This window comes from Methanoculleus marisnigri JR1, from assembly GCF_000015825.1.
Classification (GTDB): domain Archaea; phylum Halobacteriota; class Methanomicrobia; order Methanomicrobiales; family Methanoculleaceae; genus Methanoculleus; species Methanoculleus marisnigri.
Window position 1 is genome coordinate 446,845 of record NC_009051.1, and the last position, 446,013, is coordinate 892,857.

A 446,013-nucleotide genomic window follows, 5' to 3' on the forward strand; every position below is an offset into this window, starting at 1 on the left:
TGAACGACCTCGCTGATGAAGAGCATATCCGTGCCGTCCATCCCCGAGAAGTCGGCATCGTAAGAGAATGCCGTCGGCATCCCCATCGCCGCAAGCGCCCGCGGGAGGCTGTACTCCGTCTCAAGCGTGAACTTCGGGAAGACGACCCTGACGCGCCGGTCAGTCATCGAGTCCCGGAGGTCCGCGAGCGTCTCCGCATCCAGCGCCTCCTCTGCCGCCGTCAGGTTGTCCTCCCGCGGGAGGAGGACGAGCATCGAGAGTTCCGTTCCGTCGGCGTGCGCATACGGCATCCTGAGCACCTGGAGGGTCCCGGTCTCGGTATACCCGTAGATTGCCTCCTCGTCTGTGCGGTGCATCATCTGGACCTGCACCGTCTCTCCCGGAGCGACCCGGAACTCCTCCTCGGTCGTCTCGGCGGGGTCGAACTGCTTGACCCAGGTGCCCTTGAAGTAGATCGCGTTCGTGATCACGAGCCGGGTCATGGAGTCGATCGAACCGGCGGGGAGGAGGTCGCGGATCCGATCCTCGGTCTTCTCCTCCACCCAGCGGTTGATTGTCTGCCGCGACCCCTCGGAGTCGCCGGCGAAGTCGAGGTTTGTCGCGTTCGCCCCGTACCAGCGGGCGGCCGTATCGACGTACTCCGGGAGGAACGGGTAAGTCTCCTCGGCCCAGAGAGCGTTTGCTGTGCGGAGGGTGTAGTTCTCGTCCCCGCTGTTCAGAGCGGCATCGAGCCCGGCAAACCCGGATCTCCGGAGAGTCTCGTTCTGTGGGAGGTGGAGCACTGACCCGATCTCGTCGGCGGTCGTGCCCCGGGCGCCCTCGTAGGTGATCGCGAGGGCCGAGGAGATGCTGTAGGGCGAGAAGAAGATGTTCTGGCCCGCGTAATCCGGGTCGCTCGCGAGTTGCCGGTAGAGGTCGGCCGCGAACCGGTTGTTCCCCGCCGAGACGTTGCCGGCGCCTTCTGCAGCCGGGCCCGGCGTCTCCCCCTCCGTGGGAGGAGCCGACTGTCCGGACGTCGTTTCCGGTATGTCGGTGCACCCGGCACCGATGCAGCCGAGCGCGATGAGGCCTGCAAGCAGCAGCAGGCCGATAACCCTTCTGTTCATGGTGTGCGGTATGGTGTCCCGGATAATTATACCTGGCGTTAACGACGAAGTTTTTCGAAGTCTTGCGCCTGTCGAGCGGCGGTTTTTCCCTCCTGATGGCTGGTGTGCAAAAAGAACTGATGGAGGGCGGGCGACCGGCCATCGGGCAGGGGTTTGAGAAACGCGATGCGTTTCGAATGGGTTTCCTCGCCCCGGTATCGGTGTTTTGAGACGCCTTCCTGATCAGTGTATCCAGGAGCAATCCGAGACGATCGAACGAAACAAAAGGAAGGCCAGGGCCGAGATTCGAACCCGGGTCGAGGGATCCACAGTCCCTTAGGATAACCGACTACCCCACCCTGGCAAGGTACTCATAATAATTGGCAGTCGGATTTGATTAAGGTATCTCTTCGCCGAGTCCGCGTTACACGCCTCCCCGGAACCATGGGCGCACATCCTCCGGTTGCATTCAGCCGGGAATCCGGCCTGCCGTGCCGCCCGATCCGGTCGCCGTTATCTGCAGTGGGAACAGGGATCCTGCAGGAATGCGGTTTGAGCACCGGAGGTGTGAATCGCCGGGGTGAATTATTAATAGACACCATGTTCTATAACGTACCAGTGTTCCGGGCGCCGAGCGACGCCCCGGGGGTAGGGGAATCACCCTGACTCTGGCGTGATTCGGAAAAAAGCGGTCAATATCTCGGGATTTTTCGGGTTTATTCGTCCAGTATATACCGGAAGGTGATTATCATGGCAAAGGAATCAACGATCAGGACCCCCATCGTCTGCGTGATGGGCCACGTAGATCACGGCAAGACATCGCTCCTGGACCGGATCCGGGGCTCGTCCGTGGTATCTACCGAAGAAGGCGAGATTACACAGCACATCGGTGCCACGCTTGTTCCTATCGATGCAGTCACCCGCATGGGCGGAGCCCTGAGCAAGGTCAGCGTCAACGTCCCGGGCCTCCTCTTCATCGACACCCCCGGCCACCACGCCTTCACCACCCTTCGTGCGCGCGGCGGGGCGCTTGCCGACATGGCGATCGTCGTGGTGGACATCAACGAGGGCTTCCGCCCCCAGACGATCGAGGCGCTCCAGATCCTGCGCAACTACAAGACGCCGTTCGTCATCGCGGCAAACAAGGTCGACCGCATCCACGGCTGGCGCGTCCAGGAGAACCAGCCGTTCCTGAAGACGTTTGCGCAGCAGAACGAGCGCGTCCAGGGTATGGTCGAGACGAAAGTATATGAACTCGTCGGCAAACTCTCCGACCTCGGGTTCAACTCCGAACGGTTCGACCGGGTCTCGGACTTCGCGCGGAACATCTGCATCGTCCCGACGAGCGCCCTCACCGGGGAAGGCCTTCCCGACATCCTCATGGTGCTGATCGGGCTTGCCCAGCGTTACATGACCGAGAGCCTCAAGGTCAGCGCCGACGGCCCCGGTGCCGGCACCGTGCTCGAGGTGAAGGAGGAGCGGGGGCTCGGGATGACGCTTGATCTGATCCTCTACGACGGCACCCTCAAGGTCGGGGACGAGATCGTCGTCGCAGGAAACGACCAGATCATCGAGACGAAAGTGCGCTCGCTCTTAAAGCCCCGCCCGATGAGCGAGATCCTGATCGAGGAACGGTTCGAACGGGTCAAATCCGTCACCGCCGCTGCGGGCATCAAGGTCGCCGCCCCGAAACTCGACGGGGTCATCGCGGGCTCCCCCCTCCGGGCCGTCCGGAGCGGCAACCGGGACGAGGTGATCGAGCAGGTCCGGCGTGAAGTCCAGGACATCGAGGTGAATCTCTCCGATGTCGGCGTCATCATCCGGGCGGATACCATCGGCGCCCTCGAAGCGCTCTCGAAGGAACTCGAGGGTCACCAGATCCAGGTGATGCGGGCGACCGTGGGGCCGGTCACCCGCCACGACGTCATCGAGGCGGGAACGATCAAGGACCCCCTCTACAGCGCGATCATCGCCTTCAACACCCCCGTGCTACCGGACGCGGTCGATGCCCTCGCGGATACGGCGATGTCCCACGTCAGCATATTCGAGGGCGGGGTCATCTACCAGCTCATCGACGACTACGTCGAGTGGCGCGACGAGAAGAAACAGGAACTCGAGCGGCAGAAGTTCGAGAAGCTGATCATGCCCGCGAAGATCCGGATCCTCCCGAACTGCGTCTTCCGGCAGAGCAACCCGGCGGTGGTCGGCGTCAGGATCCTCGGCGGGAAACTCCAGAGCGGGGTCGACCTCGCCCTTCCGAACGGCAAGAAGATCGGCCGCATCAAGCAGATCCAGGCAAAGAACGAGACCGTCCAGGAGGCGGAGGCGGGCAAGGAAGTGGCGATCTCGATCGAAGGGCCGACGGTCGGCCGCCAGATCAACGTCGACGACGATCTCTACGTCGACATCCCGGAGCGGCACGTGAAGGTGATCGAGCGGGAGGTGATCGATCACTTAAGCCCGAGCCTGCGCGAGACCCTGGAGGAGTTCACCACCCTCAAGCGCCGGGAAGACCCCTTCTGGGGGAAGTGACCCGTTCGGGGAACGTGTGGGCTTCTCCCGCCCGCCGCTCCCCTCGAACCCTGCAGAGGTAGTCTTTTAATACCACATTCTCAAATTGTATAGGTACTTTCGAAGGAGTCGTCAACATGGCAGATTTCAAAATCATACTATCAGACCCGGAGACCGGACGTTCATATAAGATCGATGCGACCGGCCCCGCCGCCGGAGGGTTCGTCGGCAAGCGCATCGGCGACGAGATCGACGGTGACGTCCTCGGCTTTGCGGGCTACACGATCAAGATCACCGGTGCCACGGACAAGACCGGCATTCCCTCGCGCCGCGACCTTCCCGGCCCGTCCCGGAGGAGGCTTCTCCTCTCCAAGGGCGTCGGGTTCCACCCGGTCATGGACGGGGAACGCCGCAGGAAGTCGGTGCGGGGCAACGAGATCAGCGCCGATATCGTTCAGATCAACGCCGCCGTAACACAGAGCGGTGCAAAACCTCTGGCAGAATACTTCAGCCAGCCCGAGGCGGCGGCTGAATAAATCAGCCCCAATCTTTTCTGAAGTGTTATTGTCCCGGGTCAATCTACCCGTATTTCCGTCGTTCTACCGGCCGCGCCAGGGTTCCCTGAGCGTGGCGGGGCAGCGGTCGCGGAGGGCGCATGCCCCGCAGTCGCGGGGGTGGGTCGGGCACCCGCACGCCGCGGCATACGCGCCGGTGAGCGCCGCCGGGGCCTCTCCTCCGTATGCATCGGTGAGTCCTGCCGCCCGGGCGGCAACATCGTCCGGCACCGTCTCGGGGTAGTAGCCGCTCCAGGCCACGTCCTCGAGCCCGGCCTTACGGCAGACCGCAGAGAGGCGCTCCATCTCCTCCCTCGACGGCCCCGGGTGGTAGTAGAGGACGTTGTTCGGGCGAAAGCCGATGAGGCGGTAGGGCACGCCCGGGTCGAGCGAGGCGATGAATGCCGCGATCCTGCCCACCTCCCTATCGGTCATGCCGGGGATCACCACCGTCCGAAAGACCCGGATCCGGTCTCTCCCCTCGCGGACGAGGTACTCCGCGTTCCTGAGCACCGGGCCCACTGGCGCTCCCGTGAGGGCGCGGTGAACCGGGTCCGACCACGCCTTGATCTCGAGGGCGATCGTCCGGCAGAGGCCGACGATCCGCTCCATCGCCGCCTCCGTCGCAAACCCTCCGGTCGATATCCCGATCCCGAGATCGAGCCCCTGCCGTTCCACCTCGGCCGCCACCTCTTCTATGTAGGGGAGGTGAATGATCGGGTCGCCGCCCGTAAACCCGATCGTGCGGATACGGGGGCCCCTGTAGGCGGCAATCCGCTCCCGGGCGTCGGCAACCAGCACCGCCGCAGGCACGTGGCCGACGTAGTGCCAGCCGGGATCGGGGTACTGCGAGATCCGGTAGGCGTTGCAGTGGAGGCAGCGGTAACAGCACCCGAGCAGGGTGACGATGTAACTCGCGAGGGTGCCCGAACGCATCGTCGCCGCCACCTCCGCCCGGCCGACGCGGCACACCCCCCGCTCTCCCCGGAGCCGGTCGGCACCACACCTCCACTCGCAGAGGCGGCAGGACTCGAGGTCTTGCATACCTGTTCCTGGCGCAGGCATGCACGATAGCCTTTGGGACACCGGTGCGACGGGGGCTGTGTCACCTCCGGTACAACTATTCGCGAGCGGGTGCCAACGTATGACCATGCATACGCCATCGCCCGAATCCGGCGGCATGATCCTGCGGCCCGTGGGGTTCGTCCGGAGCACCGTACAGGAACCCTTCCTTGTCGCCGGCAGGGACGGCATCTCGATGCGGGAAGGGCCGGACGCGAGCAGGGATCATGTCAGGAGCGTGAAAGAGACTGTCTCGGAGATCGTCATCGACGAGAACCGCGTTGCGCTGCTTGACGGCATCGAGGAGTACTCCCACGTCACGGTGCTGTACTGGGGGCACAAGGTGCCGGAGGAGAGCCGCTCCGTCGACCACGTGCACCCGATGGGCAGGACCGATATCCCGAAGACGGGGATCTTCTCGACCTGCAGCCCCGCCCGTCCCAACCCCGTGCTCGCGACCGTTGTCCGGCTGCACGCGCGGCGGGGGAACGTTCTCGAGGTTACCGGGCTCGACGCCGTCGACGGCAGCCCCGTCATTGACATCAAGCCCTACGTCCCGGGCCAGTACCCGAAAGGCGGCGTGCGGATCCCCGCGTGGATGGAAGGGCTCATGAACGAAGTGGGCGAACGGCGGGCGTGAATCCTGGACGTGGGGAGAAAAAGGGATATCCTATCGCGACTTCGCGACAGACTTTTCCAGGGCGGGGAGTTTGTCGTCGAACGCCACCCCGTATTTCTTCGCGAGGATGATCACCGCCGCCTCCACCCGGAGATTGCCGTCGAAGTTGTCGGCGACGATCCGGTGGAGTTCGGCGACGACCTCCTGGGGCGGCTTCTCGGTCGCGGCGGCGATCCGCCCGATCAGCTCCTCGTAGGGGCTCTCCGCCGCTGCGAGGACGTCGGAGGTGGGTTTGAACCCGAGCGGTATCGAGACCTCGGCAACATCGAAGAGCGGCCGGATGGCTCCTCCGTCCACCGCGATGAGCCCCTCCGCCTTCGCCCGCTCCAGGAGCTGGTTTGCCTGCTCCTTGTTCATCCACTTCCGGTCGATGGCGATGTAGAAGACGAACTCGCTCCTCTGCAGCCGGTCTTTGCGCATGTGCTTGAACGGCGCGGCAACCGCAATCCTGACACTCACTCGCAGGCACCCTTGAGCATCTTTCGCAGGTCCATCGCGTCCAGGTCTCCGAGCCGCCCCTCTTTCGCGACGTAGCACTCGGTCACCGCACCCTTGTCGACGATCCGGAGGAAGAAGACGTTCTCCGAGACCGGGAGCCTCTTTTCAGGGGTGAGCAGCGTCCTCTGCAGGTCGATCCGGAAGTCAGCCGCCTCGGCGACCTTCTCGGCGAGCGGCGCGAGGTCGTTCAGGTCGAGGAACTGCGTCCGCCCGTCCGCGATCTGAACGAGCATCCGCTCCTTGACGAGGCCGTCGGCGCCCCGTACGGTCGTGTGGGTGTCGTGCATCCGGGCTATGCAGGCAAGGACCTCCCGGAACGGCCGGGCGAGTTCGAAGTCGAGGTCGATGGATTGGGGGAAACGATGGTATATCCTGCGCATCACTAGAATTGAGGTCTGCGGAACGTAAAAAGAATGTGATCCCGCCGGAGGCGCAAACGTTTTTTGCACATCGCTCCCTTCCCGCATCCATGACCGACCACCTCACGCTCCTCCAGGTGAACGACTCGCACGGCTACCTGGAACCGCACCAGGAACTCTTTTATGCCGCCGGGCCGCCGGTGTACCGGACGGCCGGCGGGTATGCCCGGATTGCCGCTCTCCTCGAAGATGCCCGTGAAGAGCGGCCGGGAACTGTGCTCGCGTTCGACTGCGGCGACACCATCCACGGGACCTACCCTGCCGTCCGGTCGGAAGGCGAAGCGCTCGTCCCGATCCTGAACGCTCTCGCCTTCGATGCCATGACCGCTCACTGGGAGTTCGCCTACGGCCCGGAGCAGTTCCGGAAGGTTGCCGGGAGGCTCGATTACCCTGTCCTCGCCGACAACTGCTACGACGATGCGACCGGCGACCCGGTCTTTCCCCCGTATACGGTCTGCGAGACCGATAGTCTGCAGGTGGGCGTCATCGGCATCGCCGCCACCATCGTCGACAAGGTGATGCCGGACTCCTTCTCGGAAGGGATCCATTTCTCTCTCGGCAACGCCGAACTCCCCGGTCACATCGCCCGGCTCCGCGAAGAGGAGGGGGTGGATCTTGTCGTGGTGATATCGCACCTCGGGTTTCCGCAGGAGGTGAAACTCGCCCGCGAGACGGACGGGATCGACGTCCTCCTCTCAGGGCACACCCACAACCGGCTTTTTGAACCAGCGGTCGTCAACGACACCGTCATCATCCAGTCGGGCTGTCACGCCTCCTTCCTCGGGCGGCTCGACCTTACGGTCGAGAACCGGCGGGTGAAGAAGTTCGACCACGAACTCATCGTCGTCGGTGAGGAGATCCGGCCTCACCCGGAGGTCGAGGAGATGGTCGAGGGGATCATGGAACCCCACCGCGAATACCTCTCCCGGGTCGTCGGGGAGACCCGGACCGGTCTTAACCGGAACACGGTTCTCGAGGCCACGATGGACAACCTTCTCCTGCAGGCGCTCCTCGACGCCACGGGTGCGGAGATGGCGTTCTCGAATGGCTGGCGCTACGGCGCCCCGGTGCCGCCCGGCCCGGTCACACAAAACGATCTCTGGGATATCATCCCGGTCAACCCCCCGGTCTCGACGGTCGAGATCACCGGCCGGGATCTCCGGGCGATGATGGAGGAGAACCTGGAACGGACTTTTTCGCGCGACCCATACGAGCAGATGGGTGGCTACGTGAAGCGGTGCATGGGGGTCAACCTCTACTGCAAGATGGAGAATCCGGCCGGGCTGCGGATCCAGGAGTTCTTTGCGGCCGGCAAAAGGCTCGACCCGGACGCCGTCTACAGCGCGGCGTTCGTCACCGGGCAGGGCGTGCCGCCGAAGTACGGGAAGAACCGCCAGAACCTCGATGTCCGGGCGATCGAGGCGCTCGAACGCTATCTCTCGGGCGGCCCCGTCAGCGCCGAACTCCGCGGGAGCGTGACGGCGGTATGACTCCCTCCCCGCGGGTCGCCGTCCACCTGGACGAGCGCGAGAAGGCGGCTCTGGCGCTCCGAAATACAAAGAACCTTCTTGAAGGTCTTGCAGGTGTCGAGGTCGAGGTGGTCGCCCATGCCGACGGGGTGGAGGAGCTCCGCACCGGAAGCCCGCAGGCGGCGCTGACGGCGCAACTTGCGGATCGGGGTGTCCGGTTCGTCGTCTGCGAGAACACCCTTCGTTCCCGGAACCTGTCGGAGAAAGACTTCCCCGGTTACGTTGGAACCGTCCCGTCCGCGATCGTAGAACTGGTCGTCAGACAGGCGGAGGGCTGGCAGTATCTTCGGCCGTAAAAAAGGAGGGTATCTTATGCGAGCAGAACGGCGTTGACGACGCCGTCCTGGCTCGGTCTGCTGACGATCCGCGCGCGCCCCATCTCGGTCTTGATGATGGCGCCCTTCGTCAGGAGTTTCCGCCGGACGTAGTTCGGGTCGGCGCTGTTTGCCTCGACCGCCTCGATCTTCGTCTTTTTGGTCTCGCCGGTTGCGGGGTTCGAGACCGTTGCGTACTCTAACCGGAGTGCCCGGACCTTCTGGTTGCCGCCGAAGGTGCGGACAATTCTCCTGCGTTCTTCACCGATATGCGTCTCTGCCGGAGCTCTTCCGATCTCCGTTCTCTTTTTGCCCTGGGAGGTGTGGTAGCGTCCGCCCGATGGCTTCCGTACTGATCTTCCTTGCCACTGCATGTGACCACCGATATACTCTGCTGAGGACGCAATACCCTTCGGGGGTAGCAATCTCTCGTTAAAGTGCTATAACTATTCGGGACCGGGATATTTAACTCTGCTGATCACGCGAGGATCGCGTCCAGCAGCTCGTCCAACCCTTTTCCGGTCTTCATGTTCGTCCGGAAGATCTTCATCTCCGGGTTGTAGCGGCGCATATCCGCCTCCATCCGATCGAGGTCGGCGCCGACGAACCCGGCGAGGTCGACCTTGTTGATGACGCCGATGTTGCTGCTTCTAAACATCATCGGGTGCTTGTTCACCACGTCATCCCCTTCTGTCGAGCTGACGACGACGATCCTCTTCTCGGCGCCCAGCCGGAAGTCGGTCGGGCAGACCATGTTGCCGACGTTCTCGATGAAGAGGATATCGATCTCATCGAGCGGGAGGTGTTCGATGGCGTGCTCCACCAGGTGGGCGTCGAGGTGACACTCCTTCCCGGTGTTCGCGTTGTAGGCCGGGACGTCGAGTGCAACGATCCGCTTGAAGTCGTCGTCGCCGTAGACGTCCCCGGCGATGGCGCCGGCGCGGAGGCCCCGCTTCCGGATAAGCGGCACCAGCCGCTCGATCGTGGCGGTCTTCCCCGACCCGATGGCGCCGAGAAGATCGAACGCCCGGATGCCGTGGTCTTTGAGGTGGGCTGCGTTGGCATCTGCAAGGCGGTTGTTGACATCGTAGATGTCCTTCTCCACGTGGACGTCGATGTGATGCATGGTATGTACTGTGATCATGATCTGTTTATAGATTAACCACCAGATCATACACTATGAGCGCTGAACGCATCCTGTACCCCTGTTACTTCGACGCCACGCTCGAGCGGCGGGAGGGGCGCCGCGTTGCTAAAAATATCGGCGTGAAGTCCCCGGACATCCCTGCCGTCGAGGCGGTCCTGCGGAAGATGAAGGTCCCGCACCGGGTGGAGGAGCACCACCATCCCGCCCGGTGGGCCGAGCACGAAGGCCGGATCGTGGCGGAATGGGAGGGGAGCAAGGAAGACCTGATCCGGAAGGTTGCGAGTGGCCTTGCCGCCCGGAAGTGACTGCGATGTATGACCTGCACACCCATACCATCCTCTCCGACGGCGAACTCCTCCCGACGGAACTGGTTCGCCGGGCTGCCGTGCTCGGCTACGAGACCCTCGCCGTCACCGACCACGCGGACGCCTCGAATCTCCGGCACCTGGTGGAAGCGGTGAGCAGCGTCCGGGAATCGGCGCGGTGTTACGGTGTGGGCCTGCTCGTCGGGGTGGAACTCACCCACGTTCCGCCGTCCCTGATCCCGGCGTTTGCACGCGATGCGAAGAAGTTCGGCGCCGATATCGTCGTGGTCCACGGCGAGACGGTGGTGGAGCCGGTCGCCCCGGGAACCAACCGCGCCGCATGCGCGTGCGAGTACGTGGACGTGCTCGGCCATCCTGGGCTCATAGCGATCGAGGATGCGCGCGCGGCCGCGGAGCATGGGGTGGCGCTCGAGATCACCTCGCGGGCGGGGCATAATCGCACCAACGGTCACGTGGCGCGGGTGGCGCGGGAGGCCGGGTGCCTGCTCGTGATCGATTCCGATACGCATGCTCCGTCCGATCTGATGTCAAAGGAGGGGCGGTGGGCGGTCGCGCTCGGCGCCGGGCTGACGGAGGCGGAATCCCGGGAGGCTCTCTCTGTGGATATAAATCGGCTTCTTCAGAAGTGAGATGTGGTATTTATAATTTAGCAAAAACTTTTTATACTCTAATGGTTAATATATATATGTTACTAAATACGCCCGGATATAGTATCCCCTAGAGGTTGCAGTTTGCGGTTAATCGGTCGTTCTGTAAGTGTTTGCGGCAATCGCTTGTTAATCTTGCGATGCGATGCTGCACAGTTGCCCCGTCTCTACGGTGAGGCTGTGGATCGCCGGTTAAAACCCGTAGGGAAGGTAGTTGACATATTTGGGAATATATCATCGCCGTACGCCGTAGTACTTTGCAACAACGGCTGCTCCGTGCAGGTCGGCGAGAAGATCTTTGCGAGATAGGTGTATAATCGATGGCTGAAGTAGAAAAACTAAAACAGCTGCAGTTGCAGCGCGAGGCCCTGAAGAAGAGAGGGGAGCAGAAGGTCAAGGAGACGGAGAAGAAGCGCACCGAGGAGAGCGTTCAGTCCGTCTGCCCTGAGTGCGGCAGCCGCCAGCTCGTCCACGACTACGAGCGCGCGGAACTCGTATGCCAGAACTGTGGTCTCGTCCTCGACGAGGAGTTCATCGACCGCGGCCCCGAGTGGCGTGCATTCGACCACGACCAGCGCATGAAGCGCTCCCGTGTCGGCGCACCGATGACGTTCACGATCCACGACAAGGGTCTCTCGACGATGATCGACTGGAGGAACCGTGACTCCTACGGCCGCGCGATCTCGAGCAAGAACCGCGCCCAGCTCTACCGTCTCCGGAAGTGGCAGCGGCGTATCCGTGTCTCGAATGCGACCGAGCGGAACCTGGCGTTCGCGCTCTCGGAACTGGACCGGATGGCGTCTGCGCTCGGCCTGCCCCGGAACGTGCGCGAGACCGCGGCGGTCGTCTACCGCGACGCGGTGGACAAGAACCTGATCCGCGGCCGGAGTATCGAGGGCGTCGCGGCGGCGGCGCTGTATGCGGCATGCCGGCAGTGCAGCGTCCCGAGGACGCTCGATGAGATCGCCGAGGTATCCCGTGTATCCCGTAAGGAGATCGGCCGCACCTACCGGTTCATCTCCCGCGAGCTCGGGTTAAAGCTCCTGCCGACGTCCCCGATCGATTACGTACCGCGCTTCTGCTCGGGCCTGAACCTGAAGGGTGAGGTCCAGAGCCGTGCGGTCGAGATCCTTCGGCAGGCCGGCGAGCGCGAACTTACGAGCGGCAGAGGCCCGACGGGCGTCGCGGCGGCCGCCATTTACATCTCGTCGATCCTCGGCGGAGAGCGGCGCACCCAGCGCGAAGTCGCCGAGGTTGCGGGCGTGACCGAGGTCACGATCAGGAACAGATATAAGGAACTGGCAGAAAAATTAGATATCGAGATCATACTCTGATCTCATATCTTCGGGCTCGTAGATCAGGGGTAGATCGCTACGTTCGCAACGTAGAGGCCGCGGGTTCAAATCCCGCCGGGTCCATCGGTTCTTTATTATTATTTTCGCGAGATTCATCTGTCCATAGGCGACCACAGGTCGCCGGGGGTTTCGAAATGGGCGCAGCCCCTTCTTTTGGGATAAAATGGCTCACTTCTTTGGCCGTTGCAATAGCGGCACATTCTTTACCTCCGGCAGTCTGATATCACCACGTACAAAGCAGGAGAAGAGAATCAGACCATGGAGCGGGACGAGGGAAGGCGCGCATGAAAGAAAGAATCAAAGAGACCGATCAGGGAATCCAGGGCGAACTCGATGTCCAATATTTTGACCGGATGCAGAGGCATCTGCGGGATAAGGGCCTGATTGCAACCGACGAGATTGTCCGTTCCGGGATCGCCGGCGGCCTGGCGCTCGAGCTCGGCCCGGGGCCCGGGTACCTGGGTCTTGAGTGGCTCCGGAAAACGGACGGAAGCAGACTCAGGGCAGTCGAGATCAGCCGGAACATGATCGTTGTCGCCCAAAAAAACGCCCGGGAGTACGGCCTTGCATCGAGGGTCGAATACACGCTCGGCCGGGTCGAGGAGATCCCGTTCGGGGATGAAGTGTTCGACGCGGTCTTCTCCAACGGCTCCCTGCACGAATGGAGCGAACCACAGAGAGCGTTTCACGAGATCTACCGCGTCCTGAAGCCCGGCGGCAGGTGGTACGTAAGCGACCTGAAGAGGGACATGAACCGTGTCGTGGTCTGGTTCATGAAGATCAGCGTCAGGCCCGTCGAGATGCGGCCGGGACTGCAGACCTCGATCGATGCCGCATATACGCGGCGCGAACTCGAAGGAATTTTGGCCGGAACGCCGCTCAAATCCGGGCAGGTCTCCGAAAACCCGTTCGGGTTGAGCATCCGGGGAACAAAATAACAGCCCGAATACACGGGGCACGGGGTTACCCCCGCCCCCTCGCTTCGCTCTTCATCCTTCTTCGAGACCTCGTGCTCTGCCCGCGGTGTCTGCCGGTGGCGGGGAACCCCCGGCTCCTCTTACCGATCCGGCAGCACCACCTCAAACCGCGTCGTTCCCTGCAGCGAGACGTCCGCAGACGCTTTGTTCGAATACGGGTTGACGTAGGTGGCGAGCGCTGTCCTGTTCCCGGACTCGCTCTCCCAAACGATCCGCAGGTCCCATTGCGAGTAACGGTCGTCCCTCACCGCCGCGTCACTGACGAACCAGTTCTCTATCGGGAAGCAGCACGATTCGACGTCGTTACGGTAGTAGAGGGTCAGTTCGCCGCTGACGTCGGCATCGCCCGCATCGAACTCCCAGCGCCGGTCGATGCCGGGATTCTCCGGCGTCCCGTTCACCGTAGCGGTGATCGTGCCCGGCTCCGTCACTTCCGAGACCTCGAAGGTCGCAATCACCCACCCGCCGGGGTCGGTGAAGGAGACGGTGCTCCCCTCCGGCTCCGCCGGTATCTCGACGGAGGCGGTATAGGGTTCCCCGGAGCCGGGCGTGATCGCTCTCTCGATGAACCGGTACCGGAGCCGCACGAAATCCAGCACCGCTTCGGTGTGGTATGCCAGGTAGCCGAGATCGCCGTGGTGGTTCTGCGGGTGCAGCACGAACGCGTCCTCCCCCGGCGTGATGTTCAGCCTCTCCCCGATCGCCTCTTTGTGCACGTCAATCTGCCCGGCATAGTAGTCTTCGGTGAAGACCCCGTCCATCAGGAACGCCATGCGGAGGTTGAGCCTTTCGCGGAGCCCGGGAGTATCGAGGAACTTCTCCACCAGATCGTTGTCCCAGCCGCTCGCTATCGCCGACTCGTACCCGAAATAATCGTTGACCGTAGCGCTTCTCCGGGTATGCGAACCGAACGTCAGATCCTTGTCCCAGGGTATGACCTTCCACTCCGCATCCGGATCTCCGGTGTCCAGGTAGAGCCAGTAGTCGTCGCCGAAAGAGTCGACATCGCCGATGAGGTAATGGATTGCCAGCCAGTCGATGAAATTCTCCTCATCGAACCGCTCGACGAAGCCTTCTTCGAACTCCGGGCCGGCAGGAGTCCGGTAGACCCAGGCGACAAGGTCGCGGACCGCTCCCCAGTCCGGTTCGCCCCGGCTGTCCATGGTCTCTGCGAGAAATGCTTCCGGATCGTCCTGCTCCTCGATGGGATACCCGAAGACCGAGAGGCGGTCGACCCCCGGCAGGCCGAAGTTTCCCCGGAAATCGTCGGCAACCAGTGTCCCTGCAGGGTTCAGGCCGTTGCTTGCGAGCAGATCCCCGTCGACCCGCTCCACGTGGACGTACAGGCCTTCATAGACTCCGTTGATGTACAGATCGAAGTACTTCGTCCTCGGTGCCGGCTGCCCGAGAACGTGGAAGAGATCCATCGACAGCCTCTCCCGCATCATCGTGGGATCGGTGTACGTAGCCTTCAGGTTCATGTCGTCGCTGCCGAACAGGAACTCCTGAGATTCGTTAAACCGGATGCTGAACGACTTCTTCGGCAACTCCCGCGAAGAAGAGCCCCGGAACCGCACCCCCTCCAGTTCGATATCCTCGCCGTCCGGAGAGAGCCGCACGTAACCGTCCAGCCGCTCGTCGGACGTCTCTTCGCGGGTATACAGCTCGACGAGATCCTTCCAGCCCATGAAGAGGTACAGGTCCTGCACGCCGGTGTCCGGACTGATCGTGTTCTCCTGTCCCCCCGCCGGGGGTATGAAGAAGGTCAGTAGAGACAGCACGATGAGCATGCCGGCCACGGCCCGACCCGCAGAATCCGTTGCCATGGCCCGCATTCATACCGTCAGGTGGCATTAAGGTTCCTCGGCAGGGAGAACGGGCGAAGCAGCGCCGGGTAAGCGGCCATCTGCGCCGAAATTCGTGGCCGATGGAGTTGTAATGCCGTGTCTCGAGACCCCTGGTTGCGAGGGTACGTCTACGTAAAAATCTGCGGAACAGGGGAGTCCCCCGTTCTTGGTCACCGCCGCCGGAGACGACCCGCGGCGCCCGCGGCAGCGACGGCGAGGAGCCCGATGAGCGCGCCCGCCCCTCCGGCCTCGGTCGGTTCCGGCGTGGTGTTCCCGGTCCCTTCCGCCATCGCCGTCATCGGATCGTCGGCCGTCCGGAAGATGTAGGCCCGCTCTCCCGCACCCGCCGCGAGGTAGTCGCCGTTGTCCGAGAGGGTAACTGCGCTAACGGCTGCACCGGCATCGAACGACCAGCGTGCGTCGCCGTTGCCGTTCCAGAGGTACACGGTTCCGCCTGCGTTCCCTGCCGCGACGGCCTCGCCCCGCCGGGAGACGTCCACGGCGATGACGTTGCTTCCCGTCCGGTTCTTCCAGAGCAGGTCGTCGTTCGGCCGGTAACACTCCACGTCGCCGCCCTCTTTGCCGACGACCGCGAACTTCCCGTCACCGGAGAGAGCGAGCGCCAGGATCGGCGCTCCGGTAGGCAGCGCCCAGGGGAGACCCCCTGCCCGGCCGTAAACCTGGAGCGCGCGATCCCGGCCTCCGGCGGCGACGACCGATCCGTCACGTGAGACGTCGACCGCGGTAACTACGTCACGGGCAAGCCCCTCCCAGATCAGGTTTCCCTCCCGGTTCATGAAGAGGATGGCACCGTTGCTGCTCCCGGTGACGATGAATTTGCCGTCCTGCGTGAAAGCGACGGACGTGACGTACGGTTTGGTGTCGCTGGAACGAGCGCCCGGCTGCACGGCGCGGTTCCATTCCTCCTTCCCGAGGTTGGTGAAGAGAACGATGCGATCGCCCGCTACGGCGATCGCCCGCCCGTCACCTGCGAAAGCAAGGTCGCGAACGGATCCCGTGACGCTCTTCGTCCAGTAGCGGCCGCCGTTCCCATCGAAGAGGAGCACGTCGCCCCCCTCGGTTCCGGCGGCAACGTAGTCCCCGGCGGCGGCAACCGCGGTCACCGCACCTGGGGCGCTCGCGTTCCAGGGGACGGTACCGTCCCGCTGCAGGCAGACGATCTCCCCGTCGCCCGTCCCCGCGACCATATACTTTCCGTCGGCGGTGATCGCAACGTCGTTGACGATGCCCCCCGTCGATACGCCGTGATAGGCCCCCTCCGCCCCGGCAGCCGCCGGAACCAGAGCGACGATCAGGGCAATGATCAATGCAGTTCTTTTCATGGTTAACCCCTGCTCGGGAAAGGATTCCCCTAATACGTCTACTTTCTCGGGTGGGTTCTTAAACCATTCCTGCACCGTGCCCTGTCGCGGAAACTTGAAGCCGTCAGGAGCGCAACCGACCTCCAGGTGAATCGGATGGGTAACAGGGCAAAAGAGGCGGTCTCCCGCTTCATGCAGGGTTATAACTGTGCGCAGGCGGTCAGTTCGGTCTTTGCGGGCGACGCCGGGGTGCCCGAAGAGGTCGTCCTCTGTGCGGTCACCGGGTTCGGCGGCGGGATGGGGCATGCCGGGGGCACGTGCGGAGCAGTTTCGGGCGGGGTTCTCGCCATAGGGCTCTTATTCGGGAGCACCGGTGTCGACGAGAAAGAGGCGAAGGATCTGACCTACGCCCTCACGCGAGAGTTCATCATGCGGTTTGTCCGGAAGAACGGCACCGTCTCCTGCACCGAACTCCTTGGGTGCGACATATCGACCGACGAAGGGCTTGCCCGGTCGCGCGAGCAGAACCTCACCCGGACGCTCTGCCCCCGCTACGTCCGGGACGCGGTCGAGATCCTCGAAGAGGTTCTTGCATCCGTCACTTCCGGGCAATCCACCATGCGGTGAGGGACTCCGGCAGGGACGGCAGCCTGAGTTTCCGCCGCAGATCGTCGGTGCCGAGGCTCTTTGCCGCGAGCGCGCGCTTCTCGACGGCGTGCCAGGAGAAGAACGCGAGAACAAACGTCGCCAGGAACGAGACCCCGCAGAGCACCGCGAGGTGGAGCGTGTTTGCCGTGGTCTGGATCAGCACCTGCTGGATCGGGTAGTGGTAGATGTAGATGCCGTAGGAGAAGTCCCCCGGTCTCCCGAAGGTGCTCAAAGATGGAACCGGGATGTGCGCGGCGTAGATGGTGAGGTAGGGGATGGCGATAACCGCGGCGACGGTCAGGTAGGGGGTCATGGCCGAGAGCCCGAGGAGCAGGAGCAGCACCCCGGCGACGACCGGCCGGTAGGCGATCCGCTCCCGGTGAAGATAGAGGTAGGCCCCGGCGAGGAAGTAGAGGGTGAACCTGACCTTCGCCATCCGGGGGTCGTCGAACCAGTATATCCAGACCAGGATGTTTACTGCGGCGAGGGCGGGGATGGCGCCCCACCGGTGCAGGAGCCCGGCTATCCCGAGGGCCGCGACGACCCCGTACATCATGACCTCGACGGGTATCGTCCAGAGCGAGCCGTTGACGTAGGTCCACGGGTTGCCCTGGAAGAGGCCTATCGCCGATCCGTCTTCGAAAAACGGGGCGGTGGCGAGACCTGCCGGGGAGAAGAGGGCGGCGAAGTACTCGCCCGGGGAAAGGGACGTCATCAGCGGGCCGATGACGAAGAGCGTGACGAGGATCACGAGGACAAGAGCCGGAATGACCCGCAGGGACCGTTTCCAGGCGAACCGGAGCGGCGACGCGGTCGATTCCCAGCTCGCCGTTATCAGGTATCCGCTGGTGACGAGGAGGGCGGCAAGCCCTGCCTGTGCCATGAGCATGACCGGGTCGTACAGCCCTATCCCGACGTAGCCGAGCCTGAGGGCGTAGGCGTGCGCGACGACGATCATCGCCGCCGCCGCGAACCGCAGGAAGTCGAAGTTGTTGGAGAACCGGCCTCCCGGAATGCTCCCGGCTTCAGTGACCGCTCCCGGGTGCTCTGTTTTCATGGCTATCGGGATCCTTTCCTCACTGTACAGTGACAACTGTTAAATAATTAGTCAAAACATTCTCCCCAATGGATCCGCTCGTCGTCGCCACGTTCGCCGCCGTCGCCCTGCTCGAGATCGCCGTTCCGCTCGTGCTCGGTTACTGGTTCGTCAAAAAGTTCGGCCTCTCATGGCGTGTCTTCGGGCTCGGTGCCCTCTTCTTCATCATCGTGCAGATCGTCCACGCGCCGCTCGTCATCGTGACGCAGACCCCGCTCTACCTCGCCGTCCTCCCGTTCGGCACGACAACGGCCCTCGCGGCCCTCGCCGTCTACCTCGGCCTCATGGCCGGGCTCTTCGAGGAGATCGGCCGCTACCTCGTCTACCGCTACCTTTTCGGGCGGCAGAAGATCCCCCTCACCCGCGAGAACGGCCTCCTCTTCGGGACCGGGTGGGGCGGCATCGAGAGCATCTTCGTCGCGCTCCTGGTGCTCACGAGCATGGTCTCCTACATCCTTCTCACAGGCGACGGGGGAGCGATCCCCCTGCCCGACGATCCTGCCATCCAGGCAGAGATCGAGGCCGTCCAGGCCCTCACGCCGCTCGACATCCTGCCCGGTCTCGCCGAGCGGATGATGACGATCACCCTGCACATCGCCTGGTCGCTGATGGTGCTTGCCGCCGTTGTCTACGGCAGAAAGGCCCTCCTCGCGCTTGCCGTCCTCTGGCACGCCGCCGTGGACGCCGCCGCCGTTTATCTCGCGCAGACGCAGGGGATCCTGGTGACCGAGGCGGTGATCTTCGTCTTTGCGGTGCTCGCCCTCGCGTATATCCTCTGGGAGTGGCGGAGGATGGGGGTAAGGGCGGCGACCTAGCCCTTCCACTCGTGCAGGTAGCCCCGGCGTTCGAGCGGCTCTCCGTCCGCGAGGACCGTCCGCTCCGGTATGACCTCGCCGATGACACGGGCCTCGACCCCCGGAACCGGAAGGATGTCGGGAGGAGCGGTAAAGAGGAGTTCGAAGTCCCCCCCGCCGTAGAGGGCAAGCTCCCGCCCCTCGTCCTCCGGGACGCCTGCCGGGAGCGGGAGGCGGGCGGTATCGACGGAAAACCCGCAGTCGTTCACGGCGAGGAGGTCGTGGAGGGAGAGGACGAGGCCGTCGGATATGTCCATCATCGCCGAGACCCCGGCACGGCCGAGCGCCTGTCCCTCCCGGACCCGGGGCTGTGGTTCGAGGAGTTCCCTCCTGTGCCGGTCGTAGCCGGCGAGAGCGGCCTCGGCCTCCCCGAGCGGGCCGGTGACCGCGATGACGTCGCCCGGCCGCGCTCCCCGTCTCCGGACGAGGTGTTCCGGGGCGACGAGCCCGAGCCCCGTGCTCACGATCGTCAGTTCCCGGTGGGCGTCGAGGTCGCCGCCCACGAGTTCGGCGCCGAACCTCGTGCAGCAGTCCCGTGCGCCCTCCATGATCCCGGAGAGCCGTTCCGGCCTATCAAGGCCGACCGCGAGGAGCACCTCGCCCGGCGCCGCGCCCATGCTCGCGACGTCGGAGAGCGTGACCGCCGTTGCCATCCAGCCGATCTGCCAGTCGGTCATCCCGGCAGGGAAATCGGTCGTCTCGTGGAGCATATCGGTGCTCGCGACCATGAGACGGTCGCCGCAGGGGATGACGGCGCAGTCGTCATCGAGCCGCTCCGGGTCGATGATCGTCCCGATCAGCCGGTGCAGACCCCGTTCATCCACCGCGACGCACCTCCTTCTCCCGCTCGCTCCGGTACTCCTTGACGAGATACTCGACCCGCTCGGCTTCCTGCTCGCGCCGGAACTCCTTCTGCTCCTCCTTCCATTCCGCGACGGCGTCCTCGACTGCTCCGGTCAGTGCCGCCCCGGTCCTGCCGCGGATCTCCGGACTGACGGTCTCCGCGGGGAGGAGGGAGAGATCGATCTCGCGGGCGACCCGGATCAGGTGCGGGTCGGGCGGCTCCCCGCCGACGACCAGCGCCCGCACCCCCGTTCCCGCGAGATCCTTCACCACGCCGCGGCCCCAGCCGTGAGTCCGGGGGACGTAGAGGACGTCCCCTTCGGCGATGCCGATCTCCTCCTGGAGGGCCCGCACCGCTTCGCGGGTGAGGGATTCGAGCACCTTGAGCGGGGTGTAATCCTCCGAGACCTCGAGTTTCGCGACCTTCTGCATCCTCTCCAGGCGCTTCTTCAGCCGCCGGGACCGCCGCCGCTCGCCCCGGAGCTGTTCGCGCAGGCTCTCGATGGCCGCGTCCTTCGCCGCCAGTTCCGCGTCCCGGCGGATCTTTCGCTCGGCCGCGGAACGGGCCCGGCGCACGTCCTGCCGCAGCCGCTCCACCTCCCGGCCGCGTTCCCGGAGGTCGTCCTGCAGCTCCTGGACGTAACTGCGCAGCCTTTTGACCATCCCGTCGAGCGCCATCACCCGCTCGTCCTCGACCGGCCGCTCCGGCTCGGCCTCCGCCGCCGGTTCCGCCTCCTTTTTCGCCGCCGGAACCCCCTGCAGGTCTGCAAGAACCGTGTCGAGCGGTTGGCCGCGGAGCACCCGCGCCCGCACCTCGTCGAGGTCGAACCCCGGCCCCACCCTCTTTACGATATTCCGAAACTTGTTCTGGAGGCTCCGGTAGGCGTCCAGCGCCGCCGAGAGGGCGTCGCGCTCGTGGTCGTTCGTGTAGGAGAACGGGGCGGTCAGGTCGTACTTCGCCTCCACCGAGAGCGACTGCTTCGGGGTGTAAGGGATGGCGTTGAACGCCCGCCGGATCTTCTCGACCGAGTAGGGCATCTCGCGGACGTCGGAGGCGACGATGAGCGGTTTTCCCGCACGGTAGAGTTCCTCGACGATATCGGACATCGTCATCTGCCGCGAACTCGAGAGGAGAACCAGGTTTCCGTCGAGGTCCACGGCGGCGATGCCGGTGGTGGTCCCGGGGTCGAGCCCGACGATCAGGTAGCGGGGGCGGCCGGAGAGCGGTTCGAACCGTATCCGGTCGAGCTGCCTTCCTGCCACCCGCACCTGGACGTCGGCGCCCCGGGAGGAGTGGACCGGAACCATCTCACGGGGGGCCCTGACCCGGAAGGCGACTCTTGAGTATCCGCCGAAGGCCTTCGTCTCCTTCTTCTCGTAGTCGAGGCCGGCGCCACGGAGCCGTCCCTCGATCTCGCGGGCCTTCTGCATCACGGCGCCGTGGATCTTCCGGGCATAGCGGTTCTGGCTCCACCCGCCCCGGCCGGGCGAACGGTGCCTGCTCACCACGATGTCGGTGGTGTTCTCAAACGCGATCACCTCGACGCCCGCCCCGAGCGCGGCCACCCGGGCGGTGGTTCGTGCCTCGGCGTAGGGGTCGAATTTGTTGAAACTGATGTTGTAGCGGGCGGCGACCTTCCCGAGACTCTCCTTCTTCTCGCCGCCGGTCACCTGGACGAGTTTTGTTGCGGGCGGGAGCGCCTGCAGGAATGCGTGGAGTTCGCGCTGGTCGGCGGCGATCTCCTGGAGGCTGTCCACCGCGAGGATGTCGGGCTCTTCGGCAGCGAGGAGGCGCTGGAGCCGGAACCCGGTGACCTCCTCGACGCTCTGGATATCGCCGTCCTCCACCCGGGCGAGCGCGTAGACCGGTCGGCGGGTACGGGAACGAACCGAACCTTTGATGATATCGATCCCGAAGACCTTCACTCCACCACCCTTGCCAGTGCTTCGTCGAATGCATAATCGATGCCGTATTTCCGTTTGAAGTACTGGAGGATGTTCTCGATGTCGCGGTTGAGGATCTCGGCGGCGTTCGGGTGGGCGATCTCCACCCACTGCGGCCAGTCGATCAGCCAGCATTGCTTTTCGTCGACCATAACGTTGAACTCGCTCAGGTCGCCGTGGACGATCCCGAGGCGGTAGGCTTCGCGGACGTTGTCGAGGATCTCGTCGAGGATCGGCCGGGGCTCCTCGAGGGCCGCCCGCGAGAGGTTGACGCCGGGGACGAACGACATCACGACGACGTGCCGGTTCTGGTCGATGGGGAGCGGCACCGAGACGGCGGGATGGAGGGTTTTCAGGGCGTCGTACTCCATCTTCGCCGAGCTGCTCGAAGCGAAGATCCAGGGGCAGTGCCCGGCCTCCGGCATGTAGCCGCGCTTTACGCGGGCGGACTGAAATGACCGCTGCCCGACCCGGTGGAACTTCAGCACGACGACGCCGAGCCCCATCGCCTCGTATACCTCCGACTCCTTCCCGACGCCAATCTGCGTCCCGAGCGCCTGGATGGTGCCCCGGCGGGTGAGGGAGTGGAGGGCCAGGCTGTCGTAGCCGTTGAAGACGAGAGCGTAACCCTCGTAGGGGGTCTTCTCGTATCTGACCATGTCCATGGCCATCAGCCTGCCCAGGCGGTAGGAGAGCTCGGATTCCGAGAATTTGGTGGCCGACTTGAGCACCTCGAGCGGCACCCACCGGTACCGGCGCATGAGGCGTTCGAGGGCGAGCAGGATCCGGAGTTCGTAGGCGTGCAGGGATCGCACGTATTCTGCAGGAACAGGCATCTTCTACACCATTTATGTGATGCCGTGATAAAAGGATGATCGAGAACGCATGCAGTGCAGCAAGTGCCGCCGCGACGCGGTCATTTTCCAGCGATACTCGGGGCTGCACCTCTGCGAGCATCACTTCAACCGGGATTTCGAGGCGAAGGCGAAGCGGGCGATCCGGGAGCACCGCTGGATCGAGTCGGGGGACACGGTGGCGGTGGCGCTCTCGGGGGGCAAGGACTCGAGCGCCGTCCTCTTCTTCCTCCACCGGCTCCTCGGTGAGCGCCGGGACGTGCGGCTGATGGCGATCACGGTGGACGAGGGGATCTCCGGCTACCGCGACCCGAACCAGGCCAGGAAGATTGCCGAGAGCATGGGCGTCCCCTGGGTGACGGCAACGTTTGCCGACGAATACAGGATCACGCTCGACGAGATCGTGGCGCGGAAAGGGACGGGGCTCTCCTGCTCCTACTGCGGCGTGCTCCGGCGGGCGCTGATGAACCGGATTGCCCGCGAACACGACGTCACGAAGTTCGCGTATGGGTTCAACCTGGACGACGAAGCCCAGTCGGTGCTGATGAACGCCCTCCGGGGGGATGCGGAACGGCTCACCCGTCCTATGCGGGAGGCGGAGGGGATGGTTCCCCGGATCAAGCCGTTCATGTACATCCCGGAGCGCGAGGTGGCGCTTTACGCCTTCCTCCACGTCGAGGGCTTCGACCTTGCGGGCTGCCCCTACGCGGGCGACGCTCTCCGGGGCGACGTCCGCGGCATCCTCGACGACTACACCTACCGTCACCCGGCGACGAAGTACTCGCTCGTGAACCTCGGCGAGGCCCTCCGGGGGACGGAGAGACCCGAGACGAAGATGGGGTTCGGAATTTGCGAGAGGTGTGGTGAGCGACTGCCGGAACGGCAGGAGCTTGAGCACCGGGAGGTGCGGGATGCGACTGCCGGAACGGCGGGAGCACGAGCACCGAAGAACGACGTTCCTTCAGGAACGGAGTTTGAGCACCGGAGGTGCGAAGGTGCGAAGCCGTGCGGGAAGATCTGCCGGACGTGCCAGGTGCTTGATGAGGTTCGGAAGGGGGGTTGACAGAGACTGGACGCACTTATCTATGGCATGGAGCGGAACTGTCCAGACGATGAAACCGCCTGGTACGGTGGACCGTGGGTTATCGCCATTGGGGGAGGGGCTGACGGGGAGTGCGACGTTCCGCAGGAACGGAGCTCGACCACCGTCAGGTGGGGAGGAGGGCTCGCCCCCCTCCCCTGTCTCTACCCCGTAGGGCTCTACCTTTGACCCCCACCGCCCGCGCTTCGCGCTCCTCCCGCCCCCATGGGGGCGGGCAGTGCGTGGCGATAGGCGATGTCCCATGGGGACATCGCTGGAGAAGACGGAAGGTGCGACATACCGAAGAAACGGAGCTTGAGCACCATTGGGTGCGGGGGCAGGAGCAGGAGAAAACCAAATGTCTTGAACCGACGACTGGTTGAAGATGCACAAGCCAGTGGAAATTCGTGTATAGATTGCATAACGTCGCAAAAAGAACTGGATTTTAGTGCCGGCTGAGACTCTGCCCTTACCCTTCACCGCATCACGAGACATCCACCCGTAACGTCGGAGAAGATCTCCATGAACTGCTCGGGGTGGTTCAGGAAAGCAACCGACCGAGGCCGCCCGACCAGATCGTAGAGCCCGACCTCTTTCTCGATCCCGATGTCCGGGACCTCCACCGGGTCGCAGTAGCGCACCGGCGGGGCGTCGGGATAACCTGGGTTCTTCACGAGCGCCCCGCCCTCCATCTCGTAGTAGGCGGCGCCCCGCAGTTCCGCGTAGGGGCCGTAGTTGCTCGAGAACTCCGACGAAACGAGGTTTGCCATCACGAGATCCTCCTTTCCGGGGTTGATCGTCACGTGGCCGTATCCCGGCGGGATCAGGATCTTGTCGCCGGCGGTGCCCTCGATCATCACCACGTCGTCGGCATTGCGGGTCTGGAGGAGGTAGTGCCCCGTCCCCTCAAGCACCTCGTAGATCTCCGGGTAGAGTTCTCCTGCCGGGTTCTCGGTGTGGTAATGCCCCTTCGTCTTGACGTACTCCCCGCAGAGCGTCCGGGCAGGAATGACGGTGATATCGTAGCGGATGCGGTGCTCCCGGAGCCACTCCCGGTCGCTCTCGCTCTTCGCGAGATCCCGGTACATAAAATAGAGAGGCTGGTCGGAGGTGCAGCCGGGATCTGCGAGAACCTCCCGCATCTCCTCGATTGTCCTTACCTGCGGCTCCGGTTTGGGTCCGTCCCAGTACCCGTTCATCTCTGTTTCTTACGGTACACGAATATATAATACCCTGCACCGATGATGACGGCCAGAACGGCGACGAGGAAGACCGGATTGGTGAAGAGCGTGCCCTGCCTCCGCTCAAGCGCGACCTGCACCTTCATGGTGTCGGATATCTTGCTGTTGTCGAGGTCGTCGCGGTAGCGGATCTCGGAGTCGATCCCGTACTCCTTCTCGGTGCCGTCATTGTCGACGTTCACCTCGAACCGTGCCGTCGCGGTCTCGCCCGGGGCGAGGTCGCCGAGGAAGGCGGTGTCGTCGCTGCTCGTGAAGGGGTCGACGGCGCTGATCCGGGCCTGTGCGTTGTAGACCGTTGCCGCCCCGGAGTTCTTGTACACGACTTCAAGGATGCTCTTCTGCCCCAGGTAAAGTGTCGACGGAGGCGAGACGACCTCGAAGGCGATCTTGCCGCCGACGGGAAGGCCGATCGTCGCCGGCCGGGAGGTCACCGTCTTGCCCTCGTAGTCCTCGTAGGTGACCGCTACGTCCAGCGGGTACGACTGCGGCTCGGCGGTATCGGCGACCGAGACCTTGAACTTCACGTCAACCGTCTCTCCCGGCTCGAACGTTCCGACGTAGGCGTTCCCGTCGGTGGGGATGAGCGGGCTCGCGCCGCTTCTCGTGACCATCGCGATTGCCTTGTTCGCCGTGTCATGCCCGGCGTTCTTCAAGGTCATGTAGACGTAGCCTTCCGTGCCGACGTTCAGCGACCCGGTGTGCACGTCAAGAACTTCGACCTGAAGGTCGGGGGTGACCCGCACCTCGAGGGGCAGGGTCTGGGTCTTCTGCTGGTAGTTGTAGCGGAGGACGTCACTCCCGTACTCTTCCGCATCCGCGAGGTAGGTATAGGTCACCTCGAGCGGCAGCGTGTAGGTGCCCGGTTCCGCGGAATCCGTGATCTTCACATCGAACGCGGCGGTTGCGGAGGCGCCGCCCGCAATGTCGCTTAAGAACTGCGGGTCCGTCTTGACGGTGAACGGCGTATCGCTGCTCTTGAGCCCCACGGTGACCAGTTTTGCGGTGTTCGGCTGGTCGTCGGGGGTGAGGAGCGTCGAGCCGACGATCTTGTGGGTATTCAGGCCGCTGTTGGATATGATAACCGCAATCTGGGTCTCGGCACCCGGCGCGAACTGGTTGGTGCCGGAAATCGTTGCCGATAGATCGGGACTTCCATAGAGGTACTTGACGCCTTGCGCCGACCCCGGGACAACCAGGAGTGCCAGCAGGAGCATCAGTACAGGTACATGTTGCCAACGCATCTCTTCACCTTGTTGTTATATTAGCAACAACATTTATTGCTAAACCGTATATATACATGATGGTATGAAGGCTCCCCGGGACGTTCCGAACGCCCTCCTTGAATCTCTTAAATCACTGGGACTTACGAAGTACGAAGCCCTTGTATATATCGGGCTCCTCAGAACCTCGGGCGCGACTGCAACGGAGGTTCACGAGATCTCCGGCGTGCCGCGCGCATCCGTCTACCCGGTTCTCGACCGGCTCGTCCAGAAGGAGCTGGTCAGCGTCTCGCACACGACGCCCAAACGCTTCGACGCCGTTGCCCCCGACCAGGGCGTCGAGAACCTGATGCGCCGGATCGAGAGCGACGCTGAGAGCGCCCGGGCGGCCCTCGACGTCTTTTACCGGGAGAAGGGGCTGGAAGGCCGGGGCGACCGGGAACTGGTCTGGACGATCTACGGCGAAGAGAACATCAGAACCCGCCTCGCCGGCATGTTCGGGAGCGCGGAGCGGAGCGTGGAGGTGCTGGCGACGTGGGACATTCTCCAGGGGGGCGTGCTCCCGCTGCTTGAATCCGCTCCCGACTCCGTGCCGGTCGATATCGTCACCGAGCGCTGGGAAGGCGAGCAGCCTTCCCGGTTCCGGCTCCACCTCCTTCCCCTCGCCGGGCTGCGCGAGACCCGTCTCCCGACGGAGAACCTGCTGCCGTACGAGCGGTCGGGCGTCTTCCTGGTGGACGACTCCCGTGCGCTGCTCTGGATGGGTGCGGTCGACGGGCAGCCGTCCGCCCTCTACTCCGAATCCGAGGGGCTCGTCCTGTTTGTGCGGCGGCATATCACCACCGTCACGGAGTGGGCGAAGGCTGCGGTTCAGTAATCGTCCAGGTAGTCCATCTCCCGGATATCGATCAATCCTTTGAGCGCCCGGGTCACCACCGGTTTTCCCGCCTCCCTGACGGCCGCCATCGCGTTCGTGCCCCCGACCATTGCCACGCCTATGTACTGCGGGCTTACCGGGACACCCAGCAGGGGAACGTTCGGAGCGCCGACATCGAGGATGCCGGAGAACCCTATGGCCGAAAGTTCGTCGAGCACCGTCCCAAGGAGCTGCTCGGCCTCCATGTGGCACTCTCTGATGTTTGCGAGGATGTTGCCCTTTCCGTGGCGCATGACGTCGAGGATCGACGTGGCCTCCTGGGAGATGAGAACCTCGAGAGGGTCGAGCGTGGTGTCGCGGTAGAGGATCATGCTCGTGAACCGCTGCGCAACTCTCCCGTCGACCTCGACGATCCCGCCTCCGATTGGGCTCGCCGGGATACCGCGCTGGAGGAGAAGAGCGTCGAGCGTAATGCTGCACATCGTACAGACGGCGTGCCGGCCGTCCGGGACGGTGTAGCCGGCGACCTGCCCCCCGGGCCCGGCGACCAGGAGCCGGTCGCTGATGGTGATGCCCCGTTTGTGCGCCTCTTTCATAATGGAGAGCGCGAACTCGAGGTCGCGGCTCTCGATGAGCGAGAGGTTGTAGATGATCTTTCCCGTGTCATCCTCCGGGCGGTAGGTCACCTTGAGCGCGTACTCCTCGATGCGATGGTTGGTGAACTTCAGGGGAGCGTGCATTATCAGATCTCTTGCCGTGCAGGTGAAAAAGTGTTGCCTTCAGTCGGTGGATTCTTCCGGCAGGGGCCCGGGGCGGCACCGGCCGTTCATCGCTTCCGTATCCCGCCGGCGGTATGCTTATCCCGTTCGTCCCGTTGAACGCCCCGCCTCACCGCTATCCACGCCCGGCCCCGAAAGGGAAAACTTGTTCTATCTCCCTGTGGTATTGTTAGATGAATGGAGAGTGGGACTCGGGAAAAAGCCCGGAACGTGCTGAAGCGGATCCTTGCCGCGGCCTCCTACGACGTTGAGGAGGTCGGCGACCCGCTGGATCTCTCCGCGATCGGGAGCGAGGATGCCCTGGTGGTGCTCTGCTCGGACGATCCGGAGACGATTGAGAACTTCGATTCGATGACCTATCGCCTGCGCACCGGTGAAGAGGACTGGGTCTGCAGGAAACTGCTCTTCACCCTCGATTCGGCGATGCAGACGGAGGACTGCATCCTGTGGGGACCTGACGAGTTCGTCCGCTACGCGGGCAGGGCCGCGCTTGCGGAAGTGCTCGGGCAGAGCCTGATCCTGGATCTTCCCCCGGCGGCCGGGGCAGTCCGGCGGAGGCAGATCGAGGCCGCTCCAGCGGCGGTGGAGGAAGAGCCGGAAGACGGGCCGGAGTTGCCTCATCTCCCGGTTCAGGTGCCCGAGAAGCGTGCCTGCGGCATCGCCGGGTTACACGGAGCGGCGAAGTGTCGGTTCATCCCGTACTGGAACTACCGCTACGTGAGCACCGGCGAGCGCGAGGTGAAAGACCGGCTGGTCTCCTTCGATGCCGAGGGTGCCGGGGCGGTCAACGCTATCAACGGCCTGAAGATGGAGATCAATCCCGACGAGATCGAGCGGGGCCCGGTTCCGTTCGGTTCCGAGATCGTCTCCGCCCGGCTCGTGCGGGAGGACGTGGAGGAGCAGCTCGTGCGGGAGGTCGTGGACCGGCTCACCCAGCGGATCCGATTCCGCTACGAGAAGGGCGACGCCATCTTCTATGAGGAGAAGACCCTCAAACCCGACCGGAACAACATCACCGTTGATCTCGAGACCGTCTACGTGCCGGTCTGGCAGGTGCGGGGCGGGAGCAAGATCGTCGAAGTCAACGGGTTCACCGGCGAAGTTCTCTCGATGCCGATGGACGAAGGCGTCGAACTGCTGTAAGATCATGATCGTCGTCATCGGCGGCGGGCCCGCGGGAAGGCTCGGGGCGATACACCTCGCACAGGCCGGGGAGGAGGTCAGACTCGTCGAGCAGCGCAGCATCGGCGGGCAGTGCCTTCACGAGCGATGCATGACGATCTGCGCCTTAAACGACGTCGCCCGGCTCGTCGAGTGCGCCAGAACCCAGAAGGACCTCGGCATCCTCGATTCGGTTCCGGCCGTCTCGTACCCGGCCATCCGGAAGCGTATCTGCGAGGTCCAGGAGAAACTCTCCTCGGTTCTCGATGCGGAGACCCGCCGGGCGGGGGTCGAGGTGATCTACGGAGCCGTTGGCCGGCTGGAGGGGAGCCGGGTCTTCATCGGCGACGAGGAGGTCCGGGCCGACGCGGTCATCGCGGCCACCGGGTCGCGGCCGGCAATCCCCGAGATCCCCGGCACCGATCTTACCGGCGTCTACACCTACCGTACGCTCCCCGCCATGCCCGATCTCCCCCGCCGCATGGCCGTTATCGGTGGCGGGGTGGTGGCGGCGGAGTTCGCCCACATATTCCACGCCTTCGGGGTCGAGGTCGAGATAATCGCCCGGCACGGGCTGCTCCGCGATCTCGACGAGAAGATGCGGTCCGCTGCGCTCCGCGACCTTGCCGGAATCGGCGTCCGTGAAGAGACCCCGGTTGCAAGCATAGAAGGCGGCGGGCGGGTCCGCTCGGTTCTTCTCGCCGACGGCGAGGAGATCGAGGCCGATGCCGTCCTGCTCGCAACCGGGCTCGTCCCCCGCTCGGAGACGCTCCAGGGTCTCGAGAAGGGCCCGGACGGGGCGGTCATCGTCGATCGGCGGATGCGCACGAGTGTTCCGGGCGTCTACGCCGCCGGCGACGTCATAGGGCCGCCCTACCTCACCCCCGCGGCCCGGAGGGAGGGCGTGGTGGCGGCCGAGAACATCCTCGGCCGCGACACCGTCATGGACTACGAGGGCATTCCGCAGGCGATGAGCCTCCGCTACGACTACGCTTTCGCCACGACCGGCGACGGAGGCGTCACCCTCTCGTCCCCCGCTCCCGCGGGCCCCGGATCGTTCTGGGACGTCGCGGGGGGCTGGGCGGGGCTTGCCCAGGTCCGGGTCGATCCCGCGACCGGCCGGCTCATCGGGGCCGCCGCCGCCGTCCCCGGGGCATCGATCCTCCTCTCCTACATCGGCTACCTGATGAAACAGGGCATCACCGTCGACGACTTCGACGATATCGTCGAGGTCCATCCCTCGACCGACGGCGTTTACGGGCTCGCGCGCTACGCTGCGGGGATGTTCAAGAAGAGGGAAGAGTGATTCGTCCCGGCGGCTAGAGCTGCCGGAACATCTGCCCGAACTTCGGGATGAAATCTTTTTTGCGGGACATGACGCCCTCGAGCCGGACGGGCTGGTCCCGGAGATCCAGTTTGGTGATGCAGGCCTCGTCCCCGGCGGCAAAGAGGTCGCTTGCGTTACTAAAGACGTTCGTGAAGAGGGCGAAGAAGCAGTCGATCCCCATCGTCGTCCGCAGGCGATCCAGTTCGGCACGGATCTCGTCGGCGTGAGTCTCTGCGAACGCAAACGACGACGTCATCACCTGCGAGACCATGATGCTCTTCCCGAAGAGGTTGTAGCGCTTCATGTCCCGGGTGAGGAGTTCTTCCTTCGGGAGTGCGTCGAGATCCATGCCCTTCCGGATCAGTTCCGGCCCGTATTCGGCCGGATCGACCCCGGCGATACCCGCGAGGTAGTCGGCCGCCCGGATATCCGCGGGGGTGGTCGTCGAGAGTTTCATCACCATCGTATCCGAGAGGATCCCCGAGAGAAGGAGCCCGGCGGTCGACGGCGTGGGCTCGATGCAGGCCTCGATGAACTTGCTCGCCACGATCGTCGAGGTCGACCCCACGGGATCGTTGAGGAACCGCACCGGTTTTAAGGTCGAGATCGCGCCGAGACGGTGGTGGTCGATGATCTCGAGGATATCCGCCTGCTCGATCCCGTCCACGGCCTGGGAGTACTCGTTGTGGTCGAGGAGGATCACCGACTTCTGAACCTCCTGCATCAGCGTCGTCCGGGATACGAGCCCGATATGCCGTCCCCCTTCCCCGACGACGCAGGCCGTCCTGAACTTGGAGTTCGAGACGACGCTCTTTGCATACTCGAGCGAGTCCTCCATCCGCACCGTGGGGACGTCGGTCTCCATGATCATGCTCGCGGGAAGGGAGAGGCTGATCATCTTGCCGACGCTGAACGCGTCGAGCGTCGTCGAGAGCACCGAGGCGCCCCTCGTCCGCGCGGCGTCGATCACCCGCTCGCCCACCGGCGCCCCTTCGGCGATGATGAGCGCGGCGACCCCCGCCGATATCAGCGCGAGCTGGGCGGGTTCGTTGTCCCCGACGATCGCGATATCGTCGGGCGTCATCCGCGAGAGGGTGACGTGCAGGGCGTCGATGACGGTGTAGACCCGGCCTTCCCCGAGCGTCTCGCGCGCCGGGACGACGATCCGGGCGTCCAGGATGCGGGCGAGGGTCTCGAGCGGCATCGGGATGAGGGAGAGTTGCTCCCGGGGATTCTTCCGGACGTATGCCCGGGCGAGGCCGTACTCGCTGACGAGGCCGACCAGGGTCTCGTGTCCGTCCGTGATCGGCATGTTCCGCATGTCGTAGGTGTCCATCAGGGCGGCGACGTCGACCGTCGGGACGTCCTGGCGGACGCTCCGGGTGTCGAGCGGTATGTCCGATACGGTGGGTTCGACGCTCGCTACGTAGGCCGGTGCCTCAACGCCGAACGTCTCGAGCGCAAACTTCGCCTCCGGGCTTACCTCCCCGCACCGGGCGGGAATATATTTTCCCGGTTCGGCGCGGTTGCGGAGCTCGGCGTAGCCGATGACGCTGCAGATGCTGTCGGTGTCGGGTTGTTTGTGGCCGATGATGATGATTTTGTTCAGTCCCATGCTCTCCTCGGAACCCCGGCGGGGCGACGGTTGTCTCCAGAGGTATCGCCCTCTGCCGTCAAAGGCTTTATCCCGGCCTCCGGGTGATGCGGGGTAACGTTGAAGTAGAGGCTCTCTCCATTCTCCCGTGTGGGAACCGATCGCCCCGGGCCTGTTCCGGTCCTGCTCATCCTGGCATGCCTTCTCGTCTCCCCGGCCGCGGGAGCGCAGGGCAACGTGACGGTGACGTCCGTTGCGGTCGAGCCGGAAGTCCTGATGCCGGGCGACTCGGGTTTCGTCACGGTCACCGTGCAGAACACCGGCCCGTCCACCCTCCTGCTCGGCAGGGCCCGCCTCTACGAGGACGGCGTCGTCCCGGCGGGTGAGCCCTATCCCTCGGTCGGGGATCTCGGGGCGGGCCTCAACCGGACGTTCACCTTCGCCGTCCGTGCGGACGCTCCCGACGGAACCTACTACCCCCGTTTCTCCCTCGATCTCCGGGAGAACGGAACTCTCAGCCACCCGGTTCCTGTCCGGGTGGACGGTACTCCACTTGAGGCGTCGGTGGCCGATAGGCCGGACGCCTTCGCTGCCGGGAGGGAGGCCGCCATCGCCGTTCAGGTCGGCAACCCACGGCCGAACGCCGCCTCCGGCGTCCGGGTGATCCCCGAGGGTGCGAACTTCTCCGTCACGCCGGGCAGCGCATTCATCGGGACCCTGGAACCCGACGCGTCCGGAACCGTCGCCTTCAACCTGACCCCGGCGGCGGAGACAAACGTCACGTTCCGGGTGGTCTGGCGCAACGGGATCAACACTCACGCCGCCGATCTCGTGCTGCCGGTCACGTTCGGCGAGGACAAACGGCAGGCGGACCCCGTCATCACCAACGTCGAAGTCGCCGTGGAGGGAGGGATCTACCGGGCGACGGGCGACGTCATGAACGCGGGGCTCGAGCCGGCCCGATCGGTCATCATCTCCCCGGGTGCGCCCGCGACGCCCGTCGACCCGTTCCGGGTCTACGTCGTCGGAACGCTTGATTCCGACGACATCTCGACGTTCGAGGTTACGTTCCGCGCCGGTGCCGGCGTGGAGGAGATCCCGCTCGTCATCGACTACCGGGACGGCGACGGTAACCCCTACTCCGTCGAGCGGCCGATCTCGCTCGAGAACCGCACTGCAGAGGAGGGCGCCGATGCCGGGCTGCCCGCTCCGGCCGTTGCCGCCGTGGCGCTGGTCGCCGTCGCCGCCGGCCTCGCGGCCCTCTGGTACGTCCGGAGGCGGCGGCGGTGAGCGGCGAGCCTATCCTCCGGTTCGAGGAGGTCAGCAAGATCTACCCCCTCCCGGCAGGCGACGTCGTGGCGCTCGATCGCGTCTCCCTCACCGTCGATCCGGGCGAGTTCATCGCCGTTATGGGGCCCTCGGGCTCCGGGAAGTCGACGCTCCTGAACCTGATGGGCTGTCTCGACGTCCCGACCCGCGGGAAGATCTACCTATCCGGGCATGAGATCTCCAGGATGAGCGACGACGACCTCACCCGGCTCCGGCGCGACCGCATCGGGTTCGTCTTCCAGCAGTTCAATCTCATCCCGCTGCTCTCGGCGGTCGAGAACGTCGAGTTTCCCATCATCCTCACCACCGACCGGGAGGAGAGCCGGCGCCGGGCGATCGAGGTCATGCGGGCGATGCACCTCAACGACGCCCTCTTGACCCACAGGCCGGCCGAGCTCTCGGGCGGCGAGCAGCAACGGGTCGCCATCGCCCGCGCGCTCGTGAACGACCCCGACCTCCTTCTCTGCGACGAGCCGACCGGGAACCTGGACACGAAGACCGGGACGGCGATCATGGAGATTCTTGCGGAGGAGAACCGGGAGGGCAAGACGGTCATCATGGTCACTCACGACCCCAACGTCGCCGCATACGCCCGCCGCACGATCCGGATCGTGGACGGGAGGCTGGCATAGTGTTCTTCTCGTTCGCGGCGAGGAACCTGCGGAGGCACTGGATACGCTCGGCGCTCTCGATCATCGGGATCGTCATCGGCGTCGTCGCCATCGCCTCCCTCGGCGTCATGGGCAACAGCATCAATCTCCTCGTCGCGAACGTCATCACCGACGTCGGCGATACCATCGTGATCACGCCGCACACCGCGATCGGCGGGACCTTTGCCGGAGACCCACGGACGGCAGTGGACGCCGCCATCCCCGTCCGCGAGGTCGAGGAGATCCGGCGGGCGGCAAACCCGCACCGGACGGTCCCGGTGCTCCAGGGAGCCGACGAGGTGGAGTTCGGCCGCGGCGAGAGCGGGTATACCCAGATCATCGGGCTTGCATCGGACGATATTCCCATCCTGCTTGAGATCGCGGACGGGCAGTACCCCCGGCAGAACCAGCCGGGCGCGCTCGTCGGGACATACCTCGCCGCGGAGTACGACGTAGCCCCGGGCTTCAGGCTCACGATCGGGAACGAGAGCATCCGGGTTGCCGGCGTGCTTGCGGAGCGCGGGTTTGCCGCCGACATCAACCCGGACTACGCGATCGTCGTCCCCGACGGCTGGTACGAGAGCCACTTCGGGGCCAGGGATACCTACCCGATGGTCATCGTCCGGGTCGGGAACGCGGAAGAGATCGACGCCGTGAAAGAGGCGATCGATAGCCGGATCAACCGGCGCGAGGAGATCGTGGACGTATTCGACTCGCGCGACATGCTCCGGCAGTACGAGGAGATCTACCAGCAGATCACGGTGTTTCTTCTCGGGATCGGGGGGATATCACTCATTGTCGCCGCCGTCAACATCTTAAACGTCATGTACATCTCGGTGACCGAGCGCATCCGCGAGATCGGCGTCATGAGGAGCATCGGGGCGTTGCGGCGGGAGGTTCTGCGGATGTTCCTCTACGAAGCGGTGCTCCTCGGGCTCATCGGAAGCATCATCGGCGGTGTTCTGAGCACCGCCTTCGGCTACCTGATCAGCCTCGCCGCGGTCGAGGTTTTCACGGCCGGGACGACATTCGGCGAAAACATCACGATCTTCGACCTGAGCGCGGTCGGATATATCGTCTTCGGGATGGCGTTCGGTATAGGGACGAGCATCGCCGCCGGGTTTTACCCGGCCTGGAATGCTTCGCAGCTCGCTCCGGTCGATGCGATGCGGCAGAAATGAGAGGTGTGACGGGGCATGATCTTCTTCGATCTCGCGGTCAGGAACCTCAAACGGCACAAGGTCCGCTCGGTCCTCGCAACGGTCGGCATCATCATCGGCGTGATAGCCATCGCCTCCCTCGGCGTCATGGGAAGCAGCCTCTCGGTGCTCTTCAGCGGGATGGTCTCCGACGTGAGCGACACCTTGCTCGTCACCCCGCACCTCGCGGCATCGAGCGGCGACCCGTTCGACCCCAGAAACACCCTTGCCGCACGCATCTCCGATAAAAACCTGGGGCTGATAGAGAAGGCCGCGGGAGAGCACCGCGTCATCCCCATGATTCTCGCATCGGACCGGCTGCATGTGCGGGATGCGAGCGGCTACGTGACGATATATGCCATGCCGGCGGCCGACATCCCGTTCCTGCTGGAAGAAGAAGCCGGGATCTACCCGCAGGGGAGGTCGTCCGGGGTGATGGTGGGCTCGCTCCTTGCCGATGAATTCGACCTCCATCCCGGGAGCCGCATCGAGGTCGGGGGCGAACGCGTCCGTGTCGTGGGAATCGCGGCGGAGCGGGGGATGGGCATCGACATCAACCCCGACTATGCCGTCATCGTCACGGAGGACTGGTATACGGAGCGGCACGGGGAGCAGGACTACAGCCGTGTCGTCGTCAAGGTCGGCGATCTCTCGGAGATCGAAGGGGTGAAGGCCGCCATCGACCAGCAGATCAACCGCAGGAAGGAGGTCGTGGACGTTCTCGACTCGCGCGAGATCCTGGAGATCTTCTACGAGACCACCGACGCCATCAACATCTTCCTCCTCGGCATCGGTGCGGTTTCGCTCCTCGTCGCGAGCGTGAGCATCTTAAACGTCATGATCATCTCGGTCACGGAGCGGACGGGGGAGATCGGGCTGATGCGGAGCATCGGGGCGCGAAAACGGGAGGTTCTGCGGATGTTCCTCTACGAGAGCCTTGTCCTCGGGATCGCAGGGAGCATCGCCGGCGGCATCGTGAGCATAGCGGTCGCCTACTACGTCACCACCACGGTAGCGGAGTACCTCACCGACTTCGCCATGTCGGCAGGAGCGGGCATCCCTGTTACCGTGGTGATCGGCTACGTCGCCTTTGCGATGGCGTTCGGGACGGCAACCAGCATCGTCGCCGGGTTCTACCCGGCATGGAAAGCGGCGCAGTTAAACCCAATCGAGGCGCTCCGCTACGAGTGACGGGGTCACCGGGGGTGGGAGGCCGGCCACCAGTGCAGGATTTTTATACCTGAGATGATATGGGGGACCCGGTGAAGACGATGTTGTTTGTCCTGTGGTATCAGTTCGAACCGGAGCACGCGCACCAGGTTCTGGAACTCTGGAAGCACTTTAAGTTCCCCTCGGACGTGAACGTCCTCCAGCGCTACCTCCTCATCGGGAGGCACATGTCGGTTGCCGTCTTCGAGGCGCCGGACGAGCGCTCCATCTTAAAGATCACCGCGCCGTTCAGTTCGTACGGCGTTGCCCACGTCGTGCCGGCAATGACGCTCGAAGAAGCGATCAAGACGGTCTGATCCCGGGCCCTGCCCGGCACCGGAACCCCTCTCTTTTCCCGCCCTGTTCGAGTTCGCCTCCTTCCTAACCCTGCCGCGAGGCCGGGCGTGGTGAACCCCCTCGCGGCGGTGAGACCATGCGTAATTTCATAGTCCTGGAGACCGGAAACTCTATGAGCACTTATAGGATGATAGACTTCCCTGTCAGGAAGTGCTCCGGCCCCTATCCGGTCCCCAATACGATAACAATACCCGGCTGTGTGAAACGAATGTTGCAAATGATTACGTGGCTCGACAAAAACTTCAGCTCGCTCCAGCCGACGCGGGCGATCATCATGAGAGCGCTGCGCCACCTGCGCCCTGCGGATCGAAAAAAACTCTTCTCGGAGGACATCCCCGAGATGCGGACCGCCGAAGGGCGGTGGTTCGAGGCGATCGTCTACGAGATGATCCTCGATCTCTCTCTGCAGACCGATCTGGTCCTCTCCGTCGTGGCCAGGGGTGCCGACGGGCCCGCCAAAGTCCGGCGCGCGCAACTCGGTCAGAACGGGCTCTTCTACTCGAACATCGGAGACGTCAAGGTCCGGGGGAACGGCCAGGACCTCGCCGAAGTCGATCTCGTGCTCGTCGACCATACCGGGGCGCTGACGTTTGGGGAGATCATCACGTCTCCTGCCGACTTAAAAGAGTTCGAGGCGGAGATCCGCTACAAGAAGCAACTCTTCGGCTATCTCTACGGGCAGCCGACCGTGCCGTTTCTCCTCATCTCCTCGGTCGATATCTCCCGGACGGCCGTCGTCCGCCGCCTCCTCAAGGAACCGGACAACATCCTCCTCACCACGCCCACCTGCGAGGATTTGAAGGCCCTTATCCGGCAGCGGGACCTGAAGCGGAGCCCTACCCGCCGGGTCAAGCACGAAAAACTGGTATCCATCAAGGACATCCCGCCCCGCCGTCCGTTCGACTACAAGAAACTGCACGACGAGCGGCTGCAGAGCATCATCTCCACCGTCACCTCGAAGAAAGGCGTCGGGGAACTCGGCACCCCGGACGAAATCCCGCCGATCGTGAAGAAAGTCCTCTTCGGGGGGCTCTACCCCTCCGCCGTCCGGATGCTCGATGCCCGATACCCCATTCGCATCAAAGGGAAGACCTACGACCCGGATACGATCCAGAAACAGTTCTCGAAGGTCATTCTCGCCGTGAACATCCCGGATTACCGGCCGATCATCTATCTCCGGACCCGGAACAAGAAGGAGTACCTCAAGATGGTGCCGAACAAGACGGGCGGGTTCAAGTTCGAGAGCCGGCGGACGCCCCATATGGCAGGCTTCTTCCTCTGGCTCGAATCCGTTCAGCCGTCGCTCGGGGCCGAACTGACGCGGGAACTCCTCGACGCGTTCCCCGCGGTCCACGTCCTGGAATCGGTCGCGGAAAGGAAACCGTAAGGTACGTATGCGCGCCGGTCGTATGTGGGCGCATGGACTCGGACGGCGGTGATCCTGAATGGACCTGATAACGGAGATCGCCGGGTTTGTGGGGTTGACCCTGGTCGCGGTCGCGTCGATTACCGCGGTGATGAATCCGGCCTCCACGACCGCGGTCTTTACGGCGCTCACCGAGGGGATGACCCCGGACGAGCGCCGTCAGGTCATCCTTACGACGGTTAGAATATCTTTCATCGTGCTCGCCTTCTTTGCGCTGACCGGGCAACTGGTCTTCTCGATCTTCAACATAACCGTCCCGGCGTTCCAGATAGCGGGAGGCATCCTGCTCGTCACCGTGGCTACCGGGATGCTCGGTTCACGCGGCGAGTCCTATCAGGCCGGTGACCTGGAGAATATCGCCATCGTTCCGCTGGCCTTTCCGCTCTCCTGCGGGCCGGGGACGATCACGGCGGTGATTCTGCTCACGTCCGCCGGTGCATCGAGCCTGATCGCCGTCTTCCTCGGGATCGCCGTGGCTCTCGTCATCTCGTACGTCGGAATGCTTTACGGTCCCCGCATATTCGCCTTTATCGGGGAAGGAGGCCTCAGGGTCGTCCCGAAACTGATGGCGGTCATCGTTCTTGCGATAGCCATCCAGTTCATCATCAGCGGGATCGCGGAGGCGATGCCCCAGCTGCTCTCGAACGTCGACTTCGGCGGGGATGCGGGTACGGAATGACGGATGTTCAGATCGCTCTCATCCAGGCACTCCAGACCCACGCGACGTGGCTCGAAGCGCCGATGCTCTTCTTCTCGGCCCTCGGGGAACCGGAGTTCTACCTGCTCGTCATCCTGATCCTCTACTGGTGCTGGGACACGCGTCTCGGCCTCCGTCTGGCCCTCCTGATGGGAATTACCGGCGGGCTCAACGAGGCCCTCAAAGTCGCGTTCCACCTCCCCCGCCCCTACTGGGTCAGTCCGGAGGTCAGGGCGTTTGGAAGTCACCCGTCGTTCGGGCTGCCGTCGGCGCACGCTCAGGGGTCGGCGTCGTTCTGGGGGCTGCTCGCCGCCGACGCCCGGCGCAGGTGGGTCTGGGCGTTCGCGGCAGGAACGGTCTTTCTCATCGGCGGATCGAGGGTGTTTCTCGGTGTTCATTTCCCGATCGATGTCCTCGTGGGCTGGACGATCGGCGCAGCCGTCCTCCTCGCGTTCCTCGCTCTCGAGGGACCGGTGGGCCGCCGGGTCGCCGCCCTCCCGCTCTCAGGGAAGGTGCTTGCCGCATTCGCCGGCTCCCTCGCCCTGGCCATAGCCTCGTTTGCCGCTCTCGCGGCCCTCGGGGACTGGGAGGTTCCCGCCTCCTGGGCGGCGGGGGCGCTCGAGCGGTCCGGGGAGCCGATCAACCCGCTCCTTCTCCTGGACGCGGTCACGGCGTCGGGGCTCTTCTTCGGGTTTGCGGCAGGTGCGGCGGCAGACCGCCATCCGGGGAGCATGTGCGCGAGAGGGAAGGGATCGGTCCGCCTGTTCCGCTACGCCTTCGGGATCCTGATAATCGGGGCGATCTGGTACGGGCTCGGGCTCTTCGTCCCGCAGGACGCCGTTCCCGCTGCCTACCTCTTCCAGTACCTCCGGGCCGCCGTTGCCGGGGCCTGGGTCTCGTTCGGTGCCCCGGCGTTCTTCGCCCGGTACGGCCCGGGCACGTAACGCCGGGTATATATCCCCTCCGGACGAGAATTCCGTATGGATTCGACGGAAGGCGGTCTTCACGGTGCTCGAAGGGATGATCCTCTGCGTCGTGGCGATCCTGTTTGCCGTGCTTGCGGCCCACGCCCTGAACGCTCCCCCCGGCCATCCGGCGGGCTTCGTCTACTCCGCGCTCGAGGAGACCGGGGGATGCCTGATGGTCTCCGGCGAGGTCTACGGTTACGCGCTCACCGGCGGAACCGTCGACGGCGTCGCCCTCGTCTGCGACCGGCCCGATCCGTCACGGATGGGGGCGGTCACCTGCAGCGTCCGCCTCTTCGTCGGCGATATGGGGAGCGTCGATATCGGCCGCGCCGCGCTCGAGGTCGCCACCGCTGAAGGCACCGAGCGTCTCGCAAGGACTGCCGGAGCACCCGTATCGCCCGGGAACTGGACGATCGCCCGGACGGGACACACGATCCCGTTTCTGCAGGCGGACGACGACACGCTCCTCGAGCCCGGAGAACAGTTCGACCTGGTCATCTATCCATCCCGGCCGCTTGCGCCCGGCGAGAGGTTCCTGATCCGGATCGCCCCGCCCCAGATCACGCCGGTGACGGATCTCGGGTAAAAACCATCCTTCAGCAGGCTTTTATAGCCGAAAGCCGACTCACTCCTATGCTTGCAGAGGGGATCACTCTCGGCTGGATGCTGATCGTGCTCGGAGCGGTGCTGCTCCTGGTGGAGGTCTACCAGCCCGGGTTCTTCATCGCCGTCCCCGCGACGGTCATGATCATCCTCGGGGTTCTCCTCCTCCTCGGTGTCGACATCCTCTCGTCCCCCTGGGGTCTCGTCGTCGGGGTCCTCGCGGCAATCGTGGCGGCCTCGGTCACCGTGTGGCTCTACGGCCGCCTCACGCCCGGTCAGGAACCGCCGACGACCCTCTCCCGCGACTCGCTCGTCGGTCTCGAGGGAACGGTGGTCGTCCCGGTCGATCCGGAGACGCTCGTGGGGAAGGTACGGCTCGGGAGCATGGAGTGGAGCGCCCGTTCCGAGTCGGGAGAGATCCCGGTCGGGAGAAAAGTTATCGTCGTTCGCTCCGAAGGGGTGCACGTCGTTGTGAAGGAGGTAGTTTAAGATGCTTTTTACTGGAGAGGGCCCGTTGACCGGGCTCATCACGGTCTTTCTTATCATCGTCATCATCATCATCTTCGCCCGTGGCGTGGTGATCGTACAGCCCTACGAACAGGGACTTCAGATCCGCCTGGGACGCTACATCGGGAGGATGAACCCCGGCTTTCGGTGGGTCGTCCCGCTGATTACGGTAGTCAAGAAACTCGACCTCCGGACAGAGGTGATGGACGTCCCGCGGCAGGAGGTGATCACGAAGGACAACTCCCCGACGAACGTCGACGCGATCGTCTATGTCCGAATAATCGATCCCGAGAAGGCCTACTTCGAGGTGATGAACTACCGGTCGGCGACGGTGGCGCTGGCGCAGACGAGCCTGCGCGGGATCATCGGCGACATGGAACTCGACGAGGTCCTCTACAACCGGGACGTCATCAACGCCCGCCTCAGGGATATTCTGGACCGTGAGACCGATGCCTGGGGCGTCAAAGTCGAGCGAGTGGAGATCAAGGAGGTCGACCCGGTGGGTGCGGTCAAGCAGGCGATGACCGAGCAGACCGCGGCCGAGCGTGAGCGGCGTGCGGCGATCCTCCGTGCGGACGGCGAGAAGCGGGCGGCGATCCTCAAGGCGGAGGGGAGCCGGCAGAGCATCATCCTGGAGGCCGAGGGCGAGCGGCAGAGCAAGATCCTGCGGGCCGAGGGTGAACGGCTATCGAAGATCCTGCAGGCGCAGGGCGAGGCGCAGGGGCTGCGCATCCTCTCGGTCGGCGCCCGGCCGCTTGATAAGCGGGCGATCACGGTCCTCTCCCTCGACGCCTTGAAGAAGATGGCCGAGGGCCAGGCGACGAAGATCATATTCCCCTTCGAGCTCTCGAGCATTGTGAAGCAGGCCGCGGAGTACCTCGGCGCCACGACCGAGGCACCCGAAGTTCCGGAAGGAGGAGAACTGCCCCCGGAGGATATCCTCGGGGAGATCCCGGGACGGGATGTGGTCAGAACCGCTGAGGAGGCGGTAAAGAGCATCGATACCGACATCGGCGTGGAGATGCAGAAGAAGTCACGGGACCTGATCGGGAAGGGAGAGGACGAGGGGCTATAAGGCCCGGTCCCCCCCCTCTTTTATTCATCGAACCCGAATTCCACTTGACCCTGCCGAACCTGAAGCGGGAGTAATTTCTGTAATTCCAGCGTTTAAAGGGTGCAATGGCAGGCTTCCCCCGGCTGAGACTCCGGCACCACCGCTATTGTCTCACGCGAAGAACGACTGCCGATACAGCCGGGTTTTGAGAAAAACGAAGTTCTTCGAGACCGCGAAGGAGGTTATAGGTTTGCCGAAAAATACCGCCTTCGCGAAGGGGCGGCCCTTTGGGTCGGAGTTCAGGCCCCGGGGGTAAACCTCTACGCGTGGGAGAATTGAGATCGCTGCACCGCCTGGTGCAGTGAGTCTTACCCCATCGTCAGCACGAACCGCAGCGCCGCAACGATCATCGGCATCGTGATGAGGAGGATCAGCATCACCGTCACAAAGCCGCTGATCGAGGCGACGACCCGCTGCGCGTACTGCGACCAGCCCCGGCGCTCGAAGAACCGTTCCACGCCTTCCTTCATCATGTAACCGCCGTCGAGCGGGACGATCGGTATCGCGTTGAACATCCCGACCAGCAGGTTGAACCACCCGGTCCAGAAGAGGAGGTGAACCGTGCCCCAGAAGAGGGGGAACGGCTCCTCCCAGGCTATCTGCTCGGGGGTATCGGTGAGCAGGATCCCGAGCTGCTGGGTGTTGCCCTGGATGAATGCGTCGATCGGGGCTATCGTCAGGTAGAGGGGCGCAAGAAGCCCGAGATCTGCGATATTCCCGATATGTTCCTTCACCGCGGGAGCACTGTAGTAGTAGACCCCCATGAACCCGGAATCCCGGTCGCCGTTGAGCGCCTCCGGCCACTCGGAGAGGGTGAGCGTGTAGGTGCTCTCGACTCCGTCTTTTGCGGCAGTCAGCGTGACCGTCTCACCCGGCCGCGTCCCGTCCATGATCGCTGCAATCTCTTCCTGGCTTGCCACGGGAACACCGTTCACGCCCGTGATGATCGAGTAGCCGGGAATCCCCGCGTCGGCCGCGGGGTAGTCCTGGTAGACTCCCTGGACGAGCGGGACGGCAAGGGGCGCCGCCATCCCGAAGAGAAGGAACATCGCCGCAAAGCATGCGAGGCCGAAGACTATGTTGTTCGTGATCCCGGCGCCGAACATCCGGATCTTCGGCATCCCCCTGGCCGCTTCCACGTCTTCCTCGTCGGGCTCGACGAACGCCCCTATCGGGATGACGGCGATGAGGAGGCCCATGCTCTTGACCCGCATATTCTCGACCCGGGCGAGGATGGCGTGACCGAACTCGTGGATGACGATCGTGAGGAGGAGGCCGAGGAAGACGGCCGCGGTGATCGGGATCGCCTGGTTGACACCGGGTATCGCGAGGAGGTTTCTCGGGTCGTAGATCCCGGTCGGCTCCGGGGTATGCACCAGATACTGGGGAACCGCGACGAGCAGGGCGAGGGTCATGAAGGCCGAAACCACGACCACCAGCAGGACCCCGAGCGTCGCGTAAGCCCGAAGCACCGTTCCGAACTTCCGGAACCAGTCGAAGAAACCGACCCGTTCGGTCTTGATGGCGAGGATCGGGCCGAAGAACATGACGTGTTCCTTGAACAGTCCTCGTTCACGGATGTAATAAGCAATAAGGAGGTATGCCGCGACGAGGAGAAGGAGTATCTGGAGCCAGTTCATCACTCACGATTAGAGCGCGCGAGGCATAAAACCTTCCCGGTCACGTGAAATCCTGCATCGTCGTCTGACAGAGATTCGTGACCGTCTTCCAGCTCCGGCGGGCGCAGGCCGGCGGGCTTCCGTGAGAGCGGATGTAGCCCCGGAGGAACTCGATGGTCGCCGGGTCGGAGGGGTAGCCGCTCCCGATCGCTCCGTACTGCTGTTCGAGTTCCCGGATCGCCCGGTCACGGGTGACTTTCGCGACGACGCTCGCCGCGCCGACGACCTTGTGCCGGGCGTCGGCGTGGTGTTCTGCGACGATCTCGCAGGGATAGTCGAGGAGCTCCGCAACCGTCCGCCCGTAGCGTTCTGCGTTCACGTCGCAGGCGTCCACGTAGGCGTACTCCGGCTGGAGGCTCATGAGCGCCTCGGCGTGGAGTTCGGCCACGCAGGTGTTCATGCTCATCCTGCTCCGGGCATCATCGATCCCGGCGGCATCGATGGTGACGATCGCTATCGAAAAATCGCGGAAGAGAATCTCGTAGAGCGCCTCGCGCTGTTTCGGCCGGAGCACCTTCGAGTCCCTGATGGGAAGGGTCGCAAGATCTTCGATCTCGCGGCACCCGACGGCGGCGACTACCATCGGGCCGAGAACCGAACCCTTCCCCGCTTCGTCCACCCCGCAGATCACACAACCTGATTTATTCGCAAAGGTATTTCAATGCTGACGGTTGAATCCAGATGGATGTACACGATCATCATCGGCCTTGGGGGAATCGGCCGGAACCTGACTGCGATCGCCGTGAACGCCGGCGACTCCGTGGTGGTGATCGACCAGGACGAGGAACGCGCGAGCGATATCCTGGAGCACTACGACGTTCTCGCCATCACCGGGAACGCAACCGACAAATCGGTGCTCGAGGACGCGGGGATCGACCGGGCCGATGCTCTGGTCGCCACGACGAGCGACGACGCCGTGAACCTGATGACCTGCTGGCTCGCGAAACGCTACGAAGTCGGAAACGTCGTCTCGATCGTCAACCAGAAGGAGCACTCCGATCTCTTCAACGAGGTTGGGGTGAGGATCAGCGAGAACCCCGACGAGCTGGTGGCGACCCGGCTCTACTACTGGGCGAAGAGCCCGAACCTCCAGCAGGTCGCCTCGATCCCCGGCGGCACCATCTTCGAGATCGTCGCCGACGAGGGCGCGCCCATCGTCGACCACGAGATCCGCGAGCTCGAAGTCCGGGACTTCGTCTTCATCGCCATCCGGCGTGCCGGGGGCGACCTCATCATCCCGAGCGGCACCGTCCGTATCCGGCCGGGCGACGTCATCACGGTGTTCACGAAAAAAGAGGCGGAGACGGAGACCTTAAAGACCCTCAACAAGCAGTTGATACGCTCAGGATAGCGTATCTTTGAGTGCTTTGAGTTCGAGGAGCAGTTTCGGGTTCCGCTTGATCAGTTCCTTGATGAGACCCAGGACCGAGAACTCTTTGAGGCTGCTCTGGGCGATAGATTCCGCGAGGGTGTTGAGTTTCGCGTCGTCGAGGGTGACGAAGTACTCCTTGACCTTGTAGTTCCGCTCGAGGACCGTCCCCATCTTCGATGCCCGCCATTCTGCATCGTAGGGCATCAGGGCCTCTTTCGAGCAGTCGCCCGCCGCTATGCACTTCGATGCCACCTGTGCGGCGAGCCTTCCGGTATACATGGCGTTGCCGATCCCGCCGCCGGTGATGGGGTCGACGACCCTTGCCGCGTCCCCGGCGACCATGAGCCCATCGGCGACCGTGCAGGCGAGCGGCCGGCAGACCGGGACGCCGCCCGCGATCGCCTCGATTGTCTTGCCGTTCGGGAAGTTCTTTGCGACGAACCGGTCCAGGTAGTCCTTTGCCCGGGACCCGTCCCGGCTCTTGCGGCCGGAGATGCCGATCCCGACGTTTGCCGTCCGGTTGCCCTTCGGGAAGACCCAGAGGTAGCCTTCGGGCGCGATCTCGTTGCCCAGGTAGAAATCCGTCGAGCCTGCGTCGATGTCGATGTCGGTCATCAGGTACTGGGCGCAGCTCATCATCTCCCGGAGGGGGACGACGGTGTCGAGCCCGGCCCGGCGGGCAAACTGCGCTTCCGTGCCGTCGGCGGCGATGACCACCTCGGCCCGGATATCTGCCGGTATGCCGACCGAGAGCACCTTCGCACCCCGGACCGCTCCGTTCTCCATGATCGGTGCGGTCGCCCGGGTCTTGACGATCACGTCCGCCCCGGCCTCGGCCGCCTGCCAGACGAGCTCCCGGTCAAAGATTTTCCGGTCGAGGACGTAGCCGACCTCGTTTCCCGCTCTGTCCTGTTCGAGACTGATGGCGGTGCCGTTCGGTGAGATGATCCGGGCACGCTCGATATCGGCGGCAATCCAGCGTGGGTCGGGCTTGATGAACTCTTTTAAGAGTTCTTTGCCGATTCCCTCCGCACACCGGACGGGCGTGCCGATGGCGGCGCGCTTCTCGATGAGGCAGACCGTGTTTCCGGCTTCTGCTGCTGTCTTCGCCGCAAGAGCGCCGGCGGGCCCGCCCCCGATGATGAGGATATCGTAGTTATTCTTCATGGATGACCTCCAGTGCTCCGAGCGGGCACGCCCGTGCGCAGATACCGCAGGCGATGCACTCCCGCTCAAGGCTGAGGTACACATCGATCAGCTCGAGCGCATCCTCGGGACAGACTGCGACGCAGGTGCCGCAGTATCCACACTTGTCTCGGTTTATCCTGAGCATTGTACTCATAATGTCTTCTGTCCCGCAAAAACCTTTATGCTCCTCGCGCGAGTTGCAGCACCAGAATCTTCGTCCCTGATGCCGGATCTGTGCACCGTCGTCCCGCGCCGCCCGGAGCCGGGCGGCGAGACGGCCCACTGCTCCATTAAATAGGAGTTAGCACAAATTTATCTGGGTAACGTGAATGCCATGGGATTGAAGGGCGGACCAACGCAGGACGAAGTCATGGCCGTCTCGCTCGCAAAACTCGGCATCCTCCCGGGCGACCGGGTGGCCGATATCGGGTGCGGGACGGGAAAGATTGCTGTCGCTGCATCGAAGACGGCGGAGCGGGTCTACGCGATCGACCGCCGATCGGAGGCGATCGCGTATGCCCGGGCCGAGGCGGCTCGCGCCGGTGCAGAGAACATCGAGTTCTTCGAGGGCGATGCGGTGGAGATCCTCCCGGATCTGGGGGCGCTCGACGCCGCCTTTGTCGGGGGCTCCCGCCGCCTGCCGGAGGTCCTCGACCTCCTCGCCGACCGGGTGCGGGGAAAGATCGTCGTGAACGCGGTGATGGTCGGGACGCTTCATGAGGCGATAGCGAGCATGCAGCGTCTCGGGATCTTCGAGGAAGCCGTCCACCTCCAGGTCTCGCGGTCGGCGGGGATCGCCGGCGGGGTGATGTTCAAACCCATCAATCCCGTCTACATCGTCGTCGGGGGTGCCGGATGCTCGTAGGCGTGGGGCTCGGGCCCGGCGACCCGGAACTCCTGACCCTCAGGGCGGTCAGGCTCCTTCGCGAAGCATCGGCGGTCTTTGTCCCCGGAAATCTTGCCTACGACCTGGTGCGGCCGTACCGCCCCGACGCCGTCGTCCTCAACTTCCCGATGACGAACGACGAGGACTACATCAGAACGTGCATGGAAGAGAACGCCGACCGGATTGCGCCGCACGCAGCGGACGGTCTCTCGGTATTCGGGATCCTCGGCGACCCGAACTTTTACTCGACATTCTCGCGGCTCTGCGAGGTGATCGCTGCCCGTTACCCGGAAGTCGCGTTTGCGACCGAGCCCGGGATCAGTTCCATCACGGCGTTTGCGTCGGTCGCGAACGTCCCGGTGGCCGGCGGATTTCTTGTCTCCGACGGGAACGGGCCGGAATCCCGGATCTTCATGAAAGTCAGGAAGCCGGCGGCGCTCGCGGCCTCTCTCTCGGAGGAGGGCTACTCGGAGTTCGTCCTCGTCGAGCGGATGTTCATGCCGGAGCAGCGGGTCTACCGGGGGGGCGATCTCCCCGAGAAGAGCGACTACTTCTCGATCCTCTTTGCGAGGCGGCCGCATGCTTAAATTCTCCATCGTGGGTGCGGGGCCGGGGGCGCCCGACCTCATCACCGTCCGGGGGATGGACCTCCTCCGGCGGGCGGACGTCCTCATCTACGCGGGTTCGCTCGTGAACCCGGCACTCGTGGAGGAATCGGGCGCGGGCGTGAGACTCGACAGCTGGGGGATGACCCTTGACGAGATCGTCGATGCCATCGAAGAGCACGTCCGTGCCGGCAAACTCGTCGTCCGTCTCCACTCCGGCGACCCGGCGCTCTACGGCGCGATCGTGGAGCAGATGGCGGAACTCGAGCGGCGCGGGATCGAGGCCGAGATCGTCCCCGGGGTCTCGTCGCTCTTTGCGGCCGCGGCGGCCTTAAAGACCCAGTTCACCCTCCGCGACGTCTCCGAGAGCCTGATCGTCACCCGCCCGGCGGGAGCGACGCTTGAATCGGACCTGATCCCCGAGTTATCCCGGCTCGGACAGACGATGGTGGTCTTCCTCGGAACGGAGCGAATGGAGGAGATCCTCGCCCGGGTGGAGTGCCCGCCCGATACCCCGGCGGCGGTCGTCTACCACGCTTCCTGGCCCGACCAGAAAGTCGTCCGGGGAACGGTGGCCGACATCGCACAAAAGGCCCGGGCGGCCGGGATCGAGCGGACGGCGCTGATCGTGATCGGGCGAGTGGTGGATCCGGCAACGTCCGGGTTCGGGAGGTCGGTCCTCTACTCATGACCGGGACAGTCGTGATCGCGCTCGAGCGGTTCCTCCCCGACGCCCGCCGGATCGCGGACGCTCTCGGTGCCGACGTCCTCTCCTACGGCCCGGACGTGTTCCGGGCGGCGTTTGCCGGCTACGGCCGGATCGTCGCCCTGATGTCGGCCGGGATCGCCGTCCGGGGGATAGCGCCCCTCCTCACCGACAAGTGGCGCGACCCGGCGGTGGTGGTGGTCGGGCCGGACCTCCGCTACGCCGTCCCGGTCGTCGGCGGGCACCACGGCGGAAACGACCTTGCCCGGGAACTCGCCGCTCTCGGGATCGAGCCGGTGATCACGACCGCGACCGAGACCCGGGGGCGGGAATCGGTCGAGGGGCTTGCCGCCCGCACGGGGTGCGAGATCGTGAACCGCGACTCCACCCGGGCGGTGAACGCCGCGATGCTGGACGGTGACGTTCCCCTCTACGCCGTCGCCGGCCCAGGGTTCGTCGTCGCGGGCCCGGGTGTCTCCCTCCTCGTCAGGAAGGGCGAGCACGTCGTCGGCGTCGGGTGCCGCAAGGGCGTCGACGCGGCCGAGGTGGAAGAAGCCGTCCGGCGGGCACTTCGTGAGGCCGGGATCGCCCCGGACGAGGTTCTCGTCTACGCGACGACCGCAAAAAAGCGCGGCGAGGCGGGGCTTCTCGATGCCGTCGCGAACCTGGGCGGCAACCTCGTCTTCTTAGACGACGGGACATTGAACGCACAGGAGGCTCCGTCGCCCTCGCGGGCCCCGCTGATCGGGCTTGCCGGGGTCGCGGAACCCGCGGCTCTCGCGATCGCGAAGCGCAAAGTTCTGGTTCTCGTCAAACAGACATATGGTGGTGTCACTGTTGCAATCGCACGATAGCGGCGGAGGAAGGCTGTACATCGTCGGCACCGGCCCCGGCAACCTGCTGCAGATGACGCCCCGCGCCTTGAAAGCCCTCGGCGAGGCCGACTGCGTCATCGGCAACGGGTTCTACCTCGATCTCGTCGAGCCGATGCTCGCCGGGAAAGAGGTCGTCCGGAGCAGTATGGGCAAGGAGGTCGACCGGGCGGCAAAAGCGCTCGACCTCGCGCGCGACCGTGTCGTCGCGATGGTGAGCGGCGGCGACGCCGGGGTCTACGGGATGGCGAGCATCGTCCTCGAGGTGGCCGAACGGTCGGGCTCGACGGTCGCGGTCGCGGTCGTCCCCGGGATCACGGCAGCGGTCTCGGCGGCGGCACGGCTCGGTTCGCCGCTCTCGGGCGACTACGTCACGATGAGCCTCTCGGATCTCCTGACCCCCCGGGAGGAGATCGAGCGGAGGCTCGACCTCGCGTTCCGGATGCGGGTGCCGGTCGTCCTCTACAACCCCCGTTCGAGAGGAAGGCCGCACAACCTTGATGCAGCGGTCGGGATCGCCCGCCGTCACCTCCTGGAGACGACGCCGGTCGGGGTGATCAAGAACGCCTACCGGGAGGGAGAGGAGCGGTTGATCACGACGCTTGGAGAGTTCGAAGACCACTTCGCCTTCGTGGACATGCATTCGATCGTTTTTATCGGCGGAGAAGAGACGAGGATCTGGAGGGATGAGAATGGTGCGAGAGGAATCATCACGCCCCGGGGATACCACCGGAAATACGTATACTGACCTTGCGGCGGTCACGCCGGAGGCCTACGCGATAGCGAGCGCGAGCCGGAACCTGGCCCGGGAACGGGTGGGGAACACCACCCTCGAAGACCGGATCCGGCAGCGGTGCTCGGTGGCGGTCGGCGACTTCGCGATGGCCGATCTCATGCGCTTTTCCGGCGACCCGGTCGACGCCGGGGTTGCCGCGCTTGCCCGCCGGGCACCGATTATTGTCGATATCCGGATGGTGCAGGCGGGCATCCTGAAACGCGGGCATGCAAGCGAGATCCTCTGCGCCCTCGACTACGGCGAGGATCTCGCCCGCGAGCGCGGGATCACCCGGACGTCCGCGGGGTTTCTCGCCCTGCGCGACCGGCTGGAGGGCGCTATCGTGGTCATCGGGAACGCTCCTTCGGCGCTTCTCGTCGTCTGCGACCTGATCCGGGAAGGGGTCCGGCCGGCGCTGGTCGTCGGAACCCCGGTGGGGTTCGTGAACGCCGCAGAGTCGAAGGAGGAACTGCGCATCGTCGACGTGCCGTCGGTCTCGAACGCCGGCACCCGGGGCGGGACGCCGGTCGCGGTGGCGGCGATGAACGAGATCATCACGATTCATGCCGAGCGTGAAGGTCATGCGGGACCCGGTTACTGACTTTGAGTATCCCGCGGCATGGGTGGCGGCCTGCCGCTCCCCGGACCTCCTCGACGACGTCCGGAGGGGCCTTGCGGTTCTGACCGCATCGGGAACGGTCCTTCGCCGGGGGTTCTCGACCGGGACGACGGCGGCCGCGGCCTGCAAGGCTGCAATCCTCTCGCTCGCCTGCGACACCGTTCGGGAGGTGGACGTCACCCTCCCCTGCGGCATCGCGGTCCGGCTCGCGGTCGACGGCTACCGTGGGCAGGCGTCCTGCCGCAAAGATGCCGGGGACTACACCGCGGATGTGACGGGGGGGCTTGAGTTCGTCGCGATGGCGGCCCCCTCCCTCTCCGGGGGAGTCCAGTTCGTTCCCGGCGAGGGCATCGGGAGTTTCGCCCGCGACACCCCCCGCCACCGGCGGGGGACGCCCGCGATCAGCGCTCCGGCGCTCGACTGCATCCGGCGCTCCATCGACGAGGCGGTGGAGGAGGCGGATCTATCAGGGACGACGGTCATCCTGACGATTCCCCGGGGGGCGGAGGTGGCGCAGAAGACGCTGAATCCCCGGGTCGGGGTGCACGGGGGGATATCAGTCCTCGGAACGACCGGGTTCGTGGAGCCCTGGGACGACCATATGACGGAGGGCGTGATCGACCGTATCGCCCGCGCTCCCGGAGCGGTCGTGCTGACGACCGGCAGGCTCGGCCTGCGTTACTCCCGTCTCCTCTTCCCGGAGCACGAGGCGATCCTGGTCGGGAACAAACTCGAGGAAGCACTCCGGGCGGTCGAGGGCGACGCGGTCATCTGCGGGCTGCCCGGCCTGATCCTGAAGTTCATGAACCCCGACGTCCTTTCCGGAACCGGGTGCGTGACGGTGGAAGAACTCTCGGCGACCCCGCTCTGGGAGGAGACGGTCCGCCGGGAGCTTGCAGCGTTCCGGGCGCGCTACCCCCGCGTCCGGGTGGTGATTGTCGACCGCGACGGCCGGATCATCGGGGAGCCGCCATGAAGATCGTCGGCGTGGGCTGCGGCCCCGGCATGCTGACCGCGGAGGCGGCGAGCACCATCGCGGGAGCGTCGCTCGTCTACGGCTCCGCACGGGCGATCGCGCTTGCCCGCGACGCCATCCCGGCGGGCTCTGAGGTGCACGAGATCGAGGATTACCGGGGCCTCCGCTCCCTCCCTGCCCATGCGGTCGTCCTCTCGACGGGCGACCCGATGCTCGCGGGGCTCGGCTACCTCCCGGGCGACGTCGTCCCCGGGATCTCCTCGCTCCAGGTCGCGTTCGCCCGCCTGAAGGTTCCGCTGGCGCGGGCCGCGGTCGTCTCCGCCCACGGGAAGGATCACGACCGGGCGATAGCCGAAGCGCGGGAGGAGGTCGTCCGGGGGAAGGTCGTCTTCCTCATCGCCGACCCGGCCTTCGACGTCGGGGCGCTCGCGGCCGCCCTCCCGCCCCGAATCCGGCTTGCCGTCTGCGAGGATCTCGGCTACCCGGCTGAACGGATCGCCGCCGGGACGGCGGGGGAGCCCCCGGCGCCCCGGGGCGAACTCTATGTGGTGGTGGCGGGGGCGTTTTAGAGGGTGTCCGATCTGGATACGTCACCAGGGGATAGGAGATGCATCCCCTTCTGGTTTTGAAGTCTCAGTACTTCACGAATTTCGGCACCCGACACTAAGCGGGGCGGCCTCGTAAAATTCGGTACCGAGGAGTTGGTAACACCCGGACACCGGAGTTCGCGTTCTTCGCGCCTTCGCGTGAGGTGACGGTAGGCGTAGTGCCGAGATCTCACGCGAAGAGCGCGAAGCCGCGAAGTGCGACGGATGGGGCATCCGGAGTTTGAGAAGACCGAAGGTCTTCGAAGTGCGATGGTTCGTTAGAACCGGAGCATGAGCACCGCAGGTGCGAGCCGCGACGGTCCATCCGGCCCGGAGCATGAGCACCGCAGGTGCGAGCCGCGACGTTCCATCCGGCCCGGAGCATGAGCACCGCAGGTGCGAGCCGCGAAGAACGCGAAGAGATCTGTGGAATACTGAACGTCACGCTATTCCGCAGGCGGTTGGAACCACATATTCTACGCTGTGGAAGCCGCAAGATCCGCCGCGGCGCTTTCCTTCTTCCGGAACTCGTAGCCCGACCGGAGGAGATCGAGGAAGATTGCCTCGTACGCCCCCCGCCTGCAGAGTTCGAGGTGGTAGCGGTGCACCGTCGATTTCGTCCCGTACTTTGCCGGCACGTCGCTCCAGGCGCACCCGGTGGTGAGGACGTAGAGAACACCGTTGAAGAGGTTCCGGGGGTCGCGCCGTGGCCTTCCTATGTGGGGTTTCTGGGGCGGGAGATGTCTACGGACGATCCCCCAGAGGTCGTCGTCGATCTCCCTAAACGTCATGTGCGTCGCATACGCCGGCGAAACCTTATAGTTTTGGGACGGTTCCGTCTCCCGGGATCACGCCGGACGGTAGTTCATGACGATGATCTCGCGAACCTCTCCCCGTTTCGTCCCGTCGCAGTTGATTGCCCTCCTTGCCGGAACGCGGTCGATACGGTAGCCGGCGTAGAGGTCGTCGAAGAACCCGTCTTCCGGGTCGGCGTTCTTCGGATCGGAGTTGCTCAGCATGAGCCTCGCGCCCTTTGCGTCGCAGCATGCGTAAAACTCCGCCAGACGCCTCTGCTCCTCGTCGGAGAACCTGTTCTTCGAGTACTGCGTGAACGACGACGTCCGGTTCAGCGGCCGGTAGGGCGGGTCGAAGTAGACGAAGGTGCTTTCGGAGATATACGGCTCCGCCTGCGTGAAGTCGCCTAGATGGATGGTCGTGTTCCGGAACGCGAGCGAGTCGGCGCGGAGCACCTCTTCGTGCAGGATCTTCGGCTTTTTGTACCTGCCGAACGGGACGTTGAACCCGCCCCGGGAGTTCACCCGGAAGAGGCCGTTGAAGCACGTCCTGTTGAGGAAGATGAACCGTCCCGCCCGTTCGACCCACGCTTCGCCGTACCTGGTAAAATCGACCTCCTTTCTCTCGCGGTTGAACGTGTCCCGGACGGCGTAGTAATACTCCCTCCGCCCCGAATCGTCTTTTGAGAGAAATTTTTCCTCGACGTCGCGTAGATATTCAATAAGGCCGGAGACGTCGTTTTTTACGACGCTGTAGGCGAGGACAAGTTCCTCGTTGATGTCGAAGAGGTGGCACTCCCTGAACGCAAAGGTGCTGTTGAAGTGAAAATAGACCGCCCCGCCGCCCATGAACGGTTCGACGAAGACCGGAAGGGTCCCCTCGGCGAGTTCCCGCGGAACCCTCGCGGTGAACGCATCGAGCAGTTGCGCTTTCCCGCCTGCCCACTTGAGGAACGGTCGTGCGGTGCGTGTTGCCATCGATCTCTTCCATCGGGGTGAATGCTGCAGGAAAGGTTGGTCTTGAAGGGCATTAGCGTTGCCTGTATCCCGCATTGGTTTCAGGCACCGTTGCCGCCCGTCCGAGCGCCCTGCTTTTGGGCTTTGTTAAACCACTCCCTCGGAGGGCGAATCCCCTCCGGATTATCTATATGTCGGCGATTCACGCGAAGACGCGAAGAACGCGAAGGAGTCCATCAGTACCCATCCAGACTTCGCGCCTTCGCGTCTTCGCGTGAGGCCACGTCACTGACTTCTATTGGTAATCGGGAGTTATCCAGAGATTGTGGCAAGCAGTTCAATCTGACCGTTTTTTCAGCATCTTCTCGATTGCCCACCGGCCCCGGCCGAGTTCACTTCCCAGGATCTCGACCGCCCTCTTCTTCGTCTCGCCGGACTCGATGAGTGCGGCGAACCGGGAGACCAGGATCTCGCGGTCGGTCTCCGTCCAGGGTCTGCCCCGGTTCGCCGGCTCCCCGGTCTCCGGTGTCCGGAGCGTGGAAAGCAGCCAGCCCGGTCGGGTATCCCGCAGTTCTGCGATCTTCAGGTCGAAGACCCGCTCCGAGATCTCGAACCCGGTTGCCCGGCGGTTGAGGCCGACGGCCACCTTTGCGGTCGTAAATCCGCCGAGGAACATATCACAGACGAGATCGCCTTCGTTGCTGCTGTACTGGATCATCTTTACGAGCAGTTCCGTCGGCAGTTCGTTCTTGTTCTTCGCCTGTCCCGGTTTGTACTCGCGGTTGATGCACCAGACGTCCTCACGGTCGCGGTAGTTCAGCGACCCGTTCTTCGGCCCCCGCTCCCCTGTTCCGTAGCGCGACTCCAGGTTGAACGTCCGATCGCCGCCCGGTTTTTCGTAGAAGAGGACGTGGTAGTGGGAGGAGACGTACTTTCTGCTCGTGTAGACGCCGAAACTGTAGCGCCAGATAATATGGTTGACCTCGCGAAGGTGCGTTCCGCGCAGCGCGTGGAGGATGTGGTAGAGGTTCGTGTAGCCCGAGACGATGTAGATCGACCCGCCCGGCCTTAATATCCGTTCGGCTTCCTGGATCCACCTCTGGCTGAACTCCCCGTAATCGGATGCGGGGACCTCGACGTAGCCGTCGACGACGAACGCCTCGTCACGGTTGTAGTGCTGGTGCAACCGGTCGCCGTTGATGCCGTAGGGAGGGTCGGTGACGATCAGGTCGACCGAGTCGTCGGGGATATGCGCTCTTGCCCCCGCGATGCAGTCGCCGTTGTAGAATATGTTGCCGTTGATCTCCTCGGACCTCATGGTTTTCCCTGCAGGCTCCAACGTATTCACGTTGGTCGTAGGAACATAAGATACTCGTTATGGCCCCGCGCCTCTCCCGGTTCGTGCGGCCCGCCGCCGGGAGGTGGCATTAATACAATTGAGGCAAACGCAAACCTGACTACCAGCAGTACAACAGCCCGGGAGTTTGGATAGTGGCACATTCGGAGGACCCAGGGAGTGCGTTACACACCGCAGCGCCGGAGCGGGTGGCTCATGAACGCATGGCAGCCATCCTGGCCGAGAACGAGGCGCTCCGGCACGAAAACGCCGTGCTGCAGTCCGTAAAGGACGCCTTCCAGGAGAGCGAGAAACGTTACCGGCGGCTCTTCGAGGACGATCTTACCGGGGACTTCCTCACCGACGCGGATGGCCTGATACTCGCCTGCAACCCGGCGTTCGTCAGGATGTTCGGGTTTGCTTCCATAGAAGGTGCACTGGGTACCAATATCCTGGAGCTCTATGAGGATCCCCGTGACCGCGAGACGCTCCTCGCACGCCTGCAGAGGGACGGAAAAGTCGAGAACGAGGGCCGGATCCGGAAGCGCCGGGACGGGACCCGCCTTCACGTCGTGGAGAACGTGGTCGGATACTTCAGCGCGGATGGCGAGCTGCTCGAGACCCAGGGTTACGTTTACGACGATTCGGAGCGCAAGCGGGCAGAGGAGGCTCTCCGGGAGAGCGAGGGTCGGTTCCGTGCGGTCCTCGAAAACTCGCTCGATGCGGCCTACCGGCGCAACCTCCGGGCGGACCGCTATGACTACATTAGCCCGGCCATCGAGGAGATCCTCGGTTTCACCCCGGAGGAGATGAGCGCGGTGAACCTTGAGGAGGTCATGGAGCGCATCCATCCCGACGACCGCCCGCCGGTCGAGGCGGAACTGAACGCTGCTGCCGCCTCAGGGAAAGGGCTCCTCATATACCGGTTTCTGACGAAAAACGGGGAATACCGCTGGCTTGAGGATCACCTCATGGTGATCTGTGATCCCGGCGGCCGGCCGCTCTACCGGGGCGGCATCGTCCGCGACATCACCGGGCGGAAGGAGGCCGAGGTGGAGCTCGCCCGGGTACACCGGGATCTCGAGTCCGCTCACCGGGAGACGAACCTCTACCTGGATATCCTGACCCACGACATCGGGAACACCGAGAACGTCTCGAACCTTTACGCCGAGCTGCTTGTCGACTCCATAAGAGGCGAGGCGGCTGTATACGTGGTGAACCTGAAGCGAAGCATAGCAAAGAGCATCGAGATCCTCGGCATCGTCTCCAAGATCCGGCGGATTCACGCAGGACCGCCCGAGCTCCGGTCGGTCGACCTCGATGCGGTTATTCGAACCGAGATCGACCACTTTCCGGCCGTCCCCATCACCTACGAGGGTGCATTGTGCGAAGTCGTTGCCGACGATCTCCTCTGCGAGGTCTTCACGAACCTGATCGGCAACGCCGTCAAGCACGGCGGCCCCGGCGTCGCCGTAATCGTCCGGGTCGAAGAGCAGAACGGCGAGGTGCTGGTGACGGTCGCGGATACCGGCCGGGGCGTCCCGGACGACCAGAAAGAGGAGATCTTTCACCGCTACGAGAGGAAGCAGCGGGGCGTGGGCGAGGGGCTCGGGCTGTACCTCGTGCAGATCCTCATCGATCGCTACGGCGGTCGGATCTGGGTGGAAGACCGGGTGCCCGGGCATCCGGAAGAGGGGGCGGCGTTTGTCTTCCTGCTCAGGGAAGCGGACAGCGTGCCGGCGCGGCCGTGAGAGCGGGAAAGTGAGGCCCGCTCCCACGGGTGCACCTGCCCGCCCGTCGTGTTGTTCGCTCCCGCGCAGGATACCCGGTAGATCACGCCGTTGGTATCGTCGCCCACGAGCAGTGAACGTGACTGTAGAGGAGCGAGATCCTGAGTGCCTCTCCCCTCTACTCGACCGCCCGGATCACCGCCACTCTCCACTCAACCCCGTGGAGCCCGGCCGTCGTCCAGGTAATCTCCTTCTGCACCGCCTGCCCGCCGTCGGCGGCAAACCCGTATGCCGCGGTGCCGTAACGCTCGCCGGCGACCCGGCGGGCCACGTCGAGCAGGTCCGGGTAGTCGGCGTAGAGCGGGTCTTCAAACGTCATCTTCCCGATCTGGGTTGGGTCGGTATCGTAGAGCACCCGTCCGTCCGTCTGGATGACCATCACCTGGTACGGGGTGCCGTTCGCCGCCGGGCCGGCGACGCCTGCGATCAGGTCCTCCGGCCGGAAGACGATGGAGGCGAACCCGGTGAACCGGCTCTCGTTCGTAAAGATCGGCGCGATGATGACCGTCGCCGGGATGTCTTCCGCGACCGTGATCATCTCGCTCATCATCGGCCGCTTCGTCGCGAGGATGTGCCGGACGTGGCTCTGGTTCTGGATCTCCGTATCCTCGACGCCGCGGTACGCCGCCGGTTCGACGGTGATGATCGTGGCGTCTGCGTCACTAACCGTACAGTCGACGATCGACGGATCGGTGGCGGAGAGGTTCGCGAGGATTGCGTGGGCGTCGTCGCCGGAGAGATCGGTCTCCCTGAGGTCGTATGCGGCGTACGCCAGGCGGTCGTCAAGATCCTCGAGCGCCGCGGTGATATCTGACTGCAGGCGGATGAGGAGTGCCGCAGCGTCTCCGTCGACCGCGGCGGCATTCGTCGCCGCCGGCTGATCCGCCACGCAACCGGCGACCAGGATCGCCAGGGCGGCGATGATGCATACATATACGTAAGAACTCATCAGGATTCCCTGAAAAAAGGAAAGGATGCCGGAAAGCATAAGTTCTGCTATTCCCGTCACCGGGGCGAGCGTTCCCGGAGGCGTTTCTCGCGCAGTTTCAGGCCGGCGACGGCGGCGAGAACCGCAACGACGATCGCGGCCAGGATGCCGATTCCGAGCGCGTGATTCTGCTGGTAGACGTCCAGGAGCACGTCGGAGCCGAAGGCGATGATGAGGCTGGAGGCAAGCGACCCGGTGCATACGCAGGCAAAGACCCGGGCCTTCTCCAGCCCCAGCAGCCGCCCGACGATTGCCCCGTTCATCGCTCCGGTTCCCTGGAGCGGGAAAAATACGAAGAGGACAAGCCCGATCGTTGAGAATCGCCGGATCCAGGGCCGGGCATCGGTGTAGTTCCGGCCCGCCGTCATCCCGCTCTCGAGCACCCGACCGATAAGCGGGATCTTCAGCGCCAGATCGAAGTTCCAGACAACGAAGAGGGAGACGGCCACGTCGAGGAGGAAGATCGCGAGGGTGACGAGCCACCAGGGGTAGCCCATCACGATCGCGATGGGGATGATCGACTCCTTCCCGGCCGGGGGGACGAAGTAGGCGGCGAGCAGCCCCGAGATGACGAGGAACTGCTGGTAGGGCTCGATCAGGTAGAGCGCCGCAAAAATGGCCAGGGCAATGACGATCGGGAGGACGAATTTTATGGGGCCGGTAAGGTAGGGGTTTGCGAGGAGGGCCTTGTAGCCCTCCGGCCTCGGAATATTGGTCGTATCGTCCGCGCTCATGGGTCGATCTCCGGCCGGGAGATACTCAATTCAGATTGGGGTTTTGGGGTTAATACGTTATCTGCAGAGGTTCCAGCAGGTTCATGTTCATGAAGTGCAAGGATAGGTAGCATGACCCCTGTCCCCGTCACCCGGTCGCCTCGTGCCCTCCCCGTTGTCGATGCCGGCACCCGGGAGAGCGCCTTGTGCACGATCGCGAACGTCGCGACCGCGCTCGAGACCCTGCGCGAGGTGAGAAAGCACGTTCGCGGCGACCACAAGCGGCGCCTCGACGATGTCGCGGTGGTCCTCCGTGTCGCTGCGCTCGATGCCCAGGCGACCTACGCGATCACCGACGAAGAGGCCCGGTCGTTCATCAGGGACTGTCGTTCGAGGTGAGTTCGCCGGGCAGCAGCGGATCGGTGAGGGCGTGAATGAAGCGTTCCCACCGGTCCGGACCGTCCCCGACGTAGTCCCGGACGATCCGGTAGCCCTCGTTCAGGGCCACCGGGTACGCCCGGGACTCCTCGATGAACCGGATACGCGCCTGTGCTGCTTTCGGATCGAGGAGCAGGACGTTCTGGAGGAGCAGGGACGCCTCCTCCCGCGGCAGCGCACCGCCGAGGTACCCGCGGGCCACCCGGGCGTTTCCCGTGAGGTTCAGGGCCGCGGACGCGGTAACGACCGCATCGAAGAGAGCAGCATCCGCCGTCTCGAACCCGGCCTGGGGGAAGAGAACCTCCTCGAAGAACCGCGCCCGCTCGGGAGCGGGGAAGATCATCTCCTCCCCGAGCACGGCGGCCCCTTCGGCGACCGTCGCGAGCGGCGACGCGAGGGTGACGACCGCGTGCTCGATCCAGCCCCGGGCACGGACGAGTGCCGCCTCCCGGATCACCCGCATCGTGTGGCGGCCGGGGTAGCCCTCGTGGCAGGCGTAGGCAAGTGCCCGGTCGACGGTGACCGGCAGATCGGCGTTCACCCGGATAAGGCTCGCCCCGTCCCCGAGGTAGCGGATATACGCTTCCCACGGCTCCCCGGCGGCGTAGCCGATCTCGAGCCGCTCCCCTGCCGGGAGCGGCAAGCGTTCAGCCGTCCTGCGGCGGCTTTCGGCAAATGCTGCCGCAAAAACCGGTTCCAGCCGGCCGGACGGGATGACGAACGAGTCCATGAACGCCCGGTAACGAACGGGAAGGTCGCCGTTTCCGGGAAGACTGGCATCGAGCGCTGCATGGAGGTCGTCGTACCAGGCAGGGTCGTCTTCCTGCGCCGCGACCCCGTAGAGCGCCTCGGTCTCGGCATTGAAGGTGGTGCTCTCCCCCGCGAGGATTCCGGCACGGGCTTCGAGCGCCCGGATCATCTCCCGGAGATGGGTGTGGCGCATGCGTCCTGCGCCTTCCAGACGGTCGGGGTCGATCCTGTCCAGGGTGGCAAGGAGGTCCGCGGCGTACCCGGCGATGCGGTCCGGCGGGACCGTGACCATGAGCGCCTCGTCCCGCACCGCCGCCGGGCCGAAATAGGCATCCACGAACACCTGATCGTGCGCCCCGAGCCAGAGGGCGCATTTGACGTAAAATCGGGCCACGGCGTCCATATCCCTGGCCTCGGCGGCGTTCTTTCCGGTGTAGGCTGAAGGCTCCATCCATCACCTCCCGGTAAATTATGCGCTCCACGGCTACTTAATCGCCGTGATCCGCATTCGCCGACAGAGGGTTTAACCGGTTCCGCGCCAACCTCTGGAATGATGCACGAGTCGCTCCGGCAGGTCGTCCACCTCATCTTCGGTCTCGGGATTGCAGGTTTCGTCCTCCTCTTCGACCGCGATCTCGTCCTCTCCGTCCTCGTGCTCGCTCTCTTCGCGGGGTTCATCCTCTCCGACGCCATCTCCCGGGGCTACACCATTCCGGTCGTCTCGCCGATCATCGCCGGTCTCGAGCGACGCGACGCCGCCCCCGGGAAAGGAGCGCTCTTCTTCGCGCTCGGCGCTCTCTTCTGTATCGCCTTCTTTGCACAAGAGGTCGCCTTCATGGGGCTCGTCGTGCTCTCGCTCCTCGACAGCGTCACCACCCTTGCCGGCGTCCGGTTCGGCAGAATCCGGGCCTATAATCACAAATCGCTCGAAGGCACACTCGCCGGGTTCGCGGCGACGGCGATCGTGCTCTCGCTCCTCGTCCCGCCCGGGGTAGCCCTCCCGACCGCGGCAGCCGCGGCCGTCGCCGAACTGGCGAGCCCCGTGGACGACAATCTCGTCGTCCCGGTCGTGGCCTGCATCGCCCTCACGCTGCTGCTCTGAATGCGTTGAACCGCCCGGTTCAATTATTGTATATACGTCCGTTCCCGATCTCTCTTCCACCAGAGGTGAAGATCGATGAAACGCATCATTGCAGCAGTCATGATCGTCTTCCTCCTCCTCCCCGGGTTCGCGGCCGCCGCTCCCGGGAACGGCAGCCTGGGGGGAGAGCAGGTCGGGAACAGCGAGACGAACACGACACCGGGAGGAGAGCAGTGGGTGGGGGCGGAGGAGAATACAACCCTCCGCGCGGAAGAGAACGTCCCTGACAGGCAACGGGTGAGGACAGGAGAGAACGAGACCGCCGGGGACCGGGTGCGGGCTTCGGAGAATACGAGCCCACGGTGGGGAGAGGATGTCCCCGACCGGAACCGTGTCCGGCTCGCAGTCCACGCCCTGCTCGGCGCTGAGAACCGGACCGGCGGCATAGGGGAGAACGTCTCCGCCATCGCCCGGGAGATCAACAACTCGGTCCAGAAGACTTTTGAGGCCGAGGAGCAGATCCGGGCCCGGCACGGGTTCATGCGGTTCCTCTTCGGCGGCGATGCAGAAGCCGCCCGGTTGATCGAGGAGGAGGCGCAACGGAACCGGGAGCGGGCCGCGGAACTCGGATACCTGATTGGAAACTGCACCTGCGACGACGCAACCCGGGCGATGCTCCAGGAGCAGGTCCGGACGATCGAGCAGGAGCAGGACCGGCTGAGAGTTCTTGCGAGCGAAGAGATGCAGGTTCGCGGCCTCTTCTCCTGGCGGTAAGGTCCCCCGGTCTTTTACTCCCGCTCTTTTTCCCGCCCGCAATGCTCGAGCCGGTTGCACTCCGGGCAGGTGGTGAAGATCCCGCAATCGGAACAGTCCTCGCCGGTGCAGGGCTGAACCCGGATCGTGACGTTCGTCCGGGGGAACTCCTGCTTGACGTCGGCCTCCACGCGCTTCACGACTCCGTACGCCTCTTCGAGGGTTGCGGTCCGCGGGACGACCAGGTGAAAATCCACGAACCGGTTCGGTCCCGATCGGCGGGTCCGGAGCCGGTGAAAACCGATGGCGTCCGTGCAGTGCCCGCTGATGATCTCCCGGATCCGGTTCTCCTCGTCGGCGGGGAGGCTCCTGTCGACGAGATCTTCGAACGAGCGCCGGATGAGGTCGAAGGCCGCCCGGAGGATGATGGCGGCGACCGCGAGCGCGATGAGCGAGTCGAGCACCACAAGACCGGTCACCCGGATCAGGACGAGCCCTACGACGACCCCGGCGGAGGTGTAGACGTCCGTCCGGAGGTGCCAGGCGTCGCTCTCGAGCGCGATCGATTCGGTCTTCTTCGCCACCGTCATCAACCGGGAGGAGACGTAGAAATTTACCCCGGCCGAGAGCAGCATGACGGCGATACCGAGCCCGAGCCCCTCGACGTTCAGCGTCTCCTCGCCACCGAGGAGGTTTCTCGCCGCTTCGTTGATGATCAGGAGAGCCGCCGCGAGGATCAGGACCGCTTCAAGAAGCCCCGATATGCTCTCGTACTTCCCGTGCCCGAAGGTGTGGCACTCGTCGGGCGGCCGGGCCGACTGGCGAACCGAGAAATAGGCGATGGTTGCGGCTATCAAGTCGATGGCGGAGTGAATCGCCTCGGAGATGATCCCCACCGATCCGATGGATACGCCGACGGCGAGTTTCGCCGCGACGAGAAGCGTGTTCGACGCGACCGAGAGACGTGCGGTCTTTTCTTTGAGCGCACTCTCCTGTTCTCCCGGAATGACCGCCTCCATACCTGATGAGTGGTTAACCCTTCTCCGGGATAGGGTTTGCGTGCCGGAGGCTTCCCGGGAGGTGCAACCGGCAGCCCCCTCAATCGACCGTGAGGATGATGAGCGAATCGGTCCCCTCGCGTCCGGGAGATACCCCCTCGGTCAGCACCACGCGCTCACCGGGCGAGATCAACCCCGAGTCCCGGATCGAGTCGAGGATCGCCCCGTGCCAGTACTCCTTCTCGCTCCGGATCAGGAACGGGCTTACCCCGTAGGAGAACGCCAGGAACTTGAAGGTGCTCGGGTTCCGGGTGAACGCGAGGATCCACGCCCCGGGCTTGAACCGGGAGATGTTCCTCGGGGTGCTCCCGGAGCGGGTGGGGGTCAGCACGTAGTGGATGCCGAGCGCGTCCAGCGCCTCGATGACGTTTAGCGAGACGACGTCGTTGACGGTGATCTCCTCGCGCCCCTTTCCGCGCCGGAAGTAGTCGAGCGGGCTGCACCCGGCCCCGACAAGGGAGCGCTTCTCCTCGGTCGACCGGGCGATTTTCGCCATCATTGCGACCGTCTCGACCGGGTACTTCCCGATCGACGTCTCCTCGGAGAGCATGACAGCGTCGGTGCCGTCGAGGATGGCGTTCGCGACGTCGGTCACCTCCGCCCGGGTGGGCCGGATGTTGTCGGTCATCGACATCAGCATCTGGGTGGCGGTGATCGCCGGCCGGCCGAGAATGTTGGCTTTCTGGATGATCCGCTTCTGCACCGCGGGGACCTCCTCGATGGGTGTCTGGACACCGAGATCGCCCCTGGCGATCATGACCCCGTCGGTCTCCCGGAGGATCTCGTCGAGGTTTGCGAGCGCTTCCTGCCGCTCGATCTTGGCGATCACTTTGATGGACTTCCCGGATCGGGCGGCATACTCCCGTGCTTTCAGGATGTCCTCCGCCCGCTCGATGAAGGAGATACTGAAGGTGTCAAGCCCTTCGGCAAGCCCGAACTCGATGCACTCGAGGTCCCGGTCGGTCACGGCGCTGAGGGCGACGATCCCCCCGCCGCCGACGAGACTCATCCCCTTGCGCGAGAGGAGGGGGCCGCCGATGACCACCGTCGCCCGGACCTCGTTCTCGGCAACCTCATCGACCTGGAGCTGGAGGAACCCGTCGTTGAGGAAGATGGTGCTCCCCTCCGAGACCAGCTGCGGGAACTGGTCGAAGTCGACGGGGATCCGGGATGGATCGCTCGACGCCGGGGTGGTCGTGAGGGTGACGGTCTCACCTTTGTGGAGTTCCAGGGGCTCGTATGCGAGATCGCCGATCCGGATCTTCGGCCCCGGCAGGTCGAGCAGGATCGTGACCGGGAGCCCCGTATCCTCCGCGGCGGTACGGATGTTTCGGATGTTCTCGCGGTGCTCGTCGAACGATCCGTGGGAGAGATTGAGCCGGGCGACGTTCATGCCGGCGAGGAGCATCCGGGAGAGCGTCTCCCGGGAGCGCGATGCGGGCCCGATGGTACAGACAATCTTTGTTTTATGGTCGGGCAGGCTCATCCGCTTCCGTTTCGCCTGCTCGGATATCCGTTGCAGCACCTCTTCGAGCATCATACGTACCCTTCGGGCATCGGCACCGGATTAACCTTCTCCCGGGGGGGCAGGTGGATGCCGGAAAAACACGTTTGGAGCGCCGGCACGCCCGTCAGGAGGGGATGCGCTCGTCGTTCGGAGGAGGGATCTCCTCCGGCTCCCTGACCGGTGTCACCGCGAGTGTCCGCCCGCTCTCGGCACTGTACTCCCCGATACGGCGATGGACGTGCTCGACCATGCCTCCGGTGGTGATGATGAGCGAGTTCTCCCCGATGAGGGCTTTTAGAATACATTTGTCGATGACACCGTAGGTGTAGTCGAGGAGGATCCGTTCCCGGTTGGCGAACTCCTTCGCGCGGGTGCCCATCGCCCCGACGTGGTCGACCGTCCCGTGCTCCACGAGCGCCCGCACCTCGTCGCCCCCGGTTCTGTCGGCGTTGCAGAGGTAGATTCTCCCGCCCCCGTCTCCTGCCGGGGTGTGGCCGTGCATCGCCCGCTCGATCCGGTCGGTGAACTCGAGCACGCTTTTTGGGGGGACACCCCGGTCGATGACGCGGCGCAGGTTGAGTTCGTTGTAGAGGTCGAGGAGGGCGGGGGGTTTCAGCCTGGCGGTTGCGAGGAGGGCGTGGTCGGAGAAGACCTCCTCCGGCGGCCCCCGGGCGAGGACGCTCCCCCGTTCCATGAGAACGACCGAGTCGGCCCAGCGGTAGGCGAGCTCCACATCGTGGGTGGACACGAGTACCGTCCGGCCGCCGGAGGCGAGTTCGTCGAGGAGTTCCATCACCTCCTCCGAACTTGCGGGGTCGAGCGCGGAGGTCGGTTCGTCGAAGACGAGGACCGCCGGTTCCATCGCGAGGATGCCCGCGATGGCGACCCGTTTCTTCTCGCCGCCGGAGAGGTGGTGGGGCGGCCGCTTCTCGTAGCCCCGGAGCCCGACGTAGCCGAGCGCGTCCCGCACCGCCTGCCGGACGGCATCGGGGGGGAGGCCGAGGTTCACCGGCCCGAAGGCCACGTCCGCTTCAACGGTCGGGGCGACTATCTGGACGTCGGGGTTCTGGAAGACGAACCCGACCCGCCGCCGGAGGTCGCGAAGGCTCCGGTTGTCGTAGGCGAGCGGCCGGCCGTCGAACCGGATCACGCCCGAGGCCGGCCGGAGCATGCCGTTGAGCATCAGAAGAAGCGTCGACTTCCCGGCTCCGTTCGGCCCGACGAGGGCGGTCTTCGAGCCCGCCTCGATCCGGACGCTCACCCCGGCGAGCGCGGTTGGGCCGTTCTGGTAGGTGTAGGCGATGTTGTCGGCTTCGAGCAGCGGTGTCGTCATACGATTACCAGGCCCCCGGTGGATAGCGAGACGGCGAAGACCGCCGAGAGGTAGAGGAGACCCCCCGCGAGCGCGGGAGCCGATATCTGCCGGGTTTCGCCCGCGATGCCGAGCCTGCCGTCGTAGCAGCGTGCATCCATCGCAAGGACCAGGGCTTCGCCGCTCTCCCAGGTTCTGATGAAGAGCGCTCCGCCGAGCATCCCGAAGGATCGCACCGACTCCCGGAACCTCCCGTAACCGAGCCGCATCACCTGCGAGCGGTAGATCTGGCCTGCTTCCTCGATGAGGATGAAGATGAACCGGTAGGTGAGCATGGCAAGGTCGATGAGGACGGCGGGAACCCTGAGTTTCCGGAGGATATCGAAGATCTCGGTCATCGGCGTCGTGAGCGCGATGAAGTAGAGCGAGCACATCCCGCCGAAGACCCGCGCGAGGAGGAGAAGCGCGAGGTTCGCACCGCCGGCCGTGATTGCGAGGGGCAGATCGGGAACCTCGAGGAGCACCGCTCCGCCGCCGGTGATGAAAAGAACCACGACGATGCTCATCGCTGCAAACGAGACCGGCACCAGGAGGAGCTTCGCGTAGAACCGTGCCGGAATCTTCGCGAGGGCGAGGACGGCGGTGCTCATCGAGGCCGCGACGAGCAGGGGCGCGAAGGGGGCGTGCGAAGAGACGCAGAGGAGGATGCTTGCAGTCCCGATGAAGAGTTTGAGGGCCGGACTCGTCTCCCGGAGGTTGTTCGTCTGGGCAAAGTCTTCGAGCACCTCGTACATTCCTTCACCTGTTTACGGGATTGCCGGAAAGATCAGGCGGCCTTCCTGTTGCCCTGCCAGTAGCCGAAGATGTAACCGATGATCACGGCGCCGATGGCGGCCTGCAGGGCAAAGAGGAGCGACTCGATCTCACCGCTCGGGGGCTCCCAGAAGGGCTCGATCCAGGGCTCGTAGCCGGAGTCTTCGATGAGTCCGGCGGCCTCGCCGTCGGCCCCGCCCCAGGCTTCCTCCCCGTCGCCGAGGGTTGCCTGTATCGCGGCGTCCTGAAAGAGGAAGACGGCGGCGAAGATGACGATGAGCGCGGCGACCGCAAGCTCCATGCCGTACTTCATGCCGCGGCCTCCCGGAGTTTCTGGACGGTGCTCTCGGAGAGGAGGTTTAAGCGCGTGAGGATCTCGGGCTTGAGCTGGACGATGTACTTGAAGACGAGCATGATGATCGCGCCCTCGATGATGGCGAGCGGCACCTGGGTGACGGCGAAGATCGCGGCGAAGGCCGTGAATGCGCCGAGGAATCCGACGGTTCCCGGGAAGGCGAGCGCGAGCTGGACCGAGGTGACGACGTAGGTGACGAGGTCCGCGAGGGCTGCGGCGATGAAGACCGTCGCGTAGGTGTTTGCGCCCGCCCGGGTTCCGGCCTTATAGACGAGGTAGGCGACGGCGGGCCCCGCGATCCCCATCGAGAAGACGTTTGCCCCGAGGGTGGTGATCCCGCCGTGCGCGAGGAAGACCGCCTGGAAGACCAGGACAATCAGCCCGAGGACGGCGGCGATGCAGGGGCCGAAGAGGATACCCCCGAGCCCCGTCCCCGTGGGATGGGAGCAACTCCCGTTGAACGAGGGGATCTTGAGCGAGGAGAGGACGAAGACGAAGGCGCCTGCGACCGCGAGGAGCGGCAGGGTTTCCCGCCTCTCCCGCACAAGTCTGTTCAGCTGGTACACTCCAATGGCCACGAAGGGCAGGGAGATGAGAATCCAGATCTCCCACCAGGGGCTTGGTAAGAATCCTTCCATGATGTGCATGATATCACCGGTGGCTGCCGCCGTAGAGACGAGCAGAACAAATATGGTTTACCTAAGGCAAACTAATCTGATGTACCCTGGTTATCTCCGGTCATATTTATCTTCTGCGGTATTCAACACTACAGGAACGTTATGCGCCATATTCCAGTGATTGTCGTCGCGGGAACCCACAGCGGCTGCGGCAAGACCACGCTTGCAAGCGGCCTGATGGCGGCGCTCGCCGCCCGGGGACTTGCCGTCCAGCCCTTCAAGGTGGGTCCGGACTTCATCGATCCCACGCACCATTCAGCCATCTGCGGCCGGACGTCGCGCAACCTCGACCCGTTCATGATGGGGGAGGCAGGGGTGCGGGAGACGTTCGTCCGGGCCACTGCCGGGGCCGACATCGCCGTCGTCGAGGGTGCGATGGGGCTCTTCGACGGGCTCGAAGGAACCGATACCGCGAGCACGGCGCATGTCGCGAAGATCCTCGACGCCCCGGTCCTCCTCGTGGTGGACGCGGGGGGCGCGTCGCGGAGCGTCCATGCCATGATCCGGGGCTACGCGGGGTTCGACCCGGCCGTCCGGGTCGCCGGAACCATCCTCAACCGGATCGGGAGCCCCCGCCACCTTGCCATGATCGAGGAGACGAAAAGCCTCCCGGTCTACGGAGGGATCCCGCGGCGAACGGACCTTGCGGTCGAGAGCCGGCACCTCGGGCTCGCGATGGCGGCTGAGACGGGGATGATGGCGCGGTTCGGCGCGGTGGTGGAGGAGACGTGCGATCTCTCCGGCATCATCGACCTCGCCCGGTCGGCCCCGCCCCTCCCGGCGCCGGCGGGGATCCCCGGCCTGCCGGAGGCGGAAGTCCGGATCGGCGTCGCCCGTGATGCGGCGTTCTGTTTTTACTACGCGGACAACCTCGATCGGCTCGTGCGGGCCGGGGCGGAACCGGTCTTCTTCTCGCCGATGACCGACCGGCTCCCGGATGCGGATGCCCTCTACCTCGGGGGCGGCTACCCGGAGCTCCACGCGGAGGCGCTCTCCTCGTCCCGGTGCCGGGAAGACGTCCGCAGCGCGGTCGACGACGGCATGCCCGTCTATGCCGAGTGCGGCGGGCTCGTCTACCTTACCGAGCGGCTCACGACCGGTGAGGGCGATCACCCGATGGCCGGCGTCCTCCCGGCGGCGACGGAGATGACGGGCCGCATCCAGGCCCTCGGGTACGTCGAGGCCCGGGTTGCCGGGGCCGCCCCGGTCCTTGCCCCTGGCTCGGCCTTCCGGGGCCACGAGTTCCACTATTCACGTCTCGATTGCGCCCGTGACGCCCGGTTCGCCCTGGAACTCCTCCGGGGCCGGGGGATCGACGGCGGCCGGGACGGGCTTATCGCGCAGAACGCGGTCGGGCAGTACACCCATGCTTACTTCCCGGAGGGTTTCGCCGAAAGACTGGTCGAGGCGGCCGGAGCGTACCGGCGGACGTAAGGGGACATCGCGGCTCCCCTACGACCGCCGGCGCAAAAAAAAGGTGTCAGGCGGTGACGATGATCGTCCCGGTAATCCCGGTCGTCTGCGACTGGTAGGTGTAGTTGTCTGCGCCGTTGAAGGTGTAACTATAGGAGTCGCCCGGAGCAAGCAGCCCGGAGTTGAAGAATCCGGTTGCCCCGGTCGCCGATACGGTCTGGTTTGTGGAAGCGTCGTTGGTCCATCCCACCGTGGTGCCGACAGGTACGGTGAGCGTGTCCGGCACGTACCCGCTTTCGGTGATGGAGACGGTCTCGTCAGCGACGAGGGCCGCCGGCGTTCCCGGCGGGGTTTCGGTCACTCCCGCGGCAACGGTCGTTGTGGTTGCCGCCGGTGTTTCTGTTTCCATCGGGGTCTCCGTCTCCATTGTCATCGTGGTTGCGGTTGCCGCCGGCGTTTCTGTCTCCATCGGTGTCTCGGTCTCCATCGGGGTCTCCGTCTCCATTGGGGTCTCTGTCATTGCCGGCGTCTCCTCTTCTGTCTCCATCGGGGTCTCGGTGAGTCCCGGTGTCGTACCGGGTGTCACCGTCTCGTTGCCCGCTGGCTGCACACACCCTGCAATCATGATGCTCGCAATCACCATGAGAGCAAGGATACCAAACATCCTCTTCATGCGGTGGACGATGCTTCTTGGCGTAGATAAACTTTACCCTCCGCTGAAAAACCAAAATCCACGGTTTAAATCCGTCGCAGCAGCACCATGCCCGGCCGCCCCGGCATCTGAATTGTCCCATCGAACCCCTTGGGCGCCGGGTCCTTAACATATCCCCTGAGACGAAACAAACGGCATTGTACCGTGATTTCAGTACGCCGCCGGGACGTCCGATCCCGTCCGGCCGGCACCGGAGCGGGATGGAGTTCACGTCTCTGGCCGCCTCAGGGGTTCGGGGAGAGAGGGGTCCGCACCGGCGGGACGTCGCACCGCATGCTCATCGGGGTTCGATCCTCCCGCCCGGCTATAAGATATTTATAGCCGGGCACGGATAGGGGGCTCTATGGAGGCACCGGGCAGGCGCAGGTTCGGGAAGACCGGGCGGGAGGTCACCGCCGTGGGGCTCGGGGGAGAAGGAGTCCTCAGGACCTACGGACGGCACGCGGAAGCGAAGGCCGTCATCATGGAGGCACTCGATCAGGGGATCGCCTACTTCGACTCGGCGAAGGCCTACGCGGGGAGCGAGGGCTATTACGGCGAGGTCTGGAGGAACCGCCCCGATCTCCGGGCATCGGTGTTCCAGGCGAGCAAGTCGGCCCGCCGGGCAAACGCGGATGCCGAGATGGACCTTCAAGAGACTCTCCAGAGGATGGGTGTCGAGACCCTCGACCTCTGGCAGATCCACGACGTCCGGTCTTTCCCCGATATCCGGGAGATTGAAGGGCCGTCCGGTGCGCTCGAGGCGTTCGTCGAGGCGCGGGAGTCCGGCGTCGTCCGGCATATCGGGGTGACGGGGCACCACGACCCGGACGTCCTCGCACACGCGGTCGAGAACTGGCCGGTCGACGCCGTGATGATGCCCGTAAACCCCGTTGAGGAGGCGATCGGGGGGTTCCTGGACAGGGTGCTTACGGCCGCGAGGGAGCAGGGGGTCGCGGTCATCGGGATGAAGGTGCTCGGTGGGTCGAACTACCTCGTCCCCGATGCCGGGGTGACGCCTGAAGTCCTCGTCCGGTACGCCCTTGCCCGGGAGGTCTCCGTCGCGATCGTCGGCTGCTCGACGCCCGCGGAGGTGCGGGCGCTTGCAGCCGCCGGCCGGAGCGGTCCTTTGCCCGACGACGAAGCGGCGGCGCTCGTCGAAGCGTTCCGACCCCATGCCCGCGAGCTCGCCTACTACCGCGGATTCCGGTGAAGCGGTCCCGGCAAAATCTTCTTCTGCAACCGATATAACCCGGCGCCGCCAACCTACGAAGGAGAGCAGTTCTCTACACGGAGATGAATCAGCATGACGACCGAAAAACCGCATCGGCTCCGCACCCTCCGGAACCGTATCGCCGCATCGCCGGACGCGATTCTCGTGCTGGTCGTGCTCGTCATCTTCATGGACATGATGATCTACGGTCTCCTCATCCCGGTCTTCCCCCAGTATGCCCCCCGGCTCGGTGTGGGGGAATCGGTCATCGGGATCATCTTCGGGATCTACGCCGGAATGCTCCTCCTCTTCTCCATCCCGATGGGCCTCCTCTCCGACCGGGTGGGCCGCCGCCCTCTCATTGTCGCCGGAATGCTCCTCCTCGCGCTCGCGACGGCGCTCTTCGGCTTCTCGACCACGATCACCCACCTGGTTGCCGCCCGGACGGTTCAGGGGGTGTCGGCCGCGGCCACCTGGTCGGCGGGGCTTGCGCTCCTCGCCGATACCTGCGACCCCGCCCGGCTCGGGGAGAAGATGGGGGTCGCGCTCTCGGCGGTCGGGGTAGGGACGATCCTCGGGCCGGTGGCCGGGGGGCTGCTCTTTGAGTATGCGGGCTACACCGCCACCTTCCTCATCCCGGCGGCGCTGGCGGCCTCCGTCGGCCTCGCGGTCCTCGCCGTGCCTGTGCGCACCTGCAGGCGGGAGAGCGGCCCGCACCGCTCCCCTATGCTGCCCCGGGGCTCTCTCCTCTCGCTCGCCGCCTGTGCGGTCGTGATCGTCGCGGTCTCCGGGACGTACGGCGTCTTCGACCCCTACCTTCCGGTCTACCTGCATGCGGTCTTCTCCGCGTCCCCGGCGACGATCGGGGTCGTCTTTGCGGTACTGGCGGTTGCGGCCATCCTCGCCCAGCCGGCTGCAGGAAGGATCTTCGACCGGTACGGCGGCAGCCGCTACCTCATCGGCGGCGGCCTTCTCCTCGCGGGGGGTGCGACTGTCGCCGCCATGCAGGCGGGCTCTCTCCCGCTCACCGCCGCCGCCGTCTTCGTGCTGGGGGTCGCGCTGAGCTGCGCCCTGGTGCCGACGATGCCGCTCCTCGCCGATATCTACCGCGACCACGGATCGCAGGGTGCCGCTTACGGCATGTACAACACCTTCTTTGCCATAGGGCTCTCGGCAGGGCCGTTTGCAGGAGCCGTCCTCGCCGGCCGGTGGCCGCTGCCGGCGATCTTCCTCGGGCTGGCGGCGTTCCTCGGGGTTACGGGAATCCTGAGCGGGCTTGCCTTCGGGAGACTTACGCAACGGTGAGTTACGTTCTTGATGCCGCCGGTCGATGGATATTGCGATGTTACCAGAATTCTTCCGTCGGTACGCAGCCGAACTGCTGATCGCCTTCTTCGCCCTCATCTTTCTGGTTGGGGCCTTTTGCGAGATCGGAGGGGAAGCAGGAGCGTTCCTCACCTCGGCGCTCGACGTGGCGCTCTTCGTCATCCTTGCCATGCTCGTTTATCTCGCAACCCGGCACCCTGCGTTCCGGTGGATCGCCGTCCTCTGGCTCCTGATCATGGTGGCCGGGCTTGCGGCCCTCGCGGTGGGGTTCGGGGCCATAGCGATCCTGCCGGCCGAGATGCTCGAGACCGAGGAGATCGATCCGGAGACGGTCGACCTTGCCATGGCCGTGGAGGTTGTGCTTCTCCTCCTCGGTGCCCTCGTCGCGGGATTTGCAAGCCTCGTCGGGCTTTCACGCCGGTTCAGGGGATGGCTCGCGGGGTATCTCCCGTTCGACCCGGACTCGCTCCTCCATACGGTCGCGCTCGTGGTCATCCTCGCCATGATCCTCATCCCTCCCGTGCCGCTCCTTGTCGCGGGGGTTCCGCCCTTCCTCTCGGAGACGTTCCTCGATCTCCTGCTTGAGTCCGGGGATCTGCTCGCGAACACCGTCACGCTGAATGCCTATACCCTCTTCTGGACGCTCATCGGCTCGTTCTTTATCGCCGGGGCATGCGTCCGCCGGACGCCCCGCGAGACCCTGGAGCGGCTCGGCCTCGTCCGCCCGACGGGGAAAGAGATCGCTTTTGCCGTCGGTGCGGGTCTCGTGCTCGTTGCCGCCTTCCACTTCATCGACATGGCGCTCGCCATGCTCGTGGGCTGGCTCGGTCTTCCCGTCACCGACATGGAGGCCGTCAACCTGCTCTTTGCCGGAACGCTCACGCTCCCCGGGGTCATCATGGCGTCCGTCGCGGCGGGGTTCGGCGAGGAGGTGAGCATCCGCGGCCTGCTCCAGCCCCGGTTCGGCATCCTCCTCCCGGCGCTCCTCTTCGCATCGCTCCATGCGTTCCAGTACAGCTGGGACGGCCTTATCTCGGTTTTTATTGCAGGGATCGCGTTCGCCTATATCCGCAGGTACTCGAACACGACGACGTCGGCGATCACGCACACTGTCTACGACCTGGTGCTCTTCTCGATGATGCTGGTCGGGATGTCGATCTGAGGGGCGAAACCCCTTTTTTTCCGAAAAAAGTCAGTGCTTCCGGTATAGCCGCCCGTGAGTTTTACTGTGTATCCCATACCGCCTGCAACTCGGTGCGCGCTTCTTCCAGGGTATACAGGCGGCCTGCCTTGATATCTTCGAGCGACTCCTCGATGCCCCGGATAGCCTCGGCGCTCAGGGGCTCTTCGTCCTCGGCGGTATTCATGAGCCGCCTGATAACATCGTCAAAGGTCTCGCGAGGGTACCGCTTCATCCCTGCCAGCCGCTCCTTCGTCTCCCGGGATACCCCTGTCGTCCCATATCACGATCTATAGCGCTCTATTGAATATCGTCGTTGCGATCGTCCTTGATATCTCTGCTACAAGACCTGGTGTGAGACGAATCGTACAGGCAGGGTCGTTGGATACGCACTTTGCTATCGACAGAAACTACATGAAAAACAAGAAGCGCTGAGGGGGAGATTTGAACTCCCGAGGGGCTCAACGCCCCACGGGCTTTCCAGGCCCGCGCCCTACCGGTCTAGACTACCTCAGCAATGTGCATCATTAGTTGGCGGTGTATTTTATTAATATTAGCTCCCTGTGCGTGCCTTCCAGCCGCGGGGGTAGGTGCCGGGCCGCATCAGGACGGTGGTGGGCGCGACGACGAACCCCGGTTCCCCGGGTTTCAGCGCCGACGAATTGACGAGGCCCTTCCCAAGCCCCACGAGTTCGCCGCGCTCGGTCACGATCGCGACCGTCTCGCCTTTTGCAAACCCGCCCTCTTTCCCGACGACCCCCACCCCGGCGAGCACCGCACCGTGGCAGACGGCGTCGACGGCGGTGTCGCGGACGACGACCTTCGCAAGATCGGCGACGGCGGCCGCCGGGGGGAGGATCATTCCCTGCAGGGGTTCATGATTGCCCTCCCGGGCGGCTGCAACGGCATCGGCGAGTTCGTGGAGCGTGACGATGGTGGTCTCGTCGAAGGATCCCGATCGTATCCTCCGGAGTTCCTCCATGTGTGCGCAGGTCCCGAGCGCGTAGCCCAGATGAACGCAGAGCGTCCGGATGTATGTCCCGGCATCGCACCTGACCCGGAAGAGGACGAGCCGGCCGTCCATGTCCAGGATCTCGATCTCCTGGATCTTCCTGATCCGGAGGCTCCGCTTTACCGCGCTTTTTCTCGGCGGCCGCTGGTAGATCCGGCCGGTGAACTCCTTCGCCGCCTGCTCCACGGACTCCCGGGAGGCGTCGCCGTGAAGGCGCATCAGGCAGACATACTCCTTGTTGTGCGAGAGGAGGACGGGAGCGAGCCGGACGGCGCCGCCGAACATGACGATGAGCACCCCGGAGACCTGTGGATCGAGCGTCCCGGCGTGGCCCACCCGGCGCCCGAGGATACCCCCAACCCAGGCGGCCACCTGGTGGCTGCTCGGCCCCCGGGGCTTGTCGACGACGACGATCCCGGATTCCGGGACGAAACGTTCCTGGCCGGTCATCCCCTCACCTGCCTTCCGCATGAAGGTTCAGCGCTTCAAGGGTTCCCGCGAGCGACCCGTCCCCGACGACCGCCGGGGGATGCCCCCCGGCCCGCATGGCGTCGGCGGTGATCTCGCCGATGGCGATGAGGAGCAGGTCGTCGCGGGGCCGCCAGCGGGCTTCCCGGTAGGACATGGCGCTCGTGAAGAGGGCGGCGTCGGCGGCGTCAAGCGCGAGCTCGGTGCCCGTGGGGACGAGGGCGTAGACCCGCTCCTCCCGGACCGTTCCCCCGGCCGCGGCGATCGCATCGAGAAGGTCCGGGTTCGGGACGTCGGCCCGCGGGATCCCGACGGTCCGGCCCCGGAGCCAGTCCCCGAGGTAGGGGACGAAGTCGCGGGAGTAGAACGTGGGGAGAACCTCCGCCTCGATCCCGAACCCCCGGAGGACTTCGGCGGTCTTTGGCCCGATCGCGATCACCCGGGGCCACCGCTCGAGTTTCGGCCCGACGACCGCGGCGGGGAGGGCGCTTGAGAAGAAGAGGCAGTCGAACTCGCCGCGGTGGACGGCCTCGACGAACGTATCGATCCGGTCGGGCCGCAGATCCGCCCGGAGCGGCGAGACCGTGTAGCAGTCGTGACCATACGTCGCGCAGAGGGCACGGTCTCCCGCCGCCTTGTTCTCGAGCCGGGTGATGGCGATCTTCATCGCTACAACCTTCGTCCCGGTGGAATATGACTGTATCGTGGGAGACGATTCGGTTGGTTTATCCCCGGCCGCTTCGACCGGTAATTATCGTGCTCTCCGGAATCGTGCTCGGCACCGTCTTCGGCATAGGCTGCGGCGCCGTGAGCGGCCTCGTTCCCGGCATCCATGCAAACACCATGGCGGGGGTCCTCCTCTCGCTCCAGGCGCTCCTGCTCGCCTGGTTCGACCCGGTTTTCGTCGCTTCCGCGATGTTTTCCACCCTCGTTACGCACACGTTTCTCGACTGCGTCCCAAGCACGTTCCTTGGCATCCCCGACGCCGACACATCGCTTGCGGTTCTTCCCGCGCACGCCCTCTGCCTCGAAGGGCGGGGAGAGGAGGCCGTCCGGATATCCGCCCTCGGGAGTGCCGCCGGTGTCGCTCTCTCGCTCCCGCTCGCGCTGGCTTTCGTCCTGGTGCTTCCCTCTCTCCAGCCGGCGATCGACTGGGGGATCGGCCTTGTCATTCTCGCCGTCGCCGGCTACCTCATCGTCGTCTCCGAGTCGCCGGGATGGGCGCTTGCCGTCTTCGCGGTCTCGGGAATCCTCGGGCTCTTCTCTCTCGGCTACGCGTTCCTCTCCTGGCCGGCGGGCGGGGAGTCCGGGGTGCTGATGCCTCTCCTCTCCGGCCTCTTCGGGGTCGCGGTCCTTCTCAAGGCGTCGCACGGGGCGATGCCCGCACAGCACTTCCCGGGCATCGAACTCCCCCGGGACGCGATTCGACGGGGCTCTCTGCTCGGTTCGGCCGCCGGCGCTCTCGTCGGCTGGCTCCCCGGCCTCTCGAGCGCCACGGCAAACGCGCTTCTCACCTCGGTCGTCGGTTACGACTCCAACCCCCGGGAGTACATCCTCGCGACCAGCGCCGCGAACACCGTGAACGCCTTCCTCGGGCTTGCGGCTTTCTACGCCGTATCCCGGACCCGGAACGGGGTGATGGCGGCGATCGGAGCGCTCGAGGAGATGCCGCCGGCAACCGCCATCCTCCTCGCGGGCGCGATGGCCGCGGTCGGCGCCTACCTCCTGACCCTTCTCTTCTCGCGCACTGCCGGTCGGTTCTCCGGCCTGAACGTCACGAGCCTCAACTACGGCGTCATCGCGTTTGTCGTCTGCCTCTCCCTCTTCCTCTGCGGCCCGTTCGGGGGCCTCGTCCTTCTCCTCGCAACGGCGGTCGGCTACGTTCCGTCCCTCGTCAACGTCCGCCGGGTCTACTGCATGGGCGCGATCATGGTTCCCGTGATGGCCTACTCCTTCGGTCTTGCCTGACGGCCAGCGGGGTTTGCTCTTATATCGGCCGGGCACCAATACCGTACCATGCTACAGCGCTACTGGTTCGGGGACGTCGACGAGGAGGGGTGCCGGGCCGCCGGCACCGATCCGGCCGCGCTCGCGGAGCGGGCGGCCACGCTCCGCACCGGTATGGATTCCTTTGTTCCCATCGACTGGGAGGTTGCCCGGGACTGCGGGGTCGTCCGGACGCGGGCGGAGTACGTCGACCTGCTCCGGTCGGTCTGCACCACCCTTGCCCGGAAAAAGATCGCCCAATCGTACCAGGGCCGGGACGTCGAGCTCCTCCAGATGGTGAGGATGCTCGACGAGCTCGACAACGTCATCAACCTTCTCCAGGAGCGTGCCGCGGAGTGGTACCAGGTCACGAACCCCTCGTTCTCCCGGAAGTATCGCTCCCTCCCGGCGAAGAAGATGCTCGGGATCATCCGGAAGGGGGCGAGAGGAGGTCTCTCGGACGTCGCCGACGAGATCGACCGGCTCGCCGGGACGAGGAGCCGCCTGATGCGGGAGGTCTCGGCCCGTGCCGACGAGGTGATGCCGAATACGAGCGCCCTCATCGGCGGGCTGGTCGCGGCCCGGCTCCTCTCCAAAGCAGGGGGGCTTCCTGCGCTCGCGAGGATGCCGGGGAGCACCATCCAGGTTATCGGCTCGGAACGGGCCCTCTTCTCGCACCTCAGGGGCGGGACGCCGCCGCCCAAGCACGGGATCATCTTCCAGCACCGGCGGGTCCACAACGCGCCGAGACCGGTGCGGGGACGGGTGGCCCGGGTGCTCGCGGCGAAACTCGCCATCGCCGCCCGGCTCGACTACTACCGGGGCGAGGCGGTGCCGGAGTTCCTCAAAGACGCCCAGGCGCGGATCGACGAGGCGGGGGTCGAGGCATGATGAAGTGGCTTGGAAACGTGCTGGTCTCCCCCGGCGAGGGCGGGGTCTACGGGGAGCGGACGCTCGACGGTTACCGGGTCTGGGACCCCTACCGGAGCAAGCTGGCGGCGCTCTACACCCTCGGCGGCGGGGTGGAACTCACCCCCGAGATGCGGGTGCTCTATCTCGGCGCGGCGAACGGGACCACGGTCTCGCACGTCGCCGACTACGTCGAGACCGTCTACGCGGTGGAGTTTGCGCCCCGGCCGATGCAGGACCTTCTCGAGGTGGCCCGCCGTAGGCGAAACATCGTCCCGATCATGGCCGACGCGAGCCGCCCGGAGGAGTATGCGCCGTTCATGGAGGCGGTCGACCTGGTCTACCAGGACGTGGCGCAGCCCAACCAGGTCGAGATCGCGGAGCGAAACCTGGTCTTCCTCAAACCGGGAGGCCACCTCGTCCTGATGCTCAAGACCCGGAGCGTGGACGTCCGGCGCGACCCGGCAGAGGTGCTCGCCGGGGCGCGGACCGGGCTCGAGGAGCGCCTCGATATCGCGGACGTCCGGTGGCTCGACCCCTACCACCACGATCATGCCGCGATCGTCTGCTCCCGCCGGGAGTAGTATATATTAGAAGGGAGGGCGACTCCTTCACATGGACCGGGTCGTCTTCAACCCCTTCTCCCCGCTGATGCTTCTTTTCTTCTTCGGACTGCTCGTTCTCTTTCTCCTCGCAGTCATCGTCTTTCCGATTCTTTTTCTGACGGCGATCGGGGCGACGTTCACGCGGCTCGGGTTCTCCTGGTGGCAGGCGCTCTTTATTCTCTTCCTGACGCTGATCGGGAGTTTCATCAACATCCCGGTGAGCACGCTTGAGGGCCGGCCGGGGGTGCCGGCCTACGACCGCTACGCCGTGATGTACGGGCGGCTCTACCGCATCCCGCAGCAGGCGCAGCGGACGGTCCTCGCGATCAACGTCGGCGGCGCCCTCATCCCGGTGGCGATATCGCTCTACCTGCTCTACGAGTCGGTCGTGATCAGCGGGGGCTACCACCTCTTCGCCCTTGCGCTCGCCGGGGTCGCGGTCGTGACCGTCGTAACGAAACTCGTCGCCCGCCCGGTGCCGGGGCTCGGGATCGCGACGCCGTTCTTCATCCCGCCGCTTGCCGCGCTCTTTGCGGCGCTGATCCTCTCGCTCTTTGCAGGCGGCGTCCCGGCCGCGGCGGTGATCATCGCCTACGTGAGCGGGACGCTCGGCACCCTGATCGGTGCGGACCTCTTGAACCTCCACCATCTCGCGGAACTGGGGGCGCCGACGGCGAGCATCGGCGGGGCGGGAACGTTCGACGGGATATTCCTGACCGGGATCATCGCGGCGCTGCTTGCATGAGCGCCCCTTCAGCCGGTCGTGATAGGCTCATGGGCGTCCAGAGCGATGGCTGACCGTGCCGGGAGTCTACGGTATGGCCGGGTCTGGAAGAGAGCCGTATGGTTCCTTTCACTCGTTCACTGACTGCAGAACATGCTCGACTTCCTGTCTGAAGAGAGCAAAATCACTGATATGCTCCTTCAGGATTGAGAAGGCAAGAGCATCATCGATTGCCCCGTAGCGGTGGACGACAACGTTTCGGAACCCTTTCATCGCTTTTACATTCTGCCGTGTCGCGGCGGCGAGCACTCCGTGCTGCACGAGGTTGTCGAGGATGTTCTCATCGGTGCCGGGGACGCCGAGGTGGAGGTCGGCATTTAGAATTGCGCAGATATCGAAGACGTTCTCGATGGCATACTCGGCGCGTTTGTATATGCCGTCTTTTATGATGCCGAGTTGTCTGAACGAATCGGCCGAGTCGGGGAGGTGCTCTTTGACCATATCGACACTCTCGGTCATCTCCTGGAGTTTGATACGGATTGCCGTATCCCGGATCTTGCCCGTCACGCCATCGCCTCCTTGCCGATGTAGTCGTACAACCGGTGCTTGAAGTCGTCGAATTCGCGGATCGTCCGGTATGCGACGTCGTAGAGAAACCGCTCGTCGGGACAGTGGACTACCTTCCCGCGAAGGACTTCCGTCCGGACATAGAGCGGCAGGTGGGAGAAGATCTGGATGTCGTAGCGGTCGTCGGCGAGTTCGGAGAGCGCTGCAAACCTGAACCGGGCTGCTTCCTCGCGGTCTCCGTCGTAGTAGACGCAGAGGTCGATGTCGGAACCCTCTCTCGCCCGCCCTTCGGCAACGGAGCCGTAGAGAATGATGAAGCGGACCTTCTCGAACCCCTCGACGGTCTTGAGCCGCTCCAGTGCGTGCCGGACAAAATGATTCACTCGCTCTCACCCCCCCGGGGCGCGCCCGGAAGTTCTGTAGGTTCTAGATGGGGATCGCTCTCACATTAACGTTTCCTGCAGTGCGGGGCCGGATCGGGCTGGTCGTCTGTCCAATTCCCCCATAAGGTCAATATCGCCATCCGGGGTCCCCGGACGGTCGTTCAGTCTCACAACCCCAAAAAAGGTGACATAGACGCTACCCGGTGAGCCGGCTCCATTCCTCACGGGATATGCCCGCCTGCCGGAGGATGCGCACGAGCAGGTCGACGCCGATCTCTGACCTGTGTGGGTTTGGGATGGTCAGAACGAGATCTCCTTTCACCATGAATGGGTGTCTGCCTCCCCGGCACGGTCCCTCGAATCCCAGGGCCTGAAGGTTCTTTACAAGTTGGTTCCATGAGATGGGTCTGATCCTATGCTCCGGCACCCGTATCAACCCTGACGATCTCTCCCACTGTGCGGCCGGCGATCGGAGGTATCGGGAGGCCGCGCCGGAGTCGTATGATCAACCATTCGTCGATGACGCCGGCAAGGTTTCTCCTGCACTCTTCCAGCGTCCTGCCGGTTGCAAAGACCCCGGAAAGTTCCGGGATCTCTCCGTAATACGGTTCATCGTCCTCGATGATCTCGTAGCGGGCGTGTTCGAGTGCCGCGTTGATATACTCAAGGATCATTATATACTTCAATGGGATTGCCCCCGCATATAGGATTTTGCTTTCCCCGGCCGAGCGGGATCACGACCGTTGCGGTTGGGCCAATTCTTCAGGGCGGCCCCGATGTGCCATGGGTGCGACTCACTCCCCGGCACGGTCTTCCCAGAGCCCGGCAAAGACCTTCACCTGCCGGGCGTAGACGTCCGCCGAGTCCTCCTTGTACTCGAGCGTCGTCGGCACGCCGGCGTGCCGCCGGAGCCGGGCAAAGACCGCCGCGAGATCGAGGCCGCCGTCGGGACGGTCGAGTTCGAGGTGCTCGTCGGTGATCGAGCCGCATCGTATGTTCGAGAGGTGGTGGAGGGCCACGTTGAGGCCTTCGAACCGTTCCAGCTCTTCTGCAAACGAGAGATGCCGGTAGTTTGCGGTGCAGGCGAGGTGGGGGAAGTCGAGGCAGAACCGGGTGATTTTGTTGCCTGCAAGCGCCGCGAGGTCTTCGGCGGTGTTGCCGAGGAGAGGGTAGCCGGCGTAGACGGCGGGGAGGTTTTCGAGGGTGAGGCGGGGATCGGCGTTGCGGTCGAGGAAGTCGGCGAACGTATCCTCGGCGGCAGAGCGGCCTCCGGGTTCGTACCGGCCTGCGTGGAGGACGATCGTCTCTGCGCCGAGGGTGTCGGCGGCCTCAAGCGTCCGGCTCATCGCCTCCTCGATATACGCCTTGATCACCGCGAGCGGGCGGTCGTCGTAGGCGGCGGGAGCGCAGGGGTTGACGCCGTGGCCGTGGTGGGGTGCGTGGACGACGACCGGGATGCCGGACGCGGCGATCCGGTCGAGGCGTTCGCGGAAGAACTGCCGGGCCAGGGGGACGGCCTGCACCTGAATATGACGGATTGCGCCCTCTTCGTAGAGCCCCGCGAGCAGGGCAAGCGTCCCTTCGTCGTCGATGCGCACGGTGCAGCCGAGATTGTACTCAACCATATACCACCCTCCGGTGTATGCCGTTTGCAGGCGGAGAAAAAGATTCGAGTAGCCCGGAGCAGATTCGAACTGCTGTCGCGAGATCCAGAGTCTCACATGATTGACCGCTACACTACCGGGCTATTGGGCTCTAAAATGTTGTTTGTGAATCTTAATTAAAGTGACGGCCGGGGTTTATGCCCCGGATGAGCGCGGGCACTTCCCGCAGGCCCGGCAGACCTCGGCAACCGGCCTGATCTCGGTGCCTGATTTGCAAAACGGCTCGATATCGTTGAGATCCCGGCGGTAGTAGATGTGGGGGACGAGCGCGATATGCGTGTAGCGCCCGCAGGGCACGCCGAGCCGGTCCGCGATCATCTTCTGGAGGCGGACGAGCGCGTACATGTTGGAGCCGGCGGCGGAGAGGATGTCGTTGCTCCTGAAGACGACCTTCATCTGGAGTTTCCCGTTCCGCAGCAGGCACTGGACGAGCTGCAGGCAGGGGCAGTCGTCGAGGTTCTCGTCGACGACCGGGTTCCAGGTGACCGCGACCGCCCGCCGCGAGTTCGCGGCTTGCTCGAGTTTCCGGGCGATGTAGTCGATCTGGTCGACGTGGACGTCCTCGCCGTTCACCATAAGTTGTTCCCCCCAGTCGAAGAGCCGGCGGTGGTAGTCGTACTCGAACTTCGCGTCGGAGCCGTGCAGGAGGTTGTCGGCGTAGACGTCCAGGAACCGCTGCTGGAACCGGGAGGCGGGGCTCGCCATGGGAACGCTTTCCGGCGACTCCACCTCGAGCGCGAGTTCCTCGCACTCGATCGTCGCCTCGTCGTTCTCCGTATCCAGCACCCATCCTTTCTCGAGGACGGTCCTGACCGCCAGTTCGTGTGCCCGTGCGAGCGTGGGGGCCCGAATGATCCGCATAGAGAGTAGTTTGCAGGCCGGGGTAGAAAAGGCTCCCCACTGGGGACCGTCTCATATATACATGCTCCGGTGGTGCCGCCGTCGGGGGCGGCCGGGCGGGGTGCGGGCGAGGCGGGCGTCCGTGGCGTTGCCCACCGGTCGATGCCGGGCAGGCGCGGCGCTGTCGGGGCGGCGCGCGGACGGTGGGCGGAGGGAGCGCCGCCGGGGCCGGGAGTCCCCTTCTTTTTCCGGAGTAAGTTTTTTATCCTCGTATATCTATGAACCCCGGTGATCCGGGAATGAAGCGTGATTCTGGCGCATTCGGGGCGTTTTCCAGTATTGTGGTGCCTTTTAGGGACGCCAGATCCCCGGTCGACCACAAAGGATATATTAAGTGTTCCACAAATATTGTGACATATTCCGTGATTCGGAGTATAGAGCGTGGTGAACCCGTATTCGACGTCTGTCGAGTACCTCGCGTTCACATTCCCTCATGTCATCACAAATGGAGGTATAGTATGAAGAGTATGACAAAATTGATGGTAGTCGCCATGGTTCTCGCGGCTGCGCTGGTCGTTGCACCGGCTGCGGCACGTGTGGTTTCCAGTTCTGGCACTACCGTCTATGTAGGCGAAGAACAGCTGAATTTCGCCGGATTTGGCGCATCAGGCCAGGTCGACCAGTTGGTCCATTTCACCAACTTTGGAGACAGGTCCATCGATAAAACCATTCAGGCGGATTCCGTTGGTAACATCACGGAGCTGACTCGTGCCGCCGTTGGCACAACGACCGGCCCGTACTACGTGTTTGCAGTTGGGGAGGACCCCAGTACGGCCACCCCCGCGGGATACGTTAACGTCCAGTACCCCGACGCAACGCTCGGTGTTGTTCTTAGCTCCAACACGCAGGAGTCCGTGGACGGCAAGTCCGTCACCCGCGAGACCCCGGTGGCCTTCAAGCTGACGAACAACCTGAACGGCCTTGCGGGCACTGGCGCCACGATGCGCATCGAAGTCACCCTGCCCGGTGGCGGTGTGACGACTCAGTTCGGCAATCAGCCCCTGGGCTCCATCGCTGTTAACGGCACGACCGCTCTGGTGAACCCCGTCGATCTGGCGAACGCCGAGGCCGGCACCTACACCGCCATTGCGAAGTGGCCCAGCGGCAGCGATTTCTACGGCAAGGACTTTGACTCCAACTCCGTGACCTTCGAGGTCCTCACCAAGTCGCTTGCCATCACGTCCAACAAGGACAGCGTCGTTCGTGGCAACAGTTTCACCGTGACGATCACCGGTGAGTCCGCCAAGATGTACAACCTGTACGTCAAGGACGTGAGCGGCCTTGCCCTGAGCGAGTACCCCGCCATCGTAGCTGGCCAGAATGGGGTTACTGTTAACAATGTCACGTATAGGGCTGGGGTTGGGATCAGCGACGTCAATGCGACCGTCGTGACCAACGCCGGCGGCACCCGGACCGTCCAGTTCAACACCAACACGAGCACCGACGACCGGCAGTTCACCCTCCGCGTTGAGGACCCGGGTGACTTTAGCACCTACGATGAGGTCAAGGTGAGGGTTGAGCAGGGCGACGTAACCATCACGGCGTCCGGCACCGGTGTCTACTACATCGGTGAGGAAGTCACGCTCTCCGGTACCTGCACCGACAACGCGACGACGGTCCACCTCTTCATGACCGGCCCGAACCTCAACAGCAACGGTGTCAAGCTCGACACCATTGAAGAGGTTGAGAACAACGTCACCTCCTCGTTCACCACGGCGGACGTTAAGGCTGACGACACCTGGTCGCTCAAGTGGAACACCGGCGACATCCAGAGATCCCTCGATGCAGGCGGCTACACGATCTACGCTGTCTCGAAGCCTCTGAACAAGGCCAGGCTCTCTGACGCCAAGTACGCCACGACTTCCATCCAGCTCCGGTCCGGCTTCATCACCGCGACCTCGAGCGGTGCAGTCGTCGCGAAGGGCGACGACCTGACGCTCACTGGAACTGCACAGGGCGACCCCGACAGCGTCCGTGTCTGGATCTTCGGGAAGAACCTGCAGTTGACCGATGAGTCCGCCACCGTTGAGGATGACGGCAGCTTCGAGTACGAACTCACGAACACCCAGGATCTCACTGCTGGCCAGTACTTCGTGGTCATCCAGCACCCGATGATGAACAAGGTGTTCGACATCTACTCCGGTGCCACGAACTGGATCAACGGCACGGATGACTCCGGCTTTGCCCCGGTGCGGATCGGCGGGCTCCAGGCCTCCGATGCAGCGACCGCGGTGATCACCGCCCTCGACTCGCCGAACATCGACGACACCTACGTGAAGCTCACCTTCGTCGTCCAAGAGGCGAACATCTGGATCGACGCGATCGGCGACAAGGCTGCAGGCAGCACGTTCACGATCACCGGCACGACCAACCTCGCTGTCGGCGACACGCTGAACATTGAGGTCACCTCCTCTGCGTTCCAGCCGACCACCAAGAGCGAGGCCTCCGGCTTCGGCTCGGTTGCCGGCGTAACCGAGGTCAAGCAGGGTGACGGCGCGAACACCTGGTCGTTCGAAGTTGACGGAACCAGCTTCAAGCCCGACCAGTACATCGTCACCGTCGAGTCCATCGAGACCGACACGACCGCGACCGCGAGCTTCAACGTAGTCGAGGCAGTCCCGACGACTCAGGCTACCCCGACCTCGACCGCGACCGGCGAGGTCACCCCGACCGCTACCGCGACCACTGAGGCTACCCCGACCACGACCCCCGGATTCGGAGCACTCCTTGCTCTGGCCGGCCTTGGTGCGGTTGCCTTCCTGGTCCTCCGGCGGGACTAAACCCTAACTAACCCTATTTTTTTATTCGAGCCTGTTTTAATGAGCTTTTCCGGATACGGGACTGAAAACCGTATTCACATCCAGACCCGGGACGGAAGGCATCGCTTCGTATACGGTGCGCCGGATCCGTCCGGGGAGTAGCGGGCTTGAGGTAGACACTACCTGCAGGCTCCGCCGATCAGCCGCTCTTAAGTAGTACAACACCGCAATTTCAACCAGGATGGGATTACGCGTATGAAACTGACTGTGAAACTGCTCGACATCGAAAACCGGGGGGTTCTCCTCCACTGCACCGATGCACGGAGCATGCGGGTTCGCGACGGCGACCGCGTCCAGATCGTCGACGAAGCGACCGGAAAGACTGCCCAGGCTCACGTCGACACCACCGGTTCGCTCATCGAGCCGGGCGTCATAGGCGTCTACCGGCCGGTGAACGCCACGCTCGCCGTCGACGAGGGAACTCCCGTCGAGGTCCGCGGCGCCGAGCGGCCGGCATCCCTTGAGCACATCAAGAAGAAGATGGACGGCGGCCGGTTCACCAAAGACGATACCGTGGATATCGTCAGGGACATCGTCGACGACGTCCTCTCGCCCGGCGAGATCACCGCTTACGTCACCGCTTCCTACATCAACGGCCTCGACATGGACGAGGTGGAGTACCTGACGAGGGCCACGGTCGAGACCGGAGAACGCCTCCACTTCACCCGGCACCCCATCGTCGACAAACACTCCATCGGAGGTGTCCCGGGAAACAAAATCACGCTCCTGATCGCCCCGATCATCGCCGCGAGCGGTCTTTTGATCCCCAAGACCAGCTCCCGCGCCATCACCGGCGCAGGGGGAACCGCGGATCTCATGGAAGTCCTCGCGCCCGTCTCGTTCCCGGCGCTCGAGGTGCAGCAGATGACCGAGAAGGTCGGCGGCGCCATCGTCTGGGGCGGTGCCACGAACATCGCCCCCGCCGACGACAAGATCATCACTTATGAATACCCACTCCGGATCGACGCCCGTGGCCAGATGATCGCGAGCGTCATGGCAAAGAAGTTCGCCGTCGGCGCCGACCTCGTGGTCATCGATATTCCGGTCGGCCGGAACACCAAGATCGCGACTGCCCAGGAGGGACGGAAACTCGCCCGGGAGTTCATCGATCTCGGGGAACGGCTCGGGATGCGGGTCGAGTGTGCGTTAAGCTACGGGGAGTCGCTCGTCGGCCACACCATCGGCCCGAACCTCGAGGTGCGCGAGGCGCTCGCCGTCCTCGAGGGGGCGACCGAGCCGAACTCCCTGATCCAGAAGAGCCTCTCCCTCGCCGGGATCGCGCTCGAGATGGCCGGGAAGGCCGGGCCGGGGCAGGGTGCCCGGGCGGCCGCCGATATCCTCCGGAGCGGCAAGGCGCTCGAGAAGATGCGGCAGATCATCGAGATCCAGGGTGGTGATCCGAACGTAAAGGCCGAGGATATCGTTCCGGGAGAGTGCAGGTTCGATGTAAATGCGCCGCAGGATGGTTACGTCATCGAACTGAACAACAGCGCTCTCGTCACGCTCGCCCGGCTCGCCGGTTCGCCCTATGACCACGGCGCGGGCCTGCTCGTCCACGCAAAGAAAGGAACCCGGGTCCGGAAAGGCGATCCCATCTTCACCATCTACGCCGACCGCGAATGGCGGCTCGAGCGTGCGATCGAGGTCGGCCGGACGCTGATGCCGGTGCTTGTGGAAGGTATGGTACTTGAACGTATCCCTCATGAACGGTGGGTGTAAACCGATGCACTCAAATTTTCGACCGCAGTAATACTCTTCCATGAAGAAAAGTCGTCTTGCCATAGCCATCCTTATCTCCTGCGTCCTCCTCTGCTGCACGGCGCAGGCGGTCACCCTGCGCATCAGCGTGGCCGACGATAAGACCGATGACGCGCTTGCCGATGCCTCGATATACATCGACGGGGACTACGTGGGAAGCACCAACTCGGCTGGAATCTACTCCTACGTCCATTCCGGGAAGAAAGACCTCTACCTGAAGGTCGTCCGGAAAGGCTACCGGAACTGGGTGGAATACGTCGATTACGACGCGACCCGTGTCGGGGTCGATATGATACGGGAGGACGCGACCCTCACGTTCGAACTCTACGACGCGGGAACCCTGAAACCAATCGTAGGCGGCGTGGTGCGCGTTACGGGTAACGATTACTCCGACTCGGAGGTCAGCGGCAGCAGCGGGATCGTGAACTTCCCGGTAAAGGCGAATGAGTTGTACAACGTCGAGATCCGTGCATCGGGATACCACGACCTCTCAAAGACCGTTCAGATGGAGAGCAGCGGCAGAACGGTCCAGTGCCTGCTCTTTTCCAACGATATCCTGGGTGTTCAGGTGCTGGACGCCGAGACTTCCACTCCTCTCAAGGATGTGGAGGTGTATATCGACAACGCGCGCGCCGGGGTGACCGACGCCGACGGCAGGCTGCAGTTGCACCTGGAACGGGCGAAGAGGTACTCCTTCAGGGTAACGGCGCCCGATTACCAGCCCTACCAGGAAAGCCGCTACCTCGAGGTGGACGATGTCTTCCTCCCGGTACGTCTCTCGAAGTCTGAATATCCCGTCTCGATAACGGTCTTCAACGAGGCGACGAAGCCGGTCGAAGGGGCTGAAATCTATCTCAACGGGACGTTGCAGGGCAAGACCAGCCAGTATGGCAGGTTCATGCTCTCCAATATCCAAGCAGGAACCTATGAGATTGTGGTGCAAGCGTCCGGCTACGAGGACTGGCGTTTGACACGCCAGATCTCCGGGCAGGGCGAGGATATTGTCGCCGAACTCGATTACGACCGGGCGAGCGTGACCATCCGCGCGCAAGACCCCGACCTCAACCCGGTTGCCGGAGCGGTCGTTGTCATCGACGGCCAGGTCGTCGGGGTGACCGATGGTCTGGGACACCTTAACACGGCGCTCGTTACGAACAAGGCGTATGCCGTCACCGCTGCCTGTGACGGCTACCGGAACATCTCGGTTAACGCCGATATCCCGCTCGGCACGGCCGAGTTCACCGTCCCGCTCGTCATGGAGCAGGATTTCAACGTCTGGGTGCTCGTGGCCGGCGTCGGGGTTGTTGCCGCGGTCCTCCTCGGTGCGGTCATGGTCGTGCGGCGCAGGCGTGCCGGGCGGAATCGGAGCAAGTCACGCGGTCGGGACAGTCTGTAGTCCTCCAACCCCCTCTTCTTCTCCGGTTCGGGTTCCGGCAGTGCGTTTTTCTCTTGACCCGGCGACCGGATTCGTCCCTGGAGAAAAGATATTTGTGCGCGAAGGTGAGTCGGTATCTATTCTTTCGCCACGGAGACGTTCTTTAGAAATATATGTTCAATTTAGGCAGATATTATTGTTTGATTAGAGAAAGGGGCTTTTTGCGTCGTCCCTCTAACTGACAACATTTATATGGTATGGTGTGTCAGGAAGACATACGGTGACGTATGAACGGATGGACGTATGTATGCCTGGTAGTAGGGCTGCTCTTTCTCGCGGCCCCTGCCAGTGCGCTGATACCTGACGATATTACCCTTAGCACTGATAAGCCGTGGCTGGTAGCGGGGAATGGGGAGACTGCGACCGTCACGATACTGGTCACAAACGGCACTTCTGCCGATCCGGTCTCCGGTGTCGACATCGATCTTGCGGTGGATGGTGAGTATGGGAGCATCTCGCCCGCGCGCGTGACTACGGGCAGTGACGGAGAGGCCACGGCGACCTTCAGGCACGGGACGCTTAGCGGGACGGCAACGATCACGGCGACGGTGTCGGAGGGGGTGGATGTGCCCCTGACCGGAAGTGTCGATCAGCAGATCGATCACGCGGCGGCGCATAAGATCGCCAACCTCTGGTATGAGCCGAAGGTGACTGCCGGGGAGACGACGGAGATCGTCGTCCGGATGGTGGATGAGTACGGAAACCTGGTGGACAGCAGGAATGTAGCTGAGACTGTGTTCTTCATGGTGGGTTCGCCTGCCTGTTTCGTTAACGGTACGGACGAGATCACGGTGCCGGTGGACGCTGCCGGGAACGTCACTGCAACGCTCCGGGTCGACACGACGGCGGGCGGGAATGTTGTCCTGATCCAACCCCCGTCGCCGCTTGTGCTCAAGAGTTTCACCATCACCGGCGAGGGAGGGCTGCCGGCCGCTATCACGCAGGAGATCACTCCGTCCAGCGGTTCGGTTCCGGCCGACGGGAAGACGAAGGTTTCGTTCACTTACACGCTGCTCGATGAGTACGGGAATCCCTCGGGCGAGCAGGGCCTCTGGGTGAACGCTACACTGAAACGGTTGAGTCAGCCGGATGAGTACGAGAGCCGTCTCCTCAACACCAACTCATATGGACAGGTGATGATCACCTACGGGCCCGAGGACTCCGTCGGCATGGCCATCATCACCGCGACGGCGGCTGTGAACGAGAGCGTGAGCATATCGGAGGATGTCGAGTTCACCAGCACCGATCCGACGAACATGCTCCTCTCCGCAAGCCCGCAGTCGATGCCGAGCCGGGATGTCAAGGACGATTCCGTCTCGAGGATCCGGGCCAAGGTGATGGACGTCAGGGGTAACCCGGTCGAGGGCGAGACGGTGACATTTGATATCGTGTCGATGAACTCCTCGCCCTATGTGCAACCTCAGGATCCTGTACTGGCGGCGGCATCGGGCGTGACCGACATCGATGGGTATGCGACTGTGGAGTTCCACCCTGGTGCGTTCACGACCGATCCGGATGTCGCGGGCTGGAGCGACACCGCGACCGGGAAGGCGACCGTCCGGGCGACGTGGGGCAACGTCAGCCGGGATATCGAACTCACCTGGAAGAACTACCCTTACCTCTCGGTGGAGACGGAGGTCTCCCCCGAGACGGTGGCGGTGAACGATACGGTCGACGTCACAATCCGGTTGAAAGGCGACGGCTGGGCGCTCCAGCCGGACCCGATCGACGTGGTGCTCTGCACGGACCGGTCGGGAAGTATGTTGAAGGATTATCCCGATCGCATGGTCAAGGCGATGGATGCCTCCAGGATCTTCAATGTCCAGATAGATCATGGACGCGACCGACTTGGACTTGTGTCCTTTGGCGGCCAGGGGCAGACAAATATTATTCAGTATAGCCAGAACGTTGGCGGATGGCTTGGTCGGGATAGCGGGACTTGGGATGACTTGAGTTATCGCACTGCAAACTATGGTAACAACAGGTATTACACTGAATATGCAACCCTCGATCTTGGACTGAGCGACGATCAATCAGCAATCAACACCACCATCGCAGGAATGATCCCTGATTCGGGTACGCCTATGCGGTATGGTATTTACAAAGCGATCACCGAGTTGAAGGATAACGGTCGTTCTGATGCCGTGAAAGCGGTTGTTGTTCTTGGCGACGGTGAGTATAACTACTATGGCGACCCGCTTGCACGAGGTACCGGGAGAACTACTAAATTTGATTGGTCGAATACTCAGAACGATTATACGTACTTCTCTGATCTCGGGGCCGCTGAGCAGAGAATGTCTACCTATGCGAACAACCACAATGTCCGGCTGTACATGATATCGTTCTCGGACGACATTGTCAATGGCAGCCACACATGGAATACGATGGAAACCCTTGCAAGTGAGACTGGTGGAACGCACTATCATGCGCCCTCCGACTCCGATCTTGCTCAGGTTTACACCGAGATCGCCGGCGAACTCAAGACCGAGGCCGGCGTCGATACCGAACTGGACGTCGTCTTCGAGAACGTCGAGGTGAACGGGAATTTAACCACCGGAACCAGTGTGTTCGACTATGTCAACGAAGAGAATGTATCGACCACCATCGAGAGCTGGATCGACAACGAAACGGTGCATCATTATGAGATCATACCCCGCCATACCCGCGACGACACGCCGAACTGGACCGCGGCAAACCCGCACCTCCCCTTCAACATCGGCACCGTGCGCCTCGGCCAGACCTGGGAGACGACCTTCAGGCTCGCGGTGAAGACGGAAGGCAACATCAACATATTCGGCCCGGGTTCGACGATCTCGTTCAACAACGGCACCGATTCGCTTGAACTCCCCGACACCTTCATCACGGCCGTTCCCCTGAACAACACCGGGATGGACTTTGCGGCGCTGGTGATCGACAACCTCGTGTTCACAGGCACGATGCCGATCGATGAGTTCCTCCCGGTCGCCTGGGATCTCAACTACACCGGTCTGTACGACGTGACGGAGGATGTCTTCTATTCCAACGACAACGAGTACACCTGGGTGAAATTCGACACGCTCTCCGCCACGAATACGACGACGGGCGGAACGTCCACGCTGGACGTGCGGGGCCTCCTGCCCGGAGAATACACCATCTGGGTTCGTGGCTCTGCACCGGATACCGCGGACTCCTCGCAAAAGATTACCATGGATGTACATGCCGGGGCGACCGGAGGCTCGTACATCCGTATCCAGTGAGGGGCCCCGACACCTATTTTCAACAGGTGGGGTGCGCCCCCGGGCCCCTGAACCCTTCTTCTTCCGGGGCCTGTACCCCCAAAGACATAGGATCCCTGCAGGGTTCACTGCCCGGACGAATACCGGATCTGGCTACGCGCCTTGGCAGACGACGTACCCGGTGCCGGATTGCTCTTTGCGCCCATCCCGGTCGGAGAGCGGCACAGGGCATACATCCGGCTCATGTAACGATATTCGGGTGCGTGGACAACGCCCCTCAAAAAACAACGGACCCAGCGGGAATTGAACCCGCGTCCTTGGGTTCGAAGCCCAAAAGGATGTCCACTACCCCATGGGTCCCCTCTTCGGTTTCTATCGTAAGTTATTAAGCGTTTTTATGTCAGTACCCTATACAATGATCCTCTCATCCAGCGAGATCGATCGCCGGCGCGAGAACGGCGATCTCGTCATCGAGCCGTACCACCCTGAATCCCGGCAGCCCGCATCCTACGACCTCCGCGCGGCCGAAGGGACCGTCCTTTCGCGCGGCGTCTGCACCCTCGTTCCCTCGCTCGAGCGGGTGGAACTCCCGCGAGACCTCGCGGCAACCCTCCGGTGCCGCTCCTCGTTCGCCCGTCGCGGCGTCCTCCTCGGCGGCGGGTTCGTCGACCCCGGGTTCCGCGGCCAGCTGACGCTCTGCCTGACGAACACCGGCGCAGAGGAGATCCGCCTTGCAGCGGGCGACCGGATCGTGCAGATGATCCTGCAGGAAGTGTTGAACGGCGACCGGCTCTATCAGGGCAGGTACCAGGATAGTGTTGGCACGGTGCATACACGATGACCCCATCGATACGTTCGGAACGGAAGTACCTTGAGATCCTCCGGATTCTCGCGGAATCGCACGAACCCCTGGGGGCGAAACGGTTGAGCGAGAAGATGGCCGAACGGGGATTCGTCCTGAGCGACCGCGCCGTCCAGTACTACCTCCAGTACCTCGACGAGATGGGGTTTACGGAGAAGGCCGGGAACCGGGGCCGCCTCCTCACCGAGGCCGGGATCGCCGAGAGCGAGAGCGCGCTCGTCGATCAAAGGCTCGGCTTCATCATATCGAGGCTCGAGCAGCTCGCCTTCCGGAGCACCTTCGACCCGGCGACCGCCACGGGGAGCGTCGCCTACAACCTCTCCTTCGTGCGGGAAGAAGACCTCCCGGGCGTCACGGCAGCCTTCGACGAGGTGGCGGCGGCGGGTTACGGGTTCCTCAACGCCTACCGGATCGTCGATTCCGACCCCCGCATACCCGACGGCCACGCCGGGATCATGACGGCCTGCAGCGTCACCCTGGACGGCGTTCTCCAGAAGATGGGTATCCCGACGAGGCTCGAGTATGCCGGCAGGATTGCCGTCGATGAGAACGGCTCCGCCGGATTCCTCGATCTCATCGGCTACCGCGGGACGTCGGTCGACCCGCTCCACCTCTTCATATCCGCCGGGCTCACCTCGATCAACCGGCTGGTGACGACCCGGGCCGGAGTCGCGCTTGCGAACGTCCGTGCGGTGCCCGCGGCCGCACGATACCGGGTGGAGGTGACCGTCGGCCTGATGGAGAAGTGCGGGTTCACCTTCCCCGCCGGAGGGGGCATCGGTGAGTTCAACCTCCCGAAACACCCCTACCGTCTCTCCGTCGTTGCGCTCAGCGGCATGAACATGGTAGGGAACGCCATTGAGAAAGGCTACGCTATCAAAACCGAGATTGGTGCAGGAACCGTACCGTTCGAAAAAATAGCGGACGCTACTGGATCCAGGTGATCCCGTCGTCCGTGTCGTCGTCCGGTTCCTTCTCTTCGTTTCGGTTCTTCTGCCGGGCGGCCGTGTCGATCACCTCGAGTTTTCCGCGCGAGGGACCGACATCCTTCGGGCGGGGACCTGATCTGGCAAATCCCCGGCTGTTCTGGTCCAGCGACCCGTCCTTCGGTAAGGGCATCCCTTCACGCACGTGCAGGCCGGCTTCCTCGAAGAGGCCGTCCTTCGGCCGCTGCATCCCGTTGCCGAGCGTAACGTGATCGCCGGTGAACGCCCCTTCTTTCGGCCGCTGTATCCCGCGGTCCAGGGTGCCCGCATCTGCAGAAAGCGCCCCTTCTTTCGGTCGCTGCACGGGTTTTAAGGATGTGGAATATGTTACCGCATCGTCTTTTGGGCCTGTCTTTTCGATACTGATTCCTTTGAGGCCGAAGGTAGCGTTCTTCGGGGCGGGCACCGACGAGGTGATCGAGGCCGACCCGGTGAGATCGATCTCCTTCCCGCCCGGCTTTGGGGGAAGGACGACGGGCCCTTCATCCTGCTTCGCCTCGGCTTTCGGGAGCATATCGATGGTATCGTCCTTGCGCTTCCGACCGCTCCCGCCGCTGCCCGGGAGCGTGATCATCTCATCCTTCTCCGGTGTGGTTGGTCCCGCCATGTATTCGATCTCCTCGAGATATGCCGACTCAAGAGGCGAGGCAAAGCCCCGGGCACCCTCGTCATCCGGCACCTGGGGGGCGGCACCGGTTGCCCGTGCCGCCTCCTCTTCGCGCAGCCGCACCTCTTCTTCCGCCCTCAACCGTTCTTCCTCGCATTCAAGCTGGTATTCCGTCCGGATGTCCCGGAGTTCCTCGACCCGGGGGATGTTGGTGATCCCCGAGAGCACGATGATGATCCCCACGAACGACGTGTTCTTCACCGGATAGTCGCCCGACCGCATCTCGAGCCCGGCGATGCTCCGATCGATCCACTTTCGAACGGTCTGGAACCCCTTCATCGAGAGTTCGGCCGAAGGCCCGGCGATCAGCACCAGTGCCTTGTCGGCGCTCGTGAGGTCGCAGGGGACCGATACGTCTTCATAGACCGCTTTTTTGGCGAGGGAGATGATCCGGGCGGCCTTCTCCTGCGAACCCTGAATGAAGTCTTTCAGCGACTGTCGCCGGTGGAGGACGTTCAGCAATCCGGTTGGCAGTCGCTCCGTGGCGTAGCCGACGGCGACGAAACCGTTTCCTTTCAGGGTGTTGAGGACTTCCCCGGCATCCAGAACGACCTCGGCGACGTCGAGCCCGGACTCGTTGAATTCTCCGGCGCGAAGAAGAAGGCCGATCTGGCGCGCAATCCTCTCGTTGAGCATACTGTAGTGTGTTCTCGGGTCCGACCCTATGGGGAACTGGCGCAGCTGGCCGATGACGCCGGTGTTCTCGGCCTCGGCTGCAGCGGTGGCCGCCTTGATCTTCTGCGACCAGGTCTCGTTGTCGAAGAGGATGACGGCATCGACGAGTTCCTGGAGCACGTCGAGGTCGTCGGCGGCCTTGGCCGAGACCCGCTTCCCTTCCTCCAGGCACGGCAGTATGGCAAGAGCGAAGATCGGCTCCACGTAGGACTTCCGGATCTCGTCGATGATGAGCGGTGCAATATCGATGACGCTGCCCCCGAGCCCGCAGCAGAAGAGGATGGCGTCGATCTCCATCGTATCCAGACTCTGGAGGCGGGTCATCACCTCCTCGATATCGATCACATCCGTGACATGAGCGTAATCCGAGATATCTACCCGCGGGAAGAAGATCCGTGCGGGGTCCGGGAGATGGCGGAGTTGCAGCAGGGAGTTTGGGTCGATATCGATCGCTACCGCACTCATGCAGTAGACTCTGCTACGCCGGTCGTGGTCGTAGAGTTGATCCACAACCCTTGAGCCGGCGCCGCCCAACCCTATCGTCAGCACTCGCATATGGTTATACTCCCCGCCTGATACCTTCGCATGCCCTGAGTGACCTTTGTCGCGAAAGAAGTATGAATATCATCCAAAACTATTGATGAATATGTGGGCGGACGGACATATATATTTCTGTACGTTCTCGGAGAGCGAAACCGCGCCCAATCACGGGACACGGATATTTAAATATTCCTGTTTAACTTCCCCCTGCTGAAGCCTCCTGGAAGGTAAGGGAGAAGAATCACCTGATGTCCTGGAGAACCCTTTACACCTCTCCGTTTTGCACTACCTGTGCGGTACGTGTCGTTTGGAGAGCACAAAATGATAATATATATAACTCCCGGCACGTAACTACTCAATGAGGTGTATAGCCTTGACTACATATGGAATTGAATTTGTGCCCGGAGCAATCAACGTCAAGCAGGTGGTGAATTACACCAAGCTTGCAGAGTCGAAGGATATCGACTACGCTTGGATCACCAACCACTACAACAACCGTCATGCCTACCCGACCCTCGCCATGATCGCGGCAAACACTGACTCGATCAAGATGGGACCGGGTATCATGAACACGTTCACCGACACCCCGGCAGCCATTGCATCCTTCATGGCTACCTTGAACGAGATCTCCGACGGACGTGCCGTCCTCGGTATCGGGCCCGGCGACCTCTCGACGCTCCCGAAGCTCGCGATCGACCCCGTCAAGCCCGTCGGTCACCTGAAGGAAGGTGTCGAGCAGATCCGGAAACTCCTCGCCGGCGAAGAGGTCAAGAAGAGCGGCAACCTGGAGTTCTTCGACTACGACGGCGCCAAGCTGACCGGCGTCACCCTGCCCGGCAAGAAGGGCATTCCGGTCTACATCGGTGCCCAGGGTCCCAAGGTGCTCGAGCTCGCTGGAACCATCGGTGACGGCGCCCTGATCAACGCTTCGAACCCCAAGGACTTCGACGTCGCCATCCCGATCATCAAGAAGGCGATGGAAGCAGTCGACAAGAAGAAGTTCGACGTCGGCGCCTACACCGCCATGTCCATCGACAGGGACGAGAAGAAGGCCCGGAATGCCGCAAAGATCGTTGCCGCATTCATCGCCGCCGGCTCTCCGCCCGCGCTTCTCCAGCGCCACAACCTCAACCTGGACAACGTCGCGAAGATCAAGGAAGCGCTCGGACGCTTCGACTTCAAGACCGTCGGCGGACTCGTCGGCGACGCGGAGATCGACGCCTTCACCATCGCCGGAACCCCCGACATGGTCAAGCAGAAGTGCGAAGACCTCACAAAGGCTGGAGTTACTCAGATCATCTTCGGTTCGCCGCTCGGCCCCGACATGACCAACTCCATCCGCCTCCTCGGCAAGTACATTGTCTGAGGCGGGAAACCACGATCGCTTTTTTTTACGACATTGCCGGATAGTTCGGACCGGGTACTCCCGGGTCTCGCCGTGGCCTCCGGCACTATCATCCGCAATCCGGACAGGGTTTTATACGCTCGGCGCGCCAACCGGAGTATGAGGGACCATGTTCACCACCCGTGAGATCCTGACGGAGCGGGGGATTCTCCAGTACCGGCGGGAATCTCTCACGGGCATCCGGTGCCGGATCAGTCCCGTCCGGGTCGAGAGGCAGATCGATACCGTTCCTGCCATGCCTTCATCCCGCGAAGGCTGCCCCTTCTGCCCCGATGCGATAGATTCCTCCACCCCGACGTTCGAGGACGGCAGCCGGCTCCGGTGCGGGGAGAGCGTGACGTTCCCTAACCTCTACCCGTTCGCCGGGCGTCACGTGGTTACGGTGATCACGCCCGATCACGGGCCCGGCCGGTTCGACGCGAGGTGTCTCGCCGATGCCATATCCGGCACGGCAACGGCCCTCGCTCGAACTCCTGGATATGCAAGCATCAACTGGAATAATCTCCCATCGGCCGGTGCGAGCATCGTCCACCCGCACCTGCAGGGCATCGCCGATGCAGAGCCCACCCGCCTTGCGGAGCTCTACATCTCCGGCGGTCGCCGCTATCTCGCCGATCGCGGCCGTCTCTACTGGGACGATCTCGTAGAGCGCGAACGCTGCTCGGAGCGTTTTCTCTTCGAGAACGAGATCTTCTGGTCGGCAAACCCCGTCCCGCTCGGCGAGCGTGAGGTGCGGGGAATCCTCCCGATATCGACGCTTGAGGAACTCGAACCATATATCGAGCCACTGGCCGACGGAATCCTCCGTGTCGTCGACTTTTACCGGAGCCTCGGCACGCACGCCTTCAACGCCTCGATCTTCTTTGATGCCCCCGGAACAGCCGGGCAGGGCCATCGTGCTTTCTGCTCCATCATCGCACGGTTAAACCCGAACACCTTCTCCATGTGCGACTCGGCGTTCATGGAGCGGCTGCACCTGGAACCGGTCATCCTGACACTCCCCGAAGACCTGGGCGCGCTCTTCCGGGCGAAAAGTTGATTGTGTGCCGGCGGTAACTCCTTTTCATGACAGAGCCGCGCGGATTCCTGGTCGGTGGAGAATGGCGAACAAGCACCGATATCCTGGACGTCCGGTTCCCCTACACGGGGGAGGTTGTCGGCCGGGTCTGCCTTGCCGGGAGCGACGACGTTGAGGACGCCCTCCGTTGTGCAGAACGCGGGTTCTCCCTCACCCGCCGCCTTCCGGCTCACCGCCGCTCTGAGATCCTCTACAACCTCGCCGATCTCATCCGGGAACGGTCCGCCGAACTTACCGGGACGATCATGCTCGAAGCGGGGAAGACCCGCGCTCTCGCCGAAAGCGAGGTCGTGCGTGCACGGGAGACGATCGAGGTCTCCGCCGAGGAAGCGCGCCGGATCGACGGCACGATCCTTCCCCTCGACTGGAACGCGGCCGGGGAAGGGAGGGTCGGCTGCCTTCGCCGGTTCCCGCTCGGCCCGGTGCTCGCGATCACGCCGTTCAACTTCCCGCTCAACCTTGCCTGCCACAAACTGGGACCGGCCATCGGCGCTGGGGACTCCGTCGTCCTCAAACCTGCGTCGGCCACCCCGATCTCTTCGCTGATGCTCGGTGAGATGGCTCTTGATGCCGGCATCCCGCCCGAAGCGGTCAGCGTCGTCCCCTGCCACACCGATCTTGCGGAGCGGATGGTGCGGGACGACCGGGTCGCCTGCGTGAGTTTCACCGGGAGCCCGGCTGTCGGGTGGCACCTCCGGGAGATCGCCGGACGGAAACGCGTCGGGCTGGAACTTGGCGGCAACGCGGCCGTGGTCGTTCACGAAGATGCCGACATCCCCTTCGCGGCTGGCCGCATCGTTGCCGGCGCCTTCTCGAACGCCGGCCAGACCTGCATCGCGGTGCAGCGGGTCTACCTTCACCGCCCGATCTACGAGGAGGCGCTCGCGCTGCTCGTCGAGCGGGCCCGCGCCCTTACCACCGGCGACCCGCGCGAGCCCGGCACCGACGTGGGGCCGATGATCTCGGCGCCTGCCGCGGAGACGGCGTTTGCAAAGGTCGAGGACGCCATCGCAGGCGGCGCGAAGGTGCTCGTCGGCGGAACCCGCGACGGCCCACTTTTCAAGCCGACGATCCTTGTCGACACGACACCGGATATGGCGGTGAACCGGACCGAGGTCTTCGCCCCGGTGGTGACGGTCGCCCCCTACGAGACCTTCGAAGAAGCGATAGCGTTCGCGAACGACACCGAATACGGGCTGCAGGCGGGCATCTTCACCCACGATTCCCGGAGGATCGCGCAGGCGTTTGAGGAACTCCGGGTCGGCGGCCTGGTGGTCAACGACATCTCGACGTTCCGGATGGACCACGCCCCCTACGGCGGGGTCAGGGGTTCGGGCATCGGGCGCGAGGGGCCGAAGTACGCAATCGAGGAGATGACCGAAGAGCGGATGATGATCTTTTCGCCGTAGGTGGAATGTGGCAGTTACTGGGCGATGAGTTCGTACCTGGTATTACTCAAGTTCTGGATATTCTATCCGCCGCATCCTCCGGTCGGCCATGGAACGAACTGCCGCACCCTGCAGAAAATGGAGTTTTTGGCGTAAGGCTACCCCTCGGTCTTGTTGAACTCCACTCGTCTGCTCCAACTGGTCACAACCCAGGGGTACTCTGGGGCACGGCTTTCCACCGGATATCGCCATGACTGCCCCCGCCCTTCGGGGCGGGGAACGACTGCTGGAACAGCAGGAGTTTGAGCACCGAAGGTGCGGAGGAGGAGGCCGGAGGCCGGGCGGGGTGGGGGTTAGATATCTCTTATGAGGTGGAGACAGGGGAGGGGGGAGACCCCCCCTCCCCACCTGACGGTGGTCGAGCTCCGTTCCTGCGGAACGTCGCACTCCCCGTCAGCCCCTCCTCGCACCTGACGGTGCTCACGCTCACTGCGTTCGCGCCTCGCACCTTCGGTGCTCGAACTCCTGCCGTCCCGGCAGTCGTTCCCCCCTATGGCGATAGTCCCACGGTCCACTGCACGGGGTTCTTTCTTTATTTCAGTTGTGTTGTTGCCAGCACTCGAAACCCTTCGGGTTTCTCACGCTCCGGTTCTTCGCACCTGACGGCGCTCACGCTCCGGTTCTTCGCACCTGACGGCGCTCACGCTCCGGTTCTTCGCACCTGACGGCGCTCACGCTCCGGTTCTTCGCACCTGACGGCGCTCACGCTCCGGTTCTTCGCACCTGACGGCGCTCACGCTCCGGTTCTTACGAACCATCGCGTTACGAACCATCGCGTTACGAACCATCGCGTTACGAACCATCGCGTTACGAACCATCGCGTTACGAACCATCGCGTTACGAACCATCGCGCTCCGAACCGTCGTGACTCGCACATAGCGGTGCTCATGCTCCAGCCTTTTGACCCGTCGCACTTTATGTGAGGCACCTATATCGAGATAATCCCTGAAGACCACGATCTCGCCCGCTCCCCGGCGAAGACAGACGGCATACCCTCTACCGGGTAAAACACTCTACAAACCCGAAAAAAAGAAGTGGTGCCGAGGTTACTCGGGCTTGCTGATGAGGGCGGTCTTCGAGACGATCTCGCCGGTCTTCTTGTGGGGCTTCCTGATAACCGCGTCGACACCCTTCTCGAGGGTGCGTGCTTCCTCGCAGAGGAGCATGGCCTGGCGCATCATCTCGTGGGCGCTCGCGACGATCGGGATGTACTTCTCCCACTCCTTCGTCATGAAGCAGCCCTTGACGTTGACGCCTGCAACCGACTGTGCGATCTCGTAGGCCGCACGGGCCTTCGCGAGCGCGTAGGGGTTGCTGAACTCGCCGTCGACCGCCTTGTCGGAGGTCATGACGACCTTCGGGAGCGCGAGGTCCGCGCCCTTCTTGCCTGCCTTCACCTGGTCGATGACCTTGTCGAGCTCCATCTGCATCTTGCGGAACGCGCCGGTGAGGGCGAGCACCTTGACGAGGTTCCCGTTGTAGTCCGCCATCTCGATGGGGTCGAGGAACTCACGGCGGGCGCCGATCATGGCGTCGGCCTTCATGATGATGTAGCCGAAGTTGCTCGCCTTGAGCGCTTCGAACTGCTCCTTCTTGGTGGTGACATCGTCGGTGATGACGATGCAGGGGATTCCGGCCGCCGCGAGGTCTTCACGGGCCTGGGTGGGTCCGGGGAGAACGCCGTTCGGGGAAACGACGATACAGAAGTCCGGGCCCCATGCCTTCATATTGCTGACCACACGCTCGATATCCTCGGGCTGCAGCTTCGTCCCGGAGGTCGCCATGAAGGTGATCATGTCCTCACGGTCGGCGCGCTCATCGAGAAGAAGTTCGCCCATTACACCGCTGGCGATATTTCCCAGTTTTGCAATTCCAACTTTTACAACCACATTAACACCTCTCAAAATTTGAGAACACGATAGTATCGCAAAGTTCTCATATAAACGTTTTGAAATGCCCTGAATATCCCGTCCAATAATGGGAGGGTTAAGGAAAAGTGTTTAAATTTGCACCGTCCATATATATTTGATGAAACAAGGTCTGCTCACCGATCGCCAGAAGGAAGTGTTGCGCTACCGGAAGAAAGGGCTGACGCAACAGCAGATTGCGGAGATCATCCACACCTCAAAAGCCAATGTCTGCACCATCGAAAAAGCTGCTCTCGAGAACATCTCGCGTGCACGCGAGACGCTTGAATTCCTCTACACCCTCGACGCCGTGCATCTCTGTACGCTTGAAAGCGGTCTCGACCTGCTCAAGGCGCCGGAGTACATCTATGCCGAAGCCGAGAAGCAGGGATTGAAAGTCAAATACGACACGATCTCGCTCATAAACCGGCTCCGGGATGCAAACCCCGAGCGGTTCAGGGGGAGGCAGGTCCGCGAGGATGTTGAGATCTATATCAACAAAGACGGCGATCTCTACTTCGGGTGATGCGGTTCATCGGGCGCGCACACGGGCTCCGTGCGGGAGCGGGAGCCCTGCGGGAGCATGCCACGCGGCCACGCACCATGAAGCAACCATTGCAGCCCTTCATTCATCCGCCCGGCCGCCCGGTCGGGCGAACCGGTGCCGCGCCTGCAGCAACGAGGCGTTCTGCGCAAATTCCCGGAAGGCCCGATAACAAGGTTTATATCTCATTTTAAGTAATGTTTAAGAAACCGCTCTGCACGATTCCGTCCGGATCCGGGGGGCAGCCGGCACTGTATGTGCCTCTGATTCCTGGAATGGGTTCTCATATCGCATATATGCGGATTGAGGACTCGCGGCGGGGGTGCAGGAGGTACCAGAGACAAGGTCGAACCCTCCTCACGGAGGGCCGATGTCGATATGGAGTTGTGCTCGTCACAACGGGATGACAGGAGCTGGATCTGATCGAGACGTTGGGCCAACGCCAGTGCAGCGCGCCCGGTTCCGGGAAGAATGTTCCCGGGAGCGTCGAAGAGTCAGGATCTATTGGCGACGACTGGAATGCACCCGGTGCACACCGGGACGGCAGCAGAGAGAACGGTCGAGGCGCACGGAGACGAACGTCTCTGTGACTTCGCGTTCCGCTGCCTCCATCAACTGTTTCCCTTACGCTACGGCAAAATGGCGTGGCGTTCGATATCCCGCCCCATCCGGGTTCGCCAGAGGGCTTACCGTGCCGGTGCGTCCGGTACGGGGCCCGGCGCACGCATCGCGCTGCAGCAAGCCTGCAGTCGATGCCTCACGCTACAACGCACGAAGGGTTGATTGAAAAATGCCGAAGATAAACAGACCACGCAGAGGATCCCTCGCATACAGCCCGAGAAAACGGGCAAAAAGCCCGGTTCCGCGCTACGGCTCATGGCCGGAGTACACGGGAGCCCCGGCCGTGCAGGGATTCGCAGGGTACAAGGTGGGAATGACCCACGTCATCATGGTCGATGACCACAAGAGCAGCCCCACCGAAGGCAAGGACGTGATGGTGCCGGTGACCGTGGTTGAGGTTCCGCCCATGCGGGTGGCCGGCGTGCGCGCATACGGTGAAGATACCTACGGAAAGCACGCGCTGACCGAAGCGTGGACGACCGATCTCGACGAGGAATTGTCCCGCCGGATCAACGTCCCGAAGAACCACGACACCGCCGCTGCCCTCGAAGCCGTCAAGGCTGCCGTCGGCGAAGGCAAGGTCTCGGAACTCTACGCTCTGGCCTACACCCGGCCGATGGAGCTCACCGGCGTCCCGAAGAAGGTCCCCGACCTGATGGAGATGCGGATCGCCGGCGGAAGCCTCGAAGACCAGATCGCCTACGCTGCCGAGATCCTCGGAAAGGAGATCACGATCTCCGGGAACCTCGAGGTCGGCGAGTACGTCGACGTGACCGCCGTCACCACCGGTAAGGGCACGGAAGGTCCCGTCAAGCGGTGGGGCGTCCAGGTCCGGAAGCGGAAACATTCCCGCGGCGGCAAGAAACGGCACATCGGCAACCTCGGTCCCTGGCATCCGCACCACGTCAGGTGGCAGGTGCCCCAGATGGGCCAGATGGGTTACCAGCAGCGCACCGAGTTCAACAAGCGGATCTTAAAGATCGGCGCCGACGGCGACGAGATAACGCCGGCAGGCGGGTTCCTGCACTACGGTCTCGTGCGCGGGCCCTACGTGCTGATCAAGGGTTCCGTCCCGGGGCCGAACAAGCGGCTGGTCCGGATACGGTCCGCGATACGGCAGGGTGAACACACCGTTCGCACGCCGGCGATCAATTTCGTCAGCGTGCAGAGCCAGCAGGGGTGAGCAGCGATGAAGGCACAGGTTCGAACACTGACAGGCGAGATCGCCCACGAGATCGATCTCCCGGAGATCTTTAGAGAAGAATACAGGCCCGACCTGATTAAGCGGGCAGTCCTCGCGCTCCAGAGCACCCGGTTTCAGCCGCACGGAACAAACCCCTATGCGGGCATGCGCACCTCCGCAGAGTCCTGGGGCAGCGGCCGGGGTGCCGCGCAGGTCCCCCGCCTGAAGAACGGCAGCAGGGTGGCCAGGGTTCCGCAGGCAACCGGCGGGCGTGCAGCGCATCCGCCGAAGGTCGAGAAGATCCTCGTCAAAGAGATCAACAGAAAAGAGAAGCGCAAAGCGCTCAGGTCCGCCGTCGCCGCCAGCACGTACCCCGACCTTGTCAGGGAACGCGGGCACCTCTTCGAGGGCGACCTCCCGCTGGTCTTCGAGGACCGGTTTGAAGAGGTCACCCGTACGGGCGACGTCATCGCGGCGCTCACCGCGCTCGGTGTCTATGCCGACGTCGAGCGGGCGAAGGGCAGCCGGAAGGTCCGTGCAGGGCGCGGCACCATGCGGGGCCGCCGCTACAAGCAGCGCAAGAGCGTTCTCATCGTCACCGGCGGCGAACCGCTCCGGGCAGCCCGGAACCTTGCGGGCGTCGATGCCGTGGCGGTTGACCAGCTCAACGCCGAACTGCTGGCACCCGGCACGCAGGCAGGACGGCTGACGATCTGGACGGAATCTGCAATCAGGAGACTGGAGGAGTTCTCATGATACTGAAACACCCGTTCGTTACTGAAAAAGCAACGATGATGCTCGAAGGCGAGAGCAAACTCCAGTTTATCGTGCAGAGGGATGCCACCAAACAGGACATCAAGCGCGAACTGGAGTCGGCCTTCGAACAGGAAGTGGCCAACGTCCGCACGATGATGACCATGAAAGGCGAAAAGAAAGCCATTGTAACGTTTGCGGACGCGAAGGCGGCTGAAGAGATTCTCAGCCGACTGGGAATCATGTAAGGTGAGTGACGATGGCACATAGAATCATAGCACAGAACCGTGGAAAAGGCGGCCCAACCTACCGTGCACCGTCGCACCGGTATAAGGCGGCGCTACGGCACGCAGGAAAGAACGACGCCCTGGTTTCCGGGAACGTCATCGACATCGAGCACGACCCGGCCCGCCACGCGCCGATCGCTCTCGCCAGACTCGATAGCGGTGAGAAGATCTACGTCCTCGCCACCGAGGGGCTCGGTGTCGGGGATACCGTCTCCTGGGGCACGGGGGGCACGGTGAAGAACGGCAACACCCTGCCGCTTGGGGAGATCCCGGTCGGTGCATACGTCTGCAACATCGAAGCGCGGCCGAACGACGGCGGCAAGTTCGTCCGTTCGAGCGGTGTCCAGGCTCTCGTCATCGGCAAAGCCGATGACGGCAGGGTCGGCATTCGGATGCCGAGCGGCAAGAACAAGTGGTTCAACGGTGCCTGCATGGCAACCGTCGGTATCGTTGCCGGCGGCGGACGGGGCGAAAAACCGTTCGTCAAGGCAGGAAAGAAGCACTTCCACGTCAGGTCCTCGTCTGAACGGTGGCCTCGCGTCAAGGGTGTCTGCATGAACGTCATCGACCACCCGTTCGGTGGCGGTGGGCACCAGCACTGCGGACGGCCGAAGACCGTCGCCCGCGGCACGTCCCCGGGGAGGAAGGTCGGACATGTTGCCGCCCGGAGAACCGGCAAGTGGAAGAAGTGAGGGGTGAAGCATGGCAAAGAAGACACAGAAGAGAATGCCGCGGCGCCGCGAGGAGTTCACCTATCGTGGTTACTCCGTTGCGGACCTGCAGCAGATGGCTCTCTCCGAGCTGCTGCCGCTCATGCCGGCCAGGGCACGCAGGAAGTTTGACCGGGGCCTCTCCCGGGAGCACGAGAAACTCCTCGCCGATCTCCGGTCCGGGGATGAGAACATCCGCACCCACCTGCGCGACATGATCATCATGCCCGAGATGGTGGGGAGATCCATTGAGATCCACAACGGCAAGGAGTTCCAGAAGGTGGAGATCCAGCCCGAGGCGGTCTTCCACTACCTCGGGGAGTTTGCACTGACCCGCAGGAGGGTCGCTCACGGCAGCGCCGGTATCGGTGCGACCCGGTCGAGTAAATACGTACCGCTGAAGTGATGGCTATGGCAAGAACAGGTTATTCAGCAACAATTGAGGGCGAGAACGTCGCTCGCGCAAAAGCGAACGAACTTCCCGTCTCTCCCAAGCACTCGATTGAGATTGCCAGGTTCATCAAGAACATGACCACCACCGAGGCAAAGGCATACCTCACCGACGTGGTGGCGCTGAAGAAGGCCATCCCCTTCAAGCGGTTCAACCGGAATGTCGCGCACAAGCGGGGGCTCTCGAAGTGGCCCGCCGGCCGGTACCCGGTCAAGGCGGCAGAGGCCTACATCAGGCTGCTCGAATCCGTCGAGAAGAATGCCGAGTATATCGGCCTTGATGTCGAAAACCTCCGGATCGACCACGCCGCCGCCAACACCGGCCGTGGCCTCCGGGCATTCTTCCCGCGTGCGATGGGTCGCGCGACTCCGAAGCGCAGGGAGACCGTGAACATCGAGATCGTCGTGACTGAGGTGGCGTAATGGCAATCGAGAAGAAATTTATCACTGATGGCGTGCGCAACGTCCGCGTCGAGAAGTTCCTCACGAAGGAACTCAAGCGCGCAGGATACGGCGGCATGGATATCGCCAGGACGCCGCTCGGCACCCAGGTGACGATCTTTGCGGAGAAGCCGGGTATCGTGATCGGGAAAGGCGGCAAGCAGGTTCGCCAGCTTACTCAGGACCTTGCCACCGACTACGATATCGAGTCCCCGCAGGTGGAAGTCCAGCAGGTCCAGAACCCCAACTTCAACGCCCAGATCATGGCGGAGAGGCTGGCAAACGCTCTTGAGCGTGGCTGGTACTTCCGGAAGGCCGGATCGAGCACGATCCGCCGGATCATGGAGTCCGGTGCGCTCGGCTGCGAGGTCATTGTCGCCGGGAAACTGACCGGCTCGCGGTCGCGGACCCAGAAGTTCACCGAGGGTTACATCAAGCACTGCGGTGAGCCCAGCGAGACTATCGTCGAGAAGGGTTACGCGCTTGCGATCAAGAAACTCGGAACGATCGGGGTTCAGGTCAAGATCGTCCCGCCGGATGCACGGCTGCCCGATGCTTTCGACGTCCTTGAACCCGAGCCGAAGAAGGCTCCGGCGGAACCCATCGAGCCCGAAGAGGTCGGTGACGACGTGTTCGAGGAAGAGTTTGAAGAGACCTCCGAAGAGGAGTACGTGGAGGAGGTATAGATGGCAATCTTTCGGGCGCGTGAAGTGAAACAGCTCTCCGACACCGAACTCCTCGAGCAGGAGCAGAAACTCTCCCTCGAACTGATCCAGGAGCGCGGCAAGGTCAGCGCCGGCGGTGCCACCGAGAACCCCGGGAGGATCCGCGAGGTCAGAAGGACGATTGCGCGCATCCGCACCGAGCAGAACGCACGGAGGAGCGCATGATCTCTCCCCAGAACGTCCTTCGGCACGAGTTGATCGGGCTGGACGTTCTGGTAGTTCGTGCGAGCAACCCGGGTCATGCCGGGGTATCCGGTCGCGTCACTGATGAGACCCGAAATACCCTGGTTATCCTGACCGGGCGGGGAGAAAAGCAGATACCGAAACGGTTCAGCGTGTTCCGCTTCCGGCTTCCCGACGGCACGACCGTCGACGTCGACGGGTCGAGCCTGGAGACTCAGCCGGAACGGCGGATCGGCATGCGCATCAGATAAACGAGGATGAATAATGGCACGAAACATTGGGTTGGACGTTCCCATTCCGGAAACGGAATGTGAGGACGTAAATTGTCCGTTTCATGGCACTTTGCCGGTACGCGGCCAGGTGATTACCGGCAAAGTCGTGAGCGACCGTATGAACGGTACCGTCGTGGTGGAGCGTGAGTTCCTCCACTACGTCAAGAAATACAAGCGGTACGAGAAACGCAGATCCCGGTACCATGCCCACAGCACGCCCTGCATCAACGCCGGCGTGGGCGACGTGGTCCGGATCGCGGAGTGTCGTCCGCTTTCAAAGACAACGAACTTCGTTGTGGTCGAGGTGATGACGGAATGAAGGCGATGCAGGCAAAGATTCCGCGCGCCCTCGCCACCGGCTCCAGGATGGTCTGCTCCGACAACACCGGCGCACGGCTTGTGGAGGTCGTCTCGGTCGACCGTTACCACGGTGTCCGGCGGCGGCAGCCCTGCCTGGGCCTCGGCGACGTCGCGACCGTGAGCGTCAAGAAGGGCACCCCCGACATGCGGCGGAAACTCGAGAAGGCAGTGGTCATCCGGCAGAAGAAGGAGATCCGCCGCCCGAACGGCATCCGTCTCTCGTTCGAGGACAATGCCATGGTGCTCATCAACGAGCGCGGCGAGCCGAAGGGAACCGAGATCAAGGGGGCTGTCCCCCGCGAGATCGCGGAGCGTTTCCCGAAGATCGCCTCCATGGCGACGACAATCGTGTAAGGTGTGGTAAGAATGGTACGCATAGTTAGCAAACAGCCGAGAAAACAGCGCAAGGCGCGTTACAACGCACCGAACCACACCCGGGGCCGGTTCCTCTCCGCAGCGCTCTCCCCCGAACTCCGTGGGAAGTACAACTCCCGGAGAACCCGTGTGGTCAAGGGCGACACCGTGAAAGTGCTCCGTGGAGACTTTGCCGGCGACGAAGGCGTCGTCGATGCGGTGGACATGAAGGCGTGCCGGCTGGTCGTGCACGGCGTGATGGTGACGAAGGCGGACGGAACCGAGGTTCCCCGGCCGGTCGATCCCTCGAACGTGCAGATCACGAAGCTCAACCTGAAAGATAAACTACGTGAGGAAAGGCTCGGAGGCGGAGCATAATGTCAAAGTATCTCAAGCGGCTGGTAGCCCCGGGCTCCTGGCACATCCCGAAGAAAGTACAGAAATTCGTCATGAAGACCGCCCCCGGCCCCCACAACGCCGGCGCTCTGCCGGTCGGGGTCTGGCTCCGCGAGCACATCGGTCTTGCACAGAACGCGAGCGAGGTCAAAAAGATCCTGCACCAGCGGGACGTGCTCGTCAACGGACGGGCCTGCAAGGACTCGCGGATGGGCCTCGGTGTCTTTGATATCGTCTCGATCCCGAAACTCGGGAAGCACTACCGGATCCAGCTCGATGTGAAGGGCAACCTGGTCGCAATCGAGATCCCGGCGGAGTCCGCAAAGACCCGGCTCTGCAAGATCCGGAACAAGACCACGGTCAAGGGCGGCAAGGTGCAGCTGAACTTCGCGTTCGGTGCAAACGTCCTCGCCGACAACACCTACAAGGCAAAGGACTCCGTCGTCGTGACCCTCGGGACGGACGGCGAAGACCGGTTCAGGATCGTCGACCACTTCCCCTACGCGGAAGGCAACGTGGCCATGATCGTCGGCGGAAAGCACTCCGGCAAGGTCGGCAGGATCGTCGAGATCATCAGGACGGCAAGTTCCGTCCCGAACCATGTCATCCTCACGGACGATTCGGCCGGCGAGCGGTTCGAGACCATCGAGGAGTACGTCTTCATGGTCGGCCGCTCCGCGATAGCACCCGAACTGGAGGCCTCGGCATGACCGCGATGAAGGATATCTACATCGACAAGGTCGTCGTGCACATGGGTGTCGGAGAGAGCGGCGAGCGGCTGGTCAAGGCGGAGGATCTCGTAAAACAGATCACCGGCCAGAAGCCCGTCCGCACGATCGCGAAGCGGACCCAGCCGGCGTTCGGTATCCGGAAGGGCGCACCCATCGGGTGCAAGGTCACCCTGCGCCGGGAGAACGCCGAGAAGTTCATCACGACCGCCCTCGACATCATCGAGCGGCGGCTCGCACCCTCGCAGTTCGACCGGACCGGGAACGTCTCCTTCGGTATCGAAGAGCACACCGACTTTCCGGGCATGTCGTATGATCCGACAATCGGGATCTACGGCATGGACGTCAACGTGGTGCTCGAGTACAAGGGCGCCCGGATCGCACGGAGAAGCGTCGAGCGCAGGAAACTACCGGCCGACCAGAAAGTGAATAAAGAGGAAGCCATCGCGTTCATGTGCGAGAACTACCGGGTGGAGGTGTAAGGAATGGCAGAAGAGTCAGGAGCGCCTGCAACGGGTGCGAACGTACGGAAGTTCGGCCGCGGCGCGAACGAGTGCCGCATCTGCGGCCGGAAGCAGGGTCTTGTACGGAAGTACGGCATCTACTTCTGCCGCCAGTGCTTCCGCGAGTGGGCGAGCAAGATGGGCTTCAAGAAGATGAACTAGGGGTAGAGAATATGGCACGACTGAATCCAATCGCTGACGCGATGAGCACGATCAAGAATGCCGGAGATGCTGGAAAGGGCGAGGTTATTGTAGAACCCGCCAGCAAGCTTCTCGGCGCAATGCTCCGCGTCATGCAGGAAAACGGCTTTATCAGCGGCTTCGAGTTCATCGACGACGGCCGCGGCGGCCAGTTCCGGGTCCAACTATCCGGAACGATCAATAAGTGTGGCGCCATCAGCCCCCGGTTCCCGGTGGCGATGGCTGATATGGAATACTGGGAGTCGCAGTATCTTCCCGCGAAGAACTTCGGCATCCTGATCGTCTCCACCTCGAAGGGAGTCATCTCCCATGCAGAGGCACGGAACGAGGGGATCGGCGGGCAGCTGCTGGGATATGTCTACTAAAGGAGGGAGATGAGTATGGCAATAACACGACAGGTCGAGATCCCTCCCGGCGTTGACGTCACGCTCGACGGCGGCGTGCTCACGGTCTCCGGACCGAAGGGCACGCTGGTCCGCGACATGCGCTTCCCGCAGATCGACCTCATGGTCGAAGGCGGCGAAGTCGTCGTCTCCACGGCATCCGAAAAGAAGCGGATCCTTGCCATGACCGGCACGCTCGAGGCCCATGCGAAGAACATGATCCGGGGTGTCGCCGACGGCTACGAGTACCGGATGAAGGTGGTCTACAGCCACTTCCCGATCCAGCTCAAGCAGCAGGGCAACCGCCTTGAGATCACCAACTTCCTCGGCGAGAAACAGCCCCGGATCGCAAAGATCATCGAGGGCGTCACCGTCAAGATCGGAAACGATGAGGTGACTATCACCGGTATCGACAAGGAGAAGGTTGGCAACACGGCCGCAAACATCGAGCACGCGACCAGGATCACGAAGCGCGATCCCCGGGTGTTCCAGGACGGCATCTACATCACCGAGAGGGTGTGAAAACAATGGATGAAACAAGAAGACTGATCCGCGTCCGCACCCGGCACAACAAGCCTGCCTTCAAGAGGCGGGGCCTTCACCGCAAAGCGAAACTGGCAGATGTCTGGCGGCGTCCGCGCGGTCTGCACAACAAGCAGAGGCGGCAGTTCAGTGCGAAGGGTGCCCTCCCCCGGCCGGGATACGGAAGCCCTGCCGCAGTTCGCGGCATGCACCCGAGCGGCTATGCGGAGGTCCGGGTCTTTACACCGGCGGATCTCGTGGAGCTGAACCCGGAGACCCAGGCCGTCCGGATCGCCGGTTCCGTAGGCAACAGGAAGCGTGGAGCGATTCAGGAACGGGCTCTGGAACTCGGGCTCAAAGTCCTGAACGCAAAAGACCTCACTCCCGTGGCTGAGGCACCTGCCGCAACCGAAGAAGAAGAGGTGAACGAGGATGAGTGATCTCGCCAGCCAGAAGCGAATAGCGGCCGCCATTCTCAAGTGCGGGGTCAACCGTGTCTGGTTCGATCCCGAGCGTCAGGCCGATATCGAGGGAGCGATCTCGAGAAACGACCTGCGCGAACTTATCGGGGAAGGCGCGATCAGCGCGCACCCCGTGAAGGGAAACAGCCGCGGCCGAGCCCGCATCCGGATGGCAAAGCGTTCCTACGGCCACCGGAAAGGTCCGGGGCGGAGGAAGGGTGCTGCCGGAGCACGCGGTTCCAGCAAACGGTCATGGATCAGGAAGATCCGTGCACAGCGCCGCACTCTGCGCGAGATGCGCGAAGAAGGTACAATCGAGAGGAGTCTCTACCGCCTGATGTATCGGCGGGCTTCCGGAGGTCAGTTCCGGAGCGTGGCGCACCTTGAGGCTCAGATTGAGATAACGGCAGGGAGGATGAAATAATGGCAACCGGCCCAAGATACTTCGTGCCCTTCCGGAGAAGGCACGAGGGCAAGACCGACTACTACAAGCGGATGTCGCTCCTGTCGTCGGGAACACCGAGAATGGTCGTCCGGAAGACGAACCGGCAGATCATCGTACAGCTGGTCGTTCCCGAGGTCGAAGGAGATAGCACCCTGGTGGCCGCATACTCGGCGGAACTCGCCGGCTACGGCTACGAGGGATCGACTGCGAGCACCCCGGCCGCCTACCTGACCGGAATGCTCTTCGCGGTAAAGGCGCTGAACGCGGGGTATGGCGAGGCAATCCTCGACATCGGGCTCGCCCGGGCAAAACCCGGAGCGCGTGTCTTTGCCGCTCTCAAAGGAGCGGTGGATGCGGGTCTCGACGTCCCCTACGGCGAATCGATCCTCCCCGATGAAGAGCGGCTCAAAGGTGCCCACATCGCGGAGTATGCTCCCGAGCGGGCGGGCGACCTGGTAACGAATGTAGAGGCTGTGGCTCTGGCCATCAAGAAGGAGCTGGTGTGACATGGCATACGTACAGGAAGAATGGATTCCGCTCACCGGTCTCGGGCGCATGGTCGCCGCAGGCGAGATCACCAGTATCGATGAGGTGCTCGCGAGCGGCAGGCCGATCAAGGAGCCCCAGATCGTCGATCTCCTCCTGCCAGACCTGGAGGACGAGGTGCTGGACATCAACATGGTCCAGCGGATGACGGACTCGGGTCGCCGTGTGAAGTTCCGCACCGTCGTGGTGGTCGGCAACAGGAACGGCTACGTCGGGTTCGGCCAGGGGAAGGACGTCCAGGTCGGCAACGCGATCCAGAAGGCAATCGTAAACGCAAAACTGAATCTGATCAAGGTCTCCCGCGGCTGCGGCAGCTGGGAGTGCGGTTGCGAGACCGCTCACTCGATCCCGATCGAAGTGACCGGCAAGGCAGGGAGCGTCAAGGTGACGTTGAAGCCCGCCCCGCAGGGTATCGGTCTCGTGACCGGGGATATCCCGAAGAAGGTTCTGATGCTTGCAGGCATCAAGGACGTCTGGGCGTTCAACCGGGGACAGACCCGGACGACCATCAACTATGCAAAGGCGACGTTTGAGGCGCTGAAGCAGACGAACATGGTTCGGATCGGAGGGACGGAGTGATGTACGCGGTAGTACAGGTGCGTGGTGTGGTCAAGACCAACCACGAGATCAAGGACACCTTGAAGATGCTCCGCCTGCACCACGTGAACCACTGCGTTCTGGTGCCCGACACGCCGGCGTATCTCGGCATGATTCGCAAGGTGAAGGACTTCGTGGCGTACGGGGAGGTTGACAAGGATACCCTGGCCACCCTCCTGCGCACCCGGGGCAGACTGACCGGGGACGAGAAGCTGACCGATGAATACGTCCGCGCGCATACCCCGTATGCCGACATCGACGAGTTCGCGGCAGCGCTCTGCGACGGCGAGATGAGTTTCCGTGATCTGGTGGAGATCAAACCGGTGCTGAGACTGCACCCACCTCGAAAGGGCTATAAAACCATCAAGCGAACCTTTCAGCAGGGTGGAGCTCTCGGCTACTATGGTCCCCAGATCAACGATCTCCTCTACAAGATGAGGTGAGACAGATGCCCGTAAACAAGAGATCCAAATACAGGGGTTCACGGACCTGCGGCGGCGGTACGCACAAGAACCGGCGTGGCGCCGGCAACAGGGGTGGACGGGGTAGAGCCGGGCAGCGCGATCACCGCTTCTCTCACTTCTACCTGAAGGGCGAGATAGCCAACGGCAAGCACGGTTTTGTCAGCAAGACCTCCGAGCCGGTATCTGCTCTCGATGTCGGTGAGATCGATCAGATGGCTGAAGCGCTGCTTCGTGAAGGGCTTGCCACCCAGGAGGGCGATCTCATCGCCCTCGACGCCGCCGAACTCGGCATCGACAAGGTGCTCGGCGGTGGAAGAGTCACCCACAAAATGAGTATCTCTGCCCGGGAGTTCTCGGAACGTGCCCGGATGAAAATCGAGGAGATGGGCGGTCAGGCAACGACCGTCTGATCTTCTTTTTAGGTGAAACCATGGGAGATCTGCTGGATAGATTTGAACCCATCCTTGCAGCGATGCCTGCAGTCAGGGGGCCGGAAGGGCACGTCCACTTCAAGAATAAACTCATGTGGACGCTTGCCATCCTGCTTCTCTACTTCTCATTGACCAACATCGATATCTTTGGACTCTCTCCGCAGTCACAGGATCTTTTCGGAATGTACCGTGCCCTGCTTGCCGGTGCGAGCGGTTCGCTCCTGCATCTCGGTATCGGGCCGATCGTCACCGCGTCGATCGTGCTGCAGCTGCTCAAGGGTGCCGGACTCCTGCAGATCGATACCAGCGAAGCACGCGGGCAGGTCATGTATATGGGCCTGCAGAAACTGCTCATCTTCGTGATGATCATCGTCGAAGCGTTCCCCATGGTCGCGAGCGGTATGATGCTGCCCGACCCGTCGGTGGCAACGCAATTCTTCGGCGGCAATATGCTCACGGTCTCGCTCCTGATCTTCCTCCAGGTCTGCCTCGGCGGGCTTCTGGTGGTGCTGATGGACGAGGTCGTCACGAAGTGGGGCGTCGGTTCGGGTGTGGGGCTCTTCATCGTTGCGGGGGTCTCGCAGGGTCTCGTGAACGGGTTCCTGAACTGGCAGACGGGCACCGATCCCTTCCCGATCGGGTTCTTCCCGCGGCTCTTCGCCATAGGGACCTCGGGAGCGAGTTTCCTCGAGTACTTCGGGACGGACCTGCTCGCCCTCGTCACGACGATCGCCATCTTCATGGTCATCGTCTACGTGGAGTCGACCCGTATCGAGATCCCGCTCGCGCATACCGCCGTCCGCGGCGCCCGTGCGCGGTTCCCGGTAAAGCTCATCTATGCGAGCGTTCTGCCGATGATTCTCGTCCGGGTGCTGCAGGCGAACATCCAGATGATCGGGATGTTCCTCTCGAACGCCGGGATAAACATCTTCGGCGAGTTCCAGGGACAAATGCCGACGAGCGGCCTGATGTGGTATATCGCGCCGATCAACGCCCCGCAGGACTGGATGTGGTGGCTCTCCGATCTCGGACACGCCCCCTGGGAGATCATGTTGCGGATGGGCATCGATGTCACCGTTATGGTGGTCGGGGGCGCAATCTTCGCGCTCTTCTGGGTCAAGACCGCCGGCCTCGACTCGAAGGACGTGGCCCGGCAGATCCAGAGAAGCGGGATGCAGATCCCCGGCTACCGGCGGAGTGAGCAGGTGCTTGTGAAGTACCTCGACCGCTACATCCCGCGGATCACCGTCATCGGCGGTGTGTTCATCGGCCTTCTCTCGGTCGTCGCGAACCTCTTCGGTGTGATCGGTGCGGTCGGGGGAACGGGTCTGCTGCTTGCGGTGAGTATCACCTACCGCCTCTACGAGGAGGTCGCAAGCCAGCAGATCATGGAGATGTACCCGTTCATGCGGTCGTTCTTTGGAAAGGAGTAAGTCCGAAGGCCACGCCGGAGGCGGGGCCGGAGGAGTTGCTCCGGGAGAAAAAGGTGCATCAGCACCTTTTTCGACTGGGATAATCCCTCTTTTGACGGGGTTAACCCATTTCTCCTTCCCCTCAAAACCGCACAGAACCCATTTTCTACCCGGGATCACCCGGGCTCGAAGCAATTCCGAAAGGCATTACTCTTTCAGGCACGGATTTATCTTACAGAGAATGATACCCTAACGGGAGTGATAATGTTGGGAAAGAAAGTTGTCGTGACGGGGGTTCCCGGTGTCGGAAAGACCACCGTCATTAATGGTGCGATGGAGAGGCTGGCGACCGAAGGCGTCGCGTATAAGGCCGTCAACTTCGGCACGTTCATGTTTGAGGTGGCCAAAAAGGAGAATCTGGCCTCGGATCGCGATGAGATGCGCAAGCTCGAGAAAGATGTCCAGAAACGTCTTCAGCAGGCGGCTGCCACGGGAATCGCCGCCATGAGCGGGGAGGCAAACATCATCATCGACACCCACAGCACTGTCAAGACCCCGACGGGGTTCCTTGCGGGGCTGCCCGAATGGGTGCTCCGCGAGTTGATGCCCGATATCGTCGTGCTGGTGGAGACCGACCCCGACCAGATCCTGATGCGCCGGCTCGGCGACGCGTCAAGGGCCCGCGACATGGAAGGATACCGTGCGATCGCCGAACACCAGGAGTTCAACCGCGCAGTCAGCGCGGCATATGCGATGTATACCGGCTGCACCATCAAGATCGTCCGGAACGAGAACTTCCTGCTCGAACAGGGCATCGACGACCTGGTGAGTGTGCTGAGGTAACCTGATATGGTCGACCTGAAGAAGCACGGCCCGACGATCGCCCTCCTCTTTACCATGCTCGTGATGCTCTCGTACAGCGTCGAGTGGATACGGGTGACGGTCGGTTCGGCGATGGATGTAGTGCTGGGCCCGTTCATCGATACTCTCGGCGTGCCGTTCTTCGTCATGATCCTGATCCTCTCGAGCATCACGGGCCTCTACTCCTCGCTCGTCCAGAAGTACACCATCGACTACGAGAAGATGCAGGAGACGCAGGCGAAGATGAAGGTCTTCCAGAAGGAGTTCAGGGAGGCTCAGCTCTCCGGGGACGAAAAGAGGATCAAGAAACTCCAGGGAAGACAGGAGCGGATGATGCAGGACCAGCTCGACATCTCCCGGCAGCAGTTTACGCCGATGGCGATCATCCTCGTGCTCTCCGTGCCGATCTTCTTCTGGCTTCTCCTGCGGCTTCCCGAGATCGGTGCATCGCCCGCCATTGAGACCGGCATCGTGCTGCCGTTCCTCGGTGCGGTCAGCCTCTCGGGCTTTGCGTTCTGGATCGTCCCCGCGTGGATTCTCTGGTACATGATCTGCTCGCTGACGATCAGCCAGGTGATCAGAAAGGCCCTCAACATCGGAGGGCTCTGATGCGGATCACCATCAGCGGCCCGCCGGGGAGCGGCACCACGTCGCTCGCCCGCTACCTCGCCGGGAAGCACGGGCTCGACCTCATCTCCGCGGGAGAGGTCTTCCGCCAGCTCGCGAAGGAGCACGGCATGGACCTCGCCGATTTCGGGAAGTTCGCGGAGAACGATCCCTCGGTCGACCGGATGATCGACGCCCGGCAGAAAGAGATAGGCGAAGCCGCCGAAAACATCATCATCGAGGGCAGGCTCTCGGGGAGGATGGTCGGGAACGCCGATCTCAGGATCTGGCTTTCGGCATCGCTTTCCTGCCGGGCAAGGCGCATTGCGGGGCGTGACGGGATGGACGAAGAGGGGGCCCGGGCCTATACCGAGAACCGGCAGCGATCGGAGGCCACCCGCTACCGGAACTACTACGGTATCGAGATTGACGACCTCTCGCCGTACGATATCGTCCTCTCGTCCGAGACCTTCGGCGTGGACGCCCTCGGCACTATCGTGGACGCCGCGATCGCGTGCCTTGCACGGCAGCAGGCCGCCGACCTCTAAAGCCCCCCCGTCCTCTTTGCTTTTATCTTTTTGATGCGCCGGAGCCGCGTCCATTCCTGCCGTTCCATCTCGTCGCGCTGATTCTCGATGAACCGGCGCGCCTCCTCAAGTTCCGGGATGATCTTGAACTCCAGCGCGTTCACCCGCCGCCGCGTCTTCTCGATATCGTCGAGCAGGTGCTTGATTCCTCCTTCGAGTTCGGCGGTTGCGATGATCGCTTCGAGGAGTTCCTCGTAGGCGTCGGCCGCGTCGTCGATGACCGACGACGTTCCGAGGATGCCGTAACCCCGCTGATCGAGCGTCTTTCTCACCATCACCGGTTCGAGGTCCGGGAGCCGCACCCCGAATACGTTCCTGTGTCCGGTCGTATAGGAGGGATAGGCCTCCACCGAGAGCGCTGCAAGGAGCACTCCCGTCGCCCCCTCCATCATGGCGGCGACCGCTACCATCTCCCGTGCGCCGGCGTACTTCTCTTCGAGTTCCTGACGCTCTCGGGCTGCCTGCTCGGTGAGCCCGACCAGGTCCAGCATCATGCCGTCGAGTTTCATCGATAAAAGCCGGTGTACCCTCTCTGCGAGCGCCATCCGCCGCCTGACGATCAGGAGGCCGGCCCTGGTGGGTTTGATGTCGTCGACCGGCATGATATCTCTCCTACAGGACGATGTACTGCCATATTCGCTCGGGCGCGAGATCGAATGCTTTCCCCCGCGCGATTGCCCGCAGGTTCGCGACCTCGTATTTCTTCCGCTCCAGGTAGGCAAGCACCGGCAGAACCGAGAACGGGTGCCGCCGGGAGAGCGCCTCCAGATGATGGAGCCTGACGCGGGTGACCGCCATCTCGACCTCGTGAACGGGCCGCCTGCGCCGGTGCCATCGCTGCCAGACCAGTTCTGCGGCATCGGTGCTCGAGAACTCCGGATCCTGCCTGAGTTCGCGCACCGCCTGGGCGAGAACCGGGACGATGTCGGTCGAAAGAAAGGCGTTGACGAACTCGCCTTCCGTCTCGATGCCGTAGAGCCTTCGGAAGAGGGCGATGGGGATACGGCCGCCGGAGATCATCGTCCGGTCGATGGTCGCGAGATCGCACGCCTCTTCTGCGCAGTGGAGCCGGAGGAGGTTTCTCATGTTGGTGATGTCGATCTCGAACCGGAGGTAACCGTTCAACTCCTGGCACCCGCTGCACCCGGTTGCGGCAAGGCCGAGCAGGTCGGCGTAGTATTGCCGGTACAGTTCGTCCTCGATCCGGGCAAAAACCCCCTTCTCACCGCAGACCCGGTAGTACTCCGCGAGAACCGGGTAGAGCCGCCAGCCCTGGAGTTCCTCGATAGCCTCGCCGCAGTTTGTGACGTTAAGAAGGCGGTCGAGGAGCGTGCCGTCGAGTTCCCCCGCCGGGACGAGGAGATCGCGGATCTGACGCCGGGGTATGTCGTGAACCGTGCCCCGCAGGATTGCCATGACGTTTGCGATGTCCCACCGGTTGAGGTATTCCCCGGTCAGGGTATGCAGGTCGCCGGGAGCGGTCGCCATGGCGTGGCGGAACGATTCTGCAAGGTTGTGGTTCACCGCCTCTTCGATGAGCTGGGCGCCGGAAAAGTCGTGCGCGAGATCCAGAATATGGTGTTTATAATCCTCCCGCCGGCTGAGGTAGCCGATCACCCCCGGGATGCTCATCTGCATGAGCCGCAGGTACTCTTCACGGGGAAGGAGCGTCGTCCTCCTGACCCGGAACCGGGTGCAGGCATAGATGCACGAGGGGGAGGTCACGCCCGGCGCGGGCATGCCCTCCCATTACCGTCCCCCTGCTATAAATCGCACCCGGTTGACCGGGGATGGGGGGCGGCCCCCTTGGAACGTACCGGCAACGACTCCGGGCGACAGGATAAGGTGTCGGCCTCCCCCGGGGAACCGGACGGGAGGCATGTTTGAGGCTTACAGCAGCGGCATGACGATCATCGTCAACAGTTCGCTCTCCGGGTACTCGGGCCCGTTGTAATAGTATTCGTAGACGGTGCCGGCAGGCGTAAGCCCGTTCTTCTCTATCCAGTCCGCCATCTCCTCGTAGGTCGACGCCATCTCTCCATACGCGCCGCGGTGCATGCAGAAGACGACGTTGCTTTCCGGGATGGAGCCCGATTGGATCTTTCCCTTCTCCGGGAGTATCTTCGATACGGGAAACCCCATCTCCACATCGAGATCCTGCATGTCCATGTTGTGATATGCCACATACGGGACGTCCGAGAGGAGCTCCCCGAGTTCCTTCAGGTAATCAGCCATTCTGCCGTACCCCTCACCGATCAGCATCGGCAGATCTTCGACCTTTGCCCGGGTGCGGATCGATATGGTGGGTTGCTCTCGCTTTCGCAACAGTTCGATATTCGATACTCTCGGCATCTTACTCCTCCAACTCTCCCGACGCGCCCCTTTACCCTGCAAGCGTTCCGGGCTCTCTCTGTCGATGATTCTATCTCGCTCTTCAAATACTTTCTGCCGGCGGGCCGCTCCCCCACCTCCTGCAGATAAGGTTCATATCTTGCGCCGCCAACCCACCATCGAGCACCATGCCCTACTCGGTCGTGACGGGGGATCTCTTCTCGGCCCACGACGCGCCTGGCCACCCCGAGTCGCAGGCCCGCCTCGACGCCGCCCTCGCGGGGGTGCCGGCCGATGCCCGTCGCATCGCCCCGGAGCGGGCGACGGTCGACGATCTGGCGCTGGTGCACACAGAGCGGCATATCGAAGGAGTCCGCTCGTTCTGCCGGGAGTGTCCGCCCGGCCGCGCCCGCTACCTCGATCCCGATACCTACGTCACGGCCGGTTCGTTCGATGCGGCGCTGTATGCGACCGGAGCCGCATGGCAGGCGGTGGAACGGGCTCTCGACGGCGAGCACTCTTTCGCTCTCGTCCGCCCGCCGGGGCACCATGCCGCACCCGACCGGGCGATGGGGTTCTGTCTCTTCAACAACGTTGCCGTGGCAACCGCGAAAGCACTGTTATCGATCGGCCGGGTGGCGGTCGTGGACTGGGACCTGCACCACGGGAACGGCACAGAGGAGGCGTTCTACACCTCTGATCGGGTGTTCTACTGTTCGGTTCACCAGGCGGGGATCTTCCCCGGTACCGGATGGCCGGAAGAGCGGGGAGCCGGTCCGGGTGCGGGGTATACCGTCAACGTGCCCCTTGTATCAGGTTCGACCGGCGCCGACTACGCGCTCGTCTTTAGCCGGGTCTTCGTCCCGATGCTCCGGTGGTTCGAACCGGACGTCGTGGTGGTCTCGGCAGGCCAGGACGCGCTCTTCGACGACCCGCTCGGTTCCCTCCTTCTTTTGCCCGAAGACTTCGGGGCGCTGGCGGGGATGCTCGTGGACGCGACCCCTGCACCTCTCGCCCTCGTGCTCGAAGGGGGTTACGGCCGGTCGCATGCAGGGGCGATCGGGGCGATCGTTGCCGCCCTTGACGGCGCCCGCTTCAATCCCGCGGGCGGCGGGGCGAAGGCGAGCACCCGGCACCTCGTGGAGGCGTATGCCGGCCGCCGGCATGCCGTCCCGCTCTGACGTCGATCAGGTTCATCTCCTCCCGGGTCGATCGGATGACTATGAACTGCATCGCCGATCATATCCTGATTGTAACGGGTGCTCTCCTCCTCATCGCCCTTGCCGCCGCACCGGCGGTCTCCGCCGTTTTGGTGTACCCGGGAAGTGAGTTAGCGCTCACGGGGACGAGCACGGGGAGCGATACCGTCTACCTCTTCGTGACCGGCCCGAACCTCCCGCCCGCCGGCGGACGGCTTGACAATCCTCACACGGCCGTCCGCTCGGGCGATCCGGGGAGTTTCACAAGGGTGACGGTCGGTAGCGACGACCGCTGGACCTACCGCTGGAGGACGGGCGAGGCCGGGCTCGACCCCGGGACGTACACTGTTTACGCCGTGGAAGCGCCTGTCGACCGCCGGAACCTCGCCGGCCACGGCTACATGACCATCCCCGTCACCCTCGGGTCTCCACCGGGAACCACGGTTACGGGAACCGCCGTGCCCGCCACCCCGCCCGTGGAGACGGCGACCCCGACGGCGACGGTGCCGGTGACGGCGCCCGCTCCTGAGCCGACGACAGCGGCGCCTCCCCTCGCCGCCCTCATGACGGCCGGTGCGGCGGTTGCTGCGGCGATCCTGCGGCGCTGACCCGCACGGGAGAGGGTTTCCACTCCCATAAATATATATTCACAGATGTACTATTATGTACAACGATGTTTAGCGTGGTCGGGTCATCCGGTCTCCGTCCCGCTGCACATACCCTGTCAATCGCTCGTAGAACCCTAGTAGTATGAGATTGATACCATGAAATCAAGAGATATTGCAATCGTCGGCATACTCCTTGCCATAGGAGCCATCATCAGGTACATGTCCCTCCTGATCCCCGGCCCCATCGTATCGAACCTCGTGATCGCCTTCTACTGCCTCGCCATCATCCTCATCGCGCCCACGTTCCGTGAGGCGCTCGGGATCGGCGTCGTGGCCGGCGTCGTCTGTGCGCTTCTCAGCCACTCGATCTTCCCGCCCGCAAACCTCATCAGCGAACCCATCGGTGCGGTCGCCTGTCTCGGGGTTTACCTGGTGCTGAGAGACCGGTTCGTCCTCGCCCCGGCGGTAACGACGCTTCTCGCCACGTTCGCGAGCGGGTTCTCGTTCATCCTCATCTCCATCCTCGCCGTTGCCCCGACGGTTCTTGACAAGTTCGGAACCCTCGAGGCGTTCCTCGCGGTCACCGTGCCGATCGTCCTGATCACGGCGGGGGTCAACGCCGCCGTCGCCCAGGCGCTCGAGATGCCGGCATCGCGGGCACTGATGCGGGGGGCCCGAGAGAAGGCCCCGGGACGGGATTCGAGGCCGGTCGATGAGTCCTGAGACCGGGGGAGAGATCGCCCTCTCCCTCCGGGGGGTCTCCTACACCTACCCCGGCTCGGAGACGCCGGCGCTTGATAGGATCAGCCTCGAAATAGGGAGAGGGGAGATCGTCTTCGTCACCGGCCCTACCGGGGCGGGCAAGACGACGCTCTGCCTTGCGGCGTCCGGCATCCTCCACCACGAGTACGGCGGCACGCTCGATGGCGCGATCGCCATCCTCGGAAAGAGCGTCCGGGACTACCAGAACATGGGCGAGATCGGGCGGCACGTCGGGGTGGTCTTCGACGACGCCGATGCCCAACTCATCTTCACGACCGTCGAGGAGGAGGTCGCGTCCGGCCTCGAGAACCTCGGCCTCTCCCGGGAGGAGATGCAGCGGCGGCTCCGCGAGGTGATGGAGGCGACCGGGATCGCCGATCTTGCGGACCGTGCCCCGCACACCCTCTCCGGGGGGCAGAAGCAGCGGGTCGCCATCGCCGCAACCATCGCTCTCGGCACGAAGATCCTGATCCTCGACGAACCCACCGCCGAACTGGACACGGAAGCGACCGGTGCGGTATCCGCCCTTCTCCGGCGGCTCTCCGGCGAAGGTACCGCCGTGCTCATCGTCGAGCAGAAACTCGGCGACCTAGCCGCCATCGCGGACAGGATGGTCGTCGTCGAAGGCGGAGCGATCGTCAGGGAGGTCCTTCCCGAGCAGATGGCGGAGGACGCCTGCCTGCAGCACCCGGCAGGCGACGGCGCCCGGCCTCCCGCACCGGCGGCAGCCCCCCCGGGGGCGCCACCCGTCATATCCGTCCGGGGGCTCGTCCACCGCTACGACGGGGTTGTGGCCGTCCGGGACCTCGACCTCGAGGTCGCTTCCGGAGAGATCGTCGCCGTGGTCGGGGAGAACGGATCCGGGAAGACGACGCTCGTCAAGCACTTCAACGGGCTGCTCCGTCCGACCGAAGGCAGCGTCACCGTCGACGGACTCGACGCCGCAACCGTCCCGATAGCGGAACTCGCGCGCCACGTGGGCCTCGTCTTCCAGAACCCGGACACCATGCTCTTTGCGGAGACTGTGGCGGAGGAGGTGGCGTTCGGGCTCAGGAACATCGACCCCGGCGCTTCGGAAGAGCCGGTCGACGCGGCCCTTCGCGAGGTCGGTCTCATCCACCGGAAGACGGCCTACCCGCGTTCGCTCTCGCGGGGCGAGCGGCAGCGTCTGGCCATCGCCTGCGTCATCGCCATGAAACCGAACGTGATCGTGCTCGACGAGCCCACGACCGGGCTTGATACCCGCGAATCGGGAAGGGTCATGGAGATCCTCGGCCGCCTGCGGCAGGACGGCCACACGATCATCATGGTGACGCACGATATGCGTCTTGGAGAGGAGTATGCGGACCGCACCGTCCGGATGGAGCAGGGAAGAATCATCCATGACAGCGGAATTTACGAGGAGGAACCATGTCCGAAATCATGCAGTACGTCACCCGGGAGAGCGCCTTTCACCGCCTCCACCCGCTCACCAAACTGATCTTTGCGGTCGTCGTCGTGGCCCTTGCGGTGCTGACGAGCGATACCGTGATGCTCACGGCTCTTGCCGGGGCGGTCGTGGCCATAGCGATCGTGAGCGGGCTCGCCCGCGATCTCCTCCGGCAGGTTCCGCTGCTCATCTCGCTCGCGGCGAGCCTGCTCGCCCTCACCGTTCTCACCATCAGGAGCGGGGAGATCGTCTGTTACCTGGTTCCGCAGTCGATCCCGGTCATCGGCGGGGCGCTCCCCGTCACGGCGGGGGCGATCGACCTTGCACTCGCGATGTCGCTTCGGTTCGCCGCGATGCTCTTTGCGTTCCAGCTCCTGGTCATATCGACCCAGCCGCGCGACCTCGTCCACGTCATGGACCGTCTCAGGATGCCGGTCGACTACACCCTCATGTTCCTGATCGCGCTCCGGTTCATCCCGAGCCTGCAGCTCGAGGGGAAGCGGATCCACGAGGCGCAGCTTGCCCGCGCCTACAACCCGGGGAACGGCCTTGCCGGGAAGATACGGGGGCTCTTCCCCATCATTATCCCCCTGGTCTCGAACTCGCTCGGGAAGGCCACGATCCTCGGGCTGACGATCGATCTGCGTGGATACCGTTCCGGCAGGCGGACGCCGATGCGCGACCTCTCATTGGGCCGCGCCGACGTCGCCGGGATCTGCTGCATGGGCGTTGTGGTCGCAGGGTATTTGGCCGTGCTGCTCGTATAGCCTGGTATGTGCGGCGGTTCACCTCCGGCGGCGTTCGAGTTCTACATCGGCGGGAGCGCCGGGCCGTCCCTCTATGTCAGGCTCGCGGACGGCCGGCTCCTCTACGAGTGGGCGAGTGCCGGCGGCTACTCCGGGGTGGTGACGGAGGCGTCGCCGGCACCGGAGGAATGGGGGCGGTTCCGGGAGGCTGTCGACCGGCTCGGTGTCCGGGAGTGGGAGCAGGAGTACGTCTCCGCACACTCCTGCTGCGACGTCACCTACTGGCACCTGCGGATGGAGATGGACGGGTGGAATACCGTCGTCCGGGGTGCAAACGCCTACCCGGGTTCGGATGGCCCGGAGATCTCGAAGCAGTTTTGGGAGTTCCTCGCGGCGGTGAAGCACCTGATCGGCCGCGAACCGTGATTGTTCAGGGAGAAAGCCCTTTCAGGTGTTCGAGGCTTCGTTCGTAGTCCTGAAACGTGTTCGGCTCGACGACTTTCGTGACGCCCGGCGGGAGGGCCGCCATCACGCGGCAAAGATCGATGTTGCCGTCGCCGCAGGCCAGGTGGTCGTCCCGGCTTCCGCGGTTGTCGTGCAGGTGGACGTGGATTGCTGTTCCCTGTTCAAGAAAAGATGCCAGGTTGCCGTTTGTGTGGGCGTGCCCCACGTCGAGGGCGAAGCCGAGGTTCCGGTTGGCAAGGCGGTCGAGGAACTCCGGCGACCTGAAGAAGCAGATCTCCCATGCCCCCATGTTCTCGACGGCGAACCGGACGTTCACCTCCTGCTGAACGGCGGCGAGGTCGTCAAGCGACCGGTCGAGAGCAGCCTGCGCAACCACCCGCATCTCTTCTCCCCAGACGTGCCCCGGGTGGACGACCAGCCGTTCGGCGCCGATCCGGTCGCAGACCGCTGCGAGATCCAAAAGAACCCTGACGGCCGCTCTTCGAAGGCGCTCATTCTCGGACGCGATGTTGATATCGGCGACCGGGGCGTGGACGGTGTAGCGGAGATCGAACGAACGGCAGACCTCTTCGAACCGGAAAAGATTGTGGGGGCCGTCGGAGAGGATCTCCGCGAGGTTCGTACGGCTGGAGATGAGACCAAGCGCCTCCTCGAGCGTCCGGTCCATCAGGCAGCAGGTGGAGCAGCCGATCTCGTTCACGTTCCGGCCTACCTCTTCTGCAGGAGCAGGACGGCTGCGGATAATGCGCAGATGAGCGTGATCGCGCCGAACCCCGGTGATTGAACCGTCCCGGTCGGCTTCGGCGTGCCCGTCCCGGTGGTTTCCGGATGGAGGTGGCCCGCCACTTCTTCAAGCGCATCCACGATCCGCGGGCTCCCCCGGCTGACGACGTCGGCGTCGATGACGTAGACGCGGTCGTTCCTGACCGCATCGAGCCTCTGCAGGCGGGGCTCGTTGATGATGTAGTTGTAGATGGCGTCGTAGCCGTCCCGGTCCATCCCGCTGCCCGAACTGACCAGGATGTAGTCGGGATTCGTGGTGATGAACGCCTCGAGGCTGACGATGCTCCAGCCGTCGACCGGGCCGAACGCATTGGTTCCGCCGGCAATCGTGATCACCTCGTTCTGGAACGTTCCCTGCCCGCAGACCCAGAGCGGGTCGTGCCAGATGACGTGGGCGACGGACGGTTGTTCGGTCCGGCTCTCGGCCACCTCTCCGGCAACAACTCCCATGCGTGCCCGGAGTTCTTCGATGAGTCTCGAAGCCTCTTCTTCCTGCCCGGTTGCCCTTCCGGCAAGTTCGATGTCGTGCAGGACACCGTCGATCGTCTGCGGGTCGAGGGTGACGACGGTCATCCCGAGCGATCGCAGGCGGTCGATGACTTCGTCGGTGTTGGCGGGCGCGGCGAAGATCAGGTCGGGCTCCATAGCGATCACTTTCTCGATGTTGACGGTGCTAAAACCGCCTACCTTCGGCTTATCGGCTGTTGCCGGCGGATAGTCGCAGCGTTCGGTGACGGCGACGATGCGGTCATCAAGCCCGAGGGCATACAGGATCTCGGTATTGGAAGGCGCGAGCGAGACGATTCTCTGCGGTGCTCCCCGGATGAGGACGGTCTTCCCGGAGTCGTCGGTCACCGCCACGGATCGTTCGCCGCCGTCCGCCGTTGCGAGCGGTTCTTCGAGAGGCACGGGTGTCGCACCGGCCGTCCCGGCGAGCAGGAGCAGCACGACAAGCGATGCAAGAGAGTGTATCAGGCGCGTGGTTTGCATTACTATAGTACACTTGCGTTGAGGTAATAATAACTTACAAATCGTGATCACGCTATGGCACTGAAGCGCCTGCCGATCGTGTGTTTCCCGTTCCCAAAACGATCCGGCGCATACCGGCGGGTTTGATGGCCGCAGGGTGCGGTCTGGGGTTCAATCGCGATCGGAGCCGTCCCGCGAGAGGCGGGCAAGAAGTTCCTCCGCCCCCTCGACCCGGAGCGCCCCGCGCGCCTCCAGGTTCGCCAGCACCGCACCGGCTTCGCCCCCGGTGCAGTCTTCCATCCGGGTGGTATGGTCTCTTGCGTAGAAGACTACGGACTTTGCCGGATAGTCGAGCAGCACCCGGAGGTTGTCGAGGTTCCCCCTGCCGATCGGCATCGCCGTAACGATGACGGCGTCCGCGCTGTCCAGGCACTTCCTGAGGCCCGAGAGCGATTCCGGGGTGATGCCGTGAAACGGGGGCTCTACGACGCAGGGAAGGCCGAGGTGCATGGCCGTCCCGTAGTCGGTGTCGAGGACGTTTAAGACGCCGCAGGTGACCGTGAAACCCGCGGCGTGGAGCAGGTGGAGGATGTCGGAGCCCGTTCCCCCGCCGCAGACGACGTGCACCCGCCGGTTCGCTCCCGCACTCGACTGGTGCATGTATACCGGCAGGACGTACGGTTTTCCCGTAAGCGGGTGCGGTTTGACGAGCATCTCCATCCCGAAGATCTCGCGGATGTTTTCACGGGTCAGGACCGCCCCGGGTGCTCCTGCGGCGTAGACCTTCCGGTCTTTGAGAAGCAGGAGCCGGTCGCAGTAGTATGCGGCCAGGTTCAGGTCGTGAAAGACGCTTACGACCGTGATCTCACCCGCGAGGTCCCTGATGATGTTGAGGATCTCGACCTGGTGGCTGACGTCGAGGTTCGAGGTTGCTTCGTCGAGCAGCAGGATCGTCGGTTCCTGCGCGAGCGCCCGCGCTATGAGCACGCGCTGGCGTTCCCCGCCGCTGATGTCGTGCACCGAGGCCCCGGCGAGAGCTGCGACGTTTGCAAGGTGCATGGCGTGGTCGCAGATCTTCACATCCCGGGCCGTCTCGGAGGCAAACCTTCCGATGTAGGGGTGCCTGCCCATCATGACGACGTCGCGCACCGTGTAGTCGAAGCCGATCGAGATGTCCTGCGGAACGACCGCAACCCGGCGCGCAAGTTCGCGGTGCCCGAGCGAGTCGAGATCCCGGTCGTCAAGCAGGATCTCCCCGTTATCCCGGGCGACGACCCGGCTCATCGCTTTCAAAAGCGTCGTCTTTCCCGATCCGTTCGGCCCGACGATACCGAGGATCTCGCCTGCGTCCGCGTGGAACGTGATGGCTTCGAGGATCTTCTTTGCGCCGTAGGAGACGTCGATATCGATGATTTCAATCGGTTTCATGCTTTCATCCGGCTCCGGAGGAGGTATATGAAGAACGGTGCGCCGAAGCAGGCGGTCAGGATACCGACCGGCATGTCGCTCGTGAAGGTTCGCGTGAGCGCATCCGCCCATACGAGGAGGATGGCGCCTGCAAGTGCGGCCGCGGGAAAGAGGAAACGGTGGTCGGGGCCGACGATCAGCCGCATCACGTGCGGAGTGATCAGGCCGATGAACCCGATTGAGCCGGCTACCGCAACGGCTATTCCCGTCACGAAGGCGCTCAGTGCGAGGAGGATCTGTTTCGCCCGCTCGACGTTCACCCCGAGGTGGGTTGCGTCCTCTTCGTTCAGGGCGAGGATGTTGAGGTCGCGTGCGAAGAGATAGATCCCTGCGGCTCCGATCAGGATGAGAAGGGCGACGATGACGTCGTTCCACGATATGTTCCAGAATCCTCCCATCAGCCAGAACATGATCTGGTGCAGGCTCCGTCCTGCGGTATACATGAGGAAGGAGAGGAGTGCCGACAGGAGCGTCGCGAGGGCGACACCGGAGAGCAGGAGCGTCTCGACCGGGATCTTGCCCCCTCTGCGGGCGATGAAGTATACGGTAAACGTTGCGATCATCGCCCCGGCGAATGCAAGCACGGTGCGTCCCGTACCGGCAAAGAGGACGATTGCGAGGGTAGCCCCGAGCGCCCCGCCCGACGACGTGCCGATGATGTAGGGGTCGGCCATGGGGTTTCGGAACAGCGCCTGCATGGCCGTGCCTGCCACGGCAAGCCCGCACCCTACCAGCGCCGCGGCGATCACCCTCGGCAGCCGGATCTCCCAGAGGATCATCCAGGCGTTGTCCGAGGTAAGCAGCGACCCCAGGGCAAGCCCGCTCGGTCCGAGAGCGACCGCGGAGGCCATGCTGATGAGGAGCGCGCAGATGAGTGTTGCGATGATGATCGGTGCCGTTCTCCGCATAGGTGTGTCATAAAATTAAGTTTACTTTGTTAAAATCTATTTGGATTGTCTGCATGGGTTCTCTTGATACCTGGTGTATGCACGAGTTCGTTTCCTCTAACTGCATGGAGCAAACCTCATTGCCCTGGATAACCAAGAGATCAGGCATATGGGCAATCTGAATGTTGCCGTGCTGGGACCCGTCGGTTACGCAAAAGACCTCGGGAAAAAAGGCACGGAATCCGATATCACCTTTTATAACCTGAAGAAGGGCGAGGACACCGTCACCGTCATCGAGCCTACCCGGTATCCCGAACGGCTGGCGCCGCTCTTCTACGCCGCATCGATGGCGGATGCGGCTCTCGTCGTGGTGAGCGAGATCACGCCGATGCTCGGGGAGTGGGTGTTGATGCTCAATGAGGCGGGGGTGGAGCGGGGCTACATTGTCCTCCGAAACTACCTGACCCCGGAAGACGTCGCGCCGCTCCTGCGCGGGACGGTGCTCGAGCATTACGCGTTCGTGGACACCGACCCGATCGCGCTGCGCGATCTCCTGCTTGGCGAGGCGCATACCCGCTCCTCCGTCCCGTCCGCCGCCGGTGTTGTGGGAACCATCCCCATCGACCACCACTTCAACGTCCGCGGCATCGGGACGGTCATCCTCGGCGGCGTGGTGCGGGGCGGCATCAGGAAGCACGACACCCTGAAGGTCTACCCCGGGGAGCAGGCGATCACGGTGCGCTCTATCCAGAAGCACGACGACGACTTCGACTGGGCCGCCGAGGGCGACCGCGTGGGGCTTGCGCTCAAGAACATCGAGTCCGACGACCTCGACCGCGGGTTCGTCCTCTCCAATGACCCCGCAATCCGGCTGGGTGCGAAGGTTGAGGCACGGGCGACCCTGGTCAGGTACTGGCCGGCGCCGCTCACGGCAGGGACGGTGCTCCACCTCGGCCACTGGATGCAGTTCATCCCGGCGCGGGTGGAGGCGGTGCGGGACGACGGGGACTGGCGGCAACCGACGCTGACGCTCGTGCTCGAGCGGGATCTCGTCTACCTCCCGGGCGACGCGGCGGTGCTCCACTACCTCGAGGGCGGGAAACTCCGGATCGCCGGGCATATCGAGCTCGCGTGAGCGGCCGGCGCGGGGAGCCCTTCGCCTTCCGGCAGGCACAATCTTTTTTTCGGGCGTTTTCGGTAAACACCTCTGATGCCCGCATTTCCGGGGTGCACCTGATCTCCGCCGCCGCTCCTGGGTTCGCGAGTCAGGAGATCTGCGGTTCCCGCTGAAGGGATGCGACGTTCCGGGAGAGACTGGACGTAAGGACGGCGTAAAAAAAGTAGGGTTTAGATGAGCCTGAAGAGCGGGTGGGTGTCCACCTGGGGCTCGATGCCGAAGTCGCGTGCCGCTTCCAGCACGACGATGTCGGTGTAGGCCTGTGCGGTGATCATCGCCTCGACGTTCTCGATCGGGCCGTACATGATCAGGTCGGCACCGAGGGTGCTTGCAATCATGTTGCAGCCGATATCGGGCGCAGACCAGGCCGCCTGGCGCAGACCGTCCGTACCACCGAGGTAGTGGTGCAGGAGCTGCTCAACGAGTCCTTCTTTGCCCTCGAGACCGGCAAGCTGCTGTGAGGGAGTCTTCTTCGTTCCCTTCCAGCGCTTCAGCCAGGTCCAGGAGACGGTCATGTTGTGGTAGGCACCGCCGGTCGGCAGGCCGTGGATCGCCTTGCAGGCGAGAATCTCACGGTACGAACCGCCGGAACCGAGACCGAGCGGGGTTGCCGCGGTGTCGAGGATCGGGCGGGTGATGCCGCACTTCTCCGCGATCTCGAGCATACCCATCTCCTGTCCCGCGACGCCGCCCTCGGTCAGGACCTTCTCGCGGCCGGCAACCGACGGGTCGCCGGGGTTGAAGGCAAGGACGATTGCTGCGTTCACGTCGCTCTTTGCCAGCGCCTCGATGTTCTCGGGCAGGATCGAGCCGTTGATCGAGTTGTAGATCGCACGGTCCGCAATGCCGGCCTGGGTGACGTACTCGCACGCGTGGGCGAGCGCCGCCGGGACGGACGAGTCCATCAGGAACGCGGTCTTGTCATCGATGCTGCAGAACCAGTCGATGTAACTCTCGAAGGCCTCGCCGAACTCCCCGATGATCTGGATGAAGTGCGGAATGCCGGTGATATCCGAGAGTTCCTGGCAGCGGTTCCAGAGCGCCTCTGCCTTTTCCTTGTCAATCTTTCCAGTGTGGTCATCCAGTACAACTTCGTGCTTGTTGTAGAAGATGGATGCACCGAGCACGGTCGGGTATTCTCCAGGCTGCCCGCCGATTTTGGTACCGTTGAAGTCGTGTACCGTCTGCTCTTTTTCGAATTTGAACATATTCGTCAATCCTCCTTACAGATACCCAATCAATTTGGGCAGTAATACCAACAACATCATGAATACAATCAAACCTGCGACCAGTCCGTACAGGATGCCGATATCGCGCCCGATCTTTCTTCCAACACGCTGGGCGATCTCGGCATCGACGAACTCGATCCGCTCCTCAATGGCGTTGAGCCGTTCCTCGATCTCAAGGAACTGCGGGTTTGCACCTGCAACGGCGACTTCCGCCGCACCGCCTGCTTCCTTGACCTCGACGATCATGGGTTCCGCGCCGAAGGCACCTGGGTCTCTGGCCTTGAGCTCGTCGATCTTGGCCTTGATGGCACCCATGTCCTCGCTTTCCATGATGTTGACGATCTCGATCTGTTCCTGGAAGCGGCTGATCGCATCGTCGGAGAGGTTCTCGATGAACGGGATTGCTCCCTGGGCGCCGACAATCTTTCCGCCGGAGACTCCGCCTTCGTGCAGGGCAATGAAGCTCTGCCCGGACAGATGTCCCTTGACCTCCGTACCGCAGCAGAGGATGAACCTGATGTTGGGGTTGGAGATGACGTTCGCGATGATCTTCTCAAGGCCGAGATTCTCGGTCTTGCAGGACCCGGCGATTGCCGCTCCGGCATCGCAGATGCCCTGCTCGTCGAGGTGGGATCCCATGGTGACGACGCCGACGCAACTCTGTGCATCTCCCGTGTGGAAGTCGCCCTGAACAATCGGCCATCCGCTGGCCGGTGATTTCTTTTCAACCATGTTAGATCGCCCCCAGCAGCAGTGCCGGAATCACAATCAGAAGCACGGCTACGATGAGCCCAATCGCGAATCCGAGGATCCCCATGCCCATGATGCCCGACTCAAGTTTGGTCGTGCGGGCAAGGATCTGTGCCTTGTACCGGATGGAGTCCATCATTCTGTTGATCGAGGTCATCCGGATGGGGCCTGCCTGTGTAACTTCTTCTGCCATTTATCTCACCCCAGCAAGATGAACCCCAGAATCACGAACGAGACGATCAGGCCGATCATGAGACCCTCGATCTTGCCCGAGTAGACACCGGCGGCAAACTTGTTGCGATAGCCTATGTCGGTGACCATCCGCTCGATGACTTTCATCCGTGCGTGTACCAGTGCCAGTTCGCCGGAGAGCGGCTGCACTTCACCGGTCGCTTCCTCTGCCGCACCGCCTGCTTCCTTAACCTCGACGATCATGGGTTCCGCGCCGAAGGCACCTGGGTCTCTGGCCTTGAGCTCGTCGATCTTGGCCTTGATGGCACCCATGTCCTCGCTTTCCATGATGTTGACGATCTCGATCTGTTCCTGGAAGCGGCTGATCGCATCGTCGGAGAGGTTCTCGATGAACGGGATTGCTCCCTGGGCGCCGACAATCTTTCCGCCGGAGACTCCGCCTTCGTGCAGGGCAATGAAGCTCTGCCCGGACAGATGTCCCTTGACCTCCGTACCGCAGCAGAGGATGAACCTGATGTTGGGGTTGGAGATGACGTTCGCGATGATCTTCTCAAGGCCGAGATTCTCGGTCTTGCAGGACCCGGCGATTGCCGCTCCGGCATCGCAGATGCCCTGCTCGTCGAGGTGGGATCCCATGGTGACGACGCCGACGCAACTCTGTGCATCTCCCGTGTGGAAGTCGCCCTGAACAATCGGCCATCCGCTGGCCGGTGATTTCTTTTCAACCATGTTCTTCTTCACCTCACAGCAGTCCTAATACGACGACACCGGCAACCAGAAGGCCGATTGCCATGCCGTACCAGAATGCGGTCACGCCTCCGGCGACGTTGAGAACACCTTCCCTGTTCGGGAACGATGCCAGGAAGTTGCCCTCTCCGGAGAGCATGCCGACCAGGTCGTCGGTAATCTTCTCAAGTTCCGTCACCTGCTCGAGCACGGGGGTGTACGAGACACCGGCGGTGGTGACAATGCCGACCATCGGGTCGACGACCAGGCCGAACTCGGGCAGTACCTGAACGTATGCCATTTAGGCACCTCCCTTGGGCTCCATAATGGGCTGAGCGTCGAGCCATGCGTAGGCGTCACGCTTCGAGAGCGCGATGTACTTCGTGTAGGTGTAGAGCCACCCGATGATGGAGATCACCAGTGCGACGAGAGCTGGAAGGAGTCCGATGAACGCGAACGAGATGATCGCGACGGTGATCATGGAGAGGAATCCACACTCTGCTGCGAGCGTGAGTGTCCGGTCCTGCTGCTCTCCCGGCCCGAGACAGGCGTTGAAGGAGTGCTGGATGGCGATAGCGCCGAGCATGAAGATCACGGCGATGATGCTGCCGCCGATGACCGAAGTCTCGTAGGTCAGCATGGTGAACCCGAGGAAGGATACCGTGCCGGTGATCATGTTGAGGAACTCGAACGACCCGCAGGCCATGGCCGCGAGGCCGAGCACCGTCATTGCACCGACGATGGCAAGCTCGATCAGCGAGATGACCATGACGGGGATGTCCATCCGGACAACGTGGTTTGCCATCAGCCCGGCGACCGCGCCGATGATTGCGGCGATGATGACCGTCACGATGGGCGCGAGTATGCCGGTCGTGGCTCCGAAGAGCGCGGCGATGACACCGGACCCGAGGGCGATCATACCCGCCGACGGGACACCGGTACCGAGACCGTAACTGCAAAGGTGCTTGATCGTGTCGGTACCCCAGATGAGTGCGGCGACGGCGGCAAGCCCGCCGAAGAACGCGAAGTACTGGGTCTGGAAGTACGTGTTCAGGTATGTCAGGTAAATCAGGACGAGCGATCCCACAAGTCCGAAGATCAGGACCTGGTTGTGCGGGATGCCGCCTGCTCCGACTTCAATTTTCACTGACATTTAGAATACCCCCACCAGTTCGAGCAGCGCAATCGCGAAGAAACCTGCAATGGCGGATGCCACGGCGGCTGCGATGATCGCTCTCGGGAACCGCTTGAACTTGGGGTCGTGCGGCCCTTCGATAGTACCGGTGATGTTGTATGCCGCAAGCACGGCGTTGATCAGGAACATAGCGACCGCGAAGACGCCGGCAAGCGAGATTGCGACGGGCGCGATCTGCTCGACCGTGGCGTCCAGGATTACGGGCAGCTGTGCCTGGTAAACGTCGAGGAGCTCGAGGTAGATGAGCGTGCCGCCGAGACCTCCGAGTGCGCCGCCGATGACGCCGCCGACCCAGGAGATGAACGGGAGGCCGTGCCCCTCGGTACCCTGGCTCTTGTACTCGGGGAAGGTGTCGCCCGTGATCGGGTCCTTGTCGACCTTACCGGATGCTGCCGGGATGCCCATGCCGAAGATGTAGATGACATTGACCATCGTACAGGTGATCGCCATCAACAGTCCGCCGCCGACCGCACCGCCCGCGAGGGCGACTGCGAGTCCGAACGGAGCGGCCCATGCGCCGCCGAAGAGTCCGGCAAGGCCGGCACCGGCCGCGAGCATCGCGACACCGGTCGCGATACCGGGCGACTGTCCCATTGCAGCGGGGGCACCGCCGACCGGGACGAAGTGGACGCCGAATGCGACCAGGACACCGCCGATGATGATGCCGACGAGGGCAAGCACTCCGGCCATCTGTACGAGGTAGTAGGCGAGTCCGAGCGCGACGATGATAAGAACGATGCTGAGGACGATGCCCATTGCCGTTGGGGGCTGGATGCCTCCTGTCTGTTTAGGTCCGCCGAGTGCGCTCATGACGATGCCTCCTCAGGAGCCTCGGGAGCCGTGTACGGGCCGAAGTTCTTCCTTGCCCAGACCTCGATGTAGCGGTCGATGATGGCAAAGATCAGGATAACGACGATACCGACGATGATCGGTCCCCAGATGTTGAGTTCTTCGAAGACCACGGTACGCCAGAGTTCGAAGAAGACGATCAGGCCAAAGCAAATACCCGACGCGGGGCCGCCGAGTTTGGCGCTGAAGAAACCGTTGTCGAGCGAGTTCCGCTGGCCGGCCTCGGCGTAGCGGACGATGTTTCCGGACGCAGAGATCGGAACGCCTGCTCCGAACTTCTGCTCCTGGTACTGCCGCTCCTTTCCGTAGAACGGGTTACCGGTTGCAGATCCAGCCGCACCGAGTGCGATACCCCAGACGAGACCCAGAAGCGGGAGCGGGAAGGGGTGGCCGAGTGCGCTGATCATCAGGTGACACATCGCGACGGTGGTGAAGATTGCTACGAACGCGTGTGCCATGGTCACGGTCGTCATCGATTTCAGAATATCGATATAGACCGGCTGTCCGAACTTGGCGAGACTTGCAGTACGGCCGAGGTATGCGGTAGTCGCATACACGCCCTGCACGAAGACCGCGAGAGCGCTCCCAAGCACGATTGCAAGTATCGGGTTTATCTGCATCGCCATGAATGCCCAAGCAAGGCCTGCACCCAGAGCAACCCATAGGCCGTACGCGGGGGGTTCACCGGCAACTGCCTTGTTGAAGATGCGGTGAATATATCCCATCTGCGGAGCCAGCTGAACCTGCGAGTTCGGGTCACCCTGTGATCCGATATCAGATTCAGTGTCTTCCGCAGCGCCGGCGACGGTTGCAAGAGCACCTGCCAATGCGGTAATGCCGATGCCAAATACGATCTCTTCCATTCAGCATCCTCCTCCGGTGCTCATGGCACCAGAGTATGAGTTCAAAACCTTTTTGGTTCATTTAACAGTTGTTTATGACTTAATTAAAGGTTTCGAAAAGTTGCGCCGTTATCGCAACGAAACGTGAAAAATCGGCCGGAATGTCTTTTTTAGGCATGTAGGGTTACGCTAGATAAAAAAAAGTTGATTTGGGGTTACCGGGCCGGGATGATGAGCGAACGCTCGCCGGCGGGCATGAACTCGCGGATGGCACCCTTCGCGAACTCGCGGCGGGGCTCGGCGAAGTCGAACTTCAGCGCCGGGTCGGCGAAGCAGATCTTCACCCGCGGGTCGAAAGACCACGCGTCGCCGCGCCCGTAGTGGGCACCGCCGACGATTGCAGCGTACTCGCCCTGGTGGCCGACGTTCATCGCGTAGTTCGGGTAGTTCGGGCCACGGACCTCGCCTATCGCGCCCTCGTCTCCACGGATGGAGAGAGTGTTCGCGGAACCGCACTGGTCCTGGAGGTCGTAGCCGAAGAAGCCGAGACGCGACCATCCGTCCTTGTGCAGGAGCATGCAGAGGTACCAGGCGTTCAGGCCGGCGTTGGAGTTTCCGGTTGCGATCGATGAAGAAAGACCGCAGGCGGCGGCAAGCACACCGGCACGCTGGGAACCGCCGAAGTGGTCCTCCATCATGGTCGGGTACTGCTCGTACTGCTCCATGCCGTTCAAGGCGACCTCGGTTGCGATGTCGTTGACGGTATCGTAGGTCGGCTTGACCTTGTCGTCTGCGCTCGGGTTCTTCCAGTCGACCTTGTACTTGTCCTTGATGTAGTCCATACCGTAGTAGGTGAACTCATCGAGGATGTTGTCGGTGTAGGCCGCGGTTGCGTACTGGGTGAATCCGACACCGCCGGACATGTAGGAGCCGAGCCAGATCTGGTCGAACAGCATGGTTCCGGCGCCGACGACCTCAAGGGAGGCCTTCGCGGGGTCGTTCGGGTACTTCCGGTTCGCCTGGACGATATCCGAGAAGAGACCGAATCCGATACCACCGGGCTCGTTCGGGCCACGGGCACGCCGGGCGGGCAGGTGGGACGCCATCTGGATGACGCCTGCGTGCTTCGCGGCGTAGGAGAGGTCGGCGACGGCCGCTTCTCCGGCGCACATACGGTAGGCACCGATGAAGGACATACCGATCTGCATCGCAGACCACCGGGAGGTCGTTCCACCGTCGCAGGTCCGGGAGACCGTGGTCGGGATGTGGATCGCCTGCCAGAGGGACTTTCCTACGGCTGCGGAGAGCGCTTCGGCCTGCTTCGCCGGGAAGAGCTTCTCGACGTCGAGGACGAACTGGGGCTCGAGGTCGTCGGCGAGTTCCTGGTCGCCGGTGAAGACCTTGACGTAACAGTCGTCGACGAGGCCGGGGTGAGTCTCGACCATGTGCTCCTGGACGACGGCCGCGCCGGGCATCGCGTGGTTCAGCACGTGGAGGTACTCGTTGATCGTCTCGGGGGTGACTTCCTTGCCGAGACGCTTCTGCAGGGTCTGGTGGGCGAGGTCCATGTTGACGATGACGGTCCTCCTGATATCGTCCCACATCTGCTGCATCGCAGCGTTGTTGACGAAGTGCAGGTCGTCACCCTCGACGAAGACGCCGGTGCCGGAGACCTCATAGGTCATCAGCTGGCGCTGGCCGAGCGGGATACCGCCCAGGTGGCAGCGTACGGGGTCGTACATGGAGATGCCGCGGTCCATCTCGACGGCACGGCTTGCCTTCACGAACTCCTCCTTGCGGGGAGACTGGTGGTAGCCGTTGAACTTGTAGAATTCGGTCGTCTCGGACTCGACATCCTGGCCCTGGAACTTCTCCTTGAGGGATTTCAGGAACAGCTTCTGGGTTCTCTCAATCTTTGCCATCGTAATCAGGCCTCCTTGGGTAGGAACCCGTATTTCGTCCGCAGCGTGTGGATGCGCTGGACGTACTCGATGTACTCCTTGTCGTCACGGTAGGCACTGCCGCCGAGCGAGTGGAAGATCGTCGTGTGGGCCTTGAGCCACTTCTCGTCGAGCGGCTTGCCGACGGCAACCGCACGGTCGAGGGGCTCGCCGATCTGGTTCTTGACGTAGCGGACGATGCCGTCCTCGCCAAGGACGCTCCTCTGGAGCATATCGAACATCATGCCGTTCTCGGCAAGACGGAGCGAGTGACCGTGCACGGTCGCGCCGCGGATGCCGGTACGGGCCGGGTCGAGGAGTTCGGTCTCGATGAGTTCCTTCGAGTACTTCTCGAGGTCGCGCTCGCGGCACTCGACGATCTGACGGCCGGAGAGCGTACCGGGGTCGATACCGCGGAAGCGGTAGCACTCGGTGTAAGTCCTCTGGTAGGGCTGCGAGGGGGCGAAGAACATCGAGTCCGCAAACTGGATGTAGCGGACGCGGTCGCCGGCCTTGGCACCCTCCGTCGGGGTTACGATCTTCCTGATGGGACAGTCGGGCTCCTGCTGCTCGGCGAGCGGCGGGTGGGCCGTCGGATAGGCGGCTCCCGGCGCCCTGTGGCCGAGGATAAGTACGATGTCCTCATCAGTCACATCACGCATTTTCTCAAGCTTCTGGTTGGGGTCCATCTGCTTGCGCCGGTTTGCGGCGACCTTGGATGTACCCGGTCCGTATTGGGGCTTGTATGCCATGTTTTCTTTCACCTCATTCATGTTGGGCTTTTTAGCACTTTCATAACGGCACGAATGACCTCTGCCAATTTTTCCCTGCCCGGTGTCTGACCCCTTGTCACGCCGCTGACGATATCCATCACGATGCCTTTCGTCTTCGTCCGGTCGGGCGGCGGCATAACCGCTGCGGTCCTGACCCCCTCTTTTGCGAGATCCTCGAAGTCGATCGGAACCTGGGATACGACGATGGCCCTGATGTCTGTGTGCTCAAGGATAAACCGGACTTTCTGCACCACATGGGAGCGAACGTTCCCATGATGCAGGATGGCTACCTTGTGCTGCTCGATCTGGGCGATCTCTTTCTCCGTCAGCCCGAAATAGGCTCCGAGAACGTGACCCGCGACGGGCGAATCCGCCGGAACCCCGCTTCCTGCGTTGAGGACGAGCGTGGTCACGGAGAACTCCGCCCCCTCCCTCCGGAGACCGGAGGTGATGTCGCAGACCGGTTTCGTCACGTGCCTGCGGCCGGGGGACATTCCAATCACGATCACATCCGGGGACCTGGTCTCGGAGATGGTGCCCCGCTGGGCAAGACCGCCTCCTTTTCCCATCCCCATGCTCTCGCGGCAATCGACAACCTGGGTTACTCTTCCGATTGGCATCTCACTTGTTTCCCTGAATGATGACGGGACCGCCTTTCTTCCTGGGATCGACGAGCCCGAGAACTTCTCTGTCGGCGTCAGGTCCGTATTTCGCGTAGTCGGACACCGTCGGGGTGGTCTTCATGAACCGTCCTTTCTGGACGGCGCAGGAGAAGTCCTTGCTGGCAAAGACTTCGTCGACCGCTTCCTCGATGGCCGGGATGTACGACTCGTCCTCGAGTTCCAGGATAACAGCTCCTACCTGTACCTCGAGCTGGACTTCCTGGTCTCCGACACGGATGACCTTGCGGTCCGGGTGGGGGTTGGGTTTCCCCCGCGCCGGGCCGTAGGGAACGGTGGCGGGAAGATTCTGTCCGGTAAGAGACATCCGGAGAATCCCGCCGATCCGAACAAGCCTGTTCAGAAGTTGTTCCACCGTATCGGGTCTGAGGAATCGCGCAGAAACGATTCGAACCTGAGGGTATATGGCTTCGGTCATTAGCATCCTTGTGTTATTTACACACCCTTTGCGATCTGCTGTATCGGCTTGTTGAAGACGTCAACCTGGCCGAAGGTGTCGCCGTAGACCTTGGATGTGCTCTCCGGCGAGAACATCTGCGTTCCGGCATCGAGTGCCGCCGCAGCGACCACGCACGGGATAGCCACGCCTGCGGCGTGCCTGGTCACGACGTGGTTACCGTTGAAGATACCGGGGCCGCCGCCACCGTAGATCGAGTGGCTGAAGAACGAGAACCCGACGGCGGTACCCATGACACGGCCGTAGTCACAGCCGGGGAGACCGGTCTCGTGCTCGAGCAGGTCGTTGAAGTACAGGAGCGTCGAGGAGACTGCCTGGGCGAACCGTCCGGCACCGCAGTTGACCATGGTGGCTGCCATGGTTCCCGCAGCGGCGTAGGCGTTCCAGAGCATGGGGTCCTTCGTGTTGTAGAACTGGAAGTACCCGCCCTTCTTGCCCGGGGTGATGACCTTGTCCTCGATGGCGCGCTCGACCAGACTCTGCACGACCGTGCCGATGGTTCCCGTTGCGCCGTTCTTCTTTACGAGGTCATAGACCAGGTTGTTCGCGTTCAGGCCCTGATAAGCGTAAGTGAGCAGCTGGGCACGCTCGAACGGTCCGATGGCGTTACCCATCTCAAACATTCCTGCCTGTTCGAAGGTGGACGAGAGTGCGGCGCCCTGCATAGCGTTCTTGCCGGTGATCATCACGGCGTGGTTGACCGGGATGTTCCGGAGCGCGTAGCCGAGACCTTCGTTGTTCTGGGGGATCGACAGAATGGACGTGACGTTGGCACCGGTAAGGTCCATCGTGTGCGGGTAGCCGCCCCAGACTGCCGCCTTGACCATCGCTGCGTCGAACGCTCCGATGTCGAACTGCTCGACGAGCGAGAAGGTGGTAGCGGATGCGACCGAGGTGATCGCGGCGTCGTAGGTGGATGCAGCCTCGAGACGGGTCTTCGGGACCTCGACGAGGATGAGCTTGCCGCCGCCGAACTCGCGGATGTTGGTGTCGTCACCCTCCTCGACCTGGACCATCTCCTTGATCTTACCGATGATGGCATCCTTGTTGCCGATGATGTCGAGGTTCATCTCACGCCCGAGAACATATCCCTTGGCTACCTTTCCGGTCTTCAGGCCTTCCTGAATACCGCCCAGGTTGACTGCAATCGTCCTCTTGGTGAGGTCGATGAGTTTCCTGGTCGCCGGGTTGACCAGCGGGCTGATCTTCTCAAGCGGCACACCACTCTTCAACTGCTTGCCTGCATCATCGTACAGGTCAATAGTTTCCTTGTATTTTGCCATAATTTTCCTCCATTACCCTCTTTAAGTGCATACAATCCGGGACTGTGAAATGAACGCTAAAAGCATCGCTGACTGTGGCTGATGGTGACTACTGCACGTCCTCGTGGGACAAAATGATAGTAACCTTCTCTGATGATATAAGCATTGCTATTTATGTCTCTGATCAGATATATAACACGAGCCAGATATTAAATATCTGCTGGAAATATCCAGATCGCTCCAAATAGTAAACGTATCTTACCCTGTCTATCGTAACATGAAAATAGTAAAGTTTTGTTATTGCGTGCTACGTTTTCTACACCGATCGCATCCGCTCTCCGACGATCGGTACTCCGTATGTGTGCTCGCAAAAAAAAGAGGATCTCAGGCCTCGATCCGCTGGTAGAGTTTAGCGTAGATCGTCTGACCCTTCCGTTTTCGGTGGCGCTCTCCGAGGTCGCCCTCGTAGAGAGCAAACCGTCCTTTGATGCCGTCCATATCGACGTCGACATCCTCGCGGTATGCAAACCCGGGCATCATGACGTCGATGTCGCCGAGGACGTAGATCTCGCCTTCCACCATCTGGCCGCCGAGGCGGCTCTTTGCATTGCCCTTGATGACGATCTTTCCACCCTCGGCATGGGTGGCGACATGGACATCGACGTCGCCGCCGATGACGATCTCGCCGCCGTTCATGAAGGTGCCGATATCGCTTCCGGCATTGCCGGTGACGGTGATCTTTCCGCCCTGCATGCCGCGCCAGTCGCCACGATAGGCGGCGCCGAGGTAGTTCCCGGCGTTGCCGTTGATGACGAGCTCGCCGCCCTTCATGCCGGTTCCGGCAAAGGCGTCGACGTTCCCGTTCGCCGTGATCTTGCCGCCCTGCATCCAGGCCCCGACGTACATGTCGGCGTTGCCGTTGACGACGACCTCGCCGCCGGTCATCTTCATGCCGATGTACTTGACCCGGGAAAGATCGCCGTTGACGACGATCTTCGTCTCCTCGGGCGTTGCTCCGGCGTTGCCGGAGACCTCGAAGAATTCTCCGAGCCGGTGCTGCTCCCTGCCCACGTACACGTGGAGGTCGGCGATCTCTTCGGCCTTCTTACCGGCAAACGCATCGGGGGTGATGTTGTCGGCCTCGAGGTAGAGATCGGGCTGGTTCTTTATGGTAAGTGTAACAGTTTCCATCCTTCTCTCACCTCACTCGGTCGCGTCAACCTCAATCACGTACGAGTTCGGGAGATAGTGCCCGGCGACCTCGTAGTTGTTTAAGTTGACGGTGTAGTAGCGGAGGAACTTCTCCTTGACGTCACGCATCACCTGCGGGTTCTCGTTGACCTTTGCGTTCACCCAGAGCGTCCGCTTGTTGCCGTTCGAGGCGATCTCGTGGTCTTTGACGACCTGTACGCCGGCCTTGAAGACGTGCTCTGCGTTCAGGAACGCCTTCTCGATGTCGTCGGGCACATAGGGCTCGTTCGGGTTGAAGTCGTACACAGCGACATCCGCTTCGAGGCCGGGCGCAAGCCCGCCGTAGAGGTGCGAAAGACCGAGCGATTTTGCCGTTCCTGCGCGGGTCATCTGCGCGATCTCGTAGAGGCCGAGTTCACGGTCGATACCGGCAAGGTTGGTTGCGTCGATGACCTTATCCTTGTGCTTGAAGGCGTCGAACTGCTGCTCACGTGCTTCAGTGCTCATGAGCCACTTCATGATCCGCGGGTAGCGGATAAACAACCCGGCATTCGGGTGGTCGGTGGTTATGAAGACCCGCATGGGGTCTTTCGCGAGCAGCGCGAGCTCAAGGCCGATAGCCCACTGAATGCCGCAGACCTTGATGTTCGGACTGTAGACGTATGGCACGACACCTGCGGCGGTCTCGAGTTCCACGTCGGCGTTCGCCCACTTTAAGTGGTTCAGCTCCGTGAGGTGGTGCTCGAACGGCCCGTCGGCGGTCATGGTCGTGGTCTCATCGAGCGTCACCTGACCTATGTCGATGGTGATGTTGTCGTGAGAGTTCACGTAGTCCATGATCTCCTTCGCCTTCGACTCCATGTTCGCCCAGGAGTCGCCTCCGTAGGAGTGGAACTGGACGTGAGTGTGATGCATCACCTGGTCGCGGCCGAACTTGCTGTTCGGCTTGATGCCCTCCGAGAGCTTGAACGAGTCCAGCGTCGTCGTGTAGTTGCCGGGGTTCCCGAGGTTGTTCGCGTGCATGTGCATCGAGTGCGGGAGACCGAGGTACTCGTTCGCCTCGATGAGGCCCTTGATGATCTGCGCCGGGGTGATGTCGAAGTAGGGAACCGGGTCGTGAACGTTCTCGCAGTTCAGGCCCCATCCCCAGGCCTCGGTGCCGCCGGGGTTGACGACCTTGACTGCGTAGCCCTTCGTGACCCTGAGAAGCCAGGCGATGTAGGCGGCGGCGTTCTCAATCTCGTGGTTCTTGAGGTACTCGAGCACGAACCAGTTGTTCCCGAAGACCGGGTAGGCCCCCTGATCGAGGATCGGCGTATCCCGCATCTCCTCGTGGGTGTGCCGGGCGTAGAGCGGCGGCATGGCCGCTTCCATCACGGTCGTGTAGCCCATGCGGGCGTAGTTGTAGCCGGTCCGGATCGTCGTCGGGACCGAGAACCCGCCCTGCATCCGCTCGATGCCGTTCTTGGGCTTATAGGTGAATAGTTTGTCCTCAGGGCGGAAGTTCCTGCCGGTGTTCACCTTCGGGCCGGCGACATGGGCGTGGACATCGACACCACCGGCCATGACGGTCTTACCCGTGGCGTCGATGACCTTCGGGCTGCTGAGAGCAGTCGTCTCGACGATCTTGCCGTCCTTGATGGCGACGTCGACTGCATCTCCCTTGATGCCCTGGACCGGGTCGAAGACGAATCCGTTCTTGATAAGATACTCTGCCATCGCTTACACCCCCTGGATCTCCTTGACGCGTCCAAGAACGCGTTTCAGGAATTCCTCGTCGGTCATCATGCCCTCCGGGGGCTCGACGACCTTCCTGGTCTCAATCGGCACGTTGTCCATCCGGTATGCGCACCCGCCCACCTCGACGCCGACGAAGGCGACGGGAACGTGGACCTTGCAAACCTCGGTGGTCGGGGTCTCGTGGGGGTCGATAACGACCGACGGACGGTTGTAGATCTTCTTCACTGAGCTGAACGGGAAGTGTGCGCCGGGGTCGCTTCCGAGGACAAAGACGGCGTCCACCTCGTCCCTGCGGAGCAGGTCGTTTGAGGTCGTCTCGCCGGGGTTGTAGCGGGCGAATCCCCGGGAGAGGTCCACTGCATAGGGGAACCCGAAGAGCCAGCCCCAGACCTGGCCGGAGCCGGTGACGTTGTAGTGCCCGCGCATCGGCATGATGGCTGCTTTCGTGTACTCGTTTAAGTCACGGGTGACCGCGATAGCCTCGTCGATGTTGTGGTTCTTCCCGAGCGACTGGGTCACGCCCATGCCGAAGAAGATGATCGCGAAACGGCCGCTCTTGAGCGTCTCGGCGACCTCGTAGATCTTCTCTTTCGGGATTCCCGCGACGACGTCGGGGAGTTTCTCACCCTTAAACGCCACGCGGAGCGCGTTCAGGAGCTCGTAGTCGCGCCCCTGCTCGATCTGCAGGTGGACGTCCGCCATGCTCGCGGTGTCGGTGGGGCGCGGGTCGACGACGATCATCTTACGGCCCGCATGGCCCTTACCGGTGAAGAATCCGCGGGGGAAGATCGAGTAGCGGGACATGTGCCGCGGGTGGGCGTGTGCCGGGTTGCATCCCCAGAAGAGGATCCGGTCGGCACGGTTCTTGACCTCGCCGAGCGTGCAGCTTGGAATACCGATATCCTGAACTGCGATAAGGGATGTTCCATGGCAGACGGTTGCCGTGTTGTCCATGACCGCTCCCACGGCCTCACCGATCTCGGAGCCGACGGCCTGTGCTTCACAGTTCGTGGAGCTCCAGCCGTACATCAGGGGCTTCTTTGCTTCGGTGAGCATCCGTGCGGTATACTCGATTGCCTCGTCGTAGGAGATCTCTTTCCATGACCCGTCCTCCTGCCGCATGCGGGGGCGGGTGATACGGTCTTTTGCCTGGGAGTGGAGGAACTTCTCGGCACCTATGGCGCAGGCGTTGTAGACCTCGAGGAGCTCTTCTCCGTCATCGCTGACGACGACCTCGAGGTCGTCGCAGAGGGTTCCGCAGAACGGGCAGATAACGTCGGTTACAGTCTTGGTCATGCCAGCTCACCCCTGCATCCCTTGCGCACCAGTTCCAGTGAGCCGAGGACGGGTTCGTTTTTGGCGACTTCCACCTCAACAGGCGTACCCTTAAACGTTGGCATGCCGGTCGAGTAGGTGTTCGGATTGACCACCATGTTTGCCCATGGCCCCATCGGTATGTATGCCACACCCGGGTGAGGACCCTGGGTTGCATCGACCGCCTTGACGATGACACTGCCGTAACTGCTGGTGACGCGTACGTTCGTGTTGCGGTAAACTCCCAGCTTCTTAAAGTCCGCCGGGTCGAGTTCGATGATCCCGCAGGCAGTGGTGTAGGCGGGTTTTTCCTTCCCCGCCTCCATGGACACCCCCTGCTGGATCGTGCGACCCGTGATCAAATTCACTCTGATTGCCATTGTTTGTATCCCCTGTCTATTGTGTATTATCTGGCAAACTCTTTGAGCGGGCTCGGGCCGAGCTCGTTGATGGTCGTGACGACGTCCGTCATGACCGTTCCCCACTTCGCACCCTCGGATGCGGAGACGAAGGTCATTCTGAGACGCTTGTCGTCAAGGCCGATGTTCTTGAGGACACTCTTCAAGAGGAACATCCTCTTGGCTGCCTTAAAGTTGCCCTCAAGGTAGTGGCAGTCGCCGAAGTGACAGCCGGAGACGAGCACGCCGTCCGCCCCATCCTGGAATGCCTTCAGGATGAAGAGGGGATCGATCCTGCCCGTGCACATCACGCGGACTGCGCGGATGTCGGGCGGATACTGAATGCGGGCGCCGCCAGCAAGGTCTGCACCGGCGTAGGAACACCAGTTGCAGATGATGGCGATGATCTTGGGTTTCCAGTTCTCGTCTGCCATTTACTGTTCACCTCCGAGGAGGAATGCATCGATCTGTGCAACGATCTGCGGGGTTGCGAAGTGCTGCATCCAGATTGCGCCGCCGGGGCAGAATCCGCCGCAGGTGCCGCAGCCCTTGCACTTGGCTTCGGTGACCTGCATGACCGTGCGGCCGTCCTTCTCGACGAGCGAGAGAGCGCTGTAGGGGCACTGGTTGACACACAGTCCGCATCCGGCGCACTTATCTTCGAGACACACGGCAAAGTAAGGCTCGAGCTCCACCTCTCCCCTGTGGATCGGGATGGATGCCGCGGATGCCGCACCCTCCGCCTGGGCGACCGTGTCCGGGATATCCTTCGGTCCCTGGCAGACACCGGCAAGATAGACGCCGGCAGTGGTGGTGCCGCATGGGTTCAACTTCGGGTGAGCCTCAAGGAGCCAGCCGTCCTGCGAGCAGGAGACGCCGAAGAGTCTCCGCGTCTTCTCGGTCTCGGCGGCGGGCTCGATGGCTGCCGCGAGCACGACCATGTCGACTTCCATGTCGATCGGCCGGCCGAGGAGCGTGTCCTCCGCGTTGACGTGGAGGTTCTTGGTCACCGGGTCTTCGGTGATGTTTGCTACCCTGCCGCGGATGAACTTCGCACCCTCATTCTGGATGCGGTAGTAGAACTCCTCGTACATCTTCCCGAAGGACCGGATGTCCATGTAGAAGATGTAAGGTACCGCGCCGGGGATCTTCTCGATGATCTGGTGGGCGTGCTTGAGCGAGTACATGCAGCAGAACCGCGAGCAGTACGGCTTGCCGACGCCGGTGTTGTCACGGGAGCCTGCACAGAGCACGAACGCGATCCGCTTCGGGGTGTCGCCGTCGCTCGGGCGGATGAGGTGGCCGCCGGTCGGGCCGGACGCACAGATCAGCCGCTCGAACTCGAGCGACGTGATGACGTTGTCGTAGTTCTTGTAACCCCACTCGAACTTCTTCTCGATGGGGAAGATATCATATCCCGTGGCAAGGATGGCGGTACCGACCTTGACGGTGATGAGTTCGTCCTCTGCCTCGAGGTCGATCGCCTTCTTCTCACCGCATGCCTCGACACAGAGACCGCACTTGACGCAGGCGTCGAAGTCGACGGTGTAGATCAGCGGGGAGACCTGCGGGTGGTAGATGTAGACTGCCTTCCTCGGTGCCATGCCGAGCTCGAACGGGTTCGGCTTGATGACCGGGCAGACCGTTGCACAGTCGCCGCAACCGGTACAGCCGCCGCCGACGATACCGCGGGCTTCCGCCTCGGCCGGGGTGAGGACACCGCGTGCCTTCTTCCGGAGGGTCACGTCGAAGTTGCCGATGTAGCCCTCGACCGACTCGACCTCGGTGTAGGTGAGGAGTTCGATGTTCTCGTTCCGGTAGACATCCACCATCTTCGGGGTCAGGATACACTGCGAGCAGTCCAGCGTCGGGAAGGTCTTGTCGAGCTGGGACATCCTGCCGCCGATCGTGGGGTTCTTCTCCACGAGGTAGGTCTTGATGCCTGCGTTCGCAAGGTCGAGTGCTGCCTGCATGCCGCCGACACCACCGCCGACGACCATCGCCGCTTTCTCCACGGGGACGCTCTTCGGGATGAGGTCTTCGAGCAGGGACGCCTTCGCTACGGCGATCCGGATTGCATCTTTCGCCTTGTCGGTGGCCTCTTCGGGCTGGTGCATGTGCACCCACGAGTTCTGGTCACGGATGTTCGCCATCTCGAACCGGAAGGGGTTCAGGCCACCCGCCGCGGTCGCGTTACGGAATGTGGGCTCGTGCAGACGGGGCGTACAGGCCGCGACGACGACTCCGGTCAGGTTGTGCTCCTTGATGGCATCCGCGATCATGTTCTGACCGGGGGTCGAGCACATATACGCGTAATTGTCGGCGACGACAACGTTCGGGATCGTCCTGGCGTATTCCTTTACTGCCTCGACGTCGATGGTGCCCGCGATGTTGGTACCACAGTGGCACACAAAAACGCCAATTCTTGCCTCTTTGTTCTTGACTTCTGCCATGTATTTGCACCTCACAGGATCTTCTTCAGGAACGGCTCAACATCGATGGCATGAAGGTCGAGTGCAAGCTCGTCCGGGTTCATGCCCTGAGCCAGTCCCAGGAGTTCGTTGTAGTGCAGGACCGGGAGTCCCCAGGTGATGCCGAACTTGTCCTGGATCTCGACCTGTCCTCTGTCGTACTGGAGCTGGCAGAACGGACAGACCTCGGTCAGCGCATCCGCGCCCACTTCCTGCAGGTTGATCAGTTTTTCGTTCGTGATGTCGAGCGCATGCGTCAGGTCGTACCCACGGACACCGCCGCCGGCACCGCAGCACTGCATCTTGTTGCGGTACTGGACGGGCTCGGCTCCGAGAGCGGCGACGAGTTCTTCGATCCACATCGGGTTCTCGGTGTCGCCGAAGTGCCGTTCCTTGCCGGGTTTCATCAGGTGGCAGCCGTAGTGGACGGCGATCTTCGCGCCGGTCAGGGGGCGCTTGACGCTTTCTGCAATCTTCTTGACGCCCACGATCTTGGGGTCGTAGTAGAGCTCGGCGAGGTGCCAGACGTCGATGGTCCCCTTGAACTCCATGTCGATCTCTTTGAGCACCTCGTTGACTCCGTCGCGGAGTTCGTCGTTGTGCTTCAGTTTTTCGTTGACTTCATAGATCGACTTGTAGCACCCGTTGCAGATCAGGGTGATGTCCATGCCCATCTGTTCAGCGAGGACGACGTTTCTGGCTGCCATCGCATACCAGATGTTCAGGTCGATCGAACCGAACGCACCCGGTGCCGGGCAGCAGCTTGCGCCCTTCAGGGGCAGGAGGTCGATGCCGACGTTCTTGCTGGTCCGGATGGCCGCCGCCTCGATGCCGGGGTACCGGTTCGGGGCGATGCACCCGAGGAAGAATGCGTACTGGTGGTTGTTTCCGCTCATGGTTTCACTCTCCCTCCGACAGAATCTTGTCTGCGCGATCCTTCAGTCCGTAGTGGTCTATGATCTTCCTGATGCCGGGCAGGTACTCGGGGTACTTGTGCGTCGTCTCAGGCTCCTCCTCGAGTCCCAGCTTCTTCCTGGCCGCGCGGTTCGCGTCGTTGTTCGGGACGCCGTGGCCGCTCTTGTAGATCAACTGGACGGTCTGGAGGAAGTTGCGCGGAACGATGTCGCGCCGTGCCGCGAGGTTCCTCATCGCCATGATCGCGTCGGTCGGCGCGAGGTCGCGGGGGCACCGGTCGGTGCAGCTGTAACAGGTCGTGCAGAGCCAGAGGTCCGGGTCGGTAAGGATCTCTTCCTCGAGACCGAGGATTGCCTTGCGCATGAACAGCCGGATGCGGTACGAACTCCGGGGTGCCGAGGGGCACGAACCGGTGCAGGTGCCGCACTGGTAGCACATGTGGGCGGCCGTCTGCCCGATCTTCTCAACTTCTTTGATGAACTCGGGGTTGCTGTCAGGAATGTAATACTTCCTGTCCCGGAGTTTCTCAGCGAGTTTCTGGTCTTTATAGTCTTTCTTTACTGCCATTGGCTATCCCTCACGCCTCTTCTGCTTCTCCCAGAACTTTGACCTCGACTTCTCCGGGGGCGGTCTCTTTCACTCTCGACGTCCTCGGGGTAAGCAGCTTCTCCTTGATCTTCTTGAAGAGGTCAGAATCTTTCTCCTGCATCCGGATACCCGTCCGCCGCAGGACGAGTGCATCCTCGCTCGGGCAGGCGTTGACACAGGCACCGCAGAGGATACAGAAGTCCTTGTTGATGGCGATGTTGGCCTCGATCTCTCCCTTCATATCCTTTGCAGGGAGGGGGGAGGGCAGGTAGAGCGCGTTGCAGGGGCAGACCTCGACACAGGTCGAGCAGCCGCCGGGGCACTTCTCGGGGTGGATCTCGAGATCTCCCTCGAAGATCTTCTCGACGGTGATTGCCTCCTGTGGGCAGGACTGGACGCACCATGTACAGGTGCAGCAGTTGTCCTGCTCGATGTCGACCTTGCCGGGCAGCTTGCTGCTGATGACCTCGCGCTCGAGGGTGATCGCATCCTGGGGGCAGGCCTCGACACAGATCGTGCATCCGTCGCAGGTGGTCTCTTCCCACTGGACATCCCCTTCGACCTTGCCGGTCTCGGGGTTCGCGGGCTTGCGAACGACGGTGATGCTCGGACAGAGTTCGCCGCAGATGCCGCAGACGTCGCACTTCTCGGTGTCGACGGTAAACGTTGTCCTGGTCTGCAGTGCGGTCTCGCGCGGTTTGCCCGCTTCGTCGCCGCCTTCGAATGCGGGGACGTCGCGGTTGATGGCGTCCCTCGGGCAGACTTCCTCACAGATGGTGCACCGATCGCACTTCTCCTCGTCGATCGTTGTGACCATGTCGTAGGTGGGGAATCCCTCCTGCTCAAGGATCGGGAGGCGCTCCTCCCCGTCGATCTTGAGTGTCATCGCATTGAAGGGGCACATGACGACACAAACGCCACAATACGAACACTTCTCAGGGTTGACGTCGACGGGTTCTGCGTAGTCGATTGCCCCGCGCCGGGTCGCACCGACGGGTCCGAGAACGATTGCCTCTTCCGGGCAGGCGTCGACACAGATGCCGCAGCCCGTACAGGTTTCGGCGTTCAGGATCAGGTTGTTGACCGCCTTCAGGAGTCTCTGCTCCATGACGACGTTCTGGCCATCCCGCGTTTTGGAATACTTTGGAAACAGTGCCATATTCTAGTATCACTCCTAGGCTTCCACTTTTCGGGTCTTTGCCCGGCTTTCCCACGGTCCTACAAGCTTGATGACTCCATAGGGGCATGCCTGGACGCATACGCCGCAGCCGGCGCAGAGCTCTGAGTTGAAATCAAGGATGACGGCCTTGCCGTCTCTGACCTTGTAGATCTTCTCCTTGGTTGCTGGATCTTCAGTGTAGAGCTCGAGAGCGTCGACCGGACATGCCACCACGCAGTTGTTGCAGCCTGTACATCGTTCCATATTGATGTGCAATGCAAATGCCATGGTATCACGCACCAGATCTGATCGATTAAAAATCGATATAAAAAGAATTGTCAAAGAATATACATAAACTTTCTGAAATCCGACAGTCTTATATTCCAGAACTATGATTATCCGTCAAATTTTATAAATTAAAACAGTTGCCATGTTAACCCAATGCTCAAAAACTCATTGCTATACGGTCTTCCGGGCATGAGGGCAAAACAAAAACCTTAAATCTTAAATCGGGGTTTTTGATGAAAATCGGTGGCAAATCCGGCCCGGCAGCGTTGGGGACGTGCAGGATCGCTCACCGGACCGGAGGGGGCGCCCATCCACTCGACCGGGATGACTCGATGCACGTTGCGCGGTGTGAGCGGCAACCGATTCTGTATCCGTCGACTCTTCACTCTTCGAGTGGAGCCCTGCGCCCGCCTCCTAAAAACTGTTCCTCTTCTGTGCGCGCAGTCTCCGCGCTGTATCGGGGATTGCCCTGCCGGGCAGGTGGACGGGGCCGCGGGTGCCGCGAAACGTCTCTTCGCATGAAGCCCGGCGCCGGTCGGGTGCGCACGCCCGGGTAAAAAAGAAACCTTATTCTGTCCGTATCATAACATTGTAGCAAACGAGGTGTATTCTATCCATGGAACTGAATGGCGTTACTATCGATGATACCTATGCAGAGGCGTTCCCGACCTGGGTGGCGCGGCCCATCATTACCGCGGTCACCGAGGAATGGGCGTACAAGGCGGCAGTGGAGGCCGTAGGGTTTGCCACCTCGACCATCGGGTGTCCGGCGGAGGCGGGTATCGACTGCTTCGTCTCCCCCGACGAGACCCCGGACGGCCGCCCCGGCTACGCGATCATGATCTGTGCGAGCAAGAAGAAGCTCAAGGAGCAGGTCGTGGAGCGTCTCGCCGAGTGCGTCCTCACCGCCCCGACGACGGCGGTCTTCGACGGTCTTTCGGACGTCGTCGCCGAGGTCCCGGAGAAACTCCCGGTCAAGCTTCACTTCTTCGGTGACGGCTACGAGGAGAAGCGCGAGGTCGGCGGCAGGACTGTCTGGGCCATCCCGATCATGGAGGGTGAGTATATCGGCGAGGAGGAGTTCGGCGCCGTCAAGGGTGTTGCAGGCGGCAACTTCTTCATCATGGGCGAGAACCAGATGGCCGCCCTGACGGCCGCCCAGGCGGCGGTCGACGCAATCAGCGGCGTCTGCGGTGTCATCACGCCCTTCCCCGGCGGCATCGTCGCGAGCGGCTCGAAGGTCGGCAGCAACAAGTACAAGTTCATGGGCGCAAGCACGAACGAGGCCTACTGCCCGACCCTCCGAGATAAGGTCGAGAACAGCAAGGTTCCCGAGGGCGTCAAGGCCATCTACGAGCTCGTCATCGACGGCGTCGACGAGGACTCGATCAAGACCGCGATGGCCGAGGGCATCCGGGCGGCGACCAGGGTGCCGGGCGTGAAGTTCATCAGCGCCGGGAACTTCGGCGGCAGCCTCGGGCCGTTCAAGTTCGAGCTGAAGGACGTCCTGGCTGAGTATCTCTAAATCTCTTTTTTTGTGGTGCGGTCGCTCGGGTTGCTGGGTGTTTGCTCGTGCTGTTGACGGTGTGGGCTGCTGAAGACTTCCCTCTATCACGCTTCGAACTCCTTCAATCGTGCCTTCGGCCAACTGTCACTACACTCTCGGCACTCAAACTCCTGTCCTGAAGCCGGTCGTACGCATATCATTTCCTGGGACATCGCTACCCAGATGCACGGATTTTGTGGAGATATCGCCACGCACTGCCCACCCCCCCAGGGGGGTGGGAGGAGCGCGAAGCGCGGGCGGTGGGGGGGCGTAGGTAAAGCTTTACGGGGTAGAGACAGGAGAGGGGGTTGCACCCCCTCCCCGTCAGCCCCTCCCCGCGTGGCGATATCCGATGGAAAGCCGTGGAAGGGCAAGTGATGGACAGAATATTCCAGGTTCTAGTACTTGTTGTCATCTAAACCTAAAATCCGACATCACCTTCGCGGCTTCGCGTGAGACTGTACCGCCTCTATACCAAAACCTCACGCGAAGCCGCGAAGGACGCGAAGACTGAGCGATACCTGCCGGCAACTTCACTTCCCGGCTTCGCGCTCTTCGCGTGAGACCATGGTTTCCGTCCTGGTACATGCAAGAAATTTCTATAATAAGATGACACGGTGCACTAGATAGTTGATTAATCGTCTGAAACTCGAATCTGTTTGCTCCCCGGGTTCCCCTCCCGGCACTTCCACCACCCAGTCGATCTCCACTATGAAAGAACCGCCCTCACACTCAACCACCCCCCGCCCGGCTCCCCTCAACTGCGTGGAATAACCGCCCTTTCCCCTCTCGCCACCCCGCCAAATCCCGCTCGGGCTCACCCGCCCCTCCCGATCGATCCCCTTAAATATCGTTATCAACGACATTCTTGTTAACGATTATTTCGGTGACATCATGATTACGCTCACACCCGATGAAGTCAGGGCCCGGTTCGGGCGGTTGTTCTCGATGAAGTTCCTCGCCATGGTCGACCAGAACGCCGGTCTCGCGGAGATCCGCGAGCACTGCCGGGCCCGGGGGACCATCGAGTGGGACGCGGCGAACCGGGTGCGGGCGAAGGGCGCGGTCCAGTCCTGCCACGTCGAGGGCACGACGATGACGATGATCGCCCGACTGGGCGTATCGCCGGCGAACTTCGGGGCTGCCGGCCAGGAGATCGGCGGGCAGGCGCTCGAGGGGGTCGAGGTCGTCGGGGACGAAGTGGTGACGACCTGGGCGGGCATCGCGGGGGCGGGCGTCGGCGTCGCCGCCTGCCTGCCGCAGGCGCCGGGCGTGATCCGGGCGGAGTATCCTACCGAGGACGATCTCAAGATCGGCGGCGCCCGGGTCTGCCGGGTGCGGATCGTATCGCCGCTGTACGAGAAGGTGACGATCGGGATCGACGACACCGACACCCGCGAGGAGGGTGCCACGTGGGTCCTCGCGCTCAAGTGCGCCGAGGGCTGCACGATCCCGGGGGTCGAGTACCTGGACATGCGCCTCGTGCAGCTCAATCCCGCGGTCCCGAAGAAGACCACCAACTGCGTCGGTTCGGCCCTGAACTTCGCTGTCCGTCCGGGAAAGGTGGACGAACTCCTCGAATACGTCCGCGACTTCATTGAAGCGGAAGCGGTCAGCAACGATACCGGCATCGCCGTCTACCGCGGGATTGCGTTTGCAGAAGAGTCCCCGTATCTCAAGCGGGTCAAGACCGAGCTCCTGACGGTCGACGACGCGGAGGCGGAGGCGGCACGGATGGGTGTCCGGTTCATCGACTCGACCGGGCGGAAGGGCCGAATCGGAGCGCTGGGTGCCGTTCTCTGGGGGAACAAGGGCGTTGAGGCGGCTGGACTGTATGGAGAAACTCTCTGATCCGTATACGATACGGTATCCTCAGATCGTGGCGGTGGCCGACGAGAGCGGCGGGCTTGTGGAACTCGTCGAGTTCTTCGACTGCACCGGCGGCGCGATGTGGGTGAAGCGGCACTACGCGCAGAGCCCGCTCGTCCGCTCCGTCCGCACGGTTGGGTCGACCAACCGCTACCTCCTCTCGACCGGGAGCGCCGACCTCGCGCTCGAGGGCTCGGTCTTTCCGGCGGGGATCGCCGCCGTCGCCGTCGAAGAGGGCGAGATTGCCGTCACCTACCGGGGGCTCGGCGGCGGAGGCGTGGGGGCGTCGGTCTGCCGTGCCGGGGCCCGCGGTGTCGTCCGCTGCGTGAGCGACCCGGCCGGCGGCGGGCGACTCGCGGGTTCAACCGTCTGGCTTCCCCGGCTTGAGCGGGTGATCGTCGGGATCGACGACACCGATACCCCCGAAGAGGGCGCCACCTGGACGCTCGCGCACAACATCGCCCGGGCCGTCGAGGACGACCGTTCGCGCTACCTCTCCCACACCATCGTTCAGCTCTATCCCGTTCCCTACCGGACCAAGAACTGCGTCGCCATCGCCTGCGAGTTCGCCACTTCCGATCCCGAGGGGCTGATCAGGAACTACCGCGATCTCCTCGAAGAGTACACCCTCTCGGACGAGACCGGGATGGCGGTCTGGCGGGGGTTCGACCCCTCGCCGCTCGAAGAATTCGGCTGCCGCGTGAAGCGGGGCGAGGTCTCCGCAGACGACCTTGCCGCCCTTGACTCCGAACATCTCTCCGTCGTCATGGACGGCCGGGGCGTGATCGGGGCGGTTGCGGCGATCCCGTTCTATACACGATACGAGGAGGCGCTGGCGCTATGGAATGGAAGCGGCTGAAAGCCCGGGTGCTCGGGACAGGCTCCGTCCGCCTCTCCGGCGAACCTGCGGACGAATACGTCTCACGCTCCGCCGCGGGCCCCACTGCCGGCACGCCCGGTTCGCTCTTCTTCTCGCCTGTCGCCGGCCGGCGTGTCCGGGCCGGCATCGATGATACCAGCCCCATCGAGATCGTTCATCTGGGAGACGGCGCGGCCGACCTCCTCGTCGACGGCGAAGTCGTCGCCGGCCGGCTCGAACCTGCTGCTCTCCACTGTCCCCGCCAGGCCTACATCACGGTCAGCGGGACGTGCATCTTTTGCTGCCGCTACTGCCCGGTGCCGGCGCTCCCCGGCCGGCGAAAGGAGGTCGACGAGATCGTCCGCATGGTCGGGAGCGTCGCCGACCGGATCGACGCCATCTCGATCACGAGCGGTGTCGCCTCCTCGATCGAGGAGGAGGAGGCCTACGTCCTCGAGGTCGTTGCGGCGCTCCGCCCGTTCAATCTCCCCATCGGCGTCTCGATCTACCCCTGCCCCGGGACCCCGGCCCGGCTTCACGCGCTCGGCGTCGCCGAGGTGAAGTTCAACATCGAGGCGGCGACCCCCGAACTCTTCACGGCAATGTGCCCCGGGCTCTCGTGGGAAGGGGTCTGGGAGTCGCTCTCGACTTCCGTCACGCTCTTCGGGAGGGGAAGAGTCTATTCGAACGTCATCGTCGGCCTCGGGGAGACCGATGAAGACCTGGAGCGGGTGATGGAAGACCTCGCCGCCATCGGGGTCATCCCGGTTCTGCGCCCCCTCACCCCGGCGGCGTCTCTTGCGGGGATGCCCCGCCCCTCCGCCGAACGGCTGCTCTCGCTCTTCGAGGTTCACGGGAGGATCCTCCGCCGGGCGGGGCTCGACCCCCGCCGGGCGCTGACGATGTGTTCGGCGTGCACCGGGTGCGATCTTACGCCGGGGAGGGACGCATGAAGGGCGCCGAAGCGCTCGCCCGGGCAATCCGGCAGTCGGCTGATCGGTGCTATGCCGTCCCCGGCTACCCGGTATCGGAGGTTGCCGCTCTGGCAGGGGCCTTAAACACCGTCAACGAGAAGACGGCGCTCGAGTACGCCCTCGGCGACTCCCTCTCCGGGAGGAGGGCCGCCGTATTCGTCAAGCACGTCGGCCTCAACGCCTGTGCCGACCCGCTCGTTCACGCCACCGCCCAGGGCCTCCGGTCGGGCGTCGTGATCGTCGCCGCCGACGACGTCGGCGCGGCGGCTTCAGACGTCGTGCAGGACTCCCGCTACTACGGCGAGGTGGCCCGGGTTCCGGTGCTGGAGCCCGACGGCGAGACGCTCGGCCTTGCCGTTGAAGCGGCGTTCGAGGCGTCGGAGACCTTCTCAAGGGTCGCCATCGTCAGGGTCACGCCCGACCTCCTGGACGCGAACGTGCCCGAACCCCTCTCCGCTCCGCGGCGGCGCCGGGAGGGGTGCCTCGCCGACCCCGGACTCACGATGGCCGGCCGGGCGCAGGCTACGGACCGGCGGACCGCGGCGATGTTTGCCTGGTCGCGTTCCTCTCCCCTCAACCGGTTCTCGGGCGGCAAACACCGTGCCGTCACCGTCTACCCGCCACCGGCCGCCCCGGACGTGCTCGCCGCGCTCCACGAGACCGGCCGCCCCTTCCTCCGGGAGCACCGGTTGCTCGATCCGCCTGAAGCCGCCGGGGAGCCGGAACGGTTCTCGGGCCGCGGCTACTACCGGACGTTCTGCCGGAACTGCCCGTTCCACCCGACCCTTGCCATCCTCCGCGAACGCAACCTGCGGGCGGCCTGCGACGCCGGGTGCGCGATCCTCGCGATGAACCCGCCCTACCGCATCGGCGTCGCCACCTACGGCCTCGGCTCGTCGGTCGCCGTGGCCGCGACCGGCCCGGGCGTCGCGCTCACCGGCGACTACGCGCTCCTGCATTCGGGCCTGAACGCCCTCATCGACGTCTACGAACGCAAACTTCCGCTCCTCTGTATCGTCTTTGCGAACAACCGGATGGGGATGACCGGCGGTCACCCCGTTCCCGACATCCTTCGCTACATCGCCTGGGCGAACCCGGTCGTCTGCGCCGCAGACGATATCGGGGCGCTTCGCCGGGCTCTCGTCGTCCCGGATGACGGCCCCCGGACGGTGGTGATCGAAGGCTCCTGCCCTGAAGGTGAGACCCATGAAACCGTGGAATATCGAGATCTGTGATGTAACGCTGCGAGACGGGGAGCAGACTCCCGGCGTCTCGTTTACCCGCGATGAGAAGATGACGATCGCGGCATTGCTCGACGAGATCGGCGTGGAGGTGATCGAGGCCGGGTTTCCCGTGGTCTCCGCGGCGGAGAAGGAGTGCGTCGCGGCCATTGCCCGGGCTGGTCTATCTGCCCGGGTCTGCTGTCTCGCACGGGCGCTCAAGCCCGATATCGAGGCGGCGCTCGACTGCGACGTGGATATGGTCAGCATATTCTTCGCGACCTCCGATCTTCACATCCGGCACAAGTACCGAAAATCCCGCGAAGAGGTGCTCGAGGACGCTCTTGACATGGTGGAGTTCGCCGCCGATCACGGCGTGCAGGTGCGGTTCGCCGCCGAAGACGCTTCGCGAACCGACCCGGCGTTTCTCATCGAGATGTATACCCGTGGCGTCGAGCGCGGCGCGAACCTCGTCAGTTTCGCCGATACCGTCGGCTGCCTCACGCCGCTCGAGATTCACGCGGTCGTCACCCGTCTCCTCGGCGCGGCCCCCCTTCCGCTCTGTATCCACTGCCACAACGACCTCGGGCTTGCGACGGCAAACACCGTCACGGCCGCGGCCGCCGGGGCGTTCCAGCTCCACACCACCGTCAACGGCATCGGGGAGCGTGCGGGCAACGCGGCACTCGAACAGGTGCTCGCCGTCCTGCGGCTGAAGGGCGGCGTCGACCGCTACGATCTTACCCGCCTGCAGGAGATCTCGCGCCTGGTCGCCCGGGCTTCGGGCGTTGCCCCGGAACGCACCCGGCCGATCGTCGGTGAGAACGCCTTTGCCCACGAGAGCGGGATCCATATCGCCGCGATCCTCTGCGATCCGACGACCTACGAGTACGTCCCGCCGGAACTGGTGGGCGGCGAACGACGGTTCGTCCTCGGAAAGCATACGGGGCGGCGGGCGCTCGAGCACGTCGCGAAAGCCTACGGGTTCGACCTCTCCGAAGAGGAGGCGCGGTGGGTGCTCGAGCAGGTGAAACAGAAGAGCGAGGGCAAGTGCAGCGTCACCCGCGAGGTGCTCTGCAGTCTTCTGCGAGCGGCAAAGGAGGGGATCGTCCAGTGAGCACGCTCTCCGAAGCGATCCTCGGCGCGCCGGCGGGGGAATACGTGGATCGAGAGGTCGATATAGCCTTTGCCCACGACGGAACCGGCGTCCTCGCCCGGGAAGCGCTCCGGGAGATGGGGGTGGAGCGGCTCCCGCATCCCGAGCGGCTACGGCTGGTCTTCGATCATATCGTCCCGGCGAACACCGGGACGACGGCGACGCTCCAGGCCGAGCTCCGCGAGTATGCCGGGGTGTCGGGGATCGCGCTCTCGGATGCCGGCGGGGGGATCTGCCACCAGGTGATGGGCGAAGGGGTCGTCCGGCCCGGCATGGTCGTCGTCGGCGCCGACTCCCATACCTGCACCCTCGGCGCCTTCGGCGCGTTCGCCACCGGGGTAGGGGCGACCGATATGGCGGCGATCTGGGCTTCGGGGGAGACGTGGTTCCGCGTCCCGGAGACGATCGCGGTCAACCTCTCCGGCAGGCTCTCCGGCGCTGCGGAGCCTAAAGACGTCGCTCTCGCCTACGTCGCGGAACTCGGGATGGAAGGGGCGACCTACCGGGCGCTGGAGTTCGTGGGCGACGGGGCGGCAGGAATATCCATGGACGGGCGGCTGACCCTCTCGAACATGGCGGTCGAGACCGGGGCGAAGACGGGCATGTTCTACGCCGACGCGGTCACCGTCCGCTACCTCGCGGACTACGGGGTTACGGCCTCGCCGCAGGCGCCGGAGGACTGCCGCTACGAACGGACGGTCGAGATCGATCTCGACGATATCGTGCCTCTCGTCGCGGTCCCGCACCGGGTGGATACCGTCCGCGAGGCCGAAGAGGTCGCGGGCACGCACCTCGACCAGGTCTTTGTCGGAACCTGCACGAACGGCCGCTACGAGGACCTTGCCCGGTTCGCCCGGATCGTCCGGGGAAAGAAGGTGGCCGTGCGAACCCTGGTGTTTCCCGCATCCCGTTCGGTGCTTGCCCGGGCAATCGCCACCGGCGTCCTCGCCGATATCGTGGATGCGGGCTGCGTCGTCGGGTCGCCCGGGTGCGGGCCGTGTCTCGGGGCGCACGCCGGGGTGATCGGGGAGGGGGAGGTCTGCCTCTCCACCGCCAACCGGAACTTCAAGAACCGGATGGGCGTGGGCGGCGAGATCTACCTCTCGTCGGTCGCCACCGCCGCAGCGAGCGCGATTACCGGTGTCATAACCGTGCCGGAGGTGGTATGATGCAGGGTGCCGGACCGGCAATCTGTCTCGGGAACGACATCGACACCGACCTCATCATCGCCGGCCGCTACCTCCGGACGAAAGACCGCTCGGTCTGGGCGGAGCACGCCTTCGAGGACCTCGACCCGGCGCTCGCCCCCCGCCTTTCGGGATCGGTCATCGTCGCCGGAAAGAACATGGGCTGCGGGTCGTCCCGCGAGCAGGCGGTGGTCGCCCTCCGCGAGGCGGGTGTCGTCGCGGTCGTCGCGGAGTCGTTCGCCCGCATCTTCTTTCGGAACGCCGTCAACGTCGGCCTGCCGGTGATCGAGGCCCCCGTCGCCTGCACCGACGGCGCCCGCGTCGCCTTCGACCTCGATGGCGGGTGGGTCGAGGTTGACGGGAAGCGTTATCCCGCTCGCCCGCTCTCGGAGAAGATGGTCGCCATCCTCCGGTCCGGGGGGCTGGTTCCCTACTGGAGGTCGTGGCGATGATCTTCCCGCCCCACTGCAAGTTCGTCGGGTCCGCGAACGGCACCCCGTGCGGGAAGCGGGCCTACTTCCTCTCGCGCTACCTTGTCCGGGAGACCGCCGAAGGCACGGAGGTCATCGAGGTGGAGACCGACCCGAACGGGACCGGCCTGATGAGAAATGTCCTCTCGGCCCGGGTGGTCGCTTCCGGCGACGATGTCTACCGCTACCCGGAACGCGTGAACGTTCAGGATCGAACATTCTTAGTACAGGAAGCAATGCGGTCCGGGTACCGGTGCACCGTGTTCTGCGGCCACGGCGAACAGACCACGTTCGTGCTCGACCCGGACCTCTCGGCCTTCCTCCGCATCCACGTCTACGACATCACCCCGCCCCGTCCGCACCTCTCGGCAACGCTCGGCGACCTCGAGAGAACCGGGCTCTTCGGCGACCTCGAGGTCGTCTTCGAACACCACGTCCGGGACATCCGCGAGATCAAAGCCGACGTCTACCCCTGCCGGGCGGCCGGATTCCCCCGCACCGTCGACGCGGACCCGCTCCGGCCCGGCGACCGCGTGGCGGGATGCCTGACGGCACGGGAACTGCTGCGGGAGTGCTACGGCGAGGGGGTTCGCGTGGAGAACATCTGCCCGCTTGAATCGGTGGCGGCCGAGCCGTTCATCGCCCGGTGCTGCCGGAGCGAGCGGGCCGGGCTCGGGCTCAGGAACGGCCTCTTTGGCGCGGTGGTACACTGGGGGGCGTCGTCGTGGGAGATCGCGGAGGCGGCAAGAGAGGTCGCAACCGCGTGGAGGAAGCAGAATGGTGAAGGTAGCGGTCGTTGAGGGCGACGGCATCGGGCGCGAGGTCGTCCCGGTCGCCCGCGACATCCTCGCGGCCGTGCGCCCGGATATCGAGTTCTTCGACGTCGAGGTGGGATACGGCCGGTGGGAGCGGACCGGGAGCGCCTGCGACGAGGAGACGATCGCCGCTCTCCGGTCGGCGGACGCAATCCTCTTCGGGGCAATCACGACCCCGCCCGACCCCGGCTACCGGAGCGTTCTCATGCAGATCCGCCGTGCTCTCGACCTCTACGCGAACGTCCGCCCGATCCGGGGCGAGGGGGTCGACGTCGTCATCGTGCGGGAGAACACCGAAGGGCTCTACTCCGGCATCGAGTGGACGGAGCCTGATCGCGCCTGCACCGTCCGGGTCGTCTCCCGCCGGGGGAGCGAACGGATCGCCCGCTACGCCTGCACTCTCGCGAAGTCCCGCCGCCACCTCACCGTCGGCAACAAGGCGAACGTCTTAAAGTCGGACTGCCTCTTCGTCGAGGCCTGCACCGCGGAGGCCGCCCGGGCGGGGGTTCCCTGCACCTTCTGCTACATCGACGCGCTCTGCCTCGATCTCCTGATGCACCCGGACCGCTACGACGTGATCGTGACGACCAACATCTTCGGCGACATCCTCTCCGACGCCGCCGCCTACCTTGTCGGGGGGCTCGGGCTGCTCCCGAGCGCCAATATCGGGGAGGGGCACGCTCTCTTCGAGCCCGTCCACGGCAGCGCTCCCGACATCGCGGACAAAAACGTCGCAAACCCCATTGCGGCCATCCGGAGCGGAGCGATGCTGCTCTCCCACCTCGGCGATCCCGCATCCGCGGCGGCCGTGGAGGAGGCCGTCGACCGGGTGCTTCGTGCAGGCATCCGGACACCCGACCTCGGCGGAGCCGCCGGCACCCGGGAGTTCGGGGCGGCGGTGCTCCGCGAGGTCGGGCGGGGGAAGGCCTAAGCGATTTGGGGTCGAGAGTTACGGTATGGTGCTGGTGGGATGCCACGTCTCCATCGCCGGCTCGATCGACCGTGCGGTCGGGCGGGCCCTTGACGCGGGCTGCGATACGTTTCAGATCTTTTCCCGAAACCCCCGCGGCTGGAAGGTGAAAGACCTCGACCCGGGCCTGGCCGGGGCCTTCAGGGCGGCGGTGAGTGCGTCGGGGATCGGCCCGGTCGTCGACCACATGCCCTACCTCCCGAACCCGGCCTCGCCCGATGCCGAGATCTACGAAAAATCGGTCGCGGCGCTTGCCGGGGAACTCCGGCGGTGCTCTCTCCTCGGGATACCTTACTTGGTGACCCACCTCGGGCACCACCGCGGCGCCGGGATGGAAGCGGGGCAGGAGCGGGTCGTTGCCGCCATCAACCGGGCGTTTGAAGACGCCGGGGAGAGCGACGTGATGCTCCTCCTCGAGAACACCGCCGGGGAGAAGAACAGCGTGGGGACGACCGTCGACAACCTCTCGCGGATCGTGGACGGGATCGATGCGAAAGAGAGGGTCGGGATCTGTTTCGACACCTGCCACGCGTTCGCCGCCGGCTACGACCTCCGGACCGCGGAGGGGGTCGATGCGGTCTTAGGGGAGATCGACGACGCGATTGATCTATCCCGTCTCCGGGTCGTCCACCTCAACGACTGCAAGGGGGATCTCGGGAGCGGGCTCGACCGGCACGAGCACATCGGGCTCGGGAGGATCGGGGAGGATGGGTTCCGGCATATCCTCCGCCATCCGGCCGTCCGCCGCCTCCCCCTCATCTGCGAGACGCCGGTCGACGAGCGGCGGAGCGATACCGGGAATATCGCGAAGGTCCGTGAACTTGCAGGAGCCTGAGCGCCCCGGGGCATTGCCCCTGACGAGGCCGTGCTGCCGGTTATGGTGCGGCGGCTCCTGCTGCGATTAATATCTCTCGTTTTTTATAATAGTCTTGAATACTCCCTCCGCCCGCTCAGATTTATGGGAAGATATTTATATTAATAATTCTATCCTGCAACGCGCGAACCCTTTATCCTGTGGATCTCCGGTGGTTCTCCGGAATTCCACAGGATCTCCGTTTGCACGCCGGCAGGGGAACCTCGTTTCCCCGGCGTGCGTGCAGACACCATCGTATGGGACGAAAGGGGCGTTCTCATCGTGGTGATAGAAGAATGGCCGAAATTAACGTGCTGATTGTTGTCTGTACCGTCATTGCCGTCGGGCTGCTGGCATCGCCTGCCATGGCCGGGGAGAGGGCCCCGGGAGATACAGTTTCGATCTGTATCGATGGAGGATCGCAGGAGCACCCCGACATTGACGGAAATATGGTCGTCTGGGAGGACGGCAGGAACGGAAAGTCGATCTACTATTCGAGCGGCCCCGGCAGCGCGGGGCGGAAGGTTGCGGGCGAGGGGACGGGGCAGAGGTACCCGTCCGTCTCGGGGGATTACATCGTCTGGGAGGAGAACCGGAACATGAGCCCGGATATCTACTTCTTCGAGATATCGGGTGGCGTGACGACGGCGCTCACCGAAGACCCTGCCGACCAGCGGATGCCCGTCGTTCACGGAGAGCATGTGGTCTGGTACGATGCCCGGGGCGGGAGCACGGACATCTGCCTCTATGAGATCGGAACCGGCAGCGAGACCTTCCTCTCCTGCTCGCCGGTGACCGAATGGAAGCCCGCGCTCTCGGAGAGGTACGTCGTCTGGGAGGAGAACACCGGGAATGGAGATATCTGGCTGTACGATATCTGGAACGGGGATAAGCAGCCGATTACGCAGGATAACCGGCGGCAGACCTACCCGTCGATATCGGGGAGCCGGATCGTCTGGGAGGACTACCGGAACGGGGCTCCCGACATCTACCTCTTCGATCTCGACAACCCTGCCGCCGGAGAGCAGAGGATCACCGACGATCCCAGAGAGCAGGTCTCCCCGGCGATCGATGGTGACCTCATCGCCTGGGAGGACAGGCGGGACGGAACCTGGAACGTTTACATCTGCGACCTCGCCGCAGGGAAGGATAAGCAGATGCCGGTCGCTCCTTCCGCGACCGAACAGCTCTACCCCGCCGTCAGCGGTGACCGGGTCGTCTGGCAGAACGGCCGTGACAGCGGATCGGATATCTACGCCTTCACCTACTTCAGCGGAGCGGTCCCGGTGGCGGAGTTCTCGGCAGACCCGACCGAAGGAGGGGCGGCGCTCAACGTCTGGTTCATCGACCAGTCAGCCGGCGATCCGGACGCCTGGGAATGGGACTTCGGCGACGGGAACACCTCGACCTCGCAGTATTCGTGGCACTTCTACGAGATCCCGGGGAACTACACCGTCTCGCTCACGGTGCATAACGCGTTCGGGTCCGACACCGTCACGAAGACCGATCTCATTCACGTAGGTCCCCCGGAACCGCCGGTTATCAGCTTCCGGGGGGAACCGTTGTCGGGGCCTGCGCCTCTTATGGTCTATTTTTACGGTGATTTACCAGATTACGCGACGGCCTGGCTCTGGGACTTCGGTGACGGCGAGACATCGACACACCGGGACACGCGTCACCGTTACGATCGTCCCGGTGTTTACAACGTCTCCCTGACCTGTGACAACGCGGGAGCCAGCGCGACGCACATGGAGTACGGCTACATCACCGTCTATTCCGCAACTCCGACCCCGACCGTGACCCCGACTGCAACGGTTAACGTGACGCCGACCGCGACACAGACTGCAACCCCGACCGCGACGCAGAAGTCCGCGAGCGGCGGCGGAGGGGGAGGAGGCGGTGGGGGTGGCGGCGGCTCCGCCCCGGTCAACCCCGGCTGGAGCACGCAAAAGTCCACCCCCACGCCTACCCCCACCGTGACGGCGAAGCCCACTCCCCGTGAAGCCGACTCCGGCCGCCTGCACCTCGGGGAGACCGGCCTCGTCGATCAGGCCGCCAGGATCGGTTCGGCCGACGGTATTGCGACCCTCACGATCGCGGAGGGTGTCCGTGCTGTCGATGCCGCCGGCAACCCGCTTCGTGCGGTGACCCTTGCGGCGCTTGGTGCGGCCGACGTGCCCGCGGTGCCCGGCGCGTACGCGTTTGCCGGGTACGCCTGGATCACCGGGCCGGAGGGGGCGATCTTCTCCCCGCCGGCGACCCTCTCGTTCAACTTCACAGAGGAGCAGTGGGACGCCGTCTACAACGGCAGCGTGCAGGACGGGCTCGTGGTGCAGCGATACGACCGGTCGGCCAACACCTGGGAGGAGGTTCCCACCACCGTCCTCCCGGAGACCCGGAGCGTCACAGCCGTTGTCTCTCACTTCAGCATCTACGCGCTCTTTGCCGCGGCACCCGGAGACGGCGCGGCACAGGCGGTCGCCGCCGATACCGGCACGAAACCCGTGGCCCGCGAGATCCCGTACGCGCATCTCATCCCCGGCCTGCTTGCCCTCGTCATCGCAGGGGCCGGGGCCTTCCTCTACTTCCGGAAGGAAGAGCCCTGAAAAGGTTCAAAAAAGCGATGGAGAGGGTTACCCTCTCCGTCTCCTTCCCGCCAGGAGGAGGAGCAGCGCCGCCCCGGCAGCCGCCGCACCGAAGCCCGGTGCCGCCGTCGGGGCGGGGTTCACCGGCTCCGTGATCCCGGCCAGCCAGGCGGCGCTGGTGTCGGACGAGAGGAACCGGATGCCCGCGAGGGTGTATCCATCGGGAGCGCTGCTGGCCCCGTAGATCCCGGTAGCGGTGAACGCCGTGTTCCACAGGATCGTCCCGTCCGCATCGGTTCCGAAGACGAACCCTTCTCCGCTCCGTGCGTCCGTGCCCGCAACCACATACCCGCCTTCGGGCCGCAGGGCGACGGCGTATCCGGTCAGCCCCTCCATATTCCGGAGCCAGACCTCCTCTCCTTCTCTGTCGACGAGGCCGTACCAGTAGTTGCCCGAGTAGACGAACCGCCCGTCATCGGTCTCCTCGACGTCGAAGATGACCGGGACCTGGTAGTTCTCATGCCAGAGCGTGTTCCCGTCGGCGTCGAGGCTGATGAGGAAGCCGTCGCCGATGTCGTAGGTGAAGGGCGACGAAGTGCCGCCGAGGACGTAGCCCCCGTCGGCGGTCGCGATTCCTGCGTTCGCGGCAGTGCCGGGGAACGTCCGGTTCCAGGCGGGCGTGCCGTCACCGTCGGTCTTCACGATGACCGCCGCCGTCTCGTTCTCCGATCCGGGCGGGTTCCAGAGCCATCCTATCGCGACGTAGCCGCCGTCCGCGGTCTCCTCGACGGACGAGATCTTCATTCCCGGCAGGGACTGCCGCCACTCCTCCGTCCCGTTGGCGTCGGCCCGGATCAGGAACGAGGTGCCCTCGTAGGCGAGGTCCTGGTCCGACCCTGACGAGGATACGTTGAAGGCGGCAACGATGTAGCCCCCGCCGGCAGTTTCCGCAACGGAAGCGGGCGAAATCTCCGCGAAAGTCGCGTTCCATACCTCGTTCCCCTCGCCGTCCGTCTTCACGAGGAGCAGGCTCTCGCTCCCCCCGTACCTCTCCGCAAGGGTTGAGCCGAGAGCGATGAAGCCGCCGTCCGCGGTCGGTTCGACGGCGTCGAACTTGTTGTTGCTCTCCGGCGCGAACGTCACGTTCCAGGCGACCTCCGGTGAGGTCTCGCTCGCGGAGACGATCCCTGCCGGCAGCACCGCCGCAATCAGCAGTGCCGCGAGGATCGCCCCCGACTTCCAGAAGTCTCGGACATTTTCCGTCATGGAATCGATCACTGGTGCGGTGCGGCACGCAAAAAGCGTAGTGGTTCGCTCCCGACAATCCATTAATGAACGTGAACTTCCAATATCTCTAGCACGTGTTGGCGATATTCGACGGAACCTGGGTACGCCTCGGCGGTGAAGGGCGGGCGCTCTACGAGCAGGGCGGCTACGGCAGGCCCGAGGGACGCGGCCTCCGCCTCTCTCCCGAAGAGGCGCTCTACCTCATGGAACGAAACAAGATCGACGTGAAAGACTTCGGTTTTGACGCCCTGCTCGGCCTCTTTGCCGGCCAGCCGAACTTCATCCGCAGGTACCTCGTCTACCGCGACATCCGCGAGCGAGGATACGTGATCCAGCCCGGCCCGCAGGATTTCCGCGTCTTCCGCCGCGGCCACAAGCCCGGCGCCGGGAAGTCCCGGTACCTGATCCGGGTCCTCTCCGAGCGCGACATCGTCGACTTCGACCGGTTAAGCCAGGACGTGGTCGCTGCGGTCAACATGCGCAAGCAGTACCTCCTCGCGGTCGTCGACGACGAGGACGAACTGACCTACTACGAGGTGCGGGTACAGGACCTTCCCGGAGTCGGGGAGCCTGCGGGGTGCACAACACCGGTGGAGGCCACGCTCTTCGGGACATACGCGCTCGCCCACCTGCCGCCGGGAACCCCGCTCGAGGAGGACTGGTACGGCAAGAGACTCGATACCGAACGGCTGCTCCTCCGCCCGGTCGAGTCGATCTACCTCATGCGCAGAGGCTGTCTCTCGATCACGCAGGATGAGGAACCGATGGCCGCAGAGCAGTTCCTCGATGCGGCGGCAGAAAAGGACGTCGAGATACGGGAGAAGGAGCGGGTCTTCTCAGACCTCCGGGAGAAGGGCTACATCCCGAGAACCGGGTACAAGTTCGGCCACCACTTCCGCGTCTACTCCGGGAAGAAGAGCCATTCCGAGATGCTCGTCCATGCCGTTCCGTCCGGGACGTCCACGCCGATGAGCGCCGTCTCCCGCTCGGTCAGGCTTGCTCACAGCGTCAAAAAGAAGATGTTGTTTGCCTGCATATATAACACCGATATCAGATACGTCGAATTCGCCCGAATAAAACTGTGAGCGTCAGTACATGCATTCAGAAGTGAACCCGTGGTCGAATAACCAGACCGTTGATGTAGATCGACTGTTCGCCGAGTTCGGCATCGAGCCGGTCAGTGAGGTCGCACGAAGGCTTCCCGAGGTACCGTCGTTTATGCGCAGGGGTATCGTCGTCGGGCACCGGGACTACAACCTGGTCGCCGACGCCATCCGGAACCGCACCCCGTTTCACGTGCTGACCGGGTTCATGCCCTCGGGACTCCCGCACCTCGGGCACCTGATGGTCATGAAAGAGGTCGTCTGGCACGTCCGGCAGGGCGGGAACGGCTACGTCGCCGTCGCCGACCGGGAGGCGCACGCGGTCCGCGGCATATCGTGGGAGAAGTGCCGCGAGTACGGGAAGGAGTACCTCAAGGCTCTCTACGCGCTTGGATTCGAGGGTAAGACCTACTACCAGAGCAGGAACGACCGCTTGAAGGATCTCGCGTTCGAGGCGTCCACGAAGGTGAACTTCTCGGAGCTCGCTGCGATCTATGGGTTCGGGCCGGAGACATCGCTCTCCCACGCCGTGAGCGTCATCACCCAGGTCGCCGACATCCTCTTCCCGCAGCTCGATGCCGGCCCCGCGCCGACGATCGTCCCGGTCGGCCTCGACCAGGACCCGCACATCCGGCTCACCCGGGACGTGGCCTACAAACTCAGGCAGTTCACGGTCGAGGATCGCGGCGACCATATCAGCGTCCGGTCGAAGAACGCTCCCGAGGAGGCTCTCGAGGCCGTGCACCGCACCTTCCCCGGCTCGAAGAAGTACGCGGGCCACGTGGACGTCACAGGCCTTCCGCAGGCGCGGGTGGAGGACGCCGTCCGCGAGATCGAGATCGCACACGGCGGGTTCGGGTTCTACCTCCCCTCGTCGACCTACCACATCTTCATGCCCGGGCTCCAGGGCGGGAAGATGTCGAGCAGCGTGCCCGAGAGTTCGTTCGGGTTCTACGAGTCCGACAAGTCGATCAGGAAGAAGGTCATGGCGGCGAAGACCGGCGGACGGATGACGCTCGAGGAGCAGAAGCGTCTCGGGGGCGAGCCGGACGCCTGCTCGGTCTATCTCCTGAATCTCTTCCACATGCTCGAGGACGACGTGGAACTCGCCGACCTGCGCCGCCGGTGCGAGAGCGGCGAACTCACCTGCGGGCAGTGCAAGAAGGAGACGCTGGAGCGCGTGCAGGCGTTCCTTTCGGAGTTGCGGGATAAGATGGATTCGGTCGAACACCTTGCAGAGGAGGTGTGATAGTGGAACTGACGCTGAACGAGAAGAGGCTCCTGGTTGCCCTGGGGCCGATGGGATCGGCCGACGCGGCCGTCCTTGCGGAGAAGATGGATACCCGCCGGGAAGCGGTGGTGCAGTACGCGAACCTCGCCGGTGATCGGGGGCTTGTGGACGTGGAAAAACACGTCGCCCGTCGGTACGTCCCGACAGAAGAGGGACGGGCCTACATGGGCAAAGGCCTCCCCGAGCGGCAGGTGCTCGAGAGTTTCGAGGAGTCAATCCCGATGCGGGATCTCCAGGGCCACCCGCTTGCAAAGATCGCCATCGGCTGGATGCGCAAGAAGGGCTGGATCGCGATCACGGGCGGGGTTGTACAGAAGACCGGCAAGACCGCTCCGGGCCCCGACGAAGCCGCGTTTGTCCGGCTCGCCGAAAAGGGCGAGATCGCCGACGGCGAGGGTGTTGCCGATCTCGCGAAGCGCGGGCTCGCCATTGAGGAGGAAACGGTCGCCTACACCGTCTCGATCACGCCCCGCGGCCGCGAACTCCTCAGCCAGGGCCTCGACCTGCGGGAAGAGGCGGGCACGCTCACCCGCGAGCAGATCCTCTCCGGCGAGTGGAAGTCTCTCCCCCTCCGGCGCTACGACGTCACGAAACTCCCGAAACGCGCCTACCCCGGGAAGGTGCATCCTTACCAGCGCATCATCGACGAGATGCGCCGCATCCTCTTCGACATGGGATTCGAGGAGATGTCGGGCGGGATCGTCCAGAGTTCGTTCTGGAACTTCGACGCCCTCTTCCAGCCGCAGGACCACCCGGCGCGGGAGATGCAGGACACCTTCTTCCTCGGCGAGCGCCGGCCGCTCCCGGCAGGTTACGAGCGCGTCCGCGATATGCACGAGCACGGCGGCGAGACCTCCTCGACCGGGTGGGGAGGCACCTGGAGCGCCGAGAAGGCAGAGCAGTGCGTGCTCCGGACCCACACGACGAGCCTCTCTATCCAGCACCTCGCCGCGCACCCGAAGCCGCCGGTCAAGGCCTTCTGCATCGGCCGGGTCTACCGGCGGGAGGCGATCGATCCCACGCACCTCGCAGAGTTCGAGCAGCTCGAGGGGATCGTCATGGATGAAGACGTCAACTTACGCCACCTCCTCGGTTTCCTAAAAGAGTTCTACGCCAAGATGGGCTTTGAGAAGGTCCGGTTCCGTCCCGGCTACTTCCCCTACACCGAGCCCTCCGTGGAGCCGGAGGTCTACGTCGACGGGCTCGGCTGGGTGGAACTCGGCGGGTCGGGCATCTTCCGCCAGGAGGTGACCGCCCCCTTCGGGATCGAACACCCGGTGCTCGCGTGGGGTCTCGGGATCAGCCGGGTGGCGATGCTCCGGCTCGGGCTGCGCGATCTCCGGCACCTCTACAGAAGCGACATCGAGTGGATCCGGGAGACGCCCGTCTACGGCGGGAGGCGGTAATATGGCAATCATCACGCTACCCTACCGGTACCTGGAACGGCTGGCCGGCACCGACCGGCAGACGATCATCGACCGCGTTCCGATGATCGGGGCCGACATCGAGCGGATCGAGGACGACCACGTGGACGTTGAGTTCTTCCCGAACCGGCCGGACCTCTACTCGCCCGAGGGCGTCGCCCGGGCGATGCGCGGGTTCCTCGGAATCGAGGAGGGCCTGCCGGCCTACACCGTCCGCCCTTCCGGCATCGCCTTCTCGGTCGATCCGGGCCTTGCCGATATCCGGCCGTTCCTCGGCTCGGCCGTGATCCGGAACGTCAACCTCGACGAAGAGGCGATCGAGAGCCTGATGGCCCTCCAGGAGGCCCTCCACTGGGCGGTCGGGCGCGGACGGGGCAAGGTGGCGATCGGCGTCCACGACCTCGATACGGTCACGCCTCCCTTCCGCTACATCGCCTCGCCCCGGAACCGGTCGTTCGTCCCGCTGGACTTCGAGCGGGAGATGACGATGGAGGAGATGCTCGCCGACCACCCGAAGGGCCGGGACTACGCTCACCTGGTGGAGAACTTCGATACGTTCCCGCTGATCGTCGATGCCGAGAACCGGGTGCTCTCCTTCCCGCCGATCATCAACGGCGAGCTGACGAGGGTCACGGCGGCGACGAAGAACATCCTGCTCGACTGCACCGGCACCGACAGGAGAGCGGTGATGACGGCGGTCAACATCATCTGCACGGCGCTCATCGAGGCCGGGGCGACGGTCGAGACGGTGACCGTCGAGGGGGAGGAGATGCCGACGCTCGCCCCCGCAGAAAGGGTCGTCTCGGTAGCGGAATGCTCCCGCCTCCTCGGTCTCTCCCTCACGCCGCAGGAGATGGCGGGGCTCCTTCGCCGGATGCGCTTTGACGCCGAGCCCGACGGCGACTCACGGGTCCGGATCCTCGTCCCCTGCTACCGCTCGGACATCCTCCACGACTGGGATATCTTCGAGGACGTGGCGATCGCCTACGGCATCGAGAACTTCGATGCCGCCCTCCCGGCGACCTCCACGGTTGCACAGGAGCACCCGATCCCCGCCGTCGCGGGAGCGGTCCGGTCGGTGATGACCGGCCTCGGGTATCTCGAAGCGATCCCGTTCACCCTCACAAACGAGCGGGTGCTGTATGCAAACATGCAGCGCGAGCCCGCGCCCGGAACCCTGCGGCTGCTCCACCCGATCAGCGAGGAGCAGACGGTGGTCCGGACCGACCTCCTCCCCCTGCTGATGGAGATGCTTCTTGCGAACAAGCACCGCGAACTCCCGCAGCGGCTCTTTGCGGTGGGGGACGTGGTCGAGGACTGCGTCACCTACCTGAAGGTCGCGGCGGTCAGTATCCACCCGGCGGCCGACTTCTCCGAGGCATACGCGGCGGCGGACGTCCTCTGCCGCGAGCTCTCGCTCTCCTACACGGTCGTCGAGTCGGCCGACCCGGCGTTCCTCGACGGCCGCCGCGGGGATATCGTCGTCGACGGAAAAATAGTCGGGGTGTTTGGGGAGATCCACCCCGCCGTTCTCGGGGCGTTCGACCTCGAGCACCCGGTCGCGGCGCTCGCGCTCGACCTTACAGCCGTACCGGGATACCCCGCCCTGCCAGATACTCCTTGACCTGGCGGACGGTGAACTCGCCGTAGTGGAAGACGCTTGCCGCGAGGCAGGCGTCGGCCTTTCCTTCCGTGAATCCGTCGTAGAAGTGGTCGAGCGTCCCCACGCCGCCGCTCGCGACCACCGGGATGCCGACCGTCTCCGAAACCGCTCTCGTGATCGGGATGTCGAACCCCTCTTTCGTCCCGTCGGCCTCCATGCTGGTGAGCAGGATCTCGCCCGCCCCGCGCTCCTCCGCCTCTGTCGCCCAGGCGACGGCGTCAAGCCCCGTGCCCCGGCTCCCGCCGTGGGTCACGACCTCGTACCAGCACTCCTGGCCGTCGGCGAGTGTTATCGGCGTTTTTCCCGGTGCCGTCTCGTAGTTGCGCCGGACATCGACGGCGACGACGATGCACTGGGTGCCGAACCGCTCGGCGCCCTGCGAGATCAGGTTCGGGTCGGCGACGGCGCTCGAGTTGATGCTCACCTTGTCCGCGCCCGCCCGGAGGATCTGTTTCATATCCTCGATCGTCCGGATGCCGCCGCCGACGGTGAGCGGGAGAAAGAGCTGGTCGGCCGCCCGCTGCACGACGTCGATGATGGTGCCCCGGTCTTCCCTGGTGGCGGTGATGTCGAGGAAGACCACCTCGTCCGCGCCCTGCTCGTTGTAGCGCTGGGCGAGTTCGACGGGATCGCCCGCGTCGCGCAGGCCGACGAAGTGCGTGCCCTTGACCACCCGCCCGTCCTTGAGGTCAAGGCAGGGGATGATCCGCTTGGTCAGAACCATGTGTAGTGATTTTGAGGCGGAGGTGATGAGGTTTTGGTATGTGCGACTGGCCGAAGGTGCGATGTTCCTCTGGAACAGAGCTGGAGCACCGGTAGGAACGACGTTCCATGGGAACGGAGTTCGAGCACCGGAGGTGCGAGGTGCGGGGGCAGGAGCAGGAGAAAACGCGTAGCGTTTTCGACTTGCGACGGGCGGGAGCGGAGCGAGCGGCCGGAGTTCGAACACAGGAGGTGCGGGTTGGAGACAGGGGAGGGGGGATGCTCCCCCCTCCCCGTCAGCCCCTCCCCCAATGGCGATATCCGATGGAAATCCGTGTCCCCCAGCGCGTTTGCTATAAGTAAGCGTGAGTCTCATCTGTTTCAAGAAAGGCTATCGAAAGATAGGGTGTTTGAAAATGGTGAAAGTCCAACTTTGTTGACAATCTTGCAATCTTTGGGAGGAACATTAGGGCAACTCTGTTTCGCCTATGTAACTCCGTCAACTGATACTCCCTGATATCGCCACGCACTGCCCCCGCCCCGAGGTGTGGGGTGAACTCCGGTGACCCACTCCCCTACTTTTAAGTACTCACGAAAGACACCTTTACAGGCAAACCGGGGAATATCCGGGCAGGATAACCGGTCTGGTGGTTTTTATGGAGTCTGGAGATCTCAAAATTGCGTGGGCGCGGCAGTACATGCCGGTGCTCTCGTCCATTCGGAAGCGTTTCGTCGAGGAGAAGCCGTTCTCCGGCATGACTATCGGCATGGCCCTGCACGTCGAGGCGAAGACCGCGGTACTGGTCGAGACGCTCGCGGCAGGCGGCGCCGAGGTGCACATCACGGGGTGCAACCCCCTCTCGACCCAGGACGACGTCGCGACGGCGCTCGATACCCGGGAAGGGATTCACTCCTACGCCCGCCGGGGAGCCAGCGTCGAGGAGTACTACGCGGCCATCGACCGGGTGCTCGACGCCCGCCCCGCGATCACTATCGACGACGGCATGGACCTGATCTTCCGCATCCACACCGAGCGGCGGGATGTGCTGGACTCGGTCATCGGCGGGTGCGAGGAGACCACGACCGGCATCCACCGGCTCCGCGCGATGGCACAGGAGGGGGCGCTCAGGTTCCCGGTCGTCGCCGTCAACGACACCCCGATGAAGCACTTCTTCGACAACGTTCACGGCACCGGGGAGAGTTCGCTTGCGTCGATCATGATCACGACGAACATCCTCATCGCCGGAAAGCGGTTCGTCGTCGCGGGCTACGGCTACTGCGGCCGGGGACTCGCGCAGAAGGCCCGGAGCCTCGGCGCCCGCGTCATCGTGACCGAGGTCGACCCCAGAAGGGCGCTGCAGGCGCACATGGACGGCTTTGAGGTCATGACGATGGACGACGCGACACACCTCGGTGACATCTTCGTCACCACCACCGGCAACACGAGCATCCTCACCGAACGGCACTTCCCGAAGATGAAGGACGGGGCGATCCTCGCGAACGCCGGCCACTTCAACGTTGAGATCGACGTCGACTGGCTCGCGGCGCACGCGGATTCCACCGTCCACCGGGACGGCGTCGACACCTACGTGCTCGACGGCAAAGCCGTCCACGTCCTCGCCGAAGGGCGGCTCGTGAACCTCGCGACGCCGAAGGGCATGGGCCACCCCGTCGAGGTGATGGACCTGAGCTTCGCGGTCCAGGCGCTCTCCGCCGAGTTCATCGCGAAGCACGGCCGCGAACTCGCTCCCGGCGTGCACGACGTCCCGTCCGCCATCGATGAGGGGGTCGCGCGGCTGAAACTCGACGCGCTCGGCCTCTCTATCGACCGGCTGACGCCCGACCAGGAGACCTATATGAGCAGCTGGACGATCGGGACGTAAATCCACTTTTTTTAATACAAATCTCTGTGCAATATCCGGGGTGGGAAAAACGGAAGGGCCGGGACCGATACGCCGTCAGGTCTGACAGGCGTCTCCGTCACAATTCATTCGTAATATGAACCCGTGGCCGCACTCGCAGCAGCGGTACTGCGCATACATGCCGCACCCGGGAGCGTTGACATTCCCCAGGAGTTCCCCCGGGGAGCCGCACCGGGGGCATGCCGGCCCCCGGTCGTCGAACCAGTGGCCGCAGTTGAGGCATTGATGGACGGTATGGACCCGCGGGTTGGCGGTCATGATCTCCTTGACGTGGTTCCGGCACCCGCAGAATGGGCAGGGGACCGGTCCGTCCTCTCCGGCATCACCGACGTCGCACGGCGGGCACGCCGTCTTTTCGGTCACGTCTAACTCGTGCACACACCCGTCCCCCTGGTTACGATGTGGTTATTTCTCCACGGAATGCTGGAGCTCCATGCCTTTTGGGTCCGCCTGCGTTCGTCAGGCAGGTACAGGCCGGTCGGCTTGCTCTGTCTCATGCACCCCTATGGGCGCTCCTACTGCTTAAATGATACCTATCGGTATCAATAGGTATCTTATTAGAAAAATAAAAACGGTATGATATAATTGCTTCGCCGGGGTACCTGAATATGAAGATGGAATCTCCCGATAACGTCTCAAGCAAGCAGGTGGGTGTGCGGCTCCCGGGCCATCTCTACCGGTGGCTGAAGGAAAAGGTCGATAGCGGCGAATACTCGAATATGGCACAGTCGGTCATCGGGGAACTGACGAAAGCGAGGACACTCGAAGAGATGCGGTGCCGCGAAACTTCGTACTACGATGTTTCCGGGGGAGAGCCCCTTGCCCGGATGGTGAACGAGCGGATTGAAAGCGTCCGCCGCGAGCTCCTGGACGAAGTGAAGCGGGGGCGTACCTGACCTGGAATTATCGTCCAACTTCTGCGCGACCGCCACAGGCCGGGGCGACGATCTGTTCCCGCCCGGGCCGGCCGGCAGAACCTTCTCGAACTCTTTTGTCATCCGCTCCTTCAGCCTGCAGTACAACATGTTTTTATACTCCCCGGACGCGTAAACTAAATATCGTTTATTTGGGCTCAGAATAAGCTAAATTAAATATACCACGCCGCAATCCTCTATAAGGTGTCACAATGAAAGCATCAACCCCGGCAACCCTCGTTGCCCTGACCCTCATGATCACCGCCGGTCTCCTGGTCGCGGGATGCACGACCACCGGAGAGACGTCGGAAGAGACTACCCTGACCGTCTTTACGGCCGCGTCGCTCACGGGGGCCTTCACGGATATCGGCAAAGCCTACGAGGCACAGAACGGAAACGTCAGGATTGATCTGGTCTTCGACGGATCGCAGGCCCTCCGCACCCAGATTGAGCAGGGAGCGAACCCCGACGTCTTCGTCTCCGCGAGCACAAAGCACATGAAGGCCCTCCAGGACGGCGGGTTCATGGATGACGGTACCGTGGCGCCGTTCCTCGGGAACAGCATGGCCCTGATCGTCCCGGCCGACAACCCGGCAAATATCACCGGTCTGGCCGACCTGGCAAAACCGGGCACAAAGATTGTCATCGGCACCAAAGATGTTCCCTTCGGCGACTACACCCGGCAGGTGCTCGATAAGATGGCCGCCGATCCCGCATACGGCGAGGCGTACCGGGAAGCCGTGATGGAGAACGTCATCTCCGAGGAGACGGCGGTAAGCTCCGTGGTGCCCAAACTGACCCTCGGGGAGGCGGATGCGGCGTTCGTCTACAAATCGGACGTCTCGAAGGACGATCTGGACAAAGTGACCCGGATCGAGGTTCCGGCGGAGTATAACGTCATGGCCACGTATCCGCTCGGCATCCTTGCGGATTCGCCGCACAAGGCCGAAGCGGAGTCCTTCATAGCGTTCGTCCGGGGCCCGGACGGCAGCGCCATCCTGACCGAGTATGGATTCGACCCCATTCCGGCAGAGTCCTGAGGTGACCCGGCCCGAAGGTGGCCTGGCGCGAGTCTCGAGGGCGGGTCTTGCCCTCCTCGTCGCCGCCCTCGTCGCCCTCTTCCTCCTCTTCGTCACGCTGCCGGTCGCCTCGCTCTTCCTGCGCATATCGCCTGAGGCGTTCCTCCGGTCGCTCGCCGAACCGGTGGTGCTCGACGCGCTCTCCCTCTCGCTAGCCACCGCGACGGTGAGCACGGCGATCGTCGTCGTCTTCGGGACGCCGCTTGCCCTGGTGAATGCCCGGCACGACTACCCGGGGAGGGCGATCGTCGATACGCTCACCGATCTCCCCATCGTCCTGCCGCCGGCGGTGGCGGGCATCGCGCTCCTCATGGCGTTCGGCCGCCGGGGCGTGGTCGGGCAGTACCTCGACCAATTCGGTATCAGCATCGCCTTCACCACGGTCGCGGTGATCCTCGCGCAGGTCTTCGTGGCCTCGCCGTTCTACATTCGGCAGGCGAGGGCGAGTTTCGAGGCGGTCGACCGCATCTACGAGGATGCGGCCCGGACGCTCGGGGCATCCCCCATGAAGGTCGCCCTCCGGGTCACCATCCCGCTTGCGTGGGGCGGGCTCATCTCGGGTGCGATACTCTCGTTCGCCCGGGCGCTCGGGGAGTTCGGCGCCACGATCATGTTTGCCGGAAACTTCCAGGGACGAACCCAGACGATGCCGCTTGCCATCTACACGACGATGCAGGGCGACCTCGATGCCGCGATCAGCCTCGCGATCGTCCTCGTCGTGATATCGTTTGCGGTGATCGCCGCGGTGAAGATCATGACCCGGCGGAGGCTCTGATGCTCTCGTTCTCTGCCGTCCGGCAACTCCGCGACTTCACTCTCGACGTCACGCTCTCGGTCGGGTGCGGGGAGACCCTCGTCCTCGTCGGCGAGAACGGGGCGGGCAAGTCCACGGTGCTGAACCTGATCTCCGGCATCCTCACCCCTGACCGTGGGGAGATCGTCCTCGGGGAGAGGAGGCTCTACTCAGGCGAGGAGGGGATCGACGTCCCCGCCGAGAGCCGGAAGGTCGGCCACCTCTTCCAGTCTTACGCCCTCTTCCCGCATATGACCGTCGCCGAGAACGTGGCGTTCGGCCTCCGCTGCCGGAAGGTCTCGCGGCCGGAGATCGCGTTCTCCGTGACGAACCAGCTTCGCGCGATGAACCTCGCCGATCTTGCGGACGTCAACGTCGGCAGGCTCTCGGGCGGGCAGCGGCAGCGGGTGGCCCTCGCCCGGGCGCTGGTGCTCGACCCGGACCTCCTCCTCCTCGACGAACCGCTCGCCGCCGTCGATATGCGGGCGCAAGCTGCGATGCGAATGGAACTCCGCGACCGGATACGGAGCGCCGGCATCCCCTGCATCGTCGTCACCCACAACCTCCGCGACGCCCTCGAACTCGCCGACCGCCTCTGCCTCCTCGAAGAGGGGCAGGTGGTCGCCGAGGGTGCGCCGGAGGAGGTGCTCGGCATGCAGGATAACGGGTTCATCGCGAGTTTTGCCGGGTCGGAACCCCACAACGGCTTTATGCCCCGGGCGTCTATCACTGGTCATAGCCGGAGGCTGCCGGACTCCCGGCCCCTCGGATGACGACCATGAAGAAGCAGGGATATGTTCTCCTCCTCGCACTGCTCGCGCCGATCTCTCTCGTGCCGGGTTCGGCCGCGGGCGGGGAGATCCCCATCAATTACTCGTTCAACGAGTCGCACGCGGAGATATACCCGCAGATGCTTGAGCGGAACGCCTCCGTAGGGGAATACTATGAGAGGATCTGCCCCGAATTCCTGGAGAGCATGCCCCCGGAGACGAGGGCGCATCTCTACAACACGACGATGCCCCGGCACCGGCCTCCCGGTGCCGACGGAGAATTTGTGCCGCCCCTGATAACGGGCAAAGTCGCCATCGCCACCGCATCCCCCGTGATCTCGGTGTGCGGAGTGCCCGTTGTCCTCGTCGCCATCGGTCTCGCCGGTATCGGCATCCTTGCCCTAATCACGGTGGCCTTGCTCGTCCGGGAGCGTATCCGCAACGGGAAGGAGTGAGCATCACTGCGGGCGGCGTGCCGGGCCGCGTGCACAATAGAGATACTCCTGCGCGTATCCGGCATACTCCCCGAAGTAGTCCCGGCTAAACCGCCGGATCCTCTCGTACTCCGGCGGGGTGCAGTTTTTTCCGGTAAGATCGGAGAGGTAGGTCTCCCTCACGATCCGGCGTATCCAGACATCGACCGGAAACGCCTCGAAGAACCCGAACGCAAAGAGCAGCACACAGTCCGCCGCTTTCGGCCCGACGCCGCGGAATCGCATCAACGTCTCCCGTGCCTCCTCGAACGGGAGGGCGGCGATACGCTCCGCCCAGTCCGGGTACTCAGTCGCATATCCGGCTGCCTCGTGAACGTAATCCGTCCGGTAGCCGAGTTTGCAGTCCCACAGGTCCGCGCGGGAGACTGCGCCGAGCGCTTCCGGCTCCGGGAACGCATACGTTCTGCCGAAAGGTCCGTCTACCGGTCTCCCGTAGCGCTCCGCCATCAGCGCGGCCCGGCGCTTCACCGCCGGGATATTCGTGTTCGTGGCGCAGATGTAGGAGATCAGGCACTCCCACGGCGGTTGCCTGACGAGACGCAGACCCCGGCACTCCCGGACGGCGGCACCAATCGCCGGGTCGCGGTCGATTGACGAAAGAATTGCGTTAAGGTCCTGGTCAAGTTGGAAGTAGTCGCGGACGAACCCCGCATCCCCCCCCTCAAACGTGAGCCGGTTTGCATCCTGCCGTATCCGGACGGCCCGGCCGCCGGCGACGCCCTGCCACCACCCGTCCGTCTTCTCCCAGCGGAACGCCTGCCCGCAGGCGAGCGTCAGGTCGAGGTCGAACGGCTGGTCGGGCCGGAGTTCGATCGTCGTCATGGCCGGCGGCACCGCCGGGTAAAAAAGAGGTTATTCTTTCTTCTCATCCTTCATCTGCTGGTAGACGCAGGACTGAACGTCCTGGCCCAGTTTCCCGATCGCGTCCGCCCGGCAGCGTGCGCAGTGGCGCATCTGCTTGATGTACGGAGCGCATTGGTCCTGCATCTCCCGCTTCTCCTTCGGTGTCGGGGGGGTGATATGGGCGAACTTGTACTGCGGGATGACTGGAATGACGTTGAAGGTGAACGCCCCCATCTCGCCGACCTTCTTTGCAATCTCGGGGATGTGCTCGTCGTTGATCCCGGGGATGTAGACGGTGTTGATCTTGACGAAGATCTTCTTCGCGACCGCCATCTCGATCCCCTTCAACTGCTGGGAGAGGAGGATTTCTGCCGCCTCGCGCCCGTGATACCTCTTCCCTTTGTAGTCGACCCAGGCGTAGATCTTCTCCCCGATCGCGGGGTCGACGGCGTTGAGCGTGATCGTGATGTTTCCGACATCGTACTTCGCGAGTTCTTCTATATACTCGGGGAGCATAAGGCCGTTCGTGCTGATGCACATGATCAGGTGCGGAAACTCCTCGTGGACCAGCCGCAGAGCCTCGAACGTCTCGGGGTTTGCGAGCGGCTCACCCGGCCCCGCGATGCCGATCACCTTCACGTACGGATAATCCCTGACGACGTTCCTGACCAGGTCGAGCCCCTCTTCCGGGGTGAGAACCTTGCTCGTGACACCCGGCCGGCTCTCGTTCACGCAGTCGAAGTCGCGTATGCAGTAGTTGCACTGGATATTGCAATCTGGAGCGACGGGGAGATGGCATCGTCCGAAGGCGTGGCAGGCTTTATCTGAGTAGCAGGGGTGCTCGCTGATCTTACGTAGCTGCTCCGGATCGTAAGGAACCTCCCTGCCCTGGACCGTCGCGGTCCGATACTCGTCGGCCATATGACAGATCTATGTGCCGATGAATATTATATACTGATGGTTGCGGTCTTCCCGGGCGGCACAAAAAAAAGGTGGTACGGGTCAGGCCGTCTCCTGGCTGAGGTCGAACGGGAGATGTTCCTTGCCGGCCTCCCGCGTATCCCGCTCCGGCTCCATCCCGAACCGCTCCTCCGCAGCTTTCAGGATCCGGCCGAGCATCTCGGGGTACGTCAGGCCCGCGTACTTCGCCATCCTGGCGAGGTGGCCGTCCCAGCACCAGCCGGGGTTCGGGTTGACCTCGAGGAGTTTTGGGTTGCCGTGCTCGTCGAGCCGCCAGTCGAACCGGCAGTAGTCGCGGCACTCCAGGCGTTCGAAGAGGGCGAGGCAGCACCGCACGATCGCCTTCTCGGTCTCCTCGGGGAGGTCCGCGGGCTTTGAGGTGATCTTCCAGTAGGGCGAGTCCGGGAGCCACTTCGCCTCGTAGCCGCAGATGCGGGGGAGACCCGGGGGCAGGGCGGAGTAGTCCTCCTCGATGACGGGCAGCACCATGCTGTATCCCGACGGGTTCCCGATGATCCCGACGCTGATGTCTTTTCCCGTGAGGAACTCCTCGACGAGGAGCGAGCGGTCGTAGCCGAGGGTCGTCCGGAGCGAGGTGATGATGTCGGAGAGTTCCTCGATGGAGTGGGCGATGCTCTCTTGCGTGATGCCGTAGGAGGAGTCGCCTGCGTTCGGCTTGACGATCGCCGGGAACTTCATCCCGACATCGTAAGTGCGGTCGCCGGGGGTGATGAAGCAGGCGTCCGGCACCGGGATCCCCATCTCTTTTGCGATCCCCCGCACGAGCGATTTGTCGTAGCAGAACGCGAGCGCCTGCGGGCCGGCTCCCGTGTACGGGATGCTGTAAATCTCGAAAAGCGCCGGGACGTGGAGTTCTTTCCTCGGGTCGTTGTTGAACCCCTCGTCGCAGAGGTTGAAGACGTAGTCCACCTTCCCCTTCAGTCTCTGGAGATCCTGGATCAGCGTCTCGTGCTTGAAGAGGTAGGTGAACCGGTAGCCGGAGAGTTCCCGCAGCGCCGCCTTCATCTGGTCGATGGTGTAGAAGTCGTCGTCGTCGAAGGCGCAGGAGGGTTTCAGGGCGTCGGGCCTCGCCGGGTCGCCGAGGAGCACCGCGACGTGTTTTGCCGTCTCCCGGCCTTTTGTCTTCGTCGCCGACCATTCCTTCCTGACGTGCGCGGTAACGATGTGGCGGCGCTCCATCATCCCGAGGTCCTGGTTGCGCTGCGACTCGGTCGCGATCTCGTGGAAGGCGATGCCGGAGAACCCCGCCTTCTCAAGGAGCCGCCGGAGCGCCTCGGGGGTGTAGAGGTGCTCGGCGTAGAACTGGTCGGCCACGACGCCCTTCTCGACGTCGGTTATCACCTCACGGGATATCAGGCGCTGGTCGTCGAACGAGAGCGACCTCTCGCGGCAGACGAACATGGTATCGTCGATCCACTCCCACGACCTCGGCTGGAAGTGCTCTTTTAAGTACTCGCCGTCGGCGACGTCCAGGAGCACCCGCCCCCAGGGTTTGAGGATGCGCCGGATCTCGGTGAGGATCCGGAGATCCTCCTCGACGGAGTCGAAATAGCCGAAACTGTTCCCGAGGACGAGGACGACGTCGTAGGTGTCGGTGCGGTACGGGAGTCGCCGGGCGTCCCCCTCCCTGAACCTGACGGGGAGCCCCTCTTTCTTCGCGGTCGACCGGGCCCGCTGGATTAGGTAGTGCGACTGGTCGAGGCCTTCGGCGTTGTAGCCCCTGCGCGCGAGTTCGAGGGTGTGCCTGCCCTGGCCGCAACAGAGGTCGAGGACTTTTTCGTGGGGCTGGAGGTGCAGAACCCGGGCGATCCGGTCGATCTCTCTCCCGGTGATCCGGGGGTCGTCGACGACGTCGCCGTCGGTCTTCAGGTAAAGGCGATTGAAGATGCCCCTCCACCAGTCGGGTTTTACGTGGTCTTCAAGGTTCGGGACCGGACCGATCGTCCTCCTGTCCCGGTGTCTTCCCTTGCGTCTGCTATCGGGAGGCTCGTCGGTGTGGACCTCGTCGATCATGCCGGGCCACTCCCCCCGGCTTCGTTTCCGGAATAGAACCGGTGTTCTGCCGGGTTGCAAAAGAGAACGGTTATCCTGTACATAGTTGGATGATCTTTCGATAGGATAGTATCGATAAAAGCATTGCGTCACGTACCTCCCTGGAGAGGGAAACCGGCACATTGGAGAGGGTTTTTCCTTCCCGTGCATCCCGGCCACGCAGAGGCCGGCGCAGGACGGGTCATGCCGCCCCGGATCCCCGAGACGCACCTATTATATGCAGGCAGGTAGTTGTGTATGTGCAGATTATCTGCATGGTTGAAGTATATGGAAGAGAGATACCCCCGCAGGGGCCCCGGATCGTATCAGGACCGTCCCCGCGAGTTCCACAAGGCGGTCTGTTCCGACTGCGGCAAAGAGTGCGAAGTTCCTTTCAAGCCTACGGAGGGTCGGCCGGTCTACTGTCTCGACTGCCTCCCGAAGCACAGGAAACCCCGGTTTTGAGTAGCCAGTAAGAATACTGTTTCCCGAAGTAAGTGAGTGAAATTCCAATGGAAGAGAGATATCCCCGCAGGGGCCCCGGATCGTATCAGGACCGTCCCCGCGAGTTCCACAAGGCAGTCTGCGCTGACTGCGGCAAAGAGTGCGAAGTTCCTTTCAAGCCTACGGAGGGTCGGCCGGTCTACTGCCGCGACTGCCTCCCGAAGCACAGAAAACCCCGATTCTAACCCCTTTTTTGAGCCGAGCGCCGTCACACGACGAGCCGTCTTCTCATCAGCCTGATGGCGAGCACGAAGAAGATCACGGTCGCTACCGCGATCCAGGCGAGGTTGAGGAGGTTTACCGGCGAGAACGCCGCGAGCGTGATTGCCCGGTTGAAGCCGACGACGTGCGTGAGCGGGAGGGCGGCGAGGGCGAAGTACTGGATCGGTTCCGGGAGCAGGTCCAGCGGGAAGAACGTCCCCGAGAAGAGGAACATCGGGGTGATGAAGAGGAACGAGGGGTAGTTCAGCGCGTCGATGCTCGGCGTGATTGCCGTGAAGCACATCGCGATCCCCGCGAAGAGGAGGCCGGCGAGGAACGCGAAGGGTATGAGCAGCAGGGACGACGGCATGGCGACGACGTTGAAGATGAGGAGCACGGGGAGCATCAGCGTTGCGTAGATCATCCCCCGGGTGGCGCCCCAGATCATCTCTCCCGCGATCACCTCGTCGATGCCGACCGGGGTCGCGATGATGGCGTCGAACGTCTTCTGGTAGTACATCCGGACGAACGACGAGTAGGTGCACTCGAAGAAGGCCGAGTACATCACCGATATCGAGACGAGGGCCGGTGCGATGAAGATGGGGTAGGGAATCCCGTCGACCGCCTCGATATAGGTCCCGAGACCGAACCCCAGCGCCAGGAGGTAGAGGACCGGCTCGATGAAGGGCGGGATGAAGTTCACCCGGTAGGTCCTGAGGAAGGCGTCCCAGTTCCTCCGCCAGACGCTCTGTACTCTCGCGGTAACGTCGATCAGCATTCGCTCACTCCCGCAGGCTCCGCCCGGTCAGCCGCAGAAAGACGTCCTCGAGGGTTGCCGGGCGGACCGTCACCGCCGCCTCGTGCCGGCAGACCTCGAGCAGTTCGCGTGCAACGTCGTTCGGACGATCCGTGAATACCTGGAGGACGTCGCCGGCGAGATCGTAGTTCACGCCGAGCTCGTCCAGGCGGGCGACCACCTTCTGTGTCCGCTCAACCTCGACGACGTCGCTCCCGGCATGCTCGCGGATGAGGTCCGCCGGGGTGCCCTCGACGAGGATCTTTCCGTGATCCATGATCACCAGCCGGTCGCAGAGGCGTTCCGCTTCGTCGAGGTAGTGGGTGGTGAGGACGAGGGTGTTTCCTTCGGCCCGGAGGCTCCGGAGCGTCTCCCAGATCAGGTGCCGCGCCTGCGGGTCGAGCCCGATGGTGGGCTCGTCGAGGATGAGCAGTTCCGGTTCGTTGACGAGCGCCCGGGCGATGATCAGCCGCCGTTTCATCCCGCCCGAGAGTTTGTCGATCAGGACGTCCCGTTTCTCGTCGAGCTGCATGAACGTGAGGAGTTCTTTTGCCCGCTTCTCCGCTTCCTGCTTCGGGATGCCGAAGTAGCGGGCGTAGACCAGCAGGTTCCGGTAGGCCGAGAAATCCGGGTCGAGGTTGTTCTCCTGCGGCACCACCCCGAGACGGCTCTTGATCTGGCGCGGGTGGGTGTCGACGTCCATCCCGAAGACCTCCAGTGTTCCGCCGGATTTCGGGGAGATGCACTGGATCATCTTCATGGTCGTCGTCTTCCCCGCTCCGTTCGGGCCGAGAAACCCGAAGACCTCCCCTTCCCTGACCCGGAAGGCGATCCGGTCGACCGCGACGAGGTCCCCGAACCGCTTCAAGAGGTCGTGCGCTGCGATGACGTCCCCGATTCTCTCCTCCTCCTGAAAAGTCAGTGAAGTCGTGCGACTACAACATTCTTTCGCTCACCCCCCCTCCGCGCAGGGGATTCGGGTCCGGGGTGCATGCCGCATTTCCCGGTGGTCCGGGGCCCGGATTCCGGTCTACCGGGACGGAGCCACCGCAGCCTTTTTGCCCGGCAGGGTAAACCGCTCTATCCGCACGTATGGAGTCGCAGCGAAACCATGATCGACAATTCTGTGGAGAAAGAGGGGTTTTTCTCTCCTTCGGATGCCGTATACGTCGGTTCGTCGGGATGCCGCGGGCGGGGCGTCTTCGCCCGCAGGGATCTTATACCCGGCGAGTTGATCGAGACCTGCCCGGTGATCGTGCTCGGGGGAGCGGACGAGCAGGAACTTCTCGATAAGACGCACCTCTTTGACTACTACTTTGCGTGGGGGGAGCTCGCCGCCGTGGCGCTGGGCTACGGGTCGCTCTACAACCACTCCCGCCACGCGAACGCGGATCACGTCTGCGATCTTCTCCGGGGCGAGATCCGCATCTCCGCCCATCGCCCGATCTCGAGAGGCGAGGAGATCACCATCAACTACGGCGGGCTGCCGGACTGCCCCGACCCCGTCTGGTTCGATGCGGTGGAGTGAGTGGTTGCCCGGAATCGTGGTTATTGCTGTTCCGGGCTCTTTTTCTTCTCCGGGGGCAGCGGCGTTTACCGGTATCGCGAACCGGGTGCCGGGAGACCTTCCCACCCTTCCCGGGCCGTTCAGGGCCGTCTGCCGAAATCTCCAGTGGAAATCAAGGGGTTTGCAATATCCTCCCCGAATCATTGAGATTCTCTCGATCGCCGGTAATGCCTGCCGACCCCTGTAACCGGCCTGCCGGTCGTGCGGGCACCTCAGAATCGTCCGAGAATTTGAACGATTTTGAGGGATTCGGGGGTAATTTGGAGATATGATAGGAGGGTGTCCGGGATGCAGGGGTGTGGGAATGGAGATGTGGCCTGGAAATTCTGCGATATGCCTGGAATGGGCGTTCCGGCCGGTGCCCTATCTCCTGATGACGAGCTGCACCCGCTCGGTCCTCACGGTGCCCCCTCCGGTCGCCGTAACCACGGCGTCCACGGTCGCGGTGGAGACGAAGGGCGGGAGGCCGGGGGTCGCGGCCTCGTAGGTGAGAGGCGGGTAGGGTGCGGAGATCGTGCCGAGGTCATGGTTTTCGCGGTATGCGCCGCCGAGCGCCGTAGCGGCAACCCTGATCTTGACGGGCGCGTCGAATCCGCCTTCGGGGTGCACCGTGAGCATGAACCTGACGGTATCGCCGGGCCGGGCGGTGGCGGACGCCGGGGTGACGCTGATCGAGAATGTGCGGGAAGTGAGCTGCACCGGGGCTCCGGTCGCGGCCGGCGTTCCCGGCGTTCCGGCCGGGGGCGGTCCCGGAGGGGGTGCGCCCTCGTTCGCGAGGAGGGCGTAGGCGCCGGCGAGCATGGTCATCAGGACGCAGACGATGATCGCGGTCAGCAGGGGGGAGCGTTCCTGGAGCATGGTGCCGGCACCTCGGTGTCCCCGTGAAGGGTACGGGCAGAACGGTTGCCGGCCTATTTATGCGTTGCCGCCCTGCCTGGGATAAAAAGGGTGAGTGTTCCTCAGTCGACGGCGACCATGACCTCGGTCGACTTGACCACGGCGTAGACCTTCTTGCCGACGGCAAGCCCGAGATTCTCCACGGACTTCTTCGTGATGACCGCGACGAGTTCGCCGCCGCCGTCCAGTTCAACGACGACCTCGGCGGTGACCACGCCCACGTTCAGGGCCTTTACTTTTCCGGGAAGCTGGTTTCTTGCACTTAACTTCATGATGCACCGGGCCGGTAATCCGGCCCGCCGGGCCATATAGGTTTCGATGCCCGAAAGATCGGCGCGGTGCGCATACTCTTCCTGCAGGCGGGAGTGCCGGCGTTTCTTCTGGGCGCAAAAAAGTGGGTTTACCTCCCCCGGGTCAGTGTGCCTGCACATCGTTCAGTATGTGGCCCCGACAGAATCATTATATCTTATAGTTGCCCATAGTTGGCTATGGTAACCACGATCCAGCTCCAGCCGGAGACCAAGTCCCGCCTGGATACCTTGAAAACACATCCCCGGGAGAGTTATGACGAGACGCTCAACCGCATTATGGACGCATTAATCGATCCGGAGCCGCTTTCCGAAGAGACGTTGCAGCGGATCGAAGAAAGCGTCGCGGACATGCGGGCCGGCCGGGGTCGCCCCTTTGAAGAGTATGTTCAGGAACGGGACCTCTGATGATCTGGCGGCTCATCCTGATGCCGGTTGCCGAGCGGGTTCTCAATAACATCCCGGACCCTGATGCCGGACGAATTAAGGAAGAACTCTATGCTCTGGCAGATGAGCCGTATCCCCGATTTCACGTTAAGAAACTGAAAGGACACCAGAACAGTCCGCTATACTCTCTTCGTGTAGGACAGTACCGGATTATTCTTGTGATCGAGGACAATGTGATGGTCATCACCGTGATTGAGATTGGAAATCGGAGCAAAATCTATCGGAAATATTGATCTGCGTCGCGAGATGTTCACGGGTCTTGTTAGTTGAGTCTCGTTTATTCGATTGTCTCGAAAGTCAAAATCAATCGCATACGGCTCTAAAAACAGATAATGGTTCTATAAAGCCATTATTTCTTCATACTCTCTTTCGTATTAACAATAAGGTTGCACAACTCAGTCCGATAAGTGCAATCAGTGCGCCAAATCCGGGTAACGCAAACACCGGCACTTCACTTTTAGCGTAGATCTCTGTTGTAAACACTTCTGATCCGGTCAAATGCCACTCTGCTTTATTCCCATCCACTACATTCGCATTTGTGTCAATAATTTTGCCGGGCATCTCGAGATAGTAGTGAACACCGGCACTACTTAGCATTGCTTCATTAAATTCGTTAGAATCCTCAATAGTTTCGTCAGATAAGAGTCTTTTATCATCGTAAATCATATAGCCGCTTTCTTTTTTGATTTGCCATTTTTCGGGATCCGTTGATTGTAATGGTTGCGTACTGGCTATACTAATCGTAACAGTATCACCATCCCAAATTTCATCGTATTTATACGTCCCTGGCTCAGCATTCGATGTCATTGATTCCCTTAACGACGAATAACCCTGTTCTTTTGCGCTCTCCTTAAGGGCATTATACACAAATTGACTCGTCGTGAGATCGTATGAGTATGAACTCAGCGTAGCATCCGGGTTTACTTTTGTGTGGACTTCAAGAGTAAAGCAGCCACAAGACAGCACCAAAAATACAATTAAAAGACATAGGATTGATATTTTTGCTCTCATAAGAGAGGCATCGACTTAAAGATTATAGATGGCTTTCTTATCGACTATCTAGGATATTCGGCTAAATAAATCTCTATTATCTTTGAAGTGTCGAAGTTTGAACACAAAGACTCAGGTGGATTGAATTGATAGAGGTATCTTGACCCCTTTGCCTGAATAGTATCAAAAAGTTAATCTATCGATAAACAAAACTTCAAGGTCAGACTGATTGGCGTTTTATTGAATTATCGCCCTTCGTGTGCCTTGCCGATGAGTGAAAACGAATATCTGACCCGTAAATCGAGGATCGATCCGAAGTTACGGGCGGCTGGTCCCTACTGAAGCGGAACTCGCCCGGCAGGAGGGGCGCGAGTACGAGCCGGCATCGGTGCTGCTTGAGCGGATACGGTCGGGGGAGAGAGCGAAGAAAGCGCGACAAGAATCTCAGTCTACATTGACATGAAGGCGCCGGGATCTTCGGGAAGGAGATCTTCGACCTCGGAGAGCGGGAGGGAGATCGGTTCCCGCCGGCCACCGGGGTACAGCGCCACCTCGATCAGCCTTTTTGGCATCCTCGCCGGAGCGGTCACGCTGCATCCCGCCCGGCGCTCATCCTCAATTGGTTTTCTTATCTATCGTATCGTTCATTCATCGTTCATTCATCGTTCATTCATCGTTCATTCATCGTTCATTCATCGTTCATTCATCGTTCATTCATCGTTCATTCATCGTTCATTCATCGTTCATTCATCGTTCATTCATCGTTCATTCATCGTTCATTCATCGTTCATTCATCGTTCATTCATCGTTCATTCATCGTTCATGTATCCACGCCAGGTTGGGCATCTACCTTGTTTTCGGCCTGGATCAGCCGCTTATTCGCCGGAGCGCTCTGGAAATGCCTCCAATTCATCGTGGCCTCTCCCGCAGGATATATCGTGTATTCCTCCTCGACGTGCCCACCTGCTCCAGGATACCGCGGTCAACCAGGCCCTTGAGATCCCTGAAAGCCGTCGGTGCCGAGACGCCGGTGAGTGATTGATAGACACCGCTCGTGATACTCCCCTCGGCCTTGATCCGCTCCACCGCAAGGATCTGCCGTTCACTCAGTTCCATCTTCTGAAGATAACTCGCGCTCAGCGTATCCATCCGCATCGTCAGGGTGAACCCGAGCGAGGTGCNTCGCGAAGGCGGGNAACCGGCATACCGGCATNCGCGGAAGGCCGTGANTGATCCGCTCAACCCCTGACCCGTAGCGTTCGACAAGCCCGGCACGGTNAGAAGATATCAGCAACCTTCGGGTTGCGGTGAAAGGAGTAGTGNCTCCTGTATGATCATCTCAACGGTGACACCTTCGGGAAGATGGCCGGGATTGTGAAAGCGGATATGGTCGTCAAAGATCTTGACCTGCGTCTGGATCGTGTTGTTGAAGTAATCGCGGTGGATAAGCGCGTTGAGAAGCGCCTCCCGGATCGCCAAAAGCGGGTAGTCCCAGATCTCTCTCCTCTGGAAGGACTCTCGCATCGCCTCCTCTGAGATGTCGTACCTGACGCCGAGATACTGCTTGATAATCCGCTCGCCCTCCTCGAACTGCTGGAAGAGATTGCCCCCGATCTCGTGGTCGCCGATGATGATATCCGCCCGCTTGAACCGCCCGATCCGGAGGATGCAGTTCAAGAAATACCGCTGCGGGTTCTTGCCGAAGAGGGCGATGGCGCCGTTGCTGATCCCTCCGTCCCTGGCAAGCCCGAGTCGAGAGAGCACTGTCTCTACTGATTCGGCCGGATCGACAGAAGTGAGTCGGCCCGTCGCATTTGCCCGTGCAAGGAAACGCCGCACCGTCTCTTCGTCGATCTCATCGAACGAGTACGGCCCGGTGACGCTGTCCCACTCAATGCTCTGCTGGAAGTACTCCCTGAGCTCGTCGGGGAGCATCTCGCGGGTTGTATCGCCGACACGGGTGTAGTACCGCCCGTCAAAGGCGACCGGAACGCGGCTCCGCTCGACAGTGACGATGACGATGGACTTCCCCTCGATCTCATGGATATCGATGACCGGATGAACGCCGAGCCGGGTGGTTATGCTGTCCGCGAGTTTCTTAACAGCGTTATTCCTCAGGTCGAGCCCGATGACGGCATGGTCATGGTCCCGGATTCCGATGACGGCGGCACCACCGGCGGTGTTGGCGAAGGCGGACAGGAGCCGGTAAAGGCTTGCGCTCACATCTTCCTTGAAGTCGATCTGCCGCCCTTCAAAGCGGGCGAGCAGGGAGTATAGGTCATCCACGCGCATCTCTCCTGATATCTTCCCTTTGTAGCATGGCGGAGCTCCTCTCCGGTTGTACGTTCTTCTGCATGCCTGATCGGGTGAAAGGCAAAGTTGCCGAATTTCCTCCAGGATGAATGGCAGAGCAATGGTAACTCTATTTTTCTGCTGAAAATTTCTTTGTTTGTGGGATGGGATTATGATTTCGGTTTTAAGGCCCTGCTAAACGAGGAGATTCAGGAAATAGAGGGATATACCTCAAAAGTCCCTATGGTGGTGCACGCCACCGTTGACTGTCCATCGTTCACCTCACCCCCTCCCCCACCGTGGCGATACCCGGTGGGAGGCCATGCCGGCGTTTGACCTCAGGCGAACGTGCAGGAGTGCTCAGAATCATGGGGGATATTCTACAAAAGGAATGGGCCTGCCCGGATTCGAACCGGGGATCTTCGCCGTGTAAGGGCGACGTCATGACCGGCTAGACCACAAGCCCTGTGGATGCCTTATAGTGTTTTGCACCGTGACGGATAAACGTGTTGCCTGCCGGGGATTCCGGTGCCATTGCCTGCGTGCTCCCCTGTGCTTCACTGCTCCCACTCGCAAACCTCTCCTCAAAGACCCCCACCGCCCGCGCTTCGCGCTCCTCAATCGCACCTTCGGTGCTCATGCTCCGGCCCCGTGGCCCGTCGCAACTCACACCCGACGGTGCTTAAACTCCTGCCGTTCCGGCAGTCGTTCCGCCCCCCGAGGGGGCGGGCAGTGCGTGGCGATATCCCATGGAAAGCCGCATGTAGATCCCCGGCGTTCTGGTAAGAAACCGCTCGCGGGACGCCCCGATAGAGGTGCCCCTCCGGAGAGAGTTGAGGAAACGTACCAACAGTGCCTAAAAAAAGAGTTCAGATAAACCCGAAGGACTTCAGCGTCACTTCGGGGTTGACGGCTCCCACGTGGTAGACCTTGCCCTCGGAGAGCTCGTTGATGACGACCTCGGCCGGGGAGAAGAGCGAGGTGTCGATCTGGTAGAAGTCGAAGTTGGCTTCCTTGAAGATATCGTAGAACGGCTTCCCGTATCCCTTGGACTTGTTGCTCGGGATCTTATCCAGGTAGTCCTTGATCTCCGGCGCGTTCATCGTCAGCATGATGCTGCCGTGGTAGATCGTCGCGTCGTTGGTGCTGCCCATCGCCTTCGTCCCGTCCTTCTTGACGGGCGCGATCGGGGCGTGGCCGATACCGGCGGTGATCTTCTTGGTATCGAAGCCGAGCTCGTTCAGCTTGTAGACCGCGGTCTCGACACAGCGGCCGGCGACCTGGATCGAGCCGACGAGGGAGGCCGTGGGGGCGACGACCGCGCAGGTGTTCGCCACGTCCACGTTGCAGGCCTCGGCGATGTTCTCCATCACCGCGGCGTTCGGGAGGTGGTCGCTCTCGAGGCAGATGACCGCGTAATCGAACTCGTCCTCATACTCGATGACCTCGTAGGTGTGCTTGGGTTTCAGGGAGAGCGCCCGTGCGGGGCCGCTCCCCATCGCGAAGTACTTGTTGACGTTGACCGTCCAGCCCGCCTTCTGGGCGCCGAGGCACGCAATCGACGGAAAGTCGGTGCTGACCTCGATGAACGGGATGGGGAAGTCCCGGATCTTGCCCATGGAGATGTCGACCTCGCCGAGCCCGCCCATGCAGATCTCGGTGAACCGCCTTCCGGTCAGGTACCCGCCTGAAGTGCTGACGCCGCAGTCTACGATGCGTGCGCCGTTGTCGAGCTCGTGCGGGACGGCATGTAACTCCTCGGCGTATTCGAAGAGTTCCTCAAAAATATCCAGTGCCAGTTCGTTCACGCTGAGCATGTGGAAAACCTCATCAGAGTACAAACGGTGGGGGAACTGATAAGGATTATGAAATCGTCTGCTCCTGCCCCAGGTGCTCCAGCACGCGCCCGGGATCGTAACGGAGACTGATCAGCCTCGTTCGCCCCCTCCCCTGGCGGTAGTGGAGATTCAGGAGCCGCATCGAATCGAACTTCTGGACGATCTCGTAGAACTTGGTGTAACTGACCCCGCCCACCTGTTCTTTCACGAAACGGTAGACGTCGCCGGCGTTCATCTCCTTATCGTCGCGGGCCGACATATCCGCGATCCTGGCCAGCACCTCCCGCTCCTCGGCCTTGAGCGCCCGCAGCGAGAACGCGAGGTGGAGGTAGCGGGAGACCTCGTATGCCCTGCAGACGTCCTCCCGCTCGACCGACCGGCGTGCCTCCCGCTCGGCGTTCAGGGCCGCACGCTTCAGGAGATCGATCCCGACGCGAAGGTCGCCGCTCTTCATCGTCTGCTCCACCACCAGATCCAGCATCTCGGTCTTGATGACGTTCGGGTAGAGACCCTGCAGGACGCGCTCCTCGAGGATGCCGTGGACCTCCTCCTCCGAGTAGGGAGGGAAGTAGATCTCCGTGGGGCGGAAGACCGACGCCACCCGTGCGTCGACCTCGCTCTGCAGGGTGACGGACATATCGCTGACGATGGCGACGACACCTATCCGGACGCCCGGATAGGCCTCGTGCGAGCGCAGCAGGGGATAGAGCACCTGGTTGATCTCGTTCTCGTAGAGGAGGTAATTCGCGTCGTCGAGCGCCACCAGGAGCACCTGCTCCTCGCGCTGCAGCACTTTCGCTATGGCGTCGAAGACCTGCTTGAACGACGTGCCCGACGGCGGCGGCGGGTGCCCGGTGACCCTGCGGTAGATCTGGGAGAAGATGGCGAACTTGGTGTTGTCGATCTGGCAGTTGATGTAGACGGGAACGAGCTTCTTCGTAGCCTCTTCGATCTCGGCAAAGACCTTTTTGACGCTCGTCGTCTTCCCGGTTCCCGGGAGACCCCTGCAGATGGTGTTGAGCGGCCTCGCTCCCCGCAGCCCGGGCTTGACCTGAAACGCGAGTTCCCGGATCTGGGCGTCACGGTGGTTGAACTGCTCGGGGACATAATCGATCTCGAAGACCTCGGGATCCCGAAAAAGCGTCTCGTCCCACATGAGCAGGTTCTTCTTCATTATACAATCCTCGGGTACGGTAGTATTTATACCCTCCAGGTTTTTGTTTCCCCATCGAGCGGATCCTGCAGGAATCAGGGCTGTTCCATGCACTTCTTACAGAGTGTCTTGCTCATGAAGAGCTGGGAGAGTTTCGCCTGCGATTTCGTCACTTCCGCTCCGCAGACCTCGCAGACGTCCTCCGCCGGGGCCTCCGACGGCTTCGCGGGAGCCGGTTCCTCCGTCGGGGCCGCCTCCGGCTGTACGGTGGGCTTCTCCTCCGGTTTTGCGGGCGGTTCGGGTGTCCTGGGGTGCTCCGGGGCCGGCGGGATTGCCGCTGCGATGACCTCGGGCGGAGGGCAGGCCTTTTTCTCCTCGCGGGGAGCAGGCTCCGCCACCGGCTCAGGCGTCTTCTTCTCCGGGGCGGGTGCCTCCGGAACCGCGGGCCTGGCCGCGAGAACGCGCCGGCGGTATGCGTCCACACGCTCGGCGGTCGCCTGATCGCCGCGCCCGACCCGGGCAAGGATCCCGTCGAGGAATGTGATAAGGTCGTCCACATCCTCATGGGTCTCTACATCGCCCTCGACCTCGAGACGGAGATTTTCGTAGTTCTCGAGGTTGATGGTGATCCCGATGGTGACTTCCTTCTTGCTGGACATATATTCCATTAAATATTGTATTCCATTATATACAATTCCACCGGCGACCCGCACCGCCCCGCCGTTCGGCTCGTCCGGCCGTGTTTTTCCGCCTCCGGAACCGGGGGCGATCCGGGCCGGCAGCCGGCGGCACGGTGGAGACGGGGGTTGCCCCGGGTATCCGGGCCGGTTCCGGCCACGGCCGGCAGGGGTGCCCGAAACCCCGCACATTGGAGTTTATGGCTATTTCCTTTCGCATGGATTTTTATATCCTCGCTCCTATACCGGGGTGAAGTTTCCGACACCTCTACCCGGTAGCCCGTACGGTATGCCAGAGGAGCGTGATGATTACCCGCCTGCGTCAAAAAGCGTCAGACTCATCCTGGCCACGCCCACCCGCCGCGGACCTGCCGGTCGTTCTCCTGGTCGGCGTAGTTGCCGGCCTTCTGCTCGTCCAGGGTGCTGTTGCATCCGCGGCGCCGATCGTTGTGGCGGCGAGCGACAGCAGCGCTACAGCGAAGGCGCACTACGCCTGCGACGGCCTTGACGATCGGGTGGAGATCCAGGCGGCGCTCGCCGCGCTCCCCGACGGCGGCACGGTCGTCCTCTCGGATGCCGCCCGCCCGGTTGCGGTCGAGTGGCCTCTCTCGGAGGGTGCAGACCTGACCCGGCTCGAGGTGCTGAAGCCCGGCGGCACGAAATAGGTCTCCCGGGGTTGCGGAACCGGCCGTTCCCCCTCCCGGCCTCCCGTGCGAAACCCTTCGATGGAGGCGGGTCGGCTAAAGCCTTAAATGGTACTTCCGTGTCATAGAGGTGTGAGCCGGGGTGGAGGGCGTCACCGGGCTCTCGCAGTCCCGTACGATCTCCCGGCGACGTCGTAGAATAACAGGCGGATCGTAGTTCAATGTCGGCAAGACCGCATCTGGGGGAGAGAGAGAGGCGCATCCTCATCGCCGTCGCGATCATACTCTCGGTGATCGTCGCCGTCGTGCTGATCCTGCATTTTTACCCCCCGATTCCAGTGCCCCCGCCCCCTCCTCCCCCACCGGTCACCCCGATTCCCACGACTCCGGCGGTGCCCCCGGAAGTTGCCGGACCGACGATCGCCGTTGCGGCAAGCGACAGCAGCCCGGAGGCCAAAGCCCGGGCAGATATCGTCTGCGACGGCACCGACGACCAGGCGGAGATCCAGGCGGCGTTCGATGCGCTATCGTCGGGCGGCACGGTCGCTCTCCTCGACGGGACGTTCAATTGCGCCGGGAATGTCTACCCGCGCGCGAACTCCATGCTCCGCGGGGAGGGGGCGGATGCGACGTTCATCGAGTTCACCAATAACGGGCGGCTCCTTGTCTCGCAGGAGTCCGTCGCGCTCTACAACTTCCACATCAGGGGCACCGGCTATCCGCAGATCGAGCCCGACCTCTGGCTCGGCGTGGTCACCATCTACGCGAGCCACGCGAAGATCCTCGCCGTCGAGGGGACTGCGGATGCGAGCACCCAGGCGGTCTTCCTCCTGCTGCACGACCCGAACGTCTACGCCCCCACCCTCGAGGACGTCGAGTTCGTCAACTGCAAGGTCGCGGACACCGGGACCTACGGGTTTCTCCACAACGCCTGGGGGACGACGAACATGGTGATCAAGAACGTCCGCTACGAGAACTGTGCTGCGATCAACTGCGGCAGGTACGGAGCGTTCAACCCCTGGGTGACCGGGTTCGACTTCGCGGAATTGAACGACATCGAGGGTCTCCGCGTGACGAACTGTCTTGCGGAAGGCAACCTGGAGTCCGGGTTTCACTTCGAGTGGGATCCGGAGAAGCGCGACTGCGTCCTCATGAACTGCATCAGCAGGAACAACGGGCAGAAAGACTACCCGGCGAAGGCTTACGTCCAGAGCGATATGTCGACCCACTACTTCGGGTGCGGCTACTACGCTCCACGGGGGGACATCATCTTCATCAGCTGCTACTCCGAGGGGAACAGCCGCCACGGGTTCTACGCGACGAACGGCGGCAAGCTCTACAGTTGCGTCGACAAAAGCGTCGGCGCCGGGAAGACCGATTACCGGCTCATCCAGCCGGCATCGTTCTACGCTGCCCCGACCCGGTCGATATCCCCGTCCCTGGTACTCGAGAACTGCTCGAGCATCGACTCGTATGGCTACGGGCTTCATATCGACCTCGCAAGCGATGTCCGGATCAAGAACTTCCACCTGGAGAATCCGGCCGGAATCGATGGAAAGGCGACGAACCTCGGAGGCTCGCTGGGCGGGCCGCTGGCCAACTCCGTGGTCAACATCTATGCATCGGGCGACCGGGCTGAGACGCTGATCTGGGCGAGGAATAACGAGAACGTCGAGTACTCGGGCAGGATCGTCTCGGACTCGGCAAAGCCGTTCGTGATCGAGGGCGATCGCACGCAGAACGTCCGGATCAAGGATATGGAGATCGTCTCCGCGAAACTCGCGCCGTTCACCAACGGCGTCACCCTCGCGAATACGGTCCCTGCCGGTGCGGTGACGTTTGAGAACGTGGCGGTCACTTCGGGCGCGTTGTGATCGCCCGTATGTCCCCGGATCGCCGGTGCCGGTTTTCCGGCCGATCCTGCTGCGGCAGGGGTGCGGCAGGGGGGCCGTTGCCGCCGCGGTCGACCGGGCACGGGGTGCCGCGTGATTCTGCGAGTTTTATATTATTCATTGGATAACAAGCGGTATTCAGGCCCTGTTCATCCGTCCGGAATGACCCCGGGGATCCCCGGTCTGGGTGCGTATTCTCCGGGGCGCATGCGCTAAAGTTGGGGTTATTATATAAAACTTGTTGTTGAGATATAAATTTCAGAAATCATATAAATTAACGATTACCTCGAAATTCCGTGGATTTTTTAAGTATCCGCTCTCGCAAATCTGTTTATTTCATTTGAAAAACCTTTTAAATTACGGCTATCAGATAATGCAGTATCTCCCCAGAGGTGAGATAATGCGAGATAGACGGACAATGAAGCTTCTTATTGCAGCGTTCCTGATCGTCGGGCTCATCCCGATTGTCGGGGCGCTCGAAGCGACCCCTACCACGATTGTCGCGGCAAGCGACAGCAGTGCGGCCGATAAAGCGGCGGCTGCCTATGTCTGTGATGGGGTCAACGATCACGTGGAGATCCAGGCAGCACTGAATGCCCTGCCGTCATCCGGCGGTGTTGTCCTCCTCTCCAGTGGTACCTACAACTGTGCAGGGATCATCGCTCCCAAAGCAGGCTCCACCCTCAAGGGGGAAGGTGAATCGGAGACGAACCTTGTCTTCACCCGCGACGGGCGGATCAACGTCGACCGCGAGTACATCACGCTGGACGGGTTCCACGTCAAGGGAACCGGCTACAGTAGCGGTGTCAAGTGGCTCGGCGTGATAACCATCCGGGCAAGCCACGCGAAGATCCACAGCATCACGGGAACCGCCGATGCAAGCATCCAGGCAGTCTACCTCCTGATACACGATCCGACCGTGTATGCCCCGACCCTCGAGGACGTCGAGTTCGTCAACTGCAAGGCCGTGGACACCGGCACCTACGGGTTCCTCCACAACGCCTGGGGGTCGACGAACAAGGTGATCAAGGACGTCCGCTACGACAACTGTGCTGCGATCAACTGCGGCAAGTACGGGCAGTTCAACCCCTGGATCACCGGGTTCGACTTTGCGGAATTGAACGACATGGACGGCCTCCGCGTGACGAACTGTCTTGCGGAAGGCAACCTGGAGTCCGGGTTCCACTTCGAGTTCGATCCGAAGGTGACGAACGCGGTTCTCGAGAACTGCGTGAGCATAAACAACGGGCAGAAGCCCTTCCCGACGAAGGCTTACAACCCGAACGACATGTCGACCCACTACTTCGGGTGCGGCTACTACGCCCCGAACTGCGACGTGACGTTCATCAACTGCACCGCGGAGGGCAACTCCATGAACGGGTTCTACACGACGAACGGCGGGAAGCTCTACAACTGTGTCGAGAAGGACACCGGCATCGGGAGAACCGACTTCTCCTACCGGGTGCCCGCCGGCTACTACAGCATCCCGACCCGCTCGGTCAACCCCTCCACTGTGATGGAGAACTGCACGAGCATCAACTCGAACGGCTACGGCCTGCAGGTCGACCTCGCGAACAACGTGAAGATCCGGAACTTCCATCTGGTCGATCCGATCGGGTACAACGGCAAGGGCTCAAGCCTCGGCGGCACGAACGGCCAGTTCGACAACTCCGAGGTGAGCATCTATGCATCCGGCAACCGCGTGGAGACGCTGGTCTGGGCGAAGGAGAACGTTAACACCGTCTTCTCCGGCCAGATCGTCTCCGACGCCGCGAAGCCGTTCGTGATCGAGGGTTACAGGACCAAAAACGTCCTCGTGAAGGACATGGAGATCGTCTCAAAGACCCTCCCCGCCGGTTCCCCCGGCGTGACCATCGTGAGCACGGTTCCGGCCGGTCAGGCGACCCTTCAGAACGTGAAGGTGACGTCCACCGGTTCGCCGGTTCCGACCCCCACCCCCACCCCAACCGTTCCCACCACGCCGGCTCCCTCCGGGAAGCCGGACCTCGTGGTGACCGACATCTCCTGGACGCCGGCGAACCCGGTGGCAGGGGATGCGGTGACGATGAAGGCAACGATCAAGAACCAGGGAGATGCCCCCACGCCTGCGGGCACGAAGCACGGTATCATCGTCACGTTCGATGACGGTGCTGCCGGGCCGGGTGTCTGGTCAGATACCTACACCAAATCGATCGCTCCGGGTGCATGGGTCACCCTGACCGCGAACGGCGGATCGGCCGGTGCAACCTGGAAGGCCGTCGAAGGCACGCACACCGTGAAGGCGCACGTGGACGACGTCAACCGGATTGCTGAGAGCAACGAGGCCAACAACGTCAGAAGCGAGCAGATCAAGGTGTCAAAGGCGGCGTCGGGGCCCACCCCGACCCCCACTCCGACACCGACACCCGCCGGGAAGCCTGACCTCGTGGTGACCGATATCTCCTGGACGCCGGCGAACCCGGCAGCAGGGGATGCGGCGACGATGAAGGCCACGATCAAGAACCAGGGCGACGCCCCGACGCCTGCGGGCACAAAGCACGGCGTCCTCTTTACGTTCGATGACGGCGTTGCCGGGCCCGGTGTCTGGTCAGATACCTACACCAAATCGATCGCTCCGGGTACATGGGTCACCCTGACCGCGAGCGGTGGATCGGCCGGTGCAACCTGGAAAGCCGTCGAAGGCACGCACACCGTGAAGGCGCACGTGGACGACGTCAACAGGATTGCCGAGAGCGTTGAGAACAACAACGTCATGAGCAAAGAAATCGTCGTCGGAGGCCTCCCGGTTCCCGTCAGGGGCGACCTTAACGGGGACGGCAACGTTGACTGGGCCGACGTGACGATCGCTGCCGGGATGGCGCAGAAAACCGCTCCGTCAGACCCCGCTGCCGACGTTAATGGAGACGGCACTGTGGACTGGAAGGATGTTGCCCTGCTCGCCGACTTCTTCTTCGGCAGGACCTCTTCTCTCTAAAGCGTTTACCTGGAGGAGTGGTTTACCCCTCCTCTCCTCCTGGTTTTGCCACAGGTGCCGCCCCCTAACACCTGTACAGTGTGTGGACATATTGGTTATGGACGGGTCTTTTCACCCGGCCCGGTGGGCGTTTTCTGCTCCCGTATCGTGCAGCACGGCCCTGAACGTTCTTTCCTCGAGAATCTCCGGCTCTCCCGGGGCCGGACGGTGGATACATCTATATAGGTGCCGACCGATACAGGCGACCGAATGGCAGTAGCATTCCCGAAAAACTTCAGCGAGGTCAGGCAGCACTTAGAACAGCCGCTTATCCGGAATTCGTTCTTCATCATGGCCTCATCGTTTGCTGCAGCCGGGTTCGGATTCTTCTTCTGGATGATCGCGGCCCGGTTCTACTCGCAGGCGGAGGTGGGTATTGCAACCGCCCTGATGTCGTCGATGGGCCTCCTCATCCTCATCTCCCGCCTGGGTCTCGACCAGTCGGTGATCCGGTTCTTTCCGACCCGCGACAAGAACCGGGTGCTCGGAACCGCCGTCCTCGTCCCGACGGCGGTTGCGCTCGGTGCGGGCCTCTTCTTCATCGCGGCGGTCGACGTTCTGGCTCCCGAGCTTGCGATCGTCAGGTCGATCGCGCCGCTCTACCTCGTCATCCTCGGGGCTTACTCCATCACCTGGGTCTTTGAGGGTGCGTTCAACGCCCTGCGGAAGTCCGAACACTACTTCGCCCTGAACCTGCTCTACGGGACCAGGATCCTCTTCCTCGTCCCCCTGGTCTTCCTCGGTGCGGTGGGCATCTTCAGCGCCTTCGGCCTCTCGTTCATCCTCGGTCTCGTCCTGGCTCTCGTTCTCCTTGCCCGGTGCTCCGTGAAACCGATGCCGTGCATCGACCGGGTCTTCCTGCGGGAGGCATGGCAGTTCTCCGCCGGCGCGTACGTCGCCGGGATACTGATGTCCGCCCCCAACATGGTCATCCCGATCATGGTGCTCAACGTGCTGGGGGCCGAGAGCACCGCCAACTACTACATCACCTATGCGATCGTCTCGATCCTCTTCATGATCCCCTACGCGTTCACGACCTCGCTCTTCGTCGAGGGAAGCCACGGGGGAGAGATGAAGAGAAGCGTTCTTCGGACGCTCGCGAGCATGTTCCTCCTGCTCGTACCCGCAATCATCGGCCTCTCCCTCTTCGGGGAGCAGATCCTCAACCTGATAGGCAAGGACTACGTCGAAGGGATGGCCCTGCTCCGCGTGCTTGCCGCATCCGCCCTCTTCGTCTCCGTCTGCCAGACGTTCATCTCCATCGCAAAAGTCCGAAACGACATCCGGAGCCTCGTCGTCCTCAGCGGTTTCATCAGCGTCGCGCTGCTCGGGCTCGGCTACGCCCTGATGAACCGGTTCGGTCTCATCGGCATGGGATATGCGTGGCTCGCCACCTACGTGGCAGGAACGCTCCTCGTCGTCCTGATCCTGAAGAAGAAGGGCTGGTTATGACCCGGCGCTCAGAGTTTTTTCTCCCATGACGGACTGCGTCCGGGGGTGCCGGGTGCAACCCGGCCCCTCATCGTGCTCCTTTACGAAGGAAACAGGCAGAAGGCCCCCCGCTGAAGTGGAGGGAACGGTCACCTGTAGTAGATGATAGAGCCGGCGTTATCGTAGATCCGGTTCCGCTCCTTGATGTACCCGCCGGCATCGACGTAGTTCGCCGTGGTGACCGCTCCTTCCGTAAGCTCGATCCGAACGCTGTCCTGCACGATATTATACGTACCAAAGTAGAGATACGTCCTCGATTCTATCCGCGATGCGTTATTCGGGAGGTAGCGCTGGTGTTTCGGGCTGAACCCTTTCATGAGCCACCATCGTGTGGCGTCAACGTAGATGGGGCGTTCCGCTTCTGCAGAGATGAGCCATTTCGCCCCCGTGACCTCTTTATCGTTGAATATGGGTTTATCCCCGGTGGTTTCGAGCGCTACCGAGGTCGGACTGTCGTTGACGACCTGGTAGATGAACCCGCTGTTGAAGAGGAAGAAGACGACGAAGAACGCCGACAGGGCCTGGTATGCCGGTCTCACCGATATGGTTCGCCCTGGTGCGCGTATCAGCCTGACCGCGGTCTCGTAGAGAGCTATGCCGCCGATGATCGCAAACGGGGCAAGGATGATGAGGGTGATATGGTAGAGCCGGCTGGTGTTGAGGGAACTTGCGAAGAACGGGACGAAGATCCCTGCTACGTTGATGAGGAGGAAGACGAGCGCGACGGCGAGATACTCGAGTTCGATGCGCCACCGTCCGGGTCTGAGGACGGTTGCGAACAGTCCCACGGCAATGAGGCCCTGGGTGGCGACATGGACGATCTTTGCCAGACCGTGCAACGGTGTCGTCGACTGACCGGTGAGGATCTGCATGCCCTGTGCGGTCGTGGGGTCGAGGGTCTCTGCAAAGAGTGTTTCTGCGATCTTCTCTCCTATTCCGGCGACGGCGGCAAACGTCGCGCCTTCGGCAACCGTCGAGTACCATATGTAGGCGACGGCGGCGAAGATGAGGATATAGGGGAGGACAAGCGTCCGGATCTGCTTCCGGGGTCTACCGGGTTCATCCTGCATCGGCATGAATCTCTTCTGGATTCCGGCCGGCAGGTGCTCCGAGAAGACCAGCAGCAGCCAGGCCGGGACGAGCGAGAGGAGGTAGATATATGCAAGGCCGTAGTGCGATACGACCATGGCGAACCCGAAGGTGACCATGAGAAAGGCACGCGTGCCCTGTTTCATGGACTTATCGATCATTGCAAGGAGAGTCAGCGCAAGGAAGAGTTCGGCGATCTGCTGGCGGGCAAGGGAGATCATCTCCGTGTAGAACGTAAAGAACGCGACGAAGAAGAAGACCGCGAGAAATCCGATCTTTGCGTTCGTCTGTTTCTCGACCGCACGGTAAAGTCCGAGCGGCACGAGCGCGAAGAGGAGCGGGTAGATTATCTTGAAGACCCAGACGGGGTCCAGACTCGTGATGAGGGAGTAGATGGGGACGAGCGCGACGATGGAGAGCATCCCGTTCGTGTTGTACGGCAGGGTCATGTCCCAGATCCCTGGCGTCAGAACATTGTTTACCAGGTTGAGTTCGTGATGGATATCGTAGCCCCAGATGTACCCCGAGATCAGCGACGTGTGGTAGATGAGCGAGAGGGCGATGGCGTAGACCGCAAGCGGGTAACAGGAGGCCGGGACGAAGCGGTCGAAACCGACGGCAAGGCCGACGAGGGCGATGAGGACGAGGAGCAGGAAGAGGAACGTGACCATGTGGTATTCGTCGCGCACGTACGTCCCGAGGATCGCAAAGAACGGGAGCGTCATCAGGAACGGGGCTGCGGGGGTGACGGGAGCATAGGTAACGACAGGGTCCGGGCCGGCGTATCTCCGATCCGCGACAAGCGCGATGACGAGCAGGACCTGGACGACGACGATGATGGTGAGAAAGAGGATCCAGAACGAGAACGGCCTGACGTACCCGAGTTTCGGGTAGATGAAGTTTGCGGCAAGACCGGTGAGCATGAGCACTCCGAGGCTCAGCCCGACGGAGTAGAGCGTCGTCTCGACGGTACCGAGGTTGTGGAGCCTGAGCATCTTGAGCACCAGGACCCCCGGCAGGAAAGTGAGGTAGAGAAAAGCCAGAACCTCTCTTGCGACCGGTATCTGGTACCCGACGAGGTCGAGGGCGACCGCCCCGATGAAAAGGAACTGGAATGCTTGAACAGCCAGGAAGAATGTCCTGTTGTTCCAATCGTTCATCCGGAGCGGGTTGAGCAGTTGCATAATACCTCGTGTTGTCTGGCTATGTGGAGTGGCACCGTCTCTTCGGTTGTCGGGGGGTCATATTCATGCATCAACTACCCGGTTTACTTATTAAACGTTTGCCCGGGGGAGGTTCGTTCTTCCACATCCTTTGGAACCGGGGTCTGCGGCAGTTTTTGTTCTGTATCGACGGCGTGCACCAGTTCGTTGTAGACCGCAAGAAGGGTCAGTGAAATCGTGGACCAGGCCATATCCGTCTTTAACTTCGTGTAACCCTGCTCTCCCATGCGCCGGCATGCCGTCGGGTCCTTCAGCAGGGCAACGATTGCCCTGGCCAGCGACTCAGGGTCTCGCGGCGGTACAACGTACCCGGTCACCCCGTCGTCGACGGCCTCTGGCAACCCACCTACGTTCGTGACCACGACGGGCCTTTTGAACCCGTATGCAGTCGGTATGACCCCGCTCTGGGACGCTTCGAGATACGGGAGCGCCACGACGCTTGCCTGCTGGAAGAGCCGGGCGCCCTCTTCGTAGGGTATCCGGTAGTTGTGGACCTCGAACGCGTCCCGGCCGGCCACCGCCTCCCGGTACCTGCCGAAATCCTCCCCCGTGCCGGCGACAACGATCCGGACGCCGGGAACCTCTCGGGAGATGAGCGGTTCGGCCCGGATCAGGCAGTCGAGCCCTTTGTAATGATGGATGCGGCCGAAGAAGAGGACCTGCGGGCCGTCCGGTTCCAGGCCTGCCTGTTCAAATTTTACGAACGGCGCCACCTCGTGCTCGCCGATCGGGATGACGTGCACTTTCTGTTCCGGCACGCGATACTTTTCTACGAGGTTCTCCTTGAGCGCCTTCCCGTGAACGAAGATCCGGTCGGGCATGACCCTTGATACGAAGAGGGTGAGCCGGTAGAGCAGCGATCCTGCATCAAGGAGACGGTCTTCGCCGGGGTGGGGTTCGATGTCGTGAAACGTCGCGACAAGCGGGTATTTCCGGAGCATGGGGAGGAGCGGGCAGAGCATGGGGTTGTTCACCTGGAAGTGGACGACGTCGGGCCCGAAGTCGTTGATTGCGGCGACGATCTCTTTGAGCATCGGGTAGCCCGACGGGCCCGGCCTTCCGGCGTACCGGGAGTAGCCGAAGATGTGAACGTTCACCTCCGGGTCGATGCTCTCCACGTACTCCTCCGACCTGTAGTCGGGGAGGAGGAGGAGCACCTCGGCATGCCGGGCAAGTTCGTTCGCCATCTGGATGGTGTAGTCGTAGAACCAGAAGGTCAGGCACGCCACTCGCATAGGGGCTCTCTCTGTGAGGATGCTCTATATAGAGGTTGTGTCGTGAGGCGTTGTTGGGCGGATAGGCCTTGAGCAGGTGGGCGTGGGTTTTACGGCATCCGCCCCGGCGTCCGTTCTCCTCCGGGCGTATCCGTATGGTCTCCCTGCCGCACCCGGTCTCCGTGCTTCCCGATTTACCGATGTCGGATGGAATCCGTGCCGTTTCACGCCGTCGCCCCGTAGCGAGGGTCGGAGGGCCCGTGCCATGCAGACGCATGAAACCGAATTCCCATCAGTTCCGGATGAAAGCGTTTCGGGGAGGGTCACTCCCGGCGAACGGTAGCAGAAAGCGCGAGTATTAGTAATCTTCGATTTTAATTAAATCAATTATATAATATCTTTTTGCAGAAATCGATCTCCGTTATGCTACGGCAGCGTTGCAACTGACGGCATTCCTGCAGCCCATATTGCCGATAAATCCCTCAAAGTAATTTTATTTTCACAATAAAATATTTATATGGTAATTGAAAGACGGTAGTGATACCTCACAGAGAGGCTGAATGGCATGATAGACAGGCAAAATATACTGAGACTGGCTGCAGCACTTCTGGCGTGCTGCCTTATTATTCCGGCACTCTCCCCGGTAAGTGCAGCCGAGTCCGCAAGTCCGGCCACGCTCACCGTGGCTGCAAGCGATAGCACCGAACTGTCGAAGAACCAGGCAGACTACGTCTGTGACGGGGTCGACGATCAGGCCGAGATCCAGGCGGCGCTCGCCGCGCTGCCCGACGGCGGTAAAGTAGTCCTTTCGGACGGTACGTTCAACTGTGCCGGTGTCATCGCGCCGCCGGCAGGCACGACGCTCTCCGGGCAGGGTCCGGATGCGACGAACCTTGTGTTCACCAACGACGGACGTATCAGCGTCGACCAGGAGAACGTGGCCCTGGACGGGTTCCACATCGAGGGCAGCGGCTACAGCAGCGGTGTCAAGTGGCTCGGTGTGATAACCATCCGGGCAAGCCACGCGAAGATCCACAACATTGAGGGAACGGCGGACACGAGCATCCAGGCGGTCTTCCTCCTGCTGCACGATCCGGCGGTCTATGCCCCGACCCTCGAGGATGTCGAGTTCATCAACTGCAAGGCCGTGGACACCGGGACCTACGGGTTCATCCACAACGCATGGGGATCGTCCAACAAGGTGATCAAGGACGTCCGCTACGATAACTGTCAGGCGATCAACTGCGGGAGCAAGGGTGCGTTCAACCCCTGGATCACCGGGTTCGACTTTGCGGAACTCAACGACATGGACGGCCTTCGGGTGACGAACTGTCTTGCGGAAGGCAACCTGGAGTCCGGGTTCCACTTCGAGTTCGACCCCACCGTGACGGACGCCGTCCTCGAGAACTGCGTGAGCCGCAACAACGGCCAGAAGCCCTACCCGACGGTACCTTACAAGCAGAGCGACATGTCGACCCACTACTTCGGGTGCGGCTACTACGCCCCGAACTGTGACGTGACGTTCAAGAACTGCGTCGCGGAGAGCAACTCGCTGTATGGGTTCTACGCGACGAACGGCGGCAAACTCTACGACTGTGTCGACAAGGACACCGGCGCCGGGAAGACTGACTATACCTACCGTAAGCCGGCCGGCTACTACAGCATCCCGTGCCGCTCGGCCGATCCCGCCCTGGTGCTCGAGAACTGCAAGAGCATCGACTCGCACGGCTACGGCCTGCAGGTCGATCTCGCGAGCAACATCCGGATCGAGAACTTCGAGCTCGTGAACCCGGCAGGGATCGACGGCAAGGGTGCAAGCCTCGGCGGTACGAACGGCCAGTTCAGCAATGCCGAAGTGGACATCCACGCCTCCGGTGACCGGGCCGAGACGCTCGTCTGGGCGAAGAACAACCAGAACGTCCAGTACACCGGAGATATAACCTCCGCCTCCGAAAAGGCGTTCCTGGTCGAGGGCGGCCAGAACGTCCAGACGGACGGCATGGCGGTTGCGTCTGCCGGCGCGTAAACCGGTCGATACTATCGGGCCTGACGGGCCCGGGCATAATCTTTTTTTTAGTTTTGCACCCGGCCGGAGGGCGGGTGCATGAGAAACTCGGAGAATTTTGATAGTGCCGGCCCGCTGTTCCGCCGGAGTCGCAACTCGAAGACCTTTGGCCTTCTCATGCTCCGGCCCTTTGGCCCATCGCAACTCGCACCTTCGGTGCTCGCACCGTGGTGCTTCCAGCCAGTCGCGTTTCGGGATGTCATACTAATGAACCATCGCACGTTCCGACAGTTTCACTCCGAACGGTTGTATACTGCGGGCAGTCGTTTCAGTCGGAACATTACATGCCCCGTGTACGGCTTTCGAGGGGCTATCCCCGAGAGGGGGGTGGGGACAGGGGAGGGGGGAATACTCCCCCCTCCCCACCTGATGGTGGTCGAGCTCCGGTTCTACGAACCGTCGCACTCCCCGTCAGCCCCCCCGTATGGCGATAACGATGCGTGCCCGAAGGGCAGGCAGAGTTCGAGCACCGGAGGTGCGCAGGCCACCACGGTCCACTGTTTTGGGCTTTTTCCTCGCTTCGGCCTTCCGAACGCCCATCGCAACTCCCACCTTCGGTGCTCGAACTCCTGTCCTACGGGCAGTCGTTCCTAACAGTGCTCACGCACCCGCCGTTCCGCCGGGTGCACTCAAAAAGTATCCGGAGCCTTCGGGGTTACCCCTTTCGAGACCCCCGCTGGCATACTCCCTTCCGCCTTCCCGGCAACCTTCGCGTAGAACGTCTCGATATCGCTGACGATTGCCTGCCAGTTGTACCTGGTCCGGACGAGTTCTTTCGCCTGCTCCCCGAACCCTGCCCGCAGCGTTTCGTCAGCAAGCAAGCGTCCGATGGCGTCGGCAAGCGCCTCCGCCGTATACCCGGTGTTGAACCCGACGGAGTTGTCGATCCACCCGAGCAGATCCCCCTTGCCCGTCGTCACGATGGGTGTCCCGCAGAGGCACGCTTCGAGGAACGTGACGGGAAAACCGGTGAAACTCGGCGTCACGAAGACGTCGGCGTCGGTGTACGCGGCCATCTTGTCCTCCTTGCTCACGAACCCCGTGAAGACCACCCGGTCGTCAAGACCGAGCGACTCGACCCGCTGCCTGAACTCATCGTTGTGGCCCATGTCCCCCCCCACCAGCATGAGAACGGCGTCGTCGAACTCCCGTGCGACCACGGCAAACGAGCGGATCAACAGATCGATCCCTTTTGTCGGGTCGAGCCTCCCGAGATAGAGCACAACCTTCGTGGCGTCGTCGATCCCCCATGCCGTACGGAACCTGCCGCGGACGGGAAGATCGGGGTACTCGGCGAGGTCGATGCCGTTCGGGATGATCGCGATCCTCTCATCGGCAACACCCAGCTCGCGGTACCGCTCCGCTTCCGTCTCATTGAGCGCGATAACCCCCGCGGCGCCGAGGATCACCTTCTCCGACCAGAACCGATCGAAGAGCCGCTTCATCCGCGCAGAGCCCGTATCCTGCGGGAGCGCCCCGTGCGCCTGGAGAACGTAGGGCACGCCGTACTTCCGCGCGTAGTGCGAGGCGATGATGGTGAGCATGGTGCGGTGGTCGTGGATGTGGACCAGGTCGAACCCGTCAGTCTCCCGCCTCGCGACCGCCGGCATCCGGTAGGGCATCACCGGCGGGGTCACGCCCAGGGCGTATTTTCGTAAATTCTCAAAGTAATAGACGTCCATCCCGTCGACGGAGGTGAGCCGGTTCGTTGGCAGGTCGTTCGGGTAGATGCTCCGGTTCGTCGTGTAGACGGTGATGTCGTGCCCGTTCTCGTGCAGTGTCCGGGAGATATCGTAGGCAACCCGTGCCACCCCGCCCGACTCCCAGAGCGGTTTGAAGAACGGGGTCACCTGCAGGATCTTCATGCCTGCCCCCCGATGCTGCGTTCCCGGAGCCGCTTCCTGATCAGGCCCGCGTAGCAGTTCAGGCAGAATGGTGTAAAAAGCCAGATCCCGCACTCGATCAGGGGCGCAAGCCCGTGCTGCCGGATCCGGTAGCGGTAACTCTCCAGGTTGTACTCCAGGTAATCCGCGCCGATCTGCTCGAACCACCACCGGCGGGTGACGTTTCCGTTACGCACCCTCTCGGAGCACTTCACTATCCAGCGTTCCACCAGTTCCCGGGTTCGCCCCTCCGCCACCTCGGGCTGGAAGTCGCTGTTGATGACGCAGGGTATGGTCGCGTAGTCCCGGATCCCGTCCCGGTCGAAGTCCACCGAGAGGATCATGGTGCTGTGAATTTTCTCCTTGAAGATCTCGGTATCGAACTGGAAGTTCCCGAGTGAATAGGCGATCAGGCCGCCTTTGTACCGTTCCAGCCCCTGGATGGTATGCGAGTGGTGCCCGAGAATCAGGGTTGCCCCGTTATCGATGAAGGCATGAGCGAGTCTGACCTGGTCGGGGGAGGGGTAGTAGGTGTTCTCGATCCCCCAGTGCAGGGAGACGACGACATGGTCGCACCGGTCCTTCAGTGCCCTGATGTCGTCGATGACGGCCTTCTTCTTCAGTTTGGCCACGGTGACGCCCGGCGGCGACCGGAACCTTCCGCTCGTATACGCAAGGAAACCGAACCGGGTCCCGTTGTGCTCGACGACCAGCCCTTCAGGTGGGTTGTCGCCCCGCCCCCCTCCGACGTAGGCGATGCCGCGGGATTCAAGACCCTCAAGGGTATTCTCAAACCCTTCCCGGCCCCTATCGAGCGTGTGGTTGTTTGCCACGCTGAGGATATCGAATCCGGCTTCTTTGAGGAACTCACCTGCCTCCGGCGGGGTTGTATTGACCCAGCGTTTCCTGCTCTCGCTTCCGCTCTCGGAGAGAACCGTCTCCAGGTTCCCGAAAAGCAGATCTTTCTGCCGGAGTTCGTGTTGAACCAGGGCAAAAGGTCTCTTGCCGTTCCTGATCCAGAGCAGCACGTCTCCGACCGCTCGCAGCCGCACCGATGTCATACCTCTTCTCCTGCAGAATCTCTGCTCGGGACGGGAGATCCGGGCCTGCAGCCGGCCTTCGTCGTCGATCTGAAGGTCCCCACCCTCTTGAACCGTAGGGATGGAACCCCATTGACGTCTGCGAGAGAAGCTTTCATGTACGGGTAATCGTGAATACTGCCTTCCCTCCCCGATGCGTTGAGTTCCAGACAGGCGATGCGACAATATATATTTTGCCCTGATTAGGCCCCCGACATGCGTATCCCGATGCCTACGGCTTCCCGAAAACTCCGGAATCCCGGCGGGGCAGGAAGTGGCTCCGGTAACGGTGGAACTCGTGATGCCGAACCATTAACTGCTTATGCATCGAGTATGTACCTGGATCGTCTGGCGGCAGATGATGAGAGTTACCCCCACTGATCCGGTGATGAAGCAGGGGGCTGATGTCGCTGCATATCCACCGTTCTGCCCGGTTCTTCCGGCAAGGCTCCTTCGTCTTCCTGTTCGATCCGATCCGAATCGCCTTTGGGCTCAAGCGACAGTATCAGGCGGACGCTTCGTTTCCGCGGATCGACGTCCGACCGGACCATTGTGCATGTCCGGTTGAGCGCCTGTGCCGTCATCGTTGCCAGGAGACTGCAGACCGGGCAGCCGACCATTGTGCAGCACTTCGGTGACGCGGCACGAACCTGCAGGCATCCCTGCGTGAGACGGTATCCGGAGAGCGTCAGTGCAACGGTATCGCCGTTCTCTTCTACCTCGATCCTATCCGCCAGTTCCAGGACCCCTATGACGGTGCTCCGCATCAGTTCCGGGAGGTTGACTTCTTCCCCGGGCAATCTCAGCCGTCGTTTTTCGTAGAGCCACCGGATGAGCGGGAGAGATGCCGGGGTGATCACGATCCCGGCGTTCTTACCGTCGAGGATGAACGAACTGTCGTATTCGTAGCCCGGCGGCAGGATGCCCTCCGAGACCGGGATGTACTGGATCACCTCCGGCTGAGCGCCGTTCTGCACCGGCATGAACCGGGCGTTTCCCCTGATGCCGAGGTCGGCGCAGAGCGTGGCGGTGTTGATCGTGCCCTGGGTCGCAAGAAGGCTGGTGAGTTCGGGTTCGAGAGGCTCTCCCTTGTACAGGGTGAGGAGGAAGATGGCAGTCACGGCGCATCCCATTCCGGTGAATACCAGCGTGGCGCTTGTCAGATCGCCCCTGTTGGTGAGCAGGGCCAGGGCAAGGGCTCCGGCGGCGACGGCAAGGAGGGCCAGCGCAGCGAGGTACGGGTCGTTGTGCTCGCTCATGCCCTGCCCCCCGGTGTGCGCATCTGGACGTACTCCGATACCTGGATAGTCAGGTAGGAAACGACGCCTGCAACGATCACGGCCAGAAACGGGACAAGCGCGTGTGCGGGTATGAGGAGGAGGGCCGTTCCTGCCGATGCGATGACGGCAAACAGCATGAAATGCTTTGTTTGTCGCCGATCGCCAAGCACTCCCGCCTCTCTCGCGATCAGACCCAGTACAAGGAGCTGGAGGAGGGCAGCATACGCAGGACCTGCGACCCCTGCAGAGAGCACGACCATCTCACCGAGCGCGAGGAGGACGATCTCCCGTTCCCTGACACGGCGGGTACCGATCCAGGCGACGATCAGGATCGCGAGGAGTGCAGCCGCAAAAACCCCGCGGGCCGTCTGACCGAGTGCAATCAGCCCTGCGACGGCAATGCCTCCCGTTCCTACGATGGCGACAACGATAGCCGCCGATCCCCGGTCGAGTTCCATCAGATCTCCTCCAGGCTGTCCGCTTCCAGCCCTGTCAGGGCTTTCTCCGGGCAGCCCTGCGGTACCCGCAGGTAAACCGGGCGTCTCCGGCTGCGTGCCGCAAGAAGGATCCGGGTGATGTGGCTGGTATCCCCTTCAAGGGTGGTAAACAGGTGGACGTCCCCGGATGGCGCGGCCGCCAGCGACTCCGTCAGGTAAACGTCGAGGGTATCCGGGCTCCGAGCACCGGCGAATGCGCGGTAGATGCCGCCGAGCAGGTTCCCGTAGGCGACGCCGTCGGCCTCCATCGTTGTCTGCCTCGCACGTGCCCTGAGCTGGTAGGTGTCCTGGGTTCGAAACTGGTGAACGTTCCGCACCTCCGGCCTGATCTCGTGCAGGAAGTGCCCGGCAGTTATCCTGCTCCCGAGAGGAGGGTGATAACTCTTTACGTCGCCCCCGGAGATCAGCAGGAGAGAACAGTTGTCGTTCGTATTCAGGGTCCTCCTGACGGCGCCGGCTACCCGGATGAGGAAGCGGGCATGCATCTCGCTGACGGCCGGCCCGGTTTGCTCCGGCAGGTCGACGATGATCAGAGGAGAACCTTCCTGGTGCAGTTCGGGAACCCGGACGTAATACTCCTGGTATCGAGCGGTCAGTTTCCAGTCGAGGTCTCTCGTATCGTCGCCCGATTGGTAAGGCCGGAACATCCGTGTGTCCTGTCCGGCGAGCAGGGTGCGCGGTGTACCCCGCCGCTGCCCCTCCCGTCGCAGGGAGGTTAGAAGGTCTTTCTCGGACGGTACCGGCTCAATCTTGAGTTCCGGGGCCATGCAGACGTCGTTTCGGCACACCCCCCTGCGCTCGAAGAACGGGTTGTTCAGCGTGAGCGCCACCCCGCGGAATCGCGCTCCCCCCGGTGCGACGGGAATGAGGGTGTACCGCGAGATCCAGGCTCCGTCCTCTCCCTGAGCATATGCCGTGTCTTCGGCGGGATCGTCGATCAGGGTGAGCGACGGCGGCAAATCCTCCGCCTTGAGGGTCATGCCGCCTTCAAGCACCGTTGTCAGGCGCGATGAGACGCCGATCGGGACGCCTGTACCGGGATAACGTGCCTCTATCGAGCGGTCGACCGTGAGTGCGGCGAGGGCTTTTCCGGAAGCGTGGTTAAAGGAGAACGCCTGGTAGATGAGGAAGAACGCGAGCATGCCGGTCGCGATGAGCCCGATTACGTCGTCAAAAAAGAGCGCAAAGGCTGCAACGGCTGCGAACAGCGCCAGGATACCTGAGGTGCGCCCGGTTGGGATCACGTGTCAGGGCACCTCCGTTGTGGCAAGAATCGCCGTAACGATCTCTTCGGGCATGGTGTGCCCGATCTCTGCCTCCCATGAGAGGGCGATCCGGTGCCTGAAGACCGGGAGTGCCATCGCCTTGACATCGTCAGGGATAACATATTCCCGGCCGTCAAGGGCTGCCTTTGCCTTTGCACCGGCGAGCATGCCGATCGAGGCTCGCGGGCTGGCGCCCAGGCGGATATCTTCGTGCGTCCTGGTCGCAAAAACGAGATCCCTGATATACTGGAGGATTGTTTCGTCGACATAGATCCTCCTGACCGCCTCCTGCATCGCGAGGATCTTTTCCGGGTTTAAGACCGGGTGGATCTGCTTCTGGTAGCGGAACCAGTCGAGATTTCCCTCCTGGCTCTGGTTGAGGAGTTCGAGTTCGGTATCGGCGTCAAGGTATGCCGTGAGGATGCTGAACATGAACCGGTCTTTCTGCACCTGAATGAGGGGGAACGTACCCTCCGCATCGTAGGTGTTCTGGGTTGCCAGTGCGAAATAGGGTTCGGCAAGCGGATACGTGACACCATCGATCGTCGTCTGCCGTTCGCTCATCGCTTCGAGGAATGCGCTCTGAGTCTTCGGGGTGAGACGGTTGATCTCGTCGATCATGATGAAATTGTGAAATATGGGCCCCTTCCGGAGGATGAATGCCTTCTGCTCCGGGTCGTAGATCCGTATCCCGATGATGTCGGCAGGCTGCACGTCGACGGCGCCCTGCACCCGACTGAAGTCGTAACCCATGAGTTTTGCCACGATCTTTCCTATGGTGGTCTTCGCCGTTCCGGGAAGCCCTTCCACCAGTACGTGCCCGCCCGTCAGGATCCCGATGAATATCTGTTCTATGAGAGCCTCGCTCCCGAGGATGTGCTGCCTGGTGGCAGCCAGCATCTCTCTCTGCGCTGCCCGGATCTCATTGACCGGGACTGTAACCTCGTATTCGTTGTACATCAAATCACCTGCTATCGCGCCCGCCGGATGACGGCAAGCGTCGCGACGGCGATCACTGCCGCCGCAAGAAGATCCCGCAAGGGCGTGGTCTTCAGCCACTGCACCATCGCGACCATGCCGTCCGTATCCGCGGTCCTGCTCTGCGTTCTGTCGTAGAGGACTACCGGATACGCCTCCAGGATGTTCAGAAGAAGCCGATCGTTGTCCAATCCGGTGCCGAGACCGGACATCGAATTGATGAATATCTCCGGGTCCGCGAGAACCACCAGTTCTCCGCTGCCTCTTCGTTCGAACGCACAAATCGCAAACGTTTTCATCGACTCATCTGCATCGGGACGCTGGTTGCCGTTGGTGTCCACCCAGCTGAGCCGGGAGGTGTTGACCAGAGGGACGCCGCCTGCCACCGCCGAAGGGTGGTTGAACTGGACCGTGGTGACGTCGGCGAGGAGCGGATGGGGGTGGGAGACGGTGCCGGTCAGGGCTGCCGGGTCCCGGTACTCTCTGTCGAGGCTGGAGAGGTTGCCGGGACTGATCTCGATACCGCTCTCAAGCCCGGTGAGGATCTCGTTCCCGGTGCCGGTATCGTCGGCGATAAGAACCATGTTCCCCGCCTGCAGGTAGCGGTCGATCATGGATACGTCTTCGTCCGTCAGGTTCCCCGATGGTGCGATGATCAGGAACAGCGAACCGGTATACCCGTCGAGCCGGGTATAATCCGTGATCGCCACGGCACCCCCTGCATCAAGCCTGTCGAAGAAGAGCGACGTTCCGTTCCACTGGATGTTGTGGCGGCTGTACTCGAGAGTTGTCGTGGAGACGTGAACCGCCGCCACCAGAGCCACGAAGAGGAGGAGGGCAAGGACCGGGATCGTGTAACCCCTAATCCTCCTCACCTCCTGCCTCCCGATGTATCGCAACGGCGAGTGCCGCCAGATCGTCAAGGTCGTTCCCGGTCGGTACCAGCCCCCCGTACCGGAACGCTTCCGCCCGACGGACGAATGTTTCCAGGTCGGATCCGAACTGTGCCCGGCCGTGCCGGGCTGCGAATTCCCGCGGTGTCATGGCCGCAGCGTTGGCCGGGCCGTGGAGTACGGCGATGCGGTCCCGCAGACCGGAGTAGATGCGGCCGATCGCTTCGTGCGGAGTCTGTTCGTGCAGAAGGTCTGCGGAAGGTTCCGGCAGGACGGAGTGCGGCTCCGGGCTCTCATCGTCATACTGCGGTGCGGTCTGCCCCTCTTCGTCGGGAAACGACCGTATCCCCTGGTAGCCTGTGTTGTGTCGCGAGCGCTGCAGGAACCAGGCGGCGCTGAGTGCGGTGATGGCAATCGAGGACGTGAGCAGGAATGTCGGTGCAAGAACGCTGCCCAGGGAGGGGATGACGAAATCTGCGGGTCTGCTCTCTGCTGCGTTCAGGGGCGTCAGACCATCTCCGGTAAAGTAGGCGGTGACGGTGTGGCGTCCTGCCGTGAATGTACCGTTGTGAACGTACCTGCCGTCGCTCCCCGTTGTGACGCGAATCGTGCGTTCTCTATCGATTGAGAGTATCACCGGGGCTTCCGCCACCGGGGCCCCGGTGATGGTGATCAGCATCCCGGAGCAGATCGCAAACCCCGGGGCATCCGGATTGTACGAGGCGTCGCACGTGAGATGCGCATCGACGGGACGGATCGTGAACTTGACCTCGCCGGAGGAACGTCCTGCGGCGGTTGCGTAGGCGGAATGCACCCCTGGACTACCCTGGTCGATGAGGTATTCGTAGCGGAACCTGTTGCCGTTGGTAGGGACCGAGGCGACGTTGTTTCCGTCGACGGTTATGTTGACGGAGTCCGCCTGCGTTCCGGCGAGGAGTTCCCCGGAGAAGAGAAGCGTGTCCCCGAATACGCCGTCTTCCGGTTCGACGGTGAGGTTGATGGGTGCGGGTCCGGTTTTGTTGCCGGAAGACGCCGGTGCCGCTGCATCCGATGGGGATGCAAATGCTTCCAGGCTCTCTTCAAACTTGGTCGTGTTGACGCCGAACTGCAGTGCGACATCGATTATCCTGTCACTTCTCTTCACGATCGCGTTTTTCTCTATGTTAAGCCTCGTTCGTATGGCCTTTCCCTCGAGGCCGGCGGCGTCTCCTTCGCGGCCCTGCAGGCGATCCAGCTTCTCGGAATCGCTCAGGTAACCCGAGAGCGATCGGTGGTTGTCCTGGCTTGCCTGTGTGAACTCGTAAATTCCGGTCGCGATCAGGTTTTGCCGAGCGATCTGTTTATTGAGGTCTTTGATGTCTGATCCGACCCCCTCAAGCCCCCCTCCGGCGCGTTTGTAGTCCTCCTCCGATGCCGCAGAGAGGACTTCTGCCGTGCTATCGAGGACATTCTCCATGAGCGGAGAAACCTCTTCCGAACACCGGAAGGGGGTCTGCTGCTCGCGCTGGAGGTCGCGGGAGTACAGGTTTGCTCGTGTATCGTGTGTCTGGCCCGTGTATCCGTTGGGCAGTCCTCCTGTGAGGCTTCCGTACCCGGGATGCCCTGCCGAGAGGATGAGCGTGAGAGCGGCCACGGTAATGAGGAGTGCGATGAAGAGTACGTGGCGGCGGATTTTTCTCATGCGACCAGAACCTCCAGTATCTTCACCGCGGCAAGATGGGCGAACAGAATGATGCCGGCGATGATCAGGTACTTCTGGCGGGTCAGGTAGACCGGCTCGGCGTAAGGGAGAGTGGCAACCTGAACGATGATTGCCGTGCCGATGAGCCAGAGCACGAAAAACAGCCCTGGGTCGAAGAACCCGTTCACCAGCATCGCCCCGGTGGCCACGTAGAGCCAGAGTACGACGGAGATCAGGAGAAGGTGTTTTCGAGCCATGTCGTACAGGGGATGGCTATCGAGGTTTCGATATATAAATTCTTCCTGGACCTCCTGTCGGGATCTGCGTGTCATCAGGGGCTGTCCGCTGATGAAATTCCAAATCGGGCTGCAATTGAGTCTAGATCCCGTCTAAATGCTCTTGGGTTATCCCACTAAAAAATATATTGGTGGAAAAATTTATATCCAGCCAACGATATGGCTGGGTGTCGGGTGGCGTGGCTGGAGAGATCACACTCATCATCATAGATCCGCCGTCCCATACATCCTCAGGTTCAGTTTCGGGAGACACCCGGTACCGCAGCATAGACGCCCGACGGAGGATAGTCTGCATGTGTCTGTCGGTTGTTCCCGTTGCGGTTGGCCTGTCTGTGGATAGGGGGGAGACGGTTGCTCCGGGCGACTGCACCGGGAGCGCGGCCGGCTTGGTCGAGCCGGTCATCCGGAACAACGATAACGGCGAGAGAGGAGGCGTTCTTGCCGGGGACCCGGTGGACTGCAGGAGGCGACCGCTATGGAAGCGAGGACGTCCGGCCCTTGCTGCCATTATCCCGGTCTACGATGAGGAGCGGGTTATCGGGAGTGTGGTCCTTCAGGTGAAGGAGCACGCCGACCGGGTGATCATCGTTGATGACGGCTCCGCGGACCGGACCGCCGCGATCGCCCCTCTCGGCTTGAAGATGACCGAGGTCCCGATCTCGGTCACCTACGACGTCCCCCATAAGGACAAGACGTTTGTGCCGATTATCGAGCGGGGGAAGAGGAGAGCGACTGGTTCCCCGGTTGGTGAGGAGGCTGGAAAGGGTGAGCGAAGGAGTTCTCGCTGGCCCGAGAGGATCTGAGATGGCTGTGCTCAGCATCGGGCCGGAGGTCATCAAGGAGGGATCTGTTTGAGGATACTCCGTGTCACCAGCGATCTCTATCCCTATGTCGTAGGAGGTTTGGGGGTGCATGCTCGAGAGATGTCCAAGTCCCAGGTGAAGTTGGGGCATGAGGTGACCATACTCACAACGAGTATGGCTGATAGAATGCCGGATAATCTGGACGGGTTCCGGGTAGCCTGTTTTAAGAATAACGCGAAACTGCTGGGCAACACCATAAGCTTAGGGTTGCTCTTCAAACTATTCCGAATCCGCAAGAGTTACGATATCATTCATGCGCATTCCCACCTTTTCTTCTCGACCAATGTCTGTGCCCTGATCAGAAAGATCGGTTCATCCCCGTTGGTGATCACCAACCATGGAATCATGTCCGCCAGCGCCCCCGACTGGTTCAACCTGCTCTATCTCAAAACAATCGGGAGGTGGACACTGAATACCGCAGACAGGATTATCTGTTATACCGAGGAGGAGAAGGAAAACCTCATCAGCATTCTCCACATCCCCGAATCGAAAATTGCTGTGATTCCAAATGGTATTAATACAAAACAATTTCATCCCCGGGCGGGTGATCATGCTGCAGATACGATCAACCTCCTCTGGGTGGGTAGATTCGTTAAAGGAAAAGGTGTGGAGTATATCGTGCAGGCAATGGATATTCTGGTCAAGGAAATACCGAGCCTGCACCTGACTCTGATTGGGGAAGGGCCGGAGAGGGATTGTATCCGCGAACTTATTGAGAGCCTGGAATTAGACAATAATATCAATATCATCGATTTTGTTCCCTATGATGAGATGCCCTGGTTTTTCCAGGATTCTGATATCTTTGTGCTCCCAAGCCTGCACGAAGGGGTACCTCGAACAGCACTGGAGGCGATGTCCTGTGAGTTACCTGTCGTGATCTCCGACTTGCCCCATTTGAGAGACCTGATCGATGGCGGGGGCGTGATGTTTCCGAAGAAGGATGTCCAGGCTCTTGTTGATCATCTCCGGGTTCTTATCTTCGATGACGATAAACGGACAAAGATGGGACGGAACGCCAGGGAGAAGATCGTGTGGGAGTATTCGTGGGAGCGGATCGTTGCCAGAACACTCAATGTTTATCAGGAAGTCATTTCAAGTGCACATTGAAGTTGGGGGGTTATGAGTCATTTACGGAAAGCATTCTACCTGCAGAATCTCATGAAACAACAATGGTTGAAGCCGGAGGAGCTGGATGCCGTTCAGGTAAAGATGCTCAGGGGGATACTAAAGCATGCCTATGCAAATGTGCCGCTATACCGCGATAAATTCCGATCGACAGGTGTATACCCTGATGATATTAAGTGCGTCGAGGACCTGCAAAAACTTCCATTGACAACTAAAAATGATGTCCAGGAAAGTTTTCCTTCCAGAATACTGCCGCCGGGCACCGATCTCAGCAGGTGCTGGATCTCCCGGACAAGCGGTTCGACAGGTATCCCGTTCAGGATGGTCTATGGCACGAGAGATGAGGATTACCAGAAAGCTGTTGCTCTCCGGCCAAACCTGAGTTGTGGCCAAAATCTTCGAGACCGATGGGCCGTTTTCACCTCCCCGAGCCATGTCGTGAAAAAGAAATGGTTCCAGAAACTGCGAATTTTCACCCCTGAATTTGTTTCATTGTTTGATAAGCCCGATGATCAAATCCAGGCTTTAAAACAGATTAATCCGGATGTTATCGACGGGTATGCATCATCAATTCATCTGGTTGCAAAAAGGTTGCAGGAAACTGGTACCGATGGGATACACCCGAGACTGATCTACAGCACATCCGAACTGCTCACTCAAGATATGCGCCGTTGTATCGAGACTACCTTTGGAGTGGATGTTCTTGACCAGTTCGGGTGCGTCGAACTTGGCCGGACCGCCTGGGAATGTCATGAACATGCCGGATATCATATCGACTGTGATGCGGTAGTTATGGAATTTCTACGGGACGGTTCGGCGGTTGCCCCGGGGGAGCGAGGGGAAATGGTGTACACGGGATTGTACAATTACACAATGCCGTTAATCAGGTACGCCGTTGGGGATGTCGGTGTTCCCAGCGATGAGATCTGTCCCTGCGGCCGGGGACTGCCGCTGATGAAACTTATTGAGGGACGCTCTGATGCCTTTATGAAAGTTCCCAACGGGCAGATCTTCTCTCCCATTATCTGGACGGTGCTCATGAGGGAGATCCCCGGCATTGGACAATTCAAGGTAATCCAGGAGAGAATTGACCGCCTGAATGTGTTGGTCGTTAAGGGTTCGGATTTTTCAGGGGCAACGATCCCGCAGATTCAACGAGAGATCAAGGCTGCCATGGGTGAGGAGATGGTGGTTGACGTGGATATCGTTGAGGAGATCCCGCGGGACCCTTCGGGAAAGGTCAGATGTGCTGTCTCAAAGGTGGAAATTCAATGATCTTGGTATACTCCGCTAAAAACAAAGAAAAACTCTTGGCCTCAGTAAACGGAGTCAAACTCCGGGTACGCGTGTCTATATATAATATGAGGCTGCAGAGGGATTCTCTTGCGGTATCATCTTCTTCGACGGATTGGGGGATCGTTTTTTGGAGGTTTGACGGGAGAGGTTGCCGGAATCTCTAAAAACAGGAGAACGGAGGTCGTATACGTTGGTGTTGAGGGGATCCGAAGAACTGCTCGGGAAAGGTCGGGCATACCGTTTCGATGGTGACGGCCAGAGAGCGATCCCAATACCCGGTGGTGAGATGTAGTGAGGATTGGGTATTTTACAAGCAGCTTTCCGCATAGGGATCCGGGAACTGACAGAGTATTAATTCCTCACGCGTACGGTGGGGTGGAGAATGGTACGTACCAATTGGCAAAGCAGATGGCGAAGAAGGGTCACGATGTTTTTGTATTTACCACATCCGACAATGGCGGAGACTCATACGAAGAATACGGTAACATCCACATCCATCGATACAGTAAGAACTTTTCCATTGGGCGGGCCCCGATCTCTTTCGGTTCGCTATATAAACCAATTATCTCGGGTATTAAACTCGATATCGTCCATGCAAGGATGGGAAACCTCCCGGTTCCGCTAACTGGTTACTGGTACTCCAGACGGCATAGCGTACCATACATCGTCTCTTATCATGGAGACTGGGATGCTACCTTTGGAAGCCCCGGTCGGAGAGTGGGCGTTTTTCTCTTTAATAATCTGTTGTGCGATTATATTTTATCAAACGCGGATAAGATAATCGCTCTTTCAAAGGAGCATGCTCATGAATCTAAAATTTTGGGAAAATATCTCGATAACATTGTAGTTATCCCGAACGGTCTGAATCCTGAGGAGTTTGAGATCCCGTATACGAAGGAGCAGTGCAGGGAGAATTTAGGTTTACCGGGAAAAGCAAAGATTATCTTGTTTTTAGGTTCGCTCACTCCGATAAAGGCACCTGACATTCTTGTAAAATCAATGAAAATTGTTCTGGATTCGATTCCGGACGCATACCTTGTTATCGCCGGCGATGGGCCGATGGAGCAAGAACTCATTGAGTTGACAGAAAGACTTGGAATCGGGGCTTCAGTTCGATTTACAGGTTTCGTCTCTGACGAGAAGAGTCAATACTATAAGGCTGCCGATATATTCGTGCTCCCATCAAGACATGAAGCATTTGGTAACGTCTTATTAGAAGCATCTGCATCCGGCCTGCCGATTGTTGTGAGTGATATCAGGAGCGTTAGAGCCATCGTCGATGAGGAGTGTAATGGCCTCTTCGCACAGATCGACGATGAGGTGGATTTTGCTCAAAAGATTGTTTATCTTTTGCGAAATGAAGTGGTCAGGAGGGAAAAGGGCGCGAATGCACGGGAAAAATGCGAACCGTTTACCTGGGACGCGATTGCGACGAAGACGGAGCGACTTTATCTGGGTGTTTTAAATGAGTGAAGATTTCTCACCAGTAATCTCTTAAGTAAAGGGAATGTGGATTTCATGGGTGTTTTGAGTGCCGGTTACGAATGATACAAAGATAGCGGTGGTGACATTTCCTGTGAGCAAGTCCGGGAGTGGGCCGCTTTTAAATCTTGCAGAAGTTCTGCTAAAACGGTCAAACAATCCGCTGTATGTTATAACCGGGAACGAGGGATCGAAGGTCGGCAACATCGATGCCAGAGTTCGAGTTACAAGTATATCTCATCGACCAAAGCAGCATATCTTCAGTAGAGGCATAGCATACGCCATTACGCAGCTAAGGATCTCGGTTTCCATACTTAAGGTGGCAAAAAGTGTTGATGCGTGGTTATTTTTTGTAGGTGGGGAACTGCTGATATTTCCGATAGTTTCCGCAAAATTAACTCGTAAACCGGTGATACTATTGTTTGCCGGTTCTCCATTGTATCAGTCAACGGTGCAAAAAAATAGGATGAGGCCGGTCATCTTCTTGATATCTACGTTTAATCGGTTATTATGCGAGAACCTTATTGTCTATAGCCCGATGCACATTTCTGAATGGAACCTCGGACGATATCGCCACAAAATCCTCATCGCCCACCGGCACTACCTCGATTTCGAGACCTTCACCGTCACCACCCCCCTACCCGACCGCCCGGCCCTCGTCGGCTACATCGGCCGGCTGAGCGGGGAAAAGGGTGTCCAGCATTTCGTCCAGGCCCTCCCCGCCATCCTCAGCGACCGGCAGGATCTCCGCGTGCTCATCGGTGGGGACGGGCAGCTAAAAGAGACGATCGAGGCCACTCTGCAAGAACAGGGAGTCTCCGCCAGCGTCGAGCTCCCGGGCTGGATCTCCCACGATGACCTCCCCCGATACCTCAACCAGCTCCGCCTCCTTGTCCTCCCCTCCTACACCGAAGGGCTCCCGAACATCATGCTCGAGGCGATGGCATGCGGAACCCCGGTGCTTGCCACACCGGTTGGGGCGGTACCGGATGTCATAGTGGATGGCGTGACAGGATTTATTATGGAGAACAACTCCCTTGAGTGCATTGCGGAGAACGTGAACCGGGCGCTGAACTCCCCGGACCTGGAGCGGATCGCGGAGGACGGGAGGCGGTTTGTGGAGGAGCATTTCACGTTTGAGCGCGTGGTTGCTCGATGGAAGGAGGTGCTTGAAGAAGTATGATCCTGGGTTGTGGGACACCTTAAGTTCATGGCGGGTTCATTTATCAGCGAAATCGCCGGGATTTGTGGAGGAAGAAGGCGTTCTGTCACGAACGGGTTGTTTTTTTTGCGTTCGTCTGTGCGGAATAAACACTATTGCCGGGTTTGGGATCTGAATGAGACTCTCCCTTGCTACCATAACAGATAACCTTGACAGGAATCTTGCAGTTGTGGGAGCAATTGCTTCGTTGTTCTTGATCTCCTACACAGCAATAAGCATCAGTCGGGTCGTATATGTGTTACCCGGGGTTTTAACGCTCCTTGCCTGCGTGACGTGGCTCGTTATGAGAAAGAGGGTCTCGTTACCGTTCCAGATTGGAGAATCCAGATCAAAGGTGCATTTATTTCTTCTTCTCTATGTCATATTTCTGATTGGAAGTATTCTCTCCGTCGGGTTCAGGCCCGAACTCTATGAAAGACCGCTGCTTTTCTTTATATCGACATCATTAATGGCCGGAGCAATTGCCTGCCAGATTCTGTTCTCAAATGAACGGCAGAAGTGGCTCATTATACCCCAGATTATCGCTCTCGGTGCGATTATTGTATGGTCTCAGTTACTGCTATTCCCGAATGTGGTGGGAGCGGACCCCTGGGCCCATCAGATGGTTACTACCTGGATTTTAGAGTCGCAAGCGATTCCCGGTGGGAGGAATTACAGCTATTTGCCGATATTCCATCTTATGGTCGCAATGACCTCGCTGGTTACCGACCTGGGTTATAAGCTTGCTGCGATGCTATCGGTGAGTTTAGTTCAGATCATCTGTAATGTACTATTTTTGTACTTGCTTGCAGGTTTAATCTTTAAAAACCATAAAGTCGGCTTGTTTGCCTCTTTGATGGTTGTGATAGCAAATCACCATATTTTCATGAGTCTCGGTTCGATTCCGACCTCGTTTGCCGCCGTATTCATCCCAATCGTGTTTTATGTGGCTTTGAAAGATCTTTCAGATCTATCGATCTCCAAAAATCTAATTATAATTATTCTATTTCTTACCACTATTTTTACACACACGCTGGTGTCTGCATGTTTGGCAATACTCCTGCTCGCATCATGGCTGTCGACGGTTGCTTTTAATGCAATTCACTCGAGGGAACATGCCACTATACCTGTGCTGCTCCCTGTCCTCTTTACGCTCGCAATGTATTCGTGGTGGGTTTACGCTAGCGGTCACACGAAAATATTGGCGCAATTGATTGAATTGGGATTCAGCAGGGATTTTTTCGTCGCGAAAGGAGTGCCTGGGGCCACATCGACATATTTGTCGGCGATCCCGGTGGGTGAGCAGGTCTTCAATCAGTTTGGGATGTTTTTGTTTTTTGCCCTCTCTTTTATCGGCGTATTTTACTTATTGTCTCGAAAAGACAACAAAAGTTTTATTATAGCAGTTATTGGGATTATCCCTCTCGCGATCGGATTTTTATCATTACTATTTGGATTTGGAGTGATTGAACACCGATGGTGGTATTTTGCGCAAATATTACTGAGTGTTCCACTTGGAGCAGCAATTGTACTGCTCCTTAAGGCATCGATGATAACCAGTGAAAAAATAATTGCACTTGGTTCGCTCATTTCCATCTCTACGTTTGCGTTCCTACTGATTATGAGTCCCAATGCTAACGTGGACAATCATATGTTTTCGCCAAATACTGCGGTTAGATCTTCGCTTACCGAATCTGAATTGCACTCGATAAATTCTATCGCTGAGATGTACACCAGAGAGATCGGGACAGAAAAGTATATCACAAATGTTATATCGTTTCTACCCCTCGATATCGACCTTACCCAGATAGATGAAAGCATATTCACTGGAGATTATTCTGAATTGGAGCAAAGGGACGTATTAATTCGAGAGGATATAAAAGAAAATAGTTTTAAGTTGTTTCAAGGCCCGTATCGACTGGATTATGATCTCGGACAGAGAATAGAAGGACAGGGGTATTCTAAAACATATAATGCTAACTCGGTCACCATGTATTCTAATATATGATTGAAAACTCATACCCTGTTATGTGTCTTGTGGAGGTGAAGGGAGAGCGGAACGATCCCGGCTTTCAGGCTAATATCGGCTCAGGTGAATGATAAGAGACGAATCGAGTCCGACATCCACTTCGATCCGGTAAGAATGAAAACCTGAATTTGGTTCCAGCAAAGCTCTGATTCATAATTATATCAAGGAACAGTAGTGTTAAGCGTTTTTTGAGAGAATTATTCCTTCTTACAAGCAAGATAAGTGCTCGTTCCTGAATTTGACATCTCTGGTAGGCTTCACCGGATTAGAGAGAGTTTCGATAGATCTCTTCTAATTCGGCAGCAACTGCCTCCCACCTGTATTTTTCTGCTTTTTCTCTGTTATTGTTCGATATGTCTTTCCGCAACGGTTCATTCCGCAGGACCTTCAGTAGCGCTTCGGCCATCCGTTCCTGATTCATGGCATCGACAAGGTATCCGTTTGTGCCGTCTTCAATGATATCTGGTATGCCCCCCACACGTGTTGCAACAACAGGCAGGCCACAGGCCATCGCTTCAAGAATTGTAACAGGGAAGCCTTCGGACAGGCTGGGGAGGACAAAGGCCTCTACCTGATTCATGTAATCCTGAACCCTCTCGTGTGGGACTTTGCCGACAAACTCAACGCATTCTCTTATCCCGAGACTGTCTGTCAGGGTTTCGAGATGCTCCCTCTCATCACCGTCGCCAACGAGGATCAGTTTCGCTTCAGGCAGATCCTGGTGAACTATGCTCATTGCCTGAAGGAGGTGCCGGACACCCTTGACGGGGTGCAGACGGCCGACGAACAGAACTCTTTTGCCAGGATCCCCTCGCTCTGCCTCTCTCTCCGCATTCTCGTTTAGATCAATCCCGTTTGGAACTACAACTACATCCCTGCTATAGATTGCTTGCATGGAATCTTTCATATGTTCTGTGAGGGCGATCACTGCACTGGCATTTTTCAGAATCCCCTTAGCGGTTAATTTGTTGAACCAATCTGGAAGGTAGACATCAGACCCTCTCCCATAGATCACATAAGGGTTCTTCATCAGTCTATTTGAGAGGAGAGCCGGCATTCCGCTTCCGAGGCCCTGTGCATGGACAATACCTGGATTAATTTTTCGTAATGTCCTGATGATATTGACCCAGAAAGCAAACACACCGACAAAGCGGATTCGGACCCTGGGCAGACGATGGGTGTGAAACCCCTTCTCACAACTCTCCTCAGGCAGGCCTTCATCCAGGGATGTGATCACATGCACCTCATGCCCGTGTTGTGCCAGGTGCTCTGCCATGTGGTACGTTGCAATCTCTGTCCCGGCAAGCCATTTTGGAGGGAAATTACTCACTATTATCGCAATTTTCATTTTATGGCCTCTTAGCAGAGATTTTGCGGTTTGGGAGTTATCAATTGAGATCTAGGCATTGGACAACCAGATCAGTTACCACCGTGGTTTGTCTCTGTTCTTAGATTGGTATTCGTTCTTCATTTCCAAACACTGGATTCCATATAAGTATTTCCAGCGGGGCGTTTTGGGGATATTTTCGATGAAGTTCCATTTGTCTTACATTCCTGCTCCATAATAAATTGTGTAAATGGGGACTATTGTACCCAGTTTTTAACCATTCCCATGAGTACACGCTCGCTATCGGTTGTTAGTTAATCTGAAATTTAGAGGTCATGTTTTTTTAATTGCAGGTATTGGAGTCTTTGTTAATCAAACTGCTGTTCCATTATATGAGCATGGCCTAAAATTGTCTGAGAAAGATCTGTCCGTGTTAGGATATTCTTATGTATGATACCGATAATGGGGCCTCTCAAACAAACTAAGGGGGGAACATGTCAAAAGTAATCTACGCATGCAGTAGAAGCAGACCTTTCGATTCAAAAGATAGGAGGCGGATACTAGAGATATGTAAGAGACTTGGACCCGATAATCTTTCTGCAACTGTGGATCATGAGGTTTTTGTACACGATAAGATAGCATTCGGGATAATGAATCCCACTAAATCCATTATGTGCAATGGCACCAGCCTGTTATTGGGACATTTATATGAACACAGCAGCAGGTTGTATGAACCATTATCTGAATCCCCTGATGGCTCATATGCACTTTTTCGGGATAGTCCCGGTTACTTAGAGGTGGTAAGCGATCCCGCCGCTTCAAGGACGATCTGGTACTACTGTGATGATAGTTTATTTGTATCTTCAACATCGCAAAGAGCCATCATTATGTTCATTGGTGGCTTTGTTTTTGATAAAAGAGTGATCCCATGGATGCTATCAACCGGATCATTAGGGCCTGAGTTATCATGGGATAAGAGATTACAGAGACTGGGTCCAGATTCCTCAGTTATCCTCGATAAAGAGAACTGGTCTATATCCACCAAACACCTCCCCATCAAGTTTGCTGAGGTACCTCGCTCTGACAGTGAACATCAACGATTGCTAACAGATGCTATTAAGAAAACGATTGAATCCTTCAAAGGCATTAACTATGATGAATGGGTGCTGCCTCTTTCTGGTGGATACGACAGCAGGGGGATACTGTGCTTTATTAATAGCACCGGGGAAAACACCGGGGATTTACAAACAATAACCTGGGGTCTTAAGGATGCAATCAATGAAAATGGCAATGATGCCAAAGTCGCGAAAGACCTGGCCCGGACGTTAGGTGTTAAGCATAGTTATTACCATACAGATATCTCTGAAGAACCAATTGCGAAGGTTATTGATAGATTCATATTATGTGGAGAGGGTCGTATTGACCACCTTTCGGGATATATGGATGGGTTTAAACTTTGGAGTAAGTTACATGAAGACGGCGTACAAGGAATAATAAGAGGAGATGAGGGATTTGGATGGAATCCTGTCTCATCGAGATTAAATGTTTTACAAAGTGTCGGGTGCAATCTTTGCTCGAACATTCCTAATTTAAAAAACGTAATAACTGACTACAAACTTCCCAATCAGGAGTTACCTGCCGACCTCGAAATGAGGGAGAGTGAATCTCTAGAGCAGTGGAGGGATAGGCTCTACCACGTATTCCGGCTTCCAGCAGTACTTGCTGCTCTCTCTGATCTTAAATTCTCTTACGTAGAGATAATCAACCCCTTAACCTCCAGATCGATTCTTCATCAAGTAAGGGAGTTGCCAGATCACCTGAGAACAGATAAGGCGTTATTCAGGTCCATTGTTGATGCAATTGGTCCAAATATTGTGTATGCAGACAAAGGAGCTAATCTACCACCAAGAGATATTCTGAAAAAGGAGGAAGTGATGAATTTATTACGACAAGAAATTCAATCTGAGCGTGCAAGGGAAATATTTGGGCCTGACTTTGTATCCTTTATACTGAAAAGCATTAAAACAGATTCGGTGAGCCAAGCGTCGAAAAGATCGCTCGAACAGAAGATCATTAATATGATACCTTCGTTTATCAAAAACCTGGCTAGTAAAGCGTATTCACCAGTTATAGACGGGAATATATTGGCTTTTCGGGTATACATCATAATAAGGATGCATGAAATTTTAAGCAATGATTGTAAACATAGGATTTAACTATCTAACTATGAGCATTGCATCAAGAGTGAGTTGGTGCAATAAAGCACCTAATTATCCAGTAACTGAAATTTCACATGTTCTCCTTCGAACCATTCGTAACTTCTCATTCTTCTTCGCCCAAAAACTGACATGTCCCTCGAACAAGACAACGTTTATTTCATCGTGAGCCGCTGTGTATGTTTCTGTTTCCTCTCCCTCCTCGCCGTGGGCGCCCATTTAAACAGTTGTCTCCAATCACGGTCTCACTCCAGGAGCACTTCCCTAAGACGATTGTTCTCTTTCAATAATACTTATTATAACATAGATCTCATCTGAACTCTCCCACTGGCAGCATGAAAATCATAGTCTTCAAGTAAAACCAGGAGGACTAATCTAAAGAATAGATGAACACACGTTCACCAGAATTTGTCACGTGACGAATTAGCACCTCAAAAGATTACTAATATAAATTCTCATGTACAGGGTTCAGGGGTTCGATGAAATGATATCTTTGAAAGGTGGAGATAGTTATACGACCAGCAAATTTGGCGATTTTTGTCCCTATTGGACGAAAGACGAAAATGGTCGTGTACATATTTCGGAGTCTTTTGATGAAATAATAACTATAATCCCCTCAGAAAAACGATTTATAGATCCTGTTGCAGTTGCGTCACTATTGCAGTTTAACTATATCCACGGAAATCGAACCTTGGTTAAAGGCGTTAATAGGATCCCATGGCGGGCAACATTGCTGAGTAACGGCACGCTTATGCGGGAACCACCAATCCCTCACGATAACATATATGCGTCTCCATTCGAAATCGCATCCAATCTGAGACGCTTACTCTTAAATGAACTAACCAGTTATATAAAAAATTATTCTAATGTATATCTGCTGCTTTCTGGTGGTTATGATAGCAGGGTGACCGCAGGTTTGCTGAAGGTATTGCAAGATGAATCACCTTCATTCAACGTAACAGCAATTACCTGGGGTGTCGAAAGAAGCAGGGACGTGGATTACGCAAAAAAAATCTCTAGATTATATAAATGGGACTGTATCCACACCCCATTGAATGAAAAAACGCTTTATGATGCAATTTTTGAGAGTGTTCGATATTGCGGTTCTGAAGTGACCGGAATCAATCTACATGGTGAGAAATTTTTCAAAAATTTAAGCAAAGATGACGTGGTATTGGCTTCAAGTTTCGGCGACAGTATTGGACGGGGTGAATTTAGCGGACGAAATTTAAGTAAAATTAAACTTTTAAAATTTAAAAATTATCGGGGATGTATGTTATATGAGTTACATAAAAATTGCATTCCTTATTTGAATCAAGATCGAGAAACTGCTTTTGAATTATCCGAAAATAAGCCATATTCAGCACTATGTGAGTTGGACTTGCAAGAGAACTATATGAGAAGATTGATAGTTTCCGCAATGGGCTATATCAGGCAATGGACCCACTTAGAACAAATGTTCACCTCAGATGATGTCGTTTCATATATCTGGTCACTTAATCCTCGCTGTCGCAATAATTTGATATACGCGGAATTATTTAAGCAAATAGATGTGAGACTGTACTCAATGCCCTGGGCAAGAACAGGGAGATCATTCGATGGGAATGTGGATAATACCGAATTAACAAAAAGTCATCACGAATACAATAGGTGGTTGAAAGAACATTTTTCAAACATGCTATATGATCGTATATTTAATGGTACATTGTCTGAACTCAATTTCTTCAACATGGGTAATGTAAAAAAATTGTGGGATAGCTGGCAAAATGATCGAATGGATGATTATCAATTAATCTTAATGATCGCTCAGTTAGAGATTCTTAGGGATATCTATAACCTCCATTGGGATGGAAATAATGCCAAAAATTTGATATTTTCGCCTTTACTTCGACAGTTAACATCTAAATGCATTTCCGTTGAATATGCCCTGAAAGATTCTAAATTGGTGAGAAATTTACGATACAAGATCAAACGGTGATCATCGCTATTTTGAGGGGCTATCATTATCAGACCCCTTTTGAATTCCTCCCCAGACCTCAGGTTACTGAAAGTTAGACCCTCTCGGCAAGTTAAAGCGATCTATCGCCTTTAGATGAATAATACAGATAAAACGGAATATCTTATCTGTATATGCGATTTGCTGTTTGTACACCACCCTCGGTTGGGCCAATCTTCTTTATACAGTTGAAATTTTCCCGCCAATTTCTTCTGTTATTACGCTCGTTATTTGCTGTCTCTCTAATTTAGTGTGGTGTGCTCATTATAATGGCTTATTGAAACCATTTGGTAGACTGGCTCTGGGAAATTATCTGACATCACCTCCCTCTGACGAAGCTGCACATCGGCTGACACCGGCGGGACCCCTGTGAGTTGTTTTAGGGGAGGCCTACCGGTGACGGAACATCCGGGAATGCCAGGAAATAGCCGAGAGTATTGAGGGATTTCTTCCCGGGGACTCGTGCATAACATCACGTTCCTCAAATAGCATGCGAAATAGATCCGAACGATAAACCCGGGGTTGATCAAACCTTAGATCCATTTCAGAACGACGAAGTGTATTGGAATCATTTATTTAATTTAACATTTAATGTCGCTTGAGGGTATTTCTAATATAATGTCTAAGTTGCCCGGTTTTGAAAAATTGAGGAATATCTTTCTTCAAATTGGGTATCGGCAGTATAGCAGCGCCATGAGCAGTCCTCTGTGGAAAGGTGTAGTTGTAATTGGCGGTGGGACTGCGCTTGCTCAGGGAATAACTATAATCTCAACACCCATTATAACTAGACTCTATATCCCTTCAGACTTCGGGCTTCTAGGGATCTATAGTTCGATTCTCACAATTCTGCTGGTTATAGCATCGTTACGGTATGAATACGCGATACCAGTCCCAAAAGATTCGTCCAGAGCAGCAAATATTCTTATCCTGTGTTTAATGATCATCACCGGAGTCACTGGTATACTCTGCATTTCGTTCTTACTGATAGGAAGCAGGATCGCGGAGATGTTAGACTTGCAAGATCTCCTGCCATATTCATGGCTGGTTCTAGTTGGTCTTCTGGGCGCTGGTATTTATCAAGCTCTCAATTACTGGGCCATCCGGCAACGGGACTATCCCCGTATTACCAGGACAAAGATCAATCAGAGTCTTGGAGGCTCTCTCAGCAAAATTTTATTCGGCTTATTATCATTAGGGCCGCTTGGACTAATACTAGGCCATATAGTCTCAAATGTTGCTGGGATTTACACCTTTATAAAGGCTATCGTGAAAAAGGATCGGGACGCATTTGGGGACATTTCAGTTATTGGGATTAAGTCAGTAGCACAAGATTATCGATCCTTCCCAATGTACACGGCCCCGGCGACCCTTCTCTTTGCAGTTTCCTTGCAGATCCCTGTATTCATGCTTACGGTTATGTATGGTCTCGATGTTGTTGGTTGGTACACGCTTGCTCACCAGATGTTGGCTCTGCCTGTGGCCCTTATTTCAGGGTCAATGGCTCAGGCGTTCTATGGCGAAGCAGCGAAGGGTGTTCGTGAGAGTCCAGAGATTTTAAGGCGTTTATATCTAGATACAACAAAAAAATTAGCGCTGATTGGGATCCCGTTACTGGGTATGATCGCAATTATTGCTCCATGGATCTTCCCAATTGTTTTTGGCAGTGCCTGGGAAGAAGCGGGTTTGTTCTGTCTTCCGTTGGCCTTGGTTGCCGTGTCACAGTTTATTGTGACACCAACATCTAAACTGGCCGTGTATGGTTTTAATCATTGGGATTTATATTTCAACTGTGCCAGGACGGTTATGGTCTTTGGAGGATTTTATTTCGCTAGCATGTTCAACTTTGGGCCACTGGTCACACTGACACTGTACGGCGCCATTATGGCGGTTATGTATTTTGTACTCTACTTGTTGAACCTATGTGCGATAGATCGCTTACATCTGGGAGGGCGATCTTGTTTTCAGTAACCTGAAGCAAATCGGCCTATTTTTTACAAAATCTAAACGTGCTCCTGCCTGACCGGATATGGCCGCCCCTACTTAATCATCCTAAGTTCATGATACGTTCTGATTTCTCGCTAACGTATGGAGTTTCAATGGCGAAGAGTGACACGGATTTCAGATGGTGGGTAAAGAGGTTATATCTGACCATGCGACGGTTAGTCGGTAAGGGGAAATCCCCTAATCACAACGTACAATACACACACCCCTCCCGCATCCCGTTATTCCGCCGGAGCATCCCTGTCACGTCCACGACAATAGGCTTCCCGTTGCAGATCGCAAGCACATTCTCCAACGTCAGCCCCACAAACACCCCGTGCGGAGAATTCACGATAATGCAGTCCACCGGCCCGCTGAGCCCCTGCAGCGACGCGACCGGCTTCGCCCCGAACCGCTCGATCTCCGCGGCCGCGAGGAGCGGGTCGTAGCCATAGACATCCACATCGAACTCCTTGAGTTCGCGGACCATCTCCCCGGCCGGGCTCTCCCTTGTATCGGGGACGTTCTCCTTGTAGGTCAGGCCCAGGATGAGGACGTTCGAGTCGCGGATCACCTTGCCGGCCCGGTTCAGCTCCTTGATCGCGATCTCGGCGACGTGCTTGGGCATGGCGTCGTTGATCGCGCGGCCGGCCAGGATCACCTGCGGGTGGTAGCCGAGCTCCTCGGCCTTGTAGACCAGGTAGTAGGGGTCGACCGGGATGCAGTGGCCGCCGACGAGGCCGGGGCGGTAGTTGTGGAAGTTCCACTTCGTCCCGGCGGCGTCGAGCACCGCCTTCGTCTCGAGACCCATCTTCCTAAAGATGAGGGAGAGTTCGTTCATGAGGGCGATGTTCAAGTCCCGCTGGACGTTCTCGATCACCTTCGCCGCCTCGGCGGTCCGGATGTCCTGTGCGACGTAGACGTTGGTCACGAGGCCGTAGAGCGCGGCAAGGCGTTCTGTCGTCTCCTTATCCATCCCGGCGACGATCTTAGTGATCTTCTCCAGTGTGTGGTCGGTGTCGCCCGGGTTGATCCGTTCGGGCGAGTAGCCGACGAAGAAGTCCTTTCCGCAGGTCTTCCCGGAGGCCCGTTCGAGGGTCGGGACCACGACCTCCTCGGTCAGGCCGGGGTAGACGGTCGACTCGAGGACGACGACGGCGCCGTCCCTGAGGTTTTGACCGACGGTCCCGGCGGCCGAGACGACGTAGGAGATGTCGGGGTCTTTCGCCTTCGTCACCGGGGTGGGGACGGCGACGATCACGACGTCCGCCTCCCTGATCGCGGCCGGATCCGTGGTGGCGAGGACCCTGTTGCCGGGCTCGGCGTTGATCCGCGCGATCTTCGTCGCGTCGAGGTCGTAACCGATCGTCTTGAGATGGCGCGAGAACGCATCGGCGAGGGGATACCCGACGTAGCCCAGGCCGACGACGCAGACGGTTGTATCGTTCACGGATCCCTGAATCATAAGACGCCCCCCCCTTTAGAGTCTCGTCTGTGCAGGATATTCCCGGGTTTCTATTATTTGATTGTTTCGATGATTGGTGTGCGGCAGGACTGAAGCCGAACTGAGATGGCGTCGGATCAATGAGCGCCCTCAAACTCGCTCCCGGAACCACGCCACTGCCTGAAAGAGCCCCTCCTCGACGGAATACTGCGGGTCGTACCCGAACGCCTTCCGGGCGCGGCTGATGTCAGCGAGCGAGTCCCGGATATCCCCGGCACGGGGGGCCTCGTAGATCGGGTCGCACCGCGTGCCTGTGATCTCCATGAGGATGGACGCAAGCTGGTTCAAACTGATCCGGCGGCCGCCTGCGATGTTAAAGACCCCTCTGGCGTCGCTCTCCATCGCTCTGATGTTCGCCTGCACCACGTCGGCGACGAAGGTGAAGTCGCGGGTCTGCTCCCCGTCGCCGTAGATGACCGGCGGTTCGCCGGCAAGCAGCCGGGTAATGAACTTCGGGATCACCGCTGCATACTCGGATTTGGGGTCCTGCCGTGGGCCGAAGACATTGAAGTAGCGGAGGGAGACGGTGCGGATGCCGTAGAGATCCGAGAAGACCTTCCCGTAGCACTCGTCCGCCAGTTTCGTGACCGCATAGGGGGAGAGCGGGTTCGGGACCATGCCCTCGTGCTTCGGGAGGGCCGGGGTGTCGCCGTAGACCGAGGAGGAGGAGGCGGCAACCACGGCCGGCACTCCGCAGTCCTTCGCCGCCACGAGCACGTCGAGCGTGCCGGTCACGTTCGCCTCGTTCGAGGCGAGCGGATCCTTCACCGACCGGGGCACGGACGGGATGGCCGCCTGGTGGAAGACACCGTCCGCGCCGGGGAAGGTTTCCGCGAGAAGGTCGAGATCGGTGATGCTCCCCTCGACGAACGTCACCCGGGGGTGACCGAGGAGGTGCTCGATGTTTTCCTGGTGACCGGTGGCGAGGTTGTCGATGATTACGACCTCGTGGTCGCGTGCCAGTGTCGCCGTGAGGTTGGACCCGATGAACCCCGCTCCACCTGTGACAATGTAACGCATGCAACGTCTACTGGTTGTCTTCCTGATATAGTAGTTCCCTAAAGGCCGCTGCATGACAAAAGGATAGATATTATTGCGGGTGAATCGGGACACGCTACGCCCGGGTCGTTTTCCTGGTCTGTATACCGGTATGCCCCCTCCGGTGGCCGATATCCGGCTCCTGCACAGTGCCTCTCCTCTTTCTTCCGGTCGCTAGATCTTCAGCCGGAAGATGGTTTCCCGGCCTGGATGCAATGGCCCCTCACCCCGCCCGCACGTTCGCCCCGCAGTTCCTCGCCCGCGTCAGGAGCACCGACCCTCCCCGGTCGCCGAGCACCTCCCTTGCTGCCCGGGCTGCATCCTGCATGCCGGAATCCCCGACGGCGTAGATCGTCGGCCCGAACGAGCTCAGGCCCGCTCCGGCGGCCCCGGCCTGCACCGTTGCCTCGAGGAGCGAGGAGACGACCGGGTGCTGCAGGCCCACCTCGACCTTCTTGAATCCAAGAGTTTGCGTCCGGTTGACCGCCGAACCGAAGAGGTCGAGATCGTGCTCGACGATGCCCGGGATCATCCGCATGAGGACCTCGTGGCAGACCTCCCGCACCTCAGCGAGCGGCACCGGGCAGTGGGTGCGGAAGATATCGACCTCCCCTCGCCCGTGCGCTCCTGCGCCTACCTCAGGCGTCACCAGCAGGATGCGCCAGTCCTCCGGGAACCGGTGCCGGGCGAGAACCGGCGGGGGCGCGACGCCCCGTGACGCTGCCGACGGGCGGAAATCCTGCTTGCCTCCCGGAGCACCGAACCGGTGCCCGCCGTCCAGGATGAACCCGCCCTGCTCGAACGCCGCCGTGCCGATGCCGGAGGTCCCGCCGCGCCCGACGGCCTTCGCGAGATCGCATACGGAGACGTCCCGCTCGTAGAGCCGGCAGAGGGCGGCTGCCGTGGCGAGAGCGACCTGCGTCCCGCTCCCGAGCCCTGCGTGCTGCCGTGCGGCGGCGTGCAGGGCAATCTCCGCACCCCCCGGGAGTCCGAGCGTCTCCTTCGCCGCCCGGGCTGCCCCGGCAACCCTGCGGCGGGTCTCCTCGTCGCCGCCGCGAACCTCGATCCCCGCGGCTTTCCGTGCGTCGAGCACGCATCCGGGCTCGTCGAGGGTGACCCCGACCCCGCCGTCCACCCTGCCCGAGGCGCCGTTCATATCGAGCAGGGTGATGTGGATCCTGGACGGAGCATCGACGAGCACCCTGATCTCGTCGGTGAACGCCGTGCAGGGGAAGATCTCCTCGATGGCGATCAGCGGCTCTTCGCGGTGGATGATCCGGTATTTCCGCGAGAGCATCGGTTCGCACCGGTGGACGTTGAACGTCCGGGCGAGTTTCGTGCCGGCGCGGACGACGCGGGCGTCGGTGATCTCCCGGCGCGACTCTATCCGGTGGCGGCGGAGGATCCTCCCGATGGGAATATCGGCCCGCATCAGATCCTGCCTGAACTCCGGTGCAAGCCGCCGGAGCGGGGTGCAGGAGACCGCATAGATGAGCACCTCTCCCGTTACGCCGTCTTTCAGTTCAACGACGCGGTAGTTGACCTCGTCGCCCTGCTCGATATCGAGTGCCGCCGCCGCCTCGGTATCGGCGCTGACGACGTCCTGTACCAGGGTGGTGATGGTGACCGGATGGCCGGTCGCCATCTCGAGCAGGCCGGTCACCGACCCGTCGGTCCCGATGAGAACCTTCTGCATCGGGGAGAGCCTTCCCACGCCCTGCTCGATCTCCTGTATCCTCTCGACGATCCCGTCTGCCGTCAGGGGTTCCATAGCCTTGGGTAGCGTTGTGTACGGAGACTACAAAAAGATGGTGCCGGGATATCCGCCCTAATCAGGGGGGCTCACGGCGAAAAGAGCATGGAGAGGAACTCGGGAGCCTGCAGGAGCCCGAACGAGCCGCCTTTCGCCTCGCGCTCGGAGAACGCGGCAACATCGTCCCTTCCTTTCCCGAGCACCGCGAACGGCACAGGCTCCGCGGTATGGGTCTTACACCGGATCGGCGTCGGGTGGTCGGGGAGAACCGCGACGGTCGTATCCGGGCGGTCGAGGACGATCCCGATCGCCTCGTCGAGCCGCTCGATCGCCCGCACCTTCTCCTCGACGCTCCCCATGTGTCCGGCCTCGTCGGGGGCCTCGACATGCATGTAGACGAAGTCGAGGCGGTCGAGGGCGTCGACCGCGTACCGGGCCTTCGCCTCGTAGTCGGTGTCGATGAACCCGGTGGCGCCGGGAACGTGGATCACCTCCATCCCGGCGAGGCGGGCGATGCCGGCGAGAAGGTCGACTGCGGAGATCACTCCCCCGGCAAGACCGTACTTCTCGCGGAAGGGTGCGATGGACGGCCTCTTCCCGCCGCTCCACGGCCAGATATCGGGTGCAGCGGTCTTTCCCTCATCGAGGCGGCGCCGGTTGACCGGATGATCGGCAAAGATCTCCCGCGCCCGCTCCATGCAGTCGAGGAGGAGTCCGGCGTCGTCTCCGCGCGGGAGGAACTCCTTGACCGGCTGACCGACGATGTCGTGGGGTGGGGTGGTGACGGCGCCGCGCGCGCGGGGCACGACCATCAGGTTCCGGTAGCTGATCCCCGGATGAACCCGGACGTCGCCGAGCGCGGCAGAGAGGCTGCGGAGGAGCTCGGCGCCCTCGGCGCTCGAGATGTGCCCGGCGTTGAAGTCCTCCATCACGCCGTCGCGGATCGCGACCAGGTTGCACCGGTAGGCCATCTCCCCGTCCCGGAGATCGATGCCCATGCTGGCAGCCTCGAGCGGCCCCCTCCCGGTATAGGAGGTGCGGGGGTCGTAGCCCAGGATCGAGAGGTTCGCGACGTCGCTCCCCGGCTCGAATCCCCCCGGTACCGTCCGGAGCATCCCGCACCGCCCCTCGCGGGCGATCCTGTCCATATTCGGTATCTCTGCGTACTCGAGGGGCGTCCTGCCCCCCAGTTCGGCAAGCGGCTCGTCCGCCATGCCGTCCCCGAGAATGATGATGTACTTCATGTGAACCCTGTGCAATCCTGGTAATCCCTGAAATTTCTGTGGGGGTGGCGCGTGCCCCCTACCCGAGCATGGCGCGGACAGCCGTCCGGACGCTCTCTTCCGAGGTTGTCCCGCACTGCCACCCGAGACCCTTGAGTCTCTCGACCGAGAGCTGCATCTTCGGCACGTCGCCGACCCAGCCGCGCGCTCCGCCGGTGAACCGGTAGCGGACGCCGGAGAGACCCATCTCTTCCGCAACGATGTCGGCGATCGTGACGACGTCGATCCAGTCCTCGGAGCCGATATTGAAGGTGTTCACCGGGTCGCGCGAGTGCTCGATCCCGAACTGCACGGCGCGGACGCACTCCCCGACCTCCAGGTAGGATTTCGTCTGCCTGCCGTCGCCGAGGATCTCGAGTTCCTGCGGGTTTTCGCGGAGCTTGCGGATGAAGTCGGAGATGACGCCGTGCCCGCTCCGTTCACCGATGATGTTTGCGAACCGGTAGACCCAGGACGTCATCTCAAACGAGTGGCAGTACGACGATATGAGCGCCTCGCAGGCAAGTTTCGTCGCGCCGTAGACGGATATCGGTTCGAGCGGGGTGTAGGTCTCCGGCGTGGGGATGACGGCGGCATCGCCGTAGACGGTCGAGGTCGAGGTGAAGACGAGTTCCGGCACGCCGTGCGCCCGCATCGCCTCGAGCACCCTGTGCGTCGCGACGATATTGTTCCTGATCTGGGAGTCCGGGGTCACGGCGCTCTGCCGGACGTCGGGGTCCGCGGCGATATGGTAGACCCGGTCTGCACCTGAAAATCGTTCCTGCCACCCGTCGTCGAGCAGGTTCTGCCTGACGAAGGCGACCCGCCCACCCGCTGTGTGGTGGCCGAGGTTCCTCTCGGTGCCCGCACTGCAGTCGTCGATGACCAGCACGTCGTCTCCCCCTGCCGCCAGGGCGTCGACGACGTGCGAACCGATGAAACCGGCACCGCCCGTTACGATACAGAACATCATAGAGTAATCTTCCTCTCACGCTATAGGATTTACTTATGGGTGGAGCGGGGAAAAGCACCCGTCATCCGGCACGTGCGGGGGAGTCCGAAGCGGGGAAAGGTTAATGCCCGTACCCGGTTCACTCAACGATCCGATACTCTCGTTCGGGGCATATTTTTCATGATTGCCTCCGACATATGATGAATCACAAGGAGTTGTCCGATTGAGAGAGCCATGCACCTGTTGCAGGACCGGGCGGTTTTTGACCGCCGTTGGCCGGCAGAGCCGGGTTTCCATGTTCGTCGATACCCGTAACGGAGCCGGACGATGAGCCCGCGTCCGGATATCCGGGAATACGCCGGAATTTATCTCCGCGGTCTCGCGATGGGAGCCTGCGATATCGTCCCCGGCGTCTCGGGAGGGACGATCGCCCTCATCACCGGGATCTACGAGCGGCTGGTCGGGGCCATCGGCAGCATCGATCCTGCCTCGGTAAAGCACCTCGCGAGGGGTGACTTCGGCTCTCTCCAAAAGGATCTCGAAAAGATCGATATCCCGTTCCTCGTCGTCCTCCTTGCCGGTATCGGCACCGCCTTCCTCCTGATGTCCCGCGTGATCCTCTCCCTCCTCGCCGACCACGCGGTAGCGACCTACTCCTTCTTCCTCGGCCTCATCATAGCCTCTGCGGTAGCCATATTCCTCGAGATCCGCTCCCCCAACGCCGGCACCCTCGTCTTCCTCGCCGTCGGGACCGGCGCCGGCTACCTCCTCGGGGGCCTCGGGAATATCGATCTCGGCCACTCCCTGCCGGTTCTCTTCCTCACCGGGATGGCGGCGCTCTGCGCCATGATCCTCCCGGGGGTATCGGGCGCCTACATTACCCTCGTCCTCAACCAGTACGAGTTCATGCTTGCGGCGCTCCGGGCATTCTCGCTCCCTGAGATCCTCGCCTACGTCGCGGGCGGCGTTGCGGGGCTCCTCCTCTTCACGAAAGGTCTCAAGTATCTCCTTGCGACCTACCACGGGGCGATGCTCGCCCTGCTCACCGGCCTGATGCTCGGTTCGGCGAGGATGCTCTGGGATAAGGGAGCTGCGGCCGGGGACATGCTCTCCGGCGGCTGGGCATTCTTCCTTGTGGGCCTCGCCGTCGTCGGCGCGGTCGAGTACTTAAAGAGGCGCTACCGGGCCGGCACGGCCTGATTTACGCCTCTTCGCATGGGGCGATCCGAAAACTTACTCCCTCCCGGGAGTGCAACGAGATATATCATGTTCATCGGCATCGACCACGGCACCACCGCGATGCGCTTCTCGAGCGGGGACGCGGAGTTCAAGATCTCCCGGGAAGAGGCGAGAGGTTTCTCGGCCGGCGATCTTGCCCGCCTCGCTCCGCTCGACGAGATCGAGGGTGTTGCCGTCTGCTACTCGATGGGCGACGGCATCTCGGCGATAACCGGTATCGGGAACGTCCAGAACCGCGGCGTCATCTCCCGGGAGGGCGCCGGCAAGCACATCGGCGGCGGCACCCGGGTCTACGACGAGATTAAAGAGAGCGGACTTCCTGCGGTCGTCATCCCCGGGCTGCACCGCGGATCGCCGACCGACCCGCGGTTCAAGGCCTACTCCCACCAGACGAGCCCCGAGAAGATCGGGATCCTGTACGAGGTCGTGCACGACCTCGGGAACGATGTCGTGGTCTGCGACGCGAGTTCGAACACCGTCACCCTCCTCGTGACCAATGGCCGGATCACCGGCGCGTTCGACGCCTGCATCTTCGCGCCCGGCACCCGGCACGGCGCTCTCGACGTGGATGCCATCCGCCGGATCGACCGGGGCGAGTCGACGGCGAACGACGCTTTTCTCCACGCGGGCGTGAACTACACGGTGCCTCCCGACCTGCGGACGGAGACGATGGCCATGTTTGCCGCGATGGAGTGCGCCTCGATGCTTCTCCTCAACCCCGGTGCGAACGTCGCCCTCGCCGGCACCATGGCTCCCGCCATCGCGCCGCGGGTGGAGGGGCTCCTCTCCCGTAACGTCACCGTCTACGACGAGTGGTGTGCGGCCCGGGGGCTCGCCCGGATCGCCCGCGACGTCTTCTCGGGAGCGACCGATATCCTCGGACTCGCGGTTGAGCGGTAGCCCCCGCCCGGGCAAACCGGCGGGCAGCGCCCCTCCGGTTTCGTATTCTTTTAAGTGGTGGCGGGTAGTATAGTGGTTTAATTGAGGAGAAGCCGGAACCATGCAGCAGGAATGCCCCAGTATCGCCGATCTCATGCTCCTGATGACATCGCGTCTTGAAGAGACGGCGCGCACGATAGAGCAGGAGAATGCCGGCCGGTTTCTCGAAGAGATCCTCAACGCAAAGCGGATATATCTTGCCGGCGCCGGCCGCTCCGGCCTTGTCGCGCGGGCGTTTGCCCAGCGGTTGATGCATCTCGGGTTCGAGAGTTACGTCATCGGCGAGACGATCACGCCCGCGTTCGGCCCGGAAGACGTGCTCGTTGCGTTCTCGGGCTCGGGCGAGACCCGGTCGGTCGTGGACGCGTGCGAGACCGCCCGGGAGATCGGGGGAACGATCTGTCTCGTCACTTCGACGCCCGAATCGCATATCGGCCGCATGGCCGACTGCATCGTCGAGATCGGGAACAACCGGCTCAAAGACGCGGATATCCCGCGCGACTTCGAGATCCGCCAGCTCACCGGACAGTACCGGTCGGTCTCCGGTTCGTTCGCCCCTCTCGGGACGCTCTTCGAGACCGCGGCGCTGGTCTTTTCCGACGCGATCGTCTCGGCCCTTATGGAAGTGCGGCACTGCACCGCCGAGGAACTCAAAAGCCGCCTTGCAAACGTCCAGTGAGCGGCGGCAGTCTCCGCGCCTCCGCTTCCCCTCTCCCGGCACCGGCAATAATTATGTCCTCTGCGGGGCAACAGGTGTTTTGGCACGTTCACGGCTCCGGCGCGCCCTGTTGGTGCCGGGTATTTATATTATTAATCATTAAGATTTAAAGGGGGTTTTTGTTTGAGAGAGTTACGCATTCACGGCAGGGGTGGTCAGGGTTCCGTGACCGCCGCCGAACTCATTGCTTACGCAGCATTCGAGGGCGGTGTTTTTTCCCAGGCATTCCCGGCCTTCGGTGTGGAACGCCGGGGCGCCCCGGTTCAGGCGTTCGTCCGGTTCAGCGACGAGAAGGTACGGCTGCGCAGCCAGATCTATGAGCCCGATTACATCATCGTGCAGGACCCTACCCTGATCGGGGATGTCGACGTCTTTAACGGTATGAAAGCGGGTGGGATCGCCATCATCAACACCGAGAAGTCCGACTTCGATTCCGGTGTTCCGGAGGGCGTGAAGGTCTACACCATCGATGCGACCACCATCGCGCTCGAAGAGCTCGGTGTGCCCATCACCAATACAACCCTGATGGGCGCGTTCGCCGCAGCCACCGGAGAGATCGGGCTTGAGCCGCTTGAGCACGCGCTGCGAAGCCGGTTTTCCGGGAGCATGGCCGACAAAAACGTCAGGGCGGCAGAGCGCGCGTACAACCTGATCGGAGGTGCCGCATAATGGCGCTGCGAGTCGGCTGCGCCGCGGCTCCGGGCAGGGCGCTTGAGAACAAGACGGGCGCCTGGCGGGTCTTCAAACCGGTCTTTGATCCCGAGAACTGCACGAAGTGCGGCATGTGCGCTCTGGTATGTCCTGAAGGGTGCATCCGCGAGAAGGAGGAGGGCACGTTCGAGCCGGACCTCAACTACTGCAAGGGTTGCGGCCTCTGTGCAGAAGTGTGCCCGAAGAAAGGCATCCGGATGGAGAAGGAGGAGAAATAATGCTGGAGTTTATGGAAGGATCGCATGCGGTGGCCGAGATCGTAAAGCGCTGCCGCCCGCAGGTGATCTCAGCCTACCCCATCACGCCACAGACGCACATCGTCGAAGACCTTGCCCAGATGGTGGCGAACTGCGAGATCGATGCCGAGTATATCACGGTCGAGAGCGAGTTCTCGGCCCTTTCCGCCTGCCTCGGTGCGAGTGCGGCGGGTTCCCGGGTCTATTCGGCGACGACGTCCCAGGGGCTTGCCCTGATGTTCGAGGTCTGCTTCAACGTGGCGGGGATGCGCCAGCCGATCGTGATGACGATCGCGAACCGGTCTCTCGGTGCGCCGCTCTCGATCTGGAACGACCAGCAGGACTCGATATCCCTGCGCGATTCCGGGTGGCTGCAGTTCTACGCGGAGGACAACCAGGAGACCGCCGATCTCCACATGATCGCCTACAAAGTCTGTGAGGATCACGACATCCTCCTCCCGGCGTTTGTCTGCTTCGACGGGTTCATCCTCACGCACACCTTCGAGCCGGTCTCCCTCCCCACCCAGGAGGAGGTGGATGCCTACCTGCCGGCCTTCACGCCGTACCAGCGGCTGGACGCCGCAAACCCGTTGAGTTTCGGGATGTACGCGACGCCCGAGTACTACATGGAGTTCCGGTACGAAGTCGACCGGGCGATGCAGCGTGCGAAAGATGCGTTCGTCAAAGCCGGGCGTGAGTTCGGCGAGCAGTTCGGCAGGGACTACTCCGCGCTCGTCGAGGGCTACCGGCTCGAGGACGCCGATACCGCGCTCGTCGCCATGGGCTCCATCTGCGGCACCGTAAAGGACGCCGTCGACGAGATGCGCGAGCACGGGCGAAAGGTCGGGCTCTTAAAGATCCGGACCTACCGGCCGTTTCCGGCTCAGGAGATCGCGGATGCCTTGAAGGGCGTCTCGACGGTCGCGGTGCTCGACAAGAACATCTCGCTCGGCAACGGCGGGGCTGTCGGCACCGAGGTGAAAGCGGCGCTCTATGGTTCCGGCATATCCATTTACGATTACATCATTGCCCTCGGCGGGCGCGACGTGCGGAAGAGGGATATCGCCGCGATCGTCGATCTCGCCGAGAAGGGGAAAGGAGATATGTTCTATGGATTACGGACGGAGGTGCTCTGAATGGCCGAAGTAGAGCAGGAATGTGAACTCTTCTCGGCCGGGCACCGGGCGTGCGGAGGGTGCGGCCCGGCGCTTGCGGCTCGCCTTCTCCTCAAGGCAACCGGGAAGAACGCCATCCTGGTAGCATCGACCGGCTGCATGGAGGTCTTCTCCACGCCCTACCCGGAGACCGCCTGGGGAGTTCCCTGGATCCATTCGCTCTTCGAGAACGCCGCGGCGGTTGCCTCCGGCATCGAGGCTTCGTTGAAGAGGCAGGGGCGCAGCGAGAAGGTCCTCTGCGTCTGCGGCGACGGAGCCACGTTCGATATCGGAGTGCTCTGCATCAGCGGCGCTTTCGAGCGGGGCCACGACATCACCTACATCTGCTACGACAACGAGGCCTACATGAACACGGGCATCCAGCGGTCGGGCGCGACGCCGTACGGCGCGAGCACCACGACGAGCCCGGCAGGCAAGTGCTCGCCTGGGAATGTGCACCCGAAGAAGGACATGCCCGCGATCCTCGCCGCACACGGTGCGCCGTACGTCGCGACCGCCTCGATCGCCTACCCGAACGACTTCATAAAGAAGGTCGAGCGGGCGATCAACACCCCCGGCCCCTGCTATATCCAGGTGCACACTCCCTGCTGCACGGGATGGGGCTTTGAGGCCGGCGAGACGCTTAACATGGGCAAGCTCGCCATCGAGACAGGCCTCTGGGTGAACTACGAGCTGGTCAACGGGCAGGTCGAAAAGGTGAAGAAGGTGCGACGGAAACCGGTCGAGGAGTATCTCACAAAGCAGAAGCGCTTCCGGCACCTCTTCAAGCCTGCCCGGCAGGATGACATGATCGCGAGCATCCAGGCGATCGCCGATGTCAACGCCGAGCGGTTCGGGGTTGACATCAAGCAAAAAGAATCGTCAGAATAAAGTACAGCCCGAAGAGAACCATGGCGAGTCCGCTCGCCTGCACCACTTTTTTGTAATGGGCGCCGAGCACGTTCGCTCCCCGGGAGACCGCAAAGGCGAGAAGCCCGAGCCAGACGATGTCCGCGCCGATGTGCCCGACGTAGAACTCGACGAACGCCGGATGGAGCGCGAGGAACCCGACGCCGAACGTGAGCCACCAGACCCACCAGTAGGGGTTGCCGAGCGTGCAGGCGAGCCCGAAGGCAACCGGCGTCCTGGTCTCCCCGGTCGCGGCGACGGTCTCTCCCGCACGGAGGAACTGCATCGTGCCGAGCGCGACGAGCACGCCCGAGCCGAGAATGGCGATGAGATCGATATGCGGAACGTCGCGCACGCCGAAGGCTATGGCCGCGACCATCGCGGCTTCGGGGATGCCGTGCCCTGCGACCAGCCCCGCGACGAACCGCCCGGGCTGCCGCGACCCGAGGCCGAGAACCGAGGCGGTCATGGGGCCGGGCGAGGCGGCCCCGGAGAACCCGATCAGGAACGATGCGGCGACGATCTCGATCATTCGCCTTCCTTCCTCCGCGAGATGAGAAGGGGGAGGATCAGGACGAGCGCGACCGCGACCCATATGGTGCCGAAAGTGGTGAGCAGAATCTCGCGATCCGGGGTGTAGAAGCGGGCTTCCACGATACTTATCCGGTCCCAGGCAACCTCCGTGGTCCCGTTCGGCCCGGCAGAGATCGTCCCGCCGGGGCTGACCATGCCGATGAGCGGGTTTCTGACGTCGAAGCCCTCGGGAAGGGCGACGGTTACGGCATATGGCGTATCGAAGGCCGCGACAAGGCGGTTGTCTCTCACGGGAGCCCGGTAGGTGATTGTGTAGTTACCCTCCGGGAAGGTGATGACTCCTCGCCCCGTCTCCTGGTACTCGACCGGGCCCGAAGGATCGAGCACCTCGAGACCCTCGACCTGGAGCGGAACCCGCTCCCCGAGCATCCCCGGTGTCCAGAAGGCGTGCTCGCTCCCCGAGACCTCGACCGACGCCTCGTAAGCGGTGCCGTCGGGGAGCACCCGGACGACGGCCTCCTGTGCCGTCGCCGGAGCAGAGATCAGGATCAGCGCAAGGCAGAGAGCAGCGAGGGCAGGTCCGCGTCGATCTCGGTGGGGGGCTCGCATTGTCGTACCACTGTTTCAGGATCTTTTAAGAGATGACCGGTCACCACGCAGACGATCCGCTCATCTTTATCGATCAGGCCGAGTTCGGCAAGTTTCCGTATTCCGGCGACCGAGGCTGCCGAGGCGGGTTCGACCCCGATGCCTTCCTTCCTCGCGAGATCCCGCTGCATGGCAAGGATCTCCTCGTCGGTCACGGCCGCCGCCGTCCCGCCCGTCGCGCGGATCGCGACGAGCGCCTTCTCCGCATTCACCGGGGCGCCGATCCGTATCGCGGTCGCAACCGTCTCGGGCGCGGACTCCGGAACCAGCACCTCGAGGTTCTGCTCAATCGCCTTCACCACCGGCTGTGAGCCGGCAGCCTGGATGCCGGTCATCATCGGCAACCGGTCGATGAATCCGAGGGTTTCGAGTTCCCGGAGCCCTTTGTAGACTGCGGAGATGTTGCCCGCGTTTCCTACGGGGAGAACCATCCGGTCGGGCACCTCGCCGCCGAGCTGGTCGATCGTCTCGAACCCGATCGTCTTCTGTCCCTCAAGCCGGTAGGGATTGACCGAGTTCAAGAGGTAGAGGCCGTGGCTGATGCAGAGCTCGTGTACCATCTCGAGCGCCCGATCGAAGTTGCCGCGGATAGAGATGACCCGGGCACCGTGCATCAGCGCCTGGGCAATCTTCCCGAGGGCGACCTTCCCCGCGGGCAGGAGGACGACACACGGAATTCCTCCCTTCGCCGCGTAGGCAGCGAGGCTTGCGGAGGTGTTCCCGGTGCTCGCGCAGGCGACCGTCGTCATCCCGAGTTCGCAGGCCATGCTGACGCCCACGGTCATCCCCCGGTCCTTGAACGAACCGGTTGGGTTCATCCCCTCGTGTTTTGCGTAGAGTTCGGAGAGGCCCAGTTCCTTACCGATGTTCTTTAAGTGGTAGAGCGGGGTCCCTCCTTCCTGGAGGGAGACCGGTTCGCCCCGAACCGGGAGGAGTTCGCGGTAGCGCCAGACCGAAAGGGGGCGCCGGTTCCATTCGTCGCGTGAGACGTCGATGCCGTCCAGGTCGTATTCGACGGTCAGCAGGTGTCCGCAGCGGTTGCACGTATAGATGATCTGGTCCGGTGAGTAGGTTGCACCACAATGAACGCAGACGAGACGGTACATGGGAAATCGTTGATCGCGCGGATACGTATAGATATGCTATGGGCTCCGGGGTGTTCGGCTTACCGCCGCCGCTGCTCGGGCCGGACGCGGGAGACGAGCATGAAGAGCAGCCAGAGGGCGGGAGCGGCGACGAGCGCGAGGCCTCCGAGTTCCTCGACCGACATGGCGGTCACGAACGGCGCGACGAACATCCCGGCCGCCGCTATGACGAGCACGATGGCGAAGGCTGCAGGGCGCACCTCGAGGAGCCCCTGAGCCCGGACACGGCCGGCCACTCGCCGCTTGGAGAAAGGATAAAGCCAGGCGACCCCGGCCGGGGTGCAGGTGTCTTCCACGAGGTGGAGGACGCACCCTGCAAAGAATGCGCACCCGAAGGCTGGAAGGAGCGCGAGGGAACTCCCGAGCCAGGTGAGGATGAGGGCCAGGTAACCGCAGAGGACGAGGGTCGTCAGCCCGACACCCGGGAACGAGTGGAGCAGTCCGCGGTGCCTGTGCCGGTAACTCTTCCTGAGGATCAGCATGAAGACGAGGGAGAGCGGGTAGTAGATGAGATACCTGATGGTATAGCCGAAGATCGGGAGCACCACGGCAAAGCCGTTTACCACCTGTCCTCTCTTCCCTTTCGCGCCGGCTATTTTGCCGTTGAATATCGCCGCATCGACGGCATCTGCGTCCGGGGCGAGCGATCCGACGAAGACGCCGAAGAGGAGGACGGCTATCGCGGCCGCGTCGATGGCGGTGGCCCAGGGAGCGATAAGAAGTGCTGCCGTAGCAAGACTGAGCGATACGTGCTGGTCACCCCGCATGGGAAATCTCTACAGTTTGGAGAGCAGTCTGTGATAAAGGTCACTTCTGCGGTCTGAAAGTGAAGGAAGTGAGGATTGTGCCTCATGAACCGCTACAGGATCGACCTCGATGGAGATGGCCTCTTCCCCGGCCCCGCACCGGCCGATGACGGTTCCGTCCGGATCGGCGGCGAGCGATCCCCCGCAGCAGGGCGCGCCCGGCCGGCCGGCCGTGTTGACTCCGGTCACGTAGTACCGGTTCTCGAGAGCCCGTGCGGGGAGCAGGGTCTCCCAGTGGGAGAGCCGGGAGCAGGGCCATGCGGCCGGGACCAGCATGCACTCCACGCCGGCTATGGCGTAGATGCGGAAGAGTTCCGGGAACCGCAGATCGTAGCAGACGGCGATCCCGAACTTCACCCCGTCGACGGTAAACGTGGCGATCCGGTCGCCTGCGGTGTAGTAACGGTCCTCCCCCTCGGGGGAAAAGAGATGGATCTTCGCGTAGGCAGCGAGGAGTTCGCCGTCTTCGTCGAGCACTACGGTGGTGTTCTTAGGACGATTCTCCAGCCCCGCTTCGACGATCGATCCTGCTACCGCGATACCGTTCTCCTCTGCTATCCGTGCGAACGCGGCGGTGAGCGGGCCGTCCAGGGGTTCGCCGGAGCCCGGCGGGACCTTCGGCGACCATCCGGTCACGAACTGCTCGGGAAAACAGATGAGCGATGCTCCCGCCGCCGCGGCCTCCCCGGCCATCCGGCCGGCCGCCTCGAGCCTCTCCGCAGGGCTGCCATGGCCGCCGGCGGCCTGCGCAAGCGTTATCTTCGTCATTCTTGAGACGGCATTGCGTCCCGGCTCCTGCAGGAGAAGATGAGCATGGCGGCGCCGAGGACGACGAAAACGGCGATCGCCACCATGACGTACGGGGCGAACGGGATAACGACAGCGAACATCTGCGCCGCGATCAGGATCCCGCCTGCGATGATGCAGGTGCTGATCAGGGCGGCTCCGGGAAGCGTAAGGTCAGGTGTCATGCAATACCTCCGGTGAGTATGGGGAAGGCGGTTCTGATGCCGATGAGGATGAACTGGACTGCGATCGCGATGAGGAGCATCCCCATCAGCCGGTTGGCGGCGCGGTACTCCCGCTGGCCGATGCGCCGGACGATGACGTCGGCGTTCTGCATCATGTAGTAGGTGAGCGATATGGCTACAACGGCAGCGAGCGGCACGACGGCGATTGCGGCGACGCTCATGCTCATTGCCTCGTTCATCAGCACGATTGCCGAGGTGATGGCGCCGGGCCCCGCGATCATCGGGACTGCGAGCGGCATGACGGCGATGTCGTCCGCTTCCTGCCCTTCGTACTTCTCGGTGGCCGTCATCTTTGTCCGGGATGTCTTTGCGTAGACCATGTCCATGCCTATGCCGAAGAGAAGGAGACCGCCTGCGATGCGGAAAGCCTCGATGGAGATGCCGAAGAGCTGCAGGATCCAGCCGCCTGCAAAGGTGAAGAGCAGCAGGATGACCAGGGCAAACCGGCTTGCGTCACGTGCGACCCTGAGTTTTGCCGCCTGATCCATCGTCCCGGTGAGGGAGACGAAGATCAGGGTGGCTGCAAGCGGGTTCACTACGATGAGGATCGAAGAGATACTCAGCAGCGCAAAACTCAGGAGATCCGCCATTTGTAATCAGGTATGCGGTAAGTTCGATATTAGCACTTGTGGTTTTGGGGGAGGATGGCCGATCCGTTTCTCCGGGAATTCACTCTGGTGAGGATTTTTTCCGGCGATGGGTTCCGGCGGTGCCGGGTTATTCCCGCGCGGGCTCTATTCGTGGTCCGGATGGTTTGTGATATAGCGGGAGGGTGAGGTTATATGATGAGGGAAGCCCGGCGCGGTGGACTGTGGGGCCTGCCACCTGACGATTTTCTTTGGTTGCATCTGGCACGGATTTCAAGGGTATATCGCCATTGGGGGTGGGGCTGACGGGGAGTGCGATGCTCCGAAGGAGCAGAGCTCGACCACCGTCAGGTGGGGAGGGGGCGTGCCCCCTCCCCTGTCTCCACATCCTAAGGGATTCCTGTAACCCCACTCGAAGACCTCCGGTCTTCTCAAGCTCCGGACGTCCCGTCCGTCGCACCCCGCCCGGCCTCCGGCCTCCTCACCCGCACCTGCGGTGCTCATGCTCCTGCTGTTCCAGCAGTCGTTCCCCGCCCCTCAGGGGCGGGGGCAGTGCGTGGCGATATCCCCACGGTCCACCGCACGGGGTCTTTCCTCGCATTGACCACTTTGTCGCAACTCACCCCAAAACTCTTCCCTATATAGGGATTATCGGTGCAAATCCCTTTGTGTCATACACAAATCCAGTAGCCCGGCGCTGTGCGAGCAAAGGTCCGGCCTACACCTTTCATCCCGGGCGAAAAATCCCCACGCACCGCTACGCAACACAATCTCCAGGAAAAAGAAACGGCCCCCGCCGGAACCCGGCGGTTCCGCCGTTCACTCGTAGAGAACGGGCTCGTCGATCCGCGAGTAATCGACCAGTTCGCCCGCCGCGAAGTGGATGCCGAGTTCGCGGGCGGCGCTCTCGGGGGAGTCGGACGCGTGGATCACGTTCCGCCCGATATCGAGCGCGAAGTTGCCGCGGATAGACCCCGGTGCAGCCTCCGCGGGGTTGGTGGCGCCGACCATCCTGCGGACGACCGCGACGACACCCTTGCCCTCCCAGGCCATCAGGAAGCAGGGTCCGCTCATGATGTAAGCCTTAAGGCCAGGGAAGAAGGGCTTCTCCAGGTGTTCGCGGTACTGCTCGACGACCCGACCCTCGGGGAGGAGTTCGAGCTTCGCCCCGACGAGTTTGAGGCCCTTCGCCTCGAACCGGGAGACGATCTCTCCGACAAGTCCGCGCTGGACGCCGTCGGGCTTGACCATCACGAAGGTGCGGTCCATGCCGATCACTCTTTGCCGCGGGCTTTCCGTCCGGCCGCGGTCCACTCGACGCGGCGCGGCACCCGGCCGAGCCGGTAGTTGTTCTGGCACTTGGTGCTGCAGAAGTAGAGGATGGTTCCGTCCTTCTTGACGAACATCTTGCCGGTTCCGGGCTCCAGAACCTCTCCACAGAAATTGCAGACGTACTTGTCGACCATGGTTACCGCCTCGAGAGCTTCTTGGCCTCACGTTCGGTCTCGAGCAGCGAAAGGATGTCTCCCTCCCTGATCGGGCCCACCGTGTTGCGGGTGATGATCCGCCCCTTGTTCGGGCCGTCGAGAACCCGGCACTTCACCTGCTGGGCTTCGCCATGCATCCCGGTCATGCCGATGATCTCGATAACTTCTGCGGGCGTTCCGTCGTTTGCCATGATTTATCCCTCACTCTCTCAGTGCAGCAATCTGCTTCGCGATCTCTTCGACGAGGTCCTTTGCCTTGCCGGACTTGACGATCGCGGCGGCTGCCGAGCCGACCTCGAGGCCGCTCGCCAGCCCGATGTCGTTCTGCTTGGAGATGTAGACGAACGGGATCTGCTTCTCCTCGCAGAGCGGCGGCAGATGCATCACGATTTCTTCAGGCTCAACGTCCGAACCGATGAGAACCAGCTGGGCAATGTTCCGCTCGACTGCTTTTGTTGCCTCGTTGGACCCCTTCTTCACCTTACCGGTGTCCCTTGCTATCTCAAGGGCTTCAAGAGCCTTATTCTGGATCTCTTCCGGAATCTCGAATTTTACGTATGCCTTTGCCATAACTCACCTCTTTCAGGGGCAGCCCACTGCTGCTCCGTCATCATTCATCAGTAGCGTAGCTGATCGAATGCGCTCTATTATGTCAATAAGAGGAGTGATAAAGGTTTGTCATTCTCCCACGTTTTTGGAGGTAGGGTTCCGTCGTTTTCGTGCCTGCCCGCATGGACGTGGCCGCAGACGGTTTATGCGGGGATCCGGTAGATCCGGACTCCCTGCGCATCATAGATGAGTTCGAGCGCATTCGTCGGGATGGAGACGGCGTAGCGTTCGCGCTCTGCCGCACCCACGTAGAGCAGGGTGGCGTTGTACGCCCGCGCAAGGTCGACGGTCCGGTCGGGCTGCTCATAGATTGCCCGCACATCGGCGCTCCGCTCGCTGATGCGCCCTTCATCGCCCCGCCACATGTACTCGTGGAAGGGCATCCCGATCACGGCCGGGATTCCGGTGAACGACGAGACCCTTGAATAGTAGGTGTAGTCGCCGCCCTCCGCCTCGACGATGACGTGGTTGCCGGGAAGAGTCCGGAGGAACGCGATCGCCGCCGCGTCAGAGGGATTCGAGCCTTCGAGGTATGCCGCCCCGTCGAGGGTGTGGCTCCCGTAGCCGAAGTCGACGTTGATCGCGAAGGGCGCGATGAGGAGCAGCACCGCGGCCAGGACCGGGAGCGCCTTCTCCGCCCTATCCGGGATCTGCCGGTCGATCCCGGCGCCCCGGAGCCATTCCCCGATGACGGCGAGGCTCGCCGTCCCCATCAGGAACCATGCCGGGAGGTAGAACTTGAAGACCGTGTTCATCCGGAAGTAGGTCTCTCCCATGTTATCCACGAGGTAAATGAGCTCGGTGACGAGGACGATCGCAAGCCCGAGCATCGCAAGCGTTTCGACTGCCGTAAAACGGCGGCGGGCGGCGAGGTAGACCAGCGGAACGGCGGCGATGGCCGCGGCCGGGTAGCCGGCGAGCACGAACGGCACCGCGGCGAGCAGGAGGTAGGGGCGTCTCCGGATATCCGGTGCGCAGTACGCGATCAGCACCGCGAGGAAGAACCCGTGAACCAGCAGGAACTCCACCGGTGCGGAGGGTGTGGGGACGATTGCGACTCCCGCGACGCCGGGGCTGTTGAGCTGCAGGTAGAATGGGAGGTAGGTCAGGATCGCGAGCGGTGGCACCGCTGCAAGCACCATCCAGGAGTTCAGGCTGTCCAACCGAAGATTTCCGTAGCGCCACCATATCAGGAGGCCGAAGGCCAGCGTGACCGGGGCATAGACCAGCACGTCCCAGGAGTTGAACCCGGGCATCGACCCGAGGGAGAGGGCGGCAAGCCCACAGAGGAGTGCCCGCCCCCGCATGGAGAGTGTCCCCCACCGCATGTAGGCGAAGACCAGGAGAAAGAGCAGGAACCCCTGGTTGAAGAAACTCATAACGTGCGGGTGCACGTCGCCCCAGAGCATCGAAAAGATGGGATACTCGTTGATGGTGTTCTCGATCGTCCGGGTGCTCCCCCAGAGGACGTCGAACCAGGCATCCCCTATCAGGATGTGGTAGATGGCGGAGGGGTTCGGGAGGAAGAGTGCAACCACCGGGAGCCACCGGTAACGATCGAGGAGGAGGTGCCCGAGAGCGTAGAGTGAGACGACGGCAAGACCGAGCACCGTCGGGAGTGCAAGGTTGAAGGCGATCGTCGAAGGCACGCCGGATACGAGCCCGAGCACCCCATCCATCCAGTAGCCGAGGTAGTAGTAGACGTCCAGCGTTCCCCCTGCATACCAGGGATCGAGCGGCGGGACGGTGGGCACCCGCATGATCGAAGCGAGGATCGCGTGATCCATGAACTTCTCGGCGTAGGAGATGCTCGGGTTGATCCAGCGCACCTCGAGCATGAAGAGGAAGGGGAGCAGGAAAGCGAGGTCCCAGGTGAGCGCGGACCGTAGCCGCTCCCTCGTGAAGAACCTGCGCGACCCTGCATACGCTACTACGGCCACAAACGGCAGAAGGCCGAGCACGATCGGGAGTCCTGTCAGTCCCAGGTACCACGTAACGAGCGTGAAGAGGAGAATTGATGCCGGGTATGCCGCGGCTGCCGAGAGGCTGCCGAGGGTGCGGTCGAGCGCCGGCCAGACGGCGAGTTGAAGCATCTTGACGACGAGAAGCCAGAGCAGCACGGGAACGATGAACTCAACCGCCAAACGTATCCTCCTTCTCGATCTCCCTGTTGAATGCTCTCTTCAGGAGGCTCATCGACCAGTCGCCGAAGTAGTATATCGATCCGACGCCCCCGACGAGCGTGACCAGGTTCTTGATCAGGTGGTCGATGACCGCTATCAGCGTTGCCGTGACCGCCGGGGTTCCCGCGAGCCCGAACGTCAGGGCGAGCGCGAGTTCGTAGGTTCCTACCCCTCCCGGGGTGATCGGAACAGCCTTGACGAGGTTGCCGATGACGATCGCGAGGACGATGATGCCGAACGGCACCGGCGCCTGGAACATCAGGACGACCGCGTAGCAGACCAGCACGTCGACGAGCCAGATCAGGAGCGACGAGCCGCTGAGCACACCGAGAGCCCGGGGGTTGAGGGAGGCCCGCTTCACCTCATCAAGCATCCTCTGGACGGCAACGACGATCCGGTTCCCCGACTCCATCCTGCCCGACCAGAGCAGCACGGCGAAGAAGACGGCCCCTGCGGCGAGGGGAACAATGATGACCGTGATGAACCAGTCGGGGACGTCGAGAACCGCGAGGACGAACGGGAGCGCGACGGCACCGAGTATCGCGATCATCAGGATGTCGAAGACACGCTCGACGACGAGAGACGAGAACCCCTGCGAGTAGGTGGCGTCGTCCTCGTGCTTTAAGATCAGCATCCGCACGAAATCACCGAGGCGCGCGGGGACGATGAGGTTCGCCGTCTGGGAGATGAATATGCAGGCGGTCGAGAACCAGAGGCTCTTTCTGACGTCGAGCCCGTGCAGGATGAACCGGTACCGGTACCCCCGGAGGATCCAGGCAACAACGCAGATCCCGACGGCGGCAAAGAGGAAGGGTATTACGGCGTGCTCGAGCGTCAGCAGGAGTTCGTCCCATACACGGTAGAGCATGTAGGCGACGATTCCGACCGCGATCAGGGTGGGGATGACGACCGCGCTAACTTTTTTCCACATGGAGCCGCCACCAGAGACGAAGAATCGCCGATCCCATCTCAACTACGTCTTTCCTCCGTACCGTCGTCCCCTCTCCCTGCCGCCATTGCACGGGGAACTCCCGTATCCGGTAACCGTTCTTCTGTGCCCGAACCAGCACCTCGGTGTCCCAGAACCAGTGATCTGCGGTCACCGACGGGAGCAGGGAGAGCAGGCGGTCGCGCCGGAACGCCTTGAACCCGCATTGGTGATCGCAGAGCGAACTCCCGAGGATCGTCCTGACAAGCGTATTATAACCGCGACTCGCGATCTCCCGCCCGCCGCTCCGTACGATGACGCTTTCGGGAAGGAGGCGGGAGCCCGTTGCAATGTCGTTGCCGTCGCGGATGGCCTCGACCAGTTCGGGGAGGTGCTGCATGTCGGTGGCGAGATCGACGTCGTAGTAGCAGACAATAGACCCCGACGCCCCGGCAAACGCGCGGTTGAGCGCCCGTCCCCGCCCGAGCCGCTCGTCGGAATGGAGCAGGCGAACCCGGGGATCTCCGGCCTCGCACTCCCGTACGAACTCCGTGCTCCCGTCGGTGCTCCCGTCCTCGGCGACGATCAACTCGAACCTCCCCGGAGCGATCGCCTCGAGCGTCTCGAGCGACCGCGGTATCGCGGTCTTGAGCGCTAAAAGATCGTTGTAGACCGGAAGGACGGCGCTCACCTCGACCTCACGCATCCGGATACCTCGCGAGAACCCTCTTCGCCGCTTCCTGCCCGGCGACGACCGAACCGTTCATGCTCCGCTCCGGGTAATTCGGAGGGCTGAACATCCCGGCGAGGAAGAGTCCGTGCTCCTCGTAGTCGGGCAGCCGGTTACGGAGCCCCGTCGTGTAGACCGGGCCGGCATACGGGTCGACCGCGAGCCGGTGCCAGTGGACTTCGCGTTCACTGACGGAGAATCGCCGGCAGAAGTCGGCAAGCATCGACTGCTCGAATCCTTCCGGGAGCCGGCCGGTGAAGTAGGATGCAAGGTAGACGATATGCTCCCCATACCACTCGAGCGGGGCAAAGTTGGTGTGCGAGACCACCGCACCGTAAGGGGCGGCATCCTTCATGTTCAGCCAGTATATTCCGTCGGTCACGTCCCGGTCGAGCGCGAGGGTCATGCAGGCGGCGCCCTGGTAGGGAATTTCGGCGAGATCGAGACCGGCAAGGTCCGCGGTTGCCTGCGGGGGGAGCGTCGATACGACGGCGTCATACGATCTCCCGTTGACGACCCAGCCGCCGCCCTCCCGCCGGATCTCTTCGACGGGAGTGTCCGGCAGGATCGAGGCGCCCCGTTGCGCTGCCTCTTCCTCGAGCCGCGCGACGAAGTGCCGGAAACCCCCTTTCAGGTAGCCCAGACGCTCGCCCCCGGCACCCCGGTCGGATCGGATGGCGATGCGGGATATGAGCCAGGCGGCGGAAACCTCATCACGGCGGTCGCCGAACTTGCTTTTTAAGAGCGGTTCGAAGAACGAGGAGTATATCCCGGGACCGAGGTTATCGAGGATGAAATCCTTCGCGGTGATCTCGTCGAGCGCCGAGACGTCGAACCGGCGGGAGCGCAGGGTCAGCAGGCCGAGACGGGCCTTTTCCATGAGCGTGAGATGGGGGTAGCGCAGGATCTCGGTCGGGGTGGTGAGCGGGTGGAGAGTTCCGTCGACGTAGTAGCCGGTGGACCCGTGAAGCCATACCAGCCGATCTGTCACCTGCAGCGCATCGAAGAGGTCGAGCAGGGCGGTATCACCGGCAAAACAATGGTGGTAATACTCCTCGATCCAGTAATCGCCGATCCGGTATGAACCGAGGCAGCCGCCCGGAATCGGCCTTCGCTCGAAGAGATCCACCTGGTGTGTCCCGGCGAGTTCGAGCGCCGAGACCAGACCGGAAAGACCTCCCCCCACAACGCAGATCTTCATTACCTACCCCTACGTATGAAAATTATAAGAACACTTTTGGGTTATAATGTATGTATGGTCTTTATACATAAGCGTGGATATAATTAATTAGTCAATATGAGGGTGTGAAGCTGAATGAGGGTCTTCTTCATAGGATTCGGTCAAGCTGGGGGCAAAATTGTCGATATGTTCATTGAACAGGACAAACGAATGCAGACCCAGAGTTTCAGGGGAATCGCTGTAAATACAGCGCGTACCGACCTGATGGGACTGAAGAACATCGAGCTCAAAGACCGGCTCCTGATCGGCCAGACCGTGGTGAAAGGCCATGGGGTCGGGACCGACAACGTGACCGGTGCACGGGTGACCGCCGACGAGATTGATGCCATCATCAACGCCGTCGATTCGCGTGGTACACACGATATCGATGCCTTTGTCATCGTCGCCGGCCTCGGCGGCGGAACCGGCTCGGGGGGTTCGCCGGTGCTCGCCCGCCACTTAAAGCGTATCTACCGGGAACCGGTCTATGCGATCGGCATCCTGCCTGCCCCCGAGGAAGGCCGGCTCTATTCGTATAATGCAGCGCGTTCCCTGAGCACCCTGGTGAACGAGGCTGACAATACCTTCATCTTCGATAACAGTGCCTGGAAGAATGAGGGAGAAAGCGTCAAGGACGCGTATAACCGGCTGAACGACGAGATCGTCCGCCGGTTCGGCGTACTTTTCCGTGCCGGCGAGGTCGGCAAGGCGGGTGTCGGCGAGATGGTCGTTGACTCGAGCGAGGTCATCAACACTCTCCGGGGTGGCGGCATCAGCACTGTCGGGTATGCCATCAGCGAGAAGATCAGTCCGCGCACGAAACAGAACCAGGGGCTCCTCTCCGGTCTGGTGCGCAAAAAGGAGAAGACCGAGGAGGTGCTGACCGGCGAGGACAAGTCGGCGAAGATCATCGCCCTCGTCAGGCGTGCCATGCTCGGACGTCTCACCCTGCCGTGCGACTACTCGACGGCCGAGCGCGGTCTCGTCCTTCTCGCGGGCCCACCGGATGAGATGGACCGGAAGGGCGTTGAGAAGTCGAAGAGCTGGGTGGAGGAGAACATCGCCGGCGTCGAGGTGCGTGGTGGTGATTACCCGGTGCAGAGCGACTACATCGCTGCGGTTGTGGTTCTTGCGACGATCGGGAACGCTCCCCGGATCACCGAACTTCTTGAGATTGCCAAGTCCACGAAGGAAGATGTCCTTAAGTCGAAGGAAAAGCGCTCAACCATGTTCGACGACGGCATAGAGCCGTTGTTTGAGTGAGGAGACGTTATGAAGGGAAACATCAGCAGATGGCTTATTCTCCTGCTGGCACTGGTCTGTGTCGCGCAGGCAGCAGCGGCGTTCGACGTCAAGACGGAGACCGTCAACCCCGCGAGCGGCGCTCTCGAACCGGGCCAACAGGTGAACGCGCGGTACGTGCTCACCTACGATATGGATGATCATGACCTGAACGACGAGTCGTTCGAGCTCAGCACCGCGTTGCAGAATCCCGTCTGGGATATCAACGTCTACCGTGGCGGGGTTGAGATCCCTATCAAGAAGACCGGGTACTACCCGGTCCTGTCGGAGTTCGAGATCGATTACGGCGATGCAGATGTAGAATTGCGTGTCGAACTGCGCGGCATGGTTCCCTCGACCGGGAGCAACAAGGTTCTGATCACCAAGATCGAGCACCTGCGGGGTGACGATGTGAAGGACACTCACTCCGTGACCCGCGACGTCGTGACCGCGGCCCAGATCGGGGGTTCTCTTACCGCCCAGCAGCAGCGTCTCAAGGACCTGAAGGCCGACATGGATGAGAAAGCTGCAGACGGGGTGGATGTCACCGCCGTCCAGGCCGAGTACAACGCTGCAAGTCAGGCGCTCACCAGCGCCGCGTCGGCAGGTCCGTCACAGGCGGCGAGTTACATCGCTACCGCGAAGAAAGACATAGACGAGGGAATTGCGCTCCTCGATAAGGTATGGGCCGAGAAAGCGGTCGCCGACACCGGCGCGGCAATCGAGTCGCTCGACGGGATGATCACCTACTTCGTCGAGAACCGTTCCATGAACAGCGATCCGCAGGTGGTCGCCATCATGACCAAGCGCGAGAGCGCCGTCCAGTTCTACTCCCAGGCACAGGACAACCTGAACGCCGAGAATTATCCGCTGGCGCGCTCGAAGGCTGGGGATGGCCTGAATAAGGCAAACGAGGCCCTGACCGATGCGAATGCGCTCCGGGAGAGGATCGGTGAGGGGTTCGGCATCGGTGGTGACTTCCTCCTCTACATTGGCGTCGGGGTTGTCATCGTCCTCGTTGTCGCGGGCATCGTTCTCTACCGGAAGAGATCCGGCTGGGACGAGCTCGGATAACCCGTCCCTCCCCCTTCTTCGCACTTCCTGCTTCCCTATTTTTTCACCAGGCTCTTTTGGCCGATGACTGTACATTCGAGTTGACTTCCGGTGCGCGTCCGATTTGTTGCCGGGGGAGCCGTCCCCAAACGCCTCTGCCGGAGGGGGACACCAATCGCACCTCCGGTGCTCACGTTCGTTTTCGCCCACGCTTCGAAGACTTTTGGCCTTCTCAAGATCCCTCTGGTCCCATTCCCCGGTCTCTCGCCCGAAACGTTTCGAGTTTCGGCTCTGTTAAAATCATGTTTTGGTTTTGAAGGTCGTAATTGGGGGGGGTGTAGATGTCCGGGGTTCGAGCACCCTGATGCGAGGCGCGACTGGCCGAAGGGCAGGAGCAGGAGAAGACCGAAGGTCTTGGACTGGCGACTGGCCGAAGGTGCGACGTTCCTCCGGAACGGAGTTTGAGCACCGCAAGGTGCGGGGGCAGGAGCACGAGCACCACAGGTGCGCAGTCCCCTCGGAAGCCGTGTCTGGGACGCAATCGATGACTCGTCCCGGATTCCCGGCGGCCTCGCGGGTCTCAGGCAGTCGTGGGAACCCTCGAGAAGACCTCGAGGTTTCTGCTCCCCGCCTTCCCGTCCCGCAGGAAGTAGTACTCGAGCACCCTCTCTTTGTTCTCCTCGTACGAGAACCAGTAGTTCAACCGGTAGGTCTCCTTTACGTAGCCGTCGAGAGTCGGGTAAGTATCGCCGTCGTGGGTGATCACGACGTCGAAATCTCCCCCGTATATCGTCGGCTCGCTCACCTTCTGGCTGTAATAAGCAAGCTTCGAGGCGCTATCACCACGGTAGTACCAGGGCAGCGGCCAGTAGGAGTCGGTCGCGACCGCCACCTTATCCGCAGCGTCGATCTTCGCGAAGACCTCCCGCAGGTCTTCGGAGTTCTGCACCTGCACGATGGGCTCGTTGATGTCCGCCGGGGTGTACGCCACGTGGAGTGTCATGGCGACCAGAAAGATCCCTGCCACGACTGCGACGACCGCCTTCTTCGTGGTCATCATATAGACCGCGACGAAGATCATGGGCAGGAGCTGATGGAGGATCAGCCACGGCACCTTCTCGCCGATGTAGGCATAGACTCCAAGCGAAAGAATCATCCAGAAGATGGCGAACCTCGCGAACTCCTTCTGCCGGTCGATCGGCCGGAGTTCCCCGCCGCCCGAAAGGACCTCGCGGAGCCGGTCTTTGAAGCCCTGCACCGGCTCGACGGGCGGGGCCCCAATCTCCCGGCTCGCTTCAGTCTCTGCCTCTGTCTCTGCTGCTTCTCCTTCGTCGGGGCTCCCCGTGTGCCCCGCCTTTCGCTCCCTCCAGCGGGAGACGATGCCGGGGATATCGACGAACTGCAGGACCCCGACCACGGCAAGGATCAGGATCGGCGCCTCGTAGAGGAGGAAGAGCAGGATGTAGATGTACGGCGGCCCCCCGAGGCGCTGTGCCTGGTGCATCGAGGTCCAGTGTTCGATAGCCCGGAGCCACCCGTCCATGAGCACCTCGGGGTGGGCGCCGAACGACGAGTAGAGGATCGCCATGATCCCGACCGCGACGAGGGCGCCGAGCGCGAGATCCCGAATCCAGCGTTTCGGGAGCCGGACCTTCCTTGTCCAGATGAGGTAAAGGAGGTATGCCCCGAAGATCAGGACGATGATTGGCATGTTCTCCTTCGCGGTCATCCCGAGCCCGACCGCCGCCCCGGCGATGAGTGCGTACTGCACCTTGTGCCGCTCGAAGTAGTAGAGGAGGGCGACGAGGAGCACCATCGTAAAGAAGGCGATGAAGATGTCGTTTCGGAGAAACCGCGAGAAGTATACCATGTTCGGCGATACGGCGAGGAAGAGCGCCGCGACAATCGTCTGCTTCTTATCGAGATAGCCGAGCCGGTAGATCGGGTAGACCAGCGGGACGAGCAGGGTGCCGAGCAGCGCAGGTATGAGCCGGCCCACCAGATCGGAGTCTCCGAGCAACGAGAATATCCCGGCCGTTACGTAATAGAGGAACGGCCCGTGATACATGGGATCGTAGGTGTACGTTCCTTCGGTCAGGAGCCGATAGGAGAACCACGCGTGGATGGCCTCGTCGTGGTGAAATAACTTTACGTCGAGCGAGTAAAAACGGAGGGCAATTGTGGCCAGAAATATGAGGAGGAAAAGCCCCTCGAATGAGAGTAGTCGTTCACGGTATCCTGCCGCGAACACGGCGGCCTTCACGCCGCTCTCACCTCAACTCTCCAGCACAATCTCAATGCCGATGTCTTTTGGAACCTGAATACGCATCAGCTGGCGTAGCGCACGCTCGTCGGCATCAATGTCGATGAGTCTCTTGTGCACTCGCATCTGCCAGCGATCCCAGGTTGCGGTACCTTCGCCGTCAGGGCTCTTCCTGGTGGGGACCACGAGTTTCTTCGTGGGCAGCGGGATCGGACCTGCCAGATTGACGCCGGTACGCTCTGCTATCTCTTTGATCCGGTCGCAGACCATCTCGATTTTTTCGAAGTCGGTTCCGGAAAGACGTATTCTGGCTTTCTGCATGTTTAACCACCAAAAAATTATAGGTACCTTCTTATCTCATCTGCTTGGGCGTGATGTCCATGCATACGCCTGCCGCAATGGTGGATCCCATATCACGGACAGCGAACCGCCCGAGCTGCGGGATCTCTTTGACCTTCTCGATGACCATGGGCTGGGTGGGCCTGATCTTGACGATCGCGGCGTCGCCGGTCTTGAGGAACGTGGGGTTCTCTTCCTTGACCTGGCCGGTCCGCGGGTCGAGCTTCTTCATGAGTTCGACGAAGGAGCATGCGATCTGGGCGGTGTGGCAGTGGAAGACCGGGGTGTACCCGACGGTCAGGGCGCTCGGGTGGTGGAGCACGACGACCTGTGCGATGAACTCCTCTGCAACGGTCGGCGGGACGTCGGAGGGACCGCAGACGTCGCCACGGCGGATGTCACCCTTGCCGATGCCGCGGACGTTGAATCCGACGTTGTCGCCGGGGAGTGCCTGCGGGATCTCTTCGTGGTGCATCTCAATGGACTTGATCTCACCCTCTTTGTTCGCGGGCATGAAGCTGACCTTCATTCCCTTCTTCATGATGCCGGTCTCGACACGGCCGACGGGCACGGTTCCGATACCGGAGATGGAGTAGACGTCCTGGATGGGGAGACGCATGGGCAGGTTCGTGGGCTTCTCGGGTTCGCTGAGCGCGTTGAGTGCGTCGAGCACCGTCGGGCCCTTGTACCAGGGAGTGTTCTCGCTCTTCTTCGCGATGTTGTCGCCGACGAACGCGCTCATCGGGATGAAACTGATGTCGTCGGGCTTGTAGCCGACCATCTTGAGCAGCTGGGAGAGCTGTTCCTTGACCTCGTTGTAGCGCTTCTCGTCGTACTTGGCGGCATCCATCTTGTTGATGCCGATGATCAGCTGGTTGATGCCGAGCGTACGGGAAAGGAAGACGTGCTCCTTGGTCTGCTCCATCACGCCGTCGGGTGCGGCGACGACCAGCAGTGCAGCGTCTGCCTGGGATGCGCCCGTGATCATGTTCTTGACGAAGTCACGGTGCCCGGGGCAGTCCACGACGGTGAAGTAGTACTTGTCCGTGTCGAACCGCTTGTGGGCGATATCGATGGTGATACCGCGCTCACGCTCTTCCTTGAGGCTGTCCATGACCCAGGCGAACTCGAACGAGCCCTTACCCTTGGATTCGGCCTCCTTCCTGAACGACTCGATGATGTGGGGCGGTACGGTTCCGGTCTCAAAGAGTAACCGACCGACGGTGGTAGACTTCCCGTGGTCGATGTGTCCGATAACTGCTAAATTCATGTGGGGCTTCTCAGCTGCCATAGTTTGTATCCTCCACTCAAATAGGCCTGTCAGCTCGAACAGCCTGCTTATGCGAGTATCTTATACATATGACGTCTACCATATAAAGCATTTCTATGCGCGTCGATACCGCGCATCCCCCAAAAACCCCCGGCAATCGACAGAATCTTATTCTCGGGAAATCTACGTTCCTCGTACCATGAAGATACTTGAGTTTCACCGTGACGATGCAAGTGACCGGGTGACGGTGACATGCGCAGATCGCGAGGTGTCGGTCCACTCCCACTGTGGTTACTGCAGGCACTGTGCGGGTGTCCGGGTGGGCAAACGGACGATCCCGACGCCGCAGCGCCAGGCTCTCTCCGGTGTCCGGCAGGGCGGCAATCCCGACGAGAATCTGTTAAACGCAGCCATGATGTTCAACACCCTTGTCCGGGACGGCACTGCTATCGAGTGTGAGGACGACGCGGGTGAAGGGTTCTCTTCGATGTACGGCCGCTAGATCCCGGCGCCGGACTCTCCTTTGTTACTCCGCTGCCGGGACTTCCGGCCCGAACTCTTTTCGGATCTCCTCTGCGAACTTATCGTATCCAATCTCGTCCATCTGGTCGGCGAGGGGCCGGCCGCTCCATGCGGTGCGGTAGACCCAGTAGACGATACGGTCGACGACCTCGACGACCTCCTCCTCGGTCTCGACGGTGACGAGTTCCCTTCCTGCGGCGGGAGAGGCTCCGCGCCGGCCCCCGACCGTGATCTGGTAGTGGGCGTACTCGGACTTCAGGAGGTTATAGGGACAGGAGTGGATGCAGATGCCGCACTGGACGCATTTGCTCTCGTCGAGAACCGATATGCCGTTCTTGAGTGCTATGGCGCACTGCTTGCAGTACTCCACGCAGGTGCCGCACCCCGTGCAGAGTCCCTCGATACGCAGCGGCCGGATCCTGCCGATGATCCCGATGTCGTTTAAGAGCGGGCTGTTGCACATGTAGGTGCAGCCGGATATGGCGATGCGGAGCCGTATCGGGAGTTCCTTGCCGAATACCCGCTCGTCGATCTTCCGGGCGAGATCGATCGTCTCGCAGTTGGCGTACTTGCACCGTTCCGTGCCCGGACAGGCCATGATGTTGACGACCTCGTTCTGCTCCGCCCCGATGGGCGTCCCGTTCTTCTCGAGGGCCTTTGCGATTATTACGAGGTTGTCGGGGTTCACGTGCGGGATCTCCACCGCCTGGCGCATGGTGAGGTGGAGCGAGCCGTCGCCGTATTTCTCGCTGATTTTTGCGAGTTGCTTGACCTGCGCCGCGGAGAGGACCCCCGCCGGGACCCGCAGCCGTACCGTCGCATAGTCCGCGTTCCGCTCGGTGATAATCCCTCCCCGGGAGTAGAGGGTATGGTCCTGCATCATTCTACAATAGTAGCGGTCGCCGGGGTAAAAAAGGTGATTACGGGAGAACGAGGAGGAGAATGATCCCTGCCCGAACGATCTCGTTTGCGGCGCCGACGACGTCGCCATTGATGCCGCCGAAGAGCCGCCGGGCGAGGGCGAGCATCAGTGCGGCGATGACGGCCGTGGCTGCGAGGGCGAGCGCGATCGTTATCTGCGGCACCGGCAGCAGGAAGAGGGGCAGCGCGAGCAGGATGGCCGGTACCGGGAACCACGGTTTTGCAAACCCATGAAGGTAGGAGTGGATCCCCTCCCGGAACGGCGTGCCGAGCGTGGTGAGCCAGGACATCCCGACCTTCGCGCAGACTTCGGCGATGAGGATGGCCGCCGGGAGGTTTGCGGCGGTCTGAAGTCCGGCGAATGCGAGGAGCGTGACGATTATCCCCGCCGCGACGGCTCCGGCCCCGGTCGTGCGGTCGGTCATGGCCGCGATCCTCTTCTCCCGGCTCCCGTGAGCCATGAGCCCGTCGCCGAAGTCCAGCAGCCCGTCGAAGTGGTTGCACCCGGAGAGGAGGAGCACCACGGCGAGGGCGACGGCCGCACCCACCACCGGGGATGCTATCCAGCAGGTGATGCCTGCCGCTACCCCGCCGATGACGTACCCGGCGAGCGGGTAGAGGTAGGAGCGGCGGGCGAAGTGCTCGAAGTCAACCGGCTTCCCGAGTGGGAGCGAGGTGCAGAACTGCAGGAGGGCGAGAACGGATTTCACATCGATCCCATCGACTCGCTGTAGAGGCGCGACGTGCAGCCGGCGATCAGCCCGGCGACGGCGTCGTCGAGGAACGGCCCGAGTTTGCCCAGGATCCCCGGCTTCTTCTGGTCGTAGCGGGTGAACTCGAACCGTGCGTAGGTCCCCCCGATCACCTCGGCGATGGCCATCCCGATGATCTCGTCGGAGAGGAGGAAGACCGGGTCGTCGGCGATCTCGGAGTCTTTCCGCTTCACGTAGAGTTCGTCCTCGAGCAGGAGGGCACCGAGGAGGAGCGACGAGATGTTCGGGTCTTCAAGCGCCTTCCCGATCTTTGCGTCAAGCCTGCGCGCGGCCTCATCCGCCTCTATCCCGTGGGGGACGTAGAGTTCCATCGCGGCGGCGACGATATCTCTCCTTACGATGCCCTTCTCTTCCAGCCTGCGCTCTATCTCGAACATTGTTGAAGTGTTTGGTTTTGGGAGGTATTTTTGGGTTTGGTATTAACGACGCTCGGAGAAGACCGAAGGTCTTCGACGCGTGAGCGTAGCGAACGTGAGCACCGGAGGTGCGACGGCGACGGACAGGATTGGGGACTGCGCCGTGAGAGGGGGTGCATGTGGATTTTTAGGGCTCGTGCTCGTGGCTATCCTGTCCATAACGTTCTTGGACACGGATTCCCCTGGGATATCGCGCTTGGGGGTGGGGCTGACGGGGAGGGGGGAGTATCCCCCCTCCCCTGTCCCCTCCCCCCTATGGCGATTCCACCACGGTCCACTGTACTGGAATTGCCGGGGAATACCCTGCCACGGCCCCGGAGATGTATGCGCCCCCACCTCCCCCCGCCACGCCCCGACAGCAACCTCTTCTATGCCGCAACCCTACCCTGTACATAATGTCCAACCCGTTCCTCTCAGAAGACCCCGGGATAAGGCCCGAGCGCCCGATGCTGGCGCTTGTCCTCGGCAACACCATGCTCTCCACCGTCCCCGGCATATCCGGCGCAGGGCCGACCCCCGAAAAGACCCTGCTCACCCCGAACCTGGATGCGGAGCTCGTCACGACCGGCGCGATCACGAGTGTCGCGGCCCGGCCGAACACCCCCACCGGCTGCCCGACGCCGGCGACCATCACCCGGTCGATGGTGGAACTGACCGGGCTTGCCCCCGTCATCGTCAACGCGGGGCTCGCCCATACTCCTACCGTCCCCTGCCTCGACGTCTACGGGAGCCCCGGCGGCGATCCGAGAACGGAGGATGCGGTGCCGCAGGCGGCAGCCCTCTTCGAGCGGGGCGAAGCGGTCGGGAGGCTTCTCTCGCAGTATAGCGATTTCTTGATGCTCGGGGAGTGCGTTCCCGGCGGGACGACCACCGCCCTCTGCGTTCTGCGGGCACTCGGCTACGACGCCTCGGTCAGCAGCGCGTTTGCCGAAAATCCCCTCGGCCTGAAAGATGCCGTCTGCAAGGCGGTGCTTGCCCGGATCGACGCGACGGGCGCAAGAGAGCCCCTCGAGATCCTCCGCGCCGCAGGCGACCCCATGATGCCGGTCGCTGCAGGGATTGCGAGCACCTATACCGGCGAGATCCTCTTTGCCGGCGGAACCCAGATGCTTGCCGTTGCGGCCGTCCTGAAAGCGCTCGGGAAACGGGTGCCGGGCCTCGCGACGACGGTCTACGTCAGGGACGATCCATCCGCCGGGTTCGTCCGGTCGGTTGCCGATGTCGGCACCACCGCATACTTCGTCGACCCGAACTTCGCCGAGCTCGGGCACGTCGGGCTCGCCCGCTACTGCATCGGCGAAGTCAAGGAGGGGATGGGGGCCGGAGGGGCCCTGACACTCGCCTACCTCATGAACCACGAGCCCGAAGAGATCTCCCGGAAAGTCTTCGATTTCGTCAGGAAGTATGCCTGAGGGAAGGACTATTACCTTTTTGCATCTATCTATAAGCAATGCTTCCACTCTATGTGGTCAATAATCACGGGCAGTTCAACCACCTGATCCTCCGGACGCTCCGTGACATGGATATCGAGGCCACGATGATCTCGAATGAGACGCCGCCGGCCGAGGTCGCCCGGGGCTGCCGGGGCATCGTCCTCGGCGGCGGCCCGACCCTTGAACGTGCCGGCGTCGCCTCTGCGTACCTTGACCTCGGTCTTCCCGTCCTCGGCATCTGCCTTGGGCTGCACATCATGGCGACGGCCCGCGGGGGTGCGATCCGCCGGGGTGCGAGCGGCGGGTTCGGTGCGGTCGAGGTTGAGATCTTCGAACAGAACCCTCTCCTCCGTGGCTACCCGGACCGGATGCAGGTATGGGCGTCGCACGCGGACGAGGTCTCGGTTGTGCCGGAAGGATTTGTCCGGCTTGCAGGATCATCCATCTGCGGCGTGGAGGCGATGGCATCTCCCGATGAACACCTCTACGGTATCCAGTGGCACCCGGAGGTCAGTCATACCGTCAACGGACGGCTTCTCTTTGAGAATTTTGACGGGATATGCTCGGAGTAGATGACGTTGCGACCCGGCTTGGGTCGGTAGGATTTCGCTGCAGGGAGTGCGGCGCCTGCTGCCGGCGGGTCGCCGAGGACTCGAACCTCGTGCTGGTGAGTCCGGCCGAGGTCCGGGCAATCATGGCAGTTACCGGGATGGCCTGGGACAAGGTTGCCGAACCCTACCCCGACTTCATCAGTGCCGATAACGGTGGGGAGTACACCCTTGCATGGTGTCTCAGGCGAACGGCCGATGCCTGTATCTTTCTCCGGGATGGGCGGTGCTCGATCTACGCTCGCCGTCCCTGGATCTGCCGCACTTACCCGTTCATGCTGGTGGACGACGATCTCGCGGTATCGGAGTGTCCCGGCCTCGGTGCGCCGCTCACTCCTCTCGATGCGCGCGATGCGGCGGCCGATCTCTGCAGGCGGCAGGCCGCCGAGGCGGTAGAGGAGGCCGGTATCCGCGCCGTCTTCCATGAAGCGACGGTGCCGCCGGGGAAGCGCGCCGTAATCGACAGCGAAGGCGTGAAGGTGCTCGATGACTGAGATCCGCCTTGTCGGAACGGCGCACGTCTCGCGGAAGAGCGTTGAAGAAGTCCGATCCGCCATCGAGGAGTTCCAGCCCGATATCGTCGGCGTCGAGCTCGACCGGGGCAGGTTCGTATCGCTCAGAGAGGAGGCGGCCGAACCCTCGGTAGGGGAGATCCTGAAAGGCGGGAACTTCGGCCAGCTCCTCGTTCAGTGGGTGCTCACCTACATCCAGCAGCGGATCGGCGCAGAAACCGGCGTGAAGCCCGGTGCCGAGATGCTCGCCGCCGTCGAGGAGGCCGAAGCGCACCAGAAGCCCGTGGCGCTCATCGACCGGGATATCCGGATCACACTTGCCCGGTTCTGGGGCAGGATGGGCATCTGGGAGAAGATCAAACTCATCGGAGCCCTGATCTATTCGCTCGTGAGTGTCGAGGGGCAGAAGATCGACGTCGACGAGTTCACTGACCAGGACGTCGTGAGCGCTGCCATGGAGGAGTTCAGGAAGTTCTCTCCCCGGGGCGCCCAGGCCCTGATCGACGAGCGGGACGCCTATCTGGCTCACCAGATCCTGATGCTCGGGGGCCGGTACGAGCGGGTGCTCGCCGTCGTCGGTGCCGGGCATATCCGGGGGGTGCAGCGATACCTGGACGCACCGGAGACGCTGCCGCCGCTCCCGGCCCTGACCGCCGGGGTGAAGACTCTCCCGTGGGCGAAGATCATCGGGGTGGGCGTCACCATTCTCTTCCTCCTCCTGATCGCCGCGATAGCCTTCTCGGGCGTTGGGATAGATGTCCTACTGACGGCTCTCCTCTACTGGGTTCTGATCAACGGTGTCCTGAGCGCCGCGTTCACCCTGGTTGCCGGCGGGCATCCTCTCTCGGCCGTCACGGCGTTTGCGGTTTCCTGGCTGACATCGCTCAATCCCCTGCTTGCGGCGGGCTGGTTTGCCGCCATCGTCGAGGCGAAGATCCGGAAGCCCGCCGTCGGTGAGTTCCGGCAGATCATCGAGGCGGAGACTCTGGCGGAGATGCGGCGGATCCCGCTCTTTCGGGTGGTGCTGGTTGCAGCCCTCGCGAGCGTCGGGAGTACGCTCGGGACGGTCCTCTACTTCCTCTTCATATTTCCGATCCTCGGGATCGACCCGACCGTGGTCATCGCCGACGGCTTCTCGAACATGGTGGAGATGATACGGGGACTCTTCTAGGACGGCCTTTCTACCGGAGCCCTTCCTTTCTCCATTTCCCCAAGGTATTTAGGCCAGGAGTGCCCACCATCGTTGCATGAGTCCGATTGGTGGAACGGTTAATCTCGGTGTCACCGTGATACGGAGCAGGCACAGCGTGCGGAAGTACAAGGACAACCCCATCGAGGATAAGATCGTAAAAGACGCCCTCGACTGCGCACGGCTTGCCCCGACCGCGCGAAACGAGCAGCCCTGGCTTTTCGGGACGATCCAGAACCGTGATACGCTGCGGGCGATTGCCGATCTCGCCGAGAACGCCAGGTTCATCGCCGATGCGCCGATCTGTTTTGCCGTCTTCGGGAAGAAGGATGCAAAGTACTATCTCGAAGACTGCTGTGCGGCGACGATGCAGCTCCTCCTCGCGCTCCAGGCATGGGGCCTCGGAACCTGCTGGGTTGCGGGAGAGAAGAAGGATTACGCCGAGGATGTCCGGAAACTTCTCAACGTCCCGGAGGATTACACGCTCGTCTCGCTCGTGCCCGCGGGATACCCCGAGGAAATCCAGATCAAGGAGAAAAAGGTCCTCGACGAGGTCACGTTCTTCGAGCGTTACGGGGAAGAAGAATAAAACCGTATATCAAAAATCCCTCTTTTTTGCTGCGCCTTCTTCATCCGTCGCTCTGCTTTGCCGGGCAGTAGGGGCAGAGGGCGTTCTCGACGTCGTCGGCCTTCTCCCTGACCGGACAGAGGTACTCCCCGTTCCTGACCTCGACCTCGAACCCGCCGGGAAACGGCGTGCCCACGGGGTGAGCGGGGCGGTCGAGGACGAAGATGTTGAAGGCGGCAAGGAGGAAGTAGAGGAGTTCGAGGTGCCGCTCCCCTTCGTCCTCGCGAAGGCACGTTTTCTCGACCATATCGCAGAAGTCCTGGAACTCGCCCGGGAGCAGCCTCTCCCCGTCTCCCGGATCTCCGCGGCGGCCAGCGACGATGAGGGTGTGGTGCGTCTCGAAGATCTGCTCCATCACGCTCGGGTAGAGGCGTCGCCGGTATCCGGCGGGGACGGACCGGAGGTCGCGCTCCACCCTCCCCCGCATCTCCTGGAGGTCGAAGAGCGAGTAGCCTGATACCGCATGGTAGAGGATCTTCGCGAGTTCCCTTTGGGTCTTCGCCGACCGCAGGCGGGCGCAGACCCGCCGGACATCGCCCTTCGTGCTCATCGCATCACGCAGATATGATCTGTACCTCCGGATGCATCAGTCCTTCCGTTACGTGCGCAAATAGAAAAATTTATAATTGTAAGAAGGAAACTTCCTTCCGATGAATGACAAGAACACTTTGTGGTTGAGCCGGGAGGCCGGGGCATGATAGACTCCGGCGCTACGGCGTTTATCCTTGTCTGTACGGCACTGGTCATGCTGATGACCCCGGGAGTGGGGCTCTTCTATGGCGGGCTCGTGCGGCGGAAGAACTTCATCTCCATGCTTGCGCTGGCGTTCATCGCATTTGCCCTCGTCAGCATCCAGTGGGTCGTCTGCGGCTACAGCCTCTCCTTCGGCGCCGATATCAACGGGCTGATCGGGAGCCTGGAGTACGCCTTCCTGCAGGGTGTCGGGATGGACGGCGACGGCATCCCGGATCTGCTCTTCATGGCCTTCCAGATGGTCTTTGCGGGCCTCACGCTTGCAATCGTGACGTCCGGGGTTGCGGAGCGGATAAAGATCAGTTCCTTCGTCGTCTTCGGTCTGCTCTGGACGACGCTGGTCTACGACCCGCTTGCCCACTGGGCGTGGGGCGGCGGATGGGCTGCGCAGCTTGGTGCGCTCGACTTCGCCGGCGGCACGGTCGTTCACATCAGTTCCGGGTTCTCTGCGCTGGCGCTCGCGCTCGTCATCGGGAAGCGCCTCGGGTTCGGCGGCCACGGCATGGAGCCGAACAACATCCCGATGGTTCTCCTCGGCGGGGCGCTCCTCTGGTTCGGGTGGTTCGGGTTCAACGCCGGGAGCGCTCTCGCCGCGGACGGCCTTGCGGCAAACGCGTTCGTCGTGACGAACATCGCCGCCGCTTCCGGGGCTCTCGCCTGGCTCTGTGCCGCCTGGGTTCGCGGCAGACCCGGATCGGTCGGGATCATCAGCGGGGCGATTGCCGGGCTCGTCGCCATCACGCCGGCGGCCGGATTCGTCACGCCCATGGCCGCGATTCCCATCGGCGCCGCTGCCGGTCTCGTCTGTTACGGCGCCCTGCTCTTCCGGGTTCGTCAGGGGCTCGACGAGAGCCTCGACGCGTGGGCGATCCACGGCATGGGCGGGATCTTCGGCGCCCTTGCAACCGGAGTCTTTGCGGTCGCGGCAATCGGCGGCGTGGACGGTCTGCTGTATGGAAATCCGGGCCAGTTCCTCATCCAGATGCTGGATGTGGCCGTCGTCGTGGCCTACTCGTTCGGCGTGACCTACGTCATCGCAAAGGTTGTCGATGTAGCGATGGGCCTGCGGGTCACCGAGGAGGAAGAGTATGTCGGCCTGGACATCGCCCAGCACGGCGAGTCCGTGCGGGTTTGAGGTGGTGCGGATGAAGATGGTTACCGCAGTCGTCAGGCCCGAGATGTTCGATGCCGTGAGGGCGGCGCTCGAGGCCGACGGCATCTATGGGATGACCGTGAGCGAGGTGATGGGGCGGGGGGCGCAGAAGGGTATCGCCCTCCGGTTCAGGGGGAAGACGATGCCGGTCGAACTCATCCCGAAAGTGAAGATCGATATGGTCGTAAGAGACGCCGATGTCGAGCGGATCGTCGGGATCGTCCGGGCAAACGGCCGGACCGGCAGGCCGGGCGACGGCAGGATCTTTGTCCTGCCGGTCGAGAGCATCTGCCGGGTTCGGACGGATCAGGAGGATCCGGAAGAAGTGTAACTTTTTTTTGGGCTGGTTCGGGGGGGCTTTGCTCTGGGGTGGTTAGTGGATAGGATTTTTGGGCTTGGGACATTCAGTTTGCTGCCACTCGCGCTTGCGACACTCTATTCCTACCACTTGTGATCGCACAACTCTTGCACGGCTTTTCGGTGGGTATCGCCCTTTGGGGAGGGGCTGACGGGGAGTGCGATGGGCGGAACGCCCGGAGCTCGACCACCGTCAGGTGGGGAGGGGGGCACGCCCCCCTCCCCTGTCTCTTCGCATCAGACAGTGTTCAAATACGTGCTTCGAAGATCTTCGGCCATCTCAAGCCTCGAACACTATCCGTCGGCCCTTTCATGATAGGAGCGCTCCCCCTATGTGGGCGCCCGCAAATTTCTCATCAACCCCCCACCACCCGCGCTTCGCGCTCCTCCCGCCCCCCCGCAGGGGGGCGGGCAGTGCGTGGCGATGCTCCCATAGTCCACTGTATCGAATTCTTCTTTGGTTGAAGTTGCTAGTTGTCACGACTCCACTGTCTCCGTACTCGCCTCCCCGGCCCTCACCTTCGCTACAGTGCTCCGGTGCATGGAGGGTGACGGCAGGGCATGGAGTGAATATGAACCGGTGTCTCTACTCCCCTCCCCTACTTTCCAAAATGCGGCAGAACCTCCTTCGCGTAAAACTCCATGAACTCCTGTTGCTGCTGCCCGATCTGGTGGATGCAGACGTGGTCGAACCCCTTCCCGATGCTCTCCTCAATCTTCTTGATATGCGCCTCCGGGTCTGGGCCGCAGACGACGTGCTCCGCCACGTCTTCCGGCGTCACCATCTTCGCCGCCTGCTCGTAGTGAACCGGCGTGGGGAGGAGCCGATTGAGTTCTCCCGTGTTTGCGGGGATCGGCCAATGCTCGTATGCGGTTCTGCGCCCGACCTCCTCGGTCCGGGCCCAGCAGACCGAGTTCTCGATGTATGCCGGTTTATTCCCGCCCCCGGAGTCCCGGAAGATGATGAGGTTCTCCTCGGCGTTGCTGCCCGGGTTGATGAACCCGTCGCCGACCCGCGCGGCCATGGACGCGCTGATCGGGCCTTCCGACGCAATGTAGATCGGGGGGAGTTCATCCGGGAGCGAGAAGACCTGCGCGTTCTCGAGCGTGTAGAAAGCGCCGTAATAGTTCTTCATCCCGCCCTTCCAGAGCAGCCGTATCACCTCCACCGCCTCCTCGAGCATCTCGATCCTGACCGGCGCCGGGGGCCAGCGGTCGCCGAAGACGTGCTCGTTGAGGTTCTCTCCCGACCCGAGGCCGAGGGCAAACCGTCCGGGCATCATCATGGCGGTGGTTGCAGCGGCCTGGGCGATGATCCCGGGGTGAATCCGTATTGTCGGGCAGGTAACCCCCGTCACCAGCGGGAGAGTCGCCGTCACCTGCGAGATGCCGCCGATGACGCCCCAGACGAATGGGCTCTGCCCCTGTCGGTTCGTCCAGGGGTGGTAATGATCCGATATCATGGCAAACGCAAACCCGGCATCCTCCGCCTGGCGGGCGTTGCAGACGAGTTCCGGGGGAGCGTGCTCCTCACAAGCCAGTTTATAACCGATCTCGACCATCCGTCATCACATCCGTGCCGCCGCCCACCTCCGGCATCTCATGGGATATAGGTTTCCCCGGCCCGGCACCTGATAAATAGAACTCTCGCCATACTGTACTGCATGGCAACACCCACTCTCCAGGTGGCGCTCGATCTCCTCGAGCTCGATCGTGCGGTTGAGATCGCAGATGAGGCGGTCCGCGGCGGTGCGGACTGGATTGAGGTCGGGACACCCCTGATCAAGAGCGAGGGGATGCAGGCCGTGCGGACGCTCCGGGAACGCTTCCCTGGCCACGAGATCGTCGCGGACATGAAGATCGCCGATACCGGGGCGGTCGAGGTTGAGATGGCGGCGAAATCCGGCGCCGGTGTCGTCTGCATCCTCGCGGACGCCGATGATGCCGTGATCGTCGAGGCGGTGCGCTCCGCCCGCAAGTACGGCGTCCGGCTCATGGCCGACCTCATCAACGTCGCCGATCCCGTCTCCCGGTCACGGGAACTTGCCGCGCTCGGCGTCGACTACATCAACGCCCATGTCGGCATCGACCAGCAGATGATCGGCAGGTCGTCGCTCGACCTCCTCCGCCGTCTTGCCGGAGAGGTTGGCGTCCCGATCGCCGTTGCGGGGGGACTCGATGCGGAGACCGCATCCGAGGCGGTCGCCGCCGGTGCCTCGGTTGTCATCGTGGGAGGGAACATCGTCAAGGCCGCCGACGTGACCGGGGCGGCGCGGCGGGTCCGGGAGGCCATCGACCGGCCCGAGATCCGGCCGCGGGAGGAGGAGAGCCGGGATGCCGCGATCCGCCGCCTCTTCGAAGCGGTCTCCGCACCGAACGTCACCGACGCCATGCACCGGAAGGGCTCAATGGCGGGTGTCGTCTCCATCTGCGGCAGGGTCAAGGCGGTCGGCCCGGCGGTGACCGTCCGGACCCTCGCCGGGGACTGGGCAAAACCCGTCGAGGCGATCGACGTCGCCGCTCCGGGGGATGTCCTCGTCGTCAGAAACGAAGGGAGGACGGATGTCGCCCCCTGGGGGGAACTCGCCACCCACTCCGCGAAGAACCGCGGGGTCGCGGGTATCGTGATCGACGGGGCGGTGCGGGACGTGGACGATATCCGGGAGATGAAGTTCCCGGTCTTTGCCACGGCGACCGTCCCGAACGCCGGAGACCCGAAGGGTCTTGGGGAGATCAACACCGAGATCGTCTGCTGCGGGCAGGAGGTGCGGCCGGGAGACTGGATCGTCGCCGACGAGAGCGGGGTCGTGGTGGTTCCCCGGGAGCGCGCTTACGAGGTCGCACGCAGAGCAATGGAGGTCAGGAAGAACGAGGAGCGGATCCGCGAGGAGATCCGGCGCGGCCGGACGCTCTCGGAGGTCTCCGAACTCCTGAAATGGGAGAAACGACACTGACCGGCGGGGGGCACCGCTTTTATCTCTTTTTGCGATAGAATACCTGATCACCGGCATCGGGGAGGAACGGCAGGATGATGCAGGATATCAAGGAGTCGGTCTTTGAGGTTCTCCGGGCAGTCCTTCCCATCATCCTCGTCATCACCATCTTCAAGATCGCCCTCCTCCGGGTGCCGCCGTCGGATCTCCTCCTCTTCCTGCTCGGTAGCGGCATGGTCGTTCTCGGGATCGCGCTCTTTCTCACCGGTGTCAAGGCGGGCCTCCTCCCCGTCGGCGAGGCGATTGGGTCTGAACTGCCCGCCCGGGGTTCGCTCCTGCTGGTCGTCGCAGGCTCGTTTCTCTTCGGGTTCCTGACGATCATCGCGGAGCCGAACCTCCGTGTCCTCGTAGATATGCTTGATGCCGTTCCGGGAACCGGCATCCCCGCGGTTCCCCTGCTCCTCGCGATCGCGGTCAGTGTGGGTTTCGTCATCACCGCCGGCGTCCTCCGGATCATCTTCGGGTTTCCTCTCGCGTACCTCTTCGTTGCGGGATACGGTGCAATCCTCCTTCTTGCGCCGTTCTCGTCGCCCGAGTTTCTCGCCGTGGCGGTCGATGCGGGAGGGATAACCACCGGACTCCTGACGATCCCGATCATCCTGGCGCTCGGCGCCGGTGTCAGTGCGGTTCTTGCCGGACGTTCGGCTCTCACGGACGGCTTCGGGTTGATCGGGCTCGCCTCGATCGCTCCCATCCTCGGCGTCATGGCGATGGGGTTGGTCTACCCATGATCACAGCGGCGGTTCTCGCCGGCATCGACCGGGTTGCCCTCGAGGTTGTCCAGGCGCTCCTCCCCCTGCTCATCTTCTTCGCGGTCTTCCAGGTGCTCTACCTTAAACTTCCGCGAGTCTACGTCGTGAATCTCGCCAAAGGCGTCCTGCTCGCTTCCATTGGCATGGTTCTTTTTCTTCAGGGCGTCAATGTCGCGTTCCTCCCGGCGGGCAGGGAGATCGGCGAGGCCGTAGCCGCGTTCGACCAGCGGTGGCTGCTCATCCCGTTCGGGTTCTTCCTCGGTTTTCTCGCTACCTATGCGGAGCCTGCAGTCAGAGTTCTCGGCTATCAGGTCGAGGAGTCGTCGAGCGGTTACATCGGGGAGTCCCTGATCCTCTACACCCTCTCCTTCGCGGTCGCCGTCTCCGTAGCGCTCGGGATGGCCCGCCTCGTCTACGGCATCCCGCTGCTGTGGCTCCTTATTCCCGGCTACCTCCTCGTCATCATCCTTCTTCTCTTCACTGAAAAGGAGTTTGTCGGGATTGCATTCGACTCGGGGAGTGTCGCCACCGGCCCGATGGCGGTCACCTTCCTCCTTTCCCTTGCCGTGGGAGTTGCGGCGGGGATCGAGGGCCGAAACCCCGTCGTCGACGGCTTCGGGCTGATTGCGTTAATAGCGCTTGCACCCATCCTCTCGGTGCTGATGCTCGGCATCCTCTACCGGAGAACACGAGGTGAAGATACGTGACCAACGATTACGGTAACGAACTGATCGTCACGATCGTAAAACGGGGCTGGTCCGAGCCGGTGCTCGCGGCGGCCCGCGGTGCCGGGGCCGAGGGAGGAACCATTCTCCTCGGCCGCGGAACCGGTATTCATGAGGTAAAGACGCTTCTCGGGATCGCCATCGAGCCCGAGAAAGAGATCATCCTGACGGTCGTCGCCGCCGACCGGACGGATGCGGTGCTCGATGCGATTGTCGCCGCTGCGGAACTGGATCAGCCGGGGATGGGCCTTGCATTCGTCCTTCCGATCCGGCGCATCACGGGACAGGTTCACATGTTCCGCAAGGACGAGGCCGAGAGCCCGGGAACGCCCCGGGCTCCTGTGTGATCCGGGTTACCTGGAGAGGGATGCCTTGAGGAGTTCACCGCCACGGTCAAGGATCTGCCGGACGGCGTCCTCGACCTGGTCCACGCGCAGGATCAGGATGGCGGCGTCCTTTCCCGAGTAGGCGTAGGCGTACTCGATGTTGATCCCGGCGTCCCCGAGAATCGACGCGATATCCGAGAGACCGCCGGGCTCGTCGCGCATCTTCACGCCGATGACGTCGGTGAACGAGACGCGGAACCCGAGATCGGTCAGCGTCCGGTGTGCGTCCTCCGGCCGATCGACGAGGGCGCGAACGACCCCGAACCCGTCCGCCTCGGCGATACTGAACGCAAGGATGTTGATCTTCGCATCCCGCAGCGCGCCGGCGACAGCCGCGAGGCGTCCCGGGCGATTCTCCGAAAAGATGGAGATCTGTTTTACGATATACGACTTCTCCATTACAATGACCTCCTGTCAACAACTTTCTTCGACTTGCCTTCGAACCGTGGAAGAGTTCCCGGTTCGACCAGTTCGACGTCCACGCTCACGTTCAGCGAGCTCCGCAGCCGGTGCTCCACGGCCTTCTTGATCACCATGAGTTCGGTGATCTTGTCGGAGAACGCCTCTTCGCTCACCTCAACCCGCACGAGCATGGAGTCGAGCGCACCCTTGCGGTCGACGACGATCTGGAAATGCCTGCCGACCTCGGGGATCTCGAGCAGCGCATGCTCCACCTGCGACGGGAAGACATTGATGCCCCGGACGATCAGCATGTCGTCCACCCTCCCGCGGATCCGGCCGATGCGCGGATGGGTCCGGCCGCAGGCGCAGGTTCCTTCCTCGATGGCGGTAAGGTCGCCGATCCGGTACCGGACCATGGGAAGCGCCTCTTTCTGCAGCATGGTGATCGTCAGTTCGCCCTGTTCGCCGGCCTCTAGCACCTCGCCGGTTGCAGGATCGACGATCTCCACGAGCGCGAGGTCGCCCCAGATGTGGATCCCCTGCTGCTCGGTGCACTCGGTGAACATCGGGCCTGAGAGTTCGCTCGTCCCGTATATGTCGTAGGCGCGGATCCCGAGCCAGTCCTCGATCCTGCCCCGCATCTGCTCCGACCAGGGTTCGGCGCCGAGGAAGCCCATCCGAAGGTCGGTGTCGTTCTTGATCGAGACGCCCATCTTCTCCGCAACCTCTCCCATGTGGAGGAGGTAGGAGGGGGTGCAGGCGATGGCGGTGACATGGAGATCCTGCATGAGTTCGATCTGCCGCTCGGTATTCCCGACGCTTGTCGGAAGAACGGTCGCGCCGACCCGTTCGGCCCCGTAGTGAGCGCCGAGGCCGCCGGTGAAGAGGCCGTACCCGTAACTCACCTGCATAACGTCGCCCCGCCCAAGACCGCAGGAGGAGAACGCCCGCGCGAGCGACTCGCTCCAGTTCTCGATGTCGCGTTCCGTGTACCCGACGACCGTCGGTTTCCCCGTCGTCCCGGAGGAGACGTGGTACCTGACCAGTTCGTTCTGCTCGGCGGTGAAGATCCTGTCCGGGTAGCCGTCCCGCAGGTCGCTCTTGTACATGAACGGGAGTTTCGCGACATCCTCAAGCGTCCTGATGTCGTCGGGATGAACCTCGTGCTCCTTCATCCGGCGCCGGTAGAAGTCGTTGAAGCTGTAGAGCCGGTAAACCAGGGATTTTAAGAGTTTGAACTGGAGCCGCCGCAGTTCGTCGAGCGGCATCTCTTCCGTCCGCGGGTTCCACGAAGCCATCAGATCGCCCCCCGGCGGTCGATCACCCGCTTCGCCTTCCCCTCGAACCGGGGCAGCGCTCCCGGCTCCACCAGTTTCACCGCGGTCCGAAGGCCGAGCGTATTGTGGAGTTCGCCGGAGATTTTCTTCTGCATGCGGGCGAGGTCCTGCAGTTCGCCGGAGAACCCCGTCCTGCTCATCTCTACCTCGATGGTCATCTCATCAAGATGTTTGACGCGATCAATATATACGATGAACTGCTCCCCGACCTCAGGGAGGGCCCGTAGCACGTGCTCGATCTGGGACGGGAAGACGTTGATCCCCCGGATAACCAGCATATCGTCGCTCCGGCCCGTGATCCGCTCGATCTTCTGCCCGCGCCCGCAGGCGCACCCGTCATCCATCAGCCGGGTCACGTCGCCGGTGCGGTACCGGACGAGCGGCAGGGCGTCCTTGACGAGCGGCGTGATGACAAGTTCGCCGCGCTCCCCGGGAGCGAGCCGCTCGCCGGTCTTGGGATCGATGATCTCGACAAGGTAGCAGTCGTGCCAGATATGAAGCCCGTCCCTCTCCGGGCACTCGAACGCCACGCCGGGACCGTACATCTCCGAGAGCCCGTAACTGTCGTAGGCCTTCACCCCGAGACGCCGTTCGAGTTCGTTGCGCATGCTCTCCGACCAGGGTTCGGCCCCGAAGATCCCGGTTTTCAGGGTATCCAGCGTCTTTCCCATCGACTCGGCCACCTCGGCGAGGTGGAGGGCATAACTCGGCGTGCAGTGGATGGCGGTCACCCCGAAATCCTCGATCATCTCGATCTGGCGGCGGGTGTTTCCGGTCGCGCTCGGGATCACGGTCATCCCGATCTTCTCGGCGCCGTAGTGGAACCCGAGCCCCCCGGTGAAGAGACCGTAGTTGACGGCGTTCTGGAAGACGTCGTCCTCCCCTAGACCGATCATCGTCATGTTCCGTGCGATCAGTTCCGACCAGTTATCCAGGTCCTGCCGGGTGTAGCCGACGACGGTCGGCTTGCCCGTCGTGCCGGAGGTGGTGTGAATTCGGACGATCTCTTTTAAGGGAACCGCGAAGAGGCCGAACGGGTATCCGGCCTGGAGCTCCTTTTTGTAGGTAAAAGGGAGTTTCTCCACGTCGTCAAGCGTCTGAATATCGTCCGGCGAGACGCCCGCTTCTTTTAACTTTCTCTGGTATAACCCTACTTTCTGTGCCTGGGCTAGCGACCATTTCAGCCGCTTCAGTTGCAGATCCGCGAGTTCGCTAGATCGGATCGTCTCCATCTCTCTATTCCAGAACATAGTATCCCATCGGTTTTTCGCCGGTTGGAGAGATCGTGCTCCATCCGGCTATATTGCCCGGTATCGGGTTGCGATACTCCTGACGGTCCTGTTCCGGCAGGCCGCCGGGCATACTTTACCGTTATATGGGCCCGCGGTGCGGAAAAGGTTTGTCAATGCGTGGCATGGTACGCCGTGACAGTCCCCGGTCCGGTTCCACTCTCCCGGGCAGTCAGGTTTTTTCTTCCCGAAACCTGTCCGGAGCAGGCCCCTCGGGCACCCGCGCCGGACGGCGGCGGCATAGGCGGCCGGCCGGTCGATCCAATCTCCTTACGCTGAGATTGCGTTCTCTCTGTATCCGGGAGATTCGATGCATTAATCACCGAAAACAGCCCAATACTCATTTCCAGAGTGATCAGATGGCAGCGACGGAACCCTGGCTCCCTGTCTTCGGCTACGGGGGGCACATCAAGGCGACGACACGGGAGCTCATCATCGCGCGCGGGAGCGATACCCGGCGTTATCCCATACAGGCGGTGAAGCACCTCCTGATCGTCGGCGGGCATACCCTGCATACCTCGGCGGTGACGAATCTCCTCAAAGCCGGCGCTGCCATCACCATCTTCGACATCGACGGCACGCCCGTCGGATACCTCTACCCTTACGGTTATCGGCCGGACGAGTCGGTGCGCCTCGCCCAGGAGCGGGCCGGTCCCCACCGGTTCGCTCAGCCGCTCGCACGGGCCTCCCTCCAGTCGAGGCTTCTCCTCCTCGAGGAACTCTACGACCACGCCGGGCACGATATCTTCTACGCCGGAGAGTTAGACTTCCTCCACCAGGCCAGGGAAGAACTTTCGGCCTCGGTCACGATGGAGAACCTGCGGCGGCTCTCCCGCCTGACCACCGATATGTACTACGAGATCCTCTCCCGCACGCTCCCGCCGGAACTCGGGTTCCGCCGCAGGACGAGCCGCCCTTACCTCGACCCCGTCAATGCGATGTTTGCGCTCGGATACGCGATGATTTACGGCAACTGCTGCGTCTCGGTGGTCGGGGCTCACCTCGATCCCGATCTCGGCATGCTTCACGAAGGGGCGGGGAGTTTCGTTCACGACCTCATCGAACCGCAGAAAGCCTCGATGGTGGATCGTGCCGTTATCCGGTTTGCCCGCGAAGAGATCTCAAGCGGAGATTACGAATGCGGAGAAAAGCGGTGTTATCTTGGCGGGGATCTCTCGTCCCGGCTGGCCGCGGCGCTCCGCGACTCCATTGATCAGGCCCGTATCGACGCGCAGGTGCGCATCGTGCGGGATGCGCTCCTTGCGAACGCCGAGTTTCATGTGCTGTACTGGTAACTGCCCCGCTGAATGGTGAACTCGGGGTAAGCGGCATGGGGGACCTCCTGCTGGATGATATCCCTGATGATGACCCGGGGACACCCGTACAGCATGGAGACGAACTTATCGAGGACGACCGGGTCGGCGGTTGCGGTGATGAGCACCTGCCCGTCGGGGAGATTCATCGCCTCGCCGCCGACGCCGAGATTGGTGGCGATCCTCTTGATGCACGCGCGGAACCCGACGCCCTGTACTCTTCCCGAGACTTTGATCTCGACCGTCTTCACAGCCAGTGCTCCTGGATGATCCGCATGGACATATCCAGCTCGTCGTATACCTCGTCCCGGATCATCGAGTCGCGGATGTTGAGCGCCTCGCTCACGGCCAGATCGAGGACCTCTCTCGAGCGGTCTTCGTAGCGCTCCGCATAGATCCGGCACGCCATATCGCCGAGCACGAATGCCCGCCGTGAGAGCGGCCTGATGATCCGGGCCTCTTCGAGCGCGCAGAGCAGCATCCTGTCTGCAACCTCATGCTGCCCTGCGCCCCGGGCAATGAGGTAGAGTTCCGTGTAGTAGGCTGCCCGCTTCGCCCTGTCGGGCGCCGCACGTATCGCACGATCGAGCGTGACCATGTCCTTTGTGGTGTACTCGCCGTTCCGGATCTTGTCCCGGCAGTCGAGGATCCTGGCATAGACAGTATTCTTCCACGACTGGGGCATGTTCTGCTCGAGTTGGACCGTCAGGTTGTACCGGATCCGGTCGTCATCGATGGCGGAGACAATTTCGGCGGCACGTTCTCGGGCGGCAGGTTTCCCGCTCGCCCGGTAGAACGAGAAGAGCATCTGGGCCATCCGCTGCCGTGTCATGGCGGTGATGAACGGGATCTGAATGTAGCCGGCAGTCTGCTCCATGCCGTTTAACAGCTCCTCGATCTCCTCCTGGTCACCGTACGTCTCGGCGAACTGCGCCACGTCGAAGAGCATCGAGAGCCGGACGTAGGGGGAGGGGATGTTCACGACGGTGTGGCACATCGAAGAGAGGATATCCTTTCTCTGCGCGGGTTCGCTGACCATGTCGAAGACTGCCGCGAGAGCGTCGACGTATTCGACCGGATCCTCGATCCTGCCGACCTGCCCCATCGCCCATTCGACGTCTTTCTCCTGCCGGTTGACGGCACTGAGGTTTCTTGCGGCGTAGATCAGGTTCTTCCTGACGAATGCCTCCCGCTCGCTCCCTATCGCGTCGAGCATTTGTTGCGCCTCGGCAAGATACTCCCTGGCTGCATCGTGATCGATCCCGGCCATGAGTCCGGCGAGGTCGGAGAGCATGATCGCGCGGACGGACGGATCGGAGAGGTCGCCGATGGTCTCGTGGAGTCTCCGGATGATCGTCTCGGCCTGCTCGACGTTTTCGAGAGCCGAGTAGGCGCTCACGATCCGGTACATCCCGGTGTAGCGTGCATAGACGTCGCCGGTGTGCTCGAAGAGCCGGTACATCAGTTCGAGCACAGGCTGTGCTGCCGCCCCTCCTTCGATCCCTTCGAGCAGGTAAGCCGTCACCTCATAGGGATCGGCCGAGTCGAATTCTTTCGTGTAATCGGTAAAGAACGTGAGGATCCGCTGGATCATGGCGGTTCGCTCGTAGTCGCCGTCGATCTCCAGGGAGAAGAGCGACATGGGTGCCGCAAAGATCGGGCTCGCGTAGATCTGTGTGTACTCGAGCATGATATCGACGTAACTTGCTATCTTGATCGATACCTCCTCGTGCGGGGTGCTGGTCTTGAGGAGGTCGAGCGCTATTTCGAACGGCTCCATCATGCCGTCGAAGATCTGCGCCTTCCTCCGGGTGAGTTGGTCTGCCACCTGCAGGCTCCCGACCCGGACGTAGCCTTCGACGAGGGGATCGGCCAGTTGCCGCTGCAGGGACGGGTCGGCGATCTGGGAGAGGATCTGGCCCGCCTCGTCCAGCGCCTGGAGCGAGAGCTGCTCGATCCCGTACATGATCAGGCCGTGGACGACCTTGCCCATCGCAAAGAGGCAGTAGTCCCGTTCCAGCAGGGACGTGGAGAGAACCCGCATCCCGTGGAGCAGGTCGAGGTCGGCGTCCTCAACGGCGAGCACGGCAGCCTGGTCCACGATGCCCCCCATCGCCTCGGCCCGTGCCCGCTGGTCCACGATCTCGCAGGTGAGTCCGGTTGCGTGCCGGAGAAGATCCCGGTCTTTCCGGGCGACGCCGATCCTTGCCATCTCGACTGCGATGGTCGAGATGGCCTGCTCGCGGAGATCCTGTTCTCCAATCTGGCCAACCAGATCCACGAGAGCCGAAGGCTCTTTCTGGCGAACGAATCCTCGCTCGATCAGGATGGTGTTGCACTCGAAAAGCAGGGTGTCCTGTCCGCGGTGCGAGCTCGCGAGCTCCTTTATGGCTGGAATATGCCTGACGACCTCGTCAAAGTCGTACTCCTTGCAGAAGTCGGTCACCGCCTGGTGAACCAGCGAATCGGCGATCTCGATATCCAGTGTGGCGAGGACGTTCTCGCGGACGAGCCCGATCTCGTCGCGCCGGACCCCCTCCTTGATCAGGCGGACACTGGTGTCGAAAAATTGGGCGTTGATCCTCTGTGCACTGCTGCTGGCCTTTTTCATGACCTCGATTGCGTGATAGAAGTCGCCCATGCGGGAGAGTGCGTCGGTGATCTGCCGGTAGAGCTGGGCCGCTTTCGCAGCATCGCAGGACTCGTCGATCAGCGGCGTGATGTCGAGGAGGATGGTCGGGTTGCCGCTCTTCTCGACGACCGCGATCCCGGAGAGGACGATCTCTTCGATGGGGAGCTGGGTTTCTCCGGCGCCCCGGGCGTTGAACTCGAACGCTTTCTCGAGGAACCAGCGCTCCCCACTCCGCTCGGCTTTCTTCAGGAGTTCGAGGACGAGGGTCTGGCCTGCCCACGCTTTTTCGTCGTCGATCCTGAGCAGTTTGGTGTATACCTGTTTCTTGTCCCGCTGGCGGTCGAGGAGCTGCTCGGTCAGGATCGCGAGAACCTCCGTGAGCCGCTCTTCGGGGACGTCCGGGAGAGAGTCGATGATCCGTTCGATATCGGAAATCTCCTTCCTCTGCGAGGATTTCCAGGCCGCGTCCACGATATCGGCGATCGAGTTGGTGCGCCGGATCTTCTGGTTGATCTCGGTGGCGCTTGAAAGCCCGCGGATCACGAGGTTGATATCGCCGGACTCGATGCCCGCCCCGGCAATCGCCCGGGCCACGTCGGCGTGGAGTTGGGACTGCCGCGATATGTCGCCGATCTCGGGAAGCATCTGGAGCGCATACTGCATGATGTCGACGTTCTGGTGCTTCTGCCCGTACTGGATGAAGAGCGGGATGATCTCGGAGAGGATTGCAGAACGGTATTTGCGGATGCTGATCTTATCGAAGGCCTCTCCGCCTTTCTCGACGTAGTGGATGTCGCCGGAATCAACCCCGGACTGGACAAGGTCACGGGAGATCCTGGCGAGGATATCGGATTGATGGCTTTTGCGATCGAGTTTATCGACCAGGGTGAATATCGCCGAGAACCATGCTTCATCCTTTTTCTCGCTATAGGTGACGGCGGCACGCTTGGCGAGGTCGAATATCTCTTCTTTGGTCGGTTCGACGAGCTGGCTCAAGAGTTCCGGCTGGCCTTCGTTGAACGCCGCTTCGACCAGGGCGGCATTCATCTGCTCGTAGAGCGATCTCTTCTCCTTCCTCGTCTGGGTCTCCGATATGTCCGAAACCACCTTTTCAAGCTCACGCAGATCGCCAGAAGAGATAGCGGAGTTGATCTTCTGTTTTATCTGTAGTTTTCCATCCATTTTGATCAGCGCTCTCCCGTGGGTTCTGCATCATGCATATCCATTATCCGATATATAGATTGCCCCCCTCTCACAAGAATGTTTTTCAATGAATTCGGAGAGTTCCTCAAAAAATATCAGGGATAAGGTGGATGATAGCAGTCCCCCCGGGCACCCCGGGCGGAACTGCTTCATGGGGTCCCGATCCTGCGGGTGAGAGGTCGGCGCGGTGAGGCGATCGTGCCAGACAGACCGCGTGCACCTGGTGCTCGCGCTCTGGCTCTGCGACCCGTCGCGCTTCGAAAACGCTTCGCGTTTTCTCATGCTCCGGACGTCCCGTCCGTCGCGCTTCGAAACCCTTCGGGTTTTCTCACGCTCTGGCCCTTCGGCCCGTCGCGGCCATCATTATCTCCCGGTACATGGCGTCCGCGACGGCCGGGTCCTTTGCCTCGATCATGATCCTGATCATCGGTTCCGTGCCCGATGCCCGCACCAGCGCCCAGGCGTTGTCCCTGACGATCTTGATGCCGTCGATCTTCTCGACGGTCTCTCCCGTGAATGCCTCTTCGACGGCGCGGACCAGCGCCGCCGGGTCGGCGGTACGGTATTTCTCCTTGACCAGGTGATACGCGGGGAGTTCGTCGACGATATCCGAGAGTTTTCTGTCCTGATGGCTCGCGAGCACCGCCACCATCATGGCGGCGGTCATGCCCCCGTCCCGGCAGAACTGGTGGTCGGGGTATATCAGCCCGCCGTTTCCTTCGCCCCCGAACGAGACTTTCCTGCCCTCGCCGATCAGCTCGATCATCCTCCTCGCGACGTAGATGCTCCCGACGGGTGTGTAGTCGACGGTGCAGTTGTGTTTCTCCGCGATATCCCGGATCAGCCGGGAGGTGGCGACCGGGGTGACGACGAGTCCGCCGCCGTTTCTACCGCAGACATAGTCCTCGACCAGACCGAACTCGTAGTTCTCTTCTATATAGCGTCCTTTGGTATCGACGAAGACCGCCCGGTCTGCGTCGCCGTCGTGCGCCACCCCGAAGTCGGCGCCCGTAGCGAGTACCATCTCCGAGAGGGGCTGCAATCCTTCGGGGGTCGGTTCGGGCATCCGGCCCGGGAAGGTGCCGTCGAGCCGGGCGTTGATGGTATGGACCCGGCACCCCATTCTCGAGAGGATGATCGGGGTCGTGAGCGCCGCGGGCCCGGAACCGGGGTCGACGACGACGGTCATCCCCTTGCCGATGCCTTCCGGGAAGTGGTTCACGACGGCCTCGATGTACTCCTCCAGCCGGTCGGGTGCGGCGCTCTCGCTGCCGACGCCGTCCCAGTCGACCACATCGAACTCCTCCGCAAAGAACCGGCCTTCGAGCCGGATGATCTCCTCATCGGACATCTCGGTGCCGTCGGCCTCGACGATCTTCACGCCGTTGTACTCGGGCGGGTTGTGGGATGCGGTGATCATCGCGCCGCCGGCAAACCGGTTGGTCTTTATGATGTACTGCAGGGCCGGGGTGGGAAGGACGCCCACGTCCACCACGTCGCACCCGGTCATCAGGAGCCCGGCCTTGAGGGCATGGGTCAGGGCTTCGCCGGACGTTCGCGTGTCTCTGCCGACCGCAATGGTGCCCCTCCTCATCGATCCGAGCGCGGCGCCGATCTTGAGGACGAGGGTCGGCGTCATCGTCTCTCCGATCACGCCCCGCACGCCGTTCGTTCCAAACATCTGTTTTCCGTTTCGCATCCCATCACTTCTCCACGTCGTGTAGTTCCCGTTTCAGCCTGTCGATGGCGTTGGCAGCGGCGGCGAACGCCTCCTGCCGGTGTTCTGCAAGTATAGCAAGATATGTTATATCCTCTCCGGCATAGAGTCGCCCTTTCCGGTGATAGAACCGGGCACCGATGATTCCCGGGACGGTTTCCATCTCTTTTCGGATCCGCTCCGCAACGGTGTCGACGGTCTCGTCGAAGTCCATATGTTCGGTCCGGTCGTCCCCCGACCATTCCCTGACGATCCCGTTGAACGTGAGGATGGCCCCGGCGTGCGAGACGTCGCACTCGCGCTTCAGTTCCCTGACCAGCCCCTCGACGGTATAGTAGTCCTCGAACCGGTCGAGTGCGGCGATCGCCTCCTCGATAGTGGGGTTGCGGAGCACGACGTTCTCGCTTTCGAGATCGCCGATCACTATCCGTGGAAACGATCTCGACTTGAACCCCTCGAGTATAGCATACTCAACCCCGGCGTTGCAGAGGATCTCCAGTGTGGAGTTAAGATCGTTCTCGCGCCTGACGATGACCGACTTCTCCTCGTCGACACCGCCAGATATAGCAGCATACGATTCATAATACAGGGTCGTGTCCTTTCCGGGCTCGAGCGAAAAGCCGTGATGTCCCAGGTGTTTGACTGCTCCGACGGTCCCTTGTTTGGAAAGCGCCCCGATCAGGCTCTTTATGAACGTGGTCTTCCCGGTGTTCGAGCGGCCGACGATCTGTATGATCTTCATATCTCCTCCTTTTCTTCTTGACTCTGTACTTCCGGCTCCTGTACTTCCTGGCTCTCGCCTTCCTGGCCTGGCCGGGTCTTCAGGATGACCGAAGCCGCCTCGGCCACGCCACGCATCACCTCGGTGATCCGGTCCTCGACGTCGATCTCGTCGTCGAGGTTCAGGCTCGTTCCTTCCACCTCCAGCAGGAACCGGGCGACTTCGCTTGCCTCGAAGAGGATCTCGTCGAGTTCCTCTGCGGTGAAAAAGCCGCACATGGCCCCGTAAAAGAACGTGGCACCTGCTTTCTTCACCTTCTTCTTGAACGAGCTCCTTGCCTGGTTGACCGCCTGCGGGGAGTAGGAGTCGACCATGAACGGGCAGAGTTCGGGGAGGTTCTCCCCGATGAACGTCATCTCCGAGCCGCTGGTGGTCTTGAAGTCTGCGCAGAGGCGTGCGATCGCCCACTCGCGGGCGGTGATGTGGGTGTGTTTGCGCAGGAACTGGTTGACCCGCTGGTAGGTGGCGCCATCCACCTTCTTGAATTTCTGGTACTTGTTCGGGTCTTTGATGCTGTCAGGTTCTTCCATTTTATCTACCTCTTGTTGGTTTTGCTATTTCAATAATAAGGCTGGTTGAACGGTGGTTCAAAAGAAACCGGATGCGCCGCCGGGATCGGTCTTGTCGTGCGGGTGCTGCCGGTGTCACGATCGCCCTCTGTCATGATATAGCATCATAAGGTTTATGTCTGTCTCTTTGCTCTCGGGTTCGGGGCGGTGATCCGGTCATCGGAGTGGGCTGTTCTCCCGTTTGCGGCACAATAATCGGCTCGAGTGCTCGATAACGGTTGACGGGTGAGATCGTATCGGGCTTCGGAGGTGGTCTTGATCGTGGTGGGGGGCCCCGTGGCGTCCGGAGGGCGGTATGTGGAAACTCATTTGGGCTTCGGACTGCTTTGAACCCACAAACCCTGCGTTTTCAGGGCTCAGCGGTGCCCGAACGGTCCCGGGGCATATGGGCTTTGAGGGTGCGGCACCCGGGTAAATGCCCGGCAGTACGGATCTTCATCAAATTGGTTTTGTCCTGCCCGATCTCCCGGAGCGCGCCGTTGCCCCGATTTTTGGGTGGTCATCCGGATCCGGTGCCCTCATATCGCGATTCTGAGCCGGGATCGTAATCCTTCCCATGCAAGAGGTTGTCTGAGGGGCCGATCGGGTGTCTGTGCTCGCATGTGGAGTTCATTTATATATGGGCGCCCGGCGGGGGTCGCGTGGCACCGGTGTTGTTCCCGGATCGTTCACTTTCTCCCCGCGCGGTATGGGGTTCATATACCTGAAAAGGAACGTATTCAGTAGGGTTTGCTTCCCCGCCCCCACCTGGGGCGCAGCCCCTCATACCTCCGAACTCCGAAGCAATCTGCATCACCTTCCGTCCATTTTTTAAGTATCCGGGTCTGCCCGGCCTTTCTGCAACTTTCTGGCGCGTTTTAGGTGTGTTCCGGGAACTGTGGGTCGCCTCCCGCGGCGGCATGGTCCGGGGGGTAATTGCTCTCGTTTCTCGGCTATTCGCCTGCCCCTCCCGGGGTATCGGGAGATCGGCGGGTTCCTGCGGCCGGGACGTGTCTCTTTCCTTAACGGCTCTCCCGGTGCGAGTGCCGTGCGGTCGGCTGGTGGGTCTCCCATGCGCCGGGCCCGCGTTCTCTGGCGGCAGAATGCGTTGCGGGGAATAGGCATTTACCGCAATCTTGATATGCTCGGTTATTTAATTTATTGTACAATGGATAACGCCTGTTTCTCGGAATGGCTGGATCGCTTCAGCAGTTACCTCCGGATGCGGAACTACTCGCCCCGGACCATCGAAAAATACCTGCAGACCATCCGGCGTTTCGCCCGATACGCCTGGTTACGACAGAACTCGGACGGGGTCTCGTTCGATGGGGCTGCGTTCGAGAACGCTCCGCTGGATGCCGACGTCAACGTCTCTTCGGCTCTCGTCACCGATTTCTTCTCTTACTTATCGGAACAGCAGGACTACAAGCCCAAGACCCTCCACCGGATGATCTCGACGCTCTCTTCGTTTTACAAGTATCTCTACGTGCAGGGCGCCGTGGTCGCCGACCCGATGCTCGGGGTGGAGCGGCCCCGGATCAAGAATCAGGAACTGAAATATCTCAAACACAGCCAGGTTCTCCGCCTGATCAACACCATTGAGAGTGAGCGCGACCGGCTGATCGTCCGCCTTATTTACGCCACCGGTGTCCGTGTTTCGGAGCTTTGCGCGATATGCGTCGAGGACATCGATTTCGAGGAACAGACGATACGGGTGAAGGGTAAAGGCGATAAGATACGGACGGTTTTCATCGACGAGGAGACTCTCGAAGAGATTAACCGGTTCATCGGCAACACAATCGAGGGGCCGCTCTTTTCAGGTCAGCAGGGCAACCACCTCTCCCCGCGAACCGTCCAGCATCTCTTCAAGCAATACGCTCCTTCCGGGATTACACCGCATAAAATCCGGCATTCCTATGCGAGTGAACTCTATCGCCGCTCGAAGAATCTCCGCGTCGTGCAGGAGAACCTGGGGCACTCCTCCATCAAGACGACCGAGATCTACCTGCACACCGACATCGACGAGCGCAAACGCGTCTATCAGCAGTATTTCCCGCTCTCGAACGGAAAAAAAGAGGAATGATCGGGCTCGTCGGCGATCCGGATGAACTGCATGATGCTATATGGGTTCGACCCGGCATGGGATCTCGGGGTGCAGCCGTGTTGGGTGGGGTTCCCGGTGTCTGCACCGGTTTATTATTGTGGTTCTTGCGTTAAGGGGCAAGGAATCTACTGAACCCACTTCCGTGCCTTCGCCCTCTTCTCCTTCTCTCCCGGCAACGCTCAAATCACTGGAGCGCCTATCAGTCCATATGCGTTACATCGTCACGGGCGGGGCGGGGTTCATCGGGTCCAACCTCGCAGAGCGGCTGGCACGCGATGGTCACGAAGTCGTGATCTTCGACGACCTCTCCGCCGGGCGGCGGGAGAACATCGAGCATCTCCTGGTTCATCCCCGGGTGACGTTCGTCGAGGGGAGCGTCACCGATCTCGCCCTGCTTGTCGATGCCTGTGCCGGAGCGGACGGCATCTTCCACCAGGCGGCCGTCGCTTCGGTTCCCCGATCCGTAGCAAACCCGCTGGAGACGAACGAGGTGAACGTGACCGGAACCCTGAACGTTCTCTGGGCCGCAAAGGAGTGCGGCGTCCCGGCGGTCGTGGCGGCTTCCACCTCGGCGATCTACGGTGACGATCCGGTCTTCCCGAAATGCGAGACGATGGCGCCGGGACCGCTCTCCCCCTACGCGGTCTCGAAGCTCGCGGGCGAGCACTACGGGAAGGTGTTTGCCGACCTCTATGGTATCCGGACGGTATTCCTGCGCTACTTCAACGTCTTCGGTCCCCGGCAGGACCCGAACTCCGAGTACGCGGCGGTGATCCCGAAGTTCATCACCCGCCTGCTCGGGGATAAGCCGCCGATCATCTACGGCGACGGAGAGCAGACCCGCGACTTCATCTTTGTCGGCGACGTGGTGCGGGCGAACATCCAGGCGATGGAGGGCGGCGCCTCCGGCGTCTTCAACATCGCCGGGGGCAGCAGGATCAGTTTGAACCATCTTGCGTCCATTCTCGCGGAGATCACCGGCATACACCACCGGCCGGTTTATGAGCCGCCGCGGCCGGGGGACGTACGCGACTCGCTCGCCGAGATCACCCGGGCCCGAGATGCCTTCGGGTTCTCTCCCCGCTGTACGCTTGAAGCGGGGCTCCGCGAAACCGTGGCGTGGTTCCGCGACGGCGGCCGGTAGCCGTTCCGGGCACCCGGTTGCCCGATTGGGGGTCGCCAGGCTCCCGGGCACGGCAGGTGCAGGAACCTATATATTGTTACTCCGCAGTAAGAGGGGCTAGGTGCAGACGTATGCCCCAATTGGTTACACCGGAGGCCCGCAAGGGTAATGAAAGAGATACGTCACGGGCGTACAGCGACGTCGCCACGGAGGGTCTGCACGACCCGGCCGCCCTGAACAACAGGGGTGTGGCGCTTGAAAGGCAGGGCCATTACGAGGAAGCGCTCGCTGCATTCAGTGCGGCGATACTCTGCGACAACGACGACGTCTATGCCTGGAACAACCGGGCGGTGATCCTCACCCGGCTCGACCGCCCCCAGGAGGCGGCGCTTGCGTGCAGGCAGGCGCTCGCGATCGACCGGTCGTGCATCTTTGCCCTGGTGACGTACGGCATGGTGCTCGGCAGGCTCGGGAACTACCCTGAGGCCGAACGTGTTCTTGCGGTGGCCGAAGACCTCGACCCGCAGGCCCGGGCGCTCTATCCTGGGAACTCGACGATGACCCGGGCTTGATTGAGGAGAATCACTCATTTTTCCGGGGCCCGAGGGGCCGATACACTGTTAGGTGCGATACGGTTCCGCCGTATGGTGCAACCCCATGCCCCCCCCGCCCGACTCCCCGGTCGGCATCGCGAGACCGCCGGGTTCGTCCGAACTCCCGGAGAACCTTACGTTTTTATTCTCCCTGCCGCATAGAGTATACAATCGAGTGCCTCCGGCACGGAGTCGATCCCATGAAGACGCTCATACTTGCAGGCGGGAGCGGCACCCGCCTCTTCCCGCTCTCGAGGGAACACTACCCAAAACAGTTCATCCCGCTGATCGACGACGAGTCTCTCTTCCAGAAGACCGTGAAGAGGGCGCTCCTCTTCTCCTCGCCGCAGGAGATCGCGATCGTCACGAACACCGATCACCGGTTCCTGGTCCGGGACCAGCTCGCCGCCATCGGGTGCGACTGCCGCGTCCTCGTGGAGCCGGTGGGCAAAAACACCCTGCCGGCGATCTACTACGGTGCCCGCGAGATCACCCGGGAGGACGGGCCGGATACGGTTGCGGTTCTCCCCTCGGATCACCTGATCACCGCTGCCGGGCAGTTCCACGATGCATTCCGCCGGGCGGAGCGGCTTAGCAAGGACTACCTGGTTGTCTTCGGGGTGCGGCCGACCTCGCCGCACACCGGATACGGCTATATCCGCCCCGGCGAGCCTCTCGGCGACGGCTCAACCGTGGACGCCTTCGTCGAGAAGCCCGATCTCGAGACCGCCGACCGGTACGTCGCCGATGGCTACCTCTGGAACTCCGGCATGTTCTGTTTCGACGCGGGTCTCTTCCTTGCCGAGTGCGAGGCGTGCACACCGGAGGTGGCCCGGGCGTTCGAGCAGCCCCTCGCCGAGGCATACGGTGCGGTCCCCGCTCTCTCCATCGACTACGGGATCATGGAGAAGACCCGCAAGGCGGCGGTCGTGCCGCTTGAATGCGACTGGAGCGACGTGGGGAACTTCGACGCACTTTACACCGCCCTTAAAAAGAACGGGAGCGGTAACGCCGTCAGGGGCGAGCATATCGGGATCGACTCCTCCGAGAACCTGATCATCGCCGACCGTCTGGTCGCCACTGTCGGGGTACACGACCTTGCCATCGTCGAGACGAAGGATGCGATCCTGGTCGCCGCCCGGGACGAGGCCCAGCGGGTGGGCGAGATCGCAAAAGCCCTCCGCGAGAAGGGGGATTCGCGTGCCCTCTTCCACACGCAGGTTCACCGGCCCTGGGGCTCCTACACGAACCTCGAGGAGGGGCAGTCCTATAAGATCAAGCGGGTCACCGTCCCCCCGAATCGCCGCCTCTCCCTCCAGATGCATCATCACCGCTCCGAGCACTGGGTGGTCGTCACCGGGTGCGCCGAGGTGACGATCGGGGACGAGGTCTCCCTCCTCCGAAACGGCGAGTCGACATTCGTCCCTGCGGGAACTGTTCACCGGCTCGCGAACCCCGGCCTCCTGCCGCTCGAACTGATCGAGGTCCAGATCGGGGAGTACACCGGCGAGGACGATATCATCCGGTTCGAGGACGACTTCGAGCGGACGTGAGCCGCCGGACGGGACCCCCATCCCCCCGTGAGCAAACCGATATAATCCCGGGGTACATAGAATATAGGAGCCGATGCCGCGGGTCTCGGTGGTTTAGATTTCTTGTACCCCCGTAGTGTAGTGGTCAATCATGCAGGACTTTGGATCCGGCGACGGCGGTTCGAATCCGCCCGGGGGTACTACATTCGCCCGGCCTTCACATTGCCGTATCTTGCTTCCGTGTGAGTATTTCGTGGGACTCTCATCCTGTTCGGCGGCGAAACCGGAAGGGATTTTTTGGCGTACGGCGAGCATACGAGAATGACCCATCTCTCTCCTCTCCTGATCGCCCCCTGCGGCATAAACTGCGGGCTCTGCATCGCCTACCTGCGGGAGAAGAACAGATGCCCGGGCTGCCGGACGGAGGATGCCGGCAGCCTGAACGCGTATTGCGCCCGGTGCAGGCTCCGGCAGTGCGAAGACCGTACGGGGGAGTACTGCTACGAATGCGCCGGATATCCCTGCACGCGGCTGAAACGCCTGGACAAGCGCTATGCAAAATACCGGACGAGCGTGCTCGAAAACCTGCGCGAAATACGGGAGCGGGGAGTCGCGGAGTTCGTCGAACAGGAGAAGGTCCGCTGGACATGCCCGGAGTGCGGGAATATCCTCAGCATGCACAGGGATCGCTGCCTGCACTGCGGCCGGACGTGGTGAGGAAGAAGCATCACCTGCACCGCCGCCTGGATGAGCCTGGTGCCGTCGATACCTTTTTTTGCGCTCGATACCCTCCCGCCCCACGGTGCCATCGAGTATGACCGAGGTTGATACGAGGATACGATCAATCCATGCCCGCGAGATACTGGACTCAAGGGGTAACCCGACCGTCGAAGCGGATGTCACGCTTGCCGGCGGGGCGTCCGGGCGTGCTGCGACCCCGTCCGGCGCATCGACCGGGAAGCACGAAGCCGTCGAGTTCCGGGACGGCGTAAAAGAGCGTTACGGCGGCAAAGGGGTGCAGAGACCCGTCAGCCAGATCAACGGCGAGATCGCCGTTACCCTGCAGGGCATGGACGCCGGCGATCAGGCGGCGGTGGACGAGGCGCTCATCGATCTCGACGGAACACCGAACAAACGGAACCTGGGCGCCAACGCCACGCTTGCGGTCTCCATGGCCGTCGCCCGGGCTGCCGCCGCTGCAGAGGGTCTCTGGCTCTGGGAGTACCTGGGAGACCCGTTAAAGCCGCTCCTTCCCGTCCCCATGATGAACATCCTCAACGGCGGGGTTCATGCCAACTGGCAGGGGCCGGATTTCCAGGAGTACATGATCGCTCCCTACGGCGCTCCGGGCATCGCGGAAGCGGTCAGGTGGGGGAGCGAGACCTACCATGCGCTCAAAGATATCCTCAAAGCCCGGGGTTACACGACCTGCGTCGGCGACGAAGGCGGGTTTGCCCCTGCAGTCTCCACGAACACCGAGCCGCTCGACCTGATCGTTGAAGCAATCGAACGTGCCGGATATGCGCCCGGCGAGGAGATCGGGATCGCCCTCGATCCGGCGTCGAGTGCGTTCTACAACGACGGCGTCTATAACCTCAGGACCGAAAGGCTGACCCTGACCGCTGCCGAGATGGTGGACCGGTATCGTGACCTTGTGGCGGCATACCCGGTCATCGTCATCGAGGACGGGCTTGCCGAGGACGACTGGGACGGCTGGCGGCTGCTGACCAGAACGATCGGCGATCGGGTGGAACTCGTCGGCGACGACCTCTTTGTCACGAACGTCGATCGGATCGATATGGGTATCCGGAAGGGGGCCGCCAACGCCGTCCTGATCAAGCCCAACCAGATCGGGACGGTGATCGAGACGATCGCCGCGGTGCGTCTCGCCCAGCAGCAGAACTGGGGCGCGATGGTCTCCCACCGGAGCGGCGAGACCGTCGACACGTTCATCGCCGACTTCACCGTCGCCATGCAGACCGGCCACCTCAAGACCGGCGCACCGGCGCGGGGCGAACGGGTGGAGAAGTACAACCAGCTCATCCGGATCGAGGAGGCGGCCGGGGATACGGCCCGGTATGCCGGACGGAGCGGGTTCGTCCGGTAGTGGGGGATTGGTCTCTGAGACCCGTATCGGCAGTGGAATCTCCGGCGCGGCGGAGAAGCAGTCCCGGATCGCGCTGCAACTCTCCGGTGTTCCACATACTTCTTAAGGCCTCCCTCCCAGATCATGGGTGACCATGGAAAGCGCTGCCCTAGCAATTGAGATTCAAATGAGCCTCCTCCTCTTCCTCGCGCTCGCCGGCTACCTCGTGGCATCCCGCATCAACCAGTCGGCGACGATCGGGGCGATTCTCGTGGGGGTTCTGGTCGGACCGAGCGTACTCGGCCTGATTACTTACACGGACTTCGTCGCGACCCTGGCGCATCTCGGGGCTATCATCCTCCTCTTCGTCATCGGTTTCGAATTTAACATCAGGGATATCCTCGATCCGCGCTACGGCGTCATCGGGCTTGTCGGCGTGGTCGTCCCGTGGATAGGCGGCTACGCCACCGCCGTCTTCTTCGGGTTCGATTTCGCGAGCGCGGTCTTCGTCGGCACGGCGCTGACAGCGACGAGTATCGCCATAACCGCAAACGTTCTCAAGGAGATCGGCGTGCTCCAGACCCCGGCAGCGAAGGCAATCATCGGCGCTGCGGTCATCGACGACGTCCTCTCCCTCCTTGTGCTTGCCGTCTCCACCGATCTGGTGGTGAGCGGGGATATCTCGGTGGTATCGGTCGGCGTGATGCTCGGCAAAGCCGTTGGATTCATCGTTGTCGCCGGTGCTGTCGGGTACTTCGGCATCCGAAAGGTCATCGAGCGAATGGACGCAACTCCCCTGGCGCGGAAATATCCGGAATTCGTCTTCATCTTCGCCATGATGGTGGCGTTCCTGTATGCGATGCTCGCCGACCTGGTGGGCTTATCGGGCATCATCGGTGCGTTCCTTGCCGGGGTCGCCTTTGCCGGCGTCGAGCTCCGGCAGAGTAAGGGCGTCCACGAGGGCGCCGAATACTTCCAGATCGTCTTCGCTTCGATCTTCTTCGTATCGCTCGGGATCCTCGCAGATGTCCGCGCGCTCACATCCGACATGGTCCTCTTCCTGGTGGTGCTGACCCTGATCGCCATCGTTACCAAGGTCGTCGGGTGTGCTCTCCCTGCCCGGGCGATGGGGATGTGCCGTGAGGACTCCCTCATCATCGGGTTCGGGATGGCGCCGCGGGGCGAGGTGGCGATGATCGTCGCCCTGATCGGGCTGGAATCGGGGCTGATCGGCCAGAGTATCTTCGTGGTGATCGTCCTGATGAGCCTGCTGACCACGCTCATCACTCCGATCGTCTACCGGAACTGGTTCTACAAAGGTGCATACTGCCCTGTCGACTGATGCAGGGGAAGAGCCCGCACCCTTTTCTTCAAATATCCTCTTCCCTCTCCGTGCGAAAAAAGAATAGCGGAACCGCGAGGCCTCGCCTTCACCAGACCTCCGGGAACGCCATGTTGGTGTAGATGTCCTCGAGGCGCGCCTTGTGGCCCCGCTCCATCGAGGCAAGGCTCTCGAAGAGCTCGATCTGCTCCGGATCCACGCTGAGGCTCGCGAGTTGGGTGTACATCTGCATCGCGTCGAGTTCTTTTCTGATTGCGATGACGAGGCCGTCGAGCGGCTTCAAGTCGGCCGAGAGCGGGGGTGTCTCCAGGGTTTGGGCGACTTTGTAGTCCCGCTTCGTGTCAAACCCGAGTTTCGCGGGTTCCTTCGTGAGAAAGCCCTCAAGGGTCTTCCGATGTTGGCTCTCCTCCCCGGCAAGTTCGTTGAAGAGGTTCTTTAAGTTCTCATCCGTGACCTTCTCCCTGACCGTGCGGTAGAAGGTGTATGCCTCGATCTCGCGGTCGATGGCATTCGATATGATGGAACGGTATTCTTCAGTGTCCATGACTTCATGCACCGGTGGGACAGTAGCATCCGGGGCTTTTAAACCTTGTCAGGGGCGGGGTTTGGTAGGGTGCCTTGACTCGTGGGCGAGGGATCGCGGTGGTGGCCATGGTGGGGCGGGTTCGGGGGAATGGGGGAAGGGGGTTGGACAGTAGGTGCTGCCCAGCCGCGTGGTACTTGCACTCCTGCGCTTGAAGACCTTTGGTCGTATCTCGTAACTGACAGCCCTTCGATTAACTGGCATGGATTTCGAGGGGTATCGCGTCTGGGGAGGGGTTTCAGGGGAGGGGGGAGACCCCCCTCCCCTGTCCCCACCCCCCCGTGGCGATACTCCCACGGTCCACTACATTGGGATTTTTCCTCGCTTCGGTCGTTTTGTTTGTTGCAACTTGCACCAGATGGCGATCACGCTCCGGTTCTAACGAACCGTCGTGCTTCGGGAACCAAGCGTCTTCTCAAGTTCCCACCGCTCCGGCAGTCGCTCCCCATGAGGGTATACACTCGCTGGAAAAATGGAGGACCTTCCGGCCCAGCAAAAAAAGATTAAATAAACCGGGGCTTCCGCGAGAGAAGCCTCGGCGTGTAGAGCGGGCGGAAGGGCTTTCCAGCGGTTTCGAGCTTGACCGCCTGGACGAGTTCGCTCTCGGTCATCGACTCCTTGAAAGGCTTCTTCTTCTCCGAGAGCTTCCGGATGGTGACCATGAGCCGGCCGGTCTCGGCCTCCTGGTCGCCGATCACCGCGACGTAGGGCACCCAGTCCATCCCGGCCTCGCGGATCTTCTTGTTCACGCTCTCGTCCCGGTCGTCGACGTCCGCCCGGATGCCGGCCGCGTTCAGCCGGGTGTCGATCTCTTCCGCGAAACAGATGTGCCGCTCCGCCACCGGCACCAGCCTGACTTGGGTCGGGGCGAGCCAGGTCGGGAACGAGGGAACCTCCTGTGCCGCGGTGCCCTCGAGCATCGCGCAGATCACCCGCTCGATCGAGCCCGTCGGCGAACAGTGGAGGATCGGGGGGTGGACCTCCGTTCCGTCCGGGGCGTAATACTTGATATCGAACCGGTCGGCGCTCTCCACGTCGATCTGGACGGTCGGGTTCTCGATGGGTCTCCCCTGTGCATCGATCGCCGCAAGATCGACCTTTGCTATCCAGTAGTGGGTCCGCTCCGAGAGAACCTCGATCAGCATCGGCACGCCAGACTTCGCGACGATCCCCTTCACCCAGAGTTCGTACTGCTCGAAGAAGTCGCGGGTGCACCGGAAGACCCCGACAAGCGGGGTCTCGAGATCCTCGCCGGTCTTCCAGCCTATCGCGAGCTGCTCCTCGAACGCCGTGAGCGCGCCGTCCATGTCCCGGCAGAGGGTGTGCATATCGGGCATCGTGAAGGCGCGCAGACGCTTCAGCCCGATCACCTCGCCCTTCTGCTCGTGGCGGAACGAGTAGGTCGAGAGCTCGTAGAGTTTCATCGGGAGGGTGTTCGGGGAGATGTGCATGTCGTGCATGATCGAGAACATCCCGAAACACGCCGCGAACCGGAGCATCATGTCGCGGTTGCCGCTCTTGAACCGGTACTGCCGCTCCCCGAACTTGGCCGCGTGCTCCGCGATCGCCGCATCACCGAGGTCGTACATCACCGGGGTCTCGACCGGCATCCCGCCGTAGTCGAGCACCTGTGTAAGGACGTAATCGGAGAGAAGGTCCCGGATCAGCTTGCCCCGGGGCATCCAGCGGTGGTTTCCAACATCCGCACGTGGTTCGTACTCCACGAGTTCCTTCGCACGCATCAGGTCGACGTGCACCGGCTCGGCCCCTTCCGGCCCCGGATACCCGAGTTCCTTTCGGATCAGGGCGGCGAAGGGCGTCTCCTCCTTCGCGTAATCGGCCGCGTTTTTGCGGTCCCCCTCGGGGGTGATGACGAAGAACTCGTGCTCGATCTCCTTCTTTGGCGCGGCAGCCCCTTCGCCCGGGAGGATCGTCCGCGAGAGCTCGGAGAGCGGATGGCCCTTGCAGGAGAGCGAGAATGCCTTGTACCAGCCGAACGGCGCGCGTTTCACGACGAAGCCGTCCGTACCGACGAGGGCCCCCTCGATGCCCTTAAGAACACTCACCGCCGCCCCCGGCGATGCAAGGTCGGAGGAGAGGTGGGCGTAGGGGTAAATCATGATATTGGTGGTGCCGAGCTGCCGGGCGGTGGCGACGATCTCGTCGGCCGCCTGCCTGACGGCATCCTCGATGTTCTCCTCGTCGACAGACTCAACCGCGCAGAAGACGGCAAGCGCCTCATCGAGGGCGTCCTTTTGGACGGCGTCCTCTTCGGCGACCTTCGTCTTCTTCCGGGCCTCGTATTCGATATGATCAGAGTGGATTAGAAGAAGTCGCATTGGTATCTCCAGTTGAATCGTTCAATATCTGTTTTCCTGCTATATAGTGCATGACGCTCGGCGGGCGGGGAGCATGTGCCCCGGACCGACGCTCTCGCCGGATTCCCGGCATCACTCCTCTGCGCGGCGCGCGTTCTCGTGGTAGCGGGAGAGGGTCGCCTGCTGCTGGTCCATGTACTTCGCGTCCTGCTTCATGTTGTACGGGCGCGCGGCGCGATCTGTTCTGTAGAAGACCAGTTGCCCGATAGGCATCCCCGCGTAGACCTTGACCGGCCGGGAGTTCACGTTGCACATCTCGAGCGTGATCGTCCCCCGAAAGCCCGCGTCGATCCAGCCTCCCGTCTGGTGGAGTTCGACCCCGAGACGCGCGATGCTGCTCTTTCCCTCGATGCTCGCAACGATGTCGTCGGGGAGTTCGATCGCCTCGAGCGTCTCGGCGAGGAGGAACCGTCCCGGTGCAAGGACGATCGAGTCGGCTACCATCTCTTCGGTGTCTCTGCAGACGGTCTCGCTGTCGTAGGGGTCGATCACGGTCTCTCCCGGAACGTACCAGACAAAGTGCGAACCGAGCCTGATATCCAGGGAATTTGGCTGAATCAGGCCGGGTTCAAAGGGATCAACCCTGATATGCCCGCGCCTGATGCGGTCTTCTATCTGCCAGTCGACAAGAATCATTCCACTCTATTTCTCCCGCAAACTATTCTTTGTTTTCGAGATGCCACTCCGTCCGGCGCATCAGCCCGTGAAGCGTGCTCGCCTCGCGGATGGTCAGTTTCGTCCGGCCGAGCACCCGGCGGATCAGGGTCATCGTGTTCTCCCGCTTGAAGTCCGGGTGGTCGATACGGTTCAGGAACGCGTCGATGTGCCGGTAGAGCGAATCCATCTCGACGGGGCTCGCGAGGGGATAGGTCCCCCGCGGCAGGTTCGCGAGCTCGTAGCAGAGGATGCCCACCGCGTGGGAGAGGTTGAGGATCGGGTAGATCTCCGAGGTCGGGATGGTGCAGATGAGGTTTGCGCGCGCGAGTTCGGTGTTCGCGAGCCCCCAGTTCTCCCGCCCGAAGAGGATCGCGACCGTCCCGTCGATATCGCCGACGATCTCCCTGACCTCCGCCGGTGCGTAGTAGGGCATCCGCATCGGGGTGCAGACCGACTTGCTCACCTCCCCGGTCGTCGCGACCACGAAGTCGAACTCGTTATAGACCTTCTTGATCGTCATCCGCCGGGCGTCCTCGAGAACGTCGCGGGCGTGGGAGGCGCGCATGATCGCGTCGTCGCCGAGCGTGCAGGGGTTGACGAGAACCAGCCGGGTGAACCCGAAGTTCTTCATCACCCGTGCGGTAAACCCGACGTTCCCCTCGTAGAGGGGCTCGATCAGGACGATTGAGATCTCAGGCATGCCTCACTGTACCGCCCGGACCGTCGCCCGGAGCACGTCGATCCCTTCCTCGTAGACCGCGTTCCCCACGACAATAGTATCGGCATAGCGCCCCATCTCCGCCGCCTGCTCGGCCGAACGGATCCCGCCGCCGTAGTAGAGGGTGGCGTTCTCGACAGCTTCGGACGCCGCCTGCACGATTGCGGGATCCCCGTAGGTTCCGCTGTATTCGATGTAGACGATCGGGAACCGGAAGTAGCGGTCCGCGACCTGTGCGAACGCGGCAACGTCTCCGGTCGAGAGGCTGCAGTCCGCCCCCGTTACCCGGCCGACGGCGGAGTTCGGGTTGAGGACGATGTAGGCCTCGGGCACCACCATCTCCCAGTCGATGCCGCTCGCCTGGCGCAGCCAGGCGTAGTGTTTCCCGACGATCCAGCGGACGTCGTTCGTGTTCAACACGCTCGGCACGAAGAGGTGATCGATACCCCCGTCGAAGATGGCGCAGTCGGGGCTCGCCGGTTCCACCACCAGCGGCAGCCCATAGGCGGAGACCAGATCCAGGAGTTCCTGGAGGTTCTCCCGCGTCACGTTCAGGGTGCCCGAGAGCATCAGGGCATCGGTCCCGCTCGTTGCGATCTCCTCGACGGCTCCTCTCGGGAGGCGTTTATCGGGGTCAAGTTTCGTTACGTGTGCCCAGGTCTTCCAGTTCGCGTGCATGGTGTCACTTCAGGTGGCCGATGTAGTCGCGGAGTCTGGCCTTCGGGATGCCGGTGACGGAGGAGACCTCCTCCGGGTCGGCAACACGGAGCGTTGCGGCGTCGTAGATGCCTGCAAGGTAGAGCCTGTCCACGGTCGCTTCGCCGAGTCCGGGGACCTCCAGGAGTTCTTTTCGCCCGCGCTCAAAGACTGTCCTGGAGATCTTCTGGGGGGCAGGGCGCCCGAGGTGCCTGCAGACCAGATCCACATGTTTATGTACGGTTTCCGGGTTAATGCCGGTTTTGCTTGCAAGGTAGGGGATGGGGAGATAACAGAAATCGTCGAGAGTCGCGACGCCGCCTGCCTGGTACTTCTTCAGGCTGACCGCGGGAACTCCGGCCTCCCGGAGGGCGCGCTCGTTGCAGAGCCCGCGGGCGGCTTCCAGGAGTTCGGCTCCGGCAGCCTCCGGGATCCCGGCCTTCTTGAGCGCGGCGGGTTCGGCCACCGAGAGCGCGTGGATATCGCCGATCCCCTGTCCGAGGAGATTTTTGATGATCTTCGCGTGGCTCCGGCCCCTTCTCGGGGGCACAATCTTCCGGACGAACTTCCTGAGTTCCGAACGGCGGCGGAGAACCTCGAGTGCATCCTCTGCCTCTCTCGCGAGTTCTACGGCCTCTTTTGTGCCGACGTCGACGGCCTTTGCGAGGTCTTCAGGCTGCATGCCCGCAATCTCGGAGACCGTGTAGATGTGCTGCGCGTGCAGGCGCTGCATGAGATCGTCGGTCATCGAGGGCATCATCCGGAGCGCCTCGACGTTCGAGGTGATGTGACTGCAGAGCGGGCAGCCGATGTCCCACGGCCGGGCGCCCTTCCGGATCAGGCGGACGTGGGAGAGGTTGTGCTCCGGACAGGTCGCTTCGACCCGGATTGCCTTGCCCCAGGTGCTGCCGGGCAGGCTGATGTTGAACCGGCACTCGGGGTAGCCGGTGCAGCCGATGAACTGGGAGACGCCGATGTGCCGGATCCGGAGATCGTGGCCGCAGTCGGGGCAGGGGCCGACGGTATGCTCCTCGGCGGTCTGTTCCATGATCTCGGTGCCGATCTCCGACTTGTGCGCCTCGAGTTTGTCGAAGACCCTATGCAGCATCTCGCGGGACTCGGTGACGACGTCGTCGCGGGAGCGCTGGCTCTGTTTGATGAGCTGCATGTGCTCCTCGAGCGTCTGGGTCATCTCCGGCTCCGTGATCGTCTCGGCGTGGTTGTCGAGGGCGTCGATGACGGCTCTCCCGACAAGCGTCGGGCGGAGCGGGTTGCCTTCCACGTAGCGGCGGGAGACGAGTTTGCCGATCACCTCGTGCCGGGTGCTCTTCGTGCCGAGGCCGAGTTCCTCCATCACCTGGATGAGCCGGCTCTGGGAGTAGCGCGCCGGCGGCTGCGTCTCCTTCTCCTCGAGGTTCACGTTCTTGATCGGCAGCCGTTCACCCGGGGCGAGCACCGGGAGGATGTTCTCCTTCGCTTCCGAGTAGGGGTAGATCCGGCGCCACCCGGCGTAGAGGAGCCTGCCGCCCGTGGCCTTGTAGGCCTCGCCGGACGCGTCGAAGGTGCACCTGGTGGTCGCCCAGTTCGCGTCGGGAGAGAGGGTCGCGAGGAACCGCCGCACGACGAGCTCGTAGACCTTCCACCGGTCCTGCCCGAGAGCCTCGCGGGTCGCGGAGCCCGTCGGGTGAATCGGCGGGTGGTCGGTGCTCTCCTTCTTGCCCCGGGTCGGGACGGGCCGCCGGTTCTGCTGCACCCAGGCGACGTCCTTGTCGAAGACGCCTCCTTTGAGGGTATTGAGGATCGCGTTCAGGTTCAGCGATTTCGGGTAAACCGTGTTGTCGGTCCTCGGGTAGGAGATGTACCCGTTCATGTAGAGGTCTTCGGCAAGCCGCATCGCGTTCGCCGCCGAGAGGCCCAGGCGGCTCGCCGCGACGATGAAGGTCGTGGTGTCGAACGGCGTCGGCGCCCGGTCGTTCTTCTGCCCTTCTTTCACGTCCGTGACGACGAGCGGCTCCTTTGTCCCCGCTTCCGCGGCGAGGGCCGCTTCGTGGTCGGTGAACCGCCCGGCGGTATGCCGCGCCTCGATCGTTACGCCGTCTTTCTCGGTTGCAAGCGAGAGCATCCAGTAGGTCTGGGGGACGAAACTCTCGATCTCACGCTCCCGCTCGACGATCATGGCGAGCGTCGGGCTCTGCACCCGCCCGACGGAGAGGATGTTCGTGCCGCCCCGGCGTGCCGCGAGGCTGATGAACCGGGTCAGCGATGCCCCCCACATCAGGTCGACCGTCTGGCGGGCCTCGCCGGCAGCCGCGAGGTCGAAGTCGAGGTCGGTCAGGTTCTCAAACGCTGTGCGGATCTCCGCCGGGGTTATCGCGGAGAACCGGGCACGGTTGATCCTGACGTTGGGGTTCACCGCACGGACGAGTTCGTAGGCCTCCTTTCCGATCAGTTCTCCCTCGGTATCATAATCGGTCGCGATGGTGACGAGATCCGCTTTCCTCGAGAGTTTCTGGATGAGGTTGACGATCTTCTTCTCGGTCGGCTTCTTGACGATGCCTGCGTCGATGAGGGTTCGCGGCGTGTGGGTCTCGCTCCGCCAGTTCGTGTAGCCGGGCTCGAAGTCTACCTCCACCACGTGCCCTTTGAGGCCGACCACCGTCTTCGTGTCGAAGGAATACGTGGATACGCTTCCGTCCTTTGTCGCTCTCACTTTTTCGTTGCCGGCGAGGATCTGCGCGATCCGGTTTGCCGAGATGTTCTTTTCTGCTATGATCAGATGCACTGCGGATTACACCCCGCCTGTATCAATATACTCGGATACGATCTTCCCGAGTTCCCGCGGGTCCGCCCGCCCGCGGGTTTCTTTCATCACCTGCCCCACGAGGAAGTTCAGGGCGCCTTTCTTTCCGGCCCGGTAGTCCTCCACCGCCCGGGGGTTCGCGGCGACCGCCTTCTCGACGACCTGCGCGAATTCGTCTCCCGTGGCCCTGGCGAGCCCTTCGCGCTCCACGATGACAGCGGGAGGCTCGCAGGGCTTGCCGGCGGCGCAGGCATCGAGCATCTCCCGCAGAACCTGGACGCCGACCGTATCGGTGATGGTCTCCGTCCGCAGAAGCGCGAGGAGTTCCGCGATGCGTTCGGCCGGGACGGCGGCGATGCCCATGTCGCGGTAGTTGAGTTCCCCGAGCAGGGTGTCGGCAACCCAGGTGGCGGCGAGAACCGGGTCGACATGGGCGACCGCCTCGTAGAAGTCGGCGAGTTTCGGGTCGCCGGTCAGCGTCCGGGCGTGGTTGAGTGATATGCCGTACTGCGTCATGAACCGGTTCTTCCGGGCGACGGGCAGTTCGGGCAGATCGATTGCCGCGACCCGGTCCGCGACGCGGAGCGGCCGGAGGTCGGGCTCGGGGAAGTAGCGGTAGTCGTGCTCTTCCTCCTTGCTGCGGGCGGAGGTGGTGATCCCGCGGCCTTCCATGAAGTGGCGGGTCTCTCTCGTCACCTTCTGGCCGCGCCGGAGCAGGTTCTTCTGCCGGGTCACCTCGAACGTGAGGGCTTTCTCGACGCCCTTGTAGGAGGAGATGTTCTTGACCTCGACCCGTTCGGAGCCTTCGAGGGAGATGTTTGCGTCCACGCGGAGGCCGCCCTCCCGGTCGCCGTCGAAGACACCGAGGTACTCGAGGATCGTCCTGAGCTTGTTGAGGAACCGGCGCGCCTCCTGCGGGGAGCGCATGTCCGGCTCGGTGACGATCTCAAGGAGCGGGATACCGGACCGGTTGTAGTCGACGAGCGAGTACTTCGAGCCGCCCGCGACGTGGACGAGCCTCCCCGGGTCCTCTTCGAGGTGCACACGGGTGATCCGGACGATCTTCTCGTGCCCCTCGTCGTCCTCGATCTCGACCGTCCCTTCGACCGCGAGCGGTTTGTCGTACTGTGTGATCTGGTAGGCTTTCGGGAGGTCGGGGTAGAAGTAGTTCTTCCGGGCGAACTCCGACTCTTCCAGGACTTTCATGTCGAGGGCTTTTGCAACCTTCAGGCCGTAATCGACCGCTTTTTTGTTCAGGCGCGGGAGCGCCCCGGGGAGGGCGAGACAGACCGGACAGCAGTGGGTGTTCGGTTCGTCGTCGCGGTAGTCCGTCGAGCACCCGCAGAAGAGCTTTGTCGCGGTCGAGAGCTGGACGTGGATCTCGAGCCCGACGATCGTCTTCATGCCCTCACCTCCTGCTCGTAGGCATAAGCGGTATCGACGACGCGGTCGTCCTCGAACTGCCTTCCCATCAACTGGAGCCCCACGGGGAGGCCGTCCACCCTGCCGCACGGGACGGATATCGCCGGGATGCCGGCGAGGTTCGCGGGCACCGTGAGGATGTCGGAGAGGTACATCGAGAGCGGGTCGGACTTCTCGCCGAGGCGGAAGGCCGTCGTCGGCATCGTCGGGCCGGCGATGACGTCCGCTTCCCGAAGGGCCCGTTCGAAGTCCTCTTTGATGTTGCGGCGGGCCACCTGCGCCTTCGCGTAGTACCGGCCGGCGTAGCCCGCCGAGAGGGCGAAGGTTCCTAGCATGATCCGGCGCCGGACCTCGGTGCCGAACCTCTCCTGCCGCAGGTCCTGGTAGGCCTCGTGCCAGGACTTCCTGGTGTCGACCGCCGGGCCGTAGCGGACGCCGTCGAACCTCGCGAGGTTCGAGGAGGCTTCGCTCGTGCAGATGACGTAGTAGGCCGCGAGCGCGTGCCGCATGCCGGGGATGCTCACCGGGACGGTCTCTGCCCCGAGCCCTTCGAGAACCCCGATGGCGTCGCGGACGGTCTTTGCAACGCGGGGGTCGACGCCTTCGCCGAAGTACTCCTCCGGTATCCCGACCCGGAGCCCTTTGATCTCGGCCGACGGCCGGTGGTCGTACGGACGGTCGAGCATCGTCGAGTCGCGGGGGTCATAGCGCGCGATCACCGACATCAACTTCGATACGTCTTCGACCGTCCGTGCCATCGGCCCGATCTGTTCGAGGGAGTTCGCGTAGGCGATGAGGCCGTAGCGGGAGACCCGGCCGTAGGTGGGTTTGAGGCCCACGATCCCGCAGAATGCCGCAGGGCACCTGATCGAACCGCCGGTATCGGTGCCGAGCGCCATCGGGACGAGGCCCGCGGCGACGGCGGCGGCGCTCCCGCCGGACGATCCGCCGGGCACCCGCTCCGGGTCGACTGGGTTTTTAGTGGGGGCGAACGCGCTCGTCTCGGTGGTGGTGCCCATCCCGAACTCGTCCATGTTGGTCTTGCCGACGATCGCGGCTCCAGCCTGCCGGAGGAGTTCCACGACGTAAGCGTCATACGGCGGGACGTAGCCTTCGAGGATCTTCGATGCGCAGGTGGTCTGGATGCCCTTCGTGGATATATTGTCCTTGACCGCGACGGCGGTGCCGGCGAGTGCCCCGTCGGTGAACGGCGCTCTACTGCAGGTGGTGATGAAGGCGTTGTACCGGTCGTCCGGCGAGAATTCGAGGGTTCCCGCCACTCACATCACCCTCGGCGCCTTGATGAACCCGTTCTCGGTCGACCCTGCGTTCGCGAGTGCCTCTTCCTGCGAGAGACCGGGCCGCGGCTCGTCGTCCCGGAATACGTTCACAGCCCCGGCGTCCGGGGCGCTTTCTCCCTCGACGGTGTCGAGAACCTCGAAGTAGTCGAGGATCGCGTTGAACTGGGTGGTGAACTCCGGCACCTCGTCTTTTGAAATGCCGATATCCGCAAGTTCTGCTATATGTTCAATATCGCTCTCAGTAATCATGTTCCGCCCTACTGATCTCCGTTAAGTACCCTTGTACCGACTTTTTATAACCGTTGTCACGTGCGAGCCGTTGCATCGCTCTCCAGATCCCGCTCCCGTATTGCATCGCTTTCTTCTCGGCCGTGGCGATTTCGGCGGGAATGTGGCGTTTGGCGACCTCGCGCAGGGGGTGTTTTCTCACCCCTCCGCGCACCCGCTCGGCGGCCGGGATCGCTTGAGCGGCGCGCACCACCCTGACGTCGAGGTAGGGCATCGAGAAGTATGCCCCGTGAAGCGCCGCCACCACCTGATCCCGCGTTCTCTGGCGGGCGAGGTCCGCGAAGTCCCGTTCGAGCTCCGCCGCGAGGTCGGGAGAGGTGAGGTAGCGGGCGTAGCCGCCGAAGAGCTCGTCCGCCCCCTGCCCGGCAAGGATCCGGGTATGGCCGTTCTCTTCCGCCCACGCGGCGACGAAGGAGAGGGTCGTCGCGATCGAGGCCTCGAGGGGGTTCGTCGGGTCGGGGATGACCCGGACGACCCGGGCGAGTGCCTCCGCGACCTCGTCCTCTGTCGGGGTGACGATTGCGAGGTCGAGCCCCATCATCCGGGCGGCCTTCTCCGCCCGCTCGAGATCGTGCGACCCCTGGAGCCCCACCGCCACGCAGGGGAGGCGGGCGAGGTGGGCGACGAGAGCAGAGTCCACGCCGCCGGAGAACGCCACCGCGCCCTCATCGCTCCGGAGACCGACCGCGGTGACGATCGCCTCCTCGAGGGTGCAGGGCGCCGGATCGGGGGCTACCCGGGCTATCTCTCTTCCGCCAGAGCAGACGGTCCCCGGCGGGACGGGGCCGGGCACGATCCCGAGGGCGTCACGGGCGATGCAGTCACCGTAGGTGAGCAGGAACTCGCCGCCGCACGGTGCGAGAGCTTCCGGCCCGTCTTTGAGCATCCGCTCTACATCGGCAGGGGAAAGCCGCACCCCGTCACGTTCGATCCAGCCCTTCAGGTTCATGGTCGGCATATTCCGTAATCCGGCAGGTATCGCCATGAGGCTCACGCGGTACGCGGACGCCTCAAAAAACGGATCTGTGTCAGTGTTTGCACTGTTAAATTATAAATGTGCGTACACCGGTCGGCGCGAGATGCGGGCGGTTCGGAGGGTTTCGGCCGGAATCTGCCCTCCCCGGGCTGAGACGGCTGCCCGAACCCGGCGAAGCGTCACCTCGGGCGCGTGGCCTTGCCGCCTCGCTACGTGTTTGCATGGTATCTATTGGGGGTGGCGATATATGTTGTGTGCTATTTGTTGCGGGTATAATCACATATGATCATATTTTTATTATTGTTAGTATTATTCCCTCATAGTCAGCCGCGGAGAGACTTGCCCGGCTGAAGAGGCAATGGTGAATGTTGCATGAGAGAGGGAACGATGAGAACACTGTCTCGCTGGTTATCGGCGTGATGCTTATGCTGGACGTGACGTCAGGGTCACGTTGTGGTATCGCTACGGGAAGAGACCGGTGCATTCTGCGCCGCCCGCAGACCTTGAACTGATTACAATGGAGGCCGCGCATCCCTCCCGGTTGAAATCCGGGATTCCTGCGCGACGATACTATGAAGAATGTTATTAAGCTGTTATCCGGCATCCTGCTGGTATGCCTGCTCTGCTTCCCGGCAATGGCGGCATTGCCGGACGCGGATCGTATGGACGAACTGGGACAGCGTGCGGCATTGACCGCGATGGACCAGTTGAAATTCAGTAAAGGTGATCCGAATGTCCTTGTTTTGACCAACGCCGGTCGTGCCGTCGTGGACGGCCAGACGACCGAGCGGGCGGTATCGGGGATCACAAAGGTAAGCGGCCTGCAGAACGGGGACAACACGCTCTGGCAGGTGAACCGGGCCGACTGGAAACCGCTCTGGTTCTACTTTTATAACAAGAAGTCCGGAGAGGCCGTCTACCTGGTGCCCGACGAAGCCAGTTACACCAAAAGTCCGGCCGAACTGAAGGCGACGCCCCTCCTTAAGACATTCTCGAAGGTCGTTGTCGTCACCGGCGACCTGAATAAGATGCTCGCCGACACCGAGGTAGGGAATGCGACCATGAAGGACCTGGGTGACGCGTCCTCGCTGGTTCCGATCGCCAACGCATGGGCGCACGGGGCACCGTACGACCTCATGTCGTGCGTCATGCTCCACAATCACTTCTGTCCCGGTGTATCCAGCGGATATCTGCTCGCAACGTACGTCGAGCAGGAGATGCCGATCACCAACGATACTTCCTATGTGGTCATCTCCTGTCCCATGTGGTGCAAGGACGACATATTTCCGATCCTCTGGGACCTTACCCCCGGAAAAGGCGGCCACTACATCTTCCCGCTCTCCGGGGAAGACGAACAGGCACTGACGGAGGCGTACGGCACCCGCCCGGCGGGAATCTTCATCCGCTGGGATGGTCAACAGAAGACCGGCCGTGCGCTTGCCCTTGGGTTCCAGTTCGATTCGACGCCCTGGACCGGGCCTTCGTGGGGAGAGAAGCCCACACGGACCGTCGAGATGGTCCAGAACATCGGGAACCCCGGGGACTACGTCACGGTGATGGAGGAGTTCGAGGTGAACGAACAGATGCTTGCCGACCTGAAGAATCCGGCCAACAATCCCTATGAGGTGGTGGGGATGCTGTGCGCGACCAGTGCGTAATCCGAGAAGTGTTCCTTTGATCCGGGTCTTTGGACTCATGGTTCCCGTAGTGATGCAATGAGTTTGTCCCAAAACATCACTACCGGGAGGGGGATACCCGCTCACACCTTGCGGTGCTCACGGATGAAGGATTATCTCCATTGGGTGGTTGCTGAGCGCTTCTTGGCTTACCATACTGGTCTGGCTGGATGGGTTATATCGCCGCTGCCGTCCGCGTGGTAACCGCACGGTGGGGAGCACGGGAGAAGGAGAGTGATATGTGAAGGCGGCGATGGCGCAACCTGTTAACGTTTTGCGGTCCATAATGCCACCGGTAATCGCCTTCATGCGGCATGTCTCCGCTCTTCACTCATTCCTGCTTTCGCAGTCTGAGCAGACATGCCGTGAGAAGCAGTGCACCCGCTGCAGAAACTACCTCAAATCCCGGCGATGCGGGTGCCGCCGGATCTTCGAGCGGGATCGCATACAGGTCGTTTCCATCGCTCACGACGATCGTTCTGCCGTCGGGAGACCACTGCTGCATCATGTATGCCGGGTTATCGGGGCCGAGGGGTGCGAGGCCGGAACCATCGCTCTTCATCACCCAGAGCGCCCGGTCCCGCGACTCCGACCGGAAGGCGATCCTGGTACCGTCCGGCGACCAGACTGGTGATGTGTCCCGGTTTCCGGTTGTCAATTGCTCCGAACCCGATCCGTCGCTATTGATAATTCGGAGAGAGAACTCCGGCAATGTCCCCGGCGGTGACGCGACGACGTAGGCGATCCTGGTGCCGTCCGGGGACCAGGAATACTCGGATACGCTCCCCTCGCTGAACGTCACCTGTGTCTTGCCCGTTCCGTCGCTCTGCATGGTCCAGATCTCCCGGTTCCCGGATCTGTCTGCGAGGTATGCGATCCTGTCCCCCTGCGGCTGCCACAGGGGCAAACGCGCATCTCCATCGGTCGTCAGCTGCTTCTTGTTGCCGCCGTCCGCGTCCATGATCCAGATGTCCGCTTCCGTGCGGATGGCCGAGAGGTTCACTTCCTGGATGGCTGCATCATCGAAGAGGCAGGAGGTATAGACGATCCGCTTTCCATCGGTGTTCCAGTCCGCCCCGTAGCCGGATAGCCCCGGAATGGGGACGATGCGGCCGCCTTCGGTCAGGCGCACCCTCCCGGTCCCGTCCGGGTTCATTGTCCAGAGGTCGAGCCCTCTTCCACCGTCGGAGAGGAAGAGGAGTTTCTTCCCGTCCGGTGACCAGGGATCGAACTCGGTGAAAAGATTCCACGAACGGTCGTCCGTCACCGGTACCGGGTTTTGGCCGTCGCGCTCTATCACCCGGATGCCGGCATGAACTCCGTCGGATGAGACGAAGGCGATCCTGGCGCCGTCCGGTGACCAGAAGGGGTACGAATCGAATGCCGAATCGTTTGTCAGCTGGACGACGGGTGCGGCCGCTGCCGGGAGAGCGGACGCGATCAGCAGCAGGACGATACATATCGTTTTTCGGTTCATACAGGCCTCTCCTGTGCGTCTCATGGATATATTTCGGCACATTTCCTTCCCATTGCGATACTATGTCACTCGAAATTCCGTAACAGTGCCTGGAGGGACACGGAACCGCAACGGCTATCCCCTGGCAGCCAGCAGCCCTATTGCCCTCCGGGCACGTATTTGGGGGCCGGGATACGACGGCAATCGGGGTTCCCGGCCCCCGCGGGATACCGTACACGGTGTCACCGTTCAAGGCGTCAACGTTCCCCCATATACCTTTTCTGTGACAAACATCGAACTGTCGTGGCTGTACCCGGGCCGTCGCATTCTCCTGATACGCGCTCGTTGTTCCATCTCCCGGCAGTACTGCCGACATCCAGTGGAAATATACCTCGATCCCCGGATCGCGGGTATGAGTGCATACTCCGGTAAGAACCCTGCATACCTTCCCCAAATATCGAAACCCGGTGGAATAATCGGCTTGCCTCCGATGCAGCCCTTCCCGGGGAGCGAAAGTGCGCGCCCGTCTATCATCGGATATCCGTCCGCATGAACCGCGTGTATGCGACGGCAAAGACGACGACGGGAGAGGATCAGCGCCACCACGCTCGACCATATCCCGCCGAGTGTATCTTCAAGGGTCGCCCCGGAGAGGTGTGAATCCTCAGGATCGGGATGCCCCTCAGGGAGCGTCCATCGAGCATCGTCAGGTGCGCGTCCGGTGAACCGTCGTGCCTGGGAGTTGCGATCGCCGGGAGCAGGGCGGGACGGGGTTTAACAAACCCGTTGTTCTCGTATCGATGAAGTCGTCCCAAAACGCTTCTGCTGGGAGGGGGGCACCCGCTCGAAGACCTCTGGTCTTCTCAAGCTCCCTCCGGTCGCACCTCCCCGGACCCTCCCCCGCGTGGCGATAGCTAATGGGAAGCCGTGTCAGAGATCTGGCGCAGGAAGTTGCTTAATTCGTTTAGAACGTACGTAAGAGCGCTCTAAACGACGTGGATCTTCAACCACGAGGTACTTTTGGGACAACTTCGATTGGTTCCCGGGGCACTGCCCGGCATGACAGCGGTGCCGGGTTTGGTCGGACGGCGAAAGACCGGGACGGTGACGGCGTAGGAGTTTATGTTAAAAATGTCAATACTGTATTACTTGATGTTAATAATAGTAAATTATATAATACTGGCCGTTCTATCTCCGACCGGCGGGCGGTGGCGGAACCTCCTGTTCCGCGGCCCGGGCCGCGGGAAGGGCCATGGCCACCTCACCGGGCTCCCGGAGCTCATCGTCGCCGCCTGCCGAACTGCCCTGCACGGCCGGCGGGGCAGAGGTGACTGACCATGAAAAAATGTATTCAATCCGAGAAAGGCGAGATCCTCCTCGACACCGACCGCGATGCCTGGCTCTACCTCGCGCCGCGGGGTGGTGACGCAGGCGGGGCATTCGGGCGCGGAAGGGATCTCTACCTGCACGAAGAGGAGGGGCTGCCTGACATCTACTACATCCATACCTGGTCGATGGTGCCCGGCGAAGACGAGCAGATACAGCCCATCTCCATCGTCTCCGCCGAGGAGTTCCTGGAGTCGCGGGGGCTCGTGCTTGCCGCATACCCGGAACAGAGGGGGAGCCGGGTGCTGCGGTCGTACGGCTACGGCATTGCGGAAGAGTTCTGAGACCACATGGTTCCGGGCGGGGGCAGGGCCGCCCTCGCCGCCATGAGTTCGTGCAGGTGCGATCCCGCAGACACCGTCTCCGCGTCATTGTTCTCCCGGCCGTGACGACCGAAGACCGGGTGGTGGAGACCGTCGGTGCGGAACAAGCGACCCGGGAAGGGAATCATTGATCCGGGCATCCTCGGGGGGTCAACCGCGGCATCCTTTCCTCTGCTTCTGTCTCTAAATAGTCATAAAAGCATACACAGGGTATTCATGCACCGATCCTGAAAGACCGGCGCCGTACCCACTCCGGATACGTATCTTAGTTTCATTCTCTTTATTTGCAGAACGCAAATAGATAGATAGACCGGTGAAAACCCCCATGCACGAATCAGCACTTGCCCGGTTCAGAAGCGAGACCCGGCACTTCTATATCGTTGCCATCGCGAACATCGTCTTTGCCGCACTTGTGATGGCGTTCGGCATCAGCGTGATCGTCGGAGAGGCGGTCTCCATGTACGAGACGTTCTCCACCGCGCAGTATGTGATCTATTCCCCGGTCGTCCTGTTCGTCGCGCTTGTTGCCGCCCTTACGGGCTTTCGCTGGCTTCTCACCAGCGTCCGGGTCTTCGAAGGAATCGAGGTGATCAAGGACGACCTCGATGGGATGGGAGGCGAGGTCCCGGACGAGGCTCTCACCCGCCTCATCGTAAGCATGCTCTCCCACTACCGCGACAACCGCGCAACCGTCCGCACCATGATCCTGGTCTGCACGCTCGGCGGCGTCTGCTCGTTTCTTCTCGGGCTCGCTGTCAGCCTGGAGCACCTCTCCGTCTCAGCGGACGGTATCTCCTTCACCATCAACAACTACCTGGTCATCACGTTCATGCTCCTCACGCTCGGGATCGCCCTCGTCAGCCTTGCCTCCTCGTACTACTTCTCCCGGTTCGCAAACGTCTGGGACGAGCGGCTCGACGAGATCGAGGAGTCCGAGGCTCTCCTGAAAGAAACGCTGGAGACGGATCGGCGATGAGCGGGCGCAGGACGGCGTTCGAGATCTACTGGGAAATCCTGGTCTTCTGCAGAACGCCGCAGTCGTTTACCGCCATCATCAACCGGTGCGACCTGAACTCAAAGACCGGCCAGGAGTATCTCCGGTTTCTCGTGGAAAAAGGGTATATCGTTGAAGTGGCGGAGGGGGACAGGATCCGGTACGTCGCCACCGAGAGGGCCGGGGAGTACACCGCGCTCTTCAGCTCGCTCTATCGAAAACTCTTCGATGCCCCTCCCCGGTTCAAGCTATGAAGGCCGCTTAAGATCCCTTCACCGGCAGAGCGGCGTGAGTTTCTCGATCAGCCGCTCCACCTGCCGGACGGCCGTCCCGATGTAGGCGTCCGGGTCGAGGAGTGCGTTGAGTTCCTCGCGGGTGACGAACTTCGTGACCTCCGGCCGCTCGCCGAGCACCTGGCTGAGGTCGCGGTCCTCGGCGAGGGCCTGCATGCTCGCCGTCCGCATCGCCTCGTGGGCCTCCTGCCGGCTCATGCCCCGCCGGGTGAGGTCGATCATCACCGACTCGGCGAGGTTCACGCCCCGGAGCAGCATCAGGTTTTTCCGGATGTTTGCTTTGTTGAACTCGAGGCCCTCCATCACGTTGATCATCACGTTGAGGATGTGGTCGGCGAGCACCGACGCCTCGGGAAAGAGGGCCCGCTCGGGGGAGGAGTTCGTCAGGTCGCGCTCGTCCCAGAGGACGTTGTTCTGCAGTGCCGGCTCGACCGCGGAGCGCACGATCCGGGCAAGGCCGCAGACCTGCTCGCTCTTTATCGGGTTTCGCTTGTGGGGCATCGTGCTCGAGCCCACCTGCTTCTTCCCGAACGCCTCCGCGAGCTCCCCGATCTCGGAGCGCTGCATCAGCCGGAGTTCAAGCCCGATCTTGTCGAGGGTGGTCGCGATGTTTGCAAGGAGCATGAAGTACTCCGCGTAGCGGTCCCGCGCTATGATCTGGTTCGAGACGTCCACGGCTCCGATCCCGAGGAACTCCATCATCGTCTCCTGAACCTCGATCCCGGCATCCCCGAGCGCCGCCTGGGTGCCTACGGCACCGGTGAGCTGCCCGACGACGACCCGGGGTCGCATCTGGCGGAGGCGCTCGATGTGGCGGGAGACCTCGCTCGCCCAGATCGCGAACCGGAGGCCGTAGGTCGTCGGGACGCCGATCTGCCCGTGGGTGCGGCCGGCGCAGACGAGGGTCTTCGTCTCGGCGCTCCGGGCAAGAAGCACGCAGAGGAGTTTACCGAGTTTCTCCTCGATAAGCATGAGGCTCTCACGGACCTGCAGGGCGGTCGCCGTATCCAGGATGTCGTTCGAGGTCGCGCCGTAGTGAATCCACCTGCCCGCATCGCCGCAGACCTCGGTGACGGCCTTGACGATCGCCATCATGTCGTGGTTGATCTCGGCCTCGATCTCCTTCGCCCGCTCGAGGCGCGCTTCCGGCGCGCGTGTCGCGATCGTCTCCGCATCCTCGCGGGGGATCATCCCGTGCGCCGCCTCCGCTCGTGCCAGCGCCACTTCGGCCGTGACGATAGCTCGGAAGCGGTTCTCCTCACTCCAGACGGCACGCATCTCGGGGGTGCCGTACCGGTAGTCGATGGGATGGGTTGCCATGGTTGGTACTTGTTTGGCTTACCGCGTTAAAAAGGGGTCGTGGCCTACGGGAGGACGCCTGTGAGTTAACCGCCGTGTCTACCCGTTTTCGGCCGTGCTACGAACAGTGCTGTTTTCCCGGCCGCTTTGGGGGCCCGACTACCGTTCGTGTCCTCCGGGGAGCGGTGCAGGGCTCCCTGCGGTTTCGGGGAGGTAAACCTTCCGGTTCCGGAAGATGACCCTTCCGGTTCCGGAAGATGACCCTTCCGGTTCCGAAAGGTAAAATTACCGTTCCTGCCTACGTAACACTGTAGGTCACTCGCCGGGCGCGATCCCGTGCGGACCCGGCGGGCCAGGAAGATGGTATCCATGAGCGAGCAGCAGGAGAAGTTCAGCAGAATCATCGATCTCCTCGAAGAGCATTCGCCGCGGGGTCTCTCAATCTCTGCAATTGCTCGTAAACTCGGGATGAACCGGGCCACTGTCTCCAAGTACCTCGAGATGCTCGAGTCGAGCGGGGATGTGAGCATGCAACGGTTTGGCCGGTCGAAGTTATATACCCCGGCACGGCGGGTCCCGCTCTCGGAACTATTTGATCGTCTCTCGAACGCACTCGTCGTCCTGGATGCAGACCTCCGTGTCCTTACGGTAAACACGAGTTTCATCAAAATGCTTGGCATCCACAATGAGAGAATGATCGTCGGGATCCCCCTCTACGACCTGAACCTCCGCATCTTCACGGATTCAACCGTCATGCGGAATATTGAAAGGATCCGGCAATCGGGCCCTTATCTCTCCGAGATGCAGTACATCGAGGACAGCACAAACCACATATATTATCTTGAGTTCGCGCCGATTGTCTCCCACGTCGGAAAGCCGGGGATCATGATCAGCCTGCAGGATATCACAACCTGGAAGAACACAGAAGAAGCCCTGAAGGACTCTGAGAAAAAGATTCGAACAATATTTGAAAAAGTCCCGAGCGGGATCATTCTCTTTACGGCCAGCGGCACCATTCTCAACGCTAATCGCGCGTCCCTGGAGATCCTCGGCCTGAAACATATCCAGGAACTGGCGAAAGGAAGCATCTTCGATATCTCCTGCAATAAGGGGAAGCTCCTTGAGTTGATCCGGCAGGGAAAGATCGCCGAGACGGAACTTGCCTGTGACTTCGACAGCCTGAAACGAGATCAGCAGATTCCGAGCGCCCGGTCGGGCATCGCTTACTTCAATGTGATCTTCACCCCGATCACGCGCGATAGCGGGGGGGCTCCAAACGAGTTTGCCATGCTCTTCAGGGATATCACTACGGAGCGGCTGGCCCGGAAGGAACTGGCTTTCAAGGAGACGCGTTACCGGTCGTTCTTTGAGAATACCTGTAATGGCGTCCTGATTTACGAGCCGATTGACGGAGGAAACGAGTATATCTTCAAAGACGTCAATCATGCGACGGAGAAGATCCTCCAGATGGAGAAGGCCGACCTGGTAGGAAGAAAACTCTTTGAGGTCTTCCCTGATCTTCCCGACCCTGATGTCCGCGAAGCCCTGATCCGCGTTCTGGGGACCGAAAAACCAGAATTTCTGCCACCCCTCCAGTACCGGAAAGGGGAGGCCTCGCCGTGGATCTGGCACTATATCTTCAAGTTGCCCTCCGGGGAGATCGCGTCTTTCATGATAGATGTGTCGGAAGTTGTCCGCGAAGAGGCTGAAACGCCGTCCCCGGCGCGCTGTGCTCATATCCTGCAGGAGGACAGCGTCCCTGGAAACAATATATAATAGTATCTATTATTGTTGAACCTAATCCCCTCGCTTACTACTCCTGCTTTTTTTACCGTTCGGGGAGTACGCCTGGTTAAGGGCGCTTAAAATCCCAATGTGTCTCAGGAATGTGGAGAGCGCTCGTCAATACGATCTCATCTGGTTGTGGTGAGTATCCGGGTATTTGATATTTCCGGTCTTGCAATGTTGAACAATAATCAATACCTATATGGTTGGCTACATTTACTACTCTCTTTGTGGACAATTAGTCCGCACATAGCAGGATCGGAAGAGGTACCTGTATGGGGTAGGACGGCCGTGATCCGCTACAGGCAAGTGGAATTGACGTGCGGGCCCCGGCTACCATACCAGTGCTCTGGTTAGCGCTGGTAATGTATTAACGTTCTGGTAGGCCTGCCTATAGTCGGGTGACTCTGCCGATCTTCAGGAGACCAGAACCATGAAAACGCAAATAGGTTACTTTGCATCCCTTGAGCAGTATCGCCCAATGGATGCGCTGGAACAGACAGTCAGAGCAGAGAATGTCGGTTTCGACTCGATCTGGGCGGATGACCACTTCCACCCGTGGTACCATGACAATGCGCAGTCGGCGCAGGCCTGGGCCTGGATGGGTGCGGCACTCCAGGCCACCAAAAAGGTGTTTATCTCGACGTGTATCACCTGCCCGATCATGCGGTACAATCCGGCCATCGTTGCACAGACGTTCGCCACACTCCGGCAGATGTACCCCGGACGGGTGGGCGTCGCCGTGGGCGCCGGCGAGGCGATGAACGAGGTGCCGGTCACCGGCGAGTGGCCGAGCGTTCCGGAGCGCCAGAACATGACCATCGAAGCGGTCAAAGTAATGCGCAAACTCTGGGAGAGCGATGAGCCCGTCACCTTCAAGGGCGAGTACTTCACCCTCGACAAGGCGTTCATGTACACCAAACCCGACGACGGGGTGCCCCTCTACTTCAGCGGTCTTGGCCCCAGGGGTGCAAAACTTGCCGGCACGTACGGCGACCATCTCATGACCGTCGCGGCCGCCCCGTCGACCCTCAAAGACGTCACCATCCCCAAGTTTGAGGAAGGCGCCCGCGAGGCCGGGAAGGACCCGGGCAAGATGGAGCGCGCCATGCTCATCTGGTACTCGGTCGACCCCGACTACGACAAAGCGGTCGAGGGCAACCGGTTCTGGGCAGGATGTCTCGTCCCCTCGATGTTCAAGTACAAGGTCTATGACCCGAAGGAGGTCCAGCTCCACGCGAACCTCGTCCACTGCGACACCATCAAGGAGAACTACATGTGTGCCACAGACGCCGAAGGGATGATCAAGGAGATCGAGCGGTTCAAAGAGGCGGGCATCAACCACTTCTGTCTCGGAAACTCCAGCCCGGACGTGAACTTCGGTATCGATATCTTCAAGGAGATCCTCCCGGCTGTCAGGGACTGAACCGGGATCTCCCGGTTCAATCCGATTTATGGAGCACCTATGGAAAACCAGAACATCGCCGAATTCCTGGATAAGGGGAGGGCCTTCTTCTCCGCCGAAGTGGCGGGAAGGCGGATCGTGTGGTACCCGAACCCGGCATGGGCCGGTGTCACCCTTGCGGACCTCGCATCGGGAGCGGATACGAACGGGTCATTCTCCACCCATCTGGTCCGGCTTCAAAAGAACTGTGAGGTCCCCGACCATCTCCATGAGAGCCAGTGGGAATGGAACGCCGTACTCGACGGTCGCGGGAAGATGATCCTCGACGGACAGGAGATACCCTTCAAGTCCGGGGACACATTCACCACGCCCCCCGGGGTCCGCCACACGGTTGTTGCCGATAAGGAGGATGTCGTCCTGCTGGCGGTCTTTGCCCCCGGCCCGAAGTGAAGGCAGGGGACCCCCTGTCTCATTCTCCCCCAATACCGCATCTCCGTGCTCGGGATGCCCGGATGCGTTTTTCATCTCTATGACGCCATACATCTCGCTACTGGAAAACCGGAATCACCACCCGAAAGTCGACGGAATCCATTCTGGATAGCCGTCATATCCACTCTTTCTTTTTAAAGTAGAGAAGCATCGCGAGCGCGACACCCAGCATGAGGAGGAGAACGAGCAGGTAGCCCCAGGGCGAGTCTTCGAGCGGTATGTCCCTGAGATTCATCCCGTAAAACCCGGTGATGAAGCTTAAAGGAATGAAGATGCTCGCGACGATGGTGAGGATCGTCGTGATCTCGGCGAGCTTGTTGTTCTGGTTCGAGGTATGGAGATCCATCACGCCGGAGAGCGTATCCCTGGTATACTCCGCAACCTCTGCCGCCTGGATGCACCGATCGTAAATATCCCGGAAGTACGGGATCGTCTCCTTCCGGACAAGGCTCAACTCCCGGCTTGCGAGCGACCCGAGAACCTCGCGTGCCGGGACGGCCGCTCTCCGGATGGTCAGGAGATCTTCCTTGAGTTCGTAGATCTGTTTTAAGGCAAGCGGGTCCGCGGAGGCCAGAACCCTGCCCTGAAGGTCTTCCACCCGGTCGTCGACCGCGTCGAGGATGGCGAGGTAGACGCCCACCATGGCGTCGAGGAGCGTGTAGACGAGAAAATCCGGCCCCGCGCCCCGGAGGACACTCAGCTCGTTCCTGAGCCGCTCCCTGACCTGTTCGAAGACCTGGAACGGCTGCTCGCGGAACGTTATGACGTAGTTCTCTCCGAAGATCAGGCTGACCTGCTCGCTTGCGACCCTGCCGTCTCTCTCCGAGAGCATCCTCGCGATGACGGCGACGTAGGTCCCGAACTCCTCCACCTTCGGCCGCTGGTCCGGGGCCGTGATATCCCCCATCGTGAGCGGGTGGATCCCCGCCTGTTTCCCGAGGATCACGAGTTCGTCGCGCTCCGGCACCCCGACGACGTCGATCCAGGTGACCGTCTCCCGGCCGATCCACGACCATGCCTCGGTGAGTTCGATGCACTCGTGCTCCTCGATGCGATCCTCCGTGTAGTCGATCACCCGGATCGAGAGTATCCCACAGGTTTTTTCCGGCCCCATCGCCACCTCCGGAGTCCCTGCTCCCCGGGGAAGAGGCGGATACGCCTTGCCGGTCCCGGCAAATCACCCGGCGAGCCGCCCGGCAGGAGTCGTGGACATCATCCCGGGTAAGGGGCATGCATCCCAAGGTATAAAACATCACTGTCGGGCAGATCACGCGTCTTCGACCGGCCCGCCGTCGTAGACGATAATGTTCTCGGTCGCGATGGTGATACCGTCGGCCGCTTCGATCGCCTCGAGGAGTTTGCGGGAGAGGTCGTCCTTCGTGGCCCGTTTCCTCCGGACGTCGGTCACGTACCGGATAGAAAAGTCGATCCAGTTGTCGGTGAGGGTCAGGTAGACGGACGGCTCCACCTCTCTCCTCGGCAGGTAGTAACGCATGCCGATCCTCTCGATCTCCCGCTCGGCCCGTCCGGACGTCGCCGCCGTCTCCCGGCGAACGATATCGAGGAAGAGGGAGACTGCCCGCCGCCAGTCCGACCCGTAGGTGATGGGGATGGAGATCTCGTCCCAGACGAAGGTGTGATCCATCGTGTAGTTGAAGACCCTTGATGACAGGACGGCACCGTTCGGGACGACGGCGATCCTGCCCGTTGCCTGATCTCCCTTCACGTCGCGGGCGTGGATCTCCAGGATCTTCGTCGCGAGGATCCCGATATCGAGAACGTCGCCCATCGTCTCGCTGATCTCGATACGGTCGCCGATCTGGTAGGTGCGCGAGACGATGATCAGGATCCCGCCGACGAAGTTCTTGAAGAGATCCTGGAGCGCGACGGCGATCCCGGCACCGATGATCCCGTAGGCGACGAAGATGTAGTTGGTGTCGATCCAGACCCGGAGGAGGATGACGGCGACGACGACGAACTTTAAGATGGACACCGTTCTCCGAAACGAGTAGCGCTCCCGCTCGTCCTTGATGCGCCGGAGGGTGAGCGACTCGACGACGAGAAAGAAGAAGTAGACGAGGCTGATCGTGAGGGACGTGTAGAAGACGCGTTCGAGGAAGATGTCCGGGTAGAGGAGTGCTGCAAGCAGGAACAGGGCCGTGGCGGTGCCGGAGATCACGATGACGGCGACGGTTCTCAGCGTCGCCCGTCTCTCTTCCTGCCTCTCCGGTTGCCGTCGGTCCGCCTGCATACCCCTCGCCCTGCTTCTCCTCGCAGCAAGATGGCGCGGACTTCGACGCAACGGGATATAATGGTATCCGGGCTTATGGGGTGGGAAGGGGTGGCGGCCGCGGTTCAGATCCACCCTTTCTTCCTGAAGTAGAGGAGCATCGCGACCGCGACGACCGCCATCGAGGCGAGGGCCGCAGGGTAGCCCCAGGGATGGCTGATCTCCGGCATGTAGGCGAAGTTCATGCCGTAGACCCCGGCGATGAAGGTGAGCGGGATGAAGATGGTGGCGATGACGGTGAGGACCTTCATGATCTCGTTCATCCGGCTGCTCTGGCTCGAGAGGTAGACGTCGAGGATTCCGGACATCGTATCCCGGTAGGTCTCCACGGTCTCGGCAACCTCTATGGTGTGGTCGTAGACGTCCCGGAAGTAGACGAGCGTCTGTTCCCCGATCAGGGGCGATTCGCCCCGTTCGAGTTGTGCAACCGCTTCGCGGAGCGGCCAGACCGAGCGCCGGAGCGCTATCAGGGATCGTTTTAAGGCATATATCACCTGCAGTGTCCCGCGGTCGGGGTCAGCCACCACCTCCTCCTCGACCGCCTCGATACGCTCCCCGAAGACCTCGATCACAGAGAAGTAGCCGTCGACAATCGCGTCGAGCAGGGCATAGAAGAGGTAATCCGGCCCAACGCTTCGGAGCCGCCCGGCTCCTGCACGCAGCCGCTCCCGGATGCGCTCGAAGACGTCGCCCGGGTGTTCCTGGAAGGATACGACGTAACCTCTCCCGAGCACCAGGCTGACCTGCTCGCTATGGAACTCGCCGTCTCCGGGAGCGAGCATCCGGACTGCAACGTAGAGGTAATCGCCGTAATCCTCGATCTTCGGCCGCTGGCGGGTGTTCGCGATGTCCTCCAGGGTCAGGGGGTGAATCCCGACGGCATCCCCGACCGCCTGGATCACCCCGGTATCGTGGACGCCGTCGACGTCGATCCAGATGACCCCCTCATGGAGGACGGAGAGCCGGAACTCCCCCGGCAGCGTGTACGTTCGCTCTTCGAGGCGGGACTCATCGTAGTCGATGACCGTGACGGTGACCGGTCGTGAGCGGGGGGCCGCTCCACCCGTCACCTGGTCGTCGTGCAGGCTCATAGGATATCCGGGTGGTTCAGGTGGGTTTATCGAAAATGAAGGGATTTTTGGGCTTCACCTTCTTGTTGCCGCTATCTCATCCTCTCTCTTCGCCTTCGCTGCAGCGCGGCCGATCAGGATGACCGCGATCACCGCGATGATCGTCACGACGATGGCATACACGAACATGGCGACAAGCGAGCTCTGATCTCCAAAAATCTCCGCGAAAAGTTCCTGAATGGCTCCGTTCCATGCGAGAGCGGCGATCAGGCCGAATGCAGCCGCGAGAAGAGCCGATACCTTTTCAATGACCTCAGCCTTGAGTGACATACAGTCTCACCGGCGAGCGGTAAGCGGGCTAATATATAATACTTCCGCAAGGGCGTCCCGGTCTGCGCCCTCCCTCCCTTCCGCCGTTCGGGCAGTACCGCCACCGTTCACTTTCGCCCCGGGCACCCAAACTACATTGATGTCAGCCGTCGAACTGTATGCAATGGATAGCCTCGACGACTGGTTCCCGTACCGGGAGTACCGGCCCCATCAGCGGGAGATGCTTGAAGCGGCCGCCTCCATCGCACGCGACGGCGGCATCGCCATGATCGATGCGCCGACCGGGAGCGGCAAGTCGAGCGTGGTCTCCGCGCTCCTCGCGGAGAGCCGGGGACGAAAAGTGCTCGTCGCCGTCCGGACCATCAGCCAGCTCGCCACGTTCATGCGCGAGCTCGAGCTCATCCGGAAGAAGCGCGGCAACCTCAAGTTCGCCTACCTCATCGGCAAGTCAAGCATGTGCCCGCTCGGCGGCGAGGGCGATATCTACCGGCGGTGCGAGGGCGTCAAGTCTTTCTCGACGGCGCTGATGCGGGAGCGGGCGCAGAAGGGCTCGCTCGTCCCGGCGAACGATCGCCAGATAAAGCAGCAGATCCGCAAGATGGACCCGGAGCACCCGCTCATCTGCCCTTATTTCATCCACGGCAAATCGTTCGTGGAGCCCGAGGACGGAGGACTGAAGATGATCCCGTCGGCGGCCCTGCGTGTCCGGGCCGAGCGGGTGAGCACCGAGCTGATCTGGCCTGACCAGCTCGCCGGGTTCTGTGGCGATATCTGCCCTTATGATACGATGATGCATGCTGCCCGGGACGCCGACGTGGTGCTCGTGAACTTCTACCACCTCTTCGACGACATGATCCGGGAACAGCTCTACCAGTCGCTTGGGATCGAGGGGCACGACGCCCTGCTGCTCATCGACGAAGCGCACAACTGCGGAGACGTCGTCCAGAGCATCGAGAGCGTGACGATCGAGGAGCGCGACATCGTGCAGGCCGGTCACGAACTCTCCGGACGGCGGCGATCGCCGCAGGCGGACGCCATAGTCCAGATCCTGCCGCAGATCACCCGGTTCATGGAGGCGCTCAAGGGCTCTTATGAGACGGAGGACTTCTTCGAGCCGCCGGTCTTTCAGAAGATGATCCTGTCCGGCACGCTCTACCGGAGCGTGGAGGAGATCGTGGACGACCTCCTCAAGATCAGCGAGGGGATTCGCGAGAAGAATATGCAGGCGGGCGAGTTCCGGGAGAGCGCAATCGAGCGGCTGACCGAGTTCTTCTACCGGATCTTCCGCTCCGCCGCCGACCCGGCATACCTCACGGTCTACCGCAAAGAAGAGGACGGGGCTGTGGCGCTCGAGGTCCGAAACATCGACCCGAGCACCAAACTCCAGGACATCGCCCGGGCGCACGCCTGTTGCGTTTTGATCTCGGGGACGCTCTCCCCCATCGAGAGTTACCGCCGCTACTACTTCGGCGACCTTCCCGTCACGGCGATGTCGCTCCCGAACTCCTTCCCCCCACAGAACCGCCGCATCTTCTGTGCAAACGACATCACCACCGCCTACTCGATGCGCCGGGACAGAGAGAACCTCGCACGGACCGAGGACTACATCACCACGTTTGCCCGCCTCCCCGGGAACCTCGCGGTCTATTTTCCCTCCTACGACCTCCTGAACACCTTTGCGGAGCGGTGCGCACCCCGCATCAGAAAGAAGCAGATCTACATCGAGTCCAAGGATGCCACAGCCTCGGCCGCGATGCTCCGGGAGTTCATGGCCCTCCCGGGAACCGGCCGCTCGGGCATCCTCTTTGCGGTCTGCGGCGGCAAGTGGAGCGAGGGCCTGGACTACCGCGGCGAGATGCTCTCGGGGGCGCTCGTCATCGGCCTCCCGCTCGCGCCGTTCAACCGTGTCAGGAGGATGGTGATCGACTACTTCCGGATGAAGTTCGGGGAGGAGGGGGAGTTCATCAGTTACACCCTCCCGGCGGTCAACCGCGCCCTGCAGGCGCTCGGCCGGGTGCTCCGGACGCCCGATGATCGGGGTATGCTCATCCTCGGGGACAGAAGGTTCCTGGAGCGCCGGGTTCATGCGGGGCTGCCGCCGTGGATGCAGGAGGAGATGACGGCATGCACCGTCGAAGCGTTCCGAAAGGAGGCCGAGAGATGGCGATCCTGACCGGGTCGTGCCGGTTCGGCCTGTGGCACGTCCACGTCGCATGGCAGGACGACCTCGTCTACCGGGTGCGGTTCGCGCGTGAGAGCATCGCAGGGTCGGTCCCGGAAGAGATCCTCCGCTACTGCGCCGGGCGGCCGGCGGATCTTGCCTCCCTCCGGAGCGTCGCGACCGAGGGCGACTCGACCTTTGCCGGGATTTACCGTGCGGTCCGGGCAATCCCCTGCGGGGAGACCGTCACCTACGGTGAGGTTGCCCGGATCGTCGGAACCGCGCCCCGGGCGGTCGGGGCGGCGATGGCCCGGAACCCGACCCCGATCGTGGTGCCCTGCCACCGGGTCGTCGCGAAGACCGGCATGGGCGGTTTCTCCCCCGATCTCGCGATCAAAGAGATCCTGCTTGAGATGGAGCGCCGGGGAGATGTCTGCGCGCCGGAAAAGCGAGGAATTAACAGGTAACTCCGCCATAATACTATTGAAATGAAGATCGTGGTCCTGGGTGCCGGGGCGGTCGGGCTGACCGTTGCTGCAAAGTTGTCCCGCGTTGCGGACGTTCACGCCGTAGCGAGGACGCGGCACGCGGATGCGGTACGGAAACGGGGTTTTCTAATGACTGGTATATGGGGAGAGGGCGCATACCGGTTCAGCTGCTCCGAGGATCTCCCCGACGCGTGGCGGGACGCCGACTACTACATCGTCGCCGCAAAGTCCACCGGCACGGAGGCGATCTGCCGCCAGTTCGCCGACGCCGTCGGGGGGCGCGAGGTGGTGAGTCTCCAGAACGGTATCGGAAACGAGGAGATCATCACGCGGTTCACCGACCGGGTCATCGGCGCCATGATCATCACCGGGTTCGAGTGGCGGAGCGACGCGTCGGTCCACGTCTCCGTGGAGGCGGCGCCCATGAAACTCGGGCGGTTCCCGTCCGGTACGGATGACGCGGTCGAGCGTCTCGCCGCCCTCATCCGGGAGGCCGGTATCCGGGCGGAGGCGACCGCCGGCATCAGGACGGACATCTGGGGCAAGACCCTCTACAACTGCGCGTTAAACCCGCTCGGTGCCCTCATGAACGTCCCTTACGGCGCGCTCGTCGATCCGCACGCATGGGCGGTCGTCGCCGCGATTGTGGAGGAGGCTTACCGGGTGGCGGAGGCCGAGGGCGTCCCCCTCCCCTGGGAGACCGCGGAGGCGTACCTGGAGTATCTCCGGACGACCCAGCTCCCCGCGACGGCCGCCCACCACTCGTCGATGCTCCAGGATATCGCCGGCGGGAGGAAGACCGAGATCGACTTCATGAACGGTGCGGTGGCGGCGCTCGCCGAGAAGCACGGCATCGATGCGGCTTACAACACCTGTATCGCCGAACTGATCCGCTTCCGGGAGCAGATCTGACGGCCGGGAGAGAAGAGCATGCGATCTGCGATAGTCCTTGTCGGCGGAGCGGCACGGCGTGCCGGTGGGCGGGAGAAGTACTTCTTTACGTTCCGGGGCAAGACCTTCATCGACCGCCTCATCGACACCCTGAAGGAAGTGGCGGACGAGATCGTGGTCGTCGCGCGGGATCCCGGGCAGTGCGAGCGGTTCGGCCATATCGGGGATATCAGGTGCATATCGGACGTCCGGCAGGGTCTCGGCCCCATCGGCGGCCTGCACGCGGGGGCGCTCGCGGTGCACGGCGAATACGTCTTCGTTGCCGCCTGCGACATGCCCTGCATCCACCCGGGGGTGGTCCGGCTGCTCTTCGATGCCGCCGTCGGCTACGATGCCGCCATTCCCTGCTGGAACGCCGATATGCTCGAGCCGCTCCACGCGGTCTACCGGAGGAGCGCACTGCTCGGCTACCTGGAGGAGCACGAGTCGCTCTCGCTCCGGGCGATGATCTGGAGCCTCGATACCCGGTACGTTGGCGTGGAGAAGATTCGCGAGATCGATCCGGGTCTCCTGACGTTTACGAATATCAACAATCTCGAAGACCTGGAGTCGATCGATCCTGCGGCAGGGCACGATACCGACGACCCGCGTGACCCTTGCTGAACGTTTGGAGCCCCGACCCGTAAGCGGGTGGGGGGCCGCCCTCCGTACCGTCCTTGCGGGCATTCCGGTCGTGAACCGTCCTTTTCTCGTGACCCGGCTCAGGGTTCCCCGGGCCCTTAAAATGTTCTACCGGTATTCCCGAAACCGCGGCGGCCTCCGGCCGTCCCTGATTGAGGCCGGGCAGGAGCCGGAGAACCGTCCCGGAACCCTGATGCGGAACGTTGCCCGAAAGACATATATATTATCTCCGTGGATCAGGGCCTGATGTCATCGGGGGAAGTGACTTCATCCAGTTCTACCGTTAGGGTCCGGGCTTGTTCCGGGCTTGTGGATTCCGGGCGTATCAAGAGGGTGCTCCTTCTGTTATGCTGCCTTACCGCTGCCCTGTGTGGGGTTGCCTCCGCGGACGAGGGGGGGGAGTATGTTCCGGTCTGGGGGCAGGGGGCCAACGGCCCCGTCAGTTCCGTGGCGGTCACGCACGACGGTTCCATGATCGTCGCCTCTGCAGGTTCGGTGGTCTACGTTCTTGACCAGCAGGGAAATGTTCTCTGGGAGAGCCCCGCCGGTTCGCGGGTGAACAGTGTCGGGATATCGCCCGAAGGGTCGCGGATAGGCGTTGCTGCAGACAAGCTCTATCTCTACGACGGGGACGGAGACCTGCTCTGGACCGAGAAGACGGGTTTTGTCTACCGGAGCGTGGATCTCTCATCGAACGGCACGTATGTCGCCGCCGGCTGCGACAACGGCGCGGTCTACATCTTTGATCGGAACAAGAAGCAACTCTGGGATTACGATATGGGGACCGACAGCTACGATCTCGCGATATCGAAGAACGGCCGCAGGATCGCGATCGGCTGCGATAACCAGGGGGTCTATCTCCTCAACAGCAGGGAGGGAGAGTCCTGGAGTTACGGAACCGGCAAACTGGTGAGGGGGATTGACCTCACCCCCGACGGGCGGTTCGTGGCGGCCGGATCGGTCGACCGGTGCCTCTATCTCTCCACGGGGGAGGGGGAGCACCTCTGGAAATATCCCGTGGGGGATGCCGTCATCTCAACGGCCCTGACGAACGAGGCTAAGAGGATCTTCGCTGCATCCGGCAGGACAATCTACGTCTTCGACCGCACGGGAACCGAGGTCCAGAAGATCGCCCTCAAGGGCCGTGCGGAGTCCGTCGCCGTGACCCCCGACGGTTCGTTCCTCGTCGTCGGGGGCGGCGAGGGCGATCGGTCGATCCGTCTCTTCACAAACGATCCGGACCTGGTCGAGACCTGGAATCCGCCGGAGGCTGTGATCAACGAGACCGAACCGTCGGAAAACACGACGACCGGCGTGACGGTCCCCCCGACCCCCGAGGACACTGGCACGGATACAGCGGCGGGAGTGAGCGCCGATGCCCGAGAGGAGGTCCCGATAACCTCAAGGGTGGTTGGGTGGGTGGAGAACATCCTCTCCCTTCTCTTTGAACCCCGGGATGATTTCCTGGCCTGATCCCTTTATTTTAGCCCGATAGGGCGCTAAATCCGGTGCCTGCTCCCGCTTGCGTCGCGCGCGTAGCGCCCGAACTCGCTGTCGATCAGGACGTCGCCGGAGAAGACGGGGCCGTCCCTGCAGACCCGCAGGCCGTGCGGGTCGGTGCAGCACGATCCGCAGAGGCCGACCCCGCACTTCATGTAGCGATGGAGGGAGAAGAGTCCCCGTCCGGCACATCCTTCCCGGTCGAGGACGGCGAGCACCGCCGCCATCATGATCTCGGGCCCGCAGACGCAGATGTGGTCGAAGTCGGCGAGATCCACCCTCGACATGAGTTCCGTCACGAACCCGTGGTGCCCGGCGGTGCCGTCGTCGGTCGCGACCATCAGCGTCGCCGCATCGCGTATCCTCTCCGCGAAGAGGAGTTCGGAGGCCGTTCTGGCGCCGAGGAGGAAGGTGTCCACCTGCCCGGTCGTGACAAGCGGCAGCAGCGGGGAGGCCCCAACGCCGCCGCCGACGACAAGTGTTCTGCCGGAGACGGCAAACCCGTTCCCGTACGGACCCCGTATCCCGATCCGGTCGCCCTCGTGCATCGCAAAGAGAGCGGCGGTCGCGTCGCCGACCTTCTGGACGGTGATCGAGGACGGGGAGGAGAGGGCCATCGGGACCTCGTCCACGCCCGGCACCCAGACCATCACGAACTGGCCCGGCCGGGCGGCGATCTCGCGGTCGAAGACGAACGTCCTGATCGACGGTGTTTCCTCCACGATCTTTGTTATCGTAACCGCTGCGGGCATCTGCTCATGCATGGGCGCACCCCACGATCTCGCCCGCGTCGACGCCGTCGCTGCTGTAGAGGTCGTCTGCAATCGCAGCAAAGATCCCGATCTCGTCGATGACGGCGCTCCCGATCTCGACGGCGCTTGCTCCCGCCATCATCATCTCGACGACGTTGTCGGCGGTGGAGACTCCGCCGCACCCGACGATCGGGATGGAGCAGGCCTCGTAGAGGTCGTAGACGCACCGGACGGCGACGGGGAAGATGGCCTTCCCCGAGAGTCCGCCGAACCGGTTCCCGAGCACCGGCCGCCGGAGCGCCGTCGATATCCGCATCGCTTTCACGGTGTTGACCGCGACGATCGCGTCCGCCCCTCCGCGCTCCGCGGCCGCCCCGATCTCGGCGATATCGGCGACGTTCGGGGTGAGTTTCACCCAGGTCGGAACCCCGAGGGAGGCTACGGCCCGGGTGCACTCCTCGACGAGAGCCGGGTCGCTCCCGATCGCCGCCCCGTAGCCCTCCGCGTGGGGGCAGGAGAGGTTCAGTTCGAGCCCGGATGCCGTGCCGGCGAACCACCCGGCGACCGTCCGGAACTCCTCCGGTGTCCCCCCGAAGATGCTCACGATCACCGGCTCGCCCGCGAGAGAAGCCAGTTCGCCCTTGAACGCGGCCGAGGGGTTCGGCAGGCCCATGGCGTTGATGATGCCGCCGTCGACCACGACGAGGCAGGGGCCGGGGTGCCCCTCTTTCGGGCTCGGGCCGATGGATTTCGTGACCACACCGCCCGCGCCGTTCGCGAGAATACGGGCGAGCGACGCCCCGGTGGTACCGAGGACGCCGGCCGCGAGCAGCAGGTGGTTCCTCAGTCGGACGCCGCCGACCTCGATGGGGCCTGGATAAAGCGTAACCATTGAAAAAAGGTAGGAGTAGAGTATTATTATACTCTCGCGCCAAGTGTACTAACAGGAAAGTATGTGCTCCGCTCTCCGGAGCCCGGGTACCGGCACGGGAAGCGGTAAAGAGGCTCTTTTCCCCGCCGGATCGTTATTCTCCGTGCAGTCGGGAGCCTCTTTGCGCGCATAACATATACCACTACTTAGAATCAGGACCGATACTATGACCTCGCTTGCAATCTTGGGCGTCGGAAAGGTGGGGGGCGAGACGGCGTTCCTCTCCGCCGCGCTCGGTCTCGTAGACGAGATCGTCGTCTACGACGTATACGAGCCCCTCCTCCGGGCACAGGTGCTCGACCTGCAACACACGGGTATCGACGTTGCGATCTCCACCGAAACGGCGGCGATGCGGGATGCGGATATCTTCGTCTTTGCGGCGGGCACCCCGAGGACACCGGATATCAAGACCCGGGCCGACCTCCTCGAGGCCAATATCCCGGTGGCGAAGCGGTGCAGCGAGCTCCTGGAGGGGTTCCCCGGTGTCGTCATCTCCGTCACGAACCCGATGGACGCGAACAACTACGGCCTCTGGAAGATGATGGGCATCGACCGGCGGCGGTGTATCGGTTTCGGCAGCCAGCTCGACAGCGCGCGGTTTGCCGGTTTCCTCCGCGAGGTTGGGATCCCCGGGCCGGCCTGGGTGCTCGGGGAGCACGGCGATCGCCAGGTGCCGGTCTTCTCGAAGACCGGCAGCGATCTTGATACCGGTGAGCGCGAAGCAATCCTCTCCCGGATGCGGGGGGCGAGCATGGAGGTGATCCGCGGCAAAGGGGGGACGGTCTTTGGGCCCGCGTATCACATCGCCATGCTGATCCGGGCGATCCTCCACGACCGGCGCGAGGTGCTGCCCTGCTCGTGCGTGCTCGACGGTGAATTCGGTCTTTCCGGCTGTTCCCTCGGCGTCCCTGCCCGGATAGGCCGCGAGGGCATCCTCGGCATCGAGGAGTGGGAACTCGATACCTGGGAGTCCGCGAAGATGGCGGAGGCGGGAGCGTTCGTGCGGGAACTCTGCAGGAGATTCGATGGTTGACCGGGTGCTTGAGTCCGGCATGAGCGTTCCGGCAACGCTGGAGGACTTCGGGAAGATCCGTGTCGGTATTCATCAAGTGGAGTACGGTAACGTCGGTGCCGATACCCCGGTCGTTTATATCTTCGGTCGGGACGCATCCGGAAAGGCCATTCAAGTCAGGGTGAGCGGTTTTCGGCCCTACTTCTATGCGCCTGCCGATCTGGTGGATGGCAGATCTCTCCCGCAGGAGATCGTCGGCGTTGAAGAGAATACGACCTACCGCTCTATCCAGGGCGTTCCCCTCCGGCGGCTCTACACCCGGCGTCCCGGCGATGTCCGTGCCGTCCGCGATGTATTTTCGCACCACTATGAGGCTGATATCCCGTTTACCACCCGGTTCATGATAGACTGCGGTCTTACCGCCGGTGTCGAATTACCTGCCGGTGCAGTTGAATCGTTCGATGGTGCCTTTGAGATCGAGTGTTGCGAACTCGCGCCGGCCGAGATCAAGGCTCCTGCACGCACCTGCATCATGGATATCGAGTGCGTGGACGAGCAGGGGTTCCCCGAGCCCGAGCGCGACCCGATCATCTGCGTCACCTGCTGGGACTCGTTCGACGACGACTACACGACTCTCCTCTGGCAACCCGGCGAGGCGGCGGGCGATGCGCCCGATCTTTGCGTCCAAGAGCGGCACCGGGTCGTCCGGTACCCGGACGAGATCGCGATGCTCAAGGGGCTCGTCGACTACGTCAAAAAACGCGACCCCGATATCCTCTCGGGCTGGAACTTCGTAGAGTTCGATATCCCCTACATCGTGAAACGGATGGGGGCGCTCGGCCTCAAGGCCGAGGATCTCGCTCGTATCCCGGGACAGACCGAGCGAAACGCCGTCCGGGGCCGCTCGATCTTCGATCTCCTCGGCGCTTACCGGAAGATGCACCAGGCCCAGAAGGAGTCGTACCGGCTCGATGCGATCGCCGGGGAGGAACTCGGGGTGACGAAGGTCCGCTACACCGGGACGATCACCGACCTCTGGCGTACCGACCCGAAGCGGCTCGTGGAGTACAACTACCGCGACGTCGAGCTCTGCGTCGGGATCGATCAAAAGAACAACATCATCGAGTTCTACCGGGAGATCGCCCGGTACGTCGGGTGCCCGCTCGACCGGACGCTGAACTCGTCGAACGTCATCGACATCTTCGTTCTCCGGAAGGCGTCGGGCACGTTCGTTCTCCCCTCAAAAGGGCTCGCTGCAGGTGACGAGTTCGAGGGGGCGACCGTCTTTGAGCCCGCGACCGGTCTAAGGGAGAACGTGGTGGTTCTCGACCTGAAATCGCTCTACCCTATGGCGATGATGACGATCAACGCCTCGCCCGAGACGAAGAACCCGGACGGCGAACTGCGGGCCCCGAACGGCATCCGGTTCTCCCGGGAACCGGACGGGCTGACACGGAGCATCATCGCCGAGCTCCTGGAGGAGCGGGACGAGCGCAAGCGGCTCCGAAACCTTTACCCCTTCGGGTCGCCGGAGTACGTCCTTTACGACCTCCAGCAGAACGTCCTGAAGGTGATCATGAACTCCTACTATGGGGTCTCGGGCTACACCCGGTTCAGGCTCTACGACCGCGAGATCGGGTCGGCCGTCACTTCGGTCGGCCGGGCGATCATCAGGCACACCCGGGATATCATCACCAATCTCGGCTATACTGTGCTCTACGGCGACACTGACTCCTGCATGATCGAGGTTCCGCCGGGCGATCTCGAGGCGACCATTGCGCGGGCGAGGGAGATCGAGGCGAAGCTGAACGCGAGCTACGGCGACTTCGCGAAGACCGAGCTGAACGCCGATACGCATTACTTCTCCATCAAGTTCGAGAAGGTCTACCGCCGTTTCTTCCAGGCAGGCAAGAAGAAGCGCTACGCGGGGCACCTGGTCTGGAAGGAGGGCAAGGACGTCGACGAGGTGGACGTCGTCGGCTTCGAGATCCGGCGCAGCGACTCTCCGCAGATCACGCGGGAGGTGCAGCGTGCCGTCATCGAGATGATCCTTCGCGGGGACGCGTTCAGCGACGTGCAGGCGTATCTCCGCGACGTCATCCGAAAGTACCGCCGGGGGGAGTACTCCCTCGACGAGGCCGGCATTCCGGGCGGTATCGGGAAGAGCCTGGATAGTTACGAGAACGACGACGCCCACATCCGGGGCGCCAAGTACTCGAACATGCATCTCGGGACCGACTTCAAGCGGGGCAGCAAACCCAAACGCGTCTACATCAAGGCCGTCACGGCGAAGTACCCGCGAACGGACGTGGTCTGCTTCGAGTATGCCGACCAGGTGCCGCCGGAGTTCGTCGTCGACTGGGAGACGATGCTTGAAAAGACGCTCAAAGGCCCTCTCTCGCGGATCATCGAGCCGCTCGGGTGGGACTGGCACGACGTCGACCCCTCGCGGACGACGCTCTTTGATTTCGGGATGTGACCTTCCCCGAACCGGCGATAGCACGGCCCGGTCGACCGGGGTTCTGCACCCCTGGTTCGTGCCGGCTCTCTCTACGCACGGAAAACGGCGTGAAAACCCTGGTCCCGTGGCCCGGAGTTACTCTGCTTCTTCCCCCCTTTATACAAGTTCGAACTCCTTGGTGAGGTTGCGCCCGTACCATATCCGGTACTTTCCGGGGGTAAGGGGGTCGTCGTGAATCCGAATCTCATATGGGTGTACAGGACTTCCGCTCGCCTCCGCAGTATCCCACCAGTCTGTAGTGTTCCATCGCACCCGTTCCTCCGTCCAGCTGTATTTGAGATCTCCGGCTGCCCTTTCCTGAGCTGAGGTTCGATAGAGCGTCCAGTTTTGTCCCGGATTGAGGTAGCACCTTGCACATGGAGTACACCCGGCATCGCCGATGATCTCCCATGTGCCTATATTGTTCCCCGGCGTGCCCCCGGATGCGTTCGTGACCCACTTATCGATCCGCCACGGGGACGGGTTGCTGAATTCCACCTGTTCATCGCCGCAGTTGACGATGCCGAACTCCACCACATCCCCGATATGATAGACGTTCCTGTCCGTGAAGACGTAGACATCGTTCACCGGCTCCCCCGGGCAGACCCCGGACGGGCCGCAGAATCCCTCGGGTACGGTGCAGGTCTCGCAGGGTTCCGGTGTCGGTTCTGGCGTGATGTTTACGGCGGTATCGGCCAGTCCCAGGCACCCGGCCGGTTGCGAGGACGGCGATGAGGGCTATCGCCGCGATGCATGGGGGAATACGTGACTTCATTGTGGTTTCTCCGGTTGCGTGCACATCCTTACCCCTCCTGGTGAACGGGACCCACCGGGCTGCGCGCTGGCACGGGGCCGCCTGCTCAACGCCATCATACGAATGCGAACTCCTTGGTGAAGTTGAGGTTGCCCTCTACGTAATGTATCCGGTCCCCCCGGGATATCCCGATCCAGGGGTACCGTATCCGGTATGTCCCGGGGGTGAGGGTGACGTTGTCGTTCATCGGCCGTACCTCTCTCCCCCACTCTGGAGTATTCCAGTCTGTAGTATTCCACCGCGTCGTCTCTGTCTCTCCGGGATGAAGAGGCCATGCCATTGTTTGAACAAATCCTGCAACATGGCCGACCATCTCCCACGTACCGTCGGTATCGTTGTCCGGTGTGCCCCTGGGTGCGTTTGTGATCCATCTTTCAACCTGCCACGGAGATGGGTGAGCAAACATTATGCGTTCATCGCCGCAGTTGACGATGCCGAACTCCACCACCTCCCCGATCCGGTAGACGTTCCTGTCCGTGAAGACATAGACGCCGTTCACCGGCTCCCCCGGGCAGACCGCGGGCGGGCCGCAGAATCCTTCGGGGACGGTGCAGGTCTCGCAGGGCTCCGGTGTCGGTTCCGGGGTGGCATTTACGGCAGTATCGGCCGGTCCCAGGCACCCGGCGCTGGCAAGGACGACGAGGATTATCGTTGCGATGCATGGGGGAATACGTGACTTCATTGTGGTTTCTCCAGTTGTGTGCACATCCTTGTGCCTCCGGGGGCCGGAGTTATCCGCTTCTCCCATCACACGAACTCGAACTCCTTGGACGCGTTGTTATACGCGTTGTTATCGTACCATACCTTGTCGTACCATACCCGGTATATCCCGGGAGCAAGAGGGTCGTCGCTGATCTGATATGAGGACCCATCACTCCTCATCCGATATTGAAACGGTACTACGTGGTCTCCTCTCCTCTTTGCGGTCTCCCACCAGTCCGTAGTGTTCCACTGCATCGTCCAGTTCCCCCCAGGATTGAGGTACATCGTCTCGCCTGTACTAAACCACCCGTCGACGCCGATCGTCTCCCACATGCCACCGGTACAATTCCCCACCACCCAGTAACCTACCAGATAAGTGAACCCGGACGCGTTCGTGACCCATCCCTGAATCACCCACGGAAATGGGCTAAACGCCTTTCGTTCATCGCCGCAGTTGACGATGCCGAACTCCACCACCTCTCCGATCCGGTAGATGTTTTTGTCTGTGAAGACGTAGACACCGTTCACCGGTTCCCCCGGGCAGACCGCGGGCGGGCCGCAGAATCCCTCGGGGACGGTGCAGGTCTCGCAAGGCTCCGGTGTGGCGTTTACGGGCGGGCTGGCTGGTTCGAGGCACCCGGCGGTTGCGAGGACGGCGATGAGAACCACAACCTGGATGCACGATCCGGCGTACATGGTTGGAAATCAATGTTCCACTATATACCTTTTCTGTGACACGCGTCTACACATCGGAGGTATCGGACCGATTCTTTCCCTGAAAACGGCCGTTACGAGGCGGGAATCGGAGCCGCGCGAATGATGAAGATCCCGCCTGACAGATGAGGCCCCGGTCCCGGGACGGATCGTGGGCAAACACACTCATCCATGTGTATGGGCATCATCTACCCCGCCCGGGGTGCCGGGGCTCGCCGGAGCTGGACTGACAGTGAATGGGTGTTCAAATCCCGAAAATGGAACGCTCCTCTCTTAGGTAGAGGACTATCGAAACGTCGTTGTAAAAGTGTTGTGAAGGGCCGCCTTACGCGAGACCCCTTCTCGCACGCTCCTCCTCGAGGAACGCGCTCCGCTCGATGTTCTTCGCCCAGGCGATGCGGCCGCCGACGATCTGCCAGTTGCCCATCTCCAGGACGTCGACTCCCTCGGGAACCTCCGGGACGGCCGCCCCGCCGGGCACGACGAGAACAGCCCTGTCGGCGTTGCTGGCGCTTGCGGCAGCCTCGAGTGCCTCAACGGCACCTGCCGGGACACTGGGAGTCATCTTCACGTTCACGAGCACCCGCTCCGTCCTGCCGGCGACCCGGCGGGAGAGCAGACCCTCCGGCTGCGCACTGCCGGCGGGGGACCATGAGAACTGCCACCCGTCCAGGGGAGAGAACCGCCGGGCGAGGGCCTTCTGGACATCAAGATACGTAGAATCCTTTATGCCACCCATATCAATATCCTCTGCTTTACTGTATGGTCATGGTCGAATATAAGCATTATAGTTTTTCCCTTCTTCCCGTCTCTCCTCGCGTACTCGGCGACGGCGGCCGGCGGTTTCCTCTTCGCCGGAGTCGGTACGGGGCCGGGTGCACACGTTGATCCGGGCGGCGTGCCGGGAATACACGGAGGAACACTTTTATCCTACCGCCGGTATTATGCACCGGGGTTTATTAGTATGGCAGAGGCAACGCAGGAAGAGGCCGGGGTTGTGGAAGCGTACGAGAATCTGGCCCGTCAGGTGCTGGATCGGCCGGAAAGCATTCCGAGCGCCATCCACAATCTTCTCCTGAAACTGGCGGAAACGCACCCGGGAGCGGTCTACTGGATCGTCCGGAAGTTCTACCAGGAGTATCTCCGGCTCTACGTCTCCGATACCGGTTACATCGGCATCGCCGACCGATACGAGCCGGACCTGATGTATCCGGGCGATATCGCCCTCTACGTGGTTCCCGAGAGCCCGCAGCCGGACGACGTCGTCCAGGTCACCTTCACCGACAAAGACGAGGTAAGCGTCTACGTCATCCACGCCCGGGTCATCAGGTGCAACGACGACCGGTCGGTACAGGTGGCGGATACCGGTACCGGAGAAGAGTACCGGGTCGTCGACTGGAACATCCTCGGCAAACTGGTCAGGGTCATCCCGTTCGGCTCCAACGAGTGGCAGGAGCTCTTCGCGGCGTCCGGCGTCCCGAAGGAGTGGGTGGCCACGTCGGTCGAGGAGAACATTCGTTCCGTCCAGGAGTCGGAAGTTTCCGGGAAGGACGAGGCGATCGCCGAACTCAAGCGCCGCCTCGGTGATCTGGTTTAAGAGAGGCGGTTTATCCGGATGGCGGGAGGATCGGCCTTCGTATCGGCCGAGAACATAGCCGCGCCGGTATCGCCTCCCCTTTCGCACGAAGATTTTTGAGGGGGGCGATCTATTCCTGATATATGAAGTATCTGGCAGTGCTGATTCTCGGCCTGCTGCTCATCCCGTCGGCGGTCCAGGCGCTCACCTTCCTCGGCGGAGATCAGCAGGTGATCGACACCCCCATCCCCGACGATGTGGTCGCCTCGGGCGGATCCGTGACCGTCAACGCCCCCGTAGACAGCCTGACGGTCGCCGGGGGCATGGTGACGGTGGATGCGCCGGTCGCCGGCGACGTCATCGCCGCGGGCGGCACCCTGATCGTCAACGGCGATGTCGGCGGGAAGGTGCTTGCCGCCGGGGGCGAGATCGAACTGAACGGGAACGCGACGAACGCCCTCGTCACCGGGGGTATGGTCAGGATCGGCGAGAATGCCGTCATCGAGCGTGACGCATTCATCAGCGCGGGGGAAGTCACCAACGCGGGTTCGGTTCTGCGCAACCTGACGGTGTCGGGCGGGACGTTCAACAATCCCGGCACGGCAGGGAACGTGACGTTCGAGGAGCCGGAGGAGCCCGGACTGCTGCCCGACCTCTTCTCGGTGCTCTTCGCCGTCGGGTTCCTGATCCTCGGCCTTCTCCTCATCAGAGGGTTCCCCGACCTGTTTGCGGCGGTGGTCGGGCAGGTCGAGAAGAGCCCGGTTCTCCTGACGGTTCTCGGGTTCGTCGCAATCATCGTATCGGCGATCATCCTCGTCATCGTCGCGGTCACGGTCATCGGCCTCCCCATCGCGCTCGTCGCAGGAATGCTCTTCATCGTCGCCCTGATGCTCTCGTCGCTCTTTGTCGCGTACGCCCTCGGGGACGTCATCGCTTCCCGGGCGGGGTGGGAGACGGGGCGTTCGTGGATCTTTGTCCTGGGGTTCGTGATCCTGCAGGTCCTCACCTTCATCCCGCTGCTCGGGACGATCGTCCAGATCGTCGCGGTCAGTCTCGGCTACGGGGGGCTGCTCTACGCTCTGAGGGGCGTCTCTCCGTTCCGTGCCGGTGGTGGCGGGGCGTAGTATCTTTTTTTGGCCGAATGCCCTCAGTCCGGCAGATTCACCGCAACCTTGCTAATATCATAGGGTTTTTCCGGGGACGTTATCGGCATGCGGAATCGCCGGTGGTACTTGCTACCTGCTATACCCCATTTACGGATTTCGAGGGGGTATCGCCATGGGGGGGTGGGGACAAAGGGGAGTGCGAGCGCAGCGAGCATGAGAAACTCGAAGAGTTTCGAGGGGGGTCTCCCCCCTCCCCTGAAACCCCTCCCCCAGACGCGATAGCCACCACGGTCCAGTTGATCGGGTTTTTATCGAGATCTTACTGCTCTGAGGTGCTATCGAAGAGCCCGTTCTGCAATCGGTTCCTGTTTTCTCTTCTCGCCTGTGATAAGATGACGGTAACTATACCTGAGTGCCGGCAGGAGGAGTAACTCCTGCTTACATATCCGCCAGCCTGCCCCCTTCTCCTCCCAAACCCCCGACCGGCTCGATCCGCGTCCCCGGCAGGACGACCAGATTGTAGGCATCGTGGTCGCGGTTGAACCGGACGAGAACCCCGTAGAGCCGGACGATGTCGCCGTAGGGGAGACCTGCGAGCGCGTCGCGGTTCGTGCCGCGGAGGGTCGCCGGGACGACGGCATACGTGGGGTCCGCGGGCGTCCCGTCGCAGACCTTGTAGACCTTCGTCCGGTTATCCCCGAGGTTCCTGGACATCAGCGCGGCGACGACGTTGATCTTTTTGTCGCGGTGACGGCGGAGGTGGGAGAGGGGAGCGAACTTCGCCCCCGGCGGGACGCGGTAGGCGTGCTGCGTCTTCGCATCTTTGCGCAGGAGCGCTGACGAGTATTTGATATCGACGTTCATGAACCGGTAGCCGTCTTTCCCCGCCGCGAGCCGCTCCATCAGCCGGGTCGGCCGGATGTCGCCCTTCTGCTCGAACGTCCAGCACCGGGCGGGGTTGCAGGCGGTTCCCCGGATGAACGAGCAGGGGCTGTAGACGGTAAGGCCGCGCTCCGCGATCGCCCGCACGGTCTGCCGCATGGCGGTGGAGTTCGCGAGGTCGGCGGGCTCCACGACGACGATCGTCCCGTCGGGCGCGAGCTGTTCGGCGAGGCCGGCGACGAGATCGGCGCGCCGGTCGGTATCGAGGTGGCGGAGTTCGTTCAAGACGTTCGAGAAGACCATGAGGTCTATCCGGTCGGGCAGGTCCCCGGCCTCGAGCGCCCCGATGTCGGCACGGATGGGTTTATGCACCTGCACGGCGTTGCCTCGCGCCGCGGCGGCGACCGGGACGAGGGCGTTGTAGGCCTCGAGGTGCTCCTCCGATCGTTCGACGGCGTAGACATCCGCGGAACCGTTCCCGAGCCGTCCGAGAAGGTCGATGACGGCGAGCGGCACGACTCCCGGCCCGGTGCCGAGATCGAGGATGCGCATCCGGGGTTTTGCGAGCCCCTGGTTGATGACCTGCCAGAGGATGTGCTCGAACTGCACCAGGTAGACCGGCGCGTGGTAGGCCAGGTAGCCGAGAACCTGGTAAGCCTTCCGGTAACTCACCTGTTTCTCGTTCCAGTACCGGCTCTTCTGGGCGAGGATGGCGTTACGCATCCGGTCGAGCACGACCGGGTCGTCCCAGGACTTGGCGGTCTTCTTCTCGATGTAGGACTCGACGATTCTCTGGATATAGTCCGGAACCTCCGGCTTCTCAAAGAACGCGAGCTGCCGCTCGCGCCCGGCATCGTCGACCGCTAACGGCCCTTCAACGCTACCCCGCTCACTCATGGCATACCAGCTCGGCAGGATGGGTAATACAGGTTGCGGGCGCCAAAAGGTGCTTCATGTCTTCCAGGACTTTTACACATTTCATACCGCTATTTCGCGATCTTCGCGCCTTCGCGTGAGCCAAAGGTTTTGAGACCCGGATTGGGTCTCACGCGAAGCCGCGAAGGGCGCGAAGGGGCATATGAAATACCTGGATGCGGTTGACGGTAGTGATGGGGAGAGCGGGGAAACCCCGGGAGCCTCCCGATCAGGGCGCGCCGGCGCCCTTCTCCCGGCCGAGCCGGAATGCTGCGGTGTTGGCCTCGACGGTTTTTTGCGGCACGCACCGCCGCACCGCCTCTTCGAGGGTCTCGGGCTGCAGCGGGATGTCGCCCGACGCAGCCCCGAGCATCACGATGTTCTGCGAGAGGATGCTCCCCGCCTCCTCTGCGAGGCTCGCGGCGTCGATGCAGGTGACGTCGAGGTCGGCGAGCGCGGCGAGGATGCTCTCCTCGTCGGGGACGTCGAGATCCTGCTGGTAGACCGACGTCGGGACGACCAGGTGCCGGTTCACGACAAGCCTCCCTCCTGCCGGGAGGTAGTGCCGGTAGCGGAGGGCTTCGAGGAGGTCGAAGGCGACGAGGAGATCGGCCGTCCCCGGCACGATCAGGGAGCCGTGCTTCCCGTCGATGCGGATGTGGCTCTCCACCGACCCGCCGCGTTGCGCCATCCCGTGGGTCTCGGCGCTCCGGACGGTCCGGTTCTCGAGGATGCACGCCTCCCCGAGGACGTTCGAGGCGAGAACGGTTCCCTGGCCGCCGATTCCGACGATCAGGATGTCGAACGAAGGTTTCATCGCCGTCCCTCCATGACGATCGCGCCCGACGGACAGATGTCCGCGCAGACGCCGCAGCCGGCGCAGAGTTCGGTTATCGTCGCGTTCTTATCAACGAACGCGATCGCCGGGCAGCCGAACGACCGGCAGGCGCCGCAGCCCGTGCACCGCTCGGGGTCGACCGTGTAGGGTTTGCGCTTGATCCCGCTTCTCCGTGCGGTGATGACGCAGGGCTGCTTCGCGATGATCACCCGGACGCCCCTCCTCTCCTTCGCCTTTCGGAAGGTGTCGAGGAGCACGGGCAGGTCGTAGGGGTCGACCGTCTCGACCCAGGAGACCCCGCACGACCGGCAGATCGCATCGAGCGATATCGGGGTGCTCTCCTCGCCCGTGGCCGTCATTCCGGTGTTGGGGTTCGGCTGGTGGCCGGTCATGGCGGTGATCCGGTTGTCCAGGATGACGACGACCATGTCCGCGCCGTTGTAGACGGCGTTCAGGAGCCCCGGTATGCCCGTGTGCAGGAACGTCGAGTCGCCGATGGTCGAGACCACGGTGCGCTCCTCTCCCGACCGGGCGATCCCGCTCCCGACGGTGATCGAGGCGCCCATGCAGATGGTGGTGTCCACCGCGCCGAGCTGGAGCCCGAGGGTGTAGCACCCGATGTCGCTCGGGAAGATGCCGTCGCGGAAGACCTTCCGGATCGCATAGAATGTCGGCCGGTGCATGCACCCTGCGCAAAGGATCGGCGGACGGGGCGGCACACCCTGGGCCGGGGCGGCCGCCGGGAAGGTCGTCGTGGGACTCATACCCGCCTTCTGGAGCGCGGCGGCGACGATCGCCGGGGTGAACTCCCCTTCATATGGGACCGTGCCGGTCATCTTACCGACGACCTCGGTCTTCGTCGCCACCTGGCGAACGACCTCCTCGACGACCGGGTCGAGTTCCTCGACGACGAGGACCTTCTCGTGCCGGTCGACGAAGGCCGCCAGCCACTCCTCGTCGATCGGGTAGGCGCCGACGATCGCGAGCGAGACGTCTTCGGGGAGCACCTCCTGGACGTAGGCGGCCGAGACGCCGCTCGCGACGACGGCGGTTCTGCCCCGGACGGTGTGGCGGTTGTAGCCGAGCTCGACCAGCCGCCGTTTAAGTGCCGGCTGTTTCTCGTTCAGGACCTTATGCAGCACCCGGGTGTGCGCGGGGATGACCACGTACTGCTTCGGGTCGCGCTGGAACTCGGCGGTCCGGTATTCGGTGCCGACCTCTCCAAGGTCGACGTCGCTCTTCGAGTGGCAGATCCGGGTGGTGGGGCGGAAGATGACCGGCAGACCGAACTCCTCGGAGAGGGCGAAGGCGTCCCGTATCATGTCGTGCGCTTCCTGGACCGAAGCCGGGTCGAGGCAGGGGAGCCGGGCGAAGTGCGCGTAGCGCCGGGTGTCCTGCTCGTTCTGGGAGCTGTGCGCGAAGGGGTCGTCGGCGGAGAGGACGACGAACCCGCCGGTCACCCCGGTGTATGCGCTCGTCATCAGGGGGTCGGCCGCCACGTTCAGCCCGACGTGCTTCATGGTGCAGAGTGCGCGGACCCCGCACCAGGCGGCGGCGAGCGCGTTCTCGAAGGCGACCTTCTCGTTCGTGGACCATTCCACGGTGAAGGGCCGCTCCTTCTGCACCCGGAGGATATCGATCACTTCGGAGGACGGCGTTCCCGGGTAGCCGCTGGCGAAATCGATGTTTGCCTCCAGGCATGCGTGAGCGATGCCCTCGTTTCCGAGTAGGTATCGTATTGCCATTGTTCCACTCAACTATACTTCTATCATCGGTTTTCAACATAGCCCTTTGGATGCCTGTCCGGAACATTCCAGTGCCGAAACGCCGGGTATTGCGTGTAGTCACGACGGCCCGTATCTTTGCGCACCATCGTTCACCGGGGAGAATTGGCGGTTGCGTCCTCGATGCGGGCATGCGCACCGGCTCCTTTTCCGGGTGGGTACCGATCCCTGGAGTTCGCCCCGAGCCGTTGCCCCTGCCTGTTCTTTGCCGCCGCCGTTCTCCGACGATTCAGGAGCAGAGTCCTTGCACAACCTTTAAATTGAAGATTGTACAATATTTGTAGGCACTAATACAGGTGTTTCGGGCCCGTAGCATAGCTGGTGGTGCACCCGGCTGATAACCGGGAGGTCATGCGTTCGAATCGCATCGGGCCCATCGTTTCTCATATTATCTCGTTTTCAGGAGTTGTTTGAACAGGTAGTGCACCCGGCAGATCACCGGGAGGTCGTGCGTTCGAATCTCGGTTTCCTACCGTTCTCTTTACGCTATGCCTTTCTCCAGGTCGCCTGTCCAAAATTCATGCCGCATTTGCGGTTATCCGGTGATATTCTCTCTCACTTCGAGTCGCGGGAAACGGGAGGCGATACAAGAGCGCATCCGTTCAGCTTCGTTCCTGCGGTCGCCGCCGGTAAACGATGTGCTCTAGCCCGAGGACGGTGACGATGCCCACGACAAAGCCGTTCGTGAGCAGGGGGCGGATCATTGCCGGGAGACCTGCGGCGACCTCCGGAGGCAGGAAGGCCACCAGCGTCCCGAGAAGGAGGGGAATGCCGACGATCAGCCCTCCGTCGAACGTCCCGACCGCCCCGCTCTCCTGCCCGAGCATGAGCCCCGCTGCGATCTGGGCGGCCATGACGTAGGCGAGGACGACGCCGATGACCGGCGCGGGGATGCTCTCCAGGTAGCCGATGGCAAGCGGCGATGCGGCCATGAGCGCAATCGCTATCGCGGCCGGGACGAGGGCGAACCGGGACGCGCACCCGGTGGCGGCGATGATGCCCGGGGAGAGCGAGAAGTTCACCGGGCCGATCACTCCTGTAACGCCCGCGAGGGCGTTCCCGAGACCGGTGACGGCCACCCCGCGGTTCACCCGTTCGCCCATTCCGTCGGCCTTGAGCAAACTGCCCACCGACTGGATCGACCCGAGGTCGTTCGTGGCAAGCGCGAGGTAGCAGATCAGGAACGCTGCGAGCACCCCGGCGTCGGGCACGGCAAGCGGCGCGAGAAGGTTTTCAGGCAGCGCGACGAGGGCGGTATCCGCGGGCGGCAGGGAGACCGCACCGAAGAGGGCGATATAAACCGGGGTGCCGAGGAGGATCGCCCAGAGCGCCAGGGTCGATCGCCAGATGCCTCTAAGAAATCCGTGTGCGGCGAAGAGAGCGAGGGTGAGCCCGACGGCAAAGAGGAAGGTCTGCGTCGCCGGAACCGTGCCGCCGCCGTCCGTGATGAGATCGAGGATGGTGGGTGCGAGGGTGAACGCGATGAGCATGAGGACGACCGCGACCACCCGGGGCGTGAAGAGCCTCTGGAGGTGCCCGATGAGGCCGGTCGCCGCGAGACTGGCGAGGAGGAGCCCGCCGATCAGGATTGATGCGTTGATTGCCCCAAATCCTGCATCGAGGCTTGCAAGGATGCCGACCAGGAGCACCGTCGCCGGGCCGAGCACCAGAGGGAGCCTGTGCCCGAGATACACCTGCGCGAGCAGCACCAGCGCGACGAGAAGGAAGAGTCGCTGGAGGTACAGGACGGTCGATCCGTTGGCCTCGAGCCCGGCAACCACCCTGCCGATGATGAGGACGAGGGGAACGCTCACCGCGAGCCACTGCAGGCCGAAGATGAGGAGCGACGCCGGTCGCGGCCGGTCGTCGATGCCGTAAGCGAACTCCATGGTAGTGGCTCCTTTTAGAACCGCCGGACCCTGCAGCGGGTCTTGCGGCGCATGAAGGGAGTGTATCGTCCACGGCAAGATAGGATTTCCCATTCCCGTCTTTCATGGAAAAGTCACTTATTTACGCTCTGCACGGCGAATTATCTCTATGGTTACCAACGGTCATGCGACCGAACTTCTCCGCATGCCCCCCGATATCCGTCCCGTACTCTCCCGGCCCTGTGCCGTGCGGCGCGGGAGGAGGAGGCGGGTATGAGCGCCGTCGAGGTCCGGGGGCTCTCGCGCTCCTTCGACGACCGCGAGATCCTCCGCGACGTCTCGTTCACCGTCGGGCACGGCGAGATCTTCGGCTACCTCGGCCCGAACGGCGCCGGGAAGACCACGACAATCCGGATCCTGCTCGGCCTCCTTGCCCCCGGCGCGGGCGAGGTCCGGGTCCTCGGGAGGGATCTCGCCGTCGACGACGATGCGCGGGCGCGGGTCGGGGTGCTCTTCGAGAACAACGGTCTTGCCGACCGGATGAGCGCCGCCGGCAATCTGGCCTACTACGCCGGGCTCTACGGCGTCGAAGAGCCTGTGGAGAGGATCGACGAACTCCTCGCGCTCGTCGACCTCGCCGACCGGCGGGACGACCCGGTCGGGACGTTCTCGACCGGCATGAAGCGGAAGCTCGGTATCGCCCGGGCGATCCTCCACCGGCCCGAGGTGGTCTTCCTCGACGAACCCTCCTCCGGCCTCGATCCCGGCGCACAGAGGATGGTCCGCGACCTTATCGTCGAACTCTCCCGGCGGGAGGAGATGACCGTGTTCTTAAACTCCCACCACCTCGACGAAGTCCAGCGGATCTGCTCCACGGTCGCGATCCTCGCCGAGGGCAGGCTCCGGGCATTCGACTCGGTAGAGAACCTCACCAGGGCCTCCGGCCGCCCGGCCGTGACGGTCTCCCTCGCCGGTGCCGGCGAGGGCGCGTGCGAGGTCGTGGGGAACCTGCCGTACGTCACCGGGTGCGAACCGGACGGCGACGCCCTCCACTGCACCCTCGCCGACCCGGGTGCGACACCGGATCTCGTCGCGGCCCTCGTCGGGGCGGGGTTCCGGATCGAGGAAGTCCGCCGGTCGTCCCGGTCGCTTGAGGAGATCTATCTCGAACACGTCGGCCAGGCGGAGGGCGGGGCATGAGCACGCTCGCCGTCATCGCCCGGCGCGAGATAAGGCTCGCCCTCCGGAACCGGAGTGCCCTCATCGCGGCGCTCATCTTCGCCGTATGGTTCCCGGTCATGTCGGCCCTCGGGATCGCTGCAAGCGCCGGTGAAGACGCTACGGCCGTTGCCGGCGGCATCGCCGCAATCACCCTCCCGGTCGGGGCATTTATGGGCTATCTCTTCTGCGCCGACGCCTTCCTCCGGGAGAAGCGGGACGGCTCCATCGAGACGCTCCTCTGCACCCCGGTCTCTCTCCGCCGCCTCTGGGAGGGGAAGGCCGTCGGGGTCGCCGTGCCGGCGTACCTGATGACCCTTGCCTCGGCCGCAGTGACCATTGCGGTGGTTTACACCTTGTCGAGCGCTCCTATAGCCGGCGAACCCCTGCTCATCCTTCACCTCGCGGTCGTCGTCCCGGTCTGGATCGCCGCTGCGGCGGGGCTCATCGGCGCGGCCCAGCTCGCGCTCGGGATGCGGGAGAACCAGATCCTCGGGTTCGTCTTCATCTTCGGGTTCATCTTCCTCATCGTCGTGCTCCAGGGCGTCACACCGGGCGGGGGCCTCTCGGTGACGACGGAGGGTATTTTCGCGGCAGCAGGGCTCGCGCTCCTCGCTCTCGCCCGCTTCATCGCCGGGAAGGTGACGAAGGAGCGGATCGTCCGGACGATCCCGTGAGGTGGTAGGAGAGTAAAAGCCCCTCCACTTTTGGCCGGCCGATCTCTCTGCCGGAAGACAGTATGCTACCGAAGAACGACGGCAATGCAGGATGCCTGCGGCTGAGGCGGCTGGATCGTCCGGACCAAAAAGTATTGCCGGCCTCCCGGAGGGCCGGTGTGCTTACAGCGTCTCGCTGCCGTAGAGGTAGGGCCTGAGGGCCTTCGGGATCGTGACCGAGCCGTCCTCGTTCTGGTTGTTCTCGAGGATCGCCCGGATCGCGCGGGAGGTCGCGATCGCGGTGCTGTTCAGGGTATGCACGTAGCGCTTCTCGGTGAACTCGGTCGGGTTGCGCACCTTGATGTTCAGCCGAACCGCCTGGTAGGCCGTGCAGTTCGAGCAGGAGACCGCTTCGCGGTAGCGCTCCTCGCGCGGCATCCAGACCTCGAGGTCGTACTTCTTCGCGGCGACCGTCCCGATATCTCCCGTGCAGATCGAGACAATCCGGTAGGGAAGGCCGAGCCGCTGGAAGACCTCCTCGGCGTTCGCCATCAGTTCCTCGTGAAGGTCCCAGGACTGCTCCGGCGTCGCGTAGATGAACTGCTCCACCTTGTGGAACTGGTGGACCCGGAAGAGCCCTTTCGTATCGAGCCCGTGCGCCCCGATCTCGCGGCGGAAACACGGGCTCAGCCCCGCAAGCCGGAGCGGCAGATCCTTCTCCTCGAAGATCTCGTCGCAGTACATCGCGGCCATCGGGTGCTCGCTCGTCGCGATGAGGTACTCGTCCTCACCGTCGATCCTGTACATGACGTTCTCGAAGTCGGCGAGGTCGGTCACGCCCTCGTATGCGGCCCGGTTCATCATGTAGGGCGGAATGATCGGGGTATACCCGTGTTCGACGAGGATATCCATCGCGAACCGCTGGAGCGCCATATCGAGCAGGGCGAGCCTGCCCTTCAGGAAGTAGAACCCGGATCCGGCAATCTTCGCCGCGCGTTCGAAGTCCGCCCAACCGTGCTCGACGGCGAGCGCGCCGTGGTTCTCCAGGTCGAACGCAGGGATCTCCGGTTCGCCCCATCGCCGGATCTCGACGTTCTCGGAGTCGTCCTTGCCGACGGGCACGCTCTCGTGGAGGATGTTCGGGAGCCGCATCAGGCGGTAGCGTACCGCTTCGGTGAGCGTCTCGCGTTCCGTCTCCACCTCCTTGATCCGTTCCGGGAGGCCTGCGGCTTCGGCGAGGAGTTCGGTGATATCGTTCCCCGCCTTCCTCGCCTGGCTGATCTCGCGGGAAATGACGTTTCTCCGGTTGCGGAGATCCCCGATCGCAACGGTGAGTTCCCGTGCCCTCCTGTCCATCTCCAGCACCTCGTCGACCCAGGCCAGTTTCTCGGTGTCTCCTCTCTTCGTGAGGTCTGCCCGGACGATCTCGGGGTGTGCACGAACGAACTTCAACTCAAGCATACTGTCTCGTACGTACTTCGCCATGACGGTATATGGTCGTGTTGCCCTTCCTCGATGATGAACGCGGATGGCTCCCGGGCAGAGAGCCCGGACCCTGTCCCGCCGCTCCCGCACACGAAACCTACTCTTATAATTCCCGGCGAACCAACCCATTAGCATGGATAAGAACCAGAAGACCGTTCTGGTGGTGGGTGGCCTCATTGCGCTCGCGCTGTTCTTCATCGAGCCTTTTTTCGGCCTCATAGCGCTGGTGCTCATGATCGCTATCCTGATGAGCCTCCATATCATGGGAGACACGGGGAACTACCCGCTCGTCACCGTGGATCTCTCGGAGGATGCGCGGGAGATCATCGTCACCAATACGGGGACCGCGAAGGCGCAGAGGATCCATGTCGCCCTCGTCCCGCTCAACATCGAGTTCGAAGTCGCCTCGCTCGACCCTGACGAGGAATCCGGGTTCAACCTGCCGTCGATGGTCTCGGAGGCAAAAGCGGTCGTCACCTACGAAAACACCGAGGGACAGCAGTTCCAGCGCTCGTATCCGCTCACGGCGCTCGGGGCCGGGCGCGACCTCACCGAACCGCTCATTCCCATCTTCGGACGGCGGTGAAGGGTTAGGGGCGGGGGAAGGCAGCGTATTGATAACGGTGGACTGCCTCTGCCGGTCGCCCCACTATATCCTGCGGGTGCCAAAGCCTGCCGAAGCCTCGGGGTGTCTCGCCGATTGCTCATAGGGACACCACGAACCCGTGCACGGATTTCCATTGGATATCGCCACGGGGGGTGGGGACAATGGGGAGTGCGACCGAAGGGAGCATGAGAAGAACGAAGTTCTTCGAGGGGGGCGCACCCCCCTTCGCACCTCCGGTGCTCAAGCTCGCTTCGCTCGCACTCCCCGTCAGCCCCTCCTCGCACCCACCACGGTCCACTGCACCGGGCTTTTAATGAGTCCTGTCTGTCCGTCTATTGCAGCACGCATGCAGCGATCAAATCCCCCCAGGGAGGCCCGCGAAACCCGGCACCCCTTGATATCCGGGGGCGCTTTCCAAAAAAATGTTTTTCAGGACCCGAGATACTCGAGCGTCCGCGCGAGCGCGGCCGTCAGCTCCTCGTCCTTCTGCGCGTACTCGTAGAGCGCCCGGTAGAGGATGAAGACGAGCTCGTAGCCGTAGACCTCGAACGCCTCCTCCGGCGCGAGCGGCGCGAGGTATGAGTCCGTCCGGATATCGGTGTTGGTGTACATCAGTTCATGGAAGGCCCCGTCTTCGTCGAGAACACAGATCTGCGCATCGACGGGCTTTGTCGGGTCGTCGGGGCGGTAGGGGAGCGGGTCGCCTTTCCCGAGAACGATCATCTTCTTCTCGTAGAACTCCTGGTCGTAGAGATCCCCCGACGCTTCCCTCTTTGCGCGCCGGAGCATCTCGAGCCCGATCTGCTTCACGACCGGCGCCGTATCGGCGGCCATCCGCGCAAGAAGGGCACCCATGCTGCCCCGGAGTTCCGAGGCCGATTCTTCCTTCTTCGCCTGCAGTTCCTCAAGGGTTTCGAGGAGGCGGGCGTATCCCTCTTCGATGATCGGATCCATTGCTCACTCACCTCTTGCGTAAGCGGGCATAAGCGCACCGGTTTGTCCTGCTAGTCGCCCTGCCGGAGGCGCTCGGCCCCGAGGGCGCCCGCATACGCGAGCGTGCTCACGAGGATGATCGTCGCGCCCGAGGGGACGTCGAGGAGGTAGGAGAGCAGGATCCCCGCAACGGTGAAGACGATGCCGAGGATGACGGCGAGGAGCATCATGCTCCGGATGCGGGTGGTGTAGAGGCGGCTGATCGCCGCCGGGAGCGTCAGGAGCGCGATCACCAGGATGATCCCCACCACCCGGATCAGCATCACCACGGTGAGCGCAATCAGCACGAGGAGGAGGAGCGAGAGCCGCTCGACCGGGAGGTTCATGACCGTCGCGTAGTCCGGGTCGAACGTGATCGCCTGGAGCTCCCGGTAGAGGAGAGCCACGACGGCGACGATGATAACGACGAGCACCCCCATCAGCAGGATGTCTCCCCTTGGGACGAGGAGGATGTTCCCGAAGAGGTAGGAGAAGAGGTCGGGGGCGAATCCCGGTGTCAGGTAGACGAAGAGGATCCCGATGGCCATCCCCGCCGCCCAGACCGCGCCGATGATGGTGTCCATCTGCTGCCGGGCACGGAGCTGGAGCGTGCCCATCCCGAGCGCCGTCGCCACGGTGAACCCGGTCGCGCCGAGGAGCGGGTCTATCCCGAGGAAGTAGCCGAGGCCGATCCCCCCGAAGGCCGCATGGGATATGCCGCCGCTGACCGAGACCATCCGCCGCACCACGACGTAGGTGCCGATGATGCCGCAGGCCACGCTCGCGAGCACCCCGGCGATGAGGGCGTTCCTGAAGAACTCGAATCCGAGAATCTCGAACATACTCACTCCTCCTCCGTATGCTCCGAAAAGACCCGGTGCGGAACCCCGTGGGCGATGAGATCGACCGGGCAGTGGTATGCGGCTTCGAGCATATCCGGCGTGATCTCGTTCGTGTCGTGCGTGTAGAGGCGCCGGTTTAAACAGGCGACCCGGGTCACGTGCTCCGGGATCACCCCGATGTCGTGGGTCACGAGGACGATCGCCATCCGTTCGCGGAGTCGGTCGAGGATACTGTAGAACTGCGCCGCTGTCGGGGCGTCCACGTAGACCGTCGGTTCGTCGAGGAGCAGCACTTTCGGGTCGCCGACGAGCGCCCGGGCGATGATCGCCCGCTGCTGCTCCCCGCCGGAGAGATCCCGGATCTGCCGGTCGGCGAGATCGGCGATGCCCATCATCCTGAGCGCTTCCTCCGTCCGGGCATGGTCTTCGGCCCCGTAACGCCGCGGGAACCGGGTGATGTGGCCGAGGCGGCCGGAGATGACCATCTCCCGCACGGTGATGGGATACTCGAAGTCGAACGTCCGGAACTGGGGGACGTAACCGAGTTCCTTCCTCGCCGCCGCCCCCGTGCCGCCGAGGATCCTGACCGTGCCGCAGGAAGGTTGGAGGAGACCGAGGATCACCTTGAGAAGCGTCGTCTTCCCGCCGCCGTTCGGCCCGATGATCGCGTAGAAGTCGTCCTGGTGGACGGCGAGGTTCACGTCTTCGAGAACGGTATGGCCGCGCAGCCTGACTCGGACGTCCTCGACCTCGATCACGGGAATGGTCATGGTCTGCCGCTCTCCGCAAACGCCGAGGCCACGCGTTGCATGTTCGCGAGGTAGTCCTTCGCGAGCGGGCTCACCGTCACCACGGTGCCCCCGATCGCGTCCGCGATCACCTCAGCGCTCCGGGTGGAATGCTCGGGCGACGCGAATATCACCTTTATCTTCTCCTCCTCCGCCTGCTTGATGAGGTGCTCCAGCCTCTGCGGCGAGGGCTCCTTGCCCTCGCTCTCGATCGGCACTTCAGCAAAGCCGTAGTCCCGGGCGAGGTAGGCCCACGACGAGTGGTAGACCATGACCGTTTTCACTCCCGATGCGGCGAGCGCACCGGTGATCTCGGCGTCGAGGGCGTCGAGTTCCCCGAGGTAGGCATCGGCGTTCCGACGGTAGTCTTCGGCGTTCTCCGGATCAACCGCTATGAGCCCTTCGCGGATCTCCTCAACCATGACCCTCGCGTTCTTCGGGGACGTCCAGATGTGTGGATCGGCTCCCGCATGATCGCCCTCACCGGTCGCGATCAGGTCGACGCCGCACGAACAGTCGACGACCAGCATCCCGGGGTTCAGGGCGGCGATCTTATCCCGCCAGGCGAGTTCGAACTCGATCCCCGAACCGACCACGGCGTACATATCCGCCTCCGCGACGTCGGCGAGGACCCCCGGCGGGGGTTCGTAGGTGTGCGGGTCGGCTCCCGGCGGCACCAGCAGGATCACCCGGACGTGATCGCCGCCCACCCGTTCTACGAACTCCTCTTCGGGCGGTATGGTGACTGCGACGACGATTTTCCCGTCATTCTGCCGGTCGGTGCCGGTGCATCCCGCCGTGGCTGCCGCCAGCAAAAAGACCGTGAATACGGCTGCGACGAGAGATAGAGAAGTGGTATTGCTGTTGCCATTCGTCCCCATCGTTCTCCACTCCAAATTTGGTAGTTATCTAAATTTTCCCCGCGCCAGGAGACGTTCCGCCGTCACCCGCGGTACCCGCCGCGAGAACCGCAGCAGCGGTGATCGTGCTCGATCTCCCCGCAGACGCTCATTATCGGGTGCCCGAGCGACGTGCACATCCTGTCGGTGAGTTCCTTCGTGAAGCACTGCTCGATCTTCTTCGCTTCCCTGCAGGCCTCTTCGGGCTCGAGCCCGTGGCGGCTGAGCACCAGGGCGACGATCCGGTGACGGCGGACCAGGAACCGGGCGTATTCGGTGCCGAGCGTCGTGAGCCGCACCCCGTGGTAGGGCGTATGCTCGATGTATCCCGCTTTTGCAATATCCGTGAGCGCTTTCGTCACCGTCGAGGGCGCGACGGAGAAGTGGACGGCGATCTCGGTCGTCTTCACGACATTGCCCTGCATGTGGATGTACTTGAGGTATTCCGCCTTCTTTGAGGAGAGTTCTTGCCCGGTGATCCCCTGCATGGGAAGAGGATACGCCTTGACGGAAGAAAAAGTTTCGGTGGGGCTAAATCCCTTCGTCGCCGGAGGTGATCAGTCCGGCGGTGACGTAGTGCCGGCGGTTCCCGGTTATCGCAGCCTTCCCGGCAAACCCGAACGGGAGATCCTCTTTCACGACGACGTTGAGGTAGCAGGGGTTGCGGCAGACGGTCGATCCCGGCGCGTTCTTCTCGGTCGCGACGATCGATGTCTCCCGCCCGATCCAGCGCTCGTTGTAGGAGTCGTAGACCCGGTTTGCTTCGGCGAGCAGCGTCCGGGAGCGATCTTTGCGTATCCGCTCGGGGAGGTCTTTTAAGGCCGCGGCGGGCGTTCCGGGCCGCCGGGAGTAGCGGGTGATGTTCACCTTCACGAACGCCGCCCTCCGGAGGAGTTCGAGCGTCTGTGAAAACTCTTCGTCCGTCTCTCCGGGAAACCCGGTGATAAAGTCGGAGGAGATCATCATATCTGGATAACGCTCCCGGAACGCATCGACGATCCGGAGAACGTCGGCGGCAGTGTAGCCGCGTTGCATCCGCTCGAGGACGGTATCGGAGCCTGACTGGACGGGGAGGTGGAGGAATCGGAAGATCTTCTTGCTCTCGTAGGCGTCGACGAGGGGCTCAAGGATCCCGAGCACCGTGGCCGGGTGCATCATCCCCGGCCTGACGGCGAACCTCCCGGGGATCTCTGCTATCTCTTGCAGAAGATCGGGGAGCGACTCGCCCCGGTCAAGCCCCCATGCGGCCACGTCCTGCCCGGTCAGCTGGATCTCGCAGGCGCCTGAGGTGACGAGAGCCCGGACGGCGTCGGCGATCGCTTCGCGCGGTGCGCTTATCAGCCGCCCCCGGGCGAGCCGGGTGATGCAGTAACTGCACCGGCCGACGCATCCGCTCGCCACCTGCACCACGCCGGTTGCCCCCGGCCCCCGGGTGCCGACGCTGCCGGCACGTTCGTGGATCTCGTCCGGGCGGATGACGTGCGGCGTGCAGACCGAACGAATCTTATCCAGCTGGACGACCGGCATGCATCCGGTCACGTAGAGGTCGCGGTCGGCGAAGAGAGCGAGGCGCCGGAGCATCTTTCGTTCGGTCGCGCCGATCACCGTGCAGGTGTTGACGATGACGGCGTCCGCCTCTTCCGGGTGTTCGGTCATGGTGCAGCCGAGCCCGTCCAGTATCGCCGCGAGCCTCTGTGTGTCGGCATGGTTGTAGGTGCACCCGTAGGTCTCGATGTAGACCCGTCTATCCTGCAGTCCCTCAAACGTGATGGCGATCGACTCCCCCTGCGCGCGGTCGGTGGCCGGCCCGGGTTCCCGGCGGTCCGGTCACCCCTATCGGTCGGAGGATAGTTTCCTCCTCTTTCGACCGGATTCGTGACGAGCACAATACTTAAACGCTGACATTACAACTTCTTTATTCGATGATTAAAATAGGGTTGCTAGGATGCGGCAACGTCGGGCATATCATCGCCACACACGCCGAGAGCATCCAGGTCACCGCCGTCTTCGATATCATCCCCGGGCGGGCGGAGACACTCGCGGCACTCTGCCATGCCCGGCCCTACACGGACTTCGACGCCTTCATGCAAGAGGACTTCTCGATCGTCGTGGAAGCCGCCTCGGTCGACGCCGTCAGGATATATAGCGAAGCGGTCCTCCGGTCGGGGCGAGACATCGCCGTGCTCTCCGCGGGAGCTCTCGCGGACGACGAGTTCCGCGAGCACCTCATCGAGGTCGCACGGGAGATGGGAAAGAAGATCCGCATCCCGAGCGGCGCCATCGTCGGACTCGACAACCTCAAGGTCGGCCAGATCTCGCCGCCGACGCAACTCCTCCTGCGGACGACGAAACCTCCCGCGTCGCTCGGGATGACCGCCGAAGCTCCGACCGAGATATTTAAGGGGCTGGCACACGAGTGTATAAAACAATACCCTAAAAACATCAACGTCGCGGTAGCGCTGGGACTCGCTGCCGGCAGGGACGCCGACGTGGAACTCTGGGTCGACCCTGCGGCGGAGAGGAACATCCACGAGTTATTCGTCGAGGGAGACTTCGGGGACATCTACGTCCGGGTCAGGAACGTCCCGAGCCCCGATAACCCGGCGACGAGTTATATGGCGGCCCTCTCCATCCTGACGCTCTTAAAGAACCTCGAGAACCCTCTGGTGGTGGGTACGTAACAATGGAAAAGGAGATTCGTGCGCTCAAGGCCGGGAAGAACGCAGTCGTCATGGCGCATAACTACCAGCCCATGGAGATTCAGGGACTCGCCGACGTGGTGGGCGACAGCCTCGAGCTCGCGGTGAAGGCGAAGGAGACCGCGGCGGACCTGCTCGTCGTCTGCGGCGTCCGATTCATGGCCGAGACGGCAAAGATCCTCAACCCCGACCGGAAGGTGGTCATCCCCGTAGAGGACGCAGGATGCCCGCTTGCCGATTTCCTGACCCCGGAGATGATCCGGGAGGCACGCCGGCAGCACCCCGACGCGGCTGTGGTGGTCTACGTCAACAGCACGGCGGAGAGCAAGGCGCTCGCCGACATCACCTGCACCTCGGCAAACGCGGTCCGGGTTGTCCGGTCGCTCCCAAACGACACCATCCTCTTCGGGCCGGACGCAAACCTCGCGGCATACGTCCAGCGGGAGCTCCCCGAAAAGACGATCATTCCCCTGCCTCCCGGCGGCCACTGCTACGTCCATACGGGGTTCACCCTTGCCGACGTCGAGGCGGCCCGGAAGAAAGGCGGTCAGATCGTCTGCCACCCCGAATGCCCGCCGGAAGTCCAGGAGCAGGCCGACCGGATAGCCTCCACGGGGGGCATGGTCCGGGACGCCGCGGCCGGCGGGGACGAGCCCTGGTGGGTCTTCACCGAGCGGGAGATGGCTTCACGCCTGCGGTTGCTTTACCCCGGAAGGGTCTTTTACGAGAAGCCGGAGGCTGTCTGCGCGGATATGAAGAGGATCTCGCTTGCCGACCTCCGCCGGGCACTCGAGTCCGAGGAGCACGAGGTCGTCCTCCCTCCCGAAGTCATGGACCGGGCGCGGCGGGCGATCGAGCGGATGATCGCCGTCGGAGCGTGATGCGGATGATCCCGATCGAGGATCTGCTCCGTTTTGTCCGGGAGGATGCGCCGTGGGGCGACGTCACCTCTGAGACGGTCGTCCCCGACGTCGCCTGCCGGGCGGTGATCCGGGCGAAGGATGCAGGGGTCATCGCCGGCCTCGAGGAGGCACGGGCGCTCTTCGAGCATTACGGGGTCGCCGTGCGTCAGCGCATCCCCGACGGGAGACCGGTTGCTCCCGGAGCGGTTCTCCTCGAACTCGAAGGCCGCGCGAGGGCGATCCTTCTCCTGGAGCGGACGGCGCTCAACATCATCGGGCGGATGAGCGGGATTGCGACCCGGACCCGGGAATCTGTCGACGCCGTCCGGGCGGTCTCCCCCGCCGTGCGGGTTGCCGCGACCCGGAAGACCGCTCCGGGACTCCGGATGCTCGATAAGAAGGCGGTGGTTCTCGGCGGGGGTGACCCGCACCGCTACTGCCTCTCGGACATGGTCCTGATCAAGGATAACCATCTCGCGCTGGTGCCGCTCCCGGAGGCGATCCGGAAGGCAAAGGAGCGGAGCCGCTACCGGGCGGTCGAGGTGGAGGTCGAGACTGCACGGGATGCCGTCACGGCAGCAGTTGCCGGTGCCGACATCATCCTTCTCGACAATATGGCGCCGGACGCCGTCCGGGAGACGGTCGGGACGCTGGCTGCCCGCGGTCTCCGGGAACAGGTCACCCTCGAGGTCTCGGGAGGCGTCGCCGGCGGCGATCTTGCCGGGTATGCCGCGGCCGGGATCGATATCATCAGCATGGGTGCGCTCACCCATACGGTCAGGAACTTCGACGTGAGCCTGGATATCCTGAAAGGCGCGGGTACCGTCAGGCTTTCATAAAAAGAGACGGTTCAGGATGCAGTCTGGGTATCTTCCATCGTGAGTTCGTCCAGAAACGGCATCAGCCCTTTGACGTACGGCACGAGTTTGCCCTCTTCTGTCCTGAGTTCCCCGTAGGCCACGACTTCGATGACCAGCGGGAGCTCGTCCAGGCGCCGGGTGAAGAGGGGATCCTCTTCGCCGGCGTACCGGAGGAACGCGTTCAGGTCGACGAACGGGCGTTCCGTTTCGGGCACACCGCCGTATTCCTGCAGGTCTTCCCGGAGCGTGGAGTCTCTGGCCAGATCACCCTCGAAGTAGAGGAAGACGTGAAAGTTGTGGCGGCGACCCATTGCATCAAGGTCTCTGATATCGATCTTCGCTCCGGCAACGACGCCGAGACGCTCCAGATCCGGGGGAAACGCCGTCCCCTCCGGTGTAACCGTCGAACTCTCCATACTATGGTGAAGGCAGGGAGAGTAGAAAAATGCACCCCTGTGAGCATCTCCCGTGGCAAAACCTTATGCCCGGCCGACCCCAGTTGGGCGTGAGGTGGCCTATGGCAGGGAGGGATCCGCCGGTGCCGGGGAGAGAGACCGAAGGTCTCGATAGGGAGAAGGTACTCCACAGACACCTTTCGATGCTTGCGTCCGGGAATCTCAATGAACGGTGGCGGGCTGCGGAGGCGCTCGGGGAACTCGGCGACAGCCGCGCGGTGCGGCCGCTCATCGAGGCACTGGAGGACGAACATGTCGAGGTACGGTGGAAGGCGGCGAAGGCGCTCGGGATCCTCGATGGACGCGAACCTGTCCTCCCGCTGATAGGGAGCCTGGAAGACGACAGCCTCTGGGTTCGGATGGGGGCGGCCTGGGCGCTCGGGAAGATCGGCGATCCCCGGGCGGTCGAGCCGTTGATCCGGCTGCTCGACGATGCAAAACCCCGGGTCAGGAGGATGGCGGCCTGGGCGCTCGGCCGGATAGGCAACCCGCGGGCCCGGGAACCCCTTTTACGCCTCCTCGGGGACGCCGACCGCGATGTCAGGGTTGCCGGCAGGCAGGCGCTCGACGAGATCGGAACCGAGCGGGAGATCCCGACCGTCTGAAGGGGCGGCTCTGTCTGGAACCTTCGCCCGCCGGTGTTCCGAACTGCCGTTTTCGTCCCGTATGCGTTTATTATTCAGGAACGTCTTCTTATATCTGACAGGGTGTTGCAATCAGTTTATGTGCCGAACTGAGCGCCCGGGAGGAGATTTGTACGGATATATTCATGAAGTGCGCCGTAGAGGAGGCGGAAGCGGGTCTGCGGGAAGGCGGAATACCTATCGGCTCGGTGCTGGTGCGCGACGGCCGGATCATCGGTCGTGGCCGGAACCGCCGCGTCCAGAATGACGACCCCGTGCTCCACGCCGAGATCGACTGCCTGAGGAACGCCGGGAGGATCGGTAGCTACGCGGAGTGTACGCTCTACTCCACGCTGATGCCCTGCTACCTCTGCGCGGGAGCGGCCGTCCAGTTCGGGATCGGGAAGGTCGTCGCCGGGGAATCGGTGAATTTCGCGGGAGCGCGGGAGTTCCTCGAGTCGCACGGGGTCGAGGTGCTCGATCTCGACCTCGACGTCTGCAAGGCGATGATGGGCACGTTCATCGAACAGCATCCCGACCTCTGGTACGAGGATATCGGGGAGTTGTGAGGCGGTTTATGACCGGGGACAGGTTGCTCCGTTACGCCGTCGTTGCCGCCGCCTTCCTTCTTGTCGGGGCCTGTATCGGCCTTGCGGTCGCTCCCTTCCCGGCCGCGCCCGTATCGGAGGGAGGAGCCGATAGGGATACGCTCTTTCAGGTCTCGACCATCGACGCGCTCCTCCAGGGGACCTACGACGGCAGCATGACGTTCGACGAGCTCGCGAGGCACGGGGACTTCGGGATCGGGTGCGGCGACCGGCTCGACGGGGAACTGATCGGCGTCGACGGCGAGTGGTACCTGATCCGGGTCGATGGGCGGGCCTATCCGGTTGACGGGGACGCGACGACGCCGTTCGCGGCCGCGACCTTCTTCGATTCGGACATGACGGTCGCGATCGACGAGCCGATGAACCTGGCCGCTCTCGAGAGCCGGGTGCAGGCGGAGCTCCCCTCGAAGAATCTCTTCTACGCTATCCGGGTGGACGGCACCTTCCCGCATCTGGTGACCCGGAGCGTGCCCGCCCAGGAGAAGCCGTACCCGCGGCTCGCCGATGTGACGGCGAACCAGACGGTCTTTACGCTCGAGAACGTCACCGGAACGGCTGTCGGGTTCTGGACGCCGGACCTCGCAGAGGGGATCAATGTCCCCGGCTACCACCTTCACTTCATCACGGACGACCGTACCGCCGGCGGCCACGTGCTCGATATGATCCTGGCGGAGGGCACCGTGCAGGTCGACACCACGATGAACTTCACCATGGCGCTCCCGTCCGGCGGCGACTTCTTAACGGTCGATCTCTCGGGAGACCTCTCGGAAGATCTCGAGCAGGTGGAATGAGCCCGAGGGACCACTTTTTTTCTCGCACCTGATGGTGCTTGAGTTCTGGTTTTCACGACCTGTTTCCGGATAAGGCTACAGGCCTCACGCGAAGAGCGACGGATGTCTCATCCGGAGCGTAACTCACAATCAACTTGGTCTTCGCGGCTTCGCGTGAGATGGTGGGGCTGAGCAACGATACGGTCTCACGCGAAGGACGCGAAGCCGCGAAGGGAACTCCGCATCACCGCGGCCAGAAAAAAGGATGGTTACCGGACGACGAGCAGCGGCGGTCTGACCGCACCGCCGATCTGTTCGAGCAGGGCGGTGATCCGGGACTTTCCGCTCCTGCCGAAAGCACCCATGACGATCAGCCCGTATTCGCTGGAGTTTGCCTCCTTGAGAATCTCGTCCCTGATTGCGCCTTCGACAATCTTTGAGGAGCATCGAACCCTCTCACCCTGGTAGCGGGAGAGGATGCTGTTCTGGTCATCCTCGATGCTCTTTCGCATATCTTTCCATATCCGGCCTTCGTAGTCCTTCAACTGCTCGCAGATTCCACTCTGGGCGCAGAAGTTGAATGCCATCGTCTTTGCCTCCGCGATATCCAGTACCGAGAAGAGGACTACCTCGGCATTCTTCCGCTTTGCCAATCCAATCGCATGCAGAGCCGCCTTCTGGCTCCACTTCGAACCATCGATAAGCACGAGAATTTTCATGTCGTTCACATCGCAAATTTCAGCCAGAGCATTCCAAGACCTACCGCCACCGTCACGAAGAGCACGAGCATACCCACCTTCAGGAAGTCGATGAACGTGATGCCGATCCCCTCGCGCTCGGCGATACCGATGACGACGACGTTCGCCGACGCTCCGATGGCGGTTCCGTTCCCCCCGAGGCACGCACCGAGAGCGAGCGACCACCAGAGCGGGTAGACGTCCATCGTCGTCCCCAGGTCGTGGATGAGCGGGATCATCGCCGCGGTGAGGGGGATGTTGTCCACGATTGCCGAGGCGATCGCGGCGAACCAGGCCACGATAAACATCGCCTCACCGGTCGAACCGACGTTCTCGATCATGACCGAGGCGATGCTCGAGATGATGCCGGTCTCGACGAGGGCACCGACGATGATGAAGAGCCCGCCGAAGAAGAAGAGGGCCGGCCACTCGATCTTCTCGAAGATCTCCTCCGGCGACTGCCTGCTCCAGAAGAGGAGGGTCGCCGCACCGATGAGGGCCACCTCTGCGGGTTCGAGCCCCATCGCCGGGTCGACGAACGGCAGGACGACGTGCAGGATCTCTCCGATCCGGTCGTGGACAAAGAAGAGGAGGACCACGAAGGCGATTACTGCCACCGACTTGTTGAAGAGCGACCTGTCGGTGACCGCCGCCCGCTCGTCCAGGCCGTTGAGCGTCCGGACCAGCTCCTGCCGCTCTTCGGCGCTCACCCTCATCGACCTGCCGTAAATGACGTACATCATCAGGAGGAGGATCGCCATGTCGACGATCATGATGGGCCCGAGATGGATGATGAACTCGTTGAACGTCAGTCCCGCAGACGACGCGATCATGATGTTCGGCGGGTCGCCGATGAGCGTCGCAGCCCCGCCGACGTTTGAGGAGAAGATCTCCGTGACAAGGAAGGGAATGGGGTTGAGGTTCATCACCCTCGCGACATAGAGGAGCATCGGGGTGAGGAGAAGGACCGTGGTGACGTTGTCGAGGAACGCGCTCACGATCGCGGTCACGATCGCAAAGAGGACGAGAACCCGGATGGGGCTGCCTTTCGCGAGTTTCGCCGTCCTTATCGCGATATATTCGAAGAGGCCGCTGCCCCGCGCGGTGTTGACGATGATCATCATCCCGAGGAGCAGGAAGATCGTCCCGAAGTCGACGTGCTCGAGGAGGGCCTCCCAGGGAACGATTCCGACGAAGACCACGATCGCCGCACCGAGCATGGCGGCGACCGCCCGGTGGATCCGCTCGTCGATGATGAGTGCGTAGGTGAAGAGAAAGACCGCTACCGCGATCAGCGCCACTGCTTCCATCCGTGCACCCTTCAGTAGATGAGCGCGGGAGTCTCCACCCGCTGGCAGATGCGCAGAACGATCGGGCTTACCGAGGCGTCGGTCGACTCCCCGTCGGCGTAGCGGCGGCAGAGCGCGACCATGTCGTGGTTCTTCGCCATCCGGACGACGTCGTCGCCCTTATGTCCGACAAACATCCGTGTCTGGGTCGAAAAGCCGTATTCTTCGAGTTTGGCTGCAGTCCGTTCGAGGAGTTTCCGGCCGTACTCTTCCTTCTTTTTCCGGAACTCCTCCGTCGATTCACGGTCGAGCGCCTGTTCCAGGAGTTCGATCACCTCGGTGTCGGTGATGTAGGCGAGCGAGATCGTGGCGTCGTAGGCGGAGAGCACGTCGATTGCTTCGTCGGTGATGTCGTGAACGAAGAAGTCGAGCGGTACCAGGATCGACCTGATCTCGGGGACGAGCATCTCCTCGTCGGTCAGCAGGAACTCGCCGTAGTCCTTCAGGACCGAGTCGTACCGCCTTCCGACGATATCTTTGAACTTTCGCTGGATCAAGGAAGAAGAGTATCCCATCGTGATCTAGGTTTCCCGGCACGCTCGTTTAATACTTTTGTTTGCCTGGTTCCTGTCGAAAAGCCTGAAGACGCTCGCCCGGCGGGAGTTTTCGGCAGTGGGGATCGAATCTATGAGAGATGCACCGGGTTTTGTCGTCATCGCCCGCCTAATGACGCGAGCGCCTCCCTGCAGGCCGGACAGAGCATCTTTCTCTTTCTGTCCAGTTCGTCCAGGGTTCTCGGCCGGAACATGACGCACTCGGAGTTTTCGCAGTGGTCGAGCCCGAGGAGATGCCCGAGTTCGTGCGCGCCCTCTTTTGCCGTCCGGTCGATGAGGTCGGTGTCGTCCGGCGTCCTGCCGTAGTAGTCGTTCCCGAGGCGGGCGGTCGAGACGACGGCGACGCCGCATGCCGGCCGTGCGAGGCCGAAGACGAAGTCGCATCCGTTGACGTAGAGGTCGCGGGAGGTGACGAGCAGCAGGGGGCCGTCGATATCGTACCTGCGCGTGAGGGTGTCCTGCAGGCGATCCAGGATCTTTTGAGCATCGTGCTGGTTGCGGTTCCGGTCGTAACCGTCGATGAGAAACGGGTATTCGACGAGTTCGGGTTCTTTCCCGAGGATCATCGCGATCATCCGGACGACCGGGAGCTCGACACCTACCGGTGCCTGCGGGTCCCAAAGAATATTGATGCCCATTACCTAATCTCTGGGTAATGTGTCGGTATAAACATATTGAACGGAGTATCGGGGAGTATATCGCCGCTCGCTACCGGCGGGCCGTCGAGGTGGGCGTCGGCAACAATCCCGAGGCAGCAGGGCTTATAGCGGCCGCCGGCGCCCTGATGCTCTGCACCGACATACGGCCGGGCATCCGGCACGACGGGCTTACCGTCGTGACCGACGACGTCTTCGAGCCGGATCTCCGGCTGTATGAGGGCGCGGACCTGATCTACGCCGTGCGGCCCGGCGTGGAGATGGTTCCGCCGCTGATCGCGCTTGCCGACCGGATCGACAGCGACCTCCTGGTCTACCACCTGGGATGCGAGATCTACGGGGACGGCGGCGAGGTCGTGGACTGCGGCCCGGCCCTCCTCCACCGCTACCGCTGTCGCCGTCTTTAAAAGAGCGTCGCCTGGCCCGGGGATGGGTCCCGCCGGGATTCTCCGGTATCTGCGGGCGGGTCGTCGTCCCGGGACTTCTTGCCTTTCGTTGGCGCCTTCTCTTTGGCGGCGGCCTTCTTCGCCTTCTCCTTCTCCTCTTTCGCCACTTCTTTGACGACCTTCGTGGCCCGGGCCTTGTCGTGGATGAAGAGGTTCAGTTCGTCGGCGTCGAGGTCGAACTCGCGGACGTATGTTGCAGGGTCCCGCTCGACGAGGATGGTGATCGCGGTGAAGAAGTCTTCCCGGAGGGCATCCTGTGGTATGTGCGTCATCTCGCTGAGTTTCCGGGAGAGGCCCGCCCGGACTGCCTTCTGCTTCTTCGACGCCCCCATCTTCTGCCAGCGCGACGGCGGCATGATGCGGCCGTGGACGCCGTGCCCGCCGGCGGCGTCGGCGACGCCGAGGAGCATGACCGCGCTCGCGTAGCGCCAGAGGGTGTAATACTGCCGCCGGTAAGTCCGGCCGATGTACTCGTCCGCCCTCGCGAGGCAGGCGTAGCCTTCCGCCCGGGAGGCGAGGTCGGGCATGTGGTCGAGGTTCCCCTCGAGCCACTGTTCGATGGCATCGGGGGTATCCTCGACCTCCACCGCCATGCGGAGCAGGTCGGCGTCTCTCTTCCCTTTGAAGGTCGCTCCGACGAGTTCGAAGATGGTCGAGCGCTCGTCCTTTGCGGAGGTGTGGACGTCGCCCGCCGCGAGGTGCTCCTTCCCGATCGCCGCGGCGTAGAGCATGTTCACCGCGGCCCGCATATCCCCGCCGGCGCGGTTCGCGATATCGTCGAGCGCGGCGGGATCGCATGCCACGCCTTCCGCGGCGCAGATCTGGCGGAGGCGGGGGACGATCGAGCGGGCCTGGAGCGCCCGGAACTGCACCGGCTCCGTGACCGCCTTGAGTTCTCTCGTGAGGGAGTAGTAGTCGTTTGCAATCAGGATGATCGGCTGCTGCGCCGCCGCGATGATCTCCACGATCGCCTTCGCCCCGCCCCGGTCGGCCTGTCCGTGCAGGTTGTCGGCCTCATCCAGCAGGATGAGTTTGCGGCTCGCACCGGAGAGGCTGGCCGTCGTGGAGCCCGCGCCCGCTACCCGTTCGAGGGCCGCTTTCGTCCGCTGGTCGGAGGCGTTCAGTTCCACCACCTCCCAGTTCATGTCGTTCGCGAGGGCATACGCGCTCGAGGTCTTGCCGGTGCCGGGTTTTCCGTACAGGATGAGCGGTTTCTTCTGCCGTGACCAGTCCCGCGCCCACTCGTATATCAGCCTGACGGCGCCGGAGTTCCCCACGACATCCTGAAGATGCTGCGGCCTGTACTTCTCCACCCAGTCCATACCTGACTATTGGGTGCGGTGCATCAAAAATGCCACCCCGGTGCGGATGCAAGACGATCCGGAGGACGCGCCACAAGGGGGCCGTACCCGTCCCGGCCGAATGCCGGCCGGCAGTTCTCTTCCCGATCGGTTCCCGGAACGGAGTGCATAATACCGGTGAATCAAATACATTATCTTTGATGAGGCAAAATACCATAAAGAAACCTGGAATGTTGGTGTTCTTGTGGTGAAGGATTGCTCCACCGATACGGTAGCACGGGCCGTCAGGGAATACGAGGGCGTCACCCGGAAGAAGGAGATCGGGGATATGATCCGGTCTCTCCGGATAGAGAGCCCCGATGTTGTCGCTTCGTTCGGTGAGGATGCCGCGGTCATCCGGCATAACGCAGAGGACGCGTTGCTTCTTGCGGCGGACGGTATCTGGAGCAAGTTGATGGAGGCGGACCCGTTCTGGGCGGGGTACTGCGCCGTGCTCGTGAACGTTCACGATATCGCCGCCATGGGCGGAAGGCCGGTTGCGATGGTCGATATCCTCTCCGTCACGAGCGATCGGCTCCGCGACGAAGTGACCCGGGGCATGGTCGCGGCATCCGCACAGTTCGGCGTCCCGATCGTGGGCGGGCACCTGCATCCGAATACGCCCTACAGCGTCGTGGATGTGGCGATCCTCGGGACGGCCACGATGGACCAGATCATCTTCTCGAACACGGCAGAGGAGGGCGACGTGGTCGTCGCGGCGATAGACCTCGACGGCCGGGTGCACCCGTCGTGCTGCTTCAACTGGGACTCGGTCACGATGAAGTCGGCGGAAGCGGTGCGGGCCCAGATCCGGGTGATGGAGGATCTCGGCAAAGAGCACCTGGTGACGGCCGGGAAGGATATCAGCAACCCGGGCGTCATCGGGACGCTCGGGATGCTCCTCGAGGTGAGCGGGAAGGGCGCGGTGATCGACCTCGAGGCGATACCCCGGCCGGACCTCTCGGCGATCGACCTCTCCTTCGAGCAGTGGGTGCGCATGTACCCCGGCATGGGTTTCATCCTGACCGTCAAACCGGAGAACGTGGAGGAGGTCCGCCGCCGGTTTGCCGACGTCGGGATCACCGCCGCCGCTATCGGGGAGGTGAACGGGAGCCGGAGGCTCTCCGTCAGGTACCTGGGCCGGGAGACGCAGGTCTTCGATCTGGACCGGGAAGGGATCATGCGCTTCTTCCCCGAAGGAGGGGCATGCCGGTAACGGTCGGGCTTGGTGCGGCGTCCCCAGATCCAAAGATCCTCTCGACGGTCCGGGCGGTCGGCCGGGAGGTCGATATCATCCTTTTTTCCCCTCCGGGGACCGCCGGTTCGTTTGGTGATGCGGCTACGGTCGTCGAGGCCGTGGAGCCGGAGGTCGCGCTCATCGAGGCTCTCTACGCCGGCAGGATCGATGCCGCCGTCAGGGGCACTCTCCCCGCATCATCCACCCTGAAATACCTCAAGCAGACTGCGGGTGTCGAATGCCTCGAGCGGATCGCCCTCCTCGAGACCGCCGACGGCCGCCTCTTCCTCCTCGCCCCCGTCGGGGTCGACGAGGGCTGGACGGTCGAGGAAAAGGTGCGGTTCGTCAGAATAGGCAGGGATATCGCCCGGAGTTTCGGGCTCGCCGAGGGAGTGGCGATCCTCTCGGGAGGGCGGCTCGGGGATATCGGGCGGCATCCGTCCGTCGACCGGACGATGGCGGATGCCGAGCTCGTCGCACGCCTGACCGGTGCGGAGCACACCGAGATCCTGATCGAGGAGGCGGTGGGGAGGTACGGGATGGTCGTGGCGCCCGACGGGATATCCGGGAACCTGATCTTTCGCACGCTCGTCTTCCTCGGAGCCGGGGCGGGGCATGGTGCTCCGGTGGTAAATATCGATAGAATTTTCGTGGATACGTCGCGCGCCTCTGCAGATTATACCAATGCAGTAATGCTTGCGAAATCTCTGGCGCAATTAAAAAGTCCGTGATTTGTTATCTAATGGGGGGTTGGTGTCCATTTTTTGGTTTTTTCAATCGGCACCGTTCCCTGCCGGTTATCGGGGTGCCCTGTCCAGACATACCCTCAATGGTGAAGATAAACGCAGATTTCCGAGATTATCCCGAAACGTTTAAATATTAACTAATACACCTCTTTTTAGAGGTGGAATGAGATTATGGCAGATCTACCTATTGCTGCGGTTGTACGTATCGCAAAAAAGAATGGTGCTGAGAGAGTGGGCAGCGACGCTGCTGCCGCACTGGTTACCAAGGCTGAGGCGTACATCGCCGAGCTGACCAAGGAAGCCAACAGGCTTGCCCAGCACGCGGGACGCAAGACGATCAAGGCGGAAGACGTCGACCTCGCGGTTAAATCCGCGTAAATCGACCTCTCTTTCCTTCTCTTTACCGGGGTCCGTTTGGGCCCCATTTCAAATCTCTCCCAGACCCGGACGTTCTTTGTGGTTCCTGTCGTCGACGGTATCGTAGCCCTCGCTCCGGGGTTCGTGTCCGGCGGGTGAGTGCCGCGTGCGGCGACTGCCGGGATACCGTGAAGCGCGAGCGGAAGCGAACGTGAGCGTCGCCTGCCCGGCCTGCAGGTGGGTATCCGGGCAGGTGATGGGTGTCAGACGCTTCTATCTTCGATTTCAGCCCGGTTATGCGTCGGTAAGGTGGAATCGGGCATCCGTCGCAGAACGCAGGTCTTAGGAGCCGATACGTCGTTGTTGGGGTGAGGCTTCTCCCGGAGAAACCGGACGGGACCCCGGTCAAAAAAAAGTTATCCTGCTCCCGGGCTCACAGCGAGCCTTTGGTGCTCGGCACGTCGCCTATCGCAGGATCGATTGCCACGGCGGCCCGGAGCGCCCGGGCGAACGCCTTGAACGCCGCCTCGCAGATGTGGTGGTCGTTCCTGCCCGTGACCGTGATGTGGGCGGTGATCCCGGCATGGCTGCAGAGGCTGTGGAAGAAGTGCTCGATGAGGTCGCCGGGGATGCCGCCCGGGCCCACCGGCGAGAAGTCGCCCTCGAAGACGAGGTAGCCCCGGCCGCCTACGTCGAGCGCCACCCGGGCGAGCGCCTCGTCCATCGGGACGGCGGCGTCCGCGAACCGGGTGATCCCTCTCCCGTCGCCGACCGACTCGGCGAGAGCCGTCCCGAGGACGATCCCGATATCCTCGATGGTGTGGTGGGGATCCACGGCAAGGTCGCCGGTCGCGCGGACGGAAAGATCGATCCGCCCGTGCCGGGCAAACGACGCGAGCATGTGGTCGAAGAACGGTATCCCGGTCTCGATGGTTCCGGCCCCCGTCCCGTCGAGGTCGAGGGAGAGGGTGATATCGGTCTCCCGTGTCGCGCGGTGGACCTCACTCGTTCGCATGCGCCGCCTCCATGGCCTCCGGGAGCCGCACCTTCCCGGCGTAGAGGGCGGACCCGAGGACCGCCCCCGCCGCTCCGGCATCCCGGAGCGCCGCGACGTCCCCGGGGCTCGATATCCCGCCCGAGACGACGACCGGGACCTTCACTCTCGCGAGGAGTTCCGTCACGGGTTCGATGGCGATCCCCTGCTGGAGCCCCTCCACGTCCACATTCGTATAGAGGAGCGATCCCGCGCCGAGGCTCTCGAACCGCTCCGCCCAGGATAGGTAACTGCCTGCCGGGCGCTCCCAGCCCTCGATCATCACCTCGCCGGCCCGGGCGTCGATGCCCGCCATCACCCGCTCGCCGCCGAACTCTTCGGCAAGCGTTCGGATCATCTCCGGCTCCCGGACGGCCTGGGTCGAGACGATCACCCGGTCGACGCCGGCGTCAAGCCACCCCGCGGCATCCTCCACGCTCCTGATACCGCCCCCGAGTTCGGTGAACGTCTCCGTCTCGCGGGTGAAAGCCCGGATCAGGTCGGCGTTTTTGCGCGCGCGGCCGAACGCCCCGTCCAGGTTGACGACGTGAAGGCCGTCGGCTCCCTCGTCAAGCCACCGGTGCGCCCAGGCGGCCGGATCGCCGTAGACCGTCGCCGCCTCAGGCCGCCCCTGCACGAGCTGCACGCATCGCCCGTCCAGGATATCAACTGCAGGATAGATCTCCATGCTCTCAGCGTATGATCCGTTCGATGGGCATGACTAATATGTCTTTTGCGCCGGCCCGCTTTAACTGGTTGATTAACTGGTAGACCCGCTCCTCTTTCACGACGGCGTGAACGGCGACCAGATTCTCGTCGGAAGCCACGTCCATCACCGTCGGCCCGGAGAGGCCGGGCAGCACCTCCCGCACGTCCGCAAGAGCGTTCCGCTGGACGTTCATCATCAGGTAGCACTGCCCCTTCGCCCGGATGACGCTTTCGAGGGCGAGGATGATCTCGTCGATCTTTTCGCGCTTGGCCGTCAGCGAGGCGGGGTTCGCCACCAGGACGGTCGTGGACGCAAGCACCTCGTCGACGACGCGGAGGTGGTTCGTCCGCAGCGTCGTCCCCGAGGAGGAGAGGTCGACGATGGCGTCGGCGATCCCGAGGTGCGGCGTCGCCTCGCATGCTCCGCCCACGGTCACGATCGTGACGGCGACCCCGTGCCCGGCAAAGAACGCGCGGGTGATCGCCGGGAACTCGGTCGCCACCTTTGCACCTGCAAGGTCGGCGACGGTCTCGATGTCGGACTCCTCCGGCACGGCGACGACGAGCGTGGCCTTTCCGGTCTGCAGGTCGAGAACCTGTTCGACCGCGGAACCCCGCTCCATGACCATATCCTTCCCGGTGATCCCGAGATCGGCAACGCCGCTCGCCACGTACTCCGGTATGTCGATCGGGCGGGCGAAGAGGATCTCCACGTTCGGGTCGCGGGTCCGGGTGATGAGTCTGCGCTCGCTGCCGCCTTCGGCCAGGTGGAGGCCGCTCTTCTCGATCAACTCGTTGATGGGCCCGGAGATCCTCCCTTTGTTCGGGATGGCGAGACGAACGAGTCCGGGTCCGGGCACGGGGTGCCGGGGTGACGGTTTACTCATGGGTTAGAACAACTCCGAAAATATTGAGAGAGGGTTAGAAGGTAGAGAGTTCTCCCCTGATAACCTTCTCGGTGATGGTGGGGGTCTTCTCCAGCCATTCGTCGATGATCGCCTCGATATCGGGCTTGACGGAGCTGATGTCGACGCCCGGTTTCGTGAGGATCTGGGCGCTCGCCACGTGCGGCTGGTCGATCGGGTAGCCGATCTGGGAGAGCATACGGACGTACATCTCCTCAATGCCGTCGACCTTCGCGACGCAGTCCTGCGCTACCTGGGTCGCGAGGAGGTTGTAGATCTTGCCGATGTGGTTGATCGGGTTCTTGCCGCTCGTCGCTTCCATGCTCATCGGGCGGTTCGGGGTGATCAGCCCGTTCGCACGGTTGCCTCTGCCGACCGAGCCGTCGTCGCCCATCTCGGCGGAGGTGCCCGAGACCGTCAGGAAGACGCTGCCGCCCTCGAGGTCGTCGGCGGTGTTGACGGCGACGTTGACCGATCGTTTGGTGAACTGTTTTGCGACCGCCGCGATCTGCTCCGTCAGGAAGTTCTTCTGCTCGATGTATTCGGCGATGCCCGAGCAGTAGCGGTCCACGAACGCCATCGCGATGGTCAGGGTGATGGCATCGCCGTCACGCAGGCACATGATCTTGCAGTCCTGGCCGATGACGGGGTACTTCGGGCGGAGCGTACCGTCGATGAACGCGGAAACGCCCCTGACAATGCTCTCCGCCTCGCTGAACGGTGCGTGCCCGACGCCGAACGAGGTGTCGTTCGCCCGCGGGACCATTCCTTCGCAGGACCGGAAGACGTCCTGCAGGTCGGTCGACCCCTTGCCCATCCGGCAGTCGACGATGATGTCGCGGTCCATGTTGATGGCGGGGAGGATCGACTTGATGTAGTCCCGTGCCGCCTCGACGGCGATCGCGTCTGCGGGGATGTTTATGCCGTTGAATGTCTTCGTGGCCCGTCCCGATATGAGGAAGTAGATCGGCTTTGTGATCGTGCCGCCGCCGAACTTCGGGAGCGATTCGCCCGCAACGACCTCCCCCTGGTCGGTGTTGTGGTGCAGGACGCTGCCGCACTCTTCCAGGTACGACCTGCTGAGTGCCCTGCTGATCGACTCCGCGATGCCGTCTGCGAGACTGTCCGGGTGCCCGAGGCACTTGCGCTCCACCAGTTCTATCCGCTGCTTCTCGATCGGGATCTGGTCAAGCCCTTCTACGCTGATGTTCCTGGTCATCAAATCCACCGTAGTTCTAAAGTGTGATAAGAGAAATGATTGCAATTCATATAACCATTTCTAACCGTCACTACGGAGGCGGATGTCGGAACGGATGCTGATCTTGCAGTTTCCGTCCCTGAAGATGCGCACCATGCCTCCGCTCTCGGAGACCGTGATGCCGATGGCCGGGATCTCGTGGGTGATGGATGCGGTTGCGCGGTGCCTCCCTCCGAGGCCCCCGGGAAGAGAGATGCCCCGCCCGGTGACGTCCAGGTAGCGGCCCGCCGCCCGCACCTCGCCGGTTTTATCGATGACGAAGACGCCGTCGAGCTGGGCGAACTCTTTGACGCTCTCCCAGTTGTCCCGGTTCTTGATGTCCCGGAGCGTTCCGGGCTGCCCCTGGTAGGGGTTGAGGATCGCCTGGTGGGAGTGCCGGAAGATCTCCTCCGGGTCGCCGATGATGAACGCGGTGCCGATGGCTCTCCCTTCCCTCCCCTCGACCGCGATCTCGAGGGCCAGCGTGAGGGCAGCGTGGAGCACCTCGCGGGGGACGATGTCGGAGAAGTCTTTTAAGTTGATGAAGTTCTTCCCCTCCTCGATGTCGTAGAGGATGACGGCGTAGGGAAAGACGCCGACGACGAGGCCGCTCTCCAGGTTGCGCCGGAGGTAGAGGTGGACGGCGGCGTCGAGCATGTGCCGCTCGCTCACCTCCAGGATATCGTGCATGGTGAGGTCTTTCAAGACGTCGAGCTGGAGTTCCTGCACCCGGATGATCGGGATATCGGGCACCTCCGCGAGAACCGGCGCCGGTTCGACGAATGAGACGATCGCCCGCGCCCCGATCTTCACCGCCACGTCGCATGCGGTTGCAAGCATCAGGTCGCCGTTCATAGTACCTCGCGGATCAGTCCTGGTATCTCCGAAGGACGGGACGCGACGGGGATCTCGAGGGCGCGAAGCCGCCGGACCTTGGACCGGGCGTCGCCCTCCCCTCCCTCGATGATCGCGCCCGCGTGGCCCATCCTCTTCTCGGGCGGGGCGCTCACGCCGGCGATGTAGGTGACGACCGGGAGATCGGTCGACCGGACGCCTTCCTCCTCCAGGTTGCCGCCCACCTCGCCGATGACGATGACCGCCTTCGTGTGGGGATCCTCGTCGAACCGGGCGAGGACGTCGACGAACGTCTGGCCGATCACCGGGTCGCCGCCGATCCCGACGATCGTGCTCTGGCCGATGCCGGCGCGGGTGAGTTCGTCGAACACCTCGTAGGTGAGGGTCCCGCTCCGGGAGACGACGCCGACGTTGCCGCGGCGGGCGAGGTGGGCCGGCATGATCCCGAGTTTGCACTCTCCCGGCGAGAGGAGTCCCGGGCAGTTCGGGCCGATGACCGTGCAGTCGTGGAGTTTCGCGTAGGCGATGGCCGACATAGCGTCGTGAACCGGGATGTGCTCGGTGATGACGACCGCAAGCTCGATCCCCGCGTGCGCCGCTTCCATGACCGCGTCGCCAGCGGCGCCTGCCGGGACGAAGACGACGCTTGCGGTCGCGTCGTGCTCGGCGAGCGCTTCCTTGACGGTGTTGTAGACGGGTACACCGTGAACCTCCCGGCCGGCCTTCCCGGGCGCGACCCCGGCGACGACGCCCCGTCCCCCGACCTCGCGGGCGTAGGCGTTCATCAGTTCCGTATGAAACGTGCCCTGCCTGCCGGTGATGTTCTGGACGATCACGCCGAGATTCTTATCGCCGTAGATCATAGTGAGACCTCCATCGCCGCTTTCACGGCGGCATCCATGCTCTCGAGCATCCGGTAGCCGCATCCGGCGAGCAGTCGCCGCCCCTCCTCCTCGTTCGTCCCGGCCATCCGGACGATGACCGTCGGCGTGACGCCGGCGGCGATGATCCCCTTCGCCACCTCGTCGCATCGGGTGATGCCCCCGAGGAGGTTGACGACGATCACGTTCACCCCGGGCATGCTCGCGACGAGCCTGACGGCGTGCATCACGCGCTCCTGGTCGGCGCCGCCCCCGACGTCGAGGAAGTTCGCCGCCCGCCCGTTGTAAAACTCGATGAGGTCGAGCGTCGACATCGTGAGCCCGGCGCCGTTGCCGATGACCCCGATGCTCCCGTCCAGTTCCACGTAGGAGAAACCGTGCTTCTCGGCCTCGCGCTCGCGTTCCGAGAGGTCGCGGTTGACCGCTATCCCCTGGCGGGCGAGGGCGTTGTCGTCGACGATCAGCTTCGCGTCCGCCGCGTAGACCCCCCGCGGCGTCGTCACGAGCGGGTTGATCTCCGCGAGCATGGCATCCTTCCCCTGGAATACGTGGTAGAGGCAGTTTATGACGGGGGCGAGTTCCTTCGGCGCGCCGCCGAGGAGTTCCCGCATCAAAAACGGCGGGATGTCCCGGAGGAGAGGGGATACGACGACTCTCCGTACGGCGGACTCGTCCTCTTGTGCCATCTTCTCGATCTCCACCCCGCCGGCGTCCGCGAAGAGTACCACCGGCTGTCTGCTCGACCGGTCGACCGCGATGCTGACGTAGTACTCGTGCTCGATCGCCAGTCGCTCCTCTGCGAGGATCTCCCCGACCGGGACGCCCTTGATCTCCCGGGAGAAGAGTTCCCGGGCGGTCTCGGCCGCTGTCGCGCGGTCGGCCATCAGGACGCCGCCGGCCTTTCCGCGCCCGCCGACGTCCACCTGCGCCTTCAGCACCACACCGCCGCCGAGGTCCGGCAGGTGTGCCGCGACCTCCTCCGGTGCCCGTATAACGACCCCTTTCGGGACCGGTATCCCGTACTCTGCAAAGACCCGTTTTGCCTCGTATTCCAGTAGTTTCATGGGTTCACGCTCGTTCTCCGAGTTCGAATCCTCTCTTTAACGCCTTCAGATTCAGTTCCTCGGTGCCTTTCGGGACGCTGTCGAGCACCGCACGCTCGATCGCCTCCCTGCTCACGACCCCGGTTGCGGTCACGAGGGCGCCGATCATCACGATATTCGCGACAATCTCCCGCCCGAGAGTGTTTTTCGCCTCCGATGTCGCCGGGATCTCGTAGTAGCGGCAGTCCGGGCGCGACCGGACCAGGTCGGAGTCGACGAGCATGACTGCATCTTCCCGCGCTGAAACCCCGTACTTCTCGAACCCCTGCTGGGACATGATGACGTAGATGTCCGGTTCGGTCACCTCGGGGTAGAGGATCGGCTCATCGTCGATCACCACCTGCCCCATCGAGGCGCCGCCCCGCGCCTCCGGGCCGTAGACCTGGGTCTGGACGGCGTATTTGTCGTCGTAGAGCGCCGCCGCCCGCCCGAGAATGACCGCGGAGAGGAGGACCCCCTGTCCGCCGTATCCCGAGAACCTGATCTCGTGTCTCATGGGCGCACCCCCATCGCCGGCCGGCTCCTTCGGACCAGTTCCCCGACGGTGAAGGCCCCTTCGGGGATTGGTTTTCCTTCCGCGACCAGCCGATCACGCTTCGCGACAAGCATCGCGTGGCTCCGGAGGTGCTCGATCATCTCCGAAACCCGCCGGAGCTTGTTGTGGCGGCCGTAGTTGGTCGGGCACTGGGTCCGTACCTCGATGAACGCGAGCCCCGGCGTCTGCATCCCGGCGGCGACGGCCTTCGTGAGTTCCTTGACGTGGTAAGACGTCCAGCGCGCGACGTAGTTCGCGCCTGCGGCGACAGCAAGTTCCGCGAGGTCGAAGGCCGGTTCGCTCATCCCGTAGGGCGTCGTCGTCGAGATCGCCCCCGGCGGGGTCGTCGGGCTTCCCTGCCCGCCGGTCATGCCGTAGATGTGGTTGTTCATGCAGACCACGGTCATGTCCACGTTCCGGCGGCAGGCGTGGATGAAGTGGTTCCCGCCGATGGCGGCGAGGTCGCCGTCTCCCGTGAAGACGACGACGTGCAGGTCCGGCCGCGCCATCTTCACGCCGGTGGCGAACGCGAGCGCCCGCCCGTGGGTGGTGTGGAGCGAGTCGGTGAGGATGTAGCCGGGAGCCCGGGAGGAGCACCCGATCCCGGAGATGAAGACCGTCTCGTTGCGTTTCCAGCCCATCTCCTCGACTGCCGCGAGGGTGCAGTTGATGACCGTCCCGTTCCCGCACCCGGTGCAGTAGATGTGCGGCAGGCGGTCGTCCCGGAACCAGTCGGGCGCGATCATCGGTGCGCCTCCAGCGCCCGCACGAGTTCGGCGGGGGTGTGGAGTTCGCCGCCGATCTTCGGGATGGAGACGACCGGCTGGTCCACGTGGCGCTGGACCTCCCGCACCATCTGGCCCATGTTCAGTTCCGGCATCAGGAAGACCTTCGCGTTCGGGAAGATCTTGAGGGCGAACTCCGGGAACGGCCAGACGACCCGGAGGCGCAGATGGCCGATCGAGTCGTCGGGACGGTCGCGCATCACCTGCTCGACCGTCCGCGACGGTGGGCCGTAGGTGACGAAGACCGTCTCGGCATCGGGGTTTACGACCTCGTAGTCGGCGATATCGCGGCGTGCCGACTCGACCTTGGCGACCAGCCGCCGCACCAGCCGGTCGTGTGCCTCGGGATCGGTCGTGTCCGGGTAGCCCCGCTCGTCGTGGGTGAGGCCGGTCACATGGATGGATCTCCCCGACCCGAAGGGCGCGAACCCGGGAGTCCCGTCGTCCCCTCCCTCGAACGGGAGAGCGCCCTCCGCAAGCGGGCGGGGGCGTTCGATCTCGACCGCGTCGGGGATGGTCACCCGCTCGCGCATGTGGCCGACGATCTCGTCGGACATCACGAACGTGGGGACCCGGTACCGGTCGGCGAGGTCGAAGGCTTTTGCGGTCAGGTCGAACATCTCCTGGACGGAGTTCGGGGTGAGCGCAATGGTGCTGTAGTCGCCGTGCGACCCGAACCGGCACTGGAGCATGTCGCCCTGCGCCGCCCGCGTCGGCTGCCCGGTGCTCGGGCCACCGCGCTGGATGTTGACGACGACGCACGGGGTCTCGGTCATGACCGCGTAGCCGATGTTCTCCATCATCAGCGAGAACCCGGGGCCGCTCGTCGCGGTCATGGCTCGTGCCCCCGTCCAGGCGGCGCCGATCACCGCGGCGATGCTCGCGAGTTCGTCCTCCATGGAGATGAAGACCCCGCCGGCTTTCGGGAGTTTCCGGGCCATGGCCTCGGCTATTTCGGTCGACGGCGTGATGGGGTAGCCGCCGAAGAACCGGCACCCGGCGGCGAGCGCGCCTTCGGCACAGGCGGCGTTCCCCTGCATGAACTCGGTTCGGCTCAAAACTCCACCTCCACCCGGTGAGGCTCGAACGGCTTCTCCTCGACCCAGGAGATGGCCTGGTCAGGGCAGATCATGTGGCAGACCCCGCAGAGCATCCTGCCGTAGAGGGCCTGCAGCCTGCAGTTCGTACACCGTTCGGGGCGGTCGAGGATGGGGGTGACGATCCCCCGGCTGTTGAGTTCCGTTCCCTCCCGAAATATACCGTAGGGGCAGACCAGCACGCAGAGGTTGCATCCTTTGCAGCGGCTTTCATCGATGACGAGTTTCATGAGACGGTATCCTGCTTAGTATTGAATCGCTGGTGAAATTGTGTTTTCGCTTTCTCGCGTACGGCGCGGAAGAGATCGCCGCCGTGGGCGTCGATCCCGACCGTCAGTGGCAGATGATCGGCTTCGATGACCCAGACCGCCTCGGCCATGCCGAGGTCTTCGAAATAGACCCCTTTGAGGGTCATGCGGGCGGCGGCGAGCGCGGCGCACCCTCCGGTGAGCGCGAGGTAGACTCCGTGCCCCCGGAGGTGCTCGACCACCTCCTGTCCCATGCCGCCTTTGCCGACGAGGGCGCGGACGCCCGCGTCGATGAGAAATCCCGTGAGCCTGTTCATCCGGGCGGACGTCGTGGGGCCGGCGACGACGAGCCGGCCGTCCTGCACCACCGGGCCGCAGTGGTAGACCGCGGCGCCCTCCGAATCGAAGGGGATGCCTTCTTCCATCATCCGCAGGTGGGCTTCGTCCCGTGCGGTGTAGATCGTTCCCGAGAGCGTGACCGTATCGCCCGCCCGGAGGTCGAGCACCTCGGCGCCGAGCGGTGTCGTGAGGTTCAACGCTTCACCTCCACGGTCGCCCGCCGGCATGCCCAGCACTGGACGTTCACCGCCACCGGGAGGGACGCGGTGTGGCAGTCCGCCCGCTTCACCTTCACGCTGAGCGCCGTCGTGTCGCCCCCAAGCCCCATCGGCCCGATCCCGAGGGCGTTGACCGCGTCGCAGAGTTCCGCTTCAAAGTCGCCCATGACGTCCACCGGGAGGAGCAGGGCTTCCTTTGCGAGCGCGGCCGCCATATCGAACGTCCCGCCGATCCCGACGCCGAGGATCACCGGAGGGCAGGGTTTCCCTCCCGCAAGAAGCATCGTCTCGGCGACGAATTTCGGGATCTCCTTCGCCTGTGAGGGGAGGAGCATCCCGATCCTCGAGACGTTCTCCGAACCCGCACCTTTCGGGAGCACCGTCACCGTGAGCCTCTCCCCGGGCGTCACGTGTACCGCAGGCATCCCGGCACCGGTGTTGTCGCCGGTGTTCTCCCGGGTGAGGGGGTCGACGACGTTCGGGCGGAGGGGGATCGCGGCCGTTGCTCTCTGCACCCCTTCCCGCACCCCTTCAAAAAGGGCGGGTGAGAGCCCGATATCGGGCGGGAGGGTGAGGTAGACCACCGGCACGCCGGTATCCTGACAGATCGGCACCCGCCGCTCTTCTGCGAACGCGATGTTCTCGAGGATATTGCCGAGTTCCCGGCGTGCGATCTCGTCCCTCTCGGCTGCCGCTGCCCTCCGGAGCGCCGCGAGCACATCGGGAGGCAGCCGGATCTCGGCCTCCAGGAGTGCTCTCTCTGTGGCGTCTGCCAGTGCGCTCGAAAGCGTCGGATCTGCCGGATTGACCATCATGTATACTGGTGGGAAGAGACTATAAATACCTATATTTCTCCCGGTAGCGGATACGCCGCCTCCGGGGAGTTCCCCGGAAAAAAGATGGGAAGTGATGCGGGTTTATGCTGCCGGCGCCCGCTCTTCGACGATTCTTGCGGGAGTCGGAAGTTTGTATATGCCGCGCTTGAGCGAAACCTTGGCCTTGTCGACATACTGCGGGCTCGTCCAGACGGAGAAGACCTTCTGGCCCTTCTCCACCCGTGCCGCGGTGCCGACGGCTTTGCCGAAGGCGAGACGCATGCCTTCCGAGACACGGTCCGCTCCTGCGCCGGTTGCCTGCTTGTTCTCCCGGAGAACGTGGTGCGGGAACGTCCGGATCTTCAGGTGGAAGTTTGCCCTCCCGACCTCCTTCTGGAGCTGCCGGTTGATACCGATACGGGCGGCCTCAAGAGCCGTGTGGCGTATCTGGCAGGTCTCGTCGACGACGATGGAGAGTTCGACCGGGTAATCCTCGGTGAGGTTGCCCATATCGAACTGCACGATCTTGCTGCCCGGCACGCCGCCCATGTATTCCCTGCGTGTATATGCTTTCTTTGCGAGATTCCTGTACATCTTCGCTGGTTTTCGTACCATCGTTAAAAACTCCTGCCGATCTTTGAGTGCTTTATAAAATGGAGATGTCCTCTAATAAACCTTACTGGGTGTTTTCGGTCTCGTCGATCATCCGGAGTACCCTTCGCCGGACTTCTGCGAACTCTGCACTGGTGCGGTCCCGCGGATGCGGCCAGGGGATCTCGATGATCTCCCGGATGGATCCCGGGCGCGGTGAGAGGACAACGATCCTGGTGGCGAGGTAGACCGCTTCGTCGACGCTATGGGTGACGAAGACGATCGTCTTCTTCGTCTGTTCCCAGAGGAAGAGGAGTTCTTTCTGCATCCTGTTCCGGGTCTGGGCGTCCAGCGCCCCGAACGGTTCGTCCATGAGGAGAACGTCGGGGTCGTTTGCGAGCGCTCTTGCGATCGCCACGCGCTGCCGCATCCCGCCGGAGAGTTCGTAGGGGTAGGCGTCCCGGAACTGGGAGAGGCCGACCATCTCGATGTAGCGATCCGCTGTCCGCCGGCGCTCCTCCTTTGCGACGCCTTTCATCTCGAGGCCGAAGGCGACGTTGTCGATCACCCTCCGCCAGGGGAAGAGGGAGTACTCCTGAAAGACCATCCCCCGCTTGGGATCCGGGCCGGTGACCGCGCGGCCGTCGACGGTCACGGCCCCGGTGGTCGCGGTCTCGAGCCCGGCGATGATCCGGAGAAGCGTTGTCTTCCCGCATCCCGACGGTCCGACCAGGCAGATGAACTCCGTATCGCGGATCTCCAGGTTGACGCCCTCGAGTGCCTGCGTGGCGGTGCCGTCCTCTTTCGGGAAGGCCTTGCCGAGATCCCGTATCGTAACCCCGCTCATTCTAGGCCACCTCCCCTGCATGCCACCGCAGGAGCCTCTGGTCGACGTAGTTTCGGAAGATGCGGTCGATGATGAGGCCTGCAAACCCGAGGATCAGCATGTAGACGACGACGTTGGGCATCTGGTGGAGGTAGTAGTTATGCCAGAGCTGGTAGCCGAGCCCCGACCGGGAGACACCGAACATCTCGGCGGCCACGAGACACATCCACCCGACGCCCATGGCGATCCTGATCCCGGATGCTATCGCCGGGATGGCGGCGGGAAGGGCGACGTAGCGGATCAGCTCGAGCGAGGTGTCGCACCCGAGCACCTTGCCCGCCTCGACGAAGACCTTCGGGACGGACCGGAACGCGGCGTAGGTCGCGGTCAGGATCGGGAAGAATGCCCCGGCGAAGATGACGAAGCCGGCCGCCTGGGTGGTGAGCCCGAACCAGATGATGGCGAACGGGATCCAGGCGAGCGGCGGTATGGGGCGGAGGATCTCGATGATCGGGTCGAGCAGGAAGTCCGCCACCCGGAACCATCCCATCAGGATCCCTACGGGGACGCCGAGGAGGAGCGCTGCGATGAGTCCTATTCCGAAATGCTCCAAACTTACTACGATGTCGGCAACGAGGGTGCCGGACTCGAGGAGGGTTACGAACGCGCCGGCGACGTCGGTGACGCTCGGGAGGATGAAGGATCGCCCCACCACGTATTCGGCGACGATCTGCCAGATCGCAGCCGCGACGACGAGCGCTGCGATGCCGAGTAGTCGTTTCTGTGTCTGTCGGTTCATGTCTTTATTCCGTTGCCTGGTTGTTGCCGATGCGGGCCGTTTTGCCCCGGGATAATTCTCCAATATTTCATCGGCACGCCCATAAAAGAAACTGTTGGAGTAAAAATGGGTGAAGTTCCCGGGTTATGCCCGGGCCCTGTCGTAGAACGAGAAGTTGAAGAGGTCGTCTTCCGTGAGGGGGTTGCTGATGTAGCCGAGTTCGTACTGGAGCTCGGTGTACTCGACGACCGACGTCGTGATGACGTGCGGGTCAGCGGTCCAGGTGCCGTCCCAGTCCCGGAAGGATGCCTTCACGGTCTCGACGTTCTGTCCGGTTTTGCTCGCGTAGATGGATGCGGCCTCGTCGGGGTGTTCGAGGTTGTACTCCGTCGCCCTGATGTGCGTCTTCACGCTCTGCTCGACGATGTCAGGGTGGTCCCGGATCAGGGAGCCGCTTGCAACCATGACGCAGCAGGCGTGGTCTTTCATCATCTCGCCCGATTTAACCACGGTTCTTCCCGTGCCCTCCGCCGCGATGATGGCCGGGGACGGGTGGGGCAGGAAGACGCCGTCGACCTGCCCTGCAGAGATGGCGGTGGTGGCGGCGCCGGGGTCCATGGCGATGATCTCGACGCTTGCGGGGTCGACGCCGTTCTCCTGCAGCCAGGACCGCAGGATGGTGTCCTGGATTGTTCCCGGCGGGAAGGTGGCGATCTTCTTGCCCACGAGGTCGGCGGGGGTCGAGTACGGAACCTCGGTCCTGAGCACCAGGTCCGAGCCTTGGGTCTGCACCGCGGCAACGATCTTGGCGTCAAGCCCGCTGCTCACGGCCGCGACGAACGGGGCGGCGCCGACGAAGGCGATGTCAAGGTCGCCGGCAAGCATCGCCTGCATCTCGGTCGCGCCGGTGCCGAACTCGTAGTCGGTCACCTGCGTGATGCCGAGCGGTTCGAGGTCTTCCTGCCACCATCCCTTCTCCATCGCGGTGGTGTGGGAAACCTGGTGGGTGCTCGGCTGGTAGCCGATCCGGAGATGCGTTACGTCGCCGGTTCCGGTGTCGGTGCACCCGCTTACAAACGTGAACGCCGCGACCAGGGCCACGGCCAGAAGAATTGCGGTTAGCGATCTCATTGGTCTCTCCATCCGTATGTGGATGTGTAGTCTTCATGGTATCAGTATATAGTATTGTCGAAAATAGGGGGGATTGTTATACTTTAGTAGTAATTTCCAATCGAGTTTTATCCTTTTATGGGGGATCGGTTGCGGGGCGGAGAGGCCGGCCGGGGGTGCGGACAGTTCAAGGTGATGTTCTTTTTGATTGGGGCTGCTGGAATGGTAGGGATGGCAAAACCCCGGTACGCTGGACCGTGGGAGTATCGCCTTGGGGGGGGTGGGGACAGGGGAGGGGGGCACGCCCCCCTCCCCGTTAGCCCCTCCCCCCAGACGCGATACCCGATGGAAAGCCGTGGACGGGCAAGTGTAATTGAAGGGCGTATGAGCGTCGCATGAATGGGCACCCCTTGGACGGGAACCTGCTCATCCCTCTCCCCCACCCCGGGCGTGGTTTTAATCTCTCCCCCGGTCAAACGGTACAGACAGGACTGTTGATATAATGCGTTCGGATCAGATTCGGCAGGGCCGTCTTGCCGGCGAGCGGTCGGGCGATCTCGAGCACTTTCTTGCATCGATGGACGCCGACCGCTGGATTGCAAGGGCGGACCTCCTCGTGGATATGGCGCACCTCCTCGGGCTCTCGCGGCAGGGGATCATCGACGAGGCCCCGGCACGTGCGCTGATGGCGGCGCTCCTCGATCTCTACGACCACGGAGTTCCGGAGGAGGCGTTCGACGAGCGGTTCGAGGACGTCCACGCGGGCAAGGAGGCCTACCTCATCGACCGGGTGGGCGAGGACTTCGGCGGCCGCCTCCACATGGGCCGGTCCCGCAACGACGAAGTCGCGACCTGCATCAGGATTCGGCTAAAAGAGGAGATCATTGCCCTCCTGCGGTCGCTCGTCGATCTCCGGGCGACCCTGCTCGACGTCGCCGCCGGCCATACGGGGACGGTGATGCCGGGCTTCACCCATCTCCAGCACGCCCAGCCCACGACGCTGGCCCACTACCTCCTCGCCTACGAGCAGGCCTTCTCCCGCGATACGGCCCGGCTGCGGGAGGCGTATGCCCGGGTGGATGTATCGCCGCTCGGTTCGGCGGCGTTCGCCTCGACCGGCTTTCCCCTCGACCGCGCCTACACCGCGAGCCTTCTCGGCTTCTCCCGCCCGGCGGGAAACAGCATGGACGCGGTCGCAGCACGGGACTTCGCGATTGAGGTGCTTGCCGATGCCTCCATCTGCATGACGTCGACGAGCCGGCTCTGCGAGGAGCTCGTCCTCTGGAGCACGGCGTTCGTCGGGTTCGTCCGGCTCGACGATGCCTACTGCTCCTCCTCCTCGATCATGCCCCAGAAGAAGAACCCGGACGTGGCGGAGATCATGCGGGCAAAGGCAGGGTCGGTCGCAGGCTCGCTTGCCGCGGCGATCACGATCACGAAGGGCCTGCCCATGAGTTACAACCGCGACCTCCAGGAACTGACCCCGCACCTCTGGCGCGGCGTGGAGGCCGCGAGGCAGAGCATCCCGCTCCTTTCCGGGATGCTCGGGTCTGCTACGTTCGATGCGGAACGGATGGCCGCCGAGGCGGGGAGAGGGTTCTCCACCGCGACGGAACTCGCCGACGTCCTCGTCCGGGAGTACGGGCTCCCCTTCCGCACCGCCCACCGAATCGTCGGGCGGGCGGTCAGGCACGGGTCGCTCGACCTCGCAACACTCGAGGCCGCCGCTCGCGAAGCGGCCGACTTCTCGGTCGTGGAACTGGGGCTGACCCGGGAGAAGATCGACGCCGTCCTCGATCCCCGCCATGCCGTCGCGGTCAGGAACATCGTCGGCGGCCCGGCGCCCGAGGCGGTCGCGGCGCAGATTTCGGAGCAGAGAAACCTCCTCGCCCGGGATAAGGCCTGGGCGGAAGAGACGGAATCAGCATTATCGGGCGCATTCGAACACCTTATCCTTGAAGCACGGAGGTTTGCAGCATAATGGAGAGACTCGAGACCGGTGACCTGGTGCGGTACGCAAACGGCGGAACCGCGCTCACCGGCACCTACATCGCCGAACGGGACGGTATGGCCGTCGTCAAACTGGAGAGCGGCTACAACATCGGAACGTCGCTTGAGAAGATCGAGTTCATCGAGCGCCCGGCCCGGCACCCGCCGGCAGGCGCGGGTGTCGTCGTCCAGAACCCCGACCTCCCGGAACTCTCCATCATATCCACCGGCGGGACGATCGCAAGCCGGGTGGACTACCGGACCGGTGCGGTGATGAGCCAGTTCTCGGCGAGCGATATCCTGCGGGCGATCCCGGAACTCGGGGATATCGCCCGCTACCGCGACCGCCAGATCGCGAGCATCCTCTCGGAGAACATGCAGCCGGCGCTCTGGCGGGAACTCGCCCGGGCGATTTACGACGAGATCCGGGCCGGCGTTGCCGGGGTGATCGTCACCCACGGCACCGACACGATGGCCTACTCGGCGGCGGCGGTCAGGTTCATGCTCAAGACCCCGGTGCCGGTCGTCTTCGTCGGGTCGCAACGGTCCGCCGACCGCCCGAGTTCCGACAACGCCATGAACGCCCTCTGCAGCGCCGCCGTCGCCGCCGGCGACCTCGGCGAGGTGGTGGTGGCGATGCACGCGACGACGAACGATGACCGGTGCGCCGTCCACCGTGCCACAAGGGTCCGTAAAATGCACACCTCCCGGCGCGACGCCTTCCAGAGCACAGGCATGGAGCCGCTCGGCTACGTCGACTATCCCTCGCTCTCCGTCACCCTCTCGGACGAGGCGGTCCGGCGGGGAACCGAAGAGCCGGAACTCCACGATAACCTCGAGGAGCGCTGCGCCCTTCTCCACTTCTACCCCGGGATGCCCGCCGCGGTCCTCGACGCCTACGAGGGCTATAAGGGCCTGGTCATATCGGGGACAGGGCTCGGGCACGTGGCGACGGCGTGGATCCCGAAACTCCGGGAGATGATCGAGAGCGGGACGACCGTCGTCATGACCTCGCAGTGCCTGCACGGCCGGGTCTGCGACCGGGTCTACAACACGGGAAGGGACCTGCTATCCGCCGGCGTCATCGAGGGCGAGGATATGCTCCCCGAAGCGGCGCTCGTCAAATTGATGTGGGTGCTCGGGAACGAGCCGGACCCCGAACGGGCAGGGGTGCTGATGCAGACCGATCTTGCTGGCGAGATCCGGCGGAGGTCGATATGATGGATTACGAGAAACTCGGCCTCAAGGCCGGTATCGAGATTCACCAGCAGCTCGACACCGCCGAGAAACTCTTCTGCCGGTGCCCGACCACCCTCAGGGATGTCTCCGAGCGAACCGGGGAGTTTCACCGCTACCTCCGGGCGACGGAGAGCGAGCTCGGGGAGATCGACCGGGCGGCGCGCGAGGAGATGAAACTCGTCCGGAAGTTCTGCTACTACACCTACGACACGGTCTGCCTGGTGGAGCACGACGAGGAGCCCCCGGCCCCGATGAACCCCGAGGCGCTCGAGATCTGCCTCACGATAGCAAAGATGCTCGGGATGACCCCGGTCGAGCAGGTGCACACGATGCGGAAGCTCGTCATCGACGGCTCGAACACCAGCGGGTTCCAGCGGACGGCGCTCGTCGCGCTCTCCGGCGCCCTTCCCGGCGGCTGCCGGGTCGAGACGATCTGCCTGGAGGAGGAGGCGGCGCAGCGGGTGGAGGACGAGACCTTCTCCCTCGACCGCCTGGGGATCCCGCTCGTCGAGATCACCACCGCCCCCTGCATGCACACCCCCGAAGCCGTCCAGGAGGTCGCGGGGCATATCGGGATGGTGCTCCGTTCCACCGGGAGGGTGAAGCGCGGGCTCGGGACGATCCGCCAGGACATCAACGTCTCCATCGCCGACGGCGCCCGGGTGGAGATCAAGGGTGTTCAGGATCTCGATCTCATCGCCGAGGTGGTGCGCCGCGAGGCCGGGCGGCAGACGAATCTCCTCGCGATCCGGGATGAACTCCGTGAGAGGGGCGCCCGGGTCGATCACACCGTCATCGACGCCACGTCCCTCTTTGCCCAAACGAAATCTTCGATCCTGAAGAAGGCGAAGACCGTCCTCGCGGTCCGGCTCTGCGGGTTCGCGGGGCTCGTCGGCCGGGAGATCCAGCCCGGCAGGCGTCTCGGGAGCGAGATGTCGGACTACGCGAAGAAGTGCGGCGTTGGCGGGATCTTCCACACCGACGAGCTCCCCGCCTACGGCGTCACGGCTGAAGAGGTGGCGCACCTGCGCGAGTTCGTCGGCGCCGCGGAGGAAGACTGCGTCGTCATCGTTGCGGCAACCCGGCAGCGTGCCGGGTGTGCGGCCGAGCAGGTGATGATCCGCGCCGAGATGGCAATCGCCGGCGTGCCCGAGGAGACCCGGAAGATGCTCGAAGAAGGGAGCACGGCCTACATGCGTCCGCTCCCGGGAGCCGCCCGGATGTACCCCGAGACCGACGTCTTCGAGGTCACGATCGATGACGCCCTCTGGGAGAGCATCAAGGTCCCCGAACTCCTCACCGACCGGACGGAACGGTTCGTCCGGGAGTTCGGGCTCGACGAAGGGCTGGCACGGCAGGTGGCGTTCTCCGAGCGATTGGCGCTCTTCGAGAAGGCGGTCGCCGCCGGCGTCCGCCCCACCCTTGCTGCGCGGACGTTGCTCGGCACCTGCCGGGAGCTCGCCCGTGACGGTGTCGACGTCGGCCGGGTGAGCGAGGAGGAGATCCTCGCCCTCCTCTTGGCCGTCGAGGCCGGCCGGGCGGCAAAGGAGGCGATCCCCGACCTCCTCACCGAACTCGCGCGGACCGCCGGAGACGCCGGGGCACCCGGAGAACGGGTGGAGGCGGCCATCGGGAAGATGGGGCCCGCCGTCTCGCAGGCAGACGTGGAGGAGATCGTGCGCCGTATCGTTGCCGAGCGCGAGGCGTTCGCCCGGGAGAAGGGTATGGGCGCGCTCGGCCCCCTGATGGGCGTCGTCATGCAGGAGCTCCGCGGGAGCGTCGACGGGAAGGTCATCAGCGAGACCCTCCGGCGCGAGCTCCAGCGGTTACTCTCCTGACCCCCGGCCCGGGACCGTCCCGGCCGGGTTACTTTTATCATCGGATCGGTGCATAAATATAAAGGAGTTTTATCATGGGAAAGACAGGCAGTGTTCAGTGGGCCCAGGTCAAGGGCGTCAAGGGGCAGATTCGGCTCGTCCCTGCACGTGAAGGCGAAGTGAAGAAACCCGGCCCGAACCAGCGGTTCAAGCCTGCAGCGGCTATCCAGAAGCGGGCGAGCAGGGAAGGGCAGGATCAGCGGCGTGGCGGACGCGGTGGACGCGGCGGACGTGGCGGACGCAGAGGAGGAGGCGCCCCGACCATGGATGTACGGGTACGCCGGGGCATACGCCGCGCGAAGGTTTCGGCTCTCGGGACCAAGCAGAAATCGAGATAAGCCGTCCCCCTCTTCTCCTTCAATACTTTTTATACTTGAGAGTTCCAGTATGTGGTATGGATCTCAAAACCGCCATCAGGACCTATCAGTTTGCCGAACGGGCGAAATCCGAACTGATTGTGGGGTCGCAGCTGACGACAGCCCTGATCCAGTTTCCGCTCCAGGAGAAGCCCGGCGGAAAACGGATGCTTGTGATGGTGCTCGAGTCGATCCGCTCGGAACTCGAGTTTGCGTACGGCGATACGGAACTTTCCGAGTTTAAGAAAGCCATCGATCACCTCAACGAGGCGATCAGCCTGACAGAGAGTATGGATCTCGGCGCCGCGTCGGAGCGGATGAGCAGGGCCGTCAGCGCCGCCACGACCGCAGCCCAGGCCGCATGGGAGACGCTCAAAGAGCATGAACTCCTCTGATTTCCTCCGTTTCCTGAGAGCACGGTCGTCGGTACGGGAATACTCCGGGGAGCCGCTTGAAGAGGAGGATATCGATTACATCCTCGCCTGTGCGAGTACGGCGCCGAGCGCCGGTAACCGCGAAGCCTGGGACGTCGTCGTCGTCACCGACGACGATGTCAGGCTGGAACTCGCGTCGGCGGCCCTCGAGCAGGTGCACATCCGGGAGGCCCCGACGGTCTTCGTGGTCTGCGCGAACTACGTCCGGTCGATGTCGCACTACGGGGAGCGGGGGATCCTCTACGCGCTCGAGGACGCCACGATCGCCTGCACCTACATGATGCTCGCCGCCCACGCCCGCAATCTGCACTCGTGCTGGACGGGGGCGTTCGAGGAAGACGAGGTTCGCGAGGTTCTCGGCCTCCCGCAGCATCTCCGTCCCGTCGCGCTTCTTGCGGTCGGGAAGGGGACGCCGCTGCTCGAGCCCATGGAGCGGATGCCCATCAAGGAGCACGTGCACCGCGAGACCTGGTAGGATTAACATTTTCGGAGAGAATATGCCGGATTATTTGGTTACGCTTGAATCAGCGTGGATAATTAAAGACGTCAAGTCTATGGACGACGCCGTGAGCATCGCGATCAGCGAGGCCGGCAAAAGGCTCAACCCCTCGGCGAAGTTCGTGGAGATCGAGGCGGGGATGATCGCCTGCCCCTTCTGCGAGGGGGAGTTGAACACCGCTCTCGTGGTCGCCGCCACCGCCCTCGTCGGGCTCGTGCTGCAGATGAAGGTCTTCCGTGCGGAGTCCGAAGAGCACGCGGCCAGGATAGCGAAGTCGGTCGTCGGGAAAGCGCTTCACGACGTGCCGCTGAAAGTCCAGGAAGTGCAGGAGTTATGATCTCAGTCGTCGGGCATACCGCCGTCGACCATCTCTTCCGGGTGCCGAAACTCCCCGGGCGGCACAACTCGACCTACATCACCGGTCACGAGGTCTACTTCGGCGGCGGGGCGGCGAACATCGCGGCCGGGATTGCGATGCTCGGCGAGCGATGCCGGCTGGTCTCTCTGGTCGGCGGCGACTTCCCGGGCAGCGACTATGATCGGTGGCTGCACAGCCTCGAGATCGTGCAGGACTTCACCCAGGTGAAGGATGCCCGGACCGCGACCGCGTACGTCTTCACCGACGACGACGGCGACCAGGAGACCTTCTTCGAGTGGGGCGCGTCGACCGCGTTCTCCCGCGCGGAGGCTCCCGCTCTCGACTTCGTCCACATGGCGACGGCCGACCCCGACTTCAACGTCCGGGTGGCCCAGAAGAGCAAATTCGCCTCTTTCGACCCGGGGCAGGATCTCCTCCGCTACACCCGTGATCAGCTCGAGATCATCCTCGCGAACATCGATATCCTCTTCTCGAACAACCACGAGATGGACCGGATGTGCGAGATGCTGGGGCTGGAGCGCTCCGCACTCGTCGCGTCGATCCCGATGACGGTCACGACCCGGGGGGCGGAGGGGAGCATCCTCTGCGTGGACGGCGAGGAGTTCCACGTCCCGGCCGTCGCGGTCGAGGCCGTCGACCCCACCGGCGCCGGCGACGGCTACCGTGCCGGGTTCCTCACGGCGTTCCGGAAGGGCCACGCCCCGCTCGACTGTTGCCGCGTCGGCGCGGTGGTCTCGTCCTTCGTCGTCGAGCGGCCGGGCACCCAGACGAACCTCCCCGACTGGGAGCGGATGCTTGCCCGGTACCGGAAGGTCTTTGACGAGCCCGGCGAAATTATTGTCTGAATTATGGGAAATACAGCGCTGATGGCCGGGATCGTTATGCCGGCTCCCGTGTCCGGTCCGAGAGCACCCGGGGGCGTCTGATGGAGTCCGGCCCCGACGTCCGCGTCGAGCGGCTCACCCGGTATATCTTCTCCGCACCGTCCTGGCCGCGGTCGCTTGGGATCATCGTGGTGCTCGGGCTCATCATCGACATAGCTACCTACCGGCCCGGCAACGAACTCTTTCTCGTCGGGACCCTCGGGTTCACGATCCCGGCGCTGGTCGCCTTCCTGCTGACCGTGCCGCTGGTGAGGGTCTCCGGCAAGCAGATCACCCATAACCGGTCGGCTCTTCTCGCCCTGGCCTGCACGGTCATTACGGTGATCCTGAGCCTCTCGCCGGTCCTTGTCTTCGGGCGGGAGCTCTTTCCGACGCTCTATGCGGGCGCTCTCGGCCTGATCTTCGGCCTCCGGCTGCTGGTCCTCGTAGCTATCGCCGACTACCGGATCTCCCGGATGGTCCTCCCCGCGTTTGTCCAGAGCGTGGTCGGGATAGCGGTCGGTGCCTGGTTCTTCACGCCCGGGTTCGTCCCCTACGCCCTCCTCCTCCAGGCGGTCTTTGGGCTGGGCTTCGTCTCCCTGATCTGGTTAATCGAGCGGCCACTGAAGCGGGCGTTCCAGATCAGCGGGCTCAACTTCCTCAACACCTTCATCGCCCACCTGACCGACGGCTCGAAGAAAATGGAGGACTTCTTCCGCGAGATCGGCGAGGAGGTCTACGTCCCGGAGGTCTCGCTCTTCTTCTCCCGCGACTCCGGCAAAGACGTCCTCTTCACCGTCCCGAACGTCCACCCCGGCCCGATGGGCGACGTCGGCGGCGGCAACCTCCCCCGGATACTCCATGACACGTTTCCCGAGGAGACGCTGGTCGCCCACGGCTGCGCCACCCACGACTTCAACCTGGTCTCGGAGAGCGAGATCGAGAAGATCGCCCGCGCCGTGGAGGCGTCCCGGGAGGGGCTTACCTTCTCCGCCGTCGCGAGCCGCCCTGTCCGGGTCGAATCGGGCTCGGTCTCGATCCTCTGCCAGCGGTTCGGGGACGCCCTCCTGATGGTGAGCACCCGGTCGCCGGAGCGGACGGAGGATCTCGACTACTCGGTCGGGATGGCGATCATGGCCGAGGGCAGGTGTGCCTTCTCGGAGGTCGCGTTCGTGGACGCTCACAACTGCATGACCAGCGTGGGCTCCCCGGTCCTCCCGGCGACGCGGATCGCAACGGAGTACATCGCCGCCGCACGCGAGGGGTTCCGGGTCGCGCGGGACCTGCCCCTTGAGCCCCTCGCGATCGGGGTCTCCCACGTCCGGGTTCCGTTCACCCGCGAGCAGGGGTTCGGGTCGCTCGGGGTGCAGGCGCTGGCGACGGAGGTCGGGGGGAAGCGGGCGGTCTACGTTCTGATCGACGGGAACAACGTGGCCCGGGGCGTCCGGGAGCAGCTGCGCGCGGTGGTGCTCGACCATGCGGACGAGGGGGAGATCATGACAACCGACACGCACACGGTGAACACGATCAGCGGGAAGAACCCGGTCGGCTACGCGGTGCCGCCGGGGGAGATCATCCCCTACATCGAGCAGGCGGTCAGGGAGGCGTTCGCCGACCTCTCGGGGGGCCGCGTGGGGTCGGCGACGGCCTCGTGCGAGGGGATCACGGTCTTCGGGTCGCAGCGGGTCTCGCAGCTCGCGAGCACCGTGAACGCGATGCTTGCGTTCATCGCCCCGCTGAGTTTCATGATTCTCGTGCTCGCGTTCCTGCTCTCGGTCTTCGCCTACATCATGCTGCAGTAGGATACCCGGCATCTTTTCTTTTGAGGCGCTCAATACTGGTTATATGGAGTACCGGTTTTCTTCCCGGATGGGGCGGGTTCCGGAGTCGTTCCTCAAAGAACTCTTCCGGGTCTCGAGCGTCCCCGGAGTGATATCGTTTGCAGGAGGGCTGCCGGGCTCGGCCTACATCGACGTCGAGGGAATCCGGGAGGCGGCCCGCGAGGTCTTCGCCGAAGAGGGGCGGACGGCGCTGCAGTACACGACGACGGACGGCTACCTGCCGCTCCGGGAGTTCATCGCCGACCGTTACCGGAGAAGGCTCGGCCTCCCGGCGACGCCCGAGGAGATCCAGATCGTGAACGGTTCCCAGCAGTGCCTGGACCTCGTCGCGAAGATCTTCCTCGATCCCGGCGACGCCGTCGGGATGGAGCGGCCGGGCTACCTCGGGGCGATCGAGGCCTTCTCCCTCTACGAGCCGGATTTTTATTCGGTTCCCCTGGAGGAGGACGGGCCGGATCTCGTGGCGTTCGCGTCGCTCATCCGGGATCGTGCGCCGAAGTTCTTCTACGGCATCCCGAACTCGCAGAACCCCTCGGGGAGAACCTACTCGGAAGGGAAGCGGCGGGCCGTCGCGGAGATCCTCGAGGGGACGGATACGATCTTTTACGAGGACGACGCTTTCGGGGAGCTCTTCTTCGACGGGAAGCCACGGCTGCCGGTGAAGCACCACCTCCCGGAGCAGACGGTGATCTCGGGGTCGTTTTCGAAGATCGTCGCACCCGGGATGCGGATCGGCTGGATATACGCGCCGGCGCCGGTCCTCCGTGAGTTCAACGTCGCGAAGCAGGCGGCCGACCTCCACTCGAATTTCCTCTGCCAGGTGATCCTGCACCGCTACCTCGCGACCCACGATCTCGACGCCCACGTCGCCCGGGTCTCTGCGGTCTACGGCGAGCACTGCCGGCTGATGTGCGAACTCCTCGACGACCTGATGCCGCCGGGCACGACCCACACCAACCCCGAGGGCGGGATGTTCATGACCGCGGCCCTGCCGGGCGGCGTCTCGTCGATGGAGGTCTTTTCCGAGGGTGTCAGAGAAGGCGTCGCGGTCCTTCCCGGGGTGCCGTTCTACGTCGGCGGCGGCGGGGAGGATACGATCCGGCTGAACTTCTCGGCGGCGGGCGAGGAGGAGATCGTCGAGGGGATGCACCGGCTGGCGAGGGTGGTGCGGCGGCTGGCGTGAGACCGGCTACCGGCGTTTTATCATGTTCCACGCCACGAGCCAGCACCCGACCATGACGAGCAGCCCGTGGGCGATCCGGACCGCCGGAGGCGTGAAGAATTGCGGGAGGAAGAGCGCGAAGCCGAGCGCGAGAGGGATGCCGCTCCACCGGGGGAAGGTGCCCGAACGCCAGATCGCGGTTGCGAAGAGGATGCTGCCTGCCGCAAGGGCGAGGAGACCCGCACCGAAGAGCCAGACGCCTTCCCCGAACCGGATCGCGTCCGTGAGCGTTACCAGAAGATCGATGCTGTTCTGCTGGAGTGCTTGCCGGCCCACGGCGTTGAGTGCAAACGTCTCGGCCCCGTAGTAGGGGAGAACCAGCCCGACGCCGACCCAGGTCAGGACGAGTGCCGCGAGGGCCCGGGGTTCGGCCTTCGTCTCGCGCAGGATGTCGTAGAGGCCGAGCAGCCCGAGCACGAGCAGGATGAACCCCACTATGGCGAGCGTGTGCGAGAGGAGCCATGCGGGAGAGGCGAATGCCCCGGCGCCGGCGAGGGACGTCTCATCGGTGTACGGCCGGATCGCGGGGTACGCGAAGAAGCAGGCGCCTGCAACCGCGAGCGAGAGCGCCGCAAGGAGTGTTCTGGTCATCGGTTTGCCTCGATCTGATCGATGTCCAACCGCCGTGACGGTCGGTTATCCTGGCAGGCACGGCCTGCCGGGGCTTGATTGCCGCTCCACCTGCACGAGCATCAGCACCGCGGGCTCGTCGCCCACCGTTCCCGAACGGTGCCCCCTCTTTCCCTGCTCGTCGGGCCGGGTGTTCTGGTCGTTCCCGAACGAGAGTTCCCCCGGCCCCATCTCCACGCGGGTGCCGTCCATGGTCTCGACGAACCAGCGGCCCGAGAGCGGCACGATCCACTGCGGCTCCGGGAACTCGCGCCACTCGCCCACCCAGCCTGCGGGGAGGACGAGGATGACGACGCGGCGGGCCGGATCGGTGAGCCTGTCGATCCACGACGGCGCGGCACCGCTCGATATGCTTGCGAACTGAAAGTCGCTCATCCGGCAGCGGTCCTGGCGGCTCACGCCGTTCTCGTCGGTCCGGACGTGCCAGTAGGGCACTTCGGGACTGTCCGGGTTACGGTCTCTCTCCATGGTAGCCTCCAATCTTCGGCCCCGCCTCAAATACCTTTGGGCCCGGGAGTCCCCCTGGAGAACGGTTGCCGGATCGGTTTTCCCCCGGCGGCATGCGGGCGTCGGACTTAATACATGCGATGGAGAATAGGTAATGGCACGTTTTGAGCGAGGGTAGCCAAGCCCGGCCAACGGCGCCGGACTTAAGATCCGGTCCCGAAGGGGTCCGTGGGTTCGAATCCCACCCCTCGCATGTTGTCATGGTTATTCTTGAATAATTAGTGCCCTTTTTGCAATTGAGCGCTTCTTCTGCAAATACGCGGGTTTTATCGCCCGGGGGCACGGTTGCCCTTGAGATCTCTTACGCCCCCGCCTCCCGCAGGCGCGCGGAGCAGATCGGGCGTGTGGTGACGGAACCCTGATGCTCGCACGTTACGATCGTCGGTATGCGTCTAAGACGATTCATGCAACTATGCCCTTTATGCCGGGTTCCTCGCATTACAATCCGGGAAAACTCCCGGTGGTCATAAAATGATTCTGATCGGCAAAGTCGCTACTGTAAAGGCTATTGTTATTATCTCCCGGGGAAAATACCCTCTTATCATTTAAAAGGAACCTCTGATTCAGATGCCGTCTCCCTCAGAAAACATACCCGAATGTTCCTATCCCGCCGGACAGGGCAAAACGGCGCCGGAAATCTCCGGAGAGGTCGAACAGTGTGTTCGAGAGCGGTTGCAGGAGTTCCAAACAGAAATCGATGCGCTTCGGCGTGAAAATGAGAGGCTGAAACGCGTTGAAAACGAGGCATTTCTGAATGGCAAGCAGGAGCTCGATCTGATCTACGCATCGGCCCCAATCGGACTATGCCTTATTGACACTGATACCCGGTACCTTCGTATCAACAGAATTTTTGCGGAGATGAATGGATATTCCATCGGAGAGCACATCGGTAAGAGAGTCCGGGAGATCTTGCCGGACCTTGCGGATGCGGCAGAGGAACTCACGCGAAAGGTTGTAAAGACGGGTGAAGCCGTGCTCAATACGGAGATTCAGGGGGAGACCCCGGCACGGCCCGGTGCGGTGCGGTACTGGAAAGAGACCTGGTCGCCGCTCAAGAATGACCGGGGGGAAGTCGTGGCTATCAATATAGTCGCCCGGGAGATCACCGGGCAAAAGCAAGCCGAGGATGCATTGCATCGCAGCGAAGGGCAACTGGCGCTCGAGGTAGAAACGCTGACCAAACTCCACACCTTCAGCACCCGTCTGCTCGCGATGTCGGATATCGAAACCGTGGCGCAGGAAGCGCTGGATGAGCTGATCGATCTGGTCGGCGCGGAGATGGGAACCCTTCAGGTCTACGACCCTGTTACCGGCGGCTTGAAATTTATGGCGACCCGAGCCCTCGATGAGGCCGCGATCGCGTCCCTGCCGGCAGTCATCGCTCCGGATTACCCCTCGACATGCGGCCGTGCGCTGAAGACGCGGCAACGCATTATCGTTGAGGACACTCTGAGCGATCCTGCTGCGGCCGCCCATCGCACGCCCGCTGCCAAACTCGGCTACCGGGCGGCTCAAAGTACGCCGCTGCTCGCCAACGGTGAACTCTTCGGCATGATCTCAACGCACTTCCGTCAGCCGCATCACTTCACGGAGCATGATCTGCGGTTGATCGATCTGGCGGCATCGCACACCGCTTCGCTCATGGAACGAACGCGTGCGGCCGAGATATTGCGCGAGAGTGAGGAACGTCTGTCTCTCGCGCTCGAAGCCGCCCAATTCGGGACGTTCGACTTCGACCTCAGGACCCGGAAGGCCAACTGGGACGAACAATCGAAACGGATATTTGGCGTCTCCGGAAGGGGGGGGCCTGGATACGAAGGGTTCATCGGGTTAATTCATCCCGACGATCGGGCGCGGGTTGAGGCTGTGCTTGCCCGGGCCTTCGATCCGGCCACAGACGGTACCTACGAGACCGAGTTTCGCATTATCCGCCCGGATGGCGGTATGGTGTGGAACCGGACGGCAGGGAAGATGTACTTCGAGGGCGAGGGACCGGAACGAAAGGCTGTTCGTCAACTTGGAATAAACCAGGATATCACCGAGCGCAAGAGGGAGGAAGAGGCGCTCAAGCGGCATACCGCCGAGCTCGCCAGGCTCCACCGCGACCTGAAGATAGCAAACCGGGAGGCGAACCTGTATCTCGACATCCTGACCCACGACATCGGCAACACCGAGAATGTCTCGAATCTCTATGCCGACATTCTGATCGAGGCATTGCAGGGGAAGGAGGAAGAGATCGGATACGTGAAAAAACTCCAGCGTAGCGTCCAGAAGAGCATCGAGATCCTGAGGACCGTCTCCACCATCCGCCGGATTCATCGGACGACCTCCGAACTCCGGCCGGTGGGTCTGGATGCGGCGATCAGGGGAGTGATCCGGAGCTCCCCGAGCAGCACCATTCTCTACGACGGAGCGAGTTCCCGGGTATGGGGCGACGATCTGTTCCCGGTGGTCATGGATAATCTCGTCGGCAATGCCGTCAAGCACGGCGGTCCGGATGTCGAGATCGTCATCCGGGTGGAAGAACTGGACGGCAGGGTGCTGGTCTCTGTCGAGGATACCGGGCCGGGTGTCCCTGACACAGAAAAGCAGGAGATCTTTCACCGATACGAGCAGAAACGCCGGGGCGTCGGCGAAGGGCTCGGGCTGTACCTCGTGCGGATCCTGGTCGAGCGCTACGGTGGAATGGTCTGGGTCGACGATCGGGTGCCGGGCCGGCCGGAGGAAGGGGCGGCGTTCCGGTTCACGGTTGCAACGGCGCCGGAGAGTGACTGATGTTTTCGGAAGCACATTCGCAGGTGTTTTGCTTGCCGAGAGGGCCTGGTTACGATCCGCTCCCGCAGGGGTCCGTGGGTTGGAATCGTGTCCCTTGCATTCTGGAGTTTGGGTATAGTTGGTAGGAAAAATGCTATTAATTATAGCCTTACAAAGTTTTGCAATCCTTTTTGGAAGATTTCAATTCTGTCTATATTTTCATCGATACCACCTCGCTTTTTAAAGTATCGCACATCGCCCCAATCTGGTCCTACCAGCAGAATCTTAGCATCCAGACTCCCCTGCCACAAAGACCAGGGACCTATCTCATCAGAGTCATACTCTGAGATCTGTGAGGGGTTGGTTAGACCTTCACAGAGACAACACTGTTTTCGCTGCTTTACCAGTTCTCGATATGCTTCGTCCTTCTTGCCTCTTGCAACATCGCTCATAACCCTAGATCTGCTTTCAGGGCCTTTAACAATTGCAAATACTCTCCACTCTTCCTCGCCTCCTCCGTCGACTCGTCCACTTTCCTCGCCGCCTCCTCAACGAGCGCCATCGAGCACGTCGCACAGTAGAGAGCGTCGTGGGCGTTCAGGTTCTTGCACCGCGGGCACTGCCGGGGCTCGAGCGCGGCATCTGCCGGGTCGGGAGTTTCATCGATGAACCCGGCGTCCTCCAGAAACTTTCGCTCGACATCCGCACCGGACAGATGGATATACACCTCGGGCATCGCGCTGTTCTTCTCCCAGCCGGCGACGAGCCGGAGCTCCATCTCCGAGAGGGCCTGCTTCTTACCGTTGCTCTGGGTCAGGTCGGTGAGCCGCGCATGGTGGATCGCGTGCGGGTGAATCGGTCTTGTCATGCCAACCACCCCTCGCATCTGGAATTTACGATTGTAAATCTCGCGAATGCCCTATATCCGCTTGCGAATCCGGTCGGCGGCAAAGCGATCTTGCACCCGCCGACGAGCCTGCCACCACAATGCACTGCACACGTAATTTATTATACTTCTTTTATACATGTGGCACCATGGCTCCAACATACCGTGATGCAACCATCAACTCCGTCGAAGCGACTGCCACGGTCAGCGGCAGCACGGGCGGTGGCCGCGACGAGAAGGGCAACGTGTACTTCTTCCCGGACGTCTCGGTGAGCATCGGCTACTGGTTCGACAACGAAGGAGTTCCGTCTTCGGACTGGGATACGCACTTCAAGGCGCAGCTGTGGATCAACGGTGAACAGGTCGGCAAGAAACAGGACCTCTCCGCCGGCGGCCCGCAGACCTACACGTTCTTCGCGCACAAGTTCCCGGCAGCGGGGACGTATAAGGTGGAGGTTCGCGGGAAGAACTCGAAGTCGGTCGATGTTACGATCAAGAATCCCCCGGTGCAGGAGAAGAAGGCGGCGCAGTGACGGGGGGGGAGCGTCTAATTTTTCGCTAATCTATAACCGCCCTGTTCTGGATCTGTTGAGCACCGAGAACCACTTATGAGATTGTGCAATATGTGTACCTATTATACTCGCTACCGTCCTCGTTTGGGACGGTAGTTTGTTCTTTTGTTTTACTCCCGTGTCACGAGCAGGTTCAGGTAGCCCGGGCAACATCTACACCTCACGGAGCCGGTTTTTCCCCTCGATTATGCCGGCGGCTCACCTGTCCTGGGGATGAAGCATATTTCGGTGAGGATCATTCCCGAACCTCCCAGTGACCGCCCCGGGCAGGGCCGATGCGGCGGAGCCGACCATCTTCACGAAGTTTGGCGATCTGCTTTTCAACTGCTCTCTGCGTGATTCCCAGCCTTTCTGCGACTACTCTTGCTGCAAGGTCGGGTTCGGCCTTCAGGAGCGCGAGGATTTTCTCCGAACTTTTCTCCGAACTTTTCTCCGAACTTTTCTCCTCCTTTCGGTGAACTGTGACGGTGAAAAGGCAGCCGTCCCGGTCATCGGCAAAGTCGATCTCAGGCCAGTCTTCGAGTGCCCGTTTGATGCCGGAGCCGAGGCCGCGGTATGGCAGCAGCCCCTTTGCGACGTACGATGCCAAGATCGGATTCCTGATATTGGAGTTACCAGCCCGGATTTTTGCCACCGTCAGATTGTTCGGGAGGTGGCCAGGGCTAATAATCTCGATGCGGTTGTCGAAGACGAACAGCCGGATAGGTGCGCTGACCAGATAGTCCCGATGCACCAGGGCATTGACCAGCAGTTCCTCAAAGACAACCGGCGGAATTTCTGGAACCCCTGGTGCATTGATTCCCTTGCCTGCCTGAGTTTTCCTGAGGTTGCGCATGATAAACGCCATGGCACCTTCGAAGACCTCAGGGAGCGTCCCGGAGAAATCCTCGCTGTCGAGATACTCGCTTACGTGAATGGCGTTGCCGGGATAGCGGATAGCCTTGATGACGAACTGCGGTTTGATCCACTCGGGCTTCTCAGCAAAGAGGAGCGCCCCGGCCAGATTCAGCATGCCGTTATCCGCGGCAAGGTTCATGTTCTGCAGGAGCGTTAGCAGTTCTTCAGACGAATCCGGGTAAGGTTGATTATAGGCGTTCCGCAGAAAGTCCCGGAAGCGCAGACTGTCCAGTTTGTCGACGCCTGCTCTGGTCGGCAGTTCGTCGGCATGGAAGATATCGACGCTCTGGAAGAGGCGGCGGAGTTCCTCCCTGGAGTTCACCCGCCGTTTGTCGGCCCCGTTTTTGAACCAGATCACACCGTTCCTATCGAAGTATGGCTTATCCTGCCCCTTCGGAACGGTGAGCACGATGACGATGCGATCTTCATCCACCTGAACATTCTCAGTCTGTACCGTCAACGGGCTCTTCACGTGCTGAGAGGCCGCGTTGCTGATGAGCTGGTTGAGTCGATTCACATCCGTGCGTGAGAGACCCAGTACGGAGCCATCGTCAGCAACACCGAGAAAAAGCGTGCCCCCTTCGGCATTGGCAAATGCAGCCATCTCAGCAGCAAGGGCATCGGCGTTGGTAACGTCGCGCTTGAACTGGCGGCGGCTGTCTTCACCGGTGGCGATCAGGGCTCGGAGGATATCAGGGATCATGGGGGGAGCCTCGTTGTGGAGGGGGCAGAAGGTAGGCTGTCTCTGTAGATCCCGTTCCCATCTTCCCTCTCTGGTTGTTGCGATACGATAAGTACCCATTTTGGATCGGGGCTATATTAACCTACCATTTTTCTGGATTCAACTATCTCTTGACTTTCCAAATCCCGAATTTGCAGGAGGCATCTTCGACTTTTCCCTCTATCTACGGTGATAACCCCGAATACCATGGTCTTGAGCTTCTTTCTCCTTCATACTTCAGGCAATCCCCGGCGAGGTGTTTCGCCAATCGACATGTTCCAGTCGTCTCTTTTTATATGTCGGTTCTGCTGAGATCTACTATATGGGCGGCAAGATATTCCTCCTCAAAGACGGTGACGAATTGCAGGAGATGGTCGAAACCCCGTATGATTCTGAAGACCTCCTTCAGCAGCTCCTCAAGAACCATCCTGCGCTTCTTGCCGGTGACCAGATTGATCCGACCGAACCGAGGAGATGGCTGTTGATCACTCGTGAAATGGGTGTCCCGGATAGCGATGACAGTACAGGGAGGTGGGCACTCGACCATTTGTTCATTGACCAGGACGGAATCCCTACCCTCGTTGAGGTGAAGCGGAGCTGCGACACTCGAACTCGCCGTGAGGTGGTTGCCCAGATGCTGGACTATGCAGCGAACTCAGTGCAGTACTGGAATATCGGAGATATCATCAGATCCTTTACTCACACTTGTGGAGAGAAAGGAGTTGACCCTGAAGAGGAACTTGCAGCCTTCTTATCTGGCTCTACCGATCCCGAGGAATATTGGGATATAGCGTTGGCGAACCTTCGGCAGGGGAAGATCCGACTCCTCTTTGTCACCGATATTATCCCCCCTGAATTGAAGAGGATTATCGAGTTCCTGAATGAGCAGATGAATCCCGCGGAGGTGCTCGGGGTGGAGGTTAAGCAGTATACCGGCCGAAAGGAAAAAACCCTTGTCTCCAGGGTCGTTGGCCAGACGATGAGGGCGATCGACACCAAGAAGGTTCGGTCTGGAAAACCACGGCAATGGGATCGGGAGTCGTTACTTCTGCAGGTGCAGGAGAGGGCAGGAGATGAATCTGTGCGTATTGTAGATCATGTCCTTGAATGGGCGGAGACGCACAATTTCTCATTGAAATACGGAAAGGGTGCGCACGAGGGGTCAGCAACGATTGGACTCGACCTGCCCGGCGGGAATTACTGCAGGATTATCACAGTGAATGGAGGAGGCAGCATCGCTCCTAACTTTGATATGCTATTGGGTTTTCCTCCATTTGATCAGAGGGAGATGCGCCTAAAGATGCTTAATAAATTGGGCCGCGAAAGCAATATCCGGTTTGATCCGAATAAAGTCGATACCTGGTCAAACCGACCTCTCTCTCCGCTCGCAGATGAGAACCACTTCCATGCGTTTTGCAAGACCCTTGAGTGGGTGAGAGGTAAGCTGGAAGAGCATCACCGACTTGCAGGAGCGCAATCGGGATAAAATCTTCTTCGTAAGGGCATCCAATACCTTTTTCGAGGGTATAACTGTTGTCTGGAGACGTACCTTGAGATCTCCCTATTTTGGCTCTGTACTGTGAGTCACCTCTCAAGCCCCATGCCTGCCCGCCCCCATTGATAAACATCTATCAACCTCTCCCTCCATATTCGCTATGGAGAGATTCGATGCCCGCGATACGAATAAGCGAAGGAAGCGAGCTGGCCCAGCAGCCGGAACCCTTCAAGAATGAATATGAACTGCAGGAGATCCTCGCCGGGCACCCGGTGCTCCTCGTCGACCGGGACGATTCCGCGCTCGTCACGATCTGCCGGGAGTTGCCGTTTGAGAACGGATTCGCCGATATCGTTCTCATCGACAGCAACGGGCTGCCGGTCATCGTCGAGGTGAAACTGGCCCGGAACGAAGAGTCGCGGCGCGAGGTCGTCGGCCGGTTATGCGACTCTCTTTCAGCAATGCGCAACCTTACGCCTGATGCGGTGAACGAGCGATCCGCGGGCCTTCTCGAAGAAACACTCCAGTCCATGGCCGGTGCCGAGGGAGAAGAGAGCCCCGGAGAACGGCTCGCCCTGCTGAAGAGCAACTTCGCCTCGTATTTGAGAGCCGGGCAGATCAGGGGTATCATCGTCCTCGACGCCGCCCCCGACGACCTTATCCGGGAGTTCAGTTACCTCAACGAACACAGCGATCTCGATCTCCGGCTGCTGGTGGTCGAGCGCTACCGGCTCGGCAGGAACGAGTATTTCTACCATTCGCGATTCCTGGTATCGGGAGAGGCAGATCCGGAGATAAAGAGGCAGAGATTACGGCTTCGCCTGATCGTCGAGAAGTTCTCGAAGATGAAACCGCCGATATTCTCGACGCACGCGACAGGGAAGGAGAACGTCCGGGTATACCGCGAAGGGTGGCCGGCAGCGGTGCACTACGAGTTCGGCGACCGGGGGGATTCCATCAGTATCGAGCTGCAAGTCCGGCACAGGGAGTACCCGAAGGTCGCGGACTTCCTCTCCAGACTCCGCGAGCACCTCGCCACGGCCATCTCGAAGACCCAGCGGGTCGAACTGGTTACCGACCCGTCCGGGTGGACGAGGCTTCAGTTCTTCTTCGGGGAAGAGATCGACCCGTACTGGATTGCACAATCGATGGTGCGGCTCTGTAAGACCGAGAAAGACCTCTCCACCCTGCTGCAGGAAGGGAGCGGATAGAGGGCGAACGCCATCCGCCGATTCGTCCGGCTCCACGGAGGCGCCCGCCTGGACGCCGGAACCGCCGCCCTCCTCCAAAGGTATACGTATCGGTGCATCGAACACCTCATATGGATGCTCCGGCCTCGACGGGCAGGAAGAGGTCATGAACGGCGGCACGATGATCCTGGCTCTCGTTTTTGCATGCGGTCTCCTTGCAGGATTCGGCATCTACGCGATCGTATCCTCCACCCCGGGAGAGACCGCCCTCTACACGGCGAACGCGCCGGAGCCCATCGGGCCGTACAGCCAGGCCGTGCAGTGCGGGGACTACCTCTTTATGTCGGGGCAGATCGGTCTCGACCCGGCGACCAACAACCTCTCCGGCACCGCCGCCGGCGAGGCGAGACAGGCGATGGAGAACCTGCAGGCCATACTCGCCGAAGGCGGCCTCGACTTCCCGGACGTCGTCCAGACCCGGATTTATCTCACGGACCTCGCGGACTTTGATGCGGTCAACGCCGTCTACGCCGAGTATTTCAACGAGCCCTACCCCGCACGGGCGACGATGCAGGTCGCCGCCCTCCCGAAAGGGTCGAGGGTCGAGATCGAGATGATCGCAAACGTGCGGTGACCCGGGCGACCTGAAGGAGGCGCCGTGCTCACGCGGGAGAGATTGCATTCTCCCTTCTGTGGGGATACCGGCCCCCGTTAGATCAAAATCTTTCCTTAATCCCGCACAATACGATAAAATGCCTCTATATTGCCCTGACAATTGGAAATGTTTTTTATACCCGTTCTCTCTCATTTAGATATAGTGCATCCCCTCACGAACCCGGATCACATCCTCTACGTGGACGACGAAGAGGCGCTGCTCGAGATCGGTCGGGCCTTCCTCGAGCGAGCGGGCAGCATCATCGTCGATACGACCTCGAACCCGCTGGAGGCATGCGAAACAATCATGGCCGGGCGGTACGATGCGGTCGTCTCGGACTACATGATGCCGGGGATGGATGGGATTGCTCTCTTAAAGCATGTCCGGGAGGCAGGGTCCCGGGTACCCTTCATCATCTTCACCGGCAGGGGACGCGAGGAGGTGGCAATCGAGGCGCTGAACAGCGGTGCCGACTTCTACCTCCAGAAAGGCGGCGACCCGAGGGCTCAGTTTGCCGATCTCGCCAATGCGGTCCGGCAACTGGCTGGGAAGCAGAGGGCGGAAGCGGCGTTGCGCAGGAGCGAAGATATGCTGCACAGGGCGGAGAGCATCTTCCGTGCCGCCCCCACCGGTATCGGAATGGCTGTGGACGGGGTCGTCACGGAGGTCAACGAACGGCTCTGCGATCTTCTCGGCTACACCCGCGACGAACTCGTCGGTCAGTCCATGCGGCTGCTTTATCCGGGCGACGCGGAGTATGAATCCGCCCTGCAGCAGATGGACGTCCAGATCCGGAAGGCCGGAACGTGCACGCTTGAGACCCGTTGCATGCGCAAGGACGGAGCGACTCTCGACGTGCAGTTCTCCAGCACGCCTCTCGATCCGGAGGACCCCTCACGCGGCGTGACGTTTACGACTCTGGATATCAGCGAGCACACGGCCCTGGAGCGGGAGATTGCGTATCACGCCGAGGAACTTGTCCGGCAGACGAACGGCCTGGCCGTTGCGAACAGGAAACTCAACCTGATGAGCAGCATCACCCGGCATGATATCCTGAACCAGCTGACGATCCTTCTCGGCAACCTCTGGATGGTGGAGGAGGCTGAACCGGGCGAGGATATCTCGGAGCACCTTGCCCGCGTGAAGGGTTCGGCCGACCGGATACACCGCCAGATCGAGTTCACCCGGGACTACACGGATCTCGGCGTCCGGTCGCCGGAATGGCAGCGGGTCTCTGACGCGCTCGGGACTGAGGGGCTTCACGGGCTGCCGGTCGAGAACGAAGCCGGCGATCTTGCCGTTTACGCCGATCCGATGCTTGCAACGGTCTTTTCCAACCTGATGGATAACACAATCCGGCACGGGGAGTCGGTGACCCGGGTCTGCGTCCGGTATCACCCGGGGGAGAGCGGAGACCTCACCCTCATCTGGGAAGACGACGGTGCCGGTGTTCCTGCCGGGGAGAAGGAGCGGATCTTTCACCGGGGCGTCGGGAAGAACACGGGACTTGGCCTTTTCCTGATCCGGGAGATTCTCGGGATCACCGGGATCAGAATCACCGAGACGGGCGAGCCCGGGAATGGGGCACGGTTCGAGATGCTCGTGCCCCGCGGGATGTATCGGGTTTAGGTCCGGTGACCGGGAGGCGGTCTCCTGCATCGTCGTGGTTATCCAACCCCTACCTTAATCTCCCTCCAATCCGACCCTATCCTATGAATCTCCGCCAGATCCCGCTCCTCACCGCCCTGCTCCTCCTCGCCGCGGCCGCTGCAGCGGGTGCATGGCCCAGGAGACCGTGGTCTCAGACGACGTGAAGGCAGAGGTGCTCGCATACGCGGACCCGATCGCCGGGAACGTCATGCAGGGCTTCAACGAGGGCAACTACACGATCTACTCCCGCGACTTCAGCCCGGAGATGAGGCAGGCTCTCGACGAGGCCGCGTTCGAGCAGAACCGCGAGTTCGTCACGTCCCGGATCGGGCTCTATGAATCCAGGACCGATCCCGTCGTCACCGAGACCGGCGAGTACATCGCCGTGACCTACAGGGGAGAGTTCGAGCGGGAGGACGGTGTGGCTCTCCGGTTGGTCTTCCAGAAGGACGATCCGTCGCACCGGCTCCACGGGCTCTGGTTCAACTCGCCGATGCTGCGCAGTTAAGGCGGTTCAGAACTGCCCGGCGGGAGCGTGCCGACCGGCCCCCCTACCTCCGGTATAAGGAATGGTTCCTATCCAGCAGCACACACCGCTTCGATCTCTTCCAGGTCGTAGATGAGGAACCCCTCCTCACGAAGCCGGTCTTTTGCCTCGATGCTGCCGGCGACAAGGCAGAAGCGTTCGTTTGGATAGCGGTCGTGCCGGACGCCCCCCGCCTTCTGCATAAGGCGCGTGAGCACGCCGCGCCCCTCCCGTTCCGTAAGGCTCCCCCATTTGCACTCCCCGAAGACAATGCTCGCGTCGCTCTCCCGGGCGGCAACGAGATCGATCTCCTCGCCGCGATACCACCATCGTCCGACGGTATATCCCGGCAGAACGCTCCGGGCGAACTCGTTCCGCACGAAGACCTCGAACTGTTTGCCGAAGTAGGGGTTCATATCGACGGCATCGCCTGTAAGGCTCTCCATCTCGATCTCCTGCCGGTGTGAAAAGACGAAGTTGTACCAGAAGTCGAAGATGCAGTCCTTGATGCGGTACAGCCCCTGCCGCCGGCTGCCGAGGAGGGGCAGCTCCTTTTCGATGATCCCGAGCCGGGTCATCGCTTCGAGGTAGGGGTAGAGGTGGCGGGCGTCCATGCCGCAGAACTGAGCGATGCTGCTGGCGCTTGTGTTACCGACGGCGACGGCGTTGAGGATCGCCTGATAGGTCTTCAACTCCCGGAACTCCTGCGAGAGGAGGAAGTAGGGCTCCCGGTAGAAGTAGCCGTACCTGCTGAAGAATTCCCGTTCAACAAAGGTGCGATAGTCGGGATAATCCCCGGCCTTGAGGAGGTACTCAGGGATGCCACCGATGGTCAGGTGAGCCTTGAGGGCGTCGCGGAACGAAAACCAGGGAAGCAGTTTTCGTGCATCGGCAAATCGGAGCGGCCCAAGGAGCATATCGCGTGTCCGCCGCCCGTAGAGGGGGGACGTGTAGGAGAGCGCACTGTCGGTCATCAGCCCGAGCATCGACCCGGAGAGGAGAATGTACAAATTCGATCCGGCAAAGGCGGTATCCCAGGCTTTCTGGAGCGCTGAAAGGACTGCCGGGTCGTTCTTGATCAGGTAGGTGAACTCGTCGATGACAAGGTAGCGGCGCTCCGGGAGCGGTATCCGGGCGAGGTAGGTGAAGAGTTGGTCCCAGGTCGCGATCTCCAGGGTTGCGAGAAGCGGGTCATCGAAGAACTGTGCTATCGCCTCCTGTAGCCGCCGGATCTGGATCTGCGGCGCGGTGTCTTCGGCGAAATGAAGGATGCCCTTCTTGTCGCGGACGAACTCGGTGATGAGCCGGGTCTTGCCGATCCGGCGCCGGCCGTAGAGTATGATCAGCCGCCCGCCGTCTTTTTGCCATTCTTCCTCAAGGAGGGCGGACTCGGTCTCGCGGTCGACAAACTCCCTAATCATGATTAGTACTAATCCAGATTAGTAATAAGGACTTCGTTTTACGGGCATGCCGGTTGCATCCACCGTCTCCGCACCGTCGGGCCGGAAGCGTGGCTTCCCGGCAGTCTCCACCCGAGAGCCCGACTGCGCTTCGTGATCCCGGGCCATTTCAGCGGTCGGGAGTGTATCAGGTGTGGTTCTCACCTCCCCGGGCCGACCTGATAGAGCGCGATCGCAAAAGAAGTGGTTCGGGAGAGTACCCCGCAGCGATCCGCCTCAGGCCGGCACCTGCTCCTTCTTCTCCCGGTCCCAGTGGCGGTGCCGGGCGATGGCCGTCTTGAACTGCTCGACAAACGAGTTCACGTCCCCCTGGCTCCCACAGGTGACGACCCCCATCTCGGAGACGGCCTCTCCTCCGGTTCCTGCATCGACGAAGGTCACACCCTTGATATCCGATGCCTTCAGGAGTTCGATCCCTTCTCCCATCGCTCCGATCGGTTTGCAGTGCTTGAAGGCCTCGTTGACGAAGTGGATCGCGAAGCCCTGGTTCTTCAGGGTCTCCGCGTGCCTCCCGCCCGGGACATACACGGCGTCGTACACGACGGAGGTGGTGGTGACGTAACTCTTGTCCACCTCCATCTCTTTACCATCGGCAGACTTGACCATGCCGCGGAACTGCGAGACGATCTGCGGGTGAGCGCCCGCATCCTTGAGCGCCTTCTTCACCTGCATCACCTCGTCGTGGTCGTAGCCCTCCATAGCGAGGATCGCGACCTTCCGGCTCTTGATGGTGTCCATGACGGTCTTCTCCTGGCTGAGGTTCGGGGACTTCTTCGTGCCGGAGGATGCGCCCTTCTCCGCCGGGGGCGGCACCCCGATCCCTTCCGCGATCCGTATCGCGAGATCGCCGTCGACGTTGTTGATGAGGTCCACCACCCTTTTGCGGACCCCGGAGTCCGAGACCTTCCCGAGCTCGAAGTGGAAGGCCTTGACGATATGCTCCTTCTCCGCGTCCGACATGCTGTTCCAGAAGAGCTTCGCCTGGCTGAAGTGGTCGTTGAACTTCTCGCTCCGTGCACGGATCTTCCTCCCCTCGATCTTCTCCTGGTAGTGGGCGTAGCCGCCCTCCTCCACCCGGGCCGGCCGGGGTTTGTTCTCGCCGAGCGCATTCGGGAAGTAACTCACGACACCCTTATCGATCGTCATCCGGTTGTAGCCCTCCCGCTGGTTGTTCGCGGCGGGCGCGAGCGTCCGGTTGATCGGGATCTCCTGGAAGTTCGGGCCGCCGAGGCGTATCAGCTGGGTATCCAGGTACGAGAAGAGCCGGCCCTGGAGGAGCGGGTCGTTCGAGAAGTCGATCCCCGGCACGACGTTCGCCGGGCAGAAAGCGACCTGCTCGGTCTCGGCGAAGAAGTTGTCCGGGTTCCGGTTCAGAATCATCTTCCCGATCCACCGGATCGGCACCTCCTCCTCGGGCCAGAGTTTCGTCGCGTCCAGAATATCGAACTCGAAGTTGTGCTCGTCCGCCTCCTCGATCATCTGCACCCCGAGCTCGAACTCCGGGTAGTCTCCCATCTCGATCGCCTCCCAGAGGTCGCGGCGGTTGAAGTCCGGGTCTTTCCCGGCGATCTTCTGCGTCTCGTCCCAGACGAGCGAGTGAACCCCGAGCTGCGGTCGCCAGTGGAACTTGATGAACCGCGCCTTCCCCTCGGCGTTGATGAACCGGAAGGTGTTGACCCCGAACCCCTCCATCATCCGGTAACTCCTCGGGAGCGCACGGTCAGAGAGAACCCACATGATCATGTGCGTGATCTCGGGCAGGTTCCCGACAAAGTCCCAGAAGGTGTCGTGGGCGGCGGAGGCCTGCGGCATCTGGTGATGCTGCTCCGGTTTGATGGCGTGAACGAGGTCGGGGAACTTGATGGCGTCCACGATGAAGAAGACCGGCATGTTGTTGCCGACGAGGTCGTAATTCCCCTCCTCCGTGTAGAACTTCGTCGCAAATCCCCGGACATCCCTGACCGTATCGGCAGACCCGCGGAACCCGACGACCGTCGAGAACCGGACGAAGACCGGCGTTTTCTTTGCAGGGTCCTGGAGGAACGCCGCCCTCGTATACTCGGTCATCGGTTCGTAGACCTGAAAGTAGCCGTGAGCGCCCGAACCCCTGGCGTGGACGACCCGCTCGGGGATCCGCTCGTGGTCGAAATGCGTCAGTTTCTCGCGGAAGTGGAAATCCTCAAGGAGCGTCGGCCCCCGCTCCCCCGCTTTTAACGAGTCGTCGGTATGGCTTACCCGGACCGCCTGGTTCGTCGTCAGGTACTCCTGCTCCGGGTCCTGGCGGAATTCGTCGAGCTGCTCCTGCTTGCTCTTCTCATCTACCTTTCTCTTCTGATCCATACTCACTCACCTGCACCCCTCTTATCCCGGCCGGCCATACACCGCTGCTCTCCCCGGTGGGCGTGCCCCCACATTCCGGCCACCCACCATAAAAGTAACTGCACGCTGGAAACGGATGTTCAGAACGGCCTTTGTAGCCAGGGGTGCCTGCAAAATGGGTTGATGGAGGAAACCAGGTTCTTCCACCTATCAGACGTTTCCGGTCACGCCCCGTCCCGGGGTTCCTCGCGGCGGACGGGGCAGAGCGGTTCTTCCGCCCAGAGGTCGCCGGTATCGGCAAACGCCCGGATCCTGCACCCGCCGCCGCAACGGTCGCGGTAGGAGCATCGCCCGCAGGAGCCCCCGACCAGATCCTTCTTTCTCCGGAAGTCGGCGAGGATCCGGTTCTCCGGGTCGTTCCAGATGGTGCTGAACGGTTTCTCCCGGATGCTCCCGACCTTGAGTCTGTCCATCTGGGCGAACTGGCAGGGGTAGACGGCACCGGAGGGATCGATGTTTGCGATGCGGTCTCCCGCGCTGCACCCGACGCCGGCGTGTGCAAGAAGGGTGCACATACTCTCGTATGCGGAAGGATCGTCCTTCTCCAGCCTCTTAAGAAGGTATACGGTGTCCTGGGGTGCGTCGACCGTGAGGAACTCCATGGCCGCCGGGTCTACCTCGCGTGCCTTCTCGATGAGCAGGTCAAGGAGGCCGGCAATCTCCTGGAATCGAAGTTGCCGGGCGTCATACCCCTCCCCTCCCCGGCCGCTCGGGACCAGCCAGTAGACGCAGAACCGTTCCGCCCCGGTGTCCAGGGAGAGGTCGATGAGGGCGCAGATCTCGGCGTAGTTCTCCCGCGTCGCCGTCACCCGGACGCCGCACTTCAGCCCGGCGGATCTGCAGTTATCGAGCGCTGAGACAGCCTTATCAAAGCTCCCCGGGACGTTTCGCATACCGTCATGCGTCTCGGCGGTCGCCCCGTCGAGCGAGACCCCTGCGTACTCCACCCCCGCGTCGCGGAGCCGCCGTGCAACGGCCGGCGTGATCAGCGTGCCGTTGGTGCTCAGGGCGGTGGTGAGGCCACTCTCCTTCGCGTGCCCGGCGAGTTCCCAGAAGTCCTCCCGGACGAGCGGCTCGCCGCCGGAGAAGAGCAGAAGGGGAACCCGCATCTCTGCAAGGTCGTCGATAAGAGCGAGCCCCTCCTCCGTCGTCAGTTCGTCCTCCCGCCCCCGCCCCGGCCCTGCCCGGATGTAGCAGTGGGAGCAGAGGAGGTTGCACCGGTTCGTGATGTTCCAGAAGACGACCGGCCGGCGGAGTTCGGAGAACGCGAGCATGCCGCTCGGTCTCTTTTCGGCCGCACGGTGCCGGATTACCTCGCTGACCGTGCCGGTCGCGTGGATGTATCTCGTGATCCGGTTCATCGCCCACGCCCCGGCCCTGCCGCAGGCTCGATCCGGCCGCTCGGTTCCCGCTTGAACTCCTCGGTGCTGAAGAGAACCCGGTAGTCGGCGGCACCGGTCGCCCGGGAGAGGGCCGCGACCCTGCGGAGCGCGTCCTCGCGGTCACGGCAGTGGAGCACGGTGTAGAGGTTGTACTCCCAGCGTCCGGGGATGGTGCGGCGCTCGTAGCAGTGAGTCACGTCGGGGCTCTCCGCCATGGCCGCTCCGACCTCGGCGACGCAGTTCTCGGGGACGCTCCAGACCACCATGGCGTTCGCCATGAGTTCGGCTTTCCGGGGGTTGATCCTCATCCCGAACCGGCGGACGACGCCGATCTGCCTGAGTCTCTGCAGCCGGGCGACGACCTCCTCCTCGCTGATCCGAAGCCTTCTCGCCGCACGGAGAAACGGCCTCTCCTCAAACCCGATACCGTCCTGTGTCAATATGAGTAGTTCTTTATCGACCCTGTCCATCATCGTCTTCCTCCGCTAAAAACCGGAACCGGACGTCGAGTTTGAACCTCCGCACCATGGGAAGGTTCAGGACGTCCCCGGGAGGGATCGTCGACCGCCGCACGATCTCCTCGAGTATTCCGTGAAGTTCCTCTTCGCCCGCAGCGGCGACGGTAAACCAGAGGTTGTAGTCTCCGTCGCGGCGGTAGTTGTGGGAGACGCCGTCGTACCCGTTCACGATCGCCGCGACCTCGTGCATCTGCTTTTCCGGCACCCGCATCGCGACGAGCGTGGAAGAGCGAATGCCGAGACTTCCGGGTTCCAGGATCGGCGCGATATGCCTGATCACCCCCCGGCGGGAGAGACCGGCCAGCCGCGCCATCACCTCCAGTTCCGGCATCCCGAGCGCTTCGCCGATGACCCGGTACGGCCGGGGATCGAGAGGAAAGTCGTCCTGCACCCGCTGGAGGAGCACCCGGTCGAGCGGGTCGAGGCGCACTCACCGCACCCCCGGCTCGTAGAGGCACCAGGGGTCTTCTGCGAGGCAGTCGCCGGTACCCGAGCGCTCTTGTGTAACCCCGTATGCCCGGGCGCGGCACCCCCCGCAGGCAGAACGGTATTCGCACGCACCGCATTTGCCCCTCAGCCCCTCGCCGGAGCGGAGGGCCGCAAAGACCTCCGACCCGTTCCAGATCTCGGCGAACGGAGTTCTCCGGATATTCCCGAGACCCAGCGGGAGGTAGGGGCAGGGGGTGACCTCGCCCGTCGGGTCTATCCTGCAGTAGCGGATGCCCGCGATGCACCCCCGTTCTCCTTCGGCTACGGGAAGCCCCATCCCGGCCGCGATCCGCACGTACTGCGGGGCGCACGTCGGGCGGATAGAGAGACCCCTATCTGCTCTCAGCCGGAGGATTCGGCGTATCAGGGACTCATACATCTCCGGGGAGATGTCGACGACCTCCTTCCCCCTCCCCGTGGGGACGAGGAAGAAGAACTGAAAGTCGCGCACCCCGAGGCTCTCCCCGAATTCCGCGATCCCCTCCAGGTCGCGGTGGTTCTGCAGGGTCACCGTCGTGTGCACCTGAACGGGAATACCGGCATCCCTGCAGGCCTCGATGCCCGCGACGGCACGCTCCCAGGCACCCGCCACCCCCCTGAACCGGTCGTGAACCCCTGGATCCGCCGAGTCGAGGCTTATCGCCGCTTTCCGGACGCCCGCCCCGGCGAGCCGAACCGCCGTGCGATCGTCGATCAGGGTTCCATTCGTCCCGATGGCCATCCGAAGCCCCCGCTGCGTCCCGTATTCGGCGATCTCGAAGATATCGTCCCGCAGCAGGGGTTCTCCCCCGCTGAGGATCAGCACCGGGGAACCTGCCTGTTTGACCTGGTCGATGAGCATCTTCGCTTCGCTGGTGGAGAGTTCCAGAGCCCCTCCCCCGTCCCCGGCATCCATGTAGCAGTGGGCGCACCGCAGGTTGCACCGGTAGGTGACGTTCCATGATATGAGGGTGGGTTCGCTCTTCCCGCTGTCTCCGATACTGTTCCGCATCGACCGATCACCAGTCTCGTACGCTCCCCCGAAGAGAGGCGTGGGTATACCCGGACGACCCTATATCAATGTATCGCAAATCCCGGGAAAATAGCGAATTTTCAGGTTATCTCTCCGTTGGCGGCACACTTTTACGGTCAGATAATTTGCCCCCACATCCTCGTGTTCGCTCATGTTGCCGGGGCTCCGGGAGTGCGGTCATGTTGGTATACCTCGTCCAGAGGCGGCGCAGTTCATGAAAGGACCGTCAGCCCCAGATCGGGTCGTCGCCGAACCGGTCCATCCAGTAATCGGCGGGGCTCTGCGCCAGGTCTTTTTCGAGGTCATCAAGCCTGAACGAGACCGGACGGTTCATGCAGTAGTCGATCAGGAGGTCGTAAGCCTCTTTTAAGCGTATCGTCATCTCGTGGGACTCCGCCGGGTCTTTTCGCGACACGTCGGGATGCCAGTCCTTGATCTTCTCGGAGTAGCGGGCGCGAATCTCGTTGAGACTTGCCCGGTCCCGGATGCCGAGCAGTTCAGCCGCCTCCCTCACCCGCCCGGCGGTTATTTCGGCCATTGAAGATGCGTATACCATGTCCGCAGGATAAGCATTGCGAAGTGCCCAAAGCGATCTCTTTTTGGTCGCAGACGATAGATTCACTGAAAACGAGTCTTATGGGAGATAATCCGCCGATCATCTACTTGAACAACGCCGCCACGACCTGGCCGAAACCCCCGGAGGTGCTCGAGGCTGTCAGGCAATCGCTTGCGCTCCCGGTCTTCGGGTCGGGAAGGACCACCGGCAGCCAGGGCGAGGACTACATCACGCTGGCACGGGAAGCGCTCGCGGACCTCCTCGCCGCAGATCCGCCGGAGCACGTGATCTTCACCCAGAACGCGACCGATTCCTTAAATGTCCTCATCGGGGGATTTCTTGCCGGAGAGACCGGGTGCCACGTCCTCACGACCGAGCTCGACCACAACTCCGTTCTGCGGCCGCTTCACGAACTCGAGCGGCAGGGCCGCATCCGGCTGACGGTTCTCCCCTTCGAGAACGGCTCCGTCAGTCCCGATGCCGTTCGCGCGGCCATCACGCCCGATACCCGGCTGATGGTCACGGCCCACGGGAGCAACGTGCTCGGCTCCGTACAGGACGTTGCCCGGATCGGGGAAACCCTGCACGATCACGGGGTCTATTTTATCGTTGACGGAGCGCAGACCGCCGGCCACATCCCCGTCGATCTTGGAAACCTCCCGGTAGACGCCTACGTCTTCACCGGCCATAAGGGCCTCCTCGGTATCCCGGGCACCGGCGGATTCTACCTGCGGGACCCGGAATCGATCGCACCCCTCCGTTACGGGGGGACCGGGACGGACTCCTTCTCGCTCTTCCAGCCCCGGGAGATGCCGGAGCGGTTCGAGGTCGGAACGCATAACTATCCCGGCCTTGCGGCCCTCGCCGCCGGGGTGAACTACATCGCAGCTATCGGGGTAGAGGCCGTCGCAGAGAAAGCGGAGCGCCAGACTGCGTTCCTTATCGGGGAGTTGAAGGAAGAGCCCAACATCATGGTCTACAACGAGTCGCCCGTCCTTCCCATCGTCTCCTTTAACATCCGGGGGATGGAGAACGACGACGTTGGGTTCATCCTCGCCCGTGCCTACGGGATCGTCGCCCGCACGGGGCTGCACTGTGCGCCCCTCGTACACCGGGCGATCGACGGCGGGAGAGGCTCCGTGCGGCTCAGCCTCTCCTGGTTCACCACGGACGAAGAGTGCCGGACCGCCGCAAGAGCAGTAAAGGAGATTGCACGAAATGCGAATTCTTCGCTCGGTTCGCCATAAATCCTGTGCCGACGGCTCGTTCATGAAGGAGTTCCTCCTGAGTGCCCCGGTACCGGCGGGGTTCTTTGCCTACCTCGGGAACTTCGGGGAGGTTGAGGCGCTCCCGAAGATCGGCGAGGGGTTCTACAAGTTCGAGAAGCCCGACTGGTTCTCCATCAAAGGCCTTGCCGGGGATACCACCGTCGAGGTCAGGTTCAGGAAAGAGGTCATGCACCTGACGGTGGATTTCCTCTACCTCCTCTTCTCCTCCTACCGTGAGGGGCCGGGTGGATCTCTCGGTGCTGAAGCAGAGGGAGCAGGGGGCCGGGAAACGGGTGAGAGAACACCTGTATGGGCGTGACTGATGGGGGGCAGAATGCCCGGGGACGTATTCGAGCAGTTTGCTGAAGATTACGATCGCTGGTTCGAGGAGCACCGCGCCGAGTACCATGCGGAACTCGCCCGGATCCGGCGTCTTTTCCCCCGCCCGGACTCCCGTGCTCTCGAGGTGGGAGTCGGGTCCGGGCGGTTTGCCGCGCCCCTTGGGGTCGCGCTCGGGCTCGAACCCTCGCGAGCCCTCGGCCGGATGGCTCGCCGGCGGGGGATCGAGGTGATCCGCGGGCGGGCGGAATCGATCCCGATCCGGGACGGGTCGTGTTCGTCCGCGCTCATGGTGACGGTCATCTGTTTCCTGGACGACCCGGTTCTGGCATTCGAGGAGATCCACCGGGTTCTCGTCCCGGGGGGAACGCTCGTCCTCGGGTTTATCGAGCGGGACGGAGAGGTCGCCCGAAAATACCTGCATGAGAAGGGAAAACACCGGTTCCTCTCCCGCGCCCGGTTGTATTCATCGGATGAAGTCCGTCAACTCCTCGGACGCACCGGGTTTCGCGTGGCGGAGGTCGATTCACGGGCCGGGTTCTTGGTTATCGCCGCGAGGAAAGGCCGGTAGGACACTCACCACTTCCGCTTCATCCCGGTGCCTTCGATGGGTATGCTGCCGTGCCCCGACTCCGTGGCTGCGCTCCGCCTTTCTTCTCATGCCTTCTTCAGGGTAAACCGGAACGCCGCTCCTTTCCCGGGGCGGCCCGGCACCCGGTCATCGGCCCAGACCCGTCCTCCGTAGCGCTCCACCAGGATCTGCACGAGGTAAAGTCCGAGACCTTCGCCGACGCCGCGTTTTTGCTGCTCGTAGCGGTGGAAGATTGCCTCCTTGTCCTCATCCGGCACGCCCCGACCGGTATCCTCGACCGTCACCAGCACTTCGTCGCCCTGCTCTTCAACCCGGACCGCGACTTCGACGTCAGGACCGCCGTGCTTGACGGCATTGCCGATGAGGTTGTTGAAGACCACGGGGAGCAGGTCGTCCGCCAGGACCAGATGGCAGGCCCCGTTATGGTAGATGACGCTGGTGGGGGACCCCTCGATCGCTCCCTGGATTGCCCTGTTGAGATCGGTCTGTTTGAGATCCGGTGAAGCCTGATAAATCCGGCGGATGGTTGAGACGGTGCCCAGGATCTCGATGCTCTTCTGGACGCTGCTCTGCAGTTTCTTAATGTATTCAGCTGCTTCTCCCTCCAGGGACTCGATGAGCAGTTCGGCGTAGAGGTTCGAGACGTTCTCGGTGTTGCCGATATCGTGGGTGAGGATGTCCAGGTAGAGGTTCGCCTCCCGATTCGCGGCCTCCAGTTCGCGGTGAAGCCGGGTGAGTTCTTCAGTATGGCGTATGAGCGCTTCTTCCGCACGTTTGCGCCCGGTGATATCCGTGAGGATGGCAATGGCTCCGACGATAGTACCGCCGGCATCGCGGATAGGGGCCGCTGACGTGTCCACCCAGAGCGGTTCCCGGTTCAGGCGGGTAACCATCACCTCTTCTCCCTGCACGGTCTCTCCGTGCAGCGCCCGGTAGTATGGGGTCGCCTCGAGGGAGAGCGGCGTCCCATCCGGCCGCAGAACCCCAAAACCCGCCTGGCGCTCCTCGAAACGGACTGGATCAAGGGACATCGACGTTCTGCCGATCATCTTACGCACCGCTTCGTTCACCCGAACAATAGCCCCGGTAGTATCGTAGATGATGACGCCCGATGCGATCGAGGCAAGTGTCGCATCCAGTTCGGTAGCTCTCAAATGCTCTCTTTCCATGACGGCGCGGAGTTTCGCCTCAACCTGCTTGCGCTCGGCGATATCCCGGAAAACAACCATGATAGAAGGCTGGCCCTGGTAGAGTATGGGGGTCGCCGTGATGTCGACCTGAATCGTCCGGTCGTCGAGGGTCCTGAGTTCCTGTTCGACCAATGGGGTCGCCGTGCCTTCCTGTTCCATCCGGCGGATATGCCCGGCGATACGCTCGCGGTATTCGGGGGAGACGAAGAGATCCAGCGGTTTGCCCACGAGGTCTTCGGGGCTCTTCGCGCCCGCAATCCGGACGCAGGCAGGATTCACGTACACGATGATGCCGTCCCGGTGTACGACCACGGCATCCGGCATGAGCTCGACAAGGGAACGGTACCGCTCCTCGCTCTCCCGGAGGGCATCCTCCATCTGCTTTCTCCCGGTGATGTCCCGCATGATCACCTGGACGACAGGGGTGCCGGCAATGTAGGTCATGACCCCTTTCCCCTCCACCCAGAAGGGGGTTCCATCCAGCCGGAGGAGCTGGAGCTGGGTGGTTGGCGAAGGTTCGCCCAGGAGATCCATCGCAGCGTTCTTCCGGATGCGGTCGCGGAAGTCGGGATGAATGATCTCGAGGAAGTTCCTGCCGAGGATCTCGTTCGGACTGGATGCGCCAAGAAGGTTCACCCCGGTTGGATTGATGTAGAGGATCTTCTCACTGTCGTGAATGAGGACGATGTCGAGAGCGGTCTCCACCAGGGTTCGGTACTTGGCCTCGCTCTCCCGCAGGGCTTCTTCCGCCTGCTTCTGCTCGGTGATGTCGGTGAAACTCTCGAGAACATGTGTTACCCGGCCGGATGCATCTTTCACCGGCTGGGCAACGATATTCATCCAGCGCCCACGGCGCGAGACGCACTTCTCTACTCTTGCAACCTCGCCCGTTGCAAAGACGCGCCGTGCTGCACACACTTCGCACGGTTCGTTCAGGCTTTCGAAATAGCGGTAACACTTCTGGCCGACGGGCTCCTGTTCGGGAAGTATGTCACGGGCCTCCTGGTTGACCCACACGATCGTCATATCCGGGTCGACAAGGGACTGCCCCGTATCGAGGGCGGAGAGGATGGCACCCACCCTATCCTTCTCCCGGCGCAGCGCCTCTTCGTCTCTCCTGCATTCGGTCTCGGCCTGCCTGAGTTCTTCATTCTCCCGGCGAAGGGTATCAATCTCTACCTGGAGTTCACTGATCCGCTCTTCGGCGAGCCGTTCGGTCTCTGCAGGGTTCTCCTGTGGAACCTCATCCCGCCCGGCGGGATCAGGCTTCCTCCGTGGAGTTTCTGGGGGCGCTGGCATCTGGTGTAGGGACTCCTATTAAACAGCAGGTACAGTGAGTTTCACATTAGCAGTATTAACGGTAGCGCTCCCGGGCTACGCAGGTTCTCCTGGAGTACGGTGGGAAAATGCCTTTATGTCAACATTTGGACGGAGGTTATGAGATGACATTGACCGGGAAGTGTCATGCGAGATGACGGATCGGGCGGGTAAATGACCGACGGGTTCTCTCACTTCCGGTTGATTCGGGACGCCTGTCCCCCCACTGCCGGAACAGGTCCTCACCCTGCCTCTTCCCAAAAGAGCCCGTATCGCTATCTTGGGGCCGTAGGGAGCTCCGATATCTCTTTTCGGCCCGCCGACCAGGTTCGTTCCGGCGCCTTCTTCCCTACTACTTCTCCGAGACCTTTGCAATCACGCGATCCAGATGCTGCCGGTAGAGTTCCTGCGGGTCGAGTTCCCCGAGCCCTTCCGGTGTCCTGACCACCACCCTGTCGATGCCGGCGTTCACCAGCATCTTCGAGCACATCAGGCAGGGGGGGTCGTAGGAAGGCGCTCCCGTCAGGCGCTCGAACCCGGCCAGGTACATCGTACAGCCGGCGGCGGCCCGTCCCGCCTGCAGGAGCGCGTTCATCTCCGCGTGCACCGAGCGGCAGAACTCGTAGCGCTCGCCGGAGGGGATATTGTACTGCTTCCTTATGCAGGTGTTCAACTCATCGCAGTGGGCCTCCCCCCGCGGCGCACCGTTGTGCCCGGTGGAGACGATCTCCCCTGCCGAGTTGACCACGACCGCCCCGTAGCACCGCCGGATGCAGGTCGACCGCCGGGCGGTCTCGACCGCGATACCCATGTACCACTCGGTTCGCGAGGCCCGGGGCGGTACGGGTGGTGCGTCGGTATACCGATCCGTCATGGCCGTCCCTCCGGCAGTGGGTTACGGCCGCTCAGGCTTTTGCTCATGATAGATCTTCCACGGTGCGGGATTAAAAAGAGGCGTTTTTGTGCTCCCCGGAGAGCCGGCGATCGGCGGGGCGTCAGTATACGCCCTCGCCCGTCACGAGGACGCCCCGCACCGGGTAGGTGCCGTTGCACGGGCCCGTGAACTCGTGGTGCACCCGCTCGAAATACAGGTTATACTGCCAGCCCAGAACCCACCACTCGTTTCTCCCGTGAAACTCCGACGTAATGGTGAGAACATTCCCGTCGGCTGCATCAAACGAGAGGATGAACGGCACCTCAACGACATATCCGGAGGATCCCGGGCTCAGGTAGAGATAATCGTCGTCGGAACCGCTGATGTTGCCGAGAATCCGGTAGGGCGCAAAGAGGGGCTCGGTCCCGATCGGTGTTCTGGTCTCGATCTCGTGGCCGGGGTCGGTATCAAACATATGGAGCTCCATCTCGACGAGCACCGGCGTATCCTCCGAGTACTTGTTGGAATAGATATGAGTCGGTTCCGGGAGTTCCGACTCATTCTGCCCCGGCATAATTGCGATCGGTTCTATCCTGTTCTTGTAGACGGGATCGATCCGCTCTGCCGAGATGTTGAGCATGGGGACGCCGCCGACGTCCTCAATGCGTACCGAGATGTTGTCCCGGTCGAAATTGCTGAGGCTGGCGCGGGAGAGGTTTACAGGGGTCACGTTCGTCCCTGAGTCCGGGTTGTATCTGGAGGGAAGAGGAAGCAGGAGGACCGCATCCTCAATGGGGCCCGACGTGGAGACCTTCAACTCATACCTGTATGATGACTGGAAACTCTCTGCTGCGGACCGGTCCAGGGACCCCATGACGAGCGCCATGAAGATGAATAGGAGCGCCGCGAGGATGACTCCCGCAACGAGCACCGCCTTCAGCATATTCGATCGATTCAGCATCGCTGATCAGGGCTTTAGGGAGTTGCCGGTATTATGCCCTTCGGTTCTCCCCCGTGCCTTCTTCGCACGGAGGACGATGCTACCGGCCCACAACTATATATGGCATAACCGGCGTCGAGAGCCCGCAGGAGGGGAGATGTTCCATGTCGTATCTCACCGTCGGTAAAGAAAACTCTGGCACCATCGACCTCTATTACGAGGATCACGGTGCGGGCAGATCGGTCATCCTGGTCCATGGCTGGCCGCTCTCGAGCAAGTCCTGGGAGAAACAGGTGCCGGTGCTGCTTGAATCGGGTTACCGTGTTGTCACCTACGACCGCAGGGGGTTTGGCAACTCAGGCAAACCGACCTTCGGCTACGATTACGACACCCTGGCCGAAGACCTGCACAAACTCATGACGGAACTCGACCTCGCCGAGGCCACGCTCGTCGGATTCTCGATGGGCGGCGGCGAGGTGGCCCGCTACCTCGGCACCTACGGGAGCGATCGCGTGGAGAAGGCCGTCTTCATATCCGCGATCCCGCCGTTCCTCTTAAAGACGGCCGACAACCCCGAAGGCGTCGACGGCAGCGTCTTTGACGGGATCATGGAGAGCATCGCCGCCGACCGTCCGGCGTTCCTCTCCGGGTTCCTCTCGGACTTCTACAACGTCGACATCTTCGGGGGCGACCGGGTGAGCGACGAGGTTGTCCGCCTCAGCTGGAACGTCGCCGCCGCCGCGTCCCCTGTGGGCACGCTCGACTGCGTTCCCGCGTGGCTGACCGACTTCCGGGACGATCTTGCGAGCATCGACGTGCCGGTTCTCGTGATCCATGGCGACGCCGACCGGATCGTACCCTTCCCCGCCTCAGGGAAACGTACCCCCGGGTTGGTCAAAGACAGCCGTCTCGTGGTGATCGAGGGCGGGCCGCACGGGATCACCTGGACCCACGCCGACAGAGTCAACCGCGAGTTACTGAATTTCCTCGGGCAGCGGGTTCAGGCGGCGCAGCCGTTTGCAGCAAACCCCACGTAGGAGGCTGGCCCTCGCTCGCCCTCACTCCACCGGGATCAGCCCGGCGTTCGTTCCGGTGATGCACCGGCCGCCCCCGCGGCCGACCACGAAGGTGTTCTCGATCCCGACCATTCCGACGCCCCGGACTCCCTTCTTGGGCTCGAGAGCGATCACCATCCCCTCTTCGAGCGGCTCGTCGAAACCGCGGGCGATCACCGGCATCTCGTCCACCTGCAGGCCGACGCCGTGGCCCAGGAACTGCACCCGCCGCTTCCCGTAGCCCATGAAGTTCTCGAGGAATGCGGGATCCAGGCCATCGATTATCGTCGCGTAAATCTCCGAGGGCGCAGTCCCCGGCCGCAGCATGGACGCCGTCTCGTCCTGGACCTTCACGCACCGATGATGCGCCTCGATCGCCTCTTCGGGGAGCGGTCGCCCAAACATGCACGTCACCGTCTTGTCGGTGTGGTAACCCCGCACCCCGCACGCACAGTCGACGAAGACCAGATCTCCGGCTCCGAGTTTCCGGTCATGGCTGCCGAGCACCGGTGCGCCGGGAGCCGCTCCGAGGCACCCGCCCGCCCCGTCGAAACCGGTCGGGTAGATGGTGCTCTCCCCGAACCCGAGCTGCCCGAGGATCATCTCCGTCCCGAACATCCCGAACCGGGCAATCCCGTGGTGCCCTTCCCGGACCAGGCGTGAGAAGACCTCGCCCCCGAGTTCCGCCTCGCTCATTCCCTCGCGGAGCATCGCAGGAACGCAGTCTTCGAGCACGTGGCGGTGAATCCTCCCGGCCTGCTCCAGGATCGCGAGTTCGTAGGCGCTCTTGACCGATCTGACTTTCGCCGCCTGTGCATCAAGCGGTTTTACCTCGCGGAAGGGGAAGTGCTTCCGGAACCTCTCAAGCAGCGCGAGGGGCACCGTCTCCGCTTCCACGTGAACCGTCTCCGGGCATGCGCCCATCCCGGCAGCCGCGTCGCGGAAACTCTTCATCGGCCGGATCTCGGGGAAGTGCGACTCGTCGAGCGCCCTCTCAATGCTCCGGCGCACCCAGAGCACGCCCTCATCGTCGCGGGGGATGAGGAGAACCCCGTCCTGCATCGTCCCGGTGAAGTAGAACTGGTTTGTCCGCCCGAAGATCGCGGCGAACTCCCACGAGGGGTTCTCGGCATCCATGCGGAGCCGAAACCGCTCCATGCGGTTCCGGAGCTCCGGGGCGGGGGTCTTATGCTCCATACGCATGATTGGGTGGCGATGGTATTTAGCTCTGGCGGGGCAACCCTGCGTATAGCCCCGGGTCCGGCACGGGCAGTTTCCCGCGACGAACGGGGGCAATTCCGACCGCATGGGTTATAGAGCCGCACGACGCATCACTGTCATGGAAACCCCTTTCATCTTTACCCTACACGAGGGCCTGCCCCGCCAGGGGCCGGGGAGCAACGCCTGCACGAGGAAGGCCTTCTCGATGCTCGCCGATCTTTCCGCCCGGCCGGAGATCCTGGATATCGGGTGCGGGGCCGGGATGCAGACGGTCGAACTGGCCCGGATCTGCCCCGGCTGCCATATCACCGCCGTCGACATACACCAGCCGTTCCTCGACGACCTCGCCCGACGGGCGGCGTCGGCAGGGGTGGGCGATCGGATCACCACCGTCCGTGCCTCGATGGACGACCTGCCGTCCCCCGATGCGTCGTTCGACGTCCTCTGGGCGGAGGGCTCGATCTTTATCGTGGGGTTCGAGAAGGGGCTCGCCTCATGGAGGCGGCTCCTCCGTCCCGGCGGCTACCTCTGCCTCACCGAATCTGTCTGGTTCACCGAAGATCCCTCGCCGGAGGCGGCGGCGTTCTGGAACGACTGCTACCCGGCGATAACGACGGTCCGGGAGACCTGCGCGATCGCAGAATCTGCCGGTTACGCGGTCGTCGCGACCTTCCCGCTCCCGAAGTCAGCGTGGTGGGAGAATTACTATATGCCGGTCCTCAAGCGGGTAGAAGACCTGCGGCCGAAAGTCGCCGGCAATCCCGAGGCAGAGGCGCAGATTGAGTTCGCCGAGCGGGAAACCGCCGTTTACCGGGAGCATGCCGACGAGTACGGCTACGAGTTCTTCATTCTGCAGAAGAAGGGGTGACCGTTACCTCCCCTTTGTCTTCCCGATATCCCTCTGGATTTTGCCGATCGCTTTCCAGCGCTTCTTCTCGAGTCTCACAAGCCCGATCTCCGCTTTATCCCGTTCGAATGCGAGTTCCTGCACGAGCCGGTGAAAACTCCCCAGCCGTGCTGCAGGGAGGGTCCCGTCCGCGACGGCCGCCCGGACCGCACAGCCCGGCTCCTCTTCGTGCCGGCAGTCCGAGAACCTGCAGCCCTCCGCGAGTTCGAGGATCTCGGGGAACGTATCGGCGATGCCGGCGGATGCCGCACCGATGCCGACCTCCCGCAGACCGGGGTTGTCGATCATGAGCGCCCCGCCGTCGAGGACGAAGAGCTGGCGGACGGTCGTGGTGTGCCGCCCTTTATCGTCGTAGTCCCGGGTATGCGAGGTCTCCTGCACCGGACGACCCATGAGCCGGTTGATCAGGGTGGACTTGCCGACACCCGACGAGCCGATGAGGGCGATCGTCGTTCGCGGCGGGAGGTACGGATCGAGCCGGTCGACGCCCTCCCCGCTCACGGCGCTGATCGGAATCACCGGTATGCCGGAAGAGGCAGAGGCGATCTCGTCGGCGAGCGTTGCGGGATCGTCCGCGAGGTCGGACTTGTTGATGACGATCACGGGGCAGGCGCCGGATGCATGGGCGATCGCGAGAAAACGTTCGATCCGGCGGGCGTTGAGATCGTGGCCGGCGGCCGTGACGATGAAGACCGTGTCGATATTCGCCGCGATGACCTGATCGCTTCCGCCGCGTCCCGTGCTTCCTCGCGCGAACCGGGTCTTCTGCGGGAGGATGTCGACGATCATCGAGGTTCCGGCTTCCGGTTGATGGAGTAATACGACGAAATCCCCCACCGCCGGGAACCGGCCGAGTTTCCGCAGGGCTCCGGAGATCCCGGCCGTGACGGACCCGCCGTCGACGAGTATATCCCACACCGTCTTCTGCCGGCAGGCCACGCGGCCGGGGAGATACGGGCCGGCGTATTTCGAGAATGCTTTCTCGTGCTCGTCCGTCCATCCGAGGTCTTCGAGCGTATAGGGATGCTTTTCTCCGCATCGGGGAGTGGATTGGTTCATAACGTGGCCAAACCTCTGTAAATTGGATGGCATGCAAGGGGACAAGTGCTTTGTGGTCGCGGTTCACGGCACCGACGGCTTGGACCCCGTCGTCCTGAGCATGATGCTTTAAACCGGGGGGCGGTTGACTCTATATTCTGCAGACGCACAATAGAGGAACCAGATGAGCGGCAAGTATGTCCACGGCTACACGGAGCGGGAAGCGGAGCGGTTGAGCGACCAGGCACAGACCCTGACCGGGCTCCTCCACGACGACACCCGCTACCCGGCAGGCTCGCGAGTGCTCGAGGCCGGGTGCGGCACCGGCGCCCAGACGGTCATCCTGGCGCGGAACAGCCCGGAGGCGCGGATCACGTCGGTCGATATATCCGAAGTCTCGCTTGGCGAGGCTAAGAAACGCGTAGAGATCGAAGGCATCACGAACGTCACGTTCGAGGCGGGGGACATCTTCGACCTCCGCTACGAGCCGGGGAGCTTCGACCACATCTTCCTCTGTTTCGTCCTCGAACACCTGGCGGAACCCCACAGGGCGCTCGAACAACTTCGCCCGCTGCTCCGGGAGGGCGGCACGATCACGGTGATCGAGGGGGACCACGGCTCGGCGTACTTCCACCCGGACAGCACCCATGCCCGCCGGGCGATCGGGTGCCTCGTCGACCTCCAGCGGGAGATGGGCGGCAACGCCCTTATCGGGAGGGAACTCTACCCGCTCGTCGCCGGTGCCGGGTACCGCGACGTCAGCGTCTCCCCGCGGATGGTCTACGTGGATGGATCCCGGCCGGACCTTGTCCGCGGGTTCACGAGACTGACCTTCACCGCCATGGTCGAGGGCGTCGGGGACGACGCGGTGAACCGGGGGATGATGAGCCGGGAGGACTGGGAGCGGGGGATAGCCGACCTCTACCGCACCTCCGAACCGGACGGGGTCTTCTGTTATACGTTCTTCAAAGCAACGGGAAGGAAGTAGCCGGGATACTTACCGCTTCGCCCCAAACGGCGCCATGAGGTATCCCCCGAATCCCGCGAGCCAGAGGAGCGCGGGGTAGACGATCATCCTCTCCGACCCCCCATGGCCGATAGGGCCGTAGAGGCTCATGATGCCAAAGTCGCTCGCGGCATGCGTCACGAGGAAGACGAGGCCGACAATGCCGGCGATGATCGAGATCGCCTTCAGGGGTCCCCGGACCAGCGAGGCGCAGGCGATCGCCTCGACGTTGAAGAAGACGAAGGCCGCGAGTGCAAAGAGGCCGTGGATGCCGGGAATATCCAGCGTGAAGACCGCGGCGCCCATCGCCCCGGCACCCGTGAGGACGAAGACGGGGAGGATCCAGCCTCTGCCGTAGGAGCGGTAGAGGAAGTAGCCGCCGATGACGTTCAGGAGGCCTGCAAGGAAGAGGGAGGAGTTGAAGAGCCATGCCGTCGCGCCGGTCACGCCGAGATCGCTGATTGCATTTAGATTGATGCTGTAACCCGGCGCCATGGCCGCGCCGGCCATGAGGGCGATCATGAACTGGACCGGGAGCAGGAAGAGCAGAACCCCTGCAATCATCTGACTGTTGTTTGTTCGGCGCATGGTGAACGGATAGTGGCTCCCCCTTTATAATTCCTGCACTGGCCCGACGGCGCCGGTTTTCGCAGCGTGCCCGGGCTAATGTTAACAACGTTAACGAGATCGGGGAGCAACACCGGGCGCCTACTTCGTCGCCATCGCGCGCAGGATCGCCATGATCCCCGGTTTTGCCGTTCTCTGGAGTGGCGAGCCGAACTCTTCCATCTCCGTATCCCCGGAGCCGAACATCTCTTCGTTCAGCCGGTTGGTGATCTCGTCGAATATCCGCTTATACGCGATACAGTGAGGATCGACGCCCTGGATCTCGCCGTCCGTCGGCGTTATCGCGTTGTAGGGGCACCCTCCCCGGCAGTATTTGATGTGGGGACACCCTGCGCATTCGCGGTCGACGAACTCCTTGAACGCGTGCATGAGTTTCCAGGCGTCTGATTGGGCGAGGTCTTCGGCTGTGGGGCGGTCGTAGACGTTCCCCATCGCGTACTCCGGCATCCCGACGAAGCGGTAACAGGGGTATATGCTCCCGTCCGGCCCGAAGGCAAGGGTGGTTCCCATGCAGTCCACGAACGTGCAGACGGTGCCGTGCCGGGTAAAGATGCACCTGCAGAGGTCGTTGATGTTCATGACCTCTATTTTGCTCAGGTTCTCCAGGTACTTATCGAGGAGGTAGACCAGCAGTTCCCCGTAGGCCTCCGGCTCGAGCGCCCACTCTTTCGGATCCTCGCTCCGGAGTGACGGCAACGCCGGGTGCAGTTTGAGGGGAAAGCCGTTCTCAAGGAAGAAGTTGAAGATCTCCTCCTTACCCTCGACCGACCGGCAGGTGAACGTGCAGATGAACCTGACCTCAAGTCCGTTTGCTTTTGCGATCTCGTAGCCCCGCATGGTCTTCTGGTAGTAGCCCTTCCCTCTCTGCGTGTCGTTGATCTCCTCGGGGCCGTCGATGCTGGAGCCGATGGGAATATTGTATTCTGCGAATATCCGGGCCATCTCCGGGGTGAGCAGCCAGAGGTTGCTCTGCAGGGCGAACGTCGGTTCGAGATGGGCGAGGCCTTCGGAGAGGGTGGGAAGTGCCTGCCGGTAAAAGTCCGCGCCGGCAAGGAGGGGCTCTCCCCCGTGGAAGGTGATGGTGACCTGGTTGGACTGGTAGTCCTTGAGCCATTCCGCGATCTCCCGGACGGTCTTGATACTCATCACGGGAGACCGTTCATCGGAACTCCAGCAGTAATGGCATTTCGACGGACAACCGAGCGTGGGGATGATCATGACGTGAAATGGACTCTTCATCACACTCAGCTTCACGTTATGAGATGTAAAATTTATTCATGCGGCATCAAATCCTGCGGCCCTGGCGAGTGCGTCTTTTCAGGTAAGCGAGGCCATTTGCAAAGATAACAAATTTGCATGGAGTGTGCCGAATCGCTGCTGAAGCGCCAACGTGCGGTGTTCCGGTTCAGGTAGCAGAATGAACTGCTCCGTCGCGTATACCGCCTTTTTAAGGCGATATGATTAAGTAATCGTATAGGGGTTTCGATGTTCATATCCGTCATACTCGCACACCCGCACGGAGGAAGCTTCAACCATGCGATAGCAGAGGTCGCCGTCGCTGCCCTCAGAGAATGCGGGCATACCGTTGCATTCCATGACCTCTATGCCGAGAACTTCGACCCACTGCTGCCCTACGACGAGATTCTCCGCGATGCGCCGCTGCCTCCGTTCGTTGCCGCGCACTGCGCGGAGATTGCCGCCGCCGACGGCCTCGTGGTGGTTCACCCAGACTGGTGGGGGATGCCTCCTGCGATCCTGAAAGGCTGGATCGACAGGATCCTGCGCCCGGGCGTCGCGTACCGGTTTCTCGAAGGGGATGCCGGAGAAGGCGTTCCAGTGGGCCTCTTGAAGGCAAAAGCGGCACTCGTCTTCAACACCTCGAACACCCCAGGGCAGAGGGAACTCGAGGTCTTCGGCGATCCCCTTGAACGGCTCTGGAAGGACTGTATCTGCACGTTTTGCGGAATTCCGGCCGTTCATCGCCGGATGTTCTCCGTTGTGGTCACGAGCACCGACGGGCAGCGCAGGGCCTGGCTCGACGAGGCGCGGAGGATGACCCGCGAGGTATTCCCGCCGGATTCCGCCTGAGGCGGCCCGGAAACATTTTTTACTTCCTCTCCGTATTGATGGGTGAGGAAGGAAAATGGACTTCTCCGACTGCGTGAAATTCGCAAACGAAAACCCTGTGACCTACATCGCGACGATGGACGGCGACCAGCCCCGGGTCCGGGCGTTTGCCATGTGGTTTGCCGATTCGACCGGGTTCTACTACCACACCGGGACCCCGAAGAGCGTCTGGCAGCAGCTTACGAAGAACCCGAAGGTCGAGCTCTGCTTCTACAATCCCGAGGGTAAAGGAATGATGATGCGGGTCGCAGGGGCGGTCGAGTTTCTCGATGACGCGGCCTTAAAAGAGCGTCTGGTCAAAGAGCGCCCGTGGCTCCTCCAGATCGGGGTCTCGGGCGCGGACGACCCGAAACTCGCCGTCTTCCGCGTGGCGCACGGCGAGGCATACTTCTGGACGCTGGAACAGAACATGCGGGAAGCCGAGGCGCCCCGGATCAGGTTCTGAGCCACCCTGCGCTTTCGCATGAAGTGAAGTACAGGGGTATCGATAGAACCTCACGCGAAGAGCGCGAAGCCGCGAAATGGCTCACAAGTACTCATCTACCTGTCTTCGCGTTCTTCGCACCTCGCACCTTCGGTGCTCGAACTCCGTTCCTCTAGGAACGTCGTTCCTACCGGTGCTCACGCTCCTGCCCTTCGGCCAGCCGCGCTTCGCGGCTTCTCGTGAGGCTTACCAATCTTTCTTCATCACCTCGGCCTTCAACTCCTTCGGCATCAGTTCGATGGCGTACCGGAGCGCCGTCCGGGGCATCTCCCGCTTCTTCGCCATGACGTAGGAGAAGATCTCGTCCGTGTGCTTCCGGCTCGCCTCCTTGAGGAGCCATCCGTAGCCTTTCTGCACCAGGTCGTCCCTGTCGGTCAGGAGGAGGTCGGCGATTGCAAGGACCTCGTCGAGGAACTCCCCGCGCTTCGCGGGCACGATCAGCGAGACCGCCGCCGCCCGCCGCATCCAGCGGTTCTCCGACTGCGTCCAGCGCTTCAGCTCCTCGATCCCCTCCGGGTAACGGACGATGAAGTCCCCGACGGCATGGTTGCAGAGGCCGTCGCAGGTGGCCCAGTTGGTGATGTAGTTCTCAATCCAGTGCCGGAAGACGGTGATATCGCCGGGTTCGTAGCGGTCGGCGAGCCGCGGAGCCCACCGGGAGACGACGAACGCCTCCTCCATCATCCCCGAAGAATAGAGTTCCTCGCAGAGGGCGAAGATCTCCTGCTTCTCGCGGGATTTGACCTCCTTCCAGTATTTTTTCGCGATCGCGACTGCGGTTGCCGTCTTCATCCCGTAGCACCGAACCTCCTCCTTGAAGAACCGCTGGCCTCTCTCCCGGAGTTCGGGGTCCGCCTGCGCTGCAAACTCCTGCCGTATCGCCTCGACGACCGGATCCATATAATGGTGTAATGGGGGGCGGGAGATAAACGATCCGCTACCGTGCCCGGCGGCCCGGCAACCCCCGCCTCCCGAGATACCGTTCGATATGCGTCTTTTTGATCCCCATCCTGAGCAGGCGTTCGAAGACCTCTTCCCGCCCTTCGATCGCGATCTTCCGCTTTGCCCGCCGTAGCGCCGCGACCTCGTCAGGGTAGGGGAGCGGGCCCTGCCCCTCCGTCAGGCGCCGGAGTTCGGCCGGATCGCAGCCGGTCGCGGCGACCCCCTCCCCCGGACGCAGATCGATCCGGCACGTCCCGGCGACGTACTCGATTCGCCGCCACCCCTCCTCCCGGTCGATCACGGCGTAGGAAGCCGGGGAGCAGTCGAGTGCGACGTAGGCCTTCCCGGCGACCATGCCCGCCATCATCCCGTAGTGGCCGGTGACGATGCACGCCGCGGGGAGGTCGAAGAGCCATACCCGGTTCGCGAGAGGCGCGTGAGCCACCACGATATCGACCGGCCCTTCGGCCGAGCGGGCCATCCTCCTCTCCTTCCCGGTGGGGACGCCGAGGAAGCGTATGCCGCAAACGTTCTGCACCTCCCCCGTTATTTCGTGGATGTAAGGATTCGCTTCCGCCGCCTCCCGGACGCGGCCGTAGGTGCCCATCGTGTCGTCGTTGTTCCCCTCCACGACGACGCAGTGCCGGCCCGCCGCTGCGATCTCGCGGAGGAGGCCGAGAAAGAGTTCCGTCTCGTCGAGCGTTGAGCGCGAGCACCGGTCGTAGGCACCGTCGCCGGCGAAGACGACGATTTCCGGGTCCGTCTCCTCGACCGCCCGGAGGAATGAGCCGATCCCGACCCGGCCGCCGGACGGCCCCTTCTCCTCTGTCCCCCACGCGAGATCGCTGAATGCGAGTATCCTCGTCCGCGGCATGACCCGGAGATACTACCGCAGGAGACGATAGGTTTCGCGGTCTGTTCGGCAATCCAGCACCTTCGCCTCACGGCAGATACCCGTCCGCATACTCGAGGAACCGCTCCACGACGGCCGTCGAGTAGGGGCCTTCCTCATACGCTGTCGCGAGGGTCAGGCGGTCGCGGAAGGTGGAGGCGATCAGCAAAAACCCGTACGGCCAGCAGGTGCAGGGGTGGTACTGGATGTCCTGGATATCGAGCGCCGCACCGCCCTTTCCGGGGATGGGGAGGTAATCGCCGGGGTCGAAGACACCGAGATTCGAGAAGACCGGGTTCTTGTTGCCGGACGTGCGGTAGCGCTCGATCATCCCGTCGAAGAACGTCCGCACCGCCGGCATCCCGCCCGCCATGATCTCCTCGTAGAAGAGGATGGCCGCAATGCCGGGACTTCCCACCTTCCGGCGGGCCGTTATCGCCGTCACCCGGCCGATGATATCCTCGAGCCGGCCCCCCTCCCCGGAGGAGAGGGTGACCTCGTAGGCGATGGAGAGGTTCGTGAGCGGAGCGTCCTCGTAGAGGCCGGGATACCTCCTCCGCAGGTCGGCCGAGGTCAGGAGCGACCGGGGCTCCTCCCGGTCAGCGTGTTCGCCCCGGATCTTCTGGAACGCAAGGAAGAACGCACCGATAAGGACGTCGTTCACTGTGGCCCCGTGCTCCTTCCCGAACGCCTTTATGCGCCCGAGTCGTTCGGGGGAAAGCGTCCGGGAGGCCACCCGGGGCGTTCCCCTCCCGGTTTGCTCGCTTGGGAAGCGCCACCGGTCGATGAATGGTTCCTCCTCCGCGAGCGCCTGCCGCCGCTCTTCATCGGAATAGAGCGCAAGAACCCTGTCCGTGCTCCGCTCGTAAGGGGCGCGGGGGGCCGGCCGGAAGTCCGGGTCGTCCGCGATTCCCCGGTAGGCCGCAAAGAGGTCCCGGGCAAGGGTGAGGGCGCCGGTGGCGTCGCAGAAGCCGTGGTGGCAGGTGACGGCCACGGTATCCCCCTCTTCCCTCCGGTAGAGGTTGACCCGCACCTGCGGCCCGGAGCGGACGTCGAGCGGCGCCGGTGGCGCGTGGAGGGGCTCGTCCCCGCCGGCCGGGACGAGGACGAATGCCCCGTCCCACCGTTCCTCCGGGATCTCTTCCCAGACCGGCTGTCCGTCAACCTCCGCGAACCTCGACCGGAGGTAGGGATCGGACGCAACGAGCCTCATCGTCGCCGCCCTCATGGCCCCCGCGTCGACTTCACCGTCGAGCGTGAAGACGACGTGCATCGTCGGATCGTAGATGCGCTCGAAGTAGACGTTGAAGACGTCGAAGGCCGGCGCGGGATGGCGGATTGGCGGGGCAGACATCATCTTAACCATCTCCCGGTTGTGGGATAACTGCTTTCTTATTCAGCACTCTCTCGTGCGGGAGCGACCGTGCTACTCCAGTACCCTCCGGACGGCGGCCTCCCAGATCCGGTGCGCCTCGTCCCGTTCGAGTCCTGCCGCCGATCCCATCCTGATCCCGAGAATGACGGAGATGATGATCCTTGCAGAGAGGTCCGTATCGAGGTCGCTGGAGAGGTTTCCTGCGGCTTTTTCTTCTTCGAGAACCGCAGTGAGGAGATCGTGGATGGCCCGGTAATTCTTCCCGACAGCATCACGGAGGGAGTCGTCTCGCACGGCACCGGCGAAGAGTTCGATGATCGCTTTCATTCCCGTTTCGTCTTCGGGGTAGATAACGCGATCAAAGATCGCGGAGAACATGTCCTCGGGCGTATTTTCTGAGCAGGCATCATGCAGGTTCTCCGAGAGCCGGGACCGGATGTAGGCGAGGGCGGAAGAGATCAGGTCGTCCCTGCTCTTGACGTAGAGATAGAGCGTCGCACGCGAGATGCCGAGCCTGGCGGCGACGTCCTCCATCTTCAGGTTGGAGAACCCTTTCTCGTCCACCTCGGCTATCGCGGCCTCGATGATCCTGCGCCTCGCTTCGTCTTTATACTCGGGCACGACCTTCGGCATGATACTAACACGTGTGTCAGTAATCTTATATACGATCGATCCGTATTCTGAATAGTGACACAAGTGTCAAAAACAATTACTCTGGTGTCAGAATACTGGGGCCCGCGGCAGGACCCGGATGCCTGCCGTAAGGAGTCTTCGGACGAGAACGGCGATCTCGTGCTCTTCGAGGCCCTGGTCCGGGAATACTGCGGGATAGGGTTCTTCGAGTGCCTCGTCTCTCCGGAGAACGATTACCTTACCTCGGCCGTATGGGAGGAGAGCGGCGGCAGGCCGCCCGCGCTCCTGTGCGCCGTCGTCGAACTGCTGCACCGGGCGGTCGAGCGGGCGGACGAGCGATGAAGGCGGTGTTCTCGCATCTCGGCAGATTCATCGCCGCCCGCCCGTATCTTGTCGCCGGCCTGGTTGTCTCGCTTCTGGTCTTCTCGGCGTACGGCGCTTCCTCAATCCGGATGGAGACGGGTATCGAGACATTCGTCGATACGGACTCTCCCGAAGGGATACTGCTTGACGGTTATACACGGGAATTCGGGACGGATCTGGTCTTCCTGATCGTCGAGTCGGACAACGTGCGGGACCCAGCTCTTCTACGTTACGTCGACACCCTCGGTGCGGATATCGCCGACGAACGCTACGTGACCGGGACAAGGTCGCTTCCCGCGGCGATACGATCGGTGAACGGAGGTCGTATCCCCGGGACGGAGGCTGAAGTCGTCGAAACGATCTCCCGCCTCCCGCAGGAGGCCCGGGCACGTTACGTGCCTTTGGGGACGATGACGCTCCTCTTCGTCACCCTCGAGCCGGACCTCTCCGACGACGCCAGAAGCCGGGTTCTCGACACCCTTGAAACCATCGTCTCGATCTCGGCCCCGCCTCCCGGGGTGACCGTCTCAATCTCCGGCGATCCCGTATTCGACAGAGAGATGCGGGAGGCCATGAGCCGGGAGATGGGCATGCTGATAGCAATTGCGCTCGTCCTGATGGTCGCGGCAATCGGACTGCTTTTCAACCATGTCCGCCACCGCTTCCTTCCCGTGGGGATCATCCTCTGCGGGGTGTTCCTGACGTTCGGCACTCTCGGGTTCTTCGATCTCCGGGTGACTTCGCCGGTCATCGGATCGTTTCCCGTGATCATCGGTCTCGGGATCGATTACGGGGTGCAACTCCAGTCGCGACTCCACGAAGAGATCCGGGACAGAAGCTTGCACGACGCAATCGTCGCCACGCTCTCTCACGCCGGTTCCGTCCACCTGGTCGCGATGTGCACGACTGCTCTTGGCTTTCTGGCCCTTCTCTTCTCTCCGGTCCCGATGATCCGGGACTTCGGGACCGCCTGCCTGATCGGCGTCGTCTCGTGTTTCCTGCTCGCGATCATCATCGTTCCTGCTTTCTTTGCCATCTTCGGCTACGGGAAGCGGGCAGGGGGCCGGCAGGGGCCGGCGGACGCTCCGGAAACGGGAGCACTCGCGGGCTACAGCCGGTTCCTCGGCGGTCTGGCTGTCAGGGTGGCAAAACATCCGGTTCCTGTCATTCTCCTCTTTGCGCTCGTCGCCGTTGCTGGCATGCAGTACGACGACAGGATCGGAATCAACGTCGACCAGCAGTCCTTCGTCCCCGAGACCATGCCTGCACGGGTCACCCTCGAAAAGGTGGAGCGGGCGATCGGGGGGACGTCGACCGTGCCGGTGATGATCAGGGGGAGCGATATCCTCGATCCGGAGATTCTCGAATGGATCGACGCGTTTGGAACGTATGAGACGGAGCGTCGGGACGAGATCACCGCCCATACCGGCATCGCCACCCTTATCCGGGAGTATAACGGCGGGTCGCTCCCCGGATCCGCAACCGAGATCGACGCGGTCGTCGCGCGTATCCCCGCCGAAGTCCGCGATGCATACCTGTCAGGCAATTCGGAGACGGTGATCGAGTTCGCGACGGTCGATATGGAGATGGATGCGGTGAGCGCCCTCATCGACCGGCTCAGGAGCGACGTCGTCTGGCTCGAACCGCCGGCAGGACTGGATATTCAGCCCACGGGCAGATCGACGGTATACGGCGACCTCTACGACGGGATCGTCCTCTCAAAAAACCGGATGACCGTCCTCGGCCTCCTCCTGATCGCCATCTTCATGGTCGTCGTATACCGCCGGTTCGACTCCCTGGCGCCGCTCCTTCCTGTCGTCATGATCATCGGGTGGAACAACCTGATCATGTATGCCCTCGATATCGCGTATACCCCGCTCACGGCGTGTCTCGGTTCGATGACCATCGGCCTTGCGATGGACTATACGATCCTGATCCTCGAGCGGTGCAGGGAGGAGATGGGGAGAGGCCTGGAACTCTATGAGGCCATACGCGAAGGTGTGACGAGGATCGGGATCCCCATCACCATATCCGGGCTGACGACGATATTCGGGTTCTCGTCCATGCTCGCGTCTTCGTTCTCTCTCGTCTCGGGGTTCGGGCAGACGACCGTGATCACGATATTCTTCTCGCTCGTCGGCGGCATCATCGTCATGCCCGCGGTCGTCGCCCTGGTGCTGCGCAGGGCTCCGGAGCCTTCCGGGCACCGGAGCGGGGCCGCGGCCGAAACATAGCCCGGCCTGCCTCCCATCCCCCGGCTGCAAATCTATTTGGTTGATAAGCGGCCAGGAGGTGGATGCAGGAGACCCAGAATGAAGCGAAAGATCATCGATATCGACGAGGAGAAATGCACCGGGTGCGGGCTCTGCATACCCGACTGCCCGGAAGGAGCGCTTCAGATCATCGACGGGAAGGCAAGGCTCGTGAGCGACCTCTTCTGCGACGGACTCGGCGCCTGTATCGGGACGTGCCCGGAGGGGGCGATCTGCGTCGTCGAACGGGAGGCCGGGCCGTATGACGAGCGGGCGGTGATGGAAAAGATCGTACCGCAGGGAGAAGGGGTCATCAGGGCGCATCTCGAGCACCTCCTCGGCCACGGGGAGGAGGGGCTGTACCGCGAGGCCGTCGACTACCTGAACGAGAATGCTGTCCCGGTTCCACAGCACGAGACCGCCGGGGGCGGTGCGGCATGCCCGGGTTCCGCTGCGGTGAGCCTTCCGCGAGGGGAGACTGCGGAGGCTGAACGTGCCGGGCGGATAGAGTCGGAACTGAGGCAATGGCCGGTCCAGTTGCAACTCATGAACCCCGCAGCTTCGTACTTCGACGATTCGGATCTTCTCGTCTCCGGGGACTGCGTTCCTTTTGCATACGCGGATTTCCACCGCGACTTTCTGCGCGATAAGGTCGTGATCCTCTTCTGCCCGAAACTGGATTCGGACGTCGAGGGCTACGTCACGAAACTCACGGAAATATTCTCGCGGCATGCGATCCGCTCGATCACCGTCCTGCACATGGAGGTGCCCTGCTGCAGCGGGGTGCGCTACGTCGTGGATCAGGCGCTGGAACGCTCGGGAAAGGAGATCCCGGTAAAAGAGCATACCATACTGATCAGCGGGAGGGTCGCGGAGGAGGGGGAGAGGACGATTCAGCAACGGGGTTCCGGGATGGGTCACGGCCCCGGACCCGGCCTTACCGGCGTGAGACGTACCGGCTCCCCTTCAGGTAAAACCGGAGAGGGAGGTCCGCCGCCTTCGTGATCCCGACCCGGGTCGTCTGTACAATATTTTCCGGCTGGAGTTCCGGGGGGTTCGCGGGTGACCGGACCTGGAGCGGGCCGTCGCGAAGGGAGGTTCCGTTCAGGTCCATGGTGATGCCGAGTGCCTGCGTCAGTTTCCCCGGCCCGCTCGCGAGCGAGAGGGGGTCGTCCGTCCCCCGCCGCGCCTGCATCAGGTCGAGCCCGACAACCGGCTCGAGTGCCCGGACGAGGACGGCCTCCCCCGCGCCCTCCGTCCCCGTCACGACGTTGACGCAGGTGTGCAGGCCGTAGATCCGGTAGACGTAAGCGTGGCCTGCCGGGCCGAACATAACCCGGTTCCTCTTCGTCGTGCCGCGGTAGGAGTGGGCCGCCGGGTCACCCCGGAGGTAGGCTTCGACCTCGACTATCCGGCCCGCCGTCGTCACCTCTTCGCGGTGGACGAGCAGGCATCCCAGCAGGTCTTTTGCGACGGTTACGGTATCCCGTTCGTAGAATGCAGCCGGAAGGGTCATGGAGGTTCTCTTCTCCCTGAAAGGTCTCTTTCCGCCAGCCCATCAAATTTCCGGGTAACGGTCGCCGGCGTTGGGGGCCCGGGGTTGGTATGTCCGCAGGCCCAAAGGTATATAGGCTGGCATACCCATGCCGTTCACCCCCCCTTAGGGGATTGGGCAGCAAACGACCGCGAAAACCCGTCTCGAATGTCCATGGAGGATGGGGCGCTAAGGCGGCCTGACGGCAGCCCGGCGGTGGTGCGGTCGGATGAAATGACTGGCAGTATGGAGGTAGAAACGCATGAATGGATTCAGGTGGGCTATTGCCGTGCTCCTGGTGGCCTCTCTCGTGGGGCTGGCCTGGGGTCAGGTAATGCCTATGGATAACCAGACTCCGGCGGGAGAGAACGTTACTCCTTCAGTGGACGAAAATGTCACTCCCACGATTAACGTAACGATGAACCAGACGCTCGAGGGCAACGCGACCGTCGCGAACGTCACCATCGATGAAGTCGTGAGCGATGGTCCCGGGTGGCTCGTCATCCATAACAACCTGTTCGGCCATCTCGGAGGGGTGATAGGTTTCTCACAGGTCGACCCCGGCACGAACAGCAATGTCACGGTCACGATAGATACTCACGTCGCCATCGACCGGCTCTCCGCCGAGCTCCACAAGGATCTCGGTCAAGAGGGTGTCTTTGAGTATCCGGTTATCGATGGCCCGCAGATGGCCGACGGTCAGCCGGTGACGGCGAACATCAGCGTCACGGCTGAGAATTTTACGGTCAACAACCTGACGGAACTTGCCGGTAATCAGACCCGGTTGCTGGATCAGAACCGGACACCGGACCTGATCCGGAACCAGACCCGGGATCCGACGCTGATGTAGATGCTCCGCCGGTGGGCGGGAATCCGTGTCGAGGAGCGGTGGGGGATAGGCTCCTCCTGCCTGGCACAGTTGTCTTCGCAGAGCCCGGCGGGTGATACGCGGTCTCCCGATCGCTGGAAGACTCCGGATTCCCGCCTGCAGGAGGGGTAGTTCACCGCAAGCGGAAGCCACCGTTGACAACAGGCCTCTCTCCTGTGGTGTTTTTCCCATCGACCCCACTGAAGCGACCTAACGATTAAATACCGGGGGGACCACAAGGAATACTGTTACTACCCTATAGCACCCCTCATCAGGAGGTTTTGGATATGAAGAAAGGATTTGCAATCGATATTGAAACAGAGACCGTAAAGAACACCGAATTCCGAAGGGTTCTTTATACGAGCAATTTCAGCCAGCTCGTGCTGATGCGCCTGAAGCCCGGTGAGGAGATCGGCGCGGAGGTGCATGACGACGTCGACCAGTTCTTCCGGTTCGAGGAAGGGGAAGGAGTTGTCGTGATCGACGGCGTGGAGAACGCCGTCAAGGACGGCAGCGCCGTGATCGTGCCGAACGGCGCGAACCACAACGTGATAAACACCTCAAAGACCGCCGACCTCAAACTCTACACGATCTACTCTCCGCCGGAGCACCGGGACAAGGTCGTGCACAAGACCCGCGCAGAGGCCATGGGGGACGAAGAGCACTTCGACGGGAAGACGACGGAGTGATTCTCTCAGAATCGCTCTAAAACCGGATCTCTTTTTTGTAGTTACGGTTAAAGGCCAGGATGCCTTCAGTCCTCCCGCTCGATCTCGCCGCCCGCCTCCCGGATCGTTCCCTCGATATGCTCCAGGAGGGCGGTGTCGTGGGTGGCGAAGTCGAGCATGGGAAAACCCGCCACGAGGGGGATGGGCTTGAAGATCGCAAGCGGCGCTTCTCCGCTTCTCTCCGGGTTCTCGCCCGGGGCGATGACGGCGGTCGTCCCGTCGCCCCAGACGGCGAGATTCCCGTATCCCTGTGCATCCCAGATCTTCTGGATGAGCTCGCGTGTATGCAGCATTTTCTGTCCCCGGACAAGATGGCGCGGGACGAGGGCATCAACCTTCCGGCACGGCAACGGGGAAAAGATGAGCGGGTTTTCTTTCCCTACTCGACCGGTGGCGCGTCGGTTTCCCGGGTTTCCACAGGGGGCGTTCGCTCTCCTGTAAAGAGGTGGTCGACGCCGAGAAGCGTGTTCACCCATGCCCAGTCGTCGCTGAACTGGAAGATCATCAGGACGATGAGGGTGAGCGGAACGGCAAAGATCATTCCGGCAATGCCGAGCGCCCATCCCCAGAAGATGACCGAGAGAACGACCACGAGGGCGGGGATGTCGAAACGCCTCGATGCAAAGTGCGCGAAGATCGGGTTCTCCACCAGCGCATTCAAGATCGCGACGGCTGCAATCACCGCGACCGCGCCCCAGATCCCGAACTGCAGCCAGGCAAAGAAGATCGCCGGGAGTGCCGCGACGACCAGGCCGATGTAGGGGATGTAGGAGAGGAGAAACGTCAGTATCCCCCAGAGTACTGCCGCGTGCACCCCCATGACCCAGAGGAACGCGCCGAAGAGGAAGCCGTGGACGAGGTTTGCCTCGGTCCTGACGATGACGAAGTCGATCAGGAACCTGCTCATGCGGGAGAACGCCTCGACGGTCTCGGGTCTGTTCCCTGTCACCTTCCGTATGCGCCCGGGCATCCGCGGCGCCTCAAGGAGCATGAATATTGTCGTTACCGCTATGAAGAAGAGGTATAGCAGGAGATCCGCGATACTGATGGCTGATGAAGAGAGGAACCCCGCGAATCCCTGCAGGTTCACCGAAGACGGTGAGAACGAACCCGTGTCGATCCCGTACCTGTCCAGGTGGGCGAGGACCTCCGATAATCTGGCGGTCAACTCCTGCTGGTAGAGGGGGATGGCCGAGACCAGGTTCTCGAACGAGAAGAAGACGAGGTAGCACATCAGCAGGACGGCAAGGCAGGCGATAATGGTGACCACACCGACGGCGGCGCCCTCGGGCAGTCCCCTCGACTGGAGGGCTTTCGCCGCGGGATACACGATCATGGCGAGGATCATCGATACGGCGATGATGGTGATGATATATGCGATCGCCTGGATTCCTATGATGAGAAATACTACTGCCGTCAGCAGAAGTATGGTGCTCACGTGCCTGGGAAAAACCGGGGTTTCTGTCATCCTGAGTGACGTGTTTTAACGGAAACTATATCAATCCCGCGAAACACTGCGGAGCCGACGAGAGCGGTGGAGATCCGTCCATGGCGTTCATTTCCTCATCCGTCGGCGTACTGAAGACGATGCTGTCGCCTGGCGAGCCCGGAGGACAGAATGCACAAGAATATCCGCTCGAACGATCGAAGAGTCAATATTAAGGCACCGTAAGCACAATTCGTATGCACTGATGATACTCACCCTCGAACTCATGCTCGTCGGCATAGCGTTGCTCTTCCTGATCAGCATCGTTGCAAACAAGTTTTCAGAGCGGCTCGGCGTCCCTGCACTTCTCATCTTCCTCGTCGTCGGGATGCTCGCGGGTTCCGAGGGTCCGGGCGGCATTCCGTTCGACGACCCTGCGATTGCGCAGATCATCGGGATTGTTGCACTTGCATACATCCTCTTCTCCGGCGGTCTCGACACCCGGTGGGAGCAGATCCAGCCTATCCTCTGGCCGGGCATCGCCCTCTCCACGGTCGGCGTTGTTCTGACCGCAAGCCTGCTCGGCGGGTTTGCCGTTCTGGTCTTCGGTTTTTCCCCGCTGACGGGCCTTCTCCTCGGTTCGGTCGTCGCGTCCACCGATGCTGCGGCGGTCTTTTCGGTTCTGCGGACGGCAAGGGCACGCCTCCAGGGAAACCTGCGGCCGCTGCTCGAGCTTGAGTCGGGGAGCAACGATCCCGTGGCCGTCCTTCTCACCATCGGTATCATCGGCGTGATCCTTATCCCGGGCACGTCGCTACTCGCCGTCGTCCCGATGTTCGTGCAGCAGATGGCGGTCGGGGGCCTGTTCGGCTACGGGATGGGGCATGCCGTCGTTTTCCTCATCAACCGTCTCAAGCTGGAGTTCGAGGGGTTGTATCCGGTGCTCAGCCTCACGATGGTGCTGCTGACCTACGGCCTGACCGCCACCCTCGGAGGAAACGGATTCCTCGCGGTTTACATAGCCGGGCTGATCATGGGCAACAGCATCGTCCTTCATAAAAAGAGCCTGATCCGGTTCCACGACGGGATCGCGTGGCTGATGCAGATCGTGATGTTCCTTGCGCTCGGCCTGCTCGTCTTCCCCTCGTCTCTCCTGCCGGTGGCCGTTCCCGGTATTCTCGCAGCCCTCTTCCTGCTCCTGGTCGCACGGCCGGTCGCCGTCATGATCACGCTGCTCCCCTGGAAGATGCCGATCAGAGAGAAGGCCCTGATCTCCTGGGTGGGGCTGCGGGGAGCCGTCCCGATCATCCTCGCGACCTATCCGCTTGTTGCGGGTGTGCCGAACGCAGAGGCGATCTTCAACCTCGTCTTCTTCATCGTCCTCGTCTCGGCGCTGGTTCACGGGACGTCGATCCCCTCCGTCGCCCGTTGGCTCGGCCTCGCCGCCCCGCTCGAGGAGACGCGCAAACTCTCCCGGGAGTTCGACGTGAACCCCGATACCCCGAGCGAGCTGCTCGAACTGGTCATCCCTCCGGACGCCTCGGCGGTGGGAAAACAGGTCGTCGACCTCGGGTTGCCGAAGGGCGCCCTCATCATCCTGATGCAGAAAGGAGACGAACGGTTTGTCCCGGGCGGCAGCACCGTCATCGAGGCCGGAGATACGCTTCTCTTCCTGACGACCGGGGACCTTGCGGACACCGTCCGCACCAGGCTTCTCTGCAGAGAGGAGCCGGAGGACGTTCCCGGCCCTGATGCCTGATGCCGCGTGGGGGGCGCAAACGCCGCCCGGAACCGGACGGAACCCCTTCGCCTGCACTGCATCTGTTCTGTGGCGGAATCTTTGAGGGGGCACTGGTGGGGCGAGGTTATCGCCGTACTCCCGCGAGGGTATCCCCGGAGGGATCCGGCCGGTCACCGGACAGTCCCGACTTCTGGTTTCCCGGGTTTTTCCCCGAGATCCGCCCGGTGCAACCTGACATACAATGGTTTTATAATAATATTTATATATAATGTGTCGTTTACTCCACCCGGGGATTGTATGAAAAAACCTCGAGTACCTGGAACCTATCTGATAGTTTTCATTGTGGCGGTCATCTCGATTGCCGTGATCGCCACTGCAGCTCCTCAGTCCGGAACTTTTACGAGCGGCGAGCCGGGCATGCCCGGCCTCTCCGAGCCGCTTGAAATTTATCCGAACAATCTCTCACACGCGGATATATCCGGCAGTCGGATTGTCTATAGCGATTATAGGAACGGTAACTGGGACATCTTCCTGTTCAACCACACCTCGGGCAGGGAGTACCAGCTCACGAACGATTCCTACGACCAGATGAACCCCACGATATCCTGCGATCTCGTTGCCTGGTACGACAACTCCACCGGGGCGTGGGACCTCGTTCTCCTCAAACTCCACGGAGACGATGCAGCCTATCAGGTCTGCACCGGCCCCGACCAGGGGCGGCCGGGCTGTCCCGCGGGAGTGGTCTGTTTCCCAACCACCACGACGACCACCACCCCGACACCCGGGCCCGGGCCCGGCAACTGCTCCTGCACGGCGGACTTCACCTGGAGCCCGCAGAGCCCTGCCGTCAACGCTACGGTTAACTTCACCGGGAATGCCACGGTCGACGGAGACTGCAGCGTCCGGACATGGGCCTGGAGTTTCGGCGACGGCGCAACCGCCAGCGGCCAGGACGTCACCCACAATTACACGTCGGAAGGAACCTACCCGGTCAGGCTGAACGTGACCCTCGACGACGGCACGGTATGCAATGCGTCCGAGAACGTCACGGTCTCGCCGCTTGCCGATAACTGCTCCTGTACGGCGGACTTCACCTGGAGCCCGCAGAGCCCTGCCGTCAACGAGACGATCGACTTCACCGACCAGACCACGGTCCTGGGCGACTGCGGGATCGAGTCGTGGGCCTGGAACTTCGGCGACGGCGCAACCGGCGAGGGCGGAACCGCGAGCCACGCCTATGATGCGGCAGGAACCTACACGGTCGGGCTGAACGTGACCCTCGACGACGGTACGGCATGCAACACCTCAAGTGACGTCACCATCGCACCGCTGCCGGAGGAGAACTGCTCCTGCACGGCAAGCATCGCGACAGACCGCGACCAGGTCGAACCGGAGCAGCCGGTTGCCTTTACCGGTTCGGCTGAGGTCGACGGGGACTGCTCCGTGACCGGCTGGGCGTGGGACTTCGGCGACGGGGCGACCGGTGAAGGCGAGACCGCGAGCCACGCCTACGCCGCGGCGGGAACCTACACGGTTACGCTGGTCGCAACGCTCGACGACGGCAACACCTGCCAGGCGACGACGGATGTCACGGTGACCGCTCCTCCGGAGCCCTGCTCCTGCTCGGCAAGCATCACGACCAGCGGGAACTCGTTCCATGGGGAGGCCGATATCCAGGGCGACTGCTCCGTGACCGGCTGGTCATGGGACTTCGGTGACGGAACGACCGGTAGCGGCCAGGACGTCACCCATGACTATGCGGCGGAAGGAACCTATACGGTCACGCTGACCGTGACGCTCGACGACGGCAACACCTGCCAGGCGACGACCCAGGCCTTTGTGGTCTTCTGATACGTCAAAAAAAGCGGCGGGGGAAATAACCCCGCCCATCTCTTCTCGGAATGTGCGAGGCGGGGATCACGCCCCGGCGGCCGCGGCCTCGAAGGTCTCCTCTTCGCGGTTGTCGGCGTGAACCTCGTCGCGGCTTAAGAACGCGAGGGCGACGACGGCGAGCGAGACCGCAAAGACGGCGACGAAGACCAGGTCGAACCCCGTGGCAAGCACGTCTATCCTGATCTCCGCCGGGGACGACGTCGTGACGTGGCGGTGCGACGCGACCGTGAGCATCGCCTGGACGAAGATCATGCTGATGAAGGAGATGCCGAGGGTGATCGGGCCGGTGCGCTCCACGGAGATGAGGCTCGATACCATGCCCTGCCGGTCGCGGGGTGCCATGTTCATCACCATGTTCGTGCCGGGCGAGAGCATGAGGCCGAGCCCGAATCCGACGGCGGCAAGCGCTCCGCTGATGTAGTATATCGTGCTCTCCGCCGAGAAGAACCGGAACATCAGGTAGCCGGCGGAGATGACGAGTGCGCCGGCGATACAGAGTCTCCGGTTCCCGACACGGTTTATGAGCATCCCGGAGAGGAAGCCGCTTGCCATCATGGCGAACGAGAGCGCGGTGAGAACGAGCCCGGAGGTCGAGGGGTCGAAGCCCTTCACCAGTTCGAGGAAGAACGGGAGGAGGTAGTTGACGCCGCCCATGAGGAAGTAGGCGAGGGCGAGCATGAGGTTGACATAGAGGAAGTTGCGGTTGCTAAAGAGCCGGAAGTCGAGCAGCGGGTCGGCCGTCCTCCGTTCGTGGAGGACGAGGTAGCCGAGCGCGATAACGGCAGCCGCGAGTGCCGCAAGGATCGTCGGGTCGGTCCACCCGAGCGCGGAACCCTGGCTGACGGCATATATGAGCGATCCGAGCCCGGCGAAGATCAGAACCGCGCCGAGCCGGTCGAACGGCGAGGGCGTGCCGGACGCCGTGACGCCTGCCGGTATGGCATAGGAGCCGAGCAGGATGGCCGCGGCGCCCACGGGGACGTTGATATAGAAGATCCAGTTCCAGGAGAGGTACTGCGTCAGGATGCCCCCGAGGATCGGGCCGGCCGCGGTCCCGAACGCCGCGAACGTGGTCACGACCCCCATCGCCTTCCCTTTCATCTTCATCGGGAGGAACGCCGCGACCAGGGCCGGAGCGATGGCGGCGATCATCGCCCCGCCGATCGCCTGGAGAACCCGTGAAGCGATCAGCATCCCGAACGAGTCGAAGACCTCCGGAAAGAATCCGCAGAAGAACGAGCCTGCCGTAAAGACGGCGAATCCGGCGAGGAACACGGTCTTGAAACCGATCCGGTCGGCCACCTTGCCGAAGACGAGGATAGAGCCCGTCAGAACCAGCAGGTATGCCGTTGCAACCCAGCTGACCGTTGTCGAGGGGAGGTCGAAGATCGTCGAGATGGTGGGAAGAGCGATGTTCACGATCGTGCCGTCAAGCGACGTCATGAACATCGCAAGGGCGATCGAGACCATGAGCAGGGTATACTGCTGCCGCGAGGCGTTGCCGGCCGGCTGATGCATACTGAATGTGCTTGTTGTTTGGATTAAGATATTTTGGAAAAGGGTCGGTCCCCCGATGTCCAAATGGGGTGGCGAGGATTGTGCGCACAGGGACGCGAAATCCCTCGGTCTCTGCGCCTCACTCCTTCGGCCGCAACGGGCAGCACCTGTTGCCGCAGACCGGGCAGACGCGGCGGTTGATCAGGAAGACGCCCGTGCCGGCAAGCACCCAGAAGAGTGCGAAGAGCGGAACCTGCGAGAGCAGCCAGTACTGGGGAATAGCGAGGATAAGGAGGAGTGCAACCACGACTACAGCGATCTCGACGGCCGTATACTTCCCCTGCCGGGCCGGAAGGAGGGCGGCGAGCCTGCCGGGAAGGACGTGGAGGCATTTCTCCCCCCTGAGCGGGCATTTCGTGCAGAAGACTGCGATGACCGTCCCGACGAGGAGGGCGGCGACGGCGAGGTACACCAGGGCGTACAGCGGAGCGGCAAGGCCTATTGCGACTGCTCCCACTATGACCGCTCCTGTCAGCAGCGTGAGGGAAAAGACGCCGACTGCGACGGTGTTCATGCACAGGGTATCCGCTCTCGCGGATGATTTAGTTATCCCCACGGGCGACACCCTCTGCTCATGAGCCGGGGTCTCGATCCCGCTTTGCCGGTTTGAGCGTGAACCTGAATGCCGCCCCTTCTTCCGGACGGCCGGGCACGCGGTCCTCGATCCAGATCCTCCCCCCGTAGCGCTCGGTAACCGTCCTGCAGATGAAGAGCCCGAGCCCGTCGCCCCTTCCCCGGGCCTTCCCCCGCTCGAACCGGTGGAAGAGCTTCTTCTTCACGTCGTCGGGCACGCCGGGCCCGTTGTCCTCGACCGTCACCAGCACTTCTCCGTCCCGCTCCTCCGCCCGGACGACGATCTCCACACCCGGTCCGCCGAACTTGACGCTGTTGCCGATGAGGTTCATAAAGACTGTAGAGAGGAGGTTGTCCGCCTGGACCTCGAGCGGTGGGATCTCCCGGCGTATCGATGCTCCACGGAAGTTTCCGGCTTCCTCACTGACGACCGCGTTGAGGTCGACCGGCGAGAATCCCGTCGAACAGGCGTGAATCCGCCTGATTGTCGAGACGTTCATGAGGATCTCGGTGCTCCGCGAGATGCTGTCGCGGAGTTTCCGGGCGTAGGTTCTCTCGGCCCCTTCGAGCAGTTCGAGCATGAGGTCGGCGTAGATGCTCGAGACGTTGTTTGCGTTCCTGATGTCGTGGGTGATGATGTCGAGGTAGAGGTTCGCCTCCCGGTGCGCCGCCTCGAGACCGGTGATCAGCCTATTGCGCTCCTCCTCGGCGTGTTTTCGGTCGGTGACGTCGCGTGCGTTCACGATGAAACGCCGGTCGCTCCCCTCCCGGATCAGGCTCGCACCCGTAACGTCGAGGATGATCCACCGGCCGGTAGCATCCCTGACCCGGACCTCGAACGTGAGGCTCGTAGATGGCCGGGCCACTCCGGTTCTCACGGCTTCTATGGCCTTTGGGGCGTCTTCGGGGTGTATGAGGTCGAGCACGTCCGTGCCGATGAGGTTGTCGGGCTCGTAGCCCCCGATCTGCCTCACCGAAGGACTCGCGTAAGTGATGCGTCCCTGCATATCGAGGAGGAGGATGATATCGGATGCGTTCTCGATGAGAGAACGGAAGTGCTCCTCGCTCTCCTGCAGGGCCCGGTTGAGAAGCGCCAGTTCCTCGGTCTTCTCCTGCAACTGCTCGGTGGTGCACTGCAGTTCTTCGTTCTGGACCTCCATCTCTTCGGCCGACTGCTGCAGCTGTTCCAGGAGTTTCTGCCTCTGTGCTTCAACCCGCTTCAGTTCTGTTATCTCCGTTCCGACGGCGATGGCTCCGGTGACGTCGCCCTGCAGATTCCTGAGGGGGGTCTTGGTCGAGTAGTAGATCCGGTGCCCGATCTCTTCCTCGAAGGTCTCGGTGATCCCGGTCTCCATAACGCGCTGCTCATTGGCTACGACGGGTCCGCCGACCTCCGGGCCGAGGAGTTCGGCCTTCGACTTCCCGAGCACTTCGGGGTGCGATCTGCCGAGTGTCCGAAGCACAGCGGGGTT

446 protein-coding genes, 9 tRNA genes and 1 pseudogene (2 of these 456 cut by a window edge) are annotated in these 446,013 nt (G+C 62.3%); 226 read left to right on the forward strand and 230 right to left on the reverse strand.

The genetic code is table 11. The features are described 5' to 3' along the window. Both MEMAR_RS02225 and MEMAR_RS02230 read right to left on the reverse strand, forming a co-directional pair. A protein-coding gene (locus MEMAR_RS02225; RefSeq protein ID WP_011843303.1) for a serpin family protein crosses the window boundary here: on the reverse strand, positions 1-1,106 show its 5' portion. It extends 199 nt beyond the left edge of the window; the window shows 1,106 of its 1,305 coding nt (coding positions 1-1,106); it begins with the start codon at positions 1,104-1,106; its stop codon lies off the left edge, out of view. Between the two features lie 270 nt (positions 1,107-1,376). Beyond that, positions 1,377-1,449: transfer RNA gene (locus MEMAR_RS02230), tRNA-His, on the reverse strand. Positions 1,450-1,835: 386 nt separating this feature from the next. Here MEMAR_RS02230 and infB point away from each other — a divergent pair. After that, a complete protein-coding gene (gene infB, locus MEMAR_RS02235; RefSeq protein WP_011843304.1) occupies positions 1,836-3,617 on the forward strand; it encodes a translation initiation factor IF-2 in 1,782 nt (593 codons plus the stop codon). A 116-nt stretch (positions 3,618-3,733) separates the two neighbouring features. After that, positions 3,734-4,132, forward strand: coding sequence for a 30S ribosomal protein S6e (locus MEMAR_RS02240; RefSeq protein ID WP_011843305.1), 399 nt, complete (start codon positions 3,734-3,736; stop codon positions 4,130-4,132). A gap of 63 nt (positions 4,133-4,195) precedes the next feature. Here the strand turns inward: MEMAR_RS02240 and MEMAR_RS02245 are convergent, their stop codons facing one another. Further along, the gene (locus MEMAR_RS02245) at positions 4,196-5,194 is read right to left on the reverse strand and encodes a radical SAM protein (RefSeq protein ID WP_011843306.1); all 999 of its coding nucleotides are present in this window, start codon (positions 5,192-5,194) and stop codon (positions 4,196-4,198) included. A gap of 100 nt (positions 5,195-5,294) precedes the next feature. Between MEMAR_RS02245 and tsaA the strand changes: the two genes are divergently transcribed. After that, positions 5,295-5,852, forward strand: coding sequence for a tRNA (N6-threonylcarbamoyladenosine(37)-N6)-methyltransferase TrmO (gene tsaA / locus MEMAR_RS02250; RefSeq protein ID WP_048063722.1), 558 nt, complete (start codon positions 5,295-5,297; stop codon positions 5,850-5,852). A gap of 30 nt (positions 5,853-5,882) precedes the next feature. Here the strand turns inward: tsaA and MEMAR_RS02255 are convergent, their stop codons facing one another. Further along, positions 5,883-6,350 carry a DUF2240 family protein gene (locus MEMAR_RS02255; RefSeq protein WP_011843308.1) on the reverse strand — a complete coding sequence of 156 codons (468 nt, stop codon included), beginning with the start codon at positions 6,348-6,350 and terminating at the stop codon, positions 5,883-5,885. Then, on the reverse strand, positions 6,347-6,769 hold the full coding sequence (locus MEMAR_RS02260) for a hypothetical protein (RefSeq protein ID WP_011843309.1): 423 nt from the start codon (positions 6,767-6,769) through the stop codon (positions 6,347-6,349). The genes MEMAR_RS02255 and MEMAR_RS02260 overlap by 4 nt, the downstream gene beginning before the upstream one ends. An 89-nt stretch (positions 6,770-6,858) precedes the next feature. On the opposite strand from MEMAR_RS02260, the gene MEMAR_RS02265 reads away from it, so the two are divergent. Then, positions 6,859-8,298, forward strand: a complete 1,440-nt coding sequence (locus MEMAR_RS02265) for a bifunctional metallophosphatase/5'-nucleotidase (protein ID WP_011843310.1) — start codon at positions 6,859-6,861, stop codon at positions 8,296-8,298. Next, positions 8,295-8,633, forward strand: a complete 339-nt coding sequence (locus tag MEMAR_RS02270) for a DsrE family protein (protein ID WP_011843311.1) — start codon at positions 8,295-8,297, stop codon at positions 8,631-8,633. Before MEMAR_RS02265 ends, MEMAR_RS02270 begins: the two co-directional genes overlap by 4 nt. Before the next feature lie 14 nt (positions 8,634-8,647). Here MEMAR_RS02270 and MEMAR_RS02275 read toward each other — a convergent pair whose 3' ends face one another. Together MEMAR_RS02275 and hypB are read right to left on the reverse strand one after the other, a co-directional pair. Next, complete coding sequence (locus MEMAR_RS02275) at positions 8,648-9,025, reverse strand: 30S ribosomal protein S8e (protein ID WP_011843312.1); 378 nt, start codon at positions 9,023-9,025, stop codon at positions 8,648-8,650. Positions 9,026-9,129: 104 nt separating this feature from the next. Continuing rightward, positions 9,130-9,777 (reverse strand): hydrogenase nickel incorporation protein HypB, encoded by a 648-nt coding sequence (hypB, locus tag MEMAR_RS02280; RefSeq protein WP_011843313.1) that lies wholly within the window; start codon positions 9,775-9,777, stop codon positions 9,130-9,132. Between the two features lie 53 nt (positions 9,778-9,830). Here hypB and MEMAR_RS02285 point away from each other — a divergent pair, with 53 nt between their 5' ends. The 5 genes from MEMAR_RS02285 (at position 9,831) to MEMAR_RS02305 (ending at position 13,064) form a co-directional block, all read left to right on the forward strand. Beyond that, a complete protein-coding gene (locus MEMAR_RS02285) occupies positions 9,831-10,103 on the forward strand; it encodes a signal recognition particle subunit SRP19/SEC65 family protein (protein WP_011843314.1) in 273 nt (90 codons plus the stop codon). A 5-nt stretch (positions 10,104-10,108) separates the two neighbouring features. Beyond that, complete coding sequence (locus MEMAR_RS02290; protein WP_011843315.1) at positions 10,109-10,753, forward strand: histidinol phosphate phosphatase domain-containing protein; 645 nt, start codon at positions 10,109-10,111, stop codon at positions 10,751-10,753. Between the two features lie 338 nt (positions 10,754-11,091). Then, positions 11,092-12,105: a transcription initiation factor IIB gene (locus MEMAR_RS02295; RefSeq protein ID WP_011843316.1), complete on the forward strand. Its 1,014-nt coding sequence runs from the start codon at positions 11,092-11,094 to the stop codon at positions 12,103-12,105. A 12-nt stretch (positions 12,106-12,117) separates the two neighbouring features. Next, a tRNA-Ala gene (locus MEMAR_RS02300) sits at positions 12,118-12,189 on the forward strand. A gap of 221 nt (positions 12,190-12,410) precedes the next feature. Next, a complete protein-coding gene (locus MEMAR_RS02305; protein WP_011843317.1) occupies positions 12,411-13,064 on the forward strand; it encodes a class I SAM-dependent methyltransferase in 654 nt (217 codons plus the stop codon). Positions 13,065-13,183: 119 nt separating this feature from the next. Here MEMAR_RS02305 and MEMAR_RS02310 read toward each other — a convergent pair whose 3' ends face one another. Together MEMAR_RS02310 and MEMAR_RS02315 are read right to left on the reverse strand one after the other, a co-directional pair. After that, positions 13,184-14,929 (reverse strand): CotH kinase family protein, encoded by a 1,746-nt coding sequence (locus tag MEMAR_RS02310; RefSeq protein WP_048063723.1) that lies wholly within the window; start codon positions 14,927-14,929, stop codon positions 13,184-13,186. 191 nt (positions 14,930-15,120) lie between these two features. Continuing rightward, the gene (locus tag MEMAR_RS02315) at positions 15,121-16,293 is read right to left on the reverse strand and encodes a WD40 repeat domain-containing protein (protein ID WP_011843319.1); all 1,173 of its coding nucleotides are present in this window, start codon (positions 16,291-16,293) and stop codon (positions 15,121-15,123) included. A 135-nt stretch (positions 16,294-16,428) separates the two neighbouring features. On the opposite strand from MEMAR_RS02315, the gene MEMAR_RS02320 reads away from it, so the two are divergent. Further along, positions 16,429-16,899 carry a C-GCAxxG-C-C family protein gene (locus MEMAR_RS02320; protein WP_011843320.1) on the forward strand — a complete coding sequence of 157 codons (471 nt, stop codon included), beginning with the start codon at positions 16,429-16,431 and terminating at the stop codon, positions 16,897-16,899. Here MEMAR_RS02320 and MEMAR_RS02325 read toward each other — a convergent pair. Then, a complete protein-coding gene (locus MEMAR_RS02325) occupies positions 16,871-17,977 on the reverse strand; it encodes an acyltransferase family protein (RefSeq protein WP_011843321.1) in 1,107 nt (368 codons plus the stop codon). The two genes, MEMAR_RS02320 and MEMAR_RS02325, sit on opposite strands and share 29 nt — an antisense overlap. Positions 17,978-18,045: 68 nt before the next feature. Here MEMAR_RS02325 and MEMAR_RS02330 point away from each other — a divergent pair, with 68 nt between their 5' ends. Further along, positions 18,046-18,831, forward strand: a complete 786-nt coding sequence (locus MEMAR_RS02330; RefSeq protein WP_011843322.1) for a YhfC family intramembrane metalloprotease — start codon at positions 18,046-18,048, stop codon at positions 18,829-18,831. Here MEMAR_RS02330 and thiL read toward each other — a convergent pair. The 3 genes from thiL to MEMAR_RS02345 are packed head-to-tail and all read right to left on the reverse strand — an operon-like array spanning position 18,828 to position 22,493. After that, positions 18,828-19,694, reverse strand: coding sequence for a thiamine-phosphate kinase (thiL, locus tag MEMAR_RS02335; RefSeq protein ID WP_011843323.1), 867 nt, complete (start codon positions 19,692-19,694; stop codon positions 18,828-18,830). The two genes, MEMAR_RS02330 and thiL, sit on opposite strands and share 4 nt — an antisense overlap. Then, complete coding sequence (locus MEMAR_RS02340) at positions 19,687-21,639, reverse strand: DUF460 domain-containing protein (RefSeq protein WP_011843324.1); 1,953 nt, start codon at positions 21,637-21,639, stop codon at positions 19,687-19,689. Before MEMAR_RS02340 ends, thiL begins: the two co-directional genes overlap by 8 nt. Further along, entirely contained in the window at positions 21,636-22,493 is an 858-nt protein-coding gene (locus MEMAR_RS02345; RefSeq protein WP_011843325.1) for an RIO1 family regulatory kinase/ATPase domain-containing protein, read from the reverse strand. Before MEMAR_RS02345 ends, MEMAR_RS02340 begins: the two co-directional genes overlap by 4 nt. Positions 22,494-22,542: 49 nt before the next feature. On the opposite strand from MEMAR_RS02345, the gene MEMAR_RS02350 reads away from it, so the two are divergent. Further along, positions 22,543-23,574 (forward strand): ATP-binding protein, encoded by a 1,032-nt coding sequence (locus MEMAR_RS02350; protein WP_011843326.1) that lies wholly within the window; start codon positions 22,543-22,545, stop codon positions 23,572-23,574. 494 nt (positions 23,575-24,068) lie between these two features. Here the strand turns inward: MEMAR_RS02350 and MEMAR_RS02355 are convergent, their stop codons facing one another. Together MEMAR_RS02355 and MEMAR_RS02360 are read right to left on the reverse strand one after the other, a co-directional pair. Continuing rightward, positions 24,069-24,791, reverse strand: a complete 723-nt coding sequence (locus MEMAR_RS02355; RefSeq protein ID WP_011843328.1) for a glucose-6-phosphate isomerase family protein — start codon at positions 24,789-24,791, stop codon at positions 24,069-24,071. Next, entirely contained in the window at positions 24,788-26,074 is a 1,287-nt protein-coding gene (locus MEMAR_RS02360; RefSeq protein WP_011843329.1) for a COG1361 S-layer family protein, read from the reverse strand. Before MEMAR_RS02360 ends, MEMAR_RS02355 begins: the two co-directional genes overlap by 4 nt. 64 nt (positions 26,075-26,138) lie before the next feature. On the opposite strand from MEMAR_RS02360, the gene MEMAR_RS02365 reads away from it, so the two are divergent. Continuing rightward, a complete protein-coding gene (locus tag MEMAR_RS02365; protein ID WP_011843330.1) occupies positions 26,139-26,930 on the forward strand; it encodes a TrmB family transcriptional regulator in 792 nt (263 codons plus the stop codon). Here MEMAR_RS02365 and MEMAR_RS02370 read toward each other — a convergent pair. Then, complete coding sequence (locus tag MEMAR_RS02370) at positions 26,924-27,670, reverse strand: DUF128 domain-containing protein (RefSeq protein WP_011843331.1); 747 nt, start codon at positions 27,668-27,670, stop codon at positions 26,924-26,926. The genes MEMAR_RS02365 and MEMAR_RS02370 overlap by 7 nt on opposite strands. Before the next feature lie 216 nt (positions 27,671-27,886). Between MEMAR_RS02370 and MEMAR_RS02375 the strand changes: the two genes are divergently transcribed. Next, positions 27,887-28,852 (forward strand): hypothetical protein, encoded by a 966-nt coding sequence (locus tag MEMAR_RS02375; RefSeq protein ID WP_011843332.1) that lies wholly within the window; start codon positions 27,887-27,889, stop codon positions 28,850-28,852. 4 nt (positions 28,853-28,856) lie between these two features. After that, the gene (locus MEMAR_RS02380) at positions 28,857-30,176 is read left to right on the forward strand and encodes a dihydrolipoyl dehydrogenase family protein (protein WP_011843333.1); all 1,320 of its coding nucleotides are present in this window, start codon (positions 28,857-28,859) and stop codon (positions 30,174-30,176) included. A 13-nt stretch (positions 30,177-30,189) separates the two neighbouring features. Here MEMAR_RS02380 and MEMAR_RS02385 read toward each other — a convergent pair whose 3' ends face one another. After that, positions 30,190-31,812, reverse strand: coding sequence for a putative manganese-dependent inorganic diphosphatase (locus MEMAR_RS02385; protein ID WP_011843334.1), 1,623 nt, complete (start codon positions 31,810-31,812; stop codon positions 30,190-30,192). A 129-nt stretch (positions 31,813-31,941) separates the two neighbouring features. On the opposite strand from MEMAR_RS02385, the gene MEMAR_RS02390 reads away from it, so the two are divergent. The 11 genes from MEMAR_RS02390 (at position 31,942) to MEMAR_RS02440 (ending at position 41,811) form a co-directional block, all read left to right on the forward strand. Then, on the forward strand, positions 31,942-33,081 hold the full coding sequence (locus MEMAR_RS02390) for a COG1361 S-layer family protein (RefSeq protein WP_011843335.1): 1,140 nt from the start codon (positions 31,942-31,944) through the stop codon (positions 33,079-33,081). Further along, positions 33,078-33,752 (forward strand): ABC transporter ATP-binding protein, encoded by a 675-nt coding sequence (locus tag MEMAR_RS02395; protein ID WP_011843336.1) that lies wholly within the window; start codon positions 33,078-33,080, stop codon positions 33,750-33,752. The genes MEMAR_RS02390 and MEMAR_RS02395 overlap by 4 nt, the downstream gene beginning before the upstream one ends. Further along, entirely contained in the window at positions 33,752-34,951 is a 1,200-nt protein-coding gene (locus tag MEMAR_RS02400) for an ABC transporter permease (RefSeq protein ID WP_011843337.1), read from the forward strand. Before MEMAR_RS02395 ends, MEMAR_RS02400 begins: the two co-directional genes overlap by 1 nt. Before the next feature lie 15 nt (positions 34,952-34,966). Continuing rightward, positions 34,967-36,160, forward strand: coding sequence for an ABC transporter permease (locus MEMAR_RS02405; protein WP_011843338.1), 1,194 nt, complete (start codon positions 34,967-34,969; stop codon positions 36,158-36,160). An 80-nt stretch (positions 36,161-36,240) separates the two neighbouring features. Further along, positions 36,241-36,495, forward strand: a complete 255-nt coding sequence (locus tag MEMAR_RS02410) for a DUF3303 domain-containing protein (protein WP_011843339.1) — start codon at positions 36,241-36,243, stop codon at positions 36,493-36,495. Positions 36,496-36,752: 257 nt separating this feature from the next. After that, positions 36,753-37,922, forward strand: a complete 1,170-nt coding sequence (locus MEMAR_RS02415) for a hypothetical protein (RefSeq protein ID WP_245526637.1) — start codon at positions 36,753-36,755, stop codon at positions 37,920-37,922. Between the two features lie 58 nt (positions 37,923-37,980). Then, positions 37,981-38,640 (forward strand): MarC family protein, encoded by a 660-nt coding sequence (locus MEMAR_RS02420; protein ID WP_011843341.1) that lies wholly within the window; start codon positions 37,981-37,983, stop codon positions 38,638-38,640. Then, positions 38,637-39,602, forward strand: a complete 966-nt coding sequence (locus MEMAR_RS02425; RefSeq protein WP_011843342.1) for a phosphatase PAP2 family protein — start codon at positions 38,637-38,639, stop codon at positions 39,600-39,602. The genes MEMAR_RS02420 and MEMAR_RS02425 overlap by 4 nt, the downstream gene beginning before the upstream one ends. Positions 39,603-39,666: 64 nt before the next feature. After that, positions 39,667-40,212 (forward strand): hypothetical protein, encoded by a 546-nt coding sequence (locus tag MEMAR_RS02430; protein ID WP_048063726.1) that lies wholly within the window; start codon positions 39,667-39,669, stop codon positions 40,210-40,212. Positions 40,213-40,259: 47 nt separating this feature from the next. Further along, positions 40,260-40,718 (forward strand): NfeD family protein, encoded by a 459-nt coding sequence (locus MEMAR_RS02435; protein WP_011843344.1) that lies wholly within the window; start codon positions 40,260-40,262, stop codon positions 40,716-40,718. 1 nt (position 40,719) lies between these two features. Next, positions 40,720-41,811, forward strand: a complete 1,092-nt coding sequence (locus MEMAR_RS02440) for an SPFH domain-containing protein (protein ID WP_011843345.1) — start codon at positions 40,720-40,722, stop codon at positions 41,809-41,811. A gap of 347 nt (positions 41,812-42,158) precedes the next feature. On the opposite strand, the gene MEMAR_RS02445 is transcribed toward MEMAR_RS02440, so the two are convergent. Continuing rightward, positions 42,159-43,490 (reverse strand): site-2 protease family protein, encoded by a 1,332-nt coding sequence (locus MEMAR_RS02445; protein ID WP_011843346.1) that lies wholly within the window; start codon positions 43,488-43,490, stop codon positions 42,159-42,161. A 40-nt stretch (positions 43,491-43,530) separates the two neighbouring features. After that, the gene (gene rnhB / locus MEMAR_RS02450) at positions 43,531-44,160 is read right to left on the reverse strand and encodes a ribonuclease HII (protein WP_048063727.1); all 630 of its coding nucleotides are present in this window, start codon (positions 44,158-44,160) and stop codon (positions 43,531-43,533) included. Positions 44,161-44,214: 54 nt separating this feature from the next. On the opposite strand from rnhB, the gene MEMAR_RS02455 reads away from it, so the two are divergent. After that, positions 44,215-44,880 carry a potassium channel family protein gene (locus tag MEMAR_RS02455; RefSeq protein WP_048063728.1) on the forward strand — a complete coding sequence of 222 codons (666 nt, stop codon included), beginning with the start codon at positions 44,215-44,217 and terminating at the stop codon, positions 44,878-44,880. Here MEMAR_RS02455 and MEMAR_RS02460 read toward each other — a convergent pair. Together MEMAR_RS02460 and MEMAR_RS02465 are read right to left on the reverse strand one after the other, a co-directional pair. Then, positions 44,872-46,068 carry an NAD(P)/FAD-dependent oxidoreductase gene (locus MEMAR_RS02460; RefSeq protein ID WP_011843349.1) on the reverse strand — a complete coding sequence of 399 codons (1,197 nt, stop codon included), beginning with the start codon at positions 46,066-46,068 and terminating at the stop codon, positions 44,872-44,874. The genes MEMAR_RS02455 and MEMAR_RS02460 overlap by 9 nt on opposite strands. After that, a complete protein-coding gene (locus MEMAR_RS02465; protein ID WP_048063729.1) occupies positions 46,058-46,234 on the reverse strand; it encodes a 4Fe-4S binding protein in 177 nt (58 codons plus the stop codon). Before MEMAR_RS02465 ends, MEMAR_RS02460 begins: the two co-directional genes overlap by 11 nt. A gap of 189 nt (positions 46,235-46,423) precedes the next feature. On the opposite strand from MEMAR_RS02465, the gene cbiT reads away from it, so the two are divergent. The 8 genes from cbiT to MEMAR_RS02505 are packed head-to-tail and all read left to right on the forward strand — an operon-like array spanning position 46,424 to position 52,097. Beyond that, the gene (cbiT, locus tag MEMAR_RS02470; RefSeq protein WP_011843351.1) at positions 46,424-46,954 is read left to right on the forward strand and encodes a precorrin-6Y C5,15-methyltransferase (decarboxylating) subunit CbiT; all 531 of its coding nucleotides are present in this window, start codon (positions 46,424-46,426) and stop codon (positions 46,952-46,954) included. Continuing rightward, positions 46,945-47,562: a cobalt-factor II C(20)-methyltransferase gene (locus MEMAR_RS02475; RefSeq protein WP_011843352.1), complete on the forward strand. Its 618-nt coding sequence runs from the start codon at positions 46,945-46,947 to the stop codon at positions 47,560-47,562. The genes cbiT and MEMAR_RS02475 overlap by 10 nt, the downstream gene beginning before the upstream one ends. Beyond that, entirely contained in the window at positions 47,555-48,271 is a 717-nt protein-coding gene (locus MEMAR_RS02480; protein ID WP_011843353.1) for a cobalt-precorrin-4/precorrin-4 C(11)-methyltransferase, read from the forward strand. Before MEMAR_RS02475 ends, MEMAR_RS02480 begins: the two co-directional genes overlap by 8 nt. After that, positions 48,268-49,140 carry a cobalt-precorrin 5A hydrolase gene (gene cbiG, locus MEMAR_RS02485; RefSeq protein ID WP_011843354.1) on the forward strand — a complete coding sequence of 291 codons (873 nt, stop codon included), beginning with the start codon at positions 48,268-48,270 and terminating at the stop codon, positions 49,138-49,140. The genes MEMAR_RS02480 and cbiG overlap by 4 nt, the downstream gene beginning before the upstream one ends. After that, positions 49,109-49,906, forward strand: coding sequence for a precorrin-3B C(17)-methyltransferase (gene cobJ, locus MEMAR_RS02490; protein WP_011843355.1), 798 nt, complete (start codon positions 49,109-49,111; stop codon positions 49,904-49,906). The genes cbiG and cobJ overlap by 32 nt, the downstream gene beginning before the upstream one ends. Continuing rightward, a complete protein-coding gene (locus tag MEMAR_RS02495; protein ID WP_143706304.1) occupies positions 49,851-50,534 on the forward strand; it encodes a precorrin-8X methylmutase in 684 nt (227 codons plus the stop codon). The genes cobJ and MEMAR_RS02495 overlap by 56 nt, the downstream gene beginning before the upstream one ends. Continuing rightward, positions 50,515-51,528 (forward strand): cobalt-precorrin-5B (C(1))-methyltransferase, encoded by a 1,014-nt coding sequence (locus tag MEMAR_RS02500; RefSeq protein ID WP_011843357.1) that lies wholly within the window; start codon positions 50,515-50,517, stop codon positions 51,526-51,528. Before MEMAR_RS02495 ends, MEMAR_RS02500 begins: the two co-directional genes overlap by 20 nt. Next, positions 51,525-52,097 (forward strand): cobalt-precorrin-7 (C(5))-methyltransferase, encoded by a 573-nt coding sequence (locus MEMAR_RS02505; protein WP_011843358.1) that lies wholly within the window; start codon positions 51,525-51,527, stop codon positions 52,095-52,097. The genes MEMAR_RS02500 and MEMAR_RS02505 overlap by 4 nt, the downstream gene beginning before the upstream one ends. A gap of 494 nt (positions 52,098-52,591) precedes the next feature. On the opposite strand, the gene MEMAR_RS02510 is transcribed toward MEMAR_RS02505, so the two are convergent. The 3 genes from MEMAR_RS02510 to MEMAR_RS02520 all read right to left on the reverse strand — a co-directional run bounded on the left by MEMAR_RS02510 (position 52,592) and on the right by MEMAR_RS02520 (position 55,184). Then, positions 52,592-52,906, reverse strand: a complete 315-nt coding sequence (locus MEMAR_RS02510) for a transposase (RefSeq protein WP_011843359.1) — start codon at positions 52,904-52,906, stop codon at positions 52,592-52,594. Between the two features lie 57 nt (positions 52,907-52,963). Then, entirely contained in the window at positions 52,964-53,887 is a 924-nt protein-coding gene (locus tag MEMAR_RS02515) for a DNA adenine methylase (protein WP_048063730.1), read from the reverse strand. A gap of 316 nt (positions 53,888-54,203) precedes the next feature. Beyond that, positions 54,204-55,184, reverse strand: coding sequence for a DNA-methyltransferase (locus MEMAR_RS02520; RefSeq protein WP_011843361.1), 981 nt, complete (start codon positions 55,182-55,184; stop codon positions 54,204-54,206). 242 nt (positions 55,185-55,426) lie between these two features. On the opposite strand from MEMAR_RS02520, the gene MEMAR_RS12420 reads away from it, so the two are divergent. Continuing rightward, entirely contained in the window at positions 55,427-56,953 is a 1,527-nt protein-coding gene (locus MEMAR_RS12420) for a PAS domain S-box protein (RefSeq protein ID WP_052291843.1), read from the forward strand. Between the two features lie 157 nt (positions 56,954-57,110). Here MEMAR_RS12420 and MEMAR_RS02530 read toward each other — a convergent pair whose 3' ends face one another. Further along, positions 57,111-57,941 carry a cache domain-containing protein gene (locus MEMAR_RS02530; protein ID WP_143706305.1) on the reverse strand — a complete coding sequence of 277 codons (831 nt, stop codon included), beginning with the start codon at positions 57,939-57,941 and terminating at the stop codon, positions 57,111-57,113. Positions 57,942-57,997: 56 nt separating this feature from the next. Next, the gene (locus tag MEMAR_RS02535; RefSeq protein ID WP_011843364.1) at positions 57,998-58,714 is read right to left on the reverse strand and encodes a small multi-drug export protein; all 717 of its coding nucleotides are present in this window, start codon (positions 58,712-58,714) and stop codon (positions 57,998-58,000) included. Positions 58,715-58,825: 111 nt separating this feature from the next. On the opposite strand from MEMAR_RS02535, the gene MEMAR_RS02540 reads away from it, so the two are divergent. Then, positions 58,826-59,092 carry a hypothetical protein gene (locus tag MEMAR_RS02540; RefSeq protein WP_011843365.1) on the forward strand — a complete coding sequence of 89 codons (267 nt, stop codon included), beginning with the start codon at positions 58,826-58,828 and terminating at the stop codon, positions 59,090-59,092. Here the strand turns inward: MEMAR_RS02540 and MEMAR_RS02545 are convergent. Further along, the gene (locus tag MEMAR_RS02545) at positions 59,070-60,332 is read right to left on the reverse strand and encodes a hypothetical protein (protein WP_011843366.1); all 1,263 of its coding nucleotides are present in this window, start codon (positions 60,330-60,332) and stop codon (positions 59,070-59,072) included. The two genes, MEMAR_RS02540 and MEMAR_RS02545, sit on opposite strands and share 23 nt — an antisense overlap. A gap of 99 nt (positions 60,333-60,431) precedes the next feature. Between MEMAR_RS02545 and MEMAR_RS02550 the strand changes: the two genes are divergently transcribed. Together MEMAR_RS02550 and MEMAR_RS02555 are read left to right on the forward strand one after the other, a co-directional pair. Continuing rightward, the gene (locus MEMAR_RS02550) at positions 60,432-60,983 is read left to right on the forward strand and encodes a diacylglycerol/polyprenol kinase family protein (protein WP_011843367.1); all 552 of its coding nucleotides are present in this window, start codon (positions 60,432-60,434) and stop codon (positions 60,981-60,983) included. A gap of 75 nt (positions 60,984-61,058) precedes the next feature. After that, positions 61,059-61,736, forward strand: a complete 678-nt coding sequence (locus MEMAR_RS02555) for a hypothetical protein (RefSeq protein WP_011843368.1) — start codon at positions 61,059-61,061, stop codon at positions 61,734-61,736. A gap of 14 nt (positions 61,737-61,750) precedes the next feature. Here MEMAR_RS02555 and MEMAR_RS02560 read toward each other — a convergent pair whose 3' ends face one another. The 6 genes from MEMAR_RS02560 to MEMAR_RS02585 form a co-directional block, all read right to left on the reverse strand. After that, entirely contained in the window at positions 61,751-62,734 is a 984-nt protein-coding gene (locus MEMAR_RS02560) for a cation diffusion facilitator family transporter (protein WP_011843369.1), read from the reverse strand. A 79-nt stretch (positions 62,735-62,813) separates the two neighbouring features. Continuing rightward, positions 62,814-64,313 carry a pyruvate kinase gene (pyk, locus tag MEMAR_RS02565; RefSeq protein ID WP_011843370.1) on the reverse strand — a complete coding sequence of 500 codons (1,500 nt, stop codon included), beginning with the start codon at positions 64,311-64,313 and terminating at the stop codon, positions 62,814-62,816. A gap of 91 nt (positions 64,314-64,404) precedes the next feature. Then, positions 64,405-65,613 (reverse strand): energy-coupling factor ABC transporter ATP-binding protein, encoded by a 1,209-nt coding sequence (locus tag MEMAR_RS02570; RefSeq protein ID WP_011843371.1) that lies wholly within the window; start codon positions 65,611-65,613, stop codon positions 64,405-64,407. Further along, positions 65,610-66,386: a cobalt ECF transporter T component CbiQ gene (gene cbiQ, locus MEMAR_RS02575; protein ID WP_011843372.1), complete on the reverse strand. Its 777-nt coding sequence runs from the start codon at positions 66,384-66,386 to the stop codon at positions 65,610-65,612. The genes MEMAR_RS02570 and cbiQ overlap by 4 nt, the downstream gene beginning before the upstream one ends. Positions 66,387-66,418: 32 nt before the next feature. Next, on the reverse strand, positions 66,419-66,718 hold the full coding sequence (locus MEMAR_RS02580; protein WP_011843373.1) for an energy-coupling factor ABC transporter substrate-binding protein: 300 nt from the start codon (positions 66,716-66,718) through the stop codon (positions 66,419-66,421). Then, complete coding sequence (locus MEMAR_RS02585) at positions 66,715-67,407, reverse strand: energy-coupling factor ABC transporter permease (RefSeq protein WP_011843374.1); 693 nt, start codon at positions 67,405-67,407, stop codon at positions 66,715-66,717. Before MEMAR_RS02585 ends, MEMAR_RS02580 begins: the two co-directional genes overlap by 4 nt. A 132-nt stretch (positions 67,408-67,539) precedes the next feature. On the opposite strand from MEMAR_RS02585, the gene MEMAR_RS02590 reads away from it, so the two are divergent. Continuing rightward, positions 67,540-68,871, forward strand: a complete 1,332-nt coding sequence (locus MEMAR_RS02590; protein ID WP_011843375.1) for a cobyrinate a,c-diamide synthase — start codon at positions 67,540-67,542, stop codon at positions 68,869-68,871. A gap of 46 nt (positions 68,872-68,917) precedes the next feature. Here MEMAR_RS02590 and MEMAR_RS02595 read toward each other — a convergent pair whose 3' ends face one another. Then, entirely contained in the window at positions 68,918-69,523 is a 606-nt protein-coding gene (locus MEMAR_RS02595; RefSeq protein ID WP_143706307.1) for a cupredoxin domain-containing protein, read from the reverse strand. Between the two features lie 382 nt (positions 69,524-69,905). Here MEMAR_RS02595 and MEMAR_RS02600 point away from each other — a divergent pair, with 382 nt between their 5' ends. From MEMAR_RS02600 to MEMAR_RS02610, 3 genes are all read left to right on the forward strand, one after another. Next, positions 69,906-70,754, forward strand: coding sequence for an aldo/keto reductase (locus MEMAR_RS02600; RefSeq protein ID WP_011843377.1), 849 nt, complete (start codon positions 69,906-69,908; stop codon positions 70,752-70,754). 93 nt (positions 70,755-70,847) lie between these two features. Next, a complete protein-coding gene (locus tag MEMAR_RS02605) occupies positions 70,848-72,059 on the forward strand; it encodes an MFS transporter (RefSeq protein ID WP_011843378.1) in 1,212 nt (403 codons plus the stop codon). Positions 72,060-72,096: 37 nt separating this feature from the next. Beyond that, on the forward strand, positions 72,097-73,242 hold the full coding sequence (locus MEMAR_RS02610; RefSeq protein ID WP_143706308.1) for a CPBP family intramembrane glutamic endopeptidase: 1,146 nt from the start codon (positions 72,097-72,099) through the stop codon (positions 73,240-73,242). Between the two features lie 61 nt (positions 73,243-73,303). Here MEMAR_RS02610 and MEMAR_RS02615 read toward each other — a convergent pair. The 4 genes and pseudogenes from MEMAR_RS02615 to MEMAR_RS02630 all read right to left on the reverse strand — a co-directional run. Then, a pseudogene (locus tag MEMAR_RS02615) lies at positions 73,304-73,516 on the reverse strand (DUF7557 family protein); the annotation flags it as partial. Positions 73,517-73,689: 173 nt separating this feature from the next. Beyond that, positions 73,690-73,776 (reverse strand) — tRNA-Ser (locus MEMAR_RS02620). A 37-nt stretch (positions 73,777-73,813) separates the two neighbouring features. Further along, on the reverse strand, positions 73,814-74,722 hold the full coding sequence (locus MEMAR_RS02625; protein ID WP_011843381.1) for an RNA-guided pseudouridylation complex pseudouridine synthase subunit Cbf5: 909 nt from the start codon (positions 74,720-74,722) through the stop codon (positions 73,814-73,816). 4 nt (positions 74,723-74,726) lie between these two features. After that, positions 74,727-75,407 (reverse strand): uroporphyrinogen-III synthase, encoded by a 681-nt coding sequence (locus MEMAR_RS02630; RefSeq protein ID WP_011843382.1) that lies wholly within the window; start codon positions 75,405-75,407, stop codon positions 74,727-74,729. 89 nt (positions 75,408-75,496) lie between these two features. On the opposite strand from MEMAR_RS02630, the gene MEMAR_RS02635 reads away from it, so the two are divergent. Genes MEMAR_RS02635 through MEMAR_RS02650 form a run of 4 tightly spaced genes read left to right on the forward strand, consistent with a single transcriptional unit; the run spans position 75,497 to position 78,985 of the window. After that, positions 75,497-76,708, forward strand: coding sequence for a tripartite tricarboxylate transporter permease (locus tag MEMAR_RS02635; protein WP_011843383.1), 1,212 nt, complete (start codon positions 75,497-75,499; stop codon positions 76,706-76,708). A 48-nt stretch (positions 76,709-76,756) separates the two neighbouring features. Further along, complete coding sequence (locus MEMAR_RS02640; protein ID WP_011843384.1) at positions 76,757-77,617, forward strand: NOP5/NOP56 family protein; 861 nt, start codon at positions 76,757-76,759, stop codon at positions 77,615-77,617. Then, a complete protein-coding gene (locus MEMAR_RS02645; protein ID WP_011843385.1) occupies positions 77,617-78,219 on the forward strand; it encodes a fibrillarin-like rRNA/tRNA 2'-O-methyltransferase in 603 nt (200 codons plus the stop codon). The genes MEMAR_RS02640 and MEMAR_RS02645 overlap by 1 nt, the downstream gene beginning before the upstream one ends. A 31-nt stretch (positions 78,220-78,250) precedes the next feature. Continuing rightward, positions 78,251-78,985 carry a DUF1614 domain-containing protein gene (locus tag MEMAR_RS02650; RefSeq protein WP_011843386.1) on the forward strand — a complete coding sequence of 245 codons (735 nt, stop codon included), beginning with the start codon at positions 78,251-78,253 and terminating at the stop codon, positions 78,983-78,985. Between the two features lie 108 nt (positions 78,986-79,093). Here MEMAR_RS02650 and hepT read toward each other — a convergent pair whose 3' ends face one another. The 7 genes from hepT to MEMAR_RS02685 form a co-directional block, all read right to left on the reverse strand. After that, complete coding sequence (gene hepT, locus MEMAR_RS02655; protein ID WP_011843387.1) at positions 79,094-79,531, reverse strand: type VII toxin-antitoxin system HepT family RNase toxin; 438 nt, start codon at positions 79,529-79,531, stop codon at positions 79,094-79,096. After that, positions 79,528-79,914 (reverse strand): type VII toxin-antitoxin system MntA family adenylyltransferase antitoxin, encoded by a 387-nt coding sequence (gene mntA, locus MEMAR_RS02660; RefSeq protein WP_011843388.1) that lies wholly within the window; start codon positions 79,912-79,914, stop codon positions 79,528-79,530. Before mntA ends, hepT begins: the two co-directional genes overlap by 4 nt. A gap of 196 nt (positions 79,915-80,110) precedes the next feature. Continuing rightward, complete coding sequence (locus MEMAR_RS02665) at positions 80,111-80,341, reverse strand: type II toxin-antitoxin system HicA family toxin (RefSeq protein ID WP_011843389.1); 231 nt, start codon at positions 80,339-80,341, stop codon at positions 80,111-80,113. Next, positions 80,328-80,588 (reverse strand): type II toxin-antitoxin system HicB family antitoxin, encoded by a 261-nt coding sequence (locus tag MEMAR_RS02670; protein WP_011843390.1) that lies wholly within the window; start codon positions 80,586-80,588, stop codon positions 80,328-80,330. The genes MEMAR_RS02665 and MEMAR_RS02670 overlap by 14 nt, the downstream gene beginning before the upstream one ends. 120 nt (positions 80,589-80,708) lie before the next feature. Then, entirely contained in the window at positions 80,709-81,539 is an 831-nt protein-coding gene (locus MEMAR_RS02675; RefSeq protein ID WP_011843391.1) for a TIM barrel protein, read from the reverse strand. A gap of 49 nt (positions 81,540-81,588) precedes the next feature. Further along, positions 81,589-81,661: transfer RNA gene (locus MEMAR_RS02680), tRNA-Gln, on the reverse strand. A 52-nt stretch (positions 81,662-81,713) separates the two neighbouring features. Next, positions 81,714-82,439 carry a thymidylate synthase gene (locus MEMAR_RS02685; protein ID WP_011843392.1) on the reverse strand — a complete coding sequence of 242 codons (726 nt, stop codon included), beginning with the start codon at positions 82,437-82,439 and terminating at the stop codon, positions 81,714-81,716. A 497-nt stretch (positions 82,440-82,936) separates the two neighbouring features. Between MEMAR_RS02685 and MEMAR_RS02690 the strand changes: the two genes are divergently transcribed. From MEMAR_RS02690 to MEMAR_RS02705, 4 genes are all read left to right on the forward strand, one after another. Further along, complete coding sequence (locus tag MEMAR_RS02690) at positions 82,937-85,258, forward strand: MEMAR_RS02690 family S-layer glycoprotein (RefSeq protein WP_011843393.1); 2,322 nt, start codon at positions 82,937-82,939, stop codon at positions 85,256-85,258. 234 nt (positions 85,259-85,492) lie between these two features. Then, a complete protein-coding gene (locus MEMAR_RS02695; protein WP_011843394.1) occupies positions 85,493-87,016 on the forward strand; it encodes an AMP phosphorylase in 1,524 nt (507 codons plus the stop codon). A gap of 40 nt (positions 87,017-87,056) precedes the next feature. Next, on the forward strand, positions 87,057-88,451 hold the full coding sequence (locus MEMAR_RS02700; RefSeq protein WP_011843395.1) for a carboxypeptidase regulatory-like domain-containing protein: 1,395 nt from the start codon (positions 87,057-87,059) through the stop codon (positions 88,449-88,451). Positions 88,452-88,717: 266 nt separating this feature from the next. Continuing rightward, positions 88,718-91,726 carry an Ig-like domain-containing protein gene (locus MEMAR_RS02705; protein WP_011843396.1) on the forward strand — a complete coding sequence of 1,003 codons (3,009 nt, stop codon included), beginning with the start codon at positions 88,718-88,720 and terminating at the stop codon, positions 91,724-91,726. A 267-nt stretch (positions 91,727-91,993) separates the two neighbouring features. On the opposite strand, the gene MEMAR_RS02710 is transcribed toward MEMAR_RS02705, so the two are convergent. Beyond that, positions 91,994-92,065 (reverse strand) — tRNA-Arg (locus MEMAR_RS02710). Between the two features lie 55 nt (positions 92,066-92,120). Between MEMAR_RS02710 and MEMAR_RS02715 the strand changes: the two genes are divergently transcribed. Beyond that, entirely contained in the window at positions 92,121-92,546 is a 426-nt protein-coding gene (locus tag MEMAR_RS02715) for a dCTP deaminase (protein WP_011843397.1), read from the forward strand. Continuing rightward, positions 92,543-93,511, forward strand: a complete 969-nt coding sequence (locus MEMAR_RS02720; protein WP_011843398.1) for a DUF128 domain-containing protein — start codon at positions 92,543-92,545, stop codon at positions 93,509-93,511. The genes MEMAR_RS02715 and MEMAR_RS02720 overlap by 4 nt, the downstream gene beginning before the upstream one ends. Here the strand turns inward: MEMAR_RS02720 and MEMAR_RS02725 are convergent. Next, entirely contained in the window at positions 93,495-95,450 is a 1,956-nt protein-coding gene (locus tag MEMAR_RS02725) for a tubulin/FtsZ family protein (RefSeq protein ID WP_011843399.1), read from the reverse strand. The genes MEMAR_RS02720 and MEMAR_RS02725 overlap by 17 nt on opposite strands. Positions 95,451-95,793: 343 nt before the next feature. On the opposite strand from MEMAR_RS02725, the gene MEMAR_RS02730 reads away from it, so the two are divergent. The 3 genes from MEMAR_RS02730 (at position 95,794) to MEMAR_RS02740 (ending at position 99,327) form a co-directional block, all read left to right on the forward strand. Next, positions 95,794-96,801: a 5,10-methylenetetrahydromethanopterin reductase gene (locus MEMAR_RS02730; RefSeq protein WP_011843400.1), complete on the forward strand. Its 1,008-nt coding sequence runs from the start codon at positions 95,794-95,796 to the stop codon at positions 96,799-96,801. Between the two features lie 148 nt (positions 96,802-96,949). Continuing rightward, positions 96,950-97,879: a galactose-1-phosphate uridylyltransferase gene (locus MEMAR_RS02735; RefSeq protein WP_011843401.1), complete on the forward strand. Its 930-nt coding sequence runs from the start codon at positions 96,950-96,952 to the stop codon at positions 97,877-97,879. A gap of 26 nt (positions 97,880-97,905) precedes the next feature. Then, entirely contained in the window at positions 97,906-99,327 is a 1,422-nt protein-coding gene (locus MEMAR_RS02740; protein WP_011843402.1) for an aldehyde dehydrogenase family protein, read from the forward strand. Between the two features lie 1,085 nt (positions 99,328-100,412). On the opposite strand, the gene MEMAR_RS02745 is transcribed toward MEMAR_RS02740, so the two are convergent. Beyond that, positions 100,413-101,255, reverse strand: coding sequence for a F420-dependent methylenetetrahydromethanopterin dehydrogenase (locus tag MEMAR_RS02745; protein ID WP_011843405.1), 843 nt, complete (start codon positions 101,253-101,255; stop codon positions 100,413-100,415). Positions 101,256-101,394: 139 nt separating this feature from the next. On the opposite strand from MEMAR_RS02745, the gene MEMAR_RS02750 reads away from it, so the two are divergent. The 28 genes from MEMAR_RS02750 (at position 101,395) to cmk (ending at position 117,260) form a co-directional block, all read left to right on the forward strand. Beyond that, positions 101,395-101,799, forward strand: coding sequence for a Tfx family DNA-binding protein (locus MEMAR_RS02750; protein ID WP_011843406.1), 405 nt, complete (start codon positions 101,395-101,397; stop codon positions 101,797-101,799). A gap of 808 nt (positions 101,800-102,607) precedes the next feature. Further along, on the forward strand, positions 102,608-103,621 hold the full coding sequence (locus MEMAR_RS02755) for a 50S ribosomal protein L3 (protein ID WP_011843407.1): 1,014 nt from the start codon (positions 102,608-102,610) through the stop codon (positions 103,619-103,621). 6 nt (positions 103,622-103,627) lie between these two features. After that, the gene (gene rpl4p, locus MEMAR_RS02760; protein ID WP_011843408.1) at positions 103,628-104,377 is read left to right on the forward strand and encodes a 50S ribosomal protein L4; all 750 of its coding nucleotides are present in this window, start codon (positions 103,628-103,630) and stop codon (positions 104,375-104,377) included. Continuing rightward, positions 104,374-104,622, forward strand: a complete 249-nt coding sequence (locus tag MEMAR_RS02765) for a 50S ribosomal protein L23 (RefSeq protein WP_011843409.1) — start codon at positions 104,374-104,376, stop codon at positions 104,620-104,622. The genes rpl4p and MEMAR_RS02765 overlap by 4 nt, the downstream gene beginning before the upstream one ends. Before the next feature lie 11 nt (positions 104,623-104,633). After that, the gene (locus tag MEMAR_RS02770; RefSeq protein WP_011843410.1) at positions 104,634-105,353 is read left to right on the forward strand and encodes a 50S ribosomal protein L2; all 720 of its coding nucleotides are present in this window, start codon (positions 104,634-104,636) and stop codon (positions 105,351-105,353) included. A gap of 10 nt (positions 105,354-105,363) precedes the next feature. After that, the gene (locus MEMAR_RS02775; RefSeq protein ID WP_011843411.1) at positions 105,364-105,777 is read left to right on the forward strand and encodes a 30S ribosomal protein S19; all 414 of its coding nucleotides are present in this window, start codon (positions 105,364-105,366) and stop codon (positions 105,775-105,777) included. Positions 105,778-105,782: 5 nt separating this feature from the next. Further along, on the forward strand, positions 105,783-106,244 hold the full coding sequence (locus MEMAR_RS02780) for a 50S ribosomal protein L22 (RefSeq protein WP_011843412.1): 462 nt from the start codon (positions 105,783-105,785) through the stop codon (positions 106,242-106,244). Next, positions 106,244-106,948, forward strand: a complete 705-nt coding sequence (locus MEMAR_RS02785; protein WP_011843413.1) for a 30S ribosomal protein S3 — start codon at positions 106,244-106,246, stop codon at positions 106,946-106,948. Before MEMAR_RS02780 ends, MEMAR_RS02785 begins: the two co-directional genes overlap by 1 nt. Further along, complete coding sequence (gene rpmC / locus MEMAR_RS02790; protein ID WP_011843414.1) at positions 106,949-107,152, forward strand: 50S ribosomal protein L29; 204 nt, start codon at positions 106,949-106,951, stop codon at positions 107,150-107,152. Further along, positions 107,149-107,421 (forward strand): ribonuclease P protein component 1, encoded by a 273-nt coding sequence (rnp1, locus tag MEMAR_RS02795; protein WP_011843415.1) that lies wholly within the window; start codon positions 107,149-107,151, stop codon positions 107,419-107,421. The genes rpmC and rnp1 overlap by 4 nt, the downstream gene beginning before the upstream one ends. Before the next feature lie 13 nt (positions 107,422-107,434). Continuing rightward, the gene (locus MEMAR_RS02800) at positions 107,435-107,761 is read left to right on the forward strand and encodes a 30S ribosomal protein S17 (RefSeq protein ID WP_011843416.1); all 327 of its coding nucleotides are present in this window, start codon (positions 107,435-107,437) and stop codon (positions 107,759-107,761) included. Further along, the gene (rpl14p, locus tag MEMAR_RS02805) at positions 107,758-108,156 is read left to right on the forward strand and encodes a 50S ribosomal protein L14 (RefSeq protein ID WP_011843417.1); all 399 of its coding nucleotides are present in this window, start codon (positions 107,758-107,760) and stop codon (positions 108,154-108,156) included. The genes MEMAR_RS02800 and rpl14p overlap by 4 nt, the downstream gene beginning before the upstream one ends. 12 nt (positions 108,157-108,168) lie before the next feature. After that, on the forward strand, positions 108,169-108,534 hold the full coding sequence (gene rplX / locus MEMAR_RS02810) for a 50S ribosomal protein L24 (protein ID WP_011843418.1): 366 nt from the start codon (positions 108,169-108,171) through the stop codon (positions 108,532-108,534). Next, entirely contained in the window at positions 108,534-109,262 is a 729-nt protein-coding gene (locus tag MEMAR_RS02815; RefSeq protein WP_011843419.1) for a 30S ribosomal protein S4e, read from the forward strand. Before rplX ends, MEMAR_RS02815 begins: the two co-directional genes overlap by 1 nt. Continuing rightward, positions 109,259-109,762: a 50S ribosomal protein L5 gene (locus tag MEMAR_RS02820; protein WP_011843420.1), complete on the forward strand. Its 504-nt coding sequence runs from the start codon at positions 109,259-109,261 to the stop codon at positions 109,760-109,762. Before MEMAR_RS02815 ends, MEMAR_RS02820 begins: the two co-directional genes overlap by 4 nt. A gap of 3 nt (positions 109,763-109,765) precedes the next feature. Beyond that, on the forward strand, positions 109,766-109,945 hold the full coding sequence (locus MEMAR_RS02825) for a 30S ribosomal protein S14 (RefSeq protein ID WP_011843421.1): 180 nt from the start codon (positions 109,766-109,768) through the stop codon (positions 109,943-109,945). 11 nt (positions 109,946-109,956) lie between these two features. After that, positions 109,957-110,349 (forward strand): 30S ribosomal protein S8, encoded by a 393-nt coding sequence (locus MEMAR_RS02830; RefSeq protein WP_011843422.1) that lies wholly within the window; start codon positions 109,957-109,959, stop codon positions 110,347-110,349. 15 nt (positions 110,350-110,364) lie between these two features. After that, positions 110,365-110,889, forward strand: coding sequence for a 50S ribosomal protein L6 (locus MEMAR_RS02835; RefSeq protein ID WP_011843423.1), 525 nt, complete (start codon positions 110,365-110,367; stop codon positions 110,887-110,889). 5 nt (positions 110,890-110,894) lie between these two features. Further along, positions 110,895-111,329, forward strand: coding sequence for a 50S ribosomal protein L32e (locus MEMAR_RS02840; protein WP_011843424.1), 435 nt, complete (start codon positions 110,895-110,897; stop codon positions 111,327-111,329). Beyond that, on the forward strand, positions 111,322-111,774 hold the full coding sequence (locus MEMAR_RS02845) for a 50S ribosomal protein L19e (protein WP_011843425.1): 453 nt from the start codon (positions 111,322-111,324) through the stop codon (positions 111,772-111,774). Before MEMAR_RS02840 ends, MEMAR_RS02845 begins: the two co-directional genes overlap by 8 nt. Then, positions 111,774-112,301, forward strand: a complete 528-nt coding sequence (locus tag MEMAR_RS02850; RefSeq protein ID WP_011843426.1) for a 50S ribosomal protein L18 — start codon at positions 111,774-111,776, stop codon at positions 112,299-112,301. The genes MEMAR_RS02845 and MEMAR_RS02850 overlap by 1 nt, the downstream gene beginning before the upstream one ends. A 1-nt stretch (position 112,302) precedes the next feature. Next, a complete protein-coding gene (locus MEMAR_RS02855) occupies positions 112,303-112,920 on the forward strand; it encodes a 30S ribosomal protein S5 (protein ID WP_011843427.1) in 618 nt (205 codons plus the stop codon). After that, positions 112,920-113,381 carry a 50S ribosomal protein L30 gene (locus MEMAR_RS02860; protein ID WP_011843428.1) on the forward strand — a complete coding sequence of 154 codons (462 nt, stop codon included), beginning with the start codon at positions 112,920-112,922 and terminating at the stop codon, positions 113,379-113,381. Before MEMAR_RS02855 ends, MEMAR_RS02860 begins: the two co-directional genes overlap by 1 nt. Positions 113,382-113,386: 5 nt before the next feature. Further along, on the forward strand, positions 113,387-113,812 hold the full coding sequence (locus MEMAR_RS02865; protein ID WP_011843429.1) for an uL15m family ribosomal protein: 426 nt from the start codon (positions 113,387-113,389) through the stop codon (positions 113,810-113,812). 20 nt (positions 113,813-113,832) lie between these two features. Further along, positions 113,833-115,266 carry a preprotein translocase subunit SecY gene (secY, locus tag MEMAR_RS02870; RefSeq protein ID WP_011843430.1) on the forward strand — a complete coding sequence of 478 codons (1,434 nt, stop codon included), beginning with the start codon at positions 113,833-113,835 and terminating at the stop codon, positions 115,264-115,266. 243 nt (positions 115,267-115,509) lie between these two features. Next, positions 115,510-116,088: an adenylate kinase gene (locus tag MEMAR_RS02875; RefSeq protein ID WP_011843431.1), complete on the forward strand. Its 579-nt coding sequence runs from the start codon at positions 115,510-115,512 to the stop codon at positions 116,086-116,088. Between the two features lie 6 nt (positions 116,089-116,094). Continuing rightward, positions 116,095-116,715 carry a DUF106 domain-containing protein gene (locus MEMAR_RS02880; protein ID WP_011843432.1) on the forward strand — a complete coding sequence of 207 codons (621 nt, stop codon included), beginning with the start codon at positions 116,095-116,097 and terminating at the stop codon, positions 116,713-116,715. Further along, positions 116,715-117,260, forward strand: a complete 546-nt coding sequence (cmk, locus tag MEMAR_RS02885; RefSeq protein ID WP_011843433.1) for a (d)CMP kinase — start codon at positions 116,715-116,717, stop codon at positions 117,258-117,260. The genes MEMAR_RS02880 and cmk overlap by 1 nt, the downstream gene beginning before the upstream one ends. Here cmk and MEMAR_RS02890 read toward each other — a convergent pair. From MEMAR_RS02890 to MEMAR_RS02900, 3 genes are all read right to left on the reverse strand, one after another. Continuing rightward, on the reverse strand, positions 117,257-117,901 hold the full coding sequence (locus MEMAR_RS02890; protein WP_011843434.1) for a V-type ATP synthase subunit D: 645 nt from the start codon (positions 117,899-117,901) through the stop codon (positions 117,257-117,259). The genes cmk and MEMAR_RS02890 overlap by 4 nt on opposite strands. 10 nt (positions 117,902-117,911) lie before the next feature. Then, a complete protein-coding gene (locus tag MEMAR_RS02895; protein ID WP_011843435.1) occupies positions 117,912-119,039 on the reverse strand; it encodes a V-type ATP synthase subunit C in 1,128 nt (375 codons plus the stop codon). 150 nt (positions 119,040-119,189) lie between these two features. Then, positions 119,190-119,651, reverse strand: coding sequence for a GyrI-like domain-containing protein (locus MEMAR_RS02900; protein ID WP_011843436.1), 462 nt, complete (start codon positions 119,649-119,651; stop codon positions 119,190-119,192). A 167-nt stretch (positions 119,652-119,818) separates the two neighbouring features. On the opposite strand from MEMAR_RS02900, the gene MEMAR_RS02905 reads away from it, so the two are divergent. From MEMAR_RS02905 to MEMAR_RS02930, 6 genes are all read left to right on the forward strand, one after another. Further along, positions 119,819-120,811: a histone deacetylase family protein gene (locus MEMAR_RS02905; protein WP_011843437.1), complete on the forward strand. Its 993-nt coding sequence runs from the start codon at positions 119,819-119,821 to the stop codon at positions 120,809-120,811. A 41-nt stretch (positions 120,812-120,852) separates the two neighbouring features. Beyond that, entirely contained in the window at positions 120,853-121,437 is a 585-nt protein-coding gene (locus MEMAR_RS02910; RefSeq protein WP_143706310.1) for an alpha/beta hydrolase family protein, read from the forward strand. Between the two features lie 156 nt (positions 121,438-121,593). After that, positions 121,594-122,160 (forward strand): hypothetical protein, encoded by a 567-nt coding sequence (locus MEMAR_RS02915; protein ID WP_011843439.1) that lies wholly within the window; start codon positions 121,594-121,596, stop codon positions 122,158-122,160. Beyond that, entirely contained in the window at positions 122,150-123,679 is a 1,530-nt protein-coding gene (locus MEMAR_RS02920; protein WP_011843440.1) for an ABC transporter ATP-binding protein, read from the forward strand. The genes MEMAR_RS02915 and MEMAR_RS02920 overlap by 11 nt, the downstream gene beginning before the upstream one ends. Continuing rightward, positions 123,610-124,395 carry an energy-coupling factor transporter transmembrane component T family protein gene (locus tag MEMAR_RS02925; RefSeq protein WP_011843441.1) on the forward strand — a complete coding sequence of 262 codons (786 nt, stop codon included), beginning with the start codon at positions 123,610-123,612 and terminating at the stop codon, positions 124,393-124,395. The genes MEMAR_RS02920 and MEMAR_RS02925 overlap by 70 nt, the downstream gene beginning before the upstream one ends. Positions 124,396-124,401: 6 nt before the next feature. Next, the gene (locus MEMAR_RS02930; protein WP_011843442.1) at positions 124,402-124,800 is read left to right on the forward strand and encodes a hypothetical protein; all 399 of its coding nucleotides are present in this window, start codon (positions 124,402-124,404) and stop codon (positions 124,798-124,800) included. A gap of 4 nt (positions 124,801-124,804) precedes the next feature. On the opposite strand, the gene MEMAR_RS02935 is transcribed toward MEMAR_RS02930, so the two are convergent. The 4 genes from MEMAR_RS02935 to MEMAR_RS02950 all read right to left on the reverse strand — a co-directional run bounded on the left by MEMAR_RS02935 (position 124,805) and on the right by MEMAR_RS02950 (position 128,966). Beyond that, positions 124,805-125,539 (reverse strand): sugar phosphate isomerase/epimerase family protein, encoded by a 735-nt coding sequence (locus MEMAR_RS02935; RefSeq protein WP_011843443.1) that lies wholly within the window; start codon positions 125,537-125,539, stop codon positions 124,805-124,807. An 8-nt stretch (positions 125,540-125,547) separates the two neighbouring features. Continuing rightward, positions 125,548-126,612: an ABC transporter substrate-binding protein gene (locus MEMAR_RS02940; protein ID WP_011843444.1), complete on the reverse strand. Its 1,065-nt coding sequence runs from the start codon at positions 126,610-126,612 to the stop codon at positions 125,548-125,550. A gap of 150 nt (positions 126,613-126,762) precedes the next feature. Further along, entirely contained in the window at positions 126,763-128,019 is a 1,257-nt protein-coding gene (locus MEMAR_RS02945; protein WP_011843445.1) for an ABC transporter ATP-binding protein, read from the reverse strand. Further along, positions 128,016-128,966, reverse strand: coding sequence for a FecCD family ABC transporter permease (locus MEMAR_RS02950; protein ID WP_011843446.1), 951 nt, complete (start codon positions 128,964-128,966; stop codon positions 128,016-128,018). The genes MEMAR_RS02945 and MEMAR_RS02950 overlap by 4 nt, the downstream gene beginning before the upstream one ends. Before the next feature lie 148 nt (positions 128,967-129,114). Between MEMAR_RS02950 and MEMAR_RS02955 the strand changes: the two genes are divergently transcribed. Further along, on the forward strand, positions 129,115-130,080 hold the full coding sequence (locus MEMAR_RS02955) for an EF-Tu/IF-2/RF-3 family GTPase (protein ID WP_011843447.1): 966 nt from the start codon (positions 129,115-129,117) through the stop codon (positions 130,078-130,080). A 212-nt stretch (positions 130,081-130,292) separates the two neighbouring features. On the opposite strand, the gene mtrH is transcribed toward MEMAR_RS02955, so the two are convergent. The 23 genes from mtrH to MEMAR_RS03070 form a co-directional block, all read right to left on the reverse strand. Then, positions 130,293-131,330, reverse strand: a complete 1,038-nt coding sequence (gene mtrH, locus MEMAR_RS02960; RefSeq protein ID WP_011843448.1) for a tetrahydromethanopterin S-methyltransferase subunit H — start codon at positions 131,328-131,330, stop codon at positions 130,293-130,295. 15 nt (positions 131,331-131,345) lie between these two features. Beyond that, on the reverse strand, positions 131,346-132,083 hold the full coding sequence (gene mtrA / locus MEMAR_RS02965; protein WP_011843449.1) for a tetrahydromethanopterin S-methyltransferase subunit A: 738 nt from the start codon (positions 132,081-132,083) through the stop codon (positions 131,346-131,348). Position 132,084: 1 nt separating this feature from the next. Continuing rightward, positions 132,085-132,294 (reverse strand): tetrahydromethanopterin S-methyltransferase subunit F, encoded by a 210-nt coding sequence (locus tag MEMAR_RS02970; protein ID WP_011843450.1) that lies wholly within the window; start codon positions 132,292-132,294, stop codon positions 132,085-132,087. Positions 132,295-132,299: 5 nt separating this feature from the next. Further along, on the reverse strand, positions 132,300-133,022 hold the full coding sequence (gene mtrA / locus MEMAR_RS02975; RefSeq protein ID WP_011843451.1) for a tetrahydromethanopterin S-methyltransferase subunit A: 723 nt from the start codon (positions 133,020-133,022) through the stop codon (positions 132,300-132,302). A 13-nt stretch (positions 133,023-133,035) separates the two neighbouring features. After that, positions 133,036-133,320 (reverse strand): tetrahydromethanopterin S-methyltransferase subunit MtrB, encoded by a 285-nt coding sequence (mtrB, locus tag MEMAR_RS02980; protein WP_011843452.1) that lies wholly within the window; start codon positions 133,318-133,320, stop codon positions 133,036-133,038. Beyond that, complete coding sequence (gene mtrC / locus MEMAR_RS02985) at positions 133,321-134,172, reverse strand: tetrahydromethanopterin S-methyltransferase subunit MtrC (protein ID WP_011843453.1); 852 nt, start codon at positions 134,170-134,172, stop codon at positions 133,321-133,323. It lies immediately after the preceding gene. Continuing rightward, positions 134,173-135,024 (reverse strand): tetrahydromethanopterin S-methyltransferase subunit D, encoded by an 852-nt coding sequence (gene mtrD / locus MEMAR_RS02990; RefSeq protein ID WP_011843454.1) that lies wholly within the window; start codon positions 135,022-135,024, stop codon positions 134,173-134,175. Then, positions 135,021-135,926 carry a tetrahydromethanopterin S-methyltransferase subunit E gene (gene mtrE, locus MEMAR_RS02995; RefSeq protein ID WP_011843455.1) on the reverse strand — a complete coding sequence of 302 codons (906 nt, stop codon included), beginning with the start codon at positions 135,924-135,926 and terminating at the stop codon, positions 135,021-135,023. Before mtrE ends, mtrD begins: the two co-directional genes overlap by 4 nt. A 194-nt stretch (positions 135,927-136,120) precedes the next feature. Further along, entirely contained in the window at positions 136,121-137,827 is a 1,707-nt protein-coding gene (gene mcrA / locus MEMAR_RS03000) for a coenzyme-B sulfoethylthiotransferase subunit alpha (protein ID WP_011843456.1), read from the reverse strand. A 5-nt stretch (positions 137,828-137,832) separates the two neighbouring features. Next, positions 137,833-138,597 (reverse strand): coenzyme-B sulfoethylthiotransferase subunit gamma, encoded by a 765-nt coding sequence (mcrG, locus tag MEMAR_RS03005; protein ID WP_011843457.1) that lies wholly within the window; start codon positions 138,595-138,597, stop codon positions 137,833-137,835. Between the two features lie 17 nt (positions 138,598-138,614). Further along, a complete protein-coding gene (gene mcrC, locus MEMAR_RS03010) occupies positions 138,615-139,238 on the reverse strand; it encodes a methyl-coenzyme M reductase I operon protein C (protein WP_011843458.1) in 624 nt (207 codons plus the stop codon). Position 139,239: 1 nt separating this feature from the next. After that, positions 139,240-139,716 carry a methyl-coenzyme M reductase operon protein D gene (mcrD, locus tag MEMAR_RS03015; protein WP_011843459.1) on the reverse strand — a complete coding sequence of 159 codons (477 nt, stop codon included), beginning with the start codon at positions 139,714-139,716 and terminating at the stop codon, positions 139,240-139,242. A 17-nt stretch (positions 139,717-139,733) separates the two neighbouring features. After that, positions 139,734-141,038 (reverse strand): coenzyme-B sulfoethylthiotransferase subunit beta, encoded by a 1,305-nt coding sequence (mcrB, locus tag MEMAR_RS03020; protein WP_011843460.1) that lies wholly within the window; start codon positions 141,036-141,038, stop codon positions 139,734-139,736. Between the two features lie 363 nt (positions 141,039-141,401). Next, entirely contained in the window at positions 141,402-142,208 is an 807-nt protein-coding gene (locus tag MEMAR_RS03025; RefSeq protein WP_011843461.1) for a formylmethanofuran dehydrogenase subunit C, read from the reverse strand. A 12-nt stretch (positions 142,209-142,220) separates the two neighbouring features. Beyond that, the gene (locus MEMAR_RS03030) at positions 142,221-143,927 is read right to left on the reverse strand and encodes a formylmethanofuran dehydrogenase subunit A (RefSeq protein ID WP_011843462.1); all 1,707 of its coding nucleotides are present in this window, start codon (positions 143,925-143,927) and stop codon (positions 142,221-142,223) included. A gap of 3 nt (positions 143,928-143,930) precedes the next feature. Continuing rightward, complete coding sequence (locus MEMAR_RS03035; RefSeq protein WP_011843463.1) at positions 143,931-145,244, reverse strand: formylmethanofuran dehydrogenase subunit B; 1,314 nt, start codon at positions 145,242-145,244, stop codon at positions 143,931-143,933. After that, entirely contained in the window at positions 145,241-145,642 is a 402-nt protein-coding gene (locus MEMAR_RS03040; RefSeq protein WP_011843464.1) for a molybdopterin dinucleotide binding domain-containing protein, read from the reverse strand. The genes MEMAR_RS03035 and MEMAR_RS03040 overlap by 4 nt, the downstream gene beginning before the upstream one ends. Before the next feature lie 26 nt (positions 145,643-145,668). After that, positions 145,669-146,094: a hydrogenase iron-sulfur subunit gene (locus MEMAR_RS03045; protein ID WP_011843465.1), complete on the reverse strand. Its 426-nt coding sequence runs from the start codon at positions 146,092-146,094 to the stop codon at positions 145,669-145,671. Then, positions 146,095-148,113 (reverse strand): CoB--CoM heterodisulfide reductase iron-sulfur subunit A family protein, encoded by a 2,019-nt coding sequence (locus MEMAR_RS03050; RefSeq protein ID WP_011843466.1) that lies wholly within the window; start codon positions 148,111-148,113, stop codon positions 146,095-146,097. Positions 148,114-148,124: 11 nt separating this feature from the next. Then, positions 148,125-149,027, reverse strand: coding sequence for a CoB--CoM heterodisulfide reductase subunit B (gene hdrB, locus MEMAR_RS03055; RefSeq protein WP_011843467.1), 903 nt, complete (start codon positions 149,025-149,027; stop codon positions 148,125-148,127). Between the two features lie 4 nt (positions 149,028-149,031). Further along, entirely contained in the window at positions 149,032-149,613 is a 582-nt protein-coding gene (hdrC, locus tag MEMAR_RS03060) for a CoB--CoM heterodisulfide reductase subunit C (RefSeq protein WP_011843468.1), read from the reverse strand. 10 nt (positions 149,614-149,623) lie between these two features. Then, on the reverse strand, positions 149,624-150,793 hold the full coding sequence (locus MEMAR_RS03065) for a 4Fe-4S binding protein (RefSeq protein ID WP_011843469.1): 1,170 nt from the start codon (positions 150,791-150,793) through the stop codon (positions 149,624-149,626). Positions 150,794-150,808: 15 nt separating this feature from the next. Further along, entirely contained in the window at positions 150,809-151,081 is a 273-nt protein-coding gene (locus MEMAR_RS03070; RefSeq protein WP_011843470.1) for an indolepyruvate ferredoxin oxidoreductase subunit alpha, read from the reverse strand. Positions 151,082-151,697: 616 nt separating this feature from the next. On the opposite strand from MEMAR_RS03070, the gene fhcD reads away from it, so the two are divergent. The 12 genes from fhcD to MEMAR_RS13330 all read left to right on the forward strand — a co-directional run bounded on the left by fhcD (position 151,698) and on the right by MEMAR_RS13330 (position 165,606). Further along, positions 151,698-152,606 (forward strand): formylmethanofuran--tetrahydromethanopterin N-formyltransferase, encoded by a 909-nt coding sequence (gene fhcD, locus MEMAR_RS03075; RefSeq protein WP_011843471.1) that lies wholly within the window; start codon positions 151,698-151,700, stop codon positions 152,604-152,606. 915 nt (positions 152,607-153,521) lie between these two features. Further along, entirely contained in the window at positions 153,522-154,478 is a 957-nt protein-coding gene (locus MEMAR_RS03085; protein WP_011843472.1) for a tRNA(Ile)(2)-agmatinylcytidine synthase, read from the forward strand. Further along, positions 154,462-155,355: a methanogenesis marker protein 11 gene (gene mmp11, locus MEMAR_RS03090; protein WP_011843473.1), complete on the forward strand. Its 894-nt coding sequence runs from the start codon at positions 154,462-154,464 to the stop codon at positions 155,353-155,355. Before MEMAR_RS03085 ends, mmp11 begins: the two co-directional genes overlap by 17 nt. After that, positions 155,337-156,308, forward strand: coding sequence for a radical SAM protein (locus MEMAR_RS03095; RefSeq protein ID WP_048063732.1), 972 nt, complete (start codon positions 155,337-155,339; stop codon positions 156,306-156,308). Before mmp11 ends, MEMAR_RS03095 begins: the two co-directional genes overlap by 19 nt. Next, positions 156,305-157,564: a thiamine pyrophosphate-dependent enzyme gene (locus MEMAR_RS03100; RefSeq protein WP_011843476.1), complete on the forward strand. Its 1,260-nt coding sequence runs from the start codon at positions 156,305-156,307 to the stop codon at positions 157,562-157,564. Before MEMAR_RS03095 ends, MEMAR_RS03100 begins: the two co-directional genes overlap by 4 nt. Then, on the forward strand, positions 157,536-158,666 hold the full coding sequence (locus MEMAR_RS03105; RefSeq protein WP_011843477.1) for a homocitrate synthase family protein: 1,131 nt from the start codon (positions 157,536-157,538) through the stop codon (positions 158,664-158,666). Before MEMAR_RS03100 ends, MEMAR_RS03105 begins: the two co-directional genes overlap by 29 nt. After that, on the forward strand, positions 158,663-159,874 hold the full coding sequence (locus MEMAR_RS03110) for an aconitase/3-isopropylmalate dehydratase large subunit family protein (protein ID WP_011843478.1): 1,212 nt from the start codon (positions 158,663-158,665) through the stop codon (positions 159,872-159,874). The genes MEMAR_RS03105 and MEMAR_RS03110 overlap by 4 nt, the downstream gene beginning before the upstream one ends. Next, the gene (locus tag MEMAR_RS03115; RefSeq protein WP_011843479.1) at positions 159,874-160,344 is read left to right on the forward strand and encodes a LeuD/DmdB family oxidoreductase small subunit; all 471 of its coding nucleotides are present in this window, start codon (positions 159,874-159,876) and stop codon (positions 160,342-160,344) included. Before MEMAR_RS03110 ends, MEMAR_RS03115 begins: the two co-directional genes overlap by 1 nt. Then, entirely contained in the window at positions 160,341-161,162 is an 822-nt protein-coding gene (locus MEMAR_RS03120) for a DUF7714 family protein (RefSeq protein WP_011843480.1), read from the forward strand. Before MEMAR_RS03115 ends, MEMAR_RS03120 begins: the two co-directional genes overlap by 4 nt. Further along, positions 161,140-162,108 carry an isocitrate/isopropylmalate dehydrogenase family protein gene (locus tag MEMAR_RS03125; protein ID WP_011843481.1) on the forward strand — a complete coding sequence of 323 codons (969 nt, stop codon included), beginning with the start codon at positions 161,140-161,142 and terminating at the stop codon, positions 162,106-162,108. Before MEMAR_RS03120 ends, MEMAR_RS03125 begins: the two co-directional genes overlap by 23 nt. 25 nt (positions 162,109-162,133) lie before the next feature. Further along, positions 162,134-162,982, forward strand: coding sequence for a deoxyribonuclease IV (locus tag MEMAR_RS03130; protein WP_011843482.1), 849 nt, complete (start codon positions 162,134-162,136; stop codon positions 162,980-162,982). Between the two features lie 314 nt (positions 162,983-163,296). After that, entirely contained in the window at positions 163,297-165,606 is a 2,310-nt protein-coding gene (locus tag MEMAR_RS13330) for a PKD domain-containing protein (protein WP_011843483.1), read from the forward strand. Between the two features lie 27 nt (positions 165,607-165,633). On the opposite strand, the gene MEMAR_RS03140 is transcribed toward MEMAR_RS13330, so the two are convergent. Beyond that, positions 165,634-166,851, reverse strand: coding sequence for an SPRY domain-containing protein (locus MEMAR_RS03140; RefSeq protein ID WP_011843484.1), 1,218 nt, complete (start codon positions 166,849-166,851; stop codon positions 165,634-165,636). Between the two features lie 95 nt (positions 166,852-166,946). On the opposite strand from MEMAR_RS03140, the gene endA reads away from it, so the two are divergent. The 4 genes from endA to pheT are packed head-to-tail and all read left to right on the forward strand — an operon-like array spanning position 166,947 to position 172,314. Next, entirely contained in the window at positions 166,947-167,957 is a 1,011-nt protein-coding gene (gene endA, locus MEMAR_RS03145; protein WP_011843485.1) for a tRNA-intron lyase, read from the forward strand. Between the two features lie 10 nt (positions 167,958-167,967). Next, positions 167,968-169,224 (forward strand): tryptophan--tRNA ligase, encoded by a 1,257-nt coding sequence (locus tag MEMAR_RS03150; protein ID WP_011843486.1) that lies wholly within the window; start codon positions 167,968-167,970, stop codon positions 169,222-169,224. Positions 169,225-169,226: 2 nt separating this feature from the next. Further along, on the forward strand, positions 169,227-170,672 hold the full coding sequence (gene pheS / locus MEMAR_RS03155) for a phenylalanine--tRNA ligase subunit alpha (protein WP_011843487.1): 1,446 nt from the start codon (positions 169,227-169,229) through the stop codon (positions 170,670-170,672). A gap of 1 nt (position 170,673) precedes the next feature. Next, the gene (gene pheT, locus MEMAR_RS03160) at positions 170,674-172,314 is read left to right on the forward strand and encodes a phenylalanine--tRNA ligase subunit beta (RefSeq protein ID WP_011843488.1); all 1,641 of its coding nucleotides are present in this window, start codon (positions 170,674-170,676) and stop codon (positions 172,312-172,314) included. Here pheT and hisF read toward each other — a convergent pair. Further along, the gene (gene hisF, locus MEMAR_RS03165; protein ID WP_011843489.1) at positions 172,271-173,077 is read right to left on the reverse strand and encodes an imidazole glycerol phosphate synthase subunit HisF; all 807 of its coding nucleotides are present in this window, start codon (positions 173,075-173,077) and stop codon (positions 172,271-172,273) included. The genes pheT and hisF overlap by 44 nt on opposite strands. A gap of 634 nt (positions 173,078-173,711) precedes the next feature. Here hisF and MEMAR_RS03170 point away from each other — a divergent pair. After that, on the forward strand, positions 173,712-174,938 hold the full coding sequence (locus MEMAR_RS03170; RefSeq protein WP_011843490.1) for an adenosylhomocysteinase: 1,227 nt from the start codon (positions 173,712-173,714) through the stop codon (positions 174,936-174,938). A 75-nt stretch (positions 174,939-175,013) separates the two neighbouring features. Here the strand turns inward: MEMAR_RS03170 and MEMAR_RS03175 are convergent, their stop codons facing one another. Continuing rightward, positions 175,014-175,355 (reverse strand): hypothetical protein, encoded by a 342-nt coding sequence (locus tag MEMAR_RS03175; RefSeq protein WP_011843491.1) that lies wholly within the window; start codon positions 175,353-175,355, stop codon positions 175,014-175,016. A gap of 230 nt (positions 175,356-175,585) precedes the next feature. On the opposite strand from MEMAR_RS03175, the gene MEMAR_RS03180 reads away from it, so the two are divergent. The 5 genes from MEMAR_RS03180 to MEMAR_RS03200 all read left to right on the forward strand — a co-directional run bounded on the left by MEMAR_RS03180 (position 175,586) and on the right by MEMAR_RS03200 (position 178,988). Then, a complete protein-coding gene (locus tag MEMAR_RS03180; RefSeq protein WP_011843492.1) occupies positions 175,586-175,873 on the forward strand; it encodes a hypothetical protein in 288 nt (95 codons plus the stop codon). Between the two features lie 230 nt (positions 175,874-176,103). Continuing rightward, positions 176,104-176,931 (forward strand): molybdate ABC transporter substrate-binding protein, encoded by an 828-nt coding sequence (gene modA, locus MEMAR_RS03185; protein WP_011843493.1) that lies wholly within the window; start codon positions 176,104-176,106, stop codon positions 176,929-176,931. Further along, positions 176,900-177,745 carry an ABC transporter permease gene (locus MEMAR_RS03190; RefSeq protein ID WP_052291845.1) on the forward strand — a complete coding sequence of 282 codons (846 nt, stop codon included), beginning with the start codon at positions 176,900-176,902 and terminating at the stop codon, positions 177,743-177,745. The genes modA and MEMAR_RS03190 overlap by 32 nt, the downstream gene beginning before the upstream one ends. Beyond that, entirely contained in the window at positions 177,745-178,536 is a 792-nt protein-coding gene (locus tag MEMAR_RS03195; protein WP_011843495.1) for a sulfate/molybdate ABC transporter ATP-binding protein, read from the forward strand. The genes MEMAR_RS03190 and MEMAR_RS03195 overlap by 1 nt, the downstream gene beginning before the upstream one ends. Positions 178,537-178,541: 5 nt before the next feature. Continuing rightward, entirely contained in the window at positions 178,542-178,988 is a 447-nt protein-coding gene (locus MEMAR_RS03200) for a hypothetical protein (RefSeq protein WP_011843496.1), read from the forward strand. Positions 178,989-178,991: 3 nt separating this feature from the next. Here the strand turns inward: MEMAR_RS03200 and MEMAR_RS03205 are convergent, their stop codons facing one another. The 3 genes from MEMAR_RS03205 to MEMAR_RS03215 form a co-directional block, all read right to left on the reverse strand. After that, positions 178,992-179,849, reverse strand: coding sequence for a DNA-3-methyladenine glycosylase family protein (locus MEMAR_RS03205; protein WP_011843497.1), 858 nt, complete (start codon positions 179,847-179,849; stop codon positions 178,992-178,994). A gap of 30 nt (positions 179,850-179,879) precedes the next feature. Continuing rightward, positions 179,880-180,791: a nitrogenase cofactor biosynthesis protein NifB gene (nifB, locus tag MEMAR_RS03210; RefSeq protein WP_011843498.1), complete on the reverse strand. Its 912-nt coding sequence runs from the start codon at positions 180,789-180,791 to the stop codon at positions 179,880-179,882. Positions 180,792-180,872: 81 nt separating this feature from the next. Continuing rightward, on the reverse strand, positions 180,873-182,864 hold the full coding sequence (locus MEMAR_RS03215) for a methyltransferase domain-containing protein (RefSeq protein ID WP_011843499.1): 1,992 nt from the start codon (positions 182,862-182,864) through the stop codon (positions 180,873-180,875). Between the two features lie 306 nt (positions 182,865-183,170). Here MEMAR_RS03215 and MEMAR_RS12645 point away from each other — a divergent pair, with 306 nt between their 5' ends. Beyond that, on the forward strand, positions 183,171-183,347 hold the full coding sequence (locus tag MEMAR_RS12645; RefSeq protein ID WP_081432586.1) for a CxxC-x17-CxxC domain-containing protein: 177 nt from the start codon (positions 183,171-183,173) through the stop codon (positions 183,345-183,347). Between the two features lie 47 nt (positions 183,348-183,394). Continuing rightward, positions 183,395-183,571, forward strand: a complete 177-nt coding sequence (locus MEMAR_RS12650) for a CxxC-x17-CxxC domain-containing protein (RefSeq protein WP_011843501.1) — start codon at positions 183,395-183,397, stop codon at positions 183,569-183,571. A 23-nt stretch (positions 183,572-183,594) separates the two neighbouring features. Here MEMAR_RS12650 and MEMAR_RS03220 read toward each other — a convergent pair whose 3' ends face one another. Then, entirely contained in the window at positions 183,595-184,365 is a 771-nt protein-coding gene (locus tag MEMAR_RS03220) for an ABC transporter permease (protein ID WP_011843502.1), read from the reverse strand. 4 nt (positions 184,366-184,369) lie between these two features. Beyond that, positions 184,370-185,251, reverse strand: coding sequence for an ABC transporter ATP-binding protein (locus MEMAR_RS03225; protein ID WP_011843503.1), 882 nt, complete (start codon positions 185,249-185,251; stop codon positions 184,370-184,372). Positions 185,252-185,494: 243 nt separating this feature from the next. Here MEMAR_RS03225 and MEMAR_RS03230 point away from each other — a divergent pair, with 243 nt between their 5' ends. Then, positions 185,495-185,911: an SET domain-containing protein gene (locus tag MEMAR_RS03230; protein WP_011843504.1), complete on the forward strand. Its 417-nt coding sequence runs from the start codon at positions 185,495-185,497 to the stop codon at positions 185,909-185,911. Positions 185,912-186,313: 402 nt separating this feature from the next. Here the strand turns inward: MEMAR_RS03230 and MEMAR_RS03235 are convergent, their stop codons facing one another. Next, complete coding sequence (locus MEMAR_RS03235) at positions 186,314-186,808, reverse strand: hypothetical protein (protein ID WP_011843505.1); 495 nt, start codon at positions 186,806-186,808, stop codon at positions 186,314-186,316. Positions 186,809-186,909: 101 nt separating this feature from the next. Continuing rightward, a complete protein-coding gene (locus tag MEMAR_RS03240; RefSeq protein ID WP_011843506.1) occupies positions 186,910-187,119 on the reverse strand; it encodes a TOBE domain-containing protein in 210 nt (69 codons plus the stop codon). A gap of 216 nt (positions 187,120-187,335) precedes the next feature. Between MEMAR_RS03240 and MEMAR_RS03245 the strand changes: the two genes are divergently transcribed. Beyond that, on the forward strand, positions 187,336-187,563 hold the full coding sequence (locus MEMAR_RS03245) for a DUF7557 family protein (RefSeq protein ID WP_011843507.1): 228 nt from the start codon (positions 187,336-187,338) through the stop codon (positions 187,561-187,563). Continuing rightward, entirely contained in the window at positions 187,563-187,835 is a 273-nt protein-coding gene (locus MEMAR_RS03250) for a type II toxin-antitoxin system RelE family toxin (RefSeq protein WP_011843508.1), read from the forward strand. The genes MEMAR_RS03245 and MEMAR_RS03250 overlap by 1 nt, the downstream gene beginning before the upstream one ends. 124 nt (positions 187,836-187,959) lie before the next feature. Here the strand turns inward: MEMAR_RS03250 and MEMAR_RS12655 are convergent, their stop codons facing one another. From MEMAR_RS12655 to MEMAR_RS03280, 9 genes are all read right to left on the reverse strand, one after another. Continuing rightward, positions 187,960-188,613, reverse strand: a complete 654-nt coding sequence (locus tag MEMAR_RS12655) for a PGF-CTERM sorting domain-containing protein (RefSeq protein WP_011843509.1) — start codon at positions 188,611-188,613, stop codon at positions 187,960-187,962. A gap of 428 nt (positions 188,614-189,041) precedes the next feature. Next, a complete protein-coding gene (locus MEMAR_RS13335; protein WP_267312951.1) occupies positions 189,042-189,164 on the reverse strand; it encodes a hypothetical protein in 123 nt (40 codons plus the stop codon). 337 nt (positions 189,165-189,501) lie between these two features. Next, on the reverse strand, positions 189,502-189,741 hold the full coding sequence (locus MEMAR_RS03255; protein WP_245526640.1) for a transcriptional regulator: 240 nt from the start codon (positions 189,739-189,741) through the stop codon (positions 189,502-189,504). A gap of 138 nt (positions 189,742-189,879) precedes the next feature. Beyond that, on the reverse strand, positions 189,880-190,884 hold the full coding sequence (locus tag MEMAR_RS03260) for an RNA-binding domain-containing protein (protein WP_011843511.1): 1,005 nt from the start codon (positions 190,882-190,884) through the stop codon (positions 189,880-189,882). Between the two features lie 392 nt (positions 190,885-191,276). Continuing rightward, positions 191,277-191,350: transfer RNA gene (locus MEMAR_RS03265), tRNA-Val, on the reverse strand. Further along, on the reverse strand, positions 191,336-191,524 hold the full coding sequence (locus MEMAR_RS12660) for a hypothetical protein (protein ID WP_081432587.1): 189 nt from the start codon (positions 191,522-191,524) through the stop codon (positions 191,336-191,338). The genes MEMAR_RS03265 and MEMAR_RS12660 overlap by 15 nt, the downstream gene beginning before the upstream one ends. A 229-nt stretch (positions 191,525-191,753) precedes the next feature. After that, on the reverse strand, positions 191,754-192,701 hold the full coding sequence (mch, locus tag MEMAR_RS03270) for a methenyltetrahydromethanopterin cyclohydrolase (protein WP_011843512.1): 948 nt from the start codon (positions 192,699-192,701) through the stop codon (positions 191,754-191,756). A gap of 46 nt (positions 192,702-192,747) precedes the next feature. Further along, complete coding sequence (locus MEMAR_RS03275) at positions 192,748-193,896, reverse strand: ORC1-type DNA replication protein (protein ID WP_011843513.1); 1,149 nt, start codon at positions 193,894-193,896, stop codon at positions 192,748-192,750. 74 nt (positions 193,897-193,970) lie between these two features. Further along, a complete protein-coding gene (locus tag MEMAR_RS03280; protein ID WP_143706314.1) occupies positions 193,971-194,534 on the reverse strand; it encodes a hypothetical protein in 564 nt (187 codons plus the stop codon). A 323-nt stretch (positions 194,535-194,857) separates the two neighbouring features. On the opposite strand from MEMAR_RS03280, the gene MEMAR_RS03285 reads away from it, so the two are divergent. The 4 genes from MEMAR_RS03285 to MEMAR_RS03300 all read left to right on the forward strand — a co-directional run bounded on the left by MEMAR_RS03285 (position 194,858) and on the right by MEMAR_RS03300 (position 201,553). Further along, complete coding sequence (locus MEMAR_RS03285; protein WP_011843515.1) at positions 194,858-195,217, forward strand: hypothetical protein; 360 nt, start codon at positions 194,858-194,860, stop codon at positions 195,215-195,217. 200 nt (positions 195,218-195,417) lie between these two features. Continuing rightward, positions 195,418-197,070: a hypothetical protein gene (locus tag MEMAR_RS03290; protein WP_011843516.1), complete on the forward strand. Its 1,653-nt coding sequence runs from the start codon at positions 195,418-195,420 to the stop codon at positions 197,068-197,070. A gap of 436 nt (positions 197,071-197,506) precedes the next feature. Then, positions 197,507-200,062 (forward strand): CARDB domain-containing protein, encoded by a 2,556-nt coding sequence (locus MEMAR_RS03295; protein WP_245526641.1) that lies wholly within the window; start codon positions 197,507-197,509, stop codon positions 200,060-200,062. A gap of 249 nt (positions 200,063-200,311) precedes the next feature. Further along, complete coding sequence (locus tag MEMAR_RS03300) at positions 200,312-201,553, forward strand: lipopolysaccharide biosynthesis protein (protein WP_011843518.1); 1,242 nt, start codon at positions 200,312-200,314, stop codon at positions 201,551-201,553. 128 nt (positions 201,554-201,681) lie between these two features. On the opposite strand, the gene MEMAR_RS03305 is transcribed toward MEMAR_RS03300, so the two are convergent. Next, complete coding sequence (locus MEMAR_RS03305) at positions 201,682-203,865, reverse strand: DUF2206 domain-containing protein (protein WP_011843519.1); 2,184 nt, start codon at positions 203,863-203,865, stop codon at positions 201,682-201,684. A gap of 83 nt (positions 203,866-203,948) precedes the next feature. After that, positions 203,949-205,139 (reverse strand): glycosyltransferase family 4 protein, encoded by a 1,191-nt coding sequence (locus MEMAR_RS03310; protein ID WP_011843520.1) that lies wholly within the window; start codon positions 205,137-205,139, stop codon positions 203,949-203,951. Between the two features lie 544 nt (positions 205,140-205,683). Between MEMAR_RS03310 and MEMAR_RS03315 the strand changes: the two genes are divergently transcribed. Next, complete coding sequence (locus MEMAR_RS03315; protein WP_011843521.1) at positions 205,684-207,144, forward strand: right-handed parallel beta-helix repeat-containing protein; 1,461 nt, start codon at positions 205,684-205,686, stop codon at positions 207,142-207,144. A 668-nt stretch (positions 207,145-207,812) separates the two neighbouring features. Here MEMAR_RS03315 and MEMAR_RS03320 read toward each other — a convergent pair. From MEMAR_RS03320 to MEMAR_RS03360, 9 genes are all read right to left on the reverse strand, one after another. After that, a complete protein-coding gene (locus MEMAR_RS03320; RefSeq protein WP_011843522.1) occupies positions 207,813-209,048 on the reverse strand; it encodes a glycosyltransferase in 1,236 nt (411 codons plus the stop codon). Further along, a complete protein-coding gene (locus MEMAR_RS03325; RefSeq protein WP_011843523.1) occupies positions 209,045-210,127 on the reverse strand; it encodes a CapA family protein in 1,083 nt (360 codons plus the stop codon). Before MEMAR_RS03325 ends, MEMAR_RS03320 begins: the two co-directional genes overlap by 4 nt. A gap of 386 nt (positions 210,128-210,513) precedes the next feature. Next, positions 210,514-211,404 carry a hypothetical protein gene (locus tag MEMAR_RS03330; protein WP_011843524.1) on the reverse strand — a complete coding sequence of 297 codons (891 nt, stop codon included), beginning with the start codon at positions 211,402-211,404 and terminating at the stop codon, positions 210,514-210,516. After that, positions 211,401-211,883, reverse strand: a complete 483-nt coding sequence (locus MEMAR_RS03335) for a hypothetical protein (protein ID WP_011843525.1) — start codon at positions 211,881-211,883, stop codon at positions 211,401-211,403. Before MEMAR_RS03335 ends, MEMAR_RS03330 begins: the two co-directional genes overlap by 4 nt. Continuing rightward, the gene (locus MEMAR_RS03340) at positions 211,883-213,166 is read right to left on the reverse strand and encodes a DUF58 domain-containing protein (protein ID WP_011843526.1); all 1,284 of its coding nucleotides are present in this window, start codon (positions 213,164-213,166) and stop codon (positions 211,883-211,885) included. Before MEMAR_RS03340 ends, MEMAR_RS03335 begins: the two co-directional genes overlap by 1 nt. A 3-nt stretch (positions 213,167-213,169) precedes the next feature. Next, on the reverse strand, positions 213,170-214,147 hold the full coding sequence (locus MEMAR_RS03345; protein ID WP_011843527.1) for an AAA family ATPase: 978 nt from the start codon (positions 214,145-214,147) through the stop codon (positions 213,170-213,172). A gap of 11 nt (positions 214,148-214,158) precedes the next feature. Beyond that, on the reverse strand, positions 214,159-215,040 hold the full coding sequence (locus tag MEMAR_RS03350; RefSeq protein WP_011843528.1) for a DUF4350 domain-containing protein: 882 nt from the start codon (positions 215,038-215,040) through the stop codon (positions 214,159-214,161). Then, on the reverse strand, positions 215,027-216,739 hold the full coding sequence (locus MEMAR_RS03355; protein ID WP_011843529.1) for a hypothetical protein: 1,713 nt from the start codon (positions 216,737-216,739) through the stop codon (positions 215,027-215,029). Before MEMAR_RS03355 ends, MEMAR_RS03350 begins: the two co-directional genes overlap by 14 nt. Further along, the gene (locus MEMAR_RS03360) at positions 216,736-216,996 is read right to left on the reverse strand and encodes a hypothetical protein (RefSeq protein WP_048063734.1); all 261 of its coding nucleotides are present in this window, start codon (positions 216,994-216,996) and stop codon (positions 216,736-216,738) included. Before MEMAR_RS03360 ends, MEMAR_RS03355 begins: the two co-directional genes overlap by 4 nt. A 332-nt stretch (positions 216,997-217,328) precedes the next feature. Between MEMAR_RS03360 and MEMAR_RS03365 the strand changes: the two genes are divergently transcribed. The 6 genes from MEMAR_RS03365 (at position 217,329) to MEMAR_RS03390 (ending at position 225,010) form a co-directional block, all read left to right on the forward strand. After that, positions 217,329-217,838: a glycosyltransferase gene (locus MEMAR_RS03365; protein ID WP_011843531.1), complete on the forward strand. Its 510-nt coding sequence runs from the start codon at positions 217,329-217,331 to the stop codon at positions 217,836-217,838. Positions 217,839-217,886: 48 nt separating this feature from the next. Beyond that, positions 217,887-219,005 carry a glycosyltransferase family 4 protein gene (locus MEMAR_RS03370; RefSeq protein ID WP_048063735.1) on the forward strand — a complete coding sequence of 373 codons (1,119 nt, stop codon included), beginning with the start codon at positions 217,887-217,889 and terminating at the stop codon, positions 219,003-219,005. 51 nt (positions 219,006-219,056) lie between these two features. After that, on the forward strand, positions 219,057-220,298 hold the full coding sequence (locus MEMAR_RS03375; RefSeq protein ID WP_245526642.1) for a phenylacetate--CoA ligase family protein: 1,242 nt from the start codon (positions 219,057-219,059) through the stop codon (positions 220,296-220,298). 312 nt (positions 220,299-220,610) lie between these two features. Then, a complete protein-coding gene (locus tag MEMAR_RS03380) occupies positions 220,611-221,792 on the forward strand; it encodes a glycosyltransferase family 4 protein (RefSeq protein WP_011843534.1) in 1,182 nt (393 codons plus the stop codon). Positions 221,793-222,339: 547 nt separating this feature from the next. Then, positions 222,340-222,984, forward strand: a complete 645-nt coding sequence (locus tag MEMAR_RS13080; RefSeq protein WP_052291848.1) for a glycosyltransferase family 4 protein — start codon at positions 222,340-222,342, stop codon at positions 222,982-222,984. 154 nt (positions 222,985-223,138) lie between these two features. Continuing rightward, the gene (locus MEMAR_RS03390) at positions 223,139-225,010 is read left to right on the forward strand and encodes a hypothetical protein (RefSeq protein WP_011843536.1); all 1,872 of its coding nucleotides are present in this window, start codon (positions 223,139-223,141) and stop codon (positions 225,008-225,010) included. A 286-nt stretch (positions 225,011-225,296) separates the two neighbouring features. On the opposite strand, the gene MEMAR_RS03395 is transcribed toward MEMAR_RS03390, so the two are convergent. After that, positions 225,297-226,379, reverse strand: a complete 1,083-nt coding sequence (locus MEMAR_RS03395; RefSeq protein ID WP_011843537.1) for a glycosyltransferase family 4 protein — start codon at positions 226,377-226,379, stop codon at positions 225,297-225,299. Positions 226,380-226,852: 473 nt separating this feature from the next. On the opposite strand from MEMAR_RS03395, the gene MEMAR_RS03400 reads away from it, so the two are divergent. The 3 genes from MEMAR_RS03400 to MEMAR_RS03405 all read left to right on the forward strand — a co-directional run bounded on the left by MEMAR_RS03400 (position 226,853) and on the right by MEMAR_RS03405 (position 232,538). Continuing rightward, positions 226,853-228,574, forward strand: coding sequence for an asparagine synthase-related protein (locus MEMAR_RS03400; RefSeq protein WP_011843538.1), 1,722 nt, complete (start codon positions 226,853-226,855; stop codon positions 228,572-228,574). Between the two features lie 457 nt (positions 228,575-229,031). Next, complete coding sequence (locus MEMAR_RS12915) at positions 229,032-230,552, forward strand: asparagine synthase-related protein (protein ID WP_011843541.1); 1,521 nt, start codon at positions 229,032-229,034, stop codon at positions 230,550-230,552. 711 nt (positions 230,553-231,263) lie between these two features. Continuing rightward, complete coding sequence (locus MEMAR_RS03405) at positions 231,264-232,538, forward strand: lipopolysaccharide biosynthesis protein (RefSeq protein ID WP_187147936.1); 1,275 nt, start codon at positions 231,264-231,266, stop codon at positions 232,536-232,538. A 217-nt stretch (positions 232,539-232,755) separates the two neighbouring features. On the opposite strand, the gene MEMAR_RS03410 is transcribed toward MEMAR_RS03405, so the two are convergent. The 5 genes from MEMAR_RS03410 to MEMAR_RS03430 all read right to left on the reverse strand — a co-directional run bounded on the left by MEMAR_RS03410 (position 232,756) and on the right by MEMAR_RS03430 (position 239,080). Beyond that, positions 232,756-234,015 (reverse strand): nucleotide sugar dehydrogenase, encoded by a 1,260-nt coding sequence (locus tag MEMAR_RS03410; protein WP_011843543.1) that lies wholly within the window; start codon positions 234,013-234,015, stop codon positions 232,756-232,758. Between the two features lie 129 nt (positions 234,016-234,144). Continuing rightward, a complete protein-coding gene (locus MEMAR_RS03415; protein ID WP_011843544.1) occupies positions 234,145-235,074 on the reverse strand; it encodes an SDR family oxidoreductase in 930 nt (309 codons plus the stop codon). Positions 235,075-235,315: 241 nt separating this feature from the next. Then, positions 235,316-236,863, reverse strand: coding sequence for a beta-ribofuranosylaminobenzene 5'-phosphate synthase (locus MEMAR_RS03420; RefSeq protein ID WP_011843545.1), 1,548 nt, complete (start codon positions 236,861-236,863; stop codon positions 235,316-235,318). Positions 236,864-236,934: 71 nt separating this feature from the next. Beyond that, entirely contained in the window at positions 236,935-238,089 is a 1,155-nt protein-coding gene (locus tag MEMAR_RS03425) for a cofactor-independent phosphoglycerate mutase (RefSeq protein WP_011843546.1), read from the reverse strand. Positions 238,090-238,147: 58 nt separating this feature from the next. Next, entirely contained in the window at positions 238,148-239,080 is a 933-nt protein-coding gene (locus tag MEMAR_RS03430) for an NAD-dependent epimerase/dehydratase family protein (RefSeq protein WP_011843547.1), read from the reverse strand. Between the two features lie 306 nt (positions 239,081-239,386). Here MEMAR_RS03430 and MEMAR_RS03435 point away from each other — a divergent pair, with 306 nt between their 5' ends. From MEMAR_RS03435 to MEMAR_RS03465, 7 genes are all read left to right on the forward strand, one after another. Further along, on the forward strand, positions 239,387-240,259 hold the full coding sequence (locus tag MEMAR_RS03435; RefSeq protein WP_011843548.1) for a DUF368 domain-containing protein: 873 nt from the start codon (positions 239,387-239,389) through the stop codon (positions 240,257-240,259). Between the two features lie 66 nt (positions 240,260-240,325). Then, positions 240,326-241,198 (forward strand): methanogenesis marker 12 protein, encoded by an 873-nt coding sequence (locus tag MEMAR_RS03440; RefSeq protein ID WP_011843549.1) that lies wholly within the window; start codon positions 240,326-240,328, stop codon positions 241,196-241,198. A 100-nt stretch (positions 241,199-241,298) separates the two neighbouring features. Continuing rightward, entirely contained in the window at positions 241,299-241,916 is a 618-nt protein-coding gene (gene hxlB / locus MEMAR_RS03445; protein WP_011843550.1) for a 6-phospho-3-hexuloisomerase, read from the forward strand. A gap of 162 nt (positions 241,917-242,078) precedes the next feature. Further along, positions 242,079-242,624 carry a pyruvate ferredoxin oxidoreductase subunit gamma gene (locus MEMAR_RS03450; RefSeq protein ID WP_011843551.1) on the forward strand — a complete coding sequence of 182 codons (546 nt, stop codon included), beginning with the start codon at positions 242,079-242,081 and terminating at the stop codon, positions 242,622-242,624. Further along, positions 242,624-242,884, forward strand: coding sequence for a 4Fe-4S binding protein (locus tag MEMAR_RS03455; protein WP_011843552.1), 261 nt, complete (start codon positions 242,624-242,626; stop codon positions 242,882-242,884). The genes MEMAR_RS03450 and MEMAR_RS03455 overlap by 1 nt, the downstream gene beginning before the upstream one ends. Further along, positions 242,884-244,038: a transketolase C-terminal domain-containing protein gene (locus MEMAR_RS03460; protein WP_011843553.1), complete on the forward strand. Its 1,155-nt coding sequence runs from the start codon at positions 242,884-242,886 to the stop codon at positions 244,036-244,038. The genes MEMAR_RS03455 and MEMAR_RS03460 overlap by 1 nt, the downstream gene beginning before the upstream one ends. Next, on the forward strand, positions 244,039-244,947 hold the full coding sequence (locus tag MEMAR_RS03465; RefSeq protein ID WP_011843554.1) for a thiamine pyrophosphate-dependent enzyme: 909 nt from the start codon (positions 244,039-244,041) through the stop codon (positions 244,945-244,947). On the opposite strand, the gene MEMAR_RS03470 is transcribed toward MEMAR_RS03465, so the two are convergent. The 15 genes from MEMAR_RS03470 to MEMAR_RS03540 all read right to left on the reverse strand — a co-directional run bounded on the left by MEMAR_RS03470 (position 244,922) and on the right by MEMAR_RS03540 (position 256,854). After that, complete coding sequence (locus MEMAR_RS03470) at positions 244,922-245,497, reverse strand: LysE family translocator (protein ID WP_011843555.1); 576 nt, start codon at positions 245,495-245,497, stop codon at positions 244,922-244,924. The genes MEMAR_RS03465 and MEMAR_RS03470 overlap by 26 nt on opposite strands. Next, positions 245,494-246,108 carry a DUF5803 family protein gene (locus tag MEMAR_RS03475; protein WP_081432590.1) on the reverse strand — a complete coding sequence of 205 codons (615 nt, stop codon included), beginning with the start codon at positions 246,106-246,108 and terminating at the stop codon, positions 245,494-245,496. The genes MEMAR_RS03470 and MEMAR_RS03475 overlap by 4 nt, the downstream gene beginning before the upstream one ends. Then, positions 246,048-247,253, reverse strand: a complete 1,206-nt coding sequence (gene thrC, locus MEMAR_RS03480; protein WP_011843557.1) for a threonine synthase — start codon at positions 247,251-247,253, stop codon at positions 246,048-246,050. The genes MEMAR_RS03475 and thrC overlap by 61 nt, the downstream gene beginning before the upstream one ends. A gap of 59 nt (positions 247,254-247,312) precedes the next feature. Beyond that, entirely contained in the window at positions 247,313-248,059 is a 747-nt protein-coding gene (locus tag MEMAR_RS03485; protein ID WP_011843558.1) for a metal-dependent hydrolase, read from the reverse strand. A 9-nt stretch (positions 248,060-248,068) separates the two neighbouring features. Further along, positions 248,069-248,866, reverse strand: coding sequence for a nitrilase-related carbon-nitrogen hydrolase (locus MEMAR_RS03490; protein ID WP_011843559.1), 798 nt, complete (start codon positions 248,864-248,866; stop codon positions 248,069-248,071). Next, positions 248,863-249,069, reverse strand: a complete 207-nt coding sequence (locus MEMAR_RS03495) for a hypothetical protein (protein WP_011843560.1) — start codon at positions 249,067-249,069, stop codon at positions 248,863-248,865. Before MEMAR_RS03495 ends, MEMAR_RS03490 begins: the two co-directional genes overlap by 4 nt. Continuing rightward, a complete protein-coding gene (locus MEMAR_RS03500) occupies positions 249,066-249,719 on the reverse strand; it encodes a MarC family protein (RefSeq protein ID WP_011843561.1) in 654 nt (217 codons plus the stop codon). The genes MEMAR_RS03495 and MEMAR_RS03500 overlap by 4 nt, the downstream gene beginning before the upstream one ends. Before the next feature lie 816 nt (positions 249,720-250,535). Beyond that, positions 250,536-250,985, reverse strand: coding sequence for a nucleoside-diphosphate kinase (gene ndk, locus MEMAR_RS03505; protein WP_011843562.1), 450 nt, complete (start codon positions 250,983-250,985; stop codon positions 250,536-250,538). 5 nt (positions 250,986-250,990) lie between these two features. Continuing rightward, the gene (locus MEMAR_RS03510; RefSeq protein WP_011843563.1) at positions 250,991-251,182 is read right to left on the reverse strand and encodes a 50S ribosomal protein L24e; all 192 of its coding nucleotides are present in this window, start codon (positions 251,180-251,182) and stop codon (positions 250,991-250,993) included. A gap of 2 nt (positions 251,183-251,184) precedes the next feature. Next, complete coding sequence (locus MEMAR_RS03515) at positions 251,185-251,394, reverse strand: 30S ribosomal protein S28e (protein ID WP_011843564.1); 210 nt, start codon at positions 251,392-251,394, stop codon at positions 251,185-251,187. Between the two features lie 10 nt (positions 251,395-251,404). Then, on the reverse strand, positions 251,405-251,773 hold the full coding sequence (gene rpl7ae / locus MEMAR_RS03520) for a 50S ribosomal protein L7Ae (protein WP_011843565.1): 369 nt from the start codon (positions 251,771-251,773) through the stop codon (positions 251,405-251,407). 182 nt (positions 251,774-251,955) lie between these two features. Then, positions 251,956-253,956, reverse strand: coding sequence for a DUF2298 domain-containing protein (locus MEMAR_RS03525; RefSeq protein WP_081432591.1), 2,001 nt, complete (start codon positions 253,954-253,956; stop codon positions 251,956-251,958). After that, on the reverse strand, positions 253,946-254,926 hold the full coding sequence (locus MEMAR_RS03530; protein WP_011843567.1) for a lysylphosphatidylglycerol synthase transmembrane domain-containing protein: 981 nt from the start codon (positions 254,924-254,926) through the stop codon (positions 253,946-253,948). Before MEMAR_RS03530 ends, MEMAR_RS03525 begins: the two co-directional genes overlap by 11 nt. Continuing rightward, a complete protein-coding gene (locus tag MEMAR_RS03535) occupies positions 254,910-255,629 on the reverse strand; it encodes a dolichyl-phosphate beta-glucosyltransferase (RefSeq protein WP_011843568.1) in 720 nt (239 codons plus the stop codon). The genes MEMAR_RS03530 and MEMAR_RS03535 overlap by 17 nt, the downstream gene beginning before the upstream one ends. Beyond that, positions 255,622-256,854 (reverse strand): NAD(P)/FAD-dependent oxidoreductase, encoded by a 1,233-nt coding sequence (locus MEMAR_RS03540; RefSeq protein WP_011843569.1) that lies wholly within the window; start codon positions 256,852-256,854, stop codon positions 255,622-255,624. Before MEMAR_RS03540 ends, MEMAR_RS03535 begins: the two co-directional genes overlap by 8 nt. A gap of 114 nt (positions 256,855-256,968) precedes the next feature. Between MEMAR_RS03540 and MEMAR_RS03545 the strand changes: the two genes are divergently transcribed. Both MEMAR_RS03545 and MEMAR_RS03550 read left to right on the forward strand, forming a co-directional pair. Beyond that, positions 256,969-258,135, forward strand: a complete 1,167-nt coding sequence (locus MEMAR_RS03545) for a tubulin/FtsZ family protein (RefSeq protein ID WP_011843570.1) — start codon at positions 256,969-256,971, stop codon at positions 258,133-258,135. A 9-nt stretch (positions 258,136-258,144) separates the two neighbouring features. After that, positions 258,145-259,227 carry a hypothetical protein gene (locus tag MEMAR_RS03550; protein WP_011843571.1) on the forward strand — a complete coding sequence of 361 codons (1,083 nt, stop codon included), beginning with the start codon at positions 258,145-258,147 and terminating at the stop codon, positions 259,225-259,227. Between the two features lie 559 nt (positions 259,228-259,786). Here the strand turns inward: MEMAR_RS03550 and MEMAR_RS03555 are convergent. Genes MEMAR_RS03555 through tuf form a run of 3 tightly spaced genes read right to left on the reverse strand, consistent with a single transcriptional unit; the run spans position 259,787 to position 263,099 of the window. Beyond that, the gene (locus MEMAR_RS03555) at positions 259,787-261,469 is read right to left on the reverse strand and encodes a flippase activity-associated protein Agl23 (protein ID WP_011843572.1); all 1,683 of its coding nucleotides are present in this window, start codon (positions 261,467-261,469) and stop codon (positions 259,787-259,789) included. Positions 261,470-261,481: 12 nt separating this feature from the next. Further along, the gene (rpsJ, locus tag MEMAR_RS03560) at positions 261,482-261,790 is read right to left on the reverse strand and encodes a 30S ribosomal protein S10 (RefSeq protein WP_011843573.1); all 309 of its coding nucleotides are present in this window, start codon (positions 261,788-261,790) and stop codon (positions 261,482-261,484) included. Between the two features lie 31 nt (positions 261,791-261,821). Beyond that, complete coding sequence (tuf, locus tag MEMAR_RS03565) at positions 261,822-263,099, reverse strand: translation elongation factor EF-1 subunit alpha (protein WP_011843574.1); 1,278 nt, start codon at positions 263,097-263,099, stop codon at positions 261,822-261,824. A gap of 178 nt (positions 263,100-263,277) precedes the next feature. Between tuf and MEMAR_RS03570 the strand changes: the two genes are divergently transcribed. Next, the gene (locus MEMAR_RS03570) at positions 263,278-263,580 is read left to right on the forward strand and encodes a hypothetical protein (RefSeq protein WP_011843575.1); all 303 of its coding nucleotides are present in this window, start codon (positions 263,278-263,280) and stop codon (positions 263,578-263,580) included. A gap of 24 nt (positions 263,581-263,604) precedes the next feature. On the opposite strand, the gene MEMAR_RS03575 is transcribed toward MEMAR_RS03570, so the two are convergent. The 3 genes from MEMAR_RS03575 to MEMAR_RS03585 are packed head-to-tail and all read right to left on the reverse strand — an operon-like array spanning position 263,605 to position 265,671. Then, positions 263,605-264,480 (reverse strand): 4Fe-4S binding protein, encoded by an 876-nt coding sequence (locus MEMAR_RS03575; protein ID WP_011843576.1) that lies wholly within the window; start codon positions 264,478-264,480, stop codon positions 263,605-263,607. 40 nt (positions 264,481-264,520) lie between these two features. Then, positions 264,521-265,231, reverse strand: a complete 711-nt coding sequence (cobS, locus tag MEMAR_RS03580; protein WP_011843577.1) for an adenosylcobinamide-GDP ribazoletransferase — start codon at positions 265,229-265,231, stop codon at positions 264,521-264,523. Further along, the gene (locus MEMAR_RS03585) at positions 265,228-265,671 is read right to left on the reverse strand and encodes a phosphatidylglycerophosphatase A (protein WP_011843578.1); all 444 of its coding nucleotides are present in this window, start codon (positions 265,669-265,671) and stop codon (positions 265,228-265,230) included. Before MEMAR_RS03585 ends, cobS begins: the two co-directional genes overlap by 4 nt. Positions 265,672-266,105: 434 nt before the next feature. On the opposite strand from MEMAR_RS03585, the gene cobT reads away from it, so the two are divergent. From cobT to MEMAR_RS03610, 5 genes are all read left to right on the forward strand, one after another. Beyond that, a complete protein-coding gene (cobT, locus tag MEMAR_RS03590) occupies positions 266,106-267,122 on the forward strand; it encodes a nicotinate mononucleotide-dependent phosphoribosyltransferase CobT (protein WP_011843579.1) in 1,017 nt (338 codons plus the stop codon). A gap of 38 nt (positions 267,123-267,160) precedes the next feature. Then, entirely contained in the window at positions 267,161-267,715 is a 555-nt protein-coding gene (locus MEMAR_RS03595) for a GMP synthase subunit A (protein ID WP_011843580.1), read from the forward strand. Beyond that, positions 267,703-268,245, forward strand: coding sequence for a YkgJ family cysteine cluster protein (locus tag MEMAR_RS03600; protein WP_011843581.1), 543 nt, complete (start codon positions 267,703-267,705; stop codon positions 268,243-268,245). Before MEMAR_RS03595 ends, MEMAR_RS03600 begins: the two co-directional genes overlap by 13 nt. Next, positions 268,238-269,434 (forward strand): TraB/GumN family protein, encoded by a 1,197-nt coding sequence (locus tag MEMAR_RS03605; RefSeq protein WP_011843582.1) that lies wholly within the window; start codon positions 268,238-268,240, stop codon positions 269,432-269,434. The genes MEMAR_RS03600 and MEMAR_RS03605 overlap by 8 nt, the downstream gene beginning before the upstream one ends. 76 nt (positions 269,435-269,510) lie before the next feature. Further along, the gene (locus tag MEMAR_RS03610; RefSeq protein WP_011843583.1) at positions 269,511-270,041 is read left to right on the forward strand and encodes a nitroreductase family protein; all 531 of its coding nucleotides are present in this window, start codon (positions 269,511-269,513) and stop codon (positions 270,039-270,041) included. Positions 270,042-270,081: 40 nt separating this feature from the next. Here the strand turns inward: MEMAR_RS03610 and MEMAR_RS03615 are convergent, their stop codons facing one another. Continuing rightward, positions 270,082-270,630, reverse strand: coding sequence for a DUF2115 domain-containing protein (locus MEMAR_RS03615; protein ID WP_011843584.1), 549 nt, complete (start codon positions 270,628-270,630; stop codon positions 270,082-270,084). A gap of 144 nt (positions 270,631-270,774) precedes the next feature. Between MEMAR_RS03615 and MEMAR_RS03620 the strand changes: the two genes are divergently transcribed. Together MEMAR_RS03620 and MEMAR_RS03625 are read left to right on the forward strand one after the other, a co-directional pair. Then, a complete protein-coding gene (locus tag MEMAR_RS03620; RefSeq protein WP_011843585.1) occupies positions 270,775-271,968 on the forward strand; it encodes an ammonium transporter in 1,194 nt (397 codons plus the stop codon). A gap of 10 nt (positions 271,969-271,978) precedes the next feature. Continuing rightward, entirely contained in the window at positions 271,979-272,317 is a 339-nt protein-coding gene (locus MEMAR_RS03625; protein WP_011843586.1) for a P-II family nitrogen regulator, read from the forward strand. 625 nt (positions 272,318-272,942) lie between these two features. Here the strand turns inward: MEMAR_RS03625 and MEMAR_RS03630 are convergent. After that, positions 272,943-273,905, reverse strand: coding sequence for a TIGR03557 family F420-dependent LLM class oxidoreductase (locus tag MEMAR_RS03630; RefSeq protein WP_011843587.1), 963 nt, complete (start codon positions 273,903-273,905; stop codon positions 272,943-272,945). 102 nt (positions 273,906-274,007) lie between these two features. Between MEMAR_RS03630 and hxlA the strand changes: the two genes are divergently transcribed. The 4 genes from hxlA (at position 274,008) to MEMAR_RS03650 (ending at position 277,160) form a co-directional block, all read left to right on the forward strand. Next, positions 274,008-275,297, forward strand: coding sequence for a 3-hexulose-6-phosphate synthase (gene hxlA, locus MEMAR_RS03635; protein WP_011843588.1), 1,290 nt, complete (start codon positions 274,008-274,010; stop codon positions 275,295-275,297). Positions 275,298-275,371: 74 nt separating this feature from the next. Continuing rightward, a complete protein-coding gene (locus MEMAR_RS03640) occupies positions 275,372-276,067 on the forward strand; it encodes a DUF1538 domain-containing protein (RefSeq protein ID WP_011843589.1) in 696 nt (231 codons plus the stop codon). Beyond that, positions 276,064-276,795, forward strand: coding sequence for a DUF1538 domain-containing protein (locus MEMAR_RS03645; RefSeq protein ID WP_011843590.1), 732 nt, complete (start codon positions 276,064-276,066; stop codon positions 276,793-276,795). Before MEMAR_RS03640 ends, MEMAR_RS03645 begins: the two co-directional genes overlap by 4 nt. Further along, positions 276,792-277,160 (forward strand): P-II family nitrogen regulator, encoded by a 369-nt coding sequence (locus MEMAR_RS03650; protein WP_011843591.1) that lies wholly within the window; start codon positions 276,792-276,794, stop codon positions 277,158-277,160. Before MEMAR_RS03645 ends, MEMAR_RS03650 begins: the two co-directional genes overlap by 4 nt. A 6-nt stretch (positions 277,161-277,166) precedes the next feature. Here MEMAR_RS03650 and MEMAR_RS03655 read toward each other — a convergent pair whose 3' ends face one another. From MEMAR_RS03655 to MEMAR_RS03665, 3 genes are read right to left on the reverse strand one after another with little or no spacing between them, the layout of a single operon-like run. Continuing rightward, positions 277,167-277,598 carry an ACT domain-containing protein gene (locus MEMAR_RS03655; RefSeq protein ID WP_011843592.1) on the reverse strand — a complete coding sequence of 144 codons (432 nt, stop codon included), beginning with the start codon at positions 277,596-277,598 and terminating at the stop codon, positions 277,167-277,169. Then, positions 277,598-278,899, reverse strand: coding sequence for a phenylacetate--CoA ligase family protein (locus MEMAR_RS03660; protein WP_011843593.1), 1,302 nt, complete (start codon positions 278,897-278,899; stop codon positions 277,598-277,600). Before MEMAR_RS03660 ends, MEMAR_RS03655 begins: the two co-directional genes overlap by 1 nt. Next, on the reverse strand, positions 278,899-280,188 hold the full coding sequence (locus MEMAR_RS03665; protein ID WP_011843594.1) for a phenylacetate--CoA ligase family protein: 1,290 nt from the start codon (positions 280,186-280,188) through the stop codon (positions 278,899-278,901). Before MEMAR_RS03665 ends, MEMAR_RS03660 begins: the two co-directional genes overlap by 1 nt. Before the next feature lie 398 nt (positions 280,189-280,586). Between MEMAR_RS03665 and cas1 the strand changes: the two genes are divergently transcribed. Next, positions 280,587-281,522, forward strand: coding sequence for a CRISPR-associated endonuclease Cas1 (gene cas1, locus MEMAR_RS03670; protein ID WP_048063738.1), 936 nt, complete (start codon positions 280,587-280,589; stop codon positions 281,520-281,522). Here the strand turns inward: cas1 and MEMAR_RS03675 are convergent. From MEMAR_RS03675 to MEMAR_RS03695, 5 genes are all read right to left on the reverse strand, one after another. Next, positions 281,504-281,791 carry an acylphosphatase gene (locus MEMAR_RS03675; protein ID WP_011843596.1) on the reverse strand — a complete coding sequence of 96 codons (288 nt, stop codon included), beginning with the start codon at positions 281,789-281,791 and terminating at the stop codon, positions 281,504-281,506. The two genes, cas1 and MEMAR_RS03675, sit on opposite strands and share 19 nt — an antisense overlap. Continuing rightward, a complete protein-coding gene (locus tag MEMAR_RS03680; RefSeq protein WP_011843597.1) occupies positions 281,788-285,354 on the reverse strand; it encodes a hypothetical protein in 3,567 nt (1,188 codons plus the stop codon). Before MEMAR_RS03680 ends, MEMAR_RS03675 begins: the two co-directional genes overlap by 4 nt. Positions 285,355-285,703: 349 nt before the next feature. After that, positions 285,704-287,074 (reverse strand): phosphoglucosamine mutase, encoded by a 1,371-nt coding sequence (gene glmM, locus MEMAR_RS03685; RefSeq protein WP_011843599.1) that lies wholly within the window; start codon positions 287,072-287,074, stop codon positions 285,704-285,706. Between the two features lie 4 nt (positions 287,075-287,078). Continuing rightward, positions 287,079-287,834, reverse strand: a complete 756-nt coding sequence (gene mobB, locus MEMAR_RS03690) for a molybdopterin-guanine dinucleotide biosynthesis protein B (protein ID WP_011843600.1) — start codon at positions 287,832-287,834, stop codon at positions 287,079-287,081. After that, the gene (locus MEMAR_RS03695; protein WP_011843601.1) at positions 287,831-288,403 is read right to left on the reverse strand and encodes a DUF5806 family protein; all 573 of its coding nucleotides are present in this window, start codon (positions 288,401-288,403) and stop codon (positions 287,831-287,833) included. Before MEMAR_RS03695 ends, mobB begins: the two co-directional genes overlap by 4 nt. Positions 288,404-289,589: 1,186 nt before the next feature. On the opposite strand from MEMAR_RS03695, the gene xerA reads away from it, so the two are divergent. From xerA to MEMAR_RS03735, 8 genes are all read left to right on the forward strand, one after another. After that, positions 289,590-290,504 (forward strand): site-specific tyrosine recombinase/integron integrase, encoded by a 915-nt coding sequence (xerA, locus tag MEMAR_RS03700; protein WP_011843602.1) that lies wholly within the window; start codon positions 289,590-289,592, stop codon positions 290,502-290,504. A 229-nt stretch (positions 290,505-290,733) separates the two neighbouring features. Further along, positions 290,734-291,669: an SDR family oxidoreductase gene (locus tag MEMAR_RS03705; RefSeq protein ID WP_011843603.1), complete on the forward strand. Its 936-nt coding sequence runs from the start codon at positions 290,734-290,736 to the stop codon at positions 291,667-291,669. Between the two features lie 110 nt (positions 291,670-291,779). Then, positions 291,780-292,220 carry a tetratricopeptide repeat protein gene (locus tag MEMAR_RS03710; RefSeq protein WP_011843604.1) on the forward strand — a complete coding sequence of 147 codons (441 nt, stop codon included), beginning with the start codon at positions 291,780-291,782 and terminating at the stop codon, positions 292,218-292,220. Positions 292,221-292,441: 221 nt separating this feature from the next. Further along, positions 292,442-293,794 carry a mannose-1-phosphate guanylyltransferase/mannose-6-phosphate isomerase gene (locus tag MEMAR_RS03715; protein WP_011843605.1) on the forward strand — a complete coding sequence of 451 codons (1,353 nt, stop codon included), beginning with the start codon at positions 292,442-292,444 and terminating at the stop codon, positions 293,792-293,794. 106 nt (positions 293,795-293,900) lie between these two features. Continuing rightward, positions 293,901-293,973: transfer RNA gene (locus MEMAR_RS03720), tRNA-Gln, on the forward strand. 121 nt (positions 293,974-294,094) lie between these two features. Then, a complete protein-coding gene (locus MEMAR_RS03725; RefSeq protein WP_011843606.1) occupies positions 294,095-294,490 on the forward strand; it encodes a DUF3795 domain-containing protein in 396 nt (131 codons plus the stop codon). A gap of 97 nt (positions 294,491-294,587) precedes the next feature. Beyond that, on the forward strand, positions 294,588-295,880 hold the full coding sequence (gene eno / locus MEMAR_RS03730) for a phosphopyruvate hydratase (protein WP_011843607.1): 1,293 nt from the start codon (positions 294,588-294,590) through the stop codon (positions 295,878-295,880). A 133-nt stretch (positions 295,881-296,013) separates the two neighbouring features. Further along, on the forward strand, positions 296,014-297,201 hold the full coding sequence (locus MEMAR_RS03735; RefSeq protein ID WP_011843608.1) for a cation:proton antiporter: 1,188 nt from the start codon (positions 296,014-296,016) through the stop codon (positions 297,199-297,201). Between the two features lie 88 nt (positions 297,202-297,289). Here MEMAR_RS03735 and MEMAR_RS03740 read toward each other — a convergent pair whose 3' ends face one another. From MEMAR_RS03740 to MEMAR_RS03785, 10 genes are all read right to left on the reverse strand, one after another. After that, entirely contained in the window at positions 297,290-297,745 is a 456-nt protein-coding gene (locus MEMAR_RS03740) for a ferritin-like domain-containing protein (protein WP_011843609.1), read from the reverse strand. A gap of 542 nt (positions 297,746-298,287) precedes the next feature. Next, positions 298,288-300,123: a threonine--tRNA ligase gene (locus MEMAR_RS03745; RefSeq protein ID WP_011843610.1), complete on the reverse strand. Its 1,836-nt coding sequence runs from the start codon at positions 300,121-300,123 to the stop codon at positions 298,288-298,290. Positions 300,124-300,234: 111 nt separating this feature from the next. Continuing rightward, positions 300,235-300,798 carry a dCTP deaminase gene (gene dcd / locus MEMAR_RS03750; RefSeq protein ID WP_011843611.1) on the reverse strand — a complete coding sequence of 188 codons (564 nt, stop codon included), beginning with the start codon at positions 300,796-300,798 and terminating at the stop codon, positions 300,235-300,237. Positions 300,799-300,820: 22 nt separating this feature from the next. Beyond that, a complete protein-coding gene (locus MEMAR_RS03755) occupies positions 300,821-301,519 on the reverse strand; it encodes an RNA methyltransferase (RefSeq protein ID WP_011843612.1) in 699 nt (232 codons plus the stop codon). Positions 301,520-301,522: 3 nt separating this feature from the next. Next, positions 301,523-302,215, reverse strand: coding sequence for a phosphoglycerol geranylgeranyltransferase (locus MEMAR_RS03760; protein WP_011843613.1), 693 nt, complete (start codon positions 302,213-302,215; stop codon positions 301,523-301,525). A 4-nt stretch (positions 302,216-302,219) separates the two neighbouring features. Beyond that, on the reverse strand, positions 302,220-305,015 hold the full coding sequence (locus MEMAR_RS03765; RefSeq protein ID WP_011843614.1) for a DNA topoisomerase I: 2,796 nt from the start codon (positions 305,013-305,015) through the stop codon (positions 302,220-302,222). Positions 305,016-305,021: 6 nt separating this feature from the next. Then, complete coding sequence (gatB, locus tag MEMAR_RS03770; RefSeq protein ID WP_011843615.1) at positions 305,022-306,437, reverse strand: Asp-tRNA(Asn)/Glu-tRNA(Gln) amidotransferase subunit GatB; 1,416 nt, start codon at positions 306,435-306,437, stop codon at positions 305,022-305,024. Further along, complete coding sequence (gene gatA / locus MEMAR_RS03775; RefSeq protein WP_011843616.1) at positions 306,434-307,735, reverse strand: Asp-tRNA(Asn)/Glu-tRNA(Gln) amidotransferase subunit GatA; 1,302 nt, start codon at positions 307,733-307,735, stop codon at positions 306,434-306,436. Before gatA ends, gatB begins: the two co-directional genes overlap by 4 nt. Then, positions 307,736-308,005: an Asp-tRNA(Asn)/Glu-tRNA(Gln) amidotransferase subunit GatC gene (gatC, locus tag MEMAR_RS03780; RefSeq protein ID WP_011843617.1), complete on the reverse strand. Its 270-nt coding sequence runs from the start codon at positions 308,003-308,005 to the stop codon at positions 307,736-307,738. Then, positions 307,995-309,002, reverse strand: a complete 1,008-nt coding sequence (locus tag MEMAR_RS03785; protein ID WP_048063739.1) for an asparagine synthase C-terminal domain-containing protein — start codon at positions 309,000-309,002, stop codon at positions 307,995-307,997. Before MEMAR_RS03785 ends, gatC begins: the two co-directional genes overlap by 11 nt. 590 nt (positions 309,003-309,592) lie before the next feature. Here MEMAR_RS03785 and MEMAR_RS03790 point away from each other — a divergent pair. Beyond that, a complete protein-coding gene (locus tag MEMAR_RS03790; RefSeq protein WP_011843619.1) occupies positions 309,593-310,678 on the forward strand; it encodes an FmdE family protein in 1,086 nt (361 codons plus the stop codon). 349 nt (positions 310,679-311,027) lie between these two features. Here the strand turns inward: MEMAR_RS03790 and MEMAR_RS03795 are convergent, their stop codons facing one another. Then, positions 311,028-312,173 carry an LpqB family beta-propeller domain-containing protein gene (locus tag MEMAR_RS03795; RefSeq protein ID WP_245526644.1) on the reverse strand — a complete coding sequence of 382 codons (1,146 nt, stop codon included), beginning with the start codon at positions 312,171-312,173 and terminating at the stop codon, positions 311,028-311,030. A 1,316-nt stretch (positions 312,174-313,489) separates the two neighbouring features. On the opposite strand from MEMAR_RS03795, the gene MEMAR_RS03805 reads away from it, so the two are divergent. From MEMAR_RS03805 to MEMAR_RS03815, 3 genes are all read left to right on the forward strand, one after another. After that, positions 313,490-313,822 carry a hypothetical protein gene (locus MEMAR_RS03805; protein ID WP_011843622.1) on the forward strand — a complete coding sequence of 111 codons (333 nt, stop codon included), beginning with the start codon at positions 313,490-313,492 and terminating at the stop codon, positions 313,820-313,822. 364 nt (positions 313,823-314,186) lie between these two features. Beyond that, the gene (locus MEMAR_RS03810; RefSeq protein WP_011843623.1) at positions 314,187-314,837 is read left to right on the forward strand and encodes a hypothetical protein; all 651 of its coding nucleotides are present in this window, start codon (positions 314,187-314,189) and stop codon (positions 314,835-314,837) included. After that, complete coding sequence (locus MEMAR_RS03815) at positions 314,834-315,109, forward strand: winged helix-turn-helix domain-containing protein (protein WP_011843624.1); 276 nt, start codon at positions 314,834-314,836, stop codon at positions 315,107-315,109. Before MEMAR_RS03810 ends, MEMAR_RS03815 begins: the two co-directional genes overlap by 4 nt. Before the next feature lie 18 nt (positions 315,110-315,127). Here MEMAR_RS03815 and purB read toward each other — a convergent pair whose 3' ends face one another. Next, positions 315,128-316,468 carry an adenylosuccinate lyase gene (purB, locus tag MEMAR_RS03820; RefSeq protein WP_011843625.1) on the reverse strand — a complete coding sequence of 447 codons (1,341 nt, stop codon included), beginning with the start codon at positions 316,466-316,468 and terminating at the stop codon, positions 315,128-315,130. Between the two features lie 348 nt (positions 316,469-316,816). Between purB and MEMAR_RS03825 the strand changes: the two genes are divergently transcribed. From MEMAR_RS03825 to MEMAR_RS03835, 3 genes are all read left to right on the forward strand, one after another. Beyond that, on the forward strand, positions 316,817-318,223 hold the full coding sequence (locus tag MEMAR_RS03825) for a PAS domain-containing protein (RefSeq protein WP_011843626.1): 1,407 nt from the start codon (positions 316,817-316,819) through the stop codon (positions 318,221-318,223). Positions 318,224-318,665: 442 nt separating this feature from the next. Beyond that, the gene (locus tag MEMAR_RS03830; protein WP_011843627.1) at positions 318,666-319,658 is read left to right on the forward strand and encodes a TIGR03557 family F420-dependent LLM class oxidoreductase; all 993 of its coding nucleotides are present in this window, start codon (positions 318,666-318,668) and stop codon (positions 319,656-319,658) included. A 39-nt stretch (positions 319,659-319,697) separates the two neighbouring features. Then, positions 319,698-320,087, forward strand: coding sequence for a cupin domain-containing protein (locus MEMAR_RS03835; RefSeq protein ID WP_011843628.1), 390 nt, complete (start codon positions 319,698-319,700; stop codon positions 320,085-320,087). Between the two features lie 154 nt (positions 320,088-320,241). On the opposite strand, the gene corA (MEMAR_RS03840) is transcribed toward MEMAR_RS03835, so the two are convergent. The 4 genes from corA (MEMAR_RS03840) to MEMAR_RS03855 all read right to left on the reverse strand — a co-directional run bounded on the left by corA (MEMAR_RS03840) (position 320,242) and on the right by MEMAR_RS03855 (position 323,816). After that, positions 320,242-321,240 (reverse strand): magnesium/cobalt transporter CorA, encoded by a 999-nt coding sequence (gene corA, locus MEMAR_RS03840; RefSeq protein ID WP_011843629.1) that lies wholly within the window; start codon positions 321,238-321,240, stop codon positions 320,242-320,244. 153 nt (positions 321,241-321,393) lie between these two features. After that, positions 321,394-322,377 (reverse strand): mechanosensitive ion channel family protein, encoded by a 984-nt coding sequence (locus MEMAR_RS03845; RefSeq protein ID WP_011843630.1) that lies wholly within the window; start codon positions 322,375-322,377, stop codon positions 321,394-321,396. Between the two features lie 104 nt (positions 322,378-322,481). Continuing rightward, positions 322,482-323,507 (reverse strand): magnesium/cobalt transporter CorA, encoded by a 1,026-nt coding sequence (corA, locus tag MEMAR_RS03850; protein ID WP_011843631.1) that lies wholly within the window; start codon positions 323,505-323,507, stop codon positions 322,482-322,484. A gap of 54 nt (positions 323,508-323,561) precedes the next feature. Continuing rightward, positions 323,562-323,816, reverse strand: coding sequence for a DUF5654 family protein (locus tag MEMAR_RS03855; RefSeq protein WP_011843632.1), 255 nt, complete (start codon positions 323,814-323,816; stop codon positions 323,562-323,564). Positions 323,817-323,979: 163 nt separating this feature from the next. Here MEMAR_RS03855 and MEMAR_RS03860 point away from each other — a divergent pair, with 163 nt between their 5' ends. The 5 genes from MEMAR_RS03860 to MEMAR_RS03880 all read left to right on the forward strand — a co-directional run bounded on the left by MEMAR_RS03860 (position 323,980) and on the right by MEMAR_RS03880 (position 329,510). Then, entirely contained in the window at positions 323,980-325,989 is a 2,010-nt protein-coding gene (locus MEMAR_RS03860; RefSeq protein ID WP_011843633.1) for an ATP-dependent DNA helicase, read from the forward strand. Next, entirely contained in the window at positions 325,977-326,444 is a 468-nt protein-coding gene (locus MEMAR_RS03865) for a methylated-DNA--[protein]-cysteine S-methyltransferase (RefSeq protein WP_011843634.1), read from the forward strand. The genes MEMAR_RS03860 and MEMAR_RS03865 overlap by 13 nt, the downstream gene beginning before the upstream one ends. 21 nt (positions 326,445-326,465) lie before the next feature. Continuing rightward, positions 326,466-327,377: a ketopantoate reductase family protein gene (locus MEMAR_RS03870; RefSeq protein ID WP_011843635.1), complete on the forward strand. Its 912-nt coding sequence runs from the start codon at positions 326,466-326,468 to the stop codon at positions 327,375-327,377. Positions 327,378-327,395: 18 nt separating this feature from the next. After that, positions 327,396-328,019 (forward strand): molybdenum cofactor guanylyltransferase, encoded by a 624-nt coding sequence (mobA, locus tag MEMAR_RS03875; protein WP_011843636.1) that lies wholly within the window; start codon positions 327,396-327,398, stop codon positions 328,017-328,019. 264 nt (positions 328,020-328,283) lie between these two features. Beyond that, a complete protein-coding gene (locus MEMAR_RS03880) occupies positions 328,284-329,510 on the forward strand; it encodes a WD40 repeat domain-containing protein (protein WP_011843638.1) in 1,227 nt (408 codons plus the stop codon). 26 nt (positions 329,511-329,536) lie between these two features. Here MEMAR_RS03880 and MEMAR_RS03885 read toward each other — a convergent pair whose 3' ends face one another. Together MEMAR_RS03885 and MEMAR_RS03890 are read right to left on the reverse strand one after the other, a co-directional pair. Further along, positions 329,537-330,301: a dihydroorotate dehydrogenase electron transfer subunit gene (locus tag MEMAR_RS03885; RefSeq protein ID WP_048063742.1), complete on the reverse strand. Its 765-nt coding sequence runs from the start codon at positions 330,299-330,301 to the stop codon at positions 329,537-329,539. Then, positions 330,294-331,181, reverse strand: coding sequence for a dihydroorotate dehydrogenase (locus MEMAR_RS03890; protein ID WP_011843640.1), 888 nt, complete (start codon positions 331,179-331,181; stop codon positions 330,294-330,296). The genes MEMAR_RS03885 and MEMAR_RS03890 overlap by 8 nt, the downstream gene beginning before the upstream one ends. 205 nt (positions 331,182-331,386) lie before the next feature. Between MEMAR_RS03890 and MEMAR_RS03895 the strand changes: the two genes are divergently transcribed. Continuing rightward, positions 331,387-332,253: a malate dehydrogenase gene (locus MEMAR_RS03895; protein ID WP_011843641.1), complete on the forward strand. Its 867-nt coding sequence runs from the start codon at positions 331,387-331,389 to the stop codon at positions 332,251-332,253. 19 nt (positions 332,254-332,272) lie between these two features. Further along, positions 332,273-334,711, forward strand: a complete 2,439-nt coding sequence (locus MEMAR_RS03900; RefSeq protein ID WP_011843642.1) for a DNA-directed DNA polymerase — start codon at positions 332,273-332,275, stop codon at positions 334,709-334,711. Between the two features lie 138 nt (positions 334,712-334,849). Here MEMAR_RS03900 and MEMAR_RS13085 read toward each other — a convergent pair whose 3' ends face one another. The 4 genes from MEMAR_RS13085 to MEMAR_RS03920 all read right to left on the reverse strand — a co-directional run bounded on the left by MEMAR_RS13085 (position 334,850) and on the right by MEMAR_RS03920 (position 337,701). Then, positions 334,850-335,320: a hypothetical protein gene (locus MEMAR_RS13085; protein ID WP_011843643.1), complete on the reverse strand. Its 471-nt coding sequence runs from the start codon at positions 335,318-335,320 to the stop codon at positions 334,850-334,852. Between the two features lie 281 nt (positions 335,321-335,601). After that, entirely contained in the window at positions 335,602-336,228 is a 627-nt protein-coding gene (locus MEMAR_RS03910) for a hypothetical protein (RefSeq protein ID WP_011843644.1), read from the reverse strand. 65 nt (positions 336,229-336,293) lie between these two features. Next, entirely contained in the window at positions 336,294-336,944 is a 651-nt protein-coding gene (locus MEMAR_RS03915; protein WP_011843645.1) for a hypothetical protein, read from the reverse strand. A 343-nt stretch (positions 336,945-337,287) separates the two neighbouring features. Then, entirely contained in the window at positions 337,288-337,701 is a 414-nt protein-coding gene (locus tag MEMAR_RS03920) for a hypothetical protein (RefSeq protein ID WP_011843646.1), read from the reverse strand. Positions 337,702-337,926: 225 nt separating this feature from the next. Here MEMAR_RS03920 and MEMAR_RS03925 point away from each other — a divergent pair, with 225 nt between their 5' ends. Together MEMAR_RS03925 and MEMAR_RS03930 are read left to right on the forward strand one after the other, a co-directional pair. Beyond that, positions 337,927-338,559 (forward strand): hypothetical protein, encoded by a 633-nt coding sequence (locus MEMAR_RS03925; protein ID WP_011843647.1) that lies wholly within the window; start codon positions 337,927-337,929, stop codon positions 338,557-338,559. 122 nt (positions 338,560-338,681) lie between these two features. Continuing rightward, entirely contained in the window at positions 338,682-339,662 is a 981-nt protein-coding gene (locus tag MEMAR_RS03930) for a hypothetical protein (protein WP_011843648.1), read from the forward strand. Between the two features lie 420 nt (positions 339,663-340,082). Here MEMAR_RS03930 and MEMAR_RS03935 read toward each other — a convergent pair whose 3' ends face one another. The 3 genes from MEMAR_RS03935 to iorA form a co-directional block, all read right to left on the reverse strand. After that, complete coding sequence (locus MEMAR_RS03935) at positions 340,083-341,423, reverse strand: small ribosomal subunit Rsm22 family protein (protein ID WP_011843649.1); 1,341 nt, start codon at positions 341,421-341,423, stop codon at positions 340,083-340,085. Between the two features lie 247 nt (positions 341,424-341,670). Further along, positions 341,671-342,258, reverse strand: coding sequence for an indolepyruvate oxidoreductase subunit beta (locus MEMAR_RS03940; protein WP_011843650.1), 588 nt, complete (start codon positions 342,256-342,258; stop codon positions 341,671-341,673). Next, positions 342,255-344,024, reverse strand: coding sequence for an indolepyruvate ferredoxin oxidoreductase subunit alpha (gene iorA / locus MEMAR_RS03945; protein ID WP_011843651.1), 1,770 nt, complete (start codon positions 344,022-344,024; stop codon positions 342,255-342,257). Before iorA ends, MEMAR_RS03940 begins: the two co-directional genes overlap by 4 nt. Positions 344,025-344,366: 342 nt before the next feature. On the opposite strand from iorA, the gene MEMAR_RS03950 reads away from it, so the two are divergent. Then, a tRNA-Ile gene (locus MEMAR_RS03950) sits at positions 344,367-344,439 on the forward strand. Between the two features lie 226 nt (positions 344,440-344,665). Here MEMAR_RS03950 and MEMAR_RS03955 read toward each other — a convergent pair. Next, entirely contained in the window at positions 344,666-345,952 is a 1,287-nt protein-coding gene (locus MEMAR_RS03955) for a uracil-xanthine permease family protein (protein WP_011843652.1), read from the reverse strand. A gap of 252 nt (positions 345,953-346,204) precedes the next feature. On the opposite strand from MEMAR_RS03955, the gene MEMAR_RS03960 reads away from it, so the two are divergent. Next, positions 346,205-347,131: an ABC transporter ATP-binding protein gene (locus MEMAR_RS03960; protein WP_011843653.1), complete on the forward strand. Its 927-nt coding sequence runs from the start codon at positions 346,205-346,207 to the stop codon at positions 347,129-347,131. Next, positions 347,128-347,826: an ABC transporter permease gene (locus tag MEMAR_RS03965; RefSeq protein WP_011843654.1), complete on the forward strand. Its 699-nt coding sequence runs from the start codon at positions 347,128-347,130 to the stop codon at positions 347,824-347,826. The genes MEMAR_RS03960 and MEMAR_RS03965 overlap by 4 nt, the downstream gene beginning before the upstream one ends. Positions 347,827-347,988: 162 nt before the next feature. Here MEMAR_RS03965 and serS read toward each other — a convergent pair whose 3' ends face one another. Continuing rightward, positions 347,989-349,266, reverse strand: a complete 1,278-nt coding sequence (gene serS, locus MEMAR_RS03970) for a serine--tRNA ligase (protein WP_011843655.1) — start codon at positions 349,264-349,266, stop codon at positions 347,989-347,991. 157 nt (positions 349,267-349,423) lie between these two features. Between serS and MEMAR_RS03975 the strand changes: the two genes are divergently transcribed. Further along, a complete protein-coding gene (locus MEMAR_RS03975) occupies positions 349,424-349,876 on the forward strand; it encodes a hypothetical protein (RefSeq protein WP_011843656.1) in 453 nt (150 codons plus the stop codon). Between the two features lie 450 nt (positions 349,877-350,326). Here the strand turns inward: MEMAR_RS03975 and MEMAR_RS03980 are convergent, their stop codons facing one another. The 6 genes from MEMAR_RS03980 to MEMAR_RS04005 all read right to left on the reverse strand — a co-directional run bounded on the left by MEMAR_RS03980 (position 350,327) and on the right by MEMAR_RS04005 (position 355,174). Beyond that, the gene (locus MEMAR_RS03980) at positions 350,327-350,851 is read right to left on the reverse strand and encodes a hypothetical protein (RefSeq protein WP_011843657.1); all 525 of its coding nucleotides are present in this window, start codon (positions 350,849-350,851) and stop codon (positions 350,327-350,329) included. A gap of 50 nt (positions 350,852-350,901) precedes the next feature. Next, positions 350,902-351,711: a metal ABC transporter permease gene (locus tag MEMAR_RS03985; protein WP_011843658.1), complete on the reverse strand. Its 810-nt coding sequence runs from the start codon at positions 351,709-351,711 to the stop codon at positions 350,902-350,904. Between the two features lie 2 nt (positions 351,712-351,713). Continuing rightward, positions 351,714-352,481, reverse strand: coding sequence for a metal ABC transporter ATP-binding protein (locus MEMAR_RS03990; protein WP_011843659.1), 768 nt, complete (start codon positions 352,479-352,481; stop codon positions 351,714-351,716). After that, a complete protein-coding gene (locus tag MEMAR_RS03995; protein WP_011843660.1) occupies positions 352,478-353,380 on the reverse strand; it encodes a metal ABC transporter solute-binding protein, Zn/Mn family in 903 nt (300 codons plus the stop codon). The genes MEMAR_RS03990 and MEMAR_RS03995 overlap by 4 nt, the downstream gene beginning before the upstream one ends. 62 nt (positions 353,381-353,442) lie before the next feature. After that, on the reverse strand, positions 353,443-353,886 hold the full coding sequence (locus MEMAR_RS04000) for a metal-dependent transcriptional regulator (RefSeq protein ID WP_011843661.1): 444 nt from the start codon (positions 353,884-353,886) through the stop codon (positions 353,443-353,445). A 43-nt stretch (positions 353,887-353,929) separates the two neighbouring features. Beyond that, positions 353,930-355,174, reverse strand: a complete 1,245-nt coding sequence (locus MEMAR_RS04005) for a tRNA (N(6)-L-threonylcarbamoyladenosine(37)-C(2))-methylthiotransferase (protein ID WP_052291850.1) — start codon at positions 355,172-355,174, stop codon at positions 353,930-353,932. A gap of 146 nt (positions 355,175-355,320) precedes the next feature. Here MEMAR_RS04005 and nadX point away from each other — a divergent pair, with 146 nt between their 5' ends. Genes nadX through nadC form a run of 3 tightly spaced genes read left to right on the forward strand, consistent with a single transcriptional unit; the run spans position 355,321 to position 357,838 of the window. Continuing rightward, positions 355,321-356,079, forward strand: coding sequence for an aspartate dehydrogenase (gene nadX / locus MEMAR_RS04010; protein ID WP_011843663.1), 759 nt, complete (start codon positions 355,321-355,323; stop codon positions 356,077-356,079). A gap of 2 nt (positions 356,080-356,081) precedes the next feature. After that, the gene (gene nadA, locus MEMAR_RS04015; RefSeq protein WP_011843664.1) at positions 356,082-356,978 is read left to right on the forward strand and encodes a quinolinate synthase NadA; all 897 of its coding nucleotides are present in this window, start codon (positions 356,082-356,084) and stop codon (positions 356,976-356,978) included. Between the two features lie 5 nt (positions 356,979-356,983). Further along, the gene (gene nadC / locus MEMAR_RS04020) at positions 356,984-357,838 is read left to right on the forward strand and encodes a carboxylating nicotinate-nucleotide diphosphorylase (RefSeq protein ID WP_048063926.1); all 855 of its coding nucleotides are present in this window, start codon (positions 356,984-356,986) and stop codon (positions 357,836-357,838) included. Positions 357,839-357,849: 11 nt separating this feature from the next. Here the strand turns inward: nadC and MEMAR_RS04025 are convergent, their stop codons facing one another. Then, positions 357,850-358,275, reverse strand: coding sequence for a hypothetical protein (locus MEMAR_RS04025; RefSeq protein WP_011843666.1), 426 nt, complete (start codon positions 358,273-358,275; stop codon positions 357,850-357,852). 101 nt (positions 358,276-358,376) lie between these two features. Here MEMAR_RS04025 and MEMAR_RS04030 point away from each other — a divergent pair, with 101 nt between their 5' ends. The 3 genes from MEMAR_RS04030 to budA all read left to right on the forward strand — a co-directional run bounded on the left by MEMAR_RS04030 (position 358,377) and on the right by budA (position 360,336). Then, positions 358,377-358,919 carry a HEAT repeat domain-containing protein gene (locus MEMAR_RS04030; protein ID WP_011843667.1) on the forward strand — a complete coding sequence of 181 codons (543 nt, stop codon included), beginning with the start codon at positions 358,377-358,379 and terminating at the stop codon, positions 358,917-358,919. Between the two features lie 164 nt (positions 358,920-359,083). Continuing rightward, complete coding sequence (locus MEMAR_RS04035) at positions 359,084-359,506, forward strand: nucleoside deaminase (RefSeq protein ID WP_011843668.1); 423 nt, start codon at positions 359,084-359,086, stop codon at positions 359,504-359,506. Positions 359,507-359,514: 8 nt separating this feature from the next. Further along, positions 359,515-360,336, forward strand: a complete 822-nt coding sequence (budA, locus tag MEMAR_RS04040; RefSeq protein ID WP_011843669.1) for an acetolactate decarboxylase — start codon at positions 359,515-359,517, stop codon at positions 360,334-360,336. A gap of 248 nt (positions 360,337-360,584) precedes the next feature. Here budA and MEMAR_RS04045 read toward each other — a convergent pair whose 3' ends face one another. The 4 genes from MEMAR_RS04045 to MEMAR_RS04060 form a co-directional block, all read right to left on the reverse strand. Continuing rightward, a complete protein-coding gene (locus MEMAR_RS04045) occupies positions 360,585-361,034 on the reverse strand; it encodes a universal stress protein (RefSeq protein ID WP_011843670.1) in 450 nt (149 codons plus the stop codon). 5 nt (positions 361,035-361,039) lie between these two features. Continuing rightward, positions 361,040-362,362 (reverse strand): ArsB/NhaD family transporter, encoded by a 1,323-nt coding sequence (locus MEMAR_RS04050; RefSeq protein ID WP_011843671.1) that lies wholly within the window; start codon positions 362,360-362,362, stop codon positions 361,040-361,042. 11 nt (positions 362,363-362,373) lie between these two features. Further along, positions 362,374-362,898, reverse strand: coding sequence for a universal stress protein (locus tag MEMAR_RS04055; protein ID WP_245526647.1), 525 nt, complete (start codon positions 362,896-362,898; stop codon positions 362,374-362,376). A 155-nt stretch (positions 362,899-363,053) separates the two neighbouring features. Continuing rightward, positions 363,054-363,593, reverse strand: coding sequence for an archaemetzincin family Zn-dependent metalloprotease (locus MEMAR_RS04060; RefSeq protein WP_048063744.1), 540 nt, complete (start codon positions 363,591-363,593; stop codon positions 363,054-363,056). Between the two features lie 17 nt (positions 363,594-363,610). Between MEMAR_RS04060 and MEMAR_RS04065 the strand changes: the two genes are divergently transcribed. Then, entirely contained in the window at positions 363,611-364,018 is a 408-nt protein-coding gene (locus MEMAR_RS04065) for a UPF0146 family protein (RefSeq protein ID WP_011843674.1), read from the forward strand. Here the strand turns inward: MEMAR_RS04065 and MEMAR_RS04070 are convergent. Next, complete coding sequence (locus MEMAR_RS04070; RefSeq protein WP_011843675.1) at positions 364,015-365,379, reverse strand: replication factor C large subunit; 1,365 nt, start codon at positions 365,377-365,379, stop codon at positions 364,015-364,017. The genes MEMAR_RS04065 and MEMAR_RS04070 overlap by 4 nt on opposite strands. Positions 365,380-365,602: 223 nt before the next feature. Between MEMAR_RS04070 and MEMAR_RS04075 the strand changes: the two genes are divergently transcribed. The 3 genes from MEMAR_RS04075 to MEMAR_RS04085 all read left to right on the forward strand — a co-directional run bounded on the left by MEMAR_RS04075 (position 365,603) and on the right by MEMAR_RS04085 (position 367,758). Continuing rightward, on the forward strand, positions 365,603-366,613 hold the full coding sequence (locus MEMAR_RS04075; RefSeq protein WP_011843676.1) for a methanogenesis marker 2 protein: 1,011 nt from the start codon (positions 365,603-365,605) through the stop codon (positions 366,611-366,613). Then, positions 366,604-367,365, forward strand: a complete 762-nt coding sequence (gene mtxX, locus MEMAR_RS04080; protein WP_011843677.1) for a methanogenesis marker protein Mmp4/MtxX — start codon at positions 366,604-366,606, stop codon at positions 367,363-367,365. The genes MEMAR_RS04075 and mtxX overlap by 10 nt, the downstream gene beginning before the upstream one ends. A 186-nt stretch (positions 367,366-367,551) precedes the next feature. Beyond that, positions 367,552-367,758 carry a histone family protein gene (locus MEMAR_RS04085; protein WP_011843678.1) on the forward strand — a complete coding sequence of 69 codons (207 nt, stop codon included), beginning with the start codon at positions 367,552-367,554 and terminating at the stop codon, positions 367,756-367,758. Between the two features lie 412 nt (positions 367,759-368,170). On the opposite strand, the gene hisB is transcribed toward MEMAR_RS04085, so the two are convergent. The 17 genes from hisB to MEMAR_RS04170 form a co-directional block, all read right to left on the reverse strand. Beyond that, positions 368,171-368,752, reverse strand: a complete 582-nt coding sequence (gene hisB / locus MEMAR_RS04090; protein ID WP_011843679.1) for an imidazoleglycerol-phosphate dehydratase HisB — start codon at positions 368,750-368,752, stop codon at positions 368,171-368,173. After that, a complete protein-coding gene (gene hisA, locus MEMAR_RS04095; protein ID WP_011843680.1) occupies positions 368,739-369,458 on the reverse strand; it encodes a 1-(5-phosphoribosyl)-5-[(5-phosphoribosylamino)methylideneamino]imidazole-4-carboxamide isomerase in 720 nt (239 codons plus the stop codon). The genes hisB and hisA overlap by 14 nt, the downstream gene beginning before the upstream one ends. A gap of 4 nt (positions 369,459-369,462) precedes the next feature. Further along, positions 369,463-370,365, reverse strand: coding sequence for an ATP phosphoribosyltransferase (hisG, locus tag MEMAR_RS04100; RefSeq protein WP_011843681.1), 903 nt, complete (start codon positions 370,363-370,365; stop codon positions 369,463-369,465). Positions 370,366-370,399: 34 nt separating this feature from the next. Continuing rightward, positions 370,400-371,602: a methionine adenosyltransferase gene (locus MEMAR_RS04105; RefSeq protein ID WP_011843682.1), complete on the reverse strand. Its 1,203-nt coding sequence runs from the start codon at positions 371,600-371,602 to the stop codon at positions 370,400-370,402. A gap of 60 nt (positions 371,603-371,662) precedes the next feature. Beyond that, positions 371,663-372,475, reverse strand: a complete 813-nt coding sequence (locus MEMAR_RS04110; protein ID WP_011843683.1) for a DNA integrity scanning protein DisA nucleotide-binding domain protein — start codon at positions 372,473-372,475, stop codon at positions 371,663-371,665. Continuing rightward, complete coding sequence (sucD, locus tag MEMAR_RS04115; RefSeq protein WP_011843684.1) at positions 372,472-373,338, reverse strand: succinate--CoA ligase subunit alpha; 867 nt, start codon at positions 373,336-373,338, stop codon at positions 372,472-372,474. Before sucD ends, MEMAR_RS04110 begins: the two co-directional genes overlap by 4 nt. Continuing rightward, on the reverse strand, positions 373,335-374,420 hold the full coding sequence (locus MEMAR_RS04120) for a succinate--CoA ligase subunit beta (RefSeq protein ID WP_011843685.1): 1,086 nt from the start codon (positions 374,418-374,420) through the stop codon (positions 373,335-373,337). The genes sucD and MEMAR_RS04120 overlap by 4 nt, the downstream gene beginning before the upstream one ends. Before the next feature lie 4 nt (positions 374,421-374,424). Next, complete coding sequence (locus MEMAR_RS04125; protein WP_011843686.1) at positions 374,425-374,955, reverse strand: 2-oxoacid:ferredoxin oxidoreductase subunit gamma; 531 nt, start codon at positions 374,953-374,955, stop codon at positions 374,425-374,427. After that, positions 374,952-375,740: a thiamine pyrophosphate-dependent enzyme gene (locus MEMAR_RS04130; protein ID WP_011843687.1), complete on the reverse strand. Its 789-nt coding sequence runs from the start codon at positions 375,738-375,740 to the stop codon at positions 374,952-374,954. The genes MEMAR_RS04125 and MEMAR_RS04130 overlap by 4 nt, the downstream gene beginning before the upstream one ends. Beyond that, a complete protein-coding gene (locus tag MEMAR_RS04135; protein ID WP_011843688.1) occupies positions 375,737-376,837 on the reverse strand; it encodes a 2-oxoacid:acceptor oxidoreductase subunit alpha in 1,101 nt (366 codons plus the stop codon). The genes MEMAR_RS04130 and MEMAR_RS04135 overlap by 4 nt, the downstream gene beginning before the upstream one ends. Next, positions 376,834-377,106: a 4Fe-4S dicluster domain-containing protein gene (locus MEMAR_RS04140; RefSeq protein ID WP_011843689.1), complete on the reverse strand. Its 273-nt coding sequence runs from the start codon at positions 377,104-377,106 to the stop codon at positions 376,834-376,836. The genes MEMAR_RS04135 and MEMAR_RS04140 overlap by 4 nt, the downstream gene beginning before the upstream one ends. Beyond that, complete coding sequence (locus MEMAR_RS04145; protein WP_048063745.1) at positions 377,103-377,690, reverse strand: FumA C-terminus/TtdB family hydratase beta subunit; 588 nt, start codon at positions 377,688-377,690, stop codon at positions 377,103-377,105. Before MEMAR_RS04145 ends, MEMAR_RS04140 begins: the two co-directional genes overlap by 4 nt. After that, entirely contained in the window at positions 377,657-378,496 is an 840-nt protein-coding gene (locus MEMAR_RS04150; protein ID WP_011843691.1) for a fumarate hydratase, read from the reverse strand. Before MEMAR_RS04150 ends, MEMAR_RS04145 begins: the two co-directional genes overlap by 34 nt. 102 nt (positions 378,497-378,598) lie before the next feature. After that, positions 378,599-379,111: a 50S ribosomal protein L16 gene (locus tag MEMAR_RS04155; RefSeq protein ID WP_011843692.1), complete on the reverse strand. Its 513-nt coding sequence runs from the start codon at positions 379,109-379,111 to the stop codon at positions 378,599-378,601. Positions 379,112-379,172: 61 nt separating this feature from the next. Then, a complete protein-coding gene (locus tag MEMAR_RS04160; RefSeq protein ID WP_011843693.1) occupies positions 379,173-379,934 on the reverse strand; it encodes an ABC transporter ATP-binding protein in 762 nt (253 codons plus the stop codon). 1 nt (position 379,935) lies between these two features. Beyond that, a complete protein-coding gene (locus MEMAR_RS04165) occupies positions 379,936-380,712 on the reverse strand; it encodes an ABC transporter permease (protein ID WP_011843694.1) in 777 nt (258 codons plus the stop codon). A gap of 123 nt (positions 380,713-380,835) precedes the next feature. Then, positions 380,836-381,822, reverse strand: a complete 987-nt coding sequence (locus MEMAR_RS04170) for an ABC transporter substrate-binding protein (protein WP_011843695.1) — start codon at positions 381,820-381,822, stop codon at positions 380,836-380,838. 481 nt (positions 381,823-382,303) lie between these two features. Between MEMAR_RS04170 and argH the strand changes: the two genes are divergently transcribed. The 10 genes from argH (at position 382,304) to MEMAR_RS04215 (ending at position 392,461) form a co-directional block, all read left to right on the forward strand. After that, positions 382,304-383,782, forward strand: a complete 1,479-nt coding sequence (argH, locus tag MEMAR_RS04175) for an argininosuccinate lyase (RefSeq protein WP_011843696.1) — start codon at positions 382,304-382,306, stop codon at positions 383,780-383,782. Further along, positions 383,782-385,011 (forward strand): Glu-tRNA(Gln) amidotransferase subunit GatD, encoded by a 1,230-nt coding sequence (gene gatD / locus MEMAR_RS04180; RefSeq protein ID WP_011843697.1) that lies wholly within the window; start codon positions 383,782-383,784, stop codon positions 385,009-385,011. Before argH ends, gatD begins: the two co-directional genes overlap by 1 nt. After that, positions 385,011-386,867: a Glu-tRNA(Gln) amidotransferase subunit GatE gene (gatE, locus tag MEMAR_RS04185; RefSeq protein ID WP_011843698.1), complete on the forward strand. Its 1,857-nt coding sequence runs from the start codon at positions 385,011-385,013 to the stop codon at positions 386,865-386,867. Before gatD ends, gatE begins: the two co-directional genes overlap by 1 nt. Before the next feature lie 74 nt (positions 386,868-386,941). Beyond that, positions 386,942-387,244, forward strand: coding sequence for a DUF5350 domain-containing protein (locus MEMAR_RS12665; RefSeq protein ID WP_011843699.1), 303 nt, complete (start codon positions 386,942-386,944; stop codon positions 387,242-387,244). A gap of 56 nt (positions 387,245-387,300) precedes the next feature. Then, positions 387,301-387,657, forward strand: a complete 357-nt coding sequence (locus MEMAR_RS04190; protein ID WP_011843700.1) for a hypothetical protein — start codon at positions 387,301-387,303, stop codon at positions 387,655-387,657. Next, complete coding sequence (locus MEMAR_RS04195; RefSeq protein ID WP_011843701.1) at positions 387,644-388,171, forward strand: nitroreductase family protein; 528 nt, start codon at positions 387,644-387,646, stop codon at positions 388,169-388,171. The genes MEMAR_RS04190 and MEMAR_RS04195 overlap by 14 nt, the downstream gene beginning before the upstream one ends. A gap of 22 nt (positions 388,172-388,193) precedes the next feature. Next, the gene (locus tag MEMAR_RS04200) at positions 388,194-388,532 is read left to right on the forward strand and encodes a DUF555 domain-containing protein (RefSeq protein ID WP_011843702.1); all 339 of its coding nucleotides are present in this window, start codon (positions 388,194-388,196) and stop codon (positions 388,530-388,532) included. Further along, complete coding sequence (locus MEMAR_RS04205) at positions 388,529-389,419, forward strand: carbohydrate kinase family protein (protein ID WP_011843703.1); 891 nt, start codon at positions 388,529-388,531, stop codon at positions 389,417-389,419. The genes MEMAR_RS04200 and MEMAR_RS04205 overlap by 4 nt, the downstream gene beginning before the upstream one ends. A gap of 80 nt (positions 389,420-389,499) precedes the next feature. Then, a complete protein-coding gene (locus MEMAR_RS04210; protein WP_011843704.1) occupies positions 389,500-391,239 on the forward strand; it encodes a DUF2070 family protein in 1,740 nt (579 codons plus the stop codon). A 43-nt stretch (positions 391,240-391,282) separates the two neighbouring features. Continuing rightward, positions 391,283-392,461: an aminotransferase-like domain-containing protein gene (locus MEMAR_RS04215; RefSeq protein ID WP_011843705.1), complete on the forward strand. Its 1,179-nt coding sequence runs from the start codon at positions 391,283-391,285 to the stop codon at positions 392,459-392,461. A 6-nt stretch (positions 392,462-392,467) separates the two neighbouring features. Here the strand turns inward: MEMAR_RS04215 and MEMAR_RS04220 are convergent, their stop codons facing one another. Then, a complete protein-coding gene (locus MEMAR_RS04220; RefSeq protein WP_011843706.1) occupies positions 392,468-393,091 on the reverse strand; it encodes a hypothetical protein in 624 nt (207 codons plus the stop codon). Between the two features lie 45 nt (positions 393,092-393,136). Next, positions 393,137-393,598 carry a cupin domain-containing protein gene (locus tag MEMAR_RS04225; RefSeq protein WP_011843707.1) on the reverse strand — a complete coding sequence of 154 codons (462 nt, stop codon included), beginning with the start codon at positions 393,596-393,598 and terminating at the stop codon, positions 393,137-393,139. Positions 393,599-393,745: 147 nt separating this feature from the next. Here MEMAR_RS04225 and MEMAR_RS04230 point away from each other — a divergent pair. Both MEMAR_RS04230 and MEMAR_RS12425 read left to right on the forward strand, forming a co-directional pair. Continuing rightward, positions 393,746-393,830, forward strand: a tRNA-Leu gene (locus MEMAR_RS04230). 374 nt (positions 393,831-394,204) lie between these two features. Further along, the gene (locus MEMAR_RS12425) at positions 394,205-396,412 is read left to right on the forward strand and encodes a PAS domain-containing sensor histidine kinase (protein ID WP_011843708.1); all 2,208 of its coding nucleotides are present in this window, start codon (positions 394,205-394,207) and stop codon (positions 396,410-396,412) included. 140 nt (positions 396,413-396,552) lie between these two features. Here MEMAR_RS12425 and MEMAR_RS12920 read toward each other — a convergent pair whose 3' ends face one another. Both MEMAR_RS12920 and MEMAR_RS04240 read right to left on the reverse strand, forming a co-directional pair. Next, positions 396,553-396,843 (reverse strand): hypothetical protein, encoded by a 291-nt coding sequence (locus MEMAR_RS12920; RefSeq protein ID WP_011843709.1) that lies wholly within the window; start codon positions 396,841-396,843, stop codon positions 396,553-396,555. After that, positions 396,840-397,259: a hypothetical protein gene (locus tag MEMAR_RS04240; protein ID WP_011843710.1), complete on the reverse strand. Its 420-nt coding sequence runs from the start codon at positions 397,257-397,259 to the stop codon at positions 396,840-396,842. The genes MEMAR_RS12920 and MEMAR_RS04240 overlap by 4 nt, the downstream gene beginning before the upstream one ends. A 167-nt stretch (positions 397,260-397,426) precedes the next feature. Here MEMAR_RS04240 and MEMAR_RS04245 point away from each other — a divergent pair, with 167 nt between their 5' ends. After that, positions 397,427-397,810: a PKD domain-containing protein gene (locus MEMAR_RS04245; RefSeq protein ID WP_143706318.1), complete on the forward strand. Its 384-nt coding sequence runs from the start codon at positions 397,427-397,429 to the stop codon at positions 397,808-397,810. Between the two features lie 274 nt (positions 397,811-398,084). Here MEMAR_RS04245 and MEMAR_RS04250 read toward each other — a convergent pair whose 3' ends face one another. Continuing rightward, positions 398,085-399,449: an RNA-binding domain-containing protein gene (locus MEMAR_RS04250; RefSeq protein WP_011843712.1), complete on the reverse strand. Its 1,365-nt coding sequence runs from the start codon at positions 399,447-399,449 to the stop codon at positions 398,085-398,087. Between the two features lie 340 nt (positions 399,450-399,789). Between MEMAR_RS04250 and MEMAR_RS04255 the strand changes: the two genes are divergently transcribed. The 5 genes from MEMAR_RS04255 (at position 399,790) to MEMAR_RS04275 (ending at position 404,965) form a co-directional block, all read left to right on the forward strand. Continuing rightward, positions 399,790-400,953, forward strand: coding sequence for a hypothetical protein (locus MEMAR_RS04255; protein WP_011843713.1), 1,164 nt, complete (start codon positions 399,790-399,792; stop codon positions 400,951-400,953). Between the two features lie 182 nt (positions 400,954-401,135). Then, positions 401,136-402,173 carry a PDDEXK family nuclease gene (locus MEMAR_RS04260; RefSeq protein ID WP_011843714.1) on the forward strand — a complete coding sequence of 346 codons (1,038 nt, stop codon included), beginning with the start codon at positions 401,136-401,138 and terminating at the stop codon, positions 402,171-402,173. 145 nt (positions 402,174-402,318) lie between these two features. After that, positions 402,319-402,786 carry a RidA family protein gene (locus tag MEMAR_RS04265; RefSeq protein ID WP_245526648.1) on the forward strand — a complete coding sequence of 156 codons (468 nt, stop codon included), beginning with the start codon at positions 402,319-402,321 and terminating at the stop codon, positions 402,784-402,786. A gap of 183 nt (positions 402,787-402,969) precedes the next feature. Further along, entirely contained in the window at positions 402,970-404,436 is a 1,467-nt protein-coding gene (locus MEMAR_RS12430; protein WP_052291852.1) for a response regulator, read from the forward strand. Positions 404,437-404,587: 151 nt separating this feature from the next. Continuing rightward, entirely contained in the window at positions 404,588-404,965 is a 378-nt protein-coding gene (locus tag MEMAR_RS04275) for a DUF3887 domain-containing protein (RefSeq protein WP_011843717.1), read from the forward strand. 68 nt (positions 404,966-405,033) lie between these two features. On the opposite strand, the gene MEMAR_RS04280 is transcribed toward MEMAR_RS04275, so the two are convergent. From MEMAR_RS04280 to MEMAR_RS04310, 7 genes are all read right to left on the reverse strand, one after another. After that, the gene (locus MEMAR_RS04280; RefSeq protein WP_011843718.1) at positions 405,034-406,404 is read right to left on the reverse strand and encodes an ATP-binding protein; all 1,371 of its coding nucleotides are present in this window, start codon (positions 406,402-406,404) and stop codon (positions 405,034-405,036) included. Between the two features lie 255 nt (positions 406,405-406,659). Further along, positions 406,660-408,783, reverse strand: coding sequence for a catalase (locus MEMAR_RS04285; RefSeq protein ID WP_011843719.1), 2,124 nt, complete (start codon positions 408,781-408,783; stop codon positions 406,660-406,662). A gap of 203 nt (positions 408,784-408,986) precedes the next feature. Beyond that, positions 408,987-410,183, reverse strand: a complete 1,197-nt coding sequence (locus tag MEMAR_RS04290; RefSeq protein WP_011843720.1) for a radical SAM/SPASM domain-containing protein — start codon at positions 410,181-410,183, stop codon at positions 408,987-408,989. Then, positions 410,180-410,677, reverse strand: a complete 498-nt coding sequence (gene ahbB, locus MEMAR_RS04295; RefSeq protein WP_222702453.1) for a siroheme decarboxylase subunit beta — start codon at positions 410,675-410,677, stop codon at positions 410,180-410,182. The genes MEMAR_RS04290 and ahbB overlap by 4 nt, the downstream gene beginning before the upstream one ends. Further along, positions 410,658-411,152, reverse strand: coding sequence for a siroheme decarboxylase subunit alpha (gene ahbA, locus MEMAR_RS04300; protein ID WP_011843722.1), 495 nt, complete (start codon positions 411,150-411,152; stop codon positions 410,658-410,660). Before ahbA ends, ahbB begins: the two co-directional genes overlap by 20 nt. Then, complete coding sequence (locus MEMAR_RS04305; protein WP_011843723.1) at positions 411,153-412,202, reverse strand: radical SAM/SPASM domain-containing protein; 1,050 nt, start codon at positions 412,200-412,202, stop codon at positions 411,153-411,155. Positions 412,203-412,449: 247 nt separating this feature from the next. Then, positions 412,450-412,761, reverse strand: coding sequence for a J domain-containing protein (locus tag MEMAR_RS04310; protein WP_011843724.1), 312 nt, complete (start codon positions 412,759-412,761; stop codon positions 412,450-412,452). Positions 412,762-412,859: 98 nt separating this feature from the next. Between MEMAR_RS04310 and MEMAR_RS04315 the strand changes: the two genes are divergently transcribed. The 3 genes from MEMAR_RS04315 to MEMAR_RS04325 are packed head-to-tail and all read left to right on the forward strand — an operon-like array spanning position 412,860 to position 414,957. Next, positions 412,860-414,026: an aminotransferase class V-fold PLP-dependent enzyme gene (locus MEMAR_RS04315; protein WP_011843725.1), complete on the forward strand. Its 1,167-nt coding sequence runs from the start codon at positions 412,860-412,862 to the stop codon at positions 414,024-414,026. After that, positions 413,998-414,366: a hypothetical protein gene (locus tag MEMAR_RS04320; protein ID WP_245526649.1), complete on the forward strand. Its 369-nt coding sequence runs from the start codon at positions 413,998-414,000 to the stop codon at positions 414,364-414,366. The genes MEMAR_RS04315 and MEMAR_RS04320 overlap by 29 nt, the downstream gene beginning before the upstream one ends. 15 nt (positions 414,367-414,381) lie before the next feature. Continuing rightward, positions 414,382-414,957, forward strand: a complete 576-nt coding sequence (locus MEMAR_RS04325) for a class I SAM-dependent methyltransferase (protein ID WP_011843727.1) — start codon at positions 414,382-414,384, stop codon at positions 414,955-414,957. Between the two features lie 86 nt (positions 414,958-415,043). Here MEMAR_RS04325 and MEMAR_RS12435 read toward each other — a convergent pair whose 3' ends face one another. From MEMAR_RS12435 to MEMAR_RS04340, 3 genes are all read right to left on the reverse strand, one after another. Further along, positions 415,044-417,467, reverse strand: a complete 2,424-nt coding sequence (locus tag MEMAR_RS12435; protein ID WP_011843728.1) for a PAS domain S-box protein — start codon at positions 417,465-417,467, stop codon at positions 415,044-415,046. Between the two features lie 370 nt (positions 417,468-417,837). Beyond that, the gene (locus MEMAR_RS04335; RefSeq protein WP_011843729.1) at positions 417,838-418,359 is read right to left on the reverse strand and encodes a deoxycytidylate deaminase; all 522 of its coding nucleotides are present in this window, start codon (positions 418,357-418,359) and stop codon (positions 417,838-417,840) included. Positions 418,360-418,480: 121 nt separating this feature from the next. Next, entirely contained in the window at positions 418,481-419,320 is an 840-nt protein-coding gene (locus MEMAR_RS04340) for a hypothetical protein (protein WP_011843730.1), read from the reverse strand. A gap of 143 nt (positions 419,321-419,463) precedes the next feature. On the opposite strand from MEMAR_RS04340, the gene MEMAR_RS04345 reads away from it, so the two are divergent. Then, positions 419,464-420,336 (forward strand): alpha/beta fold hydrolase, encoded by an 873-nt coding sequence (locus tag MEMAR_RS04345; protein ID WP_011843731.1) that lies wholly within the window; start codon positions 419,464-419,466, stop codon positions 420,334-420,336. 21 nt (positions 420,337-420,357) lie between these two features. Here the strand turns inward: MEMAR_RS04345 and MEMAR_RS04350 are convergent, their stop codons facing one another. Beyond that, the gene (locus tag MEMAR_RS04350) at positions 420,358-421,551 is read right to left on the reverse strand and encodes a M24 family metallopeptidase (RefSeq protein ID WP_011843732.1); all 1,194 of its coding nucleotides are present in this window, start codon (positions 421,549-421,551) and stop codon (positions 420,358-420,360) included. 142 nt (positions 421,552-421,693) lie between these two features. Between MEMAR_RS04350 and MEMAR_RS04355 the strand changes: the two genes are divergently transcribed. Next, positions 421,694-422,443, forward strand: coding sequence for a class I SAM-dependent methyltransferase (locus MEMAR_RS04355; RefSeq protein ID WP_011843733.1), 750 nt, complete (start codon positions 421,694-421,696; stop codon positions 422,441-422,443). A gap of 3 nt (positions 422,444-422,446) precedes the next feature. Here the strand turns inward: MEMAR_RS04355 and rsgA are convergent, their stop codons facing one another. After that, positions 422,447-423,541 carry a ribosome small subunit-dependent GTPase A gene (rsgA, locus tag MEMAR_RS04360; protein ID WP_011843734.1) on the reverse strand — a complete coding sequence of 365 codons (1,095 nt, stop codon included), beginning with the start codon at positions 423,539-423,541 and terminating at the stop codon, positions 422,447-422,449. A 163-nt stretch (positions 423,542-423,704) separates the two neighbouring features. Between rsgA and MEMAR_RS04365 the strand changes: the two genes are divergently transcribed. Beyond that, positions 423,705-424,508: a class I SAM-dependent methyltransferase gene (locus MEMAR_RS04365; protein WP_011843735.1), complete on the forward strand. Its 804-nt coding sequence runs from the start codon at positions 423,705-423,707 to the stop codon at positions 424,506-424,508. Between the two features lie 9 nt (positions 424,509-424,517). On the opposite strand, the gene MEMAR_RS04370 is transcribed toward MEMAR_RS04365, so the two are convergent. Further along, the gene (locus tag MEMAR_RS04370) at positions 424,518-425,114 is read right to left on the reverse strand and encodes a DUF998 domain-containing protein (protein WP_011843736.1); all 597 of its coding nucleotides are present in this window, start codon (positions 425,112-425,114) and stop codon (positions 424,518-424,520) included. 120 nt (positions 425,115-425,234) lie between these two features. Continuing rightward, entirely contained in the window at positions 425,235-426,392 is a 1,158-nt protein-coding gene (locus MEMAR_RS04375) for a TIGR04083 family peptide-modifying radical SAM enzyme (protein ID WP_011843737.1), read from the reverse strand. Positions 426,393-426,638: 246 nt separating this feature from the next. On the opposite strand from MEMAR_RS04375, the gene MEMAR_RS04380 reads away from it, so the two are divergent. Together MEMAR_RS04380 and MEMAR_RS04385 are read left to right on the forward strand one after the other, a co-directional pair. Then, positions 426,639-427,241 carry an NAD(P)H-dependent oxidoreductase gene (locus MEMAR_RS04380; RefSeq protein WP_011843738.1) on the forward strand — a complete coding sequence of 201 codons (603 nt, stop codon included), beginning with the start codon at positions 426,639-426,641 and terminating at the stop codon, positions 427,239-427,241. Positions 427,242-427,296: 55 nt separating this feature from the next. Next, positions 427,297-427,725 (forward strand): pyridoxamine 5'-phosphate oxidase family protein, encoded by a 429-nt coding sequence (locus MEMAR_RS04385; protein WP_011843739.1) that lies wholly within the window; start codon positions 427,297-427,299, stop codon positions 427,723-427,725. Positions 427,726-427,950: 225 nt separating this feature from the next. Here the strand turns inward: MEMAR_RS04385 and MEMAR_RS04390 are convergent, their stop codons facing one another. From MEMAR_RS04390 to MEMAR_RS12440, 4 genes are all read right to left on the reverse strand, one after another. Continuing rightward, positions 427,951-428,664, reverse strand: coding sequence for a DNA alkylation repair protein (locus MEMAR_RS04390; RefSeq protein WP_011843740.1), 714 nt, complete (start codon positions 428,662-428,664; stop codon positions 427,951-427,953). Positions 428,665-428,701: 37 nt separating this feature from the next. Next, a complete protein-coding gene (locus MEMAR_RS04395; protein ID WP_011843741.1) occupies positions 428,702-429,580 on the reverse strand; it encodes a metallophosphoesterase family protein in 879 nt (292 codons plus the stop codon). A gap of 67 nt (positions 429,581-429,647) precedes the next feature. After that, positions 429,648-430,955, reverse strand: a complete 1,308-nt coding sequence (locus MEMAR_RS04400) for a condensation domain-containing protein (RefSeq protein WP_011843742.1) — start codon at positions 430,953-430,955, stop codon at positions 429,648-429,650. Between the two features lie 69 nt (positions 430,956-431,024). Then, positions 431,025-431,606 carry a TetR/AcrR family transcriptional regulator gene (locus tag MEMAR_RS12440; RefSeq protein ID WP_011843743.1) on the reverse strand — a complete coding sequence of 194 codons (582 nt, stop codon included), beginning with the start codon at positions 431,604-431,606 and terminating at the stop codon, positions 431,025-431,027. Positions 431,607-431,690: 84 nt separating this feature from the next. Here MEMAR_RS12440 and MEMAR_RS04410 point away from each other — a divergent pair, with 84 nt between their 5' ends. The 3 genes from MEMAR_RS04410 (at position 431,691) to MEMAR_RS04420 (ending at position 435,226) form a co-directional block, all read left to right on the forward strand. Further along, positions 431,691-431,948, forward strand: coding sequence for a hypothetical protein (locus tag MEMAR_RS04410; RefSeq protein WP_048063746.1), 258 nt, complete (start codon positions 431,691-431,693; stop codon positions 431,946-431,948). Further along, entirely contained in the window at positions 431,945-434,203 is a 2,259-nt protein-coding gene (locus tag MEMAR_RS04415; protein WP_011843745.1) for an efflux RND transporter permease subunit, read from the forward strand. The genes MEMAR_RS04410 and MEMAR_RS04415 overlap by 4 nt, the downstream gene beginning before the upstream one ends. Positions 434,204-434,281: 78 nt before the next feature. Beyond that, positions 434,282-435,226 carry an ATP-binding protein gene (locus tag MEMAR_RS04420; protein WP_011843746.1) on the forward strand — a complete coding sequence of 315 codons (945 nt, stop codon included), beginning with the start codon at positions 434,282-434,284 and terminating at the stop codon, positions 435,224-435,226. Here the strand turns inward: MEMAR_RS04420 and MEMAR_RS04425 are convergent. Continuing rightward, a complete protein-coding gene (locus MEMAR_RS04425; RefSeq protein ID WP_011843747.1) occupies positions 435,159-435,737 on the reverse strand; it encodes a DNA-3-methyladenine glycosylase in 579 nt (192 codons plus the stop codon). The genes MEMAR_RS04420 and MEMAR_RS04425 overlap by 68 nt on opposite strands. 358 nt (positions 435,738-436,095) lie before the next feature. Here MEMAR_RS04425 and MEMAR_RS04430 point away from each other — a divergent pair, with 358 nt between their 5' ends. Beyond that, positions 436,096-436,605 (forward strand): DUF7282 domain-containing protein, encoded by a 510-nt coding sequence (locus tag MEMAR_RS04430; RefSeq protein WP_143706319.1) that lies wholly within the window; start codon positions 436,096-436,098, stop codon positions 436,603-436,605. A 305-nt stretch (positions 436,606-436,910) separates the two neighbouring features. Then, positions 436,911-437,312 (forward strand): cupin domain-containing protein, encoded by a 402-nt coding sequence (locus MEMAR_RS04435; RefSeq protein ID WP_011843749.1) that lies wholly within the window; start codon positions 436,911-436,913, stop codon positions 437,310-437,312. A gap of 65 nt (positions 437,313-437,377) precedes the next feature. Here the strand turns inward: MEMAR_RS04435 and MEMAR_RS04440 are convergent, their stop codons facing one another. Both MEMAR_RS04440 and MEMAR_RS04445 read right to left on the reverse strand, forming a co-directional pair. Continuing rightward, positions 437,378-437,644 (reverse strand): hypothetical protein, encoded by a 267-nt coding sequence (locus tag MEMAR_RS04440; RefSeq protein ID WP_011843750.1) that lies wholly within the window; start codon positions 437,642-437,644, stop codon positions 437,378-437,380. An 86-nt stretch (positions 437,645-437,730) separates the two neighbouring features. Next, positions 437,731-438,789 (reverse strand): AI-2E family transporter, encoded by a 1,059-nt coding sequence (locus MEMAR_RS04445; protein ID WP_245526650.1) that lies wholly within the window; start codon positions 438,787-438,789, stop codon positions 437,731-437,733. 253 nt (positions 438,790-439,042) lie between these two features. Between MEMAR_RS04445 and MEMAR_RS04450 the strand changes: the two genes are divergently transcribed. Continuing rightward, a complete protein-coding gene (locus tag MEMAR_RS04450; protein WP_011843752.1) occupies positions 439,043-440,536 on the forward strand; it encodes a potassium/proton antiporter in 1,494 nt (497 codons plus the stop codon). A gap of 399 nt (positions 440,537-440,935) precedes the next feature. Next, entirely contained in the window at positions 440,936-442,369 is a 1,434-nt protein-coding gene (locus tag MEMAR_RS04455; RefSeq protein WP_048063748.1) for a PKD domain-containing protein, read from the forward strand. Positions 442,370-442,435: 66 nt separating this feature from the next. Here MEMAR_RS04455 and MEMAR_RS04460 read toward each other — a convergent pair whose 3' ends face one another. The 3 genes from MEMAR_RS04460 to MEMAR_RS12925 all read right to left on the reverse strand — a co-directional run. Beyond that, positions 442,436-443,929, reverse strand: a complete 1,494-nt coding sequence (locus MEMAR_RS04460) for a DHA2 family efflux MFS transporter permease subunit (RefSeq protein ID WP_011843754.1) — start codon at positions 443,927-443,929, stop codon at positions 442,436-442,438. A 118-nt stretch (positions 443,930-444,047) separates the two neighbouring features. Continuing rightward, positions 444,048-444,482, reverse strand: coding sequence for a hypothetical protein (locus tag MEMAR_RS04465; RefSeq protein WP_048063749.1), 435 nt, complete (start codon positions 444,480-444,482; stop codon positions 444,048-444,050). Positions 444,483-444,540: 58 nt separating this feature from the next. Continuing rightward, positions 444,541-446,013 carry the 3' portion of a PAS domain S-box protein gene (locus tag MEMAR_RS12925; RefSeq protein WP_052291853.1) on the reverse strand. The gene runs 1,026 nt beyond the window's last position, so the window shows 1,473 of its 2,499 coding nt (coding positions 1,027-2,499); the start codon falls outside the window, past its right edge; its stop codon occupies positions 444,541-444,543.

Bases quoted from the DNA above. Each gene is read 5' to 3' on its own strand.
- MEMAR_RS02815 (WP_011843419.1), top strand. From the start codon at position 108,534: ATGTCAAAGTATCTCAAGCGGCTGGTAGCCCCGGGCTCCTGGCACATC.
- MEMAR_RS03930 (WP_011843648.1), top strand. From the start codon at position 338,682: ATGAAGTATCTGGCAGTGCTGATTCTCGGCCTGCTGCTCATCCCGTCG.
- MEMAR_RS04280 (WP_011843718.1), bottom strand. From the start codon at position 406,404: ATGATTAGGGAGTTTGTCGACCGCGAGACCGAGTCCGCCCTCCTTGAG.
- MEMAR_RS03040 (WP_011843464.1), bottom strand. From the start codon at position 145,642: ATGGCAATCAGAGTGAATTTGATCACGGGTCGCACGATCCAGCAGGGG.
- MEMAR_RS03615 (WP_011843584.1), bottom strand. From the start codon at position 270,630: ATGAGCACGAAGGGCGATGTCCGGCGGGTCTGCGCCCGCCTGCGGTCG.
- MEMAR_RS03365 (WP_011843531.1), top strand. From the start codon at position 217,329: ATGTGTCTGTCGGTTGTTCCCGTTGCGGTTGGCCTGTCTGTGGATAGG.
- MEMAR_RS03725 (WP_011843606.1), top strand. From the start codon at position 294,095: ATGACCCATCTCTCTCCTCTCCTGATCGCCCCCTGCGGCATAAACTGC.
- MEMAR_RS03100 (WP_011843476.1), top strand. From the start codon at position 156,305: ATGAAGGGCGCCGAAGCGCTCGCCCGGGCAATCCGGCAGTCGGCTGAT.
- hxlB (WP_011843550.1), top strand. From the start codon at position 241,299: ATGCAGCAGGAATGCCCCAGTATCGCCGATCTCATGCTCCTGATGACA.
- MEMAR_RS02330 (WP_011843322.1), top strand. From the start codon at position 18,046: ATGGATCCGCTCGTCGTCGCCACGTTCGCCGCCGTCGCCCTGCTCGAG.
- MEMAR_RS04310 (WP_011843724.1), bottom strand. From the start codon at position 412,761: ATGGCCGAAATAACCGCCGGGCGGGTGAGGGAGGCGGCTGAACTGCTC.
- MEMAR_RS02265 (WP_011843310.1), top strand. From the start codon at position 6,859: ATGACCGACCACCTCACGCTCCTCCAGGTGAACGACTCGCACGGCTAC.
- MEMAR_RS04145 (WP_048063745.1), bottom strand. From the start codon at position 377,690: ATGCCGGCGGGCGACCGTGGAGGTGAAGCGTTGAACCTCACGACACCG.
- MEMAR_RS03320 (WP_011843522.1), bottom strand. From the start codon at position 209,048: ATGAAGATCCTGCAGGTGACCCCGTTCTTCAAACCGCTCTGGGAGTCG.
- MEMAR_RS03910 (WP_011843644.1), bottom strand. From the start codon at position 336,228: ATGAAGTCACGTATTCCCCCATGCATCGCAACGATAATCCTCGTCGTC.
- MEMAR_RS03490 (WP_011843559.1), bottom strand. From the start codon at position 248,866: ATGACGAAGATAACGCTTGCGCAGGCCGCCGGCGGCCATGGCAGCCCT.
- MEMAR_RS03035 (WP_011843463.1), bottom strand. From the start codon at position 145,244: ATGACCAAGACTGTAACCGACGTTATCTGCCCGTTCTGCGGAACCCTC.
- MEMAR_RS04000 (WP_011843661.1), bottom strand. From the start codon at position 353,886: ATGCAGGGGATCACCGGGCAAGAACTCTCCTCAAAGAAGGCGGAATAC.
- MEMAR_RS03240 (WP_011843506.1), bottom strand. From the start codon at position 187,119: ATGAAGTTAAGTGCAAGAAACCAGCTTCCCGGAAAAGTAAAGGCCCTG.
- MEMAR_RS04085 (WP_011843678.1), top strand. From the start codon at position 367,552: ATGGCAGATCTACCTATTGCTGCGGTTGTACGTATCGCAAAAAAGAAT.
- MEMAR_RS03220 (WP_011843502.1), bottom strand. From the start codon at position 184,365: ATGCTGATCGACGTTACCGCGAGAGTACAGAGCGTCTGGCGGAGGAAC.
- MEMAR_RS02380 (WP_011843333.1), top strand. From the start codon at position 28,857: ATGATCGTCGTCATCGGCGGCGGGCCCGCGGGAAGGCTCGGGGCGATA.
- MEMAR_RS04370 (WP_011843736.1), bottom strand. From the start codon at position 425,114: ATGCGCCGAACAAACAACAGTCAGATGATTGCAGGGGTTCTGCTCTTC.
- MEMAR_RS04125 (WP_011843686.1), bottom strand. From the start codon at position 374,955: ATGAGACACGAGATCAGGTTCTCGGGATACGGCGGACAGGGGGTCCTC.
- gatC (WP_011843617.1), bottom strand. From the start codon at position 308,005: ATGATTACTGAGAGCGATATTGAACATATAGCAGAACTTGCGGATATC.
- MEMAR_RS03705 (WP_011843603.1), top strand. From the start codon at position 290,734: ATGCGTTACATCGTCACGGGCGGGGCGGGGTTCATCGGGTCCAACCTC.
- MEMAR_RS02510 (WP_011843359.1), bottom strand. From the start codon at position 52,906: ATGACGTTTAGGGAGATCGACGACGACCTCTGGGGGATCGTCCGTAGA.
- MEMAR_RS03625 (WP_011843586.1), top strand. From the start codon at position 271,979: ATGAAGATGGTTACCGCAGTCGTCAGGCCCGAGATGTTCGATGCCGTG.
- MEMAR_RS03375 (WP_245526642.1), top strand. From the start codon at position 219,057: ATGAAACAACAATGGTTGAAGCCGGAGGAGCTGGATGCCGTTCAGGTA.
- nifB (WP_011843498.1), bottom strand. From the start codon at position 180,791: ATGGCCGACGAGTATCGGACCGCGACGGTCCAGGGCAGGGAGGTTCCT.
- MEMAR_RS03180 (WP_011843492.1), top strand. From the start codon at position 175,586: ATGAAGATGGAATCTCCCGATAACGTCTCAAGCAAGCAGGTGGGTGTG.
- MEMAR_RS03620 (WP_011843585.1), top strand. From the start codon at position 270,775: ATGATAGACTCCGGCGCTACGGCGTTTATCCTTGTCTGTACGGCACTG.
- MEMAR_RS02270 (WP_011843311.1), top strand. From the start codon at position 8,295: ATGACTCCCTCCCCGCGGGTCGCCGTCCACCTGGACGAGCGCGAGAAG.
- MEMAR_RS03785 (WP_048063739.1), bottom strand. From the start codon at position 309,002: ATGCCGACCATGAACCTGAAGGGCTGGATCGAACGTGACGGGGTGCGG.
- MEMAR_RS02500 (WP_011843357.1), top strand. From the start codon at position 50,515: ATGCGGGACCCGGTTACTGACTTTGAGTATCCCGCGGCATGGGTGGCG.
- MEMAR_RS04380 (WP_011843738.1), top strand. From the start codon at position 426,639: ATGTTCATATCCGTCATACTCGCACACCCGCACGGAGGAAGCTTCAAC.
- MEMAR_RS03835 (WP_011843628.1), top strand. From the start codon at position 319,698: ATGGAAAACCAGAACATCGCCGAATTCCTGGATAAGGGGAGGGCCTTC.
- MEMAR_RS04320 (WP_245526649.1), top strand. From the start codon at position 413,998: ATGCGAATTCTTCGCTCGGTTCGCCATAAATCCTGTGCCGACGGCTCG.
- MEMAR_RS04170 (WP_011843695.1), bottom strand. From the start codon at position 381,822: ATGAGATCGCTAACCGCAATTCTTCTGGCCGTGGCCCTGGTCGCGGCG.
- MEMAR_RS04415 (WP_011843745.1), top strand. From the start codon at position 431,945: ATGAAGGCGGTGTTCTCGCATCTCGGCAGATTCATCGCCGCCCGCCCG.
- MEMAR_RS02685 (WP_011843392.1), bottom strand. From the start codon at position 82,439: ATGCGGATCATTCGGGCCCCCACGCTCGCACGGGCACACGAACTGGCG.
- nadX (WP_011843663.1), top strand. From the start codon at position 355,321: ATGATTAAAATAGGGTTGCTAGGATGCGGCAACGTCGGGCATATCATC.
- nadA (WP_011843664.1), top strand. From the start codon at position 356,082: ATGGAAAAGGAGATTCGTGCGCTCAAGGCCGGGAAGAACGCAGTCGTC.
- MEMAR_RS03735 (WP_011843608.1), top strand. From the start codon at position 296,014: ATGGAAAGCGCTGCCCTAGCAATTGAGATTCAAATGAGCCTCCTCCTC.
- MEMAR_RS02315 (WP_011843319.1), bottom strand. From the start codon at position 16,293: ATGAAAAGAACTGCATTGATCATTGCCCTGATCGTCGCTCTGGTTCCG.
- MEMAR_RS02945 (WP_011843445.1), bottom strand. From the start codon at position 128,019: ATGAAACCGATTGAAATCATCGATATCGACGTCTCCTACGGCGCAAAG.
- hisF (WP_011843489.1), bottom strand. From the start codon at position 173,077: ATGGTTCTGACCAAGCGGATCATCCCCTGCCTTGACCTCAAGGACGGG.
- mtrA (WP_011843451.1), bottom strand. From the start codon at position 133,022: ATGGTTGAAAAGAAATCACCGGCCAGCGGATGGCCGATTGTTCAGGGC.
- MEMAR_RS03205 (WP_011843497.1), bottom strand. From the start codon at position 179,849: ATGACGACGATCGAACTCCGGCCCGACCAGCCGTTCGACCTCGACCTG.
- corA (WP_011843629.1), bottom strand. From the start codon at position 321,240: ATGGGGCCGGAAAAAACCTGTGGGATACTCTCGATCCGGGTGATCGAC.
- mobA (WP_011843636.1), top strand. From the start codon at position 327,396: ATGCGATCTGCGATAGTCCTTGTCGGCGGAGCGGCACGGCGTGCCGGT.
- MEMAR_RS03275 (WP_011843513.1), bottom strand. From the start codon at position 193,896: ATGAAGAAGAACCTGCTCATGTGGGACGAGACGCTTTTTCGGGATCCC.
- MEMAR_RS02365 (WP_011843330.1), top strand. From the start codon at position 26,139: ATGAAGGCTCCCCGGGACGTTCCGAACGCCCTCCTTGAATCTCTTAAA.
- MEMAR_RS02530 (WP_143706305.1), bottom strand. From the start codon at position 57,941: ATGAGTTCTTACGTATATGTATGCATCATCGCCGCCCTGGCGATCCTG.
- MEMAR_RS04070 (WP_011843675.1), bottom strand. From the start codon at position 365,379: ATGGACTGGGTGGAGAAGTACAGGCCGCAGCATCTTCAGGATGTCGTG.
- mtrD (WP_011843454.1), bottom strand. From the start codon at position 135,024: ATGAGCGCACTCGGCGGACCTAAACAGACAGGAGGCATCCAGCCCCCA.
- MEMAR_RS04190 (WP_011843700.1), top strand. From the start codon at position 387,301: ATGGATCTCAAAACCGCCATCAGGACCTATCAGTTTGCCGAACGGGCG.
- MEMAR_RS02460 (WP_011843349.1), bottom strand. From the start codon at position 46,068: ATGAAGAATAACTACGATATCCTCATCATCGGGGGCGGGCCCGCCGGC.
- MEMAR_RS03395 (WP_011843537.1), bottom strand. From the start codon at position 226,379: ATGAAAATTGCGATAATAGTGAGTAATTTCCCTCCAAAATGGCTTGCC.
- MEMAR_RS02625 (WP_011843381.1), bottom strand. From the start codon at position 74,722: ATGACCGGCCAGGAACGTTTCGTCCCGGAATCCGGGATCGTCGTCGTC.
- MEMAR_RS02950 (WP_011843446.1), bottom strand. From the start codon at position 128,966: ATGCGGAGAACGGCACCGATCATCATCGCAACACTCATCTGCGCGCTC.
- MEMAR_RS02675 (WP_011843391.1), bottom strand. From the start codon at position 81,539: ATGGTTGAGTACAATCTCGGCTGCACCGTGCGCATCGACGACGAAGGG.
- MEMAR_RS02630 (WP_011843382.1), bottom strand. From the start codon at position 75,407: ATGAAGATCGCCATCACCCGGCTCGAGAACAAGGCGGCGGGAGACCGT.
- MEMAR_RS02910 (WP_143706310.1), top strand. From the start codon at position 120,853: ATGAACTGCATCGCCGATCATATCCTGATTGTAACGGGTGCTCTCCTC.
- MEMAR_RS04200 (WP_011843702.1), top strand. From the start codon at position 388,194: ATGCCGGATTATTTGGTTACGCTTGAATCAGCGTGGATAATTAAAGAC.
- MEMAR_RS03645 (WP_011843590.1), top strand. From the start codon at position 276,064: ATGATCACAGCGGCGGTTCTCGCCGGCATCGACCGGGTTGCCCTCGAG.
- MEMAR_RS04250 (WP_011843712.1), bottom strand. From the start codon at position 399,449: ATGATCCCTGATATCCTCCGAGCCCTGATCGCCACCGGTGAAGACAGC.
- MEMAR_RS02830 (WP_011843422.1), top strand. From the start codon at position 109,957: ATGGCACGACTGAATCCAATCGCTGACGCGATGAGCACGATCAAGAAT.
- MEMAR_RS03965 (WP_011843654.1), top strand. From the start codon at position 347,128: ATGAGCACGCTCGCCGTCATCGCCCGGCGCGAGATAAGGCTCGCCCTC.
- MEMAR_RS03640 (WP_011843589.1), top strand. From the start codon at position 275,372: ATGATGCAGGATATCAAGGAGTCGGTCTTTGAGGTTCTCCGGGCAGTC.
- MEMAR_RS03070 (WP_011843470.1), bottom strand. From the start codon at position 151,081: ATGGCATTTGCATTGCACATCAATATGGAACGATGTACAGGCTGCAAC.
- MEMAR_RS04265 (WP_245526648.1), top strand. From the start codon at position 402,319: ATGAACGGCGGCACGATGATCCTGGCTCTCGTTTTTGCATGCGGTCTC.
- fhcD (WP_011843471.1), top strand. From the start codon at position 151,698: ATGGAACTGAATGGCGTTACTATCGATGATACCTATGCAGAGGCGTTC.
- MEMAR_RS04335 (WP_011843729.1), bottom strand. From the start codon at position 418,359: ATGACGGATCGGTATACCGACGCACCACCCGTACCGCCCCGGGCCTCG.
- MEMAR_RS02850 (WP_011843426.1), top strand. From the start codon at position 111,774: ATGGCAACCGGCCCAAGATACTTCGTGCCCTTCCGGAGAAGGCACGAG.
- MEMAR_RS04375 (WP_011843737.1), bottom strand. From the start codon at position 426,392: ATGAAGAGTCCATTTCACGTCATGATCATCCCCACGCTCGGTTGTCCG.
- MEMAR_RS02835 (WP_011843423.1), top strand. From the start codon at position 110,365: ATGGCAATAACACGACAGGTCGAGATCCCTCCCGGCGTTGACGTCACG.
- MEMAR_RS02295 (WP_011843316.1), top strand. From the start codon at position 11,092: ATGGCTGAAGTAGAAAAACTAAAACAGCTGCAGTTGCAGCGCGAGGCC.
- MEMAR_RS03315 (WP_011843521.1), top strand. From the start codon at position 205,684: ATGATAGACAGGCAAAATATACTGAGACTGGCTGCAGCACTTCTGGCG.
- MEMAR_RS03890 (WP_011843640.1), bottom strand. From the start codon at position 331,181: ATGGTTACGCTTTATCCAGGCCCCATCGAGGTCGGCGGCGTCCGACTG.
- MEMAR_RS03435 (WP_011843548.1), top strand. From the start codon at position 239,387: ATGAGCCCGCGTCCGGATATCCGGGAATACGCCGGAATTTATCTCCGC.
- MEMAR_RS02605 (WP_011843378.1), top strand. From the start codon at position 70,848: ATGACGACCGAAAAACCGCATCGGCTCCGCACCCTCCGGAACCGTATC.
- nadC (WP_048063926.1), top strand. From the start codon at position 356,984: ATGATCCCGATCGAGGATCTGCTCCGTTTTGTCCGGGAGGATGCGCCG.
- MEMAR_RS12655 (WP_011843509.1), bottom strand. From the start codon at position 188,613: ATGAGAGCAAAAATATCAATCCTATGTCTTTTAATTGTATTTTTGGTG.
- MEMAR_RS02445 (WP_011843346.1), bottom strand. From the start codon at position 43,490: ATGAACTGGCTCCAGATACTCCTTCTCCTCGTCGCGGCATACCTCCTT.
- MEMAR_RS03355 (WP_011843529.1), bottom strand. From the start codon at position 216,739: ATGAGAAAAATCCGCCGCCACGTACTCTTCATCGCACTCCTCATTACC.
- mcrA (WP_011843456.1), bottom strand. From the start codon at position 137,827: ATGGCAAAGATTGAGAGAACCCAGAAGCTGTTCCTGAAATCCCTCAAG.
- MEMAR_RS03915 (WP_011843645.1), bottom strand. From the start codon at position 336,944: ATGTACGCCGGATCGTGCATCCAGGTTGTGGTTCTCATCGCCGTCCTC.
- MEMAR_RS03745 (WP_011843610.1), bottom strand. From the start codon at position 300,123: ATGCGACTTCTTCTAATCCACTCTGATCATATCGAATACGAGGCCCGG.
- MEMAR_RS03200 (WP_011843496.1), top strand. From the start codon at position 178,542: ATGAAGAAGCAGGGATATGTTCTCCTCCTCGCACTGCTCGCGCCGATC.
- MEMAR_RS02740 (WP_011843402.1), top strand. From the start codon at position 97,906: ATGACAGAGCCGCGCGGATTCCTGGTCGGTGGAGAATGGCGAACAAGC.
- MEMAR_RS03095 (WP_048063732.1), top strand. From the start codon at position 155,337: ATGGAATGGAAGCGGCTGAAAGCCCGGGTGCTCGGGACAGGCTCCGTC.
- MEMAR_RS02865 (WP_011843429.1), top strand. From the start codon at position 113,387: ATGCCCGTAAACAAGAGATCCAAATACAGGGGTTCACGGACCTGCGGC.
- rpmC (WP_011843414.1), top strand. From the start codon at position 106,949: ATGGCAATCTTTCGGGCGCGTGAAGTGAAACAGCTCTCCGACACCGAA.
- mcrB (WP_011843460.1), bottom strand. From the start codon at position 141,038: ATGGCAAAATACAAGGAAACTATTGACCTGTACGATGATGCAGGCAAG.
- MEMAR_RS02765 (WP_011843409.1), top strand. From the start codon at position 104,374: ATGATACTGAAACACCCGTTCGTTACTGAAAAAGCAACGATGATGCTC.
- eno (WP_011843607.1), top strand. From the start codon at position 294,588: ATGACCGAGGTTGATACGAGGATACGATCAATCCATGCCCGCGAGATA.
- MEMAR_RS02290 (WP_011843315.1), top strand. From the start codon at position 10,109: ATGTATGACCTGCACACCCATACCATCCTCTCCGACGGCGAACTCCTC.
- MEMAR_RS12920 (WP_011843709.1), bottom strand. From the start codon at position 396,843: ATGAGCGATGTTGCAAGAGGCAAGAAGGACGAAGCATATCGAGAACTG.
- MEMAR_RS04050 (WP_011843671.1), bottom strand. From the start codon at position 362,362: ATGGAAGCAGTGGCGCTGATCGCGGTAGCGGTCTTTCTCTTCACCTAC.
- MEMAR_RS02375 (WP_011843332.1), top strand. From the start codon at position 27,887: ATGGAGAGTGGGACTCGGGAAAAAGCCCGGAACGTGCTGAAGCGGATC.
- MEMAR_RS03500 (WP_011843561.1), bottom strand. From the start codon at position 249,719: ATGGCGGATCTCCTGAGTTTTGCGCTGCTGAGTATCTCTTCGATCCTC.
- MEMAR_RS02755 (WP_011843407.1), top strand. From the start codon at position 102,608: ATGCCGAAGATAAACAGACCACGCAGAGGATCCCTCGCATACAGCCCG.
- MEMAR_RS03925 (WP_011843647.1), top strand. From the start codon at position 337,927: ATGGCAGAGGCAACGCAGGAAGAGGCCGGGGTTGTGGAAGCGTACGAG.
- MEMAR_RS03455 (WP_011843552.1), top strand. From the start codon at position 242,624: ATGGCGCTGCGAGTCGGCTGCGCCGCGGCTCCGGGCAGGGCGCTTGAG.
- MEMAR_RS12440 (WP_011843743.1), bottom strand. From the start codon at position 431,606: ATGCCGAAGGTCGTGCCCGAGTATAAAGACGAAGCGAGGCGCAGGATC.
- MEMAR_RS03050 (WP_011843466.1), bottom strand. From the start codon at position 148,113: ATGGCAGAAGTCAAGAACAAAGAGGCAAGAATTGGCGTTTTTGTGTGC.
- MEMAR_RS04240 (WP_011843710.1), bottom strand. From the start codon at position 397,259: ATGACAAGACCGATTCACCCGCACGCGATCCACCATGCGCGGCTCACC.
- MEMAR_RS02465 (WP_048063729.1), bottom strand. From the start codon at position 46,234: ATGCTCAGGATAAACCGAGACAAGTGTGGATACTGCGGCACCTGCGTC.
- MEMAR_RS04130 (WP_011843687.1), bottom strand. From the start codon at position 375,740: ATGATCGCGCCCGACTGGTTCCGGGACGACCGCCTGCCGCACATCTAC.
- ahbB (WP_222702453.1), bottom strand. From the start codon at position 410,677: ATGATGGACAGGGTCGATAAAGAACTACTCATATTGACACAGGACGGT.
- MEMAR_RS02535 (WP_011843364.1), bottom strand. From the start codon at position 58,714: ATGAGCGCGGACGATACGACCAATATTCCGAGGCCGGAGGGCTACAAG.
- MEMAR_RS03150 (WP_011843486.1), top strand. From the start codon at position 167,968: ATGCATTCAGAAGTGAACCCGTGGTCGAATAACCAGACCGTTGATGTA.
- MEMAR_RS12650 (WP_011843501.1), top strand. From the start codon at position 183,395: ATGGAAGAGAGATATCCCCGCAGGGGCCCCGGATCGTATCAGGACCGT.
- MEMAR_RS02780 (WP_011843412.1), top strand. From the start codon at position 105,783: ATGGCAAGAACAGGTTATTCAGCAACAATTGAGGGCGAGAACGTCGCT.
- MEMAR_RS02345 (WP_011843325.1), bottom strand. From the start codon at position 22,493: ATGCCTGTTCCTGCAGAATACGTGCGATCCCTGCACGCCTACGAACTC.
- MEMAR_RS02355 (WP_011843328.1), bottom strand. From the start codon at position 24,791: ATGAACGGGTACTGGGACGGACCCAAACCGGAGCCGCAGGTAAGGACA.
- MEMAR_RS02785 (WP_011843413.1), top strand. From the start codon at position 106,244: ATGGCAATCGAGAAGAAATTTATCACTGATGGCGTGCGCAACGTCCGC.
- MEMAR_RS04350 (WP_011843732.1), bottom strand. From the start codon at position 421,551: ATGGAGCATAAGACCCCCGCCCCGGAGCTCCGGAACCGCATGGAGCGG.
- argH (WP_011843696.1), top strand. From the start codon at position 382,304: ATGCGTTCGGATCAGATTCGGCAGGGCCGTCTTGCCGGCGAGCGGTCG.
- MEMAR_RS02690 (WP_011843393.1), top strand. From the start codon at position 82,937: ATGAAGAGTATGACAAAATTGATGGTAGTCGCCATGGTTCTCGCGGCT.
- MEMAR_RS03985 (WP_011843658.1), bottom strand. From the start codon at position 351,711: ATGTTCGAGATTCTCGGATTCGAGTTCTTCAGGAACGCCCTCATCGCC.
- MEMAR_RS03300 (WP_011843518.1), top strand. From the start codon at position 200,312: ATGGCAGTAGCATTCCCGAAAAACTTCAGCGAGGTCAGGCAGCACTTA.
- mcrD (WP_011843459.1), bottom strand. From the start codon at position 139,716: ATGACCGAAGCCATATACCCTCAGGTTCGAATCGTTTCTGCGCGATTC.
- MEMAR_RS02370 (WP_011843331.1), bottom strand. From the start codon at position 27,670: ATGCACGCTCCCCTGAAGTTCACCAACCATCGCATCGAGGAGTACGCG.
- MEMAR_RS03400 (WP_011843538.1), top strand. From the start codon at position 226,853: ATGTCAAAAGTAATCTACGCATGCAGTAGAAGCAGACCTTTCGATTCA.
- modA (WP_011843493.1), top strand. From the start codon at position 176,104: ATGAAAGCATCAACCCCGGCAACCCTCGTTGCCCTGACCCTCATGATC.
- MEMAR_RS03415 (WP_011843544.1), bottom strand. From the start codon at position 235,074: ATGCGTTACATTGTCACAGGTGGAGCGGGGTTCATCGGGTCCAACCTC.
- cbiQ (WP_011843372.1), bottom strand. From the start codon at position 66,386: ATGTACGAGGTGCTCGAAGACTTTGCCCAGACGAACAACCTCCGGGAG.
- MEMAR_RS04025 (WP_011843666.1), bottom strand. From the start codon at position 358,275: ATGGAGAGTTCGACGGTTACACCGGAGGGGACGGCGTTTCCCCCGGAT.
- MEMAR_RS03885 (WP_048063742.1), bottom strand. From the start codon at position 330,301: ATGCATGAGCAGATGCCCGCAGCGGTTACGATAACAAAGATCGTGGAG.
- MEMAR_RS02595 (WP_143706307.1), bottom strand. From the start codon at position 69,523: ATGAAGAGGATGTTTGGTATCCTTGCTCTCATGGTGATTGCGAGCATC.
- MEMAR_RS04140 (WP_011843689.1), bottom strand. From the start codon at position 377,106: ATGAAACTCGTCATCGATGAAAGCCGCTGCAAAGGATGCAACCTCTGC.
- MEMAR_RS03980 (WP_011843657.1), bottom strand. From the start codon at position 350,851: ATGGATCCGATCATCGAAGAGGGATACGCCCGCCTCCTCGAAACCCTT.
- MEMAR_RS03810 (WP_011843623.1), top strand. From the start codon at position 314,187: ATGCACGAATCAGCACTTGCCCGGTTCAGAAGCGAGACCCGGCACTTC.
- MEMAR_RS03960 (WP_011843653.1), top strand. From the start codon at position 346,205: ATGAGCGCCGTCGAGGTCCGGGGGCTCTCGCGCTCCTTCGACGACCGC.
- MEMAR_RS04155 (WP_011843692.1), bottom strand. From the start codon at position 379,111: ATGGTACGAAAACCAGCGAAGATGTACAGGAATCTCGCAAAGAAAGCA.
- MEMAR_RS02515 (WP_048063730.1), bottom strand. From the start codon at position 53,887: ATGGCAACACGCACCGCACGACCGTTCCTCAAGTGGGCAGGCGGGAAA.
- MEMAR_RS04365 (WP_011843735.1), top strand. From the start codon at position 423,705: ATGAGCGGCAAGTATGTCCACGGCTACACGGAGCGGGAAGCGGAGCGG.
- MEMAR_RS04225 (WP_011843707.1), bottom strand. From the start codon at position 393,598: ATGGAGAGAGACCGTAACCCGGACAGTCCCGAAGTGCCCTACTGGCAC.
- MEMAR_RS03255 (WP_245526640.1), bottom strand. From the start codon at position 189,741: ATGGATACGCTGAGCGCGAGTTATCTTCAGAAGATGGAACTGAGTGAA.
- MEMAR_RS03465 (WP_011843554.1), top strand. From the start codon at position 244,039: ATGGCCGAAGTAGAGCAGGAATGTGAACTCTTCTCGGCCGGGCACCGG.
- MEMAR_RS12435 (WP_011843728.1), bottom strand. From the start codon at position 417,467: ATGCCAGCGCCCCCAGAAACTCCACGGAGGAAGCCTGATCCCGCCGGG.
- MEMAR_RS02585 (WP_011843374.1), bottom strand. From the start codon at position 67,407: ATGCACATCATGGAAGGATTCTTACCAAGCCCCTGGTGGGAGATCTGG.
- MEMAR_RS02570 (WP_011843371.1), bottom strand. From the start codon at position 65,613: ATGACGACACCGCTGCTCGAAGCCGACAACATCGCCTACACCTACCAG.
- MEMAR_RS02475 (WP_011843352.1), top strand. From the start codon at position 46,945: ATGCTCGTAGGCGTGGGGCTCGGGCCCGGCGACCCGGAACTCCTGACC.
- MEMAR_RS02820 (WP_011843420.1), top strand. From the start codon at position 109,259: ATGACCGCGATGAAGGATATCTACATCGACAAGGTCGTCGTGCACATG.
- MEMAR_RS03440 (WP_011843549.1), top strand. From the start codon at position 240,326: ATGTTCATCGGCATCGACCACGGCACCACCGCGATGCGCTTCTCGAGC.
- MEMAR_RS03105 (WP_011843477.1), top strand. From the start codon at position 157,536: ATGAAACCGTGGAATATCGAGATCTGTGATGTAACGCTGCGAGACGGG.
- MEMAR_RS03045 (WP_011843465.1), bottom strand. From the start codon at position 146,094: ATGGCAGACGAGAACTGGAAACCCAAGATCATCGCCATCATCTGCAAC.
- MEMAR_RS02275 (WP_011843312.1), bottom strand. From the start codon at position 9,025: ATGCAGTGGCAAGGAAGATCAGTACGGAAGCCATCGGGCGGACGCTAC.
- MEMAR_RS03425 (WP_011843546.1), bottom strand. From the start codon at position 238,089: ATGAAGTACATCATCATTCTCGGGGACGGCATGGCGGACGAGCCGCTT.
- MEMAR_RS03920 (WP_011843646.1), bottom strand. From the start codon at position 337,701: ATGGGTGGCATAAAGGATTCTACGTATCTTGATGTCCAGAAGGCCCTC.
- rsgA (WP_011843734.1), bottom strand. From the start codon at position 423,541: ATGAACCAATCCACTCCCCGATGCGGAGAAAAGCATCCCTATACGCTC.
- MEMAR_RS03660 (WP_011843593.1), bottom strand. From the start codon at position 278,899: ATGGCTTCGTGGAACCCGCGGACGGAAGAGATGCCGCTCGACGAACTG.
- MEMAR_RS02930 (WP_011843442.1), top strand. From the start codon at position 124,402: ATGTGCGGCGGTTCACCTCCGGCGGCGTTCGAGTTCTACATCGGCGGG.
- tuf (WP_011843574.1), bottom strand. From the start codon at position 263,099: ATGGCAGCTGAGAAGCCCCACATGAATTTAGCAGTTATCGGACACATC.
- mtrB (WP_011843452.1), bottom strand. From the start codon at position 133,320: ATGGCATACGTTCAGGTACTGCCCGAGTTCGGCCTGGTCGTCGACCCG.
- MEMAR_RS04425 (WP_011843747.1), bottom strand. From the start codon at position 435,737: ATGACCCTTCCGGCTGCATTCTACGAACGGGATACCGTAACCGTCGCA.
- MEMAR_RS02700 (WP_011843395.1), top strand. From the start codon at position 87,057: ATGAAGAAAAGTCGTCTTGCCATAGCCATCCTTATCTCCTGCGTCCTC.
- dcd (WP_011843611.1), bottom strand. From the start codon at position 300,798: ATGATTCTTGTCGACTGGCAGATAGAAGACCGCATCAGGCGCGGGCAT.
- MEMAR_RS03115 (WP_011843479.1), top strand. From the start codon at position 159,874: ATGCAGGGTGCCGGACCGGCAATCTGTCTCGGGAACGACATCGACACC.
- MEMAR_RS12660 (WP_081432587.1), bottom strand. From the start codon at position 191,524: ATGAGCACCGAAGGTGCGATTGAGGAGCGCGAAGCGCGGGCGGTGGGG.
- MEMAR_RS03550 (WP_011843571.1), top strand. From the start codon at position 258,145: ATGAAGGGAAACATCAGCAGATGGCTTATTCTCCTGCTGGCACTGGTC.
- MEMAR_RS03140 (WP_011843484.1), bottom strand. From the start codon at position 166,851: ATGACGGAAAATGTCCGAGACTTCTGGAAGTCGGGGGCGATCCTCGCG.
- MEMAR_RS02925 (WP_011843441.1), top strand. From the start codon at position 123,610: ATGTCCGAAATCATGCAGTACGTCACCCGGGAGAGCGCCTTTCACCGC.
- MEMAR_RS03325 (WP_011843523.1), bottom strand. From the start codon at position 210,127: ATGACATCGGTGCGGCTGCGAGCGGTCGGAGACGTGCTGCTCTGGATC.
- hisB (WP_011843679.1), bottom strand. From the start codon at position 368,752: ATGCGAACGAGTGAGGTCCACCGCGCGACACGGGAGACCGATATCACC.
- MEMAR_RS02875 (WP_011843431.1), top strand. From the start codon at position 115,510: ATGTTGGGAAAGAAAGTTGTCGTGACGGGGGTTCCCGGTGTCGGAAAG.
- MEMAR_RS02505 (WP_011843358.1), top strand. From the start codon at position 51,525: ATGAAGATCGTCGGCGTGGGCTGCGGCCCCGGCATGCTGACCGCGGAG.
- MEMAR_RS03955 (WP_011843652.1), bottom strand. From the start codon at position 345,952: ATGGAGTTCGCTTACGGCATCGACGACCGGCCGCGACCGGCGTCGCTC.
- MEMAR_RS03245 (WP_011843507.1), top strand. From the start codon at position 187,336: ATGGTAACCACGATCCAGCTCCAGCCGGAGACCAAGTCCCGCCTGGAT.
- MEMAR_RS04160 (WP_011843693.1), bottom strand. From the start codon at position 379,934: ATGAGCGGGGTTACGATACGGGATCTCGGCAAGGCCTTCCCGAAAGAG.
- MEMAR_RS03575 (WP_011843576.1), bottom strand. From the start codon at position 264,480: ATGCAGGACCATACCCTCTACTCCCGGGGAGGGATTATCACCGAGCGG.
- MEMAR_RS04210 (WP_011843704.1), top strand. From the start codon at position 389,500: ATGGAGTCCGGCCCCGACGTCCGCGTCGAGCGGCTCACCCGGTATATC.
- MEMAR_RS02645 (WP_011843385.1), top strand. From the start codon at position 77,617: ATGAAGTGGCTTGGAAACGTGCTGGTCTCCCCCGGCGAGGGCGGGGTC.
- MEMAR_RS02825 (WP_011843421.1), top strand. From the start codon at position 109,766: ATGGCAGAAGAGTCAGGAGCGCCTGCAACGGGTGCGAACGTACGGAAG.
- MEMAR_RS02610 (WP_143706308.1), top strand. From the start codon at position 72,097: ATGTTACCAGAATTCTTCCGTCGGTACGCAGCCGAACTGCTGATCGCC.
- gatB (WP_011843615.1), bottom strand. From the start codon at position 306,437: ATGAAGACGATCGTCGGGCTCGAGATCCACGTCCAGCTCTCGACCGCG.
- MEMAR_RS02540 (WP_011843365.1), top strand. From the start codon at position 58,826: ATGACCCCTGTCCCCGTCACCCGGTCGCCTCGTGCCCTCCCCGTTGTC.
- MEMAR_RS04460 (WP_011843754.1), bottom strand. From the start codon at position 443,929: ATGCATCAGCCGGCCGGCAACGCCTCGCGGCAGCAGTATACCCTGCTC.
- MEMAR_RS02580 (WP_011843373.1), bottom strand. From the start codon at position 66,718: ATGAAGTACGGCATGGAGCTTGCGGTCGCCGCGCTCATCGTCATCTTC.
- tsaA (WP_048063722.1), top strand. From the start codon at position 5,295: ATGACCATGCATACGCCATCGCCCGAATCCGGCGGCATGATCCTGCGG.
- MEMAR_RS03795 (WP_245526644.1), bottom strand. From the start codon at position 312,173: ATGAACCGAAAAACGATATGTATCGTCCTGCTGCTGATCGCGTCCGCT.
- MEMAR_RS02695 (WP_011843394.1), top strand. From the start codon at position 85,493: ATGAAACTGACTGTGAAACTGCTCGACATCGAAAACCGGGGGGTTCTC.
- MEMAR_RS04420 (WP_011843746.1), top strand. From the start codon at position 434,282: ATGAAGCGAAAGATCATCGATATCGACGAGGAGAAATGCACCGGGTGC.
- MEMAR_RS04255 (WP_011843713.1), top strand. From the start codon at position 399,790: ATGGGCGGCAAGATATTCCTCCTCAAAGACGGTGACGAATTGCAGGAG.
- MEMAR_RS02845 (WP_011843425.1), top strand. From the start codon at position 111,322: ATGAGTGATCTCGCCAGCCAGAAGCGAATAGCGGCCGCCATTCTCAAG.
- MEMAR_RS03605 (WP_011843582.1), top strand. From the start codon at position 268,238: ATGACTGAGATCCGCCTTGTCGGAACGGCGCACGTCTCGCGGAAGAGC.
- rnp1 (WP_011843415.1), top strand. From the start codon at position 107,149: ATGATCTCTCCCCAGAACGTCCTTCGGCACGAGTTGATCGGGCTGGAC.
- MEMAR_RS04305 (WP_011843723.1), bottom strand. From the start codon at position 412,202: ATGCGGAACAGTATCGGAGACAGCGGGAAGAGCGAACCCACCCTCATA.
- MEMAR_RS04120 (WP_011843685.1), bottom strand. From the start codon at position 374,420: ATGAAACTACTGGAATACGAGGCAAAACGGGTCTTTGCAGAGTACGGG.
- MEMAR_RS03870 (WP_011843635.1), top strand. From the start codon at position 326,466: ATGAAGATCGTGGTCCTGGGTGCCGGGGCGGTCGGGCTGACCGTTGCT.
- MEMAR_RS02955 (WP_011843447.1), top strand. From the start codon at position 129,115: ATGGGCAATCTGAATGTTGCCGTGCTGGGACCCGTCGGTTACGCAAAA.
- cobJ (WP_011843355.1), top strand. From the start codon at position 49,109: ATGGTGGTGTCACTGTTGCAATCGCACGATAGCGGCGGAGGAAGGCTG.
- rpsJ (WP_011843573.1), bottom strand. From the start codon at position 261,790: ATGCAGAAAGCCAGAATACGTCTTTCCGGAACCGACTTCGAAAAAATC.
- MEMAR_RS02860 (WP_011843428.1), top strand. From the start codon at position 112,920: ATGTACGCGGTAGTACAGGTGCGTGGTGTGGTCAAGACCAACCACGAG.
- MEMAR_RS03610 (WP_011843583.1), top strand. From the start codon at position 269,511: ATGAGTCCGATTGGTGGAACGGTTAATCTCGGTGTCACCGTGATACGG.
- MEMAR_RS03290 (WP_011843516.1), top strand. From the start codon at position 195,418: ATGTCGGCAAGACCGCATCTGGGGGAGAGAGAGAGGCGCATCCTCATC.
- MEMAR_RS02495 (WP_143706304.1), top strand. From the start codon at position 49,851: ATGGTGCGAGAGGAATCATCACGCCCCGGGGATACCACCGGAAATACG.
- MEMAR_RS03825 (WP_011843626.1), top strand. From the start codon at position 316,817: ATGAGCGAGCAGCAGGAGAAGTTCAGCAGAATCATCGATCTCCTCGAA.
- sucD (WP_011843684.1), bottom strand. From the start codon at position 373,338: ATGATCTACGGCGATAAGAATCTCGGCGTGATCGTCCAGAACATCACC.
- MEMAR_RS04065 (WP_011843674.1), top strand. From the start codon at position 363,611: ATGTGTCGGTATAAACATATTGAACGGAGTATCGGGGAGTATATCGCC.
- MEMAR_RS03410 (WP_011843543.1), bottom strand. From the start codon at position 234,015: ATGATTCAGGGATCCGTGAACGATACAACCGTCTGCGTCGTCGGCCTG.
- rplX (WP_011843418.1), top strand. From the start codon at position 108,169: ATGGTACGCATAGTTAGCAAACAGCCGAGAAAACAGCGCAAGGCGCGT.
- MEMAR_RS02840 (WP_011843424.1), top strand. From the start codon at position 110,895: ATGGATGAAACAAGAAGACTGATCCGCGTCCGCACCCGGCACAACAAG.
- MEMAR_RS04035 (WP_011843668.1), top strand. From the start codon at position 359,084: ATGAAGTGCGCCGTAGAGGAGGCGGAAGCGGGTCTGCGGGAAGGCGGA.
- MEMAR_RS03335 (WP_011843525.1), bottom strand. From the start codon at position 211,883: ATGGAACTCGACCGGGGATCGGCGGCTATCGTTGTCGCCATCGTAGGA.
- mobB (WP_011843600.1), bottom strand. From the start codon at position 287,834: ATGAAGATCATACAGATCGTCGGCCGCTCGAACACCGGGAAGACCACG.
- MEMAR_RS02890 (WP_011843434.1), bottom strand. From the start codon at position 117,901: ATGCCGGTCGACGACATCAAACCCACCAGGGCCGGCCTCCTGATCGTC.
- mtrH (WP_011843448.1), bottom strand. From the start codon at position 131,330: ATGTTCAAATTCGAAAAAGAGCAGACGGTACACGACTTCAACGGTACC.
- MEMAR_RS04315 (WP_011843725.1), top strand. From the start codon at position 412,860: ATGGGAGATAATCCGCCGATCATCTACTTGAACAACGCCGCCACGACC.
- hdrB (WP_011843467.1), bottom strand. From the start codon at position 149,027: ATGAGCGGAAACAACCACCAGTACGCATTCTTCCTCGGGTGCATCGCC.
- MEMAR_RS04060 (WP_048063744.1), bottom strand. From the start codon at position 363,593: ATGGGCATCAATATTCTTTGGGACCCGCAGGCACCGGTAGGTGTCGAG.
- MEMAR_RS03755 (WP_011843612.1), bottom strand. From the start codon at position 301,519: ATGCCTGAGATCTCAATCGTCCTGATCGAGCCCCTCTACGAGGGGAAC.
- MEMAR_RS03125 (WP_011843481.1), top strand. From the start codon at position 161,140: ATGGTGAAGGTAGCGGTCGTTGAGGGCGACGGCATCGGGCGCGAGGTC.
- purB (WP_011843625.1), bottom strand. From the start codon at position 316,468: ATGGCAACCCATCCCATCGACTACCGGTACGGCACCCCCGAGATGCGT.
- MEMAR_RS03790 (WP_011843619.1), top strand. From the start codon at position 309,593: ATGAAGAATGTTATTAAGCTGTTATCCGGCATCCTGCTGGTATGCCTG.
- MEMAR_RS13335 (WP_267312951.1), bottom strand. From the start codon at position 189,164: ATGCCAAAAAGGCTGATCGAGGTGGCGCTGTACCCCGGTGGCCGGCGG.
- MEMAR_RS04205 (WP_011843703.1), top strand. From the start codon at position 388,529: ATGATCTCAGTCGTCGGGCATACCGCCGTCGACCATCTCTTCCGGGTG.
- MEMAR_RS02285 (WP_011843314.1), top strand. From the start codon at position 9,831: ATGAGCGCTGAACGCATCCTGTACCCCTGTTACTTCGACGCCACGCTC.
- MEMAR_RS02905 (WP_011843437.1), top strand. From the start codon at position 119,819: ATGCCCTACTCGGTCGTGACGGGGGATCTCTTCTCGGCCCACGACGCG.
- MEMAR_RS04435 (WP_011843749.1), top strand. From the start codon at position 436,911: ATGAAGAAAGGATTTGCAATCGATATTGAAACAGAGACCGTAAAGAAC.
- MEMAR_RS03235 (WP_011843505.1), bottom strand. From the start codon at position 186,808: ATGCTCCAGGAACGCTCCCCCCTGCTGACCGCGATCATCGTCTGCGTC.
- MEMAR_RS03895 (WP_011843641.1), top strand. From the start codon at position 331,387: ATGACCTCGCTTGCAATCTTGGGCGTCGGAAAGGTGGGGGGCGAGACG.
- MEMAR_RS03285 (WP_011843515.1), top strand. From the start codon at position 194,858: ATGATTACCCGCCTGCGTCAAAAAGCGTCAGACTCATCCTGGCCACGC.
- MEMAR_RS03740 (WP_011843609.1), bottom strand. From the start codon at position 297,745: ATGGACACTGAAGAATACCGTTCCATCATATCGAATGCCATCGACCGC.
- MEMAR_RS03130 (WP_011843482.1), top strand. From the start codon at position 162,134: ATGGTGCTGGTGGGATGCCACGTCTCCATCGCCGGCTCGATCGACCGT.
- ndk (WP_011843562.1), bottom strand. From the start codon at position 250,985: ATGGACCGCACCTTCGTGATGGTCAAGCCCGACGGCGTCCAGCGCGGA.
- MEMAR_RS03655 (WP_011843592.1), bottom strand. From the start codon at position 277,598: ATGGAGAAGTCGTATATCGTAAAACAGATCTCCATCTTTTCGGAGAAT.
- MEMAR_RS12645 (WP_081432586.1), top strand. From the start codon at position 183,171: ATGGAAGAGAGATACCCCCGCAGGGGCCCCGGATCGTATCAGGACCGT.
- mtrA (WP_011843449.1), bottom strand. From the start codon at position 132,083: ATGGTTGAAAAGAAATCACCGGCCAGCGGATGGCCGATTGTTCAGGGC.
- MEMAR_RS02260 (WP_011843309.1), bottom strand. From the start codon at position 6,769: ATGCGCAGGATATACCATCGTTTCCCCCAATCCATCGACCTCGACTTC.
- MEMAR_RS02320 (WP_011843320.1), top strand. From the start codon at position 16,429: ATGGGTAACAGGGCAAAAGAGGCGGTCTCCCGCTTCATGCAGGGTTAT.
- MEMAR_RS03495 (WP_011843560.1), bottom strand. From the start codon at position 249,069: ATGACACCTGACCTTACGCTTCCCGGAGCCGCCCTGATCAGCACCTGC.
- MEMAR_RS02415 (WP_245526637.1), top strand. From the start codon at position 36,753: ATGATTACGTGGCTCGACAAAAACTTCAGCTCGCTCCAGCCGACGCGG.
- pheT (WP_011843488.1), top strand. From the start codon at position 170,674: ATGGCAATCATCACGCTACCCTACCGGTACCTGGAACGGCTGGCCGGC.
- MEMAR_RS13330 (WP_011843483.1), top strand. From the start codon at position 163,297: ATGGCCGAAATTAACGTGCTGATTGTTGTCTGTACCGTCATTGCCGTC.
- MEMAR_RS03535 (WP_011843568.1), bottom strand. From the start codon at position 255,629: ATGCGTGAGGTCGAGGTGAGCGCCGTCCTTCCGGTCTACAACGATCTT.
- MEMAR_RS02670 (WP_011843390.1), bottom strand. From the start codon at position 80,588: ATGATCCTTGAGTATATCAACGCGGCACTCGAACACGCCCGCTACGAG.
- MEMAR_RS03855 (WP_011843632.1), bottom strand. From the start codon at position 323,816: ATGTCACTCAAGGCTGAGGTCATTGAAAAGGTATCGGCTCTTCTCGCG.
- MEMAR_RS04245 (WP_143706318.1), top strand. From the start codon at position 397,427: ATGGCTCCAACATACCGTGATGCAACCATCAACTCCGTCGAAGCGACT.
- MEMAR_RS02895 (WP_011843435.1), bottom strand. From the start codon at position 119,039: ATGCCCGCGCCGGGCGTGACCTCCCCCTCGTGCATCTATGCCTGCACC.
- MEMAR_RS03470 (WP_011843555.1), bottom strand. From the start codon at position 245,497: ATGATCGAGATCGTCGCCGCATCGTTCCTGATCGGGTTCTCCGGGGCC.
- MEMAR_RS03030 (WP_011843462.1), bottom strand. From the start codon at position 143,927: ATGGCAGAGTATCTTATCAAGAACGGATTCGTCTTCGACCCGGTCCAG.
- mmp11 (WP_011843473.1), top strand. From the start codon at position 154,462: ATGGAGAAACTCTCTGATCCGTATACGATACGGTATCCTCAGATCGTG.
- MEMAR_RS03170 (WP_011843490.1), top strand. From the start codon at position 173,712: ATGGAGTCTGGAGATCTCAAAATTGCGTGGGCGCGGCAGTACATGCCG.
- MEMAR_RS02435 (WP_011843344.1), top strand. From the start codon at position 40,260: ATGCTTGCAGAGGGGATCACTCTCGGCTGGATGCTGATCGTGCTCGGA.
- MEMAR_RS03935 (WP_011843649.1), bottom strand. From the start codon at position 341,423: ATGAGTGAGCGGGGTAGCGTTGAAGGGCCGTTAGCGGTCGACGATGCC.
- rpl4p (WP_011843408.1), top strand. From the start codon at position 103,628: ATGAAGGCACAGGTTCGAACACTGACAGGCGAGATCGCCCACGAGATC.
- MEMAR_RS02880 (WP_011843432.1), top strand. From the start codon at position 116,095: ATGGTCGACCTGAAGAAGCACGGCCCGACGATCGCCCTCCTCTTTACC.
- MEMAR_RS03305 (WP_011843519.1), bottom strand. From the start codon at position 203,865: ATGCAACTGCTCAACCCGCTCCGGATGAACGATTGGAACAACAGGACA.
- MEMAR_RS02420 (WP_011843341.1), top strand. From the start codon at position 37,981: ATGGACCTGATAACGGAGATCGCCGGGTTTGTGGGGTTGACCCTGGTC.
- MEMAR_RS03710 (WP_011843604.1), top strand. From the start codon at position 291,780: ATGCCCCAATTGGTTACACCGGAGGCCCGCAAGGGTAATGAAAGAGAT.
- MEMAR_RS02920 (WP_011843440.1), top strand. From the start codon at position 122,150: ATGAGTCCTGAGACCGGGGGAGAGATCGCCCTCTCCCTCCGGGGGGTC.
- serS (WP_011843655.1), bottom strand. From the start codon at position 349,266: ATGCTTGAGTTGAAGTTCGTTCGTGCACACCCCGAGATCGTCCGGGCA.
- MEMAR_RS03195 (WP_011843495.1), top strand. From the start codon at position 177,745: ATGCTCTCGTTCTCTGCCGTCCGGCAACTCCGCGACTTCACTCTCGAC.
- MEMAR_RS03990 (WP_011843659.1), bottom strand. From the start codon at position 352,481: ATGACCATTCCCGTGATCGAGGTCGAGGACGTCCGAGTCAGGCTGCGC.
- MEMAR_RS04355 (WP_011843733.1), top strand. From the start codon at position 421,694: ATGGAAACCCCTTTCATCTTTACCCTACACGAGGGCCTGCCCCGCCAG.
- hisA (WP_011843680.1), bottom strand. From the start codon at position 369,458: ATGGAGATCTATCCTGCAGTTGATATCCTGGACGGGCGATGCGTGCAG.
- MEMAR_RS03680 (WP_011843597.1), bottom strand. From the start codon at position 285,354: ATGGATGGAAAACTACAGATAAAACAGAAGATCAACTCCGCTATCTCT.
- cobT (WP_011843579.1), top strand. From the start codon at position 266,106: ATGTCCAACCCGTTCCTCTCAGAAGACCCCGGGATAAGGCCCGAGCGC.
- MEMAR_RS04450 (WP_011843752.1), top strand. From the start codon at position 439,043: ATGATACTCACCCTCGAACTCATGCTCGTCGGCATAGCGTTGCTCTTC.
- MEMAR_RS02650 (WP_011843386.1), top strand. From the start codon at position 78,251: ATGGACCGGGTCGTCTTCAACCCCTTCTCCCCGCTGATGCTTCTTTTC.
- cbiT (WP_011843351.1), top strand. From the start codon at position 46,424: ATGGGATTGAAGGGCGGACCAACGCAGGACGAAGTCATGGCCGTCTCG.
- MEMAR_RS12915 (WP_011843541.1), top strand. From the start codon at position 229,032: ATGTACAGGGTTCAGGGGTTCGATGAAATGATATCTTTGAAAGGTGGA.
- MEMAR_RS03025 (WP_011843461.1), bottom strand. From the start codon at position 142,208: ATGGAAACTGTTACACTTACCATAAAGAACCAGCCCGATCTCTACCTC.
- MEMAR_RS02360 (WP_011843329.1), bottom strand. From the start codon at position 26,074: ATGCGTTGGCAACATGTACCTGTACTGATGCTCCTGCTGGCACTCCTG.
- MEMAR_RS04290 (WP_011843720.1), bottom strand. From the start codon at position 410,183: ATGAACCGGATCACGAGATACATCCACGCGACCGGCACGGTCAGCGAG.
- MEMAR_RS03360 (WP_048063734.1), bottom strand. From the start codon at position 216,996: ATGGCTCGAAAACACCTTCTCCTGATCTCCGTCGTACTCTGGCTCTAC.
- MEMAR_RS12425 (WP_011843708.1), top strand. From the start codon at position 394,205: ATGCCGTCTCCCTCAGAAAACATACCCGAATGTTCCTATCCCGCCGGA.
- MEMAR_RS04215 (WP_011843705.1), top strand. From the start codon at position 391,283: ATGGAGTACCGGTTTTCTTCCCGGATGGGGCGGGTTCCGGAGTCGTTC.
- MEMAR_RS02915 (WP_011843439.1), top strand. From the start codon at position 121,594: ATGAAATCAAGAGATATTGCAATCGTCGGCATACTCCTTGCCATAGGA.
- MEMAR_RS02640 (WP_011843384.1), top strand. From the start codon at position 76,757: ATGCTACAGCGCTACTGGTTCGGGGACGTCGACGAGGAGGGGTGCCGG.
- MEMAR_RS03975 (WP_011843656.1), top strand. From the start codon at position 349,424: ATGGATAAGAACCAGAAGACCGTTCTGGTGGTGGGTGGCCTCATTGCG.
- MEMAR_RS03545 (WP_011843570.1), top strand. From the start codon at position 256,969: ATGAGGGTCTTCTTCATAGGATTCGGTCAAGCTGGGGGCAAAATTGTC.
- mtrC (WP_011843453.1), bottom strand. From the start codon at position 134,172: ATGTCAGTGAAAATTGAAGTCGGAGCAGGCGGCATCCCGCACAACCAG.
- MEMAR_RS04220 (WP_011843706.1), bottom strand. From the start codon at position 393,091: ATGACCAGAACACTCCTTGCGGCGCTCTCGCTCGCGGTTGCAGGCGCC.
- MEMAR_RS02480 (WP_011843353.1), top strand. From the start codon at position 47,555: ATGCTTAAATTCTCCATCGTGGGTGCGGGGCCGGGGGCGCCCGACCTC.
- MEMAR_RS02555 (WP_011843368.1), top strand. From the start codon at position 61,059: ATGAAACGCATCATTGCAGCAGTCATGATCGTCTTCCTCCTCCTCCCC.
- MEMAR_RS02750 (WP_011843406.1), top strand. From the start codon at position 101,395: ATGAAACAAGGTCTGCTCACCGATCGCCAGAAGGAAGTGTTGCGCTAC.
- infB (WP_011843304.1), top strand. From the start codon at position 1,836: ATGGCAAAGGAATCAACGATCAGGACCCCCATCGTCTGCGTGATGGGC.
- MEMAR_RS02735 (WP_011843401.1), top strand. From the start codon at position 96,950: ATGTTCACCACCCGTGAGATCCTGACGGAGCGGGGGATTCTCCAGTAC.
- MEMAR_RS02705 (WP_011843396.1), top strand. From the start codon at position 88,718: ATGAACGGATGGACGTATGTATGCCTGGTAGTAGGGCTGCTCTTTCTC.
- iorA (WP_011843651.1), bottom strand. From the start codon at position 344,024: ATGGCAATACGATACCTACTCGGAAACGAGGGCATCGCTCACGCATGC.
- MEMAR_RS02455 (WP_048063728.1), top strand. From the start codon at position 44,215: ATGTACACGATCATCATCGGCCTTGGGGGAATCGGCCGGAACCTGACT.
- MEMAR_RS03460 (WP_011843553.1), top strand. From the start codon at position 242,884: ATGCTGGAGTTTATGGAAGGATCGCATGCGGTGGCCGAGATCGTAAAG.
- MEMAR_RS13080 (WP_052291848.1), top strand. From the start codon at position 222,340: ATGCACATTTCTGAATGGAACCTCGGACGATATCGCCACAAAATCCTC.
- MEMAR_RS12665 (WP_011843699.1), top strand. From the start codon at position 386,942: ATGGGAAAGACAGGCAGTGTTCAGTGGGCCCAGGTCAAGGGCGTCAAG.
- MEMAR_RS03715 (WP_011843605.1), top strand. From the start codon at position 292,442: ATGAAGACGCTCATACTTGCAGGCGGGAGCGGCACCCGCCTCTTCCCG.
- MEMAR_RS04030 (WP_011843667.1), top strand. From the start codon at position 358,377: ATGGCAGGGAGGGATCCGCCGGTGCCGGGGAGAGAGACCGAAGGTCTC.
- cmk (WP_011843433.1), top strand. From the start codon at position 116,715: ATGCGGATCACCATCAGCGGCCCGCCGGGGAGCGGCACCACGTCGCTC.
- MEMAR_RS04045 (WP_011843670.1), bottom strand. From the start codon at position 361,034: ATGAAAATTCTCGTGCTTATCGATGGTTCGAAGTGGAGCCAGAAGGCG.
- MEMAR_RS03595 (WP_011843580.1), top strand. From the start codon at position 267,161: ATGCTTCCACTCTATGTGGTCAATAATCACGGGCAGTTCAACCACCTG.
- MEMAR_RS03310 (WP_011843520.1), bottom strand. From the start codon at position 205,139: ATGCGAGTGGCGTGCCTGACCTTCTGGTTCTACGACTACACCATCCAG.
- MEMAR_RS04455 (WP_048063748.1), top strand. From the start codon at position 440,936: ATGCCCGGCCTCTCCGAGCCGCTTGAAATTTATCCGAACAATCTCTCA.
- MEMAR_RS03995 (WP_011843660.1), bottom strand. From the start codon at position 353,380: ATGGGGACGAATGGCAACAGCAATACCACTTCTCTATCTCTCGTCGCA.
- budA (WP_011843669.1), top strand. From the start codon at position 359,515: ATGACCGGGGACAGGTTGCTCCGTTACGCCGTCGTTGCCGCCGCCTTC.
- MEMAR_RS04345 (WP_011843731.1), top strand. From the start codon at position 419,464: ATGTCGTATCTCACCGTCGGTAAAGAAAACTCTGGCACCATCGACCTC.
- MEMAR_RS04165 (WP_011843694.1), bottom strand. From the start codon at position 380,712: ATGAACCGACAGACACAGAAACGACTACTCGGCATCGCAGCGCTCGTC.
- MEMAR_RS02730 (WP_011843400.1), top strand. From the start codon at position 95,794: ATGAGGTGTATAGCCTTGACTACATATGGAATTGAATTTGTGCCCGGA.
- MEMAR_RS02305 (WP_011843317.1), top strand. From the start codon at position 12,411: ATGAAAGAAAGAATCAAAGAGACCGATCAGGGAATCCAGGGCGAACTC.
- MEMAR_RS03120 (WP_011843480.1), top strand. From the start codon at position 160,341: ATGATCTTCCCGCCCCACTGCAAGTTCGTCGGGTCCGCGAACGGCACC.
- hypB (WP_011843313.1), bottom strand. From the start codon at position 9,777: ATGCATCACATCGACGTCCACGTGGAGAAGGACATCTACGATGTCAAC.
- MEMAR_RS12420 (WP_052291843.1), top strand. From the start codon at position 55,427: ATGGCAGCCATCCTGGCCGAGAACGAGGCGCTCCGGCACGAAAACGCC.
- MEMAR_RS03760 (WP_011843613.1), bottom strand. From the start codon at position 302,215: ATGCACGCGAACTGGAAGACCTGGGCACACGTAACGAAACTTGACCCC.
- MEMAR_RS02520 (WP_011843361.1), bottom strand. From the start codon at position 55,184: ATGAGGTCCGAGGAGATCAACGGCAACATATTCTACAACGGCGACTGC.
- MEMAR_RS04275 (WP_011843717.1), top strand. From the start codon at position 404,588: ATGGCCCAGGAGACCGTGGTCTCAGACGACGTGAAGGCAGAGGTGCTC.
- MEMAR_RS03295 (WP_245526641.1), top strand. From the start codon at position 197,507: ATGAAGCTTCTTATTGCAGCGTTCCTGATCGTCGGGCTCATCCCGATT.
- MEMAR_RS03585 (WP_011843578.1), bottom strand. From the start codon at position 265,671: ATGTTCGAGATAGAGCGCAGGCTGGAAGAGAAGGGCATCGTAAGGAGA.
- rpl7ae (WP_011843565.1), bottom strand. From the start codon at position 251,773: ATGGCAAAGGCATACGTAAAATTCGAGATTCCGGAAGAGATCCAGAAT.
- gatD (WP_011843697.1), top strand. From the start codon at position 383,782: ATGGAGAGACTCGAGACCGGTGACCTGGTGCGGTACGCAAACGGCGGA.
- MEMAR_RS03665 (WP_011843594.1), bottom strand. From the start codon at position 280,188: ATGTTCTGGAATAGAGAGATGGAGACGATCCGATCTAGCGAACTCGCG.
- MEMAR_RS02350 (WP_011843326.1), top strand. From the start codon at position 22,543: ATGCAGTGCAGCAAGTGCCGCCGCGACGCGGTCATTTTCCAGCGATAC.
- MEMAR_RS03485 (WP_011843558.1), bottom strand. From the start codon at position 248,059: ATGCGGGGTGACCAGCACGTATCGCTCAGTCTTGCTACGGCAGCACTT.
- cbiG (WP_011843354.1), top strand. From the start codon at position 48,268: ATGACCGGGACAGTCGTGATCGCGCTCGAGCGGTTCCTCCCCGACGCC.
- cas1 (WP_048063738.1), top strand. From the start codon at position 280,587: ATGGCAGCGACGGAACCCTGGCTCCCTGTCTTCGGCTACGGGGGGCAC.
- pyk (WP_011843370.1), bottom strand. From the start codon at position 64,313: ATGATGCTCGAAGAGGTGCTGCAACGGATATCCGAGCAGGCGAAACGG.
- MEMAR_RS03515 (WP_011843564.1), bottom strand. From the start codon at position 251,394: ATGGCAAACGACGGAACGCCCGCAGAAGTTATCGAGATCATCGGCATG.
- gatE (WP_011843698.1), top strand. From the start codon at position 385,011: ATGGATTACGAGAAACTCGGCCTCAAGGCCGGTATCGAGATTCACCAG.
- MEMAR_RS02550 (WP_011843367.1), top strand. From the start codon at position 60,432: ATGATGCACGAGTCGCTCCGGCAGGTCGTCCACCTCATCTTCGGTCTC.
- MEMAR_RS03510 (WP_011843563.1), bottom strand. From the start codon at position 251,182: ATGGTCGACAAGTACGTCTGCAATTTCTGTGGAGAGGTTCTGGAGCCC.
- MEMAR_RS03695 (WP_011843601.1), bottom strand. From the start codon at position 288,403: ATGGAAGAACCTGACAGCATCAAAGACCCGAACAAGTACCAGAAATTC.
- MEMAR_RS04395 (WP_011843741.1), bottom strand. From the start codon at position 429,580: ATGCCGCGGACGAGGATACTCGCATTCAGCGATCTCGCGTGGGGGACA.
- hdrC (WP_011843468.1), bottom strand. From the start codon at position 149,613: ATGGCAGTAAAGAAAGACTATAAAGACCAGAAACTCGCTGAGAAACTC.
- MEMAR_RS02245 (WP_011843306.1), bottom strand. From the start codon at position 5,194: ATGCAAGACCTCGAGTCCTGCCGCCTCTGCGAGTGGAGGTGTGGTGCC.
- MEMAR_RS02940 (WP_011843444.1), bottom strand. From the start codon at position 126,612: ATGCAAACCACGCGCCTGATACACTCTCTTGCATCGCTTGTCGTGCTG.
- MEMAR_RS03630 (WP_011843587.1), bottom strand. From the start codon at position 273,905: ATGGTCGAGATCGGTTATAAACTGGCTTGTGAGGAGCACGCTCCCCCG.
- MEMAR_RS03280 (WP_143706314.1), bottom strand. From the start codon at position 194,534: ATGTCCAGCAAGAAGGAAGTCACCATCGGGATCACCATCAACCTCGAG.
- MEMAR_RS02970 (WP_011843450.1), bottom strand. From the start codon at position 132,294: ATGGCAGAAGAAGTTACACAGGCAGGCCCCATCCGGATGACCTCGATC.
- MEMAR_RS02800 (WP_011843416.1), top strand. From the start codon at position 107,435: ATGGCACGAAACATTGGGTTGGACGTTCCCATTCCGGAAACGGAATGT.
- rpl14p (WP_011843417.1), top strand. From the start codon at position 107,758: ATGAAGGCGATGCAGGCAAAGATTCCGCGCGCCCTCGCCACCGGCTCC.
- mcrC (WP_011843458.1), bottom strand. From the start codon at position 139,238: ATGCCAATCGGAAGAGTAACCCAGGTTGTCGATTGCCGCGAGAGCATG.
- MEMAR_RS02855 (WP_011843427.1), top strand. From the start codon at position 112,303: ATGGCATACGTACAGGAAGAATGGATTCCGCTCACCGGTCTCGGGCGC.
- MEMAR_RS03880 (WP_011843638.1), top strand. From the start codon at position 328,284: ATGTCATCGGGGGAAGTGACTTCATCCAGTTCTACCGTTAGGGTCCGG.
- MEMAR_RS02775 (WP_011843411.1), top strand. From the start codon at position 105,364: ATGGCAAAGAAGACACAGAAGAGAATGCCGCGGCGCCGCGAGGAGTTC.
- mcrG (WP_011843457.1), bottom strand. From the start codon at position 138,597: ATGGCATACAAGCCCCAATACGGACCGGGTACATCCAAGGTCGCCGCA.
- MEMAR_RS03405 (WP_187147936.1), top strand. From the start codon at position 231,264: ATGAGCAGTCCTCTGTGGAAAGGTGTAGTTGTAATTGGCGGTGGGACT.
- MEMAR_RS02310 (WP_048063723.1), bottom strand. From the start codon at position 14,929: ATGGCAACGGATTCTGCGGGTCGGGCCGTGGCCGGCATGCTCATCGTG.
- MEMAR_RS02560 (WP_011843369.1), bottom strand. From the start codon at position 62,734: ATGGAGGCGGTCATTCCGGGAGAACAGGAGAGTGCGCTCAAAGAAAAG.
- MEMAR_RS03065 (WP_011843469.1), bottom strand. From the start codon at position 150,793: ATGGCACTGTTTCCAAAGTATTCCAAAACGCGGGATGGCCAGAACGTC.
- MEMAR_RS03900 (WP_011843642.1), top strand. From the start codon at position 332,273: ATGAGCGTTCCGGCAACGCTGGAGGACTTCGGGAAGATCCGTGTCGGT.
- MEMAR_RS02600 (WP_011843377.1), top strand. From the start codon at position 69,906: ATGGAGGCACCGGGCAGGCGCAGGTTCGGGAAGACCGGGCGGGAGGTC.
- MEMAR_RS02385 (WP_011843334.1), bottom strand. From the start codon at position 31,812: ATGGGACTGAACAAAATCATCATCATCGGCCACAAACAACCCGACACC.
- MEMAR_RS03600 (WP_011843581.1), top strand. From the start codon at position 267,703: ATGCTCGGAGTAGATGACGTTGCGACCCGGCTTGGGTCGGTAGGATTT.
- MEMAR_RS02425 (WP_011843342.1), top strand. From the start codon at position 38,637: ATGACGGATGTTCAGATCGCTCTCATCCAGGCACTCCAGACCCACGCG.
- MEMAR_RS04285 (WP_011843719.1), bottom strand. From the start codon at position 408,783: ATGGATCAGAAGAGAAAGGTAGATGAGAAGAGCAAGCAGGAGCAGCTC.
- MEMAR_RS04400 (WP_011843742.1), bottom strand. From the start codon at position 430,955: ATGATGTCTGCCCCGCCAATCCGCCATCCCGCGCCGGCCTTCGACGTC.
- MEMAR_RS04105 (WP_011843682.1), bottom strand. From the start codon at position 371,602: ATGACCAGGAACATCAGCGTAGAAGGGCTTGACCAGATCCCGATCGAG.
- MEMAR_RS02240 (WP_011843305.1), top strand. From the start codon at position 3,734: ATGGCAGATTTCAAAATCATACTATCAGACCCGGAGACCGGACGTTCA.
- MEMAR_RS02715 (WP_011843397.1), top strand. From the start codon at position 92,121: ATGATCCTCTCATCCAGCGAGATCGATCGCCGGCGCGAGAACGGCGAT.
- MEMAR_RS02545 (WP_011843366.1), bottom strand. From the start codon at position 60,332: ATGGAGCCTTCAGCCTACACCGGAAAGAACGCCGCCGAGGCCAGGGAT.
- MEMAR_RS03860 (WP_011843633.1), top strand. From the start codon at position 323,980: ATGGATAGCCTCGACGACTGGTTCCCGTACCGGGAGTACCGGCCCCAT.
- mtrE (WP_011843455.1), bottom strand. From the start codon at position 135,926: ATGGAAGAGATCGTATTTGGCATCGGCATTACCGCATTGGCAGGTGCT.
- MEMAR_RS04150 (WP_011843691.1), bottom strand. From the start codon at position 378,496: ATGATGGTCAATCCGGCAGATCCGACGCTTTCGAGCGCACTGGCAGAC.
- MEMAR_RS02720 (WP_011843398.1), top strand. From the start codon at position 92,543: ATGACCCCATCGATACGTTCGGAACGGAAGTACCTTGAGATCCTCCGG.
- hxlA (WP_011843588.1), top strand. From the start codon at position 274,008: ATGGCAACACCCACTCTCCAGGTGGCGCTCGATCTCCTCGAGCTCGAT.
- MEMAR_RS03330 (WP_011843524.1), bottom strand. From the start codon at position 211,404: ATGAGCGAGCACAACGACCCGTACCTCGCTGCGCTGGCCCTCCTTGCC.
- MEMAR_RS02405 (WP_011843338.1), top strand. From the start codon at position 34,967: ATGATCTTCTTCGATCTCGCGGTCAGGAACCTCAAACGGCACAAGGTC.
- MEMAR_RS03190 (WP_052291845.1), top strand. From the start codon at position 176,900: ATGGATTCGACCCCATTCCGGCAGAGTCCTGAGGTGACCCGGCCCGAA.
- mch (WP_011843512.1), bottom strand. From the start codon at position 192,701: ATGCTCAGCGTGAACGAACTGGCACTGGATATTTTTGAGGAACTCTTC.
- MEMAR_RS04325 (WP_011843727.1), top strand. From the start codon at position 414,382: ATGCCCGGGGACGTATTCGAGCAGTTTGCTGAAGATTACGATCGCTGG.
- MEMAR_RS03830 (WP_011843627.1), top strand. From the start codon at position 318,666: ATGAAAACGCAAATAGGTTACTTTGCATCCCTTGAGCAGTATCGCCCA.
- hisG (WP_011843681.1), bottom strand. From the start codon at position 370,365: ATGAGTAAACCGTCACCCCGGCACCCCGTGCCCGGACCCGGACTCGTT.
- MEMAR_RS03215 (WP_011843499.1), bottom strand. From the start codon at position 182,864: ATGATCGACGAGGTCCACACCGACGAGCCTCCCGATAGCAGACGCAAG.
- MEMAR_RS04390 (WP_011843740.1), bottom strand. From the start codon at position 428,664: ATGGATCCGGTCGTCGAGGCGATACGGCAGGAGTTTGCAGCGCAGGCG.
- MEMAR_RS03430 (WP_011843547.1), bottom strand. From the start codon at position 239,080: ATGATGTTCTGTATCGTAACGGGCGGTGCCGGTTTCATCGGTTCGCAC.
- MEMAR_RS03540 (WP_011843569.1), bottom strand. From the start codon at position 256,854: ATGAAGATCTGCGTTGTGGGGGGAGGTCTTTCCGGTCTGGTCTCGGCG.
- MEMAR_RS03570 (WP_011843575.1), top strand. From the start codon at position 263,278: ATGAAGATACTTGAGTTTCACCGTGACGATGCAAGTGACCGGGTGACG.
- xerA (WP_011843602.1), top strand. From the start codon at position 289,590: ATGGATAACGCCTGTTTCTCGGAATGGCTGGATCGCTTCAGCAGTTAC.
- MEMAR_RS04260 (WP_011843714.1), top strand. From the start codon at position 401,136: ATGCCCGCGATACGAATAAGCGAAGGAAGCGAGCTGGCCCAGCAGCCG.
- MEMAR_RS03230 (WP_011843504.1), top strand. From the start codon at position 185,495: ATGATCGACAATTCTGTGGAGAAAGAGGGGTTTTTCTCTCCTTCGGAT.
- MEMAR_RS03805 (WP_011843622.1), top strand. From the start codon at position 313,490: ATGAAAAAATGTATTCAATCCGAGAAAGGCGAGATCCTCCTCGACACC.
- MEMAR_RS02410 (WP_011843339.1), top strand. From the start codon at position 36,241: ATGTTGTTTGTCCTGTGGTATCAGTTCGAACCGGAGCACGCGCACCAG.
- MEMAR_RS04465 (WP_048063749.1), bottom strand. From the start codon at position 444,482: ATGAACACCGTCGCAGTCGGCGTCTTTTCCCTCACGCTGCTGACAGGA.
- MEMAR_RS02590 (WP_011843375.1), top strand. From the start codon at position 67,540: ATGCGCCATATTCCAGTGATTGTCGTCGCGGGAACCCACAGCGGCTGC.
- MEMAR_RS03845 (WP_011843630.1), bottom strand. From the start codon at position 322,377: ATGCAGGCGGACCGACGGCAACCGGAGAGGCAGGAAGAGAGACGGGCG.
- secY (WP_011843430.1), top strand. From the start codon at position 113,833: ATGGGAGATCTGCTGGATAGATTTGAACCCATCCTTGCAGCGATGCCT.
- MEMAR_RS02440 (WP_011843345.1), top strand. From the start codon at position 40,720: ATGCTTTTTACTGGAGAGGGCCCGTTGACCGGGCTCATCACGGTCTTT.
- MEMAR_RS03815 (WP_011843624.1), top strand. From the start codon at position 314,834: ATGAGCGGGCGCAGGACGGCGTTCGAGATCTACTGGGAAATCCTGGTC.
- thrC (WP_011843557.1), bottom strand. From the start codon at position 247,253: ATGTACCGTCTCGTCTGCGTTCATTGTGGTGCAACCTACTCACCGGAC.
- MEMAR_RS03940 (WP_011843650.1), bottom strand. From the start codon at position 342,258: ATGAAACCTTCGTTCGACATCCTGATCGTCGGAATCGGCGGCCAGGGA.
- MEMAR_RS02325 (WP_011843321.1), bottom strand. From the start codon at position 17,977: ATGAAAACAGAGCACCCGGGAGCGGTCACTGAAGCCGGGAGCATTCCG.
- MEMAR_RS04440 (WP_011843750.1), bottom strand. From the start codon at position 437,644: ATGCTGCATACACGCGAGCTCATCCAGAAGATCTGGGATGCACAGGGA.
- glmM (WP_011843599.1), bottom strand. From the start codon at position 287,074: ATGCGAAACGGAAAACAGATGTTTGGAACGAACGGCGTGCGGGGCGTG.
- MEMAR_RS03530 (WP_011843567.1), bottom strand. From the start codon at position 254,926: ATGTGGAAAAAAGTTAGCGCGGTCGTCATCCCCACCCTGATCGCGGTC.
- MEMAR_RS04110 (WP_011843683.1), bottom strand. From the start codon at position 372,475: ATGAACGGCGACCTGATGCTTGCAACCGCATGCGACGTGGCGGTGAAG.
- corA (WP_011843631.1), bottom strand. From the start codon at position 323,507: ATGAGCCTGCACGACGACCAGGTGACGGGTGGAGCGGCCCCCCGCTCA.
- MEMAR_RS04430 (WP_143706319.1), top strand. From the start codon at position 436,096: ATGGATAACCAGACTCCGGCGGGAGAGAACGTTACTCCTTCAGTGGAC.
- MEMAR_RS04385 (WP_011843739.1), top strand. From the start codon at position 427,297: ATGGACTTCTCCGACTGCGTGAAATTCGCAAACGAAAACCCTGTGACC.
- MEMAR_RS02725 (WP_011843399.1), bottom strand. From the start codon at position 95,450: ATGCGAGTGCTGACGATAGGGTTGGGCGGCGCCGGCTCAAGGGTTGTG.
- MEMAR_RS03475 (WP_081432590.1), bottom strand. From the start codon at position 246,108: ATGCGAGCCCCCCACCGAGATCGACGCGGACCTGCCCTCGCTGCTCTC.
- MEMAR_RS02900 (WP_011843436.1), bottom strand. From the start codon at position 119,651: ATGCCGAGAGTATCGAATATCGAACTGTTGCGAAAGCGAGAGCAACCC.
- mtxX (WP_011843677.1), top strand. From the start codon at position 366,604: ATGCCGGTAACGGTCGGGCTTGGTGCGGCGTCCCCAGATCCAAAGATC.
- MEMAR_RS03865 (WP_011843634.1), top strand. From the start codon at position 325,977: ATGGCGATCCTGACCGGGTCGTGCCGGTTCGGCCTGTGGCACGTCCAC.
- MEMAR_RS02770 (WP_011843410.1), top strand. From the start codon at position 104,634: ATGGCACATAGAATCATAGCACAGAACCGTGGAAAAGGCGGCCCAACC.
- MEMAR_RS03250 (WP_011843508.1), top strand. From the start codon at position 187,563: ATGATCTGGCGGCTCATCCTGATGCCGGTTGCCGAGCGGGTTCTCAAT.
- MEMAR_RS03420 (WP_011843545.1), bottom strand. From the start codon at position 236,863: ATGGAACCCCTGACGGCAGACGGGATCGTCGAGAGGATACAGGAGATC.
- MEMAR_RS03085 (WP_011843472.1), top strand. From the start codon at position 153,522: ATGATTACGCTCACACCCGATGAAGTCAGGGCCCGGTTCGGGCGGTTG.
- MEMAR_RS04195 (WP_011843701.1), top strand. From the start codon at position 387,644: ATGAACTCCTCTGATTTCCTCCGTTTCCTGAGAGCACGGTCGTCGGTA.
- MEMAR_RS03345 (WP_011843527.1), bottom strand. From the start codon at position 214,147: ATGTACAACGAATACGAGGTTACAGTCCCGGTCAATGAGATCCGGGCA.
- MEMAR_RS04340 (WP_011843730.1), bottom strand. From the start codon at position 419,320: ATGCTGAATCGATCGAATATGCTGAAGGCGGTGCTCGTTGCGGGAGTC.
- MEMAR_RS03390 (WP_011843536.1), top strand. From the start codon at position 223,139: ATGAGACTCTCCCTTGCTACCATAACAGATAACCTTGACAGGAATCTT.